The 459242-nt window shown below is 73.6% G+C and carries 415 protein-coding genes, 4 tRNA genes, 2 rRNA genes, 1 other RNA gene, 12 pseudogenes and 2 riboswitches (1 of these 436 cut by a window edge); of the genes and pseudogenes, 181 read left to right on the top strand and 253 right to left on the bottom strand.

Annotated elements, in window-relative coordinates:
• Window positions 1-680: 680 nt before the first annotated feature.
• Entirely contained in the window at window positions 681-1319 is a 639-nt protein-coding gene (locus tag O7603_RS24580; protein ID WP_281572141.1) for a TetR/AcrR family transcriptional regulator, read from the top strand.
• 64 nt (window positions 1320-1383) lie between these two features.
• Window positions 1384-1611 (top strand): DUF3107 domain-containing protein, encoded by a 228-nt coding sequence (locus O7603_RS24575; protein WP_281572140.1) that lies wholly within the window; start codon window positions 1384-1386, stop codon window positions 1609-1611.
• Window positions 1612-1678: 67 nt separating this feature from the next.
• On the opposite strand, the gene O7603_RS24570 is transcribed toward O7603_RS24575, so the two are convergent.
• Window positions 1679-2332, bottom strand: a complete 654-nt coding sequence (locus tag O7603_RS24570; RefSeq protein WP_281572139.1) for a ferritin-like fold-containing protein — start codon at window positions 2330-2332, stop codon at window positions 1679-1681.
• A 390-nt stretch (window positions 2333-2722) separates the two neighbouring features.
• Here O7603_RS24570 and O7603_RS24565 point away from each other — a divergent pair, with 390 nt between their 5' ends.
• Window positions 2723-4387 carry a DEAD/DEAH box helicase gene (locus tag O7603_RS24565; protein WP_281572138.1) on the top strand — a complete coding sequence of 555 codons (1665 nt, stop codon included), beginning with the start codon at window positions 2723-2725 and terminating at the stop codon, window positions 4385-4387.
• Between the two features lie 198 nt (window positions 4388-4585).
• A complete protein-coding gene (locus O7603_RS24560) occupies window positions 4586-5740 on the top strand; it encodes an SAM-dependent methyltransferase (protein WP_281572137.1) in 1155 nt (384 codons plus the stop codon).
• Window positions 5741-5776: 36 nt separating this feature from the next.
• Here O7603_RS24560 and O7603_RS24555 read toward each other — a convergent pair whose 3' ends face one another.
• The gene (locus tag O7603_RS24555) at window positions 5777-6229 is read right to left on the bottom strand and encodes a hypothetical protein (protein WP_281572136.1); all 453 of its coding nucleotides are present in this window, start codon (window positions 6227-6229) and stop codon (window positions 5777-5779) included.
• Between the two features lie 262 nt (window positions 6230-6491).
• Between O7603_RS24555 and O7603_RS24550 the strand changes: the two genes are divergently transcribed.
• Entirely contained in the window at window positions 6492-6908 is a 417-nt protein-coding gene (locus O7603_RS24550) for a helix-turn-helix domain-containing protein (protein ID WP_281572135.1), read from the top strand.
• Between the two features lie 26 nt (window positions 6909-6934).
• Here O7603_RS24550 and O7603_RS24545 read toward each other — a convergent pair whose 3' ends face one another.
• The 3 genes from O7603_RS24545 to O7603_RS24535 all read right to left on the bottom strand — a co-directional run bounded on the left by O7603_RS24545 (window position 6935) and on the right by O7603_RS24535 (window position 12082).
• A complete protein-coding gene (locus tag O7603_RS24545) occupies window positions 6935-7888 on the bottom strand; it encodes a hypothetical protein (protein WP_281572134.1) in 954 nt (317 codons plus the stop codon).
• 123 nt (window positions 7889-8011) lie between these two features.
• Window positions 8012-10192, bottom strand: a complete 2181-nt coding sequence (locus tag O7603_RS24540) for a DEAD/DEAH box helicase (RefSeq protein ID WP_281572133.1) — start codon at window positions 10190-10192, stop codon at window positions 8012-8014.
• A gap of 102 nt (window positions 10193-10294) precedes the next feature.
• A complete protein-coding gene (locus O7603_RS24535; protein WP_281572132.1) occupies window positions 10295-12082 on the bottom strand; it encodes a BTAD domain-containing putative transcriptional regulator in 1788 nt (595 codons plus the stop codon).
• 142 nt (window positions 12083-12224) lie between these two features.
• Between O7603_RS24535 and O7603_RS24530 the strand changes: the two genes are divergently transcribed.
• A complete protein-coding gene (locus tag O7603_RS24530) occupies window positions 12225-13022 on the top strand; it encodes a hypothetical protein (RefSeq protein ID WP_281572131.1) in 798 nt (265 codons plus the stop codon).
• 63 nt (window positions 13023-13085) lie between these two features.
• Here the strand turns inward: O7603_RS24530 and O7603_RS24525 are convergent, their stop codons facing one another.
• The 7 genes from O7603_RS24525 to O7603_RS24495 form a co-directional block, all read right to left on the bottom strand.
• Window positions 13086-13832 carry an SDR family oxidoreductase gene (locus O7603_RS24525; RefSeq protein ID WP_281572130.1) on the bottom strand — a complete coding sequence of 249 codons (747 nt, stop codon included), beginning with the start codon at window positions 13830-13832 and terminating at the stop codon, window positions 13086-13088.
• Window positions 13833-13938: 106 nt separating this feature from the next.
• Window positions 13939-15069, bottom strand: a complete 1131-nt coding sequence (locus O7603_RS24520) for a branched-chain amino acid ABC transporter permease (protein WP_281572129.1) — start codon at window positions 15067-15069, stop codon at window positions 13939-13941.
• On the bottom strand, window positions 15066-15956 hold the full coding sequence (locus O7603_RS24515; protein ID WP_281572128.1) for a branched-chain amino acid ABC transporter permease: 891 nt from the start codon (window positions 15954-15956) through the stop codon (window positions 15066-15068). The genes O7603_RS24520 and O7603_RS24515 overlap by 4 nt, the downstream gene beginning before the upstream one ends.
• A complete protein-coding gene (locus O7603_RS24510) occupies window positions 15956-16726 on the bottom strand; it encodes an ABC transporter ATP-binding protein (RefSeq protein WP_281572127.1) in 771 nt (256 codons plus the stop codon). Before O7603_RS24510 ends, O7603_RS24515 begins: the two co-directional genes overlap by 1 nt.
• Window positions 16726-17469, bottom strand: coding sequence for an ABC transporter ATP-binding protein (locus O7603_RS24505; RefSeq protein ID WP_281572126.1), 744 nt, complete (start codon window positions 17467-17469; stop codon window positions 16726-16728). Before O7603_RS24505 ends, O7603_RS24510 begins: the two co-directional genes overlap by 1 nt.
• 4 nt (window positions 17470-17473) lie before the next feature.
• Window positions 17474-18673 (bottom strand): substrate-binding domain-containing protein, encoded by a 1200-nt coding sequence (locus O7603_RS24500; RefSeq protein WP_281572125.1) that lies wholly within the window; start codon window positions 18671-18673, stop codon window positions 17474-17476.
• A 471-nt stretch (window positions 18674-19144) separates the two neighbouring features.
• Window positions 19145-20263, bottom strand: coding sequence for a glycerophosphodiester phosphodiesterase (locus O7603_RS24495; RefSeq protein ID WP_281572124.1), 1119 nt, complete (start codon window positions 20261-20263; stop codon window positions 19145-19147).
• A 138-nt stretch (window positions 20264-20401) separates the two neighbouring features.
• Between O7603_RS24495 and O7603_RS24490 the strand changes: the two genes are divergently transcribed.
• Both O7603_RS24490 and O7603_RS24485 read left to right on the top strand, forming a co-directional pair.
• Window positions 20402-21736, top strand: a complete 1335-nt coding sequence (locus O7603_RS24490) for a potassium transporter TrkG (protein WP_281572123.1) — start codon at window positions 20402-20404, stop codon at window positions 21734-21736.
• Entirely contained in the window at window positions 21726-22394 is a 669-nt protein-coding gene (locus O7603_RS24485) for a TrkA family potassium uptake protein (protein ID WP_281572122.1), read from the top strand. The genes O7603_RS24490 and O7603_RS24485 overlap by 11 nt, the downstream gene beginning before the upstream one ends.
• 55 nt (window positions 22395-22449) lie before the next feature.
• Here O7603_RS24485 and O7603_RS24480 read toward each other — a convergent pair whose 3' ends face one another.
• The 7 genes from O7603_RS24480 to O7603_RS24450 form a co-directional block, all read right to left on the bottom strand.
• Window positions 22450-24096: a serine/threonine-protein kinase gene (locus O7603_RS24480; protein ID WP_281572121.1), complete on the bottom strand. Its 1647-nt coding sequence runs from the start codon at window positions 24094-24096 to the stop codon at window positions 22450-22452.
• A 71-nt stretch (window positions 24097-24167) separates the two neighbouring features.
• On the bottom strand, window positions 24168-25721 hold the full coding sequence (locus O7603_RS24475; RefSeq protein WP_281572120.1) for a fused MFS/spermidine synthase: 1554 nt from the start codon (window positions 25719-25721) through the stop codon (window positions 24168-24170).
• Window positions 25722-25757: 36 nt separating this feature from the next.
• Window positions 25758-26762 carry a hypothetical protein gene (locus O7603_RS24470; RefSeq protein ID WP_281576793.1) on the bottom strand — a complete coding sequence of 335 codons (1005 nt, stop codon included), beginning with the start codon at window positions 26760-26762 and terminating at the stop codon, window positions 25758-25760.
• Window positions 26763-26964: 202 nt separating this feature from the next.
• Window positions 26965-27777, bottom strand: coding sequence for an inositol monophosphatase family protein (locus O7603_RS24465; protein ID WP_281572119.1), 813 nt, complete (start codon window positions 27775-27777; stop codon window positions 26965-26967).
• Window positions 27770-28222 (bottom strand): response regulator, encoded by a 453-nt coding sequence (locus tag O7603_RS24460; RefSeq protein ID WP_281572118.1) that lies wholly within the window; start codon window positions 28220-28222, stop codon window positions 27770-27772. The genes O7603_RS24465 and O7603_RS24460 overlap by 8 nt, the downstream gene beginning before the upstream one ends.
• Window positions 28219-29952 carry a sensor histidine kinase gene (locus O7603_RS24455; protein ID WP_281572117.1) on the bottom strand — a complete coding sequence of 578 codons (1734 nt, stop codon included), beginning with the start codon at window positions 29950-29952 and terminating at the stop codon, window positions 28219-28221. The genes O7603_RS24460 and O7603_RS24455 overlap by 4 nt, the downstream gene beginning before the upstream one ends.
• Window positions 29949-31154, bottom strand: a complete 1206-nt coding sequence (locus O7603_RS24450) for a fused response regulator/phosphatase (protein ID WP_281572116.1) — start codon at window positions 31152-31154, stop codon at window positions 29949-29951. Before O7603_RS24450 ends, O7603_RS24455 begins: the two co-directional genes overlap by 4 nt.
• Window positions 31155-31507: 353 nt before the next feature.
• On the opposite strand from O7603_RS24450, the gene O7603_RS24445 reads away from it, so the two are divergent.
• The gene (locus tag O7603_RS24445) at window positions 31508-33871 is read left to right on the top strand and encodes a M28 family peptidase (protein ID WP_281576792.1); all 2364 of its coding nucleotides are present in this window, start codon (window positions 31508-31510) and stop codon (window positions 33869-33871) included.
• A 60-nt stretch (window positions 33872-33931) separates the two neighbouring features.
• On the opposite strand, the gene O7603_RS24440 is transcribed toward O7603_RS24445, so the two are convergent.
• Window positions 33932-34801, bottom strand: coding sequence for a serine hydrolase (locus O7603_RS24440; protein WP_281572115.1), 870 nt, complete (start codon window positions 34799-34801; stop codon window positions 33932-33934).
• A gap of 31 nt (window positions 34802-34832) precedes the next feature.
• Complete coding sequence (locus O7603_RS24435; RefSeq protein ID WP_281572114.1) at window positions 34833-35543, bottom strand: hypothetical protein; 711 nt, start codon at window positions 35541-35543, stop codon at window positions 34833-34835.
• 362 nt (window positions 35544-35905) lie between these two features.
• On the opposite strand from O7603_RS24435, the gene O7603_RS24430 reads away from it, so the two are divergent.
• Entirely contained in the window at window positions 35906-36796 is an 891-nt protein-coding gene (locus O7603_RS24430) for a phosphatidylinositol mannoside acyltransferase (protein ID WP_281572113.1), read from the top strand.
• 403 nt (window positions 36797-37199) lie between these two features.
• Here the strand turns inward: O7603_RS24430 and O7603_RS24425 are convergent, their stop codons facing one another.
• From O7603_RS24425 to O7603_RS24415, 3 genes are all read right to left on the bottom strand, one after another.
• Window positions 37200-37454, bottom strand: a complete 255-nt coding sequence (locus O7603_RS24425) for a Smr/MutS family protein (RefSeq protein ID WP_013736060.1) — start codon at window positions 37452-37454, stop codon at window positions 37200-37202.
• 165 nt (window positions 37455-37619) lie between these two features.
• On the bottom strand, window positions 37620-37988 hold the full coding sequence (locus tag O7603_RS24420) for a tetratricopeptide repeat protein (RefSeq protein ID WP_281572112.1): 369 nt from the start codon (window positions 37986-37988) through the stop codon (window positions 37620-37622).
• Window positions 37989-38101: 113 nt separating this feature from the next.
• Complete coding sequence (locus tag O7603_RS24415) at window positions 38102-38869, bottom strand: ROK family protein (RefSeq protein WP_281572111.1); 768 nt, start codon at window positions 38867-38869, stop codon at window positions 38102-38104.
• A gap of 62 nt (window positions 38870-38931) precedes the next feature.
• On the opposite strand from O7603_RS24415, the gene O7603_RS24410 reads away from it, so the two are divergent.
• From O7603_RS24410 to O7603_RS24400, 3 genes and pseudogenes are all read left to right on the top strand, one after another.
• A complete protein-coding gene (locus O7603_RS24410) occupies window positions 38932-40569 on the top strand; it encodes an ABC-F family ATP-binding cassette domain-containing protein (protein ID WP_281572110.1) in 1638 nt (545 codons plus the stop codon).
• 38 nt (window positions 40570-40607) lie between these two features.
• A pseudogene (locus O7603_RS24405) lies at window positions 40608-40853 on the top strand (hypothetical protein); the annotation flags it as partial.
• 406 nt (window positions 40854-41259) lie between these two features.
• Complete coding sequence (locus tag O7603_RS24400) at window positions 41260-41985, top strand: methyltransferase domain-containing protein (RefSeq protein WP_281572109.1); 726 nt, start codon at window positions 41260-41262, stop codon at window positions 41983-41985.
• Window positions 41986-42099: 114 nt separating this feature from the next.
• Here the strand turns inward: O7603_RS24400 and O7603_RS24395 are convergent, their stop codons facing one another.
• Window positions 42100-43107: a LacI family DNA-binding transcriptional regulator gene (locus tag O7603_RS24395; protein WP_281572108.1), complete on the bottom strand. Its 1008-nt coding sequence runs from the start codon at window positions 43105-43107 to the stop codon at window positions 42100-42102.
• A 146-nt stretch (window positions 43108-43253) separates the two neighbouring features.
• On the opposite strand from O7603_RS24395, the gene O7603_RS24390 reads away from it, so the two are divergent.
• The 5 genes from O7603_RS24390 (at window position 43254) to O7603_RS24370 (ending at window position 49004) form a co-directional block, all read left to right on the top strand.
• Window positions 43254-44765 carry an alpha-N-arabinofuranosidase gene (locus tag O7603_RS24390; protein ID WP_281572107.1) on the top strand — a complete coding sequence of 504 codons (1512 nt, stop codon included), beginning with the start codon at window positions 43254-43256 and terminating at the stop codon, window positions 44763-44765.
• Window positions 44766-44805: 40 nt separating this feature from the next.
• Window positions 44806-46134 carry an ABC transporter substrate-binding protein gene (locus O7603_RS24385; protein ID WP_281572106.1) on the top strand — a complete coding sequence of 443 codons (1329 nt, stop codon included), beginning with the start codon at window positions 44806-44808 and terminating at the stop codon, window positions 46132-46134.
• A 6-nt stretch (window positions 46135-46140) separates the two neighbouring features.
• Window positions 46141-47106 carry a sugar ABC transporter permease gene (locus tag O7603_RS24380; RefSeq protein ID WP_281572105.1) on the top strand — a complete coding sequence of 322 codons (966 nt, stop codon included), beginning with the start codon at window positions 46141-46143 and terminating at the stop codon, window positions 47104-47106.
• Window positions 47107-47115: 9 nt separating this feature from the next.
• A complete protein-coding gene (locus O7603_RS24375; RefSeq protein WP_281572104.1) occupies window positions 47116-47973 on the top strand; it encodes a carbohydrate ABC transporter permease in 858 nt (285 codons plus the stop codon).
• A 128-nt stretch (window positions 47974-48101) separates the two neighbouring features.
• The gene (locus tag O7603_RS24370) at window positions 48102-49004 is read left to right on the top strand and encodes a glycoside hydrolase family 43 protein (RefSeq protein WP_281576791.1); all 903 of its coding nucleotides are present in this window, start codon (window positions 48102-48104) and stop codon (window positions 49002-49004) included.
• A 137-nt stretch (window positions 49005-49141) separates the two neighbouring features.
• Here O7603_RS24370 and O7603_RS24365 read toward each other — a convergent pair whose 3' ends face one another.
• On the bottom strand, window positions 49142-50635 hold the full coding sequence (locus O7603_RS24365) for an amino acid permease (RefSeq protein ID WP_348651089.1): 1494 nt from the start codon (window positions 50633-50635) through the stop codon (window positions 49142-49144).
• 300 nt (window positions 50636-50935) lie between these two features.
• On the opposite strand from O7603_RS24365, the gene O7603_RS24360 reads away from it, so the two are divergent.
• Together O7603_RS24360 and O7603_RS24355 are read left to right on the top strand one after the other, a co-directional pair.
• The gene (locus O7603_RS24360) at window positions 50936-52591 is read left to right on the top strand and encodes a family 10 glycosylhydrolase (RefSeq protein ID WP_281572102.1); all 1656 of its coding nucleotides are present in this window, start codon (window positions 50936-50938) and stop codon (window positions 52589-52591) included.
• Between the two features lie 185 nt (window positions 52592-52776).
• Window positions 52777-53319: a phospholipase gene (locus O7603_RS24355; protein ID WP_281572101.1), complete on the top strand. Its 543-nt coding sequence runs from the start codon at window positions 52777-52779 to the stop codon at window positions 53317-53319.
• Between the two features lie 165 nt (window positions 53320-53484).
• Here the strand turns inward: O7603_RS24355 and O7603_RS24350 are convergent.
• Together O7603_RS24350 and O7603_RS24345 are read right to left on the bottom strand one after the other, a co-directional pair.
• A pseudogene (locus O7603_RS24350) lies at window positions 53485-56307 on the bottom strand (adenylate/guanylate cyclase domain-containing protein); the annotation flags it as partial.
• 105 nt (window positions 56308-56412) lie between these two features.
• Window positions 56413-56634, bottom strand: a complete 222-nt coding sequence (locus O7603_RS24345) for a zinc ribbon domain-containing protein (protein WP_281572099.1) — start codon at window positions 56632-56634, stop codon at window positions 56413-56415.
• A gap of 56 nt (window positions 56635-56690) precedes the next feature.
• On the opposite strand from O7603_RS24345, the gene O7603_RS24340 reads away from it, so the two are divergent.
• The 3 genes from O7603_RS24340 (at window position 56691) to O7603_RS24330 (ending at window position 62751) form a co-directional block, all read left to right on the top strand.
• Window positions 56691-58289 (top strand): lytic transglycosylase domain-containing protein, encoded by a 1599-nt coding sequence (locus O7603_RS24340; RefSeq protein WP_348651034.1) that lies wholly within the window; start codon window positions 56691-56693, stop codon window positions 58287-58289.
• A 73-nt stretch (window positions 58290-58362) separates the two neighbouring features.
• Window positions 58363-59379, top strand: a complete 1017-nt coding sequence (locus tag O7603_RS24335; RefSeq protein ID WP_281576789.1) for a GNAT family N-acetyltransferase — start codon at window positions 58363-58365, stop codon at window positions 59377-59379.
• A gap of 96 nt (window positions 59380-59475) precedes the next feature.
• Window positions 59476-62751: a lamin tail domain-containing protein gene (locus O7603_RS24330; protein WP_281572098.1), complete on the top strand. Its 3276-nt coding sequence runs from the start codon at window positions 59476-59478 to the stop codon at window positions 62749-62751.
• Between the two features lie 69 nt (window positions 62752-62820).
• Here O7603_RS24330 and O7603_RS24325 read toward each other — a convergent pair whose 3' ends face one another.
• The 6 genes from O7603_RS24325 to O7603_RS24300 all read right to left on the bottom strand — a co-directional run bounded on the left by O7603_RS24325 (window position 62821) and on the right by O7603_RS24300 (window position 69732).
• The gene (locus tag O7603_RS24325) at window positions 62821-63279 is read right to left on the bottom strand and encodes a helix-turn-helix transcriptional regulator (RefSeq protein ID WP_281572097.1); all 459 of its coding nucleotides are present in this window, start codon (window positions 63277-63279) and stop codon (window positions 62821-62823) included.
• Between the two features lie 784 nt (window positions 63280-64063).
• Complete coding sequence (hemB, locus tag O7603_RS24320; protein WP_281572096.1) at window positions 64064-65047, bottom strand: porphobilinogen synthase; 984 nt, start codon at window positions 65045-65047, stop codon at window positions 64064-64066.
• Between the two features lie 17 nt (window positions 65048-65064).
• The gene (locus tag O7603_RS24315; protein WP_281572095.1) at window positions 65065-66645 is read right to left on the bottom strand and encodes a uroporphyrinogen-III synthase; all 1581 of its coding nucleotides are present in this window, start codon (window positions 66643-66645) and stop codon (window positions 65065-65067) included.
• Window positions 66642-67610: a hydroxymethylbilane synthase gene (gene hemC / locus O7603_RS24310; RefSeq protein ID WP_281572094.1), complete on the bottom strand. Its 969-nt coding sequence runs from the start codon at window positions 67608-67610 to the stop codon at window positions 66642-66644. The genes O7603_RS24315 and hemC overlap by 4 nt, the downstream gene beginning before the upstream one ends.
• Complete coding sequence (locus tag O7603_RS24305; RefSeq protein ID WP_281572093.1) at window positions 67607-68965, bottom strand: glutamyl-tRNA reductase; 1359 nt, start codon at window positions 68963-68965, stop codon at window positions 67607-67609. The genes hemC and O7603_RS24305 overlap by 4 nt, the downstream gene beginning before the upstream one ends.
• Entirely contained in the window at window positions 68962-69732 is a 771-nt protein-coding gene (locus O7603_RS24300; protein WP_281572092.1) for a redox-sensing transcriptional repressor Rex, read from the bottom strand. Before O7603_RS24300 ends, O7603_RS24305 begins: the two co-directional genes overlap by 4 nt.
• Before the next feature lie 410 nt (window positions 69733-70142).
• On the opposite strand from O7603_RS24300, the gene O7603_RS24295 reads away from it, so the two are divergent.
• Window positions 70143-71444, top strand: coding sequence for a sensor domain-containing protein (locus O7603_RS24295; RefSeq protein ID WP_281572091.1), 1302 nt, complete (start codon window positions 70143-70145; stop codon window positions 71442-71444).
• A gap of 25 nt (window positions 71445-71469) precedes the next feature.
• Window positions 71470-72126: a response regulator transcription factor gene (locus tag O7603_RS24290; protein WP_281572090.1), complete on the top strand. Its 657-nt coding sequence runs from the start codon at window positions 71470-71472 to the stop codon at window positions 72124-72126.
• A gap of 96 nt (window positions 72127-72222) precedes the next feature.
• Here O7603_RS24290 and O7603_RS24285 read toward each other — a convergent pair whose 3' ends face one another.
• From O7603_RS24285 to O7603_RS24275, 3 genes are read right to left on the bottom strand one after another with little or no spacing between them, the layout of a single operon-like run.
• Window positions 72223-72876 (bottom strand): HAD hydrolase-like protein, encoded by a 654-nt coding sequence (locus O7603_RS24285; protein WP_281572089.1) that lies wholly within the window; start codon window positions 72874-72876, stop codon window positions 72223-72225.
• 22 nt (window positions 72877-72898) lie between these two features.
• The gene (locus tag O7603_RS24280; protein ID WP_281572088.1) at window positions 72899-73153 is read right to left on the bottom strand and encodes a glutaredoxin family protein; all 255 of its coding nucleotides are present in this window, start codon (window positions 73151-73153) and stop codon (window positions 72899-72901) included.
• On the bottom strand, window positions 73143-74846 hold the full coding sequence (locus O7603_RS24275) for an AMP-binding protein (RefSeq protein WP_281572087.1): 1704 nt from the start codon (window positions 74844-74846) through the stop codon (window positions 73143-73145). Before O7603_RS24275 ends, O7603_RS24280 begins: the two co-directional genes overlap by 11 nt.
• Window positions 74847-75424: 578 nt before the next feature.
• On the opposite strand from O7603_RS24275, the gene O7603_RS24270 reads away from it, so the two are divergent.
• The 3 genes from O7603_RS24270 (at window position 75425) to O7603_RS24260 (ending at window position 78566) form a co-directional block, all read left to right on the top strand.
• The gene (locus O7603_RS24270) at window positions 75425-76393 is read left to right on the top strand and encodes an ECF subfamily RNA polymerase sigma factor, BldN family (protein WP_281572086.1); all 969 of its coding nucleotides are present in this window, start codon (window positions 75425-75427) and stop codon (window positions 76391-76393) included.
• Window positions 76394-76685: 292 nt separating this feature from the next.
• Window positions 76686-77576 carry a DUF5667 domain-containing protein gene (locus O7603_RS24265; RefSeq protein ID WP_281572085.1) on the top strand — a complete coding sequence of 297 codons (891 nt, stop codon included), beginning with the start codon at window positions 76686-76688 and terminating at the stop codon, window positions 77574-77576.
• 117 nt (window positions 77577-77693) lie between these two features.
• Window positions 77694-78566, top strand: a complete 873-nt coding sequence (locus tag O7603_RS24260; protein ID WP_281572084.1) for an HAD-IB family hydrolase — start codon at window positions 77694-77696, stop codon at window positions 78564-78566.
• Window positions 78567-78572: 6 nt separating this feature from the next.
• Here O7603_RS24260 and O7603_RS24255 read toward each other — a convergent pair whose 3' ends face one another.
• The 12 genes and pseudogenes from O7603_RS24255 to O7603_RS24200 form a co-directional block, all read right to left on the bottom strand.
• The gene (locus O7603_RS24255; RefSeq protein ID WP_281576788.1) at window positions 78573-79430 is read right to left on the bottom strand and encodes a lysophospholipid acyltransferase family protein; all 858 of its coding nucleotides are present in this window, start codon (window positions 79428-79430) and stop codon (window positions 78573-78575) included.
• Between the two features lie 179 nt (window positions 79431-79609).
• Entirely contained in the window at window positions 79610-80683 is a 1074-nt protein-coding gene (locus O7603_RS24250; RefSeq protein WP_281572083.1) for an NAD-dependent epimerase/dehydratase family protein, read from the bottom strand.
• A gap of 120 nt (window positions 80684-80803) precedes the next feature.
• Complete coding sequence (locus O7603_RS24245; RefSeq protein ID WP_007465623.1) at window positions 80804-80905, bottom strand: AURKAIP1/COX24 domain-containing protein; 102 nt, start codon at window positions 80903-80905, stop codon at window positions 80804-80806.
• A 241-nt stretch (window positions 80906-81146) separates the two neighbouring features.
• Window positions 81147-81356, bottom strand: coding sequence for a helix-turn-helix domain-containing protein (locus O7603_RS24240; protein WP_007465625.1), 210 nt, complete (start codon window positions 81354-81356; stop codon window positions 81147-81149).
• A 282-nt stretch (window positions 81357-81638) separates the two neighbouring features.
• Window positions 81639-82823: an ABC transporter permease gene (locus O7603_RS24235; RefSeq protein ID WP_281572082.1), complete on the bottom strand. Its 1185-nt coding sequence runs from the start codon at window positions 82821-82823 to the stop codon at window positions 81639-81641.
• 140 nt (window positions 82824-82963) lie between these two features.
• Window positions 82964-83842, bottom strand: a pseudogene (locus O7603_RS24230) (ABC transporter ATP-binding protein); the annotation flags it as partial.
• A gap of 17 nt (window positions 83843-83859) precedes the next feature.
• A complete protein-coding gene (locus tag O7603_RS24225; RefSeq protein WP_281572081.1) occupies window positions 83860-85254 on the bottom strand; it encodes an HlyD family efflux transporter periplasmic adaptor subunit in 1395 nt (464 codons plus the stop codon).
• Window positions 85255-85385: 131 nt separating this feature from the next.
• Window positions 85386-86672, bottom strand: coding sequence for a hypothetical protein (locus tag O7603_RS24220; protein WP_281572080.1), 1287 nt, complete (start codon window positions 86670-86672; stop codon window positions 85386-85388).
• 64 nt (window positions 86673-86736) lie between these two features.
• Entirely contained in the window at window positions 86737-87075 is a 339-nt protein-coding gene (locus tag O7603_RS24215) for a YrdB family protein (RefSeq protein ID WP_281572079.1), read from the bottom strand.
• Complete coding sequence (locus tag O7603_RS24210) at window positions 87072-87650, bottom strand: TetR/AcrR family transcriptional regulator (protein ID WP_281572078.1); 579 nt, start codon at window positions 87648-87650, stop codon at window positions 87072-87074. The genes O7603_RS24215 and O7603_RS24210 overlap by 4 nt, the downstream gene beginning before the upstream one ends.
• A complete protein-coding gene (locus O7603_RS24205; RefSeq protein WP_281572077.1) occupies window positions 87643-88443 on the bottom strand; it encodes an alpha/beta hydrolase in 801 nt (266 codons plus the stop codon). The genes O7603_RS24210 and O7603_RS24205 overlap by 8 nt, the downstream gene beginning before the upstream one ends.
• A 102-nt stretch (window positions 88444-88545) precedes the next feature.
• Entirely contained in the window at window positions 88546-89466 is a 921-nt protein-coding gene (locus O7603_RS24200) for a proline dehydrogenase family protein (protein ID WP_281572076.1), read from the bottom strand.
• Between the two features lie 107 nt (window positions 89467-89573).
• On the opposite strand from O7603_RS24200, the gene O7603_RS24195 reads away from it, so the two are divergent.
• The 3 genes from O7603_RS24195 to O7603_RS24185 are packed head-to-tail and all read left to right on the top strand — an operon-like array spanning window position 89574 to window position 91620.
• Window positions 89574-89846, top strand: a complete 273-nt coding sequence (locus O7603_RS24195; RefSeq protein WP_281572075.1) for a hypothetical protein — start codon at window positions 89574-89576, stop codon at window positions 89844-89846.
• A 1-nt stretch (window position 89847) separates the two neighbouring features.
• The gene (locus tag O7603_RS24190) at window positions 89848-91014 is read left to right on the top strand and encodes a glutathionylspermidine synthase family protein (protein WP_281572074.1); all 1167 of its coding nucleotides are present in this window, start codon (window positions 89848-89850) and stop codon (window positions 91012-91014) included.
• An 18-nt stretch (window positions 91015-91032) separates the two neighbouring features.
• A complete protein-coding gene (locus O7603_RS24185) occupies window positions 91033-91620 on the top strand; it encodes a CGNR zinc finger domain-containing protein (protein WP_281572073.1) in 588 nt (195 codons plus the stop codon).
• 33 nt (window positions 91621-91653) lie between these two features.
• Here the strand turns inward: O7603_RS24185 and O7603_RS24180 are convergent, their stop codons facing one another.
• Both O7603_RS24180 and O7603_RS24175 read right to left on the bottom strand, forming a co-directional pair.
• Entirely contained in the window at window positions 91654-92460 is an 807-nt protein-coding gene (locus O7603_RS24180) for a sugar phosphate isomerase/epimerase (RefSeq protein WP_281572072.1), read from the bottom strand.
• Window positions 92461-92534: 74 nt separating this feature from the next.
• The gene (locus O7603_RS24175; RefSeq protein WP_281572071.1) at window positions 92535-93479 is read right to left on the bottom strand and encodes a Ppx/GppA phosphatase family protein; all 945 of its coding nucleotides are present in this window, start codon (window positions 93477-93479) and stop codon (window positions 92535-92537) included.
• A gap of 79 nt (window positions 93480-93558) precedes the next feature.
• Between O7603_RS24175 and O7603_RS24170 the strand changes: the two genes are divergently transcribed.
• Window positions 93559-94362: a hypothetical protein gene (locus O7603_RS24170; RefSeq protein WP_281576787.1), complete on the top strand. Its 804-nt coding sequence runs from the start codon at window positions 93559-93561 to the stop codon at window positions 94360-94362.
• Window positions 94363-94878: 516 nt separating this feature from the next.
• Here the strand turns inward: O7603_RS24170 and O7603_RS24165 are convergent.
• Entirely contained in the window at window positions 94879-95562 is a 684-nt protein-coding gene (locus tag O7603_RS24165; protein WP_281572070.1) for a response regulator transcription factor, read from the bottom strand.
• Between the two features lie 23 nt (window positions 95563-95585).
• Entirely contained in the window at window positions 95586-96866 is a 1281-nt protein-coding gene (locus tag O7603_RS24160) for an ATP-binding protein (RefSeq protein ID WP_281572069.1), read from the bottom strand.
• 202 nt (window positions 96867-97068) lie between these two features.
• Between O7603_RS24160 and phoU the strand changes: the two genes are divergently transcribed.
• Window positions 97069-97722: a phosphate signaling complex protein PhoU gene (phoU, locus tag O7603_RS24155; protein WP_281572068.1), complete on the top strand. Its 654-nt coding sequence runs from the start codon at window positions 97069-97071 to the stop codon at window positions 97720-97722.
• 49 nt (window positions 97723-97771) lie between these two features.
• Here the strand turns inward: phoU and O7603_RS24150 are convergent, their stop codons facing one another.
• On the bottom strand, window positions 97772-98539 hold the full coding sequence (locus tag O7603_RS24150; protein WP_281572067.1) for a phosphoglyceromutase: 768 nt from the start codon (window positions 98537-98539) through the stop codon (window positions 97772-97774).
• Between the two features lie 150 nt (window positions 98540-98689).
• On the opposite strand from O7603_RS24150, the gene O7603_RS24145 reads away from it, so the two are divergent.
• Both O7603_RS24145 and O7603_RS24140 read left to right on the top strand, forming a co-directional pair.
• A complete protein-coding gene (locus tag O7603_RS24145; RefSeq protein ID WP_281572066.1) occupies window positions 98690-100018 on the top strand; it encodes an MFS transporter in 1329 nt (442 codons plus the stop codon).
• Between the two features lie 85 nt (window positions 100019-100103).
• Entirely contained in the window at window positions 100104-101384 is a 1281-nt protein-coding gene (locus O7603_RS24140; RefSeq protein WP_281572065.1) for an MFS transporter, read from the top strand.
• Between the two features lie 434 nt (window positions 101385-101818).
• Here O7603_RS24140 and O7603_RS33100 read toward each other — a convergent pair whose 3' ends face one another.
• On the bottom strand, window positions 101819-102442 hold the full coding sequence (locus O7603_RS33100; RefSeq protein ID WP_348651088.1) for a hypothetical protein: 624 nt from the start codon (window positions 102440-102442) through the stop codon (window positions 101819-101821).
• A gap of 409 nt (window positions 102443-102851) precedes the next feature.
• On the opposite strand from O7603_RS33100, the gene O7603_RS33095 reads away from it, so the two are divergent.
• Window positions 102852-102974 carry a hypothetical protein gene (locus O7603_RS33095; RefSeq protein WP_348651033.1) on the top strand — a complete coding sequence of 41 codons (123 nt, stop codon included), beginning with the start codon at window positions 102852-102854 and terminating at the stop codon, window positions 102972-102974.
• Between the two features lie 88 nt (window positions 102975-103062).
• Here the strand turns inward: O7603_RS33095 and O7603_RS24125 are convergent, their stop codons facing one another.
• The gene (locus O7603_RS24125) at window positions 103063-103575 is read right to left on the bottom strand and encodes a YbjN domain-containing protein (RefSeq protein WP_281572062.1); all 513 of its coding nucleotides are present in this window, start codon (window positions 103573-103575) and stop codon (window positions 103063-103065) included.
• A gap of 60 nt (window positions 103576-103635) precedes the next feature.
• The gene (mshA, locus tag O7603_RS24120) at window positions 103636-105000 is read right to left on the bottom strand and encodes a D-inositol-3-phosphate glycosyltransferase (protein WP_281572061.1); all 1365 of its coding nucleotides are present in this window, start codon (window positions 104998-105000) and stop codon (window positions 103636-103638) included.
• 190 nt (window positions 105001-105190) lie between these two features.
• Between mshA and O7603_RS24115 the strand changes: the two genes are divergently transcribed.
• Together O7603_RS24115 and O7603_RS24110 are read left to right on the top strand one after the other, a co-directional pair.
• Window positions 105191-105958 (top strand): SDR family oxidoreductase, encoded by a 768-nt coding sequence (locus O7603_RS24115; RefSeq protein ID WP_281572060.1) that lies wholly within the window; start codon window positions 105191-105193, stop codon window positions 105956-105958.
• 68 nt (window positions 105959-106026) lie between these two features.
• Window positions 106027-106824: a class I SAM-dependent methyltransferase gene (locus tag O7603_RS24110; RefSeq protein ID WP_281572059.1), complete on the top strand. Its 798-nt coding sequence runs from the start codon at window positions 106027-106029 to the stop codon at window positions 106822-106824.
• A 185-nt stretch (window positions 106825-107009) separates the two neighbouring features.
• Here O7603_RS24110 and O7603_RS24105 read toward each other — a convergent pair whose 3' ends face one another.
• The gene (locus O7603_RS24105) at window positions 107010-108101 is read right to left on the bottom strand and encodes a UDP-N-acetylmuramate dehydrogenase (RefSeq protein ID WP_281572058.1); all 1092 of its coding nucleotides are present in this window, start codon (window positions 108099-108101) and stop codon (window positions 107010-107012) included.
• A gap of 70 nt (window positions 108102-108171) precedes the next feature.
• Here O7603_RS24105 and O7603_RS24100 point away from each other — a divergent pair, with 70 nt between their 5' ends.
• The 3 genes from O7603_RS24100 to O7603_RS24090 are packed head-to-tail and all read left to right on the top strand — an operon-like array spanning window position 108172 to window position 111384.
• Window positions 108172-108933, top strand: coding sequence for a maleylpyruvate isomerase family mycothiol-dependent enzyme (locus O7603_RS24100; protein WP_281572057.1), 762 nt, complete (start codon window positions 108172-108174; stop codon window positions 108931-108933).
• Window positions 108934-108974: 41 nt separating this feature from the next.
• The gene (locus O7603_RS24095) at window positions 108975-110357 is read left to right on the top strand and encodes a GH1 family beta-glucosidase (RefSeq protein ID WP_281572056.1); all 1383 of its coding nucleotides are present in this window, start codon (window positions 108975-108977) and stop codon (window positions 110355-110357) included.
• 19 nt (window positions 110358-110376) lie between these two features.
• The gene (locus O7603_RS24090; RefSeq protein WP_281572055.1) at window positions 110377-111384 is read left to right on the top strand and encodes a LacI family DNA-binding transcriptional regulator; all 1008 of its coding nucleotides are present in this window, start codon (window positions 110377-110379) and stop codon (window positions 111382-111384) included.
• Between the two features lie 134 nt (window positions 111385-111518).
• Here O7603_RS24090 and O7603_RS24085 read toward each other — a convergent pair whose 3' ends face one another.
• Window positions 111519-112724, bottom strand: a complete 1206-nt coding sequence (locus O7603_RS24085) for a hypothetical protein (RefSeq protein WP_281572054.1) — start codon at window positions 112722-112724, stop codon at window positions 111519-111521.
• 202 nt (window positions 112725-112926) lie between these two features.
• Here O7603_RS24085 and O7603_RS24080 point away from each other — a divergent pair, with 202 nt between their 5' ends.
• Window positions 112927-113340 (top strand): RidA family protein, encoded by a 414-nt coding sequence (locus O7603_RS24080; RefSeq protein WP_281572053.1) that lies wholly within the window; start codon window positions 112927-112929, stop codon window positions 113338-113340.
• Window positions 113333-114238: a GNAT family N-acetyltransferase gene (locus tag O7603_RS24075; RefSeq protein WP_281572052.1), complete on the top strand. Its 906-nt coding sequence runs from the start codon at window positions 113333-113335 to the stop codon at window positions 114236-114238. Before O7603_RS24080 ends, O7603_RS24075 begins: the two co-directional genes overlap by 8 nt.
• Before the next feature lie 22 nt (window positions 114239-114260).
• Here the strand turns inward: O7603_RS24075 and O7603_RS24070 are convergent, their stop codons facing one another.
• Window positions 114261-114773, bottom strand: coding sequence for an O-acetyl-ADP-ribose deacetylase (locus O7603_RS24070; RefSeq protein WP_281572051.1), 513 nt, complete (start codon window positions 114771-114773; stop codon window positions 114261-114263).
• Between the two features lies 1 nt (window position 114774).
• Entirely contained in the window at window positions 114775-115596 is an 822-nt protein-coding gene (locus O7603_RS24065) for an EI24 domain-containing protein (protein WP_281572050.1), read from the bottom strand.
• Window positions 115597-115721: 125 nt separating this feature from the next.
• Between O7603_RS24065 and O7603_RS24060 the strand changes: the two genes are divergently transcribed.
• From O7603_RS24060 to O7603_RS24040, 5 genes are read left to right on the top strand one after another with little or no spacing between them, the layout of a single operon-like run.
• Window positions 115722-116630: an ABC transporter ATP-binding protein gene (locus tag O7603_RS24060; RefSeq protein WP_281576786.1), complete on the top strand. Its 909-nt coding sequence runs from the start codon at window positions 115722-115724 to the stop codon at window positions 116628-116630.
• 11 nt (window positions 116631-116641) lie between these two features.
• Window positions 116642-117376 carry an ABC transporter permease gene (locus O7603_RS24055; RefSeq protein WP_281572049.1) on the top strand — a complete coding sequence of 245 codons (735 nt, stop codon included), beginning with the start codon at window positions 116642-116644 and terminating at the stop codon, window positions 117374-117376.
• Between the two features lie 10 nt (window positions 117377-117386).
• A complete protein-coding gene (locus O7603_RS24050) occupies window positions 117387-118655 on the top strand; it encodes a sensor histidine kinase (RefSeq protein WP_281572048.1) in 1269 nt (422 codons plus the stop codon).
• Between the two features lie 2 nt (window positions 118656-118657).
• A complete protein-coding gene (locus O7603_RS24045) occupies window positions 118658-119290 on the top strand; it encodes a response regulator transcription factor (protein ID WP_281576785.1) in 633 nt (210 codons plus the stop codon).
• A 25-nt stretch (window positions 119291-119315) separates the two neighbouring features.
• Window positions 119316-120305: a YafY family protein gene (locus O7603_RS24040; protein ID WP_281572047.1), complete on the top strand. Its 990-nt coding sequence runs from the start codon at window positions 119316-119318 to the stop codon at window positions 120303-120305.
• On the opposite strand, the gene O7603_RS24035 is transcribed toward O7603_RS24040, so the two are convergent.
• Entirely contained in the window at window positions 120296-121210 is a 915-nt protein-coding gene (locus O7603_RS24035; RefSeq protein ID WP_281572046.1) for an SDR family oxidoreductase, read from the bottom strand. The two genes, O7603_RS24040 and O7603_RS24035, sit on opposite strands and share 10 nt — an antisense overlap.
• 76 nt (window positions 121211-121286) lie before the next feature.
• On the opposite strand from O7603_RS24035, the gene O7603_RS24030 reads away from it, so the two are divergent.
• Both O7603_RS24030 and O7603_RS24025 read left to right on the top strand, forming a co-directional pair.
• Window positions 121287-122021 carry a nucleotidyltransferase domain-containing protein gene (locus tag O7603_RS24030; protein WP_281572045.1) on the top strand — a complete coding sequence of 245 codons (735 nt, stop codon included), beginning with the start codon at window positions 121287-121289 and terminating at the stop codon, window positions 122019-122021.
• Window positions 122022-122139: 118 nt separating this feature from the next.
• The gene (locus tag O7603_RS24025) at window positions 122140-124443 is read left to right on the top strand and encodes a S1 family peptidase (RefSeq protein WP_281576784.1); all 2304 of its coding nucleotides are present in this window, start codon (window positions 122140-122142) and stop codon (window positions 124441-124443) included.
• A gap of 68 nt (window positions 124444-124511) precedes the next feature.
• On the opposite strand, the gene O7603_RS24020 is transcribed toward O7603_RS24025, so the two are convergent.
• The 5 genes from O7603_RS24020 to O7603_RS24000 all read right to left on the bottom strand — a co-directional run bounded on the left by O7603_RS24020 (window position 124512) and on the right by O7603_RS24000 (window position 127828).
• Entirely contained in the window at window positions 124512-125249 is a 738-nt protein-coding gene (locus tag O7603_RS24020) for an alanyl-tRNA editing protein (RefSeq protein ID WP_281572044.1), read from the bottom strand.
• Window positions 125250-125258: 9 nt separating this feature from the next.
• Window positions 125259-126146: an alpha/beta hydrolase gene (locus O7603_RS24015; protein WP_281572043.1), complete on the bottom strand. Its 888-nt coding sequence runs from the start codon at window positions 126144-126146 to the stop codon at window positions 125259-125261.
• Window positions 126143-126457 carry a DUF2516 family protein gene (locus tag O7603_RS24010; protein ID WP_281572042.1) on the bottom strand — a complete coding sequence of 105 codons (315 nt, stop codon included), beginning with the start codon at window positions 126455-126457 and terminating at the stop codon, window positions 126143-126145. The genes O7603_RS24015 and O7603_RS24010 overlap by 4 nt, the downstream gene beginning before the upstream one ends.
• A gap of 70 nt (window positions 126458-126527) precedes the next feature.
• Complete coding sequence (locus tag O7603_RS24005) at window positions 126528-127235, bottom strand: hypothetical protein (RefSeq protein WP_281572041.1); 708 nt, start codon at window positions 127233-127235, stop codon at window positions 126528-126530.
• Entirely contained in the window at window positions 127232-127828 is a 597-nt protein-coding gene (locus O7603_RS24000) for a helix-turn-helix transcriptional regulator (protein WP_281572040.1), read from the bottom strand. Before O7603_RS24000 ends, O7603_RS24005 begins: the two co-directional genes overlap by 4 nt.
• Window positions 127829-127941: 113 nt before the next feature.
• Between O7603_RS24000 and O7603_RS23995 the strand changes: the two genes are divergently transcribed.
• The gene (locus O7603_RS23995; RefSeq protein WP_281572039.1) at window positions 127942-128739 is read left to right on the top strand and encodes an alpha/beta hydrolase; all 798 of its coding nucleotides are present in this window, start codon (window positions 127942-127944) and stop codon (window positions 128737-128739) included.
• Between the two features lie 102 nt (window positions 128740-128841).
• On the opposite strand, the gene O7603_RS23990 is transcribed toward O7603_RS23995, so the two are convergent.
• The 4 genes from O7603_RS23990 to O7603_RS23975 form a co-directional block, all read right to left on the bottom strand.
• The gene (locus O7603_RS23990) at window positions 128842-129801 is read right to left on the bottom strand and encodes an asparaginase (RefSeq protein WP_281572038.1); all 960 of its coding nucleotides are present in this window, start codon (window positions 129799-129801) and stop codon (window positions 128842-128844) included.
• Window positions 129802-129894: 93 nt separating this feature from the next.
• Window positions 129895-130722, bottom strand: coding sequence for a 3-keto-5-aminohexanoate cleavage protein (locus O7603_RS23985; RefSeq protein WP_281572037.1), 828 nt, complete (start codon window positions 130720-130722; stop codon window positions 129895-129897).
• 22 nt (window positions 130723-130744) lie between these two features.
• Entirely contained in the window at window positions 130745-131857 is a 1113-nt protein-coding gene (locus O7603_RS23980) for a folate-binding protein (protein WP_281572036.1), read from the bottom strand.
• Window positions 131854-132282: a Fur family transcriptional regulator gene (locus O7603_RS23975; RefSeq protein ID WP_281572035.1), complete on the bottom strand. Its 429-nt coding sequence runs from the start codon at window positions 132280-132282 to the stop codon at window positions 131854-131856. Before O7603_RS23975 ends, O7603_RS23980 begins: the two co-directional genes overlap by 4 nt.
• A gap of 67 nt (window positions 132283-132349) precedes the next feature.
• Here O7603_RS23975 and O7603_RS23970 point away from each other — a divergent pair, with 67 nt between their 5' ends.
• The gene (locus O7603_RS23970; protein ID WP_281572034.1) at window positions 132350-133201 is read left to right on the top strand and encodes an aminotransferase class IV; all 852 of its coding nucleotides are present in this window, start codon (window positions 132350-132352) and stop codon (window positions 133199-133201) included.
• A gap of 10 nt (window positions 133202-133211) precedes the next feature.
• Here the strand turns inward: O7603_RS23970 and O7603_RS23965 are convergent, their stop codons facing one another.
• Complete coding sequence (locus O7603_RS23965; RefSeq protein ID WP_281572033.1) at window positions 133212-133817, bottom strand: FABP family protein; 606 nt, start codon at window positions 133815-133817, stop codon at window positions 133212-133214.
• 55 nt (window positions 133818-133872) lie between these two features.
• Window positions 133873-133977 (bottom strand): small membrane protein MtfM, encoded by a 105-nt coding sequence (gene mtfM, locus O7603_RS23960; RefSeq protein WP_269456547.1) that lies wholly within the window; start codon window positions 133975-133977, stop codon window positions 133873-133875.
• A gap of 23 nt (window positions 133978-134000) precedes the next feature.
• On the opposite strand from mtfM, the gene O7603_RS23955 reads away from it, so the two are divergent.
• The 3 genes from O7603_RS23955 to O7603_RS23945 all read left to right on the top strand — a co-directional run bounded on the left by O7603_RS23955 (window position 134001) and on the right by O7603_RS23945 (window position 136897).
• The gene (locus O7603_RS23955) at window positions 134001-134363 is read left to right on the top strand and encodes a DsrE family protein (RefSeq protein ID WP_281572032.1); all 363 of its coding nucleotides are present in this window, start codon (window positions 134001-134003) and stop codon (window positions 134361-134363) included.
• Window positions 134364-134465: 102 nt separating this feature from the next.
• A complete protein-coding gene (locus O7603_RS23950) occupies window positions 134466-134846 on the top strand; it encodes an SCP2 sterol-binding domain-containing protein (protein WP_281572031.1) in 381 nt (126 codons plus the stop codon).
• Window positions 134843-136897, top strand: coding sequence for a glycogen debranching N-terminal domain-containing protein (locus tag O7603_RS23945; RefSeq protein WP_281572030.1), 2055 nt, complete (start codon window positions 134843-134845; stop codon window positions 136895-136897). The genes O7603_RS23950 and O7603_RS23945 overlap by 4 nt, the downstream gene beginning before the upstream one ends.
• A gap of 101 nt (window positions 136898-136998) precedes the next feature.
• On the opposite strand, the gene O7603_RS23940 is transcribed toward O7603_RS23945, so the two are convergent.
• From O7603_RS23940 to O7603_RS23915, 7 genes are all read right to left on the bottom strand, one after another.
• Window positions 136999-137847, bottom strand: a complete 849-nt coding sequence (locus tag O7603_RS23940; protein WP_281572029.1) for a hypothetical protein — start codon at window positions 137845-137847, stop codon at window positions 136999-137001.
• A 126-nt stretch (window positions 137848-137973) separates the two neighbouring features.
• Window positions 137974-138516, bottom strand: a complete 543-nt coding sequence (locus tag O7603_RS23935) for a winged helix-turn-helix domain-containing protein (protein ID WP_281572028.1) — start codon at window positions 138514-138516, stop codon at window positions 137974-137976.
• 284 nt (window positions 138517-138800) lie between these two features.
• The gene (locus O7603_RS23930; RefSeq protein ID WP_281572027.1) at window positions 138801-139124 is read right to left on the bottom strand and encodes a DUF1416 domain-containing protein; all 324 of its coding nucleotides are present in this window, start codon (window positions 139122-139124) and stop codon (window positions 138801-138803) included.
• 3 nt (window positions 139125-139127) lie between these two features.
• Entirely contained in the window at window positions 139128-139976 is an 849-nt protein-coding gene (locus O7603_RS23925; protein ID WP_281572026.1) for a sulfurtransferase, read from the bottom strand.
• 206 nt (window positions 139977-140182) lie between these two features.
• Window positions 140183-140260, bottom strand: a complete 78-nt coding sequence (locus O7603_RS33090) for an Ms5788A family Cys-rich leader peptide (RefSeq protein WP_311202345.1) — start codon at window positions 140258-140260, stop codon at window positions 140183-140185.
• 140 nt (window positions 140261-140400) lie between these two features.
• Window positions 140401-141189, bottom strand: a complete 789-nt coding sequence (locus tag O7603_RS23920; RefSeq protein WP_281572025.1) for a DUF2993 domain-containing protein — start codon at window positions 141187-141189, stop codon at window positions 140401-140403.
• Between the two features lie 104 nt (window positions 141190-141293).
• On the bottom strand, window positions 141294-142343 hold the full coding sequence (locus O7603_RS23915) for a hypothetical protein (RefSeq protein ID WP_281572024.1): 1050 nt from the start codon (window positions 142341-142343) through the stop codon (window positions 141294-141296).
• Window positions 142344-142584: 241 nt separating this feature from the next.
• On the opposite strand from O7603_RS23915, the gene O7603_RS23910 reads away from it, so the two are divergent.
• The 7 genes from O7603_RS23910 to pstB all read left to right on the top strand — a co-directional run bounded on the left by O7603_RS23910 (window position 142585) and on the right by pstB (window position 149935).
• Window positions 142585-143304, top strand: a complete 720-nt coding sequence (locus O7603_RS23910; RefSeq protein ID WP_281576783.1) for a response regulator transcription factor — start codon at window positions 142585-142587, stop codon at window positions 143302-143304.
• A 95-nt stretch (window positions 143305-143399) separates the two neighbouring features.
• Window positions 143400-144320 (top strand): polysaccharide deacetylase family protein, encoded by a 921-nt coding sequence (locus O7603_RS23905; protein WP_281572023.1) that lies wholly within the window; start codon window positions 143400-143402, stop codon window positions 144318-144320.
• 90 nt (window positions 144321-144410) lie between these two features.
• Entirely contained in the window at window positions 144411-145337 is a 927-nt protein-coding gene (mshD, locus tag O7603_RS23900) for a mycothiol synthase (protein WP_281572022.1), read from the top strand.
• 466 nt (window positions 145338-145803) lie between these two features.
• Window positions 145804-146910: a phosphate ABC transporter substrate-binding protein PstS gene (gene pstS, locus O7603_RS23895; protein ID WP_281572021.1), complete on the top strand. Its 1107-nt coding sequence runs from the start codon at window positions 145804-145806 to the stop codon at window positions 146908-146910.
• 51 nt (window positions 146911-146961) lie between these two features.
• Window positions 146962-148053: a phosphate ABC transporter permease subunit PstC gene (pstC, locus tag O7603_RS23890; protein ID WP_281572020.1), complete on the top strand. Its 1092-nt coding sequence runs from the start codon at window positions 146962-146964 to the stop codon at window positions 148051-148053.
• Complete coding sequence (gene pstA / locus O7603_RS23885) at window positions 148050-149138, top strand: phosphate ABC transporter permease PstA (RefSeq protein ID WP_281572019.1); 1089 nt, start codon at window positions 148050-148052, stop codon at window positions 149136-149138. The genes pstC and pstA overlap by 4 nt, the downstream gene beginning before the upstream one ends.
• Window positions 149139-149158: 20 nt before the next feature.
• On the top strand, window positions 149159-149935 hold the full coding sequence (pstB, locus tag O7603_RS23880; RefSeq protein ID WP_281576782.1) for a phosphate ABC transporter ATP-binding protein PstB: 777 nt from the start codon (window positions 149159-149161) through the stop codon (window positions 149933-149935).
• A 122-nt stretch (window positions 149936-150057) separates the two neighbouring features.
• Here the strand turns inward: pstB and O7603_RS23875 are convergent, their stop codons facing one another.
• A complete protein-coding gene (locus O7603_RS23875) occupies window positions 150058-150891 on the bottom strand; it encodes an NUDIX domain-containing protein (RefSeq protein ID WP_281572018.1) in 834 nt (277 codons plus the stop codon).
• 71 nt (window positions 150892-150962) lie between these two features.
• On the opposite strand from O7603_RS23875, the gene O7603_RS23870 reads away from it, so the two are divergent.
• Window positions 150963-151931 carry a Gfo/Idh/MocA family oxidoreductase gene (locus O7603_RS23870; protein WP_281572017.1) on the top strand — a complete coding sequence of 323 codons (969 nt, stop codon included), beginning with the start codon at window positions 150963-150965 and terminating at the stop codon, window positions 151929-151931.
• 53 nt (window positions 151932-151984) lie between these two features.
• Here O7603_RS23870 and O7603_RS23865 read toward each other — a convergent pair whose 3' ends face one another.
• From O7603_RS23865 to O7603_RS23855, 3 genes are all read right to left on the bottom strand, one after another.
• Window positions 151985-152992: an inorganic phosphate transporter gene (locus O7603_RS23865; protein ID WP_281572016.1), complete on the bottom strand. Its 1008-nt coding sequence runs from the start codon at window positions 152990-152992 to the stop codon at window positions 151985-151987.
• 4 nt (window positions 152993-152996) lie between these two features.
• Window positions 152997-153623, bottom strand: a complete 627-nt coding sequence (locus tag O7603_RS23860) for a DUF47 family protein (RefSeq protein WP_076466922.1) — start codon at window positions 153621-153623, stop codon at window positions 152997-152999.
• A 140-nt stretch (window positions 153624-153763) separates the two neighbouring features.
• On the bottom strand, window positions 153764-154753 hold the full coding sequence (locus O7603_RS23855; RefSeq protein WP_281572015.1) for a PPK2 family polyphosphate kinase: 990 nt from the start codon (window positions 154751-154753) through the stop codon (window positions 153764-153766).
• 168 nt (window positions 154754-154921) lie between these two features.
• On the opposite strand from O7603_RS23855, the gene sigJ reads away from it, so the two are divergent.
• Window positions 154922-155884, top strand: coding sequence for an RNA polymerase sigma factor SigJ (sigJ, locus tag O7603_RS23850; protein ID WP_281572014.1), 963 nt, complete (start codon window positions 154922-154924; stop codon window positions 155882-155884).
• 46 nt (window positions 155885-155930) lie between these two features.
• Here the strand turns inward: sigJ and O7603_RS23845 are convergent, their stop codons facing one another.
• The gene (locus O7603_RS23845; RefSeq protein ID WP_281572013.1) at window positions 155931-156437 is read right to left on the bottom strand and encodes a DUF402 domain-containing protein; all 507 of its coding nucleotides are present in this window, start codon (window positions 156435-156437) and stop codon (window positions 155931-155933) included.
• A 140-nt stretch (window positions 156438-156577) separates the two neighbouring features.
• On the opposite strand from O7603_RS23845, the pseudogene O7603_RS33085 reads away from it, so the two are divergent.
• Window positions 156578-157918: pseudogene (locus O7603_RS33085) on the top strand (ATP-dependent DNA helicase); the annotation flags it as partial.
• Between the two features lie 189 nt (window positions 157919-158107).
• Window positions 158108-158788 (top strand): annotated as a pseudogene (locus O7603_RS33080) (ATP-dependent DNA helicase); the annotation flags it as partial.
• Between the two features lie 24 nt (window positions 158789-158812).
• Here O7603_RS33080 and O7603_RS23835 read toward each other — a convergent pair.
• Window positions 158813-160129, bottom strand: a complete 1317-nt coding sequence (locus tag O7603_RS23835) for an AI-2E family transporter (RefSeq protein ID WP_281572011.1) — start codon at window positions 160127-160129, stop codon at window positions 158813-158815.
• A gap of 158 nt (window positions 160130-160287) precedes the next feature.
• Between O7603_RS23835 and O7603_RS23830 the strand changes: the two genes are divergently transcribed.
• Window positions 160288-160626: a co-chaperone GroES gene (locus O7603_RS23830; RefSeq protein WP_281572010.1), complete on the top strand. Its 339-nt coding sequence runs from the start codon at window positions 160288-160290 to the stop codon at window positions 160624-160626.
• Window positions 160627-160740: 114 nt separating this feature from the next.
• Complete coding sequence (locus O7603_RS23825) at window positions 160741-160908, top strand: hypothetical protein (RefSeq protein WP_281572009.1); 168 nt, start codon at window positions 160741-160743, stop codon at window positions 160906-160908.
• 94 nt (window positions 160909-161002) lie between these two features.
• Here O7603_RS23825 and O7603_RS23820 read toward each other — a convergent pair whose 3' ends face one another.
• Window positions 161003-162478 (bottom strand): PrsW family intramembrane metalloprotease, encoded by a 1476-nt coding sequence (locus O7603_RS23820; protein WP_281572008.1) that lies wholly within the window; start codon window positions 162476-162478, stop codon window positions 161003-161005.
• 23 nt (window positions 162479-162501) lie between these two features.
• A riboswitch (SAM riboswitch) is annotated at window positions 162502-162624 on the top strand.
• A 46-nt stretch (window positions 162625-162670) separates the two neighbouring features.
• On the opposite strand from O7603_RS23820, the gene O7603_RS23815 reads away from it, so the two are divergent.
• Entirely contained in the window at window positions 162671-163936 is a 1266-nt protein-coding gene (locus O7603_RS23815; protein ID WP_281572007.1) for an aminotransferase class V-fold PLP-dependent enzyme, read from the top strand.
• Window positions 163937-163954: 18 nt separating this feature from the next.
• On the opposite strand, the gene O7603_RS23810 is transcribed toward O7603_RS23815, so the two are convergent.
• On the bottom strand, window positions 163955-165187 hold the full coding sequence (locus O7603_RS23810) for an FUSC family protein (RefSeq protein ID WP_281572006.1): 1233 nt from the start codon (window positions 165185-165187) through the stop codon (window positions 163955-163957).
• Window positions 165188-165291: 104 nt separating this feature from the next.
• Between O7603_RS23810 and O7603_RS23805 the strand changes: the two genes are divergently transcribed.
• On the top strand, window positions 165292-165936 hold the full coding sequence (locus O7603_RS23805) for a metal-dependent phosphohydrolase (protein ID WP_281572005.1): 645 nt from the start codon (window positions 165292-165294) through the stop codon (window positions 165934-165936).
• Here O7603_RS23805 and O7603_RS23800 read toward each other — a convergent pair.
• Window positions 165818-166201, bottom strand: coding sequence for a DUF4031 domain-containing protein (locus O7603_RS23800; protein WP_348651032.1), 384 nt, complete (start codon window positions 166199-166201; stop codon window positions 165818-165820). The two genes, O7603_RS23805 and O7603_RS23800, sit on opposite strands and share 119 nt — an antisense overlap.
• Window positions 166202-166272: 71 nt before the next feature.
• Between O7603_RS23800 and O7603_RS23795 the strand changes: the two genes are divergently transcribed.
• Window positions 166273-167673, top strand: a complete 1401-nt coding sequence (locus O7603_RS23795) for an FAD-linked oxidase C-terminal domain-containing protein (RefSeq protein ID WP_281572004.1) — start codon at window positions 166273-166275, stop codon at window positions 167671-167673.
• 6 nt (window positions 167674-167679) lie between these two features.
• Here O7603_RS23795 and O7603_RS23790 read toward each other — a convergent pair whose 3' ends face one another.
• Together O7603_RS23790 and O7603_RS23785 are read right to left on the bottom strand one after the other, a co-directional pair.
• Window positions 167680-168213, bottom strand: coding sequence for a hypothetical protein (locus O7603_RS23790; protein WP_281572003.1), 534 nt, complete (start codon window positions 168211-168213; stop codon window positions 167680-167682).
• Between the two features lie 103 nt (window positions 168214-168316).
• The gene (locus O7603_RS23785) at window positions 168317-170128 is read right to left on the bottom strand and encodes a glycerol-3-phosphate dehydrogenase/oxidase (protein WP_281576781.1); all 1812 of its coding nucleotides are present in this window, start codon (window positions 170126-170128) and stop codon (window positions 168317-168319) included.
• Between the two features lie 79 nt (window positions 170129-170207).
• Between O7603_RS23785 and O7603_RS23780 the strand changes: the two genes are divergently transcribed.
• From O7603_RS23780 to O7603_RS23770, 3 genes are all read left to right on the top strand, one after another.
• Window positions 170208-172667 (top strand): S8 family serine peptidase, encoded by a 2460-nt coding sequence (locus tag O7603_RS23780; RefSeq protein ID WP_281572002.1) that lies wholly within the window; start codon window positions 170208-170210, stop codon window positions 172665-172667.
• Window positions 172668-172740: 73 nt separating this feature from the next.
• Window positions 172741-173673 (top strand): GNAT family N-acetyltransferase, encoded by a 933-nt coding sequence (locus tag O7603_RS23775; protein ID WP_281572001.1) that lies wholly within the window; start codon window positions 172741-172743, stop codon window positions 173671-173673.
• Between the two features lie 90 nt (window positions 173674-173763).
• Window positions 173764-174009 (top strand): hypothetical protein, encoded by a 246-nt coding sequence (locus O7603_RS23770; RefSeq protein WP_281572000.1) that lies wholly within the window; start codon window positions 173764-173766, stop codon window positions 174007-174009.
• A gap of 73 nt (window positions 174010-174082) precedes the next feature.
• Here the strand turns inward: O7603_RS23770 and groL are convergent, their stop codons facing one another.
• The 3 genes from groL to O7603_RS23755 form a co-directional block, all read right to left on the bottom strand.
• Complete coding sequence (gene groL, locus O7603_RS23765; RefSeq protein WP_281571999.1) at window positions 174083-175705, bottom strand: chaperonin GroEL; 1623 nt, start codon at window positions 175703-175705, stop codon at window positions 174083-174085.
• Between the two features lie 275 nt (window positions 175706-175980).
• Window positions 175981-177351 carry a hypothetical protein gene (locus O7603_RS23760; RefSeq protein ID WP_281571998.1) on the bottom strand — a complete coding sequence of 457 codons (1371 nt, stop codon included), beginning with the start codon at window positions 177349-177351 and terminating at the stop codon, window positions 175981-175983.
• A 108-nt stretch (window positions 177352-177459) separates the two neighbouring features.
• Window positions 177460-177663 (bottom strand): cold-shock protein, encoded by a 204-nt coding sequence (locus O7603_RS23755; RefSeq protein ID WP_067305333.1) that lies wholly within the window; start codon window positions 177661-177663, stop codon window positions 177460-177462.
• 225 nt (window positions 177664-177888) lie between these two features.
• Here O7603_RS23755 and O7603_RS23750 point away from each other — a divergent pair, with 225 nt between their 5' ends.
• Window positions 177889-178422: a GNAT family N-acetyltransferase gene (locus tag O7603_RS23750; protein ID WP_281571997.1), complete on the top strand. Its 534-nt coding sequence runs from the start codon at window positions 177889-177891 to the stop codon at window positions 178420-178422.
• A 46-nt stretch (window positions 178423-178468) separates the two neighbouring features.
• Here O7603_RS23750 and paaN read toward each other — a convergent pair whose 3' ends face one another.
• Window positions 178469-180142: a phenylacetic acid degradation protein PaaN gene (gene paaN / locus O7603_RS23745; protein ID WP_281571996.1), complete on the bottom strand. Its 1674-nt coding sequence runs from the start codon at window positions 180140-180142 to the stop codon at window positions 178469-178471.
• A gap of 139 nt (window positions 180143-180281) precedes the next feature.
• Between paaN and O7603_RS23740 the strand changes: the two genes are divergently transcribed.
• Window positions 180282-182501 carry a hypothetical protein gene (locus O7603_RS23740; protein ID WP_281571995.1) on the top strand — a complete coding sequence of 740 codons (2220 nt, stop codon included), beginning with the start codon at window positions 180282-180284 and terminating at the stop codon, window positions 182499-182501.
• Here O7603_RS23740 and O7603_RS23735 read toward each other — a convergent pair.
• The 4 genes from O7603_RS23735 to O7603_RS23720 form a co-directional block, all read right to left on the bottom strand.
• Window positions 182491-183510 carry a GNAT family N-acetyltransferase gene (locus tag O7603_RS23735; RefSeq protein ID WP_281571994.1) on the bottom strand — a complete coding sequence of 340 codons (1020 nt, stop codon included), beginning with the start codon at window positions 183508-183510 and terminating at the stop codon, window positions 182491-182493. The two genes, O7603_RS23740 and O7603_RS23735, sit on opposite strands and share 11 nt — an antisense overlap.
• Window positions 183511-183810: 300 nt before the next feature.
• Complete coding sequence (gene thrC / locus O7603_RS23730) at window positions 183811-185097, bottom strand: threonine synthase (protein ID WP_281571993.1); 1287 nt, start codon at window positions 185095-185097, stop codon at window positions 183811-183813.
• Window positions 185098-185108: 11 nt separating this feature from the next.
• A riboswitch (SAM riboswitch) is annotated at window positions 185109-185243 on the bottom strand.
• Between the two features lie 122 nt (window positions 185244-185365).
• The gene (locus tag O7603_RS23725) at window positions 185366-186919 is read right to left on the bottom strand and encodes an alkaline phosphatase D family protein (RefSeq protein WP_281571992.1); all 1554 of its coding nucleotides are present in this window, start codon (window positions 186917-186919) and stop codon (window positions 185366-185368) included.
• 136 nt (window positions 186920-187055) lie between these two features.
• Window positions 187056-188033 carry a DMT family transporter gene (locus O7603_RS23720; RefSeq protein WP_281571991.1) on the bottom strand — a complete coding sequence of 326 codons (978 nt, stop codon included), beginning with the start codon at window positions 188031-188033 and terminating at the stop codon, window positions 187056-187058.
• 91 nt (window positions 188034-188124) lie between these two features.
• On the opposite strand from O7603_RS23720, the gene O7603_RS23715 reads away from it, so the two are divergent.
• The 4 genes from O7603_RS23715 to O7603_RS23700 all read left to right on the top strand — a co-directional run bounded on the left by O7603_RS23715 (window position 188125) and on the right by O7603_RS23700 (window position 190864).
• The gene (locus O7603_RS23715; protein WP_281571990.1) at window positions 188125-188442 is read left to right on the top strand and encodes a helix-turn-helix domain-containing protein; all 318 of its coding nucleotides are present in this window, start codon (window positions 188125-188127) and stop codon (window positions 188440-188442) included.
• A 335-nt stretch (window positions 188443-188777) separates the two neighbouring features.
• Window positions 188778-190040, top strand: coding sequence for an ISL3 family transposase (locus O7603_RS23710; RefSeq protein ID WP_281571989.1), 1263 nt, complete (start codon window positions 188778-188780; stop codon window positions 190038-190040).
• 153 nt (window positions 190041-190193) lie between these two features.
• Window positions 190194-190466, top strand: a complete 273-nt coding sequence (locus O7603_RS23705) for a hypothetical protein (RefSeq protein ID WP_281571988.1) — start codon at window positions 190194-190196, stop codon at window positions 190464-190466.
• Window positions 190463-190864 carry a DUF4232 domain-containing protein gene (locus tag O7603_RS23700; RefSeq protein WP_281571987.1) on the top strand — a complete coding sequence of 134 codons (402 nt, stop codon included), beginning with the start codon at window positions 190463-190465 and terminating at the stop codon, window positions 190862-190864. Before O7603_RS23705 ends, O7603_RS23700 begins: the two co-directional genes overlap by 4 nt.
• A 39-nt stretch (window positions 190865-190903) precedes the next feature.
• On the opposite strand, the gene O7603_RS23695 is transcribed toward O7603_RS23700, so the two are convergent.
• Both O7603_RS23695 and O7603_RS23690 read right to left on the bottom strand, forming a co-directional pair.
• Window positions 190904-191770: an ABC transporter permease subunit gene (locus O7603_RS23695; RefSeq protein WP_281571986.1), complete on the bottom strand. Its 867-nt coding sequence runs from the start codon at window positions 191768-191770 to the stop codon at window positions 190904-190906.
• Window positions 191770-194634 (bottom strand): alpha/beta fold hydrolase, encoded by a 2865-nt coding sequence (locus tag O7603_RS23690; RefSeq protein ID WP_281571985.1) that lies wholly within the window; start codon window positions 194632-194634, stop codon window positions 191770-191772. The genes O7603_RS23695 and O7603_RS23690 overlap by 1 nt, the downstream gene beginning before the upstream one ends.
• Before the next feature lie 393 nt (window positions 194635-195027).
• Here O7603_RS23690 and O7603_RS23685 point away from each other — a divergent pair, with 393 nt between their 5' ends.
• The 7 genes from O7603_RS23685 (at window position 195028) to O7603_RS23655 (ending at window position 203383) form a co-directional block, all read left to right on the top strand.
• On the top strand, window positions 195028-196215 hold the full coding sequence (locus O7603_RS23685) for a hypothetical protein (protein ID WP_281571984.1): 1188 nt from the start codon (window positions 195028-195030) through the stop codon (window positions 196213-196215).
• Complete coding sequence (locus O7603_RS23680; RefSeq protein WP_281571983.1) at window positions 196202-198829, top strand: nitrate- and nitrite sensing domain-containing protein; 2628 nt, start codon at window positions 196202-196204, stop codon at window positions 198827-198829. The genes O7603_RS23685 and O7603_RS23680 overlap by 14 nt, the downstream gene beginning before the upstream one ends.
• Complete coding sequence (locus tag O7603_RS23675) at window positions 198826-199302, top strand: roadblock/LC7 domain-containing protein (protein ID WP_281571982.1); 477 nt, start codon at window positions 198826-198828, stop codon at window positions 199300-199302. Before O7603_RS23680 ends, O7603_RS23675 begins: the two co-directional genes overlap by 4 nt.
• Complete coding sequence (locus O7603_RS23670; RefSeq protein WP_281571981.1) at window positions 199299-199766, top strand: DUF742 domain-containing protein; 468 nt, start codon at window positions 199299-199301, stop codon at window positions 199764-199766. Before O7603_RS23675 ends, O7603_RS23670 begins: the two co-directional genes overlap by 4 nt.
• Window positions 199744-200508, top strand: coding sequence for an ATP/GTP-binding protein (locus O7603_RS23665; protein ID WP_281571980.1), 765 nt, complete (start codon window positions 199744-199746; stop codon window positions 200506-200508). The genes O7603_RS23670 and O7603_RS23665 overlap by 23 nt, the downstream gene beginning before the upstream one ends.
• Before the next feature lie 44 nt (window positions 200509-200552).
• Window positions 200553-200999 carry a hypothetical protein gene (locus tag O7603_RS23660; protein ID WP_281571979.1) on the top strand — a complete coding sequence of 149 codons (447 nt, stop codon included), beginning with the start codon at window positions 200553-200555 and terminating at the stop codon, window positions 200997-200999.
• A gap of 146 nt (window positions 201000-201145) precedes the next feature.
• Window positions 201146-203383, top strand: a complete 2238-nt coding sequence (locus tag O7603_RS23655; RefSeq protein WP_281571978.1) for an AAA family ATPase — start codon at window positions 201146-201148, stop codon at window positions 203381-203383.
• Between the two features lie 150 nt (window positions 203384-203533).
• Here O7603_RS23655 and O7603_RS23650 read toward each other — a convergent pair whose 3' ends face one another.
• The 19 genes and pseudogenes from O7603_RS23650 to O7603_RS23560 all read right to left on the bottom strand — a co-directional run bounded on the left by O7603_RS23650 (window position 203534) and on the right by O7603_RS23560 (window position 216395).
• Window positions 203534-203887 carry a gas vesicle protein K gene (locus tag O7603_RS23650; protein ID WP_281571977.1) on the bottom strand — a complete coding sequence of 118 codons (354 nt, stop codon included), beginning with the start codon at window positions 203885-203887 and terminating at the stop codon, window positions 203534-203536.
• Window positions 203884-204213 (bottom strand): gas vesicle protein, encoded by a 330-nt coding sequence (locus tag O7603_RS23645; RefSeq protein ID WP_281571976.1) that lies wholly within the window; start codon window positions 204211-204213, stop codon window positions 203884-203886. Before O7603_RS23645 ends, O7603_RS23650 begins: the two co-directional genes overlap by 4 nt.
• Before the next feature lie 28 nt (window positions 204214-204241).
• On the bottom strand, window positions 204242-205093 hold the full coding sequence (locus tag O7603_RS23640) for a GvpL/GvpF family gas vesicle protein (RefSeq protein WP_281571975.1): 852 nt from the start codon (window positions 205091-205093) through the stop codon (window positions 204242-204244).
• Window positions 205077-205460 carry a gas vesicle protein GvpJ gene (gvpJ, locus tag O7603_RS23635; RefSeq protein ID WP_281571974.1) on the bottom strand — a complete coding sequence of 128 codons (384 nt, stop codon included), beginning with the start codon at window positions 205458-205460 and terminating at the stop codon, window positions 205077-205079. The genes O7603_RS23640 and gvpJ (O7603_RS23635) overlap by 17 nt, the downstream gene beginning before the upstream one ends.
• Before the next feature lies 1 nt (window position 205461).
• Window positions 205462-205806, bottom strand: coding sequence for a gas vesicle protein (locus tag O7603_RS23630; protein ID WP_281571973.1), 345 nt, complete (start codon window positions 205804-205806; stop codon window positions 205462-205464).
• Window positions 205766-206263 (bottom strand): gas vesicle protein GvpG, encoded by a 498-nt coding sequence (locus tag O7603_RS23625; RefSeq protein WP_281571972.1) that lies wholly within the window; start codon window positions 206261-206263, stop codon window positions 205766-205768. Before O7603_RS23625 ends, O7603_RS23630 begins: the two co-directional genes overlap by 41 nt.
• A 4-nt stretch (window positions 206264-206267) precedes the next feature.
• Entirely contained in the window at window positions 206268-207023 is a 756-nt protein-coding gene (locus tag O7603_RS23620) for a GvpL/GvpF family gas vesicle protein (protein WP_281571971.1), read from the bottom strand.
• A gap of 211 nt (window positions 207024-207234) precedes the next feature.
• Window positions 207235-207444 (bottom strand): annotated as a pseudogene (gvpJ, locus tag O7603_RS33075) (gas vesicle protein GvpJ); the annotation flags it as partial.
• A gap of 2 nt (window positions 207445-207446) precedes the next feature.
• Window positions 207447-208619, bottom strand: coding sequence for an SRPBCC family protein (locus tag O7603_RS23610; protein ID WP_281571969.1), 1173 nt, complete (start codon window positions 208617-208619; stop codon window positions 207447-207449).
• Window positions 208620-208621: 2 nt separating this feature from the next.
• Window positions 208622-209032 carry a hypothetical protein gene (locus O7603_RS23605; RefSeq protein ID WP_281571968.1) on the bottom strand — a complete coding sequence of 137 codons (411 nt, stop codon included), beginning with the start codon at window positions 209030-209032 and terminating at the stop codon, window positions 208622-208624.
• A 285-nt stretch (window positions 209033-209317) separates the two neighbouring features.
• The gene (locus O7603_RS23600; RefSeq protein WP_281571967.1) at window positions 209318-209827 is read right to left on the bottom strand and encodes a GNAT family N-acetyltransferase; all 510 of its coding nucleotides are present in this window, start codon (window positions 209825-209827) and stop codon (window positions 209318-209320) included.
• 103 nt (window positions 209828-209930) lie between these two features.
• Window positions 209931-210773 (bottom strand): hypothetical protein, encoded by an 843-nt coding sequence (locus O7603_RS23595; RefSeq protein WP_348651087.1) that lies wholly within the window; start codon window positions 210771-210773, stop codon window positions 209931-209933.
• Between the two features lie 31 nt (window positions 210774-210804).
• Entirely contained in the window at window positions 210805-211410 is a 606-nt protein-coding gene (locus tag O7603_RS23590; protein WP_281571965.1) for a DUF3618 domain-containing protein, read from the bottom strand.
• A 21-nt stretch (window positions 211411-211431) separates the two neighbouring features.
• Complete coding sequence (locus O7603_RS23585; RefSeq protein WP_281571964.1) at window positions 211432-211824, bottom strand: phage holin family protein; 393 nt, start codon at window positions 211822-211824, stop codon at window positions 211432-211434.
• Window positions 211821-212513, bottom strand: coding sequence for a hypothetical protein (locus tag O7603_RS23580; protein WP_281571963.1), 693 nt, complete (start codon window positions 212511-212513; stop codon window positions 211821-211823). Before O7603_RS23580 ends, O7603_RS23585 begins: the two co-directional genes overlap by 4 nt.
• Before the next feature lie 289 nt (window positions 212514-212802).
• Complete coding sequence (locus O7603_RS23575; RefSeq protein ID WP_281571962.1) at window positions 212803-213312, bottom strand: DUF3263 domain-containing protein; 510 nt, start codon at window positions 213310-213312, stop codon at window positions 212803-212805.
• A gap of 146 nt (window positions 213313-213458) precedes the next feature.
• Window positions 213459-214472: an ABC transporter permease subunit gene (locus O7603_RS23570; protein ID WP_281571961.1), complete on the bottom strand. Its 1014-nt coding sequence runs from the start codon at window positions 214470-214472 to the stop codon at window positions 213459-213461.
• Window positions 214469-215479, bottom strand: coding sequence for an ATP-binding cassette domain-containing protein (locus O7603_RS23565; protein ID WP_281571960.1), 1011 nt, complete (start codon window positions 215477-215479; stop codon window positions 214469-214471). The genes O7603_RS23570 and O7603_RS23565 overlap by 4 nt, the downstream gene beginning before the upstream one ends.
• 130 nt (window positions 215480-215609) lie before the next feature.
• Window positions 215610-216395, bottom strand: coding sequence for a DeoR/GlpR family DNA-binding transcription regulator (locus tag O7603_RS23560; protein WP_281571959.1), 786 nt, complete (start codon window positions 216393-216395; stop codon window positions 215610-215612).
• A 199-nt stretch (window positions 216396-216594) separates the two neighbouring features.
• On the opposite strand from O7603_RS23560, the gene O7603_RS23555 reads away from it, so the two are divergent.
• From O7603_RS23555 to nagA, 3 genes are read left to right on the top strand one after another with little or no spacing between them, the layout of a single operon-like run.
• Complete coding sequence (locus O7603_RS23555) at window positions 216595-217524, top strand: sugar isomerase (RefSeq protein ID WP_281571958.1); 930 nt, start codon at window positions 216595-216597, stop codon at window positions 217522-217524.
• Window positions 217521-218462, top strand: a complete 942-nt coding sequence (locus O7603_RS23550) for an ROK family protein (RefSeq protein WP_281571957.1) — start codon at window positions 217521-217523, stop codon at window positions 218460-218462. Before O7603_RS23555 ends, O7603_RS23550 begins: the two co-directional genes overlap by 4 nt.
• Complete coding sequence (gene nagA / locus O7603_RS23545) at window positions 218459-219568, top strand: N-acetylglucosamine-6-phosphate deacetylase (RefSeq protein ID WP_281571956.1); 1110 nt, start codon at window positions 218459-218461, stop codon at window positions 219566-219568. Before O7603_RS23550 ends, nagA begins: the two co-directional genes overlap by 4 nt.
• 9 nt (window positions 219569-219577) lie before the next feature.
• Here nagA and O7603_RS23540 read toward each other — a convergent pair whose 3' ends face one another.
• Window positions 219578-220801 (bottom strand): DUF4032 domain-containing protein, encoded by a 1224-nt coding sequence (locus tag O7603_RS23540; RefSeq protein ID WP_281571955.1) that lies wholly within the window; start codon window positions 220799-220801, stop codon window positions 219578-219580.
• Window positions 220802-220897: 96 nt separating this feature from the next.
• Here O7603_RS23540 and O7603_RS23535 point away from each other — a divergent pair, with 96 nt between their 5' ends.
• Window positions 220898-221641, top strand: coding sequence for a phosphatase PAP2 family protein (locus O7603_RS23535; RefSeq protein WP_348651086.1), 744 nt, complete (start codon window positions 220898-220900; stop codon window positions 221639-221641).
• A 10-nt stretch (window positions 221642-221651) separates the two neighbouring features.
• Window positions 221652-222890 (top strand): APC family permease, encoded by a 1239-nt coding sequence (locus O7603_RS23530; protein ID WP_348651031.1) that lies wholly within the window; start codon window positions 221652-221654, stop codon window positions 222888-222890.
• Window positions 222891-222926: 36 nt separating this feature from the next.
• On the opposite strand, the pseudogene O7603_RS23525 reads toward O7603_RS23530, so the two are convergent.
• Window positions 222927-224669, bottom strand: a pseudogene (locus tag O7603_RS23525) (NAD-binding protein); the annotation flags it as partial.
• A gap of 94 nt (window positions 224670-224763) precedes the next feature.
• On the opposite strand from O7603_RS23525, the gene O7603_RS23520 reads away from it, so the two are divergent.
• The 3 genes from O7603_RS23520 (at window position 224764) to O7603_RS23510 (ending at window position 227617) form a co-directional block, all read left to right on the top strand.
• Entirely contained in the window at window positions 224764-225252 is a 489-nt protein-coding gene (locus O7603_RS23520; RefSeq protein WP_281571952.1) for an MSMEG_6728 family protein, read from the top strand.
• 74 nt (window positions 225253-225326) lie between these two features.
• The gene (locus O7603_RS23515; RefSeq protein WP_281571951.1) at window positions 225327-226859 is read left to right on the top strand and encodes an FAD-dependent oxidoreductase; all 1533 of its coding nucleotides are present in this window, start codon (window positions 225327-225329) and stop codon (window positions 226857-226859) included.
• Between the two features lie 314 nt (window positions 226860-227173).
• On the top strand, window positions 227174-227617 hold the full coding sequence (locus tag O7603_RS23510; RefSeq protein WP_281571950.1) for an HNH endonuclease: 444 nt from the start codon (window positions 227174-227176) through the stop codon (window positions 227615-227617).
• A gap of 85 nt (window positions 227618-227702) precedes the next feature.
• Here O7603_RS23510 and O7603_RS23505 read toward each other — a convergent pair whose 3' ends face one another.
• From O7603_RS23505 to O7603_RS23485, 5 genes are all read right to left on the bottom strand, one after another.
• Complete coding sequence (locus tag O7603_RS23505; protein WP_281571949.1) at window positions 227703-228476, bottom strand: enoyl-CoA hydratase/isomerase family protein; 774 nt, start codon at window positions 228474-228476, stop codon at window positions 227703-227705.
• Window positions 228477-228642: 166 nt separating this feature from the next.
• A complete protein-coding gene (locus O7603_RS23500) occupies window positions 228643-229305 on the bottom strand; it encodes a DUF998 domain-containing protein (protein WP_281571948.1) in 663 nt (220 codons plus the stop codon).
• Between the two features lie 13 nt (window positions 229306-229318).
• Window positions 229319-229738, bottom strand: coding sequence for a VOC family protein (locus O7603_RS23495; protein ID WP_281571947.1), 420 nt, complete (start codon window positions 229736-229738; stop codon window positions 229319-229321).
• 35 nt (window positions 229739-229773) lie between these two features.
• On the bottom strand, window positions 229774-230172 hold the full coding sequence (locus O7603_RS23490; RefSeq protein ID WP_281571946.1) for an AraC family transcriptional regulator: 399 nt from the start codon (window positions 230170-230172) through the stop codon (window positions 229774-229776).
• Between the two features lie 42 nt (window positions 230173-230214).
• Complete coding sequence (locus O7603_RS23485) at window positions 230215-231123, bottom strand: LysR family transcriptional regulator (protein WP_281571945.1); 909 nt, start codon at window positions 231121-231123, stop codon at window positions 230215-230217.
• A 121-nt stretch (window positions 231124-231244) separates the two neighbouring features.
• On the opposite strand from O7603_RS23485, the gene O7603_RS23480 reads away from it, so the two are divergent.
• Window positions 231245-232099 carry an aldo/keto reductase gene (locus O7603_RS23480; RefSeq protein WP_281571944.1) on the top strand — a complete coding sequence of 285 codons (855 nt, stop codon included), beginning with the start codon at window positions 231245-231247 and terminating at the stop codon, window positions 232097-232099.
• Between the two features lie 75 nt (window positions 232100-232174).
• A complete protein-coding gene (gene mgrA, locus O7603_RS23475) occupies window positions 232175-233206 on the top strand; it encodes an L-glyceraldehyde 3-phosphate reductase (RefSeq protein WP_281571943.1) in 1032 nt (343 codons plus the stop codon).
• 91 nt (window positions 233207-233297) lie between these two features.
• On the opposite strand, the gene O7603_RS23470 is transcribed toward mgrA, so the two are convergent.
• Entirely contained in the window at window positions 233298-234467 is a 1170-nt protein-coding gene (locus O7603_RS23470; RefSeq protein ID WP_281571942.1) for an FUSC family protein, read from the bottom strand.
• 152 nt (window positions 234468-234619) lie between these two features.
• On the opposite strand from O7603_RS23470, the gene O7603_RS23465 reads away from it, so the two are divergent.
• Window positions 234620-234802, top strand: coding sequence for a hypothetical protein (locus tag O7603_RS23465; protein ID WP_281571941.1), 183 nt, complete (start codon window positions 234620-234622; stop codon window positions 234800-234802).
• 56 nt (window positions 234803-234858) lie between these two features.
• Here O7603_RS23465 and O7603_RS23460 read toward each other — a convergent pair.
• A tRNA-Thr gene (locus tag O7603_RS23460) sits at window positions 234859-234935 on the bottom strand.
• Window positions 234936-235287: 352 nt separating this feature from the next.
• On the opposite strand from O7603_RS23460, the gene ugpC reads away from it, so the two are divergent.
• The gene (gene ugpC, locus O7603_RS23455; RefSeq protein WP_281571940.1) at window positions 235288-236379 is read left to right on the top strand and encodes a sn-glycerol-3-phosphate ABC transporter ATP-binding protein UgpC; all 1092 of its coding nucleotides are present in this window, start codon (window positions 235288-235290) and stop codon (window positions 236377-236379) included.
• A gap of 66 nt (window positions 236380-236445) precedes the next feature.
• Here ugpC and rlmB read toward each other — a convergent pair whose 3' ends face one another.
• Both rlmB and cysS read right to left on the bottom strand, forming a co-directional pair.
• Window positions 236446-237579 carry a 23S rRNA (guanosine(2251)-2'-O)-methyltransferase RlmB gene (gene rlmB / locus O7603_RS23450; protein WP_281571939.1) on the bottom strand — a complete coding sequence of 378 codons (1134 nt, stop codon included), beginning with the start codon at window positions 237577-237579 and terminating at the stop codon, window positions 236446-236448.
• Window positions 237579-238994, bottom strand: a complete 1416-nt coding sequence (cysS, locus tag O7603_RS23445) for a cysteine--tRNA ligase (RefSeq protein WP_281571938.1) — start codon at window positions 238992-238994, stop codon at window positions 237579-237581. The genes rlmB and cysS overlap by 1 nt, the downstream gene beginning before the upstream one ends.
• A 384-nt stretch (window positions 238995-239378) precedes the next feature.
• Here cysS and O7603_RS23440 point away from each other — a divergent pair, with 384 nt between their 5' ends.
• Both O7603_RS23440 and O7603_RS23435 read left to right on the top strand, forming a co-directional pair.
• Complete coding sequence (locus O7603_RS23440) at window positions 239379-240065, top strand: helix-turn-helix domain-containing protein (RefSeq protein ID WP_281576780.1); 687 nt, start codon at window positions 239379-239381, stop codon at window positions 240063-240065.
• Window positions 240066-240422: 357 nt separating this feature from the next.
• On the top strand, window positions 240423-241358 hold the full coding sequence (locus tag O7603_RS23435; protein WP_281571937.1) for a hypothetical protein: 936 nt from the start codon (window positions 240423-240425) through the stop codon (window positions 241356-241358).
• A gap of 304 nt (window positions 241359-241662) precedes the next feature.
• Here the strand turns inward: O7603_RS23435 and O7603_RS23430 are convergent, their stop codons facing one another.
• Window positions 241663-242628 carry an EamA family transporter gene (locus O7603_RS23430; RefSeq protein ID WP_281571936.1) on the bottom strand — a complete coding sequence of 322 codons (966 nt, stop codon included), beginning with the start codon at window positions 242626-242628 and terminating at the stop codon, window positions 241663-241665.
• 86 nt (window positions 242629-242714) lie between these two features.
• On the opposite strand from O7603_RS23430, the gene O7603_RS23425 reads away from it, so the two are divergent.
• Window positions 242715-243260, top strand: coding sequence for a CGNR zinc finger domain-containing protein (locus tag O7603_RS23425; protein ID WP_281571935.1), 546 nt, complete (start codon window positions 242715-242717; stop codon window positions 243258-243260).
• A gap of 3 nt (window positions 243261-243263) precedes the next feature.
• Here O7603_RS23425 and O7603_RS23420 read toward each other — a convergent pair whose 3' ends face one another.
• The 7 genes from O7603_RS23420 to O7603_RS23390 form a co-directional block, all read right to left on the bottom strand.
• Window positions 243264-243524: a hypothetical protein gene (locus tag O7603_RS23420; RefSeq protein ID WP_281571934.1), complete on the bottom strand. Its 261-nt coding sequence runs from the start codon at window positions 243522-243524 to the stop codon at window positions 243264-243266.
• Window positions 243525-243659 carry a pyridoxamine 5'-phosphate oxidase family protein gene (locus tag O7603_RS23415; RefSeq protein WP_281571933.1) on the bottom strand — a complete coding sequence of 45 codons (135 nt, stop codon included), beginning with the start codon at window positions 243657-243659 and terminating at the stop codon, window positions 243525-243527. It lies immediately after the preceding gene.
• Window positions 243660-243788: 129 nt separating this feature from the next.
• On the bottom strand, window positions 243789-245198 hold the full coding sequence (locus O7603_RS23410; protein WP_281571932.1) for a class II fumarate hydratase: 1410 nt from the start codon (window positions 245196-245198) through the stop codon (window positions 243789-243791).
• A 47-nt stretch (window positions 245199-245245) separates the two neighbouring features.
• Entirely contained in the window at window positions 245246-248227 is a 2982-nt protein-coding gene (locus O7603_RS23405; protein ID WP_281571931.1) for an AfsR/SARP family transcriptional regulator, read from the bottom strand.
• 271 nt (window positions 248228-248498) lie between these two features.
• Window positions 248499-250166: a fumarate hydratase gene (locus tag O7603_RS23400; protein WP_281571930.1), complete on the bottom strand. Its 1668-nt coding sequence runs from the start codon at window positions 250164-250166 to the stop codon at window positions 248499-248501.
• A 102-nt stretch (window positions 250167-250268) separates the two neighbouring features.
• Window positions 250269-251687, bottom strand: coding sequence for a PQQ-binding-like beta-propeller repeat protein (locus O7603_RS23395; RefSeq protein ID WP_281576779.1), 1419 nt, complete (start codon window positions 251685-251687; stop codon window positions 250269-250271).
• A gap of 164 nt (window positions 251688-251851) precedes the next feature.
• Window positions 251852-252340 carry an Lrp/AsnC family transcriptional regulator gene (locus O7603_RS23390; RefSeq protein ID WP_281571929.1) on the bottom strand — a complete coding sequence of 163 codons (489 nt, stop codon included), beginning with the start codon at window positions 252338-252340 and terminating at the stop codon, window positions 251852-251854.
• Window positions 252341-252478: 138 nt separating this feature from the next.
• On the opposite strand from O7603_RS23390, the gene hppD reads away from it, so the two are divergent.
• The 4 genes from hppD to hisC are packed head-to-tail and all read left to right on the top strand — an operon-like array spanning window position 252479 to window position 256618.
• On the top strand, window positions 252479-253684 hold the full coding sequence (gene hppD / locus O7603_RS23385) for a 4-hydroxyphenylpyruvate dioxygenase (RefSeq protein ID WP_281571928.1): 1206 nt from the start codon (window positions 252479-252481) through the stop codon (window positions 253682-253684).
• An 11-nt stretch (window positions 253685-253695) separates the two neighbouring features.
• Window positions 253696-254394 carry an RDD family protein gene (locus O7603_RS23380; RefSeq protein WP_281571927.1) on the top strand — a complete coding sequence of 233 codons (699 nt, stop codon included), beginning with the start codon at window positions 253696-253698 and terminating at the stop codon, window positions 254392-254394.
• Entirely contained in the window at window positions 254391-255518 is a 1128-nt protein-coding gene (locus O7603_RS23375) for an RDD family protein (RefSeq protein ID WP_281571926.1), read from the top strand. Before O7603_RS23380 ends, O7603_RS23375 begins: the two co-directional genes overlap by 4 nt.
• Window positions 255515-256618, top strand: a complete 1104-nt coding sequence (gene hisC / locus O7603_RS23370) for a histidinol-phosphate transaminase (protein ID WP_281571925.1) — start codon at window positions 255515-255517, stop codon at window positions 256616-256618. Before O7603_RS23375 ends, hisC begins: the two co-directional genes overlap by 4 nt.
• Before the next feature lie 69 nt (window positions 256619-256687).
• On the opposite strand, the gene O7603_RS23365 is transcribed toward hisC, so the two are convergent.
• From O7603_RS23365 to O7603_RS23340, 6 genes are all read right to left on the bottom strand, one after another.
• On the bottom strand, window positions 256688-256810 hold the full coding sequence (locus O7603_RS23365) for a hypothetical protein (RefSeq protein ID WP_281571924.1): 123 nt from the start codon (window positions 256808-256810) through the stop codon (window positions 256688-256690).
• Window positions 256811-256867: 57 nt separating this feature from the next.
• Window positions 256868-258124, bottom strand: a complete 1257-nt coding sequence (locus tag O7603_RS23360) for a PQQ-binding-like beta-propeller repeat protein (protein ID WP_281571923.1) — start codon at window positions 258122-258124, stop codon at window positions 256868-256870.
• Window positions 258125-258248: 124 nt separating this feature from the next.
• Window positions 258249-258731 (bottom strand): SRPBCC family protein, encoded by a 483-nt coding sequence (locus O7603_RS23355; protein ID WP_281571922.1) that lies wholly within the window; start codon window positions 258729-258731, stop codon window positions 258249-258251.
• 125 nt (window positions 258732-258856) lie between these two features.
• A complete protein-coding gene (locus O7603_RS23350; protein ID WP_281571921.1) occupies window positions 258857-259066 on the bottom strand; it encodes a DUF397 domain-containing protein in 210 nt (69 codons plus the stop codon).
• A gap of 143 nt (window positions 259067-259209) precedes the next feature.
• Window positions 259210-260409: a fumarylacetoacetase gene (gene fahA, locus O7603_RS23345; RefSeq protein WP_281571920.1), complete on the bottom strand. Its 1200-nt coding sequence runs from the start codon at window positions 260407-260409 to the stop codon at window positions 259210-259212.
• Window positions 260406-261317, bottom strand: a complete 912-nt coding sequence (locus O7603_RS23340) for a hypothetical protein (RefSeq protein WP_281571919.1) — start codon at window positions 261315-261317, stop codon at window positions 260406-260408. Before O7603_RS23340 ends, fahA begins: the two co-directional genes overlap by 4 nt.
• A gap of 94 nt (window positions 261318-261411) precedes the next feature.
• Between O7603_RS23340 and O7603_RS23335 the strand changes: the two genes are divergently transcribed.
• Window positions 261412-262578, top strand: coding sequence for a homogentisate 1,2-dioxygenase domain-containing protein (locus tag O7603_RS23335; RefSeq protein WP_281571918.1), 1167 nt, complete (start codon window positions 261412-261414; stop codon window positions 262576-262578).
• Window positions 262579-262591: 13 nt separating this feature from the next.
• On the opposite strand, the gene O7603_RS23330 is transcribed toward O7603_RS23335, so the two are convergent.
• From O7603_RS23330 to O7603_RS23315, 4 genes are read right to left on the bottom strand one after another with little or no spacing between them, the layout of a single operon-like run.
• Complete coding sequence (locus tag O7603_RS23330) at window positions 262592-263617, bottom strand: tetratricopeptide repeat protein (RefSeq protein ID WP_281571917.1); 1026 nt, start codon at window positions 263615-263617, stop codon at window positions 262592-262594.
• Window positions 263618-263627: 10 nt separating this feature from the next.
• Entirely contained in the window at window positions 263628-264110 is a 483-nt protein-coding gene (gene ispF / locus O7603_RS23325) for a 2-C-methyl-D-erythritol 2,4-cyclodiphosphate synthase (RefSeq protein WP_281571916.1), read from the bottom strand.
• A 17-nt stretch (window positions 264111-264127) separates the two neighbouring features.
• Window positions 264128-264823, bottom strand: coding sequence for a 2-C-methyl-D-erythritol 4-phosphate cytidylyltransferase (gene ispD / locus O7603_RS23320; RefSeq protein WP_281571915.1), 696 nt, complete (start codon window positions 264821-264823; stop codon window positions 264128-264130).
• A gap of 56 nt (window positions 264824-264879) precedes the next feature.
• Entirely contained in the window at window positions 264880-265365 is a 486-nt protein-coding gene (locus O7603_RS23315; RefSeq protein ID WP_007073334.1) for a CarD family transcriptional regulator, read from the bottom strand.
• Window positions 265366-265695: 330 nt separating this feature from the next.
• On the opposite strand from O7603_RS23315, the gene O7603_RS23310 reads away from it, so the two are divergent.
• Complete coding sequence (locus O7603_RS23310; RefSeq protein WP_281571914.1) at window positions 265696-266391, top strand: hypothetical protein; 696 nt, start codon at window positions 265696-265698, stop codon at window positions 266389-266391.
• A gap of 47 nt (window positions 266392-266438) precedes the next feature.
• Here O7603_RS23310 and O7603_RS23305 read toward each other — a convergent pair whose 3' ends face one another.
• The 4 genes from O7603_RS23305 to O7603_RS23290 all read right to left on the bottom strand — a co-directional run bounded on the left by O7603_RS23305 (window position 266439) and on the right by O7603_RS23290 (window position 270152).
• Window positions 266439-267035, bottom strand: coding sequence for a hypothetical protein (locus O7603_RS23305; protein ID WP_281571913.1), 597 nt, complete (start codon window positions 267033-267035; stop codon window positions 266439-266441).
• A 23-nt stretch (window positions 267036-267058) separates the two neighbouring features.
• Window positions 267059-268108 carry a type III polyketide synthase gene (locus O7603_RS23300; protein ID WP_281571912.1) on the bottom strand — a complete coding sequence of 350 codons (1050 nt, stop codon included), beginning with the start codon at window positions 268106-268108 and terminating at the stop codon, window positions 267059-267061.
• 75 nt (window positions 268109-268183) lie between these two features.
• Window positions 268184-269353, bottom strand: a complete 1170-nt coding sequence (locus O7603_RS23295) for an acyl-CoA dehydrogenase family protein (protein WP_281571911.1) — start codon at window positions 269351-269353, stop codon at window positions 268184-268186.
• A 43-nt stretch (window positions 269354-269396) separates the two neighbouring features.
• Window positions 269397-270152: a methyltransferase domain-containing protein gene (locus O7603_RS23290; protein ID WP_281571910.1), complete on the bottom strand. Its 756-nt coding sequence runs from the start codon at window positions 270150-270152 to the stop codon at window positions 269397-269399.
• A gap of 46 nt (window positions 270153-270198) precedes the next feature.
• Here O7603_RS23290 and O7603_RS23285 point away from each other — a divergent pair, with 46 nt between their 5' ends.
• From O7603_RS23285 to disA, 4 genes are all read left to right on the top strand, one after another.
• Window positions 270199-271038 (top strand): UbiA family prenyltransferase, encoded by an 840-nt coding sequence (locus tag O7603_RS23285; RefSeq protein ID WP_281571909.1) that lies wholly within the window; start codon window positions 270199-270201, stop codon window positions 271036-271038.
• A gap of 139 nt (window positions 271039-271177) precedes the next feature.
• On the top strand, window positions 271178-271942 hold the full coding sequence (locus O7603_RS23280; protein ID WP_281571908.1) for a hypothetical protein: 765 nt from the start codon (window positions 271178-271180) through the stop codon (window positions 271940-271942).
• A 91-nt stretch (window positions 271943-272033) separates the two neighbouring features.
• On the top strand, window positions 272034-273491 hold the full coding sequence (radA, locus tag O7603_RS23275; RefSeq protein ID WP_281571907.1) for a DNA repair protein RadA: 1458 nt from the start codon (window positions 272034-272036) through the stop codon (window positions 273489-273491).
• A gap of 130 nt (window positions 273492-273621) precedes the next feature.
• Window positions 273622-274806 carry a DNA integrity scanning diadenylate cyclase DisA gene (gene disA, locus O7603_RS23270; protein WP_281571906.1) on the top strand — a complete coding sequence of 395 codons (1185 nt, stop codon included), beginning with the start codon at window positions 273622-273624 and terminating at the stop codon, window positions 274804-274806.
• A 6-nt stretch (window positions 274807-274812) separates the two neighbouring features.
• Here the strand turns inward: disA and O7603_RS23265 are convergent, their stop codons facing one another.
• The 3 genes from O7603_RS23265 to O7603_RS23255 all read right to left on the bottom strand — a co-directional run bounded on the left by O7603_RS23265 (window position 274813) and on the right by O7603_RS23255 (window position 276747).
• Window positions 274813-275523: a hypothetical protein gene (locus O7603_RS23265; RefSeq protein WP_281571905.1), complete on the bottom strand. Its 711-nt coding sequence runs from the start codon at window positions 275521-275523 to the stop codon at window positions 274813-274815.
• Between the two features lie 118 nt (window positions 275524-275641).
• Complete coding sequence (locus O7603_RS23260) at window positions 275642-276238, bottom strand: peptide deformylase (protein WP_281571904.1); 597 nt, start codon at window positions 276236-276238, stop codon at window positions 275642-275644.
• Window positions 276235-276747 carry an ACT domain-containing protein gene (locus O7603_RS23255; protein WP_281571903.1) on the bottom strand — a complete coding sequence of 171 codons (513 nt, stop codon included), beginning with the start codon at window positions 276745-276747 and terminating at the stop codon, window positions 276235-276237. The genes O7603_RS23260 and O7603_RS23255 overlap by 4 nt, the downstream gene beginning before the upstream one ends.
• 96 nt (window positions 276748-276843) lie before the next feature.
• Between O7603_RS23255 and O7603_RS23250 the strand changes: the two genes are divergently transcribed.
• Window positions 276844-277755: an A/G-specific adenine glycosylase gene (locus O7603_RS23250; RefSeq protein WP_281571902.1), complete on the top strand. Its 912-nt coding sequence runs from the start codon at window positions 276844-276846 to the stop codon at window positions 277753-277755.
• 286 nt (window positions 277756-278041) lie between these two features.
• Here the strand turns inward: O7603_RS23250 and O7603_RS23245 are convergent, their stop codons facing one another.
• The 3 genes from O7603_RS23245 to lysS all read right to left on the bottom strand — a co-directional run bounded on the left by O7603_RS23245 (window position 278042) and on the right by lysS (window position 283169).
• Window positions 278042-280576, bottom strand: a complete 2535-nt coding sequence (locus tag O7603_RS23245; RefSeq protein ID WP_281571901.1) for an ATP-dependent Clp protease ATP-binding subunit — start codon at window positions 280574-280576, stop codon at window positions 278042-278044.
• 627 nt (window positions 280577-281203) lie between these two features.
• Window positions 281204-281548, bottom strand: a complete 345-nt coding sequence (locus O7603_RS23240; RefSeq protein ID WP_197677479.1) for an Lsr2 family protein — start codon at window positions 281546-281548, stop codon at window positions 281204-281206.
• A gap of 112 nt (window positions 281549-281660) precedes the next feature.
• Window positions 281661-283169 (bottom strand): lysine--tRNA ligase, encoded by a 1509-nt coding sequence (lysS, locus tag O7603_RS23235; RefSeq protein ID WP_281571900.1) that lies wholly within the window; start codon window positions 283167-283169, stop codon window positions 281661-281663.
• Window positions 283170-283257: 88 nt separating this feature from the next.
• Between lysS and O7603_RS23230 the strand changes: the two genes are divergently transcribed.
• A complete protein-coding gene (locus tag O7603_RS23230; RefSeq protein WP_281571899.1) occupies window positions 283258-284007 on the top strand; it encodes a class I SAM-dependent methyltransferase in 750 nt (249 codons plus the stop codon).
• A gap of 73 nt (window positions 284008-284080) precedes the next feature.
• Here O7603_RS23230 and O7603_RS23225 read toward each other — a convergent pair whose 3' ends face one another.
• Window positions 284081-284839, bottom strand: a complete 759-nt coding sequence (locus O7603_RS23225) for a type III pantothenate kinase (protein WP_281571898.1) — start codon at window positions 284837-284839, stop codon at window positions 284081-284083.
• A 118-nt stretch (window positions 284840-284957) separates the two neighbouring features.
• Here O7603_RS23225 and O7603_RS23220 point away from each other — a divergent pair, with 118 nt between their 5' ends.
• Window positions 284958-286040 carry a hypothetical protein gene (locus tag O7603_RS23220; RefSeq protein ID WP_281571897.1) on the top strand — a complete coding sequence of 361 codons (1083 nt, stop codon included), beginning with the start codon at window positions 284958-284960 and terminating at the stop codon, window positions 286038-286040.
• 66 nt (window positions 286041-286106) lie between these two features.
• Here O7603_RS23220 and nadC read toward each other — a convergent pair whose 3' ends face one another.
• The 6 genes from nadC to O7603_RS23190 all read right to left on the bottom strand — a co-directional run bounded on the left by nadC (window position 286107) and on the right by O7603_RS23190 (window position 292269).
• Window positions 286107-287003, bottom strand: coding sequence for a carboxylating nicotinate-nucleotide diphosphorylase (gene nadC, locus O7603_RS23215; protein WP_281571896.1), 897 nt, complete (start codon window positions 287001-287003; stop codon window positions 286107-286109).
• A complete protein-coding gene (locus O7603_RS23210; RefSeq protein WP_281571895.1) occupies window positions 287000-288703 on the bottom strand; it encodes an L-aspartate oxidase in 1704 nt (567 codons plus the stop codon). Before O7603_RS23210 ends, nadC begins: the two co-directional genes overlap by 4 nt.
• Before the next feature lie 132 nt (window positions 288704-288835).
• Entirely contained in the window at window positions 288836-289732 is an 897-nt protein-coding gene (locus O7603_RS23205; protein ID WP_281571894.1) for a septum formation family protein, read from the bottom strand.
• A gap of 198 nt (window positions 289733-289930) precedes the next feature.
• On the bottom strand, window positions 289931-290353 hold the full coding sequence (gene panD, locus O7603_RS23200; protein WP_281571893.1) for an aspartate 1-decarboxylase: 423 nt from the start codon (window positions 290351-290353) through the stop codon (window positions 289931-289933).
• A 31-nt stretch (window positions 290354-290384) separates the two neighbouring features.
• Window positions 290385-291230, bottom strand: a complete 846-nt coding sequence (gene panC, locus O7603_RS23195) for a pantoate--beta-alanine ligase (RefSeq protein ID WP_281571892.1) — start codon at window positions 291228-291230, stop codon at window positions 290385-290387.
• Window positions 291231-291288: 58 nt separating this feature from the next.
• Entirely contained in the window at window positions 291289-292269 is a 981-nt protein-coding gene (locus O7603_RS23190) for a Rossmann-like and DUF2520 domain-containing protein (RefSeq protein WP_281571891.1), read from the bottom strand.
• 156 nt (window positions 292270-292425) lie between these two features.
• Here O7603_RS23190 and O7603_RS23185 point away from each other — a divergent pair, with 156 nt between their 5' ends.
• Window positions 292426-293496: an SAM-dependent methyltransferase gene (locus tag O7603_RS23185; protein WP_281576778.1), complete on the top strand. Its 1071-nt coding sequence runs from the start codon at window positions 292426-292428 to the stop codon at window positions 293494-293496.
• Window positions 293493-294680, top strand: coding sequence for an NADH-quinone oxidoreductase subunit D (locus tag O7603_RS23180; RefSeq protein WP_281571890.1), 1188 nt, complete (start codon window positions 293493-293495; stop codon window positions 294678-294680). The genes O7603_RS23185 and O7603_RS23180 overlap by 4 nt, the downstream gene beginning before the upstream one ends.
• A gap of 69 nt (window positions 294681-294749) precedes the next feature.
• Here O7603_RS23180 and O7603_RS23175 read toward each other — a convergent pair whose 3' ends face one another.
• The 4 genes from O7603_RS23175 to O7603_RS23160 form a co-directional block, all read right to left on the bottom strand.
• Window positions 294750-296627, bottom strand: a complete 1878-nt coding sequence (locus O7603_RS23175) for a hypothetical protein (RefSeq protein WP_281571889.1) — start codon at window positions 296625-296627, stop codon at window positions 294750-294752.
• Window positions 296628-296870: 243 nt separating this feature from the next.
• Complete coding sequence (locus tag O7603_RS23170) at window positions 296871-297875, bottom strand: glycine betaine ABC transporter substrate-binding protein (RefSeq protein ID WP_281571888.1); 1005 nt, start codon at window positions 297873-297875, stop codon at window positions 296871-296873.
• A 164-nt stretch (window positions 297876-298039) separates the two neighbouring features.
• Entirely contained in the window at window positions 298040-298762 is a 723-nt protein-coding gene (locus O7603_RS23165; RefSeq protein ID WP_281571887.1) for an ABC transporter permease, read from the bottom strand.
• Window positions 298759-299445, bottom strand: coding sequence for an ABC transporter permease (locus O7603_RS23160; protein ID WP_281571886.1), 687 nt, complete (start codon window positions 299443-299445; stop codon window positions 298759-298761). The genes O7603_RS23165 and O7603_RS23160 overlap by 4 nt, the downstream gene beginning before the upstream one ends.
• A 2-nt stretch (window positions 299446-299447) precedes the next feature.
• On the opposite strand from O7603_RS23160, the gene O7603_RS23155 reads away from it, so the two are divergent.
• Entirely contained in the window at window positions 299448-300464 is a 1017-nt protein-coding gene (locus O7603_RS23155) for an ATP-binding cassette domain-containing protein (protein ID WP_281571885.1), read from the top strand.
• Window positions 300465-300595: 131 nt separating this feature from the next.
• Here O7603_RS23155 and O7603_RS23150 read toward each other — a convergent pair whose 3' ends face one another.
• The 7 genes from O7603_RS23150 to folP form a co-directional block, all read right to left on the bottom strand.
• On the bottom strand, window positions 300596-301096 hold the full coding sequence (locus O7603_RS23150) for a hypothetical protein (RefSeq protein WP_281571884.1): 501 nt from the start codon (window positions 301094-301096) through the stop codon (window positions 300596-300598).
• A 90-nt stretch (window positions 301097-301186) separates the two neighbouring features.
• Entirely contained in the window at window positions 301187-301495 is a 309-nt protein-coding gene (locus tag O7603_RS23145; RefSeq protein WP_281571883.1) for a hypothetical protein, read from the bottom strand.
• A 53-nt stretch (window positions 301496-301548) separates the two neighbouring features.
• The gene (locus O7603_RS23140) at window positions 301549-302760 is read right to left on the bottom strand and encodes an ABC transporter permease (protein ID WP_281571882.1); all 1212 of its coding nucleotides are present in this window, start codon (window positions 302758-302760) and stop codon (window positions 301549-301551) included.
• A 141-nt stretch (window positions 302761-302901) separates the two neighbouring features.
• A complete protein-coding gene (locus tag O7603_RS23135; RefSeq protein WP_281571881.1) occupies window positions 302902-303441 on the bottom strand; it encodes a DUF3180 domain-containing protein in 540 nt (179 codons plus the stop codon).
• 19 nt (window positions 303442-303460) lie between these two features.
• Complete coding sequence (gene folK, locus O7603_RS23130) at window positions 303461-303985, bottom strand: 2-amino-4-hydroxy-6-hydroxymethyldihydropteridine diphosphokinase (RefSeq protein ID WP_281571880.1); 525 nt, start codon at window positions 303983-303985, stop codon at window positions 303461-303463.
• Window positions 303982-304347, bottom strand: a complete 366-nt coding sequence (gene folB / locus O7603_RS23125; protein WP_281571879.1) for a dihydroneopterin aldolase — start codon at window positions 304345-304347, stop codon at window positions 303982-303984. The genes folK and folB overlap by 4 nt, the downstream gene beginning before the upstream one ends.
• Complete coding sequence (gene folP / locus O7603_RS23120; protein ID WP_281571878.1) at window positions 304344-305237, bottom strand: dihydropteroate synthase; 894 nt, start codon at window positions 305235-305237, stop codon at window positions 304344-304346. The genes folB and folP overlap by 4 nt, the downstream gene beginning before the upstream one ends.
• A gap of 356 nt (window positions 305238-305593) precedes the next feature.
• Between folP and O7603_RS23115 the strand changes: the two genes are divergently transcribed.
• Genes O7603_RS23115 through O7603_RS23085 form a run of 7 tightly spaced genes read left to right on the top strand, consistent with a single transcriptional unit; the run spans window position 305594 to window position 313926 of the window.
• Window positions 305594-305908 carry a hypothetical protein gene (locus O7603_RS23115; protein ID WP_281571877.1) on the top strand — a complete coding sequence of 105 codons (315 nt, stop codon included), beginning with the start codon at window positions 305594-305596 and terminating at the stop codon, window positions 305906-305908.
• Window positions 305909-305921: 13 nt separating this feature from the next.
• The gene (locus tag O7603_RS23110; RefSeq protein WP_281571876.1) at window positions 305922-306284 is read left to right on the top strand and encodes a hypothetical protein; all 363 of its coding nucleotides are present in this window, start codon (window positions 305922-305924) and stop codon (window positions 306282-306284) included.
• 49 nt (window positions 306285-306333) lie between these two features.
• The gene (locus O7603_RS23105; RefSeq protein ID WP_281571875.1) at window positions 306334-309654 is read left to right on the top strand and encodes an ATP-binding protein; all 3321 of its coding nucleotides are present in this window, start codon (window positions 306334-306336) and stop codon (window positions 309652-309654) included.
• Window position 309655: 1 nt separating this feature from the next.
• Window positions 309656-311590 carry an MFS transporter gene (locus O7603_RS23100; protein WP_281571874.1) on the top strand — a complete coding sequence of 645 codons (1935 nt, stop codon included), beginning with the start codon at window positions 309656-309658 and terminating at the stop codon, window positions 311588-311590.
• Window positions 311587-312144 carry a hypothetical protein gene (locus O7603_RS23095; protein ID WP_281571873.1) on the top strand — a complete coding sequence of 186 codons (558 nt, stop codon included), beginning with the start codon at window positions 311587-311589 and terminating at the stop codon, window positions 312142-312144. Before O7603_RS23100 ends, O7603_RS23095 begins: the two co-directional genes overlap by 4 nt.
• A complete protein-coding gene (locus O7603_RS23090; RefSeq protein ID WP_281571872.1) occupies window positions 312141-313310 on the top strand; it encodes a M23 family metallopeptidase in 1170 nt (389 codons plus the stop codon). The genes O7603_RS23095 and O7603_RS23090 overlap by 4 nt, the downstream gene beginning before the upstream one ends.
• A gap of 13 nt (window positions 313311-313323) precedes the next feature.
• Window positions 313324-313926: a hypothetical protein gene (locus O7603_RS23085; protein ID WP_281571871.1), complete on the top strand. Its 603-nt coding sequence runs from the start codon at window positions 313324-313326 to the stop codon at window positions 313924-313926.
• Window positions 313927-313930: 4 nt separating this feature from the next.
• Here O7603_RS23085 and O7603_RS23080 read toward each other — a convergent pair whose 3' ends face one another.
• The gene (locus O7603_RS23080; RefSeq protein WP_281576777.1) at window positions 313931-314485 is read right to left on the bottom strand and encodes a hypothetical protein; all 555 of its coding nucleotides are present in this window, start codon (window positions 314483-314485) and stop codon (window positions 313931-313933) included.
• A gap of 237 nt (window positions 314486-314722) precedes the next feature.
• On the opposite strand from O7603_RS23080, the gene O7603_RS23075 reads away from it, so the two are divergent.
• Together O7603_RS23075 and O7603_RS23070 are read left to right on the top strand one after the other, a co-directional pair.
• Entirely contained in the window at window positions 314723-317290 is a 2568-nt protein-coding gene (locus O7603_RS23075) for an FtsK/SpoIIIE domain-containing protein (protein WP_281571870.1), read from the top strand.
• The gene (locus O7603_RS23070; RefSeq protein ID WP_281571869.1) at window positions 317287-318057 is read left to right on the top strand and encodes a hypothetical protein; all 771 of its coding nucleotides are present in this window, start codon (window positions 317287-317289) and stop codon (window positions 318055-318057) included. Before O7603_RS23075 ends, O7603_RS23070 begins: the two co-directional genes overlap by 4 nt.
• Window positions 318058-318066: 9 nt before the next feature.
• On the opposite strand, the gene folE is transcribed toward O7603_RS23070, so the two are convergent.
• The 4 genes from folE to O7603_RS23050 all read right to left on the bottom strand — a co-directional run bounded on the left by folE (window position 318067) and on the right by O7603_RS23050 (window position 322046).
• The gene (gene folE / locus O7603_RS23065) at window positions 318067-318732 is read right to left on the bottom strand and encodes a GTP cyclohydrolase I FolE (protein ID WP_281576776.1); all 666 of its coding nucleotides are present in this window, start codon (window positions 318730-318732) and stop codon (window positions 318067-318069) included.
• Between the two features lie 35 nt (window positions 318733-318767).
• On the bottom strand, window positions 318768-320783 hold the full coding sequence (ftsH, locus tag O7603_RS23060) for an ATP-dependent zinc metalloprotease FtsH (RefSeq protein WP_281571868.1): 2016 nt from the start codon (window positions 320781-320783) through the stop codon (window positions 318768-318770).
• Window positions 320784-321219: 436 nt separating this feature from the next.
• Window positions 321220-321795 (bottom strand): hypoxanthine phosphoribosyltransferase, encoded by a 576-nt coding sequence (hpt, locus tag O7603_RS23055; RefSeq protein ID WP_281571867.1) that lies wholly within the window; start codon window positions 321793-321795, stop codon window positions 321220-321222.
• A 101-nt stretch (window positions 321796-321896) separates the two neighbouring features.
• Window positions 321897-322046, bottom strand: coding sequence for a hypothetical protein (locus tag O7603_RS23050; RefSeq protein ID WP_281576920.1), 150 nt, complete (start codon window positions 322044-322046; stop codon window positions 321897-321899).
• Between the two features lie 140 nt (window positions 322047-322186).
• Here O7603_RS23050 and O7603_RS23045 point away from each other — a divergent pair, with 140 nt between their 5' ends.
• Window positions 322187-323158 carry a helix-turn-helix domain-containing protein gene (locus O7603_RS23045; RefSeq protein WP_281571866.1) on the top strand — a complete coding sequence of 324 codons (972 nt, stop codon included), beginning with the start codon at window positions 322187-322189 and terminating at the stop codon, window positions 323156-323158.
• Window positions 323159-323247: 89 nt separating this feature from the next.
• Here O7603_RS23045 and tilS read toward each other — a convergent pair whose 3' ends face one another.
• The 3 genes from tilS to dacB form a co-directional block, all read right to left on the bottom strand.
• On the bottom strand, window positions 323248-324240 hold the full coding sequence (gene tilS / locus O7603_RS23040) for a tRNA lysidine(34) synthetase TilS (protein WP_281571865.1): 993 nt from the start codon (window positions 324238-324240) through the stop codon (window positions 323248-323250).
• A gap of 10 nt (window positions 324241-324250) precedes the next feature.
• Window positions 324251-325318, bottom strand: a complete 1068-nt coding sequence (locus O7603_RS23035; RefSeq protein WP_281571864.1) for a zinc-dependent metalloprotease — start codon at window positions 325316-325318, stop codon at window positions 324251-324253.
• A 160-nt stretch (window positions 325319-325478) separates the two neighbouring features.
• A complete protein-coding gene (dacB, locus tag O7603_RS23030; RefSeq protein ID WP_348651085.1) occupies window positions 325479-326963 on the bottom strand; it encodes a D-alanyl-D-alanine carboxypeptidase/D-alanyl-D-alanine-endopeptidase in 1485 nt (494 codons plus the stop codon).
• A 598-nt stretch (window positions 326964-327561) separates the two neighbouring features.
• Between dacB and O7603_RS23025 the strand changes: the two genes are divergently transcribed.
• The 5 genes and pseudogenes from O7603_RS23025 to O7603_RS23005 all read left to right on the top strand — a co-directional run bounded on the left by O7603_RS23025 (window position 327562) and on the right by O7603_RS23005 (window position 334815).
• Window positions 327562-328068 (top strand): inorganic diphosphatase, encoded by a 507-nt coding sequence (locus tag O7603_RS23025; protein WP_281571862.1) that lies wholly within the window; start codon window positions 327562-327564, stop codon window positions 328066-328068.
• A gap of 67 nt (window positions 328069-328135) precedes the next feature.
• Window positions 328136-331737, top strand: a pseudogene (gene eccCb, locus O7603_RS23020) (type VII secretion protein EccCb); the annotation flags it as partial.
• Between the two features lie 86 nt (window positions 331738-331823).
• The gene (gene mycP, locus O7603_RS23015; protein WP_281571861.1) at window positions 331824-333146 is read left to right on the top strand and encodes a type VII secretion-associated serine protease mycosin; all 1323 of its coding nucleotides are present in this window, start codon (window positions 331824-331826) and stop codon (window positions 333144-333146) included.
• Between the two features lie 44 nt (window positions 333147-333190).
• Entirely contained in the window at window positions 333191-333979 is a 789-nt protein-coding gene (locus O7603_RS23010) for a phosphatase PAP2 family protein (protein ID WP_281571860.1), read from the top strand.
• 104 nt (window positions 333980-334083) lie between these two features.
• Window positions 334084-334815: a phosphatase PAP2 family protein gene (locus tag O7603_RS23005; RefSeq protein WP_281571859.1), complete on the top strand. Its 732-nt coding sequence runs from the start codon at window positions 334084-334086 to the stop codon at window positions 334813-334815.
• 51 nt (window positions 334816-334866) lie between these two features.
• On the opposite strand, the gene O7603_RS23000 is transcribed toward O7603_RS23005, so the two are convergent.
• The 6 genes from O7603_RS23000 to O7603_RS22975 form a co-directional block, all read right to left on the bottom strand.
• Window positions 334867-336045, bottom strand: a complete 1179-nt coding sequence (locus tag O7603_RS23000; protein ID WP_281571858.1) for a MarP family serine protease — start codon at window positions 336043-336045, stop codon at window positions 334867-334869.
• 63 nt (window positions 336046-336108) lie between these two features.
• Window positions 336109-336801 carry a CoA pyrophosphatase gene (locus O7603_RS22995; RefSeq protein WP_281571857.1) on the bottom strand — a complete coding sequence of 231 codons (693 nt, stop codon included), beginning with the start codon at window positions 336799-336801 and terminating at the stop codon, window positions 336109-336111.
• The gene (locus O7603_RS22990; protein WP_281571856.1) at window positions 336798-337412 is read right to left on the bottom strand and encodes a TlpA disulfide reductase family protein; all 615 of its coding nucleotides are present in this window, start codon (window positions 337410-337412) and stop codon (window positions 336798-336800) included. The genes O7603_RS22995 and O7603_RS22990 overlap by 4 nt, the downstream gene beginning before the upstream one ends.
• The gene (gene nth / locus O7603_RS22985; protein ID WP_281571855.1) at window positions 337409-338197 is read right to left on the bottom strand and encodes an endonuclease III; all 789 of its coding nucleotides are present in this window, start codon (window positions 338195-338197) and stop codon (window positions 337409-337411) included. The genes O7603_RS22990 and nth overlap by 4 nt, the downstream gene beginning before the upstream one ends.
• Before the next feature lie 77 nt (window positions 338198-338274).
• Complete coding sequence (locus tag O7603_RS22980) at window positions 338275-339447, bottom strand: CapA family protein (RefSeq protein WP_281571854.1); 1173 nt, start codon at window positions 339445-339447, stop codon at window positions 338275-338277.
• A 56-nt stretch (window positions 339448-339503) separates the two neighbouring features.
• Window positions 339504-340166 carry an adenosylcobinamide amidohydrolase gene (locus tag O7603_RS22975; protein WP_281571853.1) on the bottom strand — a complete coding sequence of 221 codons (663 nt, stop codon included), beginning with the start codon at window positions 340164-340166 and terminating at the stop codon, window positions 339504-339506.
• Window positions 340167-340385: 219 nt separating this feature from the next.
• On the opposite strand from O7603_RS22975, the gene O7603_RS22970 reads away from it, so the two are divergent.
• The 9 genes from O7603_RS22970 to O7603_RS22930 all read left to right on the top strand — a co-directional run bounded on the left by O7603_RS22970 (window position 340386) and on the right by O7603_RS22930 (window position 351530).
• Entirely contained in the window at window positions 340386-341063 is a 678-nt protein-coding gene (locus tag O7603_RS22970; RefSeq protein WP_007466162.1) for a Crp/Fnr family transcriptional regulator, read from the top strand.
• 200 nt (window positions 341064-341263) lie between these two features.
• Complete coding sequence (locus O7603_RS22965) at window positions 341264-342007, top strand: metallophosphoesterase family protein (RefSeq protein WP_281571852.1); 744 nt, start codon at window positions 341264-341266, stop codon at window positions 342005-342007.
• Between the two features lie 316 nt (window positions 342008-342323).
• On the top strand, window positions 342324-342929 hold the full coding sequence (locus O7603_RS22960; protein WP_281571851.1) for a TetR/AcrR family transcriptional regulator: 606 nt from the start codon (window positions 342324-342326) through the stop codon (window positions 342927-342929).
• A gap of 40 nt (window positions 342930-342969) precedes the next feature.
• Window positions 342970-343809 carry a TIGR03084 family metal-binding protein gene (locus O7603_RS22955; RefSeq protein WP_281571850.1) on the top strand — a complete coding sequence of 280 codons (840 nt, stop codon included), beginning with the start codon at window positions 342970-342972 and terminating at the stop codon, window positions 343807-343809.
• A complete protein-coding gene (locus tag O7603_RS22950) occupies window positions 343806-345512 on the top strand; it encodes an acyclic terpene utilization AtuA family protein (RefSeq protein WP_281571849.1) in 1707 nt (568 codons plus the stop codon). Before O7603_RS22955 ends, O7603_RS22950 begins: the two co-directional genes overlap by 4 nt.
• The gene (locus O7603_RS22945) at window positions 345509-346702 is read left to right on the top strand and encodes an acyl-CoA dehydrogenase family protein (RefSeq protein WP_281571848.1); all 1194 of its coding nucleotides are present in this window, start codon (window positions 345509-345511) and stop codon (window positions 346700-346702) included. Before O7603_RS22950 ends, O7603_RS22945 begins: the two co-directional genes overlap by 4 nt.
• The gene (locus tag O7603_RS22940) at window positions 346699-348300 is read left to right on the top strand and encodes a carboxyl transferase domain-containing protein (RefSeq protein WP_281571847.1); all 1602 of its coding nucleotides are present in this window, start codon (window positions 346699-346701) and stop codon (window positions 348298-348300) included. Before O7603_RS22945 ends, O7603_RS22940 begins: the two co-directional genes overlap by 4 nt.
• A gap of 12 nt (window positions 348301-348312) precedes the next feature.
• Window positions 348313-350370 (top strand): biotin carboxylase N-terminal domain-containing protein, encoded by a 2058-nt coding sequence (locus O7603_RS22935; RefSeq protein WP_281571846.1) that lies wholly within the window; start codon window positions 348313-348315, stop codon window positions 350368-350370.
• Window positions 350367-351530 carry an acyl-CoA dehydrogenase gene (locus O7603_RS22930; RefSeq protein WP_281571845.1) on the top strand — a complete coding sequence of 388 codons (1164 nt, stop codon included), beginning with the start codon at window positions 350367-350369 and terminating at the stop codon, window positions 351528-351530. Before O7603_RS22935 ends, O7603_RS22930 begins: the two co-directional genes overlap by 4 nt.
• A 24-nt stretch (window positions 351531-351554) precedes the next feature.
• Here O7603_RS22930 and O7603_RS22925 read toward each other — a convergent pair whose 3' ends face one another.
• From O7603_RS22925 to O7603_RS22915, 3 genes are all read right to left on the bottom strand, one after another.
• Complete coding sequence (locus O7603_RS22925; RefSeq protein WP_281571844.1) at window positions 351555-352661, bottom strand: hypothetical protein; 1107 nt, start codon at window positions 352659-352661, stop codon at window positions 351555-351557.
• Entirely contained in the window at window positions 352658-353599 is a 942-nt protein-coding gene (locus O7603_RS22920) for a transporter substrate-binding domain-containing protein (protein ID WP_281571843.1), read from the bottom strand. Before O7603_RS22920 ends, O7603_RS22925 begins: the two co-directional genes overlap by 4 nt.
• Window positions 353600-353771: 172 nt before the next feature.
• Window positions 353772-355571, bottom strand: coding sequence for an alpha/beta hydrolase (locus O7603_RS22915; RefSeq protein WP_281571842.1), 1800 nt, complete (start codon window positions 355569-355571; stop codon window positions 353772-353774).
• A gap of 202 nt (window positions 355572-355773) precedes the next feature.
• On the opposite strand from O7603_RS22915, the gene O7603_RS22910 reads away from it, so the two are divergent.
• A complete protein-coding gene (locus O7603_RS22910; protein WP_281571841.1) occupies window positions 355774-356136 on the top strand; it encodes a hypothetical protein in 363 nt (120 codons plus the stop codon).
• Here O7603_RS22910 and O7603_RS22905 read toward each other — a convergent pair.
• The 7 genes from O7603_RS22905 to O7603_RS22875 form a co-directional block, all read right to left on the bottom strand.
• Window positions 356123-357661 (bottom strand): serine/threonine-protein kinase, encoded by a 1539-nt coding sequence (locus tag O7603_RS22905; RefSeq protein ID WP_281571840.1) that lies wholly within the window; start codon window positions 357659-357661, stop codon window positions 356123-356125. The two genes, O7603_RS22910 and O7603_RS22905, sit on opposite strands and share 14 nt — an antisense overlap.
• 31 nt (window positions 357662-357692) lie before the next feature.
• Window positions 357693-358205 carry a hypothetical protein gene (locus O7603_RS22900; RefSeq protein WP_281571839.1) on the bottom strand — a complete coding sequence of 171 codons (513 nt, stop codon included), beginning with the start codon at window positions 358203-358205 and terminating at the stop codon, window positions 357693-357695.
• A 114-nt stretch (window positions 358206-358319) separates the two neighbouring features.
• On the bottom strand, window positions 358320-361907 hold the full coding sequence (locus O7603_RS22895) for an adenylate/guanylate cyclase domain-containing protein (RefSeq protein WP_281571838.1): 3588 nt from the start codon (window positions 361905-361907) through the stop codon (window positions 358320-358322).
• A complete protein-coding gene (locus O7603_RS22890; RefSeq protein ID WP_281571837.1) occupies window positions 361904-362737 on the bottom strand; it encodes an MBL fold metallo-hydrolase in 834 nt (277 codons plus the stop codon). The genes O7603_RS22895 and O7603_RS22890 overlap by 4 nt, the downstream gene beginning before the upstream one ends.
• Before the next feature lie 129 nt (window positions 362738-362866).
• The gene (locus O7603_RS22885; protein WP_281571836.1) at window positions 362867-363328 is read right to left on the bottom strand and encodes a RidA family protein; all 462 of its coding nucleotides are present in this window, start codon (window positions 363326-363328) and stop codon (window positions 362867-362869) included.
• A 40-nt stretch (window positions 363329-363368) separates the two neighbouring features.
• Window positions 363369-363524 (bottom strand): hypothetical protein, encoded by a 156-nt coding sequence (locus O7603_RS22880; RefSeq protein ID WP_174242689.1) that lies wholly within the window; start codon window positions 363522-363524, stop codon window positions 363369-363371.
• A 43-nt stretch (window positions 363525-363567) separates the two neighbouring features.
• Window positions 363568-364056, bottom strand: a complete 489-nt coding sequence (locus O7603_RS22875; protein WP_281576775.1) for a hypothetical protein — start codon at window positions 364054-364056, stop codon at window positions 363568-363570.
• 614 nt (window positions 364057-364670) lie between these two features.
• Here O7603_RS22875 and O7603_RS22870 point away from each other — a divergent pair.
• The 3 genes from O7603_RS22870 to O7603_RS22860 are packed head-to-tail and all read left to right on the top strand — an operon-like array spanning window position 364671 to window position 367423.
• On the top strand, window positions 364671-365213 hold the full coding sequence (locus O7603_RS22870; RefSeq protein WP_281576774.1) for a hypothetical protein: 543 nt from the start codon (window positions 364671-364673) through the stop codon (window positions 365211-365213).
• A 26-nt stretch (window positions 365214-365239) separates the two neighbouring features.
• The gene (locus O7603_RS22865) at window positions 365240-366217 is read left to right on the top strand and encodes an ArsA-related P-loop ATPase (RefSeq protein WP_281571835.1); all 978 of its coding nucleotides are present in this window, start codon (window positions 365240-365242) and stop codon (window positions 366215-366217) included.
• Window positions 366218-366271: 54 nt separating this feature from the next.
• The gene (locus O7603_RS22860; RefSeq protein ID WP_281571834.1) at window positions 366272-367423 is read left to right on the top strand and encodes an ArsA-related P-loop ATPase; all 1152 of its coding nucleotides are present in this window, start codon (window positions 366272-366274) and stop codon (window positions 367421-367423) included.
• Here the strand turns inward: O7603_RS22860 and O7603_RS22855 are convergent.
• A complete protein-coding gene (locus O7603_RS22855) occupies window positions 367410-367727 on the bottom strand; it encodes a WhiB family transcriptional regulator (RefSeq protein ID WP_091594219.1) in 318 nt (105 codons plus the stop codon). The two genes, O7603_RS22860 and O7603_RS22855, sit on opposite strands and share 14 nt — an antisense overlap.
• 403 nt (window positions 367728-368130) lie before the next feature.
• Here O7603_RS22855 and O7603_RS22850 point away from each other — a divergent pair, with 403 nt between their 5' ends.
• Window positions 368131-370569, top strand: coding sequence for a transglycosylase domain-containing protein (locus tag O7603_RS22850; RefSeq protein ID WP_281576773.1), 2439 nt, complete (start codon window positions 368131-368133; stop codon window positions 370567-370569).
• Between the two features lie 112 nt (window positions 370570-370681).
• Here O7603_RS22850 and O7603_RS22845 read toward each other — a convergent pair whose 3' ends face one another.
• Window positions 370682-371137 (bottom strand): GatB/YqeY domain-containing protein, encoded by a 456-nt coding sequence (locus tag O7603_RS22845; RefSeq protein ID WP_281571833.1) that lies wholly within the window; start codon window positions 371135-371137, stop codon window positions 370682-370684.
• A gap of 25 nt (window positions 371138-371162) precedes the next feature.
• On the opposite strand from O7603_RS22845, the gene O7603_RS22840 reads away from it, so the two are divergent.
• Window positions 371163-372056 carry a metallophosphoesterase gene (locus O7603_RS22840; RefSeq protein ID WP_281571832.1) on the top strand — a complete coding sequence of 298 codons (894 nt, stop codon included), beginning with the start codon at window positions 371163-371165 and terminating at the stop codon, window positions 372054-372056.
• Window positions 372057-372266: 210 nt separating this feature from the next.
• A tRNA-Pro gene (locus tag O7603_RS22835) sits at window positions 372267-372343 on the top strand.
• Between the two features lie 245 nt (window positions 372344-372588).
• Here the strand turns inward: O7603_RS22835 and O7603_RS22830 are convergent.
• A pseudogene (locus O7603_RS22830) lies at window positions 372589-373740 on the bottom strand (low temperature requirement protein A).
• A 289-nt stretch (window positions 373741-374029) separates the two neighbouring features.
• On the opposite strand from O7603_RS22830, the gene O7603_RS22825 reads away from it, so the two are divergent.
• The 3 genes from O7603_RS22825 to O7603_RS22815 are packed head-to-tail and all read left to right on the top strand — an operon-like array spanning window position 374030 to window position 375225.
• A complete protein-coding gene (locus O7603_RS22825) occupies window positions 374030-374437 on the top strand; it encodes a carboxymuconolactone decarboxylase family protein (RefSeq protein WP_281571831.1) in 408 nt (135 codons plus the stop codon).
• Between the two features lie 37 nt (window positions 374438-374474).
• Window positions 374475-374897, top strand: coding sequence for a glutaredoxin domain-containing protein (locus tag O7603_RS22820; protein WP_281571830.1), 423 nt, complete (start codon window positions 374475-374477; stop codon window positions 374895-374897).
• Between the two features lie 46 nt (window positions 374898-374943).
• Complete coding sequence (locus O7603_RS22815) at window positions 374944-375225, top strand: YciI family protein (protein WP_281571829.1); 282 nt, start codon at window positions 374944-374946, stop codon at window positions 375223-375225.
• Here O7603_RS22815 and O7603_RS22810 read toward each other — a convergent pair.
• Both O7603_RS22810 and O7603_RS22805 read right to left on the bottom strand, forming a co-directional pair.
• The gene (locus tag O7603_RS22810) at window positions 375220-376467 is read right to left on the bottom strand and encodes a low temperature requirement protein A (protein WP_281571828.1); all 1248 of its coding nucleotides are present in this window, start codon (window positions 376465-376467) and stop codon (window positions 375220-375222) included. The two genes, O7603_RS22815 and O7603_RS22810, sit on opposite strands and share 6 nt — an antisense overlap.
• A gap of 174 nt (window positions 376468-376641) precedes the next feature.
• Window positions 376642-377115 carry a hypothetical protein gene (locus O7603_RS22805; RefSeq protein ID WP_281571827.1) on the bottom strand — a complete coding sequence of 158 codons (474 nt, stop codon included), beginning with the start codon at window positions 377113-377115 and terminating at the stop codon, window positions 376642-376644.
• Window positions 377116-377248: 133 nt separating this feature from the next.
• On the opposite strand from O7603_RS22805, the gene O7603_RS22800 reads away from it, so the two are divergent.
• Window positions 377249-378529, top strand: a complete 1281-nt coding sequence (locus O7603_RS22800; protein ID WP_281571826.1) for an MFS transporter — start codon at window positions 377249-377251, stop codon at window positions 378527-378529.
• A gap of 315 nt (window positions 378530-378844) precedes the next feature.
• Here O7603_RS22800 and O7603_RS22795 read toward each other — a convergent pair whose 3' ends face one another.
• Both O7603_RS22795 and O7603_RS22790 read right to left on the bottom strand, forming a co-directional pair.
• On the bottom strand, window positions 378845-380551 hold the full coding sequence (locus O7603_RS22795) for a bifunctional metallophosphatase/5'-nucleotidase (protein ID WP_281571825.1): 1707 nt from the start codon (window positions 380549-380551) through the stop codon (window positions 378845-378847).
• Between the two features lie 318 nt (window positions 380552-380869).
• On the bottom strand, window positions 380870-381649 hold the full coding sequence (locus O7603_RS22790; RefSeq protein ID WP_281571824.1) for a phosphodiesterase: 780 nt from the start codon (window positions 381647-381649) through the stop codon (window positions 380870-380872).
• Between the two features lie 216 nt (window positions 381650-381865).
• Here O7603_RS22790 and O7603_RS22785 point away from each other — a divergent pair, with 216 nt between their 5' ends.
• Entirely contained in the window at window positions 381866-383284 is a 1419-nt protein-coding gene (locus O7603_RS22785) for a diguanylate cyclase (protein ID WP_281571823.1), read from the top strand.
• Window positions 383285-383467: 183 nt separating this feature from the next.
• Here the strand turns inward: O7603_RS22785 and O7603_RS22780 are convergent, their stop codons facing one another.
• Window positions 383468-384526: an aspartate-semialdehyde dehydrogenase gene (locus tag O7603_RS22780; RefSeq protein WP_281571822.1), complete on the bottom strand. Its 1059-nt coding sequence runs from the start codon at window positions 384524-384526 to the stop codon at window positions 383468-383470.
• Between the two features lie 5 nt (window positions 384527-384531).
• Window positions 384532-385797, bottom strand: a complete 1266-nt coding sequence (locus O7603_RS22775; RefSeq protein WP_281571821.1) for an aspartate kinase — start codon at window positions 385795-385797, stop codon at window positions 384532-384534.
• A gap of 222 nt (window positions 385798-386019) precedes the next feature.
• On the opposite strand from O7603_RS22775, the gene O7603_RS22770 reads away from it, so the two are divergent.
• Window positions 386020-386928, top strand: coding sequence for a hypothetical protein (locus O7603_RS22770; RefSeq protein ID WP_281571820.1), 909 nt, complete (start codon window positions 386020-386022; stop codon window positions 386926-386928).
• Between the two features lie 83 nt (window positions 386929-387011).
• Window positions 387012-387542, top strand: coding sequence for a nitroreductase family protein (locus tag O7603_RS22765; RefSeq protein WP_281571819.1), 531 nt, complete (start codon window positions 387012-387014; stop codon window positions 387540-387542).
• 156 nt (window positions 387543-387698) lie between these two features.
• Here the strand turns inward: O7603_RS22765 and O7603_RS22760 are convergent, their stop codons facing one another.
• Window positions 387699-388688, bottom strand: coding sequence for a MarR family transcriptional regulator (locus tag O7603_RS22760; protein ID WP_281571818.1), 990 nt, complete (start codon window positions 388686-388688; stop codon window positions 387699-387701).
• 73 nt (window positions 388689-388761) lie between these two features.
• Here O7603_RS22760 and O7603_RS22755 point away from each other — a divergent pair, with 73 nt between their 5' ends.
• Window positions 388762-390036, top strand: coding sequence for an MFS transporter (locus O7603_RS22755; protein ID WP_281571817.1), 1275 nt, complete (start codon window positions 388762-388764; stop codon window positions 390034-390036).
• 236 nt (window positions 390037-390272) lie between these two features.
• Entirely contained in the window at window positions 390273-392024 is a 1752-nt protein-coding gene (leuA, locus tag O7603_RS22750; RefSeq protein WP_281571816.1) for a 2-isopropylmalate synthase, read from the top strand.
• A gap of 119 nt (window positions 392025-392143) precedes the next feature.
• Here leuA and O7603_RS22745 read toward each other — a convergent pair whose 3' ends face one another.
• The gene (locus O7603_RS22745; RefSeq protein WP_281571815.1) at window positions 392144-393631 is read right to left on the bottom strand and encodes an MFS transporter; all 1488 of its coding nucleotides are present in this window, start codon (window positions 393629-393631) and stop codon (window positions 392144-392146) included.
• A gap of 135 nt (window positions 393632-393766) precedes the next feature.
• Here O7603_RS22745 and O7603_RS22740 point away from each other — a divergent pair, with 135 nt between their 5' ends.
• Together O7603_RS22740 and O7603_RS22735 are read left to right on the top strand one after the other, a co-directional pair.
• The gene (locus tag O7603_RS22740; protein ID WP_281571814.1) at window positions 393767-394429 is read left to right on the top strand and encodes an HNH endonuclease family protein; all 663 of its coding nucleotides are present in this window, start codon (window positions 393767-393769) and stop codon (window positions 394427-394429) included.
• A complete protein-coding gene (locus O7603_RS22735; RefSeq protein WP_281571813.1) occupies window positions 394411-394848 on the top strand; it encodes a hypothetical protein in 438 nt (145 codons plus the stop codon). Before O7603_RS22740 ends, O7603_RS22735 begins: the two co-directional genes overlap by 19 nt.
• Window positions 394849-395085: 237 nt before the next feature.
• Here O7603_RS22735 and O7603_RS22730 read toward each other — a convergent pair whose 3' ends face one another.
• From O7603_RS22730 to O7603_RS22700, 7 genes are all read right to left on the bottom strand, one after another.
• Window positions 395086-396189 (bottom strand): oligopeptide/dipeptide ABC transporter ATP-binding protein, encoded by a 1104-nt coding sequence (locus tag O7603_RS22730; RefSeq protein WP_281571812.1) that lies wholly within the window; start codon window positions 396187-396189, stop codon window positions 395086-395088.
• A complete protein-coding gene (locus O7603_RS22725; RefSeq protein WP_281571811.1) occupies window positions 396186-397271 on the bottom strand; it encodes an ABC transporter ATP-binding protein in 1086 nt (361 codons plus the stop codon). The genes O7603_RS22730 and O7603_RS22725 overlap by 4 nt, the downstream gene beginning before the upstream one ends.
• An 11-nt stretch (window positions 397272-397282) precedes the next feature.
• On the bottom strand, window positions 397283-398242 hold the full coding sequence (locus O7603_RS22720; protein WP_281571810.1) for an ABC transporter permease: 960 nt from the start codon (window positions 398240-398242) through the stop codon (window positions 397283-397285).
• The gene (locus O7603_RS22715; RefSeq protein WP_281571809.1) at window positions 398239-399243 is read right to left on the bottom strand and encodes an ABC transporter permease; all 1005 of its coding nucleotides are present in this window, start codon (window positions 399241-399243) and stop codon (window positions 398239-398241) included. The genes O7603_RS22720 and O7603_RS22715 overlap by 4 nt, the downstream gene beginning before the upstream one ends.
• A 78-nt stretch (window positions 399244-399321) precedes the next feature.
• Complete coding sequence (locus O7603_RS22710) at window positions 399322-400986, bottom strand: ABC transporter substrate-binding protein (protein ID WP_281571808.1); 1665 nt, start codon at window positions 400984-400986, stop codon at window positions 399322-399324.
• Between the two features lie 404 nt (window positions 400987-401390).
• The gene (recR, locus tag O7603_RS22705; RefSeq protein WP_281571807.1) at window positions 401391-401984 is read right to left on the bottom strand and encodes a recombination mediator RecR; all 594 of its coding nucleotides are present in this window, start codon (window positions 401982-401984) and stop codon (window positions 401391-401393) included.
• Window positions 401985-401992: 8 nt separating this feature from the next.
• Window positions 401993-402301, bottom strand: a complete 309-nt coding sequence (locus O7603_RS22700) for a YbaB/EbfC family nucleoid-associated protein (RefSeq protein ID WP_281576772.1) — start codon at window positions 402299-402301, stop codon at window positions 401993-401995.
• Window positions 402302-402457: 156 nt separating this feature from the next.
• On the opposite strand from O7603_RS22700, the gene O7603_RS22695 reads away from it, so the two are divergent.
• Window positions 402458-403528, top strand: coding sequence for a DUF2332 domain-containing protein (locus O7603_RS22695; RefSeq protein WP_281571806.1), 1071 nt, complete (start codon window positions 402458-402460; stop codon window positions 403526-403528).
• A 128-nt stretch (window positions 403529-403656) separates the two neighbouring features.
• Here the strand turns inward: O7603_RS22695 and O7603_RS22690 are convergent, their stop codons facing one another.
• Window positions 403657-406500, bottom strand: coding sequence for a DNA polymerase III subunit gamma and tau (locus O7603_RS22690; RefSeq protein WP_281571805.1), 2844 nt, complete (start codon window positions 406498-406500; stop codon window positions 403657-403659).
• Window positions 406501-406722: 222 nt separating this feature from the next.
• Window positions 406723-406812, bottom strand: an RNA gene (gene ffs / locus O7603_RS22685) — signal recognition particle sRNA small type.
• Window positions 406813-406894: 82 nt separating this feature from the next.
• On the opposite strand from ffs, the gene O7603_RS22680 reads away from it, so the two are divergent.
• A tRNA-Ser gene (locus O7603_RS22680) sits at window positions 406895-406979 on the top strand.
• Between the two features lie 206 nt (window positions 406980-407185).
• Here O7603_RS22680 and O7603_RS22675 read toward each other — a convergent pair.
• The 9 genes from O7603_RS22675 to O7603_RS22635 all read right to left on the bottom strand — a co-directional run bounded on the left by O7603_RS22675 (window position 407186) and on the right by O7603_RS22635 (window position 412307).
• The gene (locus O7603_RS22675) at window positions 407186-408181 is read right to left on the bottom strand and encodes a hypothetical protein (protein WP_281571804.1); all 996 of its coding nucleotides are present in this window, start codon (window positions 408179-408181) and stop codon (window positions 407186-407188) included.
• Window positions 408182-408183: 2 nt separating this feature from the next.
• The gene (locus O7603_RS22670) at window positions 408184-408702 is read right to left on the bottom strand and encodes a SigE family RNA polymerase sigma factor (protein ID WP_281576771.1); all 519 of its coding nucleotides are present in this window, start codon (window positions 408700-408702) and stop codon (window positions 408184-408186) included.
• Window positions 408703-408848: 146 nt separating this feature from the next.
• Window positions 408849-409436, bottom strand: coding sequence for a pentapeptide repeat-containing protein (locus O7603_RS22665; RefSeq protein ID WP_281571803.1), 588 nt, complete (start codon window positions 409434-409436; stop codon window positions 408849-408851).
• A gap of 77 nt (window positions 409437-409513) precedes the next feature.
• Complete coding sequence (locus O7603_RS22660; protein ID WP_281571802.1) at window positions 409514-410206, bottom strand: hypothetical protein; 693 nt, start codon at window positions 410204-410206, stop codon at window positions 409514-409516.
• Window positions 410207-410213: 7 nt separating this feature from the next.
• Entirely contained in the window at window positions 410214-410909 is a 696-nt protein-coding gene (locus O7603_RS22655; protein WP_281571801.1) for a hypothetical protein, read from the bottom strand.
• A complete protein-coding gene (locus O7603_RS22650) occupies window positions 410906-411247 on the bottom strand; it encodes a hypothetical protein (protein WP_281571800.1) in 342 nt (113 codons plus the stop codon). Before O7603_RS22650 ends, O7603_RS22655 begins: the two co-directional genes overlap by 4 nt.
• Window positions 411248-411251: 4 nt before the next feature.
• Window positions 411252-411713 (bottom strand): YbaB/EbfC family nucleoid-associated protein, encoded by a 462-nt coding sequence (locus O7603_RS22645; protein WP_281571799.1) that lies wholly within the window; start codon window positions 411711-411713, stop codon window positions 411252-411254.
• Between the two features lie 112 nt (window positions 411714-411825).
• Window positions 411826-412077 carry a flavin reductase gene (locus O7603_RS22640; protein WP_281571798.1) on the bottom strand — a complete coding sequence of 84 codons (252 nt, stop codon included), beginning with the start codon at window positions 412075-412077 and terminating at the stop codon, window positions 411826-411828.
• Window positions 412071-412307, bottom strand: coding sequence for a hypothetical protein (locus tag O7603_RS22635; protein WP_281571797.1), 237 nt, complete (start codon window positions 412305-412307; stop codon window positions 412071-412073). Before O7603_RS22635 ends, O7603_RS22640 begins: the two co-directional genes overlap by 7 nt.
• A 119-nt stretch (window positions 412308-412426) precedes the next feature.
• Here O7603_RS22635 and O7603_RS22630 point away from each other — a divergent pair.
• The 6 genes and pseudogenes from O7603_RS22630 to O7603_RS22605 all read left to right on the top strand — a co-directional run.
• A pseudogene (locus tag O7603_RS22630) lies at window positions 412427-413089 on the top strand (helix-turn-helix transcriptional regulator); the annotation flags it as partial.
• Between the two features lie 20 nt (window positions 413090-413109).
• Complete coding sequence (locus O7603_RS22625; protein ID WP_281571796.1) at window positions 413110-413232, top strand: hypothetical protein; 123 nt, start codon at window positions 413110-413112, stop codon at window positions 413230-413232.
• Complete coding sequence (locus O7603_RS22620) at window positions 413223-413414, top strand: DUF397 domain-containing protein (protein WP_281571795.1); 192 nt, start codon at window positions 413223-413225, stop codon at window positions 413412-413414. Before O7603_RS22625 ends, O7603_RS22620 begins: the two co-directional genes overlap by 10 nt.
• Before the next feature lie 89 nt (window positions 413415-413503).
• Complete coding sequence (locus tag O7603_RS22615) at window positions 413504-414070, top strand: hypothetical protein (protein WP_281571794.1); 567 nt, start codon at window positions 413504-413506, stop codon at window positions 414068-414070.
• A 46-nt stretch (window positions 414071-414116) separates the two neighbouring features.
• Entirely contained in the window at window positions 414117-414647 is a 531-nt protein-coding gene (locus O7603_RS22610) for a hypothetical protein (protein ID WP_348651030.1), read from the top strand.
• Between the two features lie 62 nt (window positions 414648-414709).
• The gene (locus O7603_RS22605; RefSeq protein WP_281571792.1) at window positions 414710-416857 is read left to right on the top strand and encodes an NACHT domain-containing protein; all 2148 of its coding nucleotides are present in this window, start codon (window positions 414710-414712) and stop codon (window positions 416855-416857) included.
• 35 nt (window positions 416858-416892) lie between these two features.
• Here the strand turns inward: O7603_RS22605 and O7603_RS22600 are convergent, their stop codons facing one another.
• Window positions 416893-417786, bottom strand: coding sequence for an aminopeptidase (locus O7603_RS22600; protein WP_281571791.1), 894 nt, complete (start codon window positions 417784-417786; stop codon window positions 416893-416895).
• Between the two features lie 73 nt (window positions 417787-417859).
• On the opposite strand from O7603_RS22600, the gene O7603_RS22595 reads away from it, so the two are divergent.
• Window positions 417860-419191: an MFS transporter gene (locus O7603_RS22595; RefSeq protein ID WP_281571790.1), complete on the top strand. Its 1332-nt coding sequence runs from the start codon at window positions 417860-417862 to the stop codon at window positions 419189-419191.
• Window positions 419192-419434: 243 nt separating this feature from the next.
• Complete coding sequence (locus O7603_RS22590) at window positions 419435-421906, top strand: hypothetical protein (RefSeq protein WP_281571789.1); 2472 nt, start codon at window positions 419435-419437, stop codon at window positions 421904-421906.
• A gap of 527 nt (window positions 421907-422433) precedes the next feature.
• Here the strand turns inward: O7603_RS22590 and O7603_RS22585 are convergent.
• Window positions 422434-422691, bottom strand: a pseudogene (locus O7603_RS22585) (HAD-IA family hydrolase); the annotation flags it as partial.
• 261 nt (window positions 422692-422952) lie between these two features.
• Window positions 422953-423042 (bottom strand) — tRNA-Ser (locus tag O7603_RS22580).
• A gap of 75 nt (window positions 423043-423117) precedes the next feature.
• Between O7603_RS22580 and deoD the strand changes: the two genes are divergently transcribed.
• From deoD to O7603_RS22565, 3 genes are all read left to right on the top strand, one after another.
• On the top strand, window positions 423118-423825 hold the full coding sequence (gene deoD / locus O7603_RS22575; protein ID WP_281571788.1) for a purine-nucleoside phosphorylase: 708 nt from the start codon (window positions 423118-423120) through the stop codon (window positions 423823-423825).
• 131 nt (window positions 423826-423956) lie between these two features.
• Window positions 423957-424595, top strand: a complete 639-nt coding sequence (locus O7603_RS22570; protein WP_281571787.1) for a TetR/AcrR family transcriptional regulator — start codon at window positions 423957-423959, stop codon at window positions 424593-424595.
• The gene (locus tag O7603_RS22565) at window positions 424592-425056 is read left to right on the top strand and encodes a thioesterase family protein (RefSeq protein WP_281571786.1); all 465 of its coding nucleotides are present in this window, start codon (window positions 424592-424594) and stop codon (window positions 425054-425056) included. The genes O7603_RS22570 and O7603_RS22565 overlap by 4 nt, the downstream gene beginning before the upstream one ends.
• A gap of 82 nt (window positions 425057-425138) precedes the next feature.
• On the opposite strand, the gene O7603_RS22560 is transcribed toward O7603_RS22565, so the two are convergent.
• From O7603_RS22560 to O7603_RS22545, 4 genes are read right to left on the bottom strand one after another with little or no spacing between them, the layout of a single operon-like run.
• Window positions 425139-426374, bottom strand: a complete 1236-nt coding sequence (locus tag O7603_RS22560; RefSeq protein ID WP_281571785.1) for an ABC transporter permease — start codon at window positions 426372-426374, stop codon at window positions 425139-425141.
• Window positions 426374-427072, bottom strand: a complete 699-nt coding sequence (locus O7603_RS22555) for an ABC transporter ATP-binding protein (protein ID WP_281571784.1) — start codon at window positions 427070-427072, stop codon at window positions 426374-426376. The genes O7603_RS22560 and O7603_RS22555 overlap by 1 nt, the downstream gene beginning before the upstream one ends.
• Window positions 427069-428154 carry a peptidoglycan-binding domain-containing protein gene (locus O7603_RS22550; RefSeq protein ID WP_281571783.1) on the bottom strand — a complete coding sequence of 362 codons (1086 nt, stop codon included), beginning with the start codon at window positions 428152-428154 and terminating at the stop codon, window positions 427069-427071. Before O7603_RS22550 ends, O7603_RS22555 begins: the two co-directional genes overlap by 4 nt.
• Window positions 428151-428675 (bottom strand): hypothetical protein, encoded by a 525-nt coding sequence (locus tag O7603_RS22545; protein ID WP_281571782.1) that lies wholly within the window; start codon window positions 428673-428675, stop codon window positions 428151-428153. Before O7603_RS22545 ends, O7603_RS22550 begins: the two co-directional genes overlap by 4 nt.
• Window positions 428676-428860: 185 nt before the next feature.
• Between O7603_RS22545 and O7603_RS22540 the strand changes: the two genes are divergently transcribed.
• Window positions 428861-429517, top strand: a complete 657-nt coding sequence (locus tag O7603_RS22540) for a response regulator transcription factor (protein WP_281571781.1) — start codon at window positions 428861-428863, stop codon at window positions 429515-429517.
• Entirely contained in the window at window positions 429514-430677 is a 1164-nt protein-coding gene (locus O7603_RS22535; protein WP_281571780.1) for a HAMP domain-containing sensor histidine kinase, read from the top strand. Before O7603_RS22540 ends, O7603_RS22535 begins: the two co-directional genes overlap by 4 nt.
• 34 nt (window positions 430678-430711) lie before the next feature.
• On the opposite strand, the gene O7603_RS22530 is transcribed toward O7603_RS22535, so the two are convergent.
• The 3 genes from O7603_RS22530 to O7603_RS22520 form a co-directional block, all read right to left on the bottom strand.
• Window positions 430712-431233: a nucleoside deaminase gene (locus O7603_RS22530; RefSeq protein ID WP_281576770.1), complete on the bottom strand. Its 522-nt coding sequence runs from the start codon at window positions 431231-431233 to the stop codon at window positions 430712-430714.
• 184 nt (window positions 431234-431417) lie between these two features.
• On the bottom strand, window positions 431418-431945 hold the full coding sequence (locus tag O7603_RS22525; protein ID WP_281571779.1) for a tRNA adenosine deaminase-associated protein: 528 nt from the start codon (window positions 431943-431945) through the stop codon (window positions 431418-431420).
• Window positions 431946-432312: 367 nt separating this feature from the next.
• On the bottom strand, window positions 432313-432651 hold the full coding sequence (locus O7603_RS22520; protein WP_281571778.1) for a hypothetical protein: 339 nt from the start codon (window positions 432649-432651) through the stop codon (window positions 432313-432315).
• A gap of 116 nt (window positions 432652-432767) precedes the next feature.
• On the opposite strand from O7603_RS22520, the gene O7603_RS22515 reads away from it, so the two are divergent.
• Together O7603_RS22515 and O7603_RS22510 are read left to right on the top strand one after the other, a co-directional pair.
• Complete coding sequence (locus O7603_RS22515) at window positions 432768-433505, top strand: peptidoglycan DD-metalloendopeptidase family protein (RefSeq protein WP_281571777.1); 738 nt, start codon at window positions 432768-432770, stop codon at window positions 433503-433505.
• A gap of 29 nt (window positions 433506-433534) precedes the next feature.
• Window positions 433535-434605: a PHP domain-containing protein gene (locus O7603_RS22510; RefSeq protein WP_281571776.1), complete on the top strand. Its 1071-nt coding sequence runs from the start codon at window positions 433535-433537 to the stop codon at window positions 434603-434605.
• Window positions 434606-434614: 9 nt separating this feature from the next.
• Here O7603_RS22510 and O7603_RS22505 read toward each other — a convergent pair whose 3' ends face one another.
• On the bottom strand, window positions 434615-435595 hold the full coding sequence (locus O7603_RS22505; protein WP_281571775.1) for a DMT family transporter: 981 nt from the start codon (window positions 435593-435595) through the stop codon (window positions 434615-434617).
• Window positions 435596-435760: 165 nt separating this feature from the next.
• On the opposite strand from O7603_RS22505, the gene O7603_RS22500 reads away from it, so the two are divergent.
• Window positions 435761-437431, top strand: coding sequence for a DUF885 domain-containing protein (locus tag O7603_RS22500; protein WP_281571774.1), 1671 nt, complete (start codon window positions 435761-435763; stop codon window positions 437429-437431).
• 242 nt (window positions 437432-437673) lie between these two features.
• Here O7603_RS22500 and O7603_RS22495 read toward each other — a convergent pair whose 3' ends face one another.
• Window positions 437674-439086 (bottom strand): DUF6114 domain-containing protein, encoded by a 1413-nt coding sequence (locus O7603_RS22495; RefSeq protein ID WP_281571773.1) that lies wholly within the window; start codon window positions 439084-439086, stop codon window positions 437674-437676.
• 76 nt (window positions 439087-439162) lie between these two features.
• Window positions 439163-439786 (bottom strand): DUF6230 family protein, encoded by a 624-nt coding sequence (locus tag O7603_RS22490; RefSeq protein ID WP_281571772.1) that lies wholly within the window; start codon window positions 439784-439786, stop codon window positions 439163-439165.
• Window positions 439787-440202: 416 nt separating this feature from the next.
• Here O7603_RS22490 and O7603_RS22485 point away from each other — a divergent pair, with 416 nt between their 5' ends.
• Window positions 440203-440937: a class I SAM-dependent methyltransferase gene (locus tag O7603_RS22485; protein WP_281571771.1), complete on the top strand. Its 735-nt coding sequence runs from the start codon at window positions 440203-440205 to the stop codon at window positions 440935-440937.
• An 80-nt stretch (window positions 440938-441017) separates the two neighbouring features.
• Here the strand turns inward: O7603_RS22485 and O7603_RS22480 are convergent, their stop codons facing one another.
• The 6 genes from O7603_RS22480 to O7603_RS22455 all read right to left on the bottom strand — a co-directional run bounded on the left by O7603_RS22480 (window position 441018) and on the right by O7603_RS22455 (window position 452016).
• Complete coding sequence (locus O7603_RS22480; protein WP_281571770.1) at window positions 441018-442022, bottom strand: DUF3068 domain-containing protein; 1005 nt, start codon at window positions 442020-442022, stop codon at window positions 441018-441020.
• 1207 nt (window positions 442023-443229) lie between these two features.
• A complete protein-coding gene (locus O7603_RS22475) occupies window positions 443230-447810 on the bottom strand; it encodes an alpha-(1->3)-arabinofuranosyltransferase family protein (RefSeq protein WP_281571769.1) in 4581 nt (1526 codons plus the stop codon).
• A complete protein-coding gene (locus tag O7603_RS22470) occupies window positions 447804-449252 on the bottom strand; it encodes a glycosyltransferase family 4 protein (RefSeq protein WP_281571768.1) in 1449 nt (482 codons plus the stop codon). Before O7603_RS22470 ends, O7603_RS22475 begins: the two co-directional genes overlap by 7 nt.
• Window positions 449249-450055, bottom strand: a complete 807-nt coding sequence (locus tag O7603_RS22465) for a glycosyltransferase (protein ID WP_281571767.1) — start codon at window positions 450053-450055, stop codon at window positions 449249-449251. The genes O7603_RS22470 and O7603_RS22465 overlap by 4 nt, the downstream gene beginning before the upstream one ends.
• A gap of 30 nt (window positions 450056-450085) precedes the next feature.
• Window positions 450086-450247 (bottom strand): hypothetical protein, encoded by a 162-nt coding sequence (locus O7603_RS22460; protein WP_281571766.1) that lies wholly within the window; start codon window positions 450245-450247, stop codon window positions 450086-450088.
• A complete protein-coding gene (locus tag O7603_RS22455; protein WP_281571765.1) occupies window positions 450244-452016 on the bottom strand; it encodes a hypothetical protein in 1773 nt (590 codons plus the stop codon). The genes O7603_RS22460 and O7603_RS22455 overlap by 4 nt, the downstream gene beginning before the upstream one ends.
• A gap of 182 nt (window positions 452017-452198) precedes the next feature.
• On the opposite strand from O7603_RS22455, the gene O7603_RS22450 reads away from it, so the two are divergent.
• Window positions 452199-453476, top strand: coding sequence for a polysaccharide biosynthesis protein (locus tag O7603_RS22450; protein WP_281571764.1), 1278 nt, complete (start codon window positions 452199-452201; stop codon window positions 453474-453476).
• Here the strand turns inward: O7603_RS22450 and nudC are convergent.
• Window positions 453373-454293 carry an NAD(+) diphosphatase gene (gene nudC, locus O7603_RS22445; RefSeq protein ID WP_281571763.1) on the bottom strand — a complete coding sequence of 307 codons (921 nt, stop codon included), beginning with the start codon at window positions 454291-454293 and terminating at the stop codon, window positions 453373-453375. The genes O7603_RS22450 and nudC overlap by 104 nt on opposite strands.
• A gap of 183 nt (window positions 454294-454476) precedes the next feature.
• Between nudC and O7603_RS22440 the strand changes: the two genes are divergently transcribed.
• Complete coding sequence (locus tag O7603_RS22440; protein ID WP_281571762.1) at window positions 454477-456282, top strand: VanW family protein; 1806 nt, start codon at window positions 454477-454479, stop codon at window positions 456280-456282.
• A 73-nt stretch (window positions 456283-456355) separates the two neighbouring features.
• On the opposite strand, the pseudogene O7603_RS22435 reads toward O7603_RS22440, so the two are convergent.
• The 3 genes and pseudogenes from O7603_RS22435 to O7603_RS22425 form a co-directional block, all read right to left on the bottom strand.
• Window positions 456356-456985: pseudogene (locus tag O7603_RS22435) on the bottom strand (NADPH-dependent F420 reductase); the annotation flags it as partial.
• 163 nt (window positions 456986-457148) lie between these two features.
• Window positions 457149-457265, bottom strand: a 5S ribosomal RNA gene (rrf, locus tag O7603_RS22430).
• A gap of 81 nt (window positions 457266-457346) precedes the next feature.
• Window positions 457347-459242: ribosomal RNA gene (locus O7603_RS22425) — 23S ribosomal RNA — on the bottom strand (it continues 1214 nt past the right edge of the window).

Genomic DNA, 459242 nt, shown 5'->3' with positions numbered 1-459242 from the left:
CCGGCGGCCGGTGCCTCCTCCGACGAGTGCCGGGCGAGGCCGGTCTCCGGGTCGAACCCGTTGGGCTGCTCGACGGCCGGCCCGTGCGGCTGCTCGACGGCCGGCCTGGGCGGCTGCTCGACGGCCGGCGCGGGCCGCTGGGCGGGCACCACCAGCCGGTCGCTGCCCGGCTCGCGCCGCTCGTCGCCGGGCGGGGCGCTCACCGGCGACGGCCGGCCGAGCGGCTGCTCGACGGGGTGGCTCACGCCGTTGGTGCGGTGCCCGTTGACCCGCGCGGGCGGCTCGGTGTCGGCCGGCAGGCCGGGCACCGGCGCCGGCAGGTCACCGTGGCGGGGCGAGGACGCCGCCCAGCCCGAGGCCGGGTCGGGCGGCCAGCGGGTCGCCGATTCCCGGGATGCGGGACCCTCGCCGGGGCGGGGCCAGCCGGCCGCCGGGGGCCCCCATCCGCCGGAACGGGATGGGTCGTCGTGCTGACCCGTCCCGTCGCCGTGCTCTCCCGGGGTGGCGGCTCCGGGTTGCCCTGCTTCACTCACCGCGCGCTCCTTGGTCGCCCCCGCTGAGGCTACCGTGTGGTGGAAGTGGCGATAAGTTACAGCGGCGGGCCAATTCCGCGACGGGCCGGAGTGCCCGACCGGTTCGGGGTAAAAGTGCCGGCTCGTACGGAGAACTCGGAGGTTCCCATGACCGCTGTGGGGAACGGTGCACAGACCGCCGGTCGGCCGACCCGCCTGCCGCGTTCCGCGCGCCGCAAGCAGCTGCTCGCCGCGGCGCAGGAGGTGTTCGTCGCCCAGGGCTACCACGCCGCGGCGATGGACGACATCGCCGAGCGGGCCGGGGTCTCCAAGCCGGTGCTCTACCAGCACTTCCCCGGCAAGATGGAGCTCTACCTGGCGCTGCTCGACACGCACTGCGACGCGATCGTGGCCAAGGTCCAGGACGCGATGCGGGGCACCAGCGACAACAAGGAGCGGGTCAGCGCCTCCGTCCGCGCGTACTTCGACTTCGTCGACCACGAGAGCGAGGCGTTCCGCCTGGTCTTCGAGTCCGACCTGCGCAACGACCCGGCGGTGCGGCAGCGCGTGGAACGGGTCGAGCAGGGCTGCATCGCCGCGATCACCGACACGATCATCTCGGACACCGGGGTGAGTCGGTCACACGCCGAGCTGCTCGCCTCCGGGCTGGTCGGCGCGGCGGAGACGGCCGCGCAGTTCTGGCTGGCCGGCGGCCGCCAGGTGCCGAAGGCGGAGGCCGAGGCGCTGGTCGCGGCGCTCTCGTGGCGCGGCATCGCCAGCTTTCCCCTGCAGGGTGAGTCAGCCTGACCGTCCCGGCCGAGATCGGATAGCCTTCCCACGGCGGCTATTTCGCCCCAGTTGAGGAGGCACAGTGGAGGTCAAGATCGGCGTGCAGTACGCGCCGCGCGAGCTGGTTCTGGAGAGCGCGCAGTCGCCGGCCGAGATCGAGCAGATCGTGACCGACGCCATCGCCGGCGACGGCGGCACGCTGTCCCTGACCGACGAGAAGGGCCGGCGGGTCATCGTGCCGGTCGACAAGGTCGCCTACGTGGAGATCGCCGAGGCGTCGCCCCGGGCGGTCGGGTTCACCGTCCGCTGATCATTTCCGGCCCGTGGCGGGCGCGGCCGAGCCCGCCCGCCACGGCGCCGAACGGCGGTGCGCCCGCTCAGTTGTTGAGGCCCACAGCGGCCATCCGCGCGGTGTGCGCTCCGGTCATCTGGCGGAACAGCGCCTGCACGTCCGTTCGGTCCCCTTGGGCGATGAGCGCCGTGAGCGCGCCCCGGTCGGCGGCCGCGACGCGGCCGGCCTGGGAGAGGGCCTCGCCGACCAGTCGCCGGCCCCACATCGAGAGGCGTCCCGCCACCCGGGGGTCGGCTTCGACCGCCATCCGGATCTCCGCGGCGGCGAACTCGGCGTACCGGGACTCGTGCACCACGTCGAGCACCAGTCGCCGGTCCGGCTCGTCCAGCGCGCCGGCGATCTCCCGGATGAAGTCGTCGGTGATCGCGTCGCCGACGTACGCCTTGGTCACCGCCTCCGCCCAGTCCCGCGGCTCGGTCGAGTCGTGGTACGCCTGCAGCGGCTCGACGTACGGCCCCATCGCCTCCTCGGGCGGCACACCGAGCGCGGCGAGCCGGTCGGCGAGCCGGCGGTAGTTCACGATCTCGGCGGCGGCCATCTCGCCCAGTGCGGCGCGACGGCTCAGGTCGGGCGCGAGCCGGGCGTCAGCGGCCATCCGTTCGAAGGCGAGCAACTCGCCGAGGGCCACCAGGCCGAGCAGGTCGGTGACGGCGGTACCGGGGGCGGTCGGCACGGACACGAGCGGAGGCTACCGCCCGACGCGCCCGCGCGGGGCCCCGGCGCGACCGCGGGGTCCGCGGCGCGACTGTGCGAGGTCCGCGGTCGCGCGTCCCGTTTCGCCGGGATCCGTATCGTCTGCACGATTCCGCCCGATGAACCGGGACACCAGCCGTCCCACCGGGTGCCCACCCGGAGTCGGGAATCAGGACGCCGGCCTGCCGGTTCAGGTAGTATGGAGCAGTTGCCGTGGGCGCCGATCTGATCGAAGTGAAGCCCGCGGCGCGCGTGCGGCCCGGTCCGGCTCGGCGATCCGCCCCCGACCGTGTGGCCCGCGCCAAACCGAACGCGCCCTGCGGACACGACGGGGCGCACCACGAGAGGGCACCCCCACATCCACATGAGCGAATTGATGCAAGGCACCACGGGCGGCCAGGAGCTGGCCCCCACCGCCCCGGTACGACCGGAGGCACCCACTTTCGCCGAGCTCGGCGCGCGTCAGGAGACCGTCGACGCGCTGGCCGCCGCCGGCATCACCCGCGCGTTCGCCATTCAGGAGTACGCGCTCCCGATCGCGCTGCGCGGCACCGACCTGATCGGCCAGGCGCCGACCGGCACCGGCAAGACCCTCGGCTTCGGCGTACCGCTGCTCGAGCGAGTCTTCGCGCCGGGCGAGGGCGGCGACGACGGCCTGCCCCAGGCCCTGGTCGTGGTCCCCACCCGCGAGCTGGGCCTCCAGGTCGCCAAGGACCTGGCCGCCGCGGGCCGCACCCGGGGCGTCCGGGTGTTGCCGATCTACGGCGGCGTGGCGTACGAGCCGCAGATCGAGGCGCTCCGCAAGGGCGTCGAGATCCTCGTCGGCACGCCGGGCCGGCTGCTCGACCTGGCCAAGCAGAAGCACCTGCGGCTCGACCGGGTGCACGCGCTGGTGCTCGACGAGGCCGACCGGATGCTCGACCTGGGCTTCCTCGACGACGTCGAGAAGATCCTGGCGATGCTTCCCGAGGACCGGCAGACCATGCTCTTCTCGGCGACCATGCCGGACCCGATCGTCACCCTCTCCCGGCGCTTCCTGCGCCACCCGGTGACGATCCACGCCGGGCACACGGCCGAGACCGGCCCGTCGCCGCAGACCGAGCAGCTCGCCTACCGCACCCACTCGATGAACAAGATCGAGATCGTGGCGCGCATCCTCCAAGCGGAGGGCCGCGGCCTGACCATGATCTTCACGCGGACCAAGCGGGCCGCCGACCGGGTCGCCGAGGACCTCGACTTCCGCGGTTTCGCGGTGGCGGCGGTGCACGGTGACCTCGGGCAGGGCGCGCGCGAGCGGGCGCTGCGGGCGTTCCGCGCCGGCAAGATCGACACGCTGGTCGCCACCGACGTGGCGGCGCGCGGCATCGACGTCAGCGGCGTCACGCACGTCATCAACTACGACTGCCCGGAAGACCAGGACACCTACACCCACCGGATCGGCCGCACCGGCCGGGCGGGGGCGAGCGGCGTCGCGGTGACCTTCGTCGACTGGGACGACATGCCCCGCTGGCGGATCATCGACAAGACGCTCGGCCTGGAGATGCCGGAGCCGCCGGAGACCTACCACACGTCTCCGCACCTCTACACCGACCTGCACATCTCCACGGACATCACCGGCACCCTGCCCACCGCCGAGCGCACCCGCGCCGGGCTCTCCGCCGAGGTCGAGGAGGACCTCGGCGGTGGCCGGTCGCGGCGCGGCGAGGGTCGCGGCCCCCGTCGCGACGAAGGCCGGGGGACCGGTCGGGGCGCCGGTCGGGGCGAGCGCCGCCGGGGCGGCGGCGAGTCTGCCGCCGGGCCGGACGCCGCCCCGCCCGCGGAGGGTTCCGCCGAGGAGGGCACGCGCACCCCGCGCCGCCGGCGTCGCCGCCGGGCCGGCGAGGTGGTCGAGGGCGAGGCGGCCGCGGTGATCCCCACCGACGGCGCCACCGAGCCGGTCACGGCCAGCACCGAGGGCGAGGCTCCGAAGCCGCGCCGCCGCCGGCGTCGTCGTGGTGGCGGCTCCGGTGCCGGTACGCCGGCCGAAGCCACCGCCGACTGACCCAGGTACCACCGAGAGACGTCCCCCGCCCGCACCCGCGGCCCGGGGGACGTCCCGTCTCACCCGCACCCCGCCGCTCCCGCCGATCAGGCAGGTGCGGTTGGCGGTTGATGGTGCTTCGCGGCTTCTGCGGGGCACCACCACCGCGTGATCCACACGAGCCCGGGGGCGCGGGGCGGGGTGGGAGAGGATGGAGAGATGCCGGAGAACTTGGACGCCGCGCTGGGTGAGGTGCGGGCACTGCTGCTCGACCCCGCGCTGACCCGGGCGGTGGCCGCCGGGCGACGACGGGGCCACCGCCCCTCGGTCGTCCGGGCCGAACTGCGCCCGGTCACCCTGAAGGCCGGGCCCCGGCTGCAGATCTCCACCTCCGACGGCGCCCGCCCGTACACCCGCAACGTCGCCCCCGGCCCGGACGCGGACTCCGCGATCGACGCGCTGCTGGCCGAGCCGTTCGGCAACTGGCACGTGGAGACGGCCGACGCGACGCTCCAGCTGCGGGTGACGAAGTCCGGCGAGGCGCAGGTGCACCGGGCGGCGGCGACCCGACCGGCCGCGGCGACCGTCGGGCACGACCGCGAGAAGGAGTACCTGCTGGATCCGGGCGACCCGATCTTCGCCGAGATCGGCGGCTCAGCGGCGAAGCGCCGGCAGGTCGACGCCTTCCTGCGGGCGCTGGCCGCGACCCTGCCCGACGAGCTGACCGGTCCGCTGCGCGTAGTGGACCTGGGCTGCGGGAACGCGTACCTCACGTTCGCCGCGTACCGCTATCTGTCCCGGCGCGGCCTCGACGTGGAGCTGGTCGGGGTGGACGTTCGGGAGGACCAGCGGCAGCGCAACACCGAGCTGGCCGAGCGGCTCGGCTGGGCCGGCCGGGTGCGGTTCGTGGCCGGCACGATCGACGACGCGGTGGTCGAACCCGCGCCAGACCTGGTGCTGGCCCTGCACGCCTGCGACACGGCCACCGACGAGGCGTTGGCCCGGGCCGTGCGGTGGGAGGCCCGGTGGGTGCTCGCCGCCCCGTGCTGCCACCACGACGTGGCCGCCCAGCTTCGAGCCCGCCCCGCCCCGGCGCCGTACGAACTGCTGACCCGGCAGGGCATCCTGCGCGAGCGGTTCGCGGACGTGCTCACCGACGCGCTGCGGGCCGGGCTGCTCCGGTTGCACGGCTACCGGACCGAGGTCGTGGAGTTCGTCGACTCTCGACACACCCCGCGGAACCTGCTGATCCGGGCCCGCCGTGCCGGCAGCGGCCCGACGACCGAGCAGCAGCGGGACTACCGGGAGTTGGTCGACCAGTGGCAGGTCACCCCGCGGTTGGAGACCCTGCTCGCACCGACCACGGTGGAGTGACGCCCGCGCCCGTGCGTGACGACCGACCCGGCCGGTTCAGCGACGCCGTTCGCCGGCGCCGCGTTCGCGGCCCAGCGGGCGCTCGCCGGCCGCGCCACGGTCCGGCGCCGGCATCCGGTCGCCCCGGTACGGCCCCCGCTCGCTCTCCGGCGGGGCGCTGGGGAACGGCACCACCTTGCCCGGGCTCTCCGCGTTGCCGGCCGCCGTGAAGGCGTTCCAGGAGATGTCCACCAGCAGACGCTTGACCTCGGCGTGCCGGACCGCGGCGCTGTGCTGGAGCGCCATCCGCACACCCAGCACCACGCCGACCAGAGTGGTCGTGATCGCTCCGGTGGCGGCCAGCACGTGCACGCCGGTGGCGACCCCGCCACTGATCGCGAGCACGAGCAACCAGATCCAGAAGCCGGCGGCGAACACGCCGGCCTTGGCGACGAAGAAGAGGCTGACCGCACCGGGCTGGTACGGCAGCGGGCGGCTCGGCTCGGTCATAGCACTCCTCGGCGGTGCGGCGGCGGACGACGGTGCCGGGACGGGCACCTAACTGGACCACGGCGCCGGGACGGGCACCGAGCCCGGTTGACGGACGACAAGCAGATCCGCGTCCCGTCCAGCTCGTGCTGATCCTCTGTCGGAAACGGTCCCGTTCATGGGACAGTTTGTGCGGTCAGTCAATTGTTTCGGGGCCGTCTGGTACTACGCTCAGATGCGACATCGTCCCCGGTGTTCCGGTCGGGAGGGAAGACCCGCAGGGATGGGTTCCGTAGAGGTTTCGCCGCAGATGGCGTTCGCACGGTTCGTGCGGCGGGCCATCGACGACGCTCGTGAGGAGCGGGGGTGGACCGTCACCGATCTTGCCGCACACACGGGCGTGGGCCGCTCCACCGTCTTCCGCTGGCTCGCCGGTGACTGGCAGGACTACCCCGAGCTGGCGAAGGTCCGTGGTTTCTGTGCGGCGCTCGACCTACCGGTCGCTGCGGCGTTCCGCGCGCTCGGCCTGCCGGACGCGGGGCCGGCCCCGCGCCGCCGCACCGACGACGGCCCGGTCGAGGCGGACGTCCGGGTGATCCTGGACCGGCTCGCCGACCCGACCGTGCCGGCCGAGGAGAAGCACCACATCCGCGACCTGCTGCGCTACCTCGCCCGCCGGCCGATCCGCCGAGCCGGCTGACCCCCTCGCCGCGGCGCCGGCCGCCGTCAGGGCACGGTGACGGTGAATTCGGCGGTCCGCACCACGCCCGCGACCTGGAAGTCGAGGTAGAGCCGGTACCGGCCCGGCCCCGGGGTGGTCAGCCAGAACCGCGCCGCCCCGTCGACCAACTCCGGCTCCGGGTGCACGTGCAGGTAGCCGAGGTCGCCCTCGCGCAGCGCCACCAGGTGCCCGTACGCCCCGAGGTAGCGCTCCAGCGTCGGAATGCCGCCGCCGGCGGTGATCCGGAAGGTCAGCGGCACGCTCGCGCCCACCTGCGGGGTGCCCTGGTGATCGACGGTGAACCCGTCGACCGTGGCCGTCGCGGCCGCCGCCGGCAGCGGACGGGGCGCGTAGTCGCCGGGCGCGACCAGGTCGGCCCCGAGGGTCAGCGCGGTCTGGGTGCCGTCGTCGGCGACGACGGTGAAGTCGGCGTACGCCCGCCAGGCGCCCGGCTGGGCCAGGGTGAGCGGCACCGACCAGGTGCCGTCCGGCGCCATCGTCGGGTGCAGGTGCTGGTAGCCGGTCAGGTCGCGACGCACCACGATCAGATGCATCGGCTTGTCGTGCACGACGGCGAACCGGGTGACCGGCCGGCGCTGCGCGTCGCGGATCTGGAACCGCAGCGACCCCGGGCGGCCGGGGGTGAACTCGCTGGCCAGCGGGGTCAGCGTGTACCCCGCCGAGCTGATCGCGAGCCCGCCCGCCTCGGCGCTCGCCGCCTGGCCGGCGACGGCGCCGTGGTCGTGCGGGGCGGTGCCCGGCGCGTGCGTGTGGTCGGTGGTGGTCTCCAGGCCCACCGGCGCGACGGGGCCGCCACCGCCGAGCCGGCCGAGGCCGAAACCGAGCAGCACGGCGAGCACCAGCCCGCCGACCGTCAACGCCAGCCGGACGGTGCCCCGATCGGGTGCGGCGGAGACCCGGTCCGGCACCGTCGCACGGGTGACGGCCTGCTGATCCATGGCGCCCACGGTACCGCCGGACCGGGCCGGCCCCGCCAGCTGTGGCGGCGGCGTGGCGACGGTCGCAATCCCCCGGGCCCGGGAACTTTCCGCACCCGAGGGCCGACGGACACCGGTGCCGGCTCAGCCGGCGAGCGCCAGGGCGAGGGGCAGCACGTCCGGCGCGCCGGCCCGGCGCAGCGCCCGGGTGAGGAGCGTCATCGTCCAGCCGGAGTCGACCAGGTCGTCGACGAGGAGCACCGGCCCGTCCAGACCGGCGAGCGCGTCGGCCAGGTCGGGCGGCACGGTGAAGGCGTCGTGCAGCGCGCGTACCCGTTGGGCGCTGTTGCCCCGGGCCGCTCCGGCGCCGCCGGCGGCCGCCGGGAGCTGGCCGAGCAGCGGCAGCCGGCCCACCGCGGCGATCCGTTCGGCGAGCGACCCGACCAGGTGGGGCCGCCGGTGCGAGCCGGCCGCGACGACGGCGACGGGGCGGCGGGGCCAGGGGTTGTCGCCGTGCGCCCACGCCTTCAGCACCTCGACCACCGCGGCGGCCACGTCGTCGGGGACCGGGGCGTCGGCCGACTCCGGCCCGACCAGGTCACGCAGCCGGCCACCCCAGCCCAGGTCGGAGAGGCGACCCACCACCCGGCCCGGCAGCGCCTGCTCCGCGGGGGCGATCCGCCCCTTCAGCGGTACGCCGACGGCGTCCAGCCCGGTGGGCCAGAGCTTCTTCGGCGGGACCTCCACCCCGGGCCGGCCGAGGAAGGTCTGCGCGGCGGTCAGTGCCGGCCCCGACACCTCCGTGGTGAAGAGCGGCGCGGCACACCGGTCGCACCGCCCGCAGTCGGTCGCCCCGGCGTCGTCGAGGCACTCGCGCAGGTATCGCATCCGGCAGCCGGGCGTAGTCGCGTACTCCCGCATGGCCTGCTGCTCCGCGGTGCGCGCGGCGGCGACGCGGCGCAACCGGGCCTCGTCGTAGACCCAGGGCTCGCCGGTGGCGAGCCAACCGCCGCGCACCCGGCGGACCGCGCCGTCCACGTCGAGCACCTTGAGCATCAGCTCCAGCCGGGCGCGACGCAGGTCGACCAGGGGTTCCAGGGCCTGGGTGGAGATCGGCCGGTCGGTGTGCAGGGCGGCCAGCACGGCCCGGACCTGCTCCTCGGGCGGGAAGGCCAGCGAGGCGAAGTAGCGCCAGATCGCGGCGTCCTCGGCACCGGGCAGGAGCAGCACCTCGGCGTGCTCGACGGCCCGGCCGGCCCGGCCGACCTGCTGGTAGTAGGCGATCGGCGAGGGCGGCGCGCCGAGGTGCACCACGAAGCCGAGGTCCGGTTTGTCGAAGCCCATGCCCAGCGCGCTGGTGGCGATCAACGCCTTGATCTTGTTGTCGAGCAGGTCCTGCTCGGCGGCCCGCCGGTCGGCGTCCTCGGCCTGCCCGGTGTACGCGGCGACCGGATAGCCCCGGGAGCGCAGGAACTCGGCGGTCTCGCCGGCCGCCGCCACGGTCAGCGTGTAGACGATGCCCGAGCCGGGGAGCCGGTCGAGGTGGTCGGCGAGCCAGGCCAGCCGGTGCGCCGGGCTCGGCAGGTCGAGGACGCCGAGCCGCAGCGACTCCCGGTCGAGCGTGCCGCGCAGCACCAGGGCATCGCTGCCGTCCCCCGTGCTGAGCTGCTCGGCCACGTCGGTGGTGACCCGGGCGTTGGCGGTCGCGGTGGTGGCCAGCACCGGCGTGCCCACCGGCAGGTTGCCGAGGAACGTCCGCAGCCGGCGGTAGTCCGGCCGGAAGTCGTGCCCCCAGTCGGAGACGCAGTGGGCCTCGTCCACCACCAGCAGGCCGGTGGTGCCGGCCAGCTTCGGCAGCACCCCGTCGCGGAAGTCCGGGTTGTTGAGCCGTTCCGGGCTGATCAGCAGGACATCCACCGCGCCCGCGTGGATCTCGGCGGTGATCTCGTCCCACTCGTCCAGGTTGGCGGAGTTGATGGTGCGGGCCCGGATCCCGGCCCGGGCCGCCGACTCCACCTGGTTGCGCATCAACGCCAGCAGCGGCGACACGATCACCGTCGGCCCGACGCTGCCGGCACCGGCGGCGGCCGCGCCAGCGGCGCCCAGGCCGGCGGCCCGGTCACGCCCGCGGAGCAGGGCGGTGGCGACGAAGTAGACCGCCGACTTGCCCCAACCGGTGCGTTGGACGCAGAGCACCCGGCGCCGGTCCACCACCAGCGCCTCGATCGCCCGCCACTGGTCCTCGCGGAGCCGGGCGCGCTCGCCGGCCAACCGCCGGAGCACCGCCTCGGCCCGCTCCCGTACCGCCGTCCGATCCTGGCCCATCCGGCATTTCTACCAGCTCCGTCGGACGTCGCTCCCCGTCGCGCCCGCGCCCTACCCTTCCTCACGGGGTGGCGGCCTGATCCGCGACCGACGGACTCGGGCCTACCGCTCGCCCGACCCCGGCGGGGGCGCGGCGGGCAGGGACGGCGGGGCAAGGAAGACGAGGAGATCGCGGAGGGGGTCGGTCAGCTGCGGCGGGAGGAGGCAGCGGGCGGCCAGGTCCTCCATCGACCCGAACGGGCCACGGAGCCAGCGGTCCATCACCACCTGACGGGCCTGCCCGGCCGTGATCCCGGGCAGCGCGGCGACCACCTGCTCCCCCACGGCGTTGACGTCCACCAGGCCTCCGTCGTCGAAGACCCGGGGAAGGTCCGGCCGGCCGATGTGCAGCTCCTGGCGCGCCGCCGGGTAGTGGTAGAGCAGGTAACGGGCCTGCTCTCGGCGAACGCGGCGCTCGTCGAGCGTCCGCACGGCCGGCCCCCTGGTCCGATTGACGACCACCGACCAGATCACCGGGTTGAGCAGGACCGTGTGGACGACGCCGACTCCCCATTCGCCCAGCCAGGCGATGATCAAGAAGCCTTGGGCGAAGGTCACCTCGTCCGGGTCCCCAGTGCCCACGACGCCGACGGCCGTGGCGACGAACACGAGGTAACCGAGGGAGGCGAGCGCGTTACGCCAGCTCCGGCGCCAAATGGCGTAGACCAGCACCACGAGCCAGGTGAGCAGCCCGAAGGAGAGCAGCGCGGTCAGCGCGCCGAGAACCGTGCCGGTGACGCTGATCCAGCGTGGCGCCGGCTGGAACGGCTGGCTGGGGCGGGGTGGCTGCCCGTACCGCTCCGGGGTCGGGAACAGTCCGGGCGGCGGGTAACCGCCCTCGGCCGGGGGACGGCTCGGCAGAGCCGGCGAACCGAACGCGAGCCCGACGACCGGCGACGGCGCGGCTGCGGCGACCGGCGGGGCGGCGGAGTCGGGATGGAGGACCGCGGTGGGCGGGGCCGGCGCCGGCGGGGCCGAGACAACGGGCGGCGGGGCGGGCGCCGGTGGCCCGGAGGATGCGGCCGGCGGGGCGGGCGGCGGCGGGGCGGAGGCCGCCAGGGGCCGGGGAGCCGTCGGCATCGCCAGCGCCGGGTCCGACCGGAGGATGCGGCGGTGCAGTTCCCGGAGTTCCTCGCCGGGCTCGATGCCGTACTCCTCCCGGAGCAGGTCGTCGAACTCCCGGTACGCGGCGAGCGCCTCCGCCTGCCGGCCGCCACGGTAGAGCGCGAGCATGAGCTGGTGCCGCAGCCGCTCCCGCACCGGGAACTCGGCCACCAGCTCCACCAGCTCACCGGCCATCTCGCGATGCCGCCCGAGGTCGAGGGTCAGCTCGGCCCGGGTCTCCAGCGCCACGGCCCGCAGCTCGACCACGCGGTGCCGGGCGGCCTCGAAGACCGGCCCGGTGAAACCAGTGAACGGCTCCCCGTGCCAGAGGCCCAACGCAGTTTCCAGCTCGGTCAGCGCCTCGACGGGCCGACCCTCGGCGTGCCGCTGCCGGGCTCGGTGGATCCCCCGCTCGAAGCGGACCGCGTCGATCGCCTCCGGTCGGACCCGCAGCAGGTAACCGGCGTCGGTCAGGCTCAGCACCTGGCCCGGCGTACGCGGCGAGCGGTCGGGCTCCAGCACCCGGCGCAGCCCGGCGACGTACTTCTGCACGACGTTCGTGCCGTTCGCGGGCGGCTCCTCCGGCCAGACCGCCTCGACGATCTGCCCGACGGGCACCGGGCGGCCGGCGGCGAGCAGCAGCACGGCCAGCACGGCTCGCTGCTTGCCGGGGCCGAGATCAAGTTCCCGGTCGGCATACCAGGCCCGCTGGGGCCCGAGGATCTCGAATCGCAGCGTTCCTGACATGCGAGTTTTCCGCTCCTGACACCCCCACGGTCGCCGGACGGCAGTGCCGGCAGCCGGACGGCAGCATATCGGCAGCCGAACCGCCGTGCCGGCCCGCAGCATCGTCATCGGCAGAGGCCACGCAGCGAGAAAGAGACGTGTGATGACACAGGCAACGGGCAGCACCGGCACCATCCGACGGACGACGGGCACGGTCGTCGCCGTGCTGGCCGCGACGACCCTGCTCGCGGGATGCGGGCCGAAGAGCGAACCGGCCGCGACAACCCGTACCAGCCCGAAGGACGTGCTCCTCGACGCCGTCCCGGACGGCACGGAGGGGGCGTTCCGGTTCAGCGGCAAGGACTCGTCCAGCACGGTCACCGGCCGGATCGACCCGGACTCGAAGGCGTTCGAGATCAACACGGCCATGGCGCCGGACTCCGACGGCATCTCCGCGAAGATGTCGTTCCTGCTGATCGGGGACGAGGTCTGGATGAAGGCGAAGTTCAGCGGCCGCCCGGGCCTGCCCAAGTTCCCGGACAAGTGGATGAAGCTGGACCGCGCGAAGCTGGCCGATGCCGCGGGCATCCCGAGCTACGACGGGGCGGACCAGGGCAACGCGGGTCCGCTCATCGAGGCGGCTACTTCCGTCGAGGAGAAGAGCCCCGGCCAGTACGCCGGCACCATCGACGTGAGCAGCGGGAACGCGGCACAGGCCCTGGAGGAGGGCGAGGCCGCGGCGCTCGGTGAGGCCGGCAAGCGAGTGCCGTTCACCGCGGTGGTCGGCGCCGACAAGCACCTGTCCTCGTTGACGCTGAAGATCCCGGCCGCCGGCGAGCGGAAGGCGTACGACTACGTGGTCACCTACGCCGACTACGGCAGCACGCCGAAGATCGCCGTGCCGACCGGCGGCGCCGCGACTGCGGCGCCGGCGATGGCGTACGAGATGTTGAACGGCTGACCCAGGACGGCACGACGGGCGGCGGCCGCACGGGGGGCCGCCGCTCCGGTCGCGTTCGTACGGTCAGCGGCCGAGCACGGACCCGCCGTTGACTCCCAGCACCTGCCCGGTGACGTAGCCGGCGGCCGGGCTCGCGAGGTAACGGACCGCCTCGGCGATGTCGGCCGGTTCGCCGGCCCGCCCGACCAGCGTGGCCGCGACCCGCCTCGCGTGCCCCTCCGCCGTCATCCGGTCGCCGAAGAACTCGGTGTCGGCGACGTAGCCGGGGCTGACCACGTTGACCGTGATCTGTTCCGGGCCGAGCTGTGCGGCGAGGTCGTACGCCCAGCCGTGCAGCGCCGCCTTCGCCGCCGAGTACGGCCCCGCGCCGCCACGCTGGGCGGCGATCGAGCTGACCAGGATCACCCGGCCGCCCGGGCGGCGCAGGGCCGGCCGCAGCGCCTCGGTGAGCAGCACGGCGGTCAGCACGTTGGCGTCCAGGTTGGCCCGCCAGTGCGCGGCGGTCGCGGCGAGCGTGTCGGTATCCCCGCCGAGGTAGCCGCCGGCGTTGTTCACCACCACGTCGACCGCCCGGCCGCCGACTGCCGCGACCACCCGGTCGAGCTGGTCCGGATCGGTCAGGTCCGCGACGACCGCGGAGACCGCGTCCGCCCGCCCGCACTCGTCGGAGACCCGCTTCGCGGCGGCCTCCAGCACGTCCGCCCGCCGCCCCACGACGAGCACGTCGTACCCGTCTCCGGCGAGCGTCCGGGCAACGGCCGCCCCGATCCCCGTCCCGCCCCCACTGACCACAGCCAACCGCGCTCTCATGCCCGCCCCTCCCGTGGACTTTCCCGTCGATCATGAAGTTATCGCCCGCCGGCACGGCGTGTCGTGACAATAACTTCATGATCGACCGGGATCACCCCGCGCCGGGTCAGCGGCGGGAGCGCGAAGGAGATCGCAGAGAGCGGCGGAGGAGGGTCAGGCGGGGGGTGAGGCTGGCCAGGCCGCCCGGGAAGAAGTACACGGCCAGGATGAAGATGGTGCCGAGCACGAAGAGCGGCTGGGAGAGCGGGCGGCTCAGCACCGCGGGCAGCGCGTCCACCGCGTCGGAGGTGCCGAAGGCGGTGAGCCGGTGGTCCAGGTACATGTAGAGGACGCCGCCGAGCACCGGCCCCCACCGCGTGCCCGGCCCGCCGAGCACCACCATGACCAGCAGCGACAGGGTCAGCTCGGACGAGGTGATGTGCGGCGAGGCGCCACCGACGATCAGGCAGTAGACCACTCCCCCGGCCGCCGCGAGCCCGCCGGCCAGGGTGAACGCCACCAGCTTGTAGCGGTACGGGTCGAGCCCGAGCACGCCGATCCGCCGCTCGTCGTCGCGCAGCCCGGCCAGCACCCGCCCGGTCGGCGAGCCGGACACCCGGTGGACCACGAAGACCACCACCGCGAGGTACGCCAACGCCAGCCAGTACAGGTTGACGGTGTTGGTCACCCCGACCAGGGCGGCCGGCAGGTTGGTGACGTCCAGCGGCAGGCCCTCCTCGCCGCCGGTGAAGCCGCCGAAGTCGCGGGCCACCAGGATCGCACCGACCTGGGCGAAGGCCAGCGTCACCATAGCGAACGCGATGCCGACCGTACGCAGCGCGACCGCACCGAGCAGCGCGGCCAGGATCGTTCCGCCGGTGATGGTGAGCAGCGCCGCCTGCCAGAGCGGCAGCCCAGCCTTGGTGACCAGGATGTCGGTGCCGTACACCCCGGCGGCGAAGTAGAGCGCGTGCCCGAAGGAGAGCATCCCGGTCCGGCCGAAGAGCAGGTCGTACCCGGCGGCGAGGCCACCGAAGACCAGGCAGACGGCGAGCAGTTGCAGGGTGCCGGGCGAGTTCAGCGGCCCCTCGAAGATCCCCGGCAGGGGCAGCGTCGAGTACGGCACGATCGCCGCGACCAGCAGCGCGACCAGCGGCAGGAACGGCCGCACGCGGTGCCACCGGCCCTGCTCCCCGGTGAGTTCGGCGGGCACCGCCGCGGGCGGCGCGGGAACCTCGGGGCTCTTGACCTCGGTCATGCCGTTGCCACCTTTCCGGCGATGCCCTGCGGGCGCAGCAGCAGCACCGCGGCCAGCAGCCCGACCACGCAGACGTCGCCGAGTCCGGACGGGCCGTAGTAGTTGACGAACTGTTGCAGCAGCCCGACCGCGACCGCCGCGTACGCGGAGCCGACCACCGATCCCATCCCGCCGATCACCACCACGATGAAGGCGAAGATGAGCAGCGACCCGCCCTGGCCCGGCGAGACGGTGCCGAAGTAGACGCCGCCGAGGGCTCCGGCCAGCGCCGCGGCGGCCCCGCCGATCGCGAACACCAGCGTGAACGCCTTGCGGACGTCGATGCCGAGCGCGGTCACCATCTCCCGGTTCTCCACGCCGGCCCGGATCACCAGGCCGTAGCGGGTCCACTGCAGGAAGGCGAGCAGCGCGCCGAGCACCAGCACGGCAGCGATGATCAGCAGCAGGCCGCCGTTGGGCACCTGCGCGCCGAGGATCCCGGTCACCTCCCGGGTCCAGTCGGGCCGCGGGAACGGCCGCGCGTCGGCGCCCCAGGTGGCCTGGAGCAGCGCCACCCCGGCGAGTGAGAGGCCGACGGTGACCAGCACCTGTTCGATGGTGCGCGAGTAGAGCGGCCGGATCAGCACCAGCTCGACCAGCACGGCGACCAGCGTGCCGGCGGCCACCCCGAAGGCGACCGCGAGCACGAAGCCGAACCCGTCCGAACCGGCGCCCGGCAGGTTGCCCGCCGCCCACCAGGTCGCGTACGCGCCGACGCCCAGGAAGAGCCCGTGCGCGAAGTTGAGCACGTCGGCCAGGCCGAAGACCAGGGAGAGCCCGGAGGCGACCAGGAAGTAGAGCGCCGCCAGGCCCAGCCCGGTCAGCGCCAGCAGGATCACGGTGCCCATCAGTGCGCGTCCTTCCCCGCCGCGGCGGCCCGGTCCGGCCCGGCCGGGTGGTGCGGCTCGCCGGTGCCGACGCCCAGCAGCGACTTCGTCAGCGCCGTCTCCAGCAGCAGCTCCTGCGCGTCGCCGGCCCAGGCCACCTGGCCGGCGGCGAGCACCACCGCGTCCTTGGCGAGCCGCCGGACCACCGCCAGGTTCTGCTCGACGAGCAGCACCGGAACGGACTCGGCGACCCGTTCCAGCACCTCGGTCACCTCGGTCACCACCTTCGGCGCCAACCCCTTGGTCGGCTCGTCGATCAGCAGCAGCCGGTTGTCGTTGAGCAGCACCCGCCCGATCGCGAGCATCTGCTGCTGACCGCCGGAGAGCGAGCCGGCCCGTTGCCGTCCGCGCCGGTCCAGCTCGGGAAAGAGCGCATAGACCTTGTCGTATGCCGGGGAGGTCCCCCGGCATTCGGCGAGCCGCAGGTTCTCGGTCACGGTGAGGCCGGCGAAGACGCAGCGGTCCTCCGGCACGTAGCCGAGCCCGCCGCGGACCAGCCGGTAGGTGGGGCGGGCGAGCAGGCTCTGCGCGCCCATCCGGATCGCGCCGCGCACCTCGCCGCTGCGCGGCGTCAGGCCGACGATCGCGCGCAGCGTGGTGGTCTTGCCGACGCCGTTGCGGCCGAGCAGCACGGTCACGCCGGTCGGGGCGACGGTGAAGGACAGCCCCTGGAGGATGTGCAGCCCGGCGATCCGGACCGACAGGTTCTCGACGCTGAGGACGGGTTCCATCAGAGCGACTCCCCCAGGTAGGCCTCCTGGACGGTGGCGTTCGCCATCACCGTCTCCGGGGTGTCGCAGGCGAGCAGCGCGCCGTGGTGCATCACGGCGATCCGGTCCGCCAGCTCCAGGATCACGTCCATGTGGTGCTCCACCATGAGCACCGAGCGGCCGCTGTCCCCGGTCAGCGAACGGATCACCGCGACCAGCTCCGGCACGTCCTCGGCGCTGACCCCGGCCATCGGCTCGTCCAGCAGCATCACCCGCGGCTCGCCGGCGAGCAGCAGGGCGATCTCCAGCTTGCGTTTCTCGCCGTGGGCGAGCGTGCCGGCGAGCGCCGCGCCCCGGTGGGCGAGGCCGACCCGGTCGAGCGCCGCGTCGGCGGCGGCGGCCACCTCCCGGTCGGCCGCCGCCCGCCGCCACAGCTTCATCGAGCCCCCGCGGTGCGCCTGCACGGCGAGCCGCACGTTCTCCCGCACGCTGAGCGAGCCGAAGACCGAGGACGCCTGGAAGGTACGGCCGAGCCCGAGCCGGGCCCGCCGGTGCGGCGGGAGGGCGGTGATGTCGTGCCCGTCGAGGGTGATCCGACCTTCCGTGGCCCGGCGCAGGCCGGTGATCAGGTTGAACAGTGAGGTCTTGCCGGCGCCGTTCGGCCCGATCACACCGAGGAACTCCCCCGGCGCGAGGTCGAGGTAGACGCCGTCGACGATGGCGACCTCACCGATCCGCCAGGTCAGACCGCGGGTGGCGAGCATCAGGTCAGCCCTTCATCGCCACGACCGGCGGCGCGGACTCGTCACCGGTGAGGGTCTTCTCGGCGGTCGCGGTGAACGCGGTGCCGCTGCCGGTCAGCTTGGCCTGGTACATCGGCTGGAGCAGCGCGTGGTCCTCGGCGCGGATGGTCATCGAGCCCTTGACCCCGTCGAAGCTCCACCCCTCCAGGGCCTTCACCATCTTGTCGACGTCGTCGCCGCCCTCCTGCACCGCGCGGACCACCATCTGGGCGGCGGCGAAGCCGTCCGGGTGGAACAGGTCGAGCGTGCCGACCTTGGCCTTCAGGGCCTTGGCGGCCTCGGTGTCGCTGGCGCCGTCGAAGTAGTGCGACAGGAAGGAGATCTTGCTGCCGGCCGCGCCGAACGTCGGCCAGGAGGCGCGGATGTCCAGGCCGGTGACGACCGTGGTCGAGGAGAGGACGGCCTGCTGGTCGAGGGTCTGCCACATCGCCGGGGCGGTGGTGCCGGCCCACGCGACGAAGAGCAGGTCCGGCTTGGCGGCCTTGATCTGGCTGGCGAACGGCGTGAACTCCGTGGCGCTGGCCGGGGCGCGGACGCTGCTGACGGTGGCGCCGGCGCCGCCGATGACAGCCTTCACGGCCGCCTCGTTGGCGTCACCGAACGCGCCGTCCTGGGCGAAGACCACGACCTTCTTGCCGGCGGCGTCGCCGATGAACGACTTGGCGGTCACCACGTCCTGGTACGACTGGCGGCCCGAACGGAAGGTGTACTTGTTGGCGCCGGTCACCGCGTCGGTCGCGGCCGGACCGGAGATGAAGAGAGCCTTGTTCTGCGCCGCGATCGGGGCCACCTGGAGCGCCACACCGGAGGCGGTGGAGCCCGCAATGATCTTGGTGCCCTTGCCGATGAGGTCCTTGGCCGCGGAGACCGCCTTCGCCGGGTCACCGGCGTCGTCGACCTCGGTCAGCTCGATCGCCCGGTCGCCGACCTTGTTGGTGCCCTTGGTGGCGTAGTCGAGGCCGGCCTTGAACCCCTCGATGTACTGCTTTCCGTAGCTGGCCAGCGCACCCGACTGGGAGTACACCAGGCCAACCTTCACCGGGGCGGCGCTGTCGCCGCCACCGGAGGCGGTGTCCTGCGGGCTGCCACAGGCCGTGGCGGCCAACGCCGCGGCCATCATCGTGGCGGCGGAGAGGAACACCCGCCGCGTCGTCCGGACCGTCATTGCGACTCCACGTGAGGACTCGGAGGGAGGGAACTCATTGTCGGCTCACGCTAGAAGTGACGTCACCCACGGGCTATGTGGTCGAAACACACAAGTAACACTGGGCAGGTGGCCGGTCGTTACAACCGGCCGCGCGCACCCGCCGCAGCGTGCTTCGGCGATGGGCGCACCCGCCGCCTTCCCCGCGCCTCATGTGTCGGCCCCGACCATCGACCGCGATAGCGACCCCACATGTCCCGGCGGCGCGGCCGGGGACGGACGTCGCCGCCGGCAAGATCCACACAACGTCGGGGAAGTTGTGGACTCGTCGCGCTTCGAGGCCGCAACTTCCCTGAAGGTGCGCACTGGCCCGGGCGCCGTAACCGGCCGAGACGGCGCTGGCCCGCCACCCGGGTCGGGTGGCGGGCCAGCGACCGCGCGTCCCGCCGAGCGCCTTCGGCGAGGGTCGCGGGGCGGACCGGCGGGTGCCGGTCAGGCGAGGCCGGCGCGGGCGGCGACGGCGGTGTCCGGCTGGTCGGCGAAGACACCGTCCAGGCCGAGACGGAAGAACAGCTCGTACTCGCTGGTGATGTCACCGCGGGCGTTCGGGTCGGCGCCGATCCGGTAGTCGGTCGGGAGGAACTGGTTCTCCACCCGGAACGTCCAGGCGTGCACGATCAGGCCCTCGCGGTGCGCGTCCCGCACCACGCTGGTCGGGGCGAGCAGCTTGCCGGTGCCGTCCCGCGGCACGATCAGGTTCTTGTTGGCGCCGATCCCGTCGGCGTACCCGGCGATCCACTTCAGCCCCGCCGCCGAGGCCAGGTCCTGGTAGGTACGGGCGTCGCCGGCGACGGTGAAGTCGTACGGGCGACCGGTGGCGTCGAGCAGCTGGGCCAGTCGGACGTCGATCATCCGGTTGAGCTTGCGCAGGTTGCCCGTCTCGAAGGACTGGACGATGACCGGCGAGTCCTTCCGGGTCAGCTTGTTCGCCCGCAGCACCTTCACCAGCGGCTCCTCGAGCGGCAGCCCGATGGAGGCGAAGTAGGTCGGGTGCTTGGTCTCCGGGTAGATGCCGATGGTGCGGCCCCGCGCCCGACCCTCGGTCCGGGCCAGGTCGATGACCTCCTGAAGGGTGGGCACCTGGAACTGGCCGTCGAACGCGGTGTTCGCGACCCGCACCAGCGGCAGCCGCTCCTTGGCGCGCAGCGTCCGCAGCTCGGCCAGGGTGAAGTCCTCGGTGAACCAGCCGGTCACCGTGACGCCGTCGATCCTCTTCGTCGCCTTGCGGCCGGCGAACTCCGGGTGGGCGGCCACGTCGGTGGTGCCGGAGATCTCGTTCTCGTGCCGGGCGACGAGCACGCCGTCCCGGGTCGAGACCAGGTCCGGCTCGATGAAGTCGGCGCCCATCCGGATCGCCAGCCGGTACGCCTCCAGGGTGTGCTCCGGGCGGTAGCCGCTCGCACCACGGTGGCCGATCACCAGCGGGCGGTCGGTGGCGCGGGACTTCGCCCGGTCAGCCGCCGGCTCGGCGGACGCTGCCAGGGTCGGAACCGTCACGGCGGCGGCCAGCAGCCCGCCGGCCACGGCGATGGCGGAAAGGGTACGTCGCAACGCGGTCTCCTTCGTCGGGGGGACCGCCTCAGCAGAGCGCTTCGGATTGACGGGCAGTTGGTCGATTCCTGGCCGGCAGGTGAATCTCCGGATCGCGGTTCACCCACCCCAAGCCGGGCGGAAAAGGAAGATTGTCTGGTGCGCCGGTTCTTCCGCCATCCCGTACGGCTGGTGCCGTTCGCCTTCCTGGTGCCGATCCTGCTCGGCACCGGGCTGCTGATGATGCGTCCGGCCACCATCGAGTACCAGCGCGCCCCGTTCGTCACCGCGCTCTTCACCGCGACCTCGTCGGTGTCGGTCACCGGCATGGCCGTCAACGACACACCGAACTACTGGTCGGGCTGGGGGCTGCTCCTCATCACGCTGCTGACCCAGCTCGGCGGCCTCGGCATCCTCACCGTCGCCGCGCTGGTCATCCTGCTGGTGAGCCGGCAGCTCGGGCTGCGGAACCGGCTGCTGGTGCAGGCGGAGACCCAGGAGTTCGGCATCGGCGACGTGGGCCGGCTGCTGCGCCGGATCGCCGTCACCGTGTTCGCCTGCGAGGCGGTGATCACGGCGGTGGTGGCCGGCCGGCTCTGGTTGACCTACGACTACTCGCCCGGACGCGCCCTCTGGTCCGGCGTCTTCCACGCCGTGCAGGCCTTCAACAACGGCGGTTTCGCGCTGTACACGGACGGCCTGCTCGCCTTCTCCCGCGATCCGTGGGTGGCGCTACCGCTGGCGCTCGGCGCGATCGTCGGTGGCTTGGGCTTTCCGGCGCTCTTCGAGGCGGTCCGCGAGTGGCGGAAGCCGGCGCGGTGGGCGGTCGCCACCAAGCTGACCATCTGGGGCAGCGTCGTGCTGCTGGCGTTCGGGTTCGTCTGGCTGGTCGTGACCGAGTGGACCAACCCGCGCACCATCGGCCAGTACGACATGCCGGGCAAGGTGCTGGCCTCGTTCACCCAGATCGCGCTCAGCCGTACCGGGGGCTTCGAGGTCCTTGACATGACCCACCTGCGGGAGGAGAGCTACCCGCTGCTCGTGGCGCTGATGTTCATCGGCGGCGGCAGCGCCAGCACCGCCGGCGGGATCAAGGTCTCCACGTTTTTCCTGCTCGCCTTCGTCATCTGGGCCGAACTGCGCGGGGAACCCGACGTGTCGGTGGGCAGCCGCCGGGTGGCCACCGCCAGCCAGCGGCAGGCCCTCACCGTGGCGCTGCTCGGCGTCGCGCTGGTCGCGCTCGGCACGTTGGCGGTGATCCTGTTGACCCAGGGCACCCTCTTCTACCAGGCACTCTTCGAGGTCACGTCGGCGTTCAGCACCACCGGCCTGTCGGTCGGGCTGGCCCAGTCCATGCCGGGGAGCGGGCAGCTCGTGCTCACCCTTCTGATGTTCATCGGCCGGGTCGGCCCGCTCACCCTCGGGTCGGCGATCGCCCTGAACACCCGCCGCCGCCTGTACCGGTACCCGGAGGAGCAACCCATTGTCGGTTAGGAGCAGTGACGAGAGCGGGGTCCTGGTTGTCGGCCTGGGCCGGTTCGGCAGCCATCTCGCCGGCTCGCTCGTCCGGCTGAACCACGAGGTGATGGCCGTCGACCGCAACCCGGATCAGGTGCAGCGGTGGTCGGCGCGCCTCGACCGGGTGGTGCAGGCCGACGCGACCGAGGAGGACGCGCTCCGGCAGTTGGGTGTCACGTCCTTCGGGCGCGCCGTGGTCGCCATCGGCGCCTCGGTGGAGGCGAGCGTGCTGACCGTCCTGGCGCTGGCCGAGGTGGGCATTCCGCAGATCTGGGCCCGGGCCACCTCCGGGAAACACGCCAAGATCCTGTCGTCGGTCGGCGCCCACCACGTGATCTTCCCCGAGGCCGAGACCGGGGAGCGGGTGGCGCACCTGATCATCACCCGGATGCTGGACTTCATCGAGTTCGGCGACGACTTCGCGATCGCCAAGGTCCGTGCGCCGGAGTCCCTGGTCGGGCGGCCACTGTCGGAGATCCGGCCGATCGACCGGTACGGGGTGCGGGTGCTCGGCGCCAAGCTGCGCGGCAAACCTTTCCAGTACGCCTCGGACGCCACCGTGCTCGAACCGGGCAGCGTCCTGGTGGTGGAGGGCAGCATCGACCAAGTGCAGCGGTTCGCCGGTCTCGAATGACCGACGCGGGCGCCTCAGTGCTTCCGCCCCTGGCCGCCTCCCTGGTCGCCGTTACCTACTTTCCCCCTTTTCCCGGGCCACCACCCGACCCCTTCCCCTTGGCCGGCTTGCCGGGTTTCGCCTGCGCGCCGCCGCCGGTCGAGGTGGCCGCCTTCGGCGGCGTCTTCGTCGCCGGGGCCTTGACCGTGGCTGGAGCCTTGACCGTGGCCGGGGCCTTGACGGGGGCCGGGGCCGGTGCCCTACCGGCCACCCCGGAGACCTGCACCCCGCAGGTCTCCGCCCCCAGGTTGAACTCGACCGGCAGCGGGTTGGTGCCCGTGTAGCGGCCGGTCAGGGTGAGCTTCTCGGCGGCGCCGGCGGCCAGCGCGGGACGCCCCGCCGGCGGCCGGACCACCACCGTGCTGCCCTGCTGTTCCGCCGACGCGGGGGTCGCCCGGGTCACCGTCTGCTTGCCGGGGAAGGTGAAGCTCACCGCCCAGTCGCGCAGCTCCCGGTCGCCGGTGTTGGTGAGCGTAAGCTCGGCGGCGAAGTCCTTGCCGGAGTCGGCGCGCAGCGCGTACGCGACCTGGCACGGCACCGGCTTCTCCAGCCCCATCCGCGCCTCGGTCGGCTGCTCCGTCCCGCCGCTGGCCGGGCTGCGCCCGGTCACCCCCCAGAGTGTCGCGGTGACGGCGACCAGGCCGGCGGCGGCCACCCCCGCCTCCACGCGCCGGCGCCGGGCGACCGTCCGCCGGTTGCGGGTACGGGTGCGCGAGAACGGCAGCGCGTCGGTCTCCGCCGACCAGGGCAGGATCGTGGTGCCGGCGTTCGCCAGCGTGACGGCGTCCACCGGGCCGGCGGCCGGCGAGACCGGCACCACGGCGGACAGCCCGGCCGCGTCGGCCAGGGTCCGGGCCAGCTCGACGGTGGACGGCCGGTCGTCGGGGCGCTTGGCCAGGCAGCGACCCACCAGGTCGGCCACCGCGTCGGGCAGCCCGGGTACGGCCGGCATCGGCTCCGGCTCGGTGTACATGTGCGCCCGAAGCATCTCGGTGGTGGTGCTGGCCTGCCACGGAAGCCGTCCGGTCAGCATGCGGTAGAGCAGCAGGCCCACGGCGTACACGTCGGTCGCCGGCGAGACCTGGCCGTTGTCCAGCCGCTCCGGCGCGAGGTACGCGGGGGTGCCGAGCAGCGCGCCGTCCACGCCCTTCTCGCTCTCCCCCACCAGCCCGGAGATGCCGAAGTCGACCACCTTGACGCCGGTCGGCGTCAGCATCACGTTGCCGGGGGTGACGTCCCGGTGCACCACACCACGGGCGTGCGCGGTGGCCAGGGCCGACGCGACCTCCGCGCCGATGGTCACCGCCTCGCGCCAGGGCAGCTGCCGCTCAAGGCCCAGCCGGCTGCTCAGCGAACCGCCGTCGACCAGCTCCATCACCACGTACGGCACGGCGAGCCCGCCCTGCTGGGACTCGCCGTAGTCGTACACGTTGGTGATGTGGGGGTGGCAGAGCCGGGCCGCGGCCTGGGCCTCGATCCGGATCCGGTGCCGGAAGGCCCGGTCGTTGGCCAGCCGGGACGCGAGCACCTTGACCGCCACCTGGCGGCCGAGCACCTCGTCGTAGCCCCGCCACACCACGGACATGCCGCCCGCGCCGAGTTGCTCGATGAGCCGATACCGCTCACCGAGCACTTGCGCCCCGTTTCGGTCCGCGCCGCCCATGGTCGCAGTTGTTGCCCGGTACCGGCCCGACTACACCTGGGCGATCGGAATCGGTCCGGGATGTCACCCGTTCAGGCGGTGGCGAGCAGTTGGTCCACCGGCGCGTAGTCGTCGGTCAGCACCAGCGCGTCGCCGACGAAGCCGGCCAGCTCGGCGCCGGAGATCAGGCTCGCCCGTACGTCCACCTCGGCCAGTCGGCCGCGCACCGCCTCCAGCGGCAGCGGAGCGTCGGAGGCGACGACCACGAAGTTGGAACCCTGCTCGCCGGCGAGCGCCTCGGGCGGAGCGACCAGCGCCACGTGCCGGAACTCGGCGCCGACGGTGGCCAGCTCGCTGCGGATGAACCGAAGCGGCGGGTAGTCGATGACGTTCTGCACGTAGACGCCGCCCGGGCGGGTGACCCGGCGGATCTCGGCGGCCATCTCCCGGGTGGCCAGGTGCCAGGGCACGACCAGGTGCCCGAACGCGTCGCCGACCACCAGGTCACGGCTGTCCGCCGGCTCACCGGCGACCAGCATCCGGGCGTCGCCGGTCACCGCCCGCAGGTCCGGCCCCTGGCGTACGCCGAGGTCGCGCTCGCCCAGCTCGATGAGCCCTCCGTCGATCTCGAAGACCAGGTTGTCGGTGCCCGGGCGGGTCGCGGTCAGGTAGCGCGGCACGGTGAAGCCGCCGCCGCCCAGGTGCAGCGCGTCCAGCCGCTGACCGGCCGGGGCGACCACGTCGGCCACCGCGCCGAACCACTTCGTGTACGCGTACTCCAGGTGGCGCGGGTCGTCGAGGTCGACGTAGGAGTGCTGTGCCGAGTTGAGCAGCAGCGTCCGCCCGCTGTCCCGGGCCGGGTCGACCGCCACCTTCGCGCAGTGGTACGCGGTCTCGATGTCGCACGGGTTCGGCGCGACCGTGGTGAGCCCGGCGCCGACCAGGCCGAGCACCGCCAGGGCGGCCTTGGCCCGCGCCGGACCGGGCAGCTCGGTGCGCACCTGCCGGCGCAGGTACCAGCCGATGCCGAGGCCGGTGACCCCGAGCGAGACCGCCAACGCCAGCAGGATCACCGTGCTGGGCAGGGCGGCGACCAGCACGAAGCCGGTGAGCAGGGTGGCGGTGATGCCGCCGAGCGTGCCGATGCCGGAGAGCCGGCCGACCACCTGGCCGGTGCGGCGCAGGTCGGCGAGCTGGAGCTTGACCACGAGCGGGGTGACGGCGGCGAGCAGCGCGGCCGGGACGAAGACGGCCAGCGCGACGAGCAGCAGGATGGCGCTCGCCGCGCCGCCGCGCAGCACCTCGCCCGCGTACCGGACGACCGGCAGGGTGATGGCGGTGGCGATGCCGGCCAGCACCAGCGCGGGCGCGAGCAGCGGACGCGGGTCGCGCCGGTCGGCCAGCCAGCCGCCGGTCCAGGCGCCGTACGCGATCGCGGCCAGCGCGATGCCGATCACCGAGCTGGTGACCTGGAGGGTGACCCCGACGTACGGGCCGACCAGGCGCAGTGCGACCGTCTCCAGCACCAGCACGGCACCGCTGGAGAAGAAGACCAGAAACGCGGCGAGCCCGTTGGGCAGGGCGTGGACGCTCGGCGGCGCAGGTCGGGCCGGCGGGACCGTGACGTCGGACGATGCGGAGTTCACCGTCGCGATGGTACGCAGTGATCCTGGCGATCCGGGTCAGTACATCGAGAGATGAACATGGTTCGTGTGGTCCGCCGCCGGACTGCCCCCGCCACTGTAGGAGCGCCAGCCGGTGCCGGGGTGCCAGATCTGGCGGTACCAGATCACGTAGAGCACGCCGAGCCGGCTGGCGTTGCGCACGTGCCAGGCGGCCAGGCTGTCGCCGTACGCCTTGTCGCCGCCGGTGGCCGACCGGTCCTCGAAGCCGTTGGTGGCGGCGGCGAAGTCGCACGCCCGCCCCTTGGGGTGCTCGCCGCCGCCACCGCTGCGGTGGCAGGAGACGTAGCGCTTGTAGCCGGCCGCCTTGGTCTGCTGGAGAGCGTGGAGGGTGCGCGGGGTGATGCAGCCCGAGGTGGTCGGGTCGTTCACCGAGCAGGACTCCGACGGCCAGGAGCCGTCCGGGTTGCGGGGCGCGGGCTTCGCCGAGGTGGAGTTGCCGCCGCTGAAGCCGCCGCTGCCGCCGCCGCTGACCTCGGCCAGCGCCGCCTCGGCCTCCTTCTTCTTCTTCGCGATCACGGCGAGCTGCTTCTGCTGCTCGCGCACCTCGGCGTCGATGGCGACCTTGGCCTGCTGCGCCTGCTGGCGCGCCTCGGTGAGGTCGCGCAGCCGCTTGCCGTCGCGCTGCGCCATCAGGTCGAGGTTGGCCGCCCGCTCCAGGAACGACTCCGGCGACGCGCTGTTGAGCAGCATCGACGTCGGGGTGAGCCGGCCCAGCCGGTACGACTGCGCGGCGACCTCGCCGACCTGTGCGCTCAGCTCGGTCACCCGCACCTGGAGGGTGCCCATCTCGGCTACCAGCTGCGTCTGCCGGCGCTTGGAGTTGTCCAGCTTCGCCTTGGCCTCGAGGTGTGCCTTGGCGGTGGCCTCCAGGGCGTCCTGCAGCTTCTTGGTCCCGCCCTCGTTCGGCTCCGCGTGCGCGGGCACCGCGCCGGTGCCGAGCAGCAGCGCGAGGGCGGCGAGCAGGGCGATCAGCGGGCCGCGGGCGCGACGCCGGCTGAGCATGGTCGTGGGCACGACACGTCCTTCCGTCGACCGCCGGCCCCCGGTGATCCTGCGCGGCGGCGGTCCCGCCGGCGCCGGTCGGCGGCCTGCTGGCGGTGACCGCCGGTCACGATACCGGACCGATCGCCGCTGGCCAGTCCCGTGAACGCCCGCGCCGCGGATCATCGACGCACCGTGTCGAGCCGGTCGCTGACCGCGCGGATCAGTCGCCCAGCAGGGTCTCGCGCACCTCGGCCCAGACCTGCTCGTTCGCGGCGACCAGCAGGCCGTGCCCGTCGTCCGCCGGGTGGTACTCGGTGCCGTCGAACCGGCGGGCCACACCACCCGCGGCACGGACCAGCAGGGCGCCCGGCGCGTGGTCCCACGGCAGCGTCCGCCAGAAGAGGGCGAACTGCTGCCGCCCGGTGAGGATGTCGAGGTACTCCCGGCCGGCGCAGTGCTGCCCGGGGAGCAGCTCGCCGATCCGGGATCCACCCGCCCGCACCCGGTCCCGCGCGGCCGGCGGCAGGAACCGGGTCATCGCCACGCCGCGTAGCTCCGCGGGGGCCGGCACGGTCTCGATGGTGCGCACCGGTCGCCCGTCGAGGACCGTCCCGGCGCCGACGCGAGCGGCGGCGAGCGTGTCGGCCAGCGGGTCCAGCACCCAGGCGGCCACCGGCTCACCCTCGCTCAGCAGCGCCGCCATCAGGGCGAACGGCCGGCGCCCGGCGGCGAAGTTGGACGTCCCGTCGACCGGGTCGACGAGCCACACGTCCCCGACGCCGCGCAGGTGCCGCAGCAGGTCCCGATCCTCGGCGACCGCCTCCTCGCCGACCACCACCGAGCCCGGCCGGAGCCGGCGCAGGCCGGCCGAGATCAGCTCCTCGGCCCGCTGGTCGGCGACGGTGACGATCTCGCCGGGCGCCTTCTCGGTGACGTCGGCGGCGTCGAGCTTGCGGAACAGCGGGACCACGATCTGGTCGGCGGCCTCCCAGAGCAGCGCGCCGACGTCGTCGAGCAGGGCGTCGTCAACCACGCGGCGGCAACTTGACCACGCTGACGAAGAACTCGTCGATCTGGCGGACCACCGAGATGAACCGCTCGAAGTCCACCGGCTTGGTCACGTAGGCGTTGGCGTGCAGCTGGTAGCTGCGGAGGATGTCCTCGTCCGCCTGCGAGGTGGTGAGCACGACGACCGGGATCCGGCAGAGCTCGTCGTCCTTCTTGATCTCCTCGAGCACCTCACGGCCGTCCCGCCGGGGCAGGTTGAGGTCGAGCAGGATCAGGTCCGGGAGCACGGCGTCCGCGTACGGGCCCTCGCGGCGCAGGTAGGCCAGCGCCTCGGCGCCGTCGGAGACGACGGTCAGCCGGTTGCGCAGCTTGTGCTCCTCGAACGCCTCCTGGGTCATCAGCACGTCACCCGGATCGTCCTCGACCAGCAGGACCTCGATCGGGCTCTTGCCGTCTGCCGGCGCGGTCATCCCACCGTCTCCCTCATGCCACCCGTTCTACCGCCTTCCGGCGCCGCGTCCGCGCGGTCCGGCTGGTCTTCTCCGTCCGGTTGCGCGGGCGCGCCGCCGGCCGCCGCGCCGGGCGTCCCGTCCGCCGGCACCGTCTCCGTGCCCGCGGCACCCTCGGCGTCCGCCGCCGCGGCCGCCGGGGCGTCGCCCGGCAGCGCGGGCAGGGTGAACCGGATCGCCGTCCCCTCCGGCACGTCGGTGTCCACCCAGACCCGGCCACCGTGGTACTCCACGATCTTCTTCACGATGGCCAGCCCGATCCCGGTGCCCGGGTACGCGTCCTTGGAGTGCAGCCGTTGGAAGATCACGAAGATCTTGTCGGCGAACTCCGGCTCGATGCCGATGCCGTTGTCCTGGCAGCTGATCTCCCACTCGTCGTCGACCAGCCGGGCGGAGACGTGCACCTTGGGCGGCACGTCCGGCCGACGGAACTTGATCGAGTTGCTGACCAGGTTGGCCAGCAGGTTGGTCAGCAGCGGTTCCTCACCACGGATCACCGGCAGCTCGGACCAGGTCAGCTCGGCGTCCGCGTACTGCCGGGCGGCCTCGGTCTGGCCGGCCACGTCGCCCATCACCTTGTTCAGGTCGACCTCGGTGAAGCCGGCGGTGAGCCGGCCGATCCGGGAGAACGCCAACAGGTCGTTGATCAGGCGCTGCATGCGCTGGGCACCGTCCACCGCGAACGCGATGTACTGGTCGGCCCGCTCGTCCAGCTGCCCGGCGTAGCGGCGCTGGAGCAGCTGGCAGAAGCTGGCCACTTTGCGCAGCGGCTCCTGGAGGTCGTGCGAGGCCACGTACGCGAACTGCTCCAGGTCGCGGTTGGAACGGGTCAGCTCCTCGGCCTGCTTCTGGAGCTGGCTGTTGACCCACTCGATCCGCTCGCGCGCCTGCCGCACCTCGGCCAGGTCGGCGGCGATCCGGCGGCGCATCGCGTCCACGTCGTCGGCCAGCCGCACGAACTCAGGCGGGCCGGAGCCGGAGATGCCGTGCTGGAAGTCGCCCTCAGCCACCTCGCGGACCTGGTCGGCGAGCCCGGTCAACGGGCGCACGACCATCCGGTCCAGGGAGAGCAGAAGCAGCGCGCCGGTGAGCACCACCACCAGCGCCGCCACGACCAGCAGGACGACCAGCAGGTTGCCGGTCCGTTCGACGTTCCGGGCGTTCGCTTCCCGGGCGGCGAGGATCTCGGCCTGGAGGTCGTCCACGGCGGCCCGGACCCCGTCGAACTGCTGCCGGGCCTGGTCGGTGATGAGCGCCTGGCCGGCCGCCGTGCCGTCCCGCTCGGTCGCGGTGATGACCGGCAGGGCCACCGCCTGGCGCCACTGCTCGGCCTGAGCCTCGACGTGCGTCAGCTCCGTCTCGACCTGGGGGTAGTCGTCCAGCAGCCGCCGCATCGACGCGACGCGGTCCTGCTCCTGTGCCAGCCCGGCGTCGTACGGGGCGAGATCGTCCCGGTTGCCGCTGACCGCGAAGCCGCGGACCGCGGTCTCCTGGTCCAGCAGCGCATTGAGCAGTTCCTGCGCCTGCACCCGCAGCGGGCCGGTCCGGTTCAGCAGGGCGTCGACGTGGGTGCGATTCCGTGCCGCCACCGCGGCCTCGGCCGCGGCGAGCCCGACCAGCAGCACGCCGACGACGGCGAGCAGCGCGACCACCCGCTGCCGCAGACTCCAGCCACGGGCACCGACCGTCACCGGCCACCGCCCCGGCTGACCAGCAGCATGGCGACGTCGTCGGCGAGCGGGCCGCCGTTGATCTGCTCGGCGCGGCCGACCAGCCACGCCGGCAGCTCGGGCAGCGACACCGCCCGGCTGGCCGGCTCGTGCAGAAGTTGGCTGAGGCCGGGCACGTCGAGGCGCTCGTCGGTGTCGCCCACCCGTCCCTCGATCAGTCCGTCGGTGTACATCAGCAAAGACCAGTCATCCGTGTCGAACTCCAGGTCGTACGCGACCGGCGGGCGGGGCCGGACGCCGAGCAGCAGGCCGCCGGGTGCTGGCACCGGCGCGATCCCGCCGCGGGAGAGCAGCAGCGGCGGCGGGTGCCCGGCCAGCCGGACGGTGGCCCGGTTGACGTCCAGGTCGAGCCGGACGGTGGCCACGGTGGCGAAGATCTCCTGGAGCCGGCGCTCGCTCATGAGCACCTGCTCCAACGCGGGCAGCACCTCGTCGTCGGGCACGCCGGCGAGCACCAGGGCACGCCACGCGACCCGCAGTTCGACCCCGAGCGCCGCCTCGTCCACCCCGTGCCCGCAGACGTCGCCGACGATCAGGTCGACCCGGTCGGGTCGGGTCTGCACCACGTCGTAGAAGTCGCCGCCGATCAGCGCGGCGTGCCGGCCCGGCCGGTAGAACGTGTGCACGGCGACCTGGTCGGTGGACATCAGCGGCTGCGGCAGCAGGCCCCGCTCCAGGCGGGCGGACTCGGCCTGGCGCAGCTCGACCTCGCGCAGCCGGCGGGCGTTCTCGTCGGCGCGCTTGCGCTCCACCGCGTAGCGCAGCGCCCGGGTCAGCAGGACCCCGTCGACCTGCCCCTTGACCAGGTAGTCCTGGGCTCCCTCGGCCACCGCCACGATGCCCAGGTGTTCGTCCGTACGCCCGGTGAGCACGCAGACCGCCGCCCCGCTGGACATCTCCAGCACCTGACGCAGCCCGTCCAGGCCCTGGGCGTCGGGCAGGCCGAGGTCGAGCAGGACGCAGTCCACACCCATCACCCGCTGCCGCGCTTCGCTGAGGCTGGTCGCCACCAGCAGGTCGATCATCGAGTTGGTCTCGGCCAGCAGTTCGCCGACGAGGAAGGCGTCGCCCTCGTCGTCCTCCACCAGCAGCACCCGGAGCCGCTCGCCGGGCGGTACCCGCGGGTGGTGTCCGAGACCGCCCTGCGGAAGCGCCCGTGGCACGACGGAGGGACCGGCCAGACCGGCCCCCCGGTACGGCCGGGTCACCGCCGCGAGACGCGGGAGATCGCTGGTGATGTCGGGCTCCTTCCGAGTGCCCTGCTGATCCTGTATTAGACAACGGTCGCACACAACACGACGGGCTCGGCGTCGGCGGGGATGGGGCGGATCACTACCCGCCAAGGGACAAAGCGGGCATCGGCCGCCCGTCGTTTCCGGCCCTGCCTTCCCGGGCGTCCCGCCCCGGCCGCCGGCGGTGCAGGATGGTGCCCACCCGGCCCCACCCCCGAGGAGTTCCCGTGGGCGCACCCCCCACCCCGGCCGCGGACCGCGCGCCGGCCTGGCCCGATCCGCGCGTGCCCGCCGCCGACCGGGCGCTGGCCCGACCCCGCCGGCGGCTGGTCGCCGCCCTGGCGGCGTTGGCCGCGCTGGTCGCCGTCGGTGCGGCCAGCATCGTCGACCTGGGTCCCCCGGCGCCGCGACCGGCCGACGCGCCGCCCGCCGAGTTCAGCGCCGGCCGGGCGTACGAGAACGTCAAGATCATTGCGTCCCGGACACACCCGGCCGGCAGCCCGGCCAACGACCAGGTCCGCGCGCACATCGAGCAGGCACTCCGGGGCATGGGCCTGGAGACGCAGGTGCAGGACACCGTCGCGCCGGAGGCCGGGCAGCTCAGCGGGGCGGCCGGCGGCGCCACCCTGGCCCGCGTCCGCAACGTCGTGGCCCGACTGCCCGGGACCGATCCGACCGGCCGGGTCTTCCTGGTCGCGCACTACGACTCCGTGCAGACCGGCCCGGGTGGCAACGACGACGCCGCCGGCACCTCCGCCATCCTGGAGGTGGCCCGCGCGTTGACCACCGGCCCCCGGCCCCGCAACGACATCGTGTTCGTGCTCACCGACGCCGAGGAGGCCTGCCTCTGCGGCGCGTCCGCGTTCGCGTCCAGCCATCCGCTCGCCGCGGACGGCGGGGTGGTGCTCAACCTGGAGGCGCGTGGCTCCACCGGACCGGTCATCATGTTCGAGACGTCCCGGAACAACGCGAAGCTGGTCGACGTGTTCGGCCGGTCCGCGCCGCACCCGGTGGGCACCTCGTTCGCCGTGGAGATCTACCGGGCCCTGCCCAACGACACCGACTTCACCGCGTTCCTCGAAGAGAACTTCCTCGGCCTCAACTCGGCGTACATCGACGGCGGAGCGATCTACCACACCCCCCTGGACACCCCCGCGGCGATGAACCGGGCGAGCCTCCAGCAGCACGGCGACAACGCGCTCGGGCTGGCCCGGGAGTTCGGCCGCACCGACCTGACCGACCTGCGCGCCGACGGGGACGCCAGCTACTTCCCGGTGCCCGGCGGGCTGATCCACTACCCGGGCTGGCTGACCCTTCCGCTGGCGCTGCTGGCGCTGGCCGCCGTGGTCGCCGTGGGCTGGCTGGCGCGCCGTCGGGGGCGCACCACCGGAGGCCGGCTGGCCGCCGGCTTCGGGCTCGCGCTCGTGCCGATCGTGGTCGCCCCGCTCGCCGCGCAACTGCTCTGGGCGGCCGTCACCGCGATCCGGCCCGGCTACGCCGAACTGCTCGACCCGTACCGGCCGACCTGGTACCGGATCGCCGTGCTGGCCCTCGCGGCCGCGGTCGTCCTCGCCTGGTACGCGTTGACCCGCCGCCGGATCGGCCCGGCCACACTGGCCGTCGCCGGACTGGGCTGGCTGGCGGTGCTCGGGGTGCTGCTGGCCGTGGCGGTGCCCGGCGGGGCGTACCTCGCGACCCTGCCGGCGCTGGCCGGCGCGCTCGGCGGCCTGATCGCGCTCCGCACGCGCGTCGACGGCCCCTGGCCGGTGGTGGCGGTGACGGCGGCCGGCGCGGTCGCCGTGGTGATCCTGCTGCCCACGGTGGTGCTGCTGTTCCCGGCGCTCGGTATGGCGATGGGCGGCGTCGCCGCGCTCGTCGCGGTGCTGCTGGGGCTGGCCGCGCTGCCGGTCGTGGATCTGCTGCACCCCCAGGCCGGCGGGCAGCGCGGCCTGGTCGCGCTCCGGGCCCGGCGGCTCGGCGCGATGCCGGCGCTGGCCGCGACGGTCGCGGCGCTGGTGTGCGCGGGGGTCGGCCTCCGGGTCGACCGCTTCGACGCCGCGCATCCCGCGCCGACCCACCTGATGTACGCCCTCGACGCCGGCACCGGCACGGCGCGCTGGCTCACCGACGAGACCGACCCGCAGCCCTGGACCGACCATTACGTGGACGGCGAGCAGGACGTGTCCGACGACTTCCCCGGCCTCGGTGACGGCGAGCTGCGCGCCGGCCCGGCGCCGGCCGCCGACCTGCCCGCGCCGAAGCTGGAGGTGCTCGCCGACACCACCGCCGGCGGCGACCGGACGCTGCGGCTGCGGATCACCCCGCAGCGGCAGGCGCGCCTGCTGAGCCTGCACGTCGACACGACCACGGCCACCGTGCGGCGCGCCGAGGTGGCCGGCCGCTCGGTGCCGGTCGAGGCGCGGGACGGCAAGTGGGGCTTCGGCGTGGTCTTCCACGCGCCCCCGACGGAGGGCATCGAGGTGACCCTCGCGGTCACGCCGAAGGGCGGGCCGGTGGCGCTGCGCGTCATGGACGCCAGCGACGGGCTGGACGCGCTGCCCGGCTTCCAGCCCCGCCCGGCGGACGTCGGCGTGGTCGGCTCACACAGCTCGGAGATGCTCGCGGTCGCCCGGACGTACCCGATCTGACCACACGCCCCGCCGGCCCGGTCCCGAGGCCGGGCCGGCGAGGCGCGAGCGGTCGTCGTCTCAGAGCCCCGACGACGCGGCGCGCAGTTCGCGCAGCGCGTACGCGGCGGCCTGCTCCACGACCCGGATGCCGTCCGCCTGGGTGCGGTGATGGTCCGAGAGCACGGCGAGCAGCCAGTCGTGATCGGGGTCGGTGAGCCGCCCGATGCTGTTGACGATCCACCGGTTGTTGTCGGCGGTGGCGGTGTCCCAGCCGTTCTTGACGTACGCCTTCGTGGCTTCCGGCCCGGCCGCGGCGGTGACCCCCCAGCGCTGGTCGGCGTCGACCCTGCCCATGAGATCCAGGACGAACTGGCGGTTCCCCGGGTCGAGCGGCCCGTCGGGCGCGACCAGCGTGGCCAACAGCCGCAGCTGGTCCCCCGCCGTCGTGGTCGTGAGGCCCCAGTGTGTGTTGGGTGTGGTCTCGCGCAGCCCGAGCGCGCGATTCGCCGTCGCCAGCCCCCGCGACCCGCCGATCTCCTGCCACAGGCTGCTTGCCGCGTCGTTGTCGCTGATCACGATCATGTTCGTGGCCAGCCGCCGGGCGCGGGAGCCCAGCTTGTGGCCACGTGACTGCTCGCGCAGCAACAGGGCCGCGAGGATGTCGACCTTCACGATGCTGGCGGTCTGGAACCGCCGGGCGCCCACCGTCATGTTGGCGCCCCCCTGCCGATCCAGCACCGCCACGCTCAAATGGCCACCGGCGCGGCGCACATGGGCTTCGATGCGGGATCTCGCGATGGCGAGCCGGTCCGGCGTGGGACTGACGCGGATCGGCGGGGTGGGCGACGTGGCAGGCGCGACCGAGCCCTCGGCGCCGGAGCGCAGCCGGGCCACGCCCACGCCGATCGAGGACATCCCGGACAGCGCCAGGACCGCCGAGGAAACCACCCATCGACGCGACACCTGCCTTCCGCGCTGGCTAGCCAAGGCGAGCCACCTGCCTCGCGGCGATTGCGTCCACCGCGGCCTGGCGCCCCGGATCGGGGAGGTTCAGGGTCGACACGGTGTCGCCACGCCGGACGGTGACGAAATAGGCAACAGTTGGCGGTGCGGCGTCCCGGTCGATCCGACCGCGAACCACCAACGCTCCGTCACCGAGGTCGGGCGTCTCGACCACGACGAACGACATTCGCGCGCCGAGCAGGGTGTAGTTCGCGCACTGTCGCAGCACGCGACGGACGTCATCGAGAGCCCGCCCGCCCCAGCCGGATTCGTAGCTCTCCACGATGTGGTGAGCGGTCAGGGATGGCTCATCCATTCGGTACAAACGCTGAATCGCGTCACGTCGGTGGGATTGGGCGCGATAGTCGTCGCGCCGATATGCGGGGCAATCGCTCTGGTCCCATGGCCAGGCCGGCTGACCCGGCACGGCGAAGCTTTCGCGCCAGCCCGGTCCCAGGTCGGCGGGGTGCAGGAGGATCGCGGGATCCAGCCAGCTCGTTCCGACCGGCCGCGCACCCGCCTGAGTCGACGACGACGGCTGCTGGTTGCAGCCCGTCAACAATGCCAGCGTCAACAGCGCGACGGCGGGCAACAATGCGGCGATATTCCTGTTTCCCCTGTCGTGCTGCCGACGACGGGATTCATCACCTGCGCGAGGGCGGGCAGCCTCCAGAGGTGAGGAAATCATGCGAGACCCTCCTGACGACGAGATGGATCTCGACGTCTGGTGAATACAGCTACAAAATTCGTTCGCGCACCGGCACGCCGAACAATTGGTCCGGAGGGCTTTGCCTTCTGGCCCCTGCCGGCTGACCTTCCCCTCGTCCACCGATCCTGCGGAAGCCTGTCTGCCCTTCTTGACGGCAAGTCAGCGGGAAAGGTTGCTCAGGATGCCGGCGAAAGTTGCACCGGCCAGAAGGCGAGGGGCCTCAGTCAGGACGCAGGCCTGCATACCGGACGTTCGGGGCACTGGATGAGTCGCCCTGGAGCCGACCGCTATCGGTGTTCCCGCAACCACCGGATCCGGCCGGCGACCGTTACCATCCCGGCGTGGGAGTGGACCTGGCCAGCCGGCTCTACGGCCTTGCCTGGCGGGTCACGCCGCGGTTGCCGGGCCCGGTCGCCGCGCTCGTCTTCGACTCCGTCGCCGCCGGGATGCGCTGGTCGGGCACGGGCGGGGTGCACCAGCTGCGGGTCAACCTGGCCCAGGTGCTCGGCCAGGCCGCGGACAGTCCCGCCGTGACCGCCGCGGCCGCTCGGGGCGTGCACTCCTATCTGCGTTACTGGCGGGAGTTCTTCGGGCTCGCCGGATGGAGCCGGGACCGGATCCGCGACGCCGTGGTCTTCGAGTCGCTGAACCGGGTGGCCGCAGCCCGTGGCGCCGGCCGCGGAGTGGTGCTGGCGCTGCCGCACAGCGGCAACTGGGACCTGGCCGGAGCCGGGCTGGTGCTGAGCGGGCACCGGTTCACCACGGTCGCGCAACGCCTGCGCCCGGAGCGGCTCTACCAGCGGTTCGTGAGCCACCGTGCGGCGCTCGGCATCGAGGTGCTCCCCGCCGACGAGACCCGGCGGGCGGTCACCACGCTCACCCGGCGGCTGCGTGCCGGCGAGGTGGTGTGCCTGGTCGCTGACCGGGACACGTCCGCGGCCGGCATCGGCGTGCGGTTCTGCGGCGCGCCGACGACGTTCCCGGCCGGGCCCGCGCAGCTGGCGCTGCGCACCGGGGCCGCGCTGCTGCCCGTATCGCTCTGGTACGACGGTCCGCGGCTGCGGATCCGGATCCACCCGGAGATCGTCCCGGGCCGTGACGGCGCCACCCGGGCCCGGGTGGCGGCGATGACCCAGGAGCTGGCCGACGTCTTCACGGGCGCCGTCCGCCGGCATCCACACGACTGGCACGTGCTGCAACCGGTCTGGCCAGCCCCCGCCCAACAGGGCTGAGACTGAGCCCGCCATCCAGCACTTCGACGAGCGAATTTCTGCCGCCGGCGTCCCGTCGACGCGCGTTGGTCCTGGTTCCTGGCAACCGCTTCGTCCTGGCCGCTTGACTCACTGCCGCCCTGCCGCCCATGCCATCCCGTCGGCCTTCGTCCGTACACGGTGGAGTGGGTGGGACCGGCCGCCCAGGCGACCCGGACTTTCTACCCCTCGACCTACACATCCTGGGAGTCACTGCCACGCGCACTGGAACGCAACCTCACCGACGCGCCCGCCACGTTCGAGCAGTAACGCCGGCCGCCGGCCGTCTCACCTCGGCGGCTGGGTGGCAGCGTCAACGGTCTGCTCGCGCCACCGACACCCGTCGGCCCGTGGGGCCTACGATGCAGGTCAGAGGCTTTCGTCACTACTTCCAGCGGAAGTGCACGAACAGGCGGCCGAAGTTCTTCGAGTCCTTCTCGACCCGGTGGTAGAGCTGCTTGACGTCCTTCTGGTCGAGGAAGCGCAGCACCCGCTTCTTGAGCTGCCCGGAGCCCTTACCAGGGATGATCTCCACGAGGGTGGCCTTCTTCGCCACCGCCTCGTCCATGATCCCGCGCAGCGCACGGTCGATGTCGTGGCCCTTGTTGAAGATGTCGTGCAGGTCGAGCTTGAGCTTCATGTCGTGCCCACCTCCAGCTCAGCTCCCATGACGCCCCATCGTAGGCCGCTCAGCGCCGGGCCCGTTCCGGTGGCGCGGACGCGCGTCGGGGCAGCTCGCTGTCGAGCTGCCCCGTCCACGCGCCACACCCGTGGCGGCCGGCCGTCGCCGGCGCCCCGGAGATGATCACCGACCGCCGCTGACCCGGGTCTCCACCCGCCGCAGCGCCGTCGCGTAGTCGTCGTTGCCCGAGTGCATCGCCGCGGCGATCCGCAGGTGCCGCAGGGCGTCGGCGTGCCGGTTCAGGCGCTCCAGCGTCCGGCCCAGCACGTGGTGGGCGTAGTGGTCGCTGGGGTCCTGGTCGACCAGCGCCCGCAGCTGCTCCTCCGCCCGGCTGAGCTGGGCGGACTGGAAGTACGCCCGGGCCAGCAGCTGGCGTACGGAGGCGTTGCCCGGTTCGGCCTCGACGATCGGCTCGAGCAGCCGGGCCGCCCCGGTCGGGTCCCCGGCTTCGAAGAACAAGGTCGCTCGCCGGTACTCAGCCAGAAGATCCATTGCCCACCCCCTCGTGTCGCGTCGTCACTGTTCCGACGCTGGCACAACACCGCCCGGATGGCGACTGTTCCCCGGCCGGATATTGATCCACCGGCGCCTTCGAAAGGGCCGGTTCAGCGCTGGGCGGGACGGCCGGCGGCGAGTTCCCAGGCCCGGACGCCGCCGAGGATCCCGGCGGTGTTCGGCACCACCACCACGTCGTCGCCCATCCGAGCCAGCTGCTCCGGCCGGATCAGCCGCGAGTTGCCCCCGCCGAGGTAGAGCCGGTCCCAGAGGAACACCGGACGAAGGCCCTCCACCACCCCCCGGACCCGGCGGGACCAGAACGCGTCGCCCAGGCGGCGGCGCTCCGGCTCACCGATGTACGTGTCGTAGCTCATGCCCCAGCGCACCGGCGCCTGGGAGAGCTCCAGGTGGGGTGCCAGCACGCCCCCGTCGAAGAGCGCGCAGCCCAGCCCGGTGCCGAGGGTGAGCACCAGCTCCAGCCCGGTGCCCGCGACCACCCCGGCGCCGTGCACCTCGGCGTCGTTCAGGGCCAGCACCGGCATCCCGAACGCGTCCGCGAGCGCGGACCGCACGTCCCAGCCGGACCACTCGGCGAGCAGGTCCGGGTCGACCTTGGTCCGCGGCCCGGCCCGGGTGACGTAGTGCGGCGTGGCCACCACCACGCCGTGCCGGAGCATTCCGGGCAGCCCGACGGTCACCCGGTCCGCGGTGGGCAGCCGGGCGCCCAGGTCCACCAGGGTCTTGACGAAGAGCGACGGCGGCAGCGGGTACGGCGTGGGCACCCGCAGCGGCCGCGTCCGCATCGTGCCCGCCTGGTCGAGGACGGAGGCCTTGATGCCGCCGCCCCCGCAGTCGATCGCGAGTGTGGTCACCACCCCGCCGAGTGTGCACCGTGCCGCCCGCTCCCGTACACCGGGCCGGATAGGCTCGCCTCCTCATGAGCGCCACGCTGATCATCAAGGACCTGGCCGCCGGGCACGGCGACCGTCCGCTCTTCACCGGGCTGGACCTGGTGGTCGCCCCCGGGGACGTGGTGGGGCTGGTCGGGCCGAACGGGGCCGGAAAGTCGACGCTGCTGCGTACCGTCGCCGGGTTGCTGCCGGTCGAGGCCGGCACGGTCACCCTCAGCCCGCCCACGGCGACCGTCGGGCACCTGCCACAGGAGCCGGAGCGGCGGCCGGGCGAGACGGTACGCGGCTTCCTCGCCCGGCGCACCGGGGTGGCCGGGGCGCAGGCGGCCCTGGACGCCGCCACCGAGGCGCTCACCGCCGGGGCTGTGGGGGCGGACGACGCGTACGCCGAGGCGCTGGAGCGCTGGCTCGCGCTCGGTGGTGCGGACCTGGACGACCGGGCCGAGCAGGTCGCGGCGGAGTTGGGCCTCGCGGTCGACCTGGGCCAGGAGATGACCGGGCTCTCCGGCGGCCAGGCGGCCCGGGCCGGCCTGGCCTCGCTGCTGCTCAGCCGGTACGACGTGTTCCTGCTCGACGAGCCGACCAACGATCTCGACCTGGCCGGGTTGGAGCGGCTGGAGGAGTTCGTCACGGGCCTGCGCGCCGGCACGGTGCTCGTCAGCCACGACCGGGAGTTCCTGACCCGGACGGTCACCCGGGTCCTCGAACTGGACCTGCCGCAGCAGCAGGTCAACCACTACGGGGGCGGCTACGCCGCCTACCTGGAGGAGCGCGAGGTCGCCCGACGCCACGCGCGGGGCGACTACGAGGAGTACGCGGAGAACCGGGCGGCCCTGGAGGCGCGGGCCCGGACTCAGCGGGCCTGGATGGAGAAGGGCATCAAGAACGCCCGGCGCAAGGCCACCGACAACGACAAGATGGGCCGCAAGTTCCGGTCCGAGGCGAGCGAGAAGCAGGCGGCGAAGGCCAAGCAGACCGAGCGGCTGATCGAGCGGCTGGAGGTGGTCGAGGAGCCGCGCAAGGAGTGGGAGCTGCGGATGGAGATCGCCGCCGCACCCCGCGCCGGCGCCGTCGTGGCCGCGCTCCGCGACGCCGTGGTACGCCGCGGCGCGTTCACCCTCGGCCCGGTGAGCCTCCAGATCGACTGGGCCGACCGGGTCGCGGTCACCGGCGCGAACGGCGCCGGCAAGTCCACCCTGCTGGGCGCGCTGCTCGGCCGGCTGCCCCTGGACGCCGGGCACGCCACGCTCGGGCCGGGCGTTGTGGTCGGCGAGGTGGACCAGGCCCGCCGACTCTTCCTCGACGACGTACCGCTGATCGACGCGTTCCGGGCCGCCGTGCCGGATCTGGCGCCCGCGGACGTGCGGACCCTGCTGGCCAAGTTCGGCCTACGCGCGGCGCACGTGCTCCGGCCGGCGGCGACCCTCTCGCCCGGCGAGCGGACCCGGGCGGCGCTGGCACTGCTGCAGGGGCACGGAGTGAACCTGCTGGTGCTCGACGAGCCGACCAACCACCTGGACCTGCCCGCCATCGAGCAGCTCGAGTCGGCGCTGGCCAGCTACCCCGGAACCCTGTTGCTGGTCACCCACGACCGGCGGATGTTGGACGCGGTGGCCACCAACCGGCGGCTGCGGGTGGCCGCCGGGCGGATCGCCGAGGATTGATCCGTGCCGACGACGCGCCGCCGGGTGAGAATGACTCCATGCTCAAGTGGGAGTACGCGCTGCTGGTCCGGCGGCGTCAGGCCGCGACCGACGACGTGGGCTGGGAGGTCGTCTTCGTCTGGTACGGCCCGGACGGCTCCATGGTCGACGTCACCGCCTTCGGAGACACCGCGCTGGCCCACCTGAACCGGGCCGGTGACCAGGGCTGGGAACTGGTCGCGATGAGCGAGGACCCGTCACTGCCCGGCCACAACGAGCTGCACCGTTACCACCTGAAACGACCCAAGCCGGCCACGCCGCCGCCGCGACAACGGATGCGGACCGGCGGCCGGCCCCGCCGGACCATCACCGGCTGACCTCCACCGGTGGCCCCGGCGGGCCTTGCCGGCCGGGCTCGGCGGGCCTTGCCGGCCGGGCTCGGCGGGCCTTGCCGGCCGGGCTCGGCGGGCCTTGCCGGCCGGGCTCGGCGGGCCTTGCCGGCCGGGCTCGGCACCTTCCGCGAGCGTTATGACTCAGAGTCATAAATATGCCGGTGAGTCATCGGTTCGAGCGGGCACGCCGCGCCGCCGCCGGACACGTTCCGCCGGTCGCGCGAGCGTCGACCGCGGGTGGCGGCAGCCGAGCGGAATGTCCCCCCAGAGTGGGGCATATCCGGCGGCGGTGCGGGTAACGGGCGGCGGGAGGTGGGCCATGGTCGCGTTGGCACAGACCCCGCCGTCGGCGGACCGGCTGCGGGCGGTCGACGAATTTCTCGCCGAGGCGTGGGCCGATCAGGCCGGCCACGACGACCGGCTGCGCGGCCTCGCGGTCGAGGTCCGCTTCGACCGCGGCGTCGCGCACGTGACCGGCAATGTCGACGACCCGGCCGACCTGCGGCTGGTCCGGGACCGGATCGGCCGGCTGGCCGGAGTGCTCGGCGTCTGGTGCCGGGTGCGCGTCGCCGGGCGGGACCCGGTCGTGGTCGACCTGGGCTGCGGGCCGACCAAGCAGTGGCCGGGCAACCTGGGCCTGGACATCTTCCCGGCGCCGGGGGTGGACGCGGTGGCCGACCTCTCCGGCTCGCTGCCCCTGGCCGACGACGCGGTCGACGTCTTCTTCGCGGTGCACATCCTGGAGCACCTGATCGACTTCCTGCCGCTGCTCGACGAGGCCCACCGGGTGCTCCGGCCGGGCGGCGTGCTGCACGTGATGAGCCCGTGGTGGGGGCACGTGAACGCGGTGGCCGACCCGACGCACGTACGCCTGCTCGACGTGCAGACGATCAAGGGGATCTGTGTGCAGCGGCCGCCCGGCACGCCGCGCTGGTACCCGCTGCACGCCGGCTGCGACGGCGCCTCGATCTTCGCCGACCTCACGCCCGTCCCCGCCGACGCCGATCCACCCACCCGCTCCCACCTGGCCCGCTTCTTCGACTGACTCCCCGCCGCCCCGGCCCGTTGGTCATGAACTTTGCGGCGGATTCGGAGATCGGAAACGCCGCAAACCTCATGATCAACACGTGGGTGTGGGGGCCACCCGGGGGGCGGGGGGTTAGTGGCCGTTGGTGGATTCGCGGGGGGCCAGGCGGTAGGGGGCGGAGAGTTCGCGTGCGGGGGCGGCGCGGTCGCCGTCGAGGCGGTTGGCCAGCAGCTCGACCGCGAGGCGGGCGATCCGCTCCTTGTCCGGGGCGATCGTGGTCAGCGTCGGCACGGAGAAGCGCCCGTCCTCGATGTCGTCGAAGCCGGCCACCGCGACGTCCTCCGGGACCCGCAGGCCCGCCTCGTGCAGTGCGCGTAGGGCGCCGAGGGCGAGGGTGTCGTTGAAGCAGAAGACGGCGTCGGGGCGTACGCCCGAGGTGAGCAGGGTGCGCATGGCGGCCGCGCCGTCCGCGCGGTGCCAGGCCGGCGCGGGCGCGACCAGGGTTTCGTCGAAGCCGATGCCGGCCTCGTCGAGCGCGGCGGCGTAGCCGGCGAGCCGCAGCCGGGCGCTCGCGCCCTCCGGGGTCCGCTGCGAGCCGATGGCGGCGATCCGACGGCGGCCGAGGCCGACGAGGTGGGTGGTGATCTCTCGGGCGGCGGCCACGTTGTCGATCACGACGTGGTCGGCGGGGCCGTGGTCGACCCGCTCACCGAGCAGCACCATGGGGGTGCCGTCGAGGTTCGCCAGCTCGTCCGCGGTGAGCGCCAGCGGGCTGAAGATCAACCCGTCGATCAGGTGGTCGGTGATCCCGGAGGCGACCACCCGCTCCTGCTCCCGGCCGCCACCGGTCTGGTCGATCAGCACCGTCCAGCCCAGCTCGGCGGCGGCGCTGACCACGTGCCGGGCCAGCTCGGCGAAGTACGGGATGTCCAGCTCCGGGACGGCCAGGGCGATCACGCCGGTACGCCCCTTGCGGAGGTTGCGCGCGGAGAGGTTGGGCCGGTAGTTGAGCTCGGCGATCGCCTCCTCGACCCGGGCGCGGGTGTCGGGCCGGACGTGCACGTAGCCGTTCACCACGTTGGAGACGGTCTTCACCGACACGCCGGCGCGTTCGGCGACGTCCTTGAGCCTGTGCCGCACTCCGCAACCTCCCCCGACGTAACCATCGGCACTCTACCTCGTAACACGCTCTTTACAACGTTGCCTTCAACGTTGTAAAAAGCAGGGACACCGGGTGAGCGGTGACTACGGTCACTGCTCACAGAAATGACGAAAGGTGACATCCCGTGCGGACCGCACAGCTGACGATCGATCCGGCCTTCGCGATCGGACCGGCCGACCGGCGACTCTTCGGCTCCTTCGTCGAGCACATGGGCCGCTGCGTCTACGGAGGGATCTACGAGCCCGGCCACCCCGAGGCGGACGCCCTCGGCCTCCGGCGTGACGTGCTGGAGCTGACCCGCGAGCTGGGGGTGTCGGTGGTCCGCTACCCCGGCGGCAACTTCGTCTCCGGCTACCGCTGGGAGGACGGCGTGGGCCCGGTCGGCGACCGGCCGCGCCGGCTCGACCTGGCCTGGAAGACGATCGAGACCAACGCGTTCGGCCTGCACGAGTTCATGACCTGGGCCGCCGAGGCCGACGTCGAGCCGATGATGGCGGTCAACCTGGGCACCCGTGGCGTGCAGGAGGCGCTCGACCTGCTGGAGTACGCCAACCACCCGGGCGGCACGCACCTGTCCGACCTGCGCCGCAAGAACGGCGCCGAGGACCCCTTCGGGGTGCGGCTCTGGTGCCTCGGCAACGAGCTGGACGGCCCGTGGCAGGTCGGCCACAAGACCGCCGACGAGTACGGCCGGCTGGCCGCCGAGACGGCCCGGGCGATGAAGAAGATCGACCCGTCGATCAGCCTCGTCGCCTGCGGCAGCTCGAACCGGCGGATGCCCACCTTCGCCTCCTGGGAGGCGACCGTCCTCGAGCACACCTACGAGCACGTCGACTACATCTCGGCGCACACCTACTACGACCCGTCCGACGGCGACCGGGCCAGCCTGCTCGCCTCCGCCGTCGACATGGACAACTTCATCACCGAGGTGGTCGCCACCGCGGACCACGTGGCCGCGAAGCAGCGGCACCGGCGCAAGCTCAAGATCTCCTTCGACGAGTGGAACGTCTGGTACGAGGCCCGGCTGCAGGCCGACCTGGACCGGCGCGGCTGGGTCGAGGCGCCGGCCCTGATCGAGGACGACTTCACCGCGGTCGACGCGGTGGTGGTCGGCGACCTGCTGATCACCCTGCTCCGGCACGCCGACCGGGTCGGGGTGGCCGCGCAGGCTCAGCTGGCGAACGTGATCGGCCCGATCCGGACCCGCAACGGCGGGCCGGCGTGGCGGCAGAGCATCTTCCACCCGTTCGCGCTGACCGCCCGGTACGCCCGCGGCACCGTCCTGCGCACCGAGCCGGTCTCGCCCCGCTACGAGACGAAGAAGTACGGCGACGTGCCGGTGCTGGACACCGTGGCCGTGCACGACGAGGAGACCGGCGAGCTGACGGTGTTCGCGGTCAACCGGGGTGAGACGGACCTGGAGCTGCGGCTCGACCTGCGCGGCCTGCCGGGCCTGTCCGCCTCGTCACACCTGAGCCTCGCCGCCGGGGACGACCCGACGGCGATCAACACCGCGGCCGATCCGGACAAGGTGACGCCCCGGGAACTGAACACCCCCACCCTCGACGCCGGCCGGGGCTCGGTACGCCTGCCGGCCGTCTCCTGGAACGTGCTGCGCTTCGGAAACCGGCCCTGACCAGGCACACTTCAACCCGTCCCCCAAGGAGAGATACGGCATGATCCACAACGAAATGAGCCGGCGGCGGCTCCTCGGCCTCGGCCTCGGGCTCGGCGCCGCGGCCTCGCTGACCCTGGCCGGCTGTGGCGGTGGCAGCGACTCTTCCGGCCCGGCGGCCGGCAACGGTGGCAAGGACTACACCGGCCCGAAGGTGGACCTGAAGCTGTGGAACGGGTTCACCGGCGGTGACGGCGAGATCTTCAAGACGCTGGTGAACCAGTTCAACACCGAGCACCAGAACATCGCGGTGGCGGTCGCCACGTACCAGTGGGACGACTACTACAACAAGCTCCCCGGCGCGGCCTCCAGCGGCAACGGGCCGGACATCGCGGTCATGCACATGGACCAGCTCGCCACCTTCGCCGCCCGTGGCGTGATCACCGAGCTGGACGACGTGGCCAAGACGCTGGAGCTGACCGAGGGCGACTTCGCCCCGACGGTCTGGCAGGGCGGGCTCTACAACAACAAGCGGTACGGCATCCCGCTGGACATGCACCCGCTGGGCTTCTACTACAACAAGTCGGTCATGCAGAAGGCCGGGCTCGACCCGAACAAGCCGCCGACCACCCGGGACGACTTCACCGCCGCCCTCACCGAGCTGAAGAAGTCCGGTGTCCAGGGCTTCTGGGTCAGCCCGTTCCAGTTCACCGGCGGCATGTCCTTCTACTCGCTGGTCTACCAGTTCGGCGGCAGCCTCTTCGACGCCGAGGTCAACAAGGCCACCTTCAACGCCGACCCGGCGGTCGAGGCGTGCACCTGGCTGGTCGACATGATCAAGCAGGGTCACTCGCCGTCCAACGTCGGCCAGGACGCCGAGTACCTGGCGCTCAAGAGCGGCAAGAACGCCTTCACCTTCAACGGCATCTGGCAGATCAACGACCTGAAGAAGAGCCCGGACGTCCAGTGGGGCGTCGCGCCCCTGCCGCAGATCGGCAGCAAGCCGGCCGCCTGGGCGAACTCGCACAACTTCACGATCGTCAAGCAGCGGGCCAACAACGCCAACAAGGTCTCCGCGTCGAAGGTGTTCATCAACTGGCTCAGCCAGCACTCCCTCGACTGGGCCAAGGGCGGCCAGGTGCCGGCGCGCAAGAGCGTCCGGGAGAGCGCCGACTTCACGGCGCTGACCGAGGTCAGCGCGCTCGCCCCCGAGCTGGACTACGCGGCGTTCCCGCCGGCCACCCCGGGTCTCGGCGAGGTGCTCACCACCTTCTACAACTCCTTCAACGAGGCGGTGCTGGGCAAGAAGTCGCCCAAGCAGGCCCTCGACGACGGGGTGGCCAAGGCCAACAAGCAGCTCGAGGACAACCGCAAGAAGTACGGGAGCTGATTCTCCGTGGCGGACGTGATCGAGGTCGGGGCGGCGCGCGGTGACGCGCCGCCCCCGGCGGCCCGCGCCGCCCGCCGGCGCGCCTCGGCGAACCGGACCGGTCGGGCGACGCCGTATCTGTTCCTCGCCCCCTACCTGGTCCTGTTCGGGGTGTTCGGCCTGCTGCCGATCGTGCTCGGCCTCTGGCTCAGCGTGCACCAGTGGGACTTCGGGCTGCCGAACCGTCCCTTCGTCGGGCTGGACAACTACAAGGAACTCTTCTCCAGCGACTCGGCGATCTACGGTGACTGGTGGCAGAGCGTCCGGGCCACGGCGATCTTCACGGTCCTCTCGGTGCCGCTGCTGGTGGTGGTCCCGCTGGGGCTGGCGTTGCTGCTGAACCGCTCCTTCCCCGGCCGGACCTTCTTCCGGGCGGTCTACTTCGCGCCGTACGTGCTGGGCGTGGCGGTGATCGGCCTGCTCTGGCGGTTCCTGCTCGACGCGAACCTGGGCCTGGTCAATCGCCTGCTCTCCGTGGTGGGCCTGCCGGCGGACACGCCGTGGGTGACCGACGTGCCGTGGGCCTGGATCTCGCTGGTCGGGGTGACCGTCTGGTGGACCTCCGGCTTCAACGCGGTGATCTACCTGGCCGGTCTGCAGGACATCTCGCCGGAGCTGTACGAGGCGGCGAAGGTGGACGGCGCGAACGCCTGGGAGAGGTTCCGGAACGTGACGCTCCCCGGGCTGCGTCCGGTGCTGCTGTTCGTGATCACCACGACCGTGCTCGCGTCGGCGAACGTGTTCGGCCAGTCGTTCCTGATCACCCAGGGCGCGCCCGGCACCGAGACCCGCACGGTCGTGTGGTTCATCGTCGAGGAGGGGCTGCGGGACAACGACGCCGGGCGCTCGGCCGCGATGAGCATCGTCTTCGCGCTGATGCTGGCCGTGGTGAGCCTCGCCAACTTCCGCCTCTTCCGCTACCGGGAAGACTGAGGGGACGCCATGACGACGCCCACGCGCACCGCGCGCGGCCCGGCGGGCACGCTGCGCCGGATCCCGCTCTACGCCTCCCTGGTGCTCCTCGCCCTGATCTTCCTGACCCCGCTGGTGTGGATGGTCATCACCTCGCTGAAGACCTACGACGGCGCCCAGCGGATCCCGCCGACCTGGCTGCCCGATCCGCTCTCCGGATACGGCTACGAGCAGATCCTGACCAACTCGGCGAACCCCGTGCTGCGCTGGTTCCTCAACAGCATGCTCGCGGCCACGCTGCACTCGCTGCTGGTGCTGGCGACCGCCTCGATGGCCGCGTACGCCCTGGCCCGGATGCGGTTCCGCGGCCGTGGGGTGACGTTCGCGCTGATCGTCGGGACGCTCTTCATCCCGCCGACCTCGCTGATCATCCCGAACTTCCTGATCGTCGACTCGCTGAACTGGATCGACACCCTCACCGTGGTGGTGGTGCCGGGGGCGGCGAGCGCGTTCGGGGTGTTCTTCCTGCGGCAGTTCTTCCTCTCCCTGCCCAAGGAGCTGGAGGAGGCCGCGGTGCTGGACGGCGCCAACCAGTGGCAGATCTTCTACCGGGTGGTGCTGCCGCTCTCCCGGCCGGCGCTGGCCACTCTGGCGGTGCTGTCGTTCCTGACCAACTGGAACGACTTCCTCTGGCCGATCTTCGTGCTGTTCAGCCCGGAGAAGCTGACCCTGCCGCCCGGCCTGGGCCTGCTGCAGGGCGCCTACGTGACGGACTACCCGGTGATCATGGCGGGGGCGGTGCTGGCCAGCGTGCCGGTGCTCATCCTCTTCGTGCTCGCCCAGCGGCACATCATCCAGGGCGTCTCGCGCAGCGGCCTGAAGGGATGACGGCCGGCCGAGGCCGGCGACGCGGTGCGGCGGCGGCCATCGCCGTCGCCGCAACCGCCGCACTGCTCGTCGGCGGTTGCGGCGACGGCGACGAACCCACCCCCACGAGTACGGGAAGCGACGTGAGCATGTTCACCAACCCCGTCATCCGGACCGACGCCCCCGACCCGCAGGCGATCCAGGTCGCCGGCACCTGGTATCTGTTCCACACGAACGCCGGCGGCCGCAACGTGCCGGTGCACACCTCCCCCGACCTGATCGAGTGGACGGCGGCCGGCGACGCGCTGCCGGCGCTGCCGGCGTGGGCGGACGCCGGGAAGACCTGGGCCCCGGAGGCGATCCAGCTCGCGCCGGACCGGTTCGTGCTCTACTACACCGTCGCCGGCCGGGAATCGGGGCGGCAGTGCGTCGGTCGGGCGGTGGCGAGCGCGCCGCAGGGGCCGTACCGGGACGACTCGGCCGGGCCGCTGATCTGTCAGGCGGAGCTGGGCGGGGCGATCGACGCCAGCCCGTACCGGGACACCGACGGCAGACTGTGGCTGCTGTGGAAGAACGACGGCAACGCGATCGGCGTGGACACCTGGATCTGGTCGCAGCGCCTCTCCGAGGACGGCCTCGACCTGGTCGGCGAGCCCACGAAGCTGCTCAAGCAGACCGAGCCGTGGGAGGGCACCCTGATCGAGGGACCGTTCTTCCACCGTCAGGACGGCAGGCTCTATCTCTTCTTCGCGGCGAACGCGTACGACAAGGCCGAGTACGCCGAGGGGTACGCGGTCTGCGAGTCGCCGACCGGGCCGTGCGTGAAGGCTCCGGAGAACCCGATCCTGCGGAGCAACGAGGCGGCGTCCGGGCCGGGCCACGCCTCGATGGTGGTGAAGAGCGGCCGGACCTGGCTGCTCTACCACGCCTGGCCGCCCGGCCAGGAGGGCAGCGTCGACCCGGGCCGGCAGGCCTGGCTCGACGAGGTCGTCTGGACGGACGGCAAACCCACGGTCAAGGGACCAACGGCAAAGCCCCAACCCCGCCCCTAACCCGCCCCTCCCCGGCCCCCGGCCCCCGGCCCCCGGCTTCCCCTGCGGTGATCATGAGGTTCACGGCGGATTTGAAGGTCGAAAACGCCGCAGGCCTCATGATCACCGGGGGTGGACCGAGGCGGCGGGGTGGGGGTTCAGCTGGTGGGGGTGGGTTGGCGGGGGGTCGGGGCGGCGGCGCGGGCCAGGCGGTTCTTCCGGTAGCCGTAGCCGAAGTAGATCACCGCGCCGAGCAGCATCCAGGCGCCGAAGCGCAGCCAGGTCTCCACCGAGAGGTTGAGCATCAGGTAGAGGCAGGCCAGCGCGGAGACGATCGGCAGCACCGGCGAGAACGGCACCCGGAACGGCCGTTCCAGCTCGGGTCGGGTCCGGCGCAGGATCGGCACCGCGACCGAGACCAGCACGAACGCGCAGAGCGCGCCGATGCTGACCAGGTCGGCCAGCGCGGACAGCGGTAGCAGGCCGGCGAGCAGCGCGACCCCGACCGTCATGATCGCCGAGATCCGGTACGGGGTTCCCCAGCGCGGGTGCACCCGGGCGATCGACGGCGGGATCAGCCCGTCCCGGGCGATGGCGAAGCCGATCCGGCCCATGGCCACCAGGTCGACCAGGATGACGCTGGTCAGGCCTGCGATCGCGGCGATCGAGACGAGGATCGCCGCCCACCCGGCGCCGACCGACTCGAAGGCCGAGGCGATCGGGGCGCCCGCGTCGATGTCGGTGTACCGCACCATCCCGACCACGACGAGCGAGACGCCGACGTAGAGCACCGTCGAGATCAGCAGCGTGCCGAGCAGCCCCAGGGGCAGGTCGCGGTGCGGGTTGCGGGTCTCCTCGCCGAGGTTGGCCACGGCCTCGAACCCGGTGTACGCGAAGAAGACCACCGCGGCCGCGCTGAGCACCCCGACGAATCCGAACACCGAGGGTTCCAGGCCGAAGATGGCCTGGGTGACCGGCTGCCGGAGGCCACCTTCGCCGTCCGGCGCCGGTTCGGCCGGCGGGATGAACGGGGTGAGGTTCGCGGCCTTGACGAAGAACAGCCCGGCGACCACCACGAAGACGCAGATCGCCACCTTGACCAGCACCAACACGTTGGTCACCCGGGCCGACTCGCGGATGCCGACGATGCCGATCACGCCGAGGACCAGGACGATGGCGATCGCGCCGAGGTTGACCAGGCTGCCCTCCTCCCCGAACCACGTGGTGGGCAGGTCGAGCAGTTCGGCCAGGTAGCCGGACCAGCCGCGGGCCACCACCGCCGCGCCGAGCGCGAACTCCAGCAGCAGGTCCCAGCCGATGATCCAGGCGACGATCTCGCCCATCGTGGCGTACGCGTAGGTGTAGGCGCTCCCGGCGGTCGGCACGCTGGACGCCAGCTCGGCGTAGCAGAGCGCGGCGAGCAGGGCGACCACGCCGGCGATGGCGAACGAGATCACCACGCCCGGCCCGGCGCTGTCCCGGGCCTCGATGCCGGTCAGCGTGAAGATTCCGGTGCCGATCACGATGCCGATGCCGAATCCGGTGAGGTCGAGCCCGCCGAGCCGACGCTTCAGGCCGGGACGGCCGTCGACGCCGTCCGCCTCACCCTGGGCGAGGACGTCACTGATCGGTTTTGTGCGCAGCACGGACAACGCGGTCACTCCTCCCACCGTGCGACCACCGGCGTGGCGGTCCGTGACCGGCGTTGCTACCCCGTACGGATCAGCGCCAACCGCCATGCTTCAGGCCAACCGGGTCAGCCCACCGGGCGATCGGCGGCACTCCGGGCAGCGGGCGCGTGGCCGGACGGAACCGGACGGACGGACCGATCCTGGTCGAGGTCTTGCGCGGAGTGCGTCCGGTGTGAAAATTTCCTTCTAGCGGCAGATAGGCGGCGGCGAATCTTGCCGGCTCGGCCGCCACTCCCCGGAGCCCCAACGAAGGGACACCGCATGAAGGCATCTCGGCTCGCAGCCGCCGGACTGGCCGCGGCACTGCTCGGCGCGCTCCTCGCCGCCCCCGCAACCGCCGCGCCCAGCCCGGCGGACACCCCCACCACCGCTACCTGCGCCACCGACCCCGCCACCCCGAAGCGCCAGTTCCGGGCACTGTGGATCGCATCGGTGACGAACATCGACTGGCCCAGCAAGGCGTCGCAGACCGCCCCCGACCAGGTCGCCCAGCAGAAGGCCGAGTACCTCGCCTGGCTCGACCTCGCCGAGCGGCTGAACCACAACGCCGTGGTCGTCCAGGTCCGCCCGACGGCCGACGCGTTCTGGCCCTCGTCCCACGAGCCCTGGTCCGAGTACCTGACCGGGGTCCGCGGCAAGGACCCGGGCTGGGACCCGCTGGCGTTCCTGGTCGCGGAGTCACACAGGCGCAACCTGGAGTTCCACGCCTGGTTCAACCCGTACCGGATCTCCATGCCGGCCCCGGGCGGCGCCGGCGCCGACCTCAACCAGCTCGCCCCCGGCCACCCGGCCCGGCAGCACCCGGACTGGACCTTCGCCTACCCGCCGGCCGGGGTGGCCGGCAGCCGGCTCTACTACAACCCCGGCATCCCCGAGGTCCGCGAGTTCGTGCAGACCGCGATGATGGACGCGGTCCGGCGGTACGACATCGACGCCGTGCACTTCGACGACTACTTCTACCCGTACCCGAGCGGCACCCACCAGGTGCCGGACGACGCCACCTTCGCAGCGTACAACCGAGGCTTCACGGACAAGGCCGACTGGCGGCGGGACAACATCAACCTGCTGATCCAGGAGATGAACTCCAAGATCAAGGCGGTCAAGCCGTGGGTGAAGTTCGGCGTCAGCCCGTTCGGCATCTGGCGGAACGCCAGCGCCGACCCGCTGGGCTCGGACACCACCGGCAGCCAGTCGTACGACATCATCTCCGCCGACACCCGCAAGTGGGTCAAGGAGGAGTGGGTCGACTACATCGTCCCGCAGCTCTACTGGTACATCGGCCAGTACCCGGCCGCCGACTACGCGCGGCTCGTCCCGTGGTGGGCGGAGACCGTACGCGGCACCCGGGTGCAGCTCTACATCGGACAGGCCGACTACAAGAGCGGCGACCCGGCGTACGGCACGTTCTGGATGAACCCGCGCGAGCTGTCGGACCACCTGACCCTGAACCGGTCGTACCCGGAGGTCCAGGGCAACGTGCACTTCTCGGCCGTCCAAGTGCGGGCGAACCGGCTCGGCGCCACCGACATCTACGCGGCCGAGCACTACTCGCGCCCCGCGCTGGTACCGACCATGTCCCACCTGCCGGCGAAGCCACTGCTCTTCCCGGTGGTCACCCGGGCCGCCCGACAGGCGGACGGGGTCAAACTCAGCTGGCGCCAGCCGGCCGACGGGGTGGGCCCGTTCGGCACCGCCACGTCGTACGCGATCTACCGGTTCGACGGCATCCACCTGGCTGGCCGGTGCGACTTCGCGGACGCCGCCCACCTGGTGGACACCGTGCGCACCACCGCCGGCGGCGTCCAGTCCTGGGTGGACACCACGGCCGAGCCCGGCCAGCGGTACACCTACTACGTGACCTCGCTCGACCGGGTCGCCAATGAGAGCCCGGCGAGCCCGCCGGCCTTCGTCCGGTGACGCCGGCCTGACCCTCCACCGGATGCCCCGGGCGCCCCGCGCACCCGGGGCATCCGTCTGTTTGAACGTATGTCGCCAATAGTTGGCGCCGTGCACAGATCCGCGTCTGTCGATTGATCGACACTCATCGGCACCGGTAACCCGCCGGTAACCTGCCCCACCCGCTCACCCCCGCGGAGGTCACCGTGCCCAGACGCCTCGCCACCCTGTTCGCCTCGGGCGCGCTCGCGCTGCTCGTCGCCCTCGGACTCGCCTCCCCCGCCGCTGCCGCCGTCAGCCGCGAGCAGAAGCTCGCCGTGCTGTCCAGCTGGACCCAGACCAGCGCCACCAGCTACAACTCCTGGAACTCGGGCCGGCTCAACAAGGGCGCCTGGTCCGAGTACGCGTTCGACTGGTCGACCGACTACTGCTCGTCGAGCCCGGACAACCCGCTCGGGTTCAGCTTCGAACTCTCCTGCTACCGGCACGACTTCGGCTACCGCAACCACAAGGCGATGGGCGTGTTCTCCGCCAACAAGTCCCGCCTCGACAGCGCCTTCTACGAGGACCTCAAGCGGGTCTGCGCCACCTACAACTCCGTCGTCCGGCCGGCCTGTTACAGCCTGGCCTGGACCTACTACCAGGCAGTCAGCATCTTCGGCTCGGTCGCCGCGGTCGACCCGGCCGACATCGAGCGCGCCGCGAAGATGAAGGCCGACGCCGAGCGACGCGCCGGCCTGCGCGCCTGACCTCACGAGGGCCCGTGTCGCCGGGAGACCGGCGCGCGGGCCCTCCGCGTCGCCGCGCCCCGCCACGTCGGACGGCCGACGGTGGGGCCCTCAGGCGCGCTCGCTCTGCCCGGCCGGACGGCGCTCCGGCTCCGCCTGCCGCGGCGCCGGGTGGGCTCGCATCGTGCTGAAGCGGGTCGAGTCTTCGGCCAGATCGGGGTGCTCCACGTCGAGCGCGAGCCCCGCCGCCTCGTCCAGCCCCAGCTCGGCGCCCTCCCCGTACGCGTCGTCGAAGGCGACGTCCCCCAGCGCCCGGCGCAGGTCCGCCTGACGGTCGGCCCAGTAACCGCCGTAGATGCCCGGAGTGCACCGCAGGTTGGCGCGGGTCGCCTGCGCCGCACCGAAGAGCCGGGCGGCGGTGAGCGGGTCATCCCCGGCTGCGCAGCGCACCGCGATCGCGTTCAACGTGTCACAGGCCCGACCGTGGAAGCCGTGGCTCATCCGGGAGCGGAGCGCGACCAGCAGGTGCTCGTGCGCGGCTATCACGTCACCGCGGGCGAGCGCGACCATGCCGAGCAGCATGTCGACCGAGCGCCGACCCCGCTCGACCGGTCGGGCCGCCTCGACCGGCCGGGCCGCCCCGAGCAGCTCCGCCGCCTCGTCCAGCGCGCCCCGCCGCCACAGCAGCTCGGCCAGGCTGTAGACGGCGAGCAGCGCGTCGCCGAGCACATCCTGACTGTGCGCCCAGTCGATGACCTCCCGGCAGACCCGTTCGGCCTCGGCGAACTGTCCCATGTCGACCAGCGGAGCCGCCCGCCCGGCCAACACCCGGGCCAGCAGGCCGGAGTCACCCGCCTGCCGGGCCGCCGCCTCGGCCCGCTGCGAGTAGCGCAGCTCCTCGGCGAACTCACCGTCCGCACCGGCGTGCAGCGAGTGCATGTGGTACGCCGCCGCCAGCTCGGCCTCCGGAATCCGCTCGCCGGTCTCGGCGATCCGCCCGTACAGCCGGAACAGCCAGAGCCGCCCCTCCCGGGCCAGCCCCCGCTCCCGCCACCACTGGTCCAGGCCACCCGCCAGTCGCAGCCCCGCCGCCGCGCTGCCCCCGGTGGCGCACCAGCGCAGCGCCGCCCGCAGCTCACCGGCCAGCGGGTCGAGCGTGTAGAGGGAGAGCGTGACCGGCCGCCCGTCCGGGCCGAGGTGCGCCCGCTCCAGCGCGTGCGCCGACCAGGCCACGTGCCGGTCCCGGGCGGCCTGCTCCTCGCCGGCCTCGGCCAGCCGCCGCGCCGCGTACGCCCGGATCGGGTCGAGCATCCGGTAGGTGCTCCCCGCCGCGTTCGGCTCGGCCAGCACCATCGACTTGTCCACCAGCACCGACAACGGGTCCAACGGGTCGTCGCCGAGCAGCCACTCGACGGTCGCCAGGTCCACCGGGCCGGCGAAGACCGCCAGCCAGCGCAGCAGCCGGGCGGCGCGCGGCCCGAGGGTCCGGTACGACCACGTGACCGTGGCCTGCATGGTGAGGTGCCGCTCGGTGGCGGAGCGCTGCACCGCCCGGCTGGCCGGCGTGGGCGGGGAGGCGCCGGCCGCGGCGGCTACCAGGTCCACGGTGTCCTGCTGGTTGCCCATCCAGCCCCGGTCCGCCGGCGGCGGCTCCGGGTCGTCCCGGCCGGCGTCCAGGGTGCCCAGCACGTCGTCGAGGCGCTCCGCGAGCTGCCCCACCGACAGCACGCGCAACCGGGCGGCGGCCAACTCGATGGCGAGCGGGAGCCCGTCGAGGCGCTGCACCACCCGGCGCAGGTCGGCCGACTCGGCCGGGTCCGGCTGCCGGCCGCCACGGGCCGCCGCCGTCCGGTCCAGCAGCAGCGCCACGGCGTCGCTCTCCGCACCGTCGTCGCGCGGCTCGACCGAGAGCGGCGGGATGCGCCACACCACCTCGCCGGGCAGGCCGAACGACTCCCGGCTGGTCGCCAGCACCCGCACCCCGCGCCCGCCCGCGAGCAGCCGGGAGATCACCTCGGCCGACGCGGCCGGCTGCGCGTCGCAGGTGTCCAGCAGCACCAGCATCCGGCGGGCCGCCGCGAACTCGACCAGGGTGTCCACCATCGGCCGGCCCGGCTCCGGGCGCAGGCCGAGCACGGCCGCGATCTCGAACGCCACCAGCCCCGGGTCGGTCACCGCGGCGATGTCGACGAACCAGACCCCGTCCGGGTACGCCTCCACGACCCCCGAGGCCAACTCGACCGCGAGCCGGGTCTTGCCCGCGCCGCCGGCGCCGAGCACCGTGACCAGCCGGTGCCCCTCCACCAGCCGGCGCAGCTCGGCGCATTCGGCCTCGCGGCCGACGAACGAGGTGACCTGGGTCGGCAGGTTGTGCGCCACCGCGTCGGCGGTGCGCGGGCGCGGGAACTGCCGCTCCAGCCCCGGCGCGACCAGCTGGAAGAGCCGTTCCCGGTCGTCGAAGCCGCGCAGCCGGTGCAGGCCGAGGTCGAGCAGCGAGGCGCCGGCCGGCAGGGGCTCGGCGCGCCGCGCGGTGGACGCCGAACAGAGAATTTGTCCGCCGTGCGCGGCGGCCGCGATCCGGGCCGCGCGGTGCACCTCGGCGCTGGCGTACTCACCGTCGCGCGGCTCGGCATAGCCGGTGTGCAGGCCCATCCGCACCCGCGGCGCGGCCTCCGGGGTCGGCCACTCGTGGTTCGCGAGTGCCCGCTGAGCGGTGAGGCAGGCGGTCAGCGCCTCGGTGGCGTCGGCGAAGGCGAGGAAGAACGAGTCGCCCTCGGTCAGCAGCTCCGCGCCGCCGGTCCCGGCCAGCGTGCGGCGCAGCAGCCGGCGGTGCTCGCGCAGCACCGGGCGGTAGTCCGGACCCAGCAGTTGGGCCAGCCGGGTCGAGCCCTCGATGTCGGTGAACACAAAGGTCACCCAACCGGTCGGGAGCTGGATCCGTGCCGCCATGCGTCGAACCTCCGCCCGTGACGTCGGGTTCATGCTGCCTGAAGCCGAGCGGTCACACATCGTGAGAACGGCCGGCCGGGCTCGGACTCAAAGTGCCACTCGACCTCGCCCTGGGGCAAGGCCGGCCCGCCGCTCGGCGGGTTGCGCGACGACGCTCGGACGGCCTCAGCAGCCGCAGGCACCGCCGCAACAGCCGCCCCCGGCGGGCGCCGAGGCCCCGCCGGCGGCACCGGCCCCGCCCCGACCGGTGACCGCGACGGTGGACAGCAACTTGACCGTGTCGGCGTGACCCTGCGGACACGCGGCCGGCTCGCCGGCCTGCGCCATCGGGCGGTTGACCTCGAAGGTGTCGCCGCAGGCGCGGCAGCGGAACTCGTACCGGGGCATGGCACCAGGGTACGTCCGGGCCTGACGTGCGGCGGGGCATGGGTGATACTCGACGGGTGGTGGACGGCGAGGACAGACGAGCCCTTCGACCCCTACGACCGGCCGCGCCGCTCGACGGGCCGCTCGCCGAGTCCGGCGCTGCGCCCGATCCGGCGCCGCGCCAGGTTCCCCGTCCCCGCCGCCCCTGGTTGCGCTCCGAGGCCCCGGCCGAGGCCGGGGCCGACGCCGCCTCGGCCAGCGACGCGACGAGCGGCGGCGCAGCGACCGCCGGCGCAGCGACCGGCGACGCGGCCAGCGGCACAGCGGCCAGCGGCGCGGCGGTCGGTGCCGGGTCCGGCGACACGGCGAGCGCCGGCGCGACGGCCGGTGCCGGAGTCGACGACGCGGCCGCACCGGCCGATTCGGCCGCCGAGGCCGCGAACGCACCCGCACCCCTACCGTCAGAGGATGCGCCGTCGGCGAGCGAAGCCGCCGCCACCGAGGCCAGCGCCGGCGCAACCCCGGCGACCACGGACCGGGTGACCGACTCGCCAGCCGGCAGCGCGCCGACGGCCACCGAGGCCGCCGGCGCTCCGACGGCTGGCGACGCGGGCAGCGCCACCACGGCCACCGACACCACCGGCGCGACGTCGACGGGCACCGGCGGGCCCGCGGTCGGGACGGCCACCGTGGACGATGTCGGCGGCGCCGGGCGCACCCGCCGCCACCGGGTGCCGTTCGCGCACGCCGTACGGCTGCGCCCGCGGCAGGCCGCGGCCGGCGCGGCCCGGGCGACCCGGGCCTGGTCCCGGCGACCCAGCGGGCGGCTCACGCTGCCCGGCGTGTTCCTGCTCATCCTCGTCGCGGCCACCGCGACGGCCGGCGCGCTGGCGGTTCCGGCGACGATCCGGGCACCCCGCCCGAGCGCGATCGACGACGCCGCCGCACCGACCGCCCCACCGCCTGGCCCGGTGCCGACCGCGGTGCCCACGGGGCAGCCGTCCGGGTTCCCGACCGGGCTGCCGGGCTCGGCGCTGCCCACCTTCCCGCTGCCCACCGGCACGGTGCCCCCGACCGGGCCGATGACCGGCCTGGTGGGCGGGCGGCCGGCGGACGCGCTGGCCGGCTGGGCCCAGCAGGTCGGCGCGAAGGTCGGCATCTCGCCGGTCGCGATGCAGGCGTACGGCTACGCCGAGCTGGTGCTTGCCCAGACCAACCGCAGCTGCGCCCTGAGCTGGACCACGCTGGCCGCGATCGGGTTCGTCGAGTCGTCGCACGGCCAGGCCAACAGCGCCCGGCTGGGTCAGGACGGCAAGGCCAGCCCAGAGATCATCGGACTGCCGCTGGACGGGCGGGACGGGCGGATGCGGATCATCGACACGGACCGCGGCCAGCTCGACCGGGACACCACCTTCGACCGGGCGATCGGGCCGATGCAGTTCATCCCGACCACCTGGCAGGAGGTCGGGGTGGACGCCGACAACGACGGCCGTAAGGACCCGCACGACCTGGACGACGCCGCGCTCGCGGCCGGCAACTACCTCTGCCGGAACGGCCGCAACCTGAGCATCCCCGAGGACTGGTGGAACGCGATCCTGTCGTACAACGACGTGCGCCGTTACGCGCAGGACGTGTTCAATACGGCAAACCGCTACGGACAGGCCAGCCGTACGTGAAGTGATCGTCCGCATACATTTGGAGAACTGAACACTTCCCCCGGGCTGCTGTTGACGGCAAGCTAGACGGGTGATGGTGCGCGAGTGGGACCCCAGGACCGCGTCGTCCGCCGAGATCGCGTCGCTGCTGGACACGCTCAACGCGGTCCTGGCGGCCGATCTGCCGCAGGATCCGCCGTGGCGGGAGAGTTCCCTGCGGGAATACCTCACCGAGGTGATGCCGGGCGAACGGCGGATCTCCTGGGTGGCGCAGGAGGAGCCGGGGGCGAACGGGACGCCGGGCGCCGTCCTCGGCCAGGTCCATGTCCTGCTGCTCGGCGACATCGGCGTGCTCGAGGTGCTGGTGCACCCCTCCGCCCGGCGCAGCGGCCTCGGGCGTGACCTGGTCCGGGTCGCCGCCCGCCGGGTCTACCAGGAGGCCTTCTCCTCCATCGGCGTCGAGGTCGTCGGTGACACCCCCGCCGTGGCGTTCTACGAGTCGCTCGGGTTCACTCGGGAATATGTCGAGACCCGCAGCGTGCTCGACCTGTCCGCAGTGAACTGGGCCGAGCTGGCCGAGATGGCCACCGGTGTCGGCGCGGGTTACCACGTGGAGTTCCACCCGGGCGGTCCGCCGGACGAACTGATCGAGGCGTACGCGCGGGCCAAGGCCGAGGTGCGTGACGTCGACGACGGCGAGCTGCGCCCGAGTTCCTACGACCCGCAGCGGCTCCGGGACAGCCTGGACTGCCTGCACCGGCGGGGAATGAAGCCCTACATCGTGCTCGCCCTCCACGAGCAGAGCGGCGAGGTGGCCGGCCTGACCGAGGTGGTGGTGCCGGCGCAGCACCCGACGCGGGCCGACCAGTACGACACGATCGTGGCGCAGGATCACCGTGGCTACGGCATCGACCGTGCGATCAAGGCACGGATGCTGCTGGAGCTGCGTTCGGCCGAGCCCGCGCTGGCCGAGGTGCAGACCTGGAACGCCCAGGCCAACGAGGCGATGTTGAAGGTCAACGCCGAGCTGGGTTACCGTCCCGACCGCGAGTGGTGCGAATACAGCATCGACGTGGCCGACCTGGTGCACCACGTCGACGCGTCGCGCTGACCGGCTGTTCATGAAACGGTCCGGTAGGGGATGGACGCTGGTCACGGTGTGCACTTAACGTGCGTTAGTTCACCGTCCGCCCATCGTGGAGGCCTCATGCGCCCGCGCCGTACCCTCGCCGCGCTCGCGACCGCCGCCGCCGTAACCGCCACGGCCATCGGCGTCGCACCCACCGCGGCCAGCGCCGCGCCCACCGACCTGTTCATCTCCGAGTACGTCGAAGGCTCGTCGAACAACAAGGCCATCGAGCTGTTCAACGGCACCGGGTCCGCCATCGACCTGGCGGCCGGCGGCTATCAGCTCGCTCTCTTCTTCAACGGCTCCACCAGCGCGACCGCCTTCCCGCTCACCGGCACGGTCGCCGCCGGCGACGTGTTCGTGTTCGCATCCGCCTCGGCCGTGCCGGCGATCCTCGACCAGGCCGACCAGACCAGCGGCGCCGGGCTGTTCAACGGCGACGACGCGGTCGTGCTGCGCCGGGGCGACACCGTACTGGACTCGGTCGGCCAGGTCGGCGTCGACCCGGGTGCCGAGTGGGGCAGCGGCGTCACCAGCACCGCGGACAACACGCTGCGCCGGCTGGGCACGGTGAGCGCCGGTGACACCGACCCGTCCGACGCGTTCGACCCGGCCGCGCAGTGGGCCGGCTTCGCGACCGACACGTTCGACGGCCTCGGCGCGCACACCGTCGACGGCGGGGGGCCCGTCGACGCGCCCGCCACGTTGACCTGCGGCGCCGTCCTGGTCACCCCGGCCGGCACCGCGGCGACCCGGGAGGTCACCGCCACCGACCCCGACGACACGATCGTCGACCTGGCCGTCACCCGGGTCAGCCCGACGCCGACCGCCGGTTCGATCGTCCGCACCGCCGTCACCCCGGCCCCCGGGCTGGGCGGCACCGCCCGCGCCACGGTGAGCACCAGCGCCGACCTGGCCGCCGGGGCGTACACGGTCACGTTGACCGCCACCGACGCCGACGGCGGCACCGCGACCTGCACCCTGGCCGTGCAGGTGACGCGGGAACTGACGGTCGGCGAGGTACAGGGCCCCACCACCGACGGTGAGTCCGGCGCGGCCGACCGCTCGCCGCTCGCGCCGGCCAGCGGCAACGGCACCAGCAGCACCCTTTACGACGTCCGCGGCGTCATCACCCAGCTCACCCTGGCGCGTGACTCGTCGGGCCGCGACCAGCGGGGCTTCTTCCTCCAGAGCCGGCGCGGCGACACCGACGGGGATCCGGCCAGCTCGGACGGCATCTTCGTGTTCATGGGTTCGTTCACCTCACTGATCGGCGGCTACGTGCCGGCGGTGGGCGACGAGGTGGTGCTCCGGGCCCGGGTGTCCGAGTACTACAACATGACCCAGCTCTCCAGCGCCTCGCTGGTCAGCAAGCTGACCTCGGGTCTGGACGTGAACACCGAGGTCGAGGTGACCGACACGGTGCCACCGGTCGAGCTCGCCGCCGCCGGGCGCTTCTGGGAGCGGCACGAGGGGGCCCGGCTGCGGGTCCGTGCCGGTAGCGGCGCGGTGAGCGGACGGGACGTCTTCGCCTCCACGGCCGACGCGGAGGTCTGGGTCGTCGACCGGGACGACCCGCTGCTGGACCGCGCCGACCCGTACGCCCGCCGGGTGTTCCGCGACGCGCACCCGCTGGACAACGACCCGACCCGACGGTTCGACGACGGCAACGGGCAGCGGATCATGCTGGGCAGCATGGGCGTGAAGGCCACCAGCGGCGACAGCACGGCGCTGTTGCCGCCGGCCCACACCTTCGACACCCTCAGCCAGGACGCCGTCGGCGGGCTCTACTACTCGTTCGAGAAGTACGGCGTGCAGGTGGAGCGGGCCGAGTTCGCGGCCGGGGCCGACCCGTCGAAGAACAACCCGCCGAAGCCGGCTGACCGTTCCGAGGAGGTCGCGGTCGCGACCTACAACGTGGAGAACCTGTACGACTTCCGGGACGACCCGTTCGACGGCTGCGACTTCACCGGCAACCCGGGCTGCACCGGGGTCAGCCCGCCGTTCGACTACGTGCCGGCCAACGAGGCCGACTACCAGGAGCACCTCACCTCGCTCGCCGACCAGATCGTCACCGACCTGCACGCTCCGGACCTGATCCTGGTGCAGGAGGCCGAGGACCAGGACATCTGCGCGGTCTCCGGCGGGGCCCTGGCCTGCGGCGACACGAACGACGCCGACGGCGCGCCGGACACCATCCAGGAGTTGGCGCTCGCGGTGGCGGCAGCCGGCGGTCCGGCTTACGCGGCCGCGTACGACCGCACCGGCGCGGACGCCCGCGGCATCACCGCGGCGTTCCTCTACCGCACCGACCGGGTTCGGCTCGCCGCGGCGACCGCCGGCGACCCGGTGCTCGGCTCGGTGCCGACCGTGCAGTACCGGGCTGCCGGGCTGCCGGCGAACGCGGACGTGCAGAACCCGAAGGCGCTGAACGCGCTGCTCCCCTCCGACGTGGACACCTCGACGGGGCAGGACGGCGACAACGTCTTCACCCGGGCTCCCCAGGTCGGCAAGTTCAGCGTGGCCGCCGCGCCAGGCTCGGCCGAGCGGTTCACCCTCTGGGCGGTCAGCAACCACTACTCGTCCGGTCCGGACAGCCGGATCGGGCAGCGGCGGGAGCAGGCCGCGTACGGTGCGGCGATCACGACCGCCATCGAGGCCTCGGACGCGAACGCCCGGGTGGTCTACGGCGGCGACCTGAACGTCTTCCCCCGCCCGGACGACCCGATCGCCACCGCCGCGCAGCCGACCCCGTCCGACCAGTTGGCCCCGCTGTACGCGGCCGGGCTGCACAACCTCTGGGAGGACCTGGTCGCTGACGTGCCCTCGTCCGCCTACTCGTACAGCTTCGAGGGGCAGGCGCAGACGCTCGATCAGCTGTTCGTGAACGACGCTCTACACCGGGACCTGGTGCAGGTACGGGCGGCGCACATCAACGCCGACTGGCCGGCCGAGCACACCGGTGACGGTTCGCGCGGCTCCAGCGACCACGACCCGCAGGTGGCCCGGTTCCACTCCCGCGCCGCCCTGACCGTCGCCGACGCGTCGGTGACCGAGGGCGACAAGGGCGAGCGACAGCTCGCCTTCACCGCCACCGTGTCGCGGCCGCTGTCCCAGCCGGCCCTGATCTGCGCCGCCACGTACGGCACGACGGCGCAGGCCGGCTCGGACTACGACCCGTACGTGGGCTGCAAGGTGCTGGCCGCCGGCCAGACGTCTCTCACGTTCCCGGTGACGGTCAACGGTGACCGCAAGCGGGAGGGCGACGAGCGACTGACCCTGCTGGTCGCCGGCGTTCCCGGCCTGCGGCTGACCGACCCGCTCGCGACGGGCACCATCCGCAACGACGACTGACCCGACCCGCTCCACCCGACGGCCCGCCGGTCCATAGGGACTGGCGGGCCGTCGCCCGTTCCCGCTCAGTCAGTCATGCCGGCAGGCGCGTGGCGGCGGAGGAACACCCCGGTTCTGCGCCGCGCGCACCTCCCACTGGCTACGCCGCCGCATGGCGTCCCGGAGCGCCCGGTCGCGGTGGTACGTCTCCGGCGGGCGGGCCAGTCCGTAGAGGTCGGCCCACCACTCGCCCGGCTCGGGGTCGAGAATCGTGTCCAGGTGGGAGGGGTAGCGACGCTCCGCCCCGTCGCGGGTGTCCTCCCAGTCCCGCATCGGCTTCAGCACCCGGCCGAACTCGTCGACGACCGCCAGCCGGAATCCCGCGACCCCGATCACGCGGCGCATCAGCTTGATGCTCGGCGTCAGTCGACCCGCCTCGATCCGTCCGACCGTGGCGTGATGCACGCCCGCCCACCGGGCCAGCTCCCGCTGGCTCAGGTCAGCGCGCCGACGGACCGCCCGGACGATGCCGGCCGTGGGCCACGGCACGTCGAACGGCTTGGTCAGGAGGACCGGCGGGTCAGGCGCTGCGGATGCGGGTGCGGGTCCAGACGCGGGCGCGGGTGCTGATGCGGATGCGGAGAAGGCCTCGCTCATAGCGCCACCGTCCCGGCTGCCGACGCCGGCCGCAATGCCGCTCACCTCGACTGTGGACAACGCCCTCCACTTGTGGACAGCGCCACGACCGGTGGGCCGACGAGGCGCACCGATTTCGTCATCCTCAGTGACACCCCATGTGGACCCGGTCGAAAATGACGGACAGTAACGACTGCGGCCGGTCCTCCGCCCTTCGCCCGTCCGCACCACCACGTCCAAGCCTCTGACCAGCGCCTTTCCCTCAACCCGGCGAACAGCCTCCAACCCCCTCTCCCGCCCTTCGCTCTGCACCCCGATACGCACCGGTTGCCGAACGTGGCCGTCGCGTATGGGGGTGCAGAGCAAAGGGGGTGCGCAGGGGTGGGGCAGCCGGGGGGAGGTTTGGTCACTCTCCGCGATTCCGCGTCGTTCGATGCCTCGGCGTCATCGCCCGCAGGGAGACGGTCACGGCAGGGAGGCGGTCACGGCAGGGAGACGGCCAGGGCAGGGAGACGGCCACGGCAGCGAGACGGCCAGGGCAGGGAGAGGGCCAGAGCAGGGGCCGGCCAGCGCGCGGAGACAGGCATGGGGCCGGGCAGGGGCCAGAGCCGGCCGGAGCCAAGGGGCCGGCCGTGCCGATCATCGTGTCGGCGACCGCGTCGGGCCGCCCCGCAAGCCGGGCGTTGCTGGCCGGCGGTCAGTAGCTCTGGCGGAGGAGGCGCGCTGCCTCGACGGCCCAATAGGTGAGGATGATCTGCGCGCCGGCGCGCCGGATCGAGGTGAGCGTCTCCATCATGACCCGCTCGCGGTCGATCCAGCCGTTCGCGGCGGCCGCCTCGACCATCGCGTACTCGCCGGAGACCTGGTAGGCGGCGACCGGGACGTCCACCGCGGCCCGGACCGCGGCTACCACGTCGAGGTACGGCAGCGCCGGCTTCACCATCACCATGTCGGCGCCCTCGGCCACGTCGAGCGCCACCTCGCGGAGCGACTCCCGCAGGTTGGCCGGGTCCTGCTGGTAGGTGCGCCGGTCCCCCTCCAGGGCCGACTCCACAGCGTCGCGGAACGGGCCGTAAAACCCCGAGGCGTACTTCACGGCGTAGGCCAGCACGGCCACGTCCTGGTGCCCGGCGGCGTCGAGCGCCCGGCGTACCACGCCGACCTGGCCGTCCATCATCCCGGACGGCCCGACCACCCCGACCCCGGCGTCGGCCTGGGCCACCGCCATCTCGGCGTACGCCGCCAGGGTCGCGTCGTTGTTCACCTCACCGGCCGGGGTGAGCAGGCCGCAGTGCCCGTGCGAGGTGAACTCGTCCAGGCAGAGGTCGCTCATCACCACGGTGGCGTCGCCCACCTCGGCGACGACGTCCCGGATGGCCACGTTCAGGATGCCGTCCGGGTCGATCCCGCCCGAACCGACCGGGTCCCGCTCGGCGGGCACGCCGAAGAGCATGATCCCGCCGACCCCGGCCTGGACCGCCTCCACCGCGGCCTTGCGCAGGGAGTCCCGGGAGTGCTGGAGCACCCCCGGGAGCGAGGCGATCGCCCGGGGCTCGGTCAGCCCCTCCTTGACGAACATCGGCACGATCAGCTCGGCCGGGTCGACGCGGGTCTCGGAGACCAGCCGCCGCAGCGCCGGGGTGCGGCGCAGGCGGCGGGGCCGGATCTCGGGGTACGGCATGGCGTGTCTCCTGACGACTACCGGAACCTCAGGGCGGTCGGCCCCTGCACCTTCGAACCGCGGCGCTGCTTGGCCGGCATGGCGGCGAGCTTCTCGCGCAGCTCGACGGCGTAGGCGGCGAGCGCCTCCACCAGATCGGGCACCGAGGCGTGCGGCGGCTGGACGTCGACCCGCAGGCCGAACTCCGTCGCGGTCTCCGCCGTCTTCGGGCCGATGACAGCGACCACGGTACGCGCATGCGGCTTCCCGGCGATCCCGACCAGGTTCCGGACGGTCGAGGACGAGGTGAAGAGCACCGCGTCGAAGCCGCCCGACTTGATCGCGTCGCGGATCTCGGCCGGCGGCGGCGCCGCCCGGACCGTCCGGTAGGCGGTCACGTCGTCGACCTCCCAGCCACGCTCGGTGAGCCCGGCGGCGAGCGTCTCGGTGGCGATGTCGGCGCGCGGCAGCAGCACCCGGCCGACCGGGTCGAGGATCTCGTCGTGCGGCGAGAACTCGGCCAGCAGGCCCTCGGACGACTGCTCCCCGGACGGGATCAGCTCGGGCTGGATGCCGAACGCGCGGACCGCGTCGGCGGTCGCCTCACCGATGCAGGCGATCTTCACGCCGCCGAAGTGCCGGGCGTCCAGGCCGTGCTCGCCGAACTTCTCCCAGACCGCGCGCACGGCGTTGACCGAGGTGAAGATCACCCAGGCGTACCGGCCGTCGACCAGGCCCTTGACCGCCCGCTCCATCTGCGCCGGGGTGCGCGGCGGCTCGACCGCGATGGTCGGCACCTCACACGGGATGGCGCCGTACGCGCGCAGTCGGGCGCTCATCACGCCGGCCTGCTCCTTGGTGCGCGGCACCAGCACCTTCCAGCCGTACAGCGGACGGTTCTCCCACCAGCTGAGCTTGTCCCGCTGCCCGACGCCGGCGCCGACGGTGAGCACCACGCGCCCGGTGAAGCCGAGCGCGGCGGCGACGAAGCTGTCCACCGTCGAGGTGGTCGTGTACTGGGTCTCGCCGGTGCCGTCCCCGGTCACCCCGACCGCGGTGGCGCCGTCCAGACCCGCGGCGAGCAGCCCGTCACGGACGCCGGCGAGATCACCGGCGTCGACCGCGATCGCGAGCGAGCCCCGGCCGACGGCCGCGGCCAGCGCCTCGAAGTCCAGCGTGCTGACGTCCTCCACGTCGGCCGCCGTGCGTACGCCCGGCAGCGGGACGCCGGCGTAGGTGGCCACGCCCTCGGCCTGGCCGACACCCGGCACCACCTCGAAGTGCGCCGCGGTGCGGGCGACCGCCTGCACCTCCTTGACCACCGAGTCGTGGCCGAACGGGTCCCCGGCGACCAGGTGCACGGCGTTCTGCCCGGCACGGGCCGCCGAGATCAGCACCTTCGCCACGTCCCCGGGCGCGCCCTCCGCCGGGGTGAACTCGGCGTCCTCGCGGGCCTCGGCGCGCACGGCGGCGAGCAGCGACTCGGGTACTCCCCGGTCGTACACCACCTGGTCGGCGTCGACCAGGGCGTCGTGCGCCCGGCGGGTCAGCAGGCCCGGGTCGCCGGGACCGGCCCCGACGAACGCGATACGGCCTACGGGCTTACGGGTGCGGGTCATTCTGTGCTCCCAAATTGCTGGGTCCCCGGACCGGTGTGTCCGTCGTGGCCGAGGATCGAGTCGGCGCCGAGTTCGAGGAGTTCGGCGGCGAGTGCCTTGCCGATCTCCGCCGCGTCGGCGGGCGTTCCGGTGCGGGACAGCCGGAGGTCTCGGGAACCGTCCGGACTGATCACCGCCCCGCGCAGGTAGATCTCTTCACCGAAGTCGCCCTCGGCGAGTTCGGCGTAGGCGGCGACCGGCGCGCTGCAGCCGGCCTCCAGGGTGGCCAGCAACGCCCGCTCCGCGGTGACCGCGGCGCGGGACGGTGCGTGGTCGAGCACGGCGAGCAGCTCGACCAGGTCCGGGTCGTCGATCCGGCACTCCACCGCCAGCGCACCCTGGGCGGGCGCGGGCAGCATGAGCATCGGGTCGAGCGTCTCGGTGATCTCGCCGGCCCGCCCCAGCCGGGCCAGCCCGGCACGGGCCAGGACGACCGCGTCGAGGTCGGCTTCCGGGCCGAGCACCCGTCCCACGCGGGTGTCGACGTTGCCGCGGATCGGGGTGACCCCCAGTTGCATCCCGAGGGCGTGCAGCTGGGCGATGCGGCGCAGCGAGCCGGTGCCGACCGTCGCGCCGGGCGGCAGCTCGGCGAGCGTACGGCCGTCGCGGGCGACCAGCGCGTCGCGCGGATCCTCCCGGGGCGGCACCGCCGCGATGTGCAGCCCGGCGGCGGCCGCGGTGGGCAGGTCCTTGTAGGAGTGCACCGCGAAGTCGATGGTCCGGGCGGCCAGCGCGTCCCGCAGCGCGGAGACGAAGACGCCGACCCCGAGCCGGTGCACCGGCGCGCTGGACCGGTCGCCGGCGGTGACCACCTCGACCAGCTCGACCGGCCGCCCGGTGGCCGCGGTGACGGCGTCGGCGACGTGGCTGGACTGGGCCATCGCCAGGGCGCTGCCCCGGGTGCCGAGGCGCAGGGGCGCGGTCATCGTTCACCTCCGGTGGACGGGGCGGGGTCGGTCTCCACGACGTCCGGAACCACGACGTCCGGCACGGTGTCCACCGGCGAGGTCTGCGGCACCTGGAGGTCGAACAGTTCGCGGAGCAGGGCCGCGTACTGGTCGCCACCGGGCTCCGCGGCCAGCTGGCGGACACGCACGGTCGGCTGGTGCAGCAGCCGCTGCACCACCCGGTGCACCGTCCGGGCCACCTCGGCCCGCTGGTCGTCGCTCAGGTCCGGCCGCCGCTGGGCCAGCCGGCTCAGCTCGGCGGTGACCACGTCGTCGGCGCGACCGCGCAGCGCGGCGACGGTGGGTGCCACGTCGGCGCCGCGCAGCCAGGTCAGGAAGCCCTCGACCTCGGTGGTGACGATCTGCTCGACGGCGGCGGCGTCGCTGGCGGCCGGGCCGTCGGCGAGCAGCGCCGCCATCCGGTCGATGTCGATCACCTCGACGCCGGGCAGCTCGGCCACGCCGGGCTCGACGTCGCGCGGCACCGCCAGGTCGAGCAGGACCAGCGGCCCCCGGGCCAGGTCCCGCTCGGCCAGTGCCCGGGCCACGACCTGTCGGGTGAGGACCGGTGCGGTGGCCGCGGTCGCGGCCACTACGATGTCCACTGTGGAGAGCGCGGCGGTCAGCTCGGCCATCGGCACGGCGCTGGCGCCGTACGACTCGGCCAGCCGGACGGCCCGGTCGGCCCCCCGGTTGGTCACGGTGAGCGGCCCGGCGCCGAGCCGGGAGAGCGTCGCCACGCCCAGCGAACCCATCGCGCCGGCGCCGACCACCAGCGCCGGCCGCCCGGTGAGGTCGCCGTCGAGATGACCAGCGGCCAGCTCCAGCGCGGCGGTGACCACGCTCTGGCCGGCCCGGTCGATGCCGGTCTCGGCGTGCGCCCGCTTGCCGACCCGCAGCGCCTGCTGCATCAGCTCGTGCAGCAGGCGGCCGGCCGAGTCGGCGCCGGTGGCCCCGTGGTACGCGTCACGGATCTGGCCGAGGATCTGCGCCTCGCCGACGACCATCGAGTCCAGCCCGGTGGCGACCCGGAAGACGTGGTCCACGGCGGCGGCGTCGTAGTGCACATAGAGGTTGTTGGCGAGCGCCGCCGGCTGGCAGCCGGCCCGCTCGGCCAGGACCGCGCAGATGTCGCCCAGACCGCCGTGGAAACCGGACACGGCGGCGTAGACCTCCACCCGGTTGCAGGTGGAGACGAGCACCGCCTCACTCACGTACGGCTGGGCGACCAGGCGGTCCAGCGTGCGGGTGAGGTCGGCGGGGGGCACCGCCAGCTGCTCCAGCGTGGCTACCGGGGCGGTGCGGTAGGACGCGCCGACGACGAGCAGTTTCACGTGCCGATCGCCTCCTGGGTATCGGTGGCCGCGAGCCCACCGGGCAGAGCCGTGAGGGCGGACCCGCCGGTGGCGGGCAGCGCGGTCAGCGACGCCTTGCGGTGCTCGTGGAAGGACAGGATCTGCAGCTCGATGGCGAGGTCGACCTTGCGCACGTCGACCCCCTCCGGAACCGAGAGTACGCAGGGTGCGAAGTTGAGAATGCTGGTCACGCCGACCGCGACCAGTTGGTCGGCCACCGGTTGCGCGGCGGCGGCCGGGGTGGCGATCACGCCGATCGCGATGGACTCCTCGGCCGCGACCCGGGGCAGCTCGTCGACATGCCGTACGACCAGGCCGTTGATCTCCTCGCCCACCCGGGCCGGGTCGGCGTCGAAGAGCGCGGCGATCCGGAACCCGCGGCTGGCGAACCCGTCGTAACCGGCCAGAGCGTGACCGAGATTACCCACGCCGACCAGGGCGACGGCCCGGCGCTGGGTGAGCCCGAGCACGTACTCGATCTGCTCGATCAGCAGCGCCACGTCGTAGCCGACCCCGCGGGTGCCGTACGAGCCGAGGTGGGACAGGTCCTTGCGGAGCTTGGCGGAGTTGACCCCGGCGGCGCTGGCCAGTCCCTCGCTGGAGACCGTCTCGTTGCCGGTCTCGGCGACGTTGTGCAGCGCGCGGAGGTACTCCGGGAGCCGCGCGACGGTCGCCTCGGGCAGATCCGGTAGCGCCGGAACGGCACCGGCGCGGTCGGGCGCGCCAGGGTGACGGTGCTGACTCATGAGACTCCGTGCGGTGCGATCCTCGGCCAACTCCGCCGGTCGGCCGCTTCGGTACTCCCGCTGGCAACCGAAAGTGCCGGCTGTGCTAGCGGGGCGCGTCGGAATTACAGAGTAGGCGCTTGTGAAGACGTGCACAAATCGCGATCTTGTCAGCTCGCGACGCGGCTTCACCTGGCCCTCCATTCCGCAAGATCGATCCGGCGGCCTCCGCCGGCGCCGCCCGGCGATTATTGCTCAATCCCGACTTCTCTGACCAATCCCGCGCCGACGCCACGCCCCGACGGTCCACAACCGTGCCATCGCACGGGAACCGTCGGCGGCCGCGCCGGGGGCTCGGTAGGGCCAGCCCTACGGTGCAGAGGCCGGTCGACGGGATGGGGGCGAGGGCCGCGGCCTCCTAGCCTTTGGGCATGACCGCAGTTCCCGTCACCGCCGACCAGCCGACGCTGGCGCCGAGCATCCCCCGCCAACTCCTCCTCGACTCCGGGTACGTGCTGCTCGGCTTCCCCATCGCGCTGGCCAGCTTCGTCGTCCTCGTGGTCGGTTCCGCGCTCAGCGTCGGCCTGGTGGTGACCGTCATCGGGCTGCCCATCCTCAGCGGCACCCTCTACGCCGCCCGGGGTTTCGCCGACATCGAGCGGCTCCGGCTGCCGGCCGTGCTGCGTCAGCCGCGAATCCGCCCGCACTACCGGGCGGCGGAACCGGGCGCGAGCGCCTGGCGACGGATCTTCGTCCCGATCCGGGACGCCCAGTCCTGGCTCGACCTGGCGCACGGCATCTTCCGGTTGATCGTGGACATCGCCACCTTCGTGGTGACCGTCGTCTGGTGGGCGGGGGCCATCGGCGGCACGCTCTACTGGGCGTACGACTGGGCGCTGCCGCGCGGCGGGCCGGACAACACCGACCTCCCCGAGCTGCTCGGCCTGGGCGAGTCGGCCGCCGCGCGGGTCGGCCTGAACACCGCGATCGGACTCTTCTTCCTGATCACCCTGCCGATCGTGGCCCGGGGCTGCGCGCTGCTGCAGGCGAGCTTCTCCCGGGCGATGCTGACCGGGGTGGCCGAGATGCGGGACCGGATCATCGTGCTGGAGGAGCAGAAGCGGGCCGCGGTCTCCGCCGAGGCGGCCGCCCTGCGCCGGCTCGAGCGGGACATCCACGACGGTCCCCAGCAGCGGCTGGTCCGGTTGGCGATGGACCTCAGCCGGGCCCGCCAGCAGCTCGCCTCCGACCCGGAGGCGACGGGCCGGACCCTGGACGAGGCGGTCGCCCAGACCCGGGACGCGCTCGCCGAGCTGCGTGCCCTCTCGCGCGGCATCGCCCCGCCGATCCTGGTCGACCGCGGCCTGCCCAGCGCCCTGGCCGCGCTCGCCGGGCGCGGGCTGATCCCGATCGAGCTGCAGGTGGACCCCGCCCTCGGCACCCCGGCGGGCCGGCTCGACCCGGCGGTGGAGAACACGGCGTACTTCGTCGTCGCCGAGGCGCTGACCAACGTGGCGAAGCACAGCCGGGCGACCGCGTGCCAGGTGAGCGTGCTCCGGTCGGGGCGGCGACTGACGGTCAGCGTGGGCGACGACGGCCAGGGCGGCGCGCACCTGGCGAAGGGGCACGGGCTGGTGGGCATCGCCGACCGCGTCCGGGCCGCGGGCGGGGACCTGGCTGTGGTCAGCCCGACCGGCGGGCCCACCGAGATCCGCGCCGACCTGCCGCTGTGAGCCGGACGTGGTAGACAACACCCTCATGCGGATCGTGATCGCGGACGACGCCGTCCTGCTCCGGGAAGGGCTCGTACGGCTGCTGACGGAGCACGGCCACGAGGTGGTGGCGGTGGTCGGCGACGGCGACGCGCTGGTCGAGGCGGTCGTGGCCCACCGGCCCGACGTGTCGATCGTCGACGTGCGGATGCCGCCGTCGCACACCGACGAGGGGCTGCGCGCGGCCGTCGAGGCCCGCCGTCTCGTGCCGCGAAGCCCGGTCCTGGTCCTCTCCCAGTACGTCGAGGTCTCGTACGCCGACGACCTGCTGGCCACCACCGGCGGCGCCGGCGGCGGCGGGATCGGCTACCTGCTCAAGGACCGGGTGGCGGCGATCGACGAGTTCCTGGACGCGCTGCAACGGGTGGCCGGCGGCGGCACGGTGCTCGACCCGGAGGTGGTCGGTCAGCTCTTCGCGCGCCGCCGGCGCGACGACCCGCTGCGCGAGCTGACCCCGCGCGAGCGGGAGGTGCTCGGCCTGATGGCCGAGGGGCGCTCGAACACCGCCATCGCCCGCACGCTGGTGGTGAGCGACGGCGCGGTGGAGAAGCACGTGCGCAACATCTTCACCAAGCTCAACCTGCCGCCCGACACCGAACAGCACCGCCGGGTCCTCGCGGTCCTCACCTACCTCCGCAACTGACCCGGGCCCACCCCCGGAAGCCGTCGATCATGAGGTCTGCGGCGGCGGAAGAGATCGGAAACGCCGCACGCCTCATGATCAACGCGGGAGGGGTGGTCAGCGCGGGAGGGAGCGGGCTAGCGTGACCGCTTCGCTGAGGGTGTCGGCGACCGGGTGGCCGGAGGCGAGCAACCGGGCCGGGTCGGTGAACCCGCCGGTGTAGAGCACGGCGCGGCCGCCCACCGAGGTGGCGGCGTCGGCGTCGTCGATCGAGTCGCCGATCAGCACGACCGAGCCCCCGTCCACCCCCAGCTCGTCGAGGTGCCGCCGGAGCGACTCGGCCTTCCGGTCACCACCGACCGTGCCGCGCAGCCCGTCCACCCGCAGGAAGTGCCCGGTCAGGCCGTACGTGTGCACGGTCGGCACCAGCTCCTCGTGGAACCACATGGAGAGCAGGGACTGGCTGCCGGGCCACGCCGCCATCGCCGTCCGCGCGTCGGTGGCCAGCTCGCACGTGGTCAGCCCGGTCCGGTACGCGTCGTGGAAGATCTTGTCCAGCCGACCGAACTGTTCGTCGTCGACCGCCCGGCCCAGCATCTCGGCGTAGTACTCCGCGACCGGCCGGCGGAACCGCACGCGGTGCTCGTCCGGCGTGACCGTCGGGCCGCCCACGGTGGCGAAGGCGGCGTTGGTGGAGGCCACCACGAGGCTGAGGTCGTTGAGCAGGGTGCCGTTCCAGTCCCACACCAGGTGGGGGCGCGCAGGGGTCACCGCCGCACCCTACCCCCCGCGCTCACAGCTGCGGCGTGGTCAGGTCCCGCAGCAGCCGGTCCTCCTCGACCCGCCAGTAGCCGTGCTCCTTGCCGTCGAGCAGCACCACCGGAAGCCGGTCGCCGTAGTCGCGCTCCAGCTCGAGTTCGCCGGACACGTCCCACTCGACCCACCGGTCGCCGGTGACCGCGACCACTCGTTCCAGCGCGGCCCGGGCCTCGTCGCAGAGGTGGCAACCGGGCCTGGTGATCAGGGTGAGCCGGGCGTCACTGGACATCGGGCACCTCCGTACGCGAGTCGGCCGGGACCGACGGGCTGTCGTCGACCGGCACCGCCGGGGACGGCACCGAAGGCGGCGCCGTCGGGGACGGCCCCGCGGCCGGGGCCACCGTGGCGGACGCCGACCGGAGCTCGGTCTTGCGGACCTTGCCGATCACCGAGTGTGGCAGGGCGTCGACGAACTCGACACCGGTGGGGCACTTGAACCGGGCCAGGTTCCGCGCACAGTGGGCGAGCAGCTCCTCGGCGATCACCGGCTCTCCCGGCGCTCGCACGACGTACGCCCGGACAGTCTCGCCGGTTCGCGGGTGCGGCACACCCAGTACCGCCGACTCGGCCACGCCCGGGTGCGCGTCGAGCGCCAACTCGACCTCGTGCGGGTAGACGTTGAAGCCGTTGACCAGGATCAGCTCGCGGAGCCGGTCGACCAGGAAGAGGTCGCCGTCGTCGTCGGCGTAGGCCACGTCCCCGGTCGCCCACCAGCCCTCGGCGTCCGGACCGCCGCGGCCGTCCGGCCAGTAGCCGGCGAAGAGGTTCGGCCCGCGGGCCACGATCTGACCGGGGTCGGTGCCCGGCGCGGCGTCGGAGAGGTCCAGCTCGTCCGGGTCGTCGTCCGGCGCCGCGGTGCCGTCGCGCCACAGGTCCGCGCCGTCCGCGCCGACCAGGCGCAGCTCGACGCCGGGCAGCGGACGCCCGATCGAGCCGGCCTTCGGCACGCCGCCGACGAGCGTGGAGGTGAGCACGGGGGCGGTCTCGGTCAGGCCGTACCCGACGTACACCGGGTGGTTGGCGGCCTCGGCGAACCGCGCCGCGACGGCCGGCTCCAGCGGCGCCGCGCCGCACACCACCACCCGGACCGACGCCATCGCCGCGGCCAGCGTGTCGACGTCCGCCGTCGACCAGGCCAGCACCATCGACGGTACGCCGACCAGCACGCTGGCCTCGTGCCGGGCGATCTCGGCGAGCCCGGCGTCGGGCCCGAGGTCGTCCACGAGGAGCCCGGTCGCGCCATGGTGGACCACCGCGCCGAGCCCCGAGTTGAGTCCGTACGCGTGGAACAGCGGCAGCGCCAGCAGCACGGTGTCCGTCGGCCCGACCACCGGCGGGTCGATCCGGCCGACCTGTTCGTGGTTGGCCAGCAGCGCGCCGTGCGAGAGCATGGCGCCCTTGGGCCGACCCTCGGTGCCGGACGTGTAGAGCAGCACCGCCAGATCGTCGCCGCCCCGCGCCGGGAACGGGGTGGATCCGCCCGCCGCGACCGGTGGGGCGATGTGCACGGCGGTGAGCCGGGGCAACTCGTCGGCGATCTCGGCGACCAGGTCGCGGACCCGTTCGGTGGCGATCAGCACCGACGCGCCGGAGTCGGCGAGCACGTGCCGCAGCTCCGGCGCGGTGAAGCCCGGGTTGATCGGCACCGCCACCAGTCCGGCGCGTAGGGCGCCGAGGTAGCTGACCACGAAGTCGGGCGAGTTGGGCAGGGCGATGGCCACCCGGGCCGGTCGGCCGGTCGGGTCCGGCCCGGGCGCGGCGGCCGCCAGCGCGTGGGCCACCGCCGTGACCCCGGCGTCCAGTTCGGACCAGTCGATCGTCCGGTCCCGCCAGTGCAGCGCGGGTCGGTCGCCGTGGGCGACGGCCGACCGGTGAGCCCGGTCGGCGAGGTTCGGCGCGGAACTGCTCGCTGCGTCCTGCACGGTGGCTGAGTCTGGCACAGCGGACGGCGGCGGGCCACGCCCCGTCGCCGGCGACGCGGAGGGCGGAAGTCCCGTTCACGGGACACGCTCGCGTGCCGCGGGCGCGCCAATCCGGTCCCATCGACGGGACGCACGACACGCCGGGAGCGGACCGCACCGCCGCCTGTCGCGAACCCGACCGACACGCCCGACCCAGGCCCACCGTCGCGACCCTGACCAGGGCTTCCACTGCGGACCATCGGATCCGTCGAAAGTCAACCACCCGCGACGGACAACCGGTCCGCCATCGGTGCGACACAGCGGGAAATACTTCCGCCCTGTGTAACGGACTTGCCACGCGCGGGTGACGTTGGCCCTATCATCACTCGGGTCGGCTCACCCCATTTGCCGTGAGTCGACACCCCTCAGCCCGAGGAGGCCCCCGTGCCCGTGAGCGCATTGGACCAGCACCTCAAGGGGAACTGCCGCCCGCCGGCACACCCCGGAACCGCCCTGCCCGACCGCGGCGCACCCACCCGGGGCGCCCGCGCGGCGAGCCGGCCGGCTCGCCGGACAGCCGGCGGGACGGGGGCGGCGCGGTGACCACCTTCGGTTACGCGGAACGACCGCTCGGCCTGACCGGCCCGACCGCCCGCGCCACGGTCAACGAGCGACCCACCGGCGGTCGCGGTGCGCTGGACGACCCGGGCAGCCTCGCCGTCCGGGGCGAGAGCGCCGCCAAGCGGGTGCGCAACCGGCCGCATCACAACGAGCCCCCCGCCCGGCCGGCCGTGCCCGGCGGGAACGCGAAGCCGGCCGGTGGCCGGGTCGCGGTGCCGGCCCGGCCCACCATGCCGGCGCAGAGTCGCCGGGTCGGTGACTCCCCGGCGGTGGCCGACCCGTCCGCGGGCGAGACGGCGGTCCTGCCGGCGGTGCCGGCGAGCGAGGCCCCCACCGGCTCGGGCAGCGCCACCGGTTTCCCGAGCCGCCCCGACCCCTCCGATCCCGCGACCGAGGTCTGGGCCCTCGTCGAGCGCGCCCAGGCCGGCGAGGCCGAGGCGTTCGGCCTGATCTACGACCGGTACGTCGACACGGTCTTCCGCTTCGTCTACTTCCGGGTCGGCAACCGGCAACTGGCCGAGGACCTGACCTCGGACACCTTCCTTCGGGCACTCAAGCGGATCGGCAGCTTCACGTGGCAGGGCCGCGACCTGGGGGCGTGGCTGGTCACCATCGCCCGCAATCTGGTCGCGGACCACTTCAAGTCGGGCCGGTACCGACTCGAGGTGACGACCGGCGACGTGCTGGACGCCGACCGCGAGGACCGGGGCCCGGAGGGCAGCCCGGAGGCGGCGGTGGTCGAGCACATCACCAACGTCGCCCTGCTCACCGCCGTCAAGCAACTCAACCCGGAGCAGCAGGAGTGCATCGTGCTCCGGTTCCTCCAAGGCTTCTCGGTCGCCGAGACGGCGCGCGCGATGGGCAAGAACGAGGGCGCGATCAAGGCGCTGCAGTACCGCGCGGTCCGGGCGCTGGCCCGGCTCCTGCCCGACGGCTTTCAACCGTAGTCCCGTTGCCGGGACCCGGTCCGGGCCCGATCAGCGAACGAGCAGCTCAGTACCGGTGCCACCGCGTGACACCCATCACTTTCTGTGATTTCGGCCCCGCCGGGCCCGTAACCCGTGCCCGGCGCCGACCGTTTCTCCGGGTGCGACCGGTGGTTGTCCCGGCATCCCCCCGGGCCCCCGAGGTCGACGGGCATTCCCGCCCGCCGCCTCGCCTCCCGCGGCGTCACGCTGCCGCCGGTCGTCGGCCAACCGACGGCCGACCGGCCGTGACCAGCGAGAGGAGGTGCCCGCGGTGGACAACATCCTCTTCTCCCGCCGGCGCGCCGAGCGCTTCGCGCAGCTGCTCGACGAGGCCAACGGCGGCCGGCGGCACCACGTCCGGTCCCGGATCGACGACCAGCTCACCCCGCTCGTGGCGGTCGGGCAGCGGCTCACCGCCGAGCGCCCGACCGTGGAGGTCGACCCGGAGTTCCGGACCGGCCTGCGGGCGATGCTGCTGGCCACCGCCGTGCGGGAGGGCCTGGGCAACCCGGCAGCGGCCACCACGGCCGAACCGGCCGGCCAGCGCGCCACCGCGGGGAGCCTGCGCGGCTCGCTGCTGCCCGCGGTCACCGCCCGCCGGGCCCGGGCCCGCGGCGCCATCCTGGTCGGCATCGCCGCCGGCGCGGTCGCCGTCTCCGGCATCTCGGCCGCCAGCGAGAACGCGGTCCCGGGCGACGCCCTCTACGGGATGAAGCGCTCGACGGAACGCGCCCAGCTCGCCCTGGCCAGCTCGGACATCAGCCGCGGCCAGCTCTTCCTCGACTTCGCCCGGACCCGCCTCGGCGAGGCCGCCGAGCTGCGCGGCGACCGGGTCGGGTTCAGCGCCGTGCTCGACGACATGGACGCCGACACCCGCCAGGGCGTACGCCTGCTGACCACCGCCGCGGTGCAGCGCGCCGACGCGGCCGGCCTGGACGCGGTCAACACCTTCGTGGCCGGGCAGCGGCGCGCGGTGAGCGACCTGCTGGACGGCGGCGCCACCCGGGCCGACCGCGAGCGGACCAACCGGTCGCTGACTCTGCTCGACGCGGTCCGCGAGCGCTCCGACGCGCTGCGCGCCGCCCTCGGCTGCAACCTTCCGGCGCCGGTGGCCAGCGACGCGCTCGGCCCGGCGCCGCGCACCTGCCCCGCCGACCGCTGACCCCACCGGCGCCCAGGTCGGCGCCGGTATCACCGCCGGGACTGCCCGCCCACCGGGCCGATCCGGCTACCCTCGCTGGGGGCGCAGATTGCGCCGATCGCGCAGGGAGGGGGGCGAGTGGCCCGCAGCCGCAAGGTGACGGTGAGCACCGACGCCCACGGCCACACCGCCGGCTGGGCGGAGGCCGAGCCCGCAGCCATTCCCCCGACGCCGGACCCGACCGCGGCCGCCTTCTTCGACGTGGACAACACGATGATGCAGGGCGCCTCGATCTACTGGTTCGCCCGCGGGCTCGCCGCCCGCAACTACTTCACCACCACCGACCTGGCCCGCTTCGCCTGGCAGCAGCTCCGGTTCCGCCTGCTCGCGCGGGAGCACGCCGGTGACATGTCGCAGGCCAAGGAGGCCGCGCTCGCCTTCATCGAGGGCTGGCGGGTGGACGACGTGGAGCGCCTCGCCGAGGAGATCTTCGACGAGCTGATGGAGCCCCGAATCTGGGTCGGCACCCGCCGGCTCGCCCAGCGCCACCTGGACGCCGGGGAGCGGGTCTGGCTGGTCAGCGCCGCGCCCGTGGAGATCGGCCGGGTGATCGCGTCGCGGCTCGGGCTCACCGGCGCGATCGGCACGGTCGCGGAGATCGTCGACGGCGCGTACACCGGCCGGCTCGTCGGCGACCTGATGCACGGTCCGGCGAAGGCCGAGGCGGTGGCCCAGCTCGCCGCGGTGGAAGGGCTCGACCTCACCCGGTGCGGCGCCTACAGCGACTCGGCGAACGACCTGCCGCTGCTCTCCGCGGTCGGCCGGCCGGTGGCGGTCAACCCGGACGGCGCGCTGCTGCGCCGGGCCCGGGAGCACGGCTGGGAGGTGCGCGACTTCCGCACCGGCCGACGCGCTGTCAAGATCGCCGTGCCGTCCACCGCGGCGGCCGGGCTGGTCGCCGGTGCGGTCAGCGCCGGACTCGTGCTGCACCGCCGCCGCCGCGCCGGCTGAACCGGCTCAGGGGCCGAACGGGTCCGGCCGCCGTTCCAGCAGCCGGTGCAGGGTCTGTTGGATGGTCTCCCGCACCTGGTCGGCGAGGTTGAACACGACCAGCGGGTCGTCGGCGGAGTCGGTCAGGTGCGCGGTCGGGATCGGCGGGCAGAACTCGATCAGCCACTTGCTCGGCAGCGGAATCATGCCCAGCGGCCCGAGCCAGGGGAAGGTCGGGGTGACCGGGAAGTAGGGCAGCTTCAGCAGACGGGCCAGCGGCTTGATGTCGGCGAGCATCGGGTAGATCTCCTCGCCGCCGACGATGGCCACCGGCACGATCGGGGTGCCGGTGCGCAGCGCGGCCGAGACGAACCCCCCTCGGCCGAAGCGTTGCAGCTTGTAGCGCTCGGCGTAGAGCTTGCCGACGCCCTTGAACCCCTCCGGGAAGACGCCCACCAGCTCACCGCTGCCGAGCAGCCGCTCGGCGTCCGGGTTGCAGGCCACCGTGCCGCCCGACTTGCGGGCCAGCTCGGAGACGACCGGCATCCGGAACACCAGGTCCGCGCCGAGCAGCCGGAGGAACCGGTGCGCGGGGTGCTGGTCGTGCAGGGCGGCCGAGAGGATCAGCGCGTCCAGTGCCACGGTGCCGGAATGGTTGCCGACCACCAGGCCGGCGGTGTCGGCGGGAACGTGCTCGATCCCGGTGACCTCGGTGCGGAACCAGTCGCGGTAGAGCAGCCGCAGCAGCGGGTGGAAGACGGCCTCGGTCAGATCGGGGTCGAACCCGAACTCGTCGACCTCGTAGTCGCCGGAGAGCCGTCGGCGCAGGAAGGCCAGCCCGCTGGCGACCCTCCGGTCCCACGGATCGCCCGGCCGGTCGGCCACCGCCGGCCCGTCCGGTCCGGTCGGCTCGTCCGACCCCGCCGCGCCGCTCGCCGCGGCGGCCAGGGTCGTGGGTCGGTGGCCGTTGCGCCGCGCCGGCTCCGCGTCCGGGTCCGGCCGGGTCTGCGGTACGCCGAACCGGCCGCCCACCCCGGCGCCGTCGGGCTCCCGCTCCGGCCCGCTCACGACCGCTCCCGCACGGCGGCCCGCACCTGCCGGATGCCGTCCAGCACCCGCTGCTCCGCGGCGGCGAGCTGGCCGCGGCTCACCACCGCCCTGCCGTGGTGAGCGCGGATGAAGTCGTCGAACGCGGCGGCGGTGGAGCGCGGCGTGAAGGCGTACTCGCGCTCCAGACGGGTGGTGTCGACGACCCGGCCGTGCACGAACAGGTCGACCTGGTCGAGGCCGTACCGGCCGAACCCGAGGTTGCGGGCGAGCGCGGCGGCCCCGGACAGGCCGGGCTCGAGCACCGGCACGGCCACCCGGCCGGCCCGCCGGATCGCCTGGGTGAGCGAGAGGACGCCCGGGCCGGCCACGTTGTAGGTGCCGGGATGGTCCTCGACGACCGACCGGTACAGGACCTCCAGCGCGTCGTCGAAGTGCAGGAACTGCAGCCGCGGGTCGCGGCCGAAGACGGTCGGCACCACCGGCTGGGCGAAGTAGCGGGTCAACGTCGTGTCGGCGGTCGAGCCGATGAAGGGCGCGAATCGCAGCACGGTCGCGGTCACGTCGGACCGCCGCCGGCGGAAGCCCCGGACGTACCCCTCGATGTCGAGGATGTCGCGCCCGAACCCGCCCCGCGGCACCTCGCGCGGCTCAGTCTCCTCGGTGAACACGGCCGGGTCCCGGAAGGACGCTCCGTACGCCGCGGTCGAGGAGCGGACGACGAGTTTGCGCAGCCGGGGTGCGCGCTGGCAGGCGGCGAGCAGCTGCATGGTGCCGATGACGTTCTGGTCCTTCATCGCGGACCGGCCGCCGTGCTGCGAGTCCGGGGCGGTGACCAGCGCGACGTGCACCACCGCGTCGACGTCCAGGTCGGCCAGGAGGCCCCCGAGCGAGCCGGGGTCGATCCGGATCCGCTCGACCCCGTCGAGCAGCTCCGCGAACTCGCTGCCGGACTCGGGCGGCTCGATGCCGATGACCCGCTCGATGCGCGGGTCGGCCGCCAGCCGGGCGGCCACGTGCGCGCCGAGGTAGCGGCCCACCCCGGTCACGACGACGACCCCCGGAGCACCAGGGGTGCCACCGGGGGTCATCTCTCACACCTCCCCCGGCAGGCGGGATCGAGCCGGGAGAACCACGGCCTGATCACCTGAGCCTCCGGGGGTCGACGGTTGGCGAGTGACGCCGGTGCCGGGCCGCGGGCCCGGCGTGGGTCACTTGCCGAGACGGCGACGCTGGACGCGGGTCTTGCGCAGCAGCTTGCGGTGCTTCTTCTTAGCCATGCGCTTGCGGCGCTTCTTGACCACCGAGCCCATACGACAGCCTTTCGATGCAACGTGCGGGGCGGACCGGATGACGCCACGCGGGTGGCATCGGCGACCGCTTGCGGACAACGGACCGGACCAGCTCGGGCGGCAGGGCGCACCGGGGTGCGGTCACGGTCGGGGTCCAGGGTAGCGGGAGAGCTTCAGCAGGACCAACGCGACCCCGTCGATGCCGTCGGCGGCACACGCTCGCCGGCCCGCTCACGGTGGGCGCGACCGGCTGTCCGGCGGCTCAGGCGGTCTCCTGAAAGGCGCCCCGGAGATACTCGTGCACCGCGTGTTCGGGTACCCGGAAGGACCGGCCGACCCGCACGGCGGTGAGCTCACCGCTGTGCACCAGACGGTAGACCGTCATCTTCGACACCCGCATGACCGTCGCCACCTCGGCGACGGTCAGGAACTTGACCTCCGACAGCCGTCCGTCGGACTGTGACCCGGCCATGGCTCACCGACCCATCCCATGCCCGGCGCGTGCCAATCCGACGGCTGCTCCCACCCGGGCCGGCGACGCGCGTGTTACCAGTACGGTAGCGGGGCCGCTGTTACCGGCGCGATCCCTTCGTACAACTGATCATGATTCGACGCCCGGTTCACCCGTTCTGAGCTGCCGGTATCCCCCCTGCCGATCCGTTCGTCCGGTTGCCAGGACCAACGCACGGCCGATCCGACCACCACGGAGCGCAACCGCCCCGGCGCAACTTGCTCATCCGGCCACCCGGCCGGTTCACTCGGCCCGCAGCGCGACCACCGGGTCGAGTCGCCCGGCCCGCTGCGCCGGGACCACCCCGAAGACGATCCCCACCGCCGCCGACACCCCGAAGGCGAGCGCCAGCGACCACCAGGTGATCGCCGCCGGGATCGGCGAGACCGCGTCCACCAGCAGGGCGGTGCCCACGCCCAGGGCCATGCCGGTGAGCCCGCCGATCGAGGTGAGCAGCACCGCCTCCAGCAGGAACTGCACGCCGATGTCCCGGGGCCGGGCCCCGACCGCCTTGCGCAGGCCGATCTCCCGGGTCCGTTCCCGGACGCTGACCAGCATGATGTTGGAGACGCCGACCCCGCCGACCAGCAGCGAGATGCCCGCGATCGCCGCCAGTACGCCGGTCAGCACGCCGAGGATGTCGCCGAGCACGCCGAGGATCTGCTCCTGGGTGACCGCGCTGAACTCGGTGCCCGGATGACGGTCGGCCAACTCCGCCACGATCCGGTCGCCCAGCTCGTCGATCCGCTCCCGGTCCGGGGCCTTCACCGCGATCCCGTCCACCCGCTGGGTGCCGTAGAGCCGCTGCGCGGCCGTCACCGGAATGTGCACCTCGTCGTCGCGGTCCACGCCGAGGCTCTGGCCCAGCGGCGCGAAGACGCCGACCACCCGGAACCGCACCCCGGCCACCGCGATCTGCTGGCCCAGGGGGTCCCGGTCGGGGAAGAGGGCGTCGGCCACCGCCGCGCCGAGCACCGCCACCCGGCGGCCGGTGTCCACGTCGGACCCGGTCAGGTAGCGGCCTCGGGCCAGCTCCCGGGTGAACACCCGCGGGGTCGTCTCCAGCACACCCTGCACGGTGCTGAAGTCCTCGCGGTTCCCGGCCCGTACGGTGGCGCCGGACGCGACCGTGACGGCAACCCGGTCGGGGTCGCCGACCACCCGGGAGACCGCGTCCACGTCGGCGAGGGTGAGGGGGGAGACCGCCGGGGCGGAGCCGACGTCCAGCCGGCCCGGGACCACCAGCAGCAGGTTCGACCCGAGCCCTTCGACCTGCTGTTCGACCTTCTGCTTGGTGCCGGTCCCGATGGCCACCAGCACCACCACCGAGGCCACCCCGATGATCACCCCGAGCATGGTGAGCGCGCTGCGGAGCCGGTTCGCGCGGAGCGCGTCCAGCGCCACCCGCCAGGCCTCGGCGAGCCTCACCGACCGGACCCGTCCGGGTCGGTGGCACCCGCGTCCCGGCCCGCCGCCCCGAAAGTCGGCTCGGTGGCAACCGCGTCCCGGCCCGCCGGCCCGAAAGTCGGCTCGGCGTCGCCGGCACCCCGCTCGTCCGGGCGCGGAAGGCGCCCGGTGGCTCCGGCGGCGCCACCGGAGCCACCGGGCGGGCACCCCGGTTCGCGTCCGGACGCGAACCGGGGCTCCGCGCTGGGAGCGGGGACCAGTGTCTCAGGTACGTCGGAGGGCCCGGACAGCGGTGGATCATGAGGCGCGGAGCGTCCACCGTCGGCGACCACCACGCCGTCGCGCAGGGTGATCCGCCGGTGCGCCCGGGCCGCCACCTCCTGGTCGTGGGTGACCATCACCAGCGCCACGCCGGACTCGACGTTCAGCTCCTCCAACAGCTCCAGCACCGCCGCGCCGGTCACGCTGTCCAGGTTGCCGGTCGGCTCGTCGGCGAGCAGCACGGCCGGGTCGGTGACCAGGGCCCGGGCGATGGCGACCCGCTGCTGCTCACCGCCGGAGAGCTGGTTGGGCCGATGGCCCAGCCGGTGCCCGAGCCCGACCCGGCCGAGCATCGCCGCCGCCCGCTGCCGCCGCTGCCGCGCACCGACGCCCCGGTACACCAGCGGCAGCGCCACGTTGTCCACCGCGGAGGTCCGGGGCAGCAGGTGGAACGCCTGGAAGACGAAGCCGATGGTCCGGTTGCGCAGGGTCGCCAACTCCGGGGCGGAGAGGGCCCCGACGTCCCGGCCGCCGATCACCAGCCGGCCGCCGGACGGCCGGTCCAGTCCGCCGAGCAGGTGCATCAAGGTGGACTTGCCGGAGCCCGACGGCCCGACCAACGCCACGTAGTCGCCGGGCGCGACGGTGAGCGACACCCCGCGCAGCGCGGGGACCGAGACGCCGCCCAGCTGGTACGTCCGGGACACGTCGACCGCCTCGATCGCCGGCGCCGCGCCGTCACCGGTCGCCGCGCCATCGCCCCGGCCGGCGCGGTCCACCGGCCCGCCACCCGGGCTCACCGGACTTCCTGGCCCTCGCGGACCTGGTCGGCGCCGCGCACCACGATCCGGTCCCCGGCCTGCACCCCGCTGAGGATCTGCACCAGATCCGGCCCCTGCACGCCCACGGTCACCGCCGCCCGGTCCGCGCGGCCGTCGCGCACCACCCAGACCGCGTCCCGACCATCGGCCGAGAAGACCGCCGAGGCCGGTACGGTCACCGCGTCCGCGGCCTCGCGTACCCGGAGGTGGATCACCGCGTTCATGCCGGGGCGGGGCGTCGGGGCCGGCTCGCCCTCGCCGAGCCGACCCGCACCGAGGGCCAGCCGCACCCGGTACGACACTCCGCCGCGCGCCGAGGTGGTCGGCAGGACGTCCACCGACCGCACCGTGGCGTCGTACGTCGCGCCGGTCACCGCGTCCAGCTCGACGCCGGCGGTGAGCCCGGGCCGGACCAGTAGCACGTCGGTCTCGTCCACCTCGGCGAGCAGACCCAGCTCGCCGGTGTCCACCACGGTCAGCACCGCTGTGCCGGCGGTGACCCGCCCGCCCACCGGAATGGCGCCGTCCACTCCGGCTGGTGGCCCGGTCGGCGCGGGCGCGAGCGCGCCGGGGTCCAGCCCGACCGGAGCGCCGCCGGCACCGAGCAGGCCGGCCAGGGCGTCGGCGGACACGCCCCCGCCGCCCGTTCCGCCGGGCTGCACCACCCCGCCGATCGGGGCGCGCAGGGTGAGCGCGTCGACCGTCGCCTTCGCCAGGTCGTACGCCTGCTGGGCCTGGAGCCGCTGTGCGGCGGAGAGCGCGGAGACCGCGGAGTTGAGGCCGCTGATGCCCTGCCGCACCGCCCGGACCGCCTGGTCCGCGGCGCGCGCGGCGTCGGCGTACTGCCGCTGCGCGGCCTCGACCTGGCGCAGCAGGGCCTCCCGCAGTCGCGGGTCGCCGACCTTCTCGGCGGCTGTCCGGGCCGCGTCGAACGCCTCGGTGGCGGCCCGGTCGGTGCCGCGCCGGCTGCCGCCCAGCTCGCCGACGCCGACGCCGCGCCCGGCCCGCTTCGCGGCGGCCAACGCCTCCCGGGCCTGCCGGAGCCGGTCCTGGGCGGGCGGGGAGCTGACCACGGCCAGCACCTGACCCGCGCGGACCCGCTGGCCGGGCTGGACGCGCAGGCTGGCGAGGGTGCCGTCGGCGGGGGCGGTGAGGGTGGCCGCCGCCCGGGCGGTCACCGTGGCGGGCGCGTCGATCACCTCGGTGACGGCGGACCGGCCGGCCGCGGCCAGCGCGAACGGGGACTCCTCGTCGCCGCACGAGGCCGCCGTCGTGCCGGTGAGGACGACCACGGCGAGCAGGGCGGTGAGCAGGCGGGGCCGCGTGGCTGCGCGCAGCCGCGGCGGGTCGGTGCGGCGCACGGGGCCCATGCTACGACCGGTGTCGACGCGGGACGATACGGCGGCGGGCGCACCACGGGGTGCCCGTGGCGGCCAGCAGGGTGCTCGCGGCGGCCAGCAGGGTGGCCGCCGCGGCCGGCGGGTCCGACGGTCAGGGTGCCTCAGGAGGTCAGGGCGCGGACGTAGTCGACGCACTCGTCGTGCAGGGCGGGCCAGGGCTCACCGAGGACCTGCTCGGCGGCCCGGCCGATCGGGATGCGGTCGCGCACGACGGCCGCGAAGAAGGCGAGCACCCGCTCCTCGCCGAACCGGTCGACGAGGTGCCGGACGGCCAGGTACCCGAGCCCGTAGCTGCCCGCGACCTGGTCGGCCGGGGCGTCGTCGGCGGGAACGATCCCGTCCAACCGGCCGGTCCAGCCGCCCTGGACCAGCCGCCGCACCTCGGCCAGGCCGCCGTACCGGTCGACCGGCTGGCCGTCGGCCCCGGCGTACTCGGCCAACCCCTCCACGAGCCACCAGGTGGCCTTGCCCGGAGCGCCCCGGTCGGGCAGCGACGCGGCGTGGGTCAGCTCGTGCCGGAGGAGGTCGTCCTGTCCAGCGGGGGTCAGCCCGTCGGCGTTGAGCACCACCTCGTGGTGGCCGCCGCCGACGGTGACCGCGTAGCCGCCGGTCCACTTCGGCCGCCCGCCGCCGTACCAGCGCGCCCACTCCGCCCGTCCGGCGTAGAAGACCCGGTACCGGTCGGGGATCTCGCCGGCCGGCGCGTACCGGTCGGCAACCGTCGCCGCCGCCTCGGCGTCGGCCAGCAGCCCGGGGAGCCGGCCGCGCAGCGCCGGGGTGGTGGCCACGACGGTCCGGGCGCCGGTGGCGACCACCAGGTCGCTGACCTCCCACGGCCGGGTGCCGGTCTCGGCGGACGTGGACTCCTCGACGGCGAGCAGGCGAGGGCGGTCGGCCGTCGCCCGCCAGCGGGTGCCGATCAGCAGCGGGCTGGGCCGGCATCCGGGCACCACGAAGCAGTACTGGTACCGGACCAGCAGCCGCCACTCGCCGGCCCGGCCCGGGGCCGCGGTGGGCAGCTCGGTCACCTCGGCCCGCCAGGTGGTCACCTTCAGCGCGCGCAGCGCGGCGAACCGGCGGCGCAGGTCGGCGTGCGCGGCCGGCTCGGCGATCGCCAGGAAGCCGGCCCGGTCCCCGGCCAGCAGGGCGTCGGACTGCCGGTCCAGCTCGGCCGCCATCCGGTCGGCGAGGTCCCGTCCGGCGCGGGTCGCCGGGTCGTCGGCCGCCGCGTCGACCGGCGCCAGCGCCGCCCGGTCGCCGCGCTCCCGGAGCACCCCGAGCACCAGCACCGCCGGCAGCCCGCAGGTCAGCAGCAGCACGACCACCGCGAGCGCCGTCCACACCGGCCAGAGCCGGCGCGGTCGCGGCTCGTCCAGACCGTCGGTCACCGGCGAAGGGTACGGCCCTCCGCCCGCCTCGGCGCGGGCGGCACCGCCGATCGGCCGCGCCCGGTCACGCCGGGCGGCCGCCGAGGCGCAACAGGGTGACGGTGACCGCCCAGACCGCGACCAGCGCGACCCCGAGCAGCGGCCGGCCGAGCAGGGCGAGCATTCCGCCACCCAGCACGAACCAGGCGGCCTGGAACGCGTGCTTGGCGGGGGCGGGCAGGGGCACCCGGGCCTTCGGCGAGCCGAGGACACCCCAGAGCGCGGCGAGCAGCAGCGGCACGGCGACGGCGGCGAGCAGCCGGATCGGCACTCCGGCGTCCATCGCCCAGCCCCACCGCGCGCCGATCACCAGGACGGCGAGTTCGAGCAGGAAGACCAGGAGCAACCCGAACCCGCGGATCATCGCTGACCTCGCCCGGGCCAGGCCGCGATGGCGGTGTCCAACGCCTCGACCAGCTGGTCGTACGAGCGGTCTATGTCGCGGGGAAGGCCGAAGCCGCCCGACGCCTCCAGCGCGACGAACCCGTGCAACGCGCTGCGCAGTGCCCGGGTGGCGTCGACCGCGTCGTCGCCGCTGAGCCCGTAGCCACGCAGCACCGCGTAGATCGCGCCGACCGCCCGCTCCCCCGCGGCCACGTGCTCCGGATCGGCCGGGTCCGGCACCCGCTGTGTGGCCGGATAGCGGCCGGGGTGCCGGTGCGCGTACGCCCGGTAGGCGGTGGCGATGGCACGCAGCGCGTCCACGCCGGCCCGCCCGGTGGCGGCGGTGGTCAGCTCGGTGGCCAGCTCGGCGGTGGCCAGCGCGGAGAGCTTCTGGTCGAGCGCGTCCGCGCCCCGGACGTGCTTGTAGAGGCTGGGCAGCGCGACGCCGAGCCGGCCGGCCAGCGCCGCGAGGGTGAGCTGCGGGTAGCCGACCTCGTCGGCCAGCCGGGCCGCCTCGCGCACCACGGCCTGCTGGTTGAGGCCCGCCCTAGGCATCGCCGCACACCGCCAGGAACGCCGTCAACTGCTCGGCGGTGCGCTCGGGCTGGTCGGCGTGCGGGTAGTGACCCGAGTCGTCGATCATGCGGGCCTCGGCGGTGCCGAAGAGCCGCCGCGCGGCGCGCGCCTCGGCACCGGGGTCCTTGAAATCCGGGTCACGCGCGCCCATCAGCACCAGGACCGGCTGCCGGACCTCCCGGGCCCGGGTCGTCCAGTGCGGCTCGACCGGCTCGGCGACACCGCGCAGGGCCGCCATCCGACCGGGCTCCCGCAGCTTGGCCACCATCGCCCGGCGGAACGCCGCGTCGTCGGCCGGCCGGGTGACCGGAAACAGGGTCTTGTGGAACATCCCGAACAGCCGTGGGCTGCGCGTCACCGCGGCCACGACGAGCCGCATGACCGGGTTGAGCTTCGGCTGGCTGACGAACGCGCCGGTCTGCACGATGCCGGCGACCAGGTCGGGCGCGTCGGCCGCCGCGAAGACCACCGCCGCCGCGGCCGACGAGTTGCCGACGAGCACGGCCCGCTCCCCGCCCAGGTCGCGGACCACCGCCAGCAGGTCGGCGCCGACCTCCGCCGGGGCGTACGTCGGCCAGCCGACGCTCGAATCGCCGTGCCCCCGGACGTCCACCGCGGCCACCCGGTAACCGGCCTCGACCAGCAGCGGCATCAGGTGCCGGTAGGAGCCGCGGTTCTCCCCCATGCCGTGCGCGAGGACCACCAGCGGGCCAGCCCCGTGCACCTCGTACGCGATCCGTCCGCCGTCCCGAGCAACGTAGCTAACTGTCATAGCCATAAGGCTAATCCTATTAGCCAAGGTCGTCAAGGGGGCAGACGACGGACGGGCCGGCGGGACCTCGTCCCACCGGCCCGTCCGGGCGTCGGCGCGCGACTACTTCTTGGAGATCAGGGCGCGGCCGAAGAAGGCCAGGTTGGCCGGGCGCTCGGCGAGCCGGCGCATCAGGTAGCCGTACCACTGGTCGCCGTACGGGACGTAGGTGCGCACGGTGTACCCCTCGGCGACCAGCCGGGCCTGCTCCTCCGGGCGGATGCCGTAGAGCATCTGGAACTCGAACCGGTCCGGGCCCCGGTCGAACCAGCGGGCCCGGTCCTCGCCGATCGCGATCAGGCGCGGGTCGTGGGTCGCCAGCATCGGGTGGCCCTCGCCGGACATCAGGATGTTCAGGCACCGGACGTAGGACTTGTCCACCTCGCGGGCGGACTGGTAGGCCACCGACTCGGGCTCCTTGTAGGCCCCCTTGCAGAGCCGCACCCGGGACCCGGCCGTGGCCAGCTCCCGGCAGTCCGACTCGGTCCGCCGCAGGTACGCCTGGAGCACCGCGCCGGTCGACGGGTAGTCCTTGCGCAGCTTGGTGAGGATGTCGAGGGTCGAGTCGGTGGTGGTGTGGTCCTCCATGTCCAGGGTGACCGTGGTGCCCGCCGCGTCGGCCGCCGCGCAGATCGCGCGCGCGTTGTCGTACGCCAGCTGCTCGTCGAACATCTGCCCGAGGGCGGAGAGCTTCACGCTGACCTCGGCGGCCGGGGTGAGCCCCGCGCCGGCGAGCAGCCGCAGCAGCCTCAGGTACTCGTCCCGCGTGGCGTTGGCCTGCTCGGGGGTGACGGTGTCCTCGCCGAGGTGGTCGAGGGTGACCGCGAGACCGTCGTCGACGAGTGCGCGGGTCGCGCGCAACGCGTCGTCGGTCTTGGCGCCGGCCACGAACCGGCGGACGACGTCCCGGGTGAACGGGGCCGTCGCGACGAGCCGCTGGACCTGGGATGACCGGGAGGCGGCGAGGATGACGGAACGGAGCATGAGCCGAGCGTAACGCCCGTGCACCGGCCCGCGCCGAGGGGCGGCGGCCTTCCCGGAAGCCGGGGTCGGGGCACACGGACGTGGCACGAATCGGCTACAACGATGCCGTGGAACGACACCCCCGCCGCCGGCTGCGGTCGGCCTCCGTCCAGCTCGGGGCGCTCACCGTCCTGGCGCTCGCGCTCTCCGGCTGCAACCTGACCTCCGACGACGATGACGACGACGACTGCGCGCTCGGCCCGGGCGGCGGTGGCGACACGGTGGCGCTGGCGATGCGCGTCCCCGAGCCGTCCTCCGCCCGGAGCATCCCCGAGCCGGTGGCCACGGTCGTGCCCGAGCGGGGCGGGTTCGGCACCCATCTCGCCTCCTGCGGCGGCTGAGGTGCGCCGCGAGACCGCCACTCCCCGTCCCGACTGGGACGCGACGATCCGGTCGCAGGGCCTGGTGTACGTGGACACCGAGCTGCCCGACGGCGGGGTCATGTCGTACTGGGACGAGACCGCCACGTACGCGTTCGACCTGGACGAGGTGCTGCGGCTGGAGGAGGCCACCGAGGAGCTGCACCGGATGTCGGTGACCGCCGCGGAGCACGTCGTGGCGCGCGGGCGGTACGCCGAGTTCGGCATTCCCGCCTGGGCGGCCGAGGCGGTGGCCCGGTCGCTGCGGGAGGCGCCGCCGACCCTTTACGGCCGCTTCGACCTCTGGTACGACGGCAGCTGGCCGCCGAAGCTGCTGGAGTACAACGCCGACACGCCCACCGCGCTGGTCGAGGCGGCGATCGTGCAGTGGTACTGGCTGGAGCAGACCCGGCCCGAGCTGGACCAGTGGAACAGCCTGCACGAGCGGCTGGTCGGGGCCTGGGCCGCGGTCGGCGCGGGGCTGCACGACCCCCGGGTGCACGTGGTCTGGTCAAACGAGGAGGAGACGGGCGAGGACCACATGACGGCCGGCTACCTGGCCGAGACCGCCCGCCAGGCCGGACTGACCGTCGAGCTGCTGCCGATTCAGGAGATCGGCTGGGACGGGCGACGGTTCGTCGACGCCACCGACGCCCCGGTCACCACCTGCTTCAAGCTCTACCCCTGGGAGTGGATGCTGGCCGAGCCGTACGGGCGGCTGGCGTTGGAGCCGGGCACCCCGACCACCTGGATCGAGCCGGCCTGGAAGCTGCTGCTGTCCAACAAGGCGCTGCTCGCCGTGCTGTGGGAGCTCTACCCCGGCCACGAGTACCTGCTCCCGGCGTACCTCGACTCGCCGCGCGGGATGTCCGAATACGTGGCCAAGCCGCTGCTCGGCCGGGAGGGCGGGTCGGTGCGGATCGTCACTCCCGCCGAGGAGATCACCAACCCGGGCATCTACGGCGACGAGGGCTGGTGCTACCAGGAGTTCCGCCCCCTGCCCGAGTTCGCGGGCAACCGGACGGTGCTGGGCAGCTGGATCGTGGCCGGCGAATCCGCCGGCGCCGGGGTACGGGAGAGCGCCAGTCTCATCACCGACGGTTACGCGCGGTTCCTGCCGCACTACATCGACGCGCCGCGCCCCGCCTGAGTCGTCTACCGTTGTGGGGTGAACTTCGACGCGTACGCCCGGACCGGTGTTGACCTCGTCAACGCCCGCCTGGACGACCTCGACGACCTGCGGTCCCTCTTCCCCGACACCAGCGCGTGGATGCGCGACGAGGTCGCGGAACGGGACCTCGGGATCTTCCGGCGGGCGCAGAAGCGCCTGCGCGATGTCTTCGAGTACGGCACCTCCGGGCGGGACGCCCAGGCGGTGGCCGAGCTCAACACCCTGCTCGAGGCGTACCCGGTGCAGCCGCGCATCTCGGGTCACGACTCCAGTGACTGGCACATGCACGTGACCAGCCGGGGCGCCTCGGTGAGCGCCGAATACCTGGCCGGCGCGATCTGGGGCCTGTCGGTCTGGCTCTGCGAGTACGGCAGCGCCCGGTTCGGGGTCTGCGCCGACGAGCGCTGCCGCAACGTCTACCTGGACACCTCGTCCAACTGCTGCCGGCGGTTCTGCTCGGAGCGCTGCGCCACCCGCTCGCACGTCGCCGCCCACCGGGCGCGCAAGCGGGCGGCGGTCGGCGAGCAGGTCGCGGTCGCCGCCCAGGCGACGGCCACCGCCGAGTCGCTCACCCCGGTCAGCTGACGCGGGCGGCCCGGGCCGGACGGCCCGGGCCGGTCAGGCGTCGACCGGGGACGGGGTGCTCAGGTGCTGGCGGGCGAAGTCCAGCGCGGCGCGCAGGTCGTCCTCGCGCACCGCGCGGCTCTTCGCGCCCCGGGTCGACACCTCCACCGCGACCGAGCCGGTGAAGCCCCGCCCGGCCAGTGACCGCAGCAGCTCGGCGCAGGGCTGCGTGCCGCGGCCCGGGACCAGGTGCTCGTCGCGCCCCTCACCGGTGCCGTCGCCCAGGTGCACGTGCGCCAGTGCGGCGCCCATCTTGTCGGCCATCTCCAGCGAGTCGGTGTGCGACGCGGCACAGTGCGACAGGTCGAGCGTGTAGGCCGGATAGCCGGTCTCGGTCGGGTCCCAGCCGGGCACGTACGGGACGAACTGCCGGCCGGCCATCCGCACCGGGTACATGTTCTCCACGGCGAAGCGCAGCCCGGGGAACCGGCCGGCGATCGTGTCGAGGCCCTCGGCGAAGTTGCGCGCGTAGTCGCGCTGCCAGCTGAACGGCGGGTGCACGACCACCGTGGGCGCCTCGAGCGTCTCGGCCAGCTCGGCCGACCGGCGCAGCCGCTCCCACGGGTCCGGGCTCCACACCCGCTGGGTGACCAGCAGACACGGGGCGTGCACGGAGAGCACCGGCACCCCGTAGTGCTGGGAGAGGCCGCTCAGCGCTCCCGCGTCCTGGCTGACCGCGTCGGTCCAGACCATCACTTCGACGCCGTCGTAGCCGAGCGCCGCGGCCAGCTGGAACGCCGCCGCGGTCCGCTCGGGGAAGACCGACGAGCTGGACAGGAGCACCGGGACGCGGGAAGTCACACCTGTCAGGGTAGCCCGGTCTCGCCCGGACATCGTGACGAGCAGTCGCAAAGCGGCCGGAACCGGCGCGCGGCTCAGCCTGGCCCGAGCTGGTCGAGTCGGCGCAGGATGACCCCTTCACGCAGGGCCCACGGGCAGATGTGCAGCGAGTCCACGTCCAGCTGGCGCATCACCGCCTCGGCCACGATCGCGCCGGCCAGCAGCTGGTGGGCCCGGCCCGCGCTGACGCCCTCCAACTCCGGCAGCTGGGCGGGCGGAATGTGCCGGATGAAGCCGAGCACCTGACGCAGTCCGGTGCGGGTGAGGCGGCGCCGGGCCCAGAGCCCGGCCGTGGAGGGCGCGGCCCCCGCCAGCCGGGCCAGGGTGCGGAACGTCTTCGAGGTGGCGACGGCCCGTTCCCAGCCCACCTCGGTCATCTCCTTGACGACCGGGTCGAGCACACCGTCGACGTACTCCCGCAGCTCCTCGACGGCCAGGGCAGACGGCGGCGCGAGGTCGCCCGGCGTCACCCGCAGTCGCTCCCGGGTCAACCGCCCGGCACCGAGCGGCAGCGAGATCGCGACACCCGGGTCCTCGTCGATCCCGGCGGCGATCTCCAGCGAGCCACCCCCGATGTCCAGCACCAGGAGCCGCCCGGCCGACCAGCCGAACCAGCGCCGCACGGCGAGGAACGTCATCCGGGCCTCGTCCGCGCCGGAGAGCACCTCGAGGCGTACGCCGGTCTCCTCCCGGACCCGGGTCAGCACCTCGGCCGCGTTGGTGGCCTCGCGCACCGCCGAGGTGGCGAACGCGATCAGGTCGTCGGTGCCCAGGCCGGCCGCCGCCGCCTTCGCCATGCTCACCGCCTTGACCAGCCCGTCGGCGCCGGTCGGGGTGAGCGCGCCGTCCGGGCCGATCTGCTCAGCCAGCCGCAGCACCACCTTCTCCGAGTGCGCCGGCCACGGGTGGGCGCCGTGATGCGCGTCCACCACCAGCAGGTGCACCGTGTTGGAGCCGACGTCGAGGACACCCAATCGCATGCCTCGACCCTAGGGGCAACACGTTTCGTCGGCTCGGCGGCCCGCGCGGTCGGTCGCGCGTACGCTGGGCCGGGTGACGATGGAGCTCCGCGTACTGGTGGACGATCCCGGCGACCCCCGCAGCCGCGAGGTGCCGCTGGACTTCCCTCGGGAGTGGATCGAGTTCGCCGACCCGGCGGACGAAAGCCACCTGATCCGGGCCGACCTGACCTGGCTGCTCTCCCGCTGGACCTGCATCTTCGGCCAGGGCTGCCACGGCATCATCGCCGGCCGGGGCGCCGACGGCTGCTGCTCGCACGGCGCCTTCTTCACCGACTCCGACGACGAGAAGCGGGTGCGCGGCGCGGTCAAGCGGCTCACCCCGGAGACCTGGCAGCACTTCCGGCGCGGGTTCAAGAACTGGACCGACAACGACACGGTCGACGGCAAGAACCCGGCCCGGCGCACGGCCACCCGCGACGCGGAGGGCCCCTGCGTCTTCCTCAACGATGCCGATTTCCCTGGTGGCGGGGGCTGCGCGCTACACGGCCAGGCGCTGCGCGACGGGGTGCACCCGTTGGAGTACAAGCCGGACGTGTGCTGGCAACTGCCGATCCGCCGGGACCAGGAATGGGTCAAGCGGCCGGACAACTCGAAGGTGCTGGTCTCCTCGTTGTCGGAGTTCGACCGTCGGGGCTGGGGCGCCGGTGGGCACGACCTGGACTGGTGGTGCACCTCCTCGACGGACGCGCACGTCGGCGCCGAGCCGATGTACATCTCGTACGGTCCCGAGCTGACCGCGCTGATCGGCGCCCCCGCGTACGCGAAGCTGGCCGAACTCTGCGCGGTCCGCGTCCGCCAGGGTCTGGTGGCCCCCCACCCCGCCGACGCCGACGCTCCCTGACCCCGCCGTTCCCTGACCCGCCCGCTCTCTGACCCGCCACTCATCCCGGACGGTCGGCGGCGGACCGGGCCGCCCGCGCGGGGGTTGGCGGCGGTTCTACCCCCGGGCGCACTCGCCGACGGCTACTCAGGGCTACGCTCGCCCCCGGCAGGCAGGAACCTCACTCGCGCCCTTTGCTCTGCCGCCCTATACGCGACAGTCACGCTGCGCGTCCGACGCCGACGCTGCGGCTCTGGCGCGGCCCTAGCGAAGCCGCAGCTCAGCGCGGTGGTGCGTGTCGGCAAGCAGAGCAAAGGCGCGTGAGGGCATGGCAGAGCCGGACCCGAGCCCATTGCGCTGCGTAACTACCGCAGCCGAGCCAGCCCCACTACGGACCGTCACAACCAAAGTCGTCAGCGGGTGGCGCCACGGCAGCCCCTCCCGGCCAGGGGCCCGGAGGCGCGCCAGGGACGGGATGCTGGGGCGAGCACCCCGCCGGAGCGCGCGGTCGCGCGGGCCCCGGCGGGGGTGTGTCGATCAGGGCTCGAACTTGTAGCCGAGGCCCCGGACGGTGACGATGAACCGCGGCGCGGACGGCTCCGGCTCGATCTTGGAACGGAGTCGCTTGACGTGCACGTCCAGGGTTTTGGTGTCGCCGACGTAGTCGGCGCCCCAGACCCGGTCGATGAGCTGGCCCCGGGTCAGCACCCGCCCGGCGTTGCGCAGCAGCAGCTCCAGCAGCTCGAACTCCTTGAGCGGCAACTGCACGGTCGCGCCGTCGACGGTCACGACGTGCCGCTCGATGTCCATCCGGACCGGGCCGGCGGCCAGGGTCGGCGCACCGGACTCGGCCACCTCGGGGCTCTGCCGGCGCAGCACCGCACGGATCCGAGCCACCAGCTCCCGCGGGGAGTACGGCTTGGTCACGTAGTCGTCGGCCCCGATCTCCAGGCCGACCACCTTGTCGATCTCACTGTCCCGCGCGGTGACCATGATGATCGGCACGTGCGAGCGCTGCCGGAGCTGCCGGCACACCTCGGTCCCCGACATCTCGGGCAGCATGAGGTCGAGCAGCACGATGTCGGCGCCGGTCCGGTCGAACTCGGTGAGGGCCGAAGGGCCCGTCGCGGCGACCGAAACCTCGAAGCCCTCCTTGCGGAGCATGTACGACAGGGCGTCGGAGAACGACTCCTCGTCCTCGACCACCAGAACGCGGCTCAACGGAGATTTCCTTTCCATTGCTGTCAGGCCTGCCGAAGCTCGGCCGGACCGGGCTCGATCCCAACCGCCGGCAGTGTCGCCAGGAGGTCGTCCGGGGGACGGGCAGGCAGCCGGATGGTGAATGTCGATCCACCACCAAGAGTGCTCGACACCTCGACCCGTCCGCCATGGTTGCTCGCGATGTGTTTGACGATGGCCAGCCCCAGCCCGGTGCCGCCGGTCGCCCGCGACCGCGCCTGGTCGGCTCGGTAGAACCGTTCGAAGATCCGGTCCACGTCGGTCGGGGCGATACCGATGCCCTGGTCCGTGACGGCGATCTTCACGTGTTCCTCGTCGCCGGTGGCGGTGATCCGTACCGTGGTGTCCTCGCCCGAGTAGTTGATGGCGTTCTCGACCAGGTTGGCGACGGCGGTGGCGAGTTGGGTGTCGCTGCCGTACACGGTCAGGCCGCGCTCACCCGACGTCACCACCTCGATCCCTCGGGCGGAGGCCGTTGTGCGGGTCCGGTCGACGACCTCGGCGACCACCCAGTCCACCGAGACCGGTTCGGGCGCCGGCTGCGGCTCGGCGCCCTGCAGCCGGGTCAGCTCGAGCAGTTCCTGCACCAACCGGCCGAGCCGGGTCGACTCGTGCTGGATGCGCTCGGCGAAGCGGCGGGCGGCGACCAGGTCCTCGGAGAGGTCCGGGGCCGTGTCGCTGGCCGGCTCGGTGGCGTCCAGCAGCGCCTCGGCCAGCAGTTGCAGAGCGCCGATGGGGGTCTTCAACTCGTGGCTCACGTTGGCCACGAAGTCACGGCGCACCCGAGCCAGCCGGTGCGACTCGGTCACGTCGGCCGCCTCGACGGCGATGTAGCCGGCACCGACTCCCATCGCCCGTAGGTGCACGCCGAGCGGGTTGTCACCCGCGTTGTCGCGGCCCCGCGGCAGGTCGAGCTCGATCTCGCGTCGGATACCGGTGCGTCGAACCTGCCCGGCGAGGGTACGGATCAGGGGATGGGCGGCGATCGAACCCGGGCTGGTGCCGGTGCGCAACAGACCCATGGCCCGTGCCGCGGGGTTGACCAGTACCGGGACGTCGTCCGGGTCCAGCACCACCACGCCGGCCCGGAGCGAGTCGATCGTGCGGCGGCCGAGCCCGACCTGCGGATCGTCGGTTATCGCGGGCCTCCCCCAGTTGAGGGAGCTGCCGCTCCCCGTCGACGCGGCGCGGCGGCCCGCTGCGGGCATGATCCGGGGTAGCAGAAGCCCGGCGGCCACTCCGGCCGCCAACGCCACGGCCACCGCGACCGCCACCGCCCACTCCACCCGGCGATCGTAGGGTCATTGTTAACCTGGCTCCCACCCATAACGGGATGAATAAGGCTCGCTTCTGGCAAAGTTCACTCGCGCGTCCGGCGTCGTTCACCGTGGTTCACGTCGGAATTGCCGGTGCCACCTACGGTGGAGCGCGCACCGCTCAACCCTGCGCCGGCCCGCTCGGGGCGGCGACCGACCACAGGACGTGACAATGCGCGACGAATTCCGGGCCGACCTGCAGATCGTCAGCCAGCTGCTGGTGGACATGGCCGAGGGGATCCGTGCCGCCATGCGCCAGGCCACCCGGGCCCTGCTCACCGCCGACCGGCAGGCGGCCGAGACGGTGATCGAACGGGACGCCGAGATCGACGACCTCTACCGCCACGTCGAGGAGCGGGTCTGCGACCTGCTGGCCCGGCAGGCGCCGGTCGCCTCCGACCTGCGGGCCATGATCACGGCCCTGCACGTCGCCGCCGACCTGGAGCGGATGGGCGACCTGGCCGACCACGTGGCGAAGACCGCGCTGCGCCGGCACCCCTCGCCGGCGGTGCCGGCCGAGCTGCGACAGATCTTCACCGACATGGCCGCGGTCGCCGACCGGATGGCGGAGAAGATCGGCTCGGTGCTGGCCAAGCCCGACGCCGACATCGCCGCCGAACTCGACCGGGACGACGACGCCATGGACGACCTGCACAAGAGCCTGTTCAGCGTGCTGCTCGGCGCCGACTGGCCGTACGGGGTGGAGACCGCGATCGACGCCACCCTGCTCGGCCGCTTCTACGAGCGCTTCGCGGACCACGCGGTGAACGCCGGCGAGCACGTGGTCTACCTGATCACCGGCGAGGCCACCGCCTCCCCGAACTGATCCCGGACACGAGAAGGCCCCCGGTCACCCGGGGGCCTTCGTCGTCGGATCAGCGGCCCTGGTTGGCGACGGCGGCGGCGGCCTCCTTGGCCGCGGCCGGGTCGAGGTAGGTGCCGCCCAGCGTGAGCGGACGCAGCTGCGGGTCGAGGTCGTACCGCAGCGGGATCCCGGTCGGGATGTTCAGCTTCGCGATCGCCTCGTCGGAGATCTGGTCGAGGTGCTTGACCAGCGCGCGCAGCGAGTTGCCGTGCGCGGCCACCAGCACCGTCCGGCCGGCCAGGATGTCCGGCACGATCGAGTCGTACCAGTACGGCAGCATTCGCTCGACGACGTCCTTGAGGCACTCGGTACGCGGCATCAGCTCGGTCGGGAGCAGCGCGTACCGGGGGTCGCCGACCTGGGACCACTCGTCGTTGTCGTCGATCGGCGGCGGCGGGGTGTCGTACGAGCGGCGCCAGAGCATGAACTGCTCCTCGCCGTACTCGTCGAGGGTCTGCTTCTTGTTCTTGCCCTGCAGGGCGCCGTAGTGGCGCTCGTTGAGCCGCCACGACCGGCGCACCGCGATCCAGTGCCGGTCGGCCGCGCTGAGCGCCAGCTCGGCGGTGCGGATCGCCCGGCGCAGCACGCTGGTGTGCACCACGTCCGGCATGAGGCTGTGCTCGCGGAGCAGCTCACCGCCGCGCCGCGCCTCCTGCTCCCCCTTGGCGGTCAGGTCGACGTCGACCCAGCCGGTGAAGAGGTTCTTGGCGTTCCAGTCGCTCTCGCCGTGCCGCAGCAGGACCAGCGTCCCGACGGTCGGCCCCTCGCTTGCAGTCATGCGGATCATCCTGCCGTACGCCGCCGCCGGACACGCGGGGACCGGTCGTGACGACCACCACGTGGAAAAGCGGGTGACCGACGTCGCGGCCCGGCACTAGGTTGTAAGGCGCTTGTGATAGATCGGTCATTACCATCACGGGGGCGCCGGATGCGGACTGTGCAGTGCTGGTTGCGGGATACGGCGGGTGGACTGCCACGGCGGTTCTGGTACCTCTGGGCCGGCACCCTGATCAACCGACTCGGCTCGTTCGTACTGGTCTTCCTCGCCATCTATCTCACTCAGGAGCGCGGCTTCTCGGCCTCCCAGGCCGGCCTCGTGATCGGGCTCTGGGGCGTCGGCGGCGCGGTCGGCACCACGGTCGGCGGCACCCTGACCGACCGGTGGGGGCGGCGGCCCACCCTGTTCACCGCGCACCTCGGCGCGGCCACCATGATGGTGGCGCTCGGCCTGGCCCGCCCGCTCTGGGCGGTGGCGCTGGGCGCCCTGCTGCTCGGCATGTTCGCCGAGGCGGCCCGGCCGGCGTTCGGCGCCATGATGATCGACGTGGTGCCGGAGAAGGACCGGCTGCGCGCCTTCTCGTTGAACTACTGGGCGATCAACCTGGGCTTCGCCTGCGCCGCGGTGCTCGCCGGCTTCGCCGCGCAGGCCGGGTACCTGCTGCTCTTCGTGGTCGACGCGGCCACCACGCTGATCACCGCGCTGGTCATCTTCACCCGGGTCGGCGAGACCCGGCGCGCGGCCGCGACCGTCGCCAAGGGCGGGCCGGCCCCGGCGGGAGCACTGCGCACCATCCTCAACGACCGCGTCTTTCTCTTGTTCGTGGCGCTCAACCTGTTCGCCGCGCTGGTCTTCCTCCAGCACATCTCGATGCTGCCGATCGCGATGGGCGACGCGGGCCTCTCCCCCGCCACGTACGGCTCGGTGATCGCGCTGAACGGCGTGCTGATCGTGGTGGGTCAACTCTTCGTGCCCCGGCTGATCCGGGGCCGGAGCCGGTCGCACGTGCTCGCCCTGGCCTCCCTGGTGATGGGTGTCGGCTTCGGGCTCACCGCGTTCGCCGAGGCGGCCTGGTTCTACGGCCTGACCGTCCTCATCTGGACGCTCGGCGAGATGCTCAACTCGCCCTCCAACGCGACCCTCATCGCCGAACTCTCCCCCGGCGACCTGCGCGGTCGCTACCAGGGCGTCTTCTCGCTCTCGTGGCAGATCGCCGGTGCCGCCGCGCCGATCCTCGGCGGGTTGGTCCGGGAGCACGCCGGCAACAGCGCGCTCTGGGTGGGCTGCGCCGCGATCGGCGGGGTCATGGCCGTCGCGCACCTGGTCTCCGGACCGGCCCGGGAACGGCGTGCCACCGCGCTGCGCCGGGCCGCCCAGCCGGTCGAGCCGGTGGTCGCCGTCCAGCCCCCCGCGCCACAGGCCGCCGAGGCCGCCGCGACCGGACCGGCCGAGCCGATCGCGCCCGCCCGGGTCGGCTGACCTCGGGCACGTCGCGCCCACCCGCCGGGCGTCGGATACGGTCGGGATCGCTAACAGTTAACAAACCGAACTGTCGGGAGGACGGGTGCGCGGCCTGCGGCGCTGGTGGCACGACACCGCGGGCGGGCTCCCCGCCACCTTCTGGTACCTCTGGGCCGGCATCCTGATCAACCGGGCCGGCGCGTTCGCCATGCTCTTCCTGTCGCTCTACCTCACCGAGGCGCGGGGCGCCAGCGAGGCGCTCGCCGGCACGGTGGTCGGGGCGTACGGGGCCGGCGGAGCCGTGGGCGTGCTGCTCGGGGGGGTGCTCGCCGACCGGTGGGGACGACGGGCGACCCTGCTCGCGGCCCACCTGGCCACGGCCGGCCTGATGGTCGCCCTGGCCCTGAGCCGGCACCTCGCGGTCATCGCGGTGCTCTCGGCCCTGGTCGGCGTGGTGCACTCGATGCCCAGCCCGGCGTTCGTGGCGGCGATCGTCGACATGGTCCCCGAGCAGCGCCGCTCACGCGCCTTCAACCTTCAGTTCTGGGCCTTCAACCTCGGCATGGCGGTCGCCTCGCTGCTGGCCGGCGTGCTGGCCGAAGCGAGCTTCCTGGCACTGTTCCTGGTCGACGCGGGCGCCACGCTGGCCACCGCCGCGGTGATCGCCTGGAAGGTGCCGGAGACGCTGTGCCGGGGCGTCGACCCGCCGGTCACCGCCTCGGGAGCGGGCGGGCGCCGACGGCCGGGGCTGCGCACCGCTCTCACCGACCGGATCTTCCTCACCTTCGTAGCGTTGACCTTCGTGCTGGCCGTACTGACCATGCAGACCTCGACGATCATGCCGCTGGCGATGCGCGCGGACGGGCTCGGGCCCTCGTCGTACGGGCTGGTGGTGGCGCTCGGGGGCGCCCTGATCGTGCTCGGCCAACTGTTCGTGCCCCGGCTGATCGACCGGCACCGCAAGGACATCGTGCTCGCGGCCTCCACCGCGCTGATGGCGCTCGGGTTCGGCGTGCTCACCGTCGCCGACGGGCTGGCGGTCTACCTCGCCGCCGCGGTCGTCTGGACGGTCGGCTCGATGCTCGCCGCCCCGCCCAACGCGCAGATCAACGCCGACCTGGCGCCTCCCGAACTGCGCGGTCGGTACCAGTCGGTCTTCTACCTGACGTTCCCGGCCGCCTCGTTCGTCGCGCCGACCCTCGGCGGGGTGAGCCTCCAGTACCTGGGCGGCGGGCACTGGCTCATCGTGGCCGGGCTCGGCCTGCTCGCCGCCGTGGGCCACCTGCTCGCCGGGCCGCCGCGGGAGCGCCGCGTCGCCGCACTGGGCCGGGCGACCGCGTCCCGCCCGTCCCAACCGGCAGGAGATCCGGTCTCCACCGGCTAGCGATTCGCGGGCCGCGGGGGCGCGTAACCGCCCCAGGAATCCGCCTTAGCGGTACAAATCAGGCGAATAGAGCAGAGTGTCCACCACGCCCGTCCGGCAGTGGTGGACACCCGCGCATGGTGGGGCCGGCGGCGGCGGGCAACACTCACCCCCGTAAGCATCGCCCGCTCGCGCCGCCGGTCCAAACAGGTGGGCACCGTCCCCCAACGGTAGGTCCACCCGTCCCCTCGCGCCTCACCCGGTGCGCGGATCTGATCGATCCGCCGCTCCCCCGAACGTTTCCGAGCGCGGCGCGGTGCAATAAAGTTAGTTCGCCCAGATTCCGGATTCAACCCGCATCGGCTGTCTCGCCGGTCACAAACACCGGCCTCCCGCTGCTCCGGGCCTCGGTGTAATCCAACCGTGGATACCCGCCGGGCATTCCCACAAACGCGTCAGCCGTCCTCACGATCGGGTGACTCCGTCCGGAAGAAGTTGCTCTGCCGGCCGTCGCGCATCTGCTCCTGGTAGATGAGGTTCAGCCGGCGCAGGTCGAAGGTGTGGAACCAGTCGTCCCAGGTGATCTCGCGGATCCGGCTGCTCTCCCGGTAGCCCGGAATGTTGAACGTCAGCACACCGGCCCGACCTTCCCGCTCGGTGCCCGCGATGGTCGCCGGCTTGGCCCCGCGTTCCCGAGCCCACCGCTGGATCACCTCGTGGTTGCTGGTCACGAGGCTCCGCCCGGGACGCTCCGGCCGGTCGGCGAGCGACGAGATGACCTGCGACGACCGCGCCGAGCGGGAGGTGCTGCGCCCGGTCCGCAGCCCGCCGCCGGCGGCCGCCTTCGCCGCCGTGCCGCCGCCGGCCGTGGTCGTCCGCGCCGTGGTCGCCCGCCCCGTGGTCGTCCGCCCCGTGGCCTTCCGCGCCGGGGCGGTCTTCCGCGCGGCGGCCGTCTTCCGGGCAGGCGCCTTCTTCGCGGGCGCCTTCCTGGCCGGCGCCTTCTTCGCCGCCGCCGTCTTCCGCGCGGGCGCCTTCTTGGCCGGGGCCTTCCTCGCGGCGGTCGTCCTCGTCGCGGCCACCGTCCGCTTCGCGGCGGTCGTCTTCTTCGCCGCTGTCGTCTTCTTCGCGGTGGTCGCCTTCTTGGCCGCCGCCGTCTTCTTGGCGGCGGTCGTCTTCTTCGCAGCCGCGGTCCTCTTGGCGGCGGCCTTCTTCACGGCGGCCCGCTTGGCCGGAGCGGTCTTGTTCGCCGGCGCCGCCTTGGCGCGGCTCGGCGCGGCCTTCGCCCGGCCGCTCACCGCCTTTTTCGTCGCGGCGGCCCGACCCGCGGCCGCCCGGGTGCCGGTCGCCCGGCCGCTCGGGCCGGTGGCCCGGCGAGCGGCGCCGCCCCCGCCGCGTTCCGCCCGCAACGTCCGCACCAGTTCTTTCACCAGGTCGGGCTTGCGCAGCGCGGAGATACCCGAGACGCCACGCTTGCGGAGCTGCCCGCGGATGTCGTCCACCCGCATCCGGCTGATCTCCGTCTCGGAGATCGTCGGGGTGTTCGGGGTCTGGTTCCCCGCCTGCCGCCTGGTCCTGGTCGCAGTCCCGCCGCGACCTGAGCTGTTCCGCTGAGCCATGGGATGCTCACGCTCCTCGACAGTCCGTCCTCGGCGCGCGGCGGGTCCCGATGTTTGCCGCACCGCGCGGTGCGGCATACCCGTCAGGACGACTCCGAACCTCCGGACGGCTCGAAGAGGTGGGCGAACGCGGCGAGGTTCGCCGTGGATTCACCGCGCTTGACCCGCCATTCCCACTCGCGGCGGATCGAACTGCCGAAGCCGATTTCCAACATGGTGTCGAAGGACTCGTCGGCGTACGTCAGCACCGTGCCGAACAGCCGGTCCAGCTCCTCGGCGTCGACGCCGGCCGGGTTGACCCGCCCGGTGAGGTAGACGTCGCCGACCGCGTCGATGGAGAACGACACCGCGTACATCCGGGCGTTGCGCTGCAACAGCCAGGCCCACAGCTCCTCGCGCCGCTCGTCCGGCTGGCGCATCACGAACGCCTCGACCCGCAGCGCGTGCTCTCCGAGGATCAGGTTGCAGATCGTCTTCAGCTTGTGGGTGCCGGGCAGCGTCACCGCGTACGACTGCGGACCGGTCCGTTCCCAGGCCAGCTCGCGCTCGTCGCAGACCGACTCAACGAGGGCCGCAAGATCGCTCTTCCCGCTCACCGGACCCACTCTACGGTCGGGCCGCGCACCCGGCTCGCCAGGAACCGGGCCCTTCCCCCGCTACCAGGAGCAGGAGAGGGCGGGGTCGCCGGCGAGCTCGGCGGCGAGGCGGGCACGGCGCGCGGCTATCGCCTCGCCGTACACGGCGAGCAGACCGGAGACGGTGCGGTCCCAGGAGAAGCCGCGAGCGTGCCGCGCCGCGCCCCGGGCCAGCGCGTCGCGCCGCGCCACGTCCGGCAGCAGGTGGCGAAGCGTACCGGCCCAGTCGGCCGGGTCGTGCCCGTCGATCAGCACGCCGCTCACCTGGTCCCGCACCGCGGTGACCAGACCGCCCACCGCGGCCGCGAGCACCGGCGTACCGCAGGCCTGGGCCTCCAGGGCGACCAGGCCGAACGACTCGTTGTACGACGGCACGGCGACCAGGTCGGCGGCGCGGTACAGGGCCGGCAGGTCGGCGCCGGTCTGCGGCGGCAGGAAGCGCACCCGGTCGGTGACGCCGAGCGAGGCGGCCAGCTCGATCAGCGCGGTCGGGCGGTCCAACCCGCTGCCGCTCGGGCCGCCACAGATCACCACGGTCAGCTGGTCGGCCAACTCCGGGTCGCGATCGCACAGCGCGGCGACGGCACGGACCAGCACGTCCGGGGCCTTCAGCGGCTGGATCCGGCCGACGAACGCCACCACGTAGCCCCGGGTGGGCAGGCCCAGCCGGCGCCGGGCGGCGACGGCGGCCGCGGCGCGGTCCCCGGGCGCCGGGCGGAACCGGTCCAGGTCGACGCCGGGCTGGACGACGGCGACCCGGGTCGGGTCGGCCGCGTACCGCTCCATCAGGTCGCGGGCCTCGACGTGGGTGTTGGCCACCAGCCGGTCGGCCTCGGCCACGACCTGCTCCTCACCGATGACGCGCGCCTTGGGCTCCGGCCGGTCGCCCACCGCGAGCTGCGCGTTCTTCACCTTGGCGAGGGTGTGCGCGGTGTGCACCAGGGGCACTCCCCACCGCTCCTTGGCCAGCCAGCCGATCTGCCCGGAGAGCCAGTAGTGGGAGTGGATCAGGTCGTAGTGGCCCGGCGGGCGGGCCGCCTCGGCGCGGAGCACCCCCGCGGTGAACGCGCAGAGCTGCCCGGGCAGCTCCTCCTTGGTCAGCCCCTCCAGGGGCCCGGAGGTGATGTGCCGGACCTGGACGCCGGGCGCCATCTCGACCACCGGGGGCAGGTCGCCGGAGGTGGCCCGGGTGAAGATCTCCACCTCGACGTTCGCCTCGGCCAGTCGCCGAGCGACCTCCAGGATGTAGACGTTCATCCCCCCGGCGTCGCCGGTGCCCGGCTGGTGCAACGGCGACGTGTGCACCGAGATCGTCGCGATCCGCCGGGGCCGCGGCCACGGCAGGGCACCTCGTTGACGACCGACGCCGGTGTGCAGTTCCGCCACGTCCGCTCCCCTTGTCACGGTTGAATGCCGTCTCGCACGACCGGCGCTTCGGTCAACCCGTACGCCGGATGTCATCTTCCCCATCGGGCATCGGTAATGCGTGCGGGCGGCCGGCGGGCGTGACGGACCTCATCGTCAGCGCGAGACGCCCGGCGGGAATACGCCGCCGGCCGGGGGTCACAATGGCCCGATGACCTCTGTCGCCATCGTCACCGGAGCGTCCAGCGGGATCGGCGCGGCCACCGCCCGCCGGCTCGCCGCCGAGGGTTTCCACGTGCTCGCCGCGGCTCGGCGCAGCGACCGGCTGGCCGGCCTGGTCGCGGAGATCGCCGCCGCGGGCGGCCGAGCCACCGCGGTGGCCTGTGACGTCACCTCGGACGCGTCGGTCGCCGCGCTCGCCGAGGCGGCCGCCGCGGCACCCGGGCCGGTCACCCTGCTGGTCAACAACGCCGGCGGCGCGCGGGGCCTGGACCCGGTGGAGTCCGGCTCGGTCGGCGACTGGCAGTGGATGTACGACGTGAACGTGCTCGGCACGCTGCGGGTCACGCAGGCCCTGCTGCCGGCGCTGGAGGCGTCCGGGGCCGGGACCATCGTGATCGTCTCGTCCACCGCCGGGTTCACGGTGTACGAGGGCGGGGGCGGTTACACCGCGGCCAAGCACGCGCAGACCGCGATCGCCGGCACGCTGCGGCTGGAGCTGTCCGGGCGGCCGATCCGGGTGATCGAGATCGACCCGGGGATGGTGAAGACCGAGGAGTTCAGCCTGAGCCGGTTCGACGGTGACGCCGAGCGGGCGGCGGCGGTCTACGCGGGGGTGGCCGAGCCGCTGGTGGCCGAGGACGTGGCGGACTGCATCGCCTGGTGCGCCACCCGTCCGCACCATGTGAACGTGGACCGGCTGGTGGTCCGCCCGCTCGCGCAGGCCGCGCAGCACAAGGTGCACCGGACCGGCCAGTGAAGCGCGAGGAGTGAGCCGGGTTTGCGAGCCCCGCGGTCGCGAACCGAGATGGTGCTGAGGACCCGGCCGTGACGGGAGCGGCGGGGCGCCGGCCGTACGGGGTGGTCACCCGGGGCACCACGAACCCCAACCGGCTGCGCCGGGTGGACAACTGGATCGTGGCCACCTGTGGGGACCTGCTCCGCGCCGCGGCTGACCCGCTGGTGGTGGACCTCGGCTACGGGGCGACCCCGGTGACGGCCGTGGAGCTGCGGGCCCGGCTCGCCGCGGCGGTCCGGACCGACGTACGGCTGGTCGGGCTGGAGATCGACCCGGCCCGCGTGGCCGCCGCGGCGCCGGCCGCCGACCCGCCGGGGCTCACCTTCGCCCGGGGCGGGTTCGAGCTGGGCGGCCTGCGCCCGGTGCTGGTCCGCGCCCTCAACGTCCTACGCCAGTACGACGAGAGCGAGGTCGCCGCCGCCTGGCGGACGATGACCGCCGCGCTGGCCCCCGGCGGGGTGCTGGTGGAGGGGACCTGCGACGAGCTGGGCCGGCTGGGCGGCTGGTTGCTGATCGACGCCGACGGGCCGCGGTCGCTGACCCTGGCGGCCCGGCTCGCCACCCTCGAGAGCCCGGCCGAGCTGGCCGAACGGCTGCCCAAGGCGCTGATCCACCGCAACGTCCCCGGCGAACGCGTGCACGACCTGATCCGCGCCCTGGACGACGCCTGGCGGGCCGCCGCCGGCTACGCGACCTTCGGCCCCCGGCAACGCTGGCTGCACGCCGTCCAGTCCCTGAAGAACGCCGGCTGGCCGGTGCTGGACCGCCCGTCCCGCTGGCGCCTGGGCGAACTGACCGTCCCCTGGCCCACCGTGGCCCCGCACTAGCCCCCGCTCCGCCTCGCCCCGGCCCGGCCCGAGCCCCGGCCCGGCCCCCGAGCCCCGCTGATCTTGCACTTTCGGCCCTGATTCGCCCCATTTCACGAAGAATGCCGGGGGCGCAAAGTGCAAGATCGCGGAGGGCAGGCAGCGGAGGGCGGGCGGCACGTGCAGCGGGAGGTGCGCGGGGTGGGTCAGATGGTGCAGTTGATCAGGACGGGTTCGGGGTGGAGGGTTACGCCGAAGCGGGTCTGGACGCCGTCGCGGATCTCGCGGGCGAGGGCGACCAGGTCGGCGGTGCTCGCCCGACCGCTGCGGTTGGTCAGCGCCAGCGTGTGCTTGGTGGAGATCGCCACTCCGCCCGGCCCGGGGAAACCCTTACCGAAGCCGGCCTTGTCGATCAACCACGCGGCGCTGACCTTGACCACGTCGCCGGCGCCTGGCCAGGACGGCGGCTCGCCCAGGTCGGTAGCCCGCTCGCGGAGCAGTTCGTGCGCCGCCCGATCCAGCACCGGGTTGGTGAAGAACGAGCCGACCGAGCGGGTGTCGGGGTCGTCGGCGTCCAGCACCATGCCCTTGCCGGCCCGCAGCTTCCGCACCGTCTCCCGGGCGTCGGTCAGCGGCACCCGGTCACCCACCTCGACGCCGAGCGCCCGGGCCAGTTCGGCGTAGCGCACCGGACCGGAGAGCGGCGAGCGGGTGAGCCGGAAGTCGACCGAGAGCACCACCCAGCGGTCGCTGTACTTGAAGATGCTCCCCCGGTACGTGAACCCGCAGTCGGCGGTGGCGATCCGGCTGGTGGTGCCGTCGACCCGGTCGTACACCTCGACGCCGGTGATCGTCTCGGCGACCTCCTGGCCGTACGCGCCGACGTTCTGGATCGGGGTGGCGCCGGTGGAGCCGGGGATGCCGGAGAGGCACTCCAGCCCGGACCAGCCGTTGGCCACGGTCGCCGCGACGAGGTCGTCCCACGGCTCGCCGGCCTCGACCCGGACCGTCACCGTGTCGGCGTCCTCGGCGACCACCCGCAGCCCACGGGAGCGGACCAGCACCACCGTGCCGGGGAACCCGTCGTCGCCGATGATCACGTTGCTGCCTCCGGCCAGGATGAGGACCGGTTCGCCCCGGCTGCCCGCGTCCCGCACGGTTCGTACGATCTCGTCCGCGCTGGTCGCGGGCACGACGCGGCCGGCCGGCCCGCCCATGCGCAGGGTGGTGTAACTGGCCAGTGCCCTCACGTCGGCTCGGTCGGCTCCGGTTGTGGGCTGGGCGTAGACGTCTGACACACCTTTCACCCTAGGCTGAGGGGTAGCCGCGGCACCCACTGGTGGCCGGGTCACCCCCGGGAGGATGGCGATGAGCAGACTGCATGGCACGAAGGACTTCTGGATCGGCGCGCTCCGGGCGGAGGGCCCATCCTTCGCCGCGGCGGTGGCCGAGGCGCCGCCCGAGACGCCGGTGCTCTCGTGCCCTGGCTGGACGGTCGCGGACCTGACCCTGCACCTCGGCAGCATCTACCACTGGGTCTCCTCGTTCGCCGGCTCCGGGCTGACCACCGCGCCGCCGCCCCGCCCCGAGCGGCCGGAACCGGATCAGGGCACCACCCCACAGGAGTACTGGCAGCGTGGGTACGACCGGCTGATGACGGTCTTCGACGGGCTCGACCCGGAGGCCCCGGCGTGGAACTGGGCGCCGCAGCCCAAGAAGGCGGGGTTCTGGCCGCGCCGGATGGCCCACGAGACCGCGGTGCACCGCTGGGACGCCCAGCTGGCCATCGCGGCCGGCGAACCGATCGAGGCCAAGCTTGCCGCCGACGGGGTGAGCGAGGTGCTGGACACCTGGCTTCCGTCGGGCCGGCGCCGCGCACCGGGGCAGTGGCACGGGGTGGTGCAGCTGTCCGCGGTCGACGCTGCGCAGTACTGGTACCTGCGGATGCGCGGCGAGGGGGTGGCGCTGCTGGACACCGACACCATCCTCGACCACGACGACCACCACACCCGGGCGCAGGTCAGCGGCACGGCGAGCGACCTGCTGCTGGCCCTCTGGGGCCGCGTCAGCTTCGACACCCTGGACATCACCGGCGACACCAGCCTCCTCGACGGTCTCCGGCTGCGCTGACGCCAGATCATCGGCGGGATCACGGAAGGTGCGGGCAAGGCGTGACTCAGCTTCGTTTTCCCGAGAACTTCCTCTGGGGCGCCGCCACCGCCGCGTACCAGATCGAGGGCGCGGCCCGCGACGACGGTCGCGGGACGTCCATCTGGGACACCTTCAGCCGTACGCCGGGGAAGGTCCACCAGGGGCACACCGGTGATGTCGCCTGCGACCACTATCACCGGTACGCCGAGGACGTGGCGCTGATGGCCGAGCTGGGGCTGGGGGCGTACCGCTTCTCGGTGGCGTGGCCCCGGGTCCAGCCGGACGGCACCGGTCCGGTCAACCCGCGCGGGTTGGACTTCTACGACCGGCTGGTGGACGCCCTGCTCGACCGGGGGATCGACCCGATCGTCACGCTCTACCACTGGGACCTGCCGCAGGCCCTCGGTGATCGGGGCGGCTGGACCAACCGGGCGACCGCCGAGCACTTCGCCACGTACGCCACCGCCGTGTACGGGCGGCTCGGCGACCGGGTGAGCGTCTGGACCACGCTCAACGAGCCCTGGTGCTCGGCCTACCTCGGATACGGCAGCGGGGTGCACGCCCCGGGCGAGCAGGACCCGGCCGCCGCCTTCGCCGCCGTACACCACCTGCTGCTCGGGCACGGCCTGGCCGCCCGCGCGCTCCGCGCGGCCGGCGCGCGCACCGTCGGGATCACCCTCAACCCCGCCGACGTACGCCCGGCCGACGAGTCCAGCGCCGCGGACGCCGCGGCGGTGCGGCTCGTCGACGGGCTGCACAACCGGATCTTCCTGGGCCCCCTGCTGGCCGGTGGCTACCCGGAGGACGTGCTCGAGCACGTGAGCCGGTTGGTCGAGCCGACGTTCCTACGGGACGGTGACGAGAAGCAGATCGCCGCCCCGATCGACCTGCTGGGCATCAACTACTACCAGCCGACCTACGTCGCGGGGCGGCCGGACGGCGCCGGGGGCGGCGGCGCCTACCCGGGCACCGACGGGGCGGTGGAGTTCCTGCCGCCGGTGGGGCCGCTCACCGAGATGGGCTGGATGGTGGAGCCGGCCGGGCTGACCCGCCTGCTGGAGCGGATCGCCGCCGACTATCCCGGCGTGCCGCTGCTGATCACCGAGAACGGCGCCGCGTACCCGGACAAGCCCGGCACCGAGTCGCCGGGCGGTCCGATCCAGGTCGCCGACTCCGATCGGATCGCGTACCTGGACGGGCACCTGCGCGCCGCACACGAGGCGATCTCCCGCGGGGTGGACCTGCGCGGCTATCTCGTATGGTCATTGCTGGACAACTTCGAGTGGGCGGAGGGTTACCGCAAGCGGTTCGGGATCGTGCACGTCGACTACCTGACCCAGCGCCGCACACCGAAGTCCAGCGCCCGGTGGTACCAGGAGGTGATCTCCCGGAACGGGCTGTGACGAGCGGGGGACAGCGGCGATGACGACGGCGCAACGGCCGACGCTCGAAGAGGTGGCCCGGCGGGCCGGGGTCTCCCGGGCCACCGTCTCGCGGGTGGTGAACGGCTCCACCACGGTCGCCGAGCCGATCCGGGAGGCGGTCAACCGGGCGGTGGCCGAGCTGGGGTACGTGCCGAACCTGGCCGCCCGCAGCCTGGTGACCCAGCGGACCGACTCGGTCGCCCTGGTGATGCCCGAGGCGGCCACCCGGGTCTTCTCCGACGACCAGGTCTTCCCCGGCATCATCCGGGGCGTCAGCCAGGAACTGGAGGCGGCCGACAAGCAGTTGGTGCTGATGCTGGCCGGCTCGCCGGCCGGGCACGCGCGGGTCGAGCGCTACACCACCGGGCGGCACGTCGACGGGGTGCTGTTCGCCTCACTGCACGGCGCCGACCCACTGCCCGGCACGCTCGCCCGGCTCGGCATCCCGGTGGTGTGCAGTGGTCGCCCACTCGGCGACGTCCCGGTGCCCTACGTGGACGTCGACCACGTCGGCGGCGTCACCGCCGCGGTGCGGCACCTCCTGGACAACGGCCGGCGGCGGATCGCCACCATCGCCGGACCGCAGGACATGGTGGCCGGGATCGAGCGGCTCACCGGCTACCGGGAGGCGATGGCCGAGGCCGGGCTGCCGGAGCGGTTGGCGACCGGGGACTTCACCCGGGAGTCCGGGGCGGCGGCGATGCGGCAGCTGCTCGCCGAGCACCCCGACCTGGACGCGGTCTTCGCCGCCTCCGACCTGATGGCGCACGCCGCCCTGCGTACGCTGCGCGAGGCCGGCCGGCGGGTGCCCGAGGACGTCGCGGTCATCGGGTTCGACGACATCGAGACGGCCGCCTACACCGAGCCGCCGCTGACCACCGTCCGGCAGCCGATCCAGGAGATCGGCCGGCAGATGACCCGGCAGTTGCTCCGGCTCGCGGCCGGCGAGACCATCGAGCCGGCGGTCATGCTCCCCACCGAGCTGATCCTCCGCGACTCCGCGTAGCCGCACGACGGGAGTCTGCTGCCCCACGTCACGGCCACGCCCGCACTCCCCTGCCCGTGTGGATCGGGGCCCTCCTCGGTGAGGAGGGCCCCGATCGACCGGGGTTGCGACCCGACCGCCGTCGTTCCGGCCGGTCAGACCTCCGCGTCGCGCCGGCGGCGTACGACGATGAGCGTGGCGCCGAGCGCCACCGCGCCGAGGCCGAGGATGCCCATCGGGATGAGGCTGCCCGCCGACATGCCGGTGAGCGGCAGCTTGCTCTCGTCCGGCTCAGCCGAGGGCGAGGTCGTGGCGGAGGGTGCCTCCGCCGACGGCGCGGCCGGCGACGGCGCCTCCGCCGCCGGGTCGACCGGCAGCGGCACGTTCGTGGACGGCGCCTCGGCCGACGGCGCCGCAGGTGACGGCACGCTGGTGGACGGCGCCTCCGCCGACGGGTCGACCGGCTGCGGCACGCTCGTGGCCGGCGCCGCGGCGGACGGCGTGGCGGGCGACGGCACGCTGGTGGACGGCGCCTCCGCCGACGGCACGGCCGGTGACGGCACCTCCGCCGCCGGGTCGACCGGCAGCGGCACGCTCGTGGCCGGCACGGCCGGCGACGGCGCGGCCGGTGACGGCGCGGCCGGTGACGGCACCTCGGCCGTCGGGTCGACCGGCAGCGGCGCGTTGGCGGACGGCGTCTCCGCTGACGGCGTCTCCGCTGACGGCGTCTCCGCTGACGGCGTCTCCGCCGACGGCTCGACCGGCAACGGCGTGCTGGTGGGCGACGCCTCCGCCGCCGGCGCGGCCGGCGACGGCACGGCGGGCGACGATGCCCCCGCGGACGGCTCGACCTGCGCCGGCACGGCGGGCGCCGGCAGGGTTGACGGCGGGGTGGCCAGCCGGGTGCCGGCCGCGCACGCGCGGACCTGCATGAGGCTGGTCTCCCCCATGATCACCGCACTGGCGTCGGTCAGCGTCCACCCGGCGGGCAGTCGGATCCACGCCGTGCTGGTGCCCTGGTCGTTGACGATGACCCCGTCGGCCGGCATCGTCCGGGTCACCGTGCCTTCGTTCGGGCCGTGCCAGGTGCCCGTCACGGTGACGAACCGGCCCGAGGTCTGCGGGATGCCGAACAGGTTGAAGACCCAGACGTCCTCGTTCGGGAAGGGCCCGCCACCGAGGTGGGGGTCGCAGTCCTGGCGAGCGCCGGCGGCGAGGCCGGGCGCGTAGCCGGGGCTGAGGTCGATGCTGTCCAGTGCGGCTGGCGCAACGGGCTCGGCCTGGGCAGCGCCACCCGCGCCGACCAGGAATGACCCGGCCGTCGCCCCGGTGGCGATCAGCCGGACAAGTTCTGCTCTCACGATGTCCCCCATGATCTTGAATTCGCACCTGGCACGCCATCTCGTACCAAAAGTGAAAGATAGTCCGATACGAGCCGAACATGCATCTCTTACGGATTTAGTCCCCGATGGGGCGGGTGACCTGCGTCGTCCCGACCCGCGTCCCGGCGGTACGGCGATAAATGGGTCGAGCCGGCGCGGCGCCCGGCGCTAGCGTCGGGCGGTGACGAGACCCGCGAGTCTGATCCCTGTCCCCGCGCTCTCCGACGTCGCCGAGTACGCCTACGCGGCCACCGTCGTGCCCTCGACCCGGCTGGTCTTCACCGCCGGCGCCTGCCCCCTGGACGCCGACGGCGCCACCGTCGCCCCGGGCGACCACGCCGCCCAGGCCCGGCAGGTGATGGCCAACCTGGAGACCGCCCTCGCGGCGGCCGGTGCCCGCCTCACCGACGTGGTCAAGACGACGGTCTACGTGGCGTCCGCACGGCAGGAGGACCTGGTCACGGTCTGGGAGGTGGTACGGGACCACTTCGGCGACCACGAGCCGCCCAGCACCCTGCTCGGAGTGGCCGTGCTCGGCTACACCGACCAGTTGGTCGAGGTCGAGGCCGTCGCCGCGGTGGGCCACGATGGCTGACGCGCGCATCCGGACCGCCGAGCCCGACGACGCGCCGGCCGCGGTGGCGCTGCGCGCGCTCGTGTACCCGTACCTGGTGCGGGGGGTGGCGTCGACCCGGCAGATGATCGCCGAACCGCCCTCCGGCGAGGAGTGGGTGGCGTTCGTCGCCGAAGTCGACGACCGGGTGGTGGGCTGGGTGTCGGCGTACCGGAACATCCGCACGTCCGAGGCCGGCTTCGGCGAGGTCTCCCTGCTGCACGTGCACCCGGAGCAGCGGCGCCGGGGGATCGGCGACGCGTTGCTGGGCGAGGCGCTGGGTCATCTCCGGCAAGTGGGGGTACGCCGGGTCCGCACCTGGGCGCTGCCGGAGGCGCTGCCCTTCGCCCGCCGGCACGGCTTCACGCCGAGCCGCGAACTGCGCTACTCGGCGCTCGAACTGCGCCCGGCGCCGCCGATGCCGGCGGCTCCCCCGGGCGTACGTCTGCTGCCGTTCGCGGAGCTGGACCCGCCACGGGTGTACCGAGCCGAGATCGCGACGGCCGCCGACGAGCCGGGCGACGTGGCCTCCGACGCGATCAGCTATGAGACCTGGCAGCACGACGTCTGGCAGAACCTCGGCCTGGACAAGGCGGCTAGCACGGTCGCCGAGGTGGACGGCGAGCTGGTGGCGTTCAGCGTGGTCAAGCGGGACGGCGACCGCATGTGGTCGGACTACACCGGCACCCTGCCCGAGCACCGCGGGCGTGGCCTCGCCCGGCTGGCCAAGCGGGCGGCCCTGCACCGGGCCGCCGCCGGCGGGGTGCGGTTCGCGTACACCTCGAACGACGAGGCGAACGGGCCGATGTTGGCGATCAACACCCAGCTCGGCTACCAGCCGGTGGCCGCCCAGTGGTCCTGCCTCGCCGAGCTGACCTGACTGTGAGGGTGGCGGGGTCGGTTCAGCCGGCGAGGACCCGCTGGGCGGTCTGGTGGGTGTCGGCGCCGAAGAGGACCAACCGGGCCTCGGTGACGTGCGCCGGGGTCGCCGGACGCAGCACGGCCAGCGCCTGGCGCACGGCGTCCTCGACCGGCCAGCCGTAGACGCCCGCGGAGATCAGCGGGAAGGCCACCGTCACCGCGCCCAGGTCGTCGGCGACCCGGAGGCTGTTGGCGTAGCAGTCGCGCAGCACTGATGAGCGGTCCTCACTCCCGGACCAGACCGGCCCGACGGTGTGGATCACCCAGCGGGCGGGCAGGTTACCCGCGGTGGTGGCGACCGCCTGCCCGGTGGGCAGCCCCTCGCCGTAGCGGGAGGCGCGCAGCGCCCGGCACTCCTCGAGGATGGCCGGCCCGCCCCTGCGGTGGATCGCGCCGTCCACACCCCCGCCGCCCAGCAGGGACGAGTTGGCGGCGTTGACGATCGCGTCGACCTGCTCGGCGGTGATGTCGCCCTCGACCAGGCTGATCTCCATGTCAGGCCTCCTGGATGGACTGCCCGAGCGAGCGCCGGGCCAGCAGGGTGGCGCCGGCCACCGCGGCCGGCATGACGAGCACCGCGCCGAGTGGGATCAGGAAGCAGACGAAGACCGCCACCCCGAACCCGATGGCGGTGGGCCGGTCCGCCTTCAGCAGCGTACGGCGCTCCGGCAGCCGCATGCCGCGCCGGTAGAAGGCCGCACCGACCAGCTCCACGGCGAGGAACCAGCCGCCCACCGCCGCCCCGATCACCGGGACGACCGTCTGGCCGACCACCGGGATGAAGCCGGCGAGGAAGAGCGGGATGCCGACCAGGGCGGAGAGCGCCACCAGGCGTACCGAGTCGGCCATGCTGCGGCGCAGCGACGACCAGAAGGGCACCTCCACCGCGCCCGGCGTGCCGCCGAGCCGCTCCTCCACCCGCTCGGAGATCTTCTCGTAGAACGGATCCCCGATGACCAGGGTGACCGCGGTGAAGGTGAGCACGCCGAGCAGCCCGCCGAGGCCCAGGAAGGCGAGGCCGGCGATCACCCGGAGCAGGTCGCGCCAGGTGTCGGACCAGTCGTCGGCGAACGGGGTGACCAGCGCGGCCAGGTCGTCCACGAACCACACCAGGGCGGCGAACCCGGCGACGAAGAGCGCGCCGGAGATCAGCGCCGGCACGACGCCGAGCAGCATCAGGCCCGGGCTGCGCACGTAGAGGCCGATGCCGCGGAGCAGCAGGCCCACTCCGGAGAAGAAGCGGCCGGCGGCCCCGGTCACCGGCCTGGCGATGCTCGTCACGTCCACGACCGGAGAGCCTAGTTGCCGAGGGCGCATCAACCGGTCGGTGGATCGCCGGGATCAACCGGCACCGCCGGAGATCGGCTCCGGCCGGTCGATCCGCTGCGGGCCCCTCGCCACCAGGCTGAGCGGGTACGAACGCGACGGTGAAGGGCGGCGCCATGCCGGTCATCGAGGTGACCAACCTGCACAAGCGATACGGCGACCTGGTGGCCGTGGACGACGTGTCGTTCGCGGTGGAGGCCGGAGAGATCTTCGGCATCCTGGGCCCGAACGGCGCCGGCAAGACCACCACGGTGGAGTGCGTCTCCGGGCTGCGCGTCCCCGACGGGGGCGGGGTGTCGGTCCTCGGGCTCGACCCCCGCGGGGACGCGCCCGATCTGCGGCAGCGGGTGGGCGTGCAGCTTCAGGAGAGCCAGCTGCCGGACCGGCTCCGGGTGGCCGAGGCCCTGGAGCTCTACGCGTCGTTCTACCGGCAGCCCGCCGACCCGAACCGGCTCATCGACGAACTCGGCCTCGGGGACAAGCGGAACACCCCGTACAAGAAGCTCTCCGGCGGTCAGAAGCAGCGGCTCTCGGTCGCCCTGGCGTTGATCGGCAACCCGGAGATCGCCATCCTCGACGAGTTGACCACCGGGCTGGACCCGCAGGCCCGCCGGGACGCGTGGGGGCTCATCGAACGGGTGCGCGACCGGGGGGTGACGATCGTGCTGGTCACCCACTTCATGGAGGAGGCCGAGCGGCTCTGCGACCGGGTCGCGGTCATCGACGGTGGGCGGGTGGTGGCACTCGACACTCCGGCCGGCCTGGTGTCGCGGGTGGTGCCCGAACAGCGGGTCCGCTTCCGGCCGTCCGCGCCGGTGGAGGAGCGGCTCCTCACCGACCTGCCCGAGGTGAGCGCGGTGGCGCGTGTCGGAAGCCAGCTGCTGGTGACCGGCACCGGCGACCTGCTGCACGCGGTCACCTCGGTGCTCGCCCGCAACCAGATCGTCGCCGCCGACCTGCGGCTGGAGCAGTCCACCCTCGACGACGCCTTCGTCGAGCTGACCGGGCACCGGCCCGCCGAGTGAGAGGGAGCCAGATGCACACCTTCCGCCAGATCCTGAGGATCGAGGCGCGGCTCTACCTGCGGGACCTGCCGACGCTGCTCACCACCGTCGGGCTGCCCACCATGATCCTGGTGGTGCTCGGGCTGATCCCCGCGCTCCGGAAGCCGGATCCGAACTTCGACGGGCAGACCTTCGTCAGCTACTTCGCCCCGTCGCTGCTGGTGGTCACGCTCGCGATGGTCGGGGTGAACATCCTGCCCGCGGTCCTGGCCACCTATCGGGAACGCGGCGTGCTGCGCCGCCTGGCGACCACCCCGGCGAGCCCGGCGGCCCTGCTCGCCGCGCAGCTGGTGCTGGCCCTGGCCGGGATCCTGGCCAGCGCGGTGCTGCTCATCGTCGTCGCCCGGCTGGCGTTCGAGGTGCCACTGCCCCGCCACCCGCTCGGCTTCACCGCGGCCTTCGTCCTCGGCACGGCGGCCCTGCTGTCGCTCGGCCTGCTGATCGCCGCGATCGCCCGGACGACGAAGGCGGCCCAGGCCCTCGCCGTGCCGCTCTTCCTGATCGTCATGTTCTTCGGCGGCGTCTACCTCCCCCGGTTCCTGCTCCCGGACTTCCTGGCCCGGATCGGCGACTACACGCCGCCCGGCGTGCAGGCGCTGCTCGACGCCTGGACCGGCACCCCGCCCCAGCCGCTGCACATGGGGATAATGGCCGTGGTCGCGGTGGCCGCCAGCGCGGCAGCCGCGAAACTGTTCCGCTGGGAGTGAGCAGCGACCGATGAGCAGCACCGCCGAGCAGGTCGACCGGTTGGCCGCGTGGGAGTCGCGGGAGGTCACGCTCTACCGGGTGCTGCCACACGTCGGCCTGTCCGTCGGAGCACTGCTCACCGCCGCCGCGCCGGCACCGGAAGGCCTCTCCCTCGTCCCCGACCCGTTCGTCGCCGTGGCGACGGCGTGCTGGGTCGCCTGGTTCGTCAACCTGCACCCCGGTTGGGCGACGCGCCGCACGCTGATGGCGGTCTACTACGTCGGGCTGCTCGCATTCGCCGCCGCACTGGTGCTCGACAGCCCGTGGTACGGCTTCTTCGCCTGGGTCGGGTTCCTGCACTCGTTCCTCGCGTTGCACGGCCGGTGGCGGTTCGTCGGAGTGGCCGCCACGGCCGTTCTGCTCGGCACCGCCCAGGGCGGGGGCCTTCCGTCGTCCGAGGCGCACTGGCTGCTCTGGTCGGTGCTGGTGCTGTTCAACGTGGGCGTGGCCGGTGGCGTCACCTGGTTCGGCACGATCACCGACCGGCAGAACACCAACCGTAAGCGGCTGGTCGAGGAACTGGCCGAGTCGAACCGCCGGCTGGCCGAGACGATGCGGGAGAACGAGGGGCTGCACGCGCAGCTGCTCACCCAGGCCCGGGAAGCGGGCGTGCTGGACGAGCGGCAGCGGATGGCCCGGGAGATCCACGACACCCTGGCCCAGGGGCTGACCGGCATCATCACCCAGCTGGAGGCGGCCGAACAGTCCCGGGACCGGTCCGCCGACTGGCGCCGGCACGTGGACAACGCCCTCGGCCTGGCCCGGGAGAGCCTCACCGAGGCCCGTCGTTCGGTTCGGGCCGTACGCCCGGAGCCGCTGGAGACGGCGCGGCTGCCCGACGCGCTCGCCGAGCTGGGCGAGCGCTGGTCGGACCTGCACGGGGTGCGGGCCGAGGTGGGCACCACCGGCACGCCGCGCCCGCTGCATCCCGAGATCGAGGTGACCCTGCTGCGCGCCGCGCAGGAGGCGCTGGCCAACGTGGCCCGGCACGCCGCGGCGACCCGGGTCGGGCTGACCCTGTCCTACATGGAGGACGTGGTCACCCTGGACGTCCGGGACGACGGGGTCGGCTTCGCCGGCGAACCGCCCGTACCGCGACACCCGGACGGGGGCTACGGCCTCACCGCCATGCGGCAGCGGGTGACGCGGGTCGGCGGCGAGCTGGCGATCGAGTCCGAGCCGGGCGGCGGCACCGCCGTCTCGGCGTCCGTTCCCGCACTCCCCGGAGGTGCCGGTTGACCGTGGTGCGGCTGCTGATCGTCGACGACCATCCGGTGGTGCGGGACGGGCTGCGCGGCATGTTCACGGGTGACCCGGGCTTCGAGGTGGTCGGCGAGGCCGGCGACGGAGCCGAGGCGCTCGCCCTGGCCGCGACGCTGCGCCCGGACGTGGTGCTGATGGACCTGCGGATGCCCGGGATGGACGGGGTGACCGCGATCGGCCGGCTGGCCCGCTCCGGCAGCTCCGCCAAGGTGCTCGTGCTGACCACGTACGACACGGACGCGGACGTGCTGCCGGCGATCGAGGCCGGCGCCACCGGCTACCTGCTCAAGGACTCGCCGCGCGAGGAGCTGGTCCGGGCGGTACACGCGGCGGCGCGGGGCGAGTCGGTGCTCGCGCCCAGCGTGGCGGGGCGGCTGATGGGGCGGCTCCGGGCCCCGGCCGAGGAGCCGCTGAGCCAGCGCGAGCTGGAGGTGCTCACCCTGGTCGCCCGCGGCTCCTCCAACCGCGAGGCGGCCGCCCGGCTGTTCATCAGCGAGGCCACGGTGAAGACCCACCTTCTGCACGTCTACGCCAAGCTCGGGGTCAACGACCGGGCGGCCGCCGTCGCCGTCGCGTACGACCGGGGCCTGCTCACCCCCGGCGGCCGGTGACCGGGCGCGGGGGCAGGATGGACGGGTGCGAGCGTCCCGGCTGATCTCGTTGGTGCTGCTGCTCCAGTCGCGGGAGACGATGACCGCGGGCGAGCTGGCCCGCGAGCTGGAGGTCTCCGAGCGGACCGTCTACCGGGACGTGCTCGCGCTCTCCGCCGCCGGTGTGCCGGTCTACGCCGACCGGGGGCGGGCGGGTGGCTACCGGCTGCTCGGTGGCTACCGGACCCGGCTGACCGGGCTGACCCGGGACGAGGCGGAGGCGCTCTTCCTCGCCGGACTGCCCGGCCCGGCCGGTGACATGGGGCTCGCCGACGCGGTCGCCGGCGCCGAGCTCAAGGTGCTCGCGGCGCTGCCGCCGAGCCTGCGCGACGCATCCGCCCGCACCGGTCAGCGGTTCCACCTGGACGTGCCCGGCTGGTTCCGCGAGGTCGGGCCGCCGCCGCTGCTGGCCGAGCTGGCCGGGGCGGTCTGGCGGGATCGGGTGGTCGCGCTGCGCTACCGGCGCGGCGATCGGGAGGTCACCCGGGACGTGCAGCCGTACGGGCTGGTGCTCAAGAGCGGGGTCTGGTACCTGGTCGGCCGGGTCGGCGACGGCTACCGGACGTACCGGGTGGACCGGGTCACCGGCGTCGAGGTCGGCGCGGCGACCTTCGACCGGGACGACGCGTTCGACCTGGCCGGGTACTGGCGGGAGCAGGCCGAGGCGTTTCTGCGGAGCATGCTGCGGGCCGAGGTCACACTGCGGCTAAGCGCCGTCGGCCTGCGCCGGCTCCGCCACCTCGCCGACGCGCCCTTCGTGTACGACGAGGCGGTCGCCGCGGCCGAGGGACCGGACGGGCAGGGCCGGCTGGTGCTGCGCCTGCCCGTCGAGTCCGTCGAGGTGGCGTACACCCAGCTGCTCTCGCTCGGCCCCGAGGTGGAGGTGCTCGACCCGCCCCACCTGCGGAGGCTGATGACCGAGGCCGCCGCGCGCAGCGCCGCGCTCTACACGTCGGACGCTCCGGCTCAGCGGTAGCCGGTCACGTCGGCCGGCTTGCCGGGATCCTGCACCTCCACCAGGTAGCGCCAGGCGTCCGGCTGGCTACCGTCGAGGTCGGTGAAGCCGTACCCCTTGGCCAGCTCGCCGCTGGAGACGGACCGCCCCTGCCAGCGGGCCCGGTCCGGGTCGGCGGCCAGCGCGGCGACCGCGCGGCCGACGAACGCCGGCGACTCCGAGATGGCGAAATGCGGCTGCTTGTCCAGCGCGTCCCGCCAGTTCTCCTCGGTCACGCCGAAGATCTCCAGCATGATCTCCGACCGCAGCCAGCCGGGGGTGAGCGCGACGGCCGTGCAGCCGTACGGCTCCAGCTCCCTGGCCTGGCTGAACGCCAGCCGGTTGACCGACACCTTGGCCAGGTCGTAGAAGAGCGAGAGCCGGTAGTTGGCGTCGTTGTAGCTCGTCGTGCCGTCGCCGACCTCCACCACCAGCCCGCCCGGCTGGCGGATCAGCAGCGGGAGGACGAAGTGGCTGGTGACGATGTGGGTGTCGATCGCCAGCCGCAGCGTGCGGAACCCGGCGTCCAGCGGCTGCTCCCAGACCGGCTTGTGCCAGGTGACCAGCTTCTCGGCGCCCCAGATGTCGTTGACCAGCACGTCCAGGCGACCCTGCTCGGCGTCGATCCGCGCGACCAGGTCCCGCACCTGCTCCGGGACCAGATGGTCGACCCGGACGCCGATGCCCTGGCCACCGGCCGCCGTCACCAGGTCGGCGGTCTCCTCGATGGTCTCCGGCCGGTCCATCTCGGAGCGGCCGGCGCGGGTGCTGCGCCCGGTGGCGTAGACGGTCGCGCCGGCCGCGCCCAACTGCACAGCGATCTGCCGGCCCGCGCCCCGGCTGGCCCCGGCGACGAGCGCGATCTTTCCTGTCAGCGGTTTCGTCATGCCACCGAGGTTGTCAGCGATACCTGACAGCCGAAGTCCGGTTTCGCGATCCGGTGTCGTCCGTCATGCTCCCGACATGCACCTGCTGCTCTCCGGCATCGTCGGCTCGGTCGCGTACGGGCTGGCCCGGCCGGGCTCGGACACCGACCGGATCGGTGTGTTCGCGGCGCCCACGGTCGCCTTCCACGGCCTGCACCCGCCCCGGGAGTCGGTGGTCACGACCGACCCGGACGTGACCCTGCACGAGGCTCGAAAGTTCTGCCGGCTGGCGCTGAGCGGCAACCCGACCGCGACCGAGCTGGCCTGGCTGCCGGACCACTGCTACGAGACACGCACCGAGTTCGGCGAGCGGCTGATCGCCATCCGGTCCGCGTTCCTCAGCGCGCCGCGGGTCCGCGACGCCTACCTCGGGTACGCGTCACAGCAGTTCCGCAAGCTGGAGTCGCGCGGCGACGGGACGTTCTCCGCCGACGTACGCCGCCGGACCGCGAAGCACGCCCGCCACCTCGCCCGGCTCGTGCACCAGGGGCGGCTGCTCTACGCCACCGGCGTGCTGGAGATCCGGCTCGCCGACCCGGAGTGGTTCCGGGCCTTCGGCGACCGGGTGGCCGGCGGCGAGCTGGCCGAGGCACGGGCCCTGCTGGCCGAGGCGGAGGAGGACTTCGCCCGCGTCTGCACCCCGCTGCCGGCCCGACCGGACGAGCCGACCGTCGAGCGCTGGCTGCTCGACGTCCGCGCCGCCCACCTGCCACCGGTGGCCCACGAGTCGCCGCACACCGAACCCCCGCCCTCGACGCCCGAGGCGAGATGACCACAGCGTTTCCGTTTCGCCCGTCGGGGACACCAGTCGCGGTTGTCGATGGATAGTCTGCCGGCAGTCGGTGTCGAGCCGACCATCACACGGGGAGATGTCATTGTTCACAAGACGCATGCGTGCCCTCGGTGGCGCGCTGGTGGTGGCCGCGCTAGCCGGCGGAGCACTGGTCAGTAGCACCGCGGCCGCCGTCGGTGGCGGCGAGGAGGTGGCCGACGGCGGGTACGCGTTCACCGCGAAGGTCACCTTCGGCGACCTGCGCAGCTGCACGGGTGCCCTGGTCGACGCCCGGTGGATCGTCACCGCGAAGTCCTGCTTCACCGACGGGACGGCACCCGTCGCCACCGGGGCGCCCAGCCGGCCCACGACCGTCCTGGTCGGGCGCACGGACCTGACCGGCACCCGCGGGCACCGGCTCCTGGCCACCCACCTTGTCCCGCACCCGGACCGCAACGTGGTACTGGCCGAGCTCTCCGCGCCGGTCACCGACATCGACCCGATCGCCTGGTCCACCGCCGCCGCCGCGCCGGGCGAGACGATCCGGGTCACCGGCTACGGTCGTACCGCCACGGAATGGATTCCCGACCGGCTGCACACCGGCACGTTCACCGTCTCCAGCGCCACCGCCACCGCCGTCACGGTCGCCGCCGCGTCCGCCGGCGCCACGATCTGCAGGGGCGACGCGGGCGGGCCCGCCTTCCGGGACAACGGCGCCTCCCCCGAACTCGTCGGGATCAACGACACCAGCTGGCAGGCGGGCTGCCTCGGCGAGACCGAGACCCGCACCGGTGCGACGCAGGCCCGCCTCGACGACCTGGCCGCCTGGTTCCGGCAGAGCCTGCTGGAGCAGCCGTACGCCCTCACCGCCCCTGTCACCGGAGAGTTCACCGGCGACAGCATCGACGACCTGCTGTCGGTAGACGCCGCCACCGGCGTGCTCCGGCTCCACCGGGGCATCGGCGGCGGCGCCTGGGACCGGCCGATCCGGATCGCCACCACTGTCAACGGGAACGACTATCAGGACTTCGCCACCGGCGAGTTCGACCGGGACGGCCGCGACGACCTCATCGCCGTCGAGAAGGCCACGGGCAAGCAGTGGCTCTTCCCCGGCACTGGCGGGTCGGACGTGCTGGGTGCCCGGGTCGAGGTGGGCAGGTCCGGCTGGACCGCGCTGACAGAGCTGACCGCCGGCCGGTTCAACCGCGACAGCTACGACGACGTCATCGCCGTCGAGAAGAGCAACGGGAAGCTCTGGCTCTACCCGGGCACGGCCACCGGTGGCGCGTTCGGCACCCGCAGTGAGATCGGCGCGTTCGACTGGGACCTGGTCAAGGAGCTGACCGCCGGCCGGTTCAACCGGGACGGCTACGACGACCTCGTCGCCGTCGAGAAGGCCACCGGCAAGCAGTGGCTCTACCCGGGCACGGCCGCCGGAGGCGCCTTCGGCGCCCGCGTGCTCTCCGGCAACGGCGGTTGGAACGCCATGTCGGGTCTCGCCGCCGGCCGGTTCACCGGCGACGGCTACGACGACCTGCTCGCGGTCGACACGATCCCGGGGCAGGTCTGGATCTACCCCGGCACCGCCGCGGGCACCACGTGGGCTACCCGTGTCGTCCCGGCCGGCCGCGCCGTCGGCAGCGAGCCGAACGGGCTCCGGGATCTCGTCGCCGGCGAGTTCACCCGCGACGGCCGCACCGACCTGATCGGAGTCGCGCCGACGACGGGCGCACTCTGGCTGCATCCCGGCACCGCCGCCGGCACCTTCGGCCCCCCGGTGGTCATCGGTACCGGTTGGGCCGGCCTGGGAGAACTCACCGTCGGCCGGTTCACCGCGGATGACTTCGACGACCTCCTGGCCATCGAGGTCTCGACCGGCAGGCTCCTGCGCTACCCCGGGACCGCCGCGGGTGGGGCCTTCGGGACGAGCACGGTGGTGGGCCTCAGCTCGTGGAACACGATGACCTCCCTCACCGCGTCGGACGTCGACCGGAGCGGTCGTGACGACCTGCTCGCCGTGGACAAGGCCACCGGCAAGCTGTGGCTCTACGCGAAGGCCGCCACGGGGGACTTCGGCACGCGGACCGAGGTCGGACGCAGCGGCTGGGGCGCGCTGACCGGCTTCACCACCGGCCGTTTCGACCGGGACGCCTATGACGACCTCATCGTCGTGACCACGGCGGCCGGTCAGGTCCGGATGTACCCCGGCGCCAGCAACCAGGCCGACTTCGCTACGTGGGTCTCGCTGTTCGACGCCGGCTGGGAGAACCGGAACGAGGTCACCGCCGGCGGGTTCACCGGAGACGGATTCGACGATCTGGTCAGCGTGGACGGCGCCACCCGCAAGCTCTGGCTGCACCCGGGGACCGCACACGGCGGCGCGAGCTGGGCTGAGCCGGTCGAGTTCGGCCCCCGCTACTGAGCGCCCCGGACCCGGGTGGCCAGTGCGCCACCCGGGTCCGGCAGCGTGCGTGATCCGTACGCGCCGGGTCAGTCCGCCAGGCGGACGCGGACCCGACGGTTCGCCCGGCCCTTGCTCTCCACCTTGACCACCTGCACCTTGCCGATCTGGGCGGTCGAGGCGACGTGGGTGCCGCCGTCGGCCTGCACGTCCAGCCCGACGATGTCGACGATCCGGACCTCCTGCTCGTCCGGCGGGATCAGGTTGGACTGGGTGCGGATGATGTCCGGCAGGGACAGTGCCTCCGCCCGGGGCAGCACCCGGACCGCGACCGACCGGTCGGCCGCCACCTCGGCGTTGACCAGCTCCTCGATCCGGGTCTTGAAGTTCGGTGGCACCTCGGGGAGGTTGAAGTCCATCCGCGCCTCACCGGGTTCCATGTTGCCGCCGGTGACGAGCGCGCCGAAGTCGCGGAAGACCACGCCGCAGAGCACATGCAGCCCCGAGTGGGTGCGCATCAGGCGGGTGCGCCGGTCGTCCTCGACCGCGCCGGTCACCGGGGTGCCGGCCGGGGGCAGCGGATCACCTTCGGCGGGGATCAGCCAGAGGTCGTCGCCCTTGCGGGTGCCGACGATCCGGGTCTGCACGCCCTGCCAGAGCAGGACCCCGTGGTCCGGCGGCTGCCCGCCGCCGCCCGGGTAGAAGGCCGAGCGGTCCAGCACGATGCCCTGCTCCGGGTCGGCGTGCAGCACGGTGCACTCCCACTCCCGCAGGGTCGGGTCGGCGAGGTCCAGCCGGTGCGTCCGGCCGTGGTGTGTGACGCCCATCAGGGCACGTTACTCGTTGAGGAAGCCGGAGATCCGCGTGCGCAGGTCGGCGCGTTCCGACCACAGCACGCCCGGCCGGTCGTACACGTGCAGGGTGGCCGCCGGTAGCGCGGCCGCGAGCTGCTCGGCGACCTCCACCGGGTGCAGGTCGTCGCCGGCGCATCCGATCACCAGCGCCGGGGCGGTGACCGCCGCCAGCGCGCCCGCCGCCGGCAGTGCGACCTGGTCGGGCAGGCTGGCCAGCCCCCGCGCGAGCCCGTCGCGGAGCAGCTGGTCGAGGCGCTGGCGCAGATACGCCCAGCCGGCCGGGGTGTTGCGCACCGCGGCCGGCAGCTCGGCGGAGACGACCTCCGCGACCGCCGACGCGTCACCACTCTCCACCGCGTCCAGCAGCGCGGTCAGCCGCTGCCGGGCCACCTCGCCGCGGGGCTGGTCGAGCACGGCGGGCAGGAAGAAGACCAGCCGTTCGAAACGCTCCGGGCTCTCGGAGAGCAGCCGGCAGAGCGCGCCCGCGCCGAGGCTGGCGCCGAAGGCTCGGGTGGCGCCGCCCAGGTCGGCCATCGCGCGCAGGTCGCGGGCGAGTTCGGGGTAGCCCCACGGGCCGGGTGGCGCGTCGGAGCGGCCGTGCCCGCGGAACTGGAAGAAGATCCGGCGGCCGGTGACCCCGCTGCCGAACGGCCGGGTGGTGGCGATGCCGTTGCCCAGCCCGTGCGCGAAGACGGTGACCGGGTCACCGCTGCCGGTGACGAGCCGCTCCAGCCGTACGCCGTGCGGCGTGGTGACCAGGTCGGTCTCCGGCTCGGGCAGGGCCGGTCGCCCGGTCCGTGGACCACCCGGGCCGGGACCCCAGGTGCGGGGCCCACCGTCCGGTGGCGGCGGCCAGCGGAAACCTCTCACCAGAAGCCTTTGCCGTCGCTCAGGTCGCGCAGGCCGACCCGGACGTCCAGCAGATAGATCAGCGCGGCCGCGATGCCGATCAGTCCGAAGAGGCTGATCGGGCCGAAGCCGAGCAGGGTCAGCACGAGGCAGACCGCCAGGATGGCGATCCAGCCGCCCTTGGGCAGGGTGCCGATGGCGGCGAAGCCGTCGGACCGCTGGGTGATGGCGTGCACCAGCGCGACGCCCTGGATGATCAGCGCGAACACGAGCAGGACAAGCTCGATCACGTAGCGGACTTCGAAGGCGAAGAGCGGCGCGGCGTTGGCCATGACGGCAAGCTTATGTCGGCGACCCCGGATACGTCCGACAGGAACGCCTCCGGGGTCGCCGTGGAACGGATTACTCGGCGGCCGGGCGGGTCCGCTTGGTGGCCCGGGGCAGCTTCGCCGACGGCGTGTCCACGTCGGTGGCCGTCGCCTTGGTGGCCTTCCGCGCACGGGTGGCCTTCTTGACGGCGGCGGGCTTCGCCGTCGCGACCTCGGCCACCTCGGCCGGGGTCGGCACGTCCGCGGCGGCCTCCGTGACCGGCTGCGCGGCGGTGGCGGCCGGCTGCGCGCTCTTCACGGCCTCGGTCGCCTCGATGTCGGCGTTGACCGTGTCAGCGGCCTCCAGCACGCCCGCGCCGACCACCCGCTCGCCACGGGCGACCAGGGCGCCGTACGCGGCCAGCGCCCGCTCCTGGGCGACGTAGGCGCCGGCAACCACGACGGCGGCGTTGCGGACGGCCGCCTCGCGGAGCCGGTCCAGGTCGGCCGCCTCGCGGAGCCGGTTCAGGTCGGCCGCCTCACGCAGCTTGGCCAGGTCGGCCGGGACGTCGCGATCGCGCAGGCTGCCGGCCGTCTCGTTGGCGGTACGCAGCGTGGCGGTGGCCTTCTCGCGCAGTTCGAGGCCGGTCACCACGGCCTTGCCGCCGAGGTCGGCGACGACCTTGGTGCCGAGGTCGCTGACCACGGCGGGCAGCTTGCGCAGCTGCTCAAGGGCCAGCTCGCCGGCGCCGGCGGCGGCGTAAAGAGGGGCCGGGATGCGGTTGGTCTTCGGCTGGGTCATGACTTCTCCTCCTCGGCCGCGTCGGCGGCCATCTTCTCGGGGGTGGCGCTCGGTGGGGCGGGTGCCGGACCCGCCTCGGTGACGGCCACCGACTCGAGGACGGCCTCGGTCGGGCTGCCGTCCGGTGTGGTCGGTCCGGTCGCGGCGGGGTTGACCAGGCCCGCCGACTCGCCGGGGGTGGCGGGTCGGCCGGCGGCCGGCGGCTCGGCCGGCGCGGCGGTCTCGTTCGCCGCCGCGGTCGCCTCGGCCAGCCGGGTGTTCTCCCGGCGGAAGGTCTCGTAGATCTGGCTCAGGGACTGCTTCTGCGCCATGGTCAGGTCGGGGTCCACGGCGATCGCCGCGAGCACCCCCTGGCCCTCCTTGTCGTCCAGCAGCCCGGCCCGCAGGTACATCGCCGGGGTGGAGACCCGCAGCGCGCTGGCGAGTTGCTGGAGCACCTCGGCGCTCGGCTTGCGCAGGCCACGCTCGATCTGGCTGAGGTACGGGTTGCTGACCCCCGCCTGCTCGGCGAGCTGGCGCAGCGAGATCTTCGCGTTCCGCCGGAGGTCGCGAATGAACCCGCCGATGTCGGGAAGGTCCTTACCAGTGGCCATGCACCCGACGGTAGTCCGGACTGCTAGCTCTTGCAAGCAGAATGCTAACCAGAGTTAGCGACGTCTCATCTAACTTCTTGCGCGCCCGGTCGTCCGATGCGTACGGTCCACCGATGACCAAGATCGAGGTGAACGGCGCGGTGCTGGCGTACGACGATGTCGGCACCGGCAGCCCGGTCGTGCTGCTGCACGCCGGTATCGCGGACCGGCGGATGTGGCGGGGACAGGTCGACGCGCTGGCCGCCCGGCACCGGGTGATCGTCCCCGACCTGCGGGGCTACGGCGACTCGGAGCTGCCGCCGACGCCGTTCGCCCACCACGACGACGTGGCGGGGCTGCTGGAGGCGCTCGGCCTGCCCCAGGTCGCGCTGGTCGGCTGCTCGTTCGGCGGCAAGGTCGCCGTCGACACCGCGCTGGCGTACCCGGACCGCGTGTCCGCGCTGGCCCTTCTCGGCGCCCCGGTCTCCGGGCACGAGTGGTCCGAGGAGACCGAGCAGCTCTGGGAGGACCTCGTCGGCGACGTGGACCCGGAGGACTTCGCGGCGACCGCCGCCGGCGAGGTCCGGTTCTGGGTGGTGGGTCCGACCCGTAAGCCGGAGGACGTCGACCCGGAGCTGATCCGCTTCGCCGAGGAGATGGACCAGCGGGCACTCGCCGCGGAAGTGGCGCTCAGCGCCGTCGAGGTCGGCGAACTCGACCCGCCGGCGGTCGACCGGCTCGTCGAGCTGCGGATGCCGGTGCTGGTCGGGTCGGGCGCCGACGACCTCCCGGACATCCGCCGCCTGGCCGACCGCATCGCGGCCGAGGCGCCGCACGGCGTGCGCATGCCGGACGTGCCGGACGCCGCCCACCTGGCGCCGCTGGAGCGCCCGGAACCGGTCACGAGCGCCCTGCTGAACTTCCTCCCCTGAGCCACCGCACCCCCTCGACGGTGTCGATCAAGAGGTTTGCGTCAGTTCCGGGATCGGACGTGACGCAAACCTCTTGGTCAACGGTGGCTTGGGGGGCCTGGTTCACCAGACCGGGCGCACGGCGCCGACCGGAAGGCCGCCGCCGAAGAGCGGCACCTCGGCGTACTCGGTGAGCACCGGGGCGCCGACGCCGAGCCGGCGCAGCGCGGAGACCAGCACCGGCATCCGCGCCCGGCCCGCGCCGTCGTCGATCTTCAGCGCCACCGCGCCCACGCCGGGGAGCGCCACGGCGATCACGCCCTCCGCGCCGACCTTCGCGAGCAGGCTGGGGATGCCGCGCATCAGCCGGGTGTCGTCGGCCTCGGTGCCGCCGACGATCTCCGGGTACGCACGCATCGCGTCGGCCACCGTCCGCGGGAGCGAGCCGGCCTCCGCCGAGACCAGCCGGAGGTACGCCCCGGCCAGCCCGGTGAGCGAGACCGCGAGCACCGGCGCGCCGCAGCCGTCCACGCCCACCGCCGCGACCTCCTCGCCGGTGAACTCCTCGATCGCCTCCCGCAGCCCCTGCTGCAACGGGTGCTCCGGCCGCCAATAGCCGTCCAGCGACCAGCCGGCGGCCTGGCAGGTGAGCAGCATCCCGCTGTGCTTGCCGGAGCAGTTCATCTGCGTCCGGGTCGGCCCGCCCCCAGCCCGCAGCACCTTCGTCCGGGCCGCCTCGCCCACCGGCAGGTCCGGCGGGCAGTGGAGCGCCGACTCGTCCAGCCCGGCGCGGGCGAGCAGCGCGCCCACCCGCTCCAGGTGGAAGTCCTCCCCGGCGTGGCTCGCCGAGACCAACGCCAGGTCGGCCGGATCGGTGAGCGACAGGCCGGCGCGGAGCATCCCGATCGCCTGCATCGGCTTGCTGGCCGAGCGGGGGAAGATTGGGGAGGTCACGTCCCCGGAGGCGGCGACGGGCGCCCCGGAGGCGTCCAGCACCACCACCGACCCGCGGTGCACACCCTCGACGAACCCGGACCGGACCACCTCGGCGAGCGGCGCGCCGCCCTCGTACGTCTTTCCCACGGTCTGGACGGTACCGACGTACCGAGGGCGCCCGGTGGCCGGGTGAGCAGGTGGTACGGAAATCTGTGACAGGAGTGGTGAGCGGGGCCGGCCTTACAGGCCGAGCAGCTCGCGAGCCTCGGCGGTGGTCAGCGGCGGACGCTGCGCGAGCTGGGCGAAGCCGACCGCGCGCGCGACCAGCTGCATGTTGGACTCCACCGGCCGACCCTTGGCGTAGGTCACCGTGTCCTCCATGCCGACCCGCAGGTGGCCGCCGGCCGACAGCGACGCCAGCAGCACCGGGATCGTGCTGCGGCCGATGCCGGTGGCCGAGAACGTGGTGCCCTCCGGCAGGTCGCGCAGCATCTGCCGAGCGGCGACAAGCGTCTCGGTCGTGCCCGGCATGCCGCCCGGCACGCCCATCACGAAGTCGACGTGCACGTGGCCGCCGTGCGGCAGGCCGTACCTGCCGAGCAGTCGCTGGAGCGCGGTGAGGTGACCCAGGTCGAAGATCTCGTACTCGGGCACGACGCCCCGCTCCTGCATCCGGGTGTGCAGCTCGACGATGAACTCCCAGCGGTTGAGGAAGACGTCGTCGCCGAAGTTGACCGTGCCCATCGTGCAGGAGGCCATGTCCGCCGAGGCGTCGAGGACGGCCAGTCGGTCGGCCTCCGGGTCGGTGACCGCGCCGCCGGAGGAGAGCTGGACGATCAGGTCGGTGCTGTCCCGCAGCGCGGCCACCGTGTCCCGCAGCCGACCCTGGTCGAGGGTGGGCTTCGCCCGGTCGTCCCGGATGTGGACGTGGATCACGGCGGCGCCGAGCGCCTCGCACTCCTTCGCGGTGAGCAGCAGCTCGTCGAGGGTCACCGGCAGCGCCGGGACCTCCGCCTTGGCCGACTCCGCGCCGGTGGGGGCAACCGTGATCAACGTCCCTGTCGTCATGCCGGGATCCTAGACGCCGGGCTCAGACCGGGTCGATCACCGCCGCGATGCCGTCGATCAGGAGGCGGGACTCCTCGGGGACGTTGCGCTTGATCACCGCCAGGGCGATCTGGCCCAGCTCGTAGTGCTGCACGGCGGTGCCGACGAAGCCGATCGTGCGGCCGTCGAGCGTGACCGGGGTGCCCGCGGCCGGCGGGTGGTCGGTGGTGACCCCGTCCAGGTGCAGCAGGACCAGGCGGCGCGGCGGGCGGCCCAGGTTGTGCACGCGGGCGACCGTCTCCTGACCCCGGTAGCAGCCCTTGTCCAGGTGCACCGCCGGGCCGATCAGGTCCACCTCGGCCGGGATGGTCCGGTGGTCGGTGTCCACCCCGACCCGGGGCCGGCGGGCGGCCACCCGGATCGCCTCGTACGCCCACAGCCCGGCGACCGGCATCCCGGCGCCGCGTAGCTCGGCGACCACCTGGTGCATCGTCTCCCGCGGCACGAGCAGGTCCACACCGAGCGGCACCCGGCGGGCCCAGCCGCCGGCGGGCAGCGGCTTGACCGCGTACCGCACGGAGGGCCGGGGCGGCATCTCACCGTGCCGGAACTTCGGGCCCGGCACCGCGACCGCGTCGGGCGCGGCCAGCCCGGTCACGCCGAGCGTGTCGAGCGCCCCGGCCGCCTCCGGGCCGACCAGCGAGAGCAGCGCGTGGTCCGGGGTGGCGTCGCGCGGCTCGACCTTGCTGAAGAACCGCATCTTCTCCAGGTAACCCAGCAGGCCACCGGTGGCGCCGGGCTCGGTGTCCAGCCAGGTGGTGACGCCGTCCTCGGCGACCATGGCGTGCTGCTCGATGTGCCCGTGCGGTGAGAGCACCAGCAGCTCGGTGCCCTCGCCGGCGACCAGGTCGGCGAGGTGCTGCGAGGTGAGCGTGTGCAGCCAGCTGGCCCGCTCCTCGCCCGGCACCGCCACCACGCCCCGGTGCGACCGGTCGACCAGGCCGACCGCCGTGGCGAGGACCCGCTGCTCGCGCAACGGGTCGCCGTAGTGGGCGGCGACCCCACGCACACCGGCCGCGGCGTGCTCCGGCTCCGGCTGGTCCCGGCTGGCCTCGTCGATGCCTTCGACGGCCACCGCGCCCGCGATGTCGATCATTCCCGGTCCCCGTTCTCGCAGCTGCCACAGACGCCGAAGAGCGACACGTGCCCGATGTCGACCTGGAACCCCCGCTGCTCGGCCAGCTGGTCGGCGAGCGGCCGGAACATCTCCGGATCGACCTCGTCGATCGCGCCGCACTCCCGGCAGACCAGGTGCACGTGCTGGTGCTCCCCGGCGGCGTGGTACGTCGGCGAACCGTGCGACAGGTGGGTATGGGTCACCAGGCCGAGCCGTTCCAGCAGCTCCAGCGTGCGGTAGATGGTGGTGATGTTCACGCCCGCGGCGACCTCGCGGACCGCGGTGTGCACCTGCTCGGGCGTGGCGTGACCGAGTTCCAGGACAGCCTGGAGGACGAGCTGCCGCTGCGCCGTCAGCCGCAGGCCGCGCGAGCGCAGCATTTCCGCGAGGGAGGATTCGGACACCGTCCGATCATAGTTCGGTCGGCACGGCGGTCCCCGCGCACCGCGTCCGCCGCTACGCTCGGCGGTCATGGTGACATCGAGGATCGCCGTGCTCGGTCGCGGCACCGTGTCCGCCGGGGAGCCGGTGCTACGCGGCGACGACCTGGGCGTACTGCGCGGCGACGGGCTCTTCGAGACCATGCACCTGCGCGACGGGCAGCCGTGGCTGCGGGACGCCCACCTGGCGCGGTTGGCCCGGTCCGCCGCCGCCGTGGAGCTGTCCCTGCCGCCCCGGGCGGTCCTGGTCGGGCTGCTGGACGCGGTCCGGGCGGGCTGGCCGGCCGAGGTGGAGGGCGCGCTGCGGCTGGTCTGCACCCGGGGACCGGAGGGCGGCGGCCCGCCGACCGTCTACGCCACCCTCGCCGAGGTCCCGGCGGCGTCCCGGCGCGCGAGGGCGACCGGGATCACCGTGGCGACCCTGCCGCTCGGCGTGCCTGCCGACTCCCGGGCCGCCCTGGACTGGCTGCCGGCGGGAACCAAGTCGACGTCGTACGCGGTCAGCACGGCGGCCCGGCGGTGGGCGCGGCGGGCCGGCGTGGACGACGTGCTCTGGGTCTCCTCCGACGGCTACGCCCTGGAGGGGCCGACCGCGAACCTGGTCTGGCTGGCCGACTACACGCTCTGCACCGTGCCCGCGGCGACCGGCATCCTGCCCGGCACCACGGCCGCCTGGCTGCTCGCGCACGCCGGGGAGCTGGGCTTCGAGGCCGCCGAACACATGATCACCCCGGCCGGACTGCGCGGCGCCGACGGCGTCTGGTTCACCTCGTCCGTGCGGGGCCTCGTCGAGGTCACCGCCCTCGACGGCGGGGAGCGGGCCCGCAGCCCGCACACCCCGCCGCTGCAGAAGCTCCTCGGCTTCCCCGTCCCCGACCAGTGAGGCGGCGTCGTCAGCCGGCGACGCGGATGAGCCGGGCGGAGAGGTGCGGGTGGAGGCCCTGCCCGACCGCGGCCATCTCCTGGGCGTAGAGCAGCGCGCCCTCGACGATGCCGAAGAGCCGGTGCCCGCCGGTGACCTCCTTGGCCGTCGACGTGCGCACCACCGCGTCGGTGACCAGCTCGACCTGGGTGCCGGTGCGCCGGCCGAGGTAGAGCTCCATCACACCGGTCGGGGTGGTCAACAGCACCTCCAGCTCGTTGGTGGCCCGTTCACCGTCCAGCACCGGTCGCCACCAGCCCACCTCACGACCGGCCGGACGCACCGGGCGGCTCTGCTCGTCGAGAATCCACGACCGCGACTCGTAGGAGAGGAACGGCCGCCCATCGTGGCTGATCCGGATCTCCTGCGCGAAGTCGAAGTCCTCGATGGTGGGGTAGCCGCCCCGCCCACGACCGCGCCACACACCGATGTAGGGCAGCAGGCCGTCCAGCGCCGGGTGCAGCTTCGGGCCGACCCGCAGGTCGTGGCTCTCCTCGTAGGGATACGGGTCGACCGGCGGCGCGTTCAGCCACGGCGGCGGGGCCAGCGGGTTGTCGTCCGACGGGTTCGCGCTCACCACGCCACCTTCGTTCGCGACTGCGGGGCTCGCAAACCCGGCTCACTCCTCGCGCTCACCAGTTTCCTCTCGAGATGCGTACGGCCACGTAGACCAGGCCACCGGCGAGCGCGCCCAGGCCGGCGACCAGCAGGCTGACGAACCCGATCTCGGTGACCACGGCGACCATCCTATGCTGGCGCCATGGCTCGCTCTCTCGTCGTCAAGGTCACCGCCGGGGCGGACGCCCCGGAGCGGTGCGCCCAGGCCTTCACGGTGGCGGCGACGGCCGTCGCCGCCGGCGTGGACGTCTCGCTCTGGCTGACCGGGGAGTCGACCTGGTTCGCGCTGCCCGGACGGGCCCAGGAGTTCGAGTTGCCACACTCGGCCCCGCTGGCGGAGCTGCTGCACGTCGTGCTCACCAGCGGCACGGTCACCGCCTGCACGCAGTGCGCCGCGCGCCGCGACATCGGCCCGGACGACGTGCTGCCGGGCGTACGGATCGCCGGGGCGGCGGTCTTCGTAGAGGAGGCGATGGCCGAGGGCGCCCAGGCGCTCGTGTACTGACGGGCGTCCCCCGACCCGGACGGCGCCTTCGGGCGGTTTGCCGGGAAGAGGTGGAGTGCCGATACCGTCCCGACATGCCGGGCCGGTGCCTACGATTCGGATGTGAGCGAGGCGACCGAGCGGTTCTTCGAATCGCTGCCGGCGCGCGCCCCTGAGGTCCTCCGCGGGCTGGTCAGCGGCACCCTGCAGATCGACCTCGACACCGGCGACCGGACCGACCACTGGCTCGTCCGGATGCGTCCTGGTTCGGTGCGGGTGAGCCGCGACCGCGGACCGGCCGACGCCATCTGGTTCAGCAGCATGGACCTCTTCGATCGGCTGGTGTGTGGCGAGGCGCAGGGCGTCGCCGCGGTGCTGCGCAACGAGAGCACGTTCAGCGGGAACGTGGTGCTCTTCCTGGCCTTCCGACGCTTCTTCCCGAATCCGCCGGGCACCCGGGACCCCCGTGAGGTGGCCCGGCGGCAGACCGGGCGGTTGACGTGAAGGACCTAGTCAGCATCCTGGACGGCAACACCTTCCTGGTGACCGACCGGCGCGGTGACATCGAGCCCTCCTTCGACTTCCCCACCGGCCTCTTCTCCTTCGACACCCGGTTCCTCTCCACCTGGCTGCTCACCATCGACGGCAAGCGGCTGCACGCGCTCTCCATCGACGACGCGGAGTCCTACCGCACCCGGTTCTTCCTGGCCCCCGGCGAGCCGACGCACTACCTGGACGCCAAGGTGTCGGTGATTCGCAGCCGCGCCATCGGCGGCAGCTTCGAGGAAGAGCTGACGGTGCTCAACCACTCGCGCGACCCGGTCGAGTTCACCCTGCGGCTCGACATCGGCAGCGACTTCGCCGACCTGTTCGAGATCAAGAACGTCCGGCAGAAGAAGGGGCGCACGACGGCCAGCGTGAACGGCAGGGAACTGCGGCTCACCTACCGCCGCGACGCCTTCCACCGGGAGGCGGTGGTCAGCAGCAGCGAGCCGGCCGACATCGACGTGTCCGGCATGACCTACCGCATCCGCGTCGACGGGCACGGCGAGTGGACCACCCGGCTGAGCGTGGCGACCGTGGTCTACGGCGCCCACGGTGAGGACATCCGGGCCACCCTGCCGTACGGCGGCAGCCGGAACGTGGCCGCCATCCAGGCCGAGCAGAACGAGCTGATCGAGCGGGCGCCGAAGCTCGGCTGCGACTGCCAGCCGCTGGCCGGCGCGTACCGGCGCAGCCTGAACGACCTGGCGGCGCTGCGCTACGAGTCCATCGCCCTCGGGGTGCGGCTGCTCGCCGCCGGGCTGCCCTGGTTCATGACCCTCTTCGGCCGGGACAGCATCTTCACCTCGCTGCAGGTGCTGCCGTTCCTGCCGGAGCTGATCCCGCCGACCATCCAGATCCTCGGCGGCCTCCAGGGCCACCGCGTGGACGACTTCCGGGACGAGGAGCCGGGCAAGATCCTGCACGAGCTCCGGTACGGCGAGATGGCCGGCTTCGAGGAGCAGCCCCATTCGCCGTACTACGGTTCGGCCGACTCGACGCCGCTCTTCGTCATCCTGCTCGACGAGTACGAACAGTGGACCGGGGACAGCCAGCTGGTGCGGCTGCTGGAGTCGCAGGTTCGGGCTGCGCTGGACTGGATCGACACCTATGGCGACCTGCTCGGCACCGGCTACATCTGGTACCACACCCGCAACGAGGAGACCGGGCTGCCGAACCAGTGCTGGAAGGACTCCTGGGACGCGATCTCCTTCGCCGACGGCCGGCTGCCCGGGTTCCCCCGGGCCACCTGCGAACTCCAGGGGTACGCGTACGACGCTAAGATGCGCGGCGCCCGGCTGGCCCGGACGTTCTGGAACGACCCCGCGTACGCCGACCGGCTGGAGCGGGAGGCGGCCGAGCTGAAGCACCGGTTCAACCGGGACTTTTGGATCCCGGAGAAGGAGTACTACGCGCTCGCCCTCGACGCCGAGGGGCGGCAGGTGGACGCGCTCAGCTCGAACATCGGCCACCTGTTGTGGAGCGGCATCGTGGACGAGTCCCGGGCCGGCCGGATCGCCGAGCACCTGCTGGGACCGCGGCTCTTCTCCGGCTGGGGCGTGCGTACCCTCGCCGACGACCAGGGGCGTTACAACCCGATCGGCTACCACGTCGGCACGGTCTGGCCGTTCGACAACTCGATCATCGCCTGGGGCCTTTGGCGGTACGGCTACCGGGAGGAGGCCGGGCGGATCTCCGACGGGATCCTGGCCGCCTCCCAATTCTTCCAGGGGCGGCTGCCGGAGGCGTTCGCGGGCTACGAGCGGGACCTCACCGACTACCCGGTGCAGTACCCGACGGCGTGCAGCCCGCAGGCCTGGTCGACCGGGACGCCGCTGCTGCTCCTGCGGGTCATGCTCGGCCTGGAGCCGCAGGGTGAGCATCTGATCATCGATCCGGCCGTGCCGGAGGGCATGGGCCGGATCGAACTGCTCGACATCCCGGGCCGCTGGGGCATGGTCGACGCCCTCGGCCGCAGCCGTTCACCCGAGGACGGCCACCCCGACCGCTGACCCACCCACCCGGGCCAGCTGTGTTGATCATGAAGTTGTTGCCCCGGCACGCCGAGAGCCGGAGGGCAACAACTTCATGATCAACATCCGACGGGCGGGGGTCAGGGGCAGGGGAGGGTGGCGGCCACGTGGGGGGAGCTCGGGCCGGTGTCGGCGAGGACGGTGACCGGGCCGGTGCGGTAGGCGTACGCCTCGGGGATGTCCAGGACGGGACCGCCGTTGGCGAGCGGGCCGAGCGCGGTGGCCGCTGCGGTCGGGGCGGCCGCACCCCCCTCGGCGCGAGCGCTGCGCGCGAGTCCGCCGCCCGGACAGGGTGCCGTCACCAGGTCGGGCGCCGCGTCGGCGAGCCGGCCGAGGGCCCGCAGCGCCTCGGCGAGAGCGGCGGCCTCCGCGCCTGCCGGCCCGGTCGCCGGGGCGTAACCGGAGCCGACCGGCCGGCAGCCGGTGTCGGCAGTCAGCCGGAGGCGGCCGTCACCGGTGGGCCGCCCCTCGACGGCGACGAACTCGCCGGCGTCGGCACGCAGTCGCGGCCCGTCGGTGGTCATCCGCACCCCGGCCCGCCAGCCCGCGGGCAGGCGCTCGGCGATCCGCTCCAGCACCGCGCGCTCGCCGTCCCCGGGTGCGGCCACCTCGACGCCCCGCCTGAGGGAGGCGCCATCGGCGAACGGGGTCACCCGGCAACCCGGCTCGACCCGCGGCGGGGTCAGTTCCAGCACGGCGGACGCGCCGGCCGCCGCGGTCAACTCGCCGACGGCCCGGTCCACGAGCGGTCCGGCCTCGGCGAGGCTGCGCTGCTCGCGGACGGTCGGCGGGTCGTCGCGGACCGAGAGCCAGACCAGCGCGGCGAGCAGCAGCGCCCAGGCGACGGTCGCCGCGAGCAGCCAGCCCCGGCGCCGGGTGGGTGCCGGACCGGTCGGCGGGGCGTAACCCGTCTGCAGCGCGCCGCTCACCCGGCCATGGTGTCACGCGGCGTCCGCCGGAGGACTGGCGCGTCGGGAGCCGCGAAGCCGGACGCCCTGTCGAGCGGCGCCCGCCGGCTCGGCCGCGCGTCGGGCGGCCAGCCGCGGGCGGCGGGATCAGGCACCGGTGGGTGGCGGCGGCGCGTCCAGCCGGTAGCCGACGCCGCGCACGGTGTGCACCCGCGGCCCGCCGGGTAGGGGCCGCAGCTTGTGCCGAAGCCTCTTGACCGCCGAGTGCAGGACCGCGGCGTCGCCGAGGTAGTCGCCGCCCCAGACCGCGGCGAAGAGCCGCTCGTAGCTCCAGACGGAGATCGGCGGGGTGACCAGCCGGGCGAGCAGTTCCCGCTCGGTACGGGTCAGGGAGAGCGGCTCGCCGCGCCAGGTGACCAGGTGTCCGACCCGGTCGACGAGCAGGTCGCCCCAGCCGACCGGCCCGCCCGGGGGATCCGCCCCCGCGGTGCCCGCCTCGCCGGACGACTCGACCGGGGTCGGCTCCGGCGGCGGCGCCACCATCGACGACGCGAACAGCACCGCCCGCAGTTCGTCGAGGTCGGCGCAGCTCACCACCGGCGCCACCCCGTCGAGACGACGCACCACGCGTTCCCGGACGGCGACGTCGGCGCTGACGCAGACGACGATGGGACCTGCTTCACCGGACACGCTGCCTCCCAGGGCGACCGTGCTGACGGAGAAGCCCCCACCCATCGACAGCGACGTACGCCGATGGGGCTCTGGTCCAGCCTAGCGGTCGGGATCGACTTTCGTCACCGCCTGGCCGCCGGCCGACGGGTCGCCACGGCCCCCGGCCCGCCCGCGCCGGGCCGACCCGGAGCGCCGGTCACGGACCGAGCGGCCCGCCTGACCTGGCCCGACGGGCGGGGCCCGGACACGGCCGGAGCCGGTCACCCGTGCGGGTGACCGGCCCCGGTCGATCAGAACGTGGGTCAGGAGGCGACGGTGACCGACACCTCGTTGATCCCCCGGCCGGCGGTCACAGCGACGTCGCCGTTGCCGTGCCGGGAGAGCGCCCGCAGGGTCCAGGTGCCCGGCGCGGCGAAGAACCGGAACTGTCCGGCGGCCGAGGTGACCACCTCGGCGGTGAACTCACCGGTCGAGTCGAGCAGCCGGACGTACGCGCCCGGCACGGCCTCGCCCTCGGCGGAGCGGACGATGCCACTGATGACGGTCTCCTTCTCCAGGTCCAGGCTGGCCGGCAGCGGCGCGGCCTGGTCCGGAGCGGCGCAGCCGGCGGCGGTGGGAGCGGTCATGGCTCAGGCCTCCCCCGGCTCGTCGCCGAGCGCGACCGGCACGCCGACGAGCGAGCCGTACTCGGTCCAGGAGCCGTCGTAGTTCTTCACGTTGCGGTGGCCGAGCAGTTCCCGCAGCACGAACCAGGTGTGCGAGGAGCGCTCGCCGATCCGGCAGTAGGCGATGGTCTCCAAGCTCTCGTCCAGACCGGCGTCGGCGTAGATCCCGCGTAGCTCGTCGTCGGACTTGAAGGTGCCGTCCTCGTTGGCCGCCTTCGACCACGGCACGCTGATCGCGGTGGGGATGTGGCCGGCCCGCTGCGCCTGCTCCTGCGGGAGGTGGGCGGGGGCGAGCAGCCGGCCGGCGAACTCGTCGGGGCTGCGCACGTCGACCAGGTTCTTGGTGCCGATCGCGGCCACCACCTCGTCGCGGAAGGCACGGATCGAGGTGTCCGGATCCTGCGCGACGTACCGGGTCGCCGGACGGGTCACCGCGTCCTTGACCAGCGGCCGGGCGTCGAGTTCCCACTTCTTCCGGCCGCCGTCGAGCAGCTTGACCTCGCGGTGGCCGTAGAGCTTGAAGTACCAGTACGCGTAAGCGGCGAACCAGTTGTTGTTGCCGCCGTACAGGATCACGGTGTCGTCGTTGCCGATCCCGCGCTCGGAGAGGAGCGCCTCGAACTGGCTCCGGTTCACGAAGTCCCGGCGCACCGGGTCCTGCAGGTCGGTCTTCCAGTCCAGCTTGACGGCGCCGGCGAGGTGGCCGGTGTCGTAGGCCGAGGTGTCCTCGTCGACCTCGACGAAGACGACGCCCGGGGCGTCGAGATTCTTCTCGGCCCACTCGACCGAGACCAGTGCGGTGTCGCGACTCATCAGATCACTCCCTGGTGAGGATGGATGGTGAGCCAGCGCGCGGAGATCGAAATGTGTCGGTGTCGCACCACGCGCGGGACCCATGGGAAGGACGGATCACGGGTTCGTGCGACGGCGCCGCTGCCGGGCGATGGATGGGAGCACCGGAGGGTACGCGGACCCTGCGTGCCGGTGGTCGCGTCAGGCGACCGAGGACAGCCCCGCCGTCAGATGACGGGGCGACACAGGCAGGTGGCCACGCGGCACAGGTCGACCGCGCGCCGTTTGGTGAGGAGCGTCCCCATGGCCAGGGAGCCTACCAGTCAGGGGCGGGGGCGCCACCGGCCCGACCAGCATCCGGGACGCGACCAGGGGCCGGCGATGGCGCCGGTCCACGGTCGACGGCCCGGTGGCCGACGCACGCCGGCCGCGAGGGCGCGTGGCCTCAGCCGGCCGCGTTGATGGGTACGTCCCGCGCGTCCGCGGTGACCGTCAGCCCTTCGGGCAGCGGCCGCACCTCCCGGACGGCGAGCTGGAACGGCAGGTCGGGCAGGGGGACGTCGACCGAGATGCCCTGGGCGTAGTTGTTCAGCAGCGTGCGGGCCAGCGGCACGTTCGGCAGCCCTTCGGCGTCCAGGTTGTTGAAGCGCAGGCCGACCTTCCCCTGCTCGCTGACCGTCACGTCGGCGGTGCCGGTGACGGTGAGCTGCTGGCCGAGGATGTCCACCGGCGCGGTGACGGCGAGCTTGCCGCCCTGCTCGCTGAGCTTCAGACCGGGGCGGTCGAGCAGCGCGGCCAGGCTGTCGTAGCTGATGGTGGCGGTGCCGTTCACCGTCTCCGCGACCACCTCGCCCTGCCCGGAGCGGATGGTGTCCAGCGAGGCTCGGACGTCGTGCGCGTCCACGTCGAGCACCGGCAGGCTGATCGCGTCGCCCTGGACCGAGCCGCGCACCTCGCGCAGCACGATGGAGATGCGCTCGTAACGGCCGTCGAGCACCTGGGTCAGGAACGGGAAGCCACCCACCTCGACCTCCGGCGGGGAGGACTGCGCGGCCTGCTTGGCCACCTCCTGGCGGACCTGGTCGGCGATGGCCCGCTCGGCCACGCCGGCGGCCACCCGGTCGGCGACGACCAGCAGCCCGGCGAGCACCAGGAGCAGGACGAGGAGCACCACGAGCGCCCTGCGCCCGCGTCGCCGGGGACGTTCCACGTACGCCGGTTCGGCCTGCGCCACACCGCCTCCTGTCTCCGCTCGCCGCACTGCGGCGACTCGTCACTGCCGGTGCCGCAGGGCGGCCCACCGTTGGTACCCGACCCGCGCCGCGCTCAACCGTACGGTCAGAGGAACAGCATGCACATGGCGTACGCGGCCGGCGCGGCCAGGGCGAAGCCCCCGAGGGGGCCCTGCATGTGCCGGGCGACCCACATGGTGGGCGGCTCGCCGGCCATCAGCCGGCCCGCCTCGGCGTACCCCACGGCGAGGTCGGCGAGCACGGCGGCGACCGCCGCGACCAGCCCGATGATCGCGGCCCGGGTCGGCGTGAACGGGGTGACGAGGTAGCTGCCGAGCACGGCGCTGACCAGCGTGCCGACCATGGCGCCGCCGACCACGCCGGCCGCGCCACGGGGCACCTGCGGGGCGAGCCGCGGCCAGGGTGCGACGGCGTCGATCAGCCGCGCCAGGGTGAGCGCGACGCCGCTGGCGGTCAGACAGACGGTGATCGCCTGGGTGCCGGCGGGGATCCGGCTGAGCACGATCAGCGTGCCGAAGGCGACCACGCCCACGACGATCAGCAGGGTCGTGCCGAGCGAGTCGGTGACCCGCACCCGGTCGACCCGACGGACGAGCTGGCCGAGCACGGCGACGATGAAGCCGCCGGCCGCGACGTAGCCGAGCGGCGCCAGGCCGGCGATCTCGGTCTGCACCGCCGCGACGTCGGCCACCGCGGCCACCCCGGCGCTGACCCCCGCGACCAGCAGCACCGCGGGCGGCCGCATGGCCATCGTCCAGGCCAGGACGAAGAGCAGTTGGACGCCGAAGATGATGATCGCGAAGGGCAGCCGGTGGCCCGGACCGGAGGTCTGGGCGCCGAGCACCAGGCCGACCCCGAGCAGGGCGGCGAAGCCGCCGATGGCGACCGAGAGCGGCCGCCGCACGTCGACCGGCGGCACCTCCTCCTCGTCCGGCTCGTCCGTCGCGGCGTCGTCCGGCCGGCGGGCCCGTTCACCGCCGCGTCGGGCCCGCCGCGGTCCGCCGCGCTCCCGGCGGTCGCCGTCGTCGTCGCCCGGGCCGCTGCGCGGCGCCGGCGGATTGCCGTAGGGCTGCCCCGGGCGGGGTCCGTCGGGCCACGGGTCCCGGCCCGTCTCGGGCGAGGTGGAGGGAAACACGCACCGATCGTGCCAGACCGGCCCGGCGGCGCGGAGGTCACGGGTTTCGGCAACGTTAAAACCTGCGCCGCGATCGAGGGCAAAGCGAACAAACGGGAAATGCCCCAAGGGCGCAGCCCGGCCGATCGGTTACGCTCAACCCGCTACCCGCCCGTCAGCGACGCCGGGACCCACGCTAGTTCTCAGCGCACCCACCGGAGTGCCGCTGGTCGCGTGCGGCCACGAGGCCGCCGGGACGGAGGTGATCGTGGAGATCCTGCTGCTGGTGAGCGCGCGTGCAGGTGAACCGTCCGTGGTGCTGCCGGCACTCGACCTGCTGCCGCACTCGGTCCGCACCGCGCCGCGCGACGTTCGCACCCTGGTCGCCGGCCCGAGCCCGGACGCGGTGCTGGTCGACGCGCGCTCCGAGCTGAGCGAGGCCCGCGCGACCTGCCGCATGCTGCACGCCACCGGCCTGGGCGTCCCGCTGGTCGCGGTGGTCACCGAGGCGGGTCTGATCGCCCTGAACGCCGACTGGGGCGTCGACGACGTCATCCTCGCCTCGGCCGGTCCGGCCGAGGTGGAGGCTCGACTGCGACTGGCGGTGGGCCGGCTGAGCAACGCGATCGCCGGCGCCGGCGGCTCGATCCGAGCCGGTGAGCTGACCATCGACCCGGACACCTACGCCGCGAAGCTGAAGGGCCGCCCGCTCGACCTCACCTACAAGGAGTTCGAGCTGCTGAAGTTCCTGGCCCAGCACCCGGGCCGGGTGTTCACCCGGGACCAGCTCCTCCGGGAGGTCTGGGGCTACGACTACTTCGGCGGCACCCGGACGGTCGACGTGCACGTCCGACGGCTGCGGGCCAAGCTCGGCTCGGAGTACGAGTCCATGATCGGCACGGTGCGCCAGGTCGGCTACAAGTTCGTCGTGCCGCCGTCCCGCTCGCTGCCGGACGCGGAGCACGCGCCGCTGCCGGTCTGACCCTCACCCTCCGGGCTCCATTTCCGATATGCCCTATTTGCGCAGCTCGTCGGCTCTATTCTGACTGCCGGGTTCGGCAGCAGAAGGGGCATGTGATGGCTACGGGGGGCGACACGGCCGGCGGGCTCGACCGGATACGAGCGATCCTGCGGCCCGGCTCGACGGGGCGCGCCGTCGCGGCCGTCACCCTGGTGGTGGCCGCACTGCTCGGCTCCGCGTACGCCCTCGGCCGGAGCCTGGTGCCGGACGCGGAGCGCAATCCCGCGGGGGTCACCGGCGACCTGAACGCCCCGCACTACGCCGACCAACCGTCGAACACACCGACCTCCTCGGCGAGCCCAGGGCCGGACGGCCGGAGCACCACCCCGACCGAGGCCGGGCAGGACGGCTCTTCCGGGGACGCCAACGGCGACGGCCTCTACGGCGCGCACACCACCACGGGCAACGGCAAGGTCGCGCTCACCTTCGACGACGGGCCGGACCCGCAGTACACCCCGCAGGTCCTCTCCGCGCTGCGGGAGTACGGCGTCCACGCCACCTTCTGCCTGGTCGGAGAGATGGCACAGAACAATCCGGAACTCGTCCGGGAGATCGTCGCCGACGGGCACACCCTCTGCAACCACACCTGGAATCACGACGTGACACTGGGCAAGCGGTCGCCGGACGCGATCCGGGCCGACCTGCTGCGGACCAACGCGGCGATCCGGGCGGCGGTGCCCGACGCCCCGATCGTCTGGTACCGCCAGCCCGGCGGCGCGTGGACCTATCCGGTGGTGTCGGTGGCGCACACGCTGGGCATGACGCCGGTGCACTGGGACGTGGACCCGATGGATTGGGAGGCGCCGGGGGCGGCGAAGATCGCCTCGACCGTGGTGACCGGGGTCGCACCGGGGTCGGTCGTGCTGCTGCACGACGCGGGCGGAAACCGGCAGGGCACCGTGGACGCGCTGTACCGCATCCTGCCGGACCTGACCTCCCGGTTCGAGCTGGAGGCGCTGCCGACCGACCCGACGTGAGCGGCCGGCCGCCCGGGCCCTCACCTGGCCGTGCACGCGGTCGGCCGGGACCGCGTCCGGCGGCCGGGGCCGCCGGGCTACGGTGGCGGGATGAGCAGCGCTGAGCCCACCCTCGACCAGGTGACCCGGGCCGACCGGCTGTCCGGCGCCGAGGTCGCCGACGTGCTGGCGCTGGCGGTGTCGGCGGGCGACAGCGACGGCGCCGATCCGTTCGACGAGCACGTCCTGCTCCGGCTGCGCGACCCGGACGCCGCGGCCGTGCACCTGGTCGCCCGGGCCGACGACGGCACCCTGACCGGATACGCCCACCTGGACACCACCGACCCGGCCGGCGGGATCGGAGTGGAGCTGGTGGTCCACCCGGCCTACCGGCGGCGGGGCACCGGACGGGCGCTGGCCCGGGGAGTGCTGGCCTCCGCCACCGGTCCGCTGCGGGCCTGGGCGCACGGCGACCACCCGTCGGCCGCGGCCCTCGCGGTCGACCTGGGCTTCACCCGGGCGCGCGTGCTCTGGCAGCTGCGCCGGTCGCTGACCGCCCCGCTGGCCGAGCCCGCCCTGCCCGACGGTGTGGTGCTGCGCGCGTTCGAGCCGGGGGCGGACGACGTGGCCTGGTTGGCGCTCAACGCCCGGGCCTTCGCCGACCATCCGGAACAGGGCCGGTGGACCGCCGACGACCTGCGCGTACGCCTGGCCGAACCGTGGTTCGACCCGGCCGGCTTCCTGCTCGCCGTCGAGGAGTCCACCGGGCGACTGGTCGGCTTCCACTGGACCAAGGTGCACGAGCGCCCGGGCTCGGCCCGGATCGGCGAGGTCTACGTGCTGGGCGTCGACCCGGCCACGCACCGTGGCGGGCTGGGCCGGGCGCTGACCACCGCCGGGCTGGCGTACCTGCGGGACCGGCGCGGCCTGGACCGGGTGATGCTCTACGTCGACGACACGAACACCGCCGCGATGGCCCTCTACCGGCGGCTCGGCTTCCTGCCCTGGTCGGCACACGTGAACTACCACCTGGGCTGAGCCGCCGCGCTGGACCGCCGGGCACCGCCGCGGCGCCGCGCCGGGCACCACCCCGCCGGACCGCCGGGCCACCGCCGTGGCGCGGCGCCGGGCACCGCCGGGCCGGACCGCCGGGCACCGCGCCGGACCGCCGGGCGTCGGCGCGGCGCGCGGGGGCCGGGATCGGTCACGCGCCTCGTGGCCGCCGCGCCACGGCAGCGGTCACCGCGAGATAACGGGCGCGCTTCGGCGAGGTAACGACGTAACGTAAATATACGGATACTTCCGACAGCTGCACGCGAGTTCACTAAACGGACAACTCACCCTCAGCGAGTGGACATCGCGCAGGCCGAACGTGTTCACCTTCCGTTCACTTATGACCGGCGAGCCGGCTACCTGGCCCTCCTAACTTTTGGACTCAGCCGGTCACTGCCGGCCCTGGGCCCCGACCGGGGTGCCAAGTCAGACGTGAAGGGAAACCCCTCAGGTGAAGCTCCAGCGGCACGGCGCGCTTGCCTGCCTCGCTCTTACCGCGACGCTCGCTATCAGTGCATGCGGCTCGGACAACAACGAGTCCGCCCCCGGTGCCAGCGCCTCCGGCTCGGCCGCTGCGGTCGACTGCGCCACCGGCACCGTGAACGCCCAGGGCTCCTCGGCTCAGAAGAACGCCATGGCCGAGTGGATCAAGGCGTACCAGCAGAAGTGCACCGGCACCACCATCAACTACGAGCCCTCCGGCTCCGGCGCGGGCATCCAGGCCTTCATCGCCGGCACGGCCGACTTCGCCGGCTCCGACTCGGCCCTCAAGCCGGAGGAGCAGCCGCAGGCCGACGCGAAGTGCGTTGGTGGCAAGGCGATCCACCTGCCGATGGTGATCGGCCCGGTGGCCGTGGCCTACAACGTCAGCGGCGTGGACAACCTCCAGCTCAAGCCGGCCACTCTGGCGAAGATCTTCGCCGGCAAGGTGACCAAGTGGGACGACGCGGCCATCAAGGCCGACAACCCGGACGCGAAGCTTCCGTCGACCACCATCCAGACGGTGCACCGCTCGGACGAGTCCGGCACCACTGACAACTTCACCAACTACCTGAGCAAGACCGCCGAGACCGACTGGACCTTCGGCAAGGCCAAGGCGTGGAAGGGCCCGGGCGGCACCGGCTCCAAGGGCTCGGACGGCGTGGCCAGCTCGGTCAAGGGCGCGGACGGCAGCATCGGCTACATGGAGTGGTCGTTCGCCGAGAACGCCGGCCTCAAGATGGCCAAGATCGGTAACGGCAACAACGAGTTCGCCGAGCTGACCGCCGAGAACGCCGGCAAGACCATCGCCGGCGCCAAGGTCGAGGGCCAGGGCGACGACCTCAAGCTGTCGATCGACTACAACACCAAGGAGGCCGGGGCCTACCCGATCGTCCTGGCGACCTACGAGATCGTCTGCAGCAAGGGCCTCGCCACCGACAAGCTGCCGCTGGTCAAGGGCCTGCTCGGCTACGCCGCCAGCACTGAGGGCCAGGCTGCCATGACCGAGCTGGGCTACGCCCCGCTGCCGGAGAGCGTCCGCACCAAGGTCGAGGCCGCGGTCAAGAACATCTCCTGACCTGACTGACTGACCGAACACGTCACCTCCGCAACCGAATCGAGCGAGCAGATGGGTGAAACCCCCCACCGCTCGGCCGACGCCGGCACCGGCGGGACCCGCGTGACCCAGAGTCACGAGTGGCCCGCCGGTGCCTCGGCGCGTACGGCCGAAGCACCAGTCAGCACCCGCACCCCGGGCGGCACCGGGCTGGGCGGCGGCGGCGCGCTGCCCAAGTCCCGCAAGTTCGGCGCCGAGCGGGCCTTCCGCGGCCTCACCATGGCCGCCGGCACCGCCGTGCTGGTCATCATCGCGGCGATCGCGGTCTTCCTGATCGCCAAGGCGGTGCCGGCGCTGCGTGCCGACACCGAGAACTTCTGGACCTACGAGGGCTGGTCGCCCAACGAGGCGGAGCCGAAGTTCGGCATCGGCACGCTCGCCTTCGGCACCGTGCTCAGCTCCGCCCTGGCCCTGCTGATCGCGGTGCCGGTGGCGCTGGGCATCGCGCTCTACCTCTCGCACTACGCGCCGCGCCGGGTGGGCACCACGCTCGGTTTCCTCATCGACCTGCTCGCCGCCGTGCCGAGCGTCGTCTTCGGCCTCTGGGGCCGGGACATCTTCATCAACCCGGTCCGGGACTTCTCGGTCTGGCTGAACAAGTACTTCAGTTGGCTCCCGATCTTCGGCGGCGACGGACCCTTCGGTAAGTCGATCATGCTCGGCGCGCTGGTCCTCGCGATCATGGTGCTGCCGATCATCACCTCGCTCTCCCGCGAGGTGTTCCTGCAGACGCCGACCGCCAACGAGGAGGCCGCGCTCGCCCTCGGCGCCACGCGGTGGGAGATGATCCGCACGGCCGTGCTCCCGTACGGACGCCCCGGCATCCTCGCCGCGGTGATGCTCGGCCTGGGCCGCGCGCTCGGTGAGACCATCGCGCTCGCGATGACGCTCGGCATCACGTTCGGCATCTCGTTCAACCTGATCCAGAACGGTGGCAACACCATCGCCGCGAACATCGCCAACGCGTTCGGCGAGGCCAACGAGACCGGCCGGGGCGCGCTGATCGCCTCCGGCCTCGTGCTCTTCGCCATCACCCTGATCGTCAATATCACCGCGCGGGCGATCATCTATCGCCGCCGGGAGTTCACGGAGTCGGCCGCATGAGCACCACACTCACCAGCCACCGCCCCCGCCCGGCCGCCCAGCCGGCCACCCTGCGGGCGAAGCGGCTGCCCTGGTACGCATCGCCGATCATCGCGCTGGTCGCCCTGCTGCTCGCCGGCGCCGTGGTCTACGGCACCGGCATCGGCGGCCCGGTGCTGGTCGTGGTGCTCGGGGCGCTGCTCTACCTGGCCGGCCTCTTCGCCGCCGCGAACGCGGTCGAGGGGCGCCGCTCGGCCCGCAACCGCACCTGGAGCGCGCTGATCCACTCGGCGTTCGTCCTGGCCGTGCTGCCGCTCGCGTCAGTGGTCTGGACGCTGGTCAGCAAGGGCGTCGAGCGACTGGACGGCGACTTCTTCCTCAGCTCGATGAACAACATCGGGGCCCGGGACCAGAACGGTGGGGCGTACCACGCGATCGTGGGCACCCTGGAGCAGGTCGGCATCGCCACCCTGATCACCGTCCCGCTCGGCATCCTCTGCGCCATCTACGTGGTCGAGTACGGCCGGGGCCGGTTCGCCTTCGCGATCCGGTTCTTCGTCGACGTGATGACCGGCATCCCGTCGATCGTCTCCGGCCTCTTCGTGCTGGCGTTCTGGGTGCTGATCGTGTCGCCGTGGTTCAACGACGGCCGGCCGAGCTTCTCCGGCTTCGCCGCCGCGCTCGCGCTGAGCGTGCTCATGCTGCCCACCGTGGTCCGCTCGACCGAGGAGATGCTGCGCCTCGTCCCGGCGCCCCTGCGCGAGGGCGCGTACGCCCTGGGTGTGCCGAAGTGGAAGACGATCCTGCGGATCGTGCTGCCGACCGCGCTGCCCGGCATCGTGACCGGCGTGATGCTCGCCATCGCCCGCGCGGCCGGTGAGACGGCGCCGGTGCTGCTCGTCGCCGGCGGTGGCGCGGCGATCAACTTCAACCCGTTCGAGAACAACCAGTCGTCACTGGCCCTCTTCGTCTACCAGCAGGCCGGGGACGCGTCGCGGTACTCGCCGGCGCGGGCGTGGACGGCGGCGCTGACCCTGGTCGCTCTCGTGCTGATCCTGACGATCGCGGCGAAGCTGCTGGCCCGTCGCAACCGCCTCGGCCGATGAACCCCGGAGGTACCACCACCATGGCCAAGCGCATCGAAGCCTCGAACGTCACCGCCTACTACGGCGCCTTCAAGGCGATCGAGAACATCAACCTGACCGTCGAGCCGAAGACGGTCACCGCCCTCATCGGCCCGTCCGGCTGCGGCAAGTCCACCTTCCTCCGCTCGATCAACCGGATGCACGAGGTGCTTCCGGACGCCCGGGTGGAGGGCAGCCTCACCATCGACGACCAGGACATCTACGACCGGGACGTCGACGTCACCGCGGTCCGGCGGATGATCGGCATGGTCTTCCAGCGGCCGAACCCGTTCCCCACCATGAGCATCTACGAGAACGTGGTGGCCGGGCTGCGGCTCAACGGTGTGCGGCGGAAGTCGCTCCTGGACGAGGCGGCGGAGAAGGCGCTCCGTTCGGCGAACCTGTGGGACGAGGTCAAGGACCGGCTGGGCAAGCCGGGTGCCGGCCTCTCCGGCGGTCAGCAGCAGCGCCTCTGCATCGCCCGGACCATCGCGGTCGAGCCGCAGGTCGTGCTCATGGACGAGCCCTGCTCGGCGCTCGACCCGATCTCCACGCTGGCCATCGAGGACCTGATGTTCCAGCTCAAGGACAAGTTCACGATCATCATCGTCACGCACAACATGCAGCAGGCTGCCCGGGTCTCCGACCGGACGGCGTTCTTCTCGATCGAGAAGACCGGCGACCCGGGCCGGCTGATCGAGTACGACAACACCCAGAAGATCTTCAGCAACCCGAGCGTGAAGAAGACCGAGGACTACATCACCGGTCGCTTCGGCTGAGCCGCGGACCGGAAAGCCCGCCTTCGGCGGAGAGAGTGGCCATTCAAGGGGGGTGGCCACTCTCTCCATATCCGGGGCCGGCCGCTACCGGGCGCCACTGCCGCCGGGCCGGCCCGGGCCGGTCAGGCGAGCAGGAAACGGGGGTCGCCGTCCGGGGGCAGCTCCAGGCGCGGCGTGACCGGGGTCGCGGCGTCCCGGGTGGCCGCCGCCCGTACCACGCCGGCCAGGTCGTCGGCGGCCGCCACCTGGCCCAGCGTGACCAGGGTCGGCGGCAGCATGGTCAGCTCGCCCGCCGCGGCCCGGGCCCGCGCCTCCGCCGGCCGGATCCACAACGTGTGGTCGGCCTCGCCGGAGACGTCCCGGGTCCGCTGCCCCTCGGGCAGCAGGGCGACGAAAAAGTACGTGTCGAAGCGGCGCGGCTCGAACTCCGGGGTGATCCACCGGCTCCACGGCAGCAGCAGGTCGGAGCGGAGGGTGAGGCTCCGCTCGGCGAGCAGGTCGGCGAAGCCGCCCCGGTGCTGCTCCAGCGCGACCCGGGCGGTCTCCCAGTCGTCCCCGCTCACGTCGCCGAGCACGCTGGCCGCGTCCGCGCCGGCGAGCAGCACACCCGCCTCCTCGAAGACCTCGCGGGCGGCGGCGCAGACCACCGCCTGGGCGGCGTCCGGCGCGAGCCCGAGCCGCCCGCCCCACTCCGCCGGCGTCGGACCGGCCCAGTCCAGGTGCGCCTGAGAGTCCGACCGGTCCACCCCGCCGCCGGGGAAGGCGTACATCCCGCCGAAGGCCATCGCCGCGACCCGGCGGATCAGGTAGACCTCGAACTCGGCGCCGGCCGGGCGGAGCAGCAGCACGGTCGCCGCCACCCGGGGCACCGCGGGCACGCCGCCCTCGGCCCGGAACCGCCGGGCGTGCTCCACCAGGGCCGGCGGCGCGGCGAAGCCGTCGCGGTCGATCGTCATGACGCGAGCCTAGTTCCCGATGCGCGGATCATCCGATCGGCCGCCCGCCGGCCTTCGCTAGCGTTGCCGGCATGACTCGTTGGGGCATCCTGGCCACCGGCCACATCGCCGGTCGGTTCGCCGAAGACCTCCGGCTGGCGCCGGGCGCCGAACTCGTCGCGGTCGGTTCCCGCACCCTGGAGACCGCCAAGCGGTTCGCCGACCGTCACGGCGCCGCGCGGGCGTACGGCTCCTGGGCGGAGCTGGCGGCGGATCCGGAGGTGGACGTGGTGTACGTGGCGACGCCGCACGCCGCGCACCACGAGGCCGCCATGACCTGCCTGGCCGCCGGACGGGCGGTGCTGCTGGAGAAGCCGTTCACGCTCGACCTGGCGACCAGCACCGAGCTGATCGAGACGGCCCGCGCGGGCGGGGTCTTCCTCATGGAGGCCATGTGGATGCGGACGAACCCGCTGATCCTGCGCATGGTGCAGTTGATCGCCGAGGGGGCGATCGGCACGGTGACGAGCGTGCAGGCCGACTTCGGGGTGGCCGGACCGTTCCCGCCGGAGCACCGCATGCGGGCCCGGGTGCTGGGCGGGGGCGCCCTGCTCGACCTGGGCGTCTACCCGCTGAGCCTGGCGCACCTGCTGCTCGGGGTGCCGCAGCACGTCCGGTCCTGGGCGAAGCTGAGCCCGGAGGGGGTGGACGAGAACACCGGCGTCGTCCTCGGCTACGACACCGGCGCGGTCGCCACGCTGAGCTGCGGGATCCTCGGAGCCACCCCGCTGGTCGCCTCGGTCACCGGCACCGCCGGCCGGATCGACCTGCCGGCGCCGTTCTTCCGGCCGCCGTCGCTGATCCTGCACCGTTCCGGCGCGGAGCCGGAGACGGTCGCCGCCGACCTGACCGGCGGCGGCTATCAGCACGAGGCGGTGGAGGTGCAGCGCTGCCTGGCGGCCGGGCTCACCGAGAGCCCACTGGTGCCGCACTCGACCACCCTGGAGATCATGACCCTGCTCGACACGATCCGCGCCCAGATCGGCGTCGAGTACGCCTGAGACGGCGGAAGGCCCCCCGCGCCACGCGGGGGGCCTTCTCGGGTCGCCGACGGTCAGCCGAAGACCGGACGGACCAACAGGTACGCGATGCAGGCGATCAGCGCGGCGGCCGGGAACGTGATGATCCACGCCAGCACGATGTTGCCGGCGACGTTCCAGCGGACCGCGGAGAGCCGCTTCGTCGCGCCCACGCCCATGATCGCCGAGGTGATGGTGTGCGTGGTGGAGATCGGCGCCTTCAGCACCAGGGCGTTGAAGTAGAGCACCGCGCTGGCCACCGTCTCGGCGGCGAAGCCCTCGGGCGGGCCGAGGTCGATGATCTTGCGGCCGAGCGTGCGGATGATCCGCCAACCGCCGGCGTACGTGCCGAGCGCCAGCATCGTCGCGGAGGTCCAGAAGACCCAGCCGGGGATGTGCGTCTTGTCGTCCTGGAAGCCGCCGGTGTAGAGGGCCAGGACCACGATGCCCATGGTCTTCGCGGCGTCCTGCATGCCGTGGCCGACCGACATCGCGGCCGCCGAGACGGTCTGCGCCCAGCGGAAGCCGCGGTTGAGCTTTCCGGGCTGCCCCTTCCGGAACAGCCAGAGGATTGCCAGCATGACCAGGTAGCCGAGGGTCAGGCCGACGATCGGTGAGAGCACCATCGGAATGATGACCTTGGCCACGATGTTCGCCCACTGCACGACGCCGCCGGCGGCGAGCAGGGTGGCGCCGACCAGGCCGCCGAAGAGCGCGTGCGAGGACGACGAGGGCAGGCCGAAGTACCAGGTGATCAGGTTCCAGGCGATGGCCCCGAGCACGCCCGCGAAGACCACCCCCAGGCTGGCCACCCCGGTGGGCAGCGTCACCAGGCCGTCGCCGACCGTCTTCGCCACGCCGGCGCCGAAGTGGGCGCCGAAGAAGTTGCCGACCGCGGCCAGCAACAGGGCGATCCGGGGTGTCAGCGCCCGGGTGGAGACGCTGGTCGCGATCGCGTTGGCGGCGTCATGGAAGCCGTTGGTGTAGTCGAACACCAGTGCGACCACGATCACCGCCAGCACGGCGATGAGTTCGGGTGTCACAGGATCAGGACTCCTTGACCGCGATGGTCTCGACGGTGTTGGCCACGTGCTCGAAGGCGTCGCAGGCGGCCTCCAGTTCGTCGGCGACCTCCTTCATCTTCAGCACGGTCAGGGCGTCGTACTCACCGGAGAAGAGCCGGACCAGCAGCATCCGGTACGCCTGGTCGCCGTCGTTCTCGAGCCGGTTGCACTCGATCCAGTAGTCCTCGAGGTCCTTCATCGACTTGAGCCGGGGCATCGCCTCGGCGGTCAGCTTCGCCTGCTGGTCGAGCACGTTGACCAGCTCGTGCATCTCCCGGGGCAGCGACGGCAGCTTGGTCAGGCCGTACAGGTAGAGCAGGTTCCCGACCGCCTCGAGGTGGTCCATCACGTCGTCCAGCAGCGAGCCGAGCCGGTAGATGTCCTCCCGGTCGAAGGGCGTGATGAAGGTAGAGTTGATCTTCTTGTACAGCTCGTGGGTGATCTGGTCGCTGTCGTGCTCCACCTCGGTGAGCCGCTCGCTGACGGACTGCACCTCGACCCCCGGCAGGGCCAGCTCGTTGAGCAGCTCGGTGCCCCGGACCAGGTTCTGCGCGGCCCTGGTGAAGAGCTCGTAGAAGGCGCCCTCGGTGGGGCGGAAGGAAAACTTCACAGCACGGACCTCGTGGTGTCGGTGGAAGGGTGGCGGAGGCCTTGGGGGCACCTGCCCTGGGAATGCTAGGTAACCGCCGCGGCGGGCATTCGCCGGCCCACCCCCAGCCAGGCCTCATTAACCGCTAGTTAATCTGTCGTTCATCTCAGGCGTCCGCCCACACCCACATTCCCAGACCGCAGCCGCTCGCGTTCCCGCGCGAGGTCGAAACCGGCTGGCGGATACCCCAGGTCGAGAGTGTCGAACGTCTCGCGGAGCAGGTGGGACACCGCCCAGTCCCGGTACCACTTCCGGTCGGCCGGCACCACGAACCAGGGTGCCGCGTCCGTGCCGCACCGGCCGAGCGCGTCGGCGTACGCGGCCTGGTAGTCGTCCCAGCGGGCTCGGGCGTCCACGTCCGAGGGGTTGTACTTCCAGTGCTTGCGGGGGTCGTCGAGACGCTCCAGGAGCCGGACCCCCTGCTCGGCGTAGGAGATGTGAAGCATCACCTTGACCACCGTCACCCCGCCGTCGGTCAACTCGCGCTCGAAGGCGTTGATCTCGTCGTACCGGGCCCGCCAGACCGGCTCCGGCACCAGCGACCCCACCCGGGCCGCCAGCACGTCCTCGTAGTGCGAGCGGTTGAAGACGCCCACGTAGCCCGGCGGCGGCAACGCCCGCCGGATCCGCCACAGAAAGTCGTGCCGCAGCTCCTCGGGGTTCGGCGGGCCGAACGAGCGGATGTGCATGCCGAGCGGGTTCATCGCGCCGGCTACCCGCTTGATCGTGCCGTCCTTGCCGCCGCAGTCCATCGCCTGGAGCACGAGCAGCACGCGGCGCGGCGGGTGGTCGCCGGCCGCCCCGCGCGACCCGCCCGGCGCGCCGGGGCCGTCCGCGGCGCCCGATCCGGCCTCGGCGGCTTTCGCGGTGGCGTAGAGCATCTCCTGCTGGCGGCCGAGCTCGGCGCCGATCACCTCGACCTGCTCCCGGGCCCAGGCCTTCCGGGGCTCGCCGGTCACCACCGGCCCGGGGAGGCCCGGCGTCGACCGTGGGTCGATGCTGTCGAGGTCGACCGGTGCGGTCACCCGCAGCAGTTCCCGTACGGGGCCGCCGGCCGGCGGCACGATCCGCGTCTCCCGAGGTGCGCTCATCCCCGGATCATCACCCACCTGCCCCGGATCCGCCCGCCCGCCGGCCGGCCCGGTCCCGCCTCGGTCGGCGCCAGGTCGGATCACCGCTGTCACATTCGGGGCGGCAGGACGGTCCCATGGGCGGGAGGATGTGTGCCTGGGGCGGTCGGCCGGTGGGAGGAGCGCGTGGTGCGGGATCTGGCGACGGAGTTCGAGGCCGAGCGGGGGCGGCTGCTGGCGGTGGCCCACCGGATGCTCGGCAGCCGCAGCGAGGCCGAGGACGCCGTGCAGGAGACCTGGCTGCGGTACGCGAACGCGCTCGCCGACCCGGCCGCCCGCGCCGAGATCCGGGATCTGCGCGCCTGGCTGACCACCGCCTGCGCCCGGATCTGCCTGGACGTGCTCCGCTCCGCGCGGGTACGCCGGGAGGCGTACGTCGGCCAGTGGTTGCCGGAGCCGATCGTCACCCCGCTGGAGACCGGACGACCCGACGGGTACGCCCCGGACCCGGCCGAGCGGGCCGTCCGCACCGACCAGCTCGGCACCGCCCTGCTGGTGGTGCTGGAGCGGCTGCCACCGGAGCAGCGGGTCGCGTTCGTCCTGCACGACGTGTTCGCCGTGCCGTTCGCCCGGGTCGCCGAGGTGCTCGGCACCACCGACGCCGCCGCCCGGCAGCTCGCCTCCCGGGCCCGACGGACGGTCAGCGCGCCCGACGTGCCCCGACACACCGCCGACCCGGCCGAGCAGCGGCGGGTCGTCGCGGCATTCGTCGACGCCGCCGAGTCCGGCGAACTGGACCGCCTTCTCCAGGTGCTCGCCCCGGACGTGGTCTCGATCGGCGACAGCGGCGGGCAGTTCCCGGCGGCCCGCCGGCCGGTCGTCGGCGCGAGCGCGGTCGGCCGCTTCACCCTCGGGCTCTTCGGGCGGGCCGGCCGCTACCACCAGCGGTTGCTGGCACGGCCGGTGCTGGTGGACGGCGTGCTCGGGCTCCAGACGGAGATGGTGCACACCGACGGCCGACCGATCCGGGTGATCACCGCCTTCGCCGTGGACGGAGGCCGGATCACCGCGATGTTCAACCAGCTCAACCCGGACAAGCTGGGCGATCTGCCGCCGCTCGCCCCGACGGACGAGTGGCCGCCCCGCTGGTGACTCCTGCTGCCGCCGTCGCCGACCCGGCCACCCCCGCGCGCCCGGCTCAGACGACCAGGGCCAGCCACTTCCGGTACGAGGTGGCGAAGGGCTCCGTGCCGTCGCCGAGCGCCCCGAAGAGCCACCGGGCCGCCGCCTCCGCCTCGACCACCAAGTCCTCCGGGTAGCCGAACCGGAGCCGGTGCTCGGCGAACTCGTCCTCGTCGCGCAGCTCGACGGCGCCGGTGGCCCGGCGTCGGACCACGTCCAGGTCCAGGTCGAAGAGGTGGACCGTGTCGTCCGACTCCCAGCGGGCCGGGCTGGCGATGTCGCAGTAGACCTCGCTGGTGCGCGGCGGCGGGTTGAACATGCCGGTCCACCAGGCATGGTGCGGCACCAGGAGGACGAACGGGATCTGCTCCACCGAGGGCCGGCCGTGGTAGACCGACTTGGTGCCGGCGGGGACGCCGAGCCAGACGCCGAGGTCGTCCTCGGCGAGCCGACGGGCCGGGTAGTCGCGGTGGGCGCTGCCGTCGTACTTGCGGTAGATCACGCGGACCACGTCGCTCGGCATGAGTCGCACCCTAACCGATGCCACCCACTCGTCGTAGCGCCCACGTAACCGGACGGGCCGGTCGAAAAATCCGCAGCCCGAGCGCGCCACGCGGGCGGAGCGGCGCGGCCCGTGTCGGCGGCGACGGGTACCGTCGCACGGTGACTCCGCCCCGCGCCGCCACCGGTTCCACCGTTCCCTCGGCCCGCGCGGGACGGCGCCGGGGCGCCCGGGCGAGCGGGGCCGACCTGCTCGCGGCGGCCGTGGGCGCGGTGCCCGGCGGGGCCGCCCGCCCCGGCCAGCAGGAGATGGCGACGGCCATCGAGGAGTGCGTGGCCTCCGGCGAGCACCTGCTGGTCCAGGCCGGCACGGGCACCGGCAAGTCGTTGGCGTACCTCGCGCCGGCTCTCACCGTCGACGGCCCGGTGGTGGTCTCCACCGCCACCCTGGCCCTGCAGTCGCAGCTCGTCGACCACGACCTGCCCCGGCTGGCCGACGCGGTCGAGCCGGTGCTCGGCCGTCGGCCCACCTTCGCGGTGCTCAAGGGGCGCCACCACTACCTGTGCCTGGCCCGGCTGGACAACTCGACCGAGGAGGAGCCGGAGGACACGCTCTTCGACGCCCCCGCCCGCCCCGCCGCCGGGAAGTGGCTCGGCGAGGCCGGTCGGCTGGGCAAGCAGGTGCAGCGGCTGCGGGACTGGGCGGCGGAGACCGAAACCGGCGACCGCGACGAGTTGGACCCGGGCGTCGACGACCAGGCGTGGCGGTTGGTCTCGATGCCCGCGCGCGAGTGCGTGGGAGCGGGCCGCTGCCCGTTCGGCCCCGAGTGCTTCGCCGAGGCGTCCCGGGCCCGCGCCCGGGAGGCGGACATCGTGGTGACCAACCACAGCCTGCTCGCGGTCGACATGCTGGCCGGGCGGCAGATCGTGCCGCCGCACAAGCTGCTGGTCGTCGACGAGGCGCACGAGCTCGCCGACCGGGTCTCCTCGGCCGCCCAGGCCGAGCTGGTGCCGGAGCTGATCGACCGGTCCGCCCGTCGCGGCCGGCCGCTGCTGCGGCCGGAGACCGCCGAGGCGCTCACCGCCGCCGGTGACGCCCTCGCCGTGGGCCTGGCCGAAGCCCCGGCCGGGCGGCTCACCGCCGGGCTGCCGGCGCCGCTGCGCGAGGCCTGCACCCTGCTCGACGCGGCCACCCGGGCCGCGCTCGACGCGATCGGCGACATCAAGGCCGATGATCCCGACCCGGTGCGCAAGCAGCAGGCCAAGGCCGTGCTCGACGAGCTGTCGACGACCGCGCAGCGGTTGCTGGAGGAGAACGAGCACGACGTGGCCTGGGTGGAGAAGCCCGACAACGGCGGCCGGCGTGCCCTGGTGGTGGCCCCGCTCTCGGTCGCCGGCACCCTCGCCACCCACCTCTACGACGAGCGCACCGTGGTGGCCACCTCGGCCACCCTCACCCTCGGCGGCCGCTTCGACACGGTGGCCCGGGCGCTCGGGCTGGACGCCCCTCCCCCGGCACCACCGTCGCCGGCCGCCGCCGCGCTGGCCGCGTCCACCGGGCGCGCCGGCCGCGACGACGACAGATCGGGCCCGGGCGGGCCGGGGCCGCGCCCGGGCCGTACCGCCGGCGACGGGCGGACGGGCACGCCGGGCGATGCCGCGGATGGGCGCCCGACGCCGGGCGTGCCGGCCACCAGCGGCCCGGGTTGGCGGTCACTGGACGTCGGCTCACCGTTCGACTACGCGCGGCAGGGCATCCTCTACGTCGCCGGGCACCTGCCCCGGCCGAGCGTCTCCGGGCTGCCCGACGCGGCCGGCGAGGAGCTGCTCGGGCTGGTCGAGGCGCTTGGTGGGCGTACGCTCGGCCTCTTCTCCTCCCGACGGGCCGCGCAGCAGGCGGCGGAGCTGCTCCGCGCGCGGACCGACCTGCCGGTGCTGTTGCAGGGCGAGGAGGCCCTCCCGCTGCTGGTCCGCCGGTTCCGGGAGGAGCGGGCCAGCTGCCTGTTCGGGGTGATGTCGCTCTGGCAGGGGGTCGACGTGCCGGGCGACTCCTGCCAGCTCGTGGTGATCGACCGGCTGCCGTTCCCCCGCCCCGACGAGCCGCTGGCGGCGGCCCGGGCCGCGGTGGTGGACGCGAGCGGCGGCTCCGGCTTCGCCGCCGTCAGCGTGCCGATCGCCGCGATCCGGCTGGCTCAGGGGGTGGGGCGCCTGATCCGGGCCACCGGCGACCGGGGGGTGGTCGCCGTGCTCGACTCGCGGCTGGAGACCGCACGCGGCTACGGCCCGTTCCTGCGCCGCTCACTGCCCCCGTTCTGGTACACCACCCGCCCCGAGGTCGCCCGCGGCGCCCTGCAGCGCCTCGCCAAGGCCTGACGCGGCCCTCGCGAGCCGCGCCGGTCAGGGTGCCTGGGAGGCGACCACCACGGCGTCCGGCGGAGTGTCCGGCACCGTACGCGCGGCCAGCCGGCGGACGGCCGTGTTCAGCACCGCGATCAACGGCACGGCCACCAGCGCGCCGGTGATGCCGGCGAGCACGACCCCGGCCGCGATGCCGATGATCACCGCGAGCGGGTGGATGGCCACCGCCCGTCCCATGATCAGCGGCTGGAGCACGTGACCCTCCAGCTGCTGCACGCCGATCACCGCGCCCAGGATGATCAGCGCGGTGACCGGGCCGCTGTCCACCAGCGCCACCAGCACCGCGACGCCGCCGGAGAGCGCCGCCCCGACGATCGGGATGAACGCGCCGAGGAAGACCAGCGCGGCGAGCGGGAAGGCGAACGGGACGTCGAAGATGACCAGGAAGATGCCGATGCCGACCGCGTCGATGAAGGCCACCAGCACGGTCGCCCGGACGTAGGCCCCGAGCGTCGCCCAGGAGGCCCGGCCCGCGTCGTCGACCTTCCAGCGTGCGGCCACGGGCAGCAGCCGGACCAGGAAGCGCCAGATCCGGCTGCCGTCCCGGAGGAAGAAGAACGTGGCGAACAGCACCAGGATGGTGCCGGTGAGCACCTCGGCGAGCGTGGCGGCGGTCGTGGTCGCCGCGCTGGTGAAACGGCCGGTGTTGTCGTTGATCCAGCCCTGCGCCTCGTCGATGTAGCGGTCGAGCTGCGTGTCGGAGAGGTGCAGCGGGCCCGTCTTGAGCCAGTTCTGGATCTGCCGGACACCCTCCGAGGACTTGTCGCTCAGCTCCGGCACGCCCCGGACGAACTCGTTGACCACCAGGGTCAGCGTGCCGACCACCGCGGCGAGGCCGCCGACGAGCACCACCCCGGTCGCCAGCGACCGGGGGAAGCGGGCCCGCAGCAGCCACCCGACCGCCGGCGCGAGCAGGGCGGAGAGCAGCAGCGCGATGGCCAGCGGGATGACGACGATGCTGATCGTGCCGACGATCCTCAGGAGCGCCCACGCCACCACGCCGACCACGATGAGACGCCACGACCAGGCGGCGGCGATCCGCAGCGCGTGCGGCACGTCGGCGTCGTCCCGGCTGGCGGTGGAGGCGTGCATCGCGGCGGGGGGCGGGGCACCGACCACGGTCGCCGTCGGGGGCGCCACCGGCCCGGGCGACTCCGGTGAGGCCACCGCGGCCCGCGCCGGCTGCTCCTGCTGCTCCGGCGCGTCGGCGGGCCTGGAGCCCCCGGCCCGCACCGAATGCCGTCCCGACTCGTACGCGCGGCGCAGCCGGCCGCGTACCCGCTCGAAGCGGCTCAAGCGCACCTCCTGGCAAGACGACGGTCCGCCCACGGCGACAGGTCGGACAGCATACGCCGACCCGCACCACCGTAGGGCATTTCCGCCACCCATTGCCCCGTTCACCACCCCGGCAACCACCGGCCTGGCGCCGCCGGCGACACGGTAGCGTCTGCGGCGTGACCGCCGACGACGATCTCGACTCCGGCCTGCCGATCCGCCTGCTGCACGACCGGGTGCTGGTCCGCATGGAGGGGAGCGAGGGTGAGCGCCGCTCCACCGCCGGCATCGTGATCCCGGCGACCGCGGCGGTGGGTAAGCGGCTGGCCTGGGCGACCGCCGTCGGCGTGGGCCCGAACGTCCGCTCGATCGTCTCGGGGGACCGGGTGCTCTTCGACCCGGACGACCGCTCGGAGGTCGAACTGCATGGTCGGGGCTACGTCCTGCTGCGCGAGCGGGACGTGCACGCCGTCGCCGCCGAGCGGATCGAGAACAACTCCACCGGGCTCTACCTCTAGACCCCGCCCGGGGCCGCCGCCGGCCGGTTTTCCCGCCGCCGACCCCACGGGCGTCGTTTGCACCGCTCCCCGCCGGGAAGCCAGCCGCACCACCGGTCCTGGGGAGGGACGACGATGCCGGAGTGGATTAGGAAGCTGCTGTTCTGGGGCTTCATCGCGTTCCTGATCTACTTCATGGCGTTCCGCCCGGACGGCGCGTCGTCGATGTTCAAGGCCCTCGGCGCCGGCCTGGTGGCGATGTTCCAGGGCCTCGGCGACTTCCTCACCGGCCTGATGACCTGACCGCCGGGCCGGGCCGGGCCGCGCCGGGCCGCGTAGCCGGCGCGGCGCCGCACGTCAGGCGCGCCGACGCACGCCTGGCCGCGTCGGGCCGCCCTCAGGAGCGGGCGGGCCAGCCGGGCGGCGGGCCGTACCAGCCGGGCGGGGGGTGAGCCTCCGGGGGCGGCGGGGGTGCGCCGAGCACCACCGGGATCGGCACCACCGGCTCGTCCGGTGGGTCCACCGCGCGCTGCGAGCCGTCCGGGAACCGCAGGTGGTAGCGGGTTCCGTCCCACACCCCGGCGGGGGCCTGCGGGTCTCGACCGACGAAGAACGACCGGTACGCGCCGATCGCCTCCAACAGCTCCCGTTCCTCCCGGGCGGTCCGTTCCCGGTCCGCCGCCTTACGGTCGAGCCCCCGCAACGACCCGTCCCGCAGCAGCGCCAGCCGGGTGGCCGCGAACTGGTAGCCACGCATCGCCCGCACCCCCGCGTCGCCGGCGACCCGCCGGGCCCAGACCCGGGCCGCGTGTCGGCGGCCGAGGCTGCTCAGCGCCGCCACCTCGGGCGGGGTCAGCCAGCCGGCGCGGACGTAGTCCGGCAGCCGCCGCTCGGTGAGTCGCCCCTCCCAGGCGCGCAGCCAGACGGCCAGCCCCACCATGCCGAAGAAGATCGGCACCATCAGCCCGAAGAAGCCGTACAGCATGATCAGCAGCTGCCCGGTGGCCTGCGTCAACGTCGGCAGCAGGTTCCAGGTGCCGTGCAGCATCATCGCCAGCAGCAGCCCGGCGATCGGTGCCAGCACCCGTACCCGGCGGTCGGCGGACCGGGCGGCGATGCCGAGCCCGACTCCGGTCATCGAGGTGAAGAGCGGGTGGGCGAAACCGAACAGCAGGATCCGGACGATGAAGATGGCGATCACCTGTTGCGCCCCGGTGGCCGGCCCGAACCGCTCCGCGCCGGACGCGTAGCCGTAGCCACCGAGGTAGAGGATGTTCTCCACCATGGCGAAGCCGACCGCGGAGAGCCCGCAGTAGACCAGGCCGTCGGTGATCCCGGACCACTCCCGGCGCCGGAAGATCAGCAGCAGGATCGGTCCGAGCGCCTTGGTCAACTCCTCGATGAACGGCGCGACGAGCACGGCGGTGAGCGCGGTCGGCAGCCCCCAGTCGGCGAACTGGCCGGCAGCGAACTCGTTCACCCGCAGCGACGCGGCGGTGGAGACGAACGCGCCCCAGGCGAAGCAGAAGATCAGGTACGGCAGTGGCTCCGGCTCGTACCGGTCGAGCCAGAGGAAGCACGCGACCAGCACCGGCACCGGCAGGATGGCGGCCACCAGGCCGATCAGCAGCGCCTGGGCGCCGAGGCTCTCGCCCAGCGTGACGACCATGAAGACCGCGCAGGCGGCGATGAAGAGCACCACCCCCGCGAGCACCAGGATCCGCCGCCAGCCCAGCCGGCGCAGCGGCATCCGGGGGGCGGCGCCGGGCGCGGGCGGAGCGGAGGGCGCGGGCGGCGACGGTGGGGCTCCGCCGGGCGGGGTGTCGGCCATGCGGTCAGCGTAGCCATCCCCGGCCGCCGGTTCCGGTCGCATCGGTGGCCGCTATGCTGCCGGCAGGTCACGAGTGCCAGCGTCAAGCCCCGGCTTGCTGGCCGGCAACCCTCGTCGAGGTTCGCGGTGGGGTGCCCCGGGTGATGACCGGGCCCGGCCCCGATCCGCGAGCCGGGCAAGCGCGGACCCCGTCCCGACGTACGCCTGGGGTCCCTGGCCCGGGAGGTTTCCGGCATGCCCGTCACCCTCGTACCCCCGCCGTCCGCCGTGGCGCCCACCCCGACCGAGGTCGGGCCGCTCGACGTGCTCGGCGTGCCGGGCGAGATCAACCTCGACTACGCGGCCACCGCGCCGTGCGCCCGCGCGGCGGCCGACGCGGTGGCCGAGCTGCTGCCGTGGTACGCGAGCGTGCACCGCGGCGCGGGGGCGCTCTCCCGCCGCTGCACGCTCGCCTACGAGCGGGCCCGCCAGACGGTGGGCGACTTCTTCGGCGCCGGCGCCGACGACCACGTGATCTTCACCCGGAACACGACCGACGCGCTGAACCTGCTGGCCCGGGCGCTGCCGGCCGGCACCACCGTGGTCACCTTCGCCGGCGAGCACCACGCGAACCTGCTTCCGTGGCCGCGCGGCTCGGTCCGGCTGCCCGTGCCCGCCGACCCGGGCGAGTCGGTCCGCGCCCTGGACGCGGCCCTCACCGAGCTGCGCCGGGACGCCAGCGCCGGGCTCCCGGTGCTGGTCGCGGTCACCGGGGCCAGCAACGTCACCGGTGAGCGCTGGCCGGTGGCGGAGCTCGCCCGGGTGGCCCGGCGGCACCGGGCCCGGATCGCGGTGGACGCCGCGCAGCTCGCCCCGCACGCCCCGGTCGACCTGCTCGCGCTGGACGTCGACTATCTGGCCGTCTCCGGTCACAAGCTGTACGCGCCGTTCGGCGCCGGCGCGTTGATCGGCCGCGCGGACTGGCTGGACGCGGCGCCGCCGTACCTGGCCGGGGGCGGCGCCACCAGCCGGGTCGGTGCGGGCACCCACGAGGTGACCTGGGCGGTCGGGCCGGCCCGGCACGAGGGTGGCACGCCCAACCTGCTCGGCGCCGTCGCGCTCGCCGCCGTCTGCGCCGCCCTCTCGGCGGCCGATCGGGACGCGCTGCACGACGGGGAGCAACGGCTGCTGGCCCGGCTGCGGGACGGCCTGGCCGCCCTGCCGCACGTCGTGGAGCTGCGCACCTTCGGCCCGGATGCGCCGCGGGTGGGCATCGTCTCGTTCGTGGTCGCCGGCCGGGAGTCCAGCGAGGTCGCCGCCGAGCTGGCCCGGACGTACGCGATCGGGGTGCGCGACGGCCTCTTCTGCGCCCATCCGCTGGCCCAGCGGCTGCTCGGCGAGGCGGCGGCCCGGACGGGTCGGCGGGACCTGCCGCCGACCGCGCTGCGCGCCAGCATCGGCCTGGGCAGCACGGCGGAGCACGTCGACCGGCTGCTGACCGCCCTCGCCCGCCTCGGTTGAGGCCGGCGACGCCCCCGGTCAGCCGACCGGGGGCGCGGTGGGCGGCTTCGGAGCGCCCTCCGGCTCGGGCCCGCCGCCCTGGGGCGCCTCCTGCTCTCCGAAGGACTGCCGGATCAGCCGGTTCGCCTCCTCCTGCTCGATGCCGGAGGCGACCAGGAGGTCGCTCGCCGTGGTACGCACCTGCGCGATCACCACGCTGCCGGAGAAGCCGACCCCCTCGGCGTACGCCCGGCCGGCCTCGCTGACCGCCCGCAGTGATCGTTCCCGGGCCTGCTGCGGCTCGTCGCCGACGGCGAACTCGTGCTTGAGCAGGCGGACCGACTCGGCGAGGTGGGCGACCGAGTCCGGCATCGGTTCCGGCACCGGCTCCTCGTCCTCGAGGAGGGTGACCGAGCGGCGGATGAGCGTGCCGCTGTTACGCATGGCCCGGTCGATCGGGTCGGCCGCCTCGGCGTAGTGGGTCAGCTCGTCCCGCCGGTGCCAGCGAGCCGGCGAGAGGGTGGCGGTCTCCTTGGCCCCCTCGATCGCCTCGGCGAGGGTGGCCAGCTCCTCCTTGTTGTTGCGCAGCCGGTCCAGGGCTCTCTGCACGCTGCGCTGGTCCCGGTTGCGCAACCCCTCGGCCGTCAGGTCGAGCTGGGCGGCGAGCAGGTCCAGCGCCGGCCGGGCGGCCCGGTTGATCACCCGCAGTGGGTTGAGCGGGAGCAGGATCGCCGTCACCAGCAGCGCGATCCCACCGCCGACGAAGGCGTCGACGAACCGCGGTATCTCCAGGTTCTCGGTGGACGGGCTCAGCGTCACGATCAGCACGGCGGTGGCCGCGGCCTGGATGACGATCGCGACGCTCGCGCCGGCGAAGATGGTCACCAGGATGGCCACCGTGACCACCAGGCCGAGCTGCCAGGCCCCGGTGTCGAGCAGGTAGATCAGGCCGTCGCCGATCGCCACCCCGATCGCCACCCCGATGATCAGTTCGACGGTGCGACGGAACCGCTGACCGACCGAGGCGGCCAGCGTGCCGACCGCCGAGATCGGCGCGAAGACCGGCTGCGGGTTGCCGAGCAGCCGATGCGACACCAGGTAGGACAGCGCGGCCGCCAGGCCGGCCTGCACGGCCAGCCCGCCCGCCATCCGGACCCGGTGCAGCCGGTCGTGCAGCGTCGCCTTGCTCCGGTCCCGTACCTGGTCCATCGCCTCGGCGATGCGCGCGCTGTCGATGTCGGTCAAACCCTTCCGCAGGCCGACCCGCCGCATGAGTGACTGACGTCTGCTCCCCCGGGCCACGGCCATGGCCGGTACTACCCGCGCCGCGCCGGGTGAATCCTCGGGTCACCTCCGGGGTGCGGCACACTCGTCGGGTGGGCGACCTCCTCGACCGGTGGCGGAACGCGGCCGTGGGAGCCGGGGCGACCGGCGCGGCCGACCCGGCCGACGCCGGCGAAGAGCTGCTGCGCCGGTGGCGGGAACCACACCGGCACTACCACACGGTGGATCACCTGACCGCCGTGCTCGACGCCGTCGACGCGTACGCCGGGCTGGCCGGTCGGCCGGACCTGGTCCGGCTGGCCGCCTGGTGCCACGACGCGGTCTACGACCCGCGGGCCGCCGGCGACGCCAACGAGCGGGCCAGCGCCGAACTGGCCGGGCGGCTGCTCGCCGGGCTCGGGGTGCCGCCCGACGCGGTGGCCGAGGTCAGCCGGCTGGTGCTGCTCACCGCCGGGCATGCGGTGGCCCCGGACGACGTCGACGGCGCCCTGCTCTGCGACGCCGACCTCGCCGTGCTGGCCGCCCCGCCACCCGCCTACGACCGCTACGCGGCCGCCGTGCGGCGCGAGTACGCGCACGTGCCCGAGCCGGACTTCCGCGCCGGCCGGGCCCGGGTGCTCAGCGGGCTGCTCGCCCTGCCCGCGCTGTTCCGCCTGCCGCCGACGGCCCAGCTGTGGGAGCGGCCGGCCCGGGCGAACCTGCACCGGGAACTGGCCGCGCTGACCGATCCGGCGTAGCCGCCCGGGCCAGGTGTTTCGGGCGGCGGAGGCCGGCCTCGCGGAGCAACCGGACCAGCTCCCGGCTGGGCACCAGCCGGGCGCCCAGCCAGACCGCCATGGCGAACCGCTCGGCGGGGATGTCGTAGTGATCGCGGTCGAAGCCGCGCCGGGGAGCCCCGAGCGCCTCGGCGAAGGCGTGCAGTTCGGCGTACGAGACGTCGCTGATCAGGTGGGACCAGAGCCGGCCCCGGGACGGCCAGCCGGGTCGGTCCAGGTAGAGCATGCCCACAAACCTAGCCCCGCGGATTGTCGATCATGTTGATGATCGACGGCCGGCGACCTAGCCTCTCCTGCATGGCCGCTTCCCCCCTCCTCGACGACCTGCGTGCCGCCCTCGGCGAGAGCGCCGTGCTGACCGACCCGGACCTGCTCCGGATGCACGAGCGCGACGAGGCGGACCTCTGCGCGGCGGGCAGCCCGCTGGTGGTCACCCGGCCGCGCACCACCGAGGAGGTGGTCGCCGTGGTCCGGGCGGCGGCCCGGCACGGCGTACCCGTGGTGCCGCAGGGTGCCCGGACCGGCCTCGCGGGCGCCGCGAACGCGCTGGACGGCGCGGTGGTGCTGAGCACCGTCGCGATGGACGAGATCCGGGAGATCGACCCGGTGAGCCGCATCGCCGTCGTGCAGCCGGGCGTGGTGAACGCGGCCCTGGCCGCCGCGGTGGCGAAGCAGGGTCTCTGGTATCCGCCGGACCCGGGCTCCTGGGAGTCCTCCACGATCGGCGGCAACGTGTCCACCAACGCCGGCGGGATGTGCTGCGTCAAGTACGGCGTCACCACCGAGTACGTCCTCGGCCTGGAAGTGGTGCTCGCGTCCGGTGAGGTGCTGCGCACCGGCCGGCGGACCGCCAAGGGGGTGGCCGGCTACGACCTCACCCGGCTCTTCGTCGGTTCCGAGGGCACCCTCGGGGTGATCACGGAGGTGACCGTCGCGCTGCGTCCCGCGCCGGCGGAGTCGCTCACCCTGGTCGCGGTCTTTCCGTCGACCGCGGCCGCCGGAACGGCGGTGGCCGAGATCGCCGCCCGCGGGCTCAGCCCGAGCCTGCTGGAGCTGCTGGACCAGACCCACCTGTGGGCCATCGAGGCGTACCAGCCGATGGGGCTGCGGACCGACGCGCAGGCGCTGCTGCTGGCCGCCGCGGACACCGGCACCCGGGCCGCGGACGACCTGGCCGCACTGGCGGAGGTCTGCGAGGCGGCCGGCGCCGACGAGGTCTACGCGGCCACCGACGCGGTCGAGGCGGCGGCGCTGCTGCAGGCACGCCGGCTGGCCCATCCGGCCATGGAGAAGTTCGCGGCGGACGCGTACCCGGGCGGCAACGGCGGCCTGGTCATCGACGACGTGGCGGTGCCCCGCGGCGCGCTGGCGGCGCTGCTCGACGGCGTGTCCCGGATCGCGGCGGAGTGCGACGTGCCGATCGGCGTGGTGGGGCACGCCGGGGACGGCAACATGCACCCGAACATCGTGGTGGACCGGGCCGACCCGGCCAGTCTGGAGCGCGGCCGGCGGGCGTTCGACGAGATCATGCGGCTGGGCCTGGAGTTGGGCGGCACCTGCACCGGGGAGCACGGGGTGGGCCTGCTCAAGCGGGACTGGCTGGCCCGGGAGATCGGGCCGGTCGGCGTACGGGTACACCAGGCGATCAAGGCCGCGCTGGACCCGACCGGCCTGCTGAACCCCGGAAAGGTGCTCTGAGGGCGATCAGCCTTCCAACTCGGCCGGCGTGGCCTGGGTGAGCAGCAGCAGGATCTCGCCGGCGGCCGGCGGCCGCTCCTCGCCCGGGCAGTCCTGCCAGGTGACCAGACCGGCGGCCGTGAGCAGGCTGGAGGTCAGCGAGTCGATGCAGGTGGCCCGGTAGCGCCGGGCCTCGTCGGTCTCCTTGGCGAGCCGCGGGTCGACAAGCATCTGCTGGAGCCGGCTCGCCTGCTCCGGGTCGAGGGACCCGGCGGAGGTCACCCCGTCGCCGGCGCAGTCGATGCACTTCCACGTGCCGTCCGGCTCGACCCGCAGCGTGCGCAGCGGCCCGTCCGCGCCGAGCTTCTGCAACAGGGCGACCTGGCCCGCACTGACCGTGGTCGGCACGTCGGGTGCCGGCAGGCCGGCGGCGGCACCGCCCGGTGTGGGCCTCGGATCCTCGGCCGACTCCGCGCGGCCCAGGGAGCACGCGGTCAGCGCGGTGGCGAGCACCGTGCCAATAAGCGGAATGAGCAGACGCGAGCGGGATCGGCGCACCACGCGCCGGAACCTACAGCACCGTAGGTTCCGGCCGGTACCCCTACAGCTCGGTAGCTTATGGCGGTCCGGGAGGGTCGCGGCCGGCGGCCGCCCAGCTTGGAGATCAGCTGGCGGGCAGCTCGGCCGGGTCGCCGTCCCCGCCCCGGTCGGCGGCGTAACCCCGGACGTCCGGCGCGCCCAACCGGGCCGCGTCCGCCGCGACGTCGTCCGGCATCAGCTGCGACTGCCGCTCGGCCTCGACCCGGGCCCGGTAGTGCTCGACCTCACGGGCACGCCGGGCGGCGTCCCAACCGAGCACCGCGCCCATCAGCTCGGCCGTGTGCTCCGCCGACTCCAACCCCCGATGGGTGGTCTCGATGGAGATGCGAGTCCGCCGGGTGAGCACGTCCTCCAGGTGCAGCGCGCCCTCGGCCCGGGCCGCGTAGGTGACCTCGGCGGCCAGGTACTCCGGCGCTCCGGCCAGCGGGGACGCGAGGAGCGGATCCGCGTCGGTCAGCGCCAACACGTCCAGGGTGAGGGTGCCGTACCGCTCCAGCAGGTGCTCGACCACACCGACCGGGACGCCGTGCCGACGGGCCAGGTCGGCCCGGTCCCGCCACATCGCGGCGTAGCCGTCCGCACCGAGCAGCGGCAGGTCGGCGGTGCGCGACGGGCGGACCCCGCCGAGCCGGCGGGCGGCCCGGTCGACCACGTCGGTGGCCATCACCCGGTACGTCGTGTACTTGCCGCCGGCGACGAGCAGCAGCCCGAGCATCGGTTCGATGACCGCGTGCTCCCGGGACAGCTTCGAGGTGGAGTCGGCCTCGCCGGCCAGCAGGGGACGCAGCCCGGCGTAGACCCCCTCGATGTCGGCCGTGGTGAGCGGCCGGTCCAGCACGGTGTTGACCTGCTTCAGCAAATAGTCGATGTCACGGGCCGAGGCGGCCGGGTGGGACCGGTCCAACCGCCAGTCGGTGTCGGTGGTGCCGATGATCCAGTGACCGCCCCACGGGATGACGAAGAGCACCGACGTCGCGGTGCGCAGGATCAGGCCGGTCTCGCCGGTGATCGCCGACCGCGGCACCACCAGGTGCACACCCTTCGAGGCCCGGACCCGCAGCCCCGGGCGCAGGCCGACGTCGTTGAGCATCCGGGACATGTCGTCGCTCCACACGCCGGTGGCGGCGATGACCGTACGGGCGCTCACCTCGAACTCGGCCTCCGGCGAGCCGGCCGGCGCCTCGAGGTCGCGGACCCGGACGCCGGTCACCTCGCGCGCCTGCCGGATCAGCCCGACGGCCCGGGCGCTGCTCACCACGGTCGCGCCGAGGCTCGCCGCAGTGCGGGCCAGGGTCACCACCAGCCGGGCGTCGTCGACCTGCCCGTCGTAGTAGCGGATCGCCCCGGCCAGCGCGTCGGCCCGCAGGCTGGGGAAGATCCGCCGGGCGCCCTCCCGGGTCAGGTGCCGGTGCAGCGGCATGCCCCGGCCGGTGCCGAAGAGGCCGGCGAAGATGTCGTAGGCGGCCACGCCGGTGCCGTAGTAGGAACGGCGGAAAACCCGGGCGGGCAGGCCGCGCAGCCCTCGGCCGGCCGGGAGCGGCACCAGGAACGGCACCGGTCGGACGAGGTGCGGCGCCAGCCGGGTGGCCAGCAGGCCGCGTTCGGTGAGCGCCTCGTGGACCAGGTGGAACTCCAACTGCTCCAGGTAACGCAGCCCGCCGTGGATCAGCTTGCTGGACCGGCTCGAGGTGCCGGCGGCGAAGTCGCGCGCCTCGACCAGGGCCACCTTCAGCCCGCGGGAGGCCGCGTCCAGGGCGGCGCCCGCCCCGGTCACCCCGCCGCCGATGACCAGCACGTCGAAGCGTTCGGCTCGGAGTCTGCGCAGGTCGGCGGTGCGGCGATCGGGCGACAGCCGGCCGGCGGCGGAACGGGACACGTTGGGGTCACGCACCCGTCCACCGTAACCGCCACGACCACTTCCGTGACATGCGCCGTCCGCGCCGTAGTGTCGGGGCATGGCGATCGGCCCCCCGTTCCCCGCTGGTCCGCCCGTTTCGCACCCGGCGGCGACCCCACGGAGCGGCCCGTGGCCGGTGGTGGCGACCGTGCTCGCCGGCTGCTGGATCGTGGCGGTCACCGTGCCCGCCCAGCTCGGCGGGTGGCTGGCCGACCAGGTGCTGCTCGGCTTCGGGCGGGACCGCGTCGCGTGGCTCTGGCCGGCGGCGAGCCTGCTGACGGTGCTGCTGGTCGGCACGCCCGCGCTGCTGGTGGCGCTGCTGCCCCGGTCGGCCGCGGTCCGGGCCGCCGGCCGCGCCTGGCTGGCCGGCGTCCTGGTGCTCGGCGCGCTCGGGCTGCTCCGGGCCGTCCCGCCCGTGCACCACGAGGCGTACCTGGCCGGGCTGGCCGCGACGGCCGCGCTGGCCGCGGTGGTGCTGCGCGGGCTCGCCCGACGGCAGCCGCCGAGCGCGCCGGACGCCGGGGAGGCCGGGAGGAGCGAGCGGCCGAGCCGATTGCGGCCGAGCGCGGTGACGCTGCTGGCGGTCGCCGGCGGGTTGGCGCTGTTGCTCCCCTGGGCCTGGCTGGGCGCGCTCGGCGGGCTCCTGGAGACCGTCCTCGCCGCGCTGTCCGCCGCCGCACTCGGTGCGGTGGCCGGCGTGCTGCTCGACGCCCGGTTCTGGTCCCGGTTCGCGCTCGGCGAGCCACCCCGGCCGGCGCGCCTGGTGCTGGTCGGCGGGCTGGTCGCCGGGGTGGCGCTGCTGCTGCTCGCCGCCGGCACCGGCCAGTCCGGCGCCCAACTGCCCGCCCTGTTCACCCTGCCCCCGGCCGGCTTCGCCCTGGCGGCCCTGTACGCCGCGGCCCGCCGGCAGCACACCGCCGAGGCCGTGCCGGCGGGCGCGACCCGCTGGCTGGTCGGGCTCGCCGTGTTCGGCCCGCTGGCGTTCACCGACCCGGAGGAGATCACCCTGCTGCTGGTCGGCACGCGGGACGTGCCGTTCTGGGTGGCGGTCGCGACCGGCGCCGGGCTCGCCGTCGCGCTGCTGGTCGCCGCCGCGTACGGGATGCTGCTGGCCCGGCCGCGTGGCCGCGCCCCGAGCCGCCGGACGGCGGCGGTCACGGCGGCGGTGCTGCTGGCCGCGCTCGTCGGCGTGGACCTCGGGCCGGGGCAGCCGGGACTGCACGGCGAGCGGCTGTTCGTCGTGCTGCGCGAGCAGGCCGACCTGTCCGACCTGCCGTCCGCCCCGGCGGGTCGGGCCGGCCGGGACGCCCGGGCCGGCGAGGTCTACCGGCGGCTGGTCGCCACGGCCGACCGCAGCCAGACCGACCTGCGCCGGGACCTTACCCGGCTGCGGCTGCGCCCGACGCCGTACTACCTGGTGAACGCCATCGAGGTGGACGGCGGGCCGGCGGTGCGGGCCTGGCTCGACCGCCGACCCGAGGTGGCCCGCGTGCTGGTCAGCCAGCGGCTGCGCCCACTGCCCGCCCCTGCCGGGATCACCCGGGGCACCGATCCCGCGCCCACCGGCCCGGAGTGGAACATCCGGCGGATCGGCGCCGACCGCGTCTGGTCCGACCTGGGTGTGACCGGCGCCGGCGTGGTGGTCGGCAGCTCGGACTCCGGGGTGGACGGTCGCCATCCGGCGCTCGCCCAGGGCTTCCGGGGCGGCGACGACTCCTGGTACGACCCGTGGGACGGCACCCGCGCCCCGACCGACCAGGGCGGTCACGGCACGCACACGGTGGGCAGCGCGGTCGGGCGCGACGGCATCGGCGTGGCGCCGGGCGCCCAGTGGGTCGGCTGCGTCAACCTCGACCGCAATCTGGGCAGCCCGGGGCACTATCTGGACTGCCTCCAGTTCATGCTCGCCCCGTTCCCGACCGGTGGCGACCCGTTCACGGCCGGCCGCCCCGAGCGCGCGCCGGACGTCCTCACCAACTCCTGGGGCTGCCCCGGGATCGAGGGCTGCGACGCGGGCGTGCTCCGGCCGGCCACCGCCGCGCTGGACGCCGCCGGGATCTTCGTGGTCGCCGCGGCCGGAAACACCGGCCCCTGGTGCGCCTCGATCGACGACCCGCCGGCGCCGTACCCGGACGTGCTGACCGTGGGCGCGGTGGACGACCGGGACCGGGTCGCGACGTTCTCCGCCCGCGGGCCGGTCCCCGGCGCCACCAAGCCGGACGTGCTGGCCCCCGGGGTCGGAGTCCGCTCCGCGATGCCCGGCGGCGGGTACGCCACGCTCGACGGCACGTCGATGGCGACACCGCAGGTGGCCGGCGTGGTGGCGCTGATGTGGTCGGCCGATCCGGCGCTCGTCGGCGACCTGCCCCGGACCCGGCAACTGCTGCGGGAAACGGCGACACCGGCCCAGCCGACCTACCGCTCGGGCGATCCGGCGGACGCGTGTGGTGGGCCCGCGAACGTCACCGGAGCCGGCCTGGTCGACGCGTACGCGGCCGTCCGCGCCGCCCGCGGGTGAGCGGGCTCCGTCGAGGCGGCCCGCCCGTGGGGTCTTGCGCGACCGGGTACCCGGTGATCTAGGGTCGGCCACCATGGACCCGGAGATCACCGTCGGCGAACTCGCCTCCGATCTGGCGCCGGCCGTGGCACGGCTCTGCGCCGCCGCACTCGACCTGCCGGAGGACGCGGCCGAGGCGGGAATCATCGTGGCGGCGCTCTGGCCGCGGGCCGCCGCCGACCGGCCGGTGGTCGCGCTCGGCGCGTACCGGGCCGGGGAGTTGGTCGGGGCGCTGCTCGGCTCGATGTCGGCGGCGGACCCCCGGCTCGGGCACGTCGACCTGGTCGCGGTCGCGCCGGAGCACCGCCGCCGGGGCGCCGGCCGGGCGTTGCTGACAGAGGCGGAACGGCGGCTCGCCGACCGGGGCGCGGCCGAAGTGCTGCTGGCGGGAAACCCGCCGTACTACGCGTGGCCGGGCATCGACGTCCGGTACACCCCGGCGGTCTGCGCCGCGTCGGCGCTGGGCTACCGCCAGGACCGGACGGCGTGGAACATGACCGCCGACCTGTCGTACGACGGTTCGCCGGCGCTGCGGTCGACGGAGGCCGCGGAGGCGCGGCTGGCCGGGCAGGGCGTCACCGTGCGCCGCGCGGAGCCGGCCGACGTCCCGGCGCTGGCGGCGTTCGCCCGGTCCACGTTCGGTGGCGCGTGGGACGCCGAGCTGACGGAGTCGGTCGGGCGGCCCGAGGCGGGCTGCCACCTGGCCGAGCGGGGCGGTGCGGTGCTCGGTTTCGCCGCGTACGGGTCGTCCCGACCCAGTTGGTTCGGCCCGATGGGCACCGCGCCGGCCGCGGAGGGCTCGGGGATCGGCGGGGTGCTGCTTCGCCGCTGCCTGCGGGACCAGCGGGCCGCCGGGCTCACGTCGGCACAGATCGGCTGGGTCGGGCCGGTGCCGTTCTACTCGGGCAGCGCGGGCGCCCGGATTGAGCGGGTGTTCTTCCTCTATCGGAAGTCACTGGAGAATTGATAATAGGGCGAATAGGGCATAGACCCGGATAACGCCTTTCGCCCACACCGGCCATCGACGCCCCCTACCGTTTCGGTAGAGGAGGCAGCCATGACCACGGACGACGAACACACCGAGGACGTCGCACCCGTCGCCTGGACACCGGTCGGAGATCTGCCCGGCCACCTGCCGATCGACCGGCTGGACTACGGCGACGCCGAGCAGCTGGCGGAGATGAGCGCCGCCGGTGACCCGGCCACCGAGGAGCCGGTCGAGATGGTCGACGCGCCGATCCAGCTCCGCGCGCCGTACGACCGCGACCAGAAGCGGCGCAACCAGCGCCGGCTGCCGACCTGACAGCGCCCGGCCACCGACGACGAACGGGGCGGGCCGCTGACGCGGCCCGCCCCGTTACCGGTCGGAACTGGACTCAGAAGTCCATGTCCCCGCCACCCGGGCCAGCCGGGGCGGCCGGGGTCTTCTCCGGCTTGTCCGCCACGACGGCCTCGGTGGTGAGGAACAGCGCCGCGATCGACGACGCGTTCTGCAGCGCCGAGCGCGTCACCTTGGCCGGGTCGATGATGCCCGCGGCCAGCAGGTCGACGTACTCGCCGTTGGCGGCGTTGAGGCCGTGGCCCGCCTCCAGGTTGCGGACGTGCTCGACGACCACGCCGCCCTCGAGGCCGGCGTTGACGGCGATCTGCCGCAGCGGAGCGTCCAGCGCGATCTTGACGATCTGCGCGCCGGTCGCCTCGTCGCCGGTCAGGTCCAGCTTGTCGAAGGCGGTCTTGCCGGCCTGCACCAGCGCGACGCCACCACCCGGGACGATGCCCTCCTCGACGGCGGCCTTCGCGTTGCGGACGGCGTCCTCGATGCGGTGCTTGCGCTCCTTCAGCTCGACCTCGGTGGCCGCGCCGACCTTGATCACCGCAACACCGCCGGCCAGCTTGGCCAGGCGCTCCTGCAGCTTCTCCCGGTCGTAGTCGGAGTCGCTCTTGTCGATCTCGGCCCGGATCTGGTTCACCCGGCCCTGGATCTGCTCGGCGTCACCGGCGCCGTCGACGATGGTGGTCTCGTCCTTGGTCACCACGACCTTGCGGGCGCGGCCCAGCATGTCGAGGCCGGTCGCGTCGAGCTTGAGGCCGACCTCCTCGCTGATGACCTGACCACCGGTGAGGATGGCGATGTCGGTGAGCATGGCCTTGCGGCGGTCACCGAAGCCCGGCGCCTTGACGGCGACCGACTTGAAGGTGCCACGGACCTTGTTGACCACCAGGGTGGCCAGGGCCTCGCCCTCCAGGTCCTCGGCGATGATCAGCAGCGGCTTGCCCGACTGCATGACCTTCTCGAGGATCGGGAGCAGGTCCTTCACCGACGAGATCTTGCTGTTGACGATCAGGATGTACGGGTCGTCGAAGACGGCCTCCATACGCTCCGGGTCGGTCATGAAGTACGCGGAGATGTAGCCCTTGTCGAAGCGCATGCCCTCGGTGAGCTCGAGCTCCAGGCCGAAGGTGTTGCTCTCCTCGACGGTGATGACGCCTTCCTTGCCGACCTTGTCCATCGCCTCGGCGATGATCTCGCCGACGCTGGTGTCACCAGCCGAGATGGAGGCGGTGGAGGCGATCTGCTCCTTGGTCTCCACGTCCTTGGCGAGCTTGAGCAGCTCCTCCGAGACGCTGGCCACGGCCGCCTCGATGCCCCGCTTCAGGGCCATCGGGTTGGCGCCGGCGGCCACGTTGCGCAGACCCTCACGAACCAGGGCCTGGGCCAGGACGGTCGCCGTCGTCGTGCCGTCACCGGCCACGTCGTCGGTCTTCTTGGCGACCTCCTTGACCAGCTCGGCGCCGATCTTCTCGTAGGGGTCCTCGAGCTCGATCTCCTTGGCGATGCTCACACCATCGTTGGTGATGGTGGGGGCACCCCACTTCTTCTCGAGCACGACGTTGCGGCCCTTGGGGCCGAGGGTCACCTTGACGGCGTCAGCGAGCTGGTTCATGCCCCGCTCGAGGCCGCGGCGCGCCTCTTCGTCGAACGCGATCATCTTGGCCATACGGCGTTGTCCTCCTGGACACTCACGGGCCACCCGAGTGTGTGTCCCGGATGGGCCGCCTGGTGTACGCACCTTGGGGCGTCGCCTCCTGGCGGCGACGACGTCTCCTCGGCCGGGCCGGATAGCCCGCGACGACCGGCCACGTGCCCTGCCGGCGGCTTGTCCCGCCGGCACGGCCGCGGCCCCACCGCCCCGACCTTTGGCACTCACGGTATGCGAGTGCCAATGACTTGTTTAGCACTCTCCCATGCCGAGTGCAAGCACGATGGCCCCGCTCAGCCGAGTTCGGCGGCCAGTCCGGCGCTGTTCACCGGGCGCTCCTGGGCCCGCTGCTCGGCGTACGTCACCACCAGCCCCACGAGCTGCACGAGATGGGCCGGGAGGGCCAGCACCGCGGCGACCGAGATCACCGCGACCACGCCGAGCGCCGAACCCGGACTGGCGAACGGATCGAGGCCGAACGGGGCGGTGCCCACCCCCTCCAGCACCGAGGCGACCACGGTGAAGACCACCACCGCGGCCACCACCAGCGCCACCCGACCCAGCAGCATCCCCAGCCGATCGTGGAACATGCGGAACGACCGGCCCAGCGGGTTGTCCCGCTCGTAGAGGTAGATCGGCCCGGCCATGCTGAGCGCGAAGGCGAGATAGATGCCGGGAAGCACGCAGAAACAGATGCCGACACCGACGATGACGCCGATCGCCAGCGTCCAGCCCCAGAGCCCGAGCGCCCGGCGTACGCCGTACCGCAGAGCCGCGCCCACGCTGACCGGCTCGCCGACCGCCTGGCGCGTGATCACCCAGGTCCCCGCGGCCCAGCCCAGAGCCTGCACCAGCCCGATCAGCAGGCTGCCGCCGATGAGCACCAGGAGGACGGTGGCCACGTCGGTGGCGAAGGTGTCGGGCAGCGCGGCCGGGTCCTGAGCGGTGGACGTCTCCCACTTCGCGCTCGGGTCGACGCCGTAGGAGAGCACCGACAACACCGCCGCCGGCAGCACCTGGGTGAGCAGCAGGATGGGCAACATCTGCCGCCAGCCGCGCCGCACCGCGCCGCCGCACCGGTCGAACCAGCCGCTCAGCCCGGCGCCGGGCGGGGTGACCAGCGGGTCGGACGGGTCAAGGCCCGGCGGGTACCAGCCGGGGACCGGCGCGCCCGGATACCAGAGCTGACCGCCGTAGGGATCGGCGCCGGGCGGATAACCGCCGGCCGGCGGATATCCCCAGCCCTGCGGCACGCCTGGCGGCTGGCCCCAGCCCTGCGCGGCGCCTGGCGGCTGGCCCCAGCCCTGGGTGGCGCTCGGGTCCCAGCCCGGGTGCGCACCCGGCTGGCCGGGCCGGACCGACGGGTCCCAGCCGGGCTGGCCCCACTGGCCGCCCGCGGCGGAAGGAGCCCACGGCGACTGGCCGCCCGGCTGCTGCCCGGCGGACGGCACGGCCGGACCCGACGCGGGCGGGCCCGCCGGAGCACCGGCCGGCGGGAGCCCGGCGGCGTCGGGCGCCGCCCCGGCCGGGGACGCACCCGCCGGCGGGCCGGACGCGCCGGGCTCACCCGGGTGCGGGCCGGACGGATCGGGATGGCCCGGCTGGGCACCGGACGGGTCGGACGGGCCCGGGGGCGGGGTGGCCGGGGGCGGCTGGTCGGACATGAACCCTCCTCAGCGACGGCTGGAACGGTTCACGATCTTCCTGGTTGAGGCACCCGCGGCGCAGCCCCATCCGGCACCGGCCGGAGAGGTGTCTGGGGGTGAGGCCGATCAGGCGATGACCCGCACCCGCTCGGCCTGGGGGCCCTTCTGCCCCTGAGCGATCTCGAACTCCACGCGCTGGCCGTCGTCCAACGCCTTGTAGCCGTCCATCTCGATCGCGGAGAAGTGGACGAACACGTCCTGCCCGCCGTCGACGGCGATGAAGCCGTAGCCCTTTTCGGAGTTGAACCACTTCACGGTGCCCTGTGCCACGGTGCACTTCCTCACTCTGCGCGGCGTGTCCTACCCCGCGCCGCCCGGGCACGGCCCGGCGCACGGGAACCACCGTTTCGGCGATCGGCGACGGCCGCTGAATCGGTGACCGAAATCGCACGCTACACGAGGTGTGACGGCGGCGCACGACCACAAATCGGGCATATCCGAATCGATGCCGGAGCGCCAGGCATCGTCGGCCATCGTTGTGGTAGGTATGCGGGCATGACGAGCACCCCGGGCGGCGTCGCAGCGGGACGGACAGCGGAGATCCGGCGGGTCCGGCCCACGGACGCGGCCCGGATGCGGGCGCTGCGGCTGGAGATGCTCGCCGACGCGCCGCTGGCCTTCCTGGAGACGATCGCCGACGCGGCGGCCCGCCCGCACGCCGAGTACGCCGCCCGGATCGCCCACACCTCCGACGGCGCGGACACCGCGCAGTTCATCGCCGACCCGGGCGGTCGCCTGGTCGGGCATGCCGGCGGCACGGTCACCCCGAGCGAGCCGGGCCTGACCGTCATCTACGCGGTCTACGTGACCCCGGCCTGGCGGGGCGGAGGGTTGCTCGCCGAGTTGGTCGACGCGGTCGCGGCCTGGTCGCGGGCGTGCGGCCGGCCGGAGCTGATGATGGAGGTCGTGGTCGGCAACGACCGGGCCTACCGGGCGTACCGGCGGCTCGGCTTCGTCGACACCGGTGTCCGGGTGCCGCACCCCACCGTTCCGGCGCTGACCGAACTCCAGATGCGCCGCCCCGCCTGACCCGCGGGCCGGGCGGGGGCGGCGCTCCGGAGGTGGAGACCGGCGCTCAGGCGTGCCGGCGCGACTGCACGATCCGGAACCGGTTCGCCACGTAGGCGCCGTCGGTGAGCGCGGCGTTGGCGGCCGCGTTGGCGCCGCTGCCGTGGAAGTCGGAGAAGGCGGCCGACTGGTTCACGAAGACCCCGCCGGTCAGGTTGCACGACAGGTGCACCCCGACCTCGATCGCCACGTCCTCGGCCGCGTCCAGCACGGCCTCGTCGGTGGAGTAGACACCCGCGGTGAGCGCGCCCTTCTCGCCCACCGTCTTCCGCATGATCTCCAGGCTGTGCGCGGTGGAGTCGGTCGCGATGGCGAAGGAGATCGGCCCGAACCACTCCCGGCCGTAGGTCGCGGTGTCCTCGGCGGCGAGCTTCACGATGGTCGGCGTCCGCACCACCGCGTCGGCGAAGGCGGGGTGCTCGACCGTACGCGACTCCAGCACCGGCTCGCCGACCTTGGTGACCTCGTCGAGCCGCTCCAGGATCCCGTCGTTGACAATGGCCCCGGTCAGCTCGACGCCCCGGGCCGGGTCGGCGGTGAGCTTGCCGACCGCCGCGGCGATCCCGCCGGCCACCTCGTCGAAGCTCTTGTGCCCCTGATCGGTCTCGATGCCGTCCCGGGGGATCAGGATGTTCTGCGAGGTGGTGCACATCTGGCCGCTGTAGAGGGTCAGCGTGAAGCCGAGGTTGCGGCACAGGCCGGCGAAGTCGTCGGTGGAGTCGACCACCACCGTGTTCAGGCCGGCCTTCTCGGTGTAGACGGCGGCCTGCCGGGCGTTCGCCTCCAGCCAGTCGCCGTACTCGGTGGAGCCGGTGAAGTCGACGATCCTCACGGCCGGGTGCAGGGCCAGCGTCGAGGCGAGCTTCTCACCGGGCGCCTCGGCCGCGAGCTGCACCAGGTTCGGGTCGAAGCCGGCCTCCGCCAGCACCTCCCGGGCGTAGCGCACGGTGACGGCGAGCGGCAGCACCGCGCGCGGGTGCGGCTTGACGATCACCGGGTTGCCGGTCACCAGCGAGGCGAACAGCCCGGGGTAAGAGTTCCACGTCGGGAACGTGTTGCAGCCGATCACCAGCGCCACCCCGCGGGGCACCACGTGGAACGTCTTGGTCATGCGCAGCGGGTCGCCCTTGCCGGCCGCCTTCTCCCAGCCGGCCGTGCCCGGGTGCCGGGTCATCTCGGCGTACGCGTAGGCGAGCGCCTCCAGTGCCCGGTCCAGCGCGTGCGCGCCGCCGGCCTGGAACGCCATCACGAACGCCTGGCCGCTGGTGAACTGCACCGCGTTGGCCAGCTCGAAGACGTTCTTGTGCAGCCGATCGAGGATCTCCAGGCAGACCCCCACCCGGGCCTGCGGGCCGGCGTCGCGCCAGGCGGGCAGCGCGGCGGTCGCGGCGGGGACCAGCTGGTCGGCGGTCGCGTGCGGGTAGCGGGCGTTCAGCTCGACGCCGAACGGGCTGACCTCGGTGGCGACCGTGCTGCCGTCACCGGGCTGGTCGAGGGGGAAGTCGGCGTTCAGGTAGGCCTCGAAGGCGGCCTTCCCGTCCGCGGCGGCCGTCTCGCCGTACACCCGGGGGCTGGGCGATTCGGGGTAGGCGGACCAGTACCCGCGCTCCGTGATGGCGGTCAGCGCACGGGTGAGGGTGTCGGCGTGCCGGTCGTACAGGGGGTGCGGGGTCTCCGTCATGCCCGCCATCATGCAACAGGAAGCACCAAAATCAGTAGGCCCGTGTCACAACTCGGATCGTCTTCGCCGCCCCTGCGCCGGTATGACCAGGCCGGGTCCGGGTAACCGCGCGGCCTGCGGAAGGAGGGGGCGGCCACGGGTGGGAACCACCGAGATCCGGGTGCACGGGGTCGCCGACCGCGGCCCCGAGGCGGTGCTGGACCGGCCGATCGTGAGCCGCGTCGCCGGCGACCGGGACGCCGGCTTCTACCGGGTGCACCCCGACCTCGGTGATCCGCACGGTGCCGCCGGCGCGACCCTGGAGGCGTACCGCTGGAGCGGGCTGGCCGGGGGAACGGCCACCCGGACCGTCTCGCTGGTCCTGCTCCTGCCCTTCATGCTGGCCAACACCGCCATCTGGATGCTGCCCTCCGGCCACCGCACGGAAACGGCTGGCAAGGCGATCTGCCGGCTGCTCGCCGCGACCCTCACCGCGATGTACGTGCTGTCGATCGTGGGCGTGGCCGTCGACCTGATCGCCTGGCAGTGCGCGGAGTACCCGCGCTGCATGGAGGGCCGACGGGAGATCTCCTGGCTGGGTGGCCTGCCGCCCGGGCAACGTCTGGCGGTGCTCGCCGTGCTGCCGCTCCTCGCGATCGCGCTGGTGTGGTGGCTCGGCGGTCGCACCTGGCAGCTCCCGGAGAACACCGGTGCGGGGCCGGCGGCGCTGGGCGCCCACCGGCTCGACAACCCGGCGTTCTGGGACAACCGGGCCCTGTTGCTCCGGCTCCGCGCACTGCACGTGGCGATCGCGCTGGCCACGCTCGACCTGGCCCTGCTCCGGGCCCTCGCCCCGCACGACCGCGGGTTCCCGGGCTACGCGCTGCTCGCCGCCACCGCCGCCCTGCTCGCCGTCGCGCTGGCGCTCCTCTGCGTGCGCCAGGTCGAGCGGCGGGGAGGCGCCCTGTGGTCACCGCGCACGGTCCGGCTGCTGGGCCGGGGCGCGGTCGTGTTGACGCTGCTGACCCTGGTGTACGCCGCGGCGCCGCGAGCCTCCTGGTCCGCCGTCGGTAGCCTGCCGGGTTACGACGGACTGGTGGCCCTGCTGTTCGCCGTCCAGATGCTCCTGGTCCTGGCGCTGACCGCCCTCGTCCTCATCTGGGCGCCGACGCGGGGTCGCCCGGCGCTGCTCGGTCTCGCCGCTCCGCTCGTGGTCTCGGTCGCGATCGGGCTGGCCGTGTCGTACTCGTCCGGGCTGAACTACGGCATCGCCGAGTACCTCGACCGCGGTTCCAGCCCCACTCCCGCCCGCCCCCTGCCCGAGGGCGCGCCGCCGCTGTCCCCGCCGGTCGCGTTCCGCTGGGCGGCCCTGGGCGTCTCGGCCGCGCTGCTGTTCGCCGGCACGGTGGCCGTGGTGGCACGTCTCTACCAGCGGTCACGGCACCGACGGGCGGCGGAGGAGATCGTCCGCCGGGAGTTCCCGGAGGTGCCCCGAGCGGCGCCGGAACGGGCGCGGGCGGTCCTCGACAAGATCATCCGAGCCCGGACCGCGGACCGCCTCGGCCCGCTGTTCGTGGCGGCATACGCGCTGCTGGCCGTGCTGGGCCTGGGGGCCGCCGGGCTGTCGATGCGGCACGCGGGGCCGGAGGACGTGGCCCATCTGGTGGGTGGACCGTCGCTGGCCAACCCGATGATCTTCGTGACCGATCTGGGCGGCCTGGTCATCGGGCTGTTCGCGCTGGCCCTGTTCGGGGCGGGGCTGTTCGCGTACCGGTCGCCCGCCATCCGGGTGGTCGGTGTGCTTTGGGAGCTGGCCACGTTCTGGCCGCGCGCGGCACACCCGCTGGCCGCCCCCTGCTACGCCGAGCGCGTGGTGCCGGACCTCACCCGCCGGATCACGCACCTCACCGCCGGCGGGGACACGGTCGTGCTCTCCGGGCAGAGCCACGGCAGCGTGCTGGCGGCGGCGACCGTCCTCCAGTTGCCGGCCTCCGCCCGCGCCCGCGTGGCGCTGTTGACCTACGGCACCCCGCTCGGGCGGCTCTACAGCCGGGTCTTTCCGGCCTACCTCGGGCCCGACGCGCTGCGCGAGGTGGGCGAGCGGCTGGACTGGCGGTGGCTCAACCTGTGGCGGCAGACCGACCCGATCGGCGGGCCGGTCTTCGACCCGGACGGCGCGGCTCCGGACGGCGCCGGCCATGTGGATCGCCGGGCGCGGGATCCGGCGGGGCTGCTGATTCCGCCCGGGGACACCGTCCCGCCGAAGATCAGTGGGCACAGGTTCGTCCCGGACGACGACTTCCGCCGCGCGGTGGAGGACCTGGTACGGCGACTGCACCCGCCGGGTCACCGCGACGGCGGGTCGGCGGTCAGACCGTGAGCTGCCAGTCGGTCCAGCCGTCCACCGGTCGGAAGCCGAGCTGCTCGTTGATGACGATCATGTGACTGTTGGACGCCGCGTTGAAGGTGTCGATCGCCCGCACCGCCGGCTCGTGGGCGAGCAGGTGCCGCAGGTTCTCGATCTTGACGAGCAGCCCGAGGCGGCGCCCGCGATGCGCCGGGTCGACGATGGTGATCTGCTGGAACGCGTGCCAGTCGGCAGAGGCGCCCACGTCGAGCAGGGTCCACGCGACCAGCCGGCCGGACTCCTCGTGCCGGACCGCGACGTGGTACTGCCGACGGCCACGTGCGGCGAGCGCCCGCTCGGTGCCCCGGATCCGGTCGGCGTCGACCTGCTCGGCCTCCCACTCCAGGTCGCCCAGCGGCGCGTCGGTCGACAGCCGGCCGTCCAGGTAGGCGATGTCGGCGACGTACTCCGCCGGGATGAGGCCGTGCCACCGGATCGTGCGGTAGCCCGTGGCGTGCGCTCGGGCATCGGCCAGCACGTCGTCGAGCGCCACCTGGTCGACCGTGGACGTCTCCAGCCGGCGGCGGACCTCGGCGAGCGCGGGCCGCGCGCCCATCGCGGTGGCGAACGCGGCACCCGCCGTCGACCGCGCCGGGCCGCCCGGCAACGCCGCGACGGCCATCCCGATGACCCGCTTGCGGCCGTGCTCGCGCAGCAGGCGGAGGCAGTGCTGGTGCAGGGCCCGGCCCACCCCCCGCCGCCGGTGGGCCGGATGGACGATCAGGTCGGCGGTGGCGTTGTCGGTGTTGTCCAGCTGAGGCAGGTCCAGCGCCAGATAGCCGGCGGGGACACCGTCGAGCCGGGCCAGCGCCCAGAGCGTGGCGGTGCCGGGCATCGGGTGGTGCAGCAGGCCCTCGAAACGCTGCCGGCAGAAGGGCGGGAAGTCGGGCAGGTCGGCGTCGTTGGCCGCGGACCCGACCCGGTAGGCCTCGTCGATCGCGGCCGGGTCGGCGGCGTCGAACGGCGCGATCGTGATGCTCATGCCCGAAGCGTGCGCCCCGGAAAGGCGATCGGGCCAGCGAATTTCCGCTGGCCCGATCGGACGTTGGTCGGGAGGGACACTCGCACAACGCCTCCGGCGTTGGGTCGCAAGAACTTCAAAAGTCTTCGGCGAAGAGCCCTCCCGCACGGAGCATCTTGCGCCGTCCGGTTCCTGCCGTCAAGTCCATACCGGCGGGTTTTCCGCACCCAGAGCGAAAAGCCGGTTACCCGGCGGATCGAACGGATCCCCCGTCCGGGCGATCCACCGGCTCCACCGCACCGGCGGACGGGCGGGCCGAGGTCAGCCGAGCAGGCCGGCGTCCCGGGCCGCCCGCAGGGACGGGCGGATGTGGTGCGTGGGGCCGACCTGGCCAGCGACCGCGTCGATGGTCTTCAGACCCTCGCCGGTGTTGAAGACGACGGTCTCCGCGGTCGGGTCGAGCCGGCCCGACTCGACCAGCTTGCGCAGCACCGCCACGGTGACCCCGCCGGCCGTCTCGGCGAAGACGCCGGTGGTCCGGGCCAGCAGGCGGATGCCGGCGCGGATCTCCTCGTCGTCGACGTACTCCATCCAGCCCCCGGTACGACGTACCGCTTCCAGGGCGTAGAGGCCGGCCGCCGGGTCGCCGATGTTCAGCGACTTGGCGATGCCGGTCGGCTTGACCGGGATGATGGTGTCGGTGCCGGAGTGCAGCGCGGTGGCGATCGGATTGCAGCCGGCCGACTGGGCGCCGAAGACCTTCCAGCCGCCGGCCGGCGCCTCGACCAGACCGATCTCGACCAGCTCGGAGAACGCCTTGTCGATCTTGGTGAGCAGCTCGCCGGACGCCATCGGGATCACCACCTGGGCCGGGATTCGCCAGCCGAGTTGCTCGGCCACCTCGTACCCGAGCGTCTTGGAGCCCTCCGCGTAGTAGGGGCGCACGTTCACGTTGACGAACGCGGTGTCCTCGAACTCGTCGGTCTCGACCAGCTCGCCGCAGAGGCGGTTCACGTCGTCGTACGAGCCGTCGATGGCGACCAGGTCGCCGCCGTAGACCGCAGTCGTCACGACCTTGCCCTGCTCCAGGTCGGAGGGGATGAAGACCACCGACGGCACCCCGGCCCGGGCCGCGTGGGCGGCCACCGAGTTGGCCAGGTTGCCGGTGGAGGCGCAGGCGAACCGGGTGAAGCCGAGCGCCCGGGCGGCGGTCAGCGCCACCGAGACGACCCGGTCCTTGAACGAGTGGGTCGGGTTCGCGCTGTCGTCCTTGACCCAGAGCGGAGCGGTGATGCCCAACTCGGCGGCGAGGTGCGGGGCGGCGACCAGCGGGGTGAGACCCGGGTTCAGGGTGACCCGGACGGCCGGGTCCTGGCCGGCGGGGAGCAGTGCGGCGTACCGCCAGATGTTCCGCGGGCCGGCCTCGATCTGCTCGCGGGTGACGGTGGCCAGCGCGGCGGCGTCGTAGTCGACCTCCAGCGGGCCGAAGCACTCGTAACAGGCGTGCTGCGCGGCGAGCGGGTAGCGGGCCTGACAGGCGCGGCAGACCAGGGCGCGGGCGGGGCTGGCGGTGGTGTCGATGCCGGACGGGGCGACGGTCGACGTCATGTCGAGGAGTCCTCTCATCTTTCCCCGCATCGCACGGTGCGGCGGGGACGGAATTGGCACCTGTCCCGCCGTCGCTCAGCGGTGAGCGCGCGGGGTGGTTGCCGGGGCGTCTTCGGGCCGTATCCCTCAGCCCCTCTGGATGAGGTATGCAGTTGCGCGATCGAGTCTACGGCTGGGCGGCCGGCCGTCCAGCCGGTCGTCCCACCGTGTGAGCTACGCCCGCCACCCCCCCCCCCGGGTCTGACGGCGAGGTGGCGGGCGTACGCCGTCAGATCCGGTGGGCGCCGGGCCGTCCGTTCTCCACCGCGAACGCGGCGAGCGTCGACTCGGCGGCGTCCCGGCGGCCGACGGTGTCCACCATCCGCAGCTCGGCACACATCTCGCGCGGGGTCACCCGGCACTTCACGTAGCCGCGCCGGTCACCGTCGAAGAATCTGATGTGTGGGTTGTACTTGATCATCGGGCCGTAGTACGGGCCGTACACCTCGCCGTCGCCGTTGCTGGAGATCGAGGTGCCGACGAACTCCGTGGCGACCACCGGCGAGCCGGGGGTGTCGAAGTCGCGGTGGATGTCGTTGACGAACGTCGAGTGCCAGTCACCCGTCACCACCACCGGGTTCGGGACACCGTGCCGGACCCAGGCGTCGGTCAGGCGTCGGCGGGCGGCCGGGAAGCCGTCCCACGCGTCGTGCCACAGCATGTCGCCGGCGTCCCCGTCATGGTCGAGGCGGCCCATCATCACGTTGCTGCCCAGGATGTTCCAGCGGGAGGACGTACGGGCGAAGCCGTCGTAGAGCCACCGTTCCTGCGCGGCGCCGAGCATCGTCACCGACGGATCGTTCTGCTCCGGCCCGGCCGGCGCCTCGCCCCAGCCGCTCGGCGGCACCGACCGGTACTGCCGGCCGTCGACCAGGTCGAGCTGCGCGAGCCGGCCCCACCGCAGCCGCCGGTAGATCCGCAGGCCGCCGGCACCGGGCCGGGCGACGCGGACCGGCTGGTGCTCGTACCAGGCCTGGTAGGCCGCCACCCGCAGCGCGGTGATGTCGCCCTCGTACTGCGACTGCGTGTTCGCGTAGTCGTTCTGCACCTCGTGGTCGTCCCAGGTCACCATCCACGGGAACGCGAGGTGGGCCGCCTGCAGCTGCGGGTCGGACTTGACCAGCGCGTAGCGCATCCGCCACTGGTCCAGGGAACGCGGAGCTGGCCGGAGCTGCTCGGGCACCGGGGTACGCCGGTAGCCGCCGTCGGCCGGGATGCCGTACTCGTAGACGTAGTCCCCGAGGTGCAGGACCAGGTCGAGGTCCTCGCGGGCCAGGTGCGCGTACGACGGGAAGTAGCCCTCGTCCCACCGCTGGCAGGACGCGAACGCGAAGGCCAGTCCGGCGACCGTCGCCGTCTCCCGGGGGGCGGTGCGGGTGCGACCGACCATGGAGACGTCGTCGCGGTACCGGAACCGGTAGAACCACTCCCGGTCCGACTCCAGCCCCTCGACGTCCACGTGCACGGCGTGCGACAGCTCGGGCAGCGCCCACGCGGTACCGGAGCGGACCACCCGCCGGAAACGCTCGTCGCGGGCGATCTCCCACCGCACGCCCACCCGGCGCGACGGCATGCCGCCACCGGGCTCGAACGGCTTCGGCGCGAGCCGCGTCCAGAGCACGGCCCCGGTCGCGGTCGGGTCACCGCTGGCGACCCCCAGGGTGAACGGATAGTCCCCGCCGGCGGGTCGCGGCGCGGCGGCGGCCCGGTCGGCCGGCAGTTGGGCGAGCGCGGCGACGCCCGCGACCCCGGCCACACCGGCCAGGAATCGACGACGATCCACTACGGAGAAGTCTCGAGGATCCACGCGAAAGGTCTATCGGGGCCGAATGGCCGCTTGATGACCAGCGGGTGAGCAGCCACTTCACCCGCCCGGAACGGCCCGCCCCGGTTCGGGGCGGGCCGCCCGGACATGGCCGTCACCGCGCCACCACCGCCACCCGGTCGACCACCGCGACGGGGTCCGTGACCGCCGCCGGCCGATCGGCGCAGCCGACGTCCCGCGGGCGGGTGCGGGCGCGGGTGACCAGGTTGGCGGCGACCAGTGCGGCGATGGTCACCGCCGCGCCGACCAGCTCGACCGGCCCGGGCCGGTAGCCGCGGGCGATCTGCACCGCGAACGTGGTCACCGGGACGAGGTTCATGAACAGCGCCGCGTTGGCCGAACCGAGCCGCCGCACCCCGGTGTTCCAGGCCAGCACCGCGATCACCGCGGCCACGATCACGGCGTACGCCAGCTGCGGCGCGATGGCGACGAGGTCGGCGGCGGCCGGCGCGTGCTGCACTCCGGCGAGGTCGGCGCCGGCGCTCGCGGCGAGCATGGCGAGCGTGCCGGCTGCGGCGGTGAGCGCGGTGTAGCGCAGCGGCGACCACTCGCCGAACCGGCTCGCCCCGTGGGTGTAGACCGCCCAGCCGAGCACCGCACCGATCATCATGAGCCCGCCGAGACCGAACTGGCCGAGCCCGGCGAGGCTGCCGTGGGTGATCACCAGACCGACGCCGAGCAGCGCCACCAGCGAGAGGGCCAGCAGGGCGGGCCGCGGGCGTACGCCGTCCCGGGCCCAGCGGACCAGCTGGGTGACCAGCGGGGTGGTGGCCACGAAGAGGGCGGTCTGCTGCGGCGTGGACTGTTCCAGGGCCAGGTTGGTGAGCAGGTTGAAGCCGGCGAAGCCGACCACGCCGAGCACCGCCACCTCGACGCCCCGACCGCCCACCCGCAGCGCGGCCACGCCTTCCCGGAGCAGCAGCAGGCCGAGCAGGATCGCGGCGGCGAAGAGATAGCGCGCGGTGGTCAGGTTGAGCGGGTCGACCCGCTTCAGCGCGCTGGCCAGGACGGGGAACATCACCCCCCAGCTCAGCACGGCGAGCAGCGGGAACGCGGCGGCGCGGGAACGCATCCTCGACTCCAATGTTCGACTATCTTCGAACCAACCCGATCGACCCTAGGATGTTGTTCGACGAAAGTCGAACAACGGTTACACTGGTCACATGGAGCTGGATGAACCCGAGCTGCGCGAGGTGCCGGTCACGGCCGTGCTGGGCGCTCTGGCCGACGACGTGCGGCTGCAGATCGTCCGGGCGCTCGCCGAGGGCGGCGAGCAGGCCTGCGGCACCTTCGAGTTCGGCGTCTCCAAGGCGACCCGCAGCCACCACCTCAAGGTGCTGCGGGCGGCCGGCCTGACCCGCACCCGCGTCGCCGGCACCAGCCGCCTGGTACGGCTGCGCCGCGAGGAGCTGGACCGGCTCTACCCCGGGCTGCTCGACGCGGTCCTGAGCCGGGACACCACCCCGGCCAAACGCGCCTGACCAGCGCCAATCGTTCAGCGCGCGGCGCCCGAGCCGCCGGTCGGCGCTTGGGCCTCGTGGCCGCCCGTCTCCCGGCCTCCGACGTGCCCGCGACGCCCTGTCGAACTGCCCCAGATCTGGTGCAGGCAGCCCTGCGTCGCCGGCTCGCCCCGTCAACTGGCCGACACCGTCGGCGCCGACGCGACCGGGGTCGCTGCTGCGGTATGACGCAGAGGCATATTTATGGCTCTTGTGACGTGTTTGTGGGTGGTTGGGCGCGTCCTTGATGGCGCACGCCGTTGTCCTGCCTAGGTTCTGGCTTGTCGAGGTCAGAACTGGATGGGCGGGAGAACGGCGTGCGTTCTGCCAGGGTATGGGCTGGGCTGCTCGGGGTCGAGCAGGCGGTGGTGGAGGGTGTGGAGTTCGATCCGGACGAGTCGGTGGTGGTGGCTCGGGTGCGGGTGCGTAAGGGCGCGTCGCGGCGGTGTCCGTATTGCCGGCGGCGGTGTGCCCGTTATGACGCTGGGGTGCGTCGTCGGTGGCGGGCGTTGGATCTCGGGACGGTGCGGGCGGTGATCGAGGCGGACGCGCCTCGGGTGTCCTGTCGGGTGCATGGGGTGGTCGTGGCGGCGGTGCCGTGGGCGCGTCACGGGGCGGGGCACACACGGGCGTTCGACGCGACGGTGGCGTGGTTGGCGGTGCACACGGCGAAGTCGGCGGTGTCGCAGCTGATGCGGGTCGGTTGGCGCACGGTGGGGTCGATCGTGGCCCGGGTATGGGCCGATACCGGTGGCCTTGAGGACCGGTATGACGGGTTGCGTCGTATCGGGATCGACGAGGTCAGCTACAAGAAGGGGCACCGGTATCTGACCGTGGTCGTGGACCATGACAGCGGCCGGTTGGTGTGGGCGGCGCCGGGTAGAAGCGCCACCACGTTACAGGCGTTCTTCGACCTGCTCGGTCCCGAGCGGGCCGCGAAGATCACGCACGTGTCGGCCGACGGCGCGGACTGGATCACGACGGTCGTGCGGCGCAGGTGCCCGAACGCGGTCCGCTGCGCCGACCCGTTCCACGTGGTGGCCTGGGCCACCGACGCCGTTGACCGGGTTCGCCGTCAGGCATGGAACGAGGCCACCGGGCGAGGAGCCGGCCGCCGCGGTGTCGCCACCGGCGAGGCCCGAGAGCTGAAGAACACCCGCTGGGCGTTGTGGAAGAACCCCGACAACCTCACCGACGCCCAGCAGGCCAAACTCGCCTGGATCGCCAAGACCCATCCCCGCCTGCACCGGGCCTGGGCGTTGAAAGAGGGCCTACGGCTGGTGTTCACCCTGGCCAGGACCAGCCCGACCACGGCGGTCGAAGCCCTCGACCGGTGGATCGGATGGGCCCGACGCAGCCGCATCGACGTCTTCGTCGACCTGCAACGACGCGTCACGCGACACCGCGACCAGATCATCGCCGCCATCGAACACGGCCTGTCCAACGGCCGGATCGAGTCGGTCAACACCAAGATCCGCCTGATCACCCGGATGGCCTTCGGCTTCCACTCAGCCGAAGCCCTCATCGCCCTGGCCATGCTCAGCCTCGGCGGCCACCGACCCGAACTACCCCGACCATGACCCCGACCCACACATCAATCACAAGAGCCATAAATATGCCTCTCCGTCATATGCTTTCGTCGTCGATAAGGTCGCGCCGGAGCCGGCCGGCTCGGTGACGCCCACGAACGCCCCGGGCGGAGGCGGATCGGCCACTGGTGCGACCATGCGGCGGTGACCTCTCGACCGGCACAGCACCGAACCCTGCTCGCGAGCGCGCCGCTCGTCGGCGCCCTGCTGCTCGGTTCCTGCACCGCGGGAGCCGAGCCGGCCGGCGTGGCCCCCGGCGCTGGCGGGGAACGGCCGGCTCCCGGAGCCACGTCGGCCACCCCGGCCCGGTGCTCAGAATCGGGCGTGCTGATCCGGTCGACCGGGTCGGACGCCGCGATGGGCCTGCGGGCGCTCGGCCTGGAGCTGGTCAACTGTGGCACCGCGCCTACCGGTTGAACGGCTACCCCGCCCTGACCGTCCTCGACGAGCAGCGCCAGCAGATCCCGCTGGCGGTGGTTCCCGGGGCGACGGGGATCACGTCGGGCTACGACGCGCCGCCCCGCCCGTTCACGCTCCGCCCCGGCGATCGGGCCACCGCCTCCGTGCTCTGGCGCAACACGTTCACCGATTCCACCGCCGCGCCGACCAACGGCGCGTACGTGGAGGTCGCGTCGGCCACCGGTCAGGCCGCCCAGGCCGTCGACCCGGACGGGCCGATCGACCTGGGCAACACCGGCCGGATCGGGGTCAGCGCCTGGAAGCCGGCCGAACCGACCACACCGGCGCAACCACCGGCGCCGAGCGCGCCGAGCGGAGCGCCCTCGGTGGCGGCCACGCCCGACAGCCGGTTGTGAGGAACGGCTCCGCCGGCCGTAAGCGCACGGCTCCGCCGGCTAGGAGGTCACGTCCTTGCGGGTGAAACGCCAGTAGGCCAGCGCCCAGAACAGGGTCGCGTAGCTCACCGCCGAGATGGTGCCGCGGACCACGTCGTCGGTCTGCACCGGAGTCGAGAGCAGGCCCAGCCAGGCGGTGCTGAAGTGGGTCGGCAGGAAGGCGCGCAGCGCGCCGAGCGCGGTGATCTGGTCCAGGATGCTGGAGAGGATCCAGAGCAGCACGGCTCCGCCGACCGCGCCGAGCGCGGCGTCCGTGCTCACCGAGAGCAGGAACGCGAGGCCGGCCACCACCAGCAGGACGATCGCCAGGTAGCCGACCACGGCCAGCAGCCGGAGCAGGCCCTCCCCCGGCGGCAGCTCGGCGGCGACGGTGCTGCGCAGCGGCGACCACCCGTAGCGGAGCGTGCCGGCGAGCAGGGCGGTGCCGGCGAGCAGCAGCAACGCCAGCCCCGAGTACGCCAACGCGACCAGCAGCTTCACCGTGAGCAGCCGGGCCCGGGGCACCGGCACGGCGAGCAGGTAGCGCAGGCTGCCCCAGCTCGCCTCGCTGGCCACCGTGTCGCCGAAGAAGAGCGCCACCACCACGACCAGCAGGAACGACGCCGAGACGAAGATCGTGAACAGGGTGAAGTTCAACCCTCCCGACGTGGCGAACTCGATGAGGCTCGCGAACTCACCGCGCCCGTTGTCGTCGTCGCCACCCGAGTCGAACTGGAACGCGATCAGGATGATCAGCGGCAGCAGCACCATGAACCCGAGCGCCAGCTGGGTACGCCGCCGGGCGGCCTGCCGGCGGAACTCGGCGGCGAACGGCAGCGTCGCCGACGGCCGGTAACCCGGGGCGGCGCCCACCGTGGAAGTACCCATCACCGGTCCCCGCTTCCCCGAGACGTCTCGCCCACGAGGGCGAGGAACGCGTCCTCCAGGCGGCGCCGTGGCACCACCCGGTCCACCCCGATCCCGGCCCGTACCAGCTCGGCCACCACCTCGCTGCGCGCGGTGCCGTTGGTGTCGACCACCAGCTGGCCGTCGCTCTCCGGCAGCACCCGGACCCCGTGCAGCCGGCCGAGCACGTCCCGCGCCGCTGCCGGGTCGGTCACGTCGAAGAGCACGCTCGGCGACTCTCCGACGATCTCGTCGACCGGGCCGGACGCCACGATCCGGCCCTTGTTGACCACCACGGCGTGCGTGCAGGTCTGCTCCACCTCGGCCAGCAGGTGGCTGGAGACCAGGACAGCCCGCCCGTCGGTGGCGTACCGCTGGAGCACCCGGCGCATCTCGGCGATCTGCGGCGGGTCGAGCCCGTCGGTCGGCTCGTCCAGCACCAGCAGCTCCGGCAGGCCGAGCATGGCCTGGGCGATGGCGAGCCGCTGCTTCATCCCGTGGCTGTACGTCTTGATCTTCCGGTGCACCGAACTGCCCAGTCCGGCGATCTCCAGCGCCTCGTCGAAGTGGGCGTCCGCCCACGGCCGCCCGGTGGCCCGCCAGTAGGCCCGCAGGTTCTCCAGCCCGCTCAGGTGCGGCAGGAAACCGGGCCCCTCGACCAGCGCGCCGATCCGGGAGAGCACCGGAGAGCCGGGCACCAGCCGGTGGCCGAAGACGTAGATCTCCCCCGCCGTCGGCTGGGTCAGGCCCATGAGCACCCGCAGGGTGGTGGTCTTGCCGGCGCCGTTCGGCCCGAGCAGGCCGACGACCTGGCCGGGATGCACCTCGAAGTCCACGTTGGAGACGGCCACGAAGCCGTCCGCGTACTCCTTGCGGAGCTGACGCACGGCGAGCGGGACACCCGCGTACGCCGGATGCACGGAGCTGTCCTGGCGGCGGTGCCGGCGGCGGACCACGGCGACGACCACGACGAGCCCGACCACGATCGCGGCGAGCAGCCCGACCAGCACCCAGCGCCAGACGGTCGCCGCGGTGGGGATCGGATCGCCGGTCACGGTGGGCAGCGCCACCGCGCCGTCGCCCGCGACGGTGTAAACCGTGGGCTCGGCCGGCGAGGTGTACGCCTGGTCCGAGGTGGCCACCACCACCCGGAGCCGGTGCCCCGCCTCGATCCGGCGGACGATCGCCGGAAGGGTGACGGTGACCGGCCGGGCGTCGGCGATCCGCTCCGGGAGGCCGGTGAGCCGCACCGGGGCGACCAGGCCGTTCGGCAGCGTGGCCGCCCCGTTCGGGTCGACGTCGTAGAGCTTCACGAAGAGCACCGCCTCGCCGGTCGGCGACGCGGCCCGGACCGACACCGTCGGCGCGCCGACAACGTCCACCGCCTCGGCGAGCGCCGTCGACTCGAACCGGGCGTGCTGGCCGGGCACGTCTCCGGCCACTCCGTCCAGCAGCGAGGAGAGCGCGCCGGCGAACGGCACCGACGAGACGGCGGCCGGGTTCCCGTTCGGCGGGTTGGCGACCTGCTGCGCCGGGCCGATCACCGCGACCTCGGTGCGACCGTCCCCGGCGGTGCCGGGATAGTCGGTCGTCCGGTAGCCGGTGGCCACCAGGCCGCGGTCCAGCGCGTCGAAGCCGGCGATCCGGGACCAGGTGAAGTCGTTGCCCGGGGCCGTCCCCTCGCCCTTGACATAGTGGTCCAGCCACTGGACGGTCAGGAACCGCACCCGGTCGGAGTCGGTCTTCGGCCCCTCGCCGCCGTCGTGGCCGCCGGTGAACCAGGCGACCCGGACGGGGGTGCCGGTGGCGGCGATGCCGCGCGCGTTCGCGTCCGCCTCGCTCAGCGGGAAGAGCGTGTCCGCCTCGCCCTGCACCAGCAGCGTGGGCGCCGCGATCCGGTCGAGCACGCCCGCCGGGCTGGACCGCCCGAGCAGGTCCACCGCCGCCTGGTCGGCCCGTCCGGTGGTGGCGATCCGCAGGTACGCCGCGCAGACGTCGGCGGCGAACCGGCCACAGGACGGGTCGGCGGCACCGGTCGGCGCCCGTCCGGGACCGGTGCCCGGGCCTTCACCCGGGCCGGGGCTGGGCGGCCCGGCCGACGCCGGCGCGCCCTGCGGCTGCGCCGCGGTGACCCCGGACAGCCCGGCCGGGCCGGACCCGACGCTGCCGCCGCCACCGAAGAAGAGACCGGCCCAGCCCTTCTTGAACACGCCCGCGGTGGCCGGCCCGCCGGTGCTCTCCGGCAGGAAGCTGCGGGCCAGGTCGTTCCAGGTGATCATCGGGACGATCGCGTCCACCCGCCGGTCCTGCGCGGCGAGCAGCAGGGCCAGCGCCCCGCCGTACGAGCCGCCCACCACGCCGACCCGCGGGTCCCCGGTGGCGTCGCTGCGGACCTCCGGACGGGCGGCGAGCCAGTCCAGCAGGCGAGAGGCGTCGCGTACCTCGTAGTCGGGGTGGTCCAGGTGGATCTCGCCTCCGCTGCGGCCGAAGCCGCGCGCGGTCCAGGTGAGCACGGCGTACCCGCGCCCGGCGAACTCCTCGGCGTCGGCCCGCACCGACTCCTTGGTGCCACCGAAACCGTGCGCCAGCAGCACCGCCGGGACCTTGCTGCCCGCCGAGGCGTCCTCCGGCAGGTAGAGCGTGGTGTCCAGGTCGACCGGCGCCTGACCGTCCGGCCCGGACTGGACGGTCAGCAGGGCGGACTCGGTGCGCACCTCGGGCCCGCGCGGCCGGACGGCCCAGATGACGGCGGCGGCCAGCAGCACGGCGACCGCCGCCGCGGCGACGGCGCGACGGCCGCTGGGCAGGGCACGCCGGACCCGGGCGACCGACAACGGCGATCTCATGCGGCACACGGTACGGGCCGGACCCTGAGCATTGGCTGAGATCCGCCGTACGCTCGTCCGGTTGATCCGATCGGCTCCGGGAGCGGAGCGAGCGCCCACAGTCGAGCGCAGCTCAGCGAGACGAGTTCGGATTCCGTGAATTCCGATCTTCCAGGGGAAATCGGCCTTGATCACCGCATGTCAGCCTCTCGCGCGGCACCCAGCGTGCCGAGAAGGAGGACGAACAGTGACATCGCTCGAAGTGACGCAAAGCTGACCGATCGGCGGCAGCCTTGCGAGCGGGCCCCTCGGTTACTTTTCCGGTCCGGTGTACGGGACTGGCCGGCGACCCCGGCATCGACACCACCCACTCGCGCACTACACCGTCCCCACCCTCGGCGGAGGAGACAGACCATGACCGTCCCCGCGCCCCGGGCCGTTCGCCGATCCGCCCGCCGCGCCCTGCCGCTGCTCCTCGTGGCGGCGCTGCTGGCACCGGTGGGTGTGCTGTTCCAGCAGACCTGGCGACTCACCGACGACGACCGGAGTCTGGCCGCCCGCGAACGACTCGGCGTCGAGTACCTGCGGGCACTCGCCCCGGTCACCGACGCTCTGGTGGACGCCCAGTCCGCGGCCGTCGCCGGGCGGCCGACGTCCGCGGCGGCGCTGGCCGGGGTGGTCGAGGACGCCGCCACGGTGGACGCCCGGATCGGCGCCGAGCTGCGCAGCCAGGAACGCTGGGCCGGGCTGCGGGCCAAGCTGGAGGCGCTGCGCGACCGGGCGCCCGCCGACCCGGAGGCGGCCTTCACGGCGTACGGCGAGGTCACCGACCTGCTGCTGGACCTGCACCGCAAGGTCCGGGAGAGCTCCGGGCTGGTGCGCGACCCGGAGCCGGACACGGCCTACCTTCAGGACGCCGCCGGGCAGGCACTGCCGGAGGCGATGGTCGCGGCGGGCCGGCTCGCCGACCTCGCGACGCTCGCCGCCCGGCGACCGGACGCCGACCGGACCCGCACCCTCGCCGAGCTGGCCGCGCTGCGGACCGGCGCGCTTAGCCCGGCCGGTGACCTCGTCGACGACCTGCGCGCCGCGGTCGACAGCTCGGAGAGCACCAACCTGGGCGGCACCGTGCTGACCCCGCTGGACACCTACCAGCGGGCCGTCGAGGTGCTCGCCGCCGCCTCCGCCCCGAGTCGCACCGGCCCGGTCGACCCCGCGCCGATCGCCGGGGCGCGGCTCACCGCGCACTCGGCCGCGGAGCAGCTCCAACCGGTCATCCTGGCCCAACTCGACGCGCTGCTCGCCGACCGGATCGACGGGCTGGACCGGGAGCGGTGGCTGGCGATCGGGGCGGCCGCGCTGGGCGTACTCCTGCTGGCCGTGCTGGGCGGGCTGCTGCTCGCCGCCGCACGGCGGGCCCGGCGTGTGGCCGCGGCGGCGCGACGGGCCCGGGAGGCGGACGCGCCGCCGGACAGCCCGACGTGGCCGCCCGGGGCCGGGCCGGCCGGCATCCCGCCCGGCGAGCCCCGGCCACTCCAGCCGGCAGGCCGGGCCGGTGATCCACAGACCGCACGGTGGGGGCCCGTCGATGCTGCTCGGTAGGCTCCGGATCCGCGGCAAGCTCGCGCTGCTCGTCGTCATCCCGCTGGTCAGCATGGTGGGCCTCGCCGTGCCGGTCGTCCTGGACCGGGTGGCCGTCGCGCAGCGGGCCGGCGAGATCGCCGACCGGGTCCGGCTGGCCAGCCGGGTCGGCACCCTCGTCCAGGACCTGCAACAGGAACGGATCCTCTCGGTCGGCCTGCTGCTCGGCGAGGTGACCCGGGCCGACCTGATGCGCCGGGCGGCCAGCGTGGACGACCGGGTGGCCGACCTGCGCGCCGAGCGGGGCGACGCGCTGGACCCACAGGTCGCCGACGCGTTGGACGGCGTCCGGGCGCTCACCGACCTGCGCGCCGCGGTGCTCGCCCGCGCCGCCACCCCCGGGCAGGTGATGGACGCGTACGGCCCGGTGAACCGGGCGTTGATCGACTCCCTGCGGCTGGCGTTCGACGTGGACACCGACACGGCGGCCGGCCGGCAGGTGCTGGCCCTGGACGCGCTGCTCCGCGCCGACGAGGGTCTGGGCATCTGCGCCACCCTCATCGTGCTGGTGAAGGTAACCGACGACCCGGCCGTCAACGCCGGCTTCGTCGCCGCCATGGCCGCGCTCCGGGTGGACAGCCAGCGCTTCCGCAGCCTGATCACACCCGAGCAGCGCAAGCTCGCCGAGCTGAACGACGCGGCGGTGACCGCCCGCACCAGCGCGGACTTCCTCACCACCGGCGCCGTCAACCCGGCCGGCGGGGTACGCAACGTGCCGCTCGAGATGGTCTTCCCGTCCGCCCGGTCGATGGTCACCCTCGGCCAGTTCATCGAGAAGAAGATCGTCGCGGACGTTCTCGCCGAGGTGAAGGGTGAGCAGCGGCGGGCGCTGACCGCCGCGTACCTGGTCGCCGGCGTAGCCGCGCTGATCCTGGCCGTGGTGCTGCTGCTCAGCGCGGCGGTGGCCCGGACGGTGGCCCGGCCGCTGACCCGACTCACCCGCTCCGCCGACCGGGTCGCCCGGGTCGCCGAGGCCGAACTGGTCCGGGTCGCCGACGACGAGTCGGAGAGCGCGCCCCCGGTGCGGCTCGACCCGGTCGACGTCCGGGCCCGCGACGAGATCGGCGACCTGGCCCGAGCGTTCGAACGGGTGCAGGCCACGGCGGCGCGGCTGGTCGAACGTCAGGTCGTCGGCCGGCGCAACGTGGCGCAGATGTTCGGCCACGTGGGCCGGCGTACGCAGAACCTCGTGGGCCGGCAGATCACGCTGATCGACCGGTTGGAGCAGCGGGAGACCGACCCGGGTCGGCTCGAGGACCTGTACCGGCTCGACCACATCTCCAGCCGACTGCGGCGGAACGCGGGCAGCCTCGTGGTGCTCTCCGGATCGCCCGGCGCGGACGCGTACGTGGCGCCGGTGCCGCTGGCCGACGTGGTCCGGCTGGCGCTGGGCGAGATCGAGGACTACACCCGGGTGGACGTCCGGGTGCCCACGGAGATCGCGGCGGCGCCGGCCACGGTGGGCGACCTGGTGCTGGCGCTCGCCGAGCTGATGGAGAACGGCACCGTCTTCTCGCCTCCGCACACCCGGGTGGTCGTGGCTGCCGAACGGATCGACACCGGTGCCCGGATCACGGTGACCGACCACGGCATCGGGATGACCCAGGAGCGGATGGCCGAGGAGAACGCCCGGCTGACCCGGCGGGAGCGGCTCGACCTGGCCCCGACGGAGGTGCTCGGCCTGTTCGTGGTCGGCCGGCTGGCCCGCCGGCACGGCTGGGGGGTGAACCTGGCTCCGACCGGCGGCGGCGGGGTCACGGCCCGGCTGGAGATCCCGCAGGCGGCGCTGGTGATCCGGCGTACCGAGCGCCCCGGCGCCGCGATGGCGCGGGCCGCCGTACCGGCCCGGGACCGCCGCTCACCGGCCGTGGTCGGCACCGCCCCGGGCGGGCCGCCCCCGCTCCCCGGCGGTGCGCCACCTGCCGACCCGAACGACCCGCCCCGGTTCGATCCGGCGCTGCTCAGCCGGGCCACCCGGAGCATGGAGGCCGGCGAGACCTGGGACGCCTTCGGCGCCGGCGCGGAGCCGGCGGCCACGCCCGGCGGGGCCATCGCGTACCTGGAGATCAGCGCACCGGGCGGCGCCCGGCTCGACGACGCGACCACCGACCCGGACCTCCGGCCGGCAACGCCGGCCGCCGGGATCACGCCGGCCGGGCTGCCCCGCCGGCCCGTCGGCAGCGGGGCGGGCCTCGGCCGGGCGGGAGTCCGGCAACGGGTACCGGGGGCCAACCTGCCACCGAGCGGGCCACCGGCCGGCCCGGTGGCCGGCGCCGACGCCGATCCGGCCGAGGTCCGCGCCCTGGTCGAGGCGGTCGAGTCCGGGGTACGCCGGGCCGAGCTGAGCCAGCCGCTGCCCCCGGCCGGCCCGGAGGCGCGTCCGGACCGGCCACGGCTGAACCGGCGGGTGCCCGGGGCGAACCTCACCGCCGCACCGGCCCACCAGCCGCTCAGCCCGCACCCGGGCGACCCGGCCGAGGTCCGCGACCTCATCACCGAGTTCGAGGCGGGCGTCGCCCGCGCTCTGCGCGAAGTCAGTCCAGACCGTCGCAACGAAGGGGGATCAACACGGTGACCAGTTCCTTCCTGCACGACAATGTCGACCACCCGGGCAGCCCGGCACCCGCCGGGGACCTCAGTCCCGAGGCCCGCACCTTCAACTGGCTGCTGGACTCGTTCACGTCGAGCACCGCCGGCGTGTTGGAGGCGATCGCGGTCTCCTCGGACGGTCTGCTGATGGCCATGTCGGCGATCCGGGACCGGTCCAACGCGGAGCGACTCGCTGCGGTGGTCTCCGGCATGACGAGCCTGGCCGGCGGTGCCGCCAGCTGGTACGCGCTGGGCGGGTTGAACCGGGTGATCGTCGACATGGCCGAGGGCTACCTGCTGATCAGCGCGATCAGCAGCGGCTCGGTGCTCGGGGTGGTCGCCGACCGGTCGGCCAACCTGGGCACGGTCGCGTACGAGATGACCCTCTTCGCCGGACGCGCCGGGGGCGCCCTCACCCCGCGCCTCATCGCCGAGCTGAAGAACGCCGCCCAGCAATGACCCCGGAGTCCGCCGGCGACGGGCCGGATCCGGAGCCTGAGGTCCGGATCCGCCCCTACCTGCGGGCGCCGTCCACCCCGGTGCCGGGCGGGCCGGCGGACGGACCCGGTGCGGACGGACCGGCCGTTCCCCGGCCGTTCGTGCTGACCGCCGGACGGGTGTCCGCCGTGGACCCGGCGATCTGCCTGGAGACCCAGGTGACCGCCGCCGCCGAGGGGAGCGACGCCGCCGGGCCGGTCGCGCTGCTGGCGCCCGAGCTTCAGGCGATCATCGCCCTCTGCGACGAGCCGATCTCGGTCGCGGAGATCTCGGCCCGGACCCGGCTGCACTACGGCGTGACCCGCGTCCTGGTCGGCGACCTGCGCGCCGCCGGGCACCTCGAGGTACACCTCGACCAGGGCGACGGCGCCGCCGACCCCGATCTCATCCTGCGAGTGATTGATGGACTCCGTGCGATCTCCTGACTGGCCGGTCGCCCCGCTCGGCGGGCTCGCCGCGAACAGCGCCACCATCCGGTACGGCGCCCCCACTGGGGCCGCCCCGACGCCCGGGCACCTCACTCACCCGCCGGCGCGACCGTCGTACCGGACGCCCGTGGCACCCGGCGCGGCGCCGGCGCCGCGCCCGGCCGGCGGCGGGGTCTCCGCGCCTCCCGTACCGGTCAAGATCCTGATCGCGGGCGGTTTCGGCGTCGGCAAGACCACCACGGTCGGCGCCATCTCGGAGATCGCCCCGCTCACCACCGAGGCGGAGATGACCACCGCCGGGATCGGCGTCGACGACCCCGGCGCACGCTCGGCCAAGACCACCACCACGGTGGCGATGGACTTCGGGTGCGTGACCATCGACCGAAGCCTGAAGCTCTACCTCTTCGGTACGCCCGGCCAGTCCCGCTTCGGCTTCATGTGGGACGACCTGGCGCGGGGCGCGCTCGGCGCGCTGGTCGTGGTGGACAGCTCCCGGCTGGACGACTGCTACCCGGCGATCGACTACTTCGAGCAGGCCGGGCTGCCGTTCGTGGTGGGGGTCAACGCCTTCGACGGGCGGCTGGCGCTCGACCTCGACTCGATCCGGTGGGCGCTGGCGATCGGCGACCACGTGCCGCTGGTGCAGTTCGACGCCCGGGACCGGCTGTCGGTGCGGGACGCCCTGCTGGTCGTCCTGGACCGGGCGCTGGAGCGGGCCACCCGGGACAGGGGGGCCTGAACTCCTGGACGGTCAGACCCGTTTCCTCGGAAGGGGTGGTCGTGATGAGAGAAGGGTTGGACGAGACACTGGCCCGGATGGCCCGGCGCGAGGAGGCGCTGCGGCGGCGGGCCATCGAATCGAGCGAGCCCGCCGGTCGGGAGCCGGGCGCGCACCGGGTGGAACCCGAGGGTCTGTCGGAGGACGACCCCGTCCAGGCGGTGGTCGAGGCGGTCCACCGGGTGGTGGCCGGGCGGCCCGGGCTGGCGGTGAGCGTACGGGTGGAGCAGGACGGGGCGACGTACCCGCTGCGGATCGCCTGGGCCGGCGGGGAGGTGACGGTCACCGCGGAGCCCGCCGCCACACCGCCGCCGCCCTGGCCGACGTCCGCGCGGACCGTGCCGGCGTGGACACCGGGTCAGCGGCGGCCGGGCCCGGATCGGGCGGCCCGCCTGGCCGACCTGATCCGCCGTGACCCGTCGCTGCTCAACGGGCCCGACACCCAGCGCTGACCGGGCGGGCGCGCGGCCGAGGCCGGCCAACCCGGCCGCCGGTGGCGCCCGGCCGGGCGGGACCGCGCTGCCCGCCGATCGTGACCGGCCGGGCGGGACCGCGCTGGTGACCGGCGGACCGAGCGGCCGAGGGCTAGGGTCGGGCGGTGGCGCGACCCGACCTCACCCTGACCGCGAGCCTGCGGCCGGCGGCGCTGGACGCCCGGCGCGGCGTCGTCCGGCTGCACCCGGAGGTGCTGACCGCGCTGGGGCTGCGCCCCGGCGACCCGGTCCGGCTGAGCGGCGGGCGGGTGACCGCCGGGATCGTCGCGGCGGCCGAGCCGGGTGCGAGCCCCGCCCTGCTGTACGCCGACGACCTGGTGCTCGGCAACCTCGGCGTACGCGGCGGCGGTCAGGTGACGGTGACGCCGGTGCCGGTGACCGCGGCGACACGGGTGACCCTGGCCGGCCCGGTGGAGATCGTCGCGGCGGTCAGCCCGGAGATGCTGCGGCTGGCCCTGCTCGGCAAAGTGGTCACCGCCGGAGACGACGTGTCCCTGCTCCCCCAGGACGTGCTGCCCGACGCCTCGGTGCGCAGCCTGGTCGAGGCGGCCCGGCGCAGCCTGGCCAACACCGTCGGCTATGCCTGGACCAGCACGCTGCTCACCGTGGTCGACGCGGAGCCGGAGGCCGCCGCGCTGGTCACCATGGACACCCTGGTCGGCTGGGAGCACGGGCCGGTCACCCACGGCTCGGCCGCGGTTCGCCCCGCCACCGGCCCGACTCCCGGCCCGGCACCCGGGCCGTCCACCGTCGCTGCCACCCGGCCCGAGGACGCGCCCGCGATCGACGAGCTGCCCGGGCTGCGCGCCCAGGCCGAGGAGCTGACCGAGCTGCTGGACCTCGGCTTCCACCACCGCGAGGTGCTGGGTCGGCTCGGGACGACGGTGTCGCTGGGCGTACTGCTCGGCGGGCCGGCCGGCTCCGGTAAGTCGGCCCTGGTCCGCGCGGTCGCCGCCCGGGTCGGTGCCCGGGTCTGCGCGCTCTGGGCGCCGGAGGTGGCGGCGCTGGCGAACCAGGCCGCCGCGGACCGGTTACGCGCCGCCGCCGCGGAGGTGCGGGCCGGCGAAGGCCCCGCCGTGCTGCTGGTCACCGACGTGGAGGCGCTCGCCCCGGCGGATGAGCCGGGCCCGGTGGCCACGGTGTTCCGTCAGGTGCTGGCCGAGACGGTACGGGCCGGGGCGGCGGTGGTCTGCACCACCGGGAGGCCGGAGGCCGTCGATCCCGCGTTGCGCGCGCCGGACCTGCTCTCGCTGCGGATCAGCATCCCGCTCCCCGACCCGGCGCTGCGCCGCGAGCAGCTGACCGTGCTCACCCGACAGGTGCCGCTCGCCGACGACGTCCGGCTCGACGAGATCGCCGGCCGGACGCCGGGGTTCGTGGCCGCCGACCTGGCCGCGCTGGTGCGGGAGGCCGGCGTACGGGCCGCGCTGCGGCAAAAGTCGGCCACGACGCCGACGGTGGCGATGGCCGACTTCGCCGCCGCCCTGGAGGTGGTCCGGCCCACCACCATGGCCGCGTCCACCCTGGAACTGGCCACGGTGACCCTCGACGACGTGGGCGACCTGACCGAGGTGAAGCAGACGCTGACCGAGTCGGTGCTCTGGCCGCTGACCTACCCGGACACCTTCGCCCGGCTCGGCGTACGGCCGCCGCGCGGCGTGCTGCTCTACGGCCCGCCCGGCTGCGGCAAGACGTACCTGGTCACCGCCCTGGCCGGCTCGGGGCGGGCGAACGTGCTCTCCGTGAAGGGCGCCGAGTTGCTGTCCAAGTGGGTCGGCGAGAGCGAACGCGCGGTACGTGAGCTGTTCCGCCGCGCGCGTGAGGCCGCGCCCACCCTGATCTTCCTCGACGAGGTGGACGCCCTCGCCCCCGTCCGCGGTCAGGCCGGCGACGGCGGTACGACCGACCGGGTGGTCGCCGCCCTCCTGACCGAGCTGGACGGGGTGGAGACGCTCCGCAACGTGGTGGTGGTCGGCGCGACCAACCGCCCCGACCTGGTCGACCCGGCACTGCTGCGGCCGGGGCGGTTGGAGCGGCTGGTCTACGTGCCGCCGCCGGACGGGCCGGCCCGGGCGGAGATCTTGCGGGCCGCCTCGCGCACCGTCCCGCTGGCGCCGGACGTGGACCTCGCCGGGCTCAGCGAGGAGCTCGCCGGCTTCTCGGCGGCGGACTGCGCGGCGCTGGTCCGCGAGGCGGCGCTGGCCGCGATGCGCGAGTCGCTGACCGCGACCACGGTCACCGCCGCGCACGTGGCGACGGCCCGGCAACGGGTCCGCCCGTCCCTCGACCCGGCCCAGGTCGCCCACCTCGCCGCCTACGCCGCCACCCACCAACCCACCTGACCCCGCCGCCCCCCGCCCCCCCGCCGCGCCCCCAGACCGGTTGATCATGAAGTTGTTGCCACGCGCATCGGCGTGTCGCGGCAACAACTTCATGATCAACGCAGGGAATAACGACCCCGCCGGCCCCCGCCGCGGAGGAGAGGTGGGCGGTCAGTCGGTCGGGAGGAGGGGGCCCAGGGGGCCGAGGTCCAGGTTCAGATCCTCGGGGGCCAGGCCGAAGTGCTCGCGGAGCCCGACCATCTGCTCCTCGAGCGCCATCAGCGTCACGCCGATCCGCTCGATCTGCTCCTCGCTGAGGTCACCCAGCTCCACCCGGCGCAGCGCCTGCCGCTCCATCAGCTGCCGCAGCAGCTCGATCACGGTGAGCACCAGGCTGGCCAGCCCCCGCTCGACGGACTCGCGGTCCACCGCGAGCCGCCGGTCCAGCGGCGTCACCCGCGGCAGTCGCCACTGCGGCGCGTCCAGCGCGGCGGCCAGCTCGGCCGCCTCGTCCCGGCCGGTCATCCGAGCTCTCCGGGTCCGACGTCGCCGACCGGCCGGATGCCCCGGTCTCCGGGGCCGACGTCGCCGACCGGCAGGGTGCCCGGGTCTCCGGCGACAGCGCCGGCCGTCGGCAGGGCGTCCGGCTCGGGTGGGGCGAGGGCGCCGACCGAGGCGATCAGGGCACGCAGCGAGATGCGGACCAGGTCCACGTCGGCGATCGCCAGGGTGATGTCACCGCTGACCACCACGCCGGTGGCCAGCACCCGATCCAGCAGGTCGACCAGGGCCACCGGCCGGTAGGCCAGCGGGTCGTCCGCGCTGTTCGGAGCGAGCGAGGTGGTCACCACCGCGACCACCCGACCCCGGTGCCGGCGGTCACGCCGGCTCCCGCACGGTGAGCGCCGGCTCCGCCGGACGCTCGGCCACGAAGGAGTACGGCGGCCAGGGCCCGGTCAGCTCCAGCCGCAGCTCCGGATGGCGCTCCCCGAGCGTCTCCACCACGCCCGCGAAGCCGGCGAACTCGCCGGTGTCCACCAGGTACGCGCCGTTCAGTGCCATCGCGGTCGGCGCCCCGGACAGCCGACGGTCCTGCGGGGGGTGCCGCCGGGCGGCCACGGCGTGCCGGGCGAGCGCCTCGTGCACCTCCCCGGCGGCGGTGGCGGCGGCGCGCTGCCCGTCCTCCCGCGCGGTGAGCTGGGCCCGCCGCCGCCGCAGGTACGCCGCCCCGGCGCCACCCGCCCCGACGCGACCCGGCCCGGCAGTCTCCTCGGCCCGGGGCGTCGCCGTGCCCGGCACCACGTACCCCTTGACGCCCCACTCGCCGCGCCCGGTGAGCCGGTCGAGCAGCGCGGCCAGGTCGTCGCGGCGGTCGGCGAGCGAGGCCGCGACCCGCCCGTCGTCGTGGTGCACGGTGGCCAGTCGCGCCGGTACGACGGCACCGGCCCGGGTCAGGGCGTCCACCACCCGGTGGTGCGCCCGGGCGGCGCGTTCCAGCCAGGCCAGGTCCTCCAGGTTGCGCCGCAGCGCCTCCTCGCCGTACTCGGCCAGCGGCACGGTGCTCACCACGGCCACCAGCCCCGCGGCGCGGACCGGACGGACCGGATCCCCGGTCATCCCGGCGATCCCACCGAGCAGCCCGAGGTCCGCCTCCCGGACCACACCGTGCAGCCAGCGGCCGGTGCCCCCGGCGGGGCTGACCGGCCCGGCCACGTCAGCCGTCGAACTCATCCCACTCCTCCCCTCCGGCCTCGCGCCGGCGGGCCCGGGCGGCCACCCGGGGCCGGCGCTCCGCCTCGACCTGTTCCGGGTCGCGGGGGCCCGGCTCGACCGGCGGCCGGGCGCGGGAGCTGAGCCAGGGATCGTGCTCCCACCAGTCGATGCCGATCTGGCGCGCGGTGTCGACCGACGCGATGACCAGCCGGAGCTTCAGCGTCAGCAGCTCGATGTCGAGCAGGCTGACCCGGATGTCGCCGGCGATCACGATGCCCCGGTCGAGCACCCGCTCCAGGATGTCGCCGAGGTTGGCCGGCTCGTGTCCGGCCGGCAGCACCTGGCCGGAGTTCTGCACCACGGCCGGCGTACGCGCAGTGGTCATCTCAGCCCACCTCGCCCTTCCCCCGCTGGTAGCGCCGCACCCGCCGGTAGCCGAGCAGGACGCCGTCGATGTCGAGTTGCACCTCGTACAGGCCGAGGAGGTCGGTCGACGCGGGGATCCGGCGGTCCTCGACCAGCTCCACACCGACCAGCCAGCCGTCCCGTACCGCCTTCAGCGACGTGGTGCCGACCGGTTCCCGCCCGGTCAACTCGATGATCTGCCGCAGGCCCTCGCGGGCCGCCTCGGCGGCCGACAGCGGCTCGACGTACTCCTCGTCGCCGGCCCACTCGTTCTCCGCTTCGGGCTCACGCCGGCGCGCCCGGTCGTCGCGGATCCGATCCACCATTCCGTACACCTCCCCCGCCGTCACGTCGCCGTTCGCTTTCGGTCCGCCGGCCGCGCACCGGACCGGAGCGGGCGCTGCCGGCCCGCGAGCCCGCCGCGTCGCCACGCCGGCCCGCCTGGCCGCCACGCCGCCGCGCCGGTGCGTTCCGTCGTACGACCGGAGCACCGCGACCGGCACCCCCGGCGCGCGACGCGGGCCCCGGCTCGCGCCGCCCGGCGGCGGGAGCCGGATGGTGGCCGCCGGTCAGCCGGTCGAGGACCTGCTGCTGCCGTGCGTCCCGCTCCTCGGCGGTCAGCTCGCCGGCGGCGGCCGCGGCGTCCAGCTCCTCCAGCTCACGCCGGATGTTGGCCGGGTTGTACAGCTGCGACTCCGCCTCGCGGGCGATCACCTTGACCACCGCGGTCAGCCCGCGCATCGGCGCGTACGGCAGGGTCAGCAGCGACCAGAGGATGTCCACCGCCTCACCCCGCCAACTGGTGCGCGTCGACGAAGTCGTACGGGGCGAGCGGGCCCAGCAGCCGCGTCCGGACCAGGCCGCGGCGCTGCTCGGCGAACTCCTCGACGGCGTCCAGAAAGTCGTCCTCCTGGTCGGCGTCGACCAGGAAGGCGGCGTTCACCGCGTCCAGCTCGCTGCTCGGCAGCCGGGGCGCGGCCGACACCGCCAGCGCGCCGACGGTGTCGAGCAGCTCCCGGTTCTCCGCCTCGCGCCGCAGCTCCACCGCCTGGCTGATGATCTCGCCGAGGCGGATCCGCTGGGCGCGCGTCACGTCCTCCGGCTGCCCGCGTACCTGTTCGGCCAGGTCGGCGGCGGCGGGGTTGTCGTCCAGCACGCCGCTGATCAGCTCCGGTTCCTCGTAGCGGCCGTGCACCACGTACTGGACCCGACCCTCCAGCTCGTCGAGGGCCTCGGCGAACCGGTCGCCGTGGGCGTCGAGCAGGTCGGCGACCGCGTCCGGCCCGGTGACCACCGTGCCGAAGCGGACCGGCAGCACCGGGGCGACCGCCGCCGTCCCGTCCAGCAGTTCCTGGTACGCGGTGAGGTCCGCCGGCCGGCCCAACGCCGCCTCCAGCTCCACCTCGCCGACCAGCGCGGCCACCGGACCGTGCCGGATGGCGCGCACCTCGCCGGGCGGGTCGCCGACCCCCTGCGCGTCGGGGGTCGGCTCCACGTCGGACGGCACGATGCCGTAGATGAAGAGTCCTCTCTCGTCGGCCATCTCAGCGCTCCTCGTCCCGCCGGCGGCGCCGGGGGCGCTCCCGCTCCTGGTCCGGGCCCAGCTCGCCGACCGCGTCGCGGACCGCGCCGCCGATCGCGCCGACGGTCTTGCTCAGGCCGCTCGCCGCCTTGCCGACGCTCAGGGCTCCGGAGGCGCCCTCGACCAGATCGGGCAGCCCCTTCTGGTTCCGCGGGGTGATGGAGAGGCGGTCCACCGCCTGGGCGAACCGCAGGTACGTCTCGACGCTGGCCACCACGACCCGAGCGTTGATCTCCAGCAGCTGGATGCCGACGACGGCGACCGACACCTGGGCGTCGATCACGACGCCCTTGTCGAGCACGGTCTCCACGACGTCGGCCAGGCTGGACGACGACCCGCTGCGTTCCAGCGCGCCGCCGGCCTGACCCTCGGTGGTTGCGATTGTCACTCGTCCGACTCCTCTCGACGACGACGGACCACGGGGCGGCGCGGGGTCTGCGGCGCCCGGCGCGTACGGGGCTCCTCGCGAGGCTCCGACTCCTCCCGGGAACGCGCGCGGCGCGCCCGCTCGGGGGCCGGCCGGCGGGCCGGGCGGGACGGCGCCGGCTCCTCCGGTTCCTCGGGCTCCTCGTACTCGTCGTAGCCCTCGTCGTACTCGTCCTCGTACTCGTCGTACTCCTCGTCGACTGGGCGGCGCCGCACGGGCTCACGCCGGCCGCGCGCCGCCGGCCGGGCCCGCTCCCGGCGCGGCTCCTCGACGGCCGGTTCCTCCTCGGCGGTCTCCTCGCGCACCGCGGTGTCGTGGTCGCGGACCACCTGCGAGTCCTCGATCTCACCCCGCCAGCCCTCCACCGACTCCGGGTCGATGGCGGTCTGCGTCATGACGTGCCGGACGAAGTGCTTGAGCTCCAGCCGGACCCGGCGGCCCTGGGCCCGCCACAGGTTCCCGGTGTGCTCGAAGAGGCCCTGCGGGTGGTACTCGAGCACGACCAGGATCCGGGTGAGGTCGGGGGTGAGGGCGTGGAAGCTGACCGTGCCGTCGACCGAGCCCTTCTCGCCCTTGGAACGCCAGTGGATGAGCCGGTCGGGGATCTGCCGGACGATGGTCGACTCCCAGGTGCGGTGCGACCAGAAGACTTGCGCCTTCCAGGTGAGCCGCTCGTCCGACTGGGTGTCGACGTTCTCGACCTTCTTCATGAAGCTCGGGAAGTCGCCGAACTGGGTCCACTGGTTGTACGCGACCCGGACCGGCACGCCGACCTCGATCGTCTCCACGATGTTGGTCACCTTGAGCTTCTTGCCGCCGCCCTTGGTGGCCGCGCCCCTGCCGAGGGCCGACATCACCTTCTCCTTACCGCCGGCCAGGCCGGCATGGATCATCGCCTTCATGGGGGAGTCGCCCTCGGCCAGTCGCTGCGCGCCGGTGGCGGCGGCGATCAAGCCCGGGCCGCCGCCCTGCTTGGCGTACTCGCTGAGGCGGCCGGTCGCGCCGGTGACCTTCTCGGACACCACGGACACGGCCCGCTCGCCGATCGCGCCGGCCAGGTTGCGCACCTCGTCGGCGAGTTGGCGCCGGACCTTGTCGGCCAGTCCGCCCGGATTCGTGGTGGGCGCCATGGTCATCGCCTCCGCCGGCCGGCGGGAACGGCCGCGTCCTCCGCCGACGGCTCGTCACCGTCCGGGGACCGCTCGGCGCCGGCCACGTGCCCGGCGACTCCGGCCGAGCGGCGGCGCAGGGTCTCCGCCGAGCCGCGCAGCTTGCCGCTGAGCGCGTCGATGCCGTTCCCGGCCGCGGCGGTCGCCGCGGCCTTTCCGGCGACGGCGAGCGGACCGCCGAGACGGCCGAGGTTGGCCAGATGAGGGTTCGACTGCAGGAGGTCCGCACCTCGCTTCAGCAACCCGCCGGGGTCCCGGCTCGCCCGGCCGGCCGCGACCGCGGCGGCCAGAGTGAGGGCGGTACGCATTTTGCGGCGGCGCCCCAGCAGATAGCCGAAACCCACCGCGAGCCCGATTCGTGCTCCGCTGTTCATCAGTTCTCCTTCGCTCCCCCGCGGTCCGGACGCCTGCTGCGGTCGGGGCCGAAAGAGGGCCCGATGACCAACGTAAGCGGGACCTCGGTCAGGCGTCCCGTATTGGCGGACCCGGCGGGCAGTACCCCGAGGCATAGCCGCGAAACCGCGTACGCAATGTCGGGGAAAAGCGTCGGACAATGAATTCCGAAAAGCGGGGAGCCGATGCGCTAAAACGGACGTCAGGGCCCAGAGATGCAGCTCAGGCGCTTGCTCGCATCAGCCGGAAAGAGAACGCAGATGTGATCAGAGAGCTGGCGGTGTCGAATCCAGGCAGATTTCCGCGTACACCTTGTCGCCGTCGGCGCGCAATTTTGCGCCGCTTTTCTCGAGCACCGAGAGAGCCCCGGTGTTCTCCCGGGTGGTCTCGGCGACGACCGCCCGCATCCCGGCCGCCGCCGCCTCGTTGAGCAGCTCCCGCAGGGCCGCTCCGCCGATCCCCTGGCCGCGGGCCGACCGGCCCAGCCACATCCCGGTCTCCACCGTCCCGGGCTCGTCGCGGAGGGCCATCCGGACCATCCCGACCACCTCGCCGCCGGCCAGGATCGCGTACATCTGGGTGCGGGTCGGGCCGGTCAGCCCGCCGAAGCTGGCCCGGTAGAACTCGCGGAACGCCTCCCGGCGGGCCAGCGACCAGCCGGCCGGCGCCTCCACCGGCGGCATGACGTCGCCGGGCTCCGCCTCGGCGGCCGCTACGGAGAGCAACGGCTCGAGGTTCCGCTCGTCCACCGGCTCCAACCGGACCGATCCCGCCACGTGCCGCAGTCTGCCGGCCCTATCGGGAGAAGTCCACCCCATCGGGCCGCCACTGGCGGTACGTCGGCAGGTATCGGCCGGTCGGGCCGAATGGTGTTCCGCCTCACGCTCCGCTGTCGTCGGGGTTGAACTCACAGAGCACCACGGAGGCGTCGTCCGACCGCTTGTGCCGGCGCAGCCGGTCCGGAAGGTCGCGTTCGGCGGCGCGTACCCGGTCGATCAACGCGGCCGGCCCCTCGACCGTCAGCAGGTCCAGCAGCCCCGCCCAGTCCACCACCCCGAACTGCTCGACCGCGCTGGACGCCCCGTCGCTGAGCAGCGCGGCCCGGCGCAGGGCGTCCCGCCCGCGCAACGCCACCGTCCCGGTCACCGCGTGGTACGCCGCGTCCGGGTCGGCCGCGGCCACCCAGTAGCCGTGCGTCCGGTTCATCCGCTTCCGCTGCACTCCCACGGCCTCGCGGAAGCGGCTGGCCCGATCGCCGGCGCCGGCCGGGATCGTCGCCACCGTCCGGCGCAGGTCGGCCATCGCCGCGTCCAGCCGGTCGTCGGAGACCACGGTGATCCGGCCGCCGGCGTCCAGCACCAGCGGGCTGTCGCAGAGCACCAGGTAATCGACCTGGTCGCCGCCCTCGCGCAGCAGGCAGACCGTGCTGGACGGGGTACCCGGATGGTCCAGGTCGCACTCGTCGGCGTGGTCGGCGCGGACCGCGAGGATGGCCGCGGCCAGGTTGCTCATCAGCGTGGCCGCCGGCCGGGCCGCCTCGGCCAGCCCGATCCGGGCGGCGAGGTGCCGGACGTACCACTCGGGCCCGTGCACGCAGCCGGTGTCGAAGCCCTCCGGCACGGTCGCCCCGTCCAGCACACCGACCAGCGGCCCGAAGCGGAACACCAGGTCCTCGTTGACGTCCCGCCCCGGGGCGGGAGCGGAGGCGGAACGGACCCGCATCAGCGGAGCCCGTCCCACCGCCCGCACCGGCTCAACGCCGGAACTCACCGGCGGCCTCCTGTGCCTGCCCCCGCACCTGCTGGGTGGCCGACCGGCCCTCTTCCCGGACGGCGGACGCACCGTGCAGGGCCGTCGAACCGACCGAACGGGCCGCCTGTCGCGCCGGCTCCCGCATGTTGTCGCGGAGCTGGTGGCCCATCTGGCTGGCCTGCTCCCGCAGCTCACCGGAGTGCTGGCTGAACTGCTGGCCGGCCATCCCCTTGGCCTGCCCGGCCCACTGCCGCTCCTGACGGCTGGGCGGGATCAGCGCGGAGGCCAGCAGCCCGGCGCCGAAGGCGATCACACCGGCCGCGAGCGGGTTACCCTGCGCCTGTTCCCGGGACTGCTGCCCGAGCGAGCGGGTCTCGTCGCGCACCGAACCCGCGGCGTTCGACATCCGCTGCCCGGCACCGTGTCCGTCCATCTGTGTGCCCATCACCTTCTCCTTGACCCGGTTGAGCGTGCCACGCGCCTGGTCGACGCGGTCGCCGGCCATTCGTCGCGGGTTGACCCTGTCGGCCAGCGCGTCGACGTTGTCGCTCAGGTCTCTGCGGGTGTGCTCGATCTCCTGCCGTATCCGGTCCGGATCGGTCGACATCGTCTGCTCCCTCCCGGCTCGCTACCGGCCGCGCAGGGCGTCCGGCAACTGCCGTGCGGTCTGTTGCGTGCGCGGCAGCACCGCTCGGATCTGCCGCAGCTTCGTCCGCCCGGTGACGGCCAGGATGGCGGTGACCACCGCCCAGAACCCCGCCACGATGAGCGCGGCCCAGCCCTGGTCCATCACGTTGGACAGACCCCACCAGGCGGCGTACGAGACGAAGAGCACGGTCAGGAAACCGGCCAGCGCGGCGCCGGCGAACATGCCGCCGGCCTTACCGGCCTGGCTCGCCTCCTCGCGCAGTTCCGCCTTGGCGAGCGCGATCTCCTGGCGGACCAGTGTGGACATGTCGCGGGTCACGTCACCCAGCAGCTCGCCTACCGACTGGGTGCGCTCCCTGGTCGGGGCGCTCACGGTGCCACCCCGCCCGGGACGTCGGGATCCTGCCGGTTGGCGGGCGACACGTTCTGCGCGCGCGCCGTGCCGGCATAGGGCCCTTCGGCGGTGTACGGTGCCTGCACGCCGCGCTCGCCCGGCTGCGGACCGGCCTGCATCGGCTGACCCGCCTGGCCCATCTGCCCGGTCTGACCCGTCTGGGCAGCCGAGCGCTGTCCGTCGCCGGACGAGGCCAGGTTCCGGGTGAGCCGGCCGACCAGCAGCCCGGCCACCGCCGCGCCGGCGAGGAAAATGCCCGGGTGTTGGCGGGCGTACCCACGCACCTCGTGCAGCATGTCGGCGGGTTCGCGGTTGTCGATCCACCCGGCGGTGCGCTGCGCGGCGTCCGCCGCCCGGCGAACGGCCTCCCCGGCCATCCCGGAATCACCGCGATCGGCCATCGAGTCGAGGTCTCGGCCCAGACCGCGCAGCCGCTCGGCGGCGTGGTGCTGCTGCGACCGGGCCTGCTCACGCAACTGCGAGGTCGCCTCGCCGCCCAGGTGACGCGCCTGCTGCCCGGCCTGAGCGGCCACCTGCCGGCCCTGCTCCGCCACGACGTGACCGACCTGGCCGCCGGCCTGTGCGGTCTGCTGGCCGACCCGGGAAGCCTGCTGGCGCGCGTGTTCGGTGGTGCTGGTCGGCGGTCTGTTCTGGTTGATCGCCGTCATCACACACTCCCTCCTCGCCCCGGACCACGATGAGAGCCCTGGGGACCCCACCCGCCTACCCGCCCGGTCCGGGGCCATTCGTGTGCCGTCCGGCGGGCGCCGCCCCCGACCGAGTCGCGATCCGGCCAGGTCACGCGCCCCTTCGCGGACGTGTCCATCAGGGGTCGCGGGGAGGTCGGCGGCGAGAACGGACGGGCCCGACCCGGGGCACGCGGCGTGGCGGATCCACCAGGGGCGGCGAGACGGGACGTCGGGTGCCCGCGCGGACCTCGGCGCCGGCAGCGCGACCTCAGCGGCGGCGGTTGCGGGCGCGGGAGGAGCGCAGCCGGCGCAGCCGGCCGATCAGGACCGGCTCGGTGGCGAGCGCGGCCGGGTTGTCGAGCAGACCGTTCAGCAGTTGGTAGTAGCGGGTGGCGGAGAGCCCGAAGGTGTCCCGGATGGCCTGCTCCTTGGCGCCGGCGTGCCGCCACCACTGCTGCTCGAACGCCAGGATCCCGCGTTCGCGCTCGGTCAACCCGACTCCGGCGCTCGCGTCGGCGTCGGCGTCGGCGTCGGCGTCGGCGTCGGCGTCGGCGTCGGCGTCGGCGTCGGCGTCGGCGTCGGCGTCGGCGTCGGCGATCTTCCCCGGCGGCCCGGCCGCGCCGGTAGCCGGAACCGCCTCCGCCGCCGGCGCTGAGCGGGGCGGCGGGACAGCCGCGGCACCGGCCCGGGCGGTACGCGTCGTGCCCTCCTCGTCCGCGGGACGGGGAGCGTCGGTGGGCGGCTCGGCGGCGGCCGGGGCGGCGTCGGCGGAATGCATGGCGCTCCTCGGGCGGGCGGCCGGCACGGCGACGCCGACCGGGGGACCCCCAGCCTAACCAGGGCGGACGCCGGTCGCATCCGCCGTCATGGCCGGGCGGCCGGGCGCACGGTTTCCCGCAGCGCCCGGCCGTCCGGCGTGGACGGTCAGGAGATGTCGCGCCGACGCATCGCCCAGAGCGCCGCGCCGAGGATCACCACGACGCCGACCGCGAACAGCGCGGAGGATTGCTGCCAGGTGATGTCCAGGGTGTCCGGCTTGCACTCGCCGGTGAAGGTGGCGTTGCAGGCGTCCCAGTCCTCCAGGGTCACCTTCTTCTGCATCCAGGCCAGTGCGTACGTGGGCAGCAGCCACGCCTGGGCGAACCGGGTGCCGGCCATCTCCAGCAGGATGCCGAGCCCGAACTGACCGACGACCATCACCGCGACCACGCCACCGAGGGCCATCGCGGTGTGTCGGCCCAGCGAGGCCAGCGCGAAGCCGACCGTGGTGACCGCCAGCACCAGCACCAGCCCGCGCAGCCCGGTGAGGGCGAACGACTGCCAGGCGCCGGAGGTCATCTTCGCGGTGCTGCCGCGGAACATCGCGACCAGCCAGAACCCACCGAACCAGAGCAGCCCGGCGGAGACGGTCACCGCGAACACACCGGTGAGCAGGGCGGCCAGCTTGTTGAGCAGGACGGTCAGCCGCTTGGGCCGCCAGAGCAGCAGGTTCATCATGCCGCCGCTGTTCCACTCGGCCCCGACGAAGGACGCGCCGACCACGAAGCCGACCAGCGCGAGGATCGCCGCGAACGGGATCAGGGTGAAGGTGAAGCTCTTGCGGAAGTCGAACGTCGACGGCAGGAACCACCGCGCCTCGAAGGCCTCCCTCGGCGGGGGCGAGATCATGGCACAGTCCGGCGGGTAGCGGTCGGCGTTCACGCCGGCCGCCTTGTCCCGCTCGCACGAGGCACGTTCCTGCTCGCTGTAGCGCACCTGCTCCTGGTACTGCTGCTCGGCCTGTCGCTCGGCCCGGGCGTGCGCCGTGGCGTCGATCTTCTGGTTGCTGAAGAAGACCCCGACCACCACGGCCGCCAGCACCAGCAGGCCGAGCAGCGTCATGTAGCGGGTGAAGCGCCGCTTGACCAGCCGGCGCAGCTCCGTACGGTAGAGGCTCACGCGCCCCACCCCCCTCCGGCGGCACCGGACTGCTCCGGCCCACCGACCTTCGTGGACTGGTCGACCTGCCGGTGCTGGCCGGGTACGGGCGCGGTGGCGGTCAGTTCGAGGAAGACGCTCTCCAGGTCGACGGCGACCGGAGCCAGCTCGCTGACGTAGAGGCCCTGCTCGGCGAGGAGCCGGGTGACGGTCGCGGGCTTGTCCACGCCGCCGAGCATCAGGTGGTCCGGATGCCCGGTGACCCGGATCCCGGCCCGGGTGAGCGCGTCGGTGGCCGCCGGCAGGTCGGTGACCGCCTCCAGGCGCACCCGGACCGCGCCGGAGGAGTGCTGGGCGAGCACCTGCTCGACGGGGCCGAAGGCGACCCGGCGGCCCAGCGAGATGATGGTGACCGAGTCGCAGATCAGCTGGATCTCGCCGAGGATGTGGCTGGACAGCACGACGGTCATCCCCGACTCGGCCAGGTTCCGCATCAGGGTGCGCATCTCCCGGATGCCGCCCGGGTCGAGGCCGTTGGCCGGCTCGTCGAGGATCAGCAGCTTCGGGTTCTTGAGCAGGGCCGAGGCGACCGCCAGCCGCTGCTTCATGCCGAGCGAGTAGGTCTTGACCCGCTCGCCGGCCCGGTCGCGCAGCCCGACCAGCTCCAGCACCTCGTCGATGCGGGTGGCCGGCACGTCACCCGCGGACGCCAGCAGGGAGAGCGTGTCCCGGGCGGTGAAGTGCGGGAAGAACTGCGGGCTCTCGACGATCGCGCCGACCTGTCCGGCCACGACCGGCAGCGCGGCGGGCACCTCGTGCCCGAGGATGCGCATCCGGCCGTCGTTCGGCCGGATCAGGCCGAGCAGCGTACGCAGCGTGGTGGTCTTGCCGGATCCGTTCGGGCCGAGGAAGCCGTGTACCTGCCCCGCGTCGACCCGCATGTCGAAGCCGTCCAGGGCGTTGCGGGTGCCGCGCCGACGACTCTTGTACGTCTTACGTAGACCTTCTATCTCCAGGACAGCTGGCAAGCTGCACCTCCCCCGTTGGCGGTTCGTGACAGGCGACACCATACGCGGTATGCAGAGGCGCGCAATACCGGGTATGCATCGACGCGCCGAAAATGTCCGATCGGGATGGCGCGGTAACACTGCGCGATCGTCAGGCGCAGATCACGTGCACCCCGGCGGCCCGGAACGCGTCGACCACCTCGGGGTTGGCGCCCGAGTCGGTGACCAGGGTCTCCACCCGGTCCACCGGGCAGATCCGGGCGAACGCGTGACCGCCCAGCTTGGACGAGTCGGCGATGACCACCACCCGCTTCGCCCGGGCGACCATGAGGCTGTTCATCGCCGCCTCGCCCTCGTGGTGGGCGGCCGCGCCGAGCTGCGGGTCGATCGCGTCCACGCCCAGCAGGGCGATGTCCAGGGTCACCTCGCGCAGCAACGCCCCGCCGAGCGGGCCGACCAGCTCGAACGACTTCGGCCGGACGACCCCGCCCGCCACCACGACCTTCATCCGTGAGCGGACCAGCAGCTCGTTGGCGATGTTGAGGGCGTTGGTCACCACGGTCAGTTGGGCGCCGTCGGCACTGGTGTTGAGGTCCGGCCGGACGGCCAGGGCCCGCGCCACCTCGGTGCTGGTGGTGCCGCCGTTCAGGCCGACCACGGTCCCCGGCGACACCAGCGCCGCGGCGGCCGCGCCGATCCGCTGCTTCTCCGCCGAATGCTTGGCGGTCTTGTAGCGCAGCGGCAGGTCGTACGAGACCCCGTTGGCGACCGCGCCGCCCCGGGTCCGGGTGATCATCTGTTGCTGGGCGAGCTGGTCGAAGTCGCGCCGGATGGTCGCCTGGGAGACGACCAGCCGCTCGGCGGCCTCCTCGACGCTGACCCGACCGCTGTCGGTCAGCATCTCGAGCAGGGCATTCCATCTGGCGTAGCGGTCCACCTCGGGTGCCCTCCCAGCGACTGCACGATCGGTGATTGATTGCGTGCACAGTAGTGCGCGAAACTACGAGGGCGCAAAACATCGGCCTGCGCGATCCGCCGGCCGGTTGCGACAGGCACCCGGGTTCGCGCAGAATGACGCGCGAAACACGGGTGTAACGAACCGTATTACGCACGGCCGTCCCCTGCGAGGAGTTCTCATGGCGTACGTCGACGCGGAGATCGCTAGCCAGCCCGACTGCTGGCGGGAGGCGGCGAAACTGGCCGCGGGCTCCCGCGTCGAGCTGCCCGCCCGCGGCGAGCGGGTCGCCGTCGTCGGGTGCGGCACGTCGTGGTTCATGGCGATGGCGTACGCGGCGCTGCGCGAGCAGGCCGGCCACGGCGAGACCGACGCCTTCCAGGCCTCTGAGTTTCCCGCTGGGCGCCGCTACGACCGGCTGGTCGCGATCACCCGCTCCGGCACCACGACCGAAGTGGTGGAGCTGCTCGACGCGCTGCGCGGCCAGTTGCCGACCACGGTGCTCGTCGGCGACCCCGGCTCGCCGGCGGTGCAGCTGGCCGACGCCGCCGTGCCCATGCCCTTCGCCGACGAGCGGTCGGTGGTGCAGACCCGCTTCGCCACCACCGCGCTGGCCCTGCTCCGCGCCCACCTGGGCGAGAACGTCGAGGCGCTCGCCGCCGACGCCGAGGTCGCGGTGCGCGCCCCGCTGCCGATCGACCCGACCCGGATCGAGCAGGCCACCTTCCTCGGTCGGGGCTGGACGGTCGGGCTGGCCCAGGAGGCCGCGCTGAAGTGCCGGGAGGCGGCCACCTTCTGGGCCGAGGCGTACCCGGCGATGGACTACCGGCACGGCCCCATCTCGATCGCCGCTCCCGGCCGGCTGGTGTGGGCGTTCGGCGCGCTCCCCGACGGGCTGCCGGAGGACGTCGCCGCGACCGGCGCCGCCTTCGTCCACAGCCGGACCCACGGCTGCCGTACGGTGCTGGGCAGCTGGGCCGCCGGCCGCAACCCGGTCGACCCGATGGCCGACCTGATCCTGGCCCAGCGTTTCGCGGTCGCCCTCGCCACCAGCCGTGGCCTCGACCCGGACGCGCCCCGGCACCTGAGCCGGTCCGTGGTGCTCGCATGAACGACGGCGACGTCGTCGTCGCGCTCGACGTCGGCGGGACCGGCATGAAGTGCGCGCTGGTCCGCCCGGACGGCGGCACCGTGCACAGCGAACGGCACCCGACCGACGCCGCGCGGGGCCCGCAGGCCGTGGTCGACACGATCCTGGACGTCGCCGAAGGGCTGGCCGACAAGGCCCGCGCCGACGGCCGTACCCCCATCGCGCTCGGCGTCGCCGTGCCCGGCGTGGTCGACGAGGCACGCGGGGTCGCGGTCTGGTCGGCGAACATCGGCTTCCGGGACGTACCGCTGCGGGACCTCGCGGTGGCGCGGCTCGGCCTGCCCACCGCGCTCGGCCACGACGTGCGGGTGGGCGGCCTCGCCGAGGCCCGGCTCGGCGCCGGCCGCGGCGCGGGGCACGTCCTCTTCGTCGCGATCGGCACCGGCATCGCGGCCGCGCACGTGGTCGACGGCTCGGCCAGCGTCGGCGCGCACGGCGCGGCCGGAGAGATCGGCCACATCCTCGTACGCCCGGGCGGCCCGCGCTGCGGCTGTGGGCGGCCCGGCTGCCTGGAGGCGGTCGCGTCGGCCGCCTCCGTCGGCCGCCGCTACGCGGAGCTGGCCGGGGAGTCGGCCACCGCGGCCGAGGTCGCCGAGCGGGCCGCGGCCGGTGAACCGCTGGCGATCCAGGTCTGGGGGGAGACCGTCGAGGCGCTCGCCGACGGCCTCGCCACCGGGCAGGCGCTCTTCGACGTCGCGACGATCGTGCTCGGCGGCGGGCTGGCGCAGGCCGGCGAGCGGCTGCTCGACCCGCTCCGCGCGGCCCTGCACGAGCGGATGACCTTCCACCGGGAGCCGCGGCTGGTCGGCGCGGCCCTCGGCGACGAGGCCGGTTGCCTCGGCGCCGCACTGCTCGCCCTCGACGCCCTGGGCGTCCCGAGAACCGTGGAGAAGCGATGACCGTGCGGGTGAGCGGCAAGGTGGTGACGCCGACCGGCGTCATCCGGCAGGGCTGCGTCGAGTGGGACGGCGGCCGGATCACGGCGGTGGCCGAGTACCCGGCCGTGCGGGACGGGCACTGGATCCTGCCCGGCTTCGTGGACATGCACACCCACGGCGGCGGCGGGCACACCTTCACCACGGGGGACGCGGAGCAGGCCCGGGAGGCCGCCGCGTTCCACCTCGGGCACGGCACCACCACCCTGCTGGCCAGCCTGGTCAGCTCCCCGTTCGAGCTGATGCGGTCGGCCACCGCGGCGTACCGCCCGCTGGTGGACTCCGGCGTGCTGGCCGGCATCCACTTCGAGGGGCCGTACCTCTCGGCGGCGCGGTGCGGCGCGCAGAACCCGGAGTTCCTCCGCGACCCGTCCACGGACGAGCTGGCCGAGCTGATCGAGCTGGGCGGGGACGCGATCCGCATGATGACGATCGCCCCCGAGCGGGACGGCGCGCTGGAGGCGATCAAGCTGCTCACCGCCCACCGGGTGGTCGCCGCGGTCGGCCACACCGACGCCACGTACGACGAGACGCGCACCGCCGTCGCGGCGGGCGCCAGCGTCGGCACCCACCTGTTCAACGGCATGCGGCCGGTGCACCACCGCGAGCCGGGCCCCGTGGTCGCCCTGCTGGACGCGCCGAACGTGGTCTGCGAGCTGGTCGCCGACGGGGTTCACCTGCACGACGGCACGCTCACCTTCGCGACCTCGGTGGTCGGCCCCGAGCGGGCCGCGCTCATCACCGACGCGATGGCCGCCGCGGGAATGGCCGACGGCGAGTACGAGCTGGGCGGCCAGGCCGTCACCGTGGCCGACGGGGTGGCCCGCCTCGCCCGGGACGGCGCCATCGCCGGCAGCACCCTCACCATGGACGCCGCGCTGCGGCACGCGGTCGCCGCCGGCATCCCGATGGCGGACGCCACCCGCATGGTGGCCACCACCCCGGCGCGGGCCATCGGGCTCGGCGACCGGGTCGGCTCCCTCCAGGTCGGCCTCCGCGCCGACCTCGTGGTGCTCGACGACGAGCTGAACGTGGTCCGGGTGCTGCGCGACGGCGCCTGGCAGGAGTAGCCGGCCCGGTCAGCGTGGGGCCGGGATCTCCACTCCGAGCACGGCCTGCTCGTCGGGGCGGTGGACCAGCACGTCCGCCAGGTACGACTGCACCGCGTGGCGCATCCCGACGTCCCGGCCGGCGCGCTCGGAGAGCAGCCACTTGTGCTCGATGATCTGCGCGAAGAGCTCCTGCGGCTCCAGCTTGCGGCGCAGATGCGCCGGCACCGCCCGGACCACCGGTTCGAAGACCTCGGTCAGCCAGCGGTGCGCGGCCTGCTGCTCGTCGGTGAGGTCGCTCTCCGCCCGGTACGCGTCCAGGTCGTTGAGGAGCTTGCGGGCCTGGTTCTCCTCGGCGTCCAGGCCGGTCAGCCGCAGCAGCCGGCGCGTGTGGTAGCCGGCGTCGACCACCTTCGGCCGGAGCAGGTAGCGCCCGCCGTCGATGGTCGAGACGGCGATCTCGGCGACGTCGAACCCGAGTTCGTTGAGGCCGCGGATCCGGCTCTCGATGTCGTGCCGGGCCTCCCGCTCGACCTGCTGCTCGTACGTGATCTCGTGCCAGAGCCGCTCGTAGCGCTGCACGACCTCCTCGCAGACGACCTCGGGGTCGATCGACTCGTGCAGCAGCCCGGCGGCCTGGAGGTCGAGCGCCTCGCCGAAGATGTTCACCCGGGCGATCTCCAGGTCCTCGCCCCGCTGACCGTTCGAGAGCGAGGGCCGCAGCGCGCCGGTCTCCGCGTCCACCAGGTACGCCGCGAACGCCCCGGCGTCCCGTCGGAACAGGGTGTTCGACAGCGAGCAGTCGCCCCAGAAAAAGCCGGTCAGGTGCATCCGGACCAGCAACGCGGCGAGCGCGTCGAGCAGCCGGCCCATGGTCTCCGGACGCAGGGTGTGCGAGAAGAGCGCCCGGTAGGGCAGCGAGAACTGCAGGTGCCGGGTGATCAGCACCGGGTCCAGCGGCTCGCCGTCGTCGGTCTGCCGGTCGGCGACGATGGCCACCGCCTCGACCGCCGGGAAGTCGATCCGCTCCAGGGCCCGGAGCAGGTCGTACTCCCGCTCGGCGACCCGCTCGCCGGTCTCCTTGACCGCGTACACGTAGTCGCCGAGCCGGACGAACCGGACGATGTGCCGGGAGATGCCCTGGGGCAGCGCCACCAGGTGCTGGGCAGGCCACTCCTCCAGCGGGGTCGACCACGGGAGGTCGAGCAGCGCCGGGTCCACGAGAGCAGACGTGATCCGCACGGGAACAAGCATGCCGGGCCGCGCTGCGAAGCGCTTCCCATCGTGGCTGGGCCCACAGCACACCGGTAGCGTGGTCGCGTGCGGGAGACCACGGCGGTGCGCGGAGCGGTGCGGCCACGACCGGTCCGCCCGGCCGGCTGGTGGTACGACGTGCTGCTGCTCGCCGCGCTGGTCGGCCTCACCGTGGCGCTCACCGCCCACCAGCTCTTCGGCCTCGACCGGGCGGTCGCGGACTGGGCCGAGGCGCACCGGCCGACCGCGGCGTACTGGGTGGCCCGGGTGTTGAACCTGCTCGGCCAGGGCACCCCGCTGACCCTGATCGCGGCCGGGCTCGGTGTGCTGCTCGCGGTCCGGGTCCGCTCGATCCGGCCGGTCCTGCCGCCGGTCGTCGCGTTCGTGCTCACCTACCTCACCATCGGGCCGCTCAAGGTCTGGACGGCCCGCCCGGCGCCGAGCGCCAGCCTCAAGGAGCCGTTCCTGCCCGCCGAGCAGACCCTGCCGCTCTTCCAGCAGGACCTGCCGGTGCGCTTCGCCCAGTCGTACCCGTCGGGCCACGTGGCCAACGCGATCGTCTGGTACGGCGTCCTGGCGCTGCTGCTGGTCCCGCTGCTGCGCAGCTACGGTCGCACCGTCCCGCCCCGGGTCGTGCTCGCGGTCCGGGTGCTGCCCCCGCTGATCGTGCTCAGCACCACCACCTACCTGGGGTGGCACTGGCTCACCGACTCGGTGGCCGGGCTGCTGCTCGGATTGCTGCTGGACCGGCTGCTGCACCGGGCGCCCTGGGACGACGTGCCGCTGCCGGCCCGGCTGCCCGGCTCCGGCCGCACCGGAATGTTCACCTCCGGCACCTAGCCTGCCCGCCGTGAACCAGCTCGAACGCCGCCTTGGCGTGCCCGACGCGGTGCTCATCGGCCTGGGGTCGATGCTCGGCGCCGGCGTCTTCGTCGTCTTCGCGCCGGCCGCGGGAGCGGCCGGCGGCGCCGGGCTGCTGCCCGCCCTGGTGCTGGCCGGCTTCATCGCCTTCTGCAACGCGACCAGCTCGGCCCGGCTGGCGGCCCGCTACCCGGAGTCCGGTGGGACCTACGTCTACGGTCGGGAACGCCTCGGCCCGTTCGCCGGCTTCCTGGCCGGCTGGGGCTTCGTGGTCGGCAAGACGGCGAGCTGCGCGGCGATGGCGCTGACCATCGGGGCGTACCTCTGGCCGGGGCAGGTCCGGGTCGTCGCGGTCGCCGCGGTACTCGCGGTGACCGCGGTCAACCTGCGCGGCGTCGGTAAGACCGCGACCGCGACGAAACTGCTGGTCGGCCTGGTGCTGGCGGTGCTGGCCCTGGTCGCGGCCGTCGGCGTGGTCGGCGGCCCGGTGCACCTGGACCGGCTGGCCGACCCCGGCGGCTCCGGGCGGGGCGTGCTCACCGCCGCCGGCCTGCTCTTCTTCGCCTTCGCCGGGTACGCCCGGATCGCCACGCTCGGCGAGGAGGTGCGTGACCCGGAGCGGACGATTCCCCGGGCCGTGCCGCTGGCGCTCGGCGTGGTGCTGGCGATCTACCTGGTCCTCGCCGTGGTCGCGCTGGGCGTGCTCGGCGCCGACCGGCTGGCCGACTCGGCCGCGCCGCTCGCCGACGTGGTGACCGCCGCCGGGCTGCCCGGCCTGGCCTGGGTGGTCCGCGCCGGGGCCGCCGTCGCGGTGACCGGGGTGCTGCTCTCGCTGCTCGCCGGGGTGGGGCGCACCCTGCTCGCGATGGGCCGCCGCCGGGACCTGCCGGGCGCGCTGGCCGCCGTGCACCCGCGCCGTCGCATGCCGCACCGGGCCGAACTCGCGGTCGCAATGGTGGTGATCCTGGTGGTGCTGCTCGGCGACGTGCGCGACGCGATCGGCTTCTCCAGCTGCACCGTGCTGGTCTACTACACGATCACCAACGCGGCCGCGCTGACCCTGGGTCGCGACCCGGGCCGGAAGCTACCGGTTCAGGCGCTCGCCGGGCTGGGGCTCGTCGGGTGCCTGCTGCTGGCGGGCAACCTGCCGCTCAGCAGCGTGCTGGCCGGCTTCGGCGTGCTCGCCGTCGGCGCCGGCGGGTACGCCGCCCGGCGTCGGCGGGCCTGACCACCCCGCCGGGCCGGGCGGGGCGGGCGGGGCGCACTGCCGGGTGAGCCAGTCCAGGCCGGCCCGCCGGGCGACCACGGTCAGCCGGTCGCCCGCGAAGATCACCTGCCGTGGTTCGAGATCCTTCCACCAGATCGTCCGCGCGCCGCCGGCCGGCGTGCGGGCGATCACGCGGACCTGGCCGGCCCGGGAGACGGCGCTGAGCGGCCGCCCGTCCAGCTCCGAACCGACGGCCACCGGCACCTCGGCGACCGGCAGCGCGTGCCGACCGACCGGGATCGTGGCGATCACCGCGCGTTCGGTCAACGCGCCGGTGAAGGCGGGGGCGGCCAGGTAGGAGACCGACCGGGAGACGCCCAGGCCGAACGCCTCCTCGACCCGCTCGGCGAAGTCGCCGTCGAAGAGCCGCAGCACCACCCGCAGGTCCGCGCGGAGGTCCCGCCCGGCGAGCGCGGCCTCCAGGTTGGTCACGTCGTCGGTGGAGACCACCAGCAGCGCCTGGCAGTCGGCCACCGAGGCGGCCTCCAGAGTCTCCGGCAGCGCGGCGTCGCCGACGATCAGCGGCACCTCCAGCTGCCGGGCCAGGGCGCCACCCCGAGGCTCCGGATCCTTGTCGATGGCGACGACCTCGACGTCGTACTCGCGCAGCTGGGCCATCACCCGGGTGCCCACGTTGCCGAGGCCGACCACCACCACGTGACCGGAGCGCGCCGGTTGCAGCCGGCCGGTGTGCAGGGCCAGCCGGGCGTTGACGATCCCGTCGACCACGACCGCGGTGATCAGCGGGATCAGCGCCAGCCCGGCGAGGTTCAGCACCACCTGCATGACCTGCTCGTCGGGCGCCTTGGTGGTGTCCGGATCCGCGCCGCTGAGCGTGGTGACCAGGGTGAGGTAGAGCGCCTCCGCCGGGGAGACCCCCTCGGTCTGGGAGATCAGCGCGCCCAGCACGGCTATCAGCGCGAGCACCAGCATCACCGCGACGCCGATCTTGCGGGTGGCGAAGCCCCGGATCGCCCGCATCAGCACCGCGACCGGCCGTCGCCGGCGGCGGGCCCGGACCAGCCGGCGGGCCGCGACCTCGGTGCCCGGCGGTTGCCCGGTCGCCTCCGCCAGCACCAGGTCGGCGGCGGCCTGGTCGGCCGGCAGCAGCGCCACCCGGTGCGGGTCGCTCAGATCGGCGAGCCCGCAGACCACGTCCTGCTCGCGTACGTCGGCGCGGCGGGCGACCCGCAGCGTGCGGTCCTTGTGCTGGAAGTGTGTCGGGTCGACCTCGCCGAGCGCCGCCGCGACGAACGCGGGCGCGGCCATCTCGGCGTCGGAGAGCACGTCGACCTTGACCTGGAGCAGGGTGCGGACGCCGTCGGCCAGCGTGCCGTTGAACATCCGCAGCACCTGGCGGACGTGCCGGTCGACGGCCTGCGCGCAGAGCGCGGCGTGCAGGTTGCCGACGTCGTCCTGGGCCAGCAGGGCCAGCCCGGCCGCGCCGACCAGGTTGGCGGCCCGGAAGGTCGCCTCGTCGAGCCGGTCGGAGCGGACGACCCGGACGCCCCGCAACGTCGCCACGTCGGGCCCGTTGGCCCGGTAGCGCTCCGGCACCACCACGGTGACCCGGGCGCTGCCGGCGGGCAGCTCGGTCTCCAGCAACGCCTTGGCGACGTAGTAGGACAGCGCGTCCCGCCCGCAGACGACGTAGTGCGGGCGGGGGTCACCGGCGGCGGGCCGGAGCCGCCAGTTCCACTCGACCGCCCGTCGGGCCCGGTCCCGCCACGGCTCCCCCATGCCCGGATCGTAGTCAGGACGACCACCCTGGGCGACCCCGTCCGGTTCCTACCCGACCAGGCATGTCGGCCGGGCCGATGGGTAGAGCAGCCACATGCAGACGTTCCTCCCGTATCCGGACTTCCTGGCGAGCGCGCGGACGCTGGACCAGAAGCGGCTGGGCAAGCAGCGGGTGGAGACGATCCAGGTGCTGCGCGGGTTGACCTGGCCGACGTACGGCTGGCGCAACCACCCGGCGGTGAAGATGTGGGCCGGGTACGAGGAGGCGCTGACCCGGTACGGGCTGGACATGTGCGCCGTCTGGTGCGAGCCCGGCCGCGCCGACACCTGCGCCGGCACCATGACCCTCGACCTCGCCACGGCCTGCGGCGTCGAAACCGTCCGCACGCAGGAAGAACTCGCCGTGGCCGGCGAGCTGCCGCCCTGGCTGGGGCGGGAGGACCTGCACCGGAGCCACCGCTCGTCACTGGTTCGCAAGGACCCGACGCACTACCGGCCGATCTTCGGTGACGTGCCGGACGACCTCGAGTACGTCTGGCCCGCGTCGGACCGCGAGCGCCGTTGCCTGACCCCGCCGCCGTGACGGCACGGGCGCGGCGGCGCGCCCCGCCCGCCGCGGACGGGCAGACTGGAGGTCCGCCGGGGCGGGAGGGTCGGATGGCACTGTCGCGAGTGGTCGGCCGGCTCCTCGGCGTACGCCCGCATCTGGTGGACCCCGGCGGCGGTGGCGCCCCACGCGTGCCGCGCCACGCGGCGGCGGTGGTGGTCGTGGGTGGCGGGATCGCGGGCATCTCGGCGGCGGTGGTGCTCGCCGAGCGCGGGGTGCGGGTCACGGTGCTGGAGGCCGCGCCGACCCTGGGCGGCCGACTCGGCGCCTGGCCGGAGGCGCTCGCCGACGGCGTGCAGCAGGTGGAGCACGGGTTCCACGCGTTTTTCCGGCAGTACTACAACTGGCGGGCGATCCTCCGCCGGATCGACCCCGGCCTGGGGTTCCTCCGGCCGGTGCCGGGCTACCCGATCCTCTCCGCCCGGTGGCCGACCGAGGAGTTCGGCGACCTGCCCGCCGCGCCGCCGCTGAACCTGCTCACGCTGCTGGCGCGCAGCCCCAGCCTGCGCCTGCGCGACCTGCGCGGGATGGACCGGGAGGCGGCGCTGCCGCTGCTCACCTACCACCCGGCGCGCACCTACGCCACGCTGGACGACACCACCGCCGAAGCGCTGCTGGACTCGCTGCGGTTGCCGGACCGGGCCCGAGCGATGCTCTTCGAGGTCTTCTCGCACTCGTTCTTCAACCACGAGGCGGAGATGTCGGCCGCCGAGATGGTCGCCCAGTTCCACTTCTACCTGCTCGGCAACGGCGAGGGGCTGGCGTTCGACGCGCCGGACGAGGACTACGCGACCGCGATCTGGGCGCCGCTGGCCCGGCACGTCGAGCGGCACGGCGGTCGGGTGGTGACCGGCGCGGTGGCCACCGGGCTGCGCCGCCGTGCCGACGGCTGGCGCGTGGTCACCGCCGACGGCACCGGGTACGACGCACGGCACGTCGTGCTCGCGGTCGACCCGCCGGCGCTCGCCGCGCTCGTCGAGGGCTCCCCGGGCCTGGCGGAGCACGCGCCCCGGCTGGTGGCGCGGATGCCCGCGTTCGGCCGGCCCGGTCCGCCGTACGCGGTGGCCCGCTACTGGCTCGACGGTGACGTACGCCCCGACCGGGCCGTCTTCAGCGGGGTGTCCCGCCAGCCGACCCTGGACTCGGTGACGCTCTACCACCGCCTGGAGCGGGAATCCCGCCGCTGGGCGGAGCGGGGCGGCGGCAGCGTCGTCGAGCTGCACGCGTACGCCTGCGAGCCGGGCGTGCCCGCCGCCGAGCTGGCCGAACGGATGCGCCTGGAGCTGGCGACGCTCTGGCCGGAGTCGGCCGGGCTGCGGGTCCGTGAGCTGCGGGCCCGGGTGGCGGCACAGGCGCCGGCCTTCGCACCGGGCAGTCACACCGAGCGGCCCGGCGTACGCACCGACGCCGACGGGCTCTACCTGGCCGGCGACGGGATCGCCACGGCGTTCCCCACCGCGCTGATGGAGCGCTCGGCGGCCACCGGGATCATCGCGGCCAACCACATCCTGCGGGCCGAGGGCGGCGCGGCGGAGCCGGTCCGCTCGGTCCGGCCGCGCGGCCTGCTGGCGAAGCGGCGCTGAGACCGCACCCCTCGCGCCCGCGGCGCCCGGCGGCCGGTCCCTCGATCGAAATCCGTTGCCCGCCTCTCCCCGGCGGACCTACCGTGATCGCGCAAGGTCAACCACCGCACCGGGAGCCGTCCATGTCGATGCCGCACGCCAACACCGTGCCGTCGTGGCTGCTCAGCGGCGGTTGCCGAGCGGAAGGTCCCGGGGACGACCGGCCCGACTGACGCGCGTCCGCACGCGTCGAGCCGCCCCGTCCCATCGCCGGACCGGGCGGCTCTTCGCTGTCCGGCCACGTACGCCCGTCACCGTCCTGGAGGGAGATTCCGGTGGACGCCGTCCTTGTCGTCAACGCCGACCTCGGCCCGTTGCACCGGGTCACCGTCCAGCACGCCATCCGGATGCTCTGTCGCCGGGTCGCCGAGATCCACGAGGCCGAGCCCGACCAGGTGATCGGGGTCTTCCCGGTCCCCCGGGTGGTGCGGCTCGTCCGGTACGTGGTGACCCGCTGGCGCTTCAGCGCCGGCCCCGCCTGGTCCCGCGCCGGGGTGTTACGGCGCGACAGCCGCTGCTGCGCGTACTGCGGTGGGCCGGCCAGCACCATCGACCACATCATGCCCCGCTCGCGCGGCGGCCGGAACACGTGGCGGAACACCACCGCCGCCTGCTACGCGTGCAACCAGCGCAAGGGCGACCGGACGCCGGCCGAGGCGGGCATGCCGCTGCGGCGCGAGCCGGTGGTTCCGAGCTGGGCGGCGCTCGCCGGGCGGTGACCGGCCGGCCGGCGGGCACAGGGGGTCGCGTCGGGGGTACGCCTCCGGCGCGGCGCCCGCCGGTCCTGTCCGGCGCGGTCGGCGGTCAGTCGGCGGCCGGTGGCGTCCAGGCGAAGCGGGGTGGCCGGCGCTCCCGAACGGCGGCGATCCCCTCGCTCGCCTCGCCGCTCGCCGCGACCTTCCGGTGCCACCAGGCGACCCGGGACGGCGTGGCGCGGTCGTCGATGATCTCCTTCGCCGCGGCGACGCTGAGCGGCGAGCGCTGCGCGATCCTGGCGGTGATCTCCTCGACCCGGGCGGCGAGCCGCTCCTCGGGCAGCACCTCGTCGACCAGGCCGATGCGCAGGGCCCGCTCGGCGTCGATCAGCTCGGCGGTGAACAGCAGGAACTTCGCGGCGGACGGCCCGACCAGCCGGGCCAGCCGACGCGTGGTCGGCGCCGGATAGACCAGGCCGAGCCGCGCCGGCGGCACCCCGAACCGGGCGTCGTCGGCGGCGATCCGCAGGTCGCAGGCCGCGGCGAGCTGGCACCCGCCGCCGACGCAGGCCCCGCGTACCGCCGCGACGGTCGGCTTGGCGAACCCGGCCAGGCGCTCCTCGGCGGCCACCGCGATGCTCCCGTCCCCGGCGGCCAGCAGCTCGTCGAGGTCGGTGAGGTCGGCCCCGGCGCAGAAGGTGCCACCCGCGCCGGTGAGCACCAGCGCCCGGATCGCCGGATCGGCCTCCAGGCCGTCGAGCAGCGGCGGCAACTGCCGCCACATGGCCGGGGTCAACGCGTTCCGGCGTGCCGGGTTGCGGATGACCACCGTCGCCACCGGCCCGCTCACCTCGACGACGAGTTCCGCGTCCGCCATCGTCACCCTCCCTCGCCCCGGTCCGGCCGACCCTAACCGCGCGCGCCCCGGTCGACCGTCGAGGGGTGCCCCGTCATGTCGATCATGAGGTTGACGGCTACGAATCCGGTGATCCGTGCCGTCAACCTCATGATCGGCGGAAGGGTGGCCGGCCCCGAGCGGCCCCGCGGGTTCAGCCGGCGCGGGCCGCCCGGGCGAGGACCGCCGTCACCCACGCCCACCCGACCAGCGCGGCGAGCCCGAAGCCGACCATGGTCACCGGCCCCGGCACGACGATCAGGGCGACCCAGGCGGTCGCGAAGTACGCGCCGGTGAGCAGGCTCAGCGCCGCCCACACCCGGTCGCCGGCACGCGCCGCCCGGCGGGCGACCAGCACGGCGGCCACGATCAGCGCGACGAAGCCGACGGCCGCGGCGAGGAAGTGCAGCCCGCCGTGCCAGCTGATCTGCCCGGCGCCACGGGGCGTACCGGCGGGAAAGCCGTCCGCCGGGTCGGCGCTGAACACGCCGGCACCGACCAGCCCGGCGCCGTAGAGGGTGAGCAGCCGCGGCAGCCAGACCGAGCCGACCGGCTCCGCCGGGCGCAGCGCCCACGCGGCCCCGACGGTGAGCAGACCGGTGACCAGGAAGGTGGCGATCTGGATCCACCCGAGGTCGCCGGTGCTCAGCACGCTCACCGGGTGCCGCCGGAAGTCGAAGCCGTCCCGGGTGAGGCCCTGGACGAGCGCGGAGCCGACGAAGATCGGGCCAGCCAGCAGGCCGCCGGCCAGCAGGAGCCGGCGTCGGCCGACGGCCTGCGCCGGCCGCGCGGAGTGGAGCGTGATCGCCTCGGTCACCGGTCCGCCCCCCTCAGCCCTGCGGGTTCATCTGGCCGATACGGATCTTGTTGCCGAACGGGTCGCGGATGCCGAAGTCGATCCCGTACGACCGCTCGGTGGGCTCGTCGGTGATCTCGACGCCCTTGGCGACCAGCGTCTCGTACGTCTTGCGGGCGTCGTCGGTCGTGATGGAGAGCCAGCCGCCCATGGCGCCCTTCGTCAGCAGCTCGCGGACCTGCTCCGCGGTCGCCGGGTCGAGCGCGGGCGGGCCCGGCCGCTCCAGCAGGATCTCGCGGTCGCGGTCGCCCGGGATGCTGACCGTGAGCCAGCGCATGAAGCCGAGGTCGACGTCGGTGTGCACCTCGAAGCCGAGCTTGCCCACGTAGAAGTCGAGGGCCTCGTCCTGGTCGAGCACGTAGATCTGGGAGCGGGAAAGTGCGTTCATCGTCATGCCGTTGACGCTAGAGGTCCGGCCTGACCTGGCGCTTATCCAAAACTGCTGGGTCGGGTCCACGCCTTGGTGAAGCAGGACGGCACGTCGAGCGGCACCTTGCGCCGGCGGTACTCGGTCGGGGACTCGCCGACGATCTGTCGGAACGTCCGGCTGAACGTGCCGAGGCTGCTGAAGCCCACCGCGAAGCAGATGTCGGTCACGTCCTGGTCGGTCTGCACCAGCAGGTACATGGCCCGCTCGACCCGGCGTCGTTGCAGGTAGCGGTGCGGGGTCTCGCCGAACGTCGCCCGGAAGGTCCGGATGAAGTGCGCCTCCGAGACGTGCGCGACGCGGGCCAGCGCGGGGATGTCCAGCGGATCGGCGTACGCGCGGTCCATCGCGTCGCGGGCACGCAGCATGGCCCGGTTGGACTCCTCGACCGCCCGGCTCATCCCGGCCCCCTCCCACCCGGTCGCCCGCCAGGCTACCCGCGCCTACGCGTCCCGCCCGGCGCCGTGGGTCGCGCCGGGCAGGGCCATCCGGAGCAGCTCCGCGGTCGCCGGGCCGGGCGGTGCGCCCGCCGCCACCGCCACCGAGACCTGCCAGGTCGGGCCGGCGCCGGCCGCGAGCGTGGCCGCGTGCAGGCCCTTGGCGTGCGGCTTGCGCGTCACCGGGGCCGGCACCAGCGCCACGCCCAGCCCCTGGTGGACGAAGTCGAGCAGGGTGTGCACGTCGTTGACCTCGACCGACACCCGGCGCTCGGCCTCGGCGCGGGCGAACGTCTGGTCGTTGACCCGGCGGGCGCCCCAGTCGGAGCTGAAGTCGACGAAGTCCTCGCCGAGCAGCGCCTCCACGTCGACGGTCTCCCGCCCGGCCAGTCGGTGGCCGGGGTGGCAGAGCAGGACCATCTCCTCGGCGGCGAGCGGCAGCAGGCGTACGCCGTCCGGTGGCGGGCCGGGCAGCGCGACGAAGCCCACGTTGAGCCGGCCCTGCCGGATCTGCTCGGTGACCTGACCGGAGCCGGCGTAGCGCAACTGGATCTCCACGCCCGGGTGGGCCCGGCGGAACGAGGCGAGCATCGGAGGCAGGTCGATCACCCCGAGGCACTGCTCGGAGCCGACGGCGAGGCTGCCCCGCAGCAGCCCGCGTACGGCGGCCACGGCGTCGCGGGCGGCCACGGCGCTCGCCAGCGTCCGGTGCGCCTCGACCAGCAGGGCCCGGCCGGCGTCGGTCAGCTCCACCCGCCGGGTGCTGCGGACGAACAGCTCGGCGTCCAGGTCCCGCTCCAGGGAGCGGATGGCGGCGGACAGTCCGGACTGGGCCACCCGCATCCGCTCCGCCGCCCGGGTGAAGTGGCGCTCCTCGGCGACCGCCACGAAGTACTCCAGATGCCGCAACTCCATGATTGAGCAGTCTAGGTGCTGATTCCGAGCGCTTTCTTCTGTTGGACGGGCGGCCCGCGCCGGACCAGGCTGGAGGGCCGGGTCCCGCGAGCGCGGGATCCGTGACGAGGAGGTCTGTGCCATGCAAAGCCGCCGCATCGGCGACGTTTCCGTGGGCGCGATCGGTCTCGGTGGCATGCCGATGTCGATCGAGGGTCGTCCGGACGAGGAGCGCTCGATCCGTACGATCCACGCCGCGCTGGACGCCGGCGTCACCCTGATCGACACCGCCGACGCCTACCACCTGCACGCCGACGAGGTCGGTCACAACGAGTCGCTGATCGCCCGCGGACTGGCCACGTACGGCGGCGACACGTCGGACGTGCTGATCGCCACCAAGGGCGGGCACCTGCGCCCCGGCGACGGGAGCTGGACGATCAACGGCTCCCCCGACTACATCCGGCAGGCGTGTGAGGCGTCCCTCAAGCGCCTCGGCGTCGAGGCCATCGGCCTCTACCAGCACCACCGCCCCGACCCGCGGGTCCCGTACGCCGAGTCGGTCGGCGCCGTCCGCGACCTGCTGGACGCGGGCAAGATCCGGATGGCCGGCATCTCCAACGCCAACCCGGAGCAGATCCGCGAGGCCCAGGAGATTCTCGGTGGCCGGCTGGTCTCGGTGCAGAACCAGTTCTCGCCGGCCTTCCGCTCGTCCGAGCCCGAACTGGAGCTGTGCGACCAACTCGGCATCGCCTTCCTCCCGTGGTCGCCCCTGGGCGGCATCGGCCGGGCCGACCAGCTGGGTGGCCACGCCGCCGCCTTCGCCACGGTCGCCGAGCGGCACGGTGTGAGCCCGCAGCGCGTGTGCCTCGCCTGGCACCTGGCCAAGTCCCCGGTGGTGATCCCGATCCCCGGAGCCAGCCGCCCGGAGACCATCATCGACTCGGCCCGGTCGCCCGAGCTGGCCCTCACCGCCGAGGAGTTGGCCAGCCTCGGCTGACCGTCCCGGCCCAGCACGCATGTTCGCCGATGGCGGGGGTATCGCCGCCATCCGCCACGTACACCGAGGAGTTCCGTGAACACCAGCTACGTCGCCGACCCGGACCGGTACCGCACCATGGAGTACCGCCGGTCCGGCCGCAGCGGCCTGAAGCTGCCCGCCGTGTCGCTCGGGCTGTGGCACAACTTCGGCGGCACCCGGCCGGTCGAGACCCAGCGGGCCATCGTCCGCCGCGCCTTCGACCTGGGCATCACCCACTTCGACCTCGCCAACAACTACGGCCCGCCGTACGGCTCCGCCGAGGAGAACTTCGGCCGGATCCTGGCCAGCGACCTCCGGCCGTACCGCGACGAGCTGGTCATCTCCACGAAGGCCGGCTGGGACATGTGGCCCGGGCCGTACGGCGAGGGGGGTTCCCGGAAGTACCTGACCGCGTCGCTGGACCAGTCGCTCCAGCGGATGGGGCTGGACTACGTCGACATCTTCTACTCGCACCGCTTCGACCCGGACACCCCGCTGGAAGAGACCATGGGCGCGCTGGACGCCGCGGTCCGCGCCGGCAAGACGCTGTACGTCGGCATCTCGTCCTACTCGCCGGAGCGGACGGCGCAGGCCGCGGCCATCCTCCGCGACCTAGGTACGCCGCTGCTGATCCACCAGCCGTCGTACTCGATGCTGAACCGCTGGATCGAGGGCGGCCTGCTGGACGTGCTGGAGCGCGAGGGCGTCGGCTGCATCGGCTTCTCGCCGCTCGCGCAGGGCATGCTGACCGACCGCTACCTCGGCGGCGTGCCCGAGGACTCGCGGGCCAGGGCGGGCAGCTCGCTCGCACCGGAGTGGCTGACGGAGGAGAACCAGGCCAAGATCCGGGCGCTGCACGACATCGCCGCGCGGCGCGGGCAGAGCCTGGCACAGCTGGCGATCGCCTGGGTGCTGCGCGACCCGCGGATGACCTCGACCGTGCTCGGCGCCAGCAGCGTCGCCCAACTGGAGGCGAACGTGGCGGCGCTGGAGAACACCGCGTTCACCGACGACGAGCTGGCCGAGATCGACCAGTACGCCACCGAGTCCGGCATCGACCTGTGGGCCGGCTCCAGCACGGCCTGATCCGGCGCCGTGTCGCTCTGCCGGGCTCGGCGATACCCGCGGCGGCGGGGGCGGGTATCGCGTCCCGGCCCGGCTGGTCTGGTCGCCGTGGTCAGACCTCGGCGACCAGACCCGCCTGCCGGTTCGCCTCCTCCTGCGGCACGCCGGAGGCCTGCAGCACCTCGGTCACGGTGACGCGCAGCTTCGAGACGACGACCTCGCCGGCGAACTCGACCCCCGCGTCGCACGCCTCGTCGAGTTCCCTCGCGGCCTGGAGCAGCCGGGCCCGGGTGCGATCCGCTTCGTCGCCGACGAGGAACTCGCGGTGCAGGAGCCGGACCGCCTCGCTGAGGTGCTCGATCGACGCCGGCAGGCCGGGCGGCACCGGCTCGCCCGAACGAATGGTCGACACGCTCCAGTGCGCCATCTCCCGGCAGTTGGTGTAGGCCCGTTCGAGGTGCTCGGCGGTCTGCTCGTACCGCCGCATGATGCCCAGCCGGCGCCGCCGCCACGGCGACAGCACGGCGACCTCCCGCGCCGCACCGATCAGTTCGATCGTGCTCCGCTCTTGCTCCTCCAGCCCGCAGAGCCGCCCCAGGGCCTCGTCGGCCCGCCGGACGTCATGGTCGGCGAGCGCCTTCGCGCACCCGCTGAGTTCACGGGCGAGGCTGTCCAACGCGGGACCGGCGGTGCGGTGGACCGCACGCAGCGGGTTGAGCGGCAGGATCAGCAGCACCACGGCGAGGGCCACGCCCGCGCCGACGAGTGCGTTCGCCGTACGTGGCACCGCCAGGTCGGGTGCGTTCGCCGACACCGTCCCCAGCAGCACGGCGGTGCTGCCGGCCTGCGTCATCACGGCGCCGGAGCCCCGGACCAGGACCGCCGCCGTGACGGACAGTGTCACGACCACCCCGGTCTGCACCGGACCCACCCCGATGAGCTCGACGATCCCGATCCCGACCAGGGCCCCGACGAGCACCCCGGCGACGAGCTCCAGCGTCCGCCGCGACCGGTTCCCGACGGCCGCCGCGATCGTGCCCACGGCGACGGCGGGCGCGAACGCCGGCTGCGGGTTGTGCAGCACGTTGCTCGCGACGAACCAGGCCAGGCCGGCGGCCACCCCCGCCTGCGCCGCGACGATGAGGTATGTGCGGAGCCGCTCGACGAGGTCCTGGCCTTCCCGCCGCACCTTTCCCGGCGGCACCCGCCGAAGGCGGCTCAGCACGCTCACCTCCGACCCGTCCGCTCCCCCGACGCCATCGTCGTACAGCCCGATGATCACGTGTCGGAGATCCGCGTTCTGTCACGCGAGCAGGTCGTCCGCGGGGGCACGGCCCTGCTGGCGGCCGGACGCGTCGGCCGCGTCACCTCCGGCGGACGGTGGCCGTCGGCCGGCTCGGGGAGGACGATGGAAGCCGACGAGGGAGGTCGACCATGGGTGCGGAGCGGCGGCACACCGAACAGGTGACGGATGCGGAGTTCGCCCGTCGGCGGCACGTCCGGTTCGGGGAACTGCCCGTCCGGGTCGTACCCGCGGAGGATCTGGTCGAGACCGTGGACACGGAGCCCGCGCACGAGGAACCCGAGCAGCCCATGGTGCGCCGGGAGTGGGCCTGACACGACGCGTCCGACCGATTCGCGGCGCGCCGGCCCCCGCCCTCGTGCGGTGCAACTGGAGCCCCCGGCCGGGATCGAACCGGCGACATCTCGCTTACAAGGCGAGTGCTCTGGCCAGCTGAGCTACAGGGGCTGGTGTGTCGTGGCCAGCATAGCGACTGACGTCCGGATTTCCCGCTCGGCAGGGCTCCCGAGCACGGGAAACGTCAACATCCCGACGATCACGCGGCGCTCCCGGCGGCGTCGCGCGTCGATTGCTGTCGCCCCGTGCCCGGTTGACCGGAATGTGTATGCCACCTGTCGCATCCGAGATCACCCCGCCTTGGCAGCGCCGGAAAACCCGTTTACCGTGCAGTGACACGGACGACAGGTCCCGGCCGCCCCCGCGACCGGCCCGTCGCCCGTTGGCCGGCACGACACGCGCCGGTCGCTCCTTCACTCGGATCGTCCGGCACGTTCCTGCCGGTGAAAGGAAGCGCTCCACCATGGCTACGGTCACTTACTCGAAGGCGTCCCGGATCTACCCGGGCACCGAGCGCCCCGCCGTCAACCAGCTCGACCTGGAGATCGGCGACGGCGAGTTCCTGGTCCTGGTCGGCCCCTCCGGTTGCGGCAAGTCCACCAGCCTGCGGATGCTCGCCGGCCTGGAGGACGTCGACCAGGGTTCGATCTACATCGACCAGCGCGACGTCACCCACCTCCCCCCGAAGGCCCGCGACATCGCGATGGTCTTCCAGAACTACGCCCTCTACCCGCACATGACGGTGTACGAGAACATGGCGTTCGCGCTGAAGCTCCGCAAGACTTCGAAGTCGGAGATCGACCGGCGGGTCAAGGAGGCGGCCGGGCTGCTCCAGCTGGAGGAGTTCCTCAACCGCAAGCCGAAGGCGCTCTCCGGTGGTCAGCGCCAGCGTGTCGCGATGGGCCGCGCGATCGTCCGCGAGCCGCAGGTCTTCCTCATGGACGAGCCGCTGTCGAACCTCGACGCCAAGCTCCGGGTGCAGACCCGTACGCAGATCGCGTCGCTGCAGGCCAAGCTGGGCGTCACCACCGTCTACGTCACCCACGACCAGGTCGAGGCCATGACCATGGGCCACCGGGTCGCCGTGCTGCTCGACGGTGAGCTCCAGCAGGTCGACACCCCACGGTCGCTCTACGACACCCCCGCCAACGTCTTCGTCGCCGGCTTCATGGGCTCCCCGGCCATGAACATCAAGACGGTGCCGCTGGCCGAGAAGGGCGCCGAGTTCGCCGAGGTCTACATCCCGCTGACCCGCGAGCAGGTCGAGGCGGCCAAGGCCGAGGGCGGCGACGGCAAGGTGACCGTCGGCTTCCGCCCGGAGGACTGCGACCTGGTCAGCCCCACCGAGGGCGGCATCCCGGTCGTGGTCGAGCTGGTCGAGGACCTGGGCTCGGACGCCAACGTCTACGGGCACGCCGCGCTGGGCGGCAGCTCCGAGCGCTTCGTGGTCCGCACCGACCGCCGCACCATGCCGAACATGGGTGACACCGTGTTCGTCAAGCCGCGGGCCGACCGCACCCACGTCTTCCACGCCGCCACCGGCAACCGGATCTGACGTACGACGAAAAGGGGCGGCCCGCCGGTCGGCGGGCCGCCCCTTTCGTGTTCGTGCGACTGGCGTTCAGCCGGCGACGGACCGGCGGCGAGCCACCTCGGCGAGGGTGACCGCGGCGGCCACGCTGGCGTTGAGCGACTCCACCTCGGAGACCATCGGGATGCGGACGGTCAGGTCACAGGTCTCCCCGACCAGCCGGGACAACCCTCGACCCTCGGAGCCGACCACCACGACCAGCGGCCCGACCGCGGCCTCCAGATCGAACAGGTCGGTCTCGCCGTCGGCGTCCAAGCCGACAACCATGAAGCCGGCGTCCCGGCAGGCCTTCAGCGACCGGGTCAGGTTGGTCACCTGGGCGACCGGGACCCGCGCGGCCGCGCCGGCGCTGGTCCGCCAGGCGGTCGCGGTGATCCCGGCGGCCCGCCGCTCGGGTACGAAGACACCCTGCGCGCCGAACGCGGCGGCGGACCGGATCACCGCGCCGAGGTTGCGCGGGTCGGTGACCCCGTCCAGCGCCACCAGCAGCGGGGCGGGCTGCTCCACCGCGGCGGCGACCATGTCCTCGAACGGCTGGTACGCGAAGGGCGGCACCTGGAGGCCGACGCCCTGGTGCAGCACGCCGCCGGTCATCCGGTCCAGCTCGGCCCGGCTGATCTCCAGGATGGCGATGCCCCGGTCGGCGGCCGTGCGCACGATCTCGTTGACGCGGTCGTCGATGTCGATGCCCTGGGCGGTGTAGAGCGCCGTCGCCGGCACACCGGCCCGCAGCGACTCCACCACCGGGTTGCGGCCCACCAGCAGCTCCGGCGCGTCCCGGGACGGGTTGGACTTGCGCCCGGGGGCGACCCGCGGGCCGGTCCGGCCGGTCGGCTTGCCACCGCGACCGGCCGCGCCGCGACCGCCGCCGCCCGCCGCGCCCCGGCCGCCACCCTTGCCCCAGGTGGTGTCCTTGGTGCCCGGCTGGCCGATCTTGGGGGCGCGCCCCTCGTCGGCCGCGGCGCGGCGCTCCTTCTCCTGTTTCCAGGCGGTCCGCTGCGGCAGCTTTTCGGTGCCCGAGTACGCCTTGTGCCAGGGTCGCTCGTCCGCCGGCAGGGTCTTCCCCCGCCCGGCGAGCGCGTCCCGGCCCTTGCCGCCGGAGCCCTTCGGGGCGCCCGCCTTCGGCGTCAGTCGCCGGCCACGGCGCTGCGAGTTGCCGGCCATCAGTCCTGCTCTCCAATAGTCCAACGGGGACCCTGAGGGGTGTCCTCGACCACCACGCCGGCCTGCTTGAGCTGGTCCCGTACGGCGTCCGCGGCGGCCCAGTCCTTGCGGGTGCGGGCCTGCGCGCGCTGTTCCAGGGCCAGGGCGATGAGCGAGTCCACCACGCCGCGCAGGTCGTCCACCCGGCCGCCACCGGTCCACGCCGGGTCGAGGGGGTCGACACCGAGGATATCCAGCATCGCGCGGACGGCGGCCAGTGCGGTGCGGACCGTCACATCGTCGCCGCCGGTCAGCGCGGTGTTGCCGTCCCGGACCACCTCGTGCAGCACGGCCAGCGCGGCCGACGTGTTCAGGTCGTCGTCCATCGCGGCGACGAACCCCGCCGGCAGCTCGCCGAGCTGGCCGGCGCCGACCCGCTCGGCGGCCCGCTGCACGAAGCCCTCGATCCGCCGGTAGGCGGTGGCCGCCTCGCGGAGCGCGTCCTCCGAGTAGTCGATCCGGGAACGGTAGTGGGCGGCGGCGTAGTAGTAGCGCAGCTCCACCGGGCGTACACCGAGCGCGTCGACGTACGCCAGGTCGAGGGTGTTCCCGAGCGACTTGCCCATCTTGGCGCCGCCGATGCTGAGCAGGCCGTGGTGCACCCAGTAGCGGGCGAACGGCAGGCCGGCGGCCTGGGACTGGGCGATCTCGTTCTCGTGGTGCGGGAAGGTCAGGTCGAGCCCGCCGCCGTGGATGTCGAACTCGGGGCCCAGATAGCGCCAGCACATCGCCGAGCACTCGATGTGCCAGCCGGGACGGCCCCGGCCCCACGGCGACGGCCAGTACGCGTCCTGCGGCTCGTCGGGCTTGGCGCCCTTCCACAGCGCGAAGTCGCGGGGGTCGCGCTTGCCCCGGTCGGGGGCGTCGCCGGCGGACTGCATGTCGTCCGGGGACTGGTTGGAGAGCGACCCGTACGCCGGCCAGGAGGCGACGTCGAAGTAGACGTCGCCGGAGCCGTCGACGGCCGGGTAGGCGTGCCCGTCGGCGATCAACTCGGCGATCAGCTCGTGCATCTCCGGGATGTGCCCGGTGGCCCGCGGCTCGTAGGTCGGCGGCAGCACGTTGAGCGCCCGGTAGGCCGCGGCCAGGATCTGCTCGTTGGCGTACGCGATCGACCAGAACGGCCGCCCCTGCTCCGTCGCCTTGACCAGGATCTTGTCGTCGATGTCGGTCAGGTTGCGGACGAAGGTGACCTCGTAGCCCGTGACCATGAGCCACCGGCGCAGGATGTCGTAGTTGACGCCGGAGCGAAGGTGACCGATGTGCGGCGGGGCCTGAAGAGTGAGACCACACAGGTAGACCCCCACCTTGCCGGCTTCCCGCGGGACGAAGTCCCGCACCGATCGGGTGGCGGTGTCATACAGGCGTAGCGTCACCGTACAAGGGTAGCCGTCCCCGCTTTTCCGGGCCGGCCGGTGCCTCGTCGTACGCTCCCAGTCATGGACACGGCGGCACGCCCCGGCGGCGGTCCGGCAGCCCGGCCCGGCGCCGACCCGACCGCCCCGCCCGGCGCTGAGCCGGCGGCCCGGCGCGGCGCTGAGCCGGCGGCCCGGCGCGGGACTGACCCCACGGCCCGGCGCGGGACTGACCCGACCGCCGGAACCGGGGCTGACCCGACCGCCCGGCGCGGGACTGATCCGACCGCCGGAACCGGGGCTGACCCGACCGCCCGGCGCGGGGCCGACCCGACCGCCGGAACCGGAGCTGACCCGACCGCCCGGCCCGGTGGCGGCCCGGCCGCCCGGCGCGGCGCCGCACCCCTGCTTGAGCAGGGTGGCGCACCCCCGGCGGAGGCCGAGGCCAGCGGGGCCGGGCGGGTGGGCGAGACGGCGCAGACTCTGGACCGGGGGTTGCGCCTGCTGCACCTGGTCGCCGACGCGCCCGGCGGGCTGACCGTCACCGAGGCCGCGCGCCGGCTGGGCATCGGGCGGGCGGCCGTCTACCGGCTGGCCGGCCCGCTGACCGCGCACGGCATGCTGCGCCGCGACGAGGGCGGGCGGCTGCGCCTCGGCGCCGGCGTACTGCACCTGGCCCAGCGAGCCCAGCCGCTGCTCGCCGAGGGGGCGCTGCCCGCGCTGCGCCGACTCGCCGAGCAGGCCGGCGCCACCGCGCACCTCACCGTGGTGGAGGGGGGCGAGGGGGTGGCCCTGGCGGTGGTGGAGCCGAGTTGGACCTCGTTCCACGTGGCGTACCGGACGGGGGCCCGGCACCCGCTGGACCGGGGGGCCGCCGGTCGGGCCATCCTGGCCGGCCGGGCCGGCGCCGTCGACCCGGTGAGCAGCAGCGGCGAGTTGCAGGCCGGGGCGTACGGGGTGGCCGCGCCGGTGCTCGGGGTGCCCGGCCTGGAGGCCAGCGTGGGCGTGGTCGCGCTGGCCCCACTGGACGTCGAGGTGGTCGGCGCCCAGGTACGCGCCGCCGCGACGGACATCGCCACCGCCCTCGGCTAGCGGCTCCACCGGCCCGCGCGCCCCTACCGACCCCGGCCGCCCCCCACCCGGCCCGCCCCACCACCGGCCCGGTCGACCGCCGGCGCGGCCCCACCACCTTGATCCACTCCACGGCCCGGCCCGCCGCCGGCTTGATCCACTCCACGGCCTGGCCCGCCGCCGGCTTGATCCACTCCGTGTCAGCGATATGGCGGGGTCCCAGTGCCGTGGATACCGCCATATCGGTGACTTGGAGTCGATCACCCGTATCACGTCGGCGGTCGATCACTCCGGTTGTCCACAGGGCCGTGGACCGGCGAGGCCAGGCCCTGTCCACAGGGGTGTCGCCCGCCGGTCGACGACGGCGAGGGTGGCCACATGCCTCCTCGCCCGCATCGACCTAGTTGCCTGGCATGGCAGGCCTTCCGCGGTTCCGACGCCGTCCGGCAGGGCCTGCTCACGCGGCACCAACTCCGCGGCGCCTCCTGGGTCCGGCTGCTGCACGACGTCTACGCGGACGCCCGCCTCGACCGTGACCACCGGCTGGCCTGCCAGGCCGCGCTGCTGAGGCTGCCGCCCGGGACGATCATCGCCGGCCCGTCCGCTGTCTACCTGCACGGCATCGAACACGCGGCGACGTTCGCCGACGACGTGCACGTCCTCCTGCCGAGGGCGACCCGGGTCGGCTCGCACCGGGGCATCCGGGTGCATACAGTCGAGCCAGCGATAAACCCGGCCGGCACAGGTCCGTCCACCACCGGCGGCAGACCGCTCGGGAACTCGGGCGGGATGACCACATCGGATCCGGCCGGGGCGGCGTGGGAGACGGCGGTCTGGCTCGAACCGCTTCGGGCGGTCGGCATCGTCGACTCGCTGCTCAGGGAGGGCCTGACCAGCCGGGACACGCTCGCGGTGATCGCCCACGCCAACGCGGACCGGCCGGGTGGGCGGCGGGCGCGGTGGGTCTTCGGGCTGGCCGACCCGGGCGCCCAGGCGCCGCCCGAGTCGCATCTGCGGGTCCGGTTGGTGCTGGCCGGGATGCCTCGGCCCGTCGCGCAGCATCCGGTGCGCCTCGCCGGGGGCCTCGTGCTCCACCCCGACCTGGCCTGGCCGGAATACCGGGTGGCGGTCGATTACGACGGCCAGTGGCACGCCGACCCGGACCGGCTGCACACCGACCGCAGGCGACTCAACCAGTTGGCCGCCGGCGGGTGGTTGGTGCTCCACGTGACCAGCCGGCGCCTGCACAACGACTTCCCGGGCCTGGTGCGGGAGGTCCGCACCGCCCTGGCCGCCCGGGGCTGGCGCCGATGACCGCCGCCGGCGGCGACTCCGTAGGTCGCGCCAGGCCGGGCAGCCGGACCAGCGCCGCCCGGACGGCCAGCGCGAGCAGGTCGCGGCCGTGACCTTCGCCGACGACCAGGGCCTGGCGATGACGTGGCCGCCCCCCGGACCGAGAGGTCGACGATCCAGTTCTCCGGCTGACCCGGGTTCCTGGCAGTCGCGGTGTCGGCGACTCGCCGTGGCCCCGATTACCAGGAACCCGAGATGATCAACCCGTGGACCGCGCCAGCCGCCCGGCCGGACCTGGAAGGTGACCCGGAGGCCCCGAAGGCCGTCACCGCTCGCCCGCGAGCGCCGGCTCCGGCGTGGCGTCGACCGGCGTCCGCCCGCCGCGCAGCTCGTCGAGGCGCACCAGCGCGACGCCGGCGATGATCAGCACGCCGCCGAGCAACTGTACGACGGTGGGCAGCTCGCCCAACACCAGCCAGGCGATCAGGACCGCGAACATGACCTCGGTCAGCCCCACGAAGGACGACAGGCGGGGACCGAGGATCCGCGCTCCGGCGATTCCGGTCAGGTACGCGATCACGGCCGCCACCAGGGAGAGACCGGCGATCGGGACGAGCCAGCTGGTCTGCTGCCCGGCGAAGTCGACCGTGCCGAAGGTGGCGTGCAGGGGCAGCGCCCCGGCCAGCCCGAGCGCGGTCAGGGCGGCCGCGCCGACGGCCATGCCGCCGCTGGCCAGGACGACCGAGGGGAGTTCGGCGTCGACCCGGCCGGCGAGGACGAAGTAACCCGCCAGCCCGACCGCCGCGCCGAGCCCCCAGAGCACGCCGAGCGGGTCGAGCCGCCCGGCGCCGGTGAGGTCGAGCACGAAGACCAGCCCGGCCAGCGCCGCCGCCGAGCCGGCCACGGTCAACCGGCGGGGCCGCTGCCCGTGGACCAGCCACGTCCAGGCCACCACCAGAATGATGCCCAGGTACTCCAACAGCAGGGCGACACCGACGGGCAGGTAGCGGACCGCGTTGAAGAAGCAGACCTGGGCGAGCGCCACGCCCAGCAGACCGAAGACTCCGACCACCCCGAGGTTGCGTCGGAGCACGTGCCACCTGCCGCGCAGCGCGAGCACCGCCGGCACCGCCACCACCAGGGCGGCGATCCCGACCCGGGCGATCACGGCGGACGGGGCCGACCAGCCGCCCTCGATCAGCGACCGCGCGAAGGTGCCGGAGGTCGCGAACGTGACCGCCGAGAGCAGGGCGAGGCCGAGACCGACACCGGTGGCAGGTGGCTTGTGCATCGGGCGCTCCTTGGCACGACGGGGCGGTAATGGGCAAACTATGGCTATACCGATGACGCTAGGCGGCCACGCCGACAGGAGTCAAGTTGCTTTTTGCTCATGACACTGAGTGTTCACTGATCTCCGCCGCCGCGCTGGTCAACACCGGCGGCAGCGACGGCGAGGGGCTGCCCGACGTCGCGGCGCTGGACGCGTTCTACCTCGCGCACGCCTACAGCGGGCGGCACGAGCACACCGAGGCCGAACTGGAGGCGGTACGCGGGCTGCGACCCCGGCTGCGCCGCGTCTGGGACGCGGACGTCGACGAGGTCGTCGGCATCGTCAACGGGCTGCTGCGCGAGAACGACGCGCGGCCCCAGCTCATCACGCACGACGACGAGCCGTACCACTTCCACGCCGTGCCCCGGGACGCGCCGCTCGCCACGCGGATGGCCGTCGAGGCGGCGATGGCCATCGCGGACCTCGTCCGTGGCGGCGAGCTGAGCCGGCTGCGCATCTGCGACCACCCCGACTGCGACAACGTGCTGGTCGACCTGTCCCGCAACCGGTCCCGCCGGTTCTGCGAGGCCGGCTGCGGCAATCGCGCCGCCGTCACCGCGTACCGGGCCCGCAAGGCCGCCGCCCGCGGCTGAGCCTCAGCGCGGGCGGCCGGTCATCAGCCAGCGGGTGACGGTGACGCGCAACAGCACGTACGGACCGTCCGGCCCGACCGTGGTCACGTCCCAACCGTCGTAGCGGCGGCGGAGACCCTCGACCACCTCGACCGGGAACGGCGGGCGCAGCACGGTGGCGCGCCCCTCCGCGACGACCGGCGCCTCCCCGTCCGGCAGCGCGAGCGACACCCGCGCGTCGGCGACGACGTTGCGGACCTTGCGGTTGCGCTCGGCCGTGCCCACCTACCAGGCCCCGTCGTGGAAGAGGAACCAGACCGGTGTCAGGTGCGGCGACCCGTCCGGCCGCAGCGTGCAGAGCCAGACCCCCCGCTCCCGGTCGAGCCGGGCCAGCACCTCCGCGCCGGGCAAGGTGGCCACCGGATCCTCCCCACCACATTGATCAAGAGCTTTGCGTCATGTTCGATCTTCATCCTGACGCAAGCCTCTTGATCACCGGCGGCGGGGCGGGGCCGGCGGGGCGGGGCCGGCGGGGGCTCGCGGGGTGGGTCAGGGGTGGGTCATCCGCAGCAGGTCGAGCGCCTCGTCCAGCTGGGTCTCGGAGAGCTTGCCGCCCTCCACGTGCCCCCGCGCGATGACCACCTCGCGGATCGAGGTCTGCTTGGCCAGCGCCTCCTTGGCGATCGAGGCGGCCTCGTCGTACCCCACGTACCGGTTCAGCGGGGTCACGATCGACGGCGAGCCCTCGGCGTACGCCAGGCAGACCTCGGCGTCCGCGACCAGCCCGACCACCAGGCGGTCGGCGAAGAGCCGGCCGGACGCGGCCAGCAGCCGGATCGACTCCAGGACGTTGCGGCCCATCACCGGGAGCATGACGTTCAGCTCGAAGTCGCCCTGAGAGCCGGCGAAGGCGACGGCGGCGTCGTTGCCGATCACCTGGGCGCAGACCTGTCGCATCGCCTCGGCGACCACCGGGTTCACCTTGCCGGGCATGATCGACGAGCCGGGCTGGAGGTCGGGGATGCGCAGCTCGCGAAGGCCGGCGCGGGGGCCGGAGCCCATCCAGCGAACGTCATTGGCGATCTTGTAAAGGCCGACGGCGACGGTGCGGAGCTGTCCGGAGGTCTCCACCAGCGCGTCCCGCGCGCCCTGCGCCTCGAAGTGGTTACGCGCCTCGGTCAGCGGCAGCCCGGTCGACGCGCGCAGCTTCTCGATCACCGCGGCGGCGAAGCCGAGCGGCGTGTTGATGCCGGTGCCCACCGCGGTGCCGCCCAAGGGCAGCTCGGCCAACCGGGGCAGCGCCGCCTCCAGCCGCTCGATCCCGTAGCGGACCTGCGCGGCGTATCCGCCGAACTCCTGGCCCAGAGTCACCGGGGTGGCGTCCATCAGGTGCGTACGCCCGGCCTTCACGACGGTCTCGAACTCCGCGGCCTTGCCCTCCAGCGCCCCCGCGAGGTGGGCCAGCGCCGGCAGGAGGTCCTGCGCGACGGCCTGGGTGGCGGCCAGGTGGATCGAGGACGGGAAGACGTCGTTGCTGGACTGCGAGGCGTTCACGTCGTCGTTCGGGTGGACGTCCCGGCCCAGCTCCCGACCGGCGAGGGTGGCGATCACCTCGTTGGTGTTCATGTTGGACGACGTCCCAGAGCCGGTCTGGAACACGTCGATGGGGAACTGGTCGTCGTAGCCGCCGTCGGCAACGTGCGCCGCGGCGGCGGCGATCGCCGCGGCCACGTTCGCGTCGATCACGCCCAGCTCGCCGTTGACCTCGGCAGCCGCGCCCTTGATCTGAGCCAGCGCCCGGATCTGGGCCGGCTCGATGCCCCGGCCCGAGATCGGGAAGTTCTGCACCGCGCGCTGCGTCTGGGCGCGCCACAGCGCCTCGGCGGGCACCTCCACCTCGCCCATCGAGTCGCGTTCGATCCGGTAGCCCGTCGCCTCTGGAGTCGTCACGCGTACCATCCTGCCGCGCTGCGCCCGGCCGTGCAGATGATCGCGGACACACCCGATCAGCGCAGCTCGGCGAGAAGGCGCTCGACCTCGTGCCGGTCCGGCGCCTCGACCTGACGGAACAGCACCAGCGCCCGGGTCCAGTGGGTGCGCGCGGCGATCGGGTCGGAGTCCCGGAGGCAGCGGGCGATGCCATCCAGCGCCCGCGCCTGCTCACGTCGGGCGTCCAGCCGGGCGGCGTCCGCCAACACCCGCCGATGCAGGTCCAGCGCGGCACCGGGGTCTCCGGCCTCCAGCAGTGCCCGGGCCAGCAGGTTCCGCGAGGCACACTGCCCGCTGCGGTCACCAGCCTCGGTCATCGCCACCAGCGCTTCGCGGTGCAGGTTCATCGCCGTCTCCGGATGGCCGCTCACCCGCTCCAACTCGCCGATCTCGTTGAGCAGCTCACCGACGCCGTACCGGTTGCCGAGGCGACGTTTGAACGCGAGCGCGACCCGCAGTCGCCGGCGCGCCGGCTCGCCGTGCCCCATCCGGGCCCGGGCCATCGCGACGTGCCCCATGGCGTTGGCCGTCTCGTAGAGCGTGCTGGCCGTCCGCGCCAGCATCAACTGCGCCCGGGATACCGCCAGCGCCTCGGCCAACCGCCCGGCGCCCAGCAGGATCGCCGCCTGATTGTTGAACAGCGCGACGACGCCGGCATCACGCCCCTCGCGTCGAAGAATGCCCAGCGCCTCGTCGAGGTGCCGTAACGCGGCCGGCACGTTGCCGAGGATGGCGTGGGCCGCCGCGATGTTCTTGTGGGTGCCGGCCTGTCCCACCCGGTCCCCCAGCCGCGCACGCAGGCGGAGAGCGATCTCCATCGAGGCAACCGCCTCGCCGTACCGAGCCAGGCGGTAGTAGCCGGAGGCGAGGTAGTTGTGCATGGCGGCGACAGCCGCGTCGTCGTCGAGCCGCTCCGCGGCCCGAAGCCCGACCTCATGCGCCTCGATCAGGTCGTCCAGATGGCCGTACGCGTACCAGTAGCTCCACCCGGCATGGGCGAGCTGCCAGCAGTAGCCGTCCCGGCCCGCCTGTTCGGCGAAGCGGATCATGGCGGTCAGGCTCGCGCGGTTCCCGTCGAGCCACTCGATGGACGGTGGGGCGCCCGCCTCCACCAGGTCGGGCCGGAGCAGCGCGGGCAACGGTAGCGGTGCCGGGCTCGCCGACCGGTTGACCTGGCGGGCCGTGGCCGTGACCAGATGCAGGTGGACGTTCAACATCCGCTCCACGGCCGCGGACCGCTCGGCGGCGAGCCCCGGCTCCGCCACCAGCTGCCGCGCGTAGTCCCGGACGAGGTCGTGGAAGCGGAACCGTCCCGGGTCCGGCTCGTCGACCAGGTGCGCGTCGACCAACTCGTCGAGCAGGTGCTCCGCCCCGGGCAGCGGCACGTCGGCCAGCGCGGCGGCGGCCCGGGTGTCGAACTGTGCTGCCGGATACAGCCCGAGCAGCCGGAACATCCGCTGCGCGGCCGGGCTGACCTGCGCGTACGACAGGGCGAAGGCCTGGCCGACGGAGCGGTCGCCGGCCACCAGCTCGGTCAGGGCATCCGACCCACCGGCGAACCGCGCGGCGAGGTCCGCGATGCGCCAGCGGGGCCGGTGCACGAGCCGCGCGCCGGCGAGCCGGATGGCCAGCGGCAGGTGCCCGCAACGGCGGACCACCTCCGCAGCGGCCTCCGGCTCGGCGGCCACCCGCTCGGGGCCGACCACCCTCGCGAGCAGCTCGATCCCCTCGTCCCGGTCGAGGACCGCGAGCGACGAGGGCCTGCCCTCGTCGAGTCCGGTGAGCCGACGCCGGCTGGTGATCAGGGTCAGCGTGCCCCGACCGTTGGGCAGCAGCGGCGCCACCTGGGCGGCGGAGGCCGCGTTGTCCAGCACCACCACCGCCCGGCGGTCGGCGAGCTCGCTGCGCCAGCGGGCGGCGCGTTCGTCCTCGTCGAGGGGGATGCGCTCGCCGGGCACGCCGAGCTGGCGCAGCAGCGCGGCGAGCGCCGCCGCCGGAGGCAGCGGCTCCCGCTCGCTGTGGCCATGCAGGTCGATGAAGAGCTGCGCGTCGGGATAGCGGTCCTCCAGCGCGGCGGCCAGGTGGACCGCCAGGGTGGTCTTGCCGCTGCCCGGCATGCCGTCGACGAGCTGGACCCGGGTGCGGTCCTCGTCGATCTCCTTGATCAGTCGCGCGAGGGTGTCCTGCCGGCCGGTGAAGTCACTGATCGCCCGAGGCAGGCAGCGCACCGGGCCCGCCGGGCCACGCGCCGGGCCGGCCAGCGCCAGGTCGCCCGCGAGCACCCGCTGGTGCAGCTCCTGCAACGCGGTGCCGGGCTCGATGCCCAACTCCTCGGCGTAGAGCCGGCGCCCGTCGCGGTAGACGGTGAGGGCGTCGGCCTGCCGGCCGACCGCGGACAGGGCGAGCATCAGGTGACCCCGCAGCCGCTCCCGGAGCGGGTGCCGGTCGACGGCCTCGGTCAGCTCGGCCAGCAGCTCGGCGGCCCGACCGAGACGCAGCTCGACGTCCACGCACTCCTCCAGCACGGCCAGCCGGTGCTCGTCGAGCGCCTGCGCACGCCGACGGACGCTCCGGCTCGGGATGCCGCTGAGCGCCGGCCCACGCCAGAGCGACAGCGCGGCCCGAAAATGCTCGCGCGCCTCCGCGAGCCGACCCGCGGTGAGCGCGGCCCGGCCGGCGTCGACGCCCCGGCCGAAGACCTCGGCGTCCAACTCGTCCGGCCCGCTCCGGACGCCGTAACCGACCGGGTCGGTGACGATGGTCTCCGGTGGCACGCCGAGCTGGGTGAACCGGCGTCGGAGACGGGACACGCAGGTCTGCAACTGGGCGCGGGCCGTGGCCGGCGGCCGCTCCTCCCAGACCGCGTCGACCAGGTCCTCCACGGGCACGATCCGGCCGGCGCGCAGCAGCAGCATGGCGAGTACGACCCGGTCGCGACCCGCGGTGACGGTGGCCTCGCCACCACCGACCCGCAGGGGCCCCAGGATCCCGAACCGCATCTGCTCCCCCGCACGCCAGGTGCAACCTGTCAGCAGCGTAGTCCGGCCGTGACCGAGCGGCGCGGCCGGCTGATAGCGATGTGAGAGCGGATCGGCAGACCCGGAGGCCAGACTCTCCGCGGGGCGTCAGCGATGGCGTCCGACGGGGGCGGTGCGCCCGTCCGTACCCCCCAGGGGCGGGCGCACCGACGTCGACCCCGGACCGCGCCGGCCCGACGAGAGCGGGGCGCCGGGCCCAGGCCCGACGCCCCGAACGTGTCGTACGCGGTGGTCAGCGGCGGCCGACGGTGAGCACCGGCTTGGTGACTTCGGCGAAGAAGTCGTTGCCCTTGTCGTCCACCACGATGAAGGCCGGGAAGTCCTCGACCTCGATCTTCCAGACCGCCTCCATGCCCAGCTCGGGATATTCGAGCACCTCGACGTGCTTGATGCAGTCCTGGGCGAGCCGGGCGGCCGGGCCGCCGATCGAGCCCAGGTAGAAGCCGCCGTGCTGCTGGCAGGAGCGGGTCACCTGCGCCGAGCGGTTGCCCTTGGCGAGCATCACCTGGGACCCGCCGGCGGCCTGGAACTTCTCGACGTACGCGTCCATCCGGCCGGCCGTGGTCGGCCCGAACGAGCCGGAGGCGTAGCCCTCGGGCGTCTTGGCCGGGCCGGCGTAGTAGACGGCGTGGTCGCGCAGGTACTGCGGCATCGGCTCGCCGGCGTCCAGCCGCTCGGCGATCTTGGCGTGCGCGATGTCCCGGGCCACCACCAGCGGACCGCTCAGCGAGAGCCGGGTCTTCACCGGGTACTTGGACAGCTCGGCGCGGATCTCGTCCATCGGCCGGTTCAGGTCGACGCGGACGACCTCGGAGGTGTCCAGGTGCGCCTCGGTGACGTCCGGCAGGTAGCGGGCCGGGTCGGTCTCGAGTCGCTCCAGCCACACGCCCGACGGGGTGATCTTCGCGACCGCCTGCCGGTCGGCCGAGCAGGAGACGGCGATCGCCACCGGGCAGGAGGCGCCGTGCCGGGGCAGCCGGACCACGCGGACGTCGTGGCAGAAGTAGCGGCCGCCGAACTGCGCGCCGATGCCGAAGTTGCGGGTCAGCTCCAGCACCTCGGCCTCCAGCTCCAGGTCCCGGAAGCCGTGGGCGGTCATCGAGCCGGCGGTGGGCAGCGCGTCGAGGTACTTGGCGCTGGCGTACTTGGCGGTCTTCAGGGCGTACTCGGCGGAGGTGCCGCCGATGACGATCGCCAGGTGGTAGGGCGGGCAGGCCGCGGTGCCGATCAGCCGCAGCTTCTCCTCCAGGAACTGCATCATCCGCGTCGGGTTCAGCAGCGCCTTGGTCTCCTGGTAGAGGTACGACTTGTTGGCCGAACCCCCGCCCTTGGCCATGAAGAGGAACTTGTACGCGTCCGGGTGGCCGTCCGGGTCCTCGGCGTAGATCTCCACCTGCGCGGGCAGGTTGCTGCCGGTGTTGCGCTCCTCCCACATGGTCAGCGGCGCAAGCTGCGAGTAGCGCAGGTTCAGCCGGGTGTACGCCTGCCAGACGCCCCGGGAGATGGCCTCCGCGTCGGTGCCGTCGGTCAGCACGTGCCGGCCGCGCTTGCCCATCACGATCGCCGTGCCGGTGTCCTGGCACATGGGCAGGACGCCACCGGCGGCGATGTTGGCGTTGCGCAGCAGGTCGAGCGCGACGAACCGGTCGTTCGGCGACGCGGCCGGGTCGTCGATGATCGACCGCAGCTGGGCCAGGTGCGCCGGGCGCAGGAAGTGTGCGATGTCATGCATCGCCTCGGCGGTCAGCGCGGTGAGCGCGGCCGGCTCCACGGTGAGGAAGCGGCGGCCCCCGGGGCCGTGGACGACGTCGACGCCCTCGTCGGTGACCAGGCGGTACTCCGTCTGGTCGGGGGCGGTCGGCAGCAGGGGGGCGTACGAGAAGGCGGCGGCACTGCTCATGAGCGGAAAGCCTAGGGCAGACCGATCGATCACTCCCACCCGCCGGGTGCCCGCAGGGGCACCGCTCTCATCCGGCCCTGGTGAAGTGCGGGAAGAGCCCGGTCACCCGTCCTTGCCACCGGGCGGGTCGGGGCAGAGTTCGCGCTTGGGGCCGCAGGTGTCGTCGTCGCCGGGGGTCGGGTCGCCACCGCCCGGGCCCTGGCCCGAGCCCGGGCTGCCGCCGCCGGCGGGCGGGACGGGGGCGACGGCGGCTCCGCCGAACCGGACGTATCCGATCTCCCGCCCCTCCCCGACGATCATGCCGGTCGGGCCGACGGCGAGCGCGTTCGCGGAGGTGCGCAGCACGGCCAACTCGCGGCCGGTGCGCGGGTCCAGGGCGACCAGCCGGTTGGGCTTCTCGTCGGCGATGACGGCCGCGTACGGGGTGAGCGCGGCCCCCGCCTTGCCGCCGGCCGGGCGCGTCCACAGGACCCGGTCGGCGCCGAGCGCGCGGGCGGCCACGGACCGCTGGTCGGCCGATCGGATCAGCGCGTAGCGGTCGTCGACCGCGACCAGCTTCTCGCCGTCGGCGCCGACCCAGAGCAGCCGGCCGTCGTACCCGTCGAGCACCGCCTCCCGGGCGTCGGGTCCGACGCCGATCAGCACGTTCCGCGCGCCCTGCGGGTCCTCCCGCTGCACGCAGCCGGCCTTGTCGGCCGTTCGCACGTTGATTCCGGCGCGGTGCCACGCCTCCTGACCGGTGGCCGGATCCCGGCCGGAGATGGCGAAGTAGCAGCTGTCGTCCTGGGATCGGGCGGTGATCCGGAGCAGCCGGCCGCCGACCACGGAGAGGCGCTCCTCGCGGCCGGGCTCGACGTTCTGGAGCACCGAGCCGGTGGCGGTGTCGACCACGTGCACCCGGCCGTCGACCGGGAACCCGAGCAGCGGCGGCACCGACTCCGGGCCGGCGACCCCGTCGTTGATCCGGTTGCTGCTGAGCCGGCGGGTGCCGCGCAGCCCCGGGTTGTCGGCGAACAGCCCGCTGCCCACGCCGGGCAGGAACGCCGTCCACAGTGGCGCAGTGCCGCGCGGGTCCCAGGCGCTCAGGGTGCAGTCGGTCGGCTGCGCGCAACGGGCGTCCAGCAGCAGGTTGCGGTACGTCCACACGGCCACCGCGTCGTCGTCCCGCCGCCGGGTGACTCCGGTGGTCGGGTCGAGCACCTCGTACCCCTTGACCAGCAGCTTGCCCACGACGACGACCGCGTCCCGCTCGGCGCCGGCGACCGCCGCCCAGTCGGCCTTGCGCTCCCAGAGCTGGCCGCCGGTCGAGAGAGCGCGCGCCTCGACCCGGGTGCGCTGCTCGACCAGGACGGTGTCGCCGGCGAAGGTCACGCTCTTCGGGGTGCCTCCGATCCGCTGCTGCCAGACCACGTCCGGCTCGGCGATCGGCTCGCTGCGGTCGACCCACTCCCACACGCCCGGGAAGGGGTTCCAGACGCCGGTCGAGGCGAGGACGATGACCGAGATCAACGCGAGCAGCAACACGTTGCGTACGCCCCGGCCGCTCCCCTTCGCCACACGGACACGGTAGCCACGATCACGGATCTTCCGTACGCCCGCATCGCCGTGTCGCCGCGCTTTCTGGCCACGGAGGTGTTAACAGGCGGCCGATCCGCCGACGGGCACCCGCGCGAGGTCGCCCGCGGTCAGCGCCGGACGGCCGAGCGGACCAGCGGAAGCGTGCGGTACGGGATCTGCTCGGCCAGCGCGATGATGGTCGAGGCGCGGGTGATGCCCTCGGAGGAGACGATCTGGTCGATCACCCGCTGGAGGTCGGCGTTCGACCGGGCGACGATCCGGCAGAGCAGGTCGCCGGAGCCGGTGATCGTGTGCGCCTCCAGCACCTCGGGGATCGCGGCGAGGTGCGCGGTGACCGGGTCGTGGCCGTGCCGCTGGCTGATCTCCAGGGTGACGAAGCTGGTCACGCCGAACCCGATGGCCGCGGGCACGATGTCCGGCCCGAAGCCGGTGACGACGCCCCGCTCGACCAGCTTGTCCAGCCGGGCCTGGACGGTGCCCCGGGCCACCCCGAGCCGACGTGAGCACTCCAGCACACCGATCCGGGGCTCCTCGGCGAGGAGTTCGATCAACCGGGCGTCCAGCTCGTCCAGCTGTACATCCTGCACACCATTCACGGGTCATGACCATACCGAATGCGCAACCTGACCAGCGCTAACGCCGACAGTTGCCCACTCGCCCCCGGGGCAGCGATCCTCGCCACACAGACCATCACGGCGGCCCAACAGGCCGGCCGGTACGCGAGGGAGGCCGCGATGACCCAGGCGATCGACCGACCCCAGTCGACCGAGGAGGTCGACGTCGACCAGCTCGTCGGCGCCGTCGAGCACGACATCACCACCGACCCGTTCCCGGTCAAGGGCCTCGACCACGTGCACTTCCTGGTCGGCAACGCGAAGCAGGCGGCGCACTACTACTCCACGGCGTTCGGCATGACCTGCGTGGCGTACCGGGGGCCGGAGCAGGGCTACCGGGACCACGCCCAGTACGTCCTGACCAGCGGCTCCGCCCGGTTCGTGCTGACCGGCGCGGTCCGCCCGGACGCCGACGGCTCCGCGCACGTCGCGAAGCACAGCGACGGCGTCAGCGACATCGCGCTGGAGGTGCCGGACGTGGACGCCGCGTACGCGCACGCCACCGCGCAGGGCGCGACCGGCCTGGTCGAACCGCACGACGTCAGCGACGAGCACGGCACCGTCCGGCTGGCCGCCATCGCCGCGTACGGCGACACCCGGCACACGCTGGTCGACCGGTCCCGCTACACCGGCCCGTTCCTGCCCGGCTTCGTCGCGCGCGGGCCGATCGTGGACCGGCAGCCGATGATCGACGCCGGCATCCAGCCGAAGCGCTTCTTCCAGGCGGTCGACCACGTGGTCGGCAACGTCGAGCTGGGCCGGATGGACGAGTGGGTGGAGTTCTACAAGCGCGTCATGGGCTTCACCAACATGGCCGAGTTCGTCGGCGACGACATCGCCACCGACTACTCGGCCCTGATGAGCAAGGTCGTCGCGAACGGCACCCGGAAGGTGAAGTTCCCGCTCAACGAGCCGGCGATCGCCCGCAAGAAGTCGCAGATCGACGAGTACCTCGAGTTCTACCAGGGCCCCGGCGCCCAGCACATCGCCGTGGCCACCAACGACATCCTGGCCAGCGTCGACGCGATGCGGGCCGCCGGCGTCGAGTTCCTGGACACCCCGGACTCGTACTACGACGACCCGGAGCTGCGTGCCCGGATCGGGGACGTGCGGGCGCCGATCGAGGAGCTGAAGGCGCGCAAGATCCTGGTCGACCGGGACGAGGACGGCTACCTGCTCCAGATCTTCACCAAGCCGGTGCAGGACCGGCCGACGGTCTTCTTCGAGCTGATCGAGCGGCACGGCTCGCTCGGCTTCGGCAAGGGCAACTTCAAGGCGCTCTTCGAGGCCATCGAGCGGGAGCAGGAAGCGCGCGGCAACCTGTAACACTTGCGAGCGTGACGCAACCCCCGTCGTACCCGATGCCGCCGGCCGGTGGGCCCCCACCCACCGCCGGCGGCTTCGCGCCGCCCCCCGGCCCGATCTCCCCGGGGCACACGGTGCCGCCGCAGTACGCGCCGCCGGGCCACCCGCCGCCCGGTCCGCACTACGCGGCCCCGCCCCCGACACTCGCCCCGAACGGGCAACCGCTGGCCAGCTTCGCCGACCGGCTGCTGGCCTGGATGGTGGACACCGCCGTCGCGACCGGCGTGCTCCTCCTGCTGTTCATGCCGGTCTTCCTGGTGATCTGGGGGAACACGTTCACCACGTTGACCAGGACGAACCCGGACGGCACGCTGGTGGAACCCGACCAGGCCACGATGATCAACGAGGTCCTGATCCCGCTGGTCCTGCTGGAGCTCGGGCTGCTGGTCCTGATGCTCGCGCTCTACTGGCTCTACCACGTCGAGTACCTGAAGCGCGGCGGCCAGACCCTCGGCAAGAAGGCGCTGAAGATCCGAGTGGTGCCGCTCGACCCGACCCGCACCCTCGACCGGCGCATGGCCGCCCGGCGCTGGTTCGTGCAGTACCTGGCCGGCTCGTTCGTGCCCGGCCTCAGCTACCTGGACGGGTTCTGGCAGCTCTGGGACAAGCCCTGGCAGCAGTGCCTCCACGACAGGTTCGCCGGCACGGTCGTCGTTAAGGTGTCTGAGTGAGCGTGCAACCCGGCTGGTACGTCGACCCCGCCGAACCCGAGACCCGGCGGTACTGGGACGGCGAGGGCTGGATCGGCGCGCCCATCCCCGTCGACGCCACCCCGCCGGAGGGTCCACCCCCGGTCGAGCCACCGCCCACCCCGGCGCCGCAGCCGGTGGCCCCCGGCCCGGTCGCGGCTCCGACGCCGCCGGCCGCCGGCTGGCCGACGTCCGCACCGCCGGCCGCCGGTCCGGCCTCGGCGCCACCGGCCGCTCCCGGCCCGCCCCCGGGTTGGCAGCCGCCGCCGGGCTGGCAGCCCCCGCCCGGCTGGCAGGCTCCGCCCGGATACGGGCAACCGGGTGGCCCGCCGCCGGGCTACGGCCACCCGGCCGGGCCGCCGCCGGGCTACGGGTATCCGGGCGGACCCCCACCGGCGTACGGGCACCCCGGTGGTCCGCCGCCCGGGTGGGCGCCGCCGGGCTGGCCGGGCCGGATGCCCGAACCGCGACCGCACGGTCTGGCGCTGGCCGGGTACGGCCGGCGGCTGGCCGCCCGGCTCATCGACTTCGCCGTCCTGCTGGCGCTGAACGTCGTGGTGAACGGCTGGTTCGTCTGGAAGCTGGTCGAGGAGACGGGGCCGTACTGGCGGGAGGTGTTCCGGCGGGCGGCCGCCGGTGACTCCTCCACCGAGGGGCTGCCGCAGCCCGGCGAACAGTCAGCGGGCCTCCAGCTGGCGATCGTGGTGATCGCCGTGGGGCTCTGGCTCGCCTACGAGGTACCCAGCACGGCCGCGTCCGGGCAGACGTTCGGCAAGCGCCTGATGCGGATCAAGGCGGTGCCGCTCGCCGCCGACCAGCCGCTCGGCTTCGGCCGGGCACTGCGCCGGTGGAACACCTTCGGTGGCCTCCCCACCCTGCTCTGGTGCTGCTTCGGCCTCGGCCTGCTGATCCAGCTCATCGACGCGCTCTCCCCGCTCTTCGACCACCCGCTGCGTCAGGCGCTGCACGACAAGCGGGCGCAGACCGTCGTCGTGCAGGTTCCCCCCGGCGCCGGTCCGGCCGCCCCGACACCCGGTCCCGGCGCTCCGGAGACCGGTTCCACCACCCCGAACGACCGCACCAAGCCCCCGGGAGACACCCCATGACCGACACCGGACGTTCCCAGCCGGCCCTGCGGCTGACCCGCGCCGACCTGGACGCGCTGCCCAGTTACGTACCCGGTCGCAGCCCTGCCGACCTGGCCCGGGAGCTCGGCCTGCCCGAGGCGATCAAGCTGGCCAGCAACGAGGTCCCCTACGGCCCGCTGCCCGGCGTGGTGGAGGCGGTCGCCGAGGCCGCGGCCGGGTCACACCGCTACCCGGACATGGGCGTGGTCGCGCTCCGCGACGCGCTGGCCGAGCGGTACGGGGTGGACGCCGACCGGGTCGCCACCGGCTGCGGGTCCGTGGCGCTCGCCGAGCACCTGGTCCGGGCGACCTGCCTCCCCGGCGACGAGCTGGTCTACTCGTGGCGCTCGTTCGAGGCGTACCCGATCATCGCGGCCACCAGCGGGGCGACCAGCGTGCGGGTGCCCAACGACGCCGGCCACGGCCACGACCTCGCGGCGATGGCGGCGGCGGTGACCGACCGGACCCGGATGGTCGTCGTCTGCAACCCGAACAACCCGACCGGCACCTCCGTCCGGCGGGCCGAGCTGGACCGCTTCCTGGACGCCGTCCCCGACGACGTGCTCGTGGTGATCGACGAGGCGTACCGGGAGTTCGTCACCGACCCGGACGTGCCGGACGGGTTGACCTACCTGGACCGGCCGAACGTGGTGGTGCTGCGGACCCTCTCCAAGGCGTGGGGCCTGGCCGGGCTGCGGATCGGCTTCCTGGTCGCCCAACCCGAGGTGGCGGCGGCCGTCCGCAAGGTGGTCACGCCCTTCTCCACGAGCCTGGCCGCGCAGGCCGGCGCGCTCGCCGCGCTCGCACAGGCCGACGAGGTGGAACGGCGGTGCGCCCTGGTGGTCGCCGAGCGGGACCGGGTCACCGAGGCGCTACGGAAGTTCGTCCCGGAGCTGCCCGGCAGCCAGGCCAACTTCGTCTGGCTGCCGCTCGGCGACCGGGCGGTCCCGTTCGCCAAGGCGTGTGAGGCGCGCGGGGTGATCGTCCGGCCGTTCGCCGGCGACGGGGTCCGGGTGACCATCGGCACCCCGGCCGAGAACGACGCCTTCCTGGTCGCCGCCGAGACCGCGCTGGCCTGACCGGCCGCAATCCGGCCCGCCCGTCCGGTCCGGTCCGCCTTCCCCTGTGCGCGGACCGGACCCGGACGGTCAGGCGGCCGGCTCGCCGCTCACCGCCGCGGTCGTGCCGTAGGTGACCCTCGATGCGGCATCGGCCGGCGCCGGGGAGATCAGGATGATGATCGCGCCCACCAGGGCTGCCACGAGTCTCACGGTAGAGACCATAAGTAGCTTATGTCCGATTTGTCGAGCAGCCACGCTTGACGCTGCTCAGGTCGCGGCGAGGATCACCGGTTCGGAGGTGAAGAAGTACGCCTGGTCGCCGGCCTCCGGGTCGACCGGCTCCCGGAGCCGTTCGACCGCCAGATAGCCGTCCGCCGCGTACGCCGCCCCGGAGGCCCAACCGGTGCCGTCGGACCCCGCGTTCAGGGTGACCCGGGATCGCTCGACGCCGGTGGCGGGGTCCAGCGTGACCAGGTCGTTGGCGCCGGTCAGCAGGTGCAGCCGGCCGGGCTGGACGGCGAGTACCCGCCCCGGGCCGAGGTCGGGCCGGCGCCACAACTCGTCGCCGGACCGCGCCGACCGACCGACCGGCACTCCGTCGACGACGGCGACCGCCTGGTCGCCGGTCAACTCGGAGCCGAGCCCGTCCAGCGCGGGCGCGGCCACCGGCTCGCCCGATCCGAGCAGCCAGCCCCGGCCTCCCGCGTCGCCGGGTCCGGACGTCCGCAGCCCCGCGCACCCCGACCGGCCGCTCCGGCAGCCCACCGGGGTGACGACCAGCTCCGCGCCGGCGCCGGGCGGCCGCCACCGGCCGCTCACCGTGCCGGTCGCCGCGTCCCGGAACTCCACCGTCGCCGGAGCGGCACAGGCGTCGAGGCCGACCAGCTGCCCGGATCCGGTGGTGCCGACGTCGCTGCGACAGCCCGCGCCCAGGTCCGCGCGCCAGAGTTCACGCCCGCCGGCCAGCTCGACGCCACGCGCCTCGTCGGAGCCGGTGGCGACCACCACCTCCCGGCCGCCGGTGAGCCGGGTGAGGTAGAGGCCGGGCGGGTTCCACACCACGGTCGCCCCGGTACGCCGGACGGCCGGCTCCTGCGCCGGCCTCGGCCCGTCGGCGCGCCAGGTCACCCGGCCGGTCCGCGCGTCCAACGCCACCAGCCGCCCGTCCGACCAGCGGCTCACCACGGTGGTGCCACTCGCCACCACGCCGACCAACTCGGCCGGCCACCGCCGGTACGACCAGAACGGGGTGGTCCGGTGCCGCCAGTCGATCGGACGGTCGGCGTAGACCTGGCGGTGAGCGGCGTACACCCGCAGCCGCCCGTCCACGACCAGCGGGGCGACGGGCAGCCGGGCGACGACACCGGCGGGGGGCTGGGGCGCCGCCGGGTACGCGGCCCGGGCGACGGTGCTGACCTCGGCGGGGGCGAGCACCCGGTAGAGCGTCGCCGCGACCGCGGCGGTGGCGAGCAGCGCCGCGACCACCACGAGCACGATCCGCCGACGGCCGTTCAGGAACCCCATGCGCACCTCCGCCCGGCACCCTATCCAGCGGAGCCCGGCCGGCCCCTGCCAGGTCTCTGTGCCGGGCGGGCGGCAGTGATGGCGGTGGCGACGGGCGGCGGCGGTGGTGGGGTCGGTGGCGGCGTCAGGCGGCCTCGATCGCGCCGGCCGGGCGCTCGGCGGCGGCGGCGAGGTCGCCGAGATCGCGGCGGAGCGCGTGCTCCACGGCCCGGGCCGCCAGCCCGCCGAGGAGCAGTGCCACCACCCGGCCGTACGGTGCCGTCGGCACGGCCTCCTGGGTCACGGTGACCGCGGTGCAGCCCCGGCGCCGCCGCTGCACGGTACGCAGTGTCCAGGTGACGCGGTAGTCGACGCCGGCGCCGGCCGAGGTGAGCACCAGCCGACGGGGCGGCACCGCCTCCACCACACAGAACTCTTCGACCAGGATGCCCCCGTCGGGCTGTGACCGCGGCTCCCGCCAGACGGTGCCCGGACCGAAGGCGCCGGGGGTGAGCAGCTCGACCGGGCCGGCGAGGTGTCGCCCGGCCCGGCCGGGCAGGTCGGTCAGAAGACGCCAGACGTCGACGGCGTGCGCCTGGATCAGCCGGGTAACCGCCACCGTCGACATGCCACCTCCCGTGGCCTCGACGGTACGCCGGGTGAGCGCGGGAGGGGGTCCTGCACACAGAATTTCCACCGCCGGGAGACCCAGATTCGGTACGCCCGGCGGTGGCGGCCTCGACGGGCCGGCGGTCAGCGGTGGAACTGACCGCCCCGGATCGCGTCCACGAAGGCTGTCCACCCCGGCGGGCTGACCGCGAGTGTGGGGCCGGACTGGTCCTTGGAGTCGCGGACCGCGACCACGCCGAGGACGTCGACCAGGTTGTCCGCGACCTCCACGCAGAGTCCCTGGTCGTTGGAGCGGCTGCTGGTGCGCCAGACGGCGCCCGCCAGATCGTTCATCGTGACTACCTCCCTCTCCGGTGGGACGCCCCGCACGGCGGCCGGGACCGATGGCTCGGCCCGGGCCGGCGCGACGGGGCGTCGGAATCCGGAGCGATCAACGCGGGAGGGTACGGCCTTGATCGCACAGATGGTGCGATCGATCAGCGGGCCGGGAGGATGGTGCCGGTGACCTCGCCGAGGGCGACGGTGGTGCCGTCCGGGCCGGGTGCGGTCGCGGTGATGGTGACCGTGTCGCCGTCCTCCAGGAAGGTCCGGGTCTCGCCCGCGCCCAGCTTGACGGGCTCGGCGCCGCCCCAGGTCAGCTCCAGGAACGAGCCGACCTGCCCGCGCTCCGGACCGGACACGGTGCCGGAGGCGTAGAGGTCGCCGGTGCGCAGCGACGCGCCGTTGACGGTCAGGTGGGCCAACTGCTGGGCCGGCGTCCAGTACATGGTGTCGAACGGCGGTTCGCTGACCCGCTCGCCGTTCCAGTCGACCGCCAGCCGCAGGTCCAGCCCGAGGTGCGGCACGTCGCGGAGGTAGTCGACCACCGGCGGGTCCTGCTCCGGCGCCGGCACGAACGCGTCGGCGAGGGCGTCCAGCGGGGTGACCCACGCGGAGACCGAGGTGGCGAAGGACTTGCCGAGGAACGGGCCGAGGGGCTGGTACTCCCAGGCCTGGATGTCCCGGGCGGACCAGTCGTTGACCAGGACCGCGCCGAAGACGTGGTCGGCGAAGTCGTCGGCGGAGACCCGGGAACCCAGCGGGCTCGGGACGCCGACCACGAAGCCGACCTCGGCCTCGATGTCCAGCCGGACCGACGCGGCGTGGACCGGACCGGCCGAGGACGCCCGCTGGCCGCTCGGACGGGTCACCGGTGTGCCCGAGACGACCACCGTGCCGGCCCGCCCGTGGTAGCCGATCGGCAGGTGCTTCCAGTTGGGCAGCAGCGGCGGCTGGCCCGGCCGGAAGATCTGCCCGACATTGCCCGCGTGGTGCTCCGACGAGTAGAAGTCGACGTAGTCCGCGACGTCGAAGGGCAGCAGCAGCCGCACCTCGGCCAGTGGCACCAGGAGCGGCTCCACCGCCCGGCGGTGCGCGGGATCGGTGAGCAGCTCGATGATCCGCTGCCGGACCGCCGTCCACTGCGGTCGTCCGAGCGCCATGAACTCGTTGAGCGTGGGCGCGCCGAACGCGCCGGCGGCCAGGATCAGGTCGGCCGCCTCGGCGCCGGCCAGGTCGAGCACGAGATCCCCGATCCGTACACCGATCCGCGGCTCGCGGCCGCCGTGCGCGAACACCCCGTACGGCAGGTTCGTCACCCCGTACGGCGACCCGTCGGCTCCCGTCACCCAGGTCATGCGTCCTCGCTCCCGTTCAGCAGCCCAAGCCGGGTCAGATCGGTCAGTGGTTCCACAATGCTGCACGAGCCGAAGCCGATCCACAGCGGACGCGCCCGGTCCCGCGCGGCCGCGATCCGGTCGACCAGCGGGCCCCGGCTGCACTTGACGAGCACGCCGGCGACCGCGTCGGCCGCGGCGCCGTCGGCGGCGGCGACGGTGGCGGCCAGCAGGTTGGCGAACCCGTGGTGGGTGAACCCGGTCTCCGGGTCGAGGTGCCGGACCGCCTGGTGCAGCCCGGCGGTCAGCTTGAACGGCAGGTCGAGGTCCCGGCACGCGCAGATCACCGCGGCCAGCTCGGCCGGCGTGGGGAAGAGCTCGGCGGCGAGCCCACCGGTGCGGAACTTCGCCGCGACCGGCAGCCCCTCGGCGCGGGCCGCGGCGAGCGCGTCCAGCGCGGCCATCAACCCGAAGGTCAGCGGCAGTTCGGCGTAGACGTCCAGAGGGGAGACCTCGTGCGGTCGGCCGTCCCCGCCGGCCGGCTCGGCGGGTGCGGCGTCGCGGGCCCGCCGGGCCAGGTCGATCAGCTCGCGGACGCCCGGCTGCGGGTCCTCGCCGCGCTTCGCGACCGCCGCCTCCACCTGGCGGATCCGGATCCGCGGGTCCGCCTCGGCACACACCGCGGCCAGTCCGGCGATCGGCACGTCGGCGATCACCCCGACCGCGATCCGCTCGTCCTCGTGCAGCAGCGCGGCCAGCTCCGGCAGCTTCGAGGCGGGGACCAGCAACGGGCCGACGAGGCCGGCGTACCAGGCGGCGCGGTGGCGGCGGTGCGCGGCGACGGCGTCGGGCAGCGCGGCGCTGCCCGGCGGGAAGACAGCGGCGTCGTCCACCAGGCCGTCGAGGAGCGCGGGCACCTGCGTTGACACGGAACAAGAATGTACGGGACGCTACAACGAACGGACAACAGCGTCCGATTATCGGACGCTCTCGACCGGTGACCAGTCCCTCTCGGGAGGCGAGATGCCGTACTACCGCAGCGTCGGCGAGGTGCCGCGCAAGCGCCACACCCAGTTCCGCCAGCCGGACGGCAGCCTCTACGCCGAGGAGCTGATGGGCCAGGAGGGCTTCTCCTCCGACTCCTCGCTGCTCTACCACCGCCACGCGCCGACCGCGATCGTGGCGGCCGAGGAGTTCGCGCCGCCGGCGTACACCCGGGCGCCGAACCTGCCGCTCAAGCCCCGCCACCTGCGCACCCACAAGCTGGACGCGGCCGGCGCCGACCCGGTGCTCGGCCGGCAGTACCTGCTCGCCAACGACGACGTCCGCATCGCGTACGTGCTGGCCGACCGGCCGTCCCCGCTGTTCCGCGACGCCACCGGCGACCACTGCCTGTACGTCGAGTCGGGCAGCCTGCGGGTCGAGTCGACGTTCGGCGTGCTCGACGCGGTCGCCGGCGACTACGTCATCGTGCCGACGTCGACCATCCACCGCCTGTTGCCCACCGGCGACCAGCCGGCCCGGCTGCTGACCATCGAGGCGTCCGGCCACATCGGCCCGCCCAAGCGCTACCTCTCCGTGCGCGGGCAGTTCCTGGAGCACTCGCCGTACTGCGAGCGCGACGTCCGCGGCCCGGACGCGCCGCTGCTCGTCGACGGCGAGGACGTCGAGGTGCTGGTCCGGCACCGGCGCGGATGGACCCGGCACGTCTACGCCCACCACCCGTTCGACGTGGTCGGCTGGGACGGTCACCTGTACCCGTGGGCCTTCTCCATCCACGACTTCGAGCCGATCACCGGCCGGATCCACCAGCCGCCGCCGGTGCACCAGACCTTCCAGGGTCCGAACTTCGTGGTCTGCTCCTTCGTGCCGCGCAAGGTGGACTACCACCCGGACGCCATCCCGGTGCCGTACAACCACCACAACGTCGACTCCGACGAGATGCTCTTCTACACCGGGGGCAACTACGAGGCCCGCCGCGGCTCCGGCATCGAGCAGGGCTCGATCTCGCTGCACCCGTCCGGCTTCACCCACGGCCCGCAGCCCGGCGCGGCCGAGCGCGCGATCGGGGTCGACTTCTTCGACGAGCTGGCCGTCATGGTCGACACGTTCCGCCCGCTCGACCTCTGCGACGCCGCGGCCACCTGCGAGGACCCGGGCTACGCCTGGACCTGGGCCCGCCGCCCCTGACCACCGTCGCGGCTCAGACCGGGGTGCGGGACCAGACGACGAGTTCCGCGACCGCGGCGGTGGCGATGGCGAGCACGAGCGGCCACGGGGTACCGACCAGCGCGTAGAGGAGGATCAGCACCGGCGCGGCGGCCGCCGCGTAGACGGCCAGGGCCAGGGCGCGGTCGGAGCGGAGGAGGCCGGGCAGGATGGTCCGGGACAGCCCCGGCATCCGGGCCGCGAAGCGCCACACCACCACGGCCCCGCCGAGCGCCGCGAGCGCGGCGGCGAACCGGGACAGACCCGCGCTGCCGGGCGCGAGGCAGGCGATCAGCACGGCGGTGATCATCGACCAGCCGGCGCCGTAGACCACCAACTGCCGCAGGCCGGCGGAGATGGTGCGGCTGGAGTCCACCCGCCCGGGGTTCATGGCCGCGGCCTCGGCGAGGTGTTCCAGCGCCTCGCTCCACCGGCGCTGCTCCAGCCGGATCACGCCCATGTCGTGGCGGGCCTCGGCGAGCTGCGGGTCGAGCCGTAGCGCCTCCCGGTAGGCCCGCTCGGCGAGGTCGAACATCTGCATGTTGGCGGCGACCAGGCCGAGCACCAGGTGTGCCTGCGGGTCCTCCGGGGCCAGCTCCACCCCGCGCCAGGCCGCGTTGAGCGCCGTCTGGCCGTTGCGCGAGCCGGCCAGGATCGCCGCCGCGCTGCGCTGGGCGTACGCGTCGTTCGGGCCGATCGCCAGGATCTCGTCGGCGCACCGGGCTGACTCGGCGTAGCGCTCGAGGTCGGCCAGGGCCAGTCCCCGGGCCACCAGCGGCGGCACGGTGCCCGGGGCGGCGGCCAGCGCCCCGTCGGCGGCGGTCAGCGCCTCGGCGGGCCGGCCGGCGGCCAGGTGCACCCGGGCCAGCAGGGTGAGCGCGGCGGGGTTGTCCGGTTCGAGGGCGACGGCGTACGCGACCTCGGTGGCGGCCTCGTCGTAGCGGCCGAGCTCGGCGAGGAGTTGGGCCCGCTGGAGGTAGCCGTCGGCGGAGGACTGGTCGGGTGCGGCGTCGCTGGACATCGCGGCGAGCCTAGGCGGCCGGAGCGTCGTACACCAGGGCCACCGCGATGCCGGCGAGCCCTTCGCCACGGCCGGTGAAGCCGAGCCCGTCGGTGGTGGCGGCCGAGACCGTGACCGGCGCGCCCACGGCGGCGGAGAGCACCCGCTGAGCCTCCTCCCGGCGCGGCCCGATCTTCGGGCGGTTGCCGACCACCTGCACCGACACGTTGCCGATCGCCAGCCCGGCGGCGCGGACCCGGCGGGCGGTCTCGGTGAGCAGCGCGACCCCGGACGCCCCGGCCCACTCCGGCTGGTCGACGCCGAAGTTGGCGCCCAGGTCGCCGAGGCCGGCGGCGGAGAGCAGCGCGTTGCAGGCCGCGTGGGCCGCCACGTCGGCGTCGGAGTGCCCGGCCAGGCCGTCCTGGCCGGGCCAGAGCAGGCCGGCGACCCAGCACGGCCGGCCGGCCTCGAAGGCGTGCACGTCGGTGCCGATGGCGACCCGCGGAACGATCATGACCAGAGGGTACGGCGTCAGTCGGCGGTGGCCAGCAGGTGTTCGGCCAGCGCCAGGTCGAACGGCCGAGTGATCTTGAGGGCGTGCTCCGAGCCCGGCACGCAGAAGACCGGGACGCCCTGCTTCTCCACCAGGCCGGCGTCGTCGGTGAGCGGATCACCGGCCGCGGCGTGGGCGGCGGTGAGCACCGACCGGCGGAAGCCCTGCGGGGTCTGCACCGCCCGCAGCGCGGAGCGGTCGACGGTGCCGAGCACGACCTCCTCGGCACCGACCTCCTTGATCGTGTCGACGACCGGGAGGACGGGGATGACCGCGTGCCGGCCCGCGCGGACCGCCGCGGCCACGGACTCCACCAGCTCGGGCGGGGTGAGCGCCCGGGCGGCGTCGTGCACCAGGATGATCTCCGGGCCGGGTGGCACCGCGGCGAGCGCGGCGGCCACCGACGCCTGGCGCTCCGCCCCGCCGGCCACCACCGTCACCGGGGCCACCGGGGCGAGCAGGCCCCGGACCGCCTCGACCTCGGCGGCCGGCGCCGCCACCACGATGGTGTGCACGGAGCCGGCCGCGGCGAGCCGGCGGACCGCGTGCACGAGCAGAGGTTCCCCCGCGAGCAGGCGCAGCGCCTTGGGTCGGCCGGGGCCGAGGCGTACGCCGGCACCCGCCGCAGGGACGAGGACCGCGACGTCACCGCGCGGATTGAGCTGCGCGGTCACGTCGCGGTCCTCGGTGGTTTGTTCGCTACGAAGTGGGTACGTCGATGCTGTGCGGACTAGGCCTCGGTCAGGACCTTGTCGAGCAGCGTCTCCGCCTCGTCCTTGGTGCTCTTCTCAGCCAGCGCGACCTCGCCGACGAGAATGTCGCGGGCCTTGGCGAGCATCCGCTTCTCGCCCGCGGACAGGCCCCGCTCCCGCTCCCGCCGCCACAGGTCACGCACGACCTCGGCCACCTTGAGCGGGTTGCCGGAGGCCAGCTTCTCCAGATTCGCCTTGTAACGCCGCGACCAGTTGGTCGGCTCCTCGGTGTGCGGAGCCCGGAGAACGTCGAAGACCTTGCCGAGGCCCTCTTCGCCGACCACCTCGCGCACACCCACGATCTCGGCGTTCTCGGCCGGCACCCGGACCGTCAGGTCACCCTGCGCGACCCTCAGGACGAGGTACTGCTTAGGCTCGCCCTTGATGACCCGAGTCTCGATTGCCTCGATGAGTGCGGCCCCGTGGTGGGGGTAAACAACGGTCTCGCCGACACTGAAAACCATAGGTTCGAAACCCCTTTCGCTGTGTCTAGGGTAACACGCTCAGGCACCGATGTCTCACCGCTGTCCTGACCGTTGGCGCAGCTCAGGGGCCCTGTGAGAGGTATTTCTTCGGCTTGACAGGCGGTCAAACCGATGGTTCGAACACGCTCCGTAACGTACGGATGACATCCCGGTACGGGTGAACGGAACGCTGAGATCAAGGGCTACGCGCACTGCCCATGGTATCCCGCCGGCCGCTCACGCGCCCAGGTGTAGCGGGAGCAGCCCCCGGTGCGGGAGGCTGGAAGGCGAACCGCTGTCCGCTCTCCGAGACGGTTCCAGGGGGTTCCGATGGGCACGCCGGACGCCGAGGGCCACGGGCCGCCCGAGGGCCTGCCCGACCTGCCGGCGGAGTGGGGACGGGTCGTCGTCCCCGACGACGCCTCCGCGCTCGCCCGGGAGGCCGCGCAGGTGCGGCGGGAGCTCCGCCGGGCCGCCCGCCCCACGCTCCGCCGGTCGGGGCTCGGGCTGCCGGTGCTGATCCTGCTGGTCGCCATGCTCACCACGCTCGCCGGCCTGGTGGCCGTCACCTGGCCCCGTTCGACGCGCTCCACCGACCGGCCCGCCCCGGCGCCCTACTCGCCGCCGGCCGCGCTGATCGGCCGGCCGCTGCCCGCGCTGGACCTGGTCGACGCCGGGCAGTCGCCGGTGCCGCTGCGCGGCCTGCTGCCCACGATGATCATCCTCGTCGACGCCTGCGCCTGCCCGGATCGGGTTGCCGAGGCGGCCGGGGCCGCCCCGCCGGGGGTCACCGTCGTCACCGTCACGCACGCCCGGGCCGTCCCGGCCACCGTGCCCGCGGGCGGCACCCCCGTACGCGCGCTCGCCGACCCCACCGACGGCCTGCGGGCCTTCCTCCGCCTGCCGCCCCGGCCCGGCCGGGCCGGGGCGGTGCTGGTGGACCGGGCCGGCGTGGTGGTCACCGTGCTGCCCGATCTCGGCCCGGTGGAGACGTACCGCGCCGACCTGGCCCGGCTCGCCGCCTGATCGGGGCCGGCGGCCGGCCTGGCCGCGCCCCGACGGGCCGGCTGCGGTCAGTCGAGCCCGACGAGCTGCGCCTCGACCCGGACCGGTTCGTTGCCGACGGTCGTCAGGGAGATCCGGATGGGCGTGCCCGCCCCGGTCACCACCTGCGTCTGCAAGGAGCCGTCGCAGTCCGGTTGGGTCCGTTCGTCGGAGCGCGAACCGGTGATGACCACCAGCAGGTCACCCGGCCCCGAGCAGCGGCCCTGGAGCAGGTAGCGGACCCCGTCCTCGCCGGCGGACTGCCTCGTCACGCCCCGCTCCGGGCTGATCGTGGTCCGTTCCCGCCAGAACGTGTTCGGCGACCAGGGCAGGCCGCCGTCGGCGTCCTCGCCGCGTGGCTGGGGGTCGTCCGGGTCGCCGCCGTCCGGGCCACGGTCGACGCGGAAGGCGGCGCCGGTGGACGGGTCGACGTGGAAGACGGCGCCGTTCTCGGATTCCGAGGGCACGAAGCGGTCGACCCGCTCCGGCGACGGGCTCGGCGCGCCGGGCGTCGGGCCGGTGGCCGGGGCGCTGGCCCGCCACCACCAGCCCCCGAAGACCAGGGCGAGCACGGTCGCACCGGCCAGCACGCCGGCGTTCAGCCGGTCTCCCGTCTCGACGCCCACCTGGCGAGCGTACGGCCCGGCGCTCAGCCCTGTCGATCCAGCAGGACCGCGTAGAGGGTGAGCCCGGGGCCGAAGGCGAGCATGACGATCCGCTCCGGGGGCGCGGCCGCTCGGCGCAACCGGTCGAGGATCAGCAGCACGGTCGGGGACGAGCAGTTGCCGTGCTCGTCGAGGGTCGCGCGGGACGCGGCCAGCGCCTCCGGCGGCAGCGCCAGCTCGCGCTCGACCACGTTGAGGATCCGCGGCCCGCCCGGGTGCACCGCCCAACCGTCCACCTCGGCGATCGTGCTGCCGTGCCGGGCCAGCAGGTCGTCGACCAGGCCGCGGACGTGCGTCGAGAGCACCTGGGGGACCTTCGGCGACAGGCCCATCCGGAAGCCGGCGTCGGTGACGTCCCAGGTCATGTGGTCGGCGGTGGAGGTGTCGGTGACCGAGGTGACCTCGCGCAGCGCGTACCCGGGGCCGCCGGGCAGCACCACGGCGGCGACCGCCGCGTCCGAGAAGAGCGCGTGCGAGACGATCTGCTGGGTGTCCACCCGGGCGGTGGCCGGTTGGATGTGCAGGCTGGTCAGCTCCGCGCAGAGCAGCAGGGCCGGGCGGCCACGGGCGGTGACGAAGTCGCTCGCCGCGCCGAGCCCGGGCAGCGCCGCGTAGCAGCCCATGTGCCCGACGAACATCCGCTGGGTGTCCGGCGCCATGCCGAGGTCACGGGCGAGCAGGATGTCCAGCCCGGGCGTGGCGTAGCCGGTGCACGAGCAGACGATGAACAGGCCGATGTCGCCGGCGTCCAGGCCGGCCGCGGTCAGCGCGCGGCCGACCGCCTCCTTGCCCAACGGCAGCGCCTCGACGAGATAGCGGCGCATCCGCCGCTCGGTCGGCCAGTCGGAGACGTCCTCCAGCAGCGGATTGACCGCCGCCTGGCGCCGGCTGACCCCCGAGTTAGCGAAGATCCGCTCCGCCAGCGACCGGGTGGTCCCGGAGAAGTGCCGGGAGAAGAAGCCGGCCCACAACTCGTCCTGCGCGGCGGAGGGCGGCTGAGCCGTCCCCAGGCCCGCGATCACCGGTACGGACACGATCCCCACCTCTCGTCCGACGCTGCCCTTCTCCGAGCCCTCCCCCGACCCGGGCGAACCCGGGTGGCTCCACGCTCACCAACGAGGCGCCGACCCGTCCCGGTCCGGGTCGCCGCCCAGCGCCGCGATCCCGAGCCAGTCGGCGCAGACGTCCGAGGTGGCCGGGTGCAGCGAACCGCACCGGGCGTCCCGGTAGAGCCGCTCCAGCGGGTGACCCCGCCGGGTGGCGGACGTGCCCGCCGCCTCCAGCACCGATGCCGCCACGTCGGCGGCGGTGGTGCCGGCGAGCAGCTTGGCCCGCCACACCCAACGGTTGGTCTCGGCGTCCCCCGGCGCCTCGTCGACCCGACGGGCCGCCTCGCGCACCACCAGGTCGGCCGCGGCCACCGCGGCGTCGGCGCGCCCGAGGCGGGTGCGGACGGCCGGCAGGCCGGCCAGGTTGCGGGCGTTCAGGTGTTCGGCGGCGGCGTCGACGGCCGCCCGCGCCACCCCGACGTAGACCGCCGCGTAGCTGGCCACCAGCCAGTGCGGCATGAGCTGGGCGACCACCAGGGCGAGCCCCTCCACCCCGCCGAGCAGGCGGTCGGCCGGCACCGTGACGTCCAGGTGCAGGTCGTGCGAGGCCGTGGCGCGCATGCCGAGCGCGTCCCAGGTCGGCTCGACGGTGAGCCCGCCCGGGCCGGCCGGCACCAGGAACTGCGAGACCACCGACTGGTCGCCGGCGCTACGCGCGGCCACCAGGTAGCCGTCGGCGTGCCCGGCGCCGGAGCAGAAGGTCTTGCTCCCCTTCAGGTGCCAGCCACCGTCGACCGGCTCGTAGACCGTGCTGAGCTGGGAGAGGCGCGCGCCCGCGCCGCGTTCGCTCATCGCCACCGCGTACCAGGAGCCCTGGGCGGCGGCGGTGAGGAGCCGGTCCCGGGCGGCGAGCGCGTCCTCGGGCACGCCGAGGGCCTCCGCCAACTCCTCGGTGACCGCGCCGAGCGCGCCGGTGACCGAGGCGTGCATGTTGAACACCAGCGCCGTCGCGCCGTTGCCCCGGGCCAGCTCGGTGGCGACCGCCGCGTACTCGGCGAAGGTCGCGCCCAGCCCGCCCAGCTCGCGGGGGACCATCAGGCCGAAGAGGCCGGCCTCCCGCAGGTCCTGGAAGTCCTCGACCGGGAAGGAACCGTCCCGGTCGTGCTCCGCCGCCCGGGCGGCGAACCGCGGCGCCAACCGGCGGGCCGCCTCCAGCGCGTGCACCGTCATTTCCGCCCCCTTCTCGGCGTCCCCTTACCCCCGCCGGTCGCGACTATCCTTTCCGGACCCCCCAGCCCTGGTACAGCACCGCGGTCGAGCGCGTCGGAACGATGCGCGGGGCCCGGCCGGCCGGCGCCGCGGCCCCCCGGGCCCGGCGCAGCAGCCAGCGGAGCAGGCCGCCCACCTCCGGCCGTACGCCGCGCAGGCGCAACGTGACCCCGTGCCGGGCGCACTCGGCCACCAGCGCGCGGGCGTCCACGAACAACCGTGGATCGTGGATGCCGCGCGGCACGGTCGGCAGCCGCTCGCCGAGGTGGACGGCGACGAGCCGGCTCACCGCGGTGTCGTTCAGGGTGTCGAGCACCAGCAGGCCGCCCGGACGGAGCAGCCGGCACGCCTCGGCCACCGCACGCCGCCAGTCGGGCACGTGCTCCAGCAGCTCGCCGGCGGCCACCACGGCCGCGCAGCCGTCGGCCAGCGGCACGGCGGTGGCGTCCCCGTTGACCGGCGTGACCCCGTGCTCGGCGGCCTGGGCCAACGCCGAGCGGGTCAGGTCGACACCCACGTGCCGGTAGCCCTTGCCGGCCAGGTGCGGCGCGAGCAGCCCGGCACCGCAGCCGAGGTCGACCAGCAGCGCGCCGGGGCTCTCGGCCGGCGGCACCAGGGCGGCTCGCGCCTCGGCCAGCCAGTGCAGCATCGCGAACACGCCGTCCGGCCGCCACCACTCGCCGGCCAGGTCGTCGTACTGCCGCGGATCGTTGCGCGGCAGCACCCGTCCAGGGGTGGGCGCCGGAGCCACGTCTCGCATGGCACTGAGCGTGGCATGACTCCCCGGTAACGACCAGACTTCCCTTATGTCGACAACGGTGTTAGGGCTGGTCAGGGCGAGCCACCCGGAACCGACCGCGGCGGTGACCATCGTGGCCGGTCTGCTGGCCGTCGGTGTGGGGCACCGACCGGCCGGGATCGTCGCCGTGGCGCTCGCCGTGCTGGCCAGCCAACTCGCCGTGGGCTGGGCCAACGACGCGCTCGACGCCGACCGCGACGCCGCGGTGGGGCGTACCGACAAGCCGATCCCGGCCGGCGCGGTCAGCCGGCGCACGGTGGCCCTGGGCGCGGCGGTGGCCGCGCTCGCCACCCCGGTGCTGGCGCTGGCCACGACCCCCCTCGCGGCGGCCTGGGTCACCGTCGCGCTGGTCTCCGCGCTGCTCTACGACTGGCCGCTGAAGTCCACCCCACTGTCTGTGCTGCCCTACGCGGTCTCGTTCGGTTCGCTGCCGGCCTTCGTGGTGCTGGCGCTGCCCGGCGCGCCGGCGCCCCCGGCCTGGCTGGTCGCCGCCGGGGCCTGCCTCGGCGCCGGGGCGCACTTCGCCAACGTCCTGCCCGACCTGGCCGACGACGCCCGGACCGGGGTGCGCGGGCTGCCGCACCTGCTCGGCCCGGCCGGCAGCCGGACCGCCGCCGCCGGGCTGCTGCTGGCCGCGACCGGCACCCTGGTCTTCGGCCCGCCCGGGCCGCCGTCCGGGGTCGGGCTCGCCGCGGTGCTGGCCGCCGTCGTGGTGCCGCTCGTCGGCTGGTACGGCGGACGCGCCGCGATCCGGGCCGGGCGCCGGCCGGTGGGCGCCTTCCGGGCGGTGATGCTGGTGGCCCTCATCGACGTGGTCCTGCTGGTCACGAGCGGTCGGGTGGTCTGAGCGTCACCCCCCGAGGTGGCATCCCCGGGTCGGCGTGCGGCCCTCGATCAGCCCCAACTACCCTGGAGCGCGGTCTGCGCGGGCATGGCCAGCGTGCCCGGCGTACGCACCGGGTGTGATCGTGACGAGGAGGACCGACGTGACGCGCTCGATCAGGGGTTCCCGGCGGGCGGCCCTGCTGCTGTCCGGGGCGGCGGCGGCGACCAGCCTGCTGCTGTCCGGGTGCGGCGCGGGCCAGATCTCGGAGACCGCCGCCAAGGAGCCGTCGGTCCAGGGCGTCAACCTCACGACGGAGGACGGCCTGCTGGCGGTGCGCGGCCTGCTGGTGGAGTTCCCCGGCACCGAGGGCTACCGGGCGGGCGAGAACGCGCGGCTGAACGCCGTGATCTACAACGACTCACGGAACCCGGTCACGGTCACCGTCAGCAGCCAGAACGCCCGCTCGGTGGTGATCACCGGCGGCGCGACGAGCCCGTCCGCCTCGGCCAGCCCGTCCGAGTCGGCCTCGCCCAGCCCGTCCGAGTCGGAGTCCGAGTCGCCCACGCCGAGCGGGTCGGCGACCCCCAGCGGGTCGGCCACGCCCAGCGGATCGGCCTCCCCGTCGGAGTCGGCCAGCCCGTCTCCCTCGCCGGCCGGAGAGCCGGCCCGGATCGAGATCGCGCCGAACAGCTACGTCCAGCTGAACGAGAAGTCCGGCCGCCTGCTCGAGCTGATCGGCCTGAACGAGGCGCTGCTCTCGGGCCAGAACGTCTTCGTCACCTTCGACTTCGGCGGCGGCCAGACCGTCACCGGCCCGGCCCCGATCGCGGTGCCGCTCACCCCGGGGGCCCGGCCCTCCCCGATCATCGAGCGCGAGGGTGGCCACGAGGACACCGACGAGGGCGGCGCCGGACACGGCGGCTGACCCTTTCCGACCTCGGCGACACCGCCGGCGTGGTGACCACCATGCCGGCGGTGTTCTCGTTTTCGTCGTACGACACGGCTAGCGTCCTGGTGTGACCACGTCCCGATCCACCTCCCCGCGGGGCGGCGCGGCGACCGGCTCGCGTGGCCGCGCCAGCAGCCGCGATCCCCGGCCGGCCTACGAGTGCGACGCCTGCGGCCACCAGCCGCCCAAGTGGGTGGGGCGCTGCCCCGAGTGCGGCGAGTGGGGCTCGGTGGTGGAGTCGACGATCACCGGCCCCACGGTCTCCGGGCGGGTGGTCAGCTCGCGGATGCCCGCCGAGCCGGCCCGCCCGATCGCCACCATCAGCGCCGCCCCTGCCCGCGCCCGTCCGACCGGCGTGAGCGAGCTCGACCGGGTGCTCGGTGGCGGTCTGGTGCCGGGCGCGGTGGTGCTGCTCGCCGGCGAGCCGGGGGTCGGCAAGTCCACCCTGCTGCTCGACGTGGCCCAGCAGTGGGCCGCCGGCGCGGGCAGCCCCTCGCTGGTGGTCAGCGGCGAGGAGTCGGTGAGCCAGGTCCGGCTGCGCGCCGAGCGGATGGGCACCCTGCACGACCAGCTCTACCTGGCCGCCGAGAGCGACCTGGCCGCGGTGCTCGGCCACCTCGACGCGGTCAAGCCCGGGCTGCTGGTGCTCGACTCGGTGCAGACCATCTCCACGACCGGCACCGAGGGGGTCCCCGGCGGCGTGACCCAGGTCCGGGCGGTCACCGCCGCCCTGGTCTCGGTGGCCAAGGAGCGCGGCATCGCCACCGTGCTGGTGGGCCACGTCACCAAGGACGGCCAGGTGGCCGGCCCCCGGGTGCTCGAGCACCTGGTCGACGTGGTGCTGCACTTCGAGGGCGACAAGCACTCCTCGCTGCGGATGGTGCGCGGCGTCAAGAACCGGTTCGGCGCCGCCGACGAGGTCGGCTGCTTCGAGATGCACGAAGGTGGCATCACCAGCCTCGCCGACCCGTCCGGGCTCTTTCTCACCCGCTACTCCGAGCCGGTGCCGGGCACCTGCGTGACGGTCGCGATGGAGGGGCGGCGCGCGCTGGTCACCGAGGTGCAGGCGCTGATCGGCGCGACGGTGGCCGGCTCGCCACGGCGCACGGTCTCCGGGCTCGACTCGGCGCGGCTCGCGATGGTGCTGGCGGTGCTGCAGCGGCGCACCGAGCGGCTCACCCTGCACGACCGGGAGGTCTTCGCGGCCACCGTCGGCGGCATCCGGGTGGTGGAGCCGGCCGCCGACCTCGCGGTCGCTCTCGCGGTCGCGTCCGGCGGGCTCAACCTCGCCATCGCGCCGCACCTGGTGGCCATCGGCGAGGTCGGACTGACCGGCGAGGTCCGCCGGGTCGGTGCGGTGCCGCGCCGGCTCGCGGAGGCCGCCCGGCTGGGCTTCCGCGTGGCGCTCGTCCCGCCCGGGTGCGGCCCCCAGTCGACCGGGGCCGGGCCGGAACAGCTGCAGGTGATGGAGGTCACCGACGTCCGTTCGGCATTGCAGTGCGCCGCACGCGCGTCGGCGGAGTGACCGAGGGTGGCCGTCCCGCAGGACCGCGCGGGCGATACCGGACAGCCGGCCCGGGGGCGGACAGCGGCATCGTGACACATCACAGTAACCGCGACAGCACCCACCGCACGGCAGTCCGTAGACTGTGCCCGTGCCGATCGACCGCGATACCACCAAGCCTGCCGGCACGACGCCCCACGCCCGCACCGGCGCCGTGGGCTCGCCGGCCCGTTCCATCAGCGTGAGCGTGACCGGAGGCCCCGGCGGCGCGGGCGGCGATCCGCTGCGCGCCAACCTGGCGCTCATGGCCCCGGGCACCGCCCTGCGCGACGGCCTCGAGCGGATCCTGCGGGGCCGCACCGGCGCCCTGATCGTCCTCGGCTACGACAAGGTGGTCGAGGGGCTCTGCACCGGCGGCTTCCCACTCGACGTGGAGTTCTCCGCCACCCGAGTGCGGGAGCTGTGCAAGATGGACGGCGCCGTGGTGCTCTCCAGCGACGGCACCCGCATCGTCCGGGCGGCCGTCCACCTCATGCCCGACCCGTCCATCCCGACGGAGGAGTCCGGCACCCGGCACCGCACGGCCGAGCGGGTGGCCCGGCAGACCGGCTACCCGGTGATCTCGGTCAGCCAGTCCATGCGGATCATCAGCCTCTACGTGAACGGCCAGCGGCACGTGCTGGACGACTCGGCGGCCATCCTGTCCCGGGCCAACCAGGCCCTGGCCACCCTGGAGCGCTACAAGCTCCGGCTGGACGAGGTGTCCGGCACGCTCTCCGCGCTGGAGATCGAGGATCTGGTCACCGTCCGCGACGCCGTCGCGGTGGTGCAGCGGCTCGAGATGGTCCGCCGGATCGCCGACGAGATCGCCGGCTACGTGGTCGAGCTGGGCACCGACGGCCGCCTGCTCGCGCTCCAGCTCGACGAGCTGATGGCGGGGGTGGACGCCGACCGCACCCTGGTCATCCGCGACTACCTCCCCGCCGGGCGCAAGTCGCGCACCCTCGACGAGGCGCTGGTCGAGCTGGACCTGCTCGGCGCCACCGAGCTGATCGACCTGGTCTCGGTCGCCAAGGCGATCGGCTACCCGGCCGCCTCCGACGCGCTGGACGCGGCGGTCAGCCCGCGCGGCTTCCGGCTGCTGGCCAAGGTGCCCCGGCTGCCGGTGCCGGTGGTCGACCGGCTGGTGGTGCACTTCGGCAGCCTCCAGCGGCTGCTCGGCGCGACCGTGGAGGATCTCCAGGCCGTCGAGGGGGTCGGCGACGCTCGGGCGCGGGGCGTCCGGGAGGGCCTCTCCCGGCTCGCCGAGGCGTCGATCCTGGAGCGGTACGTCTGAGCCGGCTCAGCCGGTGATGGTGAGCTTTACCGGCTCGCTCAGCTTGGTGCCCACGCGGGCGAAGACCTGGTACGCCCCGGCCGGCGGCTGAGGCCCGTTGGCCACGCCGTTCGCGCACCGGCTGGCGTCCCGGCCGTTCCACCCCACCTGATAGGACCGCTCGAAGCCCGGGGTGAACGACTGCACGTCGTTGCCCTTGCCGGTGCCACAGGTGTCCGACGACCAGACCTTCTCGGCACCGGCCTTGATGAACAACTCCTGAAGGTCGGCGCCGACGTCCCGGCTGCACGTCCGGTCGGACTTGTTCTTGATCTTGAGCTGCAGGTCGACCGCTGCGCCACGCTGCGCCGAGGAGGGCAGCGCCACCGGGGTCACCGTGATCTCGGCATCGGTGCAGGTGCCGTCGTCGACCGTGCCGCCGGCCGGCGCCGCCGGCGCCTCCGAGGTCGGCGACGTGGACGGGCTGCTGGACGGCTTCTCCCCCTCGGGTCCGTCCGCCCCCTCCGGCGGCGGCGTCCCGGTCTGCGGGGTGAGCACCGAGCCCGTCGGCCCCGGGGTGGCCGACGAGGTCGACCCGGCCCGCGGTGCGTCGCCGCCGTTGCCCGACCCGGTGCACGAGTAGAGCAGGACAATCAGGAAGAGAAGCCCCGCTCCGAGGACGACGGCGCGACGCCGCCAGTACACGGCGGGTGGCAGGGGGCCGACCGTCAGACGCATGATGCCCCCACCGTAGCCGCGCGCGGGCCAGCAGCCGACGCGACGCGCCGGAGCGTCGACCGGGCCCGGTGCCGCCCGCGTCCACTGTCGACGATCAAAGCGGCTCGGCGCACCCCGGTCAGAGGTAGACCTTGCGCTGGTAGACGGCGTGCGCGCCGGCCACCCGGTCCAGGAACAGCAGCCCGGCGCAGTGGTCGATCTCGTGCTGAAGGGCCCGCGCCTCGAAACCGTCGGTGACCAGTCGCACCTGCTTGCCGGTCCCCGGCAGCTCCGCCTCGACCACCAACCGGCTGGCCCGCTTGACGTCCCCGGTCAGGTCGGGCACCGACATGCACCCCTCCCGGCCCGGCTTCCAGCGGGTCGCCTCGACCACCCGGGCATTGCAGAGCACGAAGGTGCCGTGCACGGTGACCGCCTTCGGATGACCGGTCACGTCGACCGCGAACACGCGGGCGCCCACGCCGATCTGCGGAGCCGCCAAGCCGACACAGCCGGGCGCGACCCGCATGGTGGCGATCAGGTCGGCGGCCAGCCGTACGGTCTCCGTCGAGGTCGGGTCGACCTCGCCGCCGGCCCGGCTGAGCACCGGGTGCGGGGCGGCGACCACCGGCCGGACCTCGCCGGGCACGGTCAGCGTCTCCGGTGTCCAGTCGCCGAGCCCGGCGTACTCCTCGCCGGTGCCGGCGGCGTCCGGGTCGCGCGCCTCGCCCGTCACAGCAGGTCCGGATCCGCCGGCCGGAGGGTGACCTCGACGCCCAGGTCGGCGGCGGCCCGGGCCAGCCGGCCGGCCAGCTCGTCGGCCGTGCCGGGCCGCAGGTCGACCTCGGCGACCACCACGTAGAGCGAGCCGGCCAGCCGCGTGCTCAGGTCGGTGACGTTGCCCCCCGCGTCGGCGAGCACCCGGGTCATCGCCGCGACGATGCCCATCCGGTCGGCCCCGTGCACCGCCATCACGTACGGTTCACCGCCCGGCGCCACCTCGCCGTCCGGGGTGACCGCGCGTACGGTCGCCAACAGCTGGCCGCCGGCGGCGAGCGGCGCCAGCGCGGCCTCGACGTCGGCGGCGGCCGGGCCGACGCAGACCAGCGTCATCGCGAAGTGTCCGCGCAGCCGGGTCATCGTGCTGTCGGTCAGGTTCGCGCCCAGCCGGGCGAGCACCTCGGCGACGTCGGCGACGATGCCCGGCCGGTCCCGGCCGATGACGGTGATCGCGAGCTCGTTCATCCGGGCATTCTGCCCGATCCGCCGCCGGCACCCGCGCCGCCCCGCCCGGCCCGCCCATCCTCCGGGATCGTGCCGCGTGACATCATCGGCGGCACGATGACTGAGCCGACGTTCGCCACCGTGGTCAGCCGCTGGTACGAGGAGAACGCCCGCGACCTGCCGTGGCGCAAGCCGGACGTCGGCGCCTGGGCCATCCTGGTCAGCGAGGTCATGCTCCAGCAGACACCGGTGGTCCGGGTGCTGCCGGCCTGGGAGGCGTGGCTGGCCCGGTGGCCGGTGCCCGCCGCGCTCGCGGCGGACAGCCCGGCCGAGGCGATCCGGATGTGGGGCCGGCTCGGCTACCCGCGCCGAGCGCTGCGGCTGCGCGAGTGCGCGGTCGCGATCGTGGAGCGGCACGGCGGGGAGGTCCCGGACCGGCTGGACCACCTGCTGGCCCTGCCGGGCGTCGGCACGTACACCGCCCGGGCGGTCGCCGCGTTCGCGTACGGGCAGCGGCACCCGATCGTCGACACGAACGTACGCCGGGTGGTCTGCCGGGCCGTCGCCGGCGAACCGGACGCCGGCCCGGCCACCCGCCCCGCCGACCTGGTCGCCACCGAGGAGCTGCTGCCCGCCGAGCCGACCGCGGCGGCCCTGGCCAGCGCGGCCTTCATGGAGCTGGGCGCGATGGTCTGCACCGCCCGGGCGCCCCGCTGCGACCGCTGCCCCGTCGAGTCGATCTGCGCGTGGCGCGCGTCCGGACAGCAGGCGCCGGCCGGCCCCACCCGACGACCGCAGCGGTACGTCGGCACTGACCGGCAGGTCCGCGGCCTTCTGCTCGGGGTGCTGCGCGAGGCCACCGGCCCGGTGCCGCACCAGCGACTCGACCAGGTGTGGGCCGACGACGTCCAGCGCGCCCGGGCGCTCGCCGGGCTGGTCCAGGACGGTCTGGTGGAGCCGGTCGGCGCGGACGCGTTCCGCCTCGTCGGCGACGGCCCGTCCCTACCGGTCCCCGACCTGACCCACTGACCTTCCCCACCGCCCGCGGCGCCCACCTGACCAGGTACGCCCGCCTGGCCGGGTACGCCCGCCAGCCCAGCGCGCCCATCCGGCCGTGCCCCTGGCCGCGCCCGGCCGTCTGATCGACTCGGCTTCCCTGAGGTCGGGGTGTCCGGGCCGGCCCGACACTCCGACCTCCTTGATGCCGAGTCGACCATCAGGCCGCGCGGGCGGCGTCGGCCGGCGCCCGGAGAGCGGAAAAGGCGGGGCCCCGGCGGCTTTCACCGCCGGGGCCCCGCCCCTGATGCCGTTGCCCCTACTCGTCCGCGCCCGCGGCGGCCGCGGTGCCGCCGAGGTCGGCGGGGACGGCGTCCGGCACGGTGACCGGCTTGTCCGCGCCTCGGAAGACGAGCTTGGACTTGTCGATGTTGCTCGGGTCGCCCTCGCAGTCCACCACCACGATCTGACCCGGGGTCAGCTCGTTGAAGAGGATCCGCTCGGACAGGTTGTCCTCGATGTCGCGCTGGATCGTGCGACGCAGCGGACGCGCACCGAGCACCGGGTCGAAGCCCTTCTTCGCCAGGTACTTCTTGGCGTTGTCGGTCAGCTCCAGGCCCATGTCCTTGTTGCGCAGCTGCGTCTCGATCCGCGAGATCATGATGTCCACGATCGAGAGGATCTCGTTCTCGCGCAGCTGGTGGAAGACGATGGTGTCGTCGATCCGGTTGAGGAACTCAGGCCGGAAGTGCTGCTTGAGCTCGTCGTTGACCTTCTGCTTCATCCGGTCGTAGTTGGACTCGGAGTCCTCCGACGCCTGGAAGCCGAGCGACACCGCCTTGGCGACGTCCCGCGTGCCGAGGTTGGTGGTCAGGATGATGACCGTGTTCTTGAAGTCCACGATCCGACCCTGACCGTCGGTGAGCCGACCGTCCTCCAGGATCTGGAGCAGCGTGTTGAACACGTCCGGGTGGGCCTTCTCGATCTCGTCGAAGAGGACCACCGAGAACGGCCGACGCCGCACCTTCTCGGTCAGCTGCCCGCCCTCGTCGTAGCCGACGTAGCCGGGAGGGGCACCCACCAGCCGGGAGACCGTGTAGCGGTCGTGGAACTCGGACATGTCCAGCTGGATGAGGGCGTCCTCGCTGCCGAACAGGAACTCGGCCAGCGCCTTGGAGAGCTCGGTCTTACCCACGCCGGACGGGCCGGCGAAGATGAACGAGCCCGAGGGACGCTTCGGGTCCTTCAGGCCGGCGCGGGTACGCCGGATGGCCTTCGAGACCGCCTTGACCGCGTCCTCCTGGCCGATGACGCGCTTGTGCAGCTCGTCCTCCATGCGCAGCAGGCGCGAGGTCTCCTCCTCGGTCAGCTTGTAGACCGGGATGCCGGTCCAGTTGCCGAGCACCTCGGCGATCTGCTCGTCGTCCACCTCGCTGACGACGTCCAGGTCACCGGCCTTCCACTCCTTCTCCCGCTGCGCCTTCTGGCCAAGGAGCTGCTTCTCCTTGTCGCGCAGCTGGGCGGCGCGCTCGAAGTCCTGCGCGTCGATCGCGGACTCCTTGTCGCGACGGACCTGGGCGATCCGCTCGTCGAAGTCGCGCAGGTCTGGCGGCGCGGTCATCCGGCGGATCCGCATCCGGGCGCCGGCCTCGTCGATCAGGTCGATCGCCTTGTCCGGCAGGAAGCGGTCGGAGATGTACCGGTCGGCCAGGGTGGCGGCAGCCACCAGCGCGGCGTCGGTGATGCTCACCCGGTGGTGCGCCTCGTAGCGGTCGCGCAGCCCCTTGAGGATCTCGATGGTGTGGGCCAGCGAGGGCTCACCCACCTGGATCGGCTGGAACCGGCGCTCGAGCGCGGCGTCCTTCTCCAGGTGCTTGCGGTATTCGTCGAGGGTCGTGGCACCGATGGTCTGCAGCTCGCCGCGGGCCAGCATCGGCTTGAGGATGCTCGCCGCGTCGATCGCGCCCTCGGCGGCACCCGCACCCACCAGGGTGTGGATCTCGTCGATGAACAGGATGATGTCGCCCCGGGTGCGGATCTCCTTGAGCACCTTCTTGAGGCGCTCCTCGAAGTCACCGCGGTAGCGGGAACCGGCGACCAGCGCACCTAGGTCGAGCGTGTAGAGCTGCTTGTCCTTCAGCGTCTCGGGCACCTCGCCCTTGATGATCTTCTGGGACAGCCCCTCCACCACGGCGGTCTTGCCGACGCCGGGCTCACCGATCAGGACCGGGTTGTTCTTGGTGCGGCGGGAGAGCACCTGCATGACCCGCTCGATTTCCTTCTCGCGCCCGATGACCGGGTCGAGCTTGCCCTCGCGGGCGGCCTGGGTCAGGTTGCGGCCGAACTGGTCCAGCACGAGGCTGGTCGACGGCGCGGCCTCGCCCGCCGCGGCGCCCGCCGCGGCCGGCTCCTTGCCCTGGTAGCCGGAGAGCAGCTGGATCACCTGCTGGCGGACCCGGTTCAGGTCCGCGCCGAGCTTGACCAGCACCTGGGCGGCGACGCCCTCACCCTCGCGGATCAGACCGAGCAGGATGTGCTCCGTGCCGATGTAGTTGTGGCCGAGCTGCAGCGCCTCGCGCAGCGACAGCTCCAACACCTTCTTGGCCCGCGGCGTGAACGGGATGTGCCCGCTCGGCGCCTGCTGGCCCTGGCCGATGATCTCCTCGACCTGCTGCCGGACGCCCTCCAGGGAGATGCCGAGGCTCTCCAGAGCCTTGGCGGCGACGCCCTCACCCTCGTGGATCAGGCCCAGCAGGATGTGTTCCGTACCGATGTAGTTGTGGTTGAGCATCCGGGCCTCTTCCTGGGCCAGGACGACAACCCGTCGCGCTCGGTCGGTGAACCGCTCGAACATGCCCTCGTGCTCCTCACGTGCCGTGCGCCTTGATGGTCAAAGATCTTGGCGGGGCCGGTGCGCGGACGTCCGGGACGGGCGTCCGTGCCTCATTACTCTATCGCCGCGGACCGACTCAGCTGAGGTCGTGTGTCTCCGGCAGGAGCCGGGTACGCGTCGTTTTGCACAACCGTGCGCGCTCAGAAGGTGTTCCGGTACCTCGAGCGCTACGCGTAAAGCGAAATTCGGCCCGCCCGTGGACGGGGCCGTCCGCGCCCCCTCCGGGGCGGATCCGCGTCGGCGTGGCCCGCTGACGGGCCACCGGGAGTCATCCACAGGCTGTGGAGGGAATCTCCACCGGCTGTGGACAACGCCGGCCGCGGGGGCTTTCTTCCCGGTCCCGACCCGTTACACCGAGCGGCCCTGGGGCACGCGGGACCGATGTGACCGCTGGGACCGCCGGGACGAAGGGGACCGCCGGGACGGACCGTTCGGCGGGAGCCCTGGGCGGCCGTGACGCCCGGCGGGGAGTGCGCGGCAACTCCGGGCCCCCGGTACGCCGGACCGGACGACGGGCCCGGAACACGGCGACGCCGGCCCGGAGACGTCCTCCGGCCCGGCGTCGGGTCGCCCGTGCGGTCGCCTCGGTCAGCGCCGGGCGTGGAACTCGTCGACGATCTCCTGCGGGATCCGGCCCCGGTCGGAGATGTCCTTACCGGCCTTCTTGGCCCACTCCCGGATGGCCTTGTTCTGCTCCCGGTCGGCGGTGGCGCCGCCCCGGCCCCGTGCCGCCCGGCCACCGACCACCACGCCGCCCCGGCCGACCTTGGTGCCGGCGCCCACGTACGGCGCGAAAACGTCACGCAATTTTTCGGCGTTCGCACTCGACAGGTCGATCTCGTACTGGACGCCGTCCAGCGCGAACTTGACCGTCTCGTCCGCGTCCCCGCCGTCCAGGTCATCGACCAGCTTGTGAATGATCTGCTTGGCCACGTCCCACATTCCTTTCGAGCAGGGTGCTCCTGCTAACTCGCAAGCACAATAACCCGCGCGACGCTCGTCGCGTCAATAGGATGCGGTATGACGACCCGGCGGCGACCGTCGACTACTCCGGCCGGACCAACGGGAACAGGATCGTTTCCCGAATTCCCAGCCCGGTGAGTGCCATCAACAGCCGGTCGATTCCCATTCCCATACCGCCGGCCGGCGGCATTCCGTACTCCATCGCCCGGAGAAAGTCCTCGTCGAGCCGCATCGCCTCGTCGTCGCCGCGGGCGGCCAGCTGCGCCTGGGCCACCAGCCGCTCCCGCTGCACGACAGGGTCGACCAGCTCGGAGTACGCGGTGCCGAGCTCGAAGCCGAGGACGTAGAGGTCCCACTTCTCGGCCAGGCCCGGCTCGCTGCGGTGCGCCCGGGTCAGCGGGCTGGTCTCCTCCGGGTAGTCCCGCACGAAGGTGGGAGCCCGCAGGCCCGGCACGACCAGTTCCTCGAACAGTTCCTCGGCGAGCTTGCCCGGCCCCCACTTCGGGTCGACGGCCATTCCCACCTTGTCGGCGTACTCCACCAGGCGGGCGCGATCGGTGCCGACCGTGACCTCCTCGCCGAGCGCCTCGGAAAGCACGCCGAACAGCGTCACCGACCGCCACTCGCCGCCCAGGTCGAACTCCTGCCCGTCGGCGTGGGTCACGACCGTCGACCCGCTCACCGCGATCGCGGCCTGTTGCACGAGATTGCGGGTCAGCTCGGCCATCGTGTCGTAGTCGCCGTACGCCTGGTAGGTCTCCAGCATCGCGAACTCGGGAGAGTGCGAAGAGTCGACGCCCTCATTCCGGAAGTTGCGGTTGATCTCGAAGACCCGGTCGACGCCACCGACCACGGCCCGCTTCAGAAACAGTTCCGGAGCGATTCGCAGATACAGATCGGTGTTCAACGCATTGCTGTGGGTCACGAATGGGCGGGCCGCCGCGCCGCCGTGCAGCAACTGCAGCATCGGGGTCTCGACCTCGACGAAGTCGCGGGCGTGCAGCGAGTCGCGCAGGCTGCGGACGGCCGCCGCGCGGGTGCGGACCATCTGCCGGGCCTGCGGCCGGACGACCAGGTCGACGTACCGCTGGCGGACCCGGGCCTCCTCGGAGAGCGGCTTGTGGGCGACCGGCAGCGGGCGCAGCGCCTTGGCGGTGACCGCCCACTCCTCGACCAGCACCGACAGCTCGCCCCGGCGGCTGGTGATCACCTCGCCGGTGACGCCGACGTGGTCGCCGAGGTCGACGAGCCGCTTCCAGTCCTCCAGCCGCTCCGACCCGACCCGGTCCAGCGAGAGCATCGCCTGGAGTTCGGTCCCGTCGCCGTCCCGTAGGGTCGCGAAGCAGAGCTTGCCCGTGTTCCGTACGAAGATCACCCGACCGGTGACCGAGGCCCGGTCGCCGGTGGCGGTGTCGGTCGGCAGGTCCGCGTAACGGGCGCGGATCTCGGCGAGGGTGTCGGTCCGGGGGAAGCCCACCGGGTAGGGCTCGACGCCGTCGGCGAGCATCCGGTCCCGCTTCTCCCGGCGGACCTTCATCTGCTCGGGAAGGTCGTCGGCGGGGTCCACTGGCAGGGCGTTCTGCTCGGTCACGGCACGCTTCCTCGTCACGGAGATACGGGGGGTCAGGCCCGAGCGTACTCAAGCCCCCAGCGGGCCGTTACCGGATAACCTGCCCGTCATGGTCGATCACACTCAGGCTCTCTCGTTCGGCGTCGCCGCAGCCGAATACGACCGGTTTCGCCCGCGTTACCCGGAAGCGGCCGTGCGCTGGGCCCTGGACGGTGTGGCCGACGCCGGCGGGCGCGCCCGGGTCGTCGACCTCGGCGCGGGCACCGGGATCCTGACCCGCGCGGTGCTGGCCCTCGGCCACGAGGTGGTGCCCGTGGAGCCGGACGCCGGCATGCGGACGCAGCTCGGCGCCGCCACCCCGGGTACGACGCCGCTGGCCGGCAGCGCCGAGGCCGTGCCGCTGCCCGACGGCTCGGTGGACGCGGTGCTGGTCGGCCAGGCGTACCACTGGTTCGACAAGGAGCCGGCGCACGCCGAGATCGCCCGGGTGCTCCGCCCCGGCGGCACGTTCGCCCCGGTCTGGAACACCCGTGACGAACGAGTCGGCTGGGTGGCGGAGCTGGGCCGGATCGCGCACCTGGGCGACAACTCCGGAAACGTGGTCGAGAAGTACGCCGACTTCGGCCCGGCGTTCGGGCCGGTCGAGGTGGGCGAGTTCGCGCACCGCACCACCCTCGCCCCGGACGAGGTGGTCGGAATGATCCGGACCCGCTCCTACTACCTGACCGCGTCGCCCGACGATCAGCGGAGGGTCGACCGCGAGCTGCGCGACCTGCTGGGCACTCACCCCGACCTGGCCGGCCGGGAGACGGTCGAGCTGCCGTACCGGACGATCGTGCTGCGCGCCCGGCGGCGCTGAGCCCCGCGCGGCGCCGACCCCCGACGGCCGCGGGCGGTGTCCGCGCGACGCGGCGGCCCGGCGGCGCCCGAGGTCAGACGTTGCGCTCGTAGACCATCCGCAGGCCGATCAGCGTGATCATCGGCTCGTGGTGGGTGATCGTCCGGCACTCGTTGATCACCAGCGAGGCGAGCCCTCCGGTGGCGATCACCGCCTTCACCTCGCCCAGCTCCTCGCTCATCCGCTCGACGATCCGGTCCACCTGGCCGGCGAAGCCGAAGTACAGGCCGGACTGGAGGCACTCGACGGTGTTCTTGCCGATCACCGAGCGGGGCCGGGTCGCCTCGACCTTGCGCAGCTGGGCCGCGCGGGCGGCGAGCGCGTCGAAGGAGATCTCGATGCCCGGGGCGAAGGCGCCGCCGAGGAACTCGCCCCGACCGCTGATCACGTCGAAGTTGGTGGTGGTGCCGAAGTCGACCACGATGCACGGCCCGCCGTAGAGGGTGTACGCGGCCAGCGTGTTCACCACCCGGTCGGCCCCGACCTCCTTCGGGTTGTCGATGGCCAGCTGCACACCGGTGCGTACCCCCGGCTCGACGATGACGCTGGGCAGCTCGCCGTAGTAGCGGGCCAGCATGGTGCGCAGCGAGCGCAGCGCCGCCGGCACCGTGGAACAGGCGGCCACCCCGGTGATCTCGACCGCGTCCCCGGCGAGCAGGCCGCGGAACATCAGCCCCAGCTCGTCCGCGGTCGACCGGGCATCGGTCTTGATCCGCCAGGAGTGCACCAGCTTGTCGCCGTCGAAGGTCGCCAGCACGGTGTTGGTGTTTCCGATGTCGATGCAGAGCAGCACGCACGCAGCCTAGACAACGACCGTCCGGGCGGGTGCGGACCGGCCGACGGCCCGTATCCTGGTCGCATTGCGGCATGAACATGGGTCGATCCACGGCGCGGGCGGACGGGGAGCGGGCATGTCGGGGATGTGGTGGGCGCGCGGGCGCAACACCCTGCGCCGGCGCCGGCGGCACGTGCTCGTGCTCGCCGCCCTGGCCGGCGGCGCCGGCTGGATGATCGTGCAGGCGTCCCGGCACGACTCGACGAGCTTCGCCGGCGAGCTCTACCTCAACATCGGCGCCGCGCTGATCATGACGCTGCTGACGTACGTGGTGCTCAACCCGCTCTTCCGCGAGCTTCAGACCGCGAGCATCATCGAGCACCCCCGGCTCGACCGGGACGCGCTCATCGAGCGGGTGGCCCGGTCCCGGGAGCTGGTGGCGATCCTGGAGACGTGGACCAGCATGCTGGAGGGCCCGTACGCCAACCGGTTCGTCTCGGCGCTGCGCTCCGCGCTGGCCAACGGCGCGACGGTCCGGATGCTGCTGCTCGACCCGGACTCCCCGGCGGTCCGGCTGCGCGGCGCGGAGCTGCGCCGCCGGGACGCCTCGGTGGCGATCCTGAACAACCTGTGGCACCTGGCCCGGCTGCACGAGGAGCTACCGGAGTCGGTCCGCGCCCGGCTCCAGGTGCGGGTCTACAGCGCCGCGCCCTCGGTGCAGATGTACCGCTGGGACGGCAAGGCGTTCATCTCCTTCTTCCCCGTGCAGGGCAGCACCTTCGACACCCAGCAGATCGAGGCGTTCGTCTCCACGCCGCTGGGCGAGTTCGTCGACGACCGGTTCGGCGAGCTGTGGGAGACCGCGCCGGTGCAGGACCTGGCGGCCTGCCTCAGCCTGCGGCTCTGCCTCCGGCAGGGCGGGCGCGACCTGGAGACCTGCGAGGCGCTCTACGTACGCTCCGACGGCGACTGGTACATCGCCGGCACCGACCTGGTCCGCAACGTCGCCCGGCACGGGCTGGCCGGGCTCAGCGTGGTGCTGGACCGGCCGGAGGCCGACGGCGAGGTCTTCACCATCGGCGAGGCGGACGAGCTGGCCCCGGAGGTCTACAACCGGGTGCTCGAACTGTTCCGGGCGAAGTACGGCCTGGACAGCCGGCAGGACACCGAGAGCCGGGTGATCTTCAACCTGGCGAGCAGCACGCTCACGACCGTCTGACCGCCCCACGCGGCACCGTCCGCGCCCCGCCGTGCCCGCGGCACCGTCCGCGCCCAAACCACCCGCTCATTCGGTACGCAGGTCCATCGCGATGTCGAGGATCGGCGACGAGTGGGTCAGCGCGCCCACCGACAGGAAGTCGACGCCGGTCGCGGCGTACCGGGCGGCCACCGCCAGGGTGAGCCCGCCGGTGGCCTCCAGCTCGGCCCGGTCGCCGACGGCCGCCACCACCTCGACCAGCTCCTCCGGGGTCATGTTGTCGCAGAGCAGGAAGTCCGCGCCGGCGTCCACCGCCTCCACCGCCTCGGCCACGGTGGTCACCTCGACCTGCACCGGCACCTCGGGGAACGCCTGCCGGACCCGGCGGTAGGCCGGGGTGATGCCGCCCGCGGCGAGCTTGTGGTTGTCCTTGATCATGGCCACGTCGTAGAGGCCCAGCCGCTTGTTGGTGCCGCCGCCGGCCCGCACCGCGTACTTCTCCAGGGCGCGCAGGCCGGGCGTGGTCTTCCGGGTGTCCAGGACCATCGCCTTCGTACCCGCCAGCGCGTCCGCCCAGGCCCGGGTGTGGGTGGCCACCCCGGACATCCGGCAGAGCAGGTTGAGTGCGGTCCGCTCGGCGGTGAGGAGCAGCCGGGTCGGCCCGGTCACCGTCGCGAGCACGTCGCCGCGGGCCACCCGCGCGCCGTCGGTGGCCACCAGCGACACCGCGACCGTGCGGTCGGTGCCGGTCACCTCACCGACCAGCTCGAAGACCGCGGCGGCCACGGCCAGCCCGGCCACCACACCGTCGGCGCGGGCCACCAGGTCGGCGGTGTCGGCCTGCTCGGCCGGGATGGTGGCGACGCTGGTGACGTCGAGGAAGTCCGGGCCTAGGTCCTCGGTGAGCGCGTTCACGATCACCCGACGCACCTCGGCCGGGTCCAGGCCACCGGCCCGCAGCGCCTGCTCCGTCGAGTCCCTCATGGCTTCTCCTCCCACTGCTGCGTCAACCGGCCCTGCGCCCCGACCGCCTCGACCAGGTGACCCAGCCACCGGTCGTCGGCCGTCGGGAAATCCTCCCGCCAGTGGCACCCGCGGGTCTCCTGCCGGACGTACGCGGCGGCGACCAGCGCCGACGCGACGGTGAGCAGGTTCGTCGCCTCCCAATCCGCCGTACGCGGCCGGCCACGCCCGGTGCCGAGGTCGGTCAGCGCGCCGGCCGTCGCGGCGAGCGTCTCCGCCGAGCGGAGCACCCCGGCGCCCCGGGTCATCGCGCGTTGCAGCGCCGGCGTCACCTCGGCCGGGACCACCCAGCCCGCGCCGCCGACCCACGCTCCGGTCTCCGCCGGCCGGGCCTGCTCGGGCAGGCCGGCGGCGATGTCCTCGGCGATCCGGCGCGAGAAGACCAGCCCTTCCAGCAGCGAGTTGCTGGCCAGCCGGTTCGCGCCGTGCACGCCGGTGCAGGCGACCTCGCCGCAGGCGTACAGCCCCGGGATGGAGGTGCGGCCGTGCAGGTCCGTACGGACGCCACCGGAGGCGTAGTGCGCGGCGGGCGCCACCGGGATCAGGTCGGTGGCCGGGTCGACCCCGATGGCCAGGCAGGACGCCACGATGGTCGGGAAGCGCCGGGCCAGGAAGTCCCCACCCAGGTGCCGGGCGTCGAGGTGGACGTGGTCCGCGCCGGTGGCGAGCAGCACCCGGTGGATGCCCTTGGCCACCACGTCCCGCGGGGCCAGCTCGGCCAGCTCGTGCTGGCCGACCATGAACCGCTTGCCGTCGGCGTCCACCAGGTAGGCGCCCTCGCCGCGCAGCGCCTCCGAGACCAGCGGCTGCTGGGCGCGGCCGACGCCGGGCACCCCGGCGGCCTCTGGCACGATCAGCGCGGTCGGGTGGAACTGGACGAACTCCACGTCGGTCACCGCCGCGCCGGCCCGCATCGCCAGCGCCACCCCGTCGCCGGTCGAGACGGCCGGGTTGGTGGTGGCCGCGAAGATCTGACCCATCCCGCCGGTCGCCAGCACCACGGCCCGGGCCAGCAGGGCGCCGACACCGTCCTCACTGCCCTCACCGAGCACGTGCAGGGTGATCCCGCAGGCCGGGCCGAGCCCGCCCGGACCGTCGCCGGGCGCGCGCAGCAGGTCCAGCACCAGGGCGTGCTCGACCAGCCGGATCCAGGGGTCGCGGCGGACCGCGGCGTGCAGCGCGCGCTGCACCTCGGCGCCGGTGGCGTCGCCGCCGGCGTGCACGATGCGGTCCGCCCGGTGCCCGCCCTCCCGGGTGAGCATCAGCGAGCCGTCCGGGTTCCGGTCGAACTCGGCGCCGATCCGCATCAGCTCGCGCAGCCGCGTCGGCCCCTCCTCCACCAGCACGCGGACCGCCGCCGGGTCGCTCAGCCCGACGCCGGCGACCTCGGTGTCGAAGGCGTGCGCCGCCGGCGTGTCCGTCGGGTCGAGCACCGCGGCGATGCCGCCCTGCGCCCAGCGGGTCGAGCCGTCATCGATGTTGACCTTGGTGACGACGGTGACGTGCAGGCCCGCCTCGCGCAGGTGCAGCGCCGCCGTCAGGCCGGCCACGCCGGAGCCGACCACGATCACGTCGGTGGTCTCCACCCAACCGGGCGCGGGCGCGGCCAGCAGGCTCGGTAGGGCCGGCAGAGCCGGCAGGTCGACGGTCGGTAGGTCCATGAACACAGTCAACCGCGAAGGACGCTCAGGAGAGGCGGCGGGGGCGGGACGAGTGGTTTGGGCTACCCCGTCCGCACCCATTCGGGTGGCCGGCGTCGGCGCGCACCGGGACGCCGGGCGCGGCGCCCGACATCACCGGGTGCGGACCGGCAGGCCGGCCGGGCCGGCGCCCTTCAGCGAGGCGCTCACCGCCCGGTCGCTGAGCCAGAGGTAGCAGCGCACACCCCGGTCACCGACCCGCCAGCGGCCGGCGGCGGGCGGGCGGACCACCACGCCGCTGCGGTAGTGGAGGTCGGTGTCGACGGGTACACCGACGTACCGGCCCAGCACCGCGCGGCACCCGTCGTAGAGCGGGACCCAGTCGGCGTCCCGGGTCGGGTATGGGCCGTCCGGTGCCCGCCACACCCCGACGAACTCGGCGTCGTGCCGGGTGGCGCACTCGACCGGCAGCAGTGTCTGCACGCCGCCACCCGCGCCGGAGCGGGTCTGCTGGCAGCCCAGCCGCAGCGAGGACGCGCCCTTCAGCACGTCGCGCAGGCTGCCGGTGCGGGTGACCACGGTCGCCGCCGCCTCGACGGTGGTCACCTCGGAGACGTCGCAGCGGTACCAGCGTGAGCCGGCCGCCCATCCGGGGCCGGACGGAAGCGCGACCGAGAGCCGCAGGCGGGCGGCCCGCCAGTCGTCGCCCAGGTAGCCGACGGCCCGGGCGTCGCAGTCGGCGAACGCGCCCCGCAGTTGGGCGGAGCCACCGGCCGGCGGGGCAGGCCACTCCACCGGGAACGCCCCCACGTGCACGGTCTCCACCCGGTGCGGCTGGCGGCAGTCGACCGGCTGGTAGGCCGAGAGCGTCACCACGTCGGTGAAGTCGCCCGCCTGGCACACTCCGGCGGCCGGGGTGAACGCCGCCGCGACCGGCAGCGCCGGCCAATCGTCGGCCAGGTCGCCGTCGCCGTCACCCGTCGCGGCGCACGCGGTCAGCAGGACCACGGTGGTGGCGACCGCGAGCAGGATGGTCAACGAACGGCGCATCGCGGCCTCCCCCAGCCACCGCCCGCCTCGCGACGGGTGTGACAAGGGTAACCAGGAATGACGCCAGGGTGACAGACCGCATTCGCGGCCCCCAGTCCCCCCGATCCCCGCCGATCTTGCACTGCCGCCCCGGCAAATCCGGACGACTGCCCCATACCGGGGGCCGAAAGTGCAAGATCGCGGGAGCCGGTGGTGGGGTCAGACCGCGGCGAGGGGGTTGGGGACGGGGTTGCCGGCGGTGCCGGGGGCCGCCGTCGCCGGGTCGGCGGTCAGATCGACGATCCGGTTGTCCGCGTCGACGTGCACCACCCGGGGTTGGTGGGTCCGCGCCTCGGCGTCGTCCATCTGCCCGTACGAGATCAGGATGACCAGGTCACCGGGGTGCACGAGGTGCGCGGCGGCGCCGTTGATGCCGATCACGCCGCTGCCCCGCTCACCCGGGATCACGTACGTCTCCAGCCGCGCCCCGTTGGTGATGTCCACAATCGCAACCTGCTCGCCGGCGAGCAGGTCGGCGGCGTCGAGCAGATCCTGGTCCACCGTGACCGAGCCGACGTAGTGCAAGTCGGCCTGCGTCACCGTGGCCCGGTGGATCTTCGACTTGAGCATCGTTCGCAGCATCGGGAAGTGCCTTTCGTGCGGCGTGCGGGGTTCAGGTTCGGGGGGTGAGCAGGATCGGCGCGTTGTCGATCAGCCGGGTTCTGCCGACCCAGGCCGCGACGAGCAGCCGAGCCGGCCCGCTGACCGGTCCCGGCTCCAGTTCCGGGTCGGTGAGGACCAGGTAGTCCAGCTCCGCACCGGGCGCACCGGCGCCGAACGCGGCGTGCGCGGCGGCCAGCACCGCGCCGGCGTCCCGCCCCTGCTCGGCGGCCTCGGCCCCGGCGCGCAGGGCCGCCGACAGGCTCAGCGCCGCCGCCCGCTCGGAGGCGGAGAGGTAGCGGTTGCGGCTGGACCGGGCCAGCCCGTCGGGCTCCCGCACGGTCGGCACGCCGACCACCCGGACCGGCACGTCGAGGTCGCGCGCCATCCGCCGGACCAGCGTCAGCTGCTGGTAGTCCTTCTCACCGAAGAAGGCGACATCCGGGCGGGTGAGCTGGAACAGCTTCAGCACCACGGTGAGCACGCCGTGGAAGAAGCCGGGGCGGCTGTGCCCCTCCAACTCCTCGCCCAGCGGACCCGGGTTGACGCGGACCCGTGGCTCGCCCCCCGGGTACATCTCCTCCCGGCCCGGCGCGAAGACCACGTCGGCGCCGGCCCGCCGGCACACCTCGAGGTCGTCGGCGAGGGTACGCGGATAGCGGTCGAAGTCCTCGTTCGGCCCGAACTGCAGCGGGTTCACGAAGATCGTCACCAGCACGTGGTCGGCCTGTTCCCGGGCCGCCCGCAGCAGCGTCTCGTGCCCGTCGTGCAGGGCCCCCATGGTCATCACCACGCCGACCGTGCCGGTCAGCGCGGCCCGCGCCTTGGCCAGCTCCTCGCGTGTCGTCACCAGCTCCATCCGGCGGCCACCTCCCGGTCCGTCAGCGCGACCCGGTCCACGGACATTCCCGGACCGGTCACGCCGCAACCTCCCGCTGGCTGTCGGCGAGGACGCCGAGCAGCGACGCGGCGTCCGACGGGCGCAGGCGGCCGGCGGCGATCGCCCGGTCCGCGGTACGCCGGGCCAGCGCCAGGTACGGGGCGACCGACTCGGGTGCGGTCGCGGCGAGCCGGGCCAGGTGCCGCTCGACGGTGCCGGCGTCACCCCGGGAGACCGGGCCGGTCAGCGCGTCGTCGCCGAGCCGCAGCGCGTTCTCCAGCGCGGCCCGCAGCAGCGGGGCGAGCACCTTCTCCGGCTGGGTCACCCCGGCGTCGCGCAGCCGGTCGGCCGCCTCGTTGACCAGGGTCACCAGGTGGTTGGCGCCGTGTGCCAGCGCCGCGTGGTAGAGCGGCCGGTCCGCCTCGCCGATCCACTCCGGCACGCCGCCGAGGTCGGCGACCAGCCGGGCGGCCAGCGGGCGCAGCTCCGGCGGTGCGGTCACCCCGTACGAGATGCCGGCGAGCCGGTCGAGGTCGTCGGGCGTACCGGTGAAGGTCATCGCCGGGTGCAGGGCCAGCGGGTGGGCCCCGGCCGCGGCGGCCGGGGCGAGCACGTCGAGGCCGTGCGCGCCGGAGGTGTGTGCGACCAACTGGCCGGGGCGCAGGGCACCGCTGTCCGCCAGGGCGGCGACCACGCCGGCCAGCGCGTCGTCCGGCACGGCGATCAGCAGCAGGTCGGTGGCGGACCGGGCCACCGCGGTGGTGGAGCGCCGCGGGACGGAGGGCAGCAGCAGCGCGGTGCGGGCGCGACTCGCGGTCGACGCGCCGGTGACGGCCGTCACCCGGTGACCGGCGGCGGCGAGCGCGGCGCCCAGCACGGCGCCCACCCGGCCGGCGCCGACGACACCGACGGTGAGGGTACGGGGAAAGGCGGGAGCCGGGGCGCCCGAACGGGCGCGGCCCACGGTCACGGCGGCCCGCCGAGGGGCGGCCGGACGCGGGCGCAGCGGTGCGCTCATGACGACGATCCAGTCCTCGAGAAGGGGTACCGGTCGATCGCAAGTATGCGCCGGGGCAACCGGAACGAAACACGGATGTGAAAACCTTCACCGCCCGGCGACGGGAGCCCCCGTAGGGTCGGCACGGTGACGGGCCCTGGGACCATGGATGACCTGATGTCGATCCGCTGGCGGGACGCGATGGACCGGGCGCTCTACGGCCCGGGCGGCTTCTTCGTCGCCGGCCCCGGGCCGGCCGACCACTTCCGCACCAGCGTGCACGCGTCCCTGGCGTTCGGTGCCGCCCTGCTCCGCGTCCTCGCCCAGGTCGACGCCGCGCTCGGCCACCCGGCCCGGCTCGACGTGGTCGACGTCGGGGCGGGTCGTGGGGAGCTGCTGCGCACGATCGCGTCTCGTGCCGCGATCGAGGACGCCGCGGGGTCCGCCGACACGGTTCCCGCTCCGGCCGCCGGCCGCCCGTCACCCACCAGGTCGCCGCTCGCGGCGCGGCTGCGGCTCACCGCGGTCGAGCTGGCTCCCCGGCCCGATGACCTGCCCGACACCGTCGACTGGGTGGCCGAGGTTCCCGCCGGGATCACCGGCCTGCTCCTGGCCACCGAATGGCTGGACAACGTGCCGCTCGACGTCGCCGTGCATACCGGGGGCGGCTGGCGCTACCTGCTGGTGGACCCGGCGACGGGCGCCGAGACGGTGGGTGATCCGGTCAGCCCGGAGGACGACGACTGGCTCGCGACCTGGTGGCCCGTGCCCGGGGCGGCGGCCGGGACGCGGGCCGAGGTCGGGCGGAGTCGGGATCTGGCCTGGGCGAACGCGGTCGGGCGGGTGGAGCGGGGGCTGGCGTTGGCCGTCGACTACGGACACCTGCGGCAGGATCGACCGGTCGACGGGACGCTGGCCGGGTACCGGGGCGGGCGGCAGGTGCCACCGGTGCCCGACGGGACCTGCGACGTCACCGCGCACGTCGCCCTGGACTCGGTCGCCTCCGCCGGTGAGCGGGTGGCACGGTGTGCGTACTCCCTGAGGTCGCAGCGGGAGGCGCTGCGGGCGCTCGGGGCGGACGGCGGCCGACCGCCGCTGGCCCTGGCCGCCACCGACCCGGCCGGGTACGTCCGGGCGCTCGCCGCCGCGTCGGCGGTGGGCGAGCTGACCGACCCGGCCGGCCTCGGCGGGCACTGGTGGCTGCGGCAACCGGTCGGCGTCGAGTGGGACGCGGTCGTGGCACGATGACGGGCATGACCACCGACGCCGGGGACCTCCGCGAGCTGACCGTCGGCACCGGAGCCGGCCTGGTGGCGGGCACCGGCGGGCAGCAGCTGGGCACCGACATGGTGCTCAACATCGGCCCGCAGCACCCGTCGACGCACGGCGTGCTGCGGCTGAAGCTCGTCCTCGACGGCGAGCGGGTGGTCTCGGCCGAGCCGGTCGTCGGCTACATGCACCGGGGCGCGGAGAAGCTCTTCGAGGTACGCGACTACCGGCAGATCATCGTGCTGGCCAACCGGCACGACTGGCTGTCGGCGTTCTCGAACGAGCTGGGCGTGGTGCTCGCCGTCGAACGGCTGATGGGTCTGGAGGTGCCGGAGCGGGCCGTCTGGCTGCGGATGGCGCTCGCGGAGCTGAACCGGGTGCTCAACCACCTGATGTTCCTCGGCTCGTACCCGCTGGAGATCGGCGCGATCACCCCGATGTTCTACGCGTTCCGCGAGCGGGAGACCCTCCAGGCGGCGATGGAGGAGGTGTCCGGAGGCCGGATCCACTACATGTTCAACCGGGTGGGCGGGTTGAAGGAGGAGGTGCCGTCCGGCTGGACCGGCCGGGCGCGGGCGGCGATCGGCGAGGTGCGTCGGCGGATGCCCGACCTGGACGACCTGATCCGGCGCAACGACATCTTTCTGGCCCGGACCGTCGGCGTGGGGGTGCTGTCGGCCGCCGACGCCGCCGCGTTCGGCGCGTCCGGCCCGGTCGCCCGGGCCTCCGGGCTCGACCTCGATCTGCGCCGTGACGATCCCTACCTGGCCTACGGGGAGCTGGACGTGCCGGTGGTGACCCGCGCCGCCGGCGACTGCCACGCCCGGTTCGAGGTGCTGCTCGACCAGGTGTACGCATCGCTCGACCTCGCCGAGCAGTGCCTGGACCGGGTCGACCGGCTCGGCGGGCCGGTGAACACCCGGCTGCCGAAGGTGGTCAAGGCGCCCGAGGGGCACACCTACGCCTGGACCGAGAACCCGCTCGGCATCAACGGCTACTACCTGGTCTCCCGGGGCGAGAAGACGCCGTGGCGGTTGAAGTTGCGCACCGCGTCGTATGCGAACGTGCAGGCGCTGGCCACGCTGCTCCCCGGCTGCCTGGTGCCGGACCTGATCGCCATCCTCGGCTCGATGTTCTTCGTGGTCGGCGACATCGACAAGTAGCCGGCCGCGAGCGGTCGCCGCCACCGCGCGGTGCCCGGGCGGTGCGGCGTTGGCGGGTTTCCTCGGCGGTCAGCGCCAGCGGTCGCCGGGACGGGCCCCGCCGGCGCGCGGCACGTCGTCCTGCGGCGGGTAGCCGTAGTGCTCCTCCTCGACCCGCGCCCGCCGACCCACCCGCTCCGGCTCCACGTCGGCCCCCGGCCGGTATCCCCGCTGCCGCGGCGGCCGCCACTCGTCCGGCACCGGCACTCCGCCGGCGGGTAGCGCCGGGCGCTCCTCCGGCTCGGCCCAACCGCCCCGCCAGCCCTCGTCCCCACCCCGGCCGTACTCCCGGCGGGGCTCGTCGTACTCCCGGCGCGAGGCGTCGTACTCCCGGCGCGGCTCGTCGTAATCGCGGCGCGGCTCCTCGCGGTCCCGGCGCGACTCCTCACGACGGACCGAGGCCCACCGGTCGGCCATCCGGTACTCGGTGCCGGTGGCGTCGGCGTGCACCTCGGCGCGCCGCTCGCCGACCCGCAGTTCGCGGCCGTTCTCGTCGTCCCGGACCGACGCCCACCGGTCCCCGGCGCGCAGCTGCGCCCAGTACTCACCGGTGTCGTCCGGCCGTGCCGGCCGGTCCTGGTCCTGCCCGGTCCGGTCGGCCGGCGCGCTCCAGCCCGACTCGCCCGTTCCGGGCTGGTCCGACCAGCCCTGCTGCTCACCGGCCCCGGACCACCGCTCGTCCCGCCGGCCGGCCCAGCCCCGGTCGTCGCGTTGCCCGTCCCGGCCGGACTCGTCGCGCGGGCCGGACTGCGCCCCCCACTGCCGCTCGTCGCCGGAGCGCGCGCGCTCGTCCTGACCGGCGTACCCGGACCAGGACCGCTCCTCCGGCCCCGATCCCGCGCCCGCTCCCGCCCAGGAGCGCTCGTCGGAGCGGCCCGCGCCCCATGGACGCTCGTCCGCGGAGGGCGACCAGGAGCCGGCGTACCCGCCGCCGTAGCGGCCGCCGGACGGCTCGGCCGGACCCCCGTCCACGATCGTGTGTCGGGTGGTGACGTGCACCGTCTCGGTGTGCCGGACCATGCCGACCTGGCGATGCGCCGGATCGGGGCGTCCGTCGTGCTCCGCCGGGCGGGCCGCGGCACCGTACACGCCCGGCTGCGCGGCGCCGTACGCGGCGGACTGCGCGACGCCGCCGTAGACACCGGCCTGGGCGGCGGGGCGTTCCGCACCGTGGGCCCCGGCGGACCCCGGTCGCTCGCCGTACCCGCCGGCGGGGCGCTCCGCGCCGTACTGTCCGGCGGTCGGGCGCTCCGTGCCGTACTGGCTGGACGCGGACCGGTCGGCGCCGTGCTGCGGGGACGCGGGCCGGTCGGCGCCGTACTGCGGGGACGCGGGCCGGTCGGCGCCGTGGCGGGTGGGCTGGGCGCGGGGGGCGCGGTCCTCGTCGTCCTCCCACTCGGTCCGTCCCCACCGGCCGGAGCCGTCCTCCTGGGCAACGGCCCGGGTCCGCCCCGCCGGGGCGTCCTCGGCCGGCTCGGCGGCGGGTACCCGGGCCCGGCCGGCACCGGGCGGCTCCTCGCCCCCCGAGGGGGCGCCGCCGGCCACCTCGAGCCGGCGCCGCACCGCGGCGACTGCCTCCTGCGCCCGCTGGGCCTGGTCGAGCGCCTGGTTGCCGCGCTGTGCGGCGGCCACGATCTCGCCGCGCAGCTCGTGACGGAGCTGCTCCATCTCGTCGAGCAGTTCCTCGGTGCGCGCCTGGCCACCCTCGCCGTCGGGGCGCAACGCGATCGACAGCCCGATCAGCACCACGGCCAGGATCGCGAGAACCGCGGCGAAGCGCAGCGGGCCGTTGCCGTCCGCGACCAGCAGGATCAGCGCCGCCACCGGGGCCAGCGCCACGCCGATCCAGAACAGCACGGTCAGCGGCGTCGAATTGCGCTTTGCGTCGGGGGAGACCGGGGCGGGCATGGCTGTGCAGCCTACCGAGAGTTGCCTTCCGTGGGAACGGGCCCAGAACCGCCGGCCCGCCCGCGCACCGGCCCGTGAACCCGAGGTCATCCACCGTTCACCACGGCGCCGGTGGCCGGGTCGCCCCCGTGTCGTCGCGAGCCCGGATCGCCGCCCGAACGGACGCGGCCGGTCGGCGGTGGCACGGGGCCACCGGCGACCGGCCGGCGTCGGGTGTCGGGCGTCATGACCGCCCGGACGGGGTCAGCTGCTCGCCAACGCGCCGTCCGAGGAGAAGACCAGGCCGACGCTGGCGCTGCCGGTCTTCAACGCGTTCTTGGTCTGCGGGCCACCGGCGTCCAGCGAGCTGAACGAGCCGGCGTTGAAGTTGTAGACCTGGACCAGGCCGGCCTGGCACTTCGGACGCTGCGGGCACTCGGGCGGCCCGGCCAGCACGGTCGCCGTGCCGGAGCACTTGCTGGCCAGCTCGGAGAGGGTGCTGACGCCATACTTGTCGCCGAACGCCTTGGTGACCGCGAAGGCGTTCTGGTCCTGCGCGGCCGACGGCTTGCCGAAGGTGATGCCGACCTTGTCGCCGCTGGCCTTCAGCGCGGTGACGGTCTTGTCGAGGTCCGGCGAGGAGACCGGCTGGGCGTTCTGCCCGTTGGCCTTCGTGTTGAGGAACTCGGCCATGGTCGCCGCGTACTCCGGGACCACCTGGATCTCGCCCTTCTCCAGGGCCGGCTCGTAGAGCTCGCGGCTGCCGATCTGCTGCACCCGGACCTGGTAGCCGGCGGCGGTGAGCGCGATCTGGTAAAGCTCGGCGATGGTCTGGCTCTCGCTGAAGTTGCCGGCGCCGACCACGATCTGCCCGCCCGGCCCCTTGGCGATCCCGGTGGTCACGTTGTTGGCCGACGCGAACTCCTCGGCCGCTACCTTCGGGGTCTTCCGGTCGACGTCGACCGCCTTGTTGAGCTGGATCAGCTTCGGCGTGTCCAACGCAGCGGAGACCTTGTCGAGCGCGGCGAGCAGCTCCGGCTTCGCCGCGTCGGCGTTGACCGCCGGGATGACGTTGTCGGTGTTCTGGAGCTTCTTGTCGTCCTCGAGAACCACCAGCTGGTCGCCGGCGACCGGTGCGCAGCCCGCCCCGCTCGCGCCCTGCTGGGGTGCCTCGGTGCCGGAGGATCCGGCGTTGCCGCAGCCGGTCAGCAGCCCTGCGGCGGTGAGGGCCGCCGCCGCGCCGACGGCCAGCCGTGTACGTGCGCGCATGTGTGCCCGCCTTCCGTGTCCCGGCGCGACCCCTTCGGGCCGGCCGCGTGTCCGACGGGCGATCCTCCTACCGGCTCGCCCGCGATTTCTCAGCCAACATCCTCCGGGGGGGTACGACAACTTGGGGCGAGCTTTGTCACCGGATCGTCATCGCGTGGTGGGAATCACCCTCCGGCCACGGCGTCCGCCGCCCGCCGGTTCGCGCCCCGGCGGGCGGCGCGCAACGGACGGGGGGTGACCAGCCGCTCGACCAGGGCCAGGATCAGCTCCACCAGCACCGCGAGGCCCGCCACCAGCAGGCCGCCGGCCAGGATCTGCCCGCCACCGGCGGCGATGTCCAGCCCGAACCCGGCGCGGATGATCTGGCCCAGCCCGCCGCCGTTGACGAACGAGGCCAGCGCCGCGGTCGCGACCACCTGGACGGCCGCCGTCCGGAAGCCCGCCGCCAGGTAGGGCACCGCCAGCGGCAGCTCCACCCGACGCAACACCTGCCAGCCGGAGAGGCCCATCCCCCGGGCCGCGTCCCGGGCTTCTGGATCGGCCTGCCGCACCCCGGTGTACGCGTTGGCCAGCAGTGGCGGCACCGCGAACACGGCCAGTGCGACGATCACGGCCGGCCGGCCGAAACCCAGGAAGGTCAGCGGCAGGATGGTCAGCAGGGCCAGCGTCGGGATGGCGAGAGTGATGTTGGCCACCAGCACTACCAGGTTGCCGCCGCGCCCGGTGTGGCCGAGCCACAGGCCGATGGGCCAGGCCACCAGGCAGCCGAGCGCCACCGCGGCGGCGGACAGCACCATGTGCTCGCCGAGCCGGTCCAGCACACCACCCGGGTTGGTCCAGTTCAGCGGGTCGTTCAGCCAGACGACCGCCTGCTCGATCGCACTCACGACGACCTCCGGGCCAGCCAGGGGGTGAGCAGCCGGCCGGTCCCGGCCAGGATCAGGTCCAGCACCAGCGCGAGCAGGACGCAGAGCACCGTCCCGGTCATGATCTGCGCCTTGTAGAAGTTGTTCTGGAAGCCCGCGAAGATCAGTTGACCGAGCCCACCCCGACCCACGACCACACCCACGGTGACCAGGGCCACGGTCGAGACGGTGGCCAGTCGCAGGCCGGTGAGGATGCCGGGCAGCGCGAGCGGCAGGTCGATGCGGACCAGCCGCCCCCAGCGGCCGTACCCCATCCCCTCTGCCGCCTCGCGGACCTCGGGCGGCACCTGGGTCAACCCGGCGATCGTGTTGCGGACGATGACCAGCAGCGCGTAGAGCACCACCACGCTGAGCACGGTGATCGCGCCGATGCCCAGGTAGGGCGCGAGGAACGCGAAGAGGGCCAGCGACGGGATGGTGTAGAGCACCCCGGTGAGTGCGAGAATCGGGCCCGCGAGGGCCCGGTACCAGTAGGCCACCACGGCCAGCGGCACGGCGATCAGCGCGGCGATCAGCACCGCGCGGGCGGTCAGCGAGGCGTGCTCGCGCAGCGCGGCGAGGATCGTGTCAGAGTTGTCCCGCACGTACTGCCAGGAGAACCACGGGTTACCCGGGTCGGCCCGGTAGCTCAGGCGGAAGGACATACGTGGACGTTACCCCGGAGACCTCCGGCGCCGCCGGGCGCGCGGCGGCCGACGACGCGCGCGCGGCGTCGATCACTCTCGAGGGAATCCGCAAACGCTACCCCGACGGGACCGAGGCCGTACGCGAGCTGAGCCTGGAGGTGAAGGCCGGCGAGCTGGTGGTGCTGATCGGGCCGTCCGGCTGCGGCAAGTCGACCGTGCTCCGCATGATCAACCGGTTGATCGAGCCGACCGGCGGGCGGATCCTGCTCGGCGACGAGGACGTCACCCGGGTCGACCCGGTGCGGCTGCGCCGCCGGATCGGCTACGTCATCCAGAACGTCGGCCTGTTCCCGCACCAGACGGTGCGGGCCAACGTCGCGACCGTGCCCCGGCTGCTCGGCTGGTCCAAGGACCGCAGCCGGCGCCGGGTCGACGAGTTGCTGGAACTGGTCGGTCTGGACCCGGGCCAGTTCGGCGGCCGCTACCCGCACGAGCTCTCCGGCGGCCAGCGGCAACGGGTCGGGGTGGCGCGGGCGCTCGCCGCCGACCCGGTGGTGCTGCTGATGGACGAGCCGTTCTCCGCCGTCGACCCGATCGTCCGGACCAGGCTGCAGGAGGAGTTCCTCCGGCTGCAGGCCGAGGTGCGCAAGACGATCGTGCTGGTCACCCACGACCTCGACGAGGCGGTCCGGCTGGGCGACCGGATCGCGGTGCTGTCCCAGGGCGGTCACCTGGAGCAGTACGATCCGCCGGCGGCTCTGCTCGGCACGCCGGCCACCCCGTTCGTCCGCGAGTTCGTGGGCGCCGACCGGGGCATCCGCCAACTGGTGGTCACCCCGGTCCGCCGGGAGGCGCTGGAGCCGGTGCCCGCCGGCGGCGCGCCGGAGGCGCCCACCGTGCCGCTGGGCGGCTCGGCGTACGACGCGCTGGCGGTGATGCTCACGTCCGCGGCGGAACGGGTGGTGGTGACGGACGAGGGGCGACCGGTCGGGACGCTGGGCCGCCAGCGCCTCCTCGACCTGGCCCGGCCGGAGTGACCGACCCGACGCGCTGAACGCGCAGCGGCGAGGTGGTCGGCCCGGGCGAACGAGTCGGGCCCGGGCCGAGGGGGTCTGGCCCTCGCCGAGGCGTCAGGCCCGCCGAGGGGGTCAGGCTCTCGCCGAGGGGGTCAGGCCCGGCCGCCCAGGCTGGCGGTGCCGATGATCCAGCCGGAGAGGAAGCCGTAGCCGGCGCCGGCGCCGGCGGCCTGCAGCGCGCCGAGCATCGACGACCCCGGCCCGAGGAGTGCCGCGAGCACCGCGGCGATGCCGCTGGCCAGCACGTACGCCGCCCAGCCGGAGAAGAACTGGCTGAGCGGGCCGGGCACCCGGGCGACCTGCCCGGCGGGCAGCAGGTAGAGCAGGGTGGCCGCGAGGACCACCAGGAGGATGGCCCGCAGGTCGGCGGCGAGCACCCCACCGGGCTGGTCGCCGGCGTCGATCAGCCAGGCCGGCCACGCGAGCAGCCGCAGGTACCAGCCCCCGGCCCAGTTCGGGTCGGTGTGGCCCTCGGCCCAACCGACGTAGGCCGGACTGCCGCAGACGGCGACCAGCACGAGCGCGGCGAGGGTGCCGGTGCCGGCCGCGGTGCCGTAGCGGCTGACCCGGCCGGACCGGCCGGCGACCGCCATGAGCCGCCCGAGGCCCGATCGGCCGGCTCCCGACCCACCGCGTCCCGTCCCGGATCCGGGGCGGCGGGCGGACCAGCGCGTTCCGGCCACTCAGTGCTTCATGAGGTAGTCGATGAAGGCGGCCCGCAGCAGCGGCGCGGACTCCTCGTAGCCGTGCCCGGTCAGCTCCCGCCAGAGCGCCGCCGCCTCGTCGATGGTCGGCCCGACCGAGTTCAACGCGCCGTCGAGCGCGGCGGCCTCGTCCGCGTTCGGCAGGCGCTGCAGCACAGACCAGTAGAAACCGACGTCGCGGCGGTGCCGGGCGAGCGCGAACGCCCGCTCCCGCAGCTCCTCGGTGGACAGCGCGTCCAGCTCCTCGAACGATCGGCCGCCGGTCGGGGTGGCAGGTGTCTCGGTCATGCCGCCGAGCCTAACCGTCGAGATCACACCCGGCCCGGCGGACACCGCCCGGCTCACCGGTCGTCGTCCCACCGCCGCGGCTCGGTCTCCCACCGGGGGGCCCGCCACGGGTCCACCGGGCTCTCCGTGGTCGGGGTGGGCAGGGTGGGCGGCCAGTTGTCGACGGTTCGCGGCCCCGGCATCGTCCAGCCCGAGCTGATCGCGCCGTCGCTGACCGGCTCCGGCGCGTCGGCGGTCACCGACCCCGGTCGCCCGTACCGTTCGACCAGCCGGGTGACCAGTAGCCCGACGCCCAGCGCCGCCCCGCCGACCGCCCACCGACTGACCGTCCAGCCGCGCGCCTCCGCGTACGCGAGGAAGACCGCGACCAGCCCGACCGCGAGCAGGGTGCCGAAGATGCCGCCCCGCCGTCCGTACGCGCTGGTGCCGGCGAGCAGCGCGACGCCGACCGCGAGCACGGTCCAGTCCCCACCGGTCGTGGGTGCCACCGGGGCGGTGTCGTTCGCGGCGATCAGCACCCCGGCCAGCATGGCCAGAACGGTCGAACAGACCAACGCGCCCGCGGTGACGACCGCGGCCACCCCGCCCCGGCGCCGCGCCGGGTCGGCGACCGGACGGAACCGGCCGACCAGGCGGCGGATCGCCCGGATCGCACCGAACAGCCCGCCGAGGACGGCGAGCGCGGCGAAGCCGGCGAAGAGGTACATCGCGTGCCGGCGCGGGTCGTACTCGCCCTGGACCAGCACCGGGGCGGAGCGACGCTCGATGTACACGATCACCCCTGCCGCGGCCGCCAGGCTCGCCGCCCAGCCCGGCACGTGCAGCACCACCACCGCCAGCGCGAGCGCCAGCCCGCCGACCGCGGCCACGACGGCCGCGGGCGCCACCGCGGCGGCCACCCCGCGGTCGCCCTGCTCGGCGAAGTGCAGCGCCGCGGCGACCGCGACCGGCCCGACCGCGAGGTTGGGCGCGGCGGTACGCAGGCTGAGCCCGGCGGCGAGGGTGAGCAGGCCGATCGCGACGACACCGACCAGCAGCGAACGCAGCCCGGAACCGCGCAGCACGTCCGGGTCCTCCCGCCAGAGCAGCCAGGTCACGGCGGCCAGCCCGACCAGCAGCGCCAGCTCCCAGGCCACGTGGACGCCGACCCGGTCGCGGCCCGGCTCGCCGTGGGCCGGGTCGTCGAAGACGTTCTCCAGGACGGCGGCCGGAACCCCGGACGAAGGCTCGACCGACCCGTCGCGGCCCGGTTGCTCGTACGCCATGCCCCGCCTCCCCTTGGCCGGTCGTCCAGCTCCGACGCACGGGCGGACCGGCGCGGCCGTTGCTCCCCGGTCGGAGGCACCGTACCCGCGCCGGGAGCCGGGCGTAACCCCCTACCTGCGGCGACCCGGCGGGGGCATCGATCAGCGCTGGCCCGGACGGCTCTCCCGTTCGTCCGGCTCGCGCTCGTCCTCCGGGCGCTCCGGCACCCGGCAGGACCTCTCCAACCAGAGCGCGGCCGCCGTCAGGGCCAGCGAGGCGAGGAACCCGCCCCCGGCCGGCGCCCGATCCTCGGTCGCGGCACGGGTGGACTCGACGAAGAGCCACGCCGTCAGGCCGGCGTAGAAGCCGGCGAAGAGCGCGCCGACCAGGGACGACGCCTTGGCCAGCACCACGAACCGCGCGACCATCAACGGGTTGACCGGCTCACGCCCCGGCCGCCGGTCGATCCGGCCGCGGGTGTTGATCGCGGCATAGCCCTCGAGCACCGCCAGCGCGGCCAGCGTGATCACCGGCAGCCAGGGCAGCCGGGGGATGCCGCTGTAGTAGAAGCTGCTGATCAGCAGCCAGGCCACCGCGGCGGCGGCCAGGGCGGCCACCACCAGGGTGGAGATCCGGGTGGGGCCCATCCGCGAGCGGTCCGGACCCGTCCCGCCGGGCCGTGGGGATCGCGCCTGCGTCATGCCGGCCGGCTCCGCTGGGTCATGCCGTCGACTCTAACGCCAGATCCGGGCGGGGGCGCACTTCCACCGCGTCGGCGGCGGCCGGACCGCTGGTGAGCAGGTCGGTGAGCCAGCCGTGGCCCGGCAGCCGCCCGTACGGCTGGATGTCGATCCACGGCCGCAGCACGAACGCCCGCAGGTGGGCCCGGGGGTGCGGCAGGGTCAGCTCCGGGTCGTCGCTGACCACCGGCTCGTCGTCGTCCCAGACCGCGATGACGTCCACGTCCAGGGTGCGCGGCCCGAACCGCCGCTCCGGGTCGCGGGTGCGGCCGGCCGCGGCCTCCGCGCCCCGGGCCCGCTCCAGCCAGTCGCGCGGGGTCGCGGTCGGGTCGTCCGCGAGCAGCGCCGCGTTGAGGTACGTGGGCTGGTCCGGGTCCCCCCACGGTGGAGTCTCGTACACCCCGGACACCACCAGCACGGCGTCGCCCAGCGCGGCGACGGCGGAGCGCAGGTGGGCCAGCCGGTCGCCCAGGTTGCTGCCGAGGGAGAGAACGGCGCGGGTCACCGGGCACGCGCCCGGGACAGTGTGACGGCCACGTCGGTGAAGGTGTGCGGCACGGGCGCCTCCGGCTTGTGCACCGTGACCGTCGCGGTCGCCACCCGCGGGTCGGCCAGGCAGACCGTGAGCAGCCGGTCGGCCAGCGTCTCGATCAGGTTGACCGGCTCGCCGGTCACCACGGCGACCAGGCGTTCCGCCAGCTCCCCGTAGTGGACGGTGTCCGCCACGTCGTCCGAGCGGGCGGCGGGGCCGAGGTCGAGTTCGAGCACCGCATCGACGACGAAGTCCTGCCCCTGGGCGCGTTCGAAGTCGTACACCCCGTGCCGGCCGCGCGCCCGCAGGCCGGTCAAGGCGATCCGGTCGGTCATCGGTCCCCCTCGTGCCGGCCGGCCGGCCCGGGCCCGACGGCCGCGCCGGCCGGCAGCAGGCACGGGCTGCCGCTGGCCCGCCAGACGGCGAGCGCGTCCGCGGTCGCGCGGACGTCGTGCACCCGTACTCCCCAGGCGCCGGCCGCCACCGCGAGCAGGCTGGTGGCGACGGTGGCCGCCTCCCGCTCGCCGGTCGGCCGCGGCGCGCCGTCCGGGCCGGCCAGCAGCGCGCCCAGGTACGACTTGCGGCTGGCGCCGAAGAGCAGCGGGAAGCCCAGATCGAGCAGTTCGGGGAGGCGGGCGGTGAGCTGCCAGTTGTGCGCGGCGGTCTTGGCGAAGCCGAGGCCGGGGTCGACGACGATCCGGTCGGCGGCGACGCCAGCGCGCAGCGCCTCGTCGACACGCTGCGCCAGTTCGTCCCGCACGTCGGCCACCACGTCGGTATAGGTCGCCAGCTCGCGCATGCCGCGGGAGTGCCCCCGCCAGTGCATCAGCACCCAGGGGCAACCCGCGTCGCGGACCGCCCGGGCCATGTCGGGGTCGGCCAGGCCTCCGGACACGTCGTTGACGACCACGGCGCCGGCGGCCAGCGCCGCCTCGGCGACCCGGGCCCGGCTGGTGTCAATGCTGACCGGGACGCCGGCCGCGGCCAGCTCGCGGATGACCGGGACCACCCGGGCGGCCTCGGTGTCCGCGTCGACCCGGTCGGCGCCCGGACGGGTGGACTCGCCACCCACGTCCACCAGGTGCGATCCCTCCGCACGCAGTCGGACGCCATGTCCGACGGCGGCGTCGAGGTCGGCGTACCGTCCGCCGTCGGAGAAGGAGTCGGGCGTGACGTTGAGGACGCCCATCACCACCGGGGCCGGGGCCCGTACCAGATCGGTCACGACTAGACGGTACCGGTCGGCGCGGCGGCCTCCGCCGGCCCGGGTGGCGGCCTTCCGCACAGCCCCTGACATGCGGATTGGAACAGGTGTACGATCGGTCGTCCGGGTCGGATCGGGCAGCCTCTTCGCGGCTTGTCGCATTCCGGGGCGGCCCGTACGCTTTGGAATTGCCCAGCATCGAGATGGCGAAGCTTGGAGGGAGGGCCGAAGCGGGGAAAATCCGGCCAAAGCTCGCCACTCTCCGTGGTGAGTAACGAACACAGGGTCAGTCGCGCTGCGCCCAGTGAGCACATTTCCCGCCAGGCTTGCCTATTGCACCGCCGCGGCGCCGCCGGCCGCGATTTGGGGAGGTTTCAGTGATCGCCATCGAGCTCCTGGAGACGACGTCGTCCGGCGTCGCCCACGCGCTCTCCGCCCTGGCGTCGACTCCACTCGCCGAGCCAGCACCGAAGGGCATCGACACCAACAGCGTCGTCACCTTCTTCGCCAGCAAGATCGCGCCGATCCTGCTCGCGGTCCTCGGCGTCATCTTCATCGGCCGGGCCAGCCGCGGCGAGATCTCCAAGGTGCTGACCAGCTCCGCCATCGCCATCGTGGGGCTGGCCTTCATCGCCGGCGCCGCCACACTCTTCTTCGTCGGCGACTACCTGATCGATCTGATCTTCGAATAGACGCGGGCACGACATGCGGCTGCGCACCGACGACGACATCTACCGGGCCCGCCTGGTCTACCTCGGGCCGCCCGGCTACACCCTTCCCGTCCACCTGCCCTACGCCCAGTACGGGCTCTTCATGCTGCTCGTCCCCCTCTACATGTTCATCCACTGGCTGTTCACGTTGACGGTGGAGCTCTTCCCGGCCTGGGAGATCGCGCTCGCCATCGTGACCACGTCGTTCATCTTCCGGTACGTCGACCCGGACCGGCCGGCGCGGGTGGTCATCCGCACCGCGCTGACGGACTGGCGACGCACCCGGGAGCCGGCCGCCGAGCAGCGCGATCCGCGCCTGGTCGGCAGCGGGATCAGGATCCGGGAGGAGCTGGCATGACCGGGCGTACGCCGAACGGGCGGTCGCACGACGCGGGTGAGGCGGTCGCATGAGTCGCTCTTCCACGCCGGGTTCCCCGGCCGGTCGTCCGACCGTGCCGGACAGTCACCGTGCGCGATCGTTCGACTACCCGGATGCCGAGGGGTTGGACGAGGCCGTCCTCGATCCCGCGCTGGCCACCTCGCCCGGGCACGGCGGTGTCGGCGTCTTCCAGGCGCCCCGACCGGTGCCCCGGCGGCCAGCCCCCGCCGAGCCGGGTCCGACCGCGGAGAGCCCCGACATCGACTCCCCGTTCCTCGACCTCTTCGGCGCACCGCGGCCGGGCTCGGCACGCCCGATCGCCCCGCCCCCGCAGCGCGACGCGGGCCGGGACCACCACCCGATCCCGCAACAGCCGGCGGCGGTCGCGCCGGCGCCCCCGATCGGGTCGCCCGCCCCCGCGCTCCCCGCGGCGACGGACCGACCGACCCGGGTGCCGGGCGGCCACCGCGGCGACGAAGCGGAAGCCGCGGCGCCGCCGCCCGTCCGGTCCCGGGTGCCGCACCAGGCCGGCGACCGGTTGCCGGCGGTCCGCCCCCCGGCCGACCCCGAGCCGCTGCGGGACCGGGTCGCTCCGGTCCCGCCCCAGCCGCCGGGACGAGAGCCGGAGCCCGAGGCGGAGCCCCGCCGGTCCACACCGGACCGGCCGGAACGCTCGTCGGGCCGGTCGGGCACGTCGAACGGACGCGAGGTCGTGCCGCCACGGCAGCGCTCGGCCGCGCGACGGAACCAGCCGACCAAGCCGGTCCGGGTCCGCGCACCGAAGATCAAGTTCGGCGACCGTGACCCGTCTGTCGAGCTGGCGATCACCGAGATCGCCGGCCACCTGACCTTCACCCCGAACACCGTCACCGCCTGGTACTGGCTGCCCGAGGTGCGCTGGGCGTTCCGCCCCGACGCCGAGCGCGAGGCGTTGCTCTCGGCGATCTCCGAGCAGTACGCCGGCCTCGCCGGCTTCCGCCTGCACCTGCGCCGCACCACCCGGCCGTTCCCCGCCGACGAGTGGGCCCGCACCATCGACGCGCACACCGCCGCCCCGCTGCCCGACGTGCCCGGCACGCCGAGCTGGGCCGACCACCTGGTCGCCGCGCAGCGGCACCTGATGTCGGTCAACCACGCCGAGGGGCAGACGTACCTCGGGGTCACCTTCGCCCGGCGGTCGCTCGGCGACTCGCTCACCGAACGGGTCCTGCGGACCTTCGGTCGGGGGGTGGCCGAGGGTGAACGCCGCCGGCTGGGCCGGACCGTGGAGCAGTTCGACGAGGTGCTCGGCGCGTTCGGCATGCGTGGGCGGCGGGTCACCGCGCAGGAGCTGGAGTGGCTGCTCTACCGCTCGGTGGCGCTCTGCATGTCGCCGCCGGGCGCGCTCTCGCCGGTGACCGACGGGCGCTGGGAGCGGGGGGACCTGCTGGCCCTCACCGAGCAGGTCGAGCGCTACCGGACGCCGTACGGCTCGACGGTGAAGCTGGTCAACCGGATGACCGGCGAGGAGCGGCACGTCGCCGTGCTGGCCGTGGGCCGGATGGAGCCGCTGGAGATCCCCGAGCGGCACGAGCCCTGGTTGCACTTCCACGAGCGGCTGCCGTGGCCGATGGAGCTGTCCACCCGGGTGGACATCCTCGGCTCGGGCGACTCGTTCCGCAACCTCGAGCACCGGCTCCGCATGATCCGCTCGCAGCAGCTCGACTACGCCGAGCACGGCATCGACGCGCCACCGGAGCTGGAGCGGCTGGCCAAGCGGGCGCTGGTGATCGGCGACGAGATGACCACCGGCCTGCCGGTCGACTCGGCCCGGGCACACGGCTGGCACCGGATCGCCGTCGGCGGCCGGACCAGGGAGGAGTGCCTGGAGCGGGCCCGCCGGCTGATCCAGCTCTACTCCCGCGAGCTGCGCATCTCGCTCCAGCACCCGAAGAACCAGGACTGGCTGGCCCGGGAGTTCATCCCCGGTGAGCCGATCGCCAACACCGGCTACGTCCGGCGGATGCCGGTGCCGTTGCTCGCCGCCGCGCTGCCGCAGGCCGCCTCCACGGTCGGTGACCGGCGTGGCGACCTGATCGGCCGGACCGCCGGCACCTGCCGCCGACCGGTCTTCCTGGACCTGCACTACCCCATGGAGGTCCGCGAGCGCTCCGGGCTCGCCGTCTTCGTGGCCGAACCCGGCGGCGGCAAGTCCACCCTGCTCGGCGCGCTCGGCTACCTGGCCGCCCGCCGGGGCGTCCAGGTGACCCTCCTCGACCCGTCCGGCCCGCTGGCCCGGCTCTGTGCCATGCCGGAGTTGCGGCCGTACTCCCGGGTGCTCAACCTGACCGGGTCCGAGCACGGCACCCTCGCACCGTACGCACTGATCCCGACCCCGCTGCGCAGCGAGTTCGTCGGCGGCCCCGCCGGTGACCGGGAGTTCGAGATCGCGGTCTCCAACGCCCGCGCCGAGCGACGGATGCTGGTGCAGGACATCTGCATGATGCTGGTGCCGCCGCAGGTCGCCCGGGAGGCGTCCACCGCCACCCTGTTCCGGCACGCCGTACGCCAGGTGCCGGCGGAGGAGACGTCCACCCTGGACGACGTGGTCAGCACGCTGGGGCAGCTCGACGACGACACCGGCAAGGAACTCGCGAACCTGCTGCTGGACACCGCCGAAATGCCGCTGGCGATGCTCTTCTTCGGGCGACCGCCCGAGGGGTTGCTCGGCCCGGATGCCGCCCTCACCGTGATCACGATGGCCGGTCTCCGGCTGCCGGACCTGAAGATCGAGCGCGAGTACTGGTCGGCCGAGGAGGCGCTCGCCCTGCCGATGCTGCATACCGCGCACCGGCTCGCGGTCCGCCGCTGCTACGGCGGGTCGATGTCGTCACGCAAGCTGGTCGGTCTGGACGAGGCGCACTTCATGGAGGGCTGGCGCTCCGGGCGGTCCTTCTTGGTGCGGCTCGCCCGGGACTCCCGCAAGTGGAACCTCTCCGCGCTGGTCGCCTCACAGAACCCCCGCGACATCCTCGGCCTGGACGTGCAGAACCTCGTCTCCACCGTCTTCGTCGGGCGGATCGCCGAGGACAACGAGATCGCCTCCGAGGCCCTGCGGCTGCTGCGGGTCCCGGTCAACGACGGCTACGAGGCCACCCTGGCCTCGCTCTCCACCGCCGACGCCACGTCGGCCGCCCGGCTCGGCTTCCGCGAGTTCGTCATGCGCGACGTCGACGGGCGGGTGCAGAAGGTCCGGGTGGACGTCTCGTACGTCGACGGTCTGCTGGAACACCTCGACACCACGCCCGCCGCGATCGCCGCGGCGGCCGGGGTGCTGCCGAGCGTCCCCCTGCCGGATCCGGAGGCGTGACATGGCGAGGGCCCGGGCACGGATCATGTCGTTCCTGCTCGCGCTCGGCGTACTCGCCGGGGCCACCATCGCCTGGCCGCTGATCGGGGCGACACCGGCGGCGGCCGCCCCGGTGGTGACGCAGGCACAGGCCGAGCTGTGCACGACCGCGGAATGGCAGGCCGACTTCCGCGCCTGCGTCAAGAAGCTCCAACAGGTCGCCGAGTCCGAGGCGAACTGCTGGAAGCCGCCGACCCCGACCGCACCGGATTCCGGGCTCGCCGGATGGTTCGCCTCGCGTCCGGAGTCCTCGAAGCAGCCCGGCCCGAAGGGCTACTACAGCGACTACGGCTACGCCGGTTACAGCTACACCACCTATCGGGTCGACGGTGGATGCGCCTCCTCCGTGATGCACCCGGACTACAAGTTCAGCAACACGGTCGCCAACGGCGAGTTCATGGTCGCCACGGCGATCGTCGGCGCGTCGAACGCCCTGCGGGAGCGCGCCTGGGACCCCCGGTCGATGTGGAGCTGGGCCGACCCGCTGGTGGAGCAGGCGACCAAGGCGGTCTACCAGAAGGTGTTCAGCGTCTTCGGGATCGTCACGCTCTGCGTGGTCGGCCTCTACCTGCTCTGGCGGTCACGCCAGTCGGACATGAGCAACGCCATGACCACCGCGGGTTGGGCCCTGCTGGTGATGGTGGCGGTGACCGCCCTGGCGGCATGGCCGGTGAAGTCGGCCAACATCGCGGACGGCACTCTCATCACCACTCTCGGAGTGGTGCACGATGCCGTCGGCCCGGCAACGCGTGACACGCCGCCCGGCCAATGTGACGACCCAAATCCAGAGGCTTGCAAGGACCATCGCCCGCCTGCCGTCCGCGCCAGCGACACAGCCACCGAAGCAATGCTGTACCGAAACTGGCTACGCGGTGCGCTGGGCTCGGCCGACAGCGAGACCGCCAAGAAATATGGTCCTGCGCTTTACGACGCGAAGTCGCTGACCTGGGAAGAAGCGGAGTCCATCCGCGCGAACCCCGCTACTCGCGACGTGATCATCAAAGCCAAGCAGCAGCAGTGGATGACCATCGCCGAGCAGGTCAAGCGGGAGGACCCGGAGGCGTACGAGTACCTCCAGGGCGTCCGGGACATGGACCGGGTGGGCGCCGGCTTCATCGCGGTGCTGGCGGCGCTGCTCTTCGCCATGTTCGACCTGACCGCTTCGCTCCTGGTGCTGCTCGGCTTCCTGATCTTCCGGTGGGCGGTGATCGCGGCGCCGATCCTCGGCACGGTCGGTCTGCTCCGGCCGGCGAGCGCCGGCCTGCGCCGACTGGCGAACGCCGTGGTCGCCGCGGTCTTCAACATCGCCATCTTCGGCACCGGCGCCGCGATCTACCTGTTCGCGGTGGACCTGATCATGAGCACACCGACGCTGCCCGGCTGGCTCCAGGTGGTGCTGGTCTGGCTCTGCGGGGTGGTCGGCTGGCTGTTGCTGCGCCCCTACCGCCGGATCACCCAGCTCGGTGGAAAGGACAGCAGCGAGGCGGTCAGCTCCGCGGGCTCCTGGCACCGGCGCTTCTTCCGCGACATGCGCGCCGCCGCGCGCCTGGACGTGGCCGAGCCCGGGGGCACAGCCGAGCCTGCCCTGGGCCGCCGCAAGGCGGTCGTCGCGGAGCAGACGACCCTGCGGCCGGAGGCCCGGCACGAGGACCCCGTGCACGCGGACCCGAAGACCACCGACCGTCAGCGGCCGGACGGTCGTGAACCCTCGACGGAGCCCGAGGAGCGCGCGGGCGCGCCCCGCCCCACCACGCCGCGGCCACGCCGCCGGCAGCCGGCCAGCTGGACGGAGCCGGACGTCCCGGAGGAGAGCCCGTCCTTCGTCGTCTACCGACCGGGCTCGGTCGAGAGCACACCCGACCGACCCAGGCCGCGGATCCGTTCCGAGGCGCGGTGAGCGCGATGCGACGCGCGCTGGAGTTCCTGGTCACCCGGATGCTGCGCTCCCGGCTCGGCATCGCGCTCGCCCTGGCCGTGGTGGTGTTCGGCGTGATCGGGGCCGCCCGGCTCGTCGCCGGCCCGGGCGATCCCACTCTCGGCCTGATCAATCGGCCGAGCGAGCCCGTCACCACCGTCGAGCCGACCGCGGGTGACGACGGGCTGGTCGGGACGGCCGCACCGCCCACCCCGGTCACCCGACCCGGAGCTCTCAGCCCGGAGCGCACGGCCGACCGCTTCGTCACCGCGTGGCTGGGCAAGCCGGGCATGACGGCCGAGCAGTGGCGCGACGGCCTGCGTCCGCTGTCCACACCCGAACTCACCGCGAAGCTGGCCCGCGCGGTGCCGGCCGCCGTGCCGGCCGGGTCGGTGACCGACGAGGCCACCGTGCGGCCGCGCGCGGCCAACTTCGTGGAGGTGCTGGTGCCGCTGGACAGCGGGCGGCTCCGGCTGGAAGTCGTGGCGCCCGACGGGCAGTGGTTGGTCGACGCAGTGGACTGGGAGCGGAAATGAACGACGAGGCTGCTCCGCCGCACCGTCGGGTGCGGATCGGCGCGCTCTCCACCGCGCTCACCGTGGCACTTGCCCTGCTCTGCTGCACCGGAGGCACCGCCGCGTTCTTCCTCACCGAACTCGGCGGCGACGCGGCGGAGCAGATGACGCCGATGAGCATCGAGTGCACCGGGGACTTCCAGGTCAACGTGACCGGTGACATGCCCCGCCTCGCGGACTACGGGGACAGCCAGCTGCGCAACGCCGCCAGGATCATCAAGGTCGGGCAGGACATGAAGGTCCCGCCGCGGGGCTGGGTCATCGCCGTGGCGACCGCGATGCAGGAGTCCGGGCTGCGGAACCTGGCGAACCAGACTGTCGCACAGTCCACGGACCTCCCCAACGAGGGCGTGGGGGCCGATCACGACTCGGTCGGCCTCTTCCAGCAACGCGCCTCCTGGGGCAGCGTGGCGCAGCGGATGAATCCGGAGTACGCGGCCGGAAAGTTCTACGAGAAGCTGCTCACGGTGCCGAAATGGGAGGAGCTGCCGCTCACTGTCGCCGCGCAGGAGGTCCAGGTGAGCGCCTATCCGGACGCGTACGCGAAGCACGAGACGCTGGCCGCCCACCTCGTCGACGCCCTGGCCGGCGGCGCGGCCAGGACGGCGTTGATCGGCGGGCGGCACGTGTGCGACGCGGCGTCCGGGAAGGAGGTCGCGGCGTCCGGCTGGACCGCGCCGATCACCGGCGGCGTCGGCTCGGGATTCCGCACGGCCGAGCGACCGGGTCACGACGGGGTCGACATCGCCGCGGACAAGGGCACACCCATCCATGCCGCCGCATCCGGCCGGGTGCTGGTGTCGCGCTGCGACCCAGACAACGGTGGGCACCTGAGCTGCGACGTCGACGGCTACCCGGACAAGGGCGGCTGCGGCTGGTTCGTCGACATCCTCCACGCGGGCGGCTTCATCACCCGGTACTGCCACCTGGTCACCGAGCCGCGGGTCGAGGTGGGCCAGCAGGTCAAGGCCGGCGAGGTGATCGGCGAGGTCGGCAGCAGCGGCAACTCCTCCGGCCCGCACCTGCACTTCGAGGTACACGAGGACGGCGACCGGAGCAGTGGGGGCGCGATCGACCCGGTGCCGTTCATGCGGGCCCGTGGCGCGCCGCTCAAGGGTGCGGGATGAGGCACGAGCTGCCATGAACGAGCCGTTGCCCGATCCGTTCGCGGACAATCCGGACTGGGCGCCACGGCCACCCCGGCCGATCGAGATCGTGCCGGCCACCGGCCGGGTCGAACTGCGCGGGCGGCGGGTGCGGGTCGGGCTCCCCGGTCTCGGCTGGCGCGGTGACCTGCGGGCCGACGACCGGGTGGTGCAGAGCAGCCGCACCTACGTCCCGGTGATTCCGGAGCACGAGTGGTACCGCGCGGAGGCCGAGCAGGTCGAGGTCTTCGCGCCGCTGATTCCCGTGGAGCGGGTCTGGGTCGAGACCGTCGGGTCGCGCCCCGACTCCCGCTCCACCTCCCGCGATTCCGGGCTTCGGCTGGTGTCGCTGGACGGCCCCAGCCACCGGGCGCCCACCCCGGTCATCGACGCGGACTCGGTGACCGGACGTCGGGTCGTCTACGTCACGGGCTCGACGGAGCGCCGCGACCTCCGGGCAGTCACCGAGACCTACTCCGGCGCGGAAGGTGACATCTGTGTCCGGGTCACGCCCGAGGAGGAGTGGTACCGGTGGGCGTGGCGCGGCCAGGCACCCACCACACTGGAAGTGCCGGTCCATCTACTCTGGATCGAGTAACTTCTCATCCCAGCTTGCGACCACCGCACACTCGCCAGCCTTCGTCGCCCTCGATGACATCGAAGGCCCAGTCCTCCCTGCGGCTGCTTCTGGTGACGCCGTTGGCCGAGCCGGAGATGGTGAGCGTGGTCGCTACCGCCTGGCCGGTGCCCGACGGAGCTATCGACAGCGGCCCCCAGCTGACGCGAACGACAACGCCAAAGTTCGCCTCCCGCTCCTCCAACTCGCGCCGTAGGCTGCGCACCGGACCGAGATCACCCCCGTTGTGGCAAATGAACTGCTGCGCCTTCGTGTCGTTGCGTTCGTTGAGGAAGGCTTGGATATAACTGGCCACCACCACGTCGGGGGTGCTGCGGTCGGGGGTGGTGGCGCGGTCGTACAGCACGTAGCCGGTGACGGCGCCGCCCAGGCAGAGCAACGCGAGCACCCCGGCGACGACGGTGAGCACGGTGCGCACCCGGCGGCGTGGGCGCTCCGGCGCGGGCGCGACCGGAGCCGGTGGCAGCTGCTCGGAGGGGGGCCGTTGCGCCGGTACCTGTGCGGGGACACCCGGGGCGATGGGCTGCCCATGCGAGACCTGGGAACCGGCGGGGGGCTGCACTGATTCCACCTCCTGAGGCTAACGGTCAGACGCCGCGTACCCAATGCCTCAGTTGCCGCGGATCGTGACGGACCGCTCCCAGCCGGTGAGATCACCCACGACATCCACGCACCGCCGTCGCACCTCCCCGGGAAGCGGCCTCACCTGGGATACCGTCTCTGCTCGGGGAGGGGTTGCCAGCCTCGGGCAGAGGGGGTGGACGCGGTGGCCGGTCCGAAGGCACGCACCAACCGCGCCGCCGCACTACACCGCCGCGCCGCCGCCACCGCGGCGGCCGCGGCCGACATCCTCGACGAGACCCGACCGGTCCCCGCCGACCAGCGTCGGCAGTACGAGCTGGCCGACCGGCTGCGCACGGTGGCGGCGTTGGTCGCCCCGGGCTGGTCCGGCGCTCCCCTGGAGACGCTCGGCCCCGACGCGGCGCCCGGTGAGGGTCCGCCGCCGTTCGTCCGGGTCGGCACCGCGGCGCCGCTGGACGACGCGCGTTTCCCCGCCCTGGTGCCGCTGCTCGGCTCCGGGCATCTCAGCATCGACACCGACGCCCGTGATCCGCGGGTGGCGGGCCTGCTCCGGGCCGTCCTGTTGCGGTCGCTGGGGGCGACGCCGGCGGGCGCGCTGCTGGTCCGCGCGGTGGACGCCACGGGCACGACGCTCGCTCCGTTCGCCGCGCTGGCCGACGCCGGCCTCCTCCCGCCGCCGGCGGTGGACGTGCCCGGGCTGCGGGCCGTGCTGACGGAGGCCGAGCAGTGGGTGGCCCCGGGGGCGAGTGGCCGCCGCCGGCACGACCGGACGTTGCTGCTGGTGGTCGCCGTGCTTCCCGAGTCGACCGGTCTCACCGACCTGGCCCGGATCGAGGCGTTGGCCGAGCAGGGCCCGTCGGCCGGGCTGCACCTGGTGGTCGCCGGCTGGGCGGGCCCTGGCCCGTACGGCGGCCGGCCCCCGCTGCCCCGGGCCACCACGCTCGCGATGCGCAACGCGTACGCGCTGCTCGGCGACCCGCCGGATGCCTCGTTCGGCAGCCCGGGCGCGGACCCGCCCGCGGGGCTGAACTCTCCGGTCCTCGTCGAGGCCGACCCGCCGGTCGAGTTGGTGGGCACGGTCTGTCGCCGGCTCGCGGCGCAGGTCGAGGAGGGTTCCCGACTGGCGCTGGCGGACCTGCTGCCACCGACCGGCGACGAGCTGTGGTCGGCGGGCTCGGCCGACGGGCTGACCACGACGGCGGGCGACGCCGGCGGCCGGCCGGTGCCGCTCGGGTTCACCGAGCTGACCCCGCACTGGCTGGTCAGCGGTCGGTCCGACGGGGGACGGGCGGCGTTCCTCACCACCGCGCTGCTCGGCCTGGCCGCCCGGTACGGCCCGGAGGAGCTGCACCTGTACCTGGTGGACCTCGGTGCCGGTGAGTCCTTCGTGGAGTTTCTCCAGACCGAGCGGGACCGGTCCTGGGTCCCGCAGGTGCGGGCCGCGGCGATGGCCGCCGACCGCGAGTACGTGCGGGACCTGTTCGACCAGCTGGCGGCCGAGGTTCGCCGGCGTGAAGAGGCGGGGCGGCGGGCCGGCGGCCAGCGCTTCGCCGAGCTGCGGCAGCACCGGTCGCTGCCCCGGATCGTCTGCGTGGTCGACAACCTGCCGCTGCTCTTCGCCGAGCGGGACCGGCTCGCCGCCGACACCGCGGTCCGGCTGGAGGCGCTGGCCCGATCCGGTCGCGCGCACGGCGTGCACCTGGTGCTGGCCGGCGCCGGCGAGCTGGGGTTGGCCGGCCGGTCGGACGGCGGGCACCGGGACTCGCTGCTCGGACAGTTCCCGGTCCGGGTGGCGCTGCCGGGCGGCAGCGCGGTGCTGGAGCCGACCAACGACTCGGCGGCCGGCCTGCCGTTGGGCAGCGCGGTGGTGAACACCGCCGGCGGCCTCGGTGGTCCGCGTGGCGCCGTCCGCGGGCATGAGCGGCTGATCCGCTACCCGGATCCGCAGGACGAGCCGGAGCTGGTGGAGCGGCTGCGGCACGAACTCTGGTCGGCCCGGCCGGAGGATGCCGGTCCGCCGGTGGTGTTCGCCGGTTACGCCCGACCGCTGCTGCGCAACGATCCGCGCTACCGCGCGGCGGTGGCCGGGCAGGCACACGCGCCGGCCGCCCTGCTGGGCCGGGCGGTGGACGTGGCGCGGTCGACGGCGGCCGTACCACTCGGGCCTGCGGCGGGCCGCAACCTGGCCGTCCTGGGTCCCGGTCCGGCGGCGGCCCGGCTGCTGGTCACCGCGGCGCGGAGCACCGCCGCGCACCACCCACCGGGCACCGCCCGGTTCGTGGTCGCCGCGCCTGACTCGGACTGCCGGTCGCTGGCCGAGGCGTTGACCGCCGACCTGGCGGCCCGGCACCCCGCGACGCTGGTCGACCTCGCGGGCCTGACCGACGTCGGAGACGGCGACGACCTCACCTACCTGGTGGTCTTCGGCCTGGACCGGGCCGGTGCGCAGGAGCTGGCGGTCGAGCGGCTCCGGACGCTGCTCCAGGAGGGGCCGCCGGCCGGGCGGCACCTGCTCGGCTGGTGGCGGGTGGTGCCACCGTTCGCCGCCCTGCTCGGCCCGGAGGACGCGGTGGACAAGCTCGCCGCCGTCGCGGCGGTGGACGTGCCAGGCGCCCAGCTCGCCGCGGTCTTCCACCGCCCGGTGGAGTGGCGGCCGCGGCCCGGCCGGGCAGTGCTGTGGGACGGCCCGGACGAGCAGGGCCTCGTCCTGGTGCCGTTCGCCGAGGAGGAGGGGTCGGCGTGAGCCGAGACGGGCGTACCCGGAAGGCAGGCACGGCGACCCGCGACGACCGGCCGGGGCCCGCGGGGCCGGGCAGACAGCGGACAGCCCAGAGCCCGGAGCCGGCCCGGCACCCGGCTTCGGCGGCCGACGCCGCCCAGGACGCCTGGCAGGACTACCTGACCGCCGCCCGTCAGCTCGACGGGGTACGCCGGGCGGCCGCGTCGGCCGCCGGCGAGCAGGCGCGCTCGGTGCAGGCGGCCCGGGAGGAGCTGACCGAGGTCCGCGCGCGACTCGCCGACCAGCAGTCGCGGCTGCGCGACCGCGGTGTGCCGCCGATCTCCCTGGTGCCGTCCCCGCCGGAACTGACCGAGGCAGCCCGGTCGATGGCTGGCGGGCCGGCGACCGTGCTGGCCGCGCTGCGTGCCGCCCGGGCCCGGGCCGACGCCGCGGACGCCGCGCTGGTCGCGCGGCACCCGCTCCGCCCGACCAGCTGGGCCGCACGTCCGCGCAACCTGCTGGTGTACGGGCCGCTGGCGCTGGTGGTACCGGTGATCCAGGTCCTGGTGTACGCGGCCACGGGCGTGGGGCCGGCGAGCATCGCCGCGCTGATCTGCGGGCTGCCGATGCCGGCGGTGGCCTTCGTGGCCGGCTGGGTCGGCGTCGGCCGGCTGTTCCGGTCGCGCACGGGTGGGCGGCCGGACCGCACCTCCCGCTTCGGCGCGCTGGTCTGCCTGGTGCCGGCGGTGCTGGTCACCGCCGGTCTGCTGCTCGCCCTGCTGGCCGGCTGACCGCCGCGGTCAGCGGGGCAGGATCAGGGCCATCGCCTCGGCCCGCGACTTCGCGTCGTTCTGCAGGGTGCCGCGTACCGCCGAGGTGATCGTCTGGGCGCCCGACTTCTGGATGCCGCGCATCGCCATGCACATGTGCTCGCACTGCAGCACGACCACCACGCCGCTCGGCGAGAGCTTGCTCATCAGCAGGTCCGCGATCTGCGAGGTGAGTCGCTCCTGGACCTGGGGCCGGCGGGCGAAGACCTCGACCAGTCGGGCCAGCTTGGACAGCCCGGTGATCCGCCCGTCGGGGCCGGGGATGTAGCCGATGTGCGCGCTGCCCCGGAACGGGAGCAGGTGGTGCTCGCAGAGGCTCATCACGTCGATGTCGCGGACGAGCACCAGCTCCTGGTGGTTGGCCTCGAAGGTGGTGCTGAGCACCTGGGCCGGGTCGACCCGCAGGCCGGCGAAGAGCTCGGCGTACGCCCGGGCAACCCGGGCCGGGGTCTGCCGCAGCCCGTCGCGGTCGGGGTCCTCTCCGACCGCGATCAGGATCTCGCGGACGGCCTTCTCGATCCGGGCCAGGTCGACGGTGTCCTCGACCGGGCCGCCGGTGAGCTTGCCGTTGATCAGTCGGGCGGCGATGTAGTCGAGCGCGTCGTCGCCGTCGGGCTCGGTCGCGGAGGCGGCCAGCCCCCTGTCGTGGGAGCTGGCCGCCGGGTCCGTGGTCAGTGCGTACCGTCCGAGTTGTTCGACGACGTGCCGCCGACCCCCGCCTGGGCGCCGTCGGCCTGGGCCTGCGCCTTGAGCGCCTCCTTCTCCGCCGGAGTGAGCACCGGCGGCTCGGTGGAGGGCTGACGCTTGCCGAACCCGTTGTAGGGCGCCAGCGGCGGACGCTTGACCACCCGGGCGCAGATCCGGGCCATGTCGGCCGTGGAGAGGGTCTCCTTCTCCATCAGCTCGAGCACGATGTTGTCCAGGACGTCCCGGTATTCCACCAGGATCTCCCAGGCCTCGTCGTGGGCCAGCTCGACCAGCGCCCGCATCTCGCCGTCGATCTCGGCGGCCACCGCGTCGGAGTAGTCCCGCTCGTGGCCCATGTTGCGGCCCAGGAACGGCTCGTCCCCGCTGGTGCCGTACTTGATCGCGCCGAGCTTGGAGCTCATGCCGTACTGCGTGATCATCGCCCGGGCCAGCTGGGTGGCCTTCTCGATGTCGTTGCCGGCACCGGTGGTGGGCTCGTGGAAGACCAGCTCCTCCGCGGCCCGGCCGCCCAGCGCGTACGCCAGGGTGTCGATCATCTCGGCGCGGGTCTGGGTGTACTTGTCCTCGGTCGGCAGCACCAGGGTGTGGCCCAGCGAGCGGCCACGGGACAGGATCGTCACCTTGTGCACCGGCGCGGCGTGCGGCAACGCCCAGGCGACCAGCGCGTGTCCACCCTCGTGGTACGCGGTGATCTTCTTCTCCTGGTCGCTCATCACCCGGGTCCGGCGCTGCGGACCGGCGATCACCCGGTCGATCGACTCCTCGAGGGAGTCGTTGGAGATCGCCCGCTGGGTCTTCCGGGCGGTGAGCAACGCGGCCTCGTTGATCACGTTGGCCAGGTCGGCACCGCTGAAGCCCGGCGTGCGCCGCGCCACCGAGTCGAGATCGACGTCGGGGGTGAACGGCTTGCCCTTGGCGTGCACCCGCAGGATGGCCTTGCGGCCCTCCATGTCGGGGGCGTCCACCGGGATCTGCCGGTCGAACCGGCCCGGGCGCAGCAGCGCCGGGTCGAGGATGTCCGGCCGGTTGGTGGCGGCGATCAGGATGACCCCGCCCTTGGTGTCGAAACCGTCCATCTCCACGAGCAGCTGGTTCAGGGTCTGCTCCCGCTCGTCGTGGCCGCCGCCCATGCCGGCGCCACGGTGCCGACCCACGGCGTCGATCTCGTCGACGAAGACGATCGCCGGGGCGTTCGCCTTGGCCTGCTCGAACAGGTCGCGGACCCGGCTCGCGCCGACACCGACGAACATCTCGACGAAGTCGGAGCCGGAGATGGAGTAGAAGGGAACCCCGGCCTCGCCGGCGACCGCGCGGGCCAGCAGCGTCTTACCGGTACCGGGCGGGCCGAAGAGCAGCACGCCCTTCGGGATCTTGGCGCCCAGGGCCTGGTATTTGGCCGGGTTCTGGAGGAAGTCCTTGATCTCGTGGAGCTCCTCCACCGCCTCCTCGGCGCCCGCGACGTCCGCGAAGGTCGTCTTCGGCGTGTCCTTGGTGATCATCTTGGCCTTGGACTTGCCGAAGTTGAGCACCCGGGAGCCGCCACCCTGCATCTGCGACATGAAGAACAGCAGCAGGAGCACGAGCAGCACGATGGGGAGCAGGTTGACCAGCAGGCTCACCCAGATGCTGTCGGACGACACCTTGGTGTCGGCGGGACCGGTGACCCGGTTGGCCGCCTTGGCCTCGAGGACCTCGTTCCAGACCTGGTTGCCCACCTCGTACGGGAACTGGGCCTGGATCTTGTCGGTCGTGGTGTCGCCGAACTTGGCCTTCTGTGCCAGGTCGAGCTGGAGCGTCTGCTCCTTGTCCTGGAAGACGACCTTATTGATCTTGGCGGTGTGAAGCTGGTCAAGCGCAACGGAAGTGTCCACCCGGTGGTAACTGGGACCCGAGGTGAACAACTGACTGAGCACAACGGCGCCGAGGATGACCAGGATGATCCAGACCACCGGTCGGCGGAAGAAACGCGTACGTTCCATGCTGTTGTCGAGCGCCGGGGCGCTCGCATCCTCCTGATCGACGTCCTGACCGTCTGAATGGTGTTGCCGCCTGCGGCGGCAGCCGGAGCCGCCGTGCGGGCCGGCCTCGACCCCCGAAGCGCCACAACTGCCGCGCCGCGGTCATTCGACGGTACACCGTGTGCGCACGGAGTGAGCTTGCGAGCCCCGCACTCGGCGCACCTCGGGCATCGACGGTGCGTACCGTGGGACGGGACCCGCCAGCCCGCACCGACGCGTGCGGCGGACCGAGCGGGACCGGCGTGGCGGGGAGTCCGGCCCGGCCGCCTCCGAACACCCGGTCACGCGGTCGAGGGGCCGGGCGCGGAGCTGCCTCCGCGCCACCGACGTCCACGGTAGTCCGAAGAGCTGAGAGTCCGCTGAACGTCGGCTTGACAGACGCCGATACGAGGATGGTTCAGGAGCGGGCGTAGACCTCGGGCTTGAGCACGCCGACGTAGGGCAGCTCCCGGTACCGCTCGCCGAAGTCCAGCCCGTAGCCGACGACGAACTCGGTCGGGATGTCGAAGCCGACGTACTTCACCGGGACCTGGACCTTGACGGCGTCCGGCTTGCGGAAGAGCGCGACCACCTCGACGCTCGCCGCCGAGCGGGACTCCAGGTAGCGGAGCAGCCAGGACAGGGTGAGACCGGAGTCGACGATGTCCTCGACGACTACGACGTGCCGGCCGGCGATGTCGCGGTCCAGGTCCTTGAGGATGCGGACCACGCCCGAGGAGGTGGTGCCCTGTCCGTAGGAGGAGACGGCCATGAACTCCAGTTCGGCGGCGGGCCCGTGCCGCCCGAGCGCCCGGGCGAAGTCGGCCATGAACATCACCGCGCCCTTGAGCACGCACACCAGCAGGAGTCCGTCGTCGACGTGGGCGTAGTCCGCCGAGACCTGCTTGGCCAGTTCCGCCGTCTTCTCGCGGATCTGCGCTTCCGAGATGATCACGTGGTCGATGTCGGCGTCGTACCAGGAGCCGTCAGCCATGGCTCCTAGCCTGCCGTACGCCGACCGGCCTCCGTCGGCGGGGCCGCCCCTTTTGGCGCGGTCCCGCCCGGGATTTTCTCGGCGAAACTGGACCAACGGCATCAGCAGGTACGGGACTGCCACCGGCGACCGTCATCGGTCGGCTTCCAGTCGGCCGAGTCACGGCTGTCGGCGGTCAGGCCGGTCGCCGAGGCCACGGCGAGGAGGACGAGGAACAGGACGAGGACGAGGAACTCCATGGCGGCGCTCACTTTCGCACGATTGCTGTCTGTTTTCGCCGCCGGTGCGCACCGGACTTGACCCCAGTCTCCGCCGCTCCGTCCCGAGCGGACAGTGGCAGGAATGCCATCGGGCCTCGATTTTCTGCCACCGGTCGGGTTACCCTCGTCACATGCTCCGGTCCGTCGCCGTCCTCGCCCTGGACCAGGTCGCCGCCTTCGAGCTCGGCGTGCTCGCCGAGGTCTTCGGCACCGACCGGTCGGCCGACGGCTTCCCCACCTACCGCTTCCACGTGTGCAGCCCGGACGGGGCCCCGGTGCGCACGGCGTCCGGTTTCCAGCTGGTCCCGCACGCCGATCTCGCCCCGCTGGAAGACGCCGACCTGGTCGCGGTGCCCGCGCACAGCCAGCGCAGCGCTCCCGTCGCGGTGCTGGACGCGCTACGCCGGGCCGACGCTCGCGGGGCACACCTGCTCAGCGTCTGCTCCGGCGCCTTCCTGCTCGGCGCCGCCGGGCTGCTCGACGGCCGCGACTGCACGACGCACTGGCGGTACGTGGACGAGCTGCAGGCGCTCCACCCGAAGGCCCGGGTCCAGTGCAACTCCCTCTACGTGGCGGACGGGCGGCTGCTCACCAGCGCCGGCACGGCCGCCGGCATCGACGCCTGCCTGCACCTCGTACGCCGGGAGCACGGCTCGGCGACCGCCACCCGGCTGGCCCGTCGGATGGTGGTCCCGCCACACCGGGACGGCGGCCAGTCCCAGTACGTCGAGGCGCCCATCCCGAAGGCACCGGAGGCGCCGACCCTGGAGCCGGTGCTGGAGTGGCTGATGGGGCACCTGGACCGCCCGGTCACCGTGGACGAGTTGGCCGCCCGGGCCGGGATGGCGCCGCGTACCTTCGCCCGCCGGTTCCGCGCCGAGACCGGCACCACCCCGCACGACTGGATGACCAACCAGCGGGTGCTGCTGGCCCGCCGGCTGCTGGAGGAGACCCGACTGAGCGTGGAGGCGGTCGCCGACCAGGCCGGCTTCGGCGACGCCGCCGCGCTGCGGCACCACTTCACCCGGCGGGTCGGCGCCACACCGCACAGCTACCGGACGACCTTCCGCGACCGGGACCAGACGGCGGGCTCGCCGGTATAGCAGCCGCCCGGTCACCGCCGACCCCGACGCGGGCCCGGTACGCGACCAACCGTCGGCCCGGTCTCCCACCGGCGACCCGCGGCGGACGGTCAGCGCGGGTCGGCCAGGAGCAGCCGGTCGGCGCGGCGGAGCACCCGAAGGCCGCCGGGAAGGTACGCGGCCCCCTGGCCCCGCCAGCCGGTGACCAGCGCCTCCAGCGCCGCCACGTGCCGGTGCGACAGCGCGCCCGGCGGGGCGCCCAGCTCACGCGCCCAGGAGTGCAGCACCCGGCCGCGGACCGCCGGGGCGAGGGCGGCCAGCTCGGGCACGGCGAGCCCGCCGTCGGGGTGCCGGGCCGTCGCGAGCGCCGCGTCGGCCAGGTCGTCGAGGGCGGCGGCGTCCGCGGCGACCAGCCGGGCGGTGCGCGCCAGCCCGTCCAGCACCCCCGCCCCGAGCGCGTCGACCAGCGCGGGCAGCACCTCGGCGCGGACGCGGGCACGGGCGTACGCCGGGTCGGCGTTGTGCGGGTCCTGCCACGGGGTGAGGCCGAGGGCGGCACACGCCGCCCGGGTCTGCTCGCGGGTCACCGCCAACAGTGGCCGCAGCAGCGGCACCCCGGCCAGGTCCCGCCGGGCGGGCATCCCGGCCAGCCCGCGCGGCCCGGCGCCCCGGGCCAGCGCGAGCAGCACCGTCTCGGCCTGGTCGTCGCGGGTGTGCCCGGTGAGCAGCGCCGCCGCCCGGTGCCGCCCGGCCGCCGCCGCGAGCGCCTGGTAGCGCGCGTCCCGGGCAGCCGCCTCCGGACCGCCGGGCCGCCCGGCCACCTCGACCCGCACCGACTCGACCGGCGTCAGGCCGATCTCGCCGGCCCAGGCCGCCACCGCGGCGGCCCGCTCGGCGGAACCCGCCTGGAGTCCGTGGTCGACTGTCACCAGGCCGGCCCGCCGGCCGAGTCGCGGGGCGACGAAGGCGGTGGCGGCGGCCAGGGCGAGCGAGTCGGCGCCGCCCGAGCAGCCGACCAGCACCGGGCCGTCTCCGGCCAGGCCGGTCAGCGCGCGACGGACCGCCAGCCGGACGGCGGCCACCGGCGGGGCGAGTGCGGCCACCGGAGTGCGGTCAGCCGGCGGCCTGGACCGGGCCGACCGGCCCGTGCACCCGGGCGACCCAGGCGTCCGGGTCGCCGAGCTCCTCGAGCCGGGGCAGGGTCAGCGGCGAGCCGAAGATCTTGTTGAAGCCCTCCATGCCCACCCGCTCCACGACGCCGTGTACGAACTTGCGGCCCTCGGCGTACTGGCGCATCTTGACGTCCACGCCGAGCAGCCGGCGGATCGCCTTCTCCAGCGGGTTCCCGGCCTCGCGCCGCCGGTTGAAGGCCGCCCGGATCCGCTCGACGCTCGGGATGACCTGCGGGCCGACGCCGTCCATCACGAACTCGGCGTGCCCCTCCAGCAGCGTCATCAGCGCGGTGAGCCGGTCCAGCACGGCCCGCTGGGCCGGCGTCTGGACGAGGTCCAGGACGCTGGTGCGGCTCTCCGGGTCGCGGATCGCGTCGGACAGCGTGGCGACGCCCCGGCGCAGCCGCTCCAGCAGGTGCTCGCCGCCGGACGAGGCGTCGACGAAGGCCTGCACCTCGCTGAGGAAGTACGCCCGCATCCACGGCACCGCGGTGAACTGGGTCCGGTGGGTCACCTCGTGCAGGCAGACCCAGAGCCGGAAGTCGCGCGGGTCGGCGCCCAGCTTCCGCTCCACCTCGACGATGTTCGGCGCGACCAGCAGCAACTGCCCGGGGTCGGCGGAGAACACCTCGTACTGGCCGAGCACCCGGCCGGACAGGTACGCGAGCACGGTGCCGGCCTGCACACCGGTCAGCCGCGACCCGATCGCCTCGGTGATGGCCCCGGGCTGCTTGTCGCCGGCGAGCCGGCCGACCAGCGGGGTGATCACCTCGCGCAGCCCGGCGATGTTGGTGGCGGCCCAGTCACGCCGATCGACCACCCGCACCGGCGGGTGGGTGACCTGCGGCCGCAGACCGGTGTAGTCGGCCACGTGCCCGGCCGCCTCTTCGGTGAGCCGCCGCAGGTCGCTGACCACGTCGGTGGCCTCGGAGTAGGTCACCCGCGGGCCCGACTTACCCAACGCCCCCGCGGTCGCGGCGGCCAGATCCCAGTCCACGAACTGCGCCATGCACCCACCGTACCCGCGCCGGAACAGCCCGACCCGGGCTCGCGGCGACCGATCGACGCCGATCGCCGCGGGCACGCGACCGGGCTCCGTCAGGGCACCGGCCGCAGATCCACGGCGGCACAGCGCGCCCCGACGACGCCCAGCACGGCGGCCGTGCCGGTCAGCGGCAGCCGCAGCGCGCCAGGGTGGCGGCGATCCGGTCCAGCGCGCCCCGGGCGGCGGTCTGCCCGTCCGCCGGCGCGCGGTCGGTGAGCACGGCGAAGGTGAGCAGCCGCCCGTCGGCGGTCGTCACCAGCCCGGCGATGGCGTGCACGCCGGTGAGCGTGCCGGTCTTGGCCCGGACCACACCGGCGCCGGCCTTGGTCGCCGCCGCCTCGTAACGCTCGTTCAGGGTGCCGGACCAGCCACCGACCGGCAGGCCGCCGAAGATGGCGGCCAACTCAGGGTGGCTGCCGCTGCCGGCGAGCGCGATCAGGTCGGTGAGCAGCGACGGGCTGATCCGGTCGGTGCGCGACAGGCCGCTGCCGTCGGCGAGGGCCAACTCGTCGGCGGGCAGGCCCAGCTCGCCGGCCACGGCGTCCATCGCCGCGGCGGCCCCGACGAACGAGGCCGGCTTGTTCTTCGCCAGCGCCACCTGGCGGGCCATCGCCTCGGCGATGATGTTGTCGCTGTCGGTGATCATCATGTCGACCAGCCGGACCATCGGCAGGGACTCGACCTTGCCCAGCTCGCTGCCGGGGGCGCCGGCCGCCGCGCCGGCCCCGCCGGCGGGCGCCTTGCCCCGGCTGACCGCCGAGTTCGGCAGACCGAGCAGCCGGGCGAACGCGCGGCCGGCGGTGAGGTCGGGCTGCGACACCCGGTCGGCGGCGTGGTTGCCGTCCTCGTGGTCCTTCTTGGCCTGCGAGACGTCGCCGCGCGCGCCGTCGGTCATCAGGGCGGTGATCGCCCCGCCGTAGCCGCCGGTCGGGATGTCGTCGTCCCAGCCGGGTTCGTGGACCGGGCCGGAGTAGAGCGAGGAGTCGACGATCACCTTGGTCGGGGCGGTCCCGCCGAGAGCCTGCTTGACCTGGGCAGCCAGGTCGTCCAGGCGGGCGGCGCCCGGGTAGAAGCCGTTCTTGTCGACCGCCAGGGTGGGGTCGCCACCGCCCACGATCACCACCTCGCCGGGGTTCGCGCCGGCCACCGCCCGGGTGGGGATCCGGTACGCCGGCCCCCGCGCGGCCAGCACGGTGACCCCGGTGACCAGCTTGGTCACCGAGGCGGGGACGGTGCCGTCGTCGGCGCCCTTGGCGAAGAGCGACTCCCCGGTGGACACGTCCGCCACCGACACGTTCACCCGGTCGCCGAGGGCGGCGGCCCGGACCAGCGGATCGAGCGCGGCGCGTATCCCGTCGGCGGTGGGCAGCGGGGCGTTCGGGTCGGCGTCGGCCAGCACTGCCGACGGCGCCGGGTCGGGTGGTCCCGTGGTCGCCTGCGGAGACTCCGCCCCCGGGTCGAGCCAGCCGGCGACCGGGCCGGGACGCACCACCACCACACCGACGCCGGCGAGCACGAGCAGGAGGACCACGGCGAGCACCACCGGCAGCCGACGCCGGCGCCGGGGCGGCGGGGCGGCCGGATCCGGGGCGCCGGGCGGTGCGCTCACCGGGCCGCCGCCGGAGGGTCCCGCGGTCGGGCCGGCTCCGGCCGGGCTCACCTGAGCCCGGCCGGCGGTGCGCGGCGCGCCCGCCCCCGCCGGGGCGTAGCCCGGGTCGGCCGGTTCGTGGGCCGGGCGTGGACCGGCGGGCGCGGGGCTGGTCGGGATCCCGGAGGTCGGGGCCGGGCCGGAGGGGTACGCCGCGGGGAAGGTCGGCGGCGTCATCGGCCGATCGGGGCCGAGGGTCGGGAAGCGGCCCCGGTCCGGACCGGTCGCGCGGGGGTCGTGCGGCGGCTGCCAGGCCGGCGGTGGGGTGGGGCCGGGGGTCGGGCCGGTGGCGCGGGGCGGCTGGGCGTCGGGCACCGGTACGCGCCCGGTCGCACCGCCGGAACCAGATCGTCCGGTACCGCGTCCAGACCCCGACTCCGGGCGGTAGTGTGAATCTTCCCTCCCCACGACCCCCTCCTCCCCCAGTGGAAACCGGCTTGGGTGACACTACTTCGGTCCGAACACTATGCGGCGGCCGGAGCCGGCGGGTGGCTTTCACCTGTCCGGGCGGCGGCCGCTAGTTCCGTTGGCCAGCGTGGGCAGACGAGGGAGCGTGCAGATGGATTTCGACGTCACGGTTGAGATCCCCAAGGGTCACCGCAACAAGTACGAGGTCGACCACAAGACCGGGCGCATCCGGCTTGACCGCACCCTCTTCACGTCCACCCAGTACCCGGCGGACTACGGCTTCATCGAGGGCACCCTCGGCGAGGACGGCGATCCGCTGGACGCGCTGGTGCTGGTCCCGGAGCCGACCTTCCCGGGCTGCCTGATCCGGTGCCGCACCATCGGCATGTTCCGGATGACGGACGAGAAGGGTGGGGACGACAAGGTCCTCTGCGTCCCCTACGAGGACCCGCGCCAGGAGCACCTGCGCGACATCCACCACCTCGGCGAGTTCGACCGGCTGGAAATCCAGCACTTCTTCGAGGTGTACAAGGACCTGGAGCCGGGCAAGTCGGTCGAGGGCGCCACCTGGGTGGGGCGTACCGAGGCCGAGGCCGAGATCCGGGCGTCCTACCGGCGCGCCGAGGAGGCCGAGGAGCGCGGCGACGCCGCGCACTGAGCCCGCCAGAGACATCGCGACGGGCCCGGGGGCCGCTCAGCCGAGCAGCCCCCGGGCCCGTTCGTTCTGGTCGACGGTGGCGAGCCACCGGGTCTGGGAACGCCGCCCGGCCGATCCGGACTTCGCCGTGGTCCGGGTGGCCGTCGGACCGCAGACCCTGGCGACTCCGCTGGTCCCGCCGGTCACCCGACCGCTCGAGGAGCTGGAGCCGATGACCGCCGGCGCGCTGCGCCGGTTCCTGGACGCGTACTCCGTGGTGCCGGACCTGCCGGTGGCACTCTCGCTGCGCAGCTTCGCCCGGGTCTTCGTGCGCGACACCGCGGACACCCCTGCGCGCACCAGCACCGGCGCCGACGGCGGCACGGCGCCGGACGGCGGGCCGGCGCGGGGCGCCCACGGCCGCGCGCTGGTCCGGGCGGTGCTCACCCAGCTCGCGGTCTTCCACGCCCCGGACGAGGTGCTGCTCGCCGTCTGCGCCGGCCCGGAGCGGCGGGCCGCCTGGGAGTGGGTCAAGTGGCTTCCGCACGCCCACCACCGGTCCCGCACCGACGCGCTCGGCGCGGTGCGGCTGGTCACCAGCTCCGCCGTCGAGTTGGAACGGCTGCTCGACGAGGTGCTGAGCAACCGGTCCCGGTTCAGCCCGGCCGGGCCGGCGACCGACGGCCCGCACGTGGTGGTGGTGCTCGACGGCGGTGACCTGACCGGCGCCACCGAGTTGGTCGGCGACGGCGGCATCGACGCGGTCACCGTGCTCGACCTGGACACGCCGCCACCCCGGCTGCTCGACCGGTACGCGCTGCTGCTCGCGCTGCGCGACGGACGGCTGCACTCGCACTCGGCCGAAGGGCACGCCGAGGTGGGCGTCGCCGACCGCCTCGACCCGGCCGACGCCGAGGCGGTCGCCCGGCGGCTGGCCCCGCTGCGCCTCGCCGGTACGGCCCGCGGCCCGGACGCCCAGCTCCACGCCGACCTGGGGCTGCCCGAGCTGCTCGGCCTCGGTGACCCCGAGGGCTTCACGGTCGAGCAGGGCTGGGCGCACCGCTCGGCCCGGGAGCGGCTGCGGGTGCCGATCGGGGTCGGCGCCGACGGCGGTGCGATCGAGCCGGACCTCAAGGAGTCCGCACAGGACGGGATGGGCCCGCACGGGCTGCTGATCGGGGCGACCGGCTCCGGCAAGTCCGAGCTGCTGCGGACCCTGGTGCTCGGGTTGGCCGCGACGCACAGCTCGGAGCAGCTCAACTTCGTCCTGATCGACTTCAAGGGCGGCGCGACCTTCGCGTCCTGCGACCGCCTGCCGCACACCGCGGCCGTGATCACCAACCTGGCCGACGCGCTGCCGCTGGTCGACCGGATGGTCGACGCCATCAACGGCGAACTGGTCCGCCGGCAGGAGCTGCTCCGCCGGGCCGGCAACTTCGCCAGCCTGCGGGACTACGAACGGGCCCGCTCTGCCGGCGCCCCTCTCGCGCCGCTGCCGTCGCTGCTGCTGATCTGCGACGAATTCTCCGAGCTGCTCTCCGCCAAGCCCGACTTCATCGATCTCTTCGTGCAGATCGGCCGGCTGGGCCGGTCGCTCGGCGTCCACCTGCTGCTCGCCTCGCAGCGGCTGGAGGAGGGGCGGCTGCGTGGGCTGGACACCCACCTGTTGTACCGGATCGGGCTGCGCACCTTCTCGGCGCTGGAGTCGCGGACGGTGCTCGGGGTTCCGGACGCCCACGAGCTGCCCCGCACCCCCGGCCACGGCTACCTGCGATTCGGCACCGAGCCGCTGATCCGGTTCAAGGCCGCGTACGTCTCCGGCGCGCTGCCCCGCCGCGGCCCGGCGGCCGGCTCCGGCGCCGGCGGCACGGCGCGCCTGCTCACCTTCACCACCCACGTCGTGCCGGTGCCCGAGCCGGCGACGCCCGCCCGCCGCAGCCGGTGGACGAGGAAGGCCGGGCAAGCCTCCTGGACCTGCTCGTCGACCGGCTGGCCGGGCAGGGCCCACCGGCGCACCAGGTCTGGCTGCCACCGCTGGACCGTCCGCCCGCGCTGGACGAGCTGCTCGGCCCGCTCGCGGTCGACCCGGCACGCGGCCTCGGCAGCGCCAACCCGGAGCTGCACGGCGCGCTCGGCGTGCCGGTCGCGGTGGTGGACCGACCGTTCGAGCAGCGCCGGGACCTGCTCTGGTTGGCGCTGGACGGCGCGGCCGGGCACGTCGCGGTGGTCGGCGCCCCGCAGAGCGGCAAGTCGACGGTGCTGCGGACGCTGATCTGCGCGCTCGCGCTCAGCCACACCCCGGCCGAGGTGCAGGTCTACTGTCTCGACTTCGGCGGCGGCGGGTTGGCCGCGCTGCGCGACCTGCCGCACGTCGGCGGGGTGAGCGGCCGGGCCGACCCGACGGCGGTCCGGCGGACCGTCGGGGAGGTGTCCACACTGCTGGCGGAGCGGGAGCGGCGCTTCGCCGAGCTGGGCGTCGAGTCGATGACGGCGTACCGGCAGCGGCGGGCCGCTCTGGGTGCGACCAACCAGCCCGCCTCGACCCGTTCGGCGACGTGTTCCTCGTGGTCGACGGCTGGACGACACTCCGCGCCGAGTACGACGACCTGGAACCGCTGATCACCGACCTGGCGACCCGGGGCCTCTCGTACGGGGTGCACGTGGTGACCACCGCGCTGCGCTGGCTGGACTTCCGACCGGTGATCCGAGACCTGTTCGGTTCCCGGCTGGAGCTGCGCCTGGGCGACCCGGCCGACTCACTGGTGGCCCGCCGGGCTGCGGCGAACGTGCCGGAGCAGTCCCCCGGCCGGGGCGATCACCGCCGAGAGCCTGCTATTCCTCACCGCGCTGCCTCGGCTCGCCGACTCCACCGCGGACACCGCCGACCTGGTCAAGCGGGTGGTCGAGGCTGCCTGGCCCGGCCCACCCGCGCCTCGGGTGCGGCTGCTCCCACCGGCGCTCCCCTACGCCGAGCTGGACCTCGTCGCGACGAGCGGCCTGCGGCTGCCGGTGGGGATCGCCGAGGCCGACCTGCGCCCGGTGGCTCTGGACTTCGCGTCCGAACCGCACTTCGTGGTCTTCGGCGACGCCGAGTGCGGGAAGTCCTCGTTCCTGCGCGCGCTGGCCACCACGATCGTCACCCGGTTCACCCCGGAGCAGGCGCGGGTGATCCTGGTCGACTACCGGCGCAGCCTGCTCGGGGCCATCGAGTCGCCGCACCTGATCGGCTACGGCACCGCCGCCGCGCACACCGCCGATCTGGTCGAGTCGGCCGCCGGCTACCTCGCCCGCCGCATCGCCGGCCCCGAGGTCACCCCGCAGCAGCTGCGCGACCGGTCGTGGTGGACCGGGCCGGAGCTGTTCGTGCTGGTCGACGACTACGACCTGGTGGCCGCCGGCCCGGCCAACCCGCTGCGCGCCCTGGAGGAGTACCTGCCCCAGGCCCGGGACGTCGGTCTGCACCTGGTCCTGGCCCGCCGGACCGGCGGCGCGGGCCGGGCCCAGTACGAGCCGATCGTCCAGCGGCTGCGGGAACTCTCCACCGCCGGGCTGGTGATGGCCGGCAGCCCGGAGGAGGGCGCCCTGGTCGGCCCCGTCCGCCCCGGGCCGCTGCCGCCGGGCCGTGGTCGGCTGGTCACGCGGCGAGAGGGCGTACGCCTGGTGCAGCTGGCCCACCTGCCGCCACCGTGACCGGTTCGACGGATCTCACCGAAGTCGGGGGGAGACCCGGTAATCTCCGAACGTCGCGGTTGTGTCCCGATGAATGGCTGAGGAATGTGACTGGGGTTCGGCACAGCTGCCCGCCGGCGGCCCGACGGCTCGCCGGCCGGGCGCTGCTCGGCGTCGCGGCGACCGTCGTCGCGGTCGCCGGTCCGGTGGCGCCCGCCGGTGCCGCCCCGGCCTCCGCGCGCGAGGTCACCGGTGCCCCGATGGCGCTCGCTCCGGGCGACGCGCCGAGCCGGCCGGACCAGGTCCGTGACGAGCAGTGGCAGCTCGACGAGCTGAACGCGGCCACGGCGTGGCGCAGCGCGACCGGGCGCGGGGTCACCGTCGCCGTGATCGACTCCGGAGTGGACGGCAGCCACCCCGATCTCGTCGGGCAGGTGCTGCCCGGGCTCGACCTGGTCACCCCCGGGGGCGGCCCCGAGCCCGACCCGGTCGGCCACGGCACCACGGTGGCCAGCCTCATCGCCGGGCGCGACGACGACAAGCAGGGCGTGGTCGGGCTCGCGCCGGACGCGCGGATCCTTCCGGTCCGCGTCCTCGACGCCGAGAATCGCTACGACGACGCGATGATCGTCGCCCGCGGGGTCCGCTGGGCCGTCGACAACGGCGCCCGGGTGATCAACCTGTCGCTGGGCGGCAGCGGTGACAGCCCCGCCCTGGCCGCCGCCCTGGACTACGCGTTCGCCCGCGACGTGGTGGTCATCGCCTGCACCGGCAATCTCGCCACCTCGACCAGCACGAAGGTCTGGTACCCGGCCCGCGAGCCGGGCGTCATCGCGGTCGCCGGCCTGGAACGCAGCAGCGAGAACCTCTGGTCCGGGTCGATCACCGGCCGGGCCACGGTGCTCACCGCGCCGGCCACCGGACTGGTCGGCGCACGTCCCCGCGGCTACTGGCGGGTGCAGGGCACCAGCTTCGCGGCCCCGCTGGTGGCCGCCACCGCCGCGCTGGTGCGCTCCCGCTACCCGCAGATGTCGGCGGGTGAGGTGGTCAACCGGCTGCTCGCCACCGCACGGGACATCGGCCCGACCGGCCGGGACGACCGCTTCGGATACGGCCTGGTGGATCCGGTGGCGGCCCTGACCGCCGACGTGCCGTCGGTGAGCGGCAACCCGCTGGACGACAACGCCTCCCCCGGCGTGGTGGGCTTCGGGGCCGCGCCGGGGCTCGACCAGGGCGACCCGGCGGCCGGCGCGGGCAGCGACCCGCTCAGCCTCACCGCTCCGCGCCAGCAGACCCGGTGGACCGCCCGCCCGGCCGGTGCGCAGGACGACTCGGCGCCGGAACGGCTCTGGACCGGAGCCGCGGTCTTCGTCGCGCTGGTCACCGGCGCGGCGTTGATGGTGCGCCGGTTCCGTCAGCGCGGCCGCTGAAGCGTCCGGGTCTGACCGCCCGTCCGGCGGGTACAACTGACGCCATGAGCACGCCCGGCCCGCGCACCCTGGTCCCCGTCGACGGGGTGTCGTGGCGACGCCGCCGGCTCGACCCCGAGCACTCGCTGGGTCTACGCCTGACCCTGGCCGCGATGGCCGCGTTCCTGGTGCTCGTGCCGTTCTCGCTGCTCGGGCTCCTCGTGCTCGACGCCTGGCCGCCGCTGCACCGGCTGGACGCGGCGGTGACCGACACGCTGCACGGGTACGCGCTGACCCACCCGGAGTGGGTCCGGGTGATGAGCATCTGGACCAACGTGTTCGGGCCGATGCCGCTGCGCGCCGGCGCGCTGGTGGTGGTGATCTGGCTGGTCAGCCGGGGCGCGCGCCGACTGGCGCTCTGGGTGGCGGTCACCATGCTGGTGGGCGGGCTGCTCGGCCCGCTGCTCAAGCTGCTCGTCGGCCGCGACCGGCCGGAACTGCTGGACCCGGTGGCCCGGGCCGCCGGCTACGCCTTCCCGTCCGGGCACGCCCTCAACGCCACCCTGGCCGCCGGGGTGCTGCTGGTGGTTTTCCTGCCGCACCGGAGCGGGCCGGGGCGCTCGGCGCTCTGGGCTGGCGCGCTGCTGCTGGCCGTGGTGACCGGGGTGAGCCGGGTGACGTTGGGCGTGCACTGGACCAGCGACGTGGTCGGCGGTTGGCTTCTCGGCACGGCCGTGGTGGCCGCCACCGCCGCGGCCCTCACCGTCTGGCGGCACCGAGTGCGGCTGGCTCCGGCCCAGGCAGTCCGCGATGGCGTCGCGCCGGAGCCCGGGGAGCGATCCGGGGAGGACTGACCGGCGGCGAGCCGCCGCGCTGGCGCCACGGTTCCGGGCCGGCCTGGATCGGGACGGACGGCGCCAAGGCGTAACGGATCGGCTCGACGGGTATTGGCGGGCCCATGGCCGACACCATGGTCCAGATCGTCCGTCGCGTGCTGCTGCCGGTGGCTCTGCTGCTCTCCGTCATGCTGCTTCTGGGCGGGCTGGTCACCCGGGTGCTCGTCCGGTCCTGGCCGTTCACCGCCGAGGACGCGGTCAATCGGGAACTCGCCGCCGATCGCACGGCCGGTTGGAACGACGTGTCGCTCGTCTTCAGCACCCTGGCCAGCACCCAGATGATCGTGCTGGTCACCGCGCTGGCCGCGCTGGCACTGCGGCTGTGGCTACGTCGCTGGCGGGAGCCGCTGTTTCTCTGCGCCGCGGTCAGCGCGCAGGCGCTGGTGTTCCTGCTGACTACGATGGTCATCGACCGCCGGCGGCCGGCCGTCGAGCACATGGACGTCTCCCCGCCCACGTCCAGCTTTCCGTCCGGGCACACCTCGGCGGCGGTGGCCCTCTACGTGGGCATCGCTGTGCTGCTGGCGCTGCAGGTACGCAGCACCGCCGCCAAGGCCAGCTGGTGGATGCTGCTCGTGCTGGTGCCGGTCGGCGTCGCGCTGACCCGCATGTATCGGGGCATGCACCACCCGAGCGACGTGGTCGCGTCCTTCCTCAACGGCGGCGCCTGCGTGGCCATCATGGCCCGGTCGATCCTTGACCGTGGCGTTCGATGGGGGCGCGCGACACTGCCGACCGTCACCCCCACCAGCGACGACCGCGCCACACCTCGCTCCGAGCCCCTCGTGCCGTGATCAGTCCGCCCGACGCTGGCCGCCCCACAAGGGCGCTCCTGCCGAATCGGGTCAGGTGCACTCGCCGGTGCCGGTCGCGCGGGTGCGCTCGGCGCCGGCCAGGGCGACCGGGCGGGCCTCCGCCGCGGTGACCGCGAAGCCGGTGTTCGGATCGTCCGCCGCCGCCGCGAAGATCACCCCCAGCACGAGCCCGTTCGAGGAGACCAGCGGCCCACCGGAGTTGCCGCTGCGGACCAGCGCCCGGATCGTGTAGATCTCCCGTGTCACGTCGCCCGAGGAGTAGATGTCCGGTCCGGTGATCCGGTCCACGTCCCGAATCCGCGCCGACTGGGCGTTGTACGGCCCGTCGAGCGGGAAGCCGAGGACGATCGCGTCCGCGCCGCTGCCCGCGTTGCCGGCCGCGAACCGCATCGACGGACCGGGCAGCCCCGGCACGTACAGCACCGCCAGGTCCCGGTCGGGGTCGTAGACGACCACCTCGCCGTCGTACCGGTCGCCGCCCAGCTCCACCGACACCGAACGGGTGCCGGCGACCACGTGCGCGTTGGTCATCACCCGGTCGTCGGCGTACACGAAGCCGGAGCCCTCGATCCGCCGCGAGCAGCTCGGCGCGGAGCCGAGCACCTTCACCACCGCGCGTTGGCCGTTGACCACCACCTGGGAGCCGGCGAGCGCCGGATCCGGCGGCTCCACCTGACGGGCCCGGGTGGGGGCGAGGTCACCGAAGACGTCCGGGAAGCCGTTGGTGTCGACGGTGTCGCGCAGCGCCGTCGAGAGCTGCTGGGCCTGGTCGGGCAGGACCCGATCCACCACCGTGAGCAGCGCGCTGTTCCGGACCGACGAGGCCAGCCAGGGCAGTGACGACGAACCCAGCGGCACCGCGACCAACCAGGCGACCAGGAGCACGGCGAAGAGCGAGACGAACGCGCCGCCGACGTCGTCGACCTTGCGCAGGCCGGAGCCGGTGATCGCGGCGCGCAGGTTGGAGCCGAGCCAGCCGGCGAGCGCCTGACCCGCCACGGCGAGCCCGAAGACGGCCACCAGCGATATCAGGACCCGCGTGCCGCTGTCCACGAACTGGCGGGCGAGCAGCGGCCCGACCTGGAGGCCGATCAGGGCGCCGAGGAAGAACCCGGAGAACGACAGGATTCCGATGACGAAGCCCTGACGGTATCCGCTGATCGCGAACACGAGCATGAGCAACAGCAGAACGAGATCGACGGCGGACACGGGTCAAGCGTACGGGCAGCGGGCTCGCCGGATGACCATCGCATGCGGAAGGTGACCGGGCGGTCAGCGTACGGGTGTCTCGTCCACCTCGTCGGTGTCCGCGGAGGGGGCCGGCGAGGCGCCGGTCGGCGGAAGGTCGACCACCCGGCCGGGCGACCACGGGCGGGTCCAGCCGCCCATGTCGAGCAGGGCGGCCAGCACCCCGGCGGTGAAGCCCCAGACCAGCATGCCGCGCGCGGCGAACGCCGGACCGATCCAGCCGCTCGGATGGCGTACCCGCATCCGGTTGTCCGGGTCGACCAGCTCGGCGATCGGCAGCCGGGCCACGTGCGCCACCTCGGCCGGCTCCCGCGGGTGCACCGGGTGCGGCGCGTGCCACCAGGCGAGGACCGGGGTCACCACGAAGTCGCTCACCGGGATCCAGAGCTTCGGCAGCTCGGCCAGGACGGTGACGCTGCCCGGGTCGAGACCGACCTCCTCGTTCGCCTCGCGCAGCGCGGTCGCCGACGCGTCGGCGTCCTCCGGGTCGGCGGCGCCGCCGGGAAAGGCCGGCTGGCCGGCGTGGGTGCGCAGGGTCGCCGCCCGCTGGAGGATCAGCACGTCCGGGCCGGTGCCGGGCTGTTCGCCGAGCAGCACCAGCACCGCGCTCTCCCGACCGCCGGTCTCCGGGGTGGTCAGGCGGGTGAAGTCCTCGGCCCGGGCGGTGCCGAGCCGGGCCAGCAGCGGCCCGATCCACTCCGGCGGTCTCCGGGTCACGCCGGCACCGCCACCCCGAGGTGCTCACGCACCAGCGCGCCGAGACGCGCGTCGTCCAGCGCGCCGGAGGTGTCGACGTGCCGGACCCGCCCCTGCCCGTCGACGAAGACGGTGAGCGGGATGGCGTTGCGGTTGAGCGCCCGCTGCAGTGCCTCACCCTGGTCGACCAGAATCGGGAACCGGATTCCGAAGTCCTCGCCGATCGACTGGGCGGCGTCCCGGCCGTCCCGGGTGTTCACCCCGATCACCTGGAGTTGACCGCCGGCGCGTTCGCTCAGCCGCTGGAAGGCGGGCAGTTCCTTGCGGCACGGCGGGCACCACGAGGCCCAGAGGTTGACCACCGCCGGGCCGCGTATGTCGCGGAGGGCGACCGGCGCGCCGCCGGTGAAGCAGGAGAGGCTCAGGTCGGGCAGCGGGTCGCCCGTGGCGGACGTGGGTGCGGACGCGGCAGCCGAGGGCGCCGTGGTCAGCGCGGCGCAGTCGGCGAAGGGCGAGGGCCGGCTGGCCGCCGCACCCGGCCGGGACGGAGCCGGGCGCTCGGTGTCGGTCGCGGTGCAGCCGGCCGCGGCCAGCAGCAACGGCAGGAGCAGCGTGACCAGCCTGCGGTTCACGGCACCTCCGCGGCGACCGCCTGGGCCGGCACCAGCTCCGGGTCGATCCCGGCGGCCACCGCCAGGTCGCGGGCGCGCGGGCCCTTGAGCAGCTTGACCGCGACGGTCGGGTCGGTCGGCCCGGTGCCGTACGACGGGCAGAGTTTGGCCAGCGTGCACGCCCCGCAGGCCGGCTTGCGAGCGTGGCAGACCCGACGGCCGTGGAAGATCACCCGGTGCGAGAGCATCGTCCAGTCGCGCTTCTCGTAGAGCGTGCCGATCGCGTGCTCGATCTTCACCGGATCGGTCTCGGTGGTCAGCCGCCAGCGGTGCACGAGTCGCTGGAAGTGGGTGTCGACTGTGATGCCGGGAACGTCGAAGGCGTTGCCGAGGATCACGTTGGCGGTCTTGCGGCCGATGCCGGGCAGCGTCACCAGGTCGACCAGCTTGCCGGGCACCCGGCCGTCGTAGCGCTCCACGAGCGCCCGCCCCAGCTTGATCAGCGAGTCGGTCTTGTTGCGGAAGAAGCCGGTCGGCCGGATCAGCTCTTCCAACTCGCCCCGGTCGGCGCCGGCGTAGTCGGCCGCCGTCGGGTAGCGCACGAAGAGCTTCGGCGTGACCTCATTGATCTTCTTGTCGGTGCTCTGGGCGGAGAGGATCGTGGCGACGGCCAGCTCCAGCGCGTTGGAGTGGTCCAGTTCACAGTGCGCGTCGGGGTGGGTCGCGGCCAGCACCCGACCGATCCGACGGGCGCGGCGCTTGCGCCCGAGGTCCGTCTCGCTGGCGCCGGGGGAGCTACTCGTCACGCCGGCCAGCCTACGTCGCCGCGCCGACTCTCTCGGCGGCCCACGCCCCGGTTCAGCGGGGCCGGGCACGGCAGGGGTCAGCCGGCGGCGGGCGGGCTGATCTTCCCGGCGTCGTCGAGCCGCGCCCCGGTCTTCGGGAAGTCGAGGCGGGTGACCTCCTTGACCAGGCCCAGGCCGCGATCGTCCGGGTCCATCGTCGGCTTGCCCGCGCCGTTCATGAACGTCGAGGTGAAGGAGCCGCCGGCCCAGCTGCCGTCGGGCCGCAGCGACACCTTGAGCACGCCGCCCCAGCCGAGCCGCCCGGCGTTGCTCAGCGAGTTGCCCCCGCCGGCGAAGTTCCCCAGGCTGTACGCGATCAGCCGGCCCTTGTAGAACTCCATCCCGCGCAGGACGTGCGGGCCGTGCCCGACGATCAGGTCGGCGCCGGAGTCGATCATCGCCTTGGCGAACTTGATCGGGTCGCCCCGGTTCTCGCCGAGGAACATCTCGGTGCCGGGCCGTACCCGGGTCTTGTCCGCACCCTCGCCGCCCATGTGCACCTGCACGACCACCAGGTCGGCCATGGTGGCCGCCTTGGCGATCACCTGCTTCGCCTCGGCGATGTCGATCAGGCTGTTGGACCAGACGTACGACGAGAAGCCCGCCACCGCGATCTTGACGCCCTTGACCTCGACCACGGTGATCTGGTCCGGCGCGCCGGTGTGCGCCAGGTCGTAGCGCTCCAACGCCTTCTGGGTGTTCTGGTAGCCCTTCGGCCCGTAGTCGTAGCCGTGGTTGTTGGCCTGGTTGAGCAGCTCGAACCCGGCGTCGCGGAGGTGCGCCGCGTACTCGGGCGGGGCCCGGAACTGGAAGCAGCGGGTGGAGTTGGCCCCGCACTTGCCGGTGCCGGTGTCCACCGTCAGCGGCTCCTCCAGGTTGCCCATCACGAGGTCGGCGGCGAGCGCCTTCTCGACGGAGTCGAAGAAGCCCTTGCCGCCGTTGGCGGGCAGCCGGTTCGGAGCGTTGCCCATGATGATGTCGCCGGTCGCCGAGAGCGAGACGGCCTCGCCACCGGACTCGGGAGCGCCGCTCGCGGAGGGACCACCCGTGCCGACCGGCGCGCCGGTGCCGCCGCCACCGGCGCCCGGCTGCCAGACCGGAGCTGCGCCGGACCCCGCGCAGCCGGCTACGAACACGGCGAGGAGCGCGACGAGCGCGAGGGCGGTGGCTCGGCGGCGCGGGCGCGGCGGAGCAGGGACGGCAGCGTACATCGCCCGCGACCCTACCTGGGCAGAATCGCCGGGACGAGGGCCGATCGGCTGGAAGTTCAGCCGGTCAGCCGCTCCGACCAGGGCACCACGGTGCCGGCCCCGCCGGCGAGCACGGCGGCGTGCACCGCCCGGGCCAGCGGCGCGCCCCAGGTCGAGCGCGGCCCCCCGTAGGCGGACTCCGGGCCGTCGACCGGGCAGAGCACGGTGACCGCGTCCGTCGGGGTGCCGGTCGCCGCCAACCCCAGCTCCATGATCGCCTGAGCCTTCGCCTCGGTCGCGGTGGCCACCGCGTTGACCAGTGCGGCGTCGCCCAGCCGCGCCGGCACGTACACCACGATGTTGACCGTGCCGACCCGCTGGCCGGGCGCCGCCGGAGCGGGTGCGGCGGCCGGGACCGGGGTGCCGAGGCCGACCGTCGCCCAGGCCCGCACGCCCGCGTCCGTCCGGGTCACCACCTCGGCGACGTCGACGCCGGTCAGCAGGCCCACCCCGGGCCCGTCGAGGCCGAGGCCGTGAGCGAGCCCGGCCAGGTGGTCGGCGGGGTCGTCCCGGTCGTACGACATCGGCACGGTCGCGTTCAGCACCCAGTGGCGTACGCCGATCCCGCCCCCCAGCGGCGCGGAGCTGACGGCGCGCAGCGGCGAGGCCGAGCGCCACACCAACATCGGGACGTCGGCGTCGTCCTCCCGACGGGTGGTCAGCAGCGGCTCGCTCAGCACGCCGCTGACCCTACGGGCCGCCTGACCAGCGACGCGTCCGGGCCTGACGGGTCGGCGATCATAGAGCCGGATCGGAACGGCCGGGTTACGTCCAACGATCAAGATTCCAGGGGTGCACCTCTGATTCCAGCTCACGTGCGCCTAGACTTGGCGGCGCGCGAGGGACCAGCGGACGGCGGACCCGGCCGAGGGACGGCAACGCGCAACCGGAGGTGCGCGATGGACGAGGTACTGGCCCGCAGCGGGATCTTCCAGGGTGTCGACCCGGAGGCTGCCGAGGCGCTCGCCAAGGAGATGGAGACGATCGAGGTCCGTAAGGGCGAGATCGTCTTCAACGAGGGCGAGCCCGGCGACAGTCTCTATATCCTGCTGTCCGGCAAGATCAAGGTCGGCCGCCGGGCGGCGGACGGCCGGCAGAACCTGATCGCGGTGATGGGCCCGTCGGACATGGTCGGCGAGCTGTCGCTCTTCGACCCCGGCCCGCGGACGGCGACCGCCACCGCGGTGACCGACACCCGGCTGGTGCGGCTGCGCAAGCAGGCGCTGCGGCCGTGGCTGAACAACCGGCCGGAGATCGCCGAGCAGCTGCTCCGCGTGCTGGCCCGCCGGCTGCGCCGGACCAACGACTCGCTGGCCGACCTGATCTTCACCGACGTGCCCGGCCGGGTGGCGAAGAACCTGCTCCAGATGGCCGGCCGGTTCGGCACCCGGGACGGCGGCGTGCTGCGGGTGACCCACGACCTGACCCAGGAGGAGATCGCCCAGCTCGTCGGCGCCTCCCGGGAGACCGTGAACAAGGCGCTCGCCGACTTCGCCTCCCGCGGGTGGCTGCGGCTGGACGGCAAGAGCATCATCATCCTCGACCCGGAGCGCCTGGCCCGTCGCGCCCGCGTCTGACCCGACCCGTCGGGCGCCCGTCCCGACAATGCGGCATTCACCGGCCCGGACCGTCCCACGGTCCGGGCCGGTTCCGTGTCCGCAGCCTGGCCGGGCCGAGGGTGGCCGGCCGATGTCTGGCCGGTCGGGTCGGGGCCGCGTGCCGTCTGCCCGCGGCAGAAATGCTGGACGAGGTTTCGACCCGGCGGGATGGTGGAGCGATGCTGAACCGGGTCGCCGTCCTCTCCGACATCCACGGGGTGCTGCCCGCGCTGGAGGCCGTCCTGGCCGAGCCGGACGTGGCCGCCGCCGACCTGATCGTGCTGACCGGCGACATCGCCGCCGGCCCGCAGCCGGTGGAGGTGCTCGATCTCCTCGCCGGCCTCGGCGAACGGGCCTGCTGGGTGCGGGGCAACGCCGACCGGGAACTGGTGGAGGCGCGCGCCGGGCGCGCGTCCCCCATCGAGGTGTCGAACTGGGCCGCCGGCGAACTCCGCGACGACCAGGTGGCTCGGCTGGCCGCGCTCCCGCTCACGGTGACCCTGGAGATCGACGGCCTCGGCCCGGTCGTCTTCTGCCACGCCACGCCCCGCGACGACGAGGAGGTCGTGCTCGTCGACAGCCGGATGACGCGCTGGGCGGAGGTGTTCGCCGACGTCCCCGCCGAGGTGCGCACGGTCGTCTGCGGGCACACCCACATGCCCTTCACCCGGCTGGTCGACCGGCGCCTGGTCGTCAATCCCGGCAGCGTCGGCATGCCGTACGGCGGTCCGGGCGCCTACTGGGCGCTGCTCGGCCCCGGCGTGCAGCTGCGCCGCACCGACTTCGACGTGGACGCCGCCTGCGCCCGAGTGGCCGCCGATTCGACCTTCCCGGACGCCGCCGGGTTCGCCGACGAATACCTGCGCTCCCGACACAGCGACGCCGACGCGCTGGCGGTCTTCGCCCCTCGCGACGGCCGCTGAGCCCCGCCACTGGCGCCGGTGAGCCGGTGACGTGGTGACGCGGTGCTGGTGACTTGACGCTCGGACGCTTTAGAGCTGATGTCGCAAACGACTCAGCGCCGATGTCCTGAACGACTCAGCTCCAAAGGCGCGGCGGGGTGGGTGCGTGGGCTGACGAGGAATGGAACCGGGCCACCGCGCCACCGCGCCACCGCGCCACCGCGCCACCGCACCACCGCGCCACCGCGCCACCGGGCCACCGGGCGGCGAGGGGGGCAGGGCAGGGTCGGAAAAAGTCAGGCTTGACTGTTTGTTTCGGTCGCGGCACGCTGTCCCCGTGCCCGCCGCATCGACCCGCGTCCCTCAACAGGAGCGCAGCCGCGCCACCCAGGCCCGGCTCCTGGAGGCGACCGTCGAGTGCCTGATCGAGCACGGCTGGTCCGGCACCACGACCACTCTGGTCGCGGCCCGGGCCGGTGTCTCACGCGGCGCGCAGCTGCATCACTACCCGACGAAGGCGGCGCTGGTCACCGCCGCCGTCGACCACCTTGCCGAGCGCCGGGCGGCCGAGCTGCGCACCGAGGCGGAGGCCCTGCCGGCCGGTCCGCAGCGGCTCGACCGGGTGGTCGACCTGCTCGGCGCGGCCTTCACCGGCCCGCTCTTCGTCGCCGCGATCGAGCTGTGGGTCGCCGCCCGCACCGATCCCGAGCTGCGTGCGGCCCTGGTGCCGCTCGAGGCGCGGGTGGGCCGGGAGATGCACCGCCTCACCGTCTCGCTGCTCGGTGTCGACGAGCGCCGCCCCGGCGTCCGGGAGGCGGTGCAGGCCACGCTGGACCTCCTTCGCGGGCTGGGCGTGGCCAACCTGCTCACCGACGACTCGTCCCGCCGCGCCGCCCTGCTGACCACCTGGAAGCGCCAGCTCGCCACGCTCCTCACGCCCTGACCGGCCCCGATCACGCCGGCACGCCCAGACCGGAGGCACCATGGTCGACCTGACGGACCTGCTCGCGGACCTGGCCGACGAGTCCGAGTCGCTGGACGCGCTGGTACGGCCGCTACCCGCGGCCGACTGGTCGCGTCCGACGCCCGCGCCGGGCTGGAGCATCGCGCACCAGGTCGCCCACCTCGCCTGGACCGATCACGTGGCGCTGCTGGCGGCGACCGACGCTACTGCCTTCTTCGCCTCGGTCACCTCCGCGCCGGACCCGGCCCGCCTGGTCGACGACGGCGCGGAGGAGTTCCTCGCCCCGCCGGCCGAGTTGCTCACCCGCTGGCGCGCCGGCCGCACGGCGCTGGCGGCGGCCCTCGCCGACATCCCCGCGGGCGAGAAGGTGCCCTGGTACGGCACCCGGATGTCCGCCGCCTCGATGGCCACCGCCCGGATCATGGAAACCTGGGCGCACGGCGAGGACGTGGCCGACGCGCTCGGCGTACGTCGTCCGGCCACCGACCGGCTCCGGCACGTCGCACACCTCGGCGTGCGTACGCTCGGCCACGGCTTCGCCGCCCACGGCCGGGCGGTGCCGACGGCGCCGGTGCGGGTGGAGCTGGCCGCGCCCCACGGTGGCACCTGGGCCTGGGGCCCGGCGGACGCCGCGGACCGGATCACCGGTCCCGCGCGGGACTTCTGCCTGCTGGTCACCCAACGTTCCCATCGTACCGATCTGGCACTCACCGCCACCGGTCCGGTGGCCGACGAGTGGCTGGACGTCGCGCAGGCGTTCGCCGGCCCACCCGGCGCGGGCCGTCCACCGCTGGCCGCCCCGGCTGCCGGCCCCGTCGCCCCGGCCGACACGCCCGATGGGAGCGGGGTGCCGGCGTGATCCGCATCGGCAACGCGTCCGGCTTCTACGGCGACCGGTTCGGCGCCTGGCGAGAGCTGCTCGACGGCGGTGAGCTGGACGTGCTGACCGGCGACTACCTGGCCGAGCTGACCATGCTGATCCTCGGGCGAGACCGGATGCGCGACCCGGGCCTCGGGTATGCGCGCACCTTCCTCCGCCAGCTGGAGGGCTGCCTCGGCACCGCCCTCGACCGGGGTGTGCGGATCGTGACCAACGCCGGCGGGCTGAACCCGGCCGGGCTGGCCGCCGCGATCTCCACGCTCGCCGACCGGCTCGGTCTCACCGTCCGCGTGGGACACGTCGAGGGAGACGCGCTGCCGCGGCCGGACGCGCTCACCGCGAACGCCTACCTGGGCGCGTTCGGGATCGCCGCCTGCCTCGACGGTGGCGCGGACGTGGTGGTCACCGGGCGGGTCACCGACGCCTCGCTGGTGGTCGGGCCGGCGATCGCCCGGTACGGCTGGGGCCGCGACGACCTCGACGCGCTGGCCGGCGCGACGGTCGCCGGCCACCTGATCGAGTGCGGCGCGCAGGTGACCGGCGGCAACTTCAGCTTCTTCACCGAGTTGCCCGACGGCGGCCACCGGCCCGGTTTCCCCGTCGCCGAGGTGCACGCCGACGGCTCGGCGGTGATCACCAAGCATCCGGGCACCGGCGGCGCGGTGACCGTGGAGACCGTCACCGCGCAGCTGCTGTACGAGGTGGGTGGGCCCGCGTACCTGGGGCCGGACGTGGTGACCCGGCTGGACACGGTCACGCTCAGCCAGGACGGCACGGACCGGGTCCGGGTCTCCGGTGTCCGGGGCAAGCCGCCGCCGGACACCCTCAAGGTCGGCGTCACCAACCTCGGCGGCTTCCGCAACTCGATGACGTTCGTCCTCTGCGGTCTGGACGTCCCGGCCAAGGCGGCCCTGGTCCGGGGGCAGCTCGAGGAGGCGGTGGGCAAGGAGGGGCTGGAGTTCACGCTGGCCCGTACCGACCACGCCGACGCGGCCGACACGGAGACGGCGAGCGCGCTGCTGCACGTACACCTGCGGGACGGCGACAAGGCGCGGGCCGGGCGGGCGTTCTCGGCCGCCGCGGTGGAGCTGGCCCTCGCCTCCTACCCCGGCTGCACGCTGACCACGCCGCCGGGCGACGCCACGCCGTTCGGGGTGTTCACCGCCGAGGCCGTGGGGCAGGACGCGGTGCCGCACGTCGCGGTGCTGCCGTCGGGAGAGCGGGTGGTGATCGCCCCGCCGACCCGCACCGCGCCCGTCGGGCCGGACGCGTCGATCGACCGGACGCCGCCGGTCACGGGCGACGACCGGCCGACCCGGCGCGGGCCGTTGGGCGAGCTGGCCGGAGCCCGGTCCGGCGACAAGGCCGGCGACGCGAACCTGGGCGTGTGGGCCCGCAGCGACGCCGGTTACGACTGGCTGCGCGGCTGGTTGACCCTGGCACGCCTGGCCGACCTGTTGCCGGAGACGGCCCCGCTGGTCGTGCGCCGCTACGAGCTGCCGAACCTGCGGGCCGTCAACTTCGTGATCGAGGGGCTGCTCGGCCCGGGCGTGGCCGGGTCCACCCGGTTCGATCCCCAGGCAAAGGCGCTCGGCGAGCTGCTCCGGGCCCGGATCGTCGACCTGCCGGCCGACCTGGCACCCGGGCCGCCCGCCGCGACCGCCACGGAGGTGCGGAGATGACCATCGTGGACACTCCGGAACGACGCCAGCTGCGCGAGCTGACCAGGGCCTTCGTCACCCGGGAGGTGCTGCCGCACCTGAACGACTGGGAGCGTGCCGGCGAGGTGCCCCGGCAGTTACACGCCACCGCCGCGAAGCTCGGCCTGCTCGGCATCGGCTTTCCCGAGTCGGTGGGTGGCAGCGGCGGCGACCTGCTCGACTCGATCGTCGTCACCGAGGAGATCATCCGCTCCGGCGGTTCCTCCGGGCTGGTCGCCGCGCTCTTCACCCACGGCATCGCGCTGCCGCACATGGTCGCGGCGGCCGGTGGCCGGACCGGCGGCTCGCTCGGCGGCCGGCTCGGCGCCACGCCCGCCCCCGGTGACGACCTGATCGAGCGGTACGTCCGTCCGACGCTGGCCGGCACACTCATCGGCGCGCTGGCCATCACCGAGCCGGACGGCGGCTCGGACGTCGCCGGGATCCGCACCACCGCCCGCCGGGACGGCGACCACTACGTGGTGAACGGATCGAAGACCTACATCACCAGCGGGGTCCGGGCCGACTTCGTGACCACCGCCGTCTGCACCGACTTCCCCGGCAGCGGCGAGCTCGCCCTGCTGGTGATCGACAAGGGCACGCCCGGTTTCACGGTCGGGCGACGGCTGGAGAAGCTGGGCTGGCACTGCTCGGACACCGCCGAACTCTCCTTCGTCGACGTGCGGGTCCCGGTCGCGAACCGGATCGGCGAGGAGAACACCGGCTTCCTGGCGATCATGCAGAACTTCGCCAGCGAGCGGCTCTCCCTGGCGACGCAGGCGTACGCGACCGCGCAACGTTGCGTCGAGCTGGCCGTGCGCTGGTGCCGGGACCGGTCGACCTTCGGCCGCCCGCTGGCCAGCCGACAGCTGGTCCGGCACCGGCTCGCCGAGATGCACACCCGTGCCGAGGCCGCGCGGGCGTACGTGCACCAGGTGGCCGCGCGGGTCGCGGCCGGGGAGCCGGTGGTCACCGAGGTGGCGATGGCGAAGAACGTCGCGGTGGCGGCCTGCGCCGAGGTGGTCGACCAGGCGCTCCAGCTGCACGGCGGCTACGGCTACCTGCGCGACGCGGAGGTGGAGCGGCACTACCGGGACGCGCGCATCCTCGGCATCGGCGGCGGCACCACGGAGATCATGAACGAGATCATCGCGAAGGGAATCGGGCTGTGACCACGTTGAGCAGCGCGATCGACGCGTCCTCGGCGTCGTACGCGGAGAACCGCGCGGCGCTGCTGGACCGGCTGGCGGAGCTGGACGCGGCGCTCGACCAGGCCCGGGCCGGGGGCGGCGAGAAGTACGTGTCCCGGCACCACGCCCGGGGCAAGTTGCTGCCCCGCGAGCGGATCGAGCTGCTGCTCGACCCGGACAGTCCGTTTCTGGAGCTGTCGCCGGTGGCCGCGTACGGCACGGACTTCCCGGTCGGCGCGAGCGTGGTGACCGGCATCGGCGTGGTCGAGGGCGTGGAGTGCCTGGTCATCGCGAACGACCCGACGGTACGCGGCGGCGCGGTGAACCCGTGGTCGCTGAAGAAGACCCAGCGGGCCGGCGAGATCGCCCTCGCGAACCGGCTGCCCATGGTCAACCTGGTCGAGTCGGCCGGCGCCGACCTGCCCACCCAGGCGGAGATCTTCATCCCGGGCGGTCGGGTCTTTCGCGATCTGACCCGGCTCTCCGCGGCGCGGATCCCCACGGTCAGCGTGGTCTTCGGCAACGCGACCGCTGGTGGCGCGTACGTGCCGGGCATGTCCGACCACGTGATCATGATCCGGGACCGGTCGCAGGTCTATCTGGCCGGGCCGCCGCTGGTGCGGATGGCGACCGGCGAGGTCACCGACGACGAGTCGCTCGGCGGCGCGGCGATGCACGCGTCGATGTCGGGGCTCGCCGACCACCTGGCGTCCGACGAGCGGGACGGCATCCGGCTGGCCCGGCAGACCGTACGCCGGTTGAACTGGCGCAAGCACGGCCCGCCGCCGCGCAACCCGGTCCCCCAGCCACCGAAGCACGACCCCGAGGAGCTGCTCGGCATCGCGAGCGCCGACCTGAAGGTGCCGTTCGACCCGCGCGAGGTGCTGGCCCGGATCCTGGACGGCAGCGAGTTCGACGAGTTCAAGCCGGGCTACGGCAGTGCCCTAGTGACCGGCTGGGGCGAGCTGCACGGATACCCGGTCGGTGTGCTGGCCAACGCCCGGGGGGTGCTGTTCAGCGAGGAGGCCCAGAAGGCGGCGCAGTTCATCCAGCTCGCGAACGCCGCCGACACGCCGTTGATCTTCCTCCAGAACACGACCGGCTACATGGTCGGCACCGAGTACGAGCAGCGCGGCATCATCAAGCACGGCGCTCTGATGATCAACGCGGTGTCGAACTCGACCGTGCCGCACCTGACGGTCAACCTCGGCGCCTCGTACGGCGCCGGCAACTACGGCATGTGCGGGCGGGCGTACGAGCCGCGGTTCCTCTTCACCTGGCCGAACGCGCGCTCGGCGGTGATGGGGCCGGCGCAGCTGGCCGGGGTGCTGTCCATCGTGGCCCGACAGGCCGCCCAGGCACGTGGCCGGGACTACGACGAGGAGTCCGACGCCGCCATGCGGATGATGGTCGAGCAGCAGATCGAGTCCCAGTCCGGCGCGCTCTTCCTCTCCGGCCGGCTCTACGACGACGGGGTGATCGATCCCCGCGACACCCGTACCGTCCTCGGGCTCTGCCTGTCGGCGATCCACAACGCACCGGTGGAGGGCGCCGACGGCTTCGGCGTCTTCCGGATGTAGGGGGTCGTACTCATGATCACGCGACTGCTGGTGGCCAACCGGGGTGAGATCGCTCGGCGGATCTTCGCCACCTGCCGGGCGCTCGGCGTCGAGACGGTGGCGGTGCACTCCGACGCGGACACCGACGCGCCCTTCGTGGCCGAGGCCGACCAGGCGGTCCGGCTGCCGGGGAACGCGCCGGCCGAGACGTACCTCCGGGTGGACCTGATCCTGGACGCGGCCCGCCGCTCCGGCGCGGACGCCGTGCACCCCGGCTACGGGTTCCTCGCCGAGAACGCCGAGTTCGCGGCGGCGGTCGCCGACGCCGGGCTGACCTGGGTCGGGCCGCCGGCCAAGGCGATCGCCGCGATGGGCGACAAGATGACGGCCAAGGCGCTGCTCGCCGACGCGGGCGTGCCGATGCTGCCGACCTGGTCCGAGCCCGATCAGATCACCGACTTTCCGGTGCTGGTGAAGGCGGCGGCGGGTGGCGGCGGGCGGGGCATGCGGATCGTCCGCGAGGCCGCCGACCTGGCCGAGGCGATCGCCTCCGCGCGGCGCGAGGCCGAAGCGGCGTTCGGTGACGGCACGGTCTTCATCGAGCGGTACGTCGAACGCGGCCGGCACGTCGAGGTGCAGATCTTCGGCGACTCGCGGGGGGCGGTCGTCGCGCTCGGCGTGCGGGAGTGCTCGATCCAGCGCCGACACCAGAAGATCGTCGAGGAGGCGCCCGGCCTTCTGCCGCCGGAGGTGCGGGAGCGGCTGCACGAGGCGGCGGTGGCCGCCGGCCGGGCGGTCGACTACGTGGGCGCGGGCACGGTCGAGTTCCTGCTCGCGCCCGACGGGGCGATCCACTTCCTGGAGATGAACACCCGGCTCCAGGTCGAGCATCCGGTCACCGAGCTGACCGCGGTCGGCGGGCTGGACCTGGTCCGGCTGCAACTGCTGGTCGCCGACGGCGCCCCGCTGCCCGAGCACGCGCGGCACCCCTCCGCCCGCGGCTACGCGATCGAGGTCCGGCTCTGCGCCGAGGATCCCACCAAGGGGTTCCGACCGGCGACCGGTGTCCTGCGCCGGTTCGCCGTCCCCGGGATCGACCGCGAGTTCGGCAACCTCCAGCGGGCCGGTCTCCGGCTGGACTCCGGCGTGGAGGACGGCGCGGTGGTCGGCGTGCACTACGACTCGATGCTGGCCAAGCTGATCGCGTGGGCGCCCACCCGCGCCGAGGCGGCCCGTACCCTCGCCGGCGCGCTGGCCCGGGCCGAGCTGCACGGGGTGCCCACCAACCGGGACCTGCTGGTCCGGGTGCTGCGCAGCCCCGACTTCGCCGCCGCCGAGATCGACACCGGCTTCCTCGACCGGCATCCGGAGGTCTTCGCCCCGCTGGTGCCGGTGGATCGAGTGCCGCTGTTCGCGCTGGCCGCCGCCCTGTCCTCGGCCGCCGCCCGCCGGGCGACCGCCCCGGTGCTCGCCGGGCTCCCGTCCGGTTGGCGGAACGTCCCCGCTTTTCCGCAGGTCGCCTCGTACGCGGCGGCCGGTGGCGAGGTCGAGGTCCGCTACCGCCTGGACCGGACCGGCGGGCTCGCCGAGTGGTCGGTGCGACCGCCCGCCGACGACCCGGCCACCCGCCCGGTCGCGTCCCGCGACGACGGTTCGGCCGCCGGCCGGCCCGCCTCCCCGCCGCCGGACCCGGTGACGCTGGTGTCGGCCGCCCCCGACCGCGTGGTGCTGGAGGTGGCCGGCGTCCGGCAACCGTTCCGGGTGCACCGGGTGGGGTCGGAGTTCTTCGTGGACGGCCCGGACGGGTCGGTGAGCCTCACCGAGCTGCCACGCTTCCCGGAGCCCACCGCGGAGTTGGCCGCCGGCTCGCTGCTCGCCCCGCTGCCCGGCACGGTGACCCGGGTGCACGTCGAGGCCGGTCAGCGGGTCGCCGCCGGCGATCTGCTGCTCACCCTGGAGGCGATGAAGCTCGAGCACCCGGTGCTCGCCCCGATCGACGGCGTGGTCGCCGAGCTGCCGGTGCCCGCCGGCGGTCAGGTCGACACCGGCGCCGTGCTGGCCGTGGTCAACCCGCAGGAGGATCCCCGATGAACGTCGACCTCACCGACGAGCAGGAACAGCTCCGCGACGCCGTACGGACGCTGGGCCGGCGCTACGGCCACGACTACTTCGTGGCGAAGGCGAAGGCCGGCGAGCACACCACCGAGCTGTGGGCCGAGGCCGGCCGGCTCGGCTATCTCGGGGTCAACATCCCCACCGAGTACGGCGGCGGGGGTGGCGGCATCACCGAGCTGGCCATCGTCTGCGAGGAGCTGGCCGCCGCCGGCTGCCCGCTGCTGCTGCTCGTGGTGTCCCCCGCCATCGCCGCCACCGTGATCAACCGGCACGGCACGGAGGCGCAGCGCAAGCGGTTCCTGCCCGGCTTCGCCGACGGCACCCTGAAGGTGGTCTTCGCGATCACCGAGCCGGAGGCCGGGTCGAACTTCCACCGGCTCGGCACGGTGGCCCGCCGCGACGGCGACGACTGGCTGCTCTCCGGCCGCAAGTGCTACATCTCAGGGGTCGACGAGGCGCAGTACGTGCTGGTGGTCGCCCGGACCGAGGAGGAGTCCACCGGCAAGCTCAAGCCGGCGCTGTTCGTCGTGCCGACCGACGCGCCCGGGCTGACCCGGTCCAAGCTGGACATGGAGATCCTGTCCCCGGAGAACCAGTTCCTGCTCTACCTCGACGACGTCCGGCTGCCGGCCGACGCGCTGGTCGGCGAGTCGGTGGACGCCGGGCTGCCGGCGCTCTTCGCCGGGCTCAACCCGGAGCGCATCACGGTCGCCGCGATGGGCGCCGGCACCGGCCGGTACGCGATCGAGCGCGCGTCGTCGTACACCGCCACCCGGAAGGTGTGGGGCGGCCGGACCATCGGCTCGCACCAGGGCGTGTCCCACCCGCTGGCCCACGCGGCGGTGCAGGTGGAGCTGGCCCGACTGATGATCCACCGGGCGGCCACCCTCTACGACGCCGGCCGGGACCTGGAGGCCGGAGTCGCCGGCAACATGGCCAAGTACGCGGCCGGCGAGGCCGCCGCGCTCGCCGTGGACACCGCCGTGCAGGCGCTCGGCGGCGCGGGCATGACCACCGAATACGGCGTGGCCACCCTGCTCGGCGCGGTCCGGGCCGGACGGATCGCCCCGGTCAGCCGGGAGATGATCCTGAACTTCGTGGCCCAGCACGTCCTCGGCCAGGACAAGTCGTACTGATCGGGACGGCCCCGACCGGGGTGCTCAGCGGCACGCGGCGTCGATGCGGTGCACCGGGCGCACCCGGCGGCCCATGCCCTCCAGCAGCGAGTCCTCGACGTGGAAGTCGTGGATGCGCAGCCGGTGTCGGGGCAGCTCCTGCTCGCTCGGGCAGAGCACCTGCGCGCGTACCAACCCGACCGGCACGTACCGGACGCCGCCCTGTTCCTGGAGGATCACCATGTTGACGTCGTCGGTGGTCACCACGTGCCCGCGGACGTCCTCGGTCGGGCCGGTCTCCGCGCCGACGGTGGTGACGGTCAGCGGCAGCACCGGCGTGCTGATCACCGGCAGCGCGGCCCAGACCAGCATGGCCAGCACGGCCACCTCGGTGACCGAGGCGAGCGGCCGGATCACCGCGCCGGGCAGTGGCCCCGAGATGCCCAGGGCGAGCAGCGGCGGCACGGCGAGCAGCGTCAGGGCCAGCAGCTCGCCCTGGCGCGCGGCGTCGACCAGCGTGGGCAGCAGCAGCCCGGCGTACCCGCCGAGCAGCGCGACGACCACCAGCACCCGCGCCCCGACCCGCTCGTGCAGCTGCTCCGGCCTGAGCTGGAAGGCGGCCACGAACGCCGGGATGAGCAGCGGCAGGTAGAGCAGCGGCCAGGTGACCAGGGCGAGCAGGAAGCTCGCCGCCACCAGCCAGACCGGGGTGATCTCCGCCCAGCGGGTGAAGAGCGGGCGACGCCGGGTGCCGGGCGGCAGCCGGTCGACGCTGGCCCCGAGCACCGCGCCGAGCGCGAAGACGGCGACCAGGCCGGTGGCGAGCAGCCGGGCCGCCGTGGTGAGGAATCCGGCGAGCAGGTTGACCGGGCCCACGTTCGCCACCAGCAGCAGCGTCGTCTGCAGTTCGCCGCCGGCCTCGACCCCGAGCCGGAGCACCGAGAAGACGGCCGGCACGGCCACCAGGACCGTCCAGAACGACTGGCTGGCCCGGGCCCGCCGCTCGGCCGGATCGGAGCCGCCGAACGCGGGCCGACCCCGGTCGTACCAGGCGGCCGGTTCCTGGACCGCGCGCGGCCCGCCCGTCTCGCCGTCACGCACCGGCCCGTCGGCGTCCGGGCCGCCGGTGGCGGTGGTCGCCGGCGCGCTCATCGCCGGGGTGCCCGGTCGTCGAAGTCCACCAGCTTCGGCACCTCCAGCGGCTGCGGCTGCCGCTTCTCGGCCGGCAGCCACGGGCCGAGCGTCCGGTTGTACGCGGTCTGCCAGGGGCTGGCCTGGCCGTCCCGCCCCTGCTGGTAGCTCTTGTCGAGGAAGAACGCGACGAGGTCGCGCAGCGCCGGGTCGCCGATCGGAACGCCCACGCCGAGCAGTTCGCTGGTGCCGAAGGGCATGTCGACGATCTCGAACTCGGTGGGGAACCGGGAGAGGAAGCCGGCCAGGATCGCCTCGTCCGAGCTGACCGCGTCGTACCGGCCCGCCCGGATGCCGTCCACGCAGTCCCCGACGTCCTTCACCACGAGGGCGCGGACCTGGTGCTTCTCCAGCTCCGCCTCGGTGGTCGAGCCGCCGCTGGTACAGATCTTGTACGCCGGGTCGCGCAGGTCCTCGATGGTGCGGACCTTGTCCTTGAGCCGGATCGGCACCATCACCTCCTGGGTGGTGACGAAGTACGGCCCGGCGAAGCTGACCAGCTTCTTGCGCTCCTCGGTGATCGAGAAGCTGGAGACCACCAGGTCGACGGCGCCGCCCTGGAGCGCGGGGATCCGGTCCTCGGTGGACACCGGGACGAACTCCAACCGCTGGTCGCCCTCGTAGCCGAGGGAGGCGGCGATGTAGCGGGCGATCTCGACGTCGAAGCCGACGTGCACGCCGTTGCGCAGCTCGCCCATCATCGGCTCGTTGATGGCCACGCCGATCCGCAGCTTCGACTGGCCGTAGATGTGCGTCTCGCGCAGTTTCTCCTGCACCGACGGGAGATCCGGCTCCTGCCGGCTGTCGCAGCCGGCCGCTGCGGCCAGGGCGAGGGTCAGCGCGACCGCCAGGGTCGTCGCGACCGAGCGGAGCCGGATGCGGGACGGGTGTGCGTTCATCGGCGACCTCGCTGACGCGTACAGCCTGCGGGACACCGAGAGTAGCTACTCCGGTCCATTTCCGTGGCCTGCGGTGGGGCGCCTCGCCGGTCACGGACCGGCGCCGCGAATGCGCCGGCCGGCGGAGCCGGGGTGCGGCGGGCGCCCGATCGCCTGCCGCACCCCGGGGTCCTCATCGGACGGTGAGCGCGCCCACCGCCGACAACGGCGCGACCACCGGCGGGAGCCGCTTCGGCTCACCCCGGCGCGGCGCGCCCTGGTCGGCGAGGCTGCTCTTGGCCGCCTCCGCCCGTTCGGTCGCCGCCGGCTTCCGTGCCGACTCGGCGAACGGCTGCACGTCACCGGTGCAGACCGTGCCCTTGGCCGGCAACGTGCCGCGGACCAGGTACGCGTCGATCGCACCGGTCGCACAGGCCGAGGTGCCGTACGCGGTGTGCCCCCAGCTGTCGCTGCTCAGCAGCCGGCTGTTCGGCAGCAACGCGGCGGAGCTGACCGCGCCGCGGTAGTTCGTCGCCGGGTCCCAGTAGTTGCCCACCACCAGCACCGGGACGCTGGTACGGCGGTCGAAGGGGCCGGTGTAGGCGTCCTCGTCGCGCACCGTCCAGGTGTTCCCGGCGCAGGGCGAGGTGGCCCACGACCAGAGCCGCCCGAAGTACGGATCGCGCTGGTCGGCCCGCGCCGCCCGCGCCGGCCAGGAGGCGGCGTTCGTCGGGTGGTTCGCGTCGGTGCAGTCCACCCCGAGGAAGGTCTCCAGGCTGTTGTCGTACGGGAAGTCGAACCGGCGGGCCTGGCGCGCCTCCGCGGCGAGGCGGGACACCGCGGCACGGGCCCGTTCCCGGGCCGGCGAGGCCGCCGCCGGGTCGGTGAGCACCAGCAGTTCGGCGGTGAGGCCCACCACCTGGGCGTAGCCGGCCGGGTCGTAGAGCGCGCCGAGGGTGGACCCGACGAAGTCGGCGTAGGTCACCGTGAAGCCGCCCAGATCCGGATCCTCGATCACCAGCGGGTTGGCGCGCAGCCGCTGCGCCACCAGCTCGAACGCGGCGGCCGATCCGCCGCCCGGGAGTGGGCAGGCCGGGCCGGCGGCGTCGCAGCGGGCCAGGATCTCCCGCAGCGCCCGGTGCGCGCCCTCCGCGCTGCGCATCCGGTCCTCCTGGCCCAGGTCGCGGGCCGTGCCCTTACCCAGCCACGCCCGCGGGTCGAGCACGCCGTCGATCACCAGGGCGCGGACCCGATCGGGGAACATGTTCGCGTAGTACTGCCCGAGCACACTGCCGTAGCTGAAGCCGAGGTAGGTCAGCTTCGGGTCGCCGACCGCCCGGCGGAGCACGTCCATGTCGCGGGCGACCTCGGCGGTCGACATCGCGCCGGAGAGCGGCTTGCCGGTGGTCGAGCAGCCCTTGCCGACCGCCTTCGAGGAGGCCACATACGCCTGCTCCTCGGCCTTCGTCCACGGGAAGGCGACGTTCAGCCCGGCGTACGCCCGGGTCTGGTCCTTGACGGAGGCGAAGCAGCGCAGTTGCTCGCTGTTGGCCACCCCGCGCGGGTCGACCCCGACGATGTCGAACCGGTCGAGCACCTCGTCGCCCAGGAAGTAGGGCGCCGCCAGCGCGATGTCAGTGCCGGCGCCGCCCGGGCCACCCGGGTTGACGAAGAGGCTGCCGATCCGGTTCTGCTGGTCGCGGGCCTTCACCCGGAGCAGGGCCACCTCGGTGGTGGCCCCGTTCGGCCGGTCGTAGTCGAGCGGGAGGCGGACCGTGGCGCACTCGGCGTAGTCGTAGCAGCCGTACCAGCCGAGCTGGGGCGTCGGCACCCGGTCGACCCGGCGCGCCTCGGTCGGGCTCGTCCGGTCGGACGTGGCCGGACGGCCCCAGCCGGTGGGGGTCGGTGCGGCGGCCGCCGGAGCGACAGCCGATCCGGCGAGGATGACGCCGGTGATTCCTGCTGCGGCCAGAGACCGGGTTCGTCGTGGCATGTGGACGCCTTCCGGTGGACGACAGGGACGGTCGAGACGGTCGACCTCCCGCCACTCTAGAGATCACAGGCGATGAATGTGGTCCCTAAAACGCCCATATCAGCGACATTCCGCGTGCGGTGTAACGTTCTCGTCAGTGCTGACGCTGCATCTGCCCCGGTCAGGCGGTTGACAGTCGGGCCGGCGGCGACATAGTGGACGGGTGAAGCGGTTGACCAGGCCCGATGCGCGGACGCTGGCGGTCGTCGCGGCGCTGGCCGCGCTCGCGCTGCTGGTGACGCTCGTCGTCTCGCGACGCCACGACTTCCTCGGCGTGCTCATGGCCCTGATCTGCGTCCTGCTCGCGACGATCGCCGGGGTGTCGGTGGCCGCCGCCCGACAGGCCGACGAGCCGGTGGCAGCGGAGCGGTCGGCCGCTCCCGGGCCGCCGCTGGACGACCCGCTGGCCGTCGACGCGGACACCCTCGATGCGCTGGACAGCCGGGACGCGCTCCGCGCGGTCCGCGAACGGCGGCGCGCCGGAGGCGGGTTCGACGATCGCGAGGGGTGGATCAGCGACCGGTGAGGGTCGGCCCCACCAGCGCGTCGACCCCACGCCCGGCCAGGCAGCGGAACGACCGGTCGACACTGCCCTCCACCGGTGGCAGCACTTCGAGATGCCAGCCGGCGGACGAGTCGATGCCGGTGGTCAGCCGGAACGTGGCGGTGCTGCACACGGCCTGGACGGCCGGGGCGGTGCTCACCTCGGGATGGCCGGCGCCGACCAGGGACACCGGCAGCAGCCCCTCGGCGTAGGTCTCCCAGGTGTGCCGGCCGTCGCAGGAGACCCGGGTCGCCTCCGCGCGGGCGCCGCGCACCCGCACCGGACCGAAGCACTCCAGCTCGGCGAGGCACCGGGCGCCGCCGGGCAGGACGGTCGTCGCGCCGGAGTCGGTGGTGCACCCGGGCAGCATCCCGCCGGCCGCGCCGGCCGCCCGGCTCACCGAGGGGGACGGGCTCGGCGCCGGGCTGCCTCCGGCCACCCAGGCGCCGGCGGTGGCCGAGCCGGCCAGCGCGAGCACCCCGGCACCGCCGAGGAACCAGCGGCGGCGCCACCGCCGGCCACCCGCCGGGGTGGATGCGGGGACCGTGGGATGCGCGTCCTCGGCCGGCGCGCGGGGCGCCGGACGGGCCCGGCCGGCGGTGTACGGGCCGGCGGAGCCGGTGGGACCACCGCTGACCGGGATCCCGCTGACCGGCGCGCCGCTGACCGGCGCCGTGGTGGGGTCGAGCGGCAGGGCCGAGAGCATCCCCCGCAGCTCGACCGCGGAGGGCCGCTCGCCCGGGTCGTTCGCCATTCCGGCGCGCAGCACGTCGATCAGCTCGCCGGGCACGCCGGGCAGCCCGGGGACCGGCTGGTTGAACATCTCCAGCACGGTGACCAGGCTCGGGTTGCGCTCGGACTGCCAGCGCGGCGGCCGGCCGTGCATCACCGCGTAGAGCGTGGCGCAGAGCGCGTAGACGTCGACCGCGGGCGACGGCGGGCTGTGGCTGAACATCTCCGGCGGCGCGTAGGCCGGGGTCAGCACCTCCAGCGTGACCGAGGCGTCGCGCACCTCGGCCAGCACGGCCAGCCCGAAGTCGGCCAGCACCGCCGAGTTGAAGTGCGAGTAGAGGATGTTCGCCGGTTTCACGTCCCGGTGCAGCACCCCGGCCGCGTGCGAGTGCGCCAGCGCGTCGGCGATCTTGATGCCCAGGTCACGGGCCTCCGCGGCGCCGAGCGGGGAGGTGCGCATCCGCTCCGCGTACGACCCGTCGCAGAGTTCCATGATCAGGTAGGGGTGCTGGTCGACGGTGACCCCGACGTCGAACAGATCGACGACGTGGGGATGCGACGACATCCGGCCGGCGGCCCGCGCCTCGCGCAGGAACCGGGCCTGATCGCGCTCGCTGTCCAGCGTGCGGTTCTCCACCTTGACCGCGACCTCGCGGCCCACCGAGATCTGGGTGGCCTGGTAGACGGTGGCGTAGCCACCACGGGCAAACACCCGCAAATCGGTTAGACCGGGCACGATGGGGACCGGTAGGCCTCCGGACGGGGTGTCGGTCACAGCTTCGAAAATACCCAACCGGGCGGACAGCTCAGTGCACCGCGTCGACGGCGGGTGTGCCACCACCGGCCCCGGACCCGTCCGGGGCGCCCGCGCCGGCCGCCGCCGGGGCGTTCCCGGCGGGTGCGGCACCGCCGCCCGCCGCGGCCCGGCGGGCGTCCCACCACAGGCCCAGCGCGGTCGCCACGGCACCCAGGCCCTCCCAGGCGGCCACGCCGAAGAACCGGTCCGGCGCGATGTCGGCGAGCACCGCGATCGTGAAGACGGTGAACGTGACGAGCCGGAACACCACGGTGAAGCGGTAGAAGGAACGCCACTCGGTGGCGGTGGCCAGCAGGTAGTAGACCCCCATGTTGAACGAGGCCATCGACGAGGCGAGCAGGAACGTGCCGGTGTGGTCGCCCAGCGCGCGCGTCGCCGGCACCTCGAAGCCGAGCGACCGCAGCATCGCCTCCGGCCAGAGCAGCCCGACCGCGCCCATGACCAGCGCGAGCACGCCGAAGACCGCGATCGTCCAGCCCGCGACCGTACGCGGCAGCTTCATCTCGGTCCTCCCCAGGTACCGGTGCGGCCGCCACTGTGGACCGCCGTCGACGCCGACACGCTAGCCGGGCCCCGACCGGTACGCCATCGGCGGAACCGGCAGACCGGTGCCCGATCAGCCGGCGAGCCGCTGACGCAGGGCCTCGGCGAGGTAGCGCTCGCTGCGCTGCTCGGTGGCGTACGCCAGGCGCACCGCCTCCTCGGCGCTGGCCAGCGCCTCGGCCGGGCGGCCGCAGGCGGCCAGCGCCTCGGCCAGCACGCTGGCCGCGATCACCTGGCTGCGCACGTCCTCCGCCGGTGCGGCCACCGCCCGCCGGGCCCAGTCCAGCGCCTGGTCCCGTTGGCCGTGGGCGAGCAGCGCCGAGGCGTACCGGGCCCACGTCTGGCGGCGCGAGAAGAGCAGTGAGGGCGTGTTGGCGGCGGCGGTGGCCACCGGGGCGAGCAGCCCCACGGCGGTCGCCGGGTCACCGGCGGCCAGCCGGGCGGTGGCCAGCAGCACCCGGGGGCCCACCTGGGCCGGCGCCTGCGGGTTGTGCGGCTCGACGGCGGTCAGCACCGCGCGGGCGTCGCGCTCGGCGGCCGCCACGTCGCCCAGGTCCAGCGCCACGAACCCGCGCAGCGTGCCGGCCATCCCGGTCAGCAGCGGATGGGCGGTGCGGTCGGCGTACGACATCGCGTCGCCGAGCAGGTCGGCGGCGTGTCCCGGCTCGCCCAGCCCCCGCGCCACCACGGCCCGCACGACCAGCGCGAAGCCGCGTCCCCAGTCGTCCGAGGCGGCGGCGAACTCGCGGTACGCCCGGCGCGCCTCCCGGTCGGCGTCGGCCAGCTCGCCCAGCTCGGCGGCCGCGAACGCCTCGACCGCACGCAGCGTGCCCACCGCCCACGCCTCGCCGACCCGCTCACCGAACGGCAGGAAGACCCGTGCCAGCCGGCACGCCTCGCGCAGCCGGCCGGCGAGCAACCGGGCGAACGCCGTGGTGCCGCGCAGCCAGGCCCGCCCGTACGGGTCCTTCAGCTCGGCGAAGAGCCGGGCGGCCCGGCCCAGCACCGCGTCGGTGCCGGCGAAGTCGCCCCGGGTGGTGGTCACCCAGGCCAGGTTCTGCAACGACCAGGCCTGCCCGCGCCGGTCCTGGGCGGCGAGGCTGACCTGGTACGCGCCGGCCAGCCGGCTGCTCGCCTGGCTCAACCGCCCGGCCACGAAGTCGGCCATGCCGAGCCGGCGCATCGCCGAGGCGCGCAGCGTGGGCAGCCCGCCGGCGGAGGCCACCTGCAACGCCTCCTGCCACGCCCCCACGGCGCGGGCCTGGTCGCCGAGCGTCTGGTGCGCCTGCCCGGCCAGGAGCAGCGCGCTCGCCCGGGTGGACTCCTCGCCGGCGTTGGCGGCGATCTTCTCGGCCGAGGCGAGCGCGTCGCCCACCCGGCCGACCTGGAGCAGGGCGCGGGCGTGCCCCACGCGGTCGGCCGCCGGCACACCGTCCGGGGCCAGCTCGGCGGCGCGCTCGGCGTAGTCGACGGCGAGCGCCGGCTCGCCGGCGGCGAGCGACCGGCGGGCGGCCCGGCCGAGCGCGGCGACCCCGAGCGGGATCACCGCCCGCGCCGGGGCGTCGGGACGCAGGGTCACCGCGTCGGCGAGCGCAGCGGCCCGTTCGACGTGCGCGGCGACGAAGTCGTCCCGGTCGGGTTCGGTGAACCCGACCGCCGTGGCGGGCGCCGGGTCGTCCCCGGCGGCCGCGGGCGCCGCCCAGCGGGCCAGCGCCGCGTGCCGCTCGGCCAGCTCGGCCTTGCTCACCCCGGCGTACGCGGCCTCCCGCATCAGCGGGGTGGCGAAGGCGTAGCCGGTGCGGGTGCGGTGCAGCATGCGCCGTTGCAGCAGCTCCTCGACGGCGCGTTCCAGCTCGACCGCGGCCACCGCCGACGGCCGGCCGGCCGACCCGAGGCGCTGCTCGCGGAGCGCCTCGAGGGCGCCGGCCGGCACGGTGTCGCCGACCACGGCGGCGTCGCGCAGCGCGGACCGGGCGTCCAGGGGCAGCGCGTCGATGCGGGCGGCCAGGACGGCGGCGAGATCCCGGGAGAGCAGCCGGCTGCCCAGCGAGCCGGGGGCGAGCCGCCAGCCCACGTCGGCGCCCCGGCCCGGCCCGGCGGTCAACGCCCCGCGCTCCAGCAGCAGGGTGACGAGTTCGGCCAGGTAGAACGGGTTGCCCTGGGCGGTGGCGAGCAACCGGTCGCTGTCGGCTTGGGGCAGCTTGCCGCCGCTCAGGTAGGTGGTCAGCAGCCGGGCGGCGTCGGCGCCGCGCAGCGGCGGCAGCGCGTGCACCTCGGCGTCGGCGACGCGGGTCAGCGCACCGGCCGTCCGGACCAGCTCGGGGCGGCCGAGCAGCAGCACCAGCACCGGGCCGGTCAGCCGGGACAGCGTCACCCCGAGCGCACGGATCGTCTCCGCGGTCGCGTCGTGCAGGTCGTCCACGATCATCACCAGCGGCGCCTCGACGGCGAGCGCGCTGAGCAGGTCGGCGACCGCGTTCGGCACCGCCTCGGCGTCGGCCGGCGGGCCGCCCGTGGCGGTCCACTCTCCGTTGTCGGTGCCGTGCGCGGGCAGTTCGGCGTAGCCGAGCAGGGCCAGAAGCTGGTCGGTGGCGATCGGCGCGGGTTCGCCGCCGCCGCGGGCGAGCCGCTGGCCGAGCCGACGAAATCGCTCCTCCACCGCCGGCCGGGTCAACGCGGTGGACGCGTCGTTGGGCAGGCCGACCGCCGCGCGGACCAGGTCGGCCAGGGGTGCCAGCCGGCGCCGCTCGCCGAAGGCGGCGCAGCGCACGGAGAGCACCCGGGCGCCGGTGTGCGCGGCGTACCGGCCGGCGCCCACGTCGTACCCGGCGGCCAGGCGTTCCACCTCGGCGGCGAACCGGGACTTGCCGATGCCCGCCTCGGCGGTCATGAGCAGCACCCGCGGCTCACCCCGGTCGATCACCTCGGCGAGCCGACCGGCGACCCGGCCGATCTCGGTCTCCCGGCCGACGAACGGCGCCTCGTCGCCGAGACCGGACCGGGTGCCGGGCGCGTCCAGGAGGCCGAGCAGTTCGTACGCCTCGACCGGCTCGCGCTTGCCCTTGAGCCGCAGCGGACGCAGGGCCCGCCAGGACGCGACGTGCCGGGTGGCCGCGGAGGTCCGGGCGCCGGCGTAGACCGCGCCGACCGCGGCGGCGTCGGCGAGCCGGGCGGCGGTGTTGACCGTGTCGCCGATGACCGTGTACTCGATCGCGGCCTGGATGCCGGCGATCACGTCGCCGGTGTTGAGGCCGACCCGCAGGCCGAGCGGCGCGCCGCCGCCGCGCTCGTCGTCGAGCACCCGACGGACCGCCCGCTGCATGGAGAGCGCGGCGCGAACCGCCCGCTCGGCGTCGTCCTCGTGCGCCACCGGCGCGCCGAAGACGGCCATGATCCCGTCGCCGGTCAGCTTGTCCACGTGCCCGCCGAAGGTCTTCACCGCGCCGGCGAGGGCGGCGAGCACCCGGTCGGTCACCGCGCCGACCCGTTCCGGGTCGAGGTCCTCGGACCACGAGGTGAAGTCGGACAGGTCGCCGAAGAGCACCGTCACCACTCGCCGCTCGGCGGCCGGCAGCGTTGCGGCGGCCGGCAGCGCCGCACCGCAGTTGTGGCAGAACCGCGCGCCGGGGACGGCGACGGTTCCGCACACGGGGCAGGTCACGGCTGCTCCAACTCCGTACCCCCGGTCCCGGATTCCCGGCTCGGCACCCCGAGGTACTCCAACTGGGCCCGCACCGACCACTCGGCGGCCCACCAGAGCGACCGGTCCACGTCGGCGTAGACCGCGGCGACCACCTCGGCCGCGGTGCCGGCGCCGGCGGCGACCGCCGCCCGCACCTGGTCGAGCCGGGCCCGCCGGTGGGCGAGGTAGAAGTCGGCCGCCGCGCCGCAGTCGGCCAGGGCCGGGCCGTGGCCCGGCAGCGCGGGGAGCCCCCGGTACGTCGAGAGCAGCTCCAGGCTGGCCAGATAGTCGCCGAGGTGCCCGTCCGGGTGGGCGACCACGGTCGTGCCCCGCCCGAGGATGGTGTCGCCGGTGAGCACCACCCGCTGGCCGTCGTGCTCGACCAGGAAGCAGACCGAGTCGGCGGTGTGCCCCGGCGTCGGGACGAGCCGCACCGACAGCCCGGGGACGTCCAGCGTCGCGTCGGTGGTCAGCGGCGGGCCGCCGATGGTGTGCGCCGGGTCGGCGGCGCGCACCGGCACCCCGCCGAGCAGGTCGCTCAGCCGGCCGGCGCCCTCGGTGTGGTCGGGGTGGCCGTGGGTGATCAGCACCAGCCCGATCGGCCCGCGGGCGGCGATCATGGCGAGATGGCTCTCGTGCGCCGGGCCCGGGTCGACGACGACGCCGAGCCGCTCGCCCGGCGCGCGGAGGAGCCAGGTGTTGGTGCCGTCGAGGGTCATCGGCCCCGGGTTCGGCGCGCGCAGCAGCATCACCCAGCCCGGCAGCTGGTCGGCGAGCGCCGCCGCCGGCGCGGTCACGTGCCCGGTCATGGCTGCGATCGTACGGCCCCGCCCGCCCCTCCCCGCGATCTTGCGGGTACCGCCCGAAGGTTTGTGCCCGTTCACGGCTTTCGCCGCGGTGGCGCCCCGGGCGTGGATCGCGAGGAGCGGCGGGACGGTTCAGCCGACCTCGACGATGACCTCGATCTCGACCGGGGCGTCCAGGGGCAGCTCCGCCACGCCGACCGCGCTGCGCGCGTGCCGACCCGCCTCGCCGAAGACGGCGCCGAACAGGTCCGAGGCCCCGTTGATCACCGCGGGCTGACCGGTGAACCCGGGCGCGGACGCCACGAAGCCGGTCAGCTTCACGATCTTGACCACGTTCTCCAGGCCGACCAGCGAGTCGATCGCGGCCAGCGAGTTGAGCGCGCAGCGCTGGGCGAGGTCCTTGGCCTGGTCGGCGGAGACGCCGGCGCCGACCTTGCCGGTGGCGAGCAGCTTCCCCTCGGCCATCGGCAGCTGCCCGGACACGTAGACGTGCTGCCCGGACTGCACCGCCGGCACGTAGCTGGCGACCGGAGGCACCACCTCGGGCAGCTCGTACCCCAGCTCGGCGAGCTTGGCGTGTGGACCGTTGCTCATGCCGTCACCTCGCCGCCGGCGAGCCGCTCGCGCCGCCGGCTCATGCCTTCGGCCGCTTCAGGTAGGCGACCAACTGGTCCGGGTTCGGACCGGGCACCACGGCGACGAGCTCCCACCCGTCCTCCCCCCAGTTGTCGAGGATCTGCTTGGTCGCGTGGACCAGCAGCGGGACCGTGGCGTACTCCCACTTCTGCATCGGTGCAGGGCTCCCTCAAGAGGCGGAATCTTCGAGGCACAGCCTACGGTCCGGCGGACGGCCCGGGTGCGGGACGCTGCTCCGGCGCGGCCGGCAGCTCGCCGCACCGGCCGCTGTGCTCGTACCGCTGGGGACAGCGGGACCGGTCGGGCAGCAGCAGGTCGCAGAAGACCCGGTGCCGGTTGTTCTGGTCGTCGGCGTTGGAGACGGTGGTCTCGCCGGCGTCCAGCTCGGGCAGGAAGCCGAGGGAGACGGCGATCCGGCCGGCGAGGGCGGTGGCCGCGGCCAGGTCGGGCACCCGGATCGGCAGGTGGATCACGTAACCGGGCTCCTCGTCCTCCCGGCCGGGCGCGACGGGCCGGCTCACCGGCCGCACCACCTCCACCGGGTCGGAGATCCGGCGGTACGACCGCTCGTTGACCGGCAGGCTCCCGACCGGTCCCTCGGCCTCCCCGGCGGCGCCGGACCCGACCCGGCGCGACCGGTCGTTCGCCGGGAACTGGGCTCGAGGGATGTTCTCCACGTCGCGCATGTACTGCCTCCGGGCGTCGTACCTGGTCAAGTCCCCGCTGCTCGCCGGTCCGGGCCCCGCCCCCGACCGGTCCCCCCGCGCCGGCACGACCGTAGGTCGGGCACCGGAGTCCCGCCAACAGGACGCGCGCGCCCCATCCATCGCCAGTCACATATGTGACAGATGCCGGGTACGCTCCCCCGACTGGCCACGCTCCCACCACCGGGACTCACCACGGGCGACACCGGCGGGGCGGCGTGCCGCTACCCTTCCGTTCCGGCGGCACGTGACGGCGTGGCCGCGAGCCTCGACTTCATGCTCGACGCCGGGTGGCGGAGAGCGTCGCACCCCCGGGGGAAGAGATGACCCAACCGCCCAGCGGCGACCCGACCGGCTCGCCGGCCACCCCGCCGGCCCACCCCGGCCTCGCCGGTGAGCCCGGCACCCCGGGCGTTCCCGCGCAGCCGCCCGCCCCGGGGCAGCCGCCCGCCCCGGGGCAGCCGCCCGCCCCGGGGCAGCCGGGCGCCCCGGCGGACGCCGGCCAGCCGGCCGCTCCGACCTCCTCCGCGCTGCCGGGCGCCCCGGCCGGCGCCGGCCAGCCAGACGGCCCGGCTCTTCCCGGTCAGCCGGGCGCTCTGAGCACGCCGGGCGCCCCGCCGGTCGGGCCGCCCCCGGTGACCGACCCGTCGGCGCCCGGAATGGGCTACCCCCCGTACGGGCCGCCCGCCCCGCCGAAGAAGCAGCGCGGCCTGCTCATCGCCGCGATCGCGCTGGTGGTGATCCTGGTGCTCTGCGTCGGCGGCGGCGTGGCGGCGTTCCTGACCCTGCGCAACGCCGAGACCGGCGAAGGCGCGAAGGAGCCGGCGGTGGCGGTGGACCAGTTCCTGACCGCCGTCTACAAGGAGCGGGACGCGACGAAGGCGGCGAAGCTCGTCTGCTCCTCCTCGCGGGACGACGACAAGATCGCCGCGAAGGTGGCCGAGGTGGAGAAGTACGCCTCCGGCTACCAGAACCCGCGATTCCGGTGGACCACGCCGAAGGTGGACAACAAGACCGGGGACCGGGCCACCGTCTCCACCAAGGTCACCATGACCACGGCGGACGAGAAGGTGGCCGACCAGGAGCTGCGCTTCACCGTGGTGCAGAAGACGGGTTGGTGGGTCTGCGAGGTCGCGTGACGCCGGTGGCTGGATAGGCTCGACGGGTGGGAGCAGCTGACCGACCGGGCGATCCGGCCGCTACCGGATGGCCCGCCCGTCTGCACGTCGTCACCGGCAAGGGCGGCACCGGCAAGACGAGCGTGGCGGCGGCACTGGCCCTGGCACTGGCCAGTGGCGGGCGACGCACGCTGCTGCTCGAGGTCGAGGGACGGCAGGGCATCGCCCAGCTCTTCGGCATCGACCCGCTGCCCTACGAGGAGCGGCACCTCACCGACGCGCCCGGTGGCGGTGAGGTGCGGGCCCTGGCCGTGGACGCCGAGGAAGCGCTCCTGGAGTACCTGGACATGTTCTACAAGCTCGGCGCGGCCGGCCGGGCGCTGCGCAAGTTCGGCGCCATCGACTTCGCCACCACCATCGCCCCCGGCCTGCGGGACGTGCTGCTCACCGGGAAGGCGAAGGAGGCGACCACGCGCACCGTCGGGCAGCGGCGGGTGTACGACGCGGTGGTGCTGGACGCGCCGCCGACCGGACGGATCGGCCGCTTCCTCAACGTGACGGCCGAGACCGCCCGACTGGCCAAGGTCGGCCCGATCAAGACCCAGAGCGACGGAGTGTCGGCGCTGCTGCGCTCGCCGATGACGGCCGTGCACGTGGTCACCCTGCTCGAGGAGATGCCGGTCCAGGAGACCGTCGACGCGACCGAGGAGCTGACCTCGCTCGGCTTCCCGGTGGGCCGGGTGATCGTCAACGGCACCCGGCCACCGCTGCCCGCCGGCCGGATGGTCACCACCGCCGAGCTGCGGCGCGGGCTGCTCGCCGCCGGCCTCCCGGCCGACCGGGCCATCGTCGCCGGGCTGCACGACGAGGCGGGCGACCAGGTCGTCCGCCGGGAGCTGGAGGACTCGCTCCGGACCGACCTGGTCGAGCTGGGCCTGCCGTTGGTCGAGCTGCCGCTGCTGCCCGACGGGGTCGACCGGGCCGGGCTGGCCGCCCTGGCCGAGGCCCTGCTGCACGCGGATTGACTCACACCTGCGGTCAGCACCGGCGCGCGGACCCAGTCGGCCCGATACGCTCGATTGGTGCCTTCCGAAGACGCCGCGCCGCAGCTGGACGTCGACCAGATCCTCGCTGATCCGGGCGTCCGGATCGTGGTGTGCTGCGGCGCCGGCGGGGTGGGGAAGACGACCACCGCCGCCGCGCTCGCGCTCCGGGCCGCCGAGCGGCACGGCCGCCGCACGGTGGTGCTCACCATCGACCCGGCGCGCCGGCTCGCCCAGTCGCTCGGCCTGACCGAGCTGGACAACACCCCGCGCCAGGTGAAGGGGATCGACGTCGAGGCCAGCGGCGGTGAGCTGCACGCCATGATGCTCGACATGAAGCGGACCTTCGACGACGTGGTGCTCCAGCACACCGATCCGGCGAAGGCGGCGGAGATCTTCGCCAACCCCTTCTACCAGGCGATGAGCTCCACCTTCTCCGGCACGCAGGAGTACATGGCGATGGAGAAGCTCGGGCAGCTGCACGCCCGGGGCGAGTGGGACCTCATCGTGGTCGACACCCCGCCGTCCCGCTCGGCGCTGGACTTCCTCGACGCGCCGGCCCGGCTCTCCCGCTTCCTCGACGGCCGCATGCTGCGGTTGCTGCTCGCCCCGGCGCGCAGCGGGGGGCGCAGCATGTTCAGCCTGGTCACCGCCTCGTTCGGGATGTTCTCCAAGGTCGTGCAGAAGGTGCTCGGCGCCCAGTTGCTGACCGATCTCTCGGGCTTCGTGGCGGCGCTCGACTCGATGTTCGGCGGCTTCCGGCAGCGGGCCGAGCAGACGTACCGCATCCTCCAGGCGCGCGAGACGGCGTTCCTGCTGGTCGCGGCGCCGGAGTCGGACGCGGTCCGGGAGGCCGCCTACTTCGCCGGCCGGCTCCGTGAGGAGCGCATGCCGCTGGCCGGCCTGGTGCTCAACCGGGTGCACCGGCCGGCGGTGCCGGAGCTGGACGCGGCGCGCAGCCGGGCCGCGGCGGACCGGCTGGCCGAGCTGGGCGGCCACGAGGGCACCGTCGACGTGCTGCGGGCGCACGCGGCGCTGGCCCGACAGGCCGTACGCGAGCAACGGGTGGCGGCCCGGTTCACCGAGGCGTTCCCGGCCGTGCCGACGGTGTCGGTGACGGCGCAGCCCGCCGACGTGCACGACGTCGACGGGCTGCGAACGATCGGCGCGGCGATCAGCCGGTCGTGACCAGGATCTTGTCCTTGCCCGACTTGTCCTTGCTGTTCTTCTTCATCGCGGCCTCGAACATCTTGCGCCAGCTCGTCACCTGGGGGTGACGACGCAGCAGCGCTCGGCGTTCGCGTTCGGTCATGCCACCCCACACACCGAACTCGATCCGGTTGTCGAGCGCGTCAGCCAGGCACTCGTACCGAACTGGGCAGCTCCGGCAGATCCGCTTCGCCACGTTCTGTTCGGCGCCCTGGACGAACAACGCGTCCGGGTCCCCGTTCTGACACGCCGCCAGCGACGGCCAGTCGGCAATCATGCCCATGTGTACACGTCCCCCCTTGCAGTACCTACCGACCTCGTTACGCGTCAGCCGGCAATTCCCCCCGATCGCCCGCGCGGCCTTCCCCAAGGCGGCACGGACGACATGTGGCGCTGTCGCCGCCACCATCATGCTCTGTAGTCGCCTGATTACGCAACGTTGTCGGCCAAATCCATCATTCCGGACACTCGCGGCTTCCCGGCCGTCGGCCGTCGCTTACCCCTCCCCAGTACGTGAAAACGCTGCGGAGCCTCTCCGTCCGGAGGAGACTCGGCGCCAGGTCCCACGCAACCACGCACCAGGGGTCGTGCGTTTAACACAACGAGGGCAGCGCGCGCAGGAAATGGGGAAAGAACGCCCCAGCGCCCCTCGTTCCCTGTACGCGTACCCTGTCGAGGTGACCTGGATGCGGAAACGTGACCACAACGTGCTGACCAACGCCGCATCGCTGCTCATATGTGGCCTGTTGGCCGGCGTGGTGGTCGCAGCGGCGGCCTTCCCCGCGGTGGCGATGTCCGGACTGGCGGCGAAGGCCGGCGCCGAGACCTTCGGTGCACTGCCCACTGAGCTGACGGTGGCGCGCCCACCACAGATCAGTTATCTGCTCGCCTCGGACGGCAAGACCCCGCTCGCCACCATGTACGACGAGAACCGTCGCGACGTGAAGCTCGCCGACGTGTCGCCGTACATGCAGAAGGCGATCGTCGCCGCCGAGGACCACGACTTCTACAAGCACAACGGCGTCGACCTCAACGGCATCGCCCGCGCCTTCGTGAACAACCAGAACGAGGCCGCCGGGCGGCAGGGCGCCTCGACGCTGACCATGCAGTACGTCCGGCTGGCCATCGCGTACTCGGCCACCCACCCGGCCGACGTGGTCGCCGCGACCGAGGACACCAGCGCCCGCAAGCTGCGCGAGATGCGCTACGCGCTGCAGATCGACAAGGAGCTCTCCAAGGACGAGATCCTGGAGCGCTACCTGAACATCGCCTCGTTCGGCAACGGCGCGTACGGCATCTACGCCGCCAGCCAGGTCTACTTCGGCAAGACGCCGAAGAACCTCAAGATCGAGGAAGCCGCGCTGCTCGCCGGCATGGTGAAGGCGCCCACCACCAACGACCCGACCACCAAGAGCGGCTACTCGCTCGCCAACGACCGGCGTAACTACGTCATCGACAACATGGTGAAGATCGGGGCGATCACCCAGGCGGAGGCCGACGCCGCCAAGGCCATCAAGTTGACGGTCAAGGACAAGCGCACCCCGAACGGCTGCGTCGCCACCAACGAGAAGGACTGGGGCTTCTTCTGCGACTACTTCTACCGCTGGTGGATGCAGCAGGAGACGTTCGGCTCCACCTCGTACGACCGGGAGCGGCGGCTCAAGAGCGGTGGCTACACCATCGTCACCACCCTCGACCCGCAGGCCCAGCGGGGCGCGGACAAGGCGGTCCGCAAGGCCAAGAGCGTGAACAGCAAGGAAGCGGCGATGGTCGCGGTGGTCGAGCCGGGCAGCGGCCGGGTGCGGGCGCTCGCGGTGAACCGCAACTTCAAGCTCGATGACAAGAACAAGCCGGCCAACAAGCCGCACAGCGACCCGAAGCAGCGCAAGAAGGGCCTGCGGGGCAACTACCCGAACACGGTGAACCCGCTGCTCACCGGCGGCGACGGCATCACCGGTTACCAGGCCGGCTCGACGTTCAAGATGTTCACGATCGTGGCGGCGCTGGAGAAGGGCATCCCGCTCAGCTACACCATCAACGCGCCGCAGCAGTTCAAGTCCGAGTACATCATCGACAGCAGCAGCCCGGCCGCCTGCCCGGGCACGCACTTCTACTGCCCGACCAACTCCGGCAAGAAGGCCGGCGGCGTGCAGAACATGTGGAGCGCCTTCAGCGCGTCGATCAACACGTACTTCGTCCCGCTGCAGCAGCAGGTCGGCGCGGAGAACGTGGTCGACGTGGCCAAGCGGCTCGGCATCCAGTTCCGCCAGAGCGAGGACGCCAAGTTCGCCGGCACCAAGGACGCCGCGCACCAGTGGGGCGCCTTCACCCTGGGTGTCTCGCAGACCACTCCGCTCGAGCTGGCCAACGCGTACGCCACCCTCGCGGCGGACGGCAAGTACTGCGAGCCGATCCCGGTCCAGAAGATCACCGGCCCGGACGGCAAGAACCTGGACATCGCCAACCCGCGCTGCGAGAAGCGGGTCAGCACCGAGGTGGCCCGCGCCGCCGTGGACGCGGCCCGCTGCCCGGTCGGTGACAACTCCGCCACCACCAAGTGCGGCGGCAGCCGTACGGCCTCGAACGTCCGCGGCATCGTCGGCAAGCCGGTGGCCGGCAAGTCCGGCACCACCGACTCCGAGAAGACCGCCGCCCTGGTCGCGATGACCAAGCAGTACGCGGTGGCCGGCATCATGGCCGACCCGGACTGGCCGCAGACCAACGTCAAGATGGGTCACAACGAGCCCACCGGCATCAACCCCCCGGTCTACGAGACGTTGCGCGACGCGATGAAGGGCAAGAAGGGCATCGAGTTCGACCCGCCCGGCAAGAAGATCTCCGAGGGTGACCAGCGCTCCATCCCGGACGTGAAGTGCCAGCCGGTCGAGAGCGCGAAGTCGCGGATCAAGGGCGCCGGTTTCGACGCGGTCGTCTCCGACGTGAAGGTCGCCTCCAGCTGCCCGCCGGGCACCGCCGCCGGCACCAGCCCGAGCGGCCGGACCATCAAGGGCGGCGTGGTCACCATCCAGATCAGCAGCGGTGGCGGCGCCCAGCCGGGCACCCCGCCGACCGGCAACCCGCCGAACGGCAACGGAGGCCGCCCCGGCGGTCGCCCCGGCGGCTGATCCCCGGCGGCGCGGGCCGCACCGCCGGCCGCGCCCGAACCCGTGAACAGCGACGGGCGGGCACCCCGATGGGGGTGCCCGCCCGTTCCGCGTACCGGAGTCGCGGTGCGGGTCAGAGACCGAGCTGCCGGCGTACCTCGGCGGCCACGCGGCCCCCCTCGGCCCGGCCGGCCACCGCGGCCTGGGCCGCCTTCATGGCCGGGCCCATCTGCGCCTTACCGGTGAAACCGCCGGCGGCGAGCGCCCCCGAGACCAGGTCGGTCAGCTCGGCGTCGGAGAGCTGCTTCGGCAGGTAGCGGTCGAGCACCTCGCCCTCCGCGGTCTCCTTGGCGGCCTGCTCGGTGCGGCCCGCCTCGGCGAACGCGGTCGCCGCCTCCCGGCGCTTCTTCGCCTCCCGGGTCAGCACCGCGAGCACCTCGTCGTCCGTGAGCTCGCGCTTGGCCTTGCCGGCCACCTCGGCGTTGCCGACGGCGGCCAGCGCCATCCGCAGCGTGGAGGTGGTCAGCTCGTCGCGCGCCTTCAGCGCGCTGCGCATGTCCGTGGTCAGGCGGTCCTTCAGCGTGCTCATGGACGGTCAAACTACCCTGAACATCATGCGAAAGCGCACACTATTCCGGGTCGCGGCCGGGACCGCCGCGATTGGCGCGGCCACCCTGGCATACGCGTCGCTCGTCGAACGCAACATGTTCACCCTGCGCCGGTACGACGTGCCGGTGCTGCCGGCCGACGCGGAGCCGCTGCGCATCCTGCACCTGTCGGACCTGCACATGATGCCGGACCAGGCGCGCAAGCAGGGCTGGGTGGCGTCGCTGGCCGCCCTCGATCCCGACCTGGTCGTGGTGACCGGGGACAACATGGCACACCCCGACGCTGTTGCGGGTGTCCTGCGCGCGGTGCAACCGCTGCTCGACTTCCCCGGCGCCTTCGTCTTCGGCTCCAACGACTACACCGGCCCGGTCTGGAAGAACCCGTTCACCTACTTCCTCCGCGACCGGGAGTACACCGAGGGCGTCGAGCTGCCGTACGAGGAGCTGCGCGAGGTGTTCACCGGGGCCGGGTGGCTCGACCTGAACAACGCCCGGACCACGCTCAAGGCCGGCGGGCGGGTGATCGACCTGGTCGGGGTGGACGACCCGCACATCGAGCGGGACGACTACCCCGCGGTGGCCGGCCCGGTCGCCACGTCGGCCGACCTGTCGATCGCGCTCGCCCACTCGCCCGAGCCGAGCCTGCTCGACCAGATGGCCGCGGACGGCTTCGGCCTGCTGCTCGCCGGGCACACCCACGGCGGGCAGGTCTGCGTACCGGGGGTCGGCGCGCTGGTGACCAACTGCGGGCTGCCCCGGTCGATGGCCCGCGGCCTGCACCGCTGGCCGGGCTCCGACTCGTGGCTGCACGTCTCCGCCGGCCTCGGGACCCACCCGACCGCGCCGGTCCGGTTCGCCTGCCCTCCGGAGGCCAGCGTGCTCACCCTCATCCCCCGCTGATCCTCCCCGCCCCGGCCCCCGCCCCGGCCCCGGCCCCGGCCCGGCCCAGATCCGCGCAATTTCTCTGAAGTAGTGGCCTCATCGGCCCTGGGAGGCCACTACTTCCCGGAAGTTGTGCGGATCTTGACTCGCTACCCGACGGGCGAGCCGCCGGCAGGGGTACTGAGTTTGACCACCGGACCGGGTGGGCTACTATTTGTCGGCACGCCTCGGGGTGTGGCGCAGCTTGGTAGCGCGCTTCGTTCGGGACGAAGAGGTCGTCGGTTCGAATCCGGCCACCCCGACCAGGTGCAGAGGGCACATCCAATCTATGGATGTGCCCTCTGCGTTTCTTAATTGACCAACCCGGCTGACCACGCCCAGTGCCACGAAGTTGTGCCGTAGCTCACGGGGAGTCCAGGCGGCCGGGTCAAGACCGACGACCCCACCGCCGTCTACACCGCCGATACGCGAGCAGGGACCGCTGCCCGGCTGTGTCGGGTCTCAGGACCCGCGTGACAGAACGGACTCACGACACGGGTGACACGTCCGGCTAGCCAGGGGGTGCCGGCGGCTCGGGCGGGCCTCGTCGGGCACGGCCGGCGTCAGATGCGGCGATCCCGGCCAGGACAAGAGCAGCAGCGGCGGCAACCAGCACCGGCGGCAGCACGACCGTTGCCGGTGAGATGGCGGCGAGCACGAGGACCCTGGCCACGCGGTGTCGGGACACCCGGCCGAACACCGCGTACTCCAAGGTGGCCCGTCCGGCGAGGAACAGTGCGGGTCCGCCGAGGATGACGGCGGCCCAGGCCGGTGGTGTGTGCCCGAACGGGTGGTCGATCACGAGCTCGTCACCGACGGAGATCGCCACGACGCCGGCGACCATGACCAGGTGGGCGTACTGCGCCGACACGCCGACGCGGAGCGGATCGGGGGCCGCGGCGACGGCTTCGCCCAGCACCTCTCCGGCACGGTGGATGTAGATCCCCCACAGCAGCACCGTGGTCGCGAACGCCACCACGGTCGCCGCGCTGCGGCCCGCCCCGAAGCCGTCGCTGCTGAGCCCCAGCCCCGTCACCAGGATCAGCTCGCCGAGCGCGATGATGAAGCCCTGCCGATGCCGCTCGGCCAGAAACTCGCCCGAGATCGAATAATCCGCCGCGCTGGCGCGGCCCATCCTCGGCATGGGTCAGCCGAGTCTGGCCACCGTGTAGTCCACGGCCACCGCCAGCGCCCACAGCACCCCACGCGGCCAACCCTCGATGAGGGCGCCCGCGAGCCACGGCACCCCCGACACGCCGAACCAGACCAGCATCCGCGTCTCGGGACGCTGCCGCTTGTCGCCCCGCCTGACGGTCACGAGACACAGGCTGCGACCGACCTGGACGGCGACGTATGCGCCAGCGAAGACCGGGCCGTGTTCGCCGAAGGCCTTCGGCGCCGCGGCCGCCAGCACCAAGCTGCCGAACATGCACCCGATGAACAGCACCTGTATCGACGGCCGTCGAGGGTCGAACCGGTCAGCTACGCCCGTTGTCTCGTTCCACACCCACCACAGGGCGAGCAGCAGCACCAGGGTCTGGAAGGCGCCGCTCCAGTTCAGATGTTCCCGCAGCCCTTGCGAGAGCCGAAAGATGGCGAAGACAAACACCAGGTCGAAGAACAGGTCCAGGAACGTCGCCCGCTGCTCCTCCGGTTCCCGCATCAGCCGGGCTGCGCCGCCCTTCATCGGTTCGCCCCGTTTCTGCATCTTCTGTCAGCCTTTGAAACAGTCGTACCACCCGGCAGCGCTGGTGGATGTGGACGTGCTGCTGCGGCCCCGGGCCGAACTGCCTCGCCCGTGGCGGACCGATCGCCGCTCTGTCCGGAGAGACCGACGACGCGGACGTCCTGCGATCCCGGTTTGCGCGTCGCCGGACCCGTCTCGCCGTCGACCACCGGCAAACTGCCCGGTCTCGCCCGCTTCGCCCCTGCGGGCTGGAAAGGTGGGCGTCATGACGACGGACGACCCGGCGGCCGACGCCGCGTACGCCGCCGCGCTGGACACGGCCGAGCGTCTGCTGGGCTTCCGCCTGGAGCGCTTCCTCGGCGCCACGCCCGGCGAGCCGGCCAACGGCGCGGACTTCAAGCGGATCGCCACGATCCACGCCTTCGGCGACGTCTGGCCGCGCACGGAGCACCTGGACACGCGGACACGCGCGCTGGTGTCCGTGACCATCGCGGCGACCCTCGGCGTCCTGGAGCCGCTGCGCGGCCAACTCCGCATCGCGCTCACCTCCGGCGCCACCAAGGAGGAGATCGTCGAGGTCTTCCTCCAGATCGCGGCGTACGCCGGCGTCGCGCGCGCGTTCGACGGCTACCAGGTCGCGGCCCAGGTGTTCGAAGAGGACTCGCACGGCTGAGGCACGGGGTCCAACGATCGCGCTAGCATTCGGAGCCGTGCTGCGGAGTTGGTGGCTGGCGGGGCTGATGGTGGTGTGCGGGGTGTTCGTCGCGGCCGCGCAGGAGCAGCGGTGGCAGGCCGTGACCTGGTTCCTGATCTTCCTGGCCCTCGGATTCCTGCTGTCGCCGCTGGTCTTCCCCCGATCCGTGCCGGCGGCTCAGGCACAGCAGCGCAGCGCGTCGGACGGCCGACCGATCGTCTACTGGCGGCCCGGCTGCACCTACTGCCTCCGCCTACGGCTCCGGCTCGGCCCCAGCGCCCACCGGGCGTACTGGGTCAACATCTGGAGTGACCCCGCGGGCGCGGCGGCGGTGCGCGCCGTCACCGGCGGCGATGAAACGGTGCCGACCGTGGTGGCGACCAGCGAGTCGGCCGTCAACCCGGACCCGAGCTGGCTACGGCAGCGGTTGCGCCGCTGACCCCGCTCCCGTGCCCTGGTCCCGCGCCCGGCGTATCGTCCTCGCCATGTTCTGCGTCGAACTCTCCTTCACCGACAACGACCCGCGACGGCTCGCGATCCGGCCCGCCCACCGGGAGCGGTTGCGCGCCCTGTTCGAGCAGGGGGAGATCCTGGCCTCGGGCCCTTGGCAGGACGACTCGGGCGCGCTGCTGATCTTCACCGTCGACCGGGAGCGGTTGGACCAGATCCTGGCCGAGGACCCGTACTACACGGCGCCCGGTGTCGAGGTGGTCTCGGTGCGGGAGTGGCACCCGGTGGTGGGCCCCGCCGGGCCGAGCGGTTCATGACCAGCGGCGCCGGCCCCGCCCGGGGGGCCGGCGCCCGGTCGGAGCGCCCCGCCTCGGCCGTGCCGCCGGCCGCACGTGCCGCTCCACCTCGCACTGTGCGGTCAGCACCAGCACGAGCAGCGCCAGCGCCGGCAGCGCCGGCAGCAGCCGGGCCAGCGGCAGGAGCACCAGGACCAGCCCGGCGCCGGCGAGCGGTAGCCACGGGGCCTCGCCCGTGCTCAGCCGCAGGAAGAGCGTCCGCCCGGCGAGATAGAGGGCGGAGCCGCCGTACAGCGCCACCAGCGCCGGCATTCCGAGCGTCCCGTGCTCGCCCTCCGGCGCCTCGTCGATCAGCGTGGCCAGCACCTGCTCGATGCCGAGCGCGACGTACATGATCCCGGCGATCAGCGGGAAGTGGGCCAGGCTGTAGGCGTCGCCCGCGATGGTGCCCCGACGTGGCTCCGCCGCCGCCGCGAACACCCGCTCGGCGGCCGGCGCGACCCGGTCGAAGTAGAGCCGCCACAGGCAGACCGCGACGGCCAGGCCGAACAGCGCTGCCACCAGGACCGACCACCTGGTCAGTTCGGTGCCGGCCCCGGCGCCGATCGAGATCAGCGACTCGCCGATCGCGATGATGATGACCAGCCGGTGCCGCTCCGTGAAGTGGGTGACGCTGCGCAACTGCCAAGGGCTGTAGCTGGTGGCGAACCGGCTGCCGCCGACGTCGACCACGAACGCCAGCGCCCAGAGCGCCGTCTGGGCGGTCCCGCCCAGCAGTGCGCCGGCCAGGAGAGTGGACCAGCCCAGAATCCCCGGTACGGCGATAAGCCGCAGCGTCCGGCTCAACTGCTGGCTCCCGGACACGTGCAGGTAGAGCACGAGATGCAGGGCCCGGACCGCGATGTAGGACAGCGCCAGGAGCAACGGCGCGGGCACACCGGACCCGCCCTCCTCGTCCCCCCACGCGTCGGGGATCACGAGCGCGGCCACGAACATCGCCGCCATCGCGGCGAGGGTGCCGGCGCGGATCAGGCCGACGTCCGCCCGGACCTCGTTGCCCAACCAGGCGTACGCCGACCACGAGAACCAGAGCAACAGGAACAGCAGCAGCCCCCGGGCCAGGGTGACGCCGGTGGGCTGCCGCGCCATGAACTCGATGATCCGGGTGAGCGCGAAGACGAAGACGAGGTCGAAGAAGATCTCGAAGCTCGTCGTTCGATGAGCCGCCTCGGTCCGCAGGTAACGGGACCGGAAGATGGGCATGCCGTCATCTTCCTGCCGGTCTCCGGCACGGCGCGTCGGTTCCGGGATCCGCCGCTGCCGACGTCCCGCGGTCTGACCCCGGCGGTGTCCGTCCGCCGGGCGAGGTCCCGCCCGGCAGTGCCCGTCCGCCCGGCGAGGTCCCGCCCGGCAGTGCCCGTCCGCCCGGCCGGCGCCTCAGTCCTGCCGCTCGGCCCGCTCGATCTCCGCGAAGGCGGCCGAAAGGTAGGCGTCGAGCGGCCGGCCGGTGCCCGCCAGCAGGTCGGCGACGAGCAGCGGGGCGTGCCGGGCGATCGCCGGCGGATCGGGCGGGGTCTCGTCGGCGTCCGGGTCGTACACCCCGAGGGCGCCGGCGAGCAGGACCAGCAGTACGTGCGGGTCGACGTCGGGACGCCACGGCGCCGCCGCTCGGACGCAGCGCTCGAGCACCTGGCGGACGTCGTCGCCGTCCAGGCCGTCCGGGTGGCTCTCCTCGAGCAGCAGCCGGACCACCGCGCCGAGGACCAGGCCGGACCGTTCGACCGTGCCGAGTCGGGTCACGACCTCGTCGTACGCCTCCGAGTCCCGGTGCTGCGCGGCGGTGACCGCCTCGGTGGCGGTCACGGCGATCTCGCGGGCGGATGCGGGCAGACGGCGCCAGGCGGTGGTCACCCGGCCAGCATCGCAGAGCGGGCCGACACCGGCCGGACGACCCCGTGGGGTTCGTCACGTGCCGGGTCGTCGCGCGTCCGGTCGGCCGGTAAACCGGTCGCAGTTCGTCACAGCCTCCCACCAGAATCGCGGCATGTTACGTCGCGCCCTGCCCCGCCGCCCGGAAGCCCGCCGGATCCTCGTCGGCACCCTGCTCTCGGCGATCGGGCGCGGCCTGACCCTGCCGTTCCTGTTCATCTACCTGACCGACGTCCGGGGGCTCACTGACACCCGCGCCGGCCTGGTCATCGGCTGGTACGGCGCGGTCACCCTCGCGCTGTCGCCGCTCGGCGGCACGTTGATCGACCGGTTCGGCGCCCGCCGCGTGGTGCTGCCCTGTCTGCTGGTCGAGGCGGTGGGCACCGGCTCGCTCGCGCTCGTCGACTCGACCGCCTCGGCCTTCCTGGTGATGACCCTCATCGCGATCGGCAGCTCCGCCATCTGGTCCGGGCAGAACACGATCCTCGCGTCGCTGACCGACGACGGCGAGCGCCAACGTGTGTTCGGTCTGAGCTTCGCCCTGCTCAACCTGGGCATCGGCATCGGTGGCCTGGTCTCCGGCGCGGTCGTCGACACCAGCCGCCCGGTCACCTTCCAGATGATCTACGTGCTGGACGCGATCAGCTACCTGATGCCGGCGCTCATCCTGCTCACCCTTCCCGCCGTCGGCCACCGGCTCGCCGCCGCAGCGGCGGACGACCGGCCGTCCGCCGGCGGCTACCTCACCGTGCTGCGGGATCGGCCGTTCCGGCGTCTGGTCATCTTCGGCCTGATCCTCACCACCTGCGGCTACGCGCAGATCGAGGTGGGCTTCACCGCGTACGCCATCCGGGTCGCCGAGGTGACTCCCCGCGTCGTCGCCTGGGCGCTCGCCGGCAACACCGTGATGATCGTGCTCGCACAACTGGTGGTGATCCGGCGGATGGACGGGCGCAGCCGCACCGGCGCGCTCGCCGCCGTGGGCGCGGTGTTCGCGACCGCCTGGCTCGTGCTCGGCGTCGCCGGTGTCATCGGTACGGGCAACGCGCTGGTCGCCGCGCTCGGCGTGGTGGCCTGCTCGGCGATCTTCGGTTTCGGCGAGACGATGCTGTCGCCGGTGATGCCGGCGCTGACCAACGCGCTGGCGACCGACGAGCTGCGCGGCCGCTACAACGCGATGAGTTCGATGATCTTCGGCATCAGCGGGGTGATCGGTCCGGTGACCGCCGGCCCGCTGATCGGCGCGGCCGACGGCAAGATCTGGGTCGTCGCCGTGGTCGGCGGCTGCCTGACCGCCTCCGTGGTGGCGCTCTCCCTGCGCCGCCTGCTCACCCCGGCGCAGGACGGCCGCCGCCCGCTCACGGCGTCGCTCGAGCCCGTCGGCACCCACGCCTGACCCCGCCCAACCCACCGCGTGGGCCCCACCGCATGCACGCGCGGCTGCGTCGCTCGCTTCAAGATCGCACTACTTCCGGGAAGTAGTGGCATCAGCGCGCGGAGAGGCCACCACATCCAGGTTGGAGCGTGATCTCGCGTCGGGTGGCGCCGAGCGCGGCGGCGGCGAGGGCCCGAGGCCTCGGGCACGGGGTCGGGGAGCACGCGTCCGGCGTGGCGGTCGGACGCCGGGGACCGGGGCCGAGACGCGGGCGGGCCGGAACGGGTCGGGCCCCGGAGCTGCTGCTCCGGGGCCCGATCGGGTCGGGGCCTGCCGTCAGGCGGCGGGGGCCTCGGTGGCGGTGCGGATCCGGTCCAGCGCCGGCGCGGAGACCGGCGACTCGGCGGTCAGGTACGCCACGAAGGCGTCCAGGTCGATCAGACCGGTGACCAGGTTCGTCCCGGCGGTGAGGGTGCTGAAGCCGTCACCGCCGCCGGCCAGGAAGTTGTTCACCGTCACCCGGTAGGTGGCGGCGGGGTCGACGGTCGCGCCGCCGAGGGCGAGGCTGCCCCGGACGACCCGGGTGCCCGCGCACGGGTCCGTGGCGGGGGCGGTCGTGCCGTTCGGGTCGACCACGTAGCGCACGGTCGACGACGGATAGAGGACCCGGTTGACGACGAACTGCTGCTCCAGCACGCAGTAGAGCTGCGCGCCGGTCAGGTCCAGCGTCACGAGGTTGTTGGCGAACGGCTGGACCGTGAACGCCTCCTCGTAGGTGACCGGGCCGGCGTCCAGGTCGGCCCGGACGCCGCCGGGGTTCATGAACGCGGCGACCGCGTTCTGCTCGGTGTCGGTGGCCGCGAACTGCGCGTCGGCGATCAGATTGCCCAGCGCCGACTCGCCCATCGTCGTACCGAACAGGGATTCCTGGCTGCGGGTGATCGCGGCGGTGGTCTCGCCGACCTGCCGGTCGGCGACCGGGCCGAGGACGGTCTTGTAGCGGTCGATCAGCGCGGTCTGCCGGGCGTCCTTGGCGACGTCCCGGGTGACGACGACGTTCTCGGCCTTGGCCGTGATCACGTCACCGGTGCGCTTGTCGATCTTCAGATCGATGTCGGTGACCAGGCGGCCGAACGAGCTGGCGCTCGTGACCAGCTTGTCGTTGATCTCGCAGTTGTACGCCTGGTGCGTGTGCCCGCTGACGACGGCGTCGATCGACGGGTCCATCCGGTTGACGATGTCCACGATCGGGCCGGTCATGCCGACGCAGTCGTTGATGCCGCCGGTGGCGGCCTGGTTTCCGCCCTCGTGCAGCAGCACGACGATCGTCTGCACACCCTTGCGTCGCAGCTCGCGGGCGTACTTGTTGGCGGTCTGCGCCTCGTCGGCGAAGCTCAGGCCGGCCACGCCCTCCTGGCTGACGATCTCCGGGGTGCCCTCCAGGGTCATCCCGATGAAGCCGATCTTGACGCCGTCGACCTTGTGGATGGCGTACGGCGGGAGCAGCGGCCGGCCGGTGGCGGTCTTGAACGCGTTGGCCGACAGGTACTGGAAGCCGGCGCCCTTGTACGGGGTGCCGTCGGCGCAGCCGTCGACCGGGTGGCAACCACCGTTCTGGATGCGCAACAGCTCCTTGGCACCCTCGTCGAACTCGTGGTTGCCGACGCTGGCGTAGTCCAGCCCGGCCATCGACAGCGCCTCGATCGTCGGCTCGTCGTGGAACGCCGCGGAGAGCAGCGGGGAGGCGCCGATCAGGTCGCCGGCGGCCACCGTGATGGTGTTCTTCTTCTTGGCCGCCTCGCGCAGCTCGGCCAGGTGGGTGGCGAGGTACTCGACGCCGCCCGCGGTCTGCCCGGCGATGGTGCCGCTGGAGCCGCTCGGCGGTTCGAGGTTGCCGTGGAAGTCGTTGAGAGCGAGCAGGGTGACGTCGACGGGCTTCGGTCCCGCCTCAGCCTGGTCGGGGGTGCTGGTGACCGCGCCGAAGGCGGCCACCGCGAGTGCGGTCAGGCCGACCGCGGCCCGACGCATCCCGGGGATGGACATGGAACTCCTCTGAGGGTTCGGCGCGTACGGTGTCCGGCCGATGGATCGAGCGGGCTCCGACCGACACCGTCGGAAGGATCGGTCTCGGTGGCAGCGGTTGGGGGTCGCCGCCCCGTCCGGGACAGCCTCTCATCCCCGGCCCGGTCGGTCGACCGGAGCAGCTCATCAGACCTGCGAATATGACCGGCCGGCCCGGGTCCGTTCACCGACGATTCCGACGACCGTCGGGCCGCGACGGATCTTCCACCGTCCACAGGGGCGGCTCAACGACAACCGGCGCCTCGACGCGACGCGCCAGGGGGCCTTGAATCCGAGCGGTCAGAAGCCGCAGGTGTGCCCGGCGGCGTGACTGACCTGCACGGTGTGCGTCACACATCCACCCTCGTCAACCAGGTGCAGCAGGAACGCGGTCGGCTCGGCGACCCAACCGATCTCGTCGTCGGCGCGCATGGTCAACGAACTCTGCCGCACGGTGCTGGGCGCCACGGTCAGCACCGTGCCGGCGAAGGCCGCGGTGACCGGCCGGTGCAGGTGGCCGGCCACCACCCGAACCACGTGCGGGTGCCGCCCGATCACCTCGGCGAGCGCGTCGGCGTCCGCCAGGCCGATGGCGTCGGCGGCCGGGATGCCCACGGCGACCGGCGGGTGGTGCAGGCAGACCACCGCCGGCACCTCCGTCCGGCCGGCCAGCACCCCGTCGAGCCAGCCCAACTGCTCGTCCCCGAGCCGCCCGCCACCGGCGCCGGGCACCAGGGAGTCCAGCACCACGACCGTGGCCGTCGGGTGGTCGACGTGGTAGTACGCCGAGAAGCCGCCGCCCAGCCACGGCGTGCCGCCGAAGGTGTCGAGCAGCGACTCCCGGTCGTCGTGGTTGCCGGGCACCAGGTGCACCGGCAGGGGGAACTGGCCGATCACCTCGCGCAGGGCCAGGTATTCGTCGGTGCGGCCGTTGTCGACCAGGTCACCGGTGATCACCACGCAGTCGGGTCGGGGCCGCAGCCCGAGCACCCGGCCGAGCGCCCGGTGCAGCCCGGCGGCCGGTTCGGCGGCGAGCGGGCCGGTGGTCACGTGCGGATCGCTGAGTTGGGCGATGAGCATGGGGGGCCTCCTCGCGGGCGGAGCCTTCACGCTATCGCCGGGCCGCCCGGCGCGGGGTCCGCACGATCCACCGGTCGTGTCCACAGCCTGTGGATAGCACATGTGTACGAAGGCGGTGCTCGATCTTGAGCGGTACGGCACCGCTCACTCCATGAGTACGCTTGATCGCACGGCTCGGCGCCAGCCGACCCCGCCCCTATCTGGAACGACGTGCGAGTGGATCACCAGCGAGTCATCCGTGACGTCACGGTCCGCCTCCCCACGGCCTCGACCGCTGTCGAGGCCTGCCAGTGGACCGTCAGCACGCTCGCCCGGCACACCCCGGCCACCATCTCCGTGCTGCTCCAGGCCCAGGACCGGCTGCGCTGCGTCGCGGCCACCGGCGCGTGGCAGGTCTTCGCGACCGTACCGCCGAAGACCGGGATCGTCGGCCGGGTGTACGCCACCGGCGAGAGCGCGGTCGTGCCCGACGTCGCCGCGGACCCCGACTACCTCCCGGTCCGCCCGGACGTGACCGCCGAGCTCTGCGTGCCGGTGCTGGACCCGGCCGGACGGCCGATCGGCGTGCTGGACCTGCAGTGGAGCACGCCGGTCGACCTGGCGCCCTGGCGAGACAGTGCCGAGCTGCTGGCCGCCCGACTCGGCGCGCGCATCGTGGCGCTCGGCGGGCCACCGGCGGAGAGCCGGAGCGAGAAGCTGCTTCGGCACGCCGCCGCGCTCTCCGCCGCGCCCACCGAACGCGACCTGTTGACGGCGGTCATCTGCGCCGCCCGGGACGTCTCCGCGCTCTCCGCCGCGGTGCTGGTGATCACCGGCGAGGACGGGCCGCGCCTCGGCGCGCCACCGGTCGCTCCCGGCGAGCTGGAGTGCCGGATCCGAGCCGAGCTGACCGAGGCCGGCCCGTCGGCGCTCGATCGCATCGTCGGCCGGGCGCACCGGTACGGTGCGGGCTACACCCTCGGCGAGGCCGGCCACCCGCCGACGGAGGATTACCGCCCGCTGGCCCGAGCCGGCGTACGGACCCTGGTCGCGGTCCCGATCGGCCCGCCCGACGGCGGCGGCGTGCTGCTCGTCGCCGACAATCGACTGCTCCGCCCCGATCCGACCACGGTCAGCCTGACGGAACTGCTCGCCGCGCAGGCCTGGAACAGCCTGGACCGGCTGCGTACCCTCAACCGGCTCCGCGAACAGGCCAGCTCGGACCCGTTGACCGGGCTGCGGCACACCGGGCCGTTCGGCCAGCGGATCGCCGCGGCCACCCCTGGCCGGACCGCCCTGCTGGCGATCGACGTGGACGGCTTCAAGACGGTCAACGACACGTACGGCCACCAGGCCGGCGACCGGCTGCTGATCGGGCTGGCCCGGGCCCTGGAGGCGGCGCTGCGGCAGGGCGACGAGCTGTACCGGATCGGCGGCGACGAGTTCGTGGCGGTGATCGAGGTGAACCGGCCGGAGGAGGCGGTGCGCATCGCCGAGCGGCTGACGGCGGCGGCCCGGCGTACCGGCCGCACGATCAGCGTCGGGGTGGCGCTCCCCCGCACCGGCGAGTCTCCCGAACTCACCCTCCGCCGTGCCGACCGGGCCCTCTACGCCGTCAAACGCGACGGCCGCGACGGCGTCCGCCTAGCCCCCTAACCCCGCCCCCGCACCCGCCCCACCCCGCCCCGCCCCGCCCCGCCCCGGTCGATCATGCAGTTGTGGTGCCTCGTAAAAGCCACAAAGCATGTCAGTTCGGGCACCACAAGTGCTTGATCGGCGGAGGCGATGGGGTGCGACGGGGTGTGGATGGTGCCCGCGGGGTGTGGGGTGGGGTGCGCGTCAGCGGGTTAGTTCGGTGGCCAGGAGTTCGGCGATCTGGGCGGTGTTCAGGGCGGCGCCCTTCCGGAGGTTGTCGCCGGTGATGAAGAGGTCGAGCGCGCGCGGGTCGTCGAGGGCGCGGCGGATCCGGCCTACCCAGGACGGGTCGGTGCCCACGGCGTCGATCGGCATCGGGAACTCGCCGGCCGCCGGGTCGTCGACCAGGATCACGCCGGGTGCGTTCCGCAGCGCCTCGCGAGCGCCCTCCGCCTCCACCTCGGTGGCGAAGACCGCGTGCACGGCCACCGAGTGACCGGTCACCACGGGCACCCGTACGCAGGTGGCGGAGACCTTCAGGTCGGGCAGGCCGAGGATCTTCCGCGACTCGTTGCGGATCTTCATCTCCTCGGACGACCAGCCGGCGTCGGCGGGCGAGCCGGCCCAGGGCACCACGTTCAGCGCCAGCGGCGCGGGGAACGGGCCCAGCTCGTCGCCGACCGCCTGGCGCACGTCGCCCGGCCGGGAGCCCAGCACTCGGTCCCCGGCGATCTTGCCGAGCTGGGTGTGCAGGGTGTCCACGCCGGCCTGTCCGGCGCCGGAGACCGCCTGGTACGAGGCGAGCACCAGCTCACGGAGGCCGTACTCGCGGTGCAGCGGGGCGACCGCGACGATCATCGCGAGAGTCGTGCAGTTGGCGTTGGCGATGATGCCCTTCGGCCGGTTGCGCACCTGCTCCGGGTTGATCTCGGGCACGACCAGCGGGACGTCCCGGTCCATCCGGTACGCCCCCGAGTTGTCCACCACCACCGCGCCGCGGCTGACCGCGACCGGCGCCCACTGGGCGGAGACCTCGTCCGGCACGTCGAACATCGCGACGTCGACCCCGTCGAACGCCTCCGGGGTCACCGCCTGGACGGTGAGCTCCTCGCCCCGGCAGCGCAGCCGCCGCCCGACCGAGCGTTCGGACGCGAGCAGCCGGATCTCGCCCCAGACGTTGCGGCGCCCGGTGAGCAGCTCGCACATCACGGTGCCGACGGCACCGGTCGCCCCGACCACGGCGAGGGTGGGCAGCGCCCCCATCGGCGCTACCGCCCGGTCCCCGCGTACACGACGGCTTCGGTGTCACCGCCGAGCTCGAACGCGTCATGGATCGCGCGGACCGCCGCGTCGAGGTCGGTGTCGCGGCAGACCACGGAGACGCGGATCTCGGACGTGGAGATCATCTCGATGTTCACGCCGGCCGCGCCGAGGGCCGCGAAGAAGCCGGCCGCCACGCCCGGGTGCGAACGCATCCCGGCACCGATGAGCGAGACCTTCCCGACGTGGTCGTCGTAGAGCAGCCCCTTGAACTTGACCGACTCCTGGATCTTGCTGAGCGCTGCCATCGCGGTCGGGCCGTCGGTCTTGGGCAGGGTGAAGGAGATGTCCGTACGCCCGGTGCCCTCGGTGGAGACGTTCTGCACGATCATGTCGATGTTGATCTCGGCGCCCGCGACGGTGTCGAAGATGCTCGCGGCGGCGCCCGGCTCGTCCGGCACCCCGACGATCGTGATCTTCGCCTCGCTGCGGTCGTGGGCGACCCCGGTGATCAGTGCTTGCTCCACAGGAAGGTCCTCCATCGATCCGGTGACCATCGTGCCGGTGTTGGTCGAGTATGACGAACGGACGTGGATCGGCAACCCCGCCCGCCGGGCGTACTCCACGCTACGCAGGTGCAGCACCTTGGCGCCGCAGGCGGCCAGCTCCAGCATCTCCTCGTAGGTGATGTGCTTGATGTGCCGGGCGTTGGGGACGATCCGGGGGTCGGCGCTGAAGATGCCGTCGACGTCGGTGTAGATCTCGCAGACGTCGGCGCGCAGCGCGGCGGCGAGCGCCACGGCGGTGGTGTCCGAGCCGCCACGGCCGAGCGTGGTGACGTCCTTGGTGTCCTGGGACACGCCCTGGAAGCCGGCGACGATCACCACGGCACCCTCGTCGAGCGCGCCCTTCAGGCGGCCCGGCGTGACGTCGATGATCCGCGCCCGGCCGTGCACCGAGGTCGTGATCACACCGGCCTGCGAGCCGGTGAACGAGCGGGCCTCGTAGCCCAGGTTGTGGATGGCCATGGCCAGCAGCGCCATGGAGATCCGCTCCCCGGCGGTGAGCAGCATGTCCAGCTCGCGGCCGGGCGGCAGCGGGCTGACCTGGTTGGCCAGGTCGAGCAGCTCGTCGGTGGTGTCCCCCATCGCGGAGACCACGACCACGACGTCGTCGCCGGCCTTGCGGGCCGCGACGATGCGCTCGGCCACCCGCTTGATCCGCTCGGCGTTGGCGACGGAGGACCCGCCGTACTTCTGCACCACGAGTGCCACGACGGTGCACTCCCTCCCAGTCACCCTGAGCGTGCCGACGCCGCCGGTCACGGGGCCGGCGGCGCATGTCAGACCTCCTCAGGGTATCCGGCCGGTCCGACCGGCGGGTCAGGTGATCCCACCATCCGGCCCCGGGCCGCCGGCCGACCTGCGGGCGACACGCCGGCGCGGGCCGCGTCCGGCGGGCCCCCGCTCGGACGGAGGGAACCGCAGAATGGGCCGATGCCCGCCCACCACCGTCCGGCCCGACCACCGCGAAGGCCCGACCGGCCCGCGACCGGCCCGCGCACGCCCAACCGGCCCGCGACCGGCCCGCACATCACCGCCGCACACGGACTCGGTGCGCGCACGGTCCGCCGACCGACGACCCGCCGGCTCGCGGCCGCTGCGCTCGCGCTCGTCCTGCCGGCGCTCCTCGTCGCCTGCACCGCCGACCGGCCCACCGCGCCGGCGCCGGAAGTCCCCGACCCGGTCGCCGTGAACGCGGCCCGCGACGAACTGGCCGGCCTCGCCGCGGCGGCCCAGGACCGGCACCTGACCGCCCGGTACACCCTGCGGCGATCGGGCGAGGCGGACCGGACGATCCTGGTGACCAGCGCGAACGACGGCAGCTGGCGGGTGGACGTGCCCGGTGGCGCGCTCGGCGGGGCCGCCGACGTCTCGATCGCGGCCACCCCGGACGGGCTGTTCCAGTGCGGCCTGCCGTCGGCCGCCCGACCGGAGCCGGCGAGCTGCGTACGCGTCGGAGACCCGGACGACACTCTCCCGCGCCGGCTGGACCCCCGGGTGCAGCACCCGTTCACCGACTGGCTGGACGTGCTCACCGACCGGCGTGCCCCGCTCTCGGTGTCGCCCGCCGAGCCGCCGCCCGGCGCCACCGGCGCCTGCTACTCGGTGGAGACCACCTCGGCGTCGTTGAACGCACCACTCGACGTGGGGATCTACTGCTACGAGCAGGACGGCACCCCGACCGCGGCGCGGACCGACCTGGGCACACTCACGCTGTCCGGCCCGCCCGCCCCCGCGCCGGCCACGATCCAGCTGGCCGGGCCGGTGGTCGACGGCGATCCGCTCGGCACGGCGTCGCCGTCGCCGGATCCGTCGGGCAGCCCGAGCGACGGAACGTCCTGATCTTCGTCCCGTTACGGGTGCTCTTGCCCACATTTACCCGGCCCGTCCGCCCGGTCGAAACGGCCATACAGGACCCTTCCTCCATGGCCGACCTCACCCCGCTGCTCGCCTTCCGCTGGAGCCCTCGGGCGTTCGACCCCGGCAACGAGCTGCGCCCGGGCGAGGCGGCTTCGCTGCTGGAGGCGGCCCGCTGGGCACCCTCGGCCGAAAACCGGCAGCCCTGGCGGTTCGCCCTCGGCCACCGGGACGACGACACCTGGAAGCGGATCCTGATCAACCTGCCCGGCGGCGACCAGAGCTGGGCCCGGCACGCCTCCGCGCTGGTGGTGGGCGCGCACACCGGCGGCGACGCCGAGCGCGCCGCGTACGACCTGGGGCAGGCGATGGCTCACCTGACCGTGCAGGCCACCGCGCTCGGCCTGCACGTACGCCAGGTCACCCGCTTCGACCGGGCCGGCCTCGCCACGGAACTGGACCTGCCCGGCGACGTACGCCCGCTGGTGGTGGCCGCCGTCGGTCGGCTCGGCGACCCATACGCGCTGCCGCCCGACCTGCTCGCCCGGGAGACCGCCCTGCGCCACCGCCACCCGCTGCCCTTTCTCCTCCTCCGCTGAACGCCCCGATTCCCGCCCCTCGACCGACCGGCGGCGCGGCAACCCGGCGCCGTCCGGTCGGGACACCGCGCCCTGTCGCCATGCTTGACGGAGCACGCCTCGACGCACCCCAGGTCCGTCGGCGGACCGGCGGTCGGAAGCCGGAGGACGTACGCCTCAGTCGCCCCGGGCGGCGCGGAGGAGGACCATCGCGGCATCCGTGTTGCGGTAGAAGACGTGGCGGCTGCGCCGGGTGCGGACGACCAGCCCGGCGGCGTGCAGGGCCGCCAGGTGCTGGGAGACGCTCCCGCAGGAGAGGCCGGTGCGCCGGGCCAAGTCGGTGGTGGTCGCCGGCGTGTCGAGCAGGTGCAGTAGCGCGGCCCGGCCCGACCCCACCACTCGGGCCAGTGGGTCCCCGGGGGGCATCGGGTACGTCTCCCACAGCGTGCCGACCGCCCGGACCGGGTACGTCCCGGCGGGCATGGACTCCTCCAGCAGGTTCCACAGCACCCGCCGGTCCGTGAAGACCCCCGGGTTGAGCGCCAGCCCGCGCCCGCCCAGGTCGAAGTCCCGCTCGAACGGGTCGTCGCTGACCACTCGATCGCCGAGCCAGTGCAGGCTCCGGTGCAGCTGGTCCAGGACCCTCCCGGCGCCACCCTCGGCAAGCTGAGCGGCGCGGTGGGCGACGTCGGCCTCCAGCAGCGCCCGCATGCGCGCCCAGTCCGGCGCGATCGCCTCGTCGTGCCAGACCCGCACCGCATCGACGAGCTGCGGCAGCAGCTCGCGCGGCGCGACCAGCAGGGCCTGCCCGAACCGGGACAGCGGCCCGCTCGGGGTGGTGGACAACAGGTCCCGCACCACGACGTCGGGCGCGGTCGCCGCGATCTGGTCGAGCTGCTCCTCCAGGGTCACATCGGCCCGGGTGGTCGCTGGGGTGAGGAAGTCGGGCAGCCAGCGGCGGGGCCGGGCCAGCCCCCGCAGCGACCGGATCCGGACGGCCACCTCGGGGCGGCGGGCGGTCACCCGGGCCCGGTCGATCCAGGACAGGTGCACGGCGTGCCGGACCGGGTTGTCGAGCAACCAGAGGCTGGAGACGGTCTCCCACACCGGCGAGACCGTGAACCGCACGCCCGCGACGTCGGCCGGCTCGAACCGCAACTCGGACACGCGCACCCCCGTGGATTCGGCTCAGCCTAAATCGCTCGACCGGGCCGTGGGGGCCCCGCTTGGCTCACCCGTCATGGGAGCCAGAGACACCATCCGTACCGCCGCCCGGCACGTCGTACCGCCCGCCGGGCTGACCCGCGCCCTGGCCGTGCAGGCCATGGTCTACGCCGTCGGCAACGGCCTGTTCCAGGCCGGCAGCGCCGTCTTCTTCACCCGGGCGCTCGGGCTCAGCGCCGCCCAGGTGGGGTTGGGCCTCTCCATCGCGGCGGGAGTGTCGCTGCTGGGCACGGTGCCGCTGGGCGGGCTCACCGACCGGTACGGCCCGCAGCGGGTCTGGGTGCTCGGGCTGGTGCTGGAGGCGGCGCTCTTCGCGACCTACCCCTTCGTGGGCGGCTTCGCCGGCTTCCTCACCGTGGTGGTGGCGCTGGCCGCCGTGCACGCCGCGACGGGCGTGGCCGTGCAGGTCTACTCGATCAACGCGCTTCCTCCGGCCGAACGGGTCACCGCCATGGCGTACCAGCGCTCGTCGCTGAACGTCGGGTTCGGGTTGGGCGCGGTGATCAGCGGCCTGGTGCTGGCGGCGGACACGATCGCGGCGTACCGGGCGATGGTCTGGTTCATCGCGGCGGTCTTCCTGGTGACGTCGCTCTTCGTGCGGCGGCTGCCCCGGCTGCCGCAGGTGACCCGGCCGGCGGAGCCGATGAGCCGGCTCGCCGTGCTGCGGGACCGGCCGTTCATGGCGGTGTCCGTGCTTTCCGGGCTGCTCACCGCGCATCAGACGCTCTACCTCACGGTGATGCCGCTCTGGATCCTCACCCACACCGACGCCCCGAAGGCGGTGATCGCCGGGCTGGTGCTGCTCAACACGGTCCTGATCGTGCTGCTCCAGGTACGCGCCAGCCGGGGCGCCGACAGCGCGCCGGGCGCCGCCCGGGCGTCCCGCCGGGGCGCCCTGTTGATCGCCCTGTTCTGCCTGGTCCTGCCGGTCTCCGGAGCGACCCGGGGCGCGCTCACCGTGGTGGTGCTGGTGGCCGCTGCGACGCTGCTCATCGTGGCGGAGCTGATCGAGTCGGCGGGCGCCTGGGGACTCACCGCCACCCTGCCGCCGGCCGCCCAGCGCGGCGCGTACGTGGGGGCGTTCCGGCTCGGCTCCCAGTTGCAGTACCTGATCGCCCCGGCGGGGCTGACCGCACTCGGGGTCACCACCGGCGGCTGGGGCTGGTACCCGACGGCGGCGATCTTCACGCTGGTCGGTCTGGCGATCGTACCGGCGGTGGCTCGGGCCGAACGGACGCCGCGGCTGGGCGAGGTCGCCTCGCCGGAGGATCGGGTGACTCTGGTCCCATAGTGCGGACGCGCCTTCCCACCCCCCGGCTCATCACGTAGGGTCACGTTGTCATGTGGCGGGCGCTCCTTCTCCTTGGCTGCCGCGACGAGGCCTGACCGGCCGGCACCTCGTCGCGGAGTTGAACCGCGCCGTCCAGCACATCCGAACCTTCCATCGGCACCGCCCGGCACCGTCGCCCGGCAGAGCGCCGACACCTTCCGATTGCTGACGCCACCTGTTCAGGAGAGCACTCCGTCATGGCTCAACCCGTCACCGACGCTGAGACCGATCCGATCGCCCGGCAGCGCCCCAGCGGCATGCCCTACCAGCGGTACGCGCCCTACCACCAGCAGTTCCGCGTCGACCTGCCGGACCGCACCTGGCCGACGCGCCGCGTCGACGCTGCCCCGCGCTGGTGCGCGGTGGACCTGCGGGACGGCAACCAGGCGCTGATCGACCCGATGTCGCCCGAGCGCAAGCGCCGCATGTTCCAGCTGCTGGTGCAGATGGGCTACAAGGAGATCGAGGTCGGCTTCCCGTCGGCCAGCCAGACCGACTACGACTTCGTCCGGCAGCTGATCGAGCAGGACCTGATCCCGGACGACGTGACGATCCAGGTGCTCACCCAGTGCCGGGAGCACCTCATCGACCGGACGTTCGAGTCGCTGCGCGGCGCGAAGCGGGCGATCGTGCACTTCTACAACTCCACCTCGACGCTCCAGCGCCGGGTGGTCTTCGGCCTGGACCGGGACGGCATCACCGACATCGCCACCACCGGCGCCCGGCTCTGCCTGAAGTACGCCGAGATCCACACCCCGGACACCGAGATCTACTACGAGTACTCCCCGGAGTCGTACACGGGCACCGAGCTGGAGTACGCGCTGGAGGCCTGCGGCAAGGTCATCGAGGTGATCGACCCGACGCCGGACCGCAAGCTGATCATCAACCTGCCCGCCACCGTCGAGATGGCGACGCCGAACGTGTACGCCGACTCGATCGAGTGGATGCACCGGCACCTGCCCCGACGGGACAGCCTGGTGCTCAGCCTGCACCCGCACAACGACCGGGGCACCGGGGTGGCCGCCGCCGAGCTGGGCCTGCTGGCCGGCGCCGACCGGATCGAGGGCTGCCTGTTCGGCAACGGCGAGCGCACCGGCAACGTCGACCTGGTCACGCTGGGGCTGAACCTCTTCTCCCAGGGCATCGACCCGATGATCGACTTCTCGAACATCGACGAGGTCAAGCGGGCCGTCGAATACTGCAACCAGCTGCCGGTGCACGAGCGGCACCCGTACGCGGGCGACCTCGTCTACACCGCCTTCTCCGGCTCACACCAGGACGCGATCAACAAGGGCTTCGACGCGCTCGCGGCGGACGCGGCGGACGCCGGGGTGCCGGTCGACGAGCACGCGTGGGCCGTGCCCTACCTGCCGATCGACCCGAAGGACCTGGGCCGCACCTACGAGGCGGTCATCCGGGTCAACTCGCAGTCCGGCAAGGGCGGCGTCGCGTACATCATGAAGACCGAGCACCAGCTCGACCTGCCGCGCCGGCTCCAGATCGAGTTCTCCGGCGTGGTCCAGCAGGTCACCGACCACGACGGCGGCGAGGTCGAGCCGTCCGCGATGTGGGGGATCTTCGCCCGGCACTACCTGGTCGACCACCAGCCCGACCCGGCGGTCACGCTGGCCGGCTACACGATCGGCACCGCCGACGGCAAGGTCGAGATCGAGGCCCGGGTCGGCGTCGACGGCGAGCAGCGGTCGCTCACCGCGGTCGGCAACGGCCCGATCGACGCGTACGTCAGCGCGCTCCAGTCGGTGGGTGTGGGCGTACGCGTGCTCGACTACCACGAGCACGCGCTCTCCTCCGGCGGCGACGCGCAGGCCGCCGCGTACGTGGAGTGCGACGTCGACGGCCGGACGGTCTGGGGTGTCGGGGTCGACGCGAACATCGTCACCGCCTCGATCAAGGCGGTGACCAGCGCGGTCAACCGCGCCCGGGGCTGAGACACCCGGACGGGCCCCGGTCGGCGACTGTCGTCGGCCGGGGCCCGTCCGCTGTCGGACGCCTCGGTACGCCCGTCCGCTGTCGGACGCCTCACTACGCCCGTTCGCTGTCGGACGCCTCAGGCGGCCCGTCCCCGCGCCTGCTTCCGAGCGGGCGGGGTGGCCGCGGGCAGCGTGTGGCAGGGCTGCGACGGCGGCGCCTCCCGCGGCGGCCGGTGGATCAGCGACACGGCCAGCACCGCACCGGCCAGCAGTAGCCCGGCGCACCAGAGCATCGCGCCGCGGAACGCGTCGGTCAGCTCGCCATGCTGCTCGTAACCGCCGCCGGAGAGGCCGACCATCAGCGGCAGCGCGGCCACCGCGAGCAGACCGCCGGCCCGTGCGGCGGCGTTGTTGAAGCCGCTGGCCACCCCGGCGAAGCGGTCCGACACCGCGGCCAGCACCGAGGCGGTCAGTGGCGCCACCACCAGGGTCAGGCCGGCGCCGAAGAGCACGACCCCGGGCAGCACGTCCACCCAGTACGAGGCGCCCGGGCCGACCCCGCGCAACAGCAGCAGCCCGGCGGCGGCCACCACCGGGCCGATGGTCAGCGGCAGCCGCGGCCCGATCCGCGCCGACAGGGCGCCGGCTCGGGCGGATCCGATCAGCAGCAGCACCGTCATCGGCAGCAGCGCCAGCCCGGTGAGCAGCGCCGACCAGCCGACCACGTTCTGGAGATAGACGGCGAGAAAGAAGGTGAAGCCGCTGAGGGCGGCGTAGACCACCACGGTGAAGATGTTCAGCACCGAGAAGAGCCGGCTGCTGAACAACCCGGTGGGGAGCATCGCGGTGTCGCCGCGGCGGCGTTCCAGCAGCACGAACGCCACCGCCCCGACCACGCCGGCCAGCGCCGCTCCCCAGACCGGAGGCGCGCCGAGCCCCCGGCCGGGCGCGTCGATCAGCGCGTACGTGATGCCGCCCAGGGCGAGCGCGCCGAGCAGCGCGCCGGCCACGTCGAACCCTCGGTGCTGGCGGCCCTCGGCCCGGGTGCGCGAGAGGTTCTCGTCCCGGCTCTCCGGCACCCAGCGGATCGTGGCGAGCACGACCAGGACGGCGAGCGGCACGTTCAGGAAGAAGATCCACCGCCAGGAGAGCGCGTCGATCAGCCAGCCGCCGATGAACGGGCCGAGCGCGGTGGACACTCCGGACAGCCCGGACCACGCGCCGATCGCCCGGCCCCGGTCGTCCGGATGGAAGCTGGACTGGAGGACCGAGAGCGAGCCGGGGGTCAGCAGCGCGCCACCGGCGCCCTGGAGGAACCGGGCGCCGACCAGCCAGCCGGTGCCCTGGGCGAGGCCGCAGAGAACGGACGCGGCGGTGAACCAGACCACCCCGAGCAGGAAGATGCGACGCCGGCCGAAGCGGTCACCGAGCGCCCCACCGAGCAGCACGAACGCGGCGAGCATCAACAGGTAGCCGTTCACGGTCCACTGCAGATCGGCCACGGAGGCGTCCAGCTCGCGCCCGAGCCGGGGCAGGGCCACGTTGACCACCGTGCCGTCCAGGAAGACCATGCCGGAGGCGAACACGGCGGCGAGCAGCGTCCCCCGGCCTGCGGCGCTGCTCATTCGGAGCTGGGGACCGGGTTGGGTCACGGCTACCTATCTTTCCTGCACGATGTGGGAGACGCCACGAAACGCCGAAACCGTGCCCGGGTACTGTGCGGGATCGCCGAGAGCCCGCAAGCTGGAAGGGTGTCGTCTGTGCGTACCACATCAGGACCGCGCGCGGCGCGGGCGGTCGCGCTGGCCGCGGCGCTGCTGCTCGGCGCGGCCGGCTGCGTGCCGGTGGACGAGCCGGAGCCGGATGTGCCGCCCAGCGCCGGCCGCAACGTGCTGGAGGAGTTGGGCCAGCTCACGGTGGCCAACGCCGGGGCCATGAAGGGCTACAGCCGGGAGCGGTTCCCGCACTGGCGGGACACCGGCACCAACTGCGACGTGCGGGACACCGTGCTCAAGCGGGACGGCAAGAACATCAAGCTCTCCGGCTGCAACGTGGTGGGCGGGCGCTGGGAGAGCGTGTACGACGGGCGCGCCTTCACTGACCCGTCCGACGTGGACATCGACCACGTGGTGCCGCTGGCCAACGCCTGGCGCTCCGGCGCCGACGAGTGGGACGACGCGAAGCGGGGCGACTTCGCCAACGACACGACGCGTCCGCAGCTCATCGCGGTTTCCGCGTCCTCCAACCGGGCAAAGGGTGACCAGGACCCGTCCCAGTGGAAACCGGCGAACCGGTCGTACTGGTGCCAGTACGCCGAGCACTGGGTGACGGTCAAGCACCACTGGCGGCTGACGGTGACCAGCGCCGAGAAGGCCGCCCTGACCGACATGTTGGAGGACTGCACATGGGCGAGCAAGCCGTGACCGGGGCGGAGGCGAGCGCGGCCGGCATGAACGCGGACGGCGGCACCGGAGCGCCGGCCGCGCAGCCGGGCGCCGGCATGAACGCCGACGGGCCGCCGGGGGCGACCGCCGCGGTGCCCGGTGCCGGCATGCAGGCCGACGCGGGCAGCGGCGCGACCACCGGCACCGGCCAGCAGAGCCGGACCGCCGATGTCGTGCCCGGCCCGGGCGGCGTGATGACCGACGAGGTCGGCGTGGTCACCGGCGAGCTGACGCTGCGCACCGAATGGGCCGACGGCCGGGTCACCCTGCGGGTGCAGTACAAGGACGCCGACGAGTGGTACGTCGTCACCGGCGGCAGCGCGGCCCTGCCCGACCCGGCCGGCCTCGACGCGGTGCACGGCATCGCGGTCGGTTTGCTCCACCGGCCCGAGGGCTGACCCTCAAGCTTCCCAGCGCCCGCCCCCTGCCCGGCGCGCGGTGCCCGCTCGTCGCCGGCGGCCGCTGGTGCCCGCGGGGCCGGGCCGCACTCCGGTGCGGGTCGCGGCCCGCGCCGGGCCAGCTCTACTCAGAAACGTTATGACTCAGAGGCATATTTATGACTCTGAGTCATAACGTTCGTTCGCACGCCGAGGCGGTCCGAGCACGGCGACGTGCACCGGCGACCACGACGCCGGTCAGACGTACGAGCCGGGCTCGCTGGGTGCGGAGACGACGCCGGGCGCCTCGCCCTCGTCCTCGGGGCGGACGATCTGCGCGGCGACCTTGTGCGGTCGCAGTTCGCCGCTGGCGATCTGCTCGGCCCAGTGGCAGGCCACCCGGCTGCCGCCGATCTCCCGCAGCACCGGCCGCTCGTCCTTGCACCGGGTGGGCTGTGCCCACGGGCAGCGGGTGTGGAACCGGCAGCCGGCCGGCGGATTGGCCGGCGACGGCAGGTCCCCGGAGAGGAGGATCCGCTCCCGGCGGTCCTCGACGTCCGGGTCCGGCACCGGCACCGCCGACATCAACGCCCGGGTGTACGGGTGCAGCGGCTCGGTGTAGAGCCGGTCGCTCGGCGCCTCCTCCACCAGCGCGCCCAGGTACATCACGCCGACGGTGTCGGAGATGTGCCGGACCACGGCGAGGTCGTGCGCGATCACCAGGTAGGTCAGGCCCAGGCTGTCCTGAAGCTCGTCCAGCAGGTTGACCACCTGCGCCTGGATCGACACGTCGAGCGCGGAGACCGGCTCGTCGGCGACGATCAGCTCCGGCCCGAGCACCAGCGCCCGGGCGATCCCGATCCGCTGCCGCTGCCCGCCGGAGAACTCGTGCGGATAGCGGGAGAGCGCCCAGCGGGGCAGCCCGACCGCGTCCAGCGTCTCACCGATGATCCGGCGCCGCTCGTCCCGGTCGGCGCCGATGCCGTGCGCCTGCAGGCCCTCGGTGAGGATCGACTCGACGTTCTGCCGGGGATCCAGGCTGGACATCGGGTCCTGGAAGATCATCTGCATCCGGCGACGCGTCGACCGGAGCTTGGCCGGCGGCAGCGTGGTCAGCTCGACGCCGTCGAAGCTCACCTCACCGCTCGTCGGCGGGGTGAGCTGGAGCAGCGCCCGACCCAGCGTGGACTTGCCGCAGCCGGACTCACCGACCAGCCCGTACGTCTTCCCCCGCGGAATGCGCAGGTCGACCCCGTCCACGGCCTTCACGTGGCCGACCGTCCGGTCGAAGAGCACCCCCCGCCGGATCGGGAAGTGCACCTTCAGGTCGCGTACCTCGACGAGGATGTCGTTGTCGCTCACGCTGATTCCTCCTCGCGCGGGGCGGGCACCTGGGCCGGCGCGGTGGCCGGATTCGCCGGTGCGGCGGCGGCGTCCGGGCCAACCGAGGCGCCGGGCGGCACCGAGCCGGGCACCGGGGCCGGGTTGACGCACCGGTAGCTGCGGCCGTCGTGGGCGAGCACCAGCTGCGGCGGCTCGCCGACACATTCGTCGATCCGGCGGGCGCAGCGCGGGGCGAAGGCGCAGCCGTCGTGCCAGGGCAGCACGTCGCGGACCGAGCCGGGGATGGGGTTGAGTCGCTCGCCGCGCCCGGCGTCCAGGCGCGGCACCGAGCCGAGCAGACCCACGGTGTACGGGTGACGCGGCTCGCGGAACAGCGGACGACGGCGGGCCGTCTCCACCACCCGCCCGGCGTAGAGCACGTTGATCGTGTCGCACATGCCGGCCACCACGCCGAGGTCGTGCGTGATCATCACGAGCGCGGTGCCGGAGTCGCGCACCAACTCCTTGAGCAGCTCCAGGATCTGCGCCTGGATGGTGACGTCCAGCGCGGTGGTCGGCTCGTCGGCGATGAGCAGCCGCGGCTGGCAGGCCACCGCCATGGCGATCAGGGCGCGCTGCCGCATGCCGCCGGAGAGCTGGTGCGGGTACTCCTTGAGCCGGCGCTTCGGGTCGGGGATGCCGACCCGGTCGAGCAGCGCGGCCGCCTCCTTCTGCGCCGCCTCCCCCTTCATCCCCCGGTGCCGCGTCAGCACCTCGGTGACCTGCAACCCGATCGGGATCACCGGGTTCAGCGAGGAGAGCGGGTCCTGGAAGATCATCGCGATGTCCCGACCGCGGATGTCCCGCCGGGACCGGTCGTCCAGCTGGAGGAGGTCCGTGCCGTCGAAGACCGCCTTCCCGCCGACCCGGAGGCCGGGCTGCTTCGGCAGGAGGCCCATGATCGCCAGCGAGGTGACGCTCTTGCCACAGCCGGACTCGCCGACCAGGCCGACCACCTCACCGGCGTCGACCGAGAAGGAGACCCCGTCCACGGCGTTCACGGTGCGCTGACCGCGCCGGGCGAACGTGACGGAGAGGTCGTCCACTTCGAGCAGTGCCATAGTCGCCAGACCTACTTCCGCAGCTTCGGGTCGAGGGCCTCGCGCATCGCCTCGCCGAGCAGGGTGAAGCCGAGCGCGGTGACGATGATGGCGAGGGCGGGCAGGATCGCCAGCCGGGGCGCGGAGTCGAGGTACTGCTGCGCGTCGGCGAGCATCACTCCCCACTCGGGGATGGAGGCGTCGTTGTTTCCGAGGCCGAGAAAGGAGAGCGCCGCGGCCTCGATGATCGCGGTGGCCAGCGTCAGCGTGGCCTGCACGATGACCGGGGCGAGCGAGTTCGGCACCACGTGGGTCAGCGCGATCTTCGGCTTCTTGACGCCCAGCGAGGTCGCGGCAAGCACGTAGTCGCTGTTGGCCTGGGCGATCATCGACCCGCGCAGCAGCCGGGCGAAGACCGGCACGGAGACCACACCGACCGCGATCATCACCGTGGTGAGACCGGCACCCAGGATGGCGGCGATGCTGATCGCCAGCAGCAGGCTCGGCATCGCCAGCAGCATGTCGACGAAGCGCATGAGCACGTTGTCGACGGCCCGACCCCAGCGGCCGCCCAGTCCGGCGGAGGCGCCCGCGACGCCTCCGATGATCGAGCCCACCGCGAGACCGATCAGCGTGGAGACCACGCCGACCAGCAGGGTCTGCCGGGCGCCGACGATCATGCGGCTGAACTCGTCGCGGCCGATGTGGTCGATCCCGAACCAGTTCTCGGCCCGGGGGCCGGGGAATTCGCCGAGGCGGACCTCGCCCTTCCACAGCTGGGCGTCCGCCGGGTGCGGGACGAGGAACGGCCCGACGATGGCGACCAGCAGGAACAGCCCCAGGATCACCGTGCCGACGATCGCCGCCGGGTTGCGGCGCAGCCGGCGGAACGCCTCCCGCCAGAGGCTGACGCCCTGTTCGTCGTCGCGCGCCGCGGCCAGCTCGCCGAGGCGGTCGATCTTCTCGCGCTTCCTGCCCGTGATGATCGTCATCGGACCCTCACCCTCGGGTCGATCAGGCTGTAGGAGAGGTCGACCAGGAGGTTCACCAGCACGTACACCACCGCGATGATCAGGATGAAGCCCATCAGCACCGGGTAGTCCCGTTGACTGATCGCGTCGTAGATGAAGGCCCCGATGCCGCTGAAGGCGAACACGGTCTCGGTCAGCACCGCCCCGGAGAGCAGGCCGCCGGTGAGCAGACCGATCGAGGTGACCACCGGCAGCAGCGAGTTGCGCAGCACGTGCCGGCCCCGCACGGTCCGCTCGGTGAGGCCCTTGGCCTCGGCGGTGCGGACGAAGTCCTCGTTGAGCACTTCCAGCACGCTCGCCCGGGTGATCCGGACGATGATGGCCAGCGGGATGCTCGCCAGCGCGATGCCGGGGAGCACCAGGTGCCAGAGCGCGTCGGCGGCTGCGTCCCACTCGCGGGTCATGAGGCCGTCGAGGACGAAGAAGTTGGTCACCCGGGTCGCGCCGATGGTCGGGTCCTGGCGACCGCTGGACGGGAACCAGTGCAGGTTCTCCGAGAAGATCGCCTTCAGCACGTACGCCAGGAAGAACACCGGGATGCAGATGCCGATCAGCGAGCCGCCGACCGAGGCGTGGTCGAGGAGCCGGCCACGGCGGCGGGCGGCCAGGTAGCCCAGCGGGATGCCGATCCCGATCGCGATCACCATCGCCGTGATGGTCAGCTCGACGGTGCCCGGGAAGCGCTCCAGGAACTCGGTGACCACCGACCGCTTGGTCGAGGTCGAGGTGCCCAGATCCAGCCGGATCAGTCGCCGGACGAACCGGCCGTACTGCACCAGGATCGGCTCGTCCAGGCCCATGTTGCGGCGGATCGCGGCACGCATCTCGGGCGTCCCGCGTTCGCCGAGGATGGCGGTCTCGGGACCGCCGGGCAGTCGGCGGAGCCAGATGAAGAGCAGGAGGGAGAGCCCGAACAGCGTCGGTATCAGCTGGAGCAGGCGTCTGACGATGAACCGGAACACGGGCGGCCTCGAAGGGGGTGCGGAGGGGTGCGGGCGGGCGCTGAGGTTCCAGCGCCCGCCCGCGTTCCTTGCGTCAGGTCAGGACTTGAACTCGGCGGTGGCGTACCGCTCGTCGGTGAGCGGGCTGGCCTTGATGCCGGTCACGTCCTTGCCGAACACGATCGCCGGCGGCGAGTGCGAGACGGGCACACCCGGCAGGAAGTCCATGATGGCCTTGTTCAGGGCCTTGTACTTCTCGGTCCGGGCCGCCGGGTCGGCGGTGGTGTCGGCGTCCTTGAACTGGTCGAACAGGGCCTTGTTGGTGAAGCCCCACTCGTCCTTCGGCCGGTCGAAGAAGGTGCCGATGAAGTTGTAGCCGTCGCCGTAGTCACCGGTCCAGCCGAGGAAGTGGATGTCGTGCTTGCTCCCGGAGGTGGTGGCGTTCAGGTAGTCCGGGCTCCACTTCAGCGGGATGGCCTCGACCTTGATGCCGACCGCCTGCAGGTCCGCGGAGAGCAGCTCGAAGATGTCCTTCGGGCTCGGCATGTACGGCCGGGTGACCTCGGTCGGGTAGTGGAACTTCAGGGTCAGGTTCGACGCGCCGGCCTCGGCCAGCAGCTGCTTGGCCTTCTCCGGGTTGTAGTCGTACTTGGTGACGTCGCCGTTCCAGCCCTCGACGGTGTCCGGCATGAAGTTCTGCGCGACCTTGGCGCCCGGGGGCAGCTTCGAGTCGACCAGGGCCTGCCGGTTCAGCGCGTACGCGATCGCCTGCCGGACCCGGATGTCGGCCAGCTTCGGGTTGCCCTTCTGGTTGATCGCCAGGTAGAGCACGTTGAACGCCGGGCGGGTGAGGACGTTGAAGCCCTCGTCGCCGAGCGGCTTGACGTCGGCCGGGCCGACCAGGTCGTAGCCCTGGATGTCACCGGAGCGCAGCGCCTGCTTGCGGGCGTTCTCGTCCGAGATGGTCTTGAAGATGAGGGTCTTCAGCTTGGCCTTCGTGCCGGCGTAGTCCTCGTTCCGCTCCAGGGTGAGCGTCTTGTTGGCGACGTCCCACGACTTGAACTTGAACGGGCCGGTGCCGGTCGGGTGCGCCGTGGCGTACTCCGGGTACTTGATGTCCTCCGCGGTGCCGCCGACGTTGCTGGCGTCGTACTGCTCCAGCGCCTTCGGGCTGTGGATGGAGAACGACGGCAGCATCAGCGCGGCCGGGATCTTGCTGGAGACCCGGGTGAAGGCCAGGTCAACGGTGGTCGCGTCCTTCGCGGTGCAGGACTTGAAGAGGCTCGGCGGCAGCTCCGCGTCCTCGTTCTTGGCGAAGCCGCCCATGACGTCCTGCCAGTACGCGGTCACGTCCGGGCTCTGCATGAGGCCCTTGGCGTTGTACCAGCGGTTGAAGTTGACGCAGACGGCCTCGGCGTTGAAGTCGGTGCCGTCGTGGAACTTCACCCCGGAGCGGAGCTTGAAGGTCCACGTCGTGCCGGCGGCGTCCGGGGTCCACGACTCGGCGAGACCGGGAGTGACCTTGGTGCCGCCCTCCTCCGGACGGACCAGGGTTTCGAACACCTGACGCGCCACGCGCAGCGACTCACCGTCGCTGGCGAAGCTCGGGTCGAGCACCTTCGGGTCTCCGGCGACGCCGAAGACGAGGGTGTCCTTCTTGCTTCCGCCGGAACTGTCATCGCGGTTGCTCTCGGCGCAGCCTGCTACCGCGAGGGCCGCAACCGCGACGGCCGCTATCGCGACCTTCGGCCTGGATGCACGCATGGTGCTTCACCTCGTCCTAGGGGGTACGGACAACGTGGTGACAGGGGTCACCGATGGCGGTGACCATAGCTCCCGTTCCGACCGTGCGGAAACCGCCGTGTGGACGGTTGGTATCGGATCGTGTCTTTGCCGCGGTCTGGCCGTCGATTCGTAGGTGAACGACGGGTTAAGCCGAGGATTCTGCGCTCACGATGCCAAACTGTTACGTCAATCTGGCAGGTCTGGGCGGCAGGTGTCAGATCAACTGAGAGCTGCCGGGACGGCCTCTGCGCTGGTCGGAAACGGACGCGACGGCGCGGCCGGCGCCCTCGAACGAGGGTAGCCGGCCGGGTCGATCCGCCCCGCGACGCCGCCGGGTTGCGGCGGCGGATGGCGGGGGCCGGGTAGCGAGGCCGGGCGCGGCCTCAGACGGCCCGGCGCCCCTCGAAGGCCCGGCCGAGGGTGATCTCGTCGGCGTACTCCAGGTCGCCGCCGACCGGCAGGCCGCTGGCCAGCCGGGTCACCGCGATCCCCATCGGCTTGACCATCAGCGCGAGGTAGGTGGCGGTCGCCTCGCCCTCGGTGTTCGGGTCGGTGGCCAGGATCAGCTCGCGGACGGCCCCGCCGCTGAGCCGGGTCATCAGCTCGCGGATGCGCAGATTGTCCGGCCCGATCCCTTCGAGGGGATTGATCGCGCCGCCGAGCACGTGGTAGCGACCGCGGAACTCACCGGTCCGCTCGATCGCCACCACGTCCTTGGGCTCCTCGACCACGCAGAGCACCTCGTCGGTGCGGCGCGGGTCGCGGCAGATCCGGCACTGCTCGGACTCGGCGACGTTGTAGCAACTGGTGCAGAACCGCACCAGCTCCTTGACCTTGCGCAGCGCGCCGGCCAGCCGGTTGACGTCGGCCGGGTCCGCCGACAGGACGTGGAAGGCGATCCGCTGGGCGCTCTTCGGGCCCACGCCCGGCAGCCGGCCCAGCTCGTCGATCAGGTCCTGGATGGCGCCTTCGTACATCTGCCGGCTCAGAAACCGGGCAGGCCGAGCCCGCCCATGCCGCCGGCCACCGGGCCCATCTTCTGCTCGGTCAGCTCCCGCGCCGCCTCGGCGGCGTTGTGGACCGCCGCGACGACCAGGTCCTCCAGGGTCTCCACGTCGTCCGGGTCGACGGCCTTCGGATCGATCTTGATCGCCTTGAGCTCACCGCCGCCGGAGACGGTCGCGGTGACCAGGCCGCCACCCGCGGTGCCGGTCAGCTCGGCCTCGGCCAGCTCGGCCTGCGCCTTGGCGATCTGCTGCTGCATCTTCTGCGCCTGCTTCAGCATCTGCTGCATGTTCGGCTGTCCACCTGGGCGCACGATGGCTCCTTCTCGCACTCGTCTGCACGGCCGCCGCTCAGCCTATCCGTTGTGAGCAGCCTCGCCCCGCCCGGTGCTTCCGCCGGCGTCGCGGCGGGCGGACGATCACCGGAAGGCTCGAAGGAGGGCACGATGATCGTCGACCAGGCCGCCACCACCCTGGAACGGCAGGCCCGGGCCTGCGCGAACCTGGCCGCCGACCGGTACGCCGACCTGCTGCTACGCGCGGCCGGCGACGTCCGCGCCGGCGGGCCGTGCGCCGAGGTGCTCGCCGGCTACCTGGACGCCCCGGCCGACGCGGCGGTGCCGCTGCGCCTGCTTGGCGGGGTGCACGCGCTGGTGCTCACCGGCCGGGCGCCGGAGCTGGCCCGGTTCTATCCCAGCGCCGGCGGCCGGCAGGAGCCCGGCGACGCCGACGACGCCTGGGCCGCCTTCCGGGCGGTCGTCGCCGCCGAGCACGACACGCTGCGCGGCTGGCTGCGCCGCCCGCCGCAGACGAACGAGGTGGGCCGGGCGAACCTGCTGGTGGCGGGCCTGCTGTACGCGCTCGGCGAGACCGGTCGCCGGCCGGTGCGCCTGGCCGAGCTGGGCGCGAGCGCCGGTCTGAACCTGCGCGCCGACCGGTTCCGGATCGAGGGGCCGGACTTCGCCTGGGGGTCGACCGGCTCACCCGTCCGGTTGCCGGACGCCTGGCGGGGCGGGGCGCCCGACTGGCTGCGCGCCGCGGCGGAGGCCCACCCGGAGGTGACCGTGGTGGAGCGGCTCGGCTGCGACGTCACCCCGCTCGACCCGACCAGCGCCGACGGCGCGCTCGCGCTGCGGGCGTACGTCTGGCCGGAGCACACCGCCCGGGCCGCCCGGCTGGCCGGCGCGCTGGAGCTGGCCCGACGGCTGCCCGCGCGGGTGGCGCCGGTCGGCGCGGCGGACTTCCTGGCCGGGCTGGACCCGCGGCCGGGCACGCTCACCGTGGTGTGGCACTCGGTGATGCGGCAGTACGTGCCGGCCGAGGAGTGGGCCCGGGTGACCGGCGAACTCGACCGGTTGGCGGCCACCGCCGACGCGGACGCGCCGGTCGCGTACCTGTTCTTCGAGCCGGACCCGGTTGACGGCCGCCACTGCCAGCTCCGCGCCCGGATCAACGCCGGACCGCAGCGCGTGCTGGCCGAAGCCCACCCCCACGGCCTACCCGCCTGGACGCCCTGACCCGCGCGGCGCCCGTCCCCTCGTCGATCATGCAGTTGTGGTGGTGGACCAAAGGCGCGTAACGCCGCACGTCAGGCACCACAACTGCATGATCGACCGTGCCGGAGGGCGCGGGGGCGCGCGGGAGGTTAGCGGGCGTCGACCTCGTTGATCTTCTCGGCGCCGAACGCCTCGCGCAGCAGGCGGACCGCCTGCTCCTCGCTCGACTCGCGCGCGGTCTTCTCGTCGATCACGTCGTCGAGCGGCTCGTCGCCGGGGTCGAACCCCTCGTAGACCGGGGCCGCCGGTCGCCCGCCGCCCGGCCGGACCGGCCCGTCGTAGTCCGGGTCGTACGGCGGCTCGCCCGCCCAGTCACTGTCCGCGGTCTGCCGGACCGGCTGGCCCGTACGCGGCCCACCGCGCCCCGCGGCGGCGGCCCGAGCGGCCGCGAGGGCGCTGCTCACCGGCGCGCCACCGGCCGGAGCGGCGGGTTGCCGCGGTGCGGTCGAGCCGGCTCCGGAGGCCGGAGCGCCCGCCGAGCCGCCGGTCCGCGAGGGGTCCGTCGGCGTGGTCGGAGTGCCCGCAGGGCCGCCCGGCCGCACGGCAGGGCCGGCCCCAGCGCCCGGGGCGGTGCCCGTGTCGGCCGGACCGCCCGCCGGGACACCGCCGGGGCGGGCTGCCTCGGGCCAGTCGTCGCCCGCCTCGCCGGCGCCGGCCGCGTCGCTGGCGCCGGCCGGGTCGTGCGAGCCGGACGCGGCTCCACCGGGGCGGGCCGGCTCTGGCCAGTCCTCCTCGTCGTCGGCGGACGCGGGCGCGGCACCCGCACCGCTTCCCCCGGCACGGCCCGCGCTGCTCCCCCGGGCACCCGCGCCGCTACCTCCGGCACGGCCCGTCCCGCCGGCCGGCCGGGCCGCACCAGACGGGCCACCGCTCACCCCGGAGCCACCGGCCGCGCCGGGGCCGTCGGTCGACGCCGGGCCGGCCGGGGACGGCGCGGGCCGGGCCTGGGCGGCCGGGCGGGCCGGCCCGGGAAGCGCGGCGCCGCCCCGCTCGCCGGCCACCTCGCAACGGATCTGCCAGCGACCGCCGAACTCCTCGTACAGCGCCTCGGCCAGCACCGACGTGTGGTTGCCCATCATCTGAGCGAGCACCGGCGACTTCACGGTCAGCACCAGGGTGTCGCCGTCCACGTCGCGGACCACCGCGTCGCGCATCAGCGCGGCGGCCGGCTTCTTGATCCGGTTGACCTTGGCCACGATGTCCGGCCAGACCCGACGGACCGCGACGGCGTCCAGCTGGCCCGCCGGGGCGGCGCCGGGACGCGGCGGCTCGGGGGTGGCCGGATCGGGCATCACCGCGGACGGCGGCACCGCACGGCGGGCGGGGACGGTCTGGTCCTGGCCGTGGGCGGCCGGGGCACCGGTCGAGGCGGAACCACTCCGGGGCAGGTCGGCCGCATCCGGCGCGGAGCCCACGCCGGCGTCGCGCGCGGCGGTAGCCCCGGCGGCGGAGCCCACGCCGGCGTCGCCCGCGGCCCTAGCCCCGGCGGCGGAGCTGGGGGCGGAGCCCACACCAGCGTCGAGCGCGGCGGTCGCGCCGGCAGGGGTGCTGGCGGCGGCGTGGCCGGGGGCCGACCCGGCGGGGGCGCCCGCGTTGGCGGCGGCGCGGGCGGCGGCCCGCCCGGACGGGGCGCCGGCAGCCGCCGGCGTGCCGGCGGTCTCCGGGTGCGGCGCGGCGTCAGCCGCGGGCGGGGCGGGAGGCGCCGGGCGTACGGCCGGGGCAGCGGTGGCCGGCGCGGAGCCGGCGGTGGCCGGCGGCGCGTCGGTGCCGGCCAGGGTGAGCCGGCGTTCCATGCGTTCCAGGCGCTGGAGCAGGCCGCCGGTGGTGTCGTCGGCGCCGGGGAGCAGCATCCGGGCGCTGATCAGCTCCAGCAACAGCCGGGGCGCGGTGGTGCCGCGCATCTCGACCAGGCCGTTGTGCACGATGTCGGCGCAGCGGGACAGGGTGCCCGGGCCGAGTCGCTGGGCCTGCGCGGCCATCCGCTCGATCTGGTCGGCCGGGCCGTCGATCAGACCCTTGGCGGCGGCGTCCGGCACCTGCTGGAGCACGATCAGGTCGCGCAGCCGTTCCAGCAGGTCGGAGGCGAATCGACGCGCGTCGTGCCCGGCCTCGACCACTCGATCGACGGTGGCGTAGGCGGCGGCGCCGTCACCGGCGGCGAGCGCGTCGCACATCTCGTCGATCAGCGCCGAGTCGGTGACGCCGAGCAGCGCGGCGGCCCGGGCGTAGGTGACGCCCTCCGGCCCGGCGCCCGCGATGAGCTGGTCGAGTACGGAGAGGCTGTCCCGCATGCTGCCGCCGCCCGCGCGCACCACCAGGGGGAAGACCGCCGGCTCGACCTTGACGCCCTCGGCCTCGCAGAGTTGCTCCAGGTACGGCCGGAGCACCTTCGGCGGGAACAGCCGGAACGGGTAGTGGTGGGTCCGCGACTTGATCGTGCCGAGGACCTTCTCCGGCTCGGTGGTGGCGAAGATGAACTTGACGTACTCCGGCGGCTCCTCGACCAGCTTGAGCAGGGCGTTGAAACCGGCCGACGAGACCATGTGCGCCTCGTCGATGACGTAGATCTTGAAGCGGCTGCGGGCCGGTGCGAAGAACGCCTTCTCGCGCAGCTCGCGGGCGTCGTCGACGCCGCCGTGGCTGGCCGCGTCGATCTCGATGACGTCGATCGACCCGCCGCCGTCGGGGGCCAGTGAGCGGCAGGACTCGCACTGCCCGCACGGCTCCGGCGTGGGGCCCTGCTCACAGTTGAGCGAGCGGGCCAGGATCCGGGCGCTGGACGTCTTGCCGCAGCCACGGGGACCGGAGAAGAGGTAGGCGTGGTTGAGCCGGCCGCTGCGCAGTGCCTGCGACAACGGCTCGGTGACGTGTTCCTGCCCGATGACCTCGGCGAAGGTACGGGGCCGGTACTTGCGGTAGAGCGCCAGTGCCACCCGTCCCGCCTCCTCTCGACCGAGCCATTCTGCGCCGGTCCGCCCCGGGTGACCACCCACCCCGCCGGTTCCGCCGGCCACGCGGTGCGGCTCGCCCGCCGCGACCGCGGGAGCGGACGGCTTGATCAACACCATGTCGGGGACCTGGCGGCATCGCAGCGCCCGGGACACCGCCAGATCGTCGACTTGCAGTCGATCATGGGGAGGTCGGGCCGGAGACAGAAAGGCCTCCCGTGCACCCGGCAGAGCTCGCTTATCCTTGCTGCCTTCCGGCCCTGGGGAGGTTCACGAGATACCGCCGCACGGGAGGTGTCGCCAAGCCTACCCGACAGGCCGTCGATCTTCAGGGGGTGGTGGGGTGGGCGACCCGCGCGGGACCTGTATCCTGTTCGGCGGAGGATTCGCCTAGAGGCCTAGGGCGCACGCTTGGAAAGCGTGTTGGGTTAACACCCTCACGAGTTCGAATCTCGTATCCTCCGCTCGCCTGAGCAGCGTAAACGCCCGGCGGGTCGACATCGACCTGCCGGGCGTTTGATTTTGGGTCGTCCGCATCCGGGCGAGTCCGCCGCTGACCACGGGGGCCCGACCAGCGCCTCGCCACCGGGCCGGCCGGCGCCGGATGGACGACGCGAGGACGCCAGGGCCGGCGGACGGGCCGGCCCTGGCGTCAGTCTCGGGGTACGGATCAGAACGTGCCGGTGGCGACGTCCGCGAGGGTCACGCGGGTCACCGTGTAGTTGACGGTCACGCCCACGCCCTCGGAGACGTACTTGATCGGCAGGCCGGTGTCGGCGTTGATGGTCAGGGTGTCGGTGCCGCCGCTGGTGATCAGCGCGCCGGCGGCGAGGGTGATCACCGGCTGGCCGTCGAGGGTGCCCCGCGCGACCTTGACCTCGGGCATCTGCCCCAGGAGCCGCACCACTCCCGCGCGGACCGTCGGGCTGCCGGCGCCGGCGATCAGCGCGTCCATCGAGTTGCTCCAGACCCAGCTGTCGGTCAGGTTGCCCACGGTGGACTCGTCCTGGCCGGTGGCCTTGAGCTTCGCGGCGATCTTGCCGTCGATCGGGGGCTTGACGCCGGGCGCCTGCAGCGGCGGGGCGGTCTTCGGGTCCTTGACGTACGCGTGCGCCATCTGCTCGCGGGCCTCGTTCAAGTCGCCCGTGGCCGCGTAGTCCGCCGCCGCGACCGCGTTCTTCCTTCCGACCTCGTCATCGCCGCCCCCCGTCGTGTGCTTCCCCTTCACCTGCGCGGGGAGGGCGTCGCGGGTCTTGCCGAAGTAGAGGTCGCCGTTGTCGGCATGCAGGTCCCAGACGGCGACCCTGAGGCCGTTCGTGTACGCCTGGTCGCGCAGCAGGAGCGTCGCGTCGCCCTTCGGCTGCGGGGCGGTGGTCAGGTAACCGACCAGTTGCACCAGCGGGGCCTGCTGGGTGGTCGCGCTGCCGGTCGCTCCCGGTGCGGCGAGGTTGGGCGCCGGGGCCTGGGTGCCGGCGCCGGTGGTGGCCACGGCGACCGCCGCGACCACGGCGGCGAAGCCGGTCCCGGCGGTCGCGCGCCAGGCCAGGCGGCGGTGCCGCAGCTTCCGTCCGCGGCTTTCGATCTGGTCGAGGTCGGGCGCGTACGGCCGGTCCCCGACGATGCCCTGCAGTGCCGCGCTCAGGCGTTCCTCGGTGTCGTACGACATGGTCAGATGTCTCCTCGGTTCAGTACGGACTTGAGCTTGATCAACGCCCGGCTCGTCTGGCTCTTGACGGTGCCCTCACTGCACCCGAGGGCCGCGGCGGTCTCCCGCTCGCTGAGCCCTTCGAGAAACCGCAGGACGACGGTCGCGCGCTGCCGTGCGGGCAGCGACTGCAGCGCCTGGAGCAGATCGGCGCGGTTCACCACCTGGTCGGACATGTCCCCGACGGCGATGTCGGCCACGTCGGCGTCGGGTTGCACGGTGATGTTCCGGTTCCGGCGCCACCCGCGTCGCGATTCGTTGATCAGGATGCGTCGCACGTACGCGGACGGGCTGTCGGCCCGCTGGACCTTGCGCCAGTGGCTGTACGCCTTCGCCAGGGTCTCCTGGACGAGGTCGTCGGCGAGGTGCCAGTCCCCGCACAGCAGATACGCCGTGCGGTGCAACGATGCGGCGATCCCCTGGACGAAAACCCGAAAATCGTGCTCCGCGTCGCTCGCCGTCCCGGCTGGTCGGTGCTCCATTACGGTCGTCACACGAGGGAAGACACCGGTGCGTGCGCGGAGGTTGTCCCGGGAATCGGATCTTTCTCGGGCTCGACAGGTCCGGCGCTCTCAGCGAACCACGCCCGGCGCTCCAGGAACCCGAACTCCCGGTTCTCCGCCGACCGTCAGCGCACGACCTGGACGTTCTCCGCGCCCTGTTCCGAGAACCACGCCTCGAGGTCGGCGCCGTCGAGCGACAGGGTCGCGTCCTCGTCGACGAGCACCGGACCGACGACGCTTCCCTTCGCACCTTCGAGTTGGCAGCCGAACATTCGTGCGCCGCTCAGCACCGCCGGCATCGTGCCACCGCCGAGGGTGCACCAGCGCAGGCTCGTGAATTCGAGATTGGCGCCGCGCAGATCGGTTTTGTAGAGCTTGGCGGAATTGAGGATCGCGTGACTCAGATCGGCGCCCTCGAGGATGGCGTCGTCGAGTTGCACCGAGAACAGCCGCGCGCCGCGGAACCGCGCGTCCGGGGCCGTGCAGCCGACCATTTCCGCCTTGGCGAGGTCGGCGAAGGAGAAGTCGGCGCCCTGCAACTCGGCGTTGGTGAGGGTCGCGTCGCCGAGGTTGGCGTCCTCGAAGCGCACCCCGACGAGGCAGGAGTTGACCAGGTAGGCGCCGGTCAGGTCGAGGTTGCTGAGATCGGCGCCGCGAAAGTCGAGGAAGTCGCCGGACAGGTAGGCCGCGGTGTCCGAAGCGGCGGCGGACAACCACTCCTCCAGGGCCTCCCGGGCGTCGGGACTCGCCGGCCAGCGGACGACGTCAGCGACGCTCCGCTTGTACCTGCTCACTTGTCGAACACCACCTTGCCGTCCCAGTCGGTGCGAGCGGCAACCCGACTCTTGAGATCCGCCACGGCACTCGGGGACAGATTCTCGGTGTTGATGAGGACACCCTGTCCGCCGGCCACCTCGTCGGCGAGTTTCTGCTCGAACTCGTCGCCATCGTAGCGCCCCTTCATACCCTCGGGCATGGGCTGACCGGCATGCCGGCCGGCGGGGAATATGTCGGCCGGGGATTTGACGTCCCAGAACTTTTCGTTGGCATCGACGAATTCGCCCTGGTCCTTTTGGAACGCGGGATCGGAGTTGTCGAGTTCGGCGCGGCGGATGGGGCCGGGAATCTTGCCCTCCGCCTCGGCGGCGAGCCCGATCTCGGCCTCCTTGCGGGACTTCGGGCTGATCCTGCCGTTGTGGGCCGGGTCGGCGGCGAGCTCCTCGACCCGGCGGTCGTACTCGGGGGTGCCGGGCTTGGGAGTCTGGTATCCGTCGTCGCCGCCGGAGGGCCGGCCCGGCGAGCCACCCCCCTCACCGGGCGGGCGGCCCAGGCGCGCCTCCTCGCCGACGATCTCCTGGCCTCTGGTGATGCTCTCGGGCACCTCGCCGGTGCTGCGGCGCCGCTGTCCCGGGATCCCGCCGTCGCCGTCGCCCGGGCGCGCGGGGGTCCCGCTGTCGCCGTGGGGGCTCTTGGGCTTCGCCATCGTCGTCCTAGCCGAGCAGCTTGGCGAGGTTGGCCAGGCTGCTGATCAGCGCGACGACGTACGTCATGATGCGGCCGGCCCACTTGACGACGGCCGCCGCTATCTGCGTGGCGATCACCGGGATCGTGACCACGAAGATCGCCTCGACCGCCCACACGACCACGCGCGCCACCAGGTCGGCGATGAGGTCGCGGACGATGTCCCGCGTGAACGCCACCAGGTTCCCGGCGCCCTGGGTGGCCGCGGCCATCGCGGCGGAGATGCCGCTCAGCCCGTCGATCGCCGTCACGTTGTGCGCCATCAGGTCCTGGTACGCCGTGGCCGCCTGGCCCTGCCATTGCGGCAGGTCCGCGCCGAGGTGCGTCTTCAGGTCGGTGGCCATGCCGTGCAGCTCGGCGGCCATGTTGTCCCAGGTGGCCGCGTGTGAGGCCACCACGTCGGGCAGGCCGGTGAGTTCGTCGAGGATCTGCCGCAGCGGCTCGAAGTACTCCATCGCCCAGCCCAGGCCGTTGGCCAGCAGCGCGCTGAACGGGTCCATGACGGTCGCGGCGGCCTCGATGCCGAACGCGGCGCCGGCCAGCAGGTCGTCGACCCAACCCTCACTGCGGACGGCGTCGACCAGCCCCTGGAAACTGTCGGCGGCCGCCGCCCCGGTCCAGGGCTTGCGGGTCGAGACGACGTCGGCGATCAGCGACTCGCTCATGACGCCGACCTCGCCAGGCCCCCGTCCAGCCCGCTGCCCGCCTTGCGGATCGTGTTGTCGGCGTCGGCCTCGGCGTTGTCGTAGTTGTCGGCGGTCGTGCCCAGCCCCTTCACGACCAACGACAGGTTCTCCTCGACGTACGCGATCAGCTCGTCCTGCCGGGTGTGCCGGCCCTCCAGGACGCCGGCGATCCATCCGCACAGCAGCCCGTACGCCGCGTCGTCCTGCGTGATGTGCGCGCTGGCGGCCTTGACCGCGCCGAAGCGGGCGCGCAGCGCCTCGATGTTGCGCGCGTGCGCGCGGATCTGCTCCGCGTCGACCGCGAACCCGTCGGCCACGCCCTCACCACCCGGACCGGTGCCGGTCGTCGGAGCCGTCCGGGGTGGGGTCGGCGTCGCGCAGTTGCTGCCCGACCCGCTCGGCGATCGCGCGGGCGGCGGCCGACTCGGTGCCCACGGTGTCGGCGATGATCTCCTGCGCGCGGTCGGCGAGTTGCTGCCGGGCAACCCGGATCGTGTCCATGATCGTCCGGGCGACGACGTCGGGCGCGACCCGGTGGATCCGCTGCCCGAGCCGCAGGTCGACCAGCGCGCCCGCCGAGTCGACGGTGACCTCCGCCAGCCCGTTGCCGTCGGCGGTCGTCACCCGCAGATCCTGGAGGCGGTCGTTCATGGCCCGGGTGTCGGCCGCCAACCGGTCGATGCGGCCCTTCCACTCCGCCAGCCGCTCCATGGCGCCGTCCGGGTCGAGCAAACCTCCCGTGCCTGGAATGCCGGCCCCCATGCCGTCCCCTCGGTCACTCACGATGATCATGCGACAGCCGAAGAAGACTAACATCTCGGCGGTCCTGCTCAGGGTCCACAGCGGACTCGGGGAGCGGGCGCGACCCCATCGGCGTCCGGCTATCCCGGACGCGCTATCCCCGGGCGCGCGCCCACGCGACGAACCGGTCGGTCAGGTCGACCGGGAGCGGCCCCTCGTCCAGACCGGCGAGCTGCTCGGCCGCCTCGGCCTGAAGCGTCGCCAGGTAGACGGTCAGCGCGGCGCGATCGTGCCGGTACTCTCCGAGCAGCCGCAGCTTCGCCGGTGAGCACGGCCAGGCGATGCCGCAGGCGGTGCAGCGCCAGGTGGGGCGGGTCGGCACGTGGTCCCGGCGGCGGGTCACCACGACCGCAGCTCGACGGGCCGGGCCTGATCGACCCGCACGAGCGCCTGACACTGCCGGGCGCGCAGGCTGCCGTCCGGGTGCACCTCGTGGCCGCGTACCTCGGCCCACTCGGCGCGCTGGAACGGCCCGACGCTCAGCACCTCGGTGACCAGCAGGGTCAGCGGGCTCTCGCCGAGGCGGTACGCCGCCTCGGGCACCCGGATCGCCGTGCCGGCGGTCAGCCGGTCCACCGGCCACACCTCCCGCCACCCCGCGCGACGCTGCGGTCTCCTCGCTCCACGGCGGCCCCCTCTCCGGATCGTCACCCCACCTTCCCGTCGGTGGTCAGACAGATACAGGGCGTAGCGATATGGTGGCCAGATATTTGGGACATCCGATGGAGGGTGCCGTGAACGACGCGCTCCGGGTGGCGCTCAGCGACACCGGGCACACGATCGAGTCGCTCGCCGAACGAGTCGGCGTCGACCCGAAGACGGTCGGCCGCTGGCTGACCGAGGGCCGCATCCCGCATCCCCGGCACCGCTTGGCGGCGGCGGAGGCCCTGGACCGGGACATCGTGGACATCTGGCCGGACACGTCAAGACGTCGTGACCCCATCTGGTTCCGTCCATGGCAGGAGATCGAGCGCGAGGCGGTGTCGCTGCGGTCGTATCAATCGGTCGTCCTTCCCGGGCTGCTGCAGACCGAGGCGTACGCCCGGGCCGTGCTCGGCGGGGCCGGGCTGATCCCGCGCGGCGACGTCGAGCGCCACCTGACCGCACGGCTCAACCGGCAGGGCATCCTCCGGCAGGACGACCCGCCGCAGTTCACCGCGGTCGTCGACGAGGCGGTGCTGCGCCGGCCCGTCGGCGGCCGGGCCACCATGCACGAGCAGTTGCGGGCCCTGGCGGCGGCCTGCGCCGAGCCGCACGTCCGGCTGCACGTGGTGCCGGCCTCGGTCGGCGCCTACGCCGGGCTCAACGGGCCGTTCGTGATCGCCACCAGCCCGACCACCGGACGGCGGGCTATCTCGACAACCAACTCCAGGGACAAGTGGTTTCCGACCCCGGCGACATCGCAGCAATACTGGCGGCATGGGAGAACATGCGCGGCGAGGCGCTCTCCCACTGGCAGTCCCTCGACCTCATCAGGGAAGTGACGGAGACATGGACCTGAACGGCGCGCGGTGGCGCACGAGCAGCCGCAGCAGCGGCAACGGCGGCGACTGTGTCGAGGTCGCCGACGACCTGCCCGGCGCGGTCGGCATACGGGACTCGAAGGACCCGACCGGGCCGGCACTGGTGTTCCCCGCGGCGGCCTGGCGCGCGTTCGTCGCGCGCCTTCCCGAGCGCGGCTGACCCACCGCCGCGCCGCCGGCGGGATCCCCGCGCCGCCATCTACTCGTACACATGTTCCATCCACAGCCTGTGGATGCCGGAGGAGGCCGATGAGTTACCAGCTCAGCGCGGTGGTCGCGGACGCCGAACTGCTTCGCGAGCAGACCGCCGAGCTGGATCACGCGGTCCTCGGCGAGCTGCGGCAGGACTTCGCGCTGCTCCCGGTGACCCCGCAACTGGTCGAGGAGCTGACCGGCGCGCTGCCGGATTTCTCCGTCGAGGCGCCGGACGCCGACCACCCGTTCCACCTGGTGCTGTCGCCGGCGCTGACCGACGTGCTGGCCGGCTGGTCGGGGCGTGGCCCGGTGGCCTATCTGGAGGCGGAGTTCTTCGGCGGCGAGGGCTACCAGTCGGCGGTGGTCTGGCTGGGCGGCGCGGTCTCCTGGGGGCCGCGCTTCGACGGTGAGTTCGCGGTCGCCCGGGCGGCATGGCCGATCAACTCGGCGCTCGTCGAGCTGGGCGCCGAGCCCGGGCCGTGGATCGACGCCTTCGCCGAGCTGGGCCTGCACGTCGAACGCGACACCGCCGGCTGGCTGGCACACGGCCGGCGGCGGCTGAGCGCCGACTACTGGGACGACCTCGCGGACGAGTGGGAAGGCCGCCAATCCGCCGGTTAGCAGCAACCTCACGGCCCCCAGGCCGTTAGGGACCCAGGGGAATCCAATGAAATTGCGGCAATTTGCCTTTATCGCGGGGGTGCTGACGGCTGCCGTCGTCTCGGGTAGCGGCCCGCTCGAAACCATCGCTCCACAGAGGCCGGTGCCGGCCGGCGCCGTGGAGGTGCTCGACCTGAACGGCCTGCGCAACGTCGCGTTCGGCGACACCGAGGACGAGCTGACCCGGCGCGGCATCCTGCGCTCGGACGTCCACGCCTGCGGGCCGATGCTCGCCGGCCACGAGATGGCCAGCCCGGTGTTCGTCGAGGATCGGCTGGTGCTGGTCTGGGCCGGCGACCCGATGCGCACGCCGGAGGGAGTCACCGCCGGCACCCCGGTCGCCGAGGTCTGGTTCCGCTATCCGTCGGTGACCCGTCTGCACGCACCGCCCGGCACGTACCGTTTCGACGGCCTGCTCGCCCGGCGCGGCGACCGCGCCTACCTGTTCCTCCATGATGGACGCGAGGTGCGGAAGGTCATCGCCGGGTACGCCGACTGGGCCCGGCGGCTCTTCGACGAGGGCGCCGGTCCCTGCTGAATCCGCGTCCCGGTTGGCCAGCCGGCCTTGTGCGCCTCGCGTGTGGACGGTAGAGACGACGCATGCATCGGGTCACCACCGTCGTCCTGTCGGTGATCTGCGTGGCGCTGCTCGGCGTCGCCACCAACGTCGCCACCGGGGCCATGCCCGACGGCTGGTCGCCGTACCTCTGGCTCGCGTGGCCGTTGCTCGTCGTCGTGATGGTCGCGCTGATCGCGGTCGAGGTGGCCCGGGCCCGCGAGCCGCGACCGCCGGGCCGGGCCTCCGAGGCCCGGGCCCGCCGGGTCCTGCTCGACCGGGTACGCCGGTACTGGGTGACCAACGTGCTGGAACGGTCCCTGCACGAGGAGGCGCGGATCGTGCTCGGCATCGCGGCGGCGGTCGACGACCGGCGGCACCCGTGGAGCCTGCACGCCAGCGGCCGGGACGGCTTCGCCGGCACCCTCGACGACGACGCGTCGATGTCGGCGGTCTTCGAGCGGCTCGACCAGTCGATGGTGATTCTCGGCGAGCCCGGTGCCGGCAAGACCACGACGCTGCTGGAACTCGCCCGGGACCTGCTCGCCCGGGCCGAGGCCGACCCGGAGGCGCCCGTCCCGGTGGTGGTCAACCTCAGCTCCTGGGCCACCGACCGCCGCCCCCTGGACCGCTGGCTGGTCGACCAGCTCGCCGAGCGGTACGGCATGCCGACCGGCAACGCGGCCGCCTGGGTGGACGCCGGGGAGGTCCTGCCGCTGCTCGACGGTCTGGACGAGGTCGCCGAGGAGCACCGCGACGCCTGCGCGGAGGCGATCGCCGCGTTCCACGCCCGGCAGCCGCTCACCCCGATCGCGGTCTGCTGCCGCGAGGCCGAGTACGGCCGGCTCCGCCGGGAACTCCCGCTCTACGGCACGGTCACCATCCAGCCGCTGACGCGTACGCAGATCGAGCGCTACGTCGACCGGCCCGGGCTCGCCGGGGTGCGGGCGGCGCTCGACGCCGACCCGGAGCTGTGGAAGTTCGCCGACTCGCCGCTGCTGCTCAGCATCATGGCCGTGGCGTACGCCGACGGGCCCGACCCGGCCGCCGCCCGCACCCACACCCGGCGGGCTCGGCTCTTCACCCGGTACGTCGACACCATGCTCCGCCGTCGCCCGCACCCGATCCACCGCCCGGAGCGGGCCGTCCGCTACCTTTCCGCGCTGGCCGGGCGGATGCGGGATCGTCGGCAGACCATCTTCGTGCTGGATTCGATCAACGAGACCTGGGTGCCGCCCGTGTTCGTCCGGGAGGGCAAGCTGCGTCCGCGATTCCTCGACGCCGAGGTCCTCGGTCGGCTGGTGACCTGCGCCGCCGTAACCCTCGGCCTGACCATCGTCGGGTACGCCCTGCTCGGCCCCAGGGGCGCGCTGGTGGGCGCGGCCGGCGGCCTGTACGGAACGGCCGTGGCCACCACCCGCCGGTACGACGACCTGTCCGCCATCATGCAGGCGGTGCGCCGCGGCGACCGGCCGAAGGACCAGCGCGGGGCGCTGCGGGCAGCGGTGTCGGGCCTGGGGAACCTGACCGGCGCGCTCGGCGCCGGCGGGTTCGCCCTGCTGGGTATCGTCGCCTCCACCGTCGCCGTCTTCCTCGCGTTCGACCGGTCCGGCGGCAGACTGGCCGGCCTGCTCTTCGGCCTGAGCTATCTGCTGACGGCGCTGGCGACGACCGGCGCCGGCCAGGCGGTGACGGACCACCTGGAGGGCCACCGGCCGCCCGGCACCCACCGGGAACTGCCCACCGGGCTGCTCCTGCACCGGCTCGCCGTCGCCGGCCGGGCGGCGCTCGTCGTCGGGCCGCTCACCGGCTGCGTCGCCGCCCTCCTCGTCACCAGCCGGACCACCCCCGGCGAGGCCGCCCGCTACGGCCTGCTGATCGGGCTCACCGGCGCGGCGATGCTGCTGATCCGGGTCGGCGTGGGCCCGATCACCGAGCAGTGGCTGATCCGGCGCCGGCTCGCCCGGCTCGACCTGCTGCCCCAGCCACTGGTGCCGTTCCTCGAGTACGCGGTGCAGTGCCTCTTCCTGCGCAACGTCGGCGACGGCTACATCTTCGTGCACCGGGAACTGCTGGAGTTCTTCGCCGAGCAGATGTACCACGTACGCCCGGAGGGGCTCGTCTATCCGCGACCACCCGTGGACCCGGCCGCGCCGCGGCTGCCCACCGCGCGCCGGGCCGACCACCCGTAGACCATCCGGCGGCTTCGCCGAGCGACGCCCGCCGGTCAGCGCGGTCCGGGAGGCTCCGGGGCATCGGAGGCACGCAGGGCGCCGACCGCGAGCAGCGCTGGCCCCGCGAACGCCACCGCCGCGCGGACCGCCTCGGACAGGTCCGTCCACCTGCCCACCGGGACGGCGATGCCCACGGACAGGAAGGCGTGCTCGCTGACCTCGGCGGACTGCTGCCAGGCCGCCCAACTGTCGGCGAGGTCGGTGAGGGCGGCGCCGGCCGTCACCGCCAGCAGCAGCGCGCCAAGCGCCACCAGCGCGAACCGGTCGGACCGGACGCCGGACAGCACCACCGTTCCTGCCGCGACCAGGATGGCCAGTAGCGCGGGCCAGGCGGCGCCGAGCAGGCCAGGCAGCGGCGCATCGTCGACCCGGGCCCAGACGTCCGCACCCACCACGACGAGCAGCAGCACCGCGACGGCGACCCGGGTCACCATCGCGCGCCTCGGGCGGTGCCGCGCCGGCAGGGCGAACACCGCGACCGCCAGACAGAGCACCCCGAGCAGAAGGCCGACCGCAGCCAACCGCTCCCGGTCGATCCCCTGTCGCCAATGATCCAGCAGTTCGCGGGCGAACTGCCCCGACCCCGCGCTCGAGCCGCGACCGTCGAGTGGTGTGTAGAACGGCTCCAACCAGCCGTCCCCCGCCGGCTGCTCGGGAAGCCACCACAGTCGCACGGCCATGACCAGCACGAAGAAGCCGAGTCCGGCGGCCAGCGCCGCCCGCACCCGAGGTGCCGACGCGCCGGCGAGCAGCACCCACCCGAGGAACGCGAGCCCTGCGACGAGGCCGGACTGGAGAGCGGCCCGCGATTCGGAGACCAGGGTGGCCAGCACCGAGAACCCCGCCGCCACAGCGGCCACCAGCAGCAGCACGCGGGGTGGGCGCATGGGGACGATCGTGCCACACCCGGAAGGCCCGCGGGGAACGTCCGCGACCGGGCGGCGGGCTAGGGTCACCTGCGTGATCTCAGGCGCCGATCGGGTCCGTGCTCCCCTGTGGCGCGACCGCAACTTCGGCACGTACTGGCTCGCGCAGTCGCTCTCGGCCCTCGGCGACTCGTTCGCCTACATCGCGCTGCCGCTGCTCGTGCTCCAGGCCACCGGATCGGTGGCGCAGATGGGGCTGCTCACCGCCGTGGCCGGGGCCGCGTCCGTCGGCGCGGGGGTCTTCGGTGGCGTCCTCGTCGACCGGTACGACCGGCGGACGCTGATGATCGCCGCCGACCTCGCCCGGCTGGTCCTCTACGGTCTCGTCCCGCTGGCCTGGCTCGCGGGACCGCAGGTGTGGGTGCTCTTCGTCGTCCTGCCGATCTGCGAGGCGGCCGGAATGCTGTTCCAGGTCGCCGCGGTGACCGCGGTGCGGAACCTGGTCGACCGCGACCGGATCACCGAGGCGAACGGGCGGTTGCAGGCGACGTACGCGACGGCGGCCGTCGGCGGCCCACTGCTCGCCGGCGTGGTGTCGGCCCGGTTCGGCCCCACCGCGGCCATCGCGATCAACGCGGCCAGCTTCGCGCTGTCGGCCGCCGGACTGTGGCTGGTCCGGCTCCGGCGCGCCGAGCCTGCCGGGCCTCGCGCGGACGGCCTGGCTCTCCCCGACGACCTCGCCTCGGCGAACGGCCGGGTCACCGCCGACGGGCGGCAGGTGCGGCAGCGGCCGCTGGCCGAGTTCCTGGCCGGGGCCCGGTTCCTCTGGCAGCAACCGGTGCTCCGGTCGCTGACCGTGCTGCTCTCCGTCTTCATCTTCCTGACGTTCGGCTTCACCGACGTGCTGATCTACCACGTCAAGCACGACCTCGGCGGCTCCGACCGCACCGTCGGCACCGTGCTCGGGCTGGCCGCGCTGGGCACGATCGCCGGCGCGCTGCTGGCGGCACCGCTGCGGCGTCGGCGCGGCTTCGGTGTCACCTGGATCGGCGCGCTCGCCGTGTCCGGCCTGGCGATCGTGGGCATCGGCCTGGCCGGGAACGTCCCCGCCGTCACCGCGCTGACCGCGGTGTACCTGTGCGGCGCCAGCGTCGGCGGCATCTGCTCGATGTCGCTGCGCCAGGAGATCACCCCCGACCACCTGCTGGGCCGGGTCACGTCGGCCTTCTGGAGCACGCACTACTCTCTCGGCCCGGCCGGCGCGGCGGTGCTGACCTGGGCCGCCGCCCGGTACGGCGTCACCGGGGTCGCCGTCGGCGCCGGAGTCGGCTGCCTCCTGATCGCGGTCGCCGGGTTGTTCACCCCGATCCGGCGGGCCGGCTCCGAAGCGGCCGCCCACCAGCAGGAACTCCAGCCAACCTCCTAGCCGGGAACGCGGCGGGGCGTCACCACCCCTCCACGCGGCCCTCGCCGCCGTCAGGCGACCGCCAGGCAGTGCCCCGGGGGCCTCCGCTGATCCGCCACCGGATATGTCGATGTGTCCATTGCTCGGCTATCGGCCGCCATGAAACCATCGCCGCGTCCGCGATCGGCGCGGACTTCACGGGGAGTTGACATGAGAACAACCCTGCCCACATCTCGGCCCAACCGGCCTAGAAGGCTCCCTCGATTGGCCATCATCGCGGCCCTCGCCACCGCGATGTCCTCCGTCCTGGCCGGGCCCGCCCTGGCCGCCCCGACCGCGAGCCCCACCGCGGCCGCGAGCCCCTCCCAAACCGCCCCGGCCGCCACGGACACGTCCGCGCCGCCGACCTTCACCGCCAGGCCGGCCCCGACCGCGACGCCGAACCGGAGCGACTCGACCACCAGTGGCTCGGCCACGAGCGCTCCGTCGCCACAGCGGACGCCCACCGCGCAGAGCGCCGGCTGCGGCGGCAAGCTCACCTTCGGCGTGATCGTCACCTGTCCGTCCATCGTGGATGAACAGGAGAACGTCTGGAAGATCACCACCAGGGCCGACTCCGACACCCTCCTCACGCAGCTGACCCGCGGCACGGGCACCTCCGTCCAGGCGCGCGTGTTCGACGGGTCTGGGGAGTTCGTCTGCCACGTCCTCACTGACGCCGGCAGCTGCCAGCTCGGAGCCGCCGGCACCTACACGATCCGGGTCAAGCTCCCCTATCCGACCGGGACCGGCGACTACACGCTGGCCGTCGAGTCCACGCGGCGGCCGTCGAGCTGCGACAGGCTGTCCAGGGACTTCTTCTCCTTCGCCTCCCCGGGCCGCACCGACACGCTGCCGGCCGGCACGGCGGCGCACTGCTACAAGTTCGACCAGCCGGTCGGCTCGGTCCTACACCTGGCCGACCCCGGCGGCGCCGGTGACGTGCAGGGCGACATCCTGGACGGCGAGTTCCAGCCGCTCTGCCAGGTCCGGTACACCACCGAGTGCACCCTGGGGCGGCCCGGGCCGTACCGGCTGTTCCTGCGGGAGTACTACGGCGGCGAGAGCACCTACACGCTCAAGCTTCCCCGGATCTCGCAGGCATTCGGGTGTCCTGCCCTCCCGTTGGCGCCCTTCGGTGACCCGGGCACCCGGGTAGGCACCGGAACGGTGGCGCAGCAGGACGATCTCGCCTGCCATGCCCTGAAGACCACCGCACCCACCACCGTCGTCGTCCGGCTCGGCCCCGACCAGCTCCTGCCGTGGCGGATCGTCAACGACGCGGGTCAGCAGGTGTGCGAGAAGTACTCCGCCGACCGTTACTGCCTGCTGCCCGCGGCCGGCGCCTACACCCTCCTGGTGCGCAACGACAGCTGGAACAGCATCACCTACCGGGTGGCGGTGGCCGCGACCAGCAGAAACAACGGGTGCGCGCCAGCGACCGGCACGTCCTGGGATCAGCCGGCGCTCGTGACGCACCAGATCTCGCCGGTGCAGACCAACTGCCAACCGTTCCGCGCGGAGGCGGGCGAGCGGATCATCACGTACACCGCGCCGGAGCGGTACAACGAGGTCGCCGCGTGGCTCGTGGACCCGAGCGGCGCCGTGCTCTGCACCGAATGGTCGGAGCAGGACGGCTGCGTGGTGCCCGCGACCGGCACATACCGCGTGATCTCATACCTGCGGAACTGGGACGCCGAGAGCACCGATCTCACGTACAAGGTGCAGGTCCGTCGGCTCTCCGACGCGGTCGGCTGCCCGATAGTGGGGGTAGGCGCGTACAACGCACCGCCGAGCGGCGCCCTCGGCGGAGTTCGGTGCCGGACCCTGGACGTCCCCACCGCCGGCGCGCACCGGGTGCGGGCCGTGAGCGCGGACAACTACCGGCAATGGGCCACCGTCTACGACTCCGCCGGGGTCCGGGTCTGCACCGACATCTGGTGCGACATCCCCGCGGCGGGGAGGTACACCCTCGTGCTCGGTGGGGGTGCGCCCAACACCGTGATCGACAACGACTACCAGTACGCCGTCGCGCTGCTGCCCTGGAAGCCGTCCGGCTGCACGCCAGTGTCCGACACCGGTTGGCAGGACGCACCGCACCGCGGCGCGTTCGACGCTGTCGGCCAGTACAACTGCCTGCAACTGCCCAGCCCGACCGGGGCCCGGGTCGTCGGACTGCTGGCGGGGGACGCCAGTTCGCCGGAGGTCAGCGTCCTGAACGGCAACGGCGAGCAGGTGTGCGACTACTTCTCGTTGCGCCAGTACAGCTGCGAGCTGACCGGTGAGGCGCCCTTCTCCGTGGTCCTGACCACCGATGAGGAGCCCATCCCCGCCACGTACGCCCTGGGCTTCGCCCGGGTGGACGGCCCGCCGGCGTGCCCGGTGCTGCCGGCGGACGCGACGGGCGCGACGGTCACCACCGGCGCGGACCACTTCGCGGCCTGTTTCACGATCCCGGCCGACCAGCGGGCCAGCCGGGAGAGCTTCACCTGGACCCGGACCTCTGGCACCGGTGACGCCCGCCTGTCGGTCCTCGACAGCCAGGGCATCCGGTACTGCGGCCCGACCGGGTACGCCGTCGAGCGCACGATCTCCTGCACGCTCCCGGCCGGCCCGGTCACCGTGCTCCTGGAGACGGATGCCGTCGATGCCACGTACCGGTTGACCCACCGGGACGCGAGCCTCCCGGCCGGCTGAGTCAGGAAGACCGGCGAGCCCGAAACAGCGGAACGCCAGGTCGATCCTCGCGGATCGACCTGGCGTTTTCGCATTTCACGAGCGGTGGCGGGATTTGAACCCCCCGGGGGGGCGTAAACCCTCACACGCTTTCGAGGTCTGCGCCACGATGTTCAGGGGCAACCGACCGGGGCCATGAGCAGCACCGGAATCCGGCTCGTCCTTCGACGGACGGGTTCGTACACCGATGAACGAGACCACAACTGAGACCGGCGCGGTATAAGCCGGCGACCGCCCTGCCGGGGACTAATCCGAGGCGATACCCGCGTCTACTGGGCCGTGCCTAGCTCTTCTCAACAACCCGACTAGACCGCTGCTGAGGTCGTCCGTCACCCGTCTGCGCCAGAGTGACCGACGTGCGAATGACCGATGACAGCGGCAGGGGACTCGACGCCGAATACTCCGTGGAGCCCGACGGCGATCACCTCGCCATCATCCTTGAAAGCATGAGCGGCCGAGCCGAGGGAAGGGCACCCCGCAACACCGCCCCCCGCGTCGCGGAAGGCGTCGACTTTGGTTACGCGGTTCGCATAGCCGGCGACCCTCACACCCGCCGCTCGTGCTCCCTCGATATCTGACAAGGAGTCGCCCACTAGGACGCAGCGATTGGGGGGCACGTTTAGAGCCCGGACAGCTTGCAGGATGGGTTCGGGGTTGGGCTTCATGCGGGCGGGTTGGGCGTACGCCCGGCCAACCACCGGCGACACGTGACCCGCAAGCCGGTACGCCGCCAGGTAGGCCCTGACCGTGCTGCTGATCCTCGGCGTCGCCGAGCGCGCCGTGATGGGCATCATGGGCTGGTCCAACTCTGCAATGGCGGCCCGGTACCAACACCTGACCGCCTAGGTCCGACGGGACGTCGCCCGGCGCGTCGGTGGACTGCTTTGGGGCACCGCGATCGAGAAACCGAAATCGGCCACTTGAGCACGAACTGAGACCGAAACTGAGACCACAAGCAGAACGCCCGGTCGATCCTCGCGGATCGACCGGGCGTTTCGCCTGTTCACTGGCGGTGGCGGCGGGATTTGAACCCGCGGAGGGCGTAAACCCTCACACGCTTTCGAGGCGTGCTCCTTAGGCCACTCGGACACACCACCGCCGAGTAGGGTACAGGACCCCTGGTTCCGATGCCGAACCGGTATCGCCCGGCGGCGCCTGGCAGGATCTTTGCCATGAGTACGCACATCGGCGCCAAGCCGGGAGAGATCGCCGAGCGGGTCCTGATGCCGGGCGACCCGCTGCGGGCCAAGTGGATCGCGGAGACCTACCTCGAGGACGCCACGTGCTACTCGACGGTCCGGGGCATGCTGGGCTTCACCGGCCGCTGGAAGGGCGTGGACGTCTCCGTCCAGGGTTCCGGCATGGGCATGCCGTCCGCCTCGATCTACGCCCACGAGCTGATCAACGAGTACGGCGTGAAGTCCCTGATCCGGGTCGGCTCCTGCGGCGCGCTGCGGGAGGACCTCCGGCTGCGCGACGTGATCGCGGCGATCGGGTCCTCGACCGACTCGAACATGAACCGGATGCGCTTCGACGGGCTGATCGACTACGCCCCGGTCGCCGACTTCGGGCTGCTGCGCACCGCCGTGGAGGTGGCCGAGCGGCAGGGCATCACCATGCACGTCGGGCCGATCCTGGCGGCGGACGCCTTCTACACCGACCGGCCGGACCTCTACGACACCCTCGCCGACTACGGCGTCCTGGCGGTGGAGATGGAGTCGGCGGCGCTCTACACGATCGCGGCCCGGTTCAAGGCGCGGGCGCTGACCGTGCTGACCGTGAGCGACCACATCAAGACCGGCGAGAAGACCACCTCCGCCGAGCGCGAGCAGACCTTCAGCCAGATGGTGGAGATCGCCCTCGACACGATCATCGCCTGACCCTCGTCGCACCCGCGCCGCCCCGTCGTCCAGTGGACGGCGGGGCGGCGGCACGTCGGGGTTGAGGTGGGTGACCACGATCACGCCATAAAACAATACGACCGGTCGTGCTGATTGAGTACGGTGTCCGCATGACCGTCGACGGACGTCTCGCCCGGGGTGAGCGCACCCGCGCCGCGGCCCTGGACGCCGCGGTGGCGCTGGCCACCGAGGCCGGTCTGCACGGGCTCAGCCTCGCCCAGCTCGCCGACACGCTCGGCGTGAGCAAGTCCGGGCTGTTCGCGCACTGGCGCTCCAAGGAGGCGCTCCAGCTCGCGGCGGTCGACCGGGCGGTGGAGCAGTGGCAGGAGCGGATCGTCGCGCCGGCGCTGGCCGCCCCGCGCGGCGTACGCCGGATCCGGGCGCTGCACGACGCCCGGGTCGACTTCTACGCCGCCCGGGTGCTCCCCGGCGGCTGCTTCTTCGCCAACACCCAGTTCGAGTACAACGTCCGGCCCGGACCGGTCCGCGACCGGCTCGCCGAGGCGTACGGCCAGTGGACGGCGTTCCTCGAACGCCTCGTCGAGCAGGGGGTCGAGGTGGGTGAACTCCCCGCCGACCTGGACGTCGCGCAACTGGCGTACGAGATCGATTCGCTCGGAATGAGCGCGGCGATGCAGTCCCGGATGCTCGACCCGGACGCGGCCTACCGGCACGCCCGGCGGGGCGTGCTGGACCGCCTGCGGGCGCTGTGCCCGGACCCGACCCTGCTACCGGAAGGCAACCGATGACCCACGCCCTCGCCGATCAGCCCGCCGTCGAGTTCGGCCACGTCGAGCACGTGACGGTGCACTTCGACGACCTCGACGCGATGGGCATCCTGCACAACGCCCGGTACGCGGTGCTGCTGGAACGCGCCCTGACGCCGTACTGGACCGAGCGGGGCCTCGCCTACCGGGGCAGCGCCACCCCGCCCGACCTGTTCCACGCGGTCCGCGAGTTCACCATCAGCTACCGCGCGCCGATCGCCCACACCGGCCCGGTCGCAGTGCACTTCTGGCTCGAACACCTCGGCACCAGCAGCGCCGAGTACGCCTTCCAGTTCCGTTCGGTCGACGGCGACACCGTGCACGCCGAGGGGCGGCGGGCGATCGTCCGCCTCGATCCGGCGACGCTGCGCCCCGCACCGTGGACCGACGCCGCCCGGGCGATCGCCACCACCCTGCTGCGCCCCGCCAGCACCCCGGCCTGACCGGCTCCGGGTGCGTTTCCTGTCGCCGGAGCAGCAGGAAACGCACCCAAACCGACGACGCGGCCGCACGCGCGGGCCGGGATCAGGCCAGCGCCTCCGTCGGTGCGAGCCGGGCGGCGCGGACGGCCGGGTAGAGGCCGGCGAAACCGCCGATCACCAGGGTCGCCCCGACGCCACCGGCCATCGCCCACACCGGCACCACGGTCGGCCACTCGCGCGAGAGCGCGTAGCCGGCGGTCACCAGGATGCCGAGCAGCACGCCACCCGCCCCGCCGAGCGCGGAGAGCAGCAGCGACTCGGCGAGGAACTGGACGCGGACCTGTCCCCGGGTGGCGCCCAGCGAGCGCCGCAGCCCGATCTCGGCCCGGCGTTCGAGCACGGAGATGACCATCGTGTTCGCCACGCCGACCCCACCCACCAACAACGCCACCGCGCCGAGCCCGAGCAGCAGCCCGGTGAACGCCTCGTCGGTGGCCGCGGCGGCGGCCAGCACGTCCGACGGCCGGGACACCTGCACCTCGTTCGGCGCCTCCGGGTTGGCGGTCGCGCCGAGCACCCCGCGGACCGCCTCCACAGAGGACTCGCGGGAACGGGTGTAGACGGTCGTCGGGTGCCCGTCGAAGCCCAGGTACGTCTCGGCGGCCGGCCAGCCGACCAGCGCCGAGCTGTCCAGCTCCGGGGCGAGCGGGGCCGGGGCGAGGATGCCGACCACGGTGAACCAGCGCCCGCCCAGGTGGACCTGCACGTCCGGCCCGGCCGCGCCGAGCCCGAGTCGTCGGGCGGCGGCGTCGCCGAGCACCACGGCCGGGTACCGCTCGGTCGCCTCGTTCAGCCAGGCGCCGCTGCGTACGGTCGTGCCGACCGTGCCGGGCAGCCCGAGCTGGGCGGCCCGGGTGGCGATGCCCCCGGTCTCGCCGGACGGGATGCGGTCGTTGCGGTAGACCGGCGTGTCCGGCACCTGCCCGGTGGCGGAGACGCCGGTCACCGGCCCGATCCGCCCGATCATCGCCACCGACTCCACCGGCAGCTTGGCCTGGTCGCCGAAGAGCGTGTTGCCCGGTGCCACGGTGAGCAGGTTGGTGCCGAGCCGGTCCAGCGTGCGGTCCAGGTCGGCGCGGGACGACGACGAGATGCCGACCACCGCGACCATCGCCGCGATGCCGATCGCGATGCCCAGCGCCGAGAGGAACGCGCGCAGCGGCCGGGTCCGCAGGCCCACTCCGCCCACCCGGAACACGTCGCCAGGGCCCAGCCGGGCCGGGACCGGGCGCGGTCGGGTCTCGGTCGGCACCAGCCGCAGGCGGGTGTCGACCGCCATCACCGCACCCCCTCGACGGGCGGCGTGGCCGCGTCGGCCACCACCCGGCCGTCGCGCAACCGCACCTGCCGGGGCAGCCCGGCGGCGATCTCCCGATCGTGGGTGATCACCACGACGGTGGTGCCGGCGGCGTGCAGGTCGCGCAGCAGCGCGAGCACCCCGGCGCCGGCGGCCGAGTCGAGGTTGCCGGTCGGCTCGTCGGCGAGCAGCACGGCCGGCTCCCCGACCACCGCCCGGGCTACCGCGACCCGCTGCCGTTCGCCGCCGGAGAGTTCGTGCGGCCGGTGCGTCAGCCGGTGGCCCAGCCCGACCCGGTCCAGCGCGGCCTCCGCGCGCCGCCGCCGCTCCCGCCGGGGTACGCCGGCGTAGAGCAGCCCGTCCGCCACGTTGTCCAGCACCGGCGTGCCGGCGGCCAGGTGGAACTGCTGGAACACGAAGCCGATCCGGCGGGCCCGCAGCGCGGAGAGCTGCCGGTCCGGCAGGGTCGCCACGTCGTACCCGTCGATCCGCACCCGCCCGCCGGAGGGGCGGTCCAGGGTGCCGATCAGGTGCAGCATCGTCGACTTGCCCGAACCGGACGGGCCGACGATCGCCACCAGGTCGCCGTACGCGATCCGCAGCGAGACCTCGCGCAGCGCGCTGACCCCGCCCGGGTACGTCCGGCTCACCTCCTCCAACACCACCGCGTCGCCGGTCATGCCGGCATCCCCACCGTCAAGCCCTCGGCGACGTCCGGCCCGCTGACCTCGACCCGACCGGCGGCGAACAGCCCGGTGGTCACCGCGACGATCCGGCTCCGGCCGCCGTCGACCACCTCGACGCCGTACCCGCCCTCGGCGAGCGCGAGCAGCGCCGCCACCGGCACGGTGAGCACGTCCGGGCGTTCGGTGGCGGTGAAGGTGACCTCGACGCTCGCCTGGTCGTACGCGGTGAGCTTCGCCGGGTCCGTCACCGAGACGGTGACCTCGATCTTCGTCTCGGCCTCGTCGGACTGCCCGGCGGCGCCGCCCGAGCCGGGGTCGATGACGGTCTGCACCGACTCGACCTTCCCGGTCACCGGGTCGCCGTCCGGCAGCCCGACGTCGACCGTCGCGCCCTTCTTGGCCAGCCGCTGGTCGTCCACGTCCAGCTCCACGGTGACCAGCCGGCTCGTGCCGGTGTACGCGAGCACCCCCTGGCCGGGCTGTGTCGCGTCCCCGGTCGACGCCTGGTGGCTCTCCACCCGCACCGCGTCGTCGGCGTAGACGATCCGGCCCGGTTCCACCCGGCCGGTCTCCGGCAGACCGAGGTCCTCCTGCCACTCGCGCACCGCGTCGGCGGTGCTGCCGGTGTACTCGTCGTCGACGGTGAAGCCGGTGTGCCCGAGCACCCGCAGGTTGCGCTCGAACTGCGCCACGTCCGCCCCCTCCACCCCCGGCTCGAGCACCCGGTACGCGGGCAGCGACCCGTAGAGCAGCACCACCGGGTCGTTGTCCACCGCGTACAGCCGGCCGCCCCGCTTGACGACGGTGCCGGTGTCCGGCAGCGCGGTGATCGTGCCGCCGAGCCGGGCGGTGGCGGTCCGGGTGGTGCCGTACCCCAGCTCCCCGTCCACGGTCTGCGCGTCGGTGAGCGTCTGCCGGCCGATGGTGGCGGTTGCCGGTGGCGGGGTGGTGCCGGTGGCGGCCGTACCCCGGTCGGTGCCGCCGAAGCCCACCGCGGCGGCGACGCCCGCGGCGGCCGCGACCGCCACGGCGGCGGTCAGCGCCACCGTTCGCGGCCGGATGTGCCGAGCGGTCACCGGGTGGCCTCCGCGATCTTCGGCGCGTACTGCCGGCACTTCTCCATCGCGGCCTTGACCTTCGGGTCCTTCATGTTCACCACGTCGAGGCGCAGCTGGATCCCGCCGTCCGGCTGCGGGTCGGGGAACTCGGGCACGCCGTTTTCCCGCATGCAGGCAGCGAGCTTGCGCAGCCGCTCCACCTGCTCCGGGTCGAGCTTGAGCTTCTCCCCACCGTTGGGCAGGTACTGGCGGCACTTCCCCATCGCCGCCTCCACCTTCTCCGGGTCCGTCTTTCCGTCGAACCGGAACAGCCGCTCACCGCCGGGCTCCGGGTCCGGCACGTCGACGCCGTTCTCCCGCATGCACTCGGTGAACCTGAGCCGCCGTTCGTCGTCGCTGAGCTGGGCGGCGGGGCTGGCGGACGCCGCCTGCGCCCCACCGCCCCCCGCGGTCGCGACCGCCGGCTCCTCGCCCGATGCCCCGCACGCGGACAGGGTCAGGGCGAGCAGCAGCGGCAGCGCGAACAGTCCTCGTCGCATCACACGCTTCCTCTCCCGGCCCGGCCGACCGCCGGGCCTCGTTGCCGCCCCGGCACAGCCGGGGCCGCGTCACCGGCCCGGCGCAGCCGCCGGGCGTCCCGGTCAGTCGACGACAACGGGCGTATCCCGGGCGTAACCGCCGACGTTTACGGCGGCGTTATCCGGGCGCGCGGCACCATGGGTGGGTGAGGGTCCTGGTGGTGGAGGACGAGAGCCTGCTGGCCGAGAGCATCGCCGAGTGGTTGCGCCGGGAGGCGTTCGCGGTGGATGTCGCGTACGACGGCGACGCAGCGCTGGAGCGGCTCGGCGTCAACGACTACGACGTGGTCGTCCTCGACCGGGACCTGCCGGTCGTGCACGGCGACGAGGTCTGCCGGGCGATCGTGGACGGCGGCGGGGAGACCCGGGTGCTCATGCTCACCGCGGCGGCGGCCGTCCGCGAGCGGGTGGCCGGCCTGGCGCTCGGCGCCGACGACTACCTCACGAAGCCGTTCGCCCTGGTCGAGCTGTCCGCCCGGGTGCACGCGCTGAGCCGGCGGACGCGACGGGCCGCCCCGCCCACCCTGTCCCGGGCCGGCATCGTGCTCGACCCGGCCCGGCGCGAGGTGCACCGGGACGGCCGGTACGTGCCGCTGTCCCGCAAGGAGTTCGCCGTGCTGGTCGAGCTGCTGCGCGGCGACGGCGCGGTGGTCTCGGCCGAGGAGCTGCTGGAACGCGCCTGGGACGAGCACATCGACCCGTTCACCAACGTGGTCCGGGTGACGGTCATGAAGCTGCGCCGCAAGCTGGGCGAACCGCAGGTGGTCGAGACCGTGCCCGGTGTGGGATACCGGATACCGTGAAGCGCTTCTCGCTGCGGGCCCGGCTCACCCTCATCTACGGCGGCCTCTTCCTCTGCGCCGGTCTGGTCCTGCTCGCCGTCACCTACGTGCTGGTCGACCAGCGCACCGTGCAGCCGTTCGGGGTGGCGTTGCGCGACGTGAAGCCGGTGGTCCCGAGCATCGAGGGGAAGCTCACCGGTGACCAGGCCGAGCAGTTGCGCCTGATCGTCAACAAGGCCCAGGACGACGCCCGGGACCAGACGCTCGACTCGCTGCTCACCCAGGGCGGGATCGCGCTGGGCCTGGTCTCGGTGGTGGCCATCGCGTTCGGTTGGCTGGTCACCGGTCGGGCGCTGCAACCGCTACACCGGATCACCGGGACGGCCCGGCGGATCGCCGGCGCCGACGTGGCCGGGCGCGGCCTGCACGAACGGATCTCGCTCTCCGGGCCGGGCGACGAGGTACGCGAGCTGGCCGACACCTTCGACGAGATGCTGGAACGGCTGGACCGTTCCTTCGACGGGCAGCGCCGATTCGTGGCGAACGCCTCGCACGAGCTGCGTACGCCGCTGGCGCTGAACCGGTCGCTGATCGAGCTGGCGGTCACCCGGGCCGACGCCTCCGAGGACGTACGCCGGTTGGGCGAGTCGCTGCTCGCGGTGAACGAGCGGCACGAGCGGCTGATCGACGGGCTGCTCACCCTGGCCGACTCGGAGAACGAGCTGACCGCCCGATCCCGGGTGGACCTGGCCGATATCGCCGACCACGTGCTGGACCAGGCCGTGGCGGGGACGGGCGGGCCGGCGGTGACCCGGGAACTCGCGCCGGCGCAGGTGGTGGGCGACCCGGTGCTGCTGGAACGGCTCACCACCAACCTGGTGGAGAACGCGGTCCGGCACAACCTGTCGGCCGGCGGCTGGGTGGCGGTCGGCACCGAGCTGCGGGACGGCCGGCCGACGCTGGTCGTGAGCAACACCGGCCCGGTGGTGCCGAGCTACGACGTGGAGACCATCTTCGAGCCCTTCCGCCGGCTCACCGGCGAGCGGGTCGCCGGCGGGCGCGGGTTCGGGCTGGGGCTCTCCATCGTGCGGGCGGTGGCCCGGGCGCACGGCGGCACGGTGACCGCCCGGCCGCGCGACGGCGGCGGCCTGGTCGTCACGGTCAGCCTGCCCCCCGCCTGACCCGAAGCCCCGCCGAGCCACTCGCCCCTGTGGCTCAGCGGAAGAAGGCGCGGAGCAGGGCGGCGCTCTCGTTCGCCAGCACCCCGGAGTAGACCTCGGGCCGGTGGTTGAGCCGCCGGTCCCGCACCACGTCCCAGAGCGACCCGACCGCGCCGGTCTTCGGCTCCCAGGCGCCGAAGACCACGGTCGAGACGCGGGCCAGCACCAGCGCGCCGGCGCACATCGTGCACGGTTCCAGGGTCACCACCAGCGTGCAGCCGTCCAGCCGCCACCGGCCCAGCCGTTCGGCGGCCCGGCGCAGGGCCAGCACCTCGGCGTGCGCGGTCGGGTCACCGGTCAGCTCCCGTTCGTTACGGCCGATCGCCAACTCGGTGCCGTCCGGGCCGTAGACCACGGCGCCCACCGGAATGTCCTCGACCGCCGTGCCGCCGCCCTCGACCGCCGTGCCGCCGGCTTCGACCAGGGTGCCGATCTCCTCGACGGCCGCGCCGTCGCCCTCGGCCGGCGTCCCGGCGCTCGCCGGCCCGGTCACCGCGACCTCCAGCGCCCGGCGCATCCACAGCTCGTGCCGCTGCCGGCGCCCGAGGTCACCCACGTCGGCCAGGCCTTCGTCGGCGCCCGGGCCGACCCGCTGGATCCGGCCGGGCGTCGGCTGGCCGGGCCGGACGGTCTCCAGCGCCGGATCGGTGACGTCGGCCGGCTCGCCGCCCAACGGCGGCAACGGCTCGCCACCAGCCGCGTCAGACCTCACGCAGCTCCTCGACCTCGTCGGCGCAGCCCAGCACCTGGCAGATCTCGGCGGTCACGTCCGCCGGCAGCATGCCCTCCTCGGCGCAGAGGGAGAGCAGCTTCTGGGCCGAGATGCCCAGGTCGGCGAGGAGATCGGCGTCGCCGACCGGGTCGGCCTCCGGGTCGACGGCGGGCTGCTCGCTCTCCTCGTCGCCCCCGGCCGCCGGCCGGGGCTCGTCGGTGTCGTCCAGCCCGGTGACCGAGGTCTTCAGGTCACCGACCAGCAGCGCGCCCAACCGGGACTCCTCGGCGTACGCCGAATCCGAGCCGAAGATCCGCAGGTCCTCACCCTCGTCGAGGCGCAGGATCACCAGGTACGTGTCGTCGGCCTCGACGAAGAGCAGCGACAGGTCGGCGTCCTGGTCAACGTCCCGCAGCCGGTCGGCGACCTCGTCGATGTCGGCGGCACCCCGCAGGTTCACCTCGGCTGCCGTCCAGCCGGCCTCATCGCGCACCACGGCCGCCGCGAAGTACGACACGGTCCCCCCAATTACTCGGCACAGCACGCCGACTCGTTACGCGTGCACGTTAGCCGGTCGGGTCGGCGGGCGACCGGTCAACGCCCCGACGGACCGGTCATTCCTGACAAACTAGTCGGCCGGTCAGCCGGCGATCCGCCGACGGGTGGCAATCAGGTGTCGAAGCTGTTCGCTGCGGAGCCGCTGTGGCCTCTCGCGCTTGCGTACCGTCCGGGCCCCCGCCAACTCGGCGAGAAGTTGCAGGCGGCGGCGGCTGCGTTCGGGATCGAGCCGCGGGGCGGTCCAGGCCATAGTGCCGAGAGTGCCGAGTCGCGGGGCCCACGTCAAGACGGGCTTCGCTGCGCAGCCGGCCGGCCACGCGACGCAGTCACCAGAGCGGCCAGTCGCCGCCGCTCGCCCACCGTGCCACGACGATCGCGGCCGCGATGCTCCACCCGCCGGCGGTGACGATCGCGATGCCGGTGGCCACCCCCCGGTCGCCGTGGCGGACCAGCACCAGGGCGGCGACCCAGGCCACCAGCCCGGCGAACAGCGTCCACCAGGCGTAGGTCGCCACGTCGGTGCCGAGCAGCCCGAACAGCAGCAGCCAGCCGACGGCCGCGCCGCCGCCCGAGGCGACACCGGCCCCGGTGACGGGGTGCGGTTCGCGGTAGGTGGGCCGGGTCGGTGGCCCGGCGGGAAAGAGCCCCGAGGGCGTACGCGGCATCGGGCGGAACCCGGAACCGGGATCGTAGGGAGAGGGTGCCTGCCCGAGCGTCACCGTCGCCTCCCCTCACCCCGAACCACTCGTCCCCACCGTACCGACTCTGCCAGGATGACCGGATGCCCTCGCCGACGATCGGACGCCGCGCGTACCCGATCCTGCTGCTGCTCACCGCGACGCTCGCCGCCGGCTGCGCCACGACCCGGCCCGGCGCCCCGGCCGGCTGGTCCGCGCCGACCCCGTCGGGCGTCCCGGCCAGCGCGGACCAGCCGGCGCCCGGCACCGCCCGGCCGACGACCCCCGCGCCGACCAGCGCCCCGCCCGCGACCCCCACGCGCACCGACCTGCGGCACGTCTTCCCGGTCCGCGCCGGCAACGTGGCCTACCACCCGACGCACTCCGGCTATCCGGGGACGGACATCTTCGCCGACTGCGGTGAGCCGGTCGTCGCGGTCACCGACGGCACGATCCTCGAGGTGAGCCGGGTGGACCGGTTCGACAAGCGGGGGCCGCTCGGGCCGAACAACGGGGGTCTCTCGGTGTCGCTGCTCGGCGACGACGGGGTTCGTTACTACGGTTCGCACCTGTCCGAGATCGCCGGCGGCGTCGACGCCGGCGTCCGGGTCCGGGCCGGGCAGAAGCTCGGCGAGGTGGGCCGGACCGGCAACGCGAACAACGTCTGCCACCTGCACTTCGGCATCTCCCCGGCGTGTGCCGGCCACGACGGCTGGTGGATCCGGCGGGGCGTGGTCTGGCCCGCGCGCTACCTCGACTCGTGGCGGAAGGGCGGCAACCGGGCGCCGGCCGCCGAGGTCAGCGCGTGGCAGCGCAAACACGGCTGCCCGAAGGCTCCCTGACGACCGGCGCAGCGGCTAGGTTCGGTGGGATGAAGGCCCGGGACCCCATCGCCGACCTACGGCGGATCGCGTTCCTGTTGGAGCGGGCGAACGAGGCGACCTACCGGGTGCGGGCGTTCCGCTCCGCCGCCAAGGCGCTCGCCGGACTGCCGGCCGCCGAGTTGTCCGGGCGGGCGGCCGCCGGCACGCTCACCGACCTGAGCGGCGTCGGCGACGTCACCGCCCGCTGCGTGGCCGAGTCGCTCGCCGGTGAGGAGCCCGTCTACCTGCGCCGCCTGGTCGCCACCGAGGGCAGCGACCTGGACGCCGAGGCGACCGCGCTGCGGACCGCGCTGCGCGGTGACTGCCACACCCACTCGGACTGGTCCGACGGCGGCTCGCCGATCGAGGAGATGGCACTGGCCGCGGTCGAGCTGGGGCACGAGTACCTGGTGCTGACCGACCACTCGCCGCGGTTGACGGTCGCCAGGGGGCTGACCGCCGACCGGCTGCGCCGCCAACTCGACTACGTCGAGAAGGTCAACGCGGCCCTGCCCGAGGGTTTCCGCATCCTCACCGGCATCGAGGTGGACATCCTCGCCGACGGTTCGCTCGACCAGGACGAGGGCCTGCTGGCCCGCCTCGACGTGGTGGTCGGCTCGGTGCACAGCGGGCTGAGCGACGAGAAGTCGAAGATGACCCGACGGATGCTGGCCGCGATCGCCAACCCGCACCTCGACATCCTCGGCCACTGCACCGGCCGGATGGTGTCGTCCCGCCCGGTGGGCGTCACCGGGCCGGGCGACCGGGGGCATCGGGCGCGCACCCGGAAGGAGAGCGACTTCGACGCGGACGCGGTCTTCGCGGCCTGCGCCGAGCACGACGTCGCCGTCGAGATCAACTCACGGCCGGAGCGGCAGGACCCGCCGAAGCGGCTGATCCGCCGCGCCCTGGAGGCAGGTTGCCGCTTCGCCATCAACACCGACGCGCACGCGCCCGGGCAGCTGGACTGGCAGCGGTTCGGCTGCGAACGCGCCGCCCTGTGCGGCGTCCCCGCCGACCGGGTTGTCAACACCTGGTCGGCGGGGGAACTGCTCGACTGGGCCGGCAAGGCCTCCTGACGGGCGCACTCAGCGACGGCTGGCCGGCTCCGCGGCGGGGACGGCGGGTGCGCCGACGCTGACCGGCGCCGGGCGTCGCCGGCCGACCAGACCCTGCGAGACGGCGACGCCGATCAGCACGATCAGCGCGCCGACGGGCTGGTGCCAGTTGAGCCGCTCGCCCAGCACCACCGCGCCGATCAGCACCGCGAAGACCGGGATCAGGTAGGTCACGGTGGAGGCGGTGCTCGCGCCGGCGATCCGGATGTTGCGCATGTTGATGACGAACGCCAGCCCGGTGCCGAGCGCGCCGAGCGCGAGCACGCTGGCGACCACCCGGAGCGACAGCTCGGTCGGCACCGGCGGCGCCCCGGCCACCAGCGGGGTGACGATCGCGAGCTGTGCGGTGGCGAGCAGCAACTGGGCGGCGGAGAGCGACACCCCGGAGTGCGTGCTGCCGGCGACGAACCGCTTCTGGTAGGGGATGGCCACGCCATAGCAGGCGGCCGCACCGAAGCACATGAGCTGCCCGATGAAGTGCGCCCCGCCGATGCCCTCCCACACGCCGAGCACCACCAGGACGCCGGCGAAGCCGAGCGCGAGACCGACCGCCCGACGCGTGGTGAGCCGCTCGGTGCGGAAGACCAGCACCGCCAGCGGCAGCACGATCAGCGGAGTGGTGGCGTTCCAGATGCCGGCGAGCATCGACTCGACCCGCTGCTCGCCGTAGCCGAAGAGGGTGAACGGGATGGCGACGCCGAACGCGGCGACCACCGTGAGGTGCGCCCACACCCGGGGCTCGCGGGGCAGCCGGTCACGGAGCACGGCGAGCACGACGAGCAGCGTCAGCGCCCCGGTGGTGACCCGGTAGAGGGTGAGCTGGAGCGGGTGCAGCTCCTCGACGCCGACCTTGATGAACAGGAAGCTGGAGCCCCAGATCGCGGCCAGCGCGACGAAGCCGGGCAGCCAACTGCGAAGCGCTGCCCTGTCAGGAGTGATAGCGGCTGTCACCCCTGACACTCTGCCGCAGCCGTACGACAATGTCCCGCGACTTTCGGACCTGGTTACGCCCACGAACTGTCATGACGGTCACAGTCGTGCGTCTCGCGGCGCCGCTGCCGCCAACACGGCAAACGCAGTCGACACGGGAGCGGGTCGGTCACGTAGGGTCGCATCGTGGGACGAATCGACGAACTCGCTAACCGCTACGTGGCCGAGTGGGCGCCGCTGAGCCCGACCGGTGCGACCTACGTCGGCATCGCCGGCTACGACGACCAGCTCGACGACCTGTCGCCCGACGGATACGCGGCCCGGGCCGACCTGACCCGCCGCACCCTGGCCGACCTCGACGTGACGGAGCCGGAGACCGAGGCGGAACGCACCGCCCAGGAGGCCATGCAGGAGCGGCTCGGCCTCGATCTCGCCCGCTACGAGGCGGGCGAGTCGACCAGCGAGGTCAACGTGATCGCCAGCGGACTGCACGACATCCGCATGGTCTTCGACCTGATGCCCACCGAGGGCGAGGACGCGAAGGCGAACATCGCCGCCCGGTTGAACGGGCTCGCTGGCGCGCTGGAGGGCTACAAGACGACGCTGCGCGAGGCGGCCGCCGCCGGGCACGTCAGCTCGAAGGTGCAGCTGGTCGAGGTCGCCAAGCAGTGCGACGTCTGGATCGACCCGAACGGCGACAACTTCTTCCACGGGCTGGTCGAGCGGCTGGGTCCGGACGGCAGCGTCGGCGCGGACCTGCGCCGGGGCGCGGCGGCGGCGACCGCGGCCACCGCCGAGTTCGGCCAGTTCCTCCGCACCGAACTGGCCCCGCTCGGGCGGGACAAGCAGGCCGCCGGCCGGGAGCGCTACGAGCTGGCGTCCCAGTACTTCCTCGGCGCCAGGATCGACCTGGACGAGACCTACGCCTGGGGCTTCGCGGAGCTGGCCCGCCTGGAGGGCGAGATGCGGGCGGTGGCCGCGCGGATCGTCGGTCCGGGCGCGACCATCGACGACGCCGTCAACGCGCTCGACGCCGACCCGGCCCGGACCATCAAGGGCAAGGAGGCGTTCCGGGACTGGATGCAGGCGCTCGCCGACAAGGCGATCAGCGAGCTGCACGGCACCCACTTCGACATCCCGGAGCAGGTTCGCCGCATCGAGTGCTGCCTGGCCCCGACCAGCGACGGCGCGATCTACTACACCGGTCCGAGCGAGGACTTCTCCCGCCCCGGCCGGATGTGGTGGGCGGTGCCGCAGGGCATCACCGACTTCTCCACCTGGCGCGAGGTGACCACCGTCTACCACGAGGGCGTGCCGGGTCACCACCTCCAGGTCGCGCAGACCGCGGTCCGGGCCGACCTGCTCAACCGCTGGCAGCGGCTGCTCTGCTGGGTCTCCGGGCACGGCGAGGGCTGGGCGCTCTACTCGGAGCGGCTGATGGACGACCTGGGCTACCTGGAGGATCCGGGCGACAAGCTCGGCATGCTCGACGCCCAGGCGATGCGGGCGGCCCGGGTGATCGTCGACATCGGCATGCACCTGGAGCTGGAGATCCCGCGGGACAACCCGTTCGGCTTCCACCCGGGTGAGCGGTGGACGCCGGAGCTGGGCTGGGAGTTCATGCGCGCGCACTGCCGGGTGCCGGACGAGAACCTGCGTTTCGAGCTGAACCGCTACCTGGGCTGGCCGGGGCAGGCGCCGTCGTACAAGGTCGGCGAGCGGATCTGGCTCCAGGCGCGGGACGAGGCAAAGACCCGTAAGGGCGCCGACTTCGACCTGAAGGAGTTCCACCGTCAGGCGCTCGACCTGGGCGCGCTCGGGCTCGACCCGCTCCGCCGGGCGCTCGCCCGCCTCTGACCGCCGGCCGCCCCGAGCCGGCCACGAACAACCGTTCCGGGCCGGCCGAGGGGTGGCACACATACTCGCGAGCGTTATGACTCTGCGGCATATTTATGCCGCAGAGTCACCACGCTGGTGGGGGTAGGTGCCCGGTGCGCCCGTCAACGGTTGGCCGGCCGGCGGGTCGGGCCAAGCGGTGCGCCGCGCCTGGCCGGGCCGAGCCGGCAGCGACCGGTCCGGCGACAGCGCGGGTGCGGGCGTCAGCCGATGGAGAGCGCCAGCGCGGGGCGGGCGGTCAGCGTGTCGGTGGTGACGTACGCGAGGTCGATCGCCGGGTCGGTGAAGGTGACCGGGATCGGCGAGGTGATCGGGATGCCGTCCGGGAACGGCAGGTCCGGGGTCAACGTGATCTTGAGGCCGAGCAGCCGGCCGACGAACCGGGTGGTGTAGAAGGCCACGTCGCCCTGCACGGTGAGCCGGTCGGTCGCGTACCGCTGGTTCAACCCCTGCGGGCCGTCGGCCCGCAGCAGGAAGTCGTCGGTGACCGCCTTCCGCATGCTGAACTTCAGCACCTTCAGGCTGCCGCCCTCGGTCGGCAGGTCGGTGATGCCCTCGAACCGCAGCCCGCTCATCATCAGCGAGGAACCGGTGAGCTTGGACGGAGTCTGCGCCACCTTCGGCTGGCCGGGGTCGGCGGCGATCCGCGGGAGAAGCTTGCCCGCCTCGACCTTGCCCGGCCGGGCCGGAGTCGGCGTCGCGCTCGGGCAGGCGGCCGGGCCTGGCCGGCCGGCCGGCGGGGCGGCCGTCGCGGTGACGCTCGAGGTGGCGCTCGGCGCGGCGGTCGGCGTCGCCGACGGGGTCGGGGTGGGCCTGCTCCGGCGTCCGCCGGTGAGCAGGTCGCCGAGCCCCTCCAGGATGTCGGTGATGATGTTGCCGCCCGACGTACGTTCCGGCGCGGGGCTCGGGCTCGCCGTCGGCGTCGCCGCCGGTCCGCTCGGACCCGGCGAGGCGGGCGGCGTGACCGGCTTGGACCGGGTCGGGCACGGCACCGGGGCCGACCGCCCCGGCAGCCCGGGCGCGGCCTGCGCAGGTCGCGGAGGGACGGCGACCAGCCCGGCGGCCGAGAGGCCGAGGAGCACCAGCACGAGCGCGAAGTAGTGGGGGTCACCGGAGCCGGCGCCGGCCTCGGGCGATGCCTCCGGGTCGGCCGGGTGCGCCGCCGCGTCGCGCTGCCGCGGCACGGCGTCTCCGGGATGGTTCGGCGGCGCGGCGGGCTCGGGTCGGGCGACCGGTGTCCAGGCGAACGCGAGCGCGCTGCCCACCATGCCGAGCAGCAGGCCGAGGAAGAAGCCGCCGAGGTTGAGCCCGATCAGCGAGTAGACCGAGGTGACCGCCGCCACGACCGAATAGAACAGCCGCTGCGCCGGGGTGAGCCAGAGCAGCAGCCCGCAGGTGACCAGGACGACCGGGATCAGGAGCGCCTGCAGACCGGTCGCTCCGCTGGAGAAGCTCAGGCCGTTGAGCGTCATCCGGGTCGAGGCGAACATCTCGATCCCGGCCAGGGCGATGACCAGGCCACCCCAGAACGGCCGGGTCCGCCGCCAGCGGCGGAAGGCCCGCCACGTACGTGCCGCGCCGGCGCACCGGACGGGCGACGGGTTCGCGGTTGTCACGTACTCCTCCTGCCGGGAGTGGTCGGGGGCCTGGGCGCGGTCCGCGGCGGGTGACCGACGCGGACCACGGCTCAGCTCAGAAGCACTCCTTGCCCTTCGCGTCGGCGCCGACGTTCACCTTCAGGCGAAGACCGGTGAGGTTGAAGGTGGCGGCGGTGGTGTAGCGGGACACCTGCTGGAGGTCGGTGATGGTGACGTGGTCGGAGTTCTGCCCGAACGAGCCGGCCTGCGCGGTGGGGTTCAGGTCGGTGGCGTCCCGGCCGATCCGGATGTTCGTGAAGGTCGCGTTGCCACCGAGGGTGTCCATCGCGATCATCAGGTCCTTGGCCCGGGCCGGCTCCTTGCCCTGGCCGGCGTTGATGGTCAGCACCACGGGCAGGCCGGGCAGGTCGGCGCGGACCGACTGGCAGAGGTCGTACAGCTCGGCGCTGCTGATCTCGGAGAGGGCGACCGGGTGGACCTTGCCGGACTTGCCGTCCTTGGCCTTCTCGCGGACGATGCCGCCGTACTGCTTGAAGCCGTCGCCCTCCAGGCGCTCGGCGCCGATCTTGAAGGTCTGGCCGGAGACGGTGATGTCGGACGCGATCGCGCCGGTCGACATGCCGAACAGGATGGCGCCGACGGCGGCCGTCGCGGGCACCATCATCGCGGCGAACCGCCGCCAGCGGGTACGACCGGGGGCGTCGAACCGTTCCTGCACGGCTACCTCCTCAGGCGGGTACGCGCGGGCACCGGCCCCGACGTGGCGGCCCGCACCGGGACCGCCACCGTTACCGGCGGGTAACGAACGAGCTCGATGGTGCACCTCTCTCGGCGCGGCCCACAAGCCCTTCATTACCCGGCGGTAACTGATGGTCTTCGCTGTGACGCCACGTGTTCACCGAGCGTCGACGCGTCTCGCCGACGAGGGATACCAATCACCCAGAAACCCGGCAAAGCTTCCAGGTTGAACACGAAGAGTGATCGACGCATCGACAGATTACAATCCCGTAACGGGCGGACGATTCGGCTGGCCGCCGAGGCGTGCGGCGGCCGCCGGGCGGACGCTTCGGCCGACCAACCAGGTGTACGACTCGTGGATCCCGGCCGAGCCCCGCGATGTCCTACTGTTTGCGAATGAGTCTCAACGACGTGCGACGCGACTGGACCAAGCTGGGCGCGGACGACCCGCTCTGGGCCGTGCTCGTGCAGCCCGGGAAGCGCGGCGGCCGGTGGGACGTCGAGGAGTTCCTGGCCACCGGCCGCGCCGACGTCGAGGAGACGAGCGCCTGGCTCCGCCAGCTCGGCCTGCCGACCCGCTGGGAGCGGGTGCTCGACTTCGGCTGCGGCGCCGGACGGCTGTCACAGGCCCTCGCCCCCCACGCAGACGAGGTCGTCGGCCTCGACATCGCGCCGTCGATGCTGGAGACCGCGCGGAAGCTCGACCGCAGCGGCGGGAACATCCGTTTCGTCCTCAACGACGCGGCCGACCTGAACCAGTTCCCCGACGGGCACTTCGATCTGGTCTACAGCGCCCTGGTGCTGCAACACCTGCCGCGCACCGTCATCGACCGCTACCTGGCCGAGTTCCTGCGGGTCCTCCGGCCCGGCGGGGTCGCCGTCGTCGGCCTGCCGACCGAGCCCGCGCGTACGGCCAAGGGCCTCATCTGGCAGGTGGCACCGTTCCGCCTGATCAGCTGGGCGCAGCGTCACCTGCTCAAGTACCCGGCGCCGATGCGCATGACCCCGGTGCCGCACGACGACATGGTGCGCCTGGTAGCGGCGAACGGCGGCGAGATCGTCGGCCAGCGACCCGACCTGCCGTACACCGAGGACTGGCAGTGCAGCCGGTACGCGCTGCGCCGCCGCTAGGCGCCCCTGGGCCTCCCCGCAAGAGTCCGGGCCGGCCGCCCCGAGGGACGACCGGCCCGGACGGGTCGGGTGGTGCGCCGTCACCGCTCGACGGAGTGTCGCCCTCCGGCCGGCACGGTCGGCTCGTCGGCCGGGTCCGCCGCCTCGGACGGGCGGTCGTCGTTCGGCCCGCCGTCGGTGGCGACCGACGCACCGGACGCGCCCCGGCGCGAGCCGCGGAGGAGGAAGAGCGCGCCGAGCGCGACCAGGATCAGACCGAGGACACCGACCGCGAGCGGCACGATCAGCGTCAACAGGTTGATCTGCTGACTCGCGTCCCGGGCGGCCTTGGCCTGCTGCTGCTGGGTCTTCTCGTCGAACGCGAGGGTGGCGTCGATGATCTTGATCTTGTCAGCCCCCGACGCGTCGCGGAGCGTCTGCAGCTGCTTCTCCTGGCCCTTGACGATGACGCCGCTCGCGGGCTCCACCCACAGGGTGCGGGTGTTGGCGTAGTAGCGTCCCGCGTCCACCGTCTGCTCGGTCGAGCCGAGCAGGTGACCGGGGACCTTGATCTCGCTGACCTTGACCGGCTCGACCGTCATCTCGAACCGGTAGACGGTCAGCCCCTGGAGCTGCTCGGTGCCGACGTACTTGGCGGGGTACGCCTTCAGCGCGGTGTTGTCGAAGTACTGGTAGGTCTTCTTCTCCGTGCCGAAGGGGAAGGTGTACGTCAGGCCCTGGTGCTTGGCGGGCGTGCCGTTGACGTCCTCGGCGCAGCACGCGACCGCCTCGGCGGTCCGGCGGTCGAGGGCCACCCGGTCCCGGCTGACGGTGATCTCCTTGCCGGCGTCGTCGGTCACCCGGACGCCGACGTTGAAGACCGCCCGGTCGGCCTTCTGGCCGGCCTCGACGTCACCCCGTACCGCGCGGATGGCGGTCAGGTTGACGCCGCTCCGCTCAGAGAGGGTGCCGAAGTCGAGGACGGTCGCGTTCTCCGCCCTCGAAACCGTTTCCGAGCTCTGGTCGAGAGGCACCTTGACGAGAGATGGCGCGACGTACAGCGGCATCGCCAAGGCGCCGACGATCAGGAACGTGCCTACCGCCACCAAGGCGGCACCTGGCGCAGGTCGCATGTAACTCCTCCCCTTGTAGTTAGTCGACTGGCGGCTGACAGTACATGACGGGACCGATTTCGGATATGGTCCGTCGCGGCCTCCTGAGCCGGACCGACACCGGTCACGGGCAGCCGTCCGGCTGCCACAACAAATGGGATGTCGAGGGACTGTGAGCCGAGCTGTTACACCCGTCAGGATCGGCGGGGAAGACCCGCCGACCAGGCCGAATATCGGCCGTTCGGACGGGTGGCTACCCGCCCTGGAAGGGCTCCGCGCGGTGGCGGTGCTCTGCGTGCTCGTCCACCACGTCTCCTTCCTGAGCGGGATGACGACCTCGCTCGGACACCTCGGCGGGTTGATGTCCCGGTTGGACGTGGGCGTTGCGATCTTCTTCGCGCTCTCCGGGTTCCTCCTCTACCGACCATTCGTCGTGGCCGCCATTCATTCGCGGCCGAAGCCGTCCGTCCGGAGATACCTCTGGCACCGGGCGCTGCGCATTATGCCCGGGTACTGGGCAATGGCAGCCATCGCGCTGGCCTGGCTCAACATCGATTACCTCCGGTCACTCTGGGACTGGGCAATCCCACTGCTGTTGGCGCACATTTACCTGCCATTACGGCTGCCCGTCGGTATGGAACAGACCTGGAGCCTCGCCACCGAGGCGTCGTTCTACCTGGCGCTGCCGCTGATCGCGGTGCTCGCCGGACGCCTGGGCGGCCGGACCCCCCGGGCGCGCGCCCGCCGACACCTCGCACTCGGCATCGCGCTCGTCCTGGCCGGCCTCGCGTGGAACGCGTACACGCACGGGCCCGACTCGCCGCTGCCCGGGCTCGCGGTGCTCTGGCTGCCCGCCTTCCTGGACTGGTTCGGCATCGGGATCGTGCTCGCGGTGCTGGCGTCCTGGCCTACCGGACCCGCTCCGTCCGCGTTCCTCACCGCGCTGGAGCCGTCGCCGAACGGTGCCACACCGCACGACGACCCGTGGTCGGCGACCCCCCGCGGGCTGCGCGTCTTCACGTTTGCCCCCGGGACGTCCTGGCTCATCGCCGGAGCCCTGCTCTGGATCGCCAGCACGCCCATCGCCGGCCCCCGCGCGCTGGAACCCGCGAGCGCGGTCGAGTCGATCACCGAGCACCTGGTGTTCCTGCTGGTCGCCTGGTGTCTGATCGCCCCGCTCGTCGGCCCGCGCCCGGGTGGGCTACCGCACACGCTCCTCACTCATCCCATGGTCCGATTCCTCGGTCGAATCTCCTACGGCACGTTCCTCTGGCATCTCCTCGCCCTCGAAGCCTGTTTCCGACTGCTCGGGTTCACCCGGATGAACACCTCCTTCTGGCTGCTGCTCCCGCTGACCCTGGCCCTCACCCTGCCGGCCGCGACCGCCACCTACTACCTCGTCGAGCGGCCGGCGCAGCGACTGCGCAGGTTCGTCGACGGGCGGGCCGGGTCGCGCCCGGCCGGGCGCTCGACGGGGCGCCGGCACGAGCCCGCTCCGCCCGTCGGTGCCGGACGCCGGATCGAGCCCGTCGGGCTGCCGGCTCCACCGACTTCCGGGTTGGGCGCGGCCGAGCAGTCTGCCCCGCCGATTGGCCTCGTACTTGCCGCGGACCCGCCGGTGCCGCAGCGCCAGCGCGGAGATCGCGACGAGGAGCAGGGCGGTCGGGAGCGCGTCGAGCAGCCGCAGGACTGACTCGGGGCCGTCGCCCGGCAGCCACCACCGCTCGGTCCCGTACGCCGTCAGTCCCGGAACGGCCGGCACCCAGATCCACGCCGGAGCGGGCGCCCGGCGGCGGTTCAGCGCCACGACCAGCACCGCGCAGGCGAGACCCACCCAGCCTCCGAGCAGGGCCGGCACGCCGACCGCGATCAGCGGAGCGGTCGGCATCGACATCGGGACCACCGGATACGACGGCCGCCGGCGCGCCGGAAGCAGGGCCGCCACGACCAGCAGCGCGAGCAGGCCGACGGCGATGCGCAGCGCGAGCTGGTACTGCGTCCCCGGTGTGAAGACGAGTTCGACCCGCCCACCGGCTCCGGCCGGCACGACCCAGGCCTGTTTCCACCCGTCCAACCGGGTCGGTTCGAGCCGGACACCGTCGAGCGTGGCCCGCCAGCCGGTGTTGGCGTTCTCCGGCACGACGAGGTAGCTCTCACCGCCCGGCCCCACCCTGAGCTGCCGGCGCTGGTCGTCCCAGCGGACCACGTTCACCGACCGCCGGTCCGCCAGCTTCTCCTCGGCCGTGGCGGCGGGCGGGCGGCTCGCGGTCAGGATCACGCTGTCGACGACGAACCGGTCCGGCGGGGCGGCGACCTCGTTCGGTCCGGCCGGCAGCCGGACCAGGTCGGCGCCCGCCGCCGGCCGCGCCTTCGGCTGCGCGTCCGTCGCACACGCGCGGTACCGCAGCGGCCGCAGGTCGCGGATGTCCCGCAGCGTGCCGGACGCCGTCGTCGCCACGGTCACCCCGTTGACCACGACGTTCGGCCCGGCGCCGCAGGGCAGCGTCACCAGCTGGTTGAGATCGTGGGGCTGGTTGGCCTCGGGCACACCGTCGACGTCCACCCCGCTGAGACCGACCGGTAGGGACTGCGGCTCGAACAGCGCCGTCGACCGGCTGACCCGTGGCACGGACGTGGTCACCGCAACGTACAGGTTGCGGGTGCGCAGCGGTGCGAACCGCGCCACCCCGTCCAGGCCGGTCGTCGCCTCCCGGACGCCGTCGTCCCCCGTGATGCGTACGGTCTGGGGCGGCGCCGCGACCAGGCTCGCCGCGAACCGGAGCCGCACCCAGCTCACCTTCCGGGCCTTGGACCAGTGCAGCTCCACGGTGGGCTGCCGGTCGTCCGGGCTCGCCCACCACGCGGTGCCGTCGTCGCCGTCGCCCAGGGCCCGCGACGAGGCGACCGGGTCGGCGAACCACTCACTCGACGTGGCGAACGCCGGGCCGCCCACCAACTCGTCGTAGAGGGCCCGCGCGGTGGCCGGAGTCGGGCGGGCCAGGCCGGTGAGGTTGAGGGCGGAGGCGGCCGGCAGGTCGAAGCGCCGAGACGTCAGGCCGGACTCCTCGCCGCGCACGATCAGGTCCGGCGAACAGACGTAGTGGTCATCCGCGAGCGTGCACGCGGGTCGGTCCACGGCCCGGCGGGCGAGCGACACGACCTCCGGCGCGCCGGCGGTGTCGGGCAGTTCGGGCAGCCGCAGGTACCGCTCGGGGTCGACGCCGCGCACCCGCAACTCGCGGATCCCGACCCGGCGCCCCGGCACGTCGTGCTGCGCGACGCCGTCGATCGTCACCCGGAGCCAGCTCGTGAGGCCGGAGGGGAGCGTCAGCCGCGTGGGGGCCCGCCCGGCGTCGGCCACCCAGTGCACGAACGACCCGCCCTCGGTGCTGACCTTGATCCGGGTCAGCGGATCGCCGAGGAGTTCGTCGTCGACCACCTGGAGGTCCACCGAGTCGGCGCGGATCTTGCCGGAGAACCGGACCTCCAGCCACTGGCCCACCGGCTTGCGCGCGCCGTCCGACAGCCAGGCCGTACCGCCGTCGCCGTCCACGGCGGCGAACGGGCCGGCGGAGGGGTCGCGCAGACCGGCCGGGCCGGCCACGTCGGCCGCGCTGGAGGAGGCCCGCACGTCGGCCACCCCGGCGTACCCGGCGGAGGTCACCGACGAAGCCCAGGCCGGGTCGATGATGTCGTTGACGGGACGCGACTGCTTCGGTTCGTCCGTGGCGGTGAAGGTCCGCGAGATGTTTCCCCGGACCAGTCCGAAGTCGACCTCGCGGCGACGCAGGCTGTCGGCGAGGGCGGCCCCGGCGCCGGCCGGCGCGGGGGCGTCACCGTGGAGGATCACCGGCCGGTCGTCGAGGACACCGGCGTCGCTCAGGTCCAGCAGCGTCTCCGGCGCGCCGACCAGGTCGAGCGGCTCGGACGCGTCCACCAGCGCGGCCCGCGGGGTCGGTCGGTCCACCAGATAGATCTCCACCGCCGGGTACGGCTCGTGCAGCCCGTAGTCCCAGGCCCCGCCCAGGTCCGGCCGGGCGCCCACCGGTGGCCCGAACTCCGCGACCTTCGCCAGACCGGGGCTGCTGTCCAGCGTCCGGTGCACGAGGGCGGGCCAGGCGGTGGCGCCGACGGCCGGCCGGAGGTCGTTTCGGACGAGCAGGTAACGCACGCCGAGCCGGCCGAGCACGTCGGCCAGCCCCGGCGCGGCCGCCCCCGAGGCGAGCCGCTCGTCGATCGCGGAGAGCAGCCGGGCGTTGCCCGCCGACCCGGCCGGCACCAGCGACCGCACCGCCCAGCGCGACCGCAGCAGGGGCTGGACGGGCTCGTCCAGCGAGCGCCCCCAGTTGTACTCGGCGAAGTTCGAGCCGGGCACCAGCAGCGTGGTGCCGGGGCCGGCCCGCTGGTCGAGCCACGCGGCCGCCTGCCGCCAGTGCTCGGGCAGGGCCGGGAACCCGCCGCCCGCGGCGAGCCCCGCCGTGCCCGCGCCCGTCGCGACCGCGACCAGCGCGATGGCGGTGGCGCCCAGCGCCGCGCGGCGCGGCGCCATGTTCGGCGGACGCGGGACGCGGCGGATCGCGGCGATCCGGCCGACGCTGTCCAGCATGTGCGCGGTGGCCAGGGCCAGCGGCAGGCGGAGGACCACGTCGAACTTGTGCAGGTTGCGCAGCGCGGCGGCCGGGCCGTCGAGGAGGTCCCGCACCGTCGATCCGAAGGCCGCCCCGCCGTCCGACACGTTTCCGGCCGTCAGGGCGACAAGCCCGACGAGGGCCCCGACCAACAGGAACCGCCGCTCCGGCAGGTCCCGGCGGGCCAGGCTGGCCAGCCCGAGGCAGGCGATGAGGCTGGTGAGCAGCGTCAGCCAGGGCGACGTGGCCAGCGCCCAGCCCGACCGCCACCAGGGCACCCCGTCGACAGCCAGGTAACCGACCCACTGCGTGGCACCGCGGAGCGCCGCCGGGAGCGTGGTCACGCTCGTCGTCACCGACGCGCTCTCGGTGTACGGCAGGAACGGGAAGCCGTACCGCTGCAGAAGCAGCAGCGGCAACAGCCACCAGAACGTCGCGGCGACGAGCGCCGCCGCCCACCAGATCAGCAGCCGGACCCGCCGCCAGCCGGACGGCCGGGTCAGCACGAAGAGGAACGCCGGCAGCACGCCGCAGGCGGCGGCCGCCCCGTTCGCGCCGCCCATGCAGACCACCGCCAGCCCGCTCAGCGCCGCCGCCCGCCGGAGCGAGCCGCCGGCGGCCCCCCGGACCAGCGGCAGCACCACCCACGGGGCGACGCAGTAGGGCAGCAGCTCCAACGACACCGTGCCGACCAGGGTCAGGGCCCGCGGCGAGAGGGCGAACACCGCGCCCGCGATCAGGCGGGACGCCGGCCCGCCCAGATCGAGGGCGCGGGCCAGGCGGACGACGCCGGTGAAGGCCACGCAGAGCAGCGCGGCCATCCACAGGCGCTGGACGAGCCACGCCGGTAGTCCCAGCGCCTCACCCAGCAGGAAGAACGGCCCCATCGGGAAGAAGTAGCCGGCGGCCTGATTCTGCAGGGTGCCGAACTGCCACTCCCCGGTCCAGAGTCCGGCGGCCCGGGCAAGGAAGCCGCCGGGATCGACGGCCATGTCCAGCTTGGTGTCGGGCACGATCAGCCCGGGCTCTTGCGTGACGCAGAGGCCGACCAGGGCGAGGCAGACCAGCACCTCGCGCAGGCGCCACACCGCGGTGGACACCGTCGCCGCCGGGGTGCCGGGGGAACGCCGGACGGTCGACCAGGTGCTCAGCACTGCCGGCCCGGGACTCCGGTGAGCAGTTCCTCACCGGTCGCGTCCCGCTCGCTCACGTCGGCGGCCGGAACACCGGCCCGGACCAGCACCTGGCGGACCGCCTCCGGAGCCGCGCCGGGCACCAGGATCCACAGCCCGTCCGGGCCGGTCGACAGGTGCCGGCAGTGCGGAAGAAGGGGCGCCACGCGGGCTGCGAGGTCCTCCGGCCGGTCCGTCCGGACCACGAAACAGGCGTTACCCGCCGCCCAGGGCAGCGCCCGGGGGGCGAGCAGGTCGCCCAGCACTGCCCGGACCCGGTGACCGGTGTCGGCCCACCGGAACGACTCGCTCCACCGTCGGCACTCGGCGGCCATCCGGCCGGCGGCCGAGGGCTCGGCGAGGACGTCGAGCGCGCGGTCCAGCCCGGCTGCCAGGTGCTCGACCGGGGCCGTCCCCTCGGTCACGAGCCACCCCGTCCTGCCCGGTCGGACCGCGTCGCGCAGCCCGTCCACGTCGAAGGCGACCGTGGGGAGCCCGGCGGCGGCCGCCTCGACGACCACCAGGCCCCACCCCTCTCCCCAGGAACCGGCGACGTGCAGCCAGGCGGCGTCGAGCAGGGCGTCCCGCTCCGCGGCGGGCAGGTGGCCGTGGACGGTGACGACGCCGGCCAAGCCCCGTGCCGCCACCTGCCCACGGATCGCCTCCACGTCCGGGCCGCCACCCACGACGTCCAGCCGCAGGCCGGGCCGGTGCCCGCGGAGCCGGTCGACGGCGTCGAGCACCAGGTCGACCCGCTTGTGCCGGGTCACCCGGCCGACGCACACGAGTCGGGGTGCGCCGTCCCGCGGCCCGGCGCCGGGGCCCCCCGCCGTCGCGGCGGGAGCGCCGTTGGGGACCACCACGACCGGGCCGGCCCAGCGGAGCCGGTCCCGCACGGCCTGGGCGGTGGACGGCGACACCGCGAGTGTCACGCCCCGCCGGTAGACCCGGCGGGCGACCGGTCCCTCCAGCCACGCGCCGAACCGGCCGAGGAGCGGGCCGAAGTACAACCGGAACTGGCGGTCGTGCACATGGTGGATCACGCAGATCACCGGGACGTCCCGTGGCAGGACCACCGGGCTGAAGAACGGGATGCCGTTCTGGCAGTCGACGACCGCGTCGAACCGACGCCGGTGCCGCCACAACCAACCGAGGACGCGGGGGTAGATGGTCCACCGCCCGCCGACCCGGACGATTCGGATGCCGTCCCGCGTCTCGTCGCCGGGCTGCCCGGCCGGCCGGGCTGTCACGAAGGTGACCTCGGCGCCGGCGGTCACCAGATCACGCGCCACCTGCCAGGCGTAGACCTCCGCGCCGCCCGCGTCGGGGTGCCACGGGTCCTTCCAGTTGAGCACGGCGACCCGCCGGCCCTCGACCGTGACCTCGGTGCTGGTGGGAGCCGTCGGCGCGGAACGGGCACTCACGGTCGCAGACCCGCCGGCGCGGTCGCGCCGGTCACGTCCGGTGCGACCGGCAGACCGACGATCGGCATCGGCGCCACGGGTACGGCCTCGTGCCGCAGCTGCCGGCGGATCGACGCGACGTCGAGGAAACTGCGCCAGCCGTGGCGCACCGGGGAGAAGCGCGAGCCGGGCACGTCCACCCAGTTCACCGGGATCTCCACCAGCCGGGCGCCGGCGCGCTCGGCGCGGCCCAGCACCTCCACGTCGAACGCGAACCCGCCGCACCGCAGTGGCGCGAAGGCCCGCCGGGCGACGTCACCCCGGAAGAACTTGAACCCGCACTGGGTCTCGCCGACTCCGCGCACCACCTGCCGGACGGCGGCCCGGAACGCCACCGCGCCCCAGCGTCGGAGCAGGCTGTGCCGTTCCTCCACCACCGACTCCGGGTGGGCACGGGAACCGACGACCGCGTCGGCGCCGTCGACCAGGAGCCACAGCACGTGCCCGAGATTGTCGGGAGCCGTGGCCAGGTCGGCGTCGCAGAAGCCGACGTAGCGCGCGTCGCTCGCCAGCACACCGGCGCGAACCGCGAACCCCTTGCCGCGGTCGGCGCAGTGCAGCAGACGGACCGGCACCGGCCCGGCGGGGACGCCGGCCACCACGTCGGCGGTGCCGTCCGTGCTCGCGTTGTCCACCACGGTCACCCGGCAGGGCACGCCCAGGTCGGCGAGCGCCTGCCGCAGCAGGACCAGGGTGTCGGGCAGGCGGAGCGCCTCGTTGTAGGCGGGCACCACGACATCGAGGACGAGCGCGTCTGACGACACGTCAGGAGGTGGGACCTCCATGAAGCGCCGTCAGCGCTCGCCGTACACGATGATCGGCTGGTCGACCTTGGTCGGCGTGCTGGTGTTGCTCACGGCGATCGACGTCCCGAGCGAAACGACCAGAATGCCCAGCACGGCACCCACTGCCGCCGCCATGACGGCGGTCAGGAGGGGATTGAAGGATGCCTTCATTGACGATCCCTTCGAGTTAAGTGACCGGACAGTAGCATGTGTCGGCGGCGAGCGGTGGGGTGCAGAAGGGTGATCAACAGGGTGGCCCCGAGTACCGAATAACCCAGGACGGGAAGAATCCCGACAGTCGGCGCGGATGCCGAGGAAAGGCGGTCGGGCAGACGCAGCAACGTCAATGTCCCGTCCTGCCGGACGAGTTCCGCGCCCGGGAAGCGACCCCGCAGCTCCGCGCCGCCGGGCTGGTCGGTCTGGATGAGCAGGTATCGCACGCCGAGCCGGCGCAGCCCGGGCGTCGGGTCGCCGGGCACCGCCAGCGCGGCGGCCACCCGGTCCGCCTCGGGACTCTCCCCACGGATCCGCTCCTGGCCGACGAGCACGTCCTGGTCGCCGACCACCGGCCGGCGGAACGCGCGCGGCGCCGGGTCGAGCACCGGCACGTCGCCCGCCCAGCGGTAGGCGCGGAACGACGACCAGGGCAGCGAGACCAGGCTGCCCGGGGTGCGGTCGTCGTTCACCACCGCCCGCACCGCCGCCCACTCGGCCGGGTACCGCACCGTGTCGAGTTGCCCGCCCAGGCCCCAGGCCAGGCCGGGGACCAGCACGACCGGGGCCAGCGTCACCAGCGGAGCGAGCGCGCGGGCACCCGACGTCGCCAGCGACTGCACGAGCACACCCAGCCCGACCGCCTGCACCAACGCCAGCGGGGCGAGCAGCCGGGTGCCGTCCCGGACAGCGCCGGCGAGCGGAAGGTGGTCCACCAACGCCGCCATCAACCGCTCGCCCGGCGGCCAGGCCGGGACCACGGCGATCACGGTGCAGACGACCGCGCCCAGGAGCAGCCCCCACCAGGCCGCCGCCGGCCACTGCCGGCGGGCGAGCACGAACCCCCAGGCCGCCGCCGCCGCGAGCAGCAGCGCGAGCAGGGCCACCGCCCACTGGTCCCGCCCGACCGGCACGGCCAGCCGGCTCCAGATCCCGCCGAGCGAGGCGACGCTGCCCAGCACGCCGAGCGGCGTGTCCGCGCGGGCCGCGAAGGCCGCGACACCCCGCTCGTCGACCTCGACCGGGTCCCCACGGTTGGCCAGCGCCAGCAGCCAGGGCGCGGTGAGGCCCGCCGCCACCGCGGCGGCCGCGACCAGGGCCCGCCACCGCCGGGCCAGGGCGAGCGCCGGACCGCAGGTCAGCACCGCGGCCAGCATCAGCGCGGGACCACCCATGACCACCGGGAGACCCGCGGCGAGCACACCGCGCCGTGCGGGGGCGGTCCCGTCGGCCGGGCCCCGGAGCACGCCGAGGACCCAGGCGTACGCCCACGGCAGTGCGCCGTACCCGACGATGACCGCCCACTGCCCGAGGTGCAGGCGCCCGTACACCCAGGGGTTCCACACGTAGCAGAGCCCGGCCGCGATGCGCGCCAACGGATGGCCGACCGGAGCCAGTCGGGCGGCGCCCACGGCGGCGAGGACCAGACAGCCGGCGAGGAGCACCTTCTCGGCCACGTCCGCCGGCATCAGCTGTGCCAGGCCCACCGCCACGAGCTCGCTGGGCACGGCGCGTGGCAACTCGGCGCCGCTGCCCCAGACCATCCCGCCGAACGGGGGGTCGGGCACGAACACCAGGTCGTACCGGAGCACGTAGCCGGGACCGAGCACCGGTCCCAGGATCACGAGGACGACGCCCAGACCGAGCACCACCTCCGGCCAGGTGCGCCGGAGCGCGAGGATGGCGCCGCGCGGCACCGGAGCGGACTCCGCTGACGGTCGGCGCACAGGACCCCCGCAACCTCGACGTGGCGCGGGCCCGACGTCGCACCCGGCGTTCCGGTCAGCACTCTAGGCACAGCTCATCGCCGGCGGTAGGTTGCCCTGACGACGTCGACGGGCGACACCGCGACGACGGGCGATGCTCCACGCGACGGCCGTTCCCGCACGGCGCAACCCGGTGAGGCGCGATGACAGAGACGACGGCCGGGCCCGGTCAGGGCCGGCTGGGCACAGCGGGCGCGGCCGTGGCGGTCGCCGCGATGGCGACCAACGGGCTGGCCTATCTCCTGCCGATGCTCGGGGCCCGGTACCTCCGGGTCGAGGAGCTGAGTGTCCTGGCCACGGTGCTGGCGCTCGTCGCGATCGCCGGCGTCGCGGGGGTGGGCCTCCAGATGGCCGTCGCCGTGCACCGCGCCCGCCATCCCGCCGCTCCCACCATGCGGGTCGCCCTCCTCACGACGGCCGTGACCGGTGGGGTCGTCGTCGCGGCCGCGCCGCTGGTCATGACCACCCTGCGCCTGCCGGTGACGGTCGTGGCGCTGGTCGCCGGCATGACGGTCGCGGTCGTCCTGGCCGGGGTGTGGCTCGGCGAGGTGCAGGGCGCGCAGCGTTTCGTCCGCCTCGCGTGGGCGATGGGGGTGCTGGCCGTCGGCCGCTACGCCGGCATGATCGTGGGGCTGGTTCTCGGCTACGGCGTCGTCGACACGCTCCTCGCCGGCCTGGTGACCGTGTACCTCGCGCTGCCGGTCGTGGCGTGGATCGCCCGTCCGGACGCCGGACGGTCGACCGTCGACGGCGGGGCCCGGACGGTGCTGCGGGTCCGGCAGGTTGCCAGCGCCGGCACGGCGGCCCTGGCGATGCTCGTGGTGTCGTACGCCGACCTGATCCTCGCCCGGCAACTGCTGCCGCCCGCCGACTCGGGGACGTACGCCGTCGGGACCGTGCTCACCAAGGGCGCGCTCTGGGCACCGCAGGTGGTCACGGTGCTGGCCCTGCCCCGCCTCGCAGTGGGGGACAACCGGGTCCGGACGGCGGTGCTCGCCGTGGTCGGCGCCTGCGGCGCCCTGCTCGTCGCCGCCTCGACGCTGGCCGGCGGGTTCGCGTTCCGGCTGGCGGGCGGCGCGCAGTACGAGTCGCTGGGCCGGTACGCCCCGGTGTTCGCCGCGACCGGCGCCCTCTACGCGCTGGTCTTCGCGGTCGTCAACGCCAAGATCGCGGCGGGCACCCGGTGGCCGTCCGCCCCGCTCTGGGTCGCCACGGGCGGCCTCGTCGTCCTCACGACGGCCGTCGTGCCACGCACCTTCGCCGGCATCATGTGGAGCGCCCTCGCCACCGCCGCGGTGACCGCGCTGGTCATGGTGGTCAGGATGCCGAGAGCCACCGCCCGAGGAGATGGTGGTCGATCGAGTCGATCCGACCCAGCGGCCGACCCGCGGCCACCCGAGCGCGCAGCTCGTCCCGGGTGAACCAGCGCGCCTCCAGCAGCTCGACGCCGTCCACCCGCACCTCGTCGGACGCGGCGGTCGCCCGGAAGCCGACCATCAGCCCGGCCGGGAACGGCCACGCCTGCGATCCCTGGTACGACAGCTCGGTCACCGTCACGCCGGCCTCCTCGGCCATCTCCCGCCGGACCGCGTCCTCCAGGCTCTCGCCCACCTCGACGAACCCGGCCAGCGTCGAGTACGCGTCCTCCGCCGCGCCGGCGTGCCGGGCCAGCAGGCAGCGGTCGGGTGCGCCCGGCGCCACGACCAGCACGATGATCGCCGGCTCGATCCGGGGGAAGAGCAGCCGCCCGCAGCCGGCCCCCGAGCACTCCCGGACGTGCCCGCTGTCGCGGGCGGTCGTGAGCGCACCGCAGCTGCCGCACCAGTGCTGCTGCCGGTGCCAGTGCAGCAGCCCGCGCGCGTACGCCTGCGTGGCCGCCTCGGCCGGGTCGAGCCGGCCGGCCAGCCGCCGCACGTCCACGGTCGAGGCCGCGCCGGCCAGCGCGACCGCGTCCGCCTCGGCCTGGCCGGAGAGGTCGGCCGCGAAGACCGCCACCCCGGCGTCCAGGCCGAGGAAGACGGTCTCGTTCGCGGCGGCGAGCACCGGCCGCGCCGCGTCGCCGGCCAACCGGACCGGCACGTCGTCCGCCGTCACGAGGCAGCGGTCCCGCCACAGCGGCAGCACCGTGGCCCGCGCGTCGGCCCGCAACGCCGCCATCCGCTCCGCGTCGGCGCGCAGCGCGCCCGCCCGGTCCAGCCATCCGCCGCCGTACGCCAGCACCTGCTCGTCGGTCCGCATGCCGCTACCGTGCCACGGCCGCCGCCGCGACCGCGCACCGGTCGGCGCCCGTTCGACACGCCGGGCGACACGCCGCGACCGGGCGGCCGGGGCGGCGGCTGCCCGCACGGCCGAGCGTTGGTTACCGTAGGTGTCCTCCGCCCGGGGAGTGCCCCCGCTTGGCACGTCGCGATAGAGGTTGCTGTGACGCTGTACGGCGAGAACCGCCCGCCCGCCGATGACCGGCCCACCGTGCAGGTCGCTGCGGTCACCTGGCCCGGCGACGACCCGGAGCCACCGGTCGCCCCGGCGGCCCGACCCCGGCCCCGCCGGCTCCGGCTACTGCTCGCCGCCGGCGTCACCACCGCGGTCGTGGCCGGCGCGACGGGCGTCGGCGCCTACGCGTACGCGGGTGACGTGCCCCGGGGCACCAGCGTGCTCGGCGCCGAACTCGGCGGCCGCAGCCGCACGGACGCCGCCCGGGAGCTGCGCGCGGAGCTGGACCGGCGGGCGGCCGAGCTGGGTGCCCCGCTGCCGGTTCGGGTCGGGGAGCGGACCGCCGAGATCAAGCCGGCCGACGTCGGCCTGACGGTCGACGTGGAGGCGACGGTGGCCGCCGCCGCGGCGGCCGACGCCCACCCGGTGAGCCGGCTGGTCGGCTCCCGCTCGGTGCAGCCGGTGGTCACGGTCGACGTCGACCGGCTGCACGCCGCGCTCGGGGCGGCGGTCGGTGACCAGGGCAAGAAGATGACCATGCCGGCGATCACCTTCGCCGGCACCACGCCGAAGGCCGTCCACCCGAAGCCGAGCCTGGCGCTCGACCCCCAGCGGTCCGCGGAGGTGGTCCGGGCCGGGTGGTTGGCGGATCAGCCGATCACCGTGCCGCTGGTCGAGTCGCACCCGGCGACCACCGCCGAAGAGGTGGACCGGCTGGTCGACGAGCTGGCGAAGCCGGCCGTGGCCGCGCCGGTGAAGCTGACCACGGACAAGGGGTCGGTCAGCATCCCGCCGAAGGCGATCGCCAAGAGTCTCCGCTTCACCTCAGACGAGGCCGGCAAGCTGTCCCCGCAGGTGGACGTGAAGCGGCTGCGCGCCGCGCTCGGCGACGGCCTGGCGGCCATCGAGGTGGAGCCGCGGAACGCGCGGATGACCATCGCCGGCGGCAAGCCGAAGGTGCTGGACGCGGGCCGGCCCGGCCAGCAGCTCGACAGCGCGGCACTCGGCCGGGACCTGCTGGCCGTTCTGCCGAAGGCCGACGGCCGGGTGGTCACCGCGACGCTGAAGCCGGCGGAGCCGGAGGTGACCCCGGAGAAGCTGGGCGGCCTGGGCATCAAGGAGAAGGTCTCCTCGTTCACCACCCGGTTCACCGGCGGGCTCTCCTCGCCGCGCAGCCAGAACATCATGACCATCGCCAAGGAGGTCGACGGCACGGTGGTGCTGCCCGGCGAGACGTTCTCGCTCAACGGGCACACCGGTGAGCGGGGCTACCAGCAGGGCTACCGCGACGCCCCGGTCATCCTCGACGGCAAGCTGGTCCCGGGCGTCGGCGGCGGCACCTCGCAGTTCACCACCACACTCTTCAACGCCACCTATTACGCCGGCCTCGAGGACGTGGAGCACAAGCCGCACTCGTACTGGTTCGACCGGTACCCGGCGGTCATCGAGTCGACCATCTTCTGGCCGGACCTCGACTTCAAGTTCCGCAACAACACCCCGCACGGGGTCCTGATCGACACCTCGTACACGTCGAGCACGGTGACCGTGTCGATCTGGAGCACGAAGATCTACGACAGCGTCAAGACGGAGTACAGCCCGCGCCGCAACATCACCAAGCCGCGGACCATCTACCTGACGCCCGGCCCGTCGTGCATCCCCGCCAACGGCATCGACGGCTTCACCCAGGACGCGTACCGGGTCATCCGCAAGGGCGGCACGGTGGTGAAGCGGGAGAAGTTCACCTGGCGCTACGACGCCGAGCCGCGCTACATCTGCGGCGCCGAGCCCTCCTGACGCCCGTCGGGCTCCGGCCCGCTCCCGCCCCGCCGGCTCCGTCGCCGGCGGGGCTCTCTTCACGCGTACGACCTCAGCGCCGCGCCTCGACGAGTCCCTTCCGCACGCCGTCGGCGTCCCGGTCGGCGAGGTAGATCGGGGTACCGGGCTCCTGACGCCAGCTGTCGTCCAGGGTGCCGCCGTCGATCGGGTCGAAGCCGAGCGCGTCGACCAGGTCCATCACCACCTGCTTGGCGTCCGGGTCGTCGCTCGCGACCGGCAGGGCGATCCGGCCGGCGGTGCCGGGCGGACGGCCGTTCTCCAGCAGGTGGGGTGCCGCGATGGTGTTGAACGCCTTCACCAGCCGGGCCCCGCGGAGGTGCTCGGCGGTCCACCTACTGGACGACGTGCCGTCCATCAGTTCCGGGATGTCGCCGTCGCGGTCCGGGTAGTAGTTGTCGGCGTCGACCACGATCTTCCCGGCGAATATGCCGGGCGGCAGGTCGGGTACGGCCATCAGCGGTACCGCGACCACCACCAGGTCGGCGTCCTGGACGGCCTGCTCGACCGTGCCCGTCTCCGCGCCGGTCTCCCCGCCGAGGTCCCGCAGCGTCTGCGGGCCACGCGAGTTGGCCACGGTGACGTCGTGTCCGATCGCGCGGAACCGACGGGTCAGGTTGCCGCCGATGTGTCCCGAGCCGATGATGCCGATCCTCATGCCCGCCCCCCGGTCAGTCGACCCCTCGTCGAAGCAGCTCCGATGCCGACGCTACCGAGGACGGGATTCGGATCGGCGGAAACGACGGACGGCGTCCGGGTCGCCCCGGATACGGGGTGGGAAACGCGTCAGGGCCACCCTCGAAGAGGGTGGCCCTGACGGGAAGATTGTCCGGCGGTGTCCTACTCTCCCACACCCTCCCGAGTGCAGTACCATCGGCGCTGGAGGGCTTAGCTTCCGGGTTCGGAATGTGACCGGGCGTTTCCCCTCCGCCATGACCGCCGTAACTCTATCGACATATCAAACAACACCCAACGGGTCTGTTGTTCGTTTGTCGGGAGTTGCACAGTGGACGCGTAGCAGCTTAGTAGTCAAGTCCTCGGCCTATTAGTACCGGTCAACTGAACCCGTTACCGGGCTTACATTTCCGGCCTATCAACCCAGTCGTCTAGCTGGGGGCCTTACCCCACAATGTGGGTGGGATACCTCATCTTGAAGCGAGCTTCCCGCTTAGATGCTTTCAGCGGTTATCCCTTCCGAACGTAGCTAACCAGCCGTGCCCCTGGCGGGACAACTGGCACACCAGAGGTTCGTCCGTCCCGGTCCTCTCGTACTAGGGACAGCCCTTCTCAAGTATCCTACGCGCACGGCGGATAGGGACCGAACTGTCTCACGACGTTCTAAACCCAGCTCGCGTACCGCTTTAATGGGCGAACAGCCCAACCCTTGGGACCTGCTACAGCCCCAGGATGCGACGAGCCGACATCGAGGTGCCAAACCATCCCGTCGATATGGACTCTTGGGGAAGATCAGCCTGTTATCCCCGGGGTACCTTTTATCCGTTGAGCGACACCGCTTCCACACGCAAGTGCCGGATCACTAGTCCCGACTTTCGTCCCTGCTCGACCTGTCAGTCTCACAGTCAAGCTCCCTTGTGTACTTGCACTCAACACCTGATTGCCAACCAGGCTGAGGGAACCTTTGGGCGCCTCCGTTACCTTTTAGGAGGCAACCGCCCCAGTTAAACTACCCACCAGACACTGTCCCTGAACCGGATAACGGTCCGAAGTTAGATACCCAAATCAACCAGAGTGGTATTTCAAGATTGCCTCCACCCATACTGGCGTATGGACTTCACCGGCTCCCACCTATCCTACACAAGCTAATTCGGATACCAATGTCAAGCTATAGTAAAGGTCCCGGGGTCTTTCCGTCCTGCCGCGCGTAACGAGCATCTTTACTCGTAATGCAATTTCGCCGGGCCTGTGGTTGAGACAGTGGGGAAGTCGTTACGCCATTCGTGCAGGTCGGAACTTACCCGACAAGGAATTTCGCTACCTTAGGATGGTTATAGTTACCACCGCCGTTTACTGGCGCTTAAGTTCTCCGCTTCGCCCCCGAAAGAGCTAACAGGTCCCCTTAACGTTCCAGCACCGGGCAGGCGTCAGTCCATATACATCGAATTACTTCTTCGCATGGACCTGTGTTTTTAGTAAACAGTCGCTTCCCCCTGCTCTCTGCGGCCATACAACGCTCCACCCGCGCGGGGCTTCACGTCTCCGGCCCCCCTTCTCCCTAAGTTACGGGGGCAATTTGCCGAGTTCCTTAACCACAGTTCGCCCGATCGCCTCGGTATTCTCTACCTGACCACCTGTGTCGGTTTGGGGTACGGGCCGCTCGGAACTCGCTAGAGGCTTTTCTCGACAGCATAGGATCACTGACTTCACCTGAATCGGCTCGGCATCACGTCTCAGCCTTCATGTGCCACGGATTTGCCTATGACACGGCCTACACGCTTACCCCGGCACAACCACCGGCCGGGCTCAGCTACCTTCCTGCGTCACCCCATCGCTTGACTACTACCCGCCAGGTTCCCACGCTCCCCACCATTGACCCGAAGGTCGCCGGCAGTTCGGGTGGTTAGCACAACGAGGTTCATCAGGGTCGCTCCTTCGCGGGTACGGGAATATCAACCCGTTGTCCATCGACTACGCCTCTCGGCCTCGCCTTAGGTCCCGACTCACCCAGGGCGGATTAGCCTGGCCCTGGAACCCTTGGTCATCCGGCGGAAGGGTTTCTCACCCTTCTTTCGCTACTCATGCCTGCATTCTCACTCGTGCCGCGTCCACAACTGGGTCACCCCGCTGCTTCACCCCCGGCACGACGCTCCCCTACCCATCCACACACCTGCACAAGGAATCACGTCCAAGCGAGGTAAAAATGTGAATGCCACAGCTTCGGCGGTGTGCTTGAGCCCCGCTAC

The organism is Micromonospora sp. WMMD812 (assembly GCF_027497215.1).
In the GTDB taxonomy this organism is placed as follows: Bacteria; Actinomycetota; Actinomycetes; order Mycobacteriales; family Micromonosporaceae; genus Micromonospora.
This window is presented reverse-complemented; position numbering and strand designations above follow the sequence as displayed.

Bases quoted from the DNA above. Each gene is read 5' to 3' on its own strand.
- O7603_RS22795 (WP_281571825.1), bottom strand. From the start codon at position 380,551: ATGTCCATCCCCGGGATGCGTCGGGCCGCGGTCGGCCTGACCGCACTC.
- O7603_RS24420 (WP_281572112.1), bottom strand. From the start codon at position 37,988: ATGGATCTTCTGGCTGAGTACCGGCGAGCGACCTTGTTCTTCGAAGCC.
- O7603_RS23930 (WP_281572027.1), bottom strand. From the start codon at position 139,124: ATGACCGCTCCCACCGCCGCCGGCTGCGCCGCTCCGGACCAGGCCGCG.
- O7603_RS23145 (WP_281571883.1), bottom strand. From the start codon at position 301,495: ATGACCGAGACACCTGCCACCCCGACCGGCGGCCGATCGTTCGAGGAG.
- nudC (WP_281571763.1), bottom strand. From the start codon at position 454,293: ATGCGGACCGACGAGCAGGTGCTGGCGTACGGCGGCGGATGGCTGGAC.
- O7603_RS23405 (WP_281571931.1), bottom strand. From the start codon at position 248,227: ATGCGGTTCGGGATCCTGGGGCCCCTGCGGGTCGGTGGTGGCGAGGCC.
- O7603_RS24515 (WP_281572128.1), bottom strand. From the start codon at position 15,956: ATGGGCACCGTGATCCTGCTGGCGCTGACCGGGCTGGGCCTGGCGGCG.
- O7603_RS23690 (WP_281571985.1), bottom strand. From the start codon at position 194,634: ATGAGATCGCCGTTGTCGGTCGCCCGGGTCCGGCGTGCCCTGCCCAGC.
- O7603_RS22615 (WP_281571794.1), top strand. From the start codon at position 413,504: ATGAGTTACCAGCTCAGCGCGGTGGTCGCGGACGCCGAACTGCTTCGC.
- pstC (WP_281572020.1), top strand. From the start codon at position 146,962: ATGGGTGAAACCCCCCACCGCTCGGCCGACGCCGGCACCGGCGGGACC.
- O7603_RS23610 (WP_281571969.1), bottom strand. From the start codon at position 208,619: ATGGCGCCCACCACGAATCCGGGCGGACTGGCCGACAAGGTCCGGCGC.
- O7603_RS24115 (WP_281572060.1), top strand. From the start codon at position 105,191: ATGACCTCTGTCGCCATCGTCACCGGAGCGTCCAGCGGGATCGGCGCG.
- O7603_RS22755 (WP_281571817.1), top strand. From the start codon at position 388,762: ATGGGAGCCAGAGACACCATCCGTACCGCCGCCCGGCACGTCGTACCG.
- panD (WP_281571893.1), bottom strand. From the start codon at position 290,353: ATGCTGCGAACGATGCTCAAGTCGAAGATCCACCGGGCCACGGTGACG.
- hpt (WP_281571867.1), bottom strand. From the start codon at position 321,795: ATGGCTGACGGCTCCTGGTACGACGCCGACATCGACCACGTGATCATC.
- O7603_RS23735 (WP_281571994.1), bottom strand. From the start codon at position 183,510: ATGAGCATCACGATCGCGCCGTTCGACGCCGCCGACCCGGCCGCGATC.
- O7603_RS24565 (WP_281572138.1), top strand. From the start codon at position 2,723: ATGCAAGGCACCACGGGCGGCCAGGAGCTGGCCCCCACCGCCCCGGTA.
- O7603_RS23205 (WP_281571894.1), bottom strand. From the start codon at position 289,732: ATGCGCCGTTCGTTGACCATCCTGCTCGCGGTCGCCACCACCGTGGTC.
- O7603_RS24170 (WP_281576787.1), top strand. From the start codon at position 93,559: ATGGAGCTCCGCGTACTGGTGGACGATCCCGGCGACCCCCGCAGCCGC.
- fahA (WP_281571920.1), bottom strand. From the start codon at position 260,409: ATGACCTGGGTGACGGGAGCCGACGGGTCGCCGTACGGGGTGACGAAC.
- O7603_RS24145 (WP_281572066.1), top strand. From the start codon at position 98,690: ATGCGGACTGTGCAGTGCTGGTTGCGGGATACGGCGGGTGGACTGCCA.
- O7603_RS24540 (WP_281572133.1), bottom strand. From the start codon at position 10,192: ATGGGCCAGGATCGGACGGCGGTACGGGAGCGGGCCGAGGCGGTGCTC.
- O7603_RS24205 (WP_281572077.1), bottom strand. From the start codon at position 88,443: ATGACAGTTAGCTACGTTGCTCGGGACGGCGGACGGATCGCGTACGAG.
- O7603_RS22970 (WP_007466162.1), top strand. From the start codon at position 340,386: ATGGACGAGGTACTGGCCCGCAGCGGGATCTTCCAGGGTGTCGACCCG.
- O7603_RS23550 (WP_281571957.1), top strand. From the start codon at position 217,521: ATGAACGACGGCGACGTCGTCGTCGCGCTCGACGTCGGCGGGACCGGC.
- O7603_RS24300 (WP_281572092.1), bottom strand. From the start codon at position 69,732: ATGAGTCAGCACCGTCACCCTGGCGCGCCCGACCGCGCCGGTGCCGTT.
- O7603_RS23970 (WP_281572034.1), top strand. From the start codon at position 132,350: ATGGTGACATCGAGGATCGCCGTGCTCGGTCGCGGCACCGTGTCCGCC.
- O7603_RS24315 (WP_281572095.1), bottom strand. From the start codon at position 66,645: ATGACCCGCACCCGTAAGCCCGTAGGCCGTATCGCGTTCGTCGGGGCC.
- O7603_RS23185 (WP_281576778.1), top strand. From the start codon at position 292,426: ATGTCGATCCGCTGGCGGGACGCGATGGACCGGGCGCTCTACGGCCCG.
- O7603_RS23355 (WP_281571922.1), bottom strand. From the start codon at position 258,731: ATGTCGACGGTGGCGGTTACCCGGCTGATCCAGGCGCACGCCGTCGAC.
- O7603_RS23230 (WP_281571899.1), top strand. From the start codon at position 283,258: ATGGTCGATCACACTCAGGCTCTCTCGTTCGGCGTCGCCGCAGCCGAA.
- deoD (WP_281571788.1), top strand. From the start codon at position 423,118: ATGAGTACGCACATCGGCGCCAAGCCGGGAGAGATCGCCGAGCGGGTC.
- O7603_RS22560 (WP_281571785.1), bottom strand. From the start codon at position 426,374: ATGGCGGTCGACACCCGCCTGCGGCTGGTGCCGACCGAGACCCGACCG.
- nadC (WP_281571896.1), bottom strand. From the start codon at position 287,003: ATGAGGGACTCGACGGAGCAGGCGCTGCGGGCCGGTGGCCTGGACCCG.
- folB (WP_281571879.1), bottom strand. From the start codon at position 304,347: ATGACCGACCGGATCGCCTTGACCGGCCTGCGGGCGCGCGGCCGGCAC.
- O7603_RS23770 (WP_281572000.1), top strand. From the start codon at position 173,764: ATGACCACGGACGACGAACACACCGAGGACGTCGCACCCGTCGCCTGG.
- O7603_RS22605 (WP_281571792.1), top strand. From the start codon at position 414,710: ATGCATCGGGTCACCACCGTCGTCCTGTCGGTGATCTGCGTGGCGCTG.
- O7603_RS23135 (WP_281571881.1), bottom strand. From the start codon at position 303,441: ATGACGCAGGCGCGATCCCCACGGCCCGGCGGGACGGGTCCGGACCGC.
- O7603_RS22880 (WP_174242689.1), bottom strand. From the start codon at position 363,524: ATGCAGAAGTGGGAGTACGCCACGGTCCCGCTGCTGGTCCACGCGACC.
- O7603_RS23870 (WP_281572017.1), top strand. From the start codon at position 150,963: ATGACTCGTTGGGGCATCCTGGCCACCGGCCACATCGCCGGTCGGTTC.
- O7603_RS23005 (WP_281571859.1), top strand. From the start codon at position 334,084: ATGGCCGACACCATGGTCCAGATCGTCCGTCGCGTGCTGCTGCCGGTG.
- O7603_RS23180 (WP_281571890.1), top strand. From the start codon at position 293,493: ATGACGGGCATGACCACCGACGCCGGGGACCTCCGCGAGCTGACCGTC.
- O7603_RS24070 (WP_281572051.1), bottom strand. From the start codon at position 114,773: ATGGAGATCAGCCTGGTCGAGGGCGACATCACCGCCGAGCAGGTCGAC.
- O7603_RS23265 (WP_281571905.1), bottom strand. From the start codon at position 275,523: ATGCGTCTGACGGTCGGCCCCCTGCCACCCGCCGTGTACTGGCGGCGT.
- O7603_RS22800 (WP_281571826.1), top strand. From the start codon at position 377,249: ATGTTACGTCGCGCCCTGCCCCGCCGCCCGGAAGCCCGCCGGATCCTC.
- O7603_RS22600 (WP_281571791.1), bottom strand. From the start codon at position 417,786: ATGCGCCCACCCCGCGTGCTGCTGCTGGTGGCCGCTGTGGCGGCGGGG.
- O7603_RS22855 (WP_091594219.1), bottom strand. From the start codon at position 367,727: ATGGGCATGATTGCCGACTGGCCGTCGCTGGCGGCGTGTCAGAACGGG.
- O7603_RS23190 (WP_281571891.1), bottom strand. From the start codon at position 292,269: ATGAGCGCACCGCTGCGCCCGCGTCCGGCCGCCCCTCGGCGGGCCGCC.
- O7603_RS22675 (WP_281571804.1), bottom strand. From the start codon at position 408,181: ATGTCGTACGACACCGAGGAACGCCTGAGCGCGGCACTGCAGGGCATC.
- O7603_RS22670 (WP_281576771.1), bottom strand. From the start codon at position 408,702: ATGGAGCACCGACCAGCCGGGACGGCGAGCGACGCGGAGCACGATTTT.
- O7603_RS23780 (WP_281572002.1), top strand. From the start codon at position 170,208: ATGGCGATCGGCCCCCCGTTCCCCGCTGGTCCGCCCGTTTCGCACCCG.
- O7603_RS23955 (WP_281572032.1), top strand. From the start codon at position 134,001: ATGGCTCGCTCTCTCGTCGTCAAGGTCACCGCCGGGGCGGACGCCCCG.
- O7603_RS23985 (WP_281572037.1), bottom strand. From the start codon at position 130,722: ATGACGACAGGGACGTTGATCACGGTTGCCCCCACCGGCGCGGAGTCG.
- O7603_RS24025 (WP_281576784.1), top strand. From the start codon at position 122,140: ATGCGTGCCCTCGGTGGCGCGCTGGTGGTGGCCGCGCTAGCCGGCGGA.
- O7603_RS22720 (WP_281571810.1), bottom strand. From the start codon at position 398,242: ATGACGATCATCACGGGCAGGAAGCGCGAGAAGATCGACCGCCTCGGC.
- O7603_RS22900 (WP_281571839.1), bottom strand. From the start codon at position 358,205: ATGAAGCTGCCGCGTACGGTCGCGGGCTGGACGATCGCGGTCTTCGGC.
- paaN (WP_281571996.1), bottom strand. From the start codon at position 180,142: ATGACGGAGACCCCGCACCCCCTGTACGACCGGCACGCCGACACCCTC.
- recR (WP_281571807.1), bottom strand. From the start codon at position 401,984: ATGTACGAAGGCGCCATCCAGGACCTGATCGACGAGCTGGGCCGGCTG.
- O7603_RS22885 (WP_281571836.1), bottom strand. From the start codon at position 363,328: ATGAGCAACGGTCCACACGCCAAGCTCGCCGAGCTGGGGTACGAGCTG.
- O7603_RS24000 (WP_281572040.1), bottom strand. From the start codon at position 127,828: ATGGCCACTGGTAAGGACCTTCCCGACATCGGCGGGTTCATTCGCGAC.
- O7603_RS33090 (WP_311202345.1), bottom strand. From the start codon at position 140,260: ATGGGGACGCTCCTCACCAAACGGCGCGCGGTCGACCTGTGCCGCGTG.
- O7603_RS24385 (WP_281572106.1), top strand. From the start codon at position 44,806: ATGATCCACAACGAAATGAGCCGGCGGCGGCTCCTCGGCCTCGGCCTC.
- O7603_RS24210 (WP_281572078.1), bottom strand. From the start codon at position 87,650: ATGCCTAGGGCGGGCCTCAACCAGCAGGCCGTGGTGCGCGAGGCGGCC.
- O7603_RS24335 (WP_281576789.1), top strand. From the start codon at position 58,363: ATGGTGCGCGAGTGGGACCCCAGGACCGCGTCGTCCGCCGAGATCGCG.
- groL (WP_281571999.1), bottom strand. From the start codon at position 175,705: ATGGCCAAGATGATCGCGTTCGACGAAGAGGCGCGCCGCGGCCTCGAG.
- O7603_RS24150 (WP_281572067.1), bottom strand. From the start codon at position 98,539: ATGACTGCAAGCGAGGGGCCGACCGTCGGGACGCTGGTCCTGCTGCGG.
- O7603_RS24555 (WP_281572136.1), bottom strand. From the start codon at position 6,229: ATGACCGAGCCGAGCCGCCCGCTGCCGTACCAGCCCGGTGCGGTCAGC.
- O7603_RS24100 (WP_281572057.1), top strand. From the start codon at position 108,172: ATGAGCAGACTGCATGGCACGAAGGACTTCTGGATCGGCGCGCTCCGG.
- O7603_RS23855 (WP_281572015.1), bottom strand. From the start codon at position 154,753: ATGAGCGCACCTCGGGAGACGCGGATCGTGCCGCCGGCCGGCGGCCCC.
- hppD (WP_281571928.1), top strand. From the start codon at position 252,479: ATGACCCAGGCGATCGACCGACCCCAGTCGACCGAGGAGGTCGACGTC.
- O7603_RS24050 (WP_281572048.1), top strand. From the start codon at position 117,387: ATGAGCAGCACCGCCGAGCAGGTCGACCGGTTGGCCGCGTGGGAGTCG.
- O7603_RS23825 (WP_281572009.1), top strand. From the start codon at position 160,741: ATGCCGGAGTGGATTAGGAAGCTGCTGTTCTGGGGCTTCATCGCGTTC.
- O7603_RS23515 (WP_281571951.1), top strand. From the start codon at position 225,327: ATGGCACTGTCGCGAGTGGTCGGCCGGCTCCTCGGCGTACGCCCGCAT.
- O7603_RS22725 (WP_281571811.1), bottom strand. From the start codon at position 397,271: ATGGCACTGCTCGAAGTGGACGACCTCTCCGTCACGTTCGCCCGGCGC.
- O7603_RS24175 (WP_281572071.1), bottom strand. From the start codon at position 93,479: ATGCGATTGGGTGTCCTCGACGTCGGCTCCAACACGGTGCACCTGCTG.
- O7603_RS23820 (WP_281572008.1), bottom strand. From the start codon at position 162,478: ATGCGACCGGAACCGGCGGCCGGGGATGGCTACGCTGACCGCATGGCC.
- O7603_RS23485 (WP_281571945.1), bottom strand. From the start codon at position 231,123: ATGGAGTTGCGGCATCTGGAGTACTTCGTGGCGGTCGCCGAGGAGCGC.
- O7603_RS23685 (WP_281571984.1), top strand. From the start codon at position 195,028: ATGACCGTCCCCGCGCCCCGGGCCGTTCGCCGATCCGCCCGCCGCGCC.
- O7603_RS23245 (WP_281571901.1), bottom strand. From the start codon at position 280,576: ATGTTCGAGCGGTTCACCGACCGAGCGCGACGGGTTGTCGTCCTGGCC.
- O7603_RS23430 (WP_281571936.1), bottom strand. From the start codon at position 242,628: ATGCACAAGCCACCTGCCACCGGTGTCGGTCTCGGCCTCGCCCTGCTC.
- O7603_RS23760 (WP_281571998.1), bottom strand. From the start codon at position 177,351: ATGTCCGACCAGCCGCCCCCGGCCACCCCGCCCCCGGGCCCGTCCGAC.
- O7603_RS24065 (WP_281572050.1), bottom strand. From the start codon at position 115,596: ATGCGCCCTCGGCAACTAGGCTCTCCGGTCGTGGACGTGACGAGCATC.
- O7603_RS24370 (WP_281576791.1), top strand. From the start codon at position 48,102: ATGTTCACCAACCCCGTCATCCGGACCGACGCCCCCGACCCGCAGGCG.
- O7603_RS23175 (WP_281571889.1), bottom strand. From the start codon at position 296,627: ATGCCCGCCCCGGTCTCCCCCGACGCAAAGCGCAATTCGACGCCGCTG.
- O7603_RS23160 (WP_281571886.1), bottom strand. From the start codon at position 299,445: ATGTCCTTCCGCCTGAGCTACCGGGCCGACCCGGGTAACCCGTGGTTC.
- O7603_RS23630 (WP_281571973.1), bottom strand. From the start codon at position 205,806: ATGGTGGATCGGATCCGCGACGACCGGGCGCGCCGGCGTGAGCCCGAA.
- O7603_RS24345 (WP_281572099.1), bottom strand. From the start codon at position 56,634: ATGCCCCGGTACGAGTTCCGCTGCCGCGCCTGCGGCGACACCTTCGAG.
- O7603_RS23555 (WP_281571958.1), top strand. From the start codon at position 216,595: ATGGCGTACGTCGACGCGGAGATCGCTAGCCAGCCCGACTGCTGGCGG.
- O7603_RS22695 (WP_281571806.1), top strand. From the start codon at position 402,458: ATGATCGTCGACCAGGCCGCCACCACCCTGGAACGGCAGGCCCGGGCC.
- O7603_RS24090 (WP_281572055.1), top strand. From the start codon at position 110,377: ATGACGACGGCGCAACGGCCGACGCTCGAAGAGGTGGCCCGGCGGGCC.
- O7603_RS22925 (WP_281571844.1), bottom strand. From the start codon at position 352,661: ATGAGCGCGCCGGCGACCACCGCCACCGGCGGCCCGGACGCCGACGGG.
- O7603_RS23495 (WP_281571947.1), bottom strand. From the start codon at position 229,738: ATGACGATGAACGCACTTTCCCGCTCCCAGATCTACGTGCTCGACCAG.
- O7603_RS23590 (WP_281571965.1), bottom strand. From the start codon at position 211,410: ATGTCGACCGATCCGGACCGGATACGGCAGGAGATCGAGCACACCCGC.
- O7603_RS23335 (WP_281571918.1), top strand. From the start codon at position 261,412: ATGCCGTACTACCGCAGCGTCGGCGAGGTGCCGCGCAAGCGCCACACC.
- O7603_RS23290 (WP_281571910.1), bottom strand. From the start codon at position 270,152: ATGCGAGACGTGGCTCCGGCGCCCACCCCTGGACGGGTGCTGCCGCGC.
- O7603_RS24055 (WP_281572049.1), top strand. From the start codon at position 116,642: ATGCACACCTTCCGCCAGATCCTGAGGATCGAGGCGCGGCTCTACCTG.
- O7603_RS23750 (WP_281571997.1), top strand. From the start codon at position 177,889: ATGACGAGCACCCCGGGCGGCGTCGCAGCGGGACGGACAGCGGAGATC.
- O7603_RS23810 (WP_281572006.1), bottom strand. From the start codon at position 165,187: ATGCGGCGGGTCGGCCTGCGGAAGGGTTTGACCGACATCGACAGCGCG.
- hisC (WP_281571925.1), top strand. From the start codon at position 255,515: ATGACCGACACCGGACGTTCCCAGCCGGCCCTGCGGCTGACCCGCGCC.
- O7603_RS22520 (WP_281571778.1), bottom strand. From the start codon at position 432,651: ATGCCGCGTACGCCCTCGGGGCTCTTTCCCGCCGGGCCACCGACCCGG.
- O7603_RS24075 (WP_281572052.1), top strand. From the start codon at position 113,333: ATGGCTGACGCGCGCATCCGGACCGCCGAGCCCGACGACGCGCCGGCC.
- O7603_RS23315 (WP_007073334.1), bottom strand. From the start codon at position 265,365: ATGGTTTTCAGTGTCGGCGAGACCGTTGTTTACCCCCACCACGGGGCC.
- ugpC (WP_281571940.1), top strand. From the start codon at position 235,288: ATGGCTACGGTCACTTACTCGAAGGCGTCCCGGATCTACCCGGGCACC.
- O7603_RS23285 (WP_281571909.1), top strand. From the start codon at position 270,199: ATGTCGACAACGGTGTTAGGGCTGGTCAGGGCGAGCCACCCGGAACCG.
- O7603_RS22660 (WP_281571802.1), bottom strand. From the start codon at position 410,206: ATGGCGAAGCCCAAGAGCCCCCACGGCGACAGCGGGACCCCCGCGCGC.
- O7603_RS23490 (WP_281571946.1), bottom strand. From the start codon at position 230,172: ATGAGCCGGGCGGTCGAGGAGTCCAACCGGGCCATGCTGCGTGCCCGC.
- gvpJ (WP_281571974.1), bottom strand. From the start codon at position 205,460: ATGACCACTGCGCGTACGCCGGCCGTGGTGCAGAACTCCGGCCAGGTG.
- O7603_RS23085 (WP_281571871.1), top strand. From the start codon at position 313,324: ATGAACGAGCCGTTGCCCGATCCGTTCGCGGACAATCCGGACTGGGCG.
- O7603_RS23140 (WP_281571882.1), bottom strand. From the start codon at position 302,760: ATGGCGTACGAGCAACCGGGCCGCGACGGGTCGGTCGAGCCTTCGTCC.
- O7603_RS24010 (WP_281572042.1), bottom strand. From the start codon at position 126,457: ATGGCCAACGCCGCGCCGCTCTTCGCCTTCGAAGTCCGCTACGTGATC.
- O7603_RS33095 (WP_348651033.1), top strand. From the start codon at position 102,852: ATGTCGTCCACCCGCATCCGGCTGATCTCCGTCTCGGAGATCGTCGGG.
- O7603_RS22840 (WP_281571832.1), top strand. From the start codon at position 371,163: ATGCGAAAGCGCACACTATTCCGGGTCGCGGCCGGGACCGCCGCGATT.
- O7603_RS24245 (WP_007465623.1), bottom strand. From the start codon at position 80,905: ATGGGCTCGGTGGTCAAGAAGCGCCGCAAGCGCATGGCTAAGAAGAAG.
- leuA (WP_281571816.1), top strand. From the start codon at position 390,273: ATGGCTCAACCCGTCACCGACGCTGAGACCGATCCGATCGCCCGGCAG.
- O7603_RS22915 (WP_281571842.1), bottom strand. From the start codon at position 355,571: ATGCCACGACGAACCCGGTCTCTGGCCGCAGCAGGAATCACCGGCGTC.
- O7603_RS23605 (WP_281571968.1), bottom strand. From the start codon at position 209,032: ATGAACAGCGGAGCACGAATCGGGCTCGCGGTGGGTTTCGGCTATCTG.
- O7603_RS23875 (WP_281572018.1), bottom strand. From the start codon at position 150,891: ATGACGATCGACCGCGACGGCTTCGCCGCGCCGCCGGCCCTGGTGGAG.
- O7603_RS24520 (WP_281572129.1), bottom strand. From the start codon at position 15,069: ATGACCGAGGTCAAGAGCCCCGAGGTTCCCGCGCCGCCCGCGGCGGTG.
- O7603_RS22965 (WP_281571852.1), top strand. From the start codon at position 341,264: ATGCTGAACCGGGTCGCCGTCCTCTCCGACATCCACGGGGTGCTGCCC.
- rlmB (WP_281571939.1), bottom strand. From the start codon at position 237,579: ATGGCCGGCAACTCGCAGCGCCGTGGCCGGCGACTGACGCCGAAGGCG.
- O7603_RS24295 (WP_281572091.1), top strand. From the start codon at position 70,143: ATGACCGCAGTTCCCGTCACCGCCGACCAGCCGACGCTGGCGCCGAGC.
- O7603_RS23330 (WP_281571917.1), bottom strand. From the start codon at position 263,617: ATGTCCAGCGACGCCGCACCCGACCAGTCCTCCGCCGACGGCTACCTC.
- O7603_RS23045 (WP_281571866.1), top strand. From the start codon at position 322,187: ATGCTCCGGTCCGTCGCCGTCCTCGCCCTGGACCAGGTCGCCGCCTTC.
- O7603_RS23580 (WP_281571963.1), bottom strand. From the start codon at position 212,513: ATGACGGCGATCAACCAGAACAGACCGCCGACCAGCACCACCGAACAC.
- O7603_RS23435 (WP_281571937.1), top strand. From the start codon at position 240,423: ATGCCTCCTCGCCCGCATCGACCTAGTTGCCTGGCATGGCAGGCCTTC.
- O7603_RS22980 (WP_281571854.1), bottom strand. From the start codon at position 339,447: ATGTACGCTGCCGTCCCTGCTCCGCCGCGCCCGCGCCGCCGAGCCACC.
- hemB (WP_281572096.1), bottom strand. From the start codon at position 65,047: ATGCCGTACCCCGAGATCCGGCCCCGCCGCCTGCGCCGCACCCCGGCG.
- O7603_RS24035 (WP_281572046.1), bottom strand. From the start codon at position 121,210: ATGACGAAACCGCTGACAGGAAAGATCGCGCTCGTCGCCGGGGCCAGC.
- O7603_RS23035 (WP_281571864.1), bottom strand. From the start codon at position 325,318: ATGGCGCAGTTCGTGGACTGGGATCTGGCCGCCGCGACCGCGGGGGCG.
- O7603_RS23640 (WP_281571975.1), bottom strand. From the start codon at position 205,093: ATGAGTTCGACGGCTGACGTGGCCGGGCCGGTCAGCCCCGCCGGGGGC.
- O7603_RS24280 (WP_281572088.1), bottom strand. From the start codon at position 73,153: ATGTCCAGTGACGCCCGGCTCACCCTGATCACCAGGCCCGGTTGCCAC.
- O7603_RS23620 (WP_281571971.1), bottom strand. From the start codon at position 207,023: ATGGCCGACGAGAGAGGACTCTTCATCTACGGCATCGTGCCGTCCGAC.
- O7603_RS23090 (WP_281571872.1), top strand. From the start codon at position 312,141: ATGAACGACGAGGCTGCTCCGCCGCACCGTCGGGTGCGGATCGGCGCG.
- panC (WP_281571892.1), bottom strand. From the start codon at position 291,230: ATGGAGCTGGTGACGACACGCGAGGAGCTGGCCAAGGCGCGGGCCGCG.
- O7603_RS23360 (WP_281571923.1), bottom strand. From the start codon at position 258,124: ATGGGGTTCCTGAACGGCCGTCGGCGGATCGTGCTCGTGGTGGTCGCG.
- O7603_RS23400 (WP_281571930.1), bottom strand. From the start codon at position 250,166: ATGAGCAGTGCCGCCGCCTTCTCGTACGCCCCCCTGCTGCCGACCGCC.
- O7603_RS22610 (WP_348651030.1), top strand. From the start codon at position 414,117: ATGAAATTGCGGCAATTTGCCTTTATCGCGGGGGTGCTGACGGCTGCC.
- O7603_RS23295 (WP_281571911.1), bottom strand. From the start codon at position 269,353: ATGACGGTGCACGCGCTGGAGGCGGCCCGCCGGTTGGCGCCGCGGTTC.
- O7603_RS23595 (WP_348651087.1), bottom strand. From the start codon at position 210,773: ATGCGGGTCCGTTCCGCCTCCGCTCCCGCCCCGGGGCGGGACGTCAAC.
- O7603_RS22745 (WP_281571815.1), bottom strand. From the start codon at position 393,631: ATGAGCAGCGCCGCAGGCCGGGGGACGCTGCTCGCCGCCGTGTTCGCC.
- O7603_RS23775 (WP_281572001.1), top strand. From the start codon at position 172,741: ATGGACCCGGAGATCACCGTCGGCGAACTCGCCTCCGATCTGGCGCCG.
- O7603_RS24525 (WP_281572130.1), bottom strand. From the start codon at position 13,832: ATGAGAGCGCGGTTGGCTGTGGTCAGTGGGGGCGGGACGGGGATCGGG.
- O7603_RS22710 (WP_281571808.1), bottom strand. From the start codon at position 400,986: ATGCGTGCATCCAGGCCGAAGGTCGCGATAGCGGCCGTCGCGGTTGCG.
- O7603_RS23845 (WP_281572013.1), bottom strand. From the start codon at position 156,437: ATGCCGAGCGACGTGGTCCGCGTGATCTACCGCAAGTACGACGGCAGC.
- O7603_RS23250 (WP_281571902.1), top strand. From the start codon at position 276,844: ATGACTGAGCCGACGTTCGCCACCGTGGTCAGCCGCTGGTACGAGGAG.
- O7603_RS23255 (WP_281571903.1), bottom strand. From the start codon at position 276,747: ATGAACGAGCTCGCGATCACCGTCATCGGCCGGGACCGGCCGGGCATC.
- O7603_RS22920 (WP_281571843.1), bottom strand. From the start codon at position 353,599: ATGAACGCACACCCGTCCCGCATCCGGCTCCGCTCGGTCGCGACGACC.
- O7603_RS23795 (WP_281572004.1), top strand. From the start codon at position 166,273: ATGGCCGCTTCCCCCCTCCTCGACGACCTGCGTGCCGCCCTCGGCGAG.
- O7603_RS22780 (WP_281571822.1), bottom strand. From the start codon at position 384,526: ATGGGGGCGCTGCCCACCCTCGCCGTGGTCGGGGCGACCGGTGCCGTC.
- O7603_RS22945 (WP_281571848.1), top strand. From the start codon at position 345,509: ATGACCATCGTGGACACTCCGGAACGACGCCAGCTGCGCGAGCTGACC.
- O7603_RS22570 (WP_281571787.1), top strand. From the start codon at position 423,957: ATGACCGTCGACGGACGTCTCGCCCGGGGTGAGCGCACCCGCGCCGCG.
- O7603_RS23540 (WP_281571955.1), bottom strand. From the start codon at position 220,801: ATGCTTGTTCCCGTGCGGATCACGTCTGCTCTCGTGGACCCGGCGCTG.
- O7603_RS23410 (WP_281571932.1), bottom strand. From the start codon at position 245,198: ATGGTACGCGTGACGACTCCAGAGGCGACGGGCTACCGGATCGAACGC.
- O7603_RS24510 (WP_281572127.1), bottom strand. From the start codon at position 16,726: ATGGAACCCGTCCTCAGCGTCGAGAACCTGTCGGTCCGGATCGCCGGG.
- O7603_RS24505 (WP_281572126.1), bottom strand. From the start codon at position 17,469: ATGCTCGCCACCCGCGGTCTGACCTGGCGGATCGGTGAGGTCGCCATC.
- O7603_RS23170 (WP_281571888.1), bottom strand. From the start codon at position 297,875: ATGCGCGCACGTACACGGCTGGCCGTCGGCGCGGCGGCGGCCCTCACC.
- O7603_RS24545 (WP_281572134.1), bottom strand. From the start codon at position 7,888: ATGGATCAGCAGGCCGTCACCCGTGCGACGGTGCCGGACCGGGTCTCC.
- O7603_RS24225 (WP_281572081.1), bottom strand. From the start codon at position 85,254: ATGGGCCCCGTGCGCCGCACCGACCCGCCGCGGCTGCGCGCAGCCACG.
- O7603_RS24410 (WP_281572110.1), top strand. From the start codon at position 38,932: ATGAGCGCCACGCTGATCATCAAGGACCTGGCCGCCGGGCACGGCGAC.
- O7603_RS22700 (WP_281576772.1), bottom strand. From the start codon at position 402,301: ATGCAGCAGATGCTGAAGCAGGCGCAGAAGATGCAGCAGCAGATCGCC.
- O7603_RS23310 (WP_281571914.1), top strand. From the start codon at position 265,696: ATGGGCACGCCGGACGCCGAGGGCCACGGGCCGCCCGAGGGCCTGCCC.
- O7603_RS24535 (WP_281572132.1), bottom strand. From the start codon at position 12,082: ATGTCAGGAACGCTGCGATTCGAGATCCTCGGGCCCCAGCGGGCCTGG.
- O7603_RS23210 (WP_281571895.1), bottom strand. From the start codon at position 288,703: ATGGACCTACCGACCGTCGACCTGCCGGCTCTGCCGGCCCTACCGAGC.
- O7603_RS24005 (WP_281572041.1), bottom strand. From the start codon at position 127,235: ATGACCCAGCCGAAGACCAACCGCATCCCGGCCCCTCTTTACGCCGCC.
- O7603_RS24030 (WP_281572045.1), top strand. From the start codon at position 121,287: ATGCACCTGCTGCTCTCCGGCATCGTCGGCTCGGTCGCGTACGGGCTG.
- O7603_RS24360 (WP_281572102.1), top strand. From the start codon at position 50,936: ATGAAGGCATCTCGGCTCGCAGCCGCCGGACTGGCCGCGGCACTGCTC.
- O7603_RS22825 (WP_281571831.1), top strand. From the start codon at position 374,030: ATGACGACGGACGACCCGGCGGCCGACGCCGCGTACGCCGCCGCGCTG.
- O7603_RS22890 (WP_281571837.1), bottom strand. From the start codon at position 362,737: ATGACCGGGCACGTGACCGCGCCGGCGGCGGCGCTCGCCGACCAGCTG.
- ispF (WP_281571916.1), bottom strand. From the start codon at position 264,110: ATGATCGTTCCGCGGGTCGCCATCGGCACCGACGTGCACGCCTTCGAG.
- O7603_RS22955 (WP_281571850.1), top strand. From the start codon at position 342,970: ATGGTCGACCTGACGGACCTGCTCGCGGACCTGGCCGACGAGTCCGAG.
- O7603_RS24500 (WP_281572125.1), bottom strand. From the start codon at position 18,673: ATGACGGTCCGGACGACGCGGCGGGTGTTCCTCTCCGCCGCCACGATG.
- O7603_RS24580 (WP_281572141.1), top strand. From the start codon at position 681: ATGACCGCTGTGGGGAACGGTGCACAGACCGCCGGTCGGCCGACCCGC.
- O7603_RS24480 (WP_281572121.1), bottom strand. From the start codon at position 24,096: ATGGGCGGCGCGGACCGAAACGGGGCGCAAGTGCTCGGTGAGCGGTAT.
- O7603_RS24435 (WP_281572114.1), bottom strand. From the start codon at position 35,543: ATGATTTCCTCACCTCTGGAGGCTGCCCGCCCTCGCGCAGGTGATGAA.
- O7603_RS22510 (WP_281571776.1), top strand. From the start codon at position 433,535: ATGAAGGCCCGGGACCCCATCGCCGACCTACGGCGGATCGCGTTCCTG.
- O7603_RS23650 (WP_281571977.1), bottom strand. From the start codon at position 203,887: ATGACCGGCCGGGACGAGGCGGCCGAGCTGGCCGCCGCGCTGGACGCG.
- O7603_RS23100 (WP_281571874.1), top strand. From the start codon at position 309,656: ATGGCGAGGGCCCGGGCACGGATCATGTCGTTCCTGCTCGCGCTCGGC.
- thrC (WP_281571993.1), bottom strand. From the start codon at position 185,097: ATGACGTCGACCGTCGCCCCGTCCGGCATCGACACCACCGCCAGCCCC.
- O7603_RS22655 (WP_281571801.1), bottom strand. From the start codon at position 410,909: ATGAGCGAGTCGCTGATCGCCGACGTCGTCTCGACCCGCAAGCCCTGG.
- O7603_RS24375 (WP_281572104.1), top strand. From the start codon at position 47,116: ATGACGACGCCCACGCGCACCGCGCGCGGCCCGGCGGGCACGCTGCGC.
- O7603_RS24425 (WP_013736060.1), bottom strand. From the start codon at position 37,454: ATGAAGCTCAAGCTCGACCTGCACGACATCTTCAACAAGGGCCACGAC.
- O7603_RS22770 (WP_281571820.1), top strand. From the start codon at position 386,020: ATGCCCGCCCACCACCGTCCGGCCCGACCACCGCGAAGGCCCGACCGG.
- O7603_RS23575 (WP_281571962.1), bottom strand. From the start codon at position 213,312: ATGCATTCCGCCGACGCCGCCCCGGCCGCCGCCGAGCCGCCCACCGAC.
- O7603_RS23800 (WP_348651032.1), bottom strand. From the start codon at position 166,201: ATGCTCTACCTGGACCGACCCGGCTGGCCGTCCCGGGGCCGGCTCTGG.
- O7603_RS23350 (WP_281571921.1), bottom strand. From the start codon at position 259,066: ATGAACGATCTGGCGGGCGCCGTCTGGCGCACCAGCAGCCGCTCCAAC.
- O7603_RS22850 (WP_281576773.1), top strand. From the start codon at position 368,131: ATGCGGAAACGTGACCACAACGTGCTGACCAACGCCGCATCGCTGCTC.
- O7603_RS24060 (WP_281576786.1), top strand. From the start codon at position 115,722: ATGCCGGTCATCGAGGTGACCAACCTGCACAAGCGATACGGCGACCTG.
- O7603_RS23925 (WP_281572026.1), bottom strand. From the start codon at position 139,976: ATGAGTCGCGACACCGCACTGGTCTCGGTCGAGTGGGCCGAGAAGAAT.
- O7603_RS23110 (WP_281571876.1), top strand. From the start codon at position 305,922: ATGCGGCTGCGCACCGACGACGACATCTACCGGGCCCGCCTGGTCTAC.
- O7603_RS23465 (WP_281571941.1), top strand. From the start codon at position 234,620: ATGGGTGCGGAGCGGCGGCACACCGAACAGGTGACGGATGCGGAGTTC.
- O7603_RS23720 (WP_281571991.1), bottom strand. From the start codon at position 188,033: ATGCGTTCCCGCGCCGCCGCGTTCCCGCTGCTCGCCGTGCTGAGCTGG.
- O7603_RS23660 (WP_281571979.1), top strand. From the start codon at position 200,553: ATGAGAGAAGGGTTGGACGAGACACTGGCCCGGATGGCCCGGCGCGAG.
- O7603_RS23715 (WP_281571990.1), top strand. From the start codon at position 188,125: ATGGAGCTGGATGAACCCGAGCTGCGCGAGGTGCCGGTCACGGCCGTG.
- O7603_RS24240 (WP_007465625.1), bottom strand. From the start codon at position 81,356: ATGGCCGGGTCACAGTCCGACGGACGGCTGTCGGAGGTCAAGTTCCTG.
- O7603_RS23980 (WP_281572036.1), bottom strand. From the start codon at position 131,857: ATGATCGACATCGCGGGCGCGGTGGCCGTCGAAGGCATCGACGAGGCC.
- O7603_RS22930 (WP_281571845.1), top strand. From the start codon at position 350,367: ATGAACGTCGACCTCACCGACGAGCAGGAACAGCTCCGCGACGCCGTA.
- O7603_RS23680 (WP_281571983.1), top strand. From the start codon at position 196,202: ATGCTGCTCGGTAGGCTCCGGATCCGCGGCAAGCTCGCGCTGCTCGTC.
- O7603_RS23025 (WP_281571862.1), top strand. From the start codon at position 327,562: ATGGATTTCGACGTCACGGTTGAGATCCCCAAGGGTCACCGCAACAAG.
- O7603_RS22935 (WP_281571846.1), top strand. From the start codon at position 348,313: ATGATCACGCGACTGCTGGTGGCCAACCGGGGTGAGATCGCTCGGCGG.
- O7603_RS24290 (WP_281572090.1), top strand. From the start codon at position 71,470: ATGCGGATCGTGATCGCGGACGACGCCGTCCTGCTCCGGGAAGGGCTC.
- phoU (WP_281572068.1), top strand. From the start codon at position 97,069: ATGCGCGACGAATTCCGGGCCGACCTGCAGATCGTCAGCCAGCTGCTG.
- O7603_RS24020 (WP_281572044.1), bottom strand. From the start codon at position 125,249: ATGGGCGTCACACACCACGGCCGGACGCACCGGCTGGACCTCGCCGAC.
- pstB (WP_281576782.1), top strand. From the start codon at position 149,159: ATGGCCAAGCGCATCGAAGCCTCGAACGTCACCGCCTACTACGGCGCC.
- O7603_RS23905 (WP_281572023.1), top strand. From the start codon at position 143,400: ATGGCTACGGGGGGCGACACGGCCGGCGGGCTCGACCGGATACGAGCG.
- O7603_RS24215 (WP_281572079.1), bottom strand. From the start codon at position 87,075: ATGATCCGCGGGTTCGGGTTGCTCCTGGTCTTCCTGCTCGAACTCGCC.
- O7603_RS22790 (WP_281571824.1), bottom strand. From the start codon at position 381,649: ATGCTCATCGCCCAACTCAGCGATCCGCACGTGACCACCGGCCCGCTC.
- O7603_RS22845 (WP_281571833.1), bottom strand. From the start codon at position 371,137: ATGAGCACGCTGAAGGACCGCCTGACCACGGACATGCGCAGCGCGCTG.
- O7603_RS22765 (WP_281571819.1), top strand. From the start codon at position 387,012: ATGGCCGACCTCACCCCGCTGCTCGCCTTCCGCTGGAGCCCTCGGGCG.
- mshD (WP_281572022.1), top strand. From the start codon at position 144,411: ATGAGCAGCGCTGAGCCCACCCTCGACCAGGTGACCCGGGCCGACCGG.
- O7603_RS24250 (WP_281572083.1), bottom strand. From the start codon at position 80,683: ATGACCCCCGGTGGCACCCCTGGTGCTCCGGGGGTCGTCGTCGTGACC.
- O7603_RS22565 (WP_281571786.1), top strand. From the start codon at position 424,592: ATGACCCACGCCCTCGCCGATCAGCCCGCCGTCGAGTTCGGCCACGTC.
- O7603_RS22515 (WP_281571777.1), top strand. From the start codon at position 432,768: ATGCCCTCGCCGACGATCGGACGCCGCGCGTACCCGATCCTGCTGCTG.
- O7603_RS24400 (WP_281572109.1), top strand. From the start codon at position 41,260: ATGGTCGCGTTGGCACAGACCCCGCCGTCGGCGGACCGGCTGCGGGCG.
- O7603_RS22450 (WP_281571764.1), top strand. From the start codon at position 452,199: ATGACAGAGACGACGGCCGGGCCCGGTCAGGGCCGGCTGGGCACAGCG.
- O7603_RS23995 (WP_281572039.1), top strand. From the start codon at position 127,942: ATGACCAAGATCGAGGTGAACGGCGCGGTGCTGGCGTACGACGATGTC.
- O7603_RS22620 (WP_281571795.1), top strand. From the start codon at position 413,223: ATGGACCTGAACGGCGCGCGGTGGCGCACGAGCAGCCGCAGCAGCGGC.
- O7603_RS23815 (WP_281572007.1), top strand. From the start codon at position 162,671: ATGCCCGTCACCCTCGTACCCCCGCCGTCCGCCGTGGCGCCCACCCCG.
- ftsH (WP_281571868.1), bottom strand. From the start codon at position 320,783: ATGGAACGTACGCGTTTCTTCCGCCGACCGGTGGTCTGGATCATCCTG.
- O7603_RS24330 (WP_281572098.1), top strand. From the start codon at position 59,476: ATGCGCCCGCGCCGTACCCTCGCCGCGCTCGCGACCGCCGCCGCCGTA.
- pstA (WP_281572019.1), top strand. From the start codon at position 148,050: ATGAGCACCACACTCACCAGCCACCGCCCCCGCCCGGCCGCCCAGCCG.
- O7603_RS22810 (WP_281571828.1), bottom strand. From the start codon at position 376,467: ATGCCCATCTTCCGGTCCCGTTACCTGCGGACCGAGGCGGCTCATCGA.
- O7603_RS24550 (WP_281572135.1), top strand. From the start codon at position 6,492: ATGGGTTCCGTAGAGGTTTCGCCGCAGATGGCGTTCGCACGGTTCGTG.
- hemC (WP_281572094.1), bottom strand. From the start codon at position 67,610: ATGACCGCGCCCCTGCGCCTCGGCACCCGGGGCAGCGCCCTGGCGATG.
- O7603_RS24530 (WP_281572131.1), top strand. From the start codon at position 12,225: ATGACACAGGCAACGGGCAGCACCGGCACCATCCGACGGACGACGGGC.
- O7603_RS22460 (WP_281571766.1), bottom strand. From the start codon at position 450,247: ATGAAGGCATCCTTCAATCCCCTCCTGACCGCCGTCATGGCGGCGGCA.
- O7603_RS22555 (WP_281571784.1), bottom strand. From the start codon at position 427,072: ATGACCGGCGACGCGGTGGTGTTGGAGGAGGTGAGCCGGACGTACCCG.
- O7603_RS22735 (WP_281571813.1), top strand. From the start codon at position 394,411: ATGGGCGAGCAAGCCGTGACCGGGGCGGAGGCGAGCGCGGCCGGCATG.
- O7603_RS22875 (WP_281576775.1), bottom strand. From the start codon at position 364,056: ATGCGCGACGTGGAGAACATCCCTCGAGCCCAGTTCCCGGCGAACGAC.
- O7603_RS23220 (WP_281571897.1), top strand. From the start codon at position 284,958: ATGTCGGGGATGTGGTGGGCGCGCGGGCGCAACACCCTGCGCCGGCGC.
- O7603_RS22815 (WP_281571829.1), top strand. From the start codon at position 374,944: ATGTTCTGCGTCGAACTCTCCTTCACCGACAACGACCCGCGACGGCTC.
- O7603_RS24560 (WP_281572137.1), top strand. From the start codon at position 4,586: ATGCCGGAGAACTTGGACGCCGCGCTGGGTGAGGTGCGGGCACTGCTG.
- O7603_RS24470 (WP_281576793.1), bottom strand. From the start codon at position 26,762: ATGCTCAGCCGGCGTCGCGCCCGCGGCCCGCTGATCGCCCTGCTCGCC.
- O7603_RS23480 (WP_281571944.1), top strand. From the start codon at position 231,245: ATGCAAAGCCGCCGCATCGGCGACGTTTCCGTGGGCGCGATCGGTCTC.
- O7603_RS23665 (WP_281571980.1), top strand. From the start codon at position 199,744: ATGGACTCCGTGCGATCTCCTGACTGGCCGGTCGCCCCGCTCGGCGGG.
- O7603_RS24200 (WP_281572076.1), bottom strand. From the start codon at position 89,466: ATGCTCCGTTCCGTCATCCTCGCCGCCTCCCGGTCATCCCAGGTCCAG.
- O7603_RS23520 (WP_281571952.1), top strand. From the start codon at position 224,764: ATGCAGACGTTCCTCCCGTATCCGGACTTCCTGGCGAGCGCGCGGACG.
- nagA (WP_281571956.1), top strand. From the start codon at position 218,459: ATGACCGTGCGGGTGAGCGGCAAGGTGGTGACGCCGACCGGCGTCATC.
- O7603_RS24460 (WP_281572118.1), bottom strand. From the start codon at position 28,222: ATGACCGCGCCGGCAGACGGCAAGAGCCCGATCGAGGTCCTGCTGGTC.
- O7603_RS22545 (WP_281571782.1), bottom strand. From the start codon at position 428,675: ATGCGACGAGGACTGTTCGCGCTGCCGCTGCTGCTCGCCCTGACCCTG.
- O7603_RS23105 (WP_281571875.1), top strand. From the start codon at position 306,334: ATGAGTCGCTCTTCCACGCCGGGTTCCCCGGCCGGTCGTCCGACCGTG.
- O7603_RS23010 (WP_281571860.1), top strand. From the start codon at position 333,191: ATGAGCACGCCCGGCCCGCGCACCCTGGTCCCCGTCGACGGGGTGTCG.
- O7603_RS23670 (WP_281571981.1), top strand. From the start codon at position 199,299: ATGACCCCGGAGTCCGCCGGCGACGGGCCGGATCCGGAGCCTGAGGTC.
- O7603_RS22530 (WP_281576770.1), bottom strand. From the start codon at position 431,233: ATGCGCCGGGCGCTGGAGGTCGCGGTGACCGGGCCGGCGAGCGCCGGG.
- O7603_RS23695 (WP_281571986.1), bottom strand. From the start codon at position 191,770: ATGGGTACTTCCACGGTGGGCGCCGCCCCGGGTTACCGGCCGTCGGCG.
- O7603_RS22485 (WP_281571771.1), top strand. From the start codon at position 440,203: ATGAGTCTCAACGACGTGCGACGCGACTGGACCAAGCTGGGCGCGGAC.
- O7603_RS23150 (WP_281571884.1), bottom strand. From the start codon at position 301,096: ATGGCGGTCGCCGGCCGGTCCGGCCGGGTCAGCCGCTACGGCACCGCG.